Genomic DNA, 461373 nt, shown 5'->3' with positions numbered 1-461373 from the left:
GGCCTTGGCCTGCCTGATACCATCGCCTGCGAGTGCCGAGCGCGTGAACTCGGTATCTGCTACTGCGTAGCCCAGGCTCTCCAGCCAGGGACGTAAGAGCCGAAGCTGTGTTGTGCGACCTACACCATCGGTCCCTTCAATAACAATTAAGCGTCCTGGCAAAATTTCTTCACCAACCTGAATACCCAGGGTATCAATACCATAACAATCAGGGCGGGTCATAAGTATATGTTCCTCCTTAAACAGATCCACCAGCGTGGTTGAAGCCGAAATCCCTTTCGTGTCGCGGATGATTGGTTCAATGACGACACTCATGGATAGAAGTGACTCCTTACTTGATAATAATCTCGGAACGTCCAGTAGACTGTGAAGTTTGTTTCCAGGATGACTCCCCAGGCGTCGTTGACTCTAGCGGGGTTGACCCTAAAGGAGGTAGCGGCATACTGATGCGGCGCACACCTTCAAGGTGAGGAAGGACGAGCTCACGCATATGTCGCTGCTGCTCTTGAATGGAGAGCGTGGCATCCATCACGGTGAGGCCAAACTCCTTGACCATTGCCTCATATTCCTGGACCACGCGATGCTGAAAGAGTTTGAAGCTCTCATAGGGATCGGTGCTCAGTCCAAGATCCATGCCTGCCTCATAGTACTTCAGGTGTGGTCTCCCATTCATAATCCGGCGTAATGAGAGCGAGAGGGGCACGCGGTAGTAGAATGCCAGGGTAGGTTGGACTGCGAAGCGATAGAGTTCCCGTACCCAGGTACGGTTCACTCCACGAGCCGCGTCGCGTGCAAAAGCTGTATAAATATAGCGGTCCGCAAGCACAATCGCGCCAGCCTTCAGTGGCGGGATAATGTCATGTTCGGTGCGATCCGCAAAATCCGTGGCATGAATCAGGCTAAACGTGGTCGGAGTGAGAATTTGCTTTTTCTTACCGCGCGAGGTCGTTTGTTTGACGAGCGGCGAGGAGTTCCACTCGCTAAAGAAGACGCTATACCCCTGGCTGATCAGCCACTGGCGGAGTAGCGCAATCTGGGTGCTCTTACCGGAACCATCGATTCCCTCAACAACGAAGAGCTTACCAGGAAACTGATGTGACCCGTAGGTTTCCATATAAAGTCCTTTTTGCGTAACAATGCATAGATATCGATCATATGCGATGACATATCCCTTGAGATTAGTGCCACGAATAGAGAAGCCGACCTTTTATATACGCTTGTATGTTGGGTTTGTTATGTATGTATAAACACGTATACAAAGGCATTATAGACACAAAATGAGAAAGGTATATCTGTCAACACCGATGCATGATATGAAACGTCTAAGCCAGGAGTGTGGTAGAAATAGTATACCATGTATAGCAGGAGGTATGGGTATATGGAGCGGGCGCGAAAAGCCGAAGCCCTGGTGAGGGGAAAACTTTTGTGGTACGATGCAGTGCAGTAAAACATGTTGAAGAGCAATAGAGTAATGCATTGCCCTGTGACGAAACGTATTCCTACATATAGACAGTGTCTATGCAGCTGATAAGCCAGAAAAGATGAAGCGATATACGTAGCCCTAAAAGGATAATGTCTATGGTAAACCAGATTTTGCATATCAATATACAGACACCCAGTGGGTATCTTGAAAGTATACTCAAGCCCGTAGATGATGGCCAGAAGCCAGCTTATGTCGGAATTGTCTGCCATCCTCATCCTCTATTTGGCGGCACGATGCATAATAAAGTCGTTTTCAAAGTAGCACAAGTTATGCAGGCCAACGACATCCCTTCACTCCGTTTCAATTTCCGTGGCGTTGGCCATAGCAGTGGAACATATGACGAGGGGCGCGGCGAGATGGATGATGTGCGCTATGCTCTCGATTTTATGAGCCGTAAGTATCCTGGCGTGCCAGTGATCCTGGCTGGTTTCTCGTTTGGTGCATTTGTTGGACTCAAGGTCGCGGCCATTGACGACCGTGTCCAGGCCATGATGGGCCTGGGCGTGCCCGCGCGCTGGTTTGGCGCTACCAATCCTCTGGTTGGTTGTCACAAACCCAAGTTGTTTATCCATGGGACCAGGGATGACCAGGCGCCTTATGAGGCTGCAATGCAGTGGTTTGAGCAGGTGCCAGCCCCCAAACGCATCGTCACCGTGCAGGATGCCGACCACTTCTTCCAGGGCAGGTTAGACGAGGTGCAGGCCATCATCGCAAATTTTGTTACCACCTTGCCCCAGCCCTCGCATAGCCTGTAAACTATCGCTGGGAGCGTATGGACCCTGGCAGCCTCTGGTTGTCAGGGTCCATACGCTCCCAGCGATTTTAATTTATTTCAAGGAGTACATTACCATGACACAGAACCAGACCATATTTGAAGTGCACACCATTGCCGCGGAAGACACATATGTGTTGCGTCAGAGCGTCCTGCGTCCCATGCAATCCCTGGCCGAGTGCGCCTATCCTGAAGATCACGAGCCGGAGACGCTGCATGCAGGCTGTTATCGCGATGGTCAGCTAGTAGGCGTGGGAACAATTTTCCGCGAGAAGCGGGAGGGCAGCGAGGCTCCAGGCGGCTGGCGTGTGCGCGGCATGGCGGTAAGTCCAGAAGCGCGAGGGTCCGGCTGTGGCGGCTCCGTTCTAGAGGCACTGCTCACGCACGCTGAGAAGCATCGCCCCCAGGGAGAAGCATTTGAGGTCTGGTGTAATGGTCGCGTGAATGTAGAAGGCTTCTACCAGCGCTATGGCTTCCAGCGCTATGGCGATATCTTCGACGTTCCTCCCATTGGTCTACATGTTGTGATGGTCAGGTATATCCAGCTTTAAGCTCCGCAAATACATATGCAAAAGCTGCACAAAATAGAAAATTTAGCATACAATAAGAATCGTGGGAAAGATGCCATGAATATATCGGATTGATAGGTGAGCGTAGGAGAGGCAGAGAGCATGGAAGATATTGTGCGTATCGCGCTGATAGGTGATTACCGGGAAGACATGATTGCGCACCAGGTGATTCCCCAGGCCTTGGAGCGGGCGGCGCGCCCGTTGTCACTATGCCTTGAGATACGCTGGCTGGCGACTTCGCAGGTACAGCATATGCGTTGGGAGGACCTGGCTAAATTCGATGGACTCTGGTGTGTCCCTGGCACAGCCTATGCGCAGCCTGAGGGAGTGTTGCGCGCGATTCGTCTGGCGCGAGAGCGCTGGCTCCCCTTTCTAGGTACCTGCCTGGGTTTCCACTACACACTTATCGAGTATGCCCGTCATGTCCTGAGCCTTCCCGAAGCAGACCACGCCGCTATCAAGCCTGATGTGGGCCTGCCCCTCATCGCCTCGCTCGTGCGCTCGCATATGGATGGGCGTATTCTATTTCAGCCTGGTTCATCTATCAGTCAGATATATGGGGCGTACGAAACCATTGAGCAGTATGGCCAATATGATTTTGGCCTGGATCCTCGTTGTCGCGACCTGCTTACCTATGATGATTTAGCTATCTGTGGGCTGGATAGAAGTGGTGCGGCGCAGGCTGTAGAGCTTCATGGGCATCCCTTCTTCTTTGCCACCCAGTATCAGCCAGAACTCTATGAAGTTCGCAACGAGATGCACCCCTTAATCAAGGCCTTTTTGCGTGCCGCAGCATAGTATGGTGGATAACTTGTGGATAACTTGTGGATAACTAAATGGTAGGTTTAGCAACGGTGGATGGGCCAGGCTTGCCTGGCCCATCCACCGTTGCTAAACCTACCATTTCTCAAAACAAAGAACCGCCCATGTGAGCGGGTGAAACGGCGGTGTCCTATTTTCCCGTGGGGCTGCCCCCAAAGTATCGTTGGAGCTGAAGAGCTTAACTACCGTGTTCGGGATGGGAACGGGTGTACCCTCTTCGCAATAACCACCGGTTCGCCTGCGCATACAAGCGGTTCCGATTGACATGGTGCATAATATCATGGTCTCTAAATATTGTCAACAGTTTTGCGAGGCAATTTTTGCGCAATAAAAAAATTGCCTCGCAAGGTGACTTATTGTATCGGTGAGAGAGATATATTTTGCAGCAGAGTTATTCACAAAAGGCAGAGTTTATGTGTCTCCCTTTTTGTTGCTCATCCGTGTACAAGTAAAGAAAAGCATACGTTGCTAAACTGATATATAGGCTTGCGAGCGCTTATAGCATGGCGCGAGCGATACGGAAGGAGGATATAACGTGAGTACCTATCAAAATCCTAATCCGCAGCAGACGCCGATTGTGGCTGGTGTCTTCCAGAGCGAGAACCAGGCCAAGGTGGCCGTGAATGAATTGCGCAAGCACAATTTCGCCCATGATCAAATTGGGGTGGCCATTCCTGAGAAGAGCCAGGTAGATAGCCTGTCACAGGATTTCATGAAATTGGGCGTGCCTCAGCAGAAGGCTTCGTACTATGAGAGCGAGTTCAATTCTGGCCATATCGTAGTCTCGGTGCGACCAGATGGGCGTGAGGGCGAGGCCGAGCATATTCTCCGCGACAGCGGTGGGTATGATCAGGGCGAGAAAAAAATGGGGAAAGAGCCTCCCATGGAAAACGAGGGAGAGCGCTAAGCCAGGCGTTTTTCAATAGCAGTATAGAGAGAAGAGGGGGCGCAATCCCACGGGAACGCGCCTCCTCTTCTGGTTTTGGATGCTCGGGCTTTGACTCTATTTTTTTATATGACACGTATAGTTACTAACAGTGGTGTGGAGGGCCACAGTGGGGCGAGAAATAGGGTGGGGGTGAGGGGCAAATTATGGCACAGGTCAATCAATTAGTAGCGAGTGATGAAGGAAACACAGAAGGCATGGCAAAGAAGCATGTACTGTCACCCGAACAACGTATCTATATCCCCCTGGTTGCGATAGAGAGAGCGACCCAGAAGCATTCCTGGAGCCGTCTACCGGTAGCTATGGCATCTAAACCTGATCAAGCATGTGGTGAGGCGCGACGCATTGGCTATACTGGTCGCGAGGAACACGACCTGGCACTATATCGCTTAAAGATCAAGCCTGATAGCTTGCCAACTGTAACGCTACCGGGTATCTATATCATTGACAATGGCATATTTCAAGACTATGAGGAATGGAAGGCGATCCAGGAGCCGAGCTTGGAGACCCCCGTTGAATAAACTATTTTTATATGGGTTGTGGATGAGTGAGAAGTTCTGAGTAGGTAACCTTTCGCGACTTAAAGCAAGGCAATGCTGGTTTTTGGGCTTTTTAGCTCTACCTTTCTCGATATGGGAAGGTAGAGCTATTTTTATTGCTCATTTGCTTAAAATAGCCTGTCATGGGGATGTAGCTGGTATTTGCCTGCTTATGTTAAATGAGTGTTAACCTATCCCTGGGGAAAGTTTAACACTCATTTAACTATTCCATAAAGCATAGTTAATTCTGCAATGATAAATTATGAGTGCGACAGAAATTAGGATTTTAGGAATGGGTGAAGAGAATAGATTGAAGTTCTTCATCTTTTTTCCAAAAAATAGGTTAAGTTATATCAACTTTATTTGTAGGAGATACTATGTTGAAGAAATGGCGCGTTGCCATCGTGCTTCTGGCCATCGTGGCGCTCTCAATGATTATCGCGGCTTGCGGTGGTGATACCGGTGATGCCGGCAGCAGCGCTACTAAGACGACTTCGACCCCTCAGACTTCCAGCGATAGTGCTTTCTCTTGTGTTTCTGGCTCCATCATTGCCAGTGGCTCGACGGCTCTGCAGCCTTACGTCGACGCGGTTTCGAAGAAGTATACGGCGAAATGCTCCGGCGCTCAGATTGCTGTTCAGCCTGGTGGTAGTAAGAAGGGTCTCTCGGACGCCGAGGCTGGTACCTCGCAGATCGGTAACTCGGACGTTTTTGCTGATAGCACCCAGGGCGATCTCGTCGACCACCAGGTTGCGATCGTCATCTTCACGATGATTGTCAGCCCTGACGTCACCACGAAAGACCTTACCACTCAACAGCTGATCGACATCTACACTGGTAAAGTGACCAACTGGAAACAAGTTGGTGGCGCCGACGAGCCCATCGTGGTTGTGAGCCGCCCCACCTCTTCTGGTACCCGCGCGACCTTCAAGAAGTTCGTCCTCAATGGTCAGAACGAGAGCCCTGCTCAGGCGAAGGCCCTGACCTCCGATAGCACCGGCACCGTTGTCCAGACCATTCAGCAGAACAAAGGTGCGATTGGTTATGCCGCCCTTGGTGCCTCGCAGACCGCTCAGAAGAGTGGCCAGGTCAATATCCTGACCATCGACGGCAAACAGCCAAACGCCGACAACGTGAAGAGCAATGCCTACAAGTTCTGGAACATCGAGCACATGTACACCAAGGGCGAGGCCACTGGCCTGAGCAAAGCCTTCCTGGATTACATGTTCAGCTCCGATGCCGACACGATTGCTGAGGGCCTGGCCTTCGTGAAGATCAAAGATGTCCCCCAGAACATCCGCGACACCCACAATAAATAAGCTTTAGCCTGATGGTCGTCCTCTCCCCGAGTTGGGCGAGGACGATCTGGCTTGTCAGCCATGTTTGACACTGTTTCAGTAAGGAGGATAGGTGTGCAGAGAGCGCGAATGATGCGTATATCAGACCAGGTCGCGCGGATTGTCTTCCTCATCTGTGCCATTTTGGTTGTCGCTATCATTATCAGTGTGTTCTACTTTATTGGCTCCAAGGCATTCAAGGTCTTTTACCTACCTGGTGGGTCAAGCGTTCAAGAGTTTTTCACAAGTACGCACTGGGATCCGACAGCGGGTAATAGCGATAATCCGGCATACGGTGCCTGGGGATTGATTCTCGGTTCGATTATTATTACCCTGGCCTCCGTACTGATCGCGACCCCCCTCTCGTTTGGGATGGCACTCTTCATGGCGGAAGTAACTCCCCGCTGGCTTTCACGCATACTCCAGCCTTTGCTGGAGGTTTTTACTGGTATGCCCTCGGTGGTCATTGGCTTTCTGGGCCTGACGGTTCTGGTACCCTGGCTTGGAATCATCTCGCAGACGCTGGGCTATGGCTACGGCGCGGCGATCATCGTCCTGGTGGTGATGATCATTCCGACCATCGTCAGCGTATCGATAGATGCCATTCGGGCTGTTCCATCCAGCGTGCGCGAGGCGAGCCTGGCTCTGGGGTCGTCTAAGTGGCAGACCATGTCGAAGGCGATTATTCCAGCGGCCTCCACGGGCCTGGCGACAGCGGTTGTGCTGGGCATGGCGCGTGCGATTGGTGAGACGCTGGCGGTGGCAATGGTCCTGGGTGGCCAATCGCTGCCTGACAAATTGTACAACCTGAAGGCACTTTTCTTTACGCCAACAACTAATATTACGCAGGCCATTCTTAGTGACTTTGGCGAAACCTCTGGTATCGCTCAGGACGCTTACTGGACCCTGGCCTTCCTGCTCCTGGTCATCTCTCTGGCCTTCATCTGTGTGAGCCGTTACCTGGCGAGTAGGAGTGTCTACAAATGAGTATGCAAGCAATGGCGGGCAAGCAAGAAAAGCAAGCATCTGGACGAGTCGCGGAACTGACGCGAATTGCGCGCAGGCTACATGCAGGCAACCGAGTTGCTCTGAGCATACTCTGGGTTGTCGCTGCCTTGATCGCACTCCTGTTTATCGCCATTATCGTCCTGCTGTTTATTCAAGGCTTTAACTACCTGATTGATCCTGCTTTCTATTCGACCTCGGTGACCGGGGTGGGAATGCAGCTCTTCAGTACCTTCTATATCCTTATCCTTACCGAGATACTACTCTTTCCCATTGCGCTGGGCGCGGCGATCTACACGGTTGAGTATGCCCCGCAGGGAAAACTGGTGGCGACGATCCGCTTCGCGGCCGAAACGCTGGCGGGTGTGCCATCGATTGTGCTGGGTCTGTTCGGCTTTGTCTTCTTCAGCGCGTTTCTGGGATTCCATATCAGCCGTATAAGTGGCGCTTTGACGCTGCTGTGCTTAAACTTCCCCCTGGCACTACGTCTCTTTGAGGATGCACTGCTCTCGGTGCCACGCGAGTTGCGCGAGGGAAGCCTGGCCCTGGGTACGACGAAATGGACGACGATTCGCAAGGTAGTCTTGCCGTCCGCGATGCCTGGACTGATCACAGGCTTGATCTTGAGCGCGGGCAAAATCATCGGCGAGACCGCGGCCCTGGTCTTTACCATGGGTGTTACCCCAGCGAGTACCTTCTCGGCTGATCCCTTTATTCCTAGCGACACATTAACCATTCACCTGTGGTACATCAAGACCCAGGGTGCTGGCTCGATTTCTGGCTTGTCGGCGGCAGGCGCCTCGGCTATCTCGGCGGGATCGGCGGCACTCCTGATTATCGTCCTGTTGGTGATCAACCTGCTCGCCCGAGGGATTGGACGTCTGATCCAGCGCCGGGTTATGGCAGTTTGATGCATGTAGAGCGATTACAGTAACAAGTATGGCGATCCACTATGGAGCGCCTCTTGAAGAACAAGGGTGAAGCGATCTATGAACTCGATAGCAGCAAACTCTTCTCTCATCACAGAGAATGTAACTCTGCCCAAGGGGGCGAGCATTTTCTCACGCAAAGTAGCGCGCAGTGGCCACATCTCATATGAGGGGCGTCCATACTTTATCAGCAAAGCCCTGGCTGGCCGCTACATTCGACTGGTCGTTATTGAGGATCGCCTGATTGTCGATGAGTCTATTCCCCTGCATAAGGAATATGAATTATCCTGAGCAAGGCTTCCTGTTTGGGCACGCGATGCGTGCCCAAAAACTGTTTCTTTTTTCAGGAGCCATGAGCTAGAATCAGAAGATCGATGCGATTGACGAACGTATCCCTTAAGCATAGTTGCACAAGTGAAGAGCTGAAGCATCGAGAAGGAGAAATGTGAACGTTATGACACCAGAGGAACAGCAGGTAAACTATGATCAGGGGCGGCAGGGAGGCACAAGGACGAGGCAGCAAACATATGATCATGCCTGGAATGAGAATAATATGACAATTGAAAGTATACCAGAGGACCAGCAAGATCCTGGCAAAGTCACGGAGATCCGCCGCGAGCGTACTCTGAATCCAAACGCGGACTTTGCCATTAATGTAGAGCATCTCAATTTCTACTATGGTAAGAAGCAGGCCCTGTTTGATGTCTCGCTGCCACTGCGTAACCGCCAGGTGACGGCCTTGATTGGCCCCTCCGGTTGTGGTAAGTCGACCTTCCTGCGTACACTCAACCGTATGAATGACCTGATTCCTGGCACACGGACTGAGGGACAGGCCCTCTTCGATAGCAACAACATCTACAACGCAAAAACAGATGTGGTACTGTTACGTCAGCGCATCGGCATGGTTTTCCAGAAGGCCAATCCCTTTCCCAAATCCATCTTTGAAAACGTGGCCTACGGCCTGCGCATTCAGGGCAAATCCAATCGCCATATCAAAGAGATGGTAGAGAAGAGCCTGCGCGGCGCGGCCCTGTGGGATGAAGTGAAGGACCGCCTGAATGCTTCGGCCCTGGGACTCTCCGGTGGGCAGCAGCAGCGCCTCTGTATCGCGCGTGCCCTCGCCGTCCAGCCAGAGGTGCTCTTGATGGACGAACCCTGTTCAGCGCTGGATCCCATCGCGACCCTCAAGATTGAGGAGCTTATCACTGAACTGGTGAAGGATTACACTATTGTGATCGTCACTCATAATATGCAGCAGGCGGCGCGTGTCTCTCACTTTACGGGCTTCTTCCTGAGTGGTAAGCTGATAGAGCAAGGGCCGACAAAAGACATTTTTGAGCGACCAACCCAGAAAGAGACTGAAGATTACATTAGCGGTCGCTTTGGTTGATACCTGGACGTTTTCCGCGTACGATGTATCTGTAGCACAAAAATAGGTAATTTAGGAAACTTGAGCGCGTGAGCGCTTACATATCAAAAGCCGTTGGAGGTACTGCGTGGCACGCAAAATCCTGGTGGTGGATGACGAAGCGGTCCTGGCCGAGACTATCGCGTATAATCTGGAGCAGGCCGGTTATCACGTCATCACCGCCGCTGATGGTAACAGCGCGTTGGACGCGGCGCGCAGTGAACGCCCAGACCTGATTGTGCTGGATATTATGTTGCCTGGCATGGATGGTCTGGAAGTGTGCCGCCAGTTGCGACGCGAAAATAAGACTGCGACGACTCCTATCCTCATGCTTACCGCCAGGGGCGACGAGATCGACAAGGTCGTGGGCCTGGAGGTTGGCGCCGACGACTATGTAACCAAACCCTTTGGGCGGCGTGAATTACTGGCTCGGGTGCGGGCTTTGATCAGGCGCTCCGATTATGTACCGGGGGGTGAGGGTGAGAATGGGGAAGAGCCTGAGCAGGAACGGCGCCCTGCCAATCGCGAGCTGGTTGTGGGCCCCTTACGCATCGACCTGGCTGGTCGGCGCGTCAATTGCCGAGGGCAGGATATTGAGCTTCAACCCAAGCAGTTTGAGTTGCTGGCCTACCTAGTGCGTAATCGCGGCACGGTCCTGACACGCGACCAGTTGCTTCATAATGTCTGGGGCTATGACTATGTCGGCGACACACGTACTGTAGATGTACATGTGCGCTGGCTACGCGAGAAACTCGAAGAGGATCCCGCCAATCCCAAGCTCATTCAGACGGTGCGCGGCGTCGGCTACGTGTTTCGTTGGTAAGAAAAAAGAAGTTGGGGTGAGGCCGGGCGAATGCCCGACCTCACCCCAACTTCTTTTTTCTTACTTACACTCTATTTTAAGCTGAGGAGGGGATGGCGCTGATGGTCGTATCAGGACCTTCTTCCTCATCCGTGACCTCGAAGAGAGGGTGGGCGATAAACCAGCTCTGGCTATCCATCACTGGCACATCAGGATCATCGTTTTGCACACGGTGATAGCAGCCATCCGCGTTAAGCTCATGCGCGTTGACATTGTCGGCCAGGACCGGGCGCAACATGTTCTCATAGAGCGCGTCGCGTATATAGCGATGCTCAATCGGGAAGAGTACTTCTACGCGATTGTTGAGATTGCGTTGCATCAGGTCCGCGCTTCCAAGCAGGATTTCGGGGTTGCCGTTATTGCCAAAGTAGTAGAGGCGGCTATGCTCAAGAAAACGTCCGACGAGGCTGCGCACACGAATATTTTCGCTGATACCGGGGATGCCCGGGCGCAGGCAGCAGATACCACGAATCACAAGATCGATCTCAACTCCGGCTCGCGAGGCTTTATAGAGCAGTGAGATGATTTCAGGATCGGTCAGCGAATTAAATTTGAAGATTAGGCGCCCATTGCCATGTTCCTCATGTAGCCTGATCTCGCGTTCAATGTGTTCGTTGAGGCCGCGTCGCAGCCCGATGGGAGCCACAAGTAACTGACGGTAGTGCGCCTGGCGCGAATAGCCTGTCAGTGAGTTGAAGAGCAGCGTCACATCATCACAGATCTCCTGGTTGCTGGTGAGCAGGCCCAGGTCTTCATAAATGCGGGCCGTAGCGGCATTGTAGTTGCCTGTTCCCAGGTGGACATAGCGTCGCAGGCTCTTGCCCTCCTTGCGCACCACCAGGGCAAGCTTGGAGTGGGTTTTCAAGCCTTTGAGTCCATAGACTACGTGTACCCCTGCCAGCTCCAGCTTACGGGCCCAGACAATGTTGTTCTCCTCGTCGAAGCGTGCTTTTAGTTCGACCAGCACTGCGACCTGTTTCCCATTCTCCGCCGCGCGTAGCAGGGCCTGCACAACAGGTGAGTTGGGTCCAACGCGATAGAGGGTCTGTTTAATTGTGAGCACATCGGGATCATCGGCGGCGGCATTAATAAAGTCGACGATGGTGCTAAAGCTGTCAAAGGGATGATGTAGCAAGACATCGTGATTCTTAATGGTAGTAAAGAGGTCGGATCCACGCCGCACAAAGCGGGGAACACGCGGAGTAAAGGTCGGATCCTTCAGTTCAGGACAATCCAGGTTTCGTAGCTCTATGACATCTCCCATTCCCAGTTGCCCGTCAATGACCGTCAGATCATCATGCGTAATCTCAAGATTATCTATCAACAAATGACGGATGCGCTGAGGCATAGAGGGATTGACGGCCAGGTCGACGACGACGCCAAAGCGGCGATCACGTACCTCTTGCTCGATTGTTTCAAGCAGGTCGGAGGCATCATCCTCTTGTAGCTCAAGGTCTGCATCGCGTAGCACGCGGAAGGGATAGGACTCCCAGATATCGAATCCGGGGAAGAGCGTGCTCAGGTGTGCGGCAATGAGCTGTTCTATCCAGACAAAGACCTGTTGTGTCTGCTCGTTATCATTCTCCATGGAGCGTGCGACGGGAACCAGGCGTGGCAGAGATGGCGGAATTTTCACACGCGCGAAGAGTTCCTTATTATGCAGGACATCTGTCAGGACCACGGCCAGGTTCAAGCTCAGGTTTGAGATATGTGGGAAAGGGTGTACAGAGTCGACTGCGAGGGGGGTTAGAACCGGAAAGACTTCACGTTCAAAGTAGGCCCGTAGTTCGTTGCGTTGGAGCGCATCGAGTTGCTCATAATCGAGAATATGAATATGCTGGTCCGCCAGGAGTGGAAGGAGATCATGTCGCCAGTACTGGCGGACCTCCTGTACCAGGGGGGCCAGTTGCTTGCGCACCGCTTCTAACTGTTGCGCGGCTGTACGACCGTCTGGACTGCGTGGCGCTGCGCGCGAAGCAATCTGATCTTTTAGACCAGCCAGGCGAATCATAATAAACTCATCCAGATTTGTCTCAAAAATGGATACAAATTTGACGCGCTCAAGCAGCGGGTGGCGTGGGTTTTTAGCTTCCTCAAAGACACGGCGATTAAACTCGATCCAGCTTAATTCGCGGTTGATATAAAGATCGGGCTGTATGGTGTCAGGTAAGCTAGAAGTCGATGAAGTTATTTGACTCATACGTAATAGGTCCCAGCATTATCGTACAGCGTTTCTTTATCTTCATTGTATCATCCAGGTAAGCACGATGCAAAAAGAAAAGAGTAAGTGACATGATGTTCCCCTGGCACTCTGGGCTGCCAGGGGAACATCATGTCACTTACTTTACCAACATTGAGACTCTCAAGTTTATCGCTTTAAGTGGCCTGAAGGTATAAAATCTGGAAATTATCTTGACAGCAGGTATCTCACTGATGTATTATCTCTCAAGTGAGATGACTAGTGTTGTGCTGGACGAAAGCTTTGTCTGAGAGTATCAGCCCTGGCTAGACATGCACATCAGTAGCGGGCGGTTGCTGAAATTGGTAGACAGGACAGACTTAGGATCTGTTGGTGATGAACCGTGAGAGTTCGAGTCTCTCACCGCCCACCGGAAACCGAAAGGTTGTCGAAAAGCTGGATACCCTGTTAACCTGGATACCTTGTTAACAATATCGCAAAACGTGTTCTTTAGTGTCCTTTTAAATGGCACTTGCGGGAGTGGCTCAGTGGTAGAGCGTCACCTTGCCAAGGTGAATGTCGCGGGTTCGAATCCCGTCTCCCGCTCCAGGTGGTCTTGCACTAGAGTATCGTAGCGCTCTCTTGTCTACCTCGTTTGTTAGCTAAGAGGTGCGAAGGCTGACTGTGTGACAGGTGGAAGAAAAAAACGCTTTCGTTTGTTATACTGGACAGGAAGGAAAAACGATATGTATCGCAGTGGCCACGCTGAACCGTGGTGGTTGGAGTAAGCATCGCTATGATGCACACTGGTAGCTACCATGACAACCGAATATGCGGGAGTGGCTCAGTGGTAGAGCGTCACCTTGCCAAGGTGAATGTCGCGGGTTCGAATCCCGTCTCCCGCTCCAAATTCTTGAAGCAGAGGGCAACTGGTAACACGGTTAGCCCTCTGTGGGCAAGTGCAGACAAAACCCACACGAGACATACCATCATAACATCTGTTTTGAGGGGTGCGATAAGCGAGACGAGATACTCTGTTGTGGGGTGGTCTAGAGGTGGGAGACAGCTGAGAGAGTACGGGGCATGGCCTATTCGCGTTGCAATCATGTGGGTCACCTCCAATATTGTGCCTCGAATATACCAACAATCCTATGTATTCTCCCAGGATAGGTACTTTCCACAGCCTACTTACCCGAGATATAATAATACACTGTAGCTTTGAATTTTATTTTCCGAACAAAGACTACGTACGCGATTTAAGATAAAGAAAACCTGTTGGAGGAACTGTGAAGGTCTCTGTTGAAAAGTTGCCAACCAGCGAGGCAGTACTGGAAGTAGATGTTACCTGGGATGAGATGGAAAAAGCCTCAGATAAGGCATATAAAAAGATTGTAAAGCAGGTAGATATACAGGGGTTCCGTCGAGGAAAAGCCCCTCGCTCAATGATTGAGCGCCGACTGGGTAAGGAATACATTTACCAGGAGGGCCTTGATGAGCTGATTTCCGAGGCCTATCGTGATACCCTTGTGGAGCACGAGATCGTTCCCATTACGCAGCCGACCCTGGATGCGCCCTCTATCGAAATGGGAGAGCCCTACCACTTCAAGATTACTGTTCCCATCGTTACTCCCGTTGAACTGGGCGATTACAAGTCTATCCAGATGGAGCGCGAGGAGGCCGATGTTACCTCTGAGGAGGTCGAGCAAGAGCTGGACACCCTGCGCCAGCGTTTGACCACCTGGAAAGAGGTTGAGCACGCCGCTGAGTATGATAACCGCGTGACGATGGACCTCAAAGTGACCAGCGGTGAGCAGAAAGTCTCTGACCTGAAAGATAACCCCTTTGAGCTGACCCACGAGCGCGTTGGCCTCTTCTCAGGCATGGATGAGTATATCGTAGGCATGAACGCCGGCGAAGAGAAGAGCTTTACCACAACCATCCCCGCTGACTATGGCAACGAAAAGCTTGCTGGTCAGGAGGCGCAGTTTGAAGTCAAACTGCATAAGGTTGAAGAGAAAGAGCTTCCTGAACTAAATGACGAGTTCGCTGAAAAGGTCAGTGATGGCCAGTATACCAGCCTGGAAGACCTGCGCAAGTTCTTGAGCGATAACATTCTGGAAAATAAGAAGCGTCGCATTCGTGAGGAACTGAGAGACAAGGCCCTGGATGCCGTCATTGAGCAGTCAAGCTTTACCCTGCATCCGCTGTTGATTGACGAGCAGGCAGAAGAGATGCTCCACCAGTTCTCGCATCTTCTGGAGCAGCAGAAGCTCTCGCTAGACCAGTACCTGATGATGATGCGCAAATCGCGTGAAGAGTATCTCAAAGAGCTGCGCCCCGACGCCGAGAAGAGCGTGAAGCGCCAGTTGGTACTGGATGCGATCGCCAAGGCCGAGGACATTACGGTTTCGCCAGACGAGATTAAGATGCTCTTCGATCTCTATGATCAGAGTGGACAGCCACTTCAGCGCAGCAAAGAGCAGGCGGATGCGCTAGCCCGCAGCTTCCTGCGCGAGAAGACAACTGGTCGCCTGGTTGATATCGTTGCCGGACCCGATCCAGACGCGGCGGAAGGCACAGAGAGCGAAGAGAGTGCTATTGCGGCCGCGGCTGCTGCTGAGGAGATTGCGGCCGAGACTGATAATGAGAGTAGCAAGAGTGAGGCGTCTGCAACAGAAACATCTCTACCCGAGGACACCAAGGATCAGACCGTAGAGTAAGCATATCGCTACCAGGTGCGGAGAAAGCACTAGTAGGAAAGGTAACAGACGTGGCAAACTCGAAAAACATGCGCACAACATACCGTTGTTCATTTTGTGGCAAGAGTCAGGACCAGGTTCAGCGTTTAATCGCTGGGCCTGGCGGGGTCTACATCTGCGATGAGTGTATCGACCTGTGTCGAGAAATCATCGAAGAGGAGCAAGCCACTGTTGCCAAGCCTCGTGGTACGCAGACAGGGAAGATGCCCGCGCCCAAGAAGATCTATGAGCAGCTCAGCAATTATGTCATTGGTCAGGAACGTGCCAAGCGTGCCCTGGCGGTAGCGGTCTACAACCACTACAAGCGCATCGGCGTTGGCATGCAGATCGATGATGTCGAACTGGGCAAGAGTAATATCCTGCTGATTGGTCCAACTGGTAGTGGTAAGACCCTGCTGGCTCAGACGCTGGCAAAAGTCCTCGACGTTCCCTTCTGTATCGCGGACGCAACCGCGTTGACGGAGGCTGGTTACGTTGGTGAGGATGTGGAGAATATCCTCCTCCGTTTGATCCAGACGGCTGACTTCGATATCGCACGCGCTGAACGCGGCATTGTGTACATTGACGAGATCGATAAGATCGCACGCAAATCGGACAACCCCTCGATTACGCGTGATGTCTCGGGCGAGGGCGTGCAGCAGGCGTTACTGAAGATTATCGAGGGTACGGTAGCCAATGTGCCTCCTCAGGGTGGACGCAAGCATCCGCACCAGGATTTCATCCAGATCAATACTTCAAACATCCTCTTTATCTGTGGAGGTGCCTTTGAGGGCCTGGAGAAAATCGTGGAGCAGCGCCTTGGTAGCAATAAGATGATGGGCTTTAGTGGTGTCAAACCGGCTGGCGAGACTGCGGAACAAGAGAAGGATCAGCCGATTCTCACCAAGCTCAATCCCGATGACCTGCTCAAATTCGGCCTGATTCCCGAGTTTGTGGGACGTCTCCCCGTAAGTGTTTCGCTTGATCCATTGGATCAGGAGGCCCTGGTGCGCATCCTGACCGAGCCTAAGAACGCGATTGTAAAGCAGTATCAGAAGTTCTTACAGCTCGATCATGTGGACCTTGTCTTCACCAGTGATGCGCTAGAGGCGGCAGCCGAGCGAGCGCTGAAGCAGAAGACGGGTGCGCGCGGTCTGCGCTCGATTATCGAGGACGTCCTGCTGGATGTGATGTACGAAATTCCTTCTCGTGCCGACGTAAAGAAGGTAATCATAAACGGAGAGGTGATTACTTCCCGCCATAAGCCCTTGCTTGTGACGAGGACGGATCGCACCAATGCCTATTCTGAGAATGAGTCTGCCTAGGGCAGACTCATCAACTTTTGTAGCCTAGCATGAGGGCAGAAATAAAGTGGTGCGATGCCCAGCGATCGTTCATTGGATTTGATGCAGTAGGTTTTTGTAGGTAGGTGACCGGTCAGGCTAGACAGGTGGGAAACCAATGAGTGAACAGGAACGCCAGGAACATGTAGAGGAGATGTTGGAAAGTTATCCGCTTGTGGCGTTGAAGAATATAGTGGCCTTCCCCCATAATCGGCATGCGTTGGTCATTGCCCGCGAGAAGACAGTTCGTGCCGTTGAAGAAACTATGATGCGACCAGACCGCATGCTGGTCGCTGTGACGCAGCGTGATGCAGATATAGACGACCCCGAGTTCAAAGATATTTACCCCATCGGTACCCTGGCTGAGGTCTCCACTATGCATCGCCAGCAGGATGGCAGCATGCAAGTGGTCATCCGTGGCATAAACCGGGTCAGCGTGAAAGAGTTTACCGAGACCGAGCCTTTTATGCGTGCTCAGATTGAGGTGCATGACGATGTCGAGGCCACTGGCTCGCAGGCCGATGCTATGGTTCGCCACGCCATAGGTCTCTTTGAGCAGTATGCGCAGCTAAGCCGGCGCTTCTCAGTCGAGGATATCAATTCGATTGTGGCGCTCAAGACGGCCAGTCGCCTCTCTGATACCCTGGCGGCCCATATTGTCACTGATAGCCAGCATCAGCAGGACCTCCTGGAGACGTTAGATCCCATGGAGCGCCTGGAGAAGATCTGTGTCCTGATTGGCAACGAGATTGAGATCCTGGAGCTGGAGACGACTATTCGCAGTCGTGTGCGCTCGCAGGTGGATCGTACCCAGAAGGAGTTCTACCTGCGCGAGCAATTGCGCGCCATCCAGGAAGAGCTGGGGATGGATACCACCTCCGAGTCGGATGAACTGCGCAAGCGCCTGGCTGAGAAGAAGCTACCAGACGAGGTCACGACCCGGGTGCGCAAGGATATCGACCGCCTGGAGCGTATGCCCCAACAGTCGGCTGAGATCAGCGTGATTCGTGCCTATATCGATTGGTTGCTGGCCCTTCCCTGGAACGAGCGGAGCCAGGAGACCTTTGATATCGAGGCCACGCGACGTATCCTCGAAGATGACCACTACGGCCTGGAGGGTATTAAAGAGCGCATCATCGAGTTCCTGGCTGTACGCCAGCTACGGCAGCAGCAGGCCAGTCGCGAAGGGCTTCCCAAGAGCGAGAGCCAGGGGCAGATTCTCTGTCTGATTGGCCCGCCAGGCGTGGGCAAGACCTCGCTGGGTTACTCCATCGCCAAGGCTCTGGGGCGCAAGTTCGCGCGTATCTCGCTTGGTGGCGTCCACGATGAGGCCGAGATTCGAGGTCATCGCCGCACCTACGTCGGCGCTCTGCCTGGTCGCATCATTCAGAGTATGAAGACGGTGGGTGTGCGTAACCCGGTCTTCCTGCTTGACGAAATCGATAAGCTCTCGGCGGAGCAGCGCGGAGATCCAAGCGCGGCCCTGTTGGAGGTGCTGGACCCTGCTCAGAACAAGACCTTCGTCGACCACTACCTGGAGATCCCCTTTGATCTCTCCGAGGTCTTCTTTATCTGTACCGGGAACGTCAAATATCAAATTCCCCGGCCCCTGGCCGACCGCATGGATATCATCGACCTGCCAGGCTATATGCTTGACGAGAAGGTGAATATTGGCACAAGGCACCTTTGGCCCAAGGTACTGAACGAGCATGGATTGAGTCCTGAGCAGGTACGCATTCCTCAGCCTGTTATGCAGCATATCGTGACGGATTACACGCGCGAGGCAGGTGTGCGTAATCTGGAGCGCCAACTGGCCACAATCTGTCGTAAAGCCGCCCGGCGGGTGCTGGAGAAGCCGAATACACGTATTCGTCTGACGGCGCATAACCTGGGGCAATACCTGGGCCTGCCACGTTACGCGGATATGCAGTTGACGCACAAGCCACGCGTCGGCTCAGCAATGGGCCTGGGCGTGACCGAGAACGGCGGCGTTATGCTACCCGTTGAGGTCGTGACCATGGTTGGTAAGGGCGACCTGATGGTGACCGGCCAGCTTGGAGACGTAATGCGGGAGTCGGCTATGGCGGCGCTCTCCTATATCCGCACGCGCGCCGATATGTTGAAAATCGATCCCAACTTTCAGGATGCCACCGATCTGCATATCCACATGCCGGAGAACGCCATGCCCAAAGATGGACCCTCAGCAGGCATCACCATCGCCACAACCCTGGTGTCGGCATTGACCAGGCGCGCCGTACGTGGTGATATCGCCATGACCGGTGAAATCACCTTGCTGGGCGATGTCCTGCCTATTGGAGGCCTGAAAGAGAAGGTCCTGGCGGCCCAGCAAGCCGGCATTACCCATATCATTGCTCCCGCTGAAAACAAAAAAGATCTCATCGAGATCCCCTCCCGTATTCGTCAGCGACTCCAGTTTACCCTGGTCGAGAATATGGACGAGGTAATTGAGATCGCCCTGCTACCACCTGAGGAGGAGGTAGAAGAGCGACCAGCAAATGGAGGCGAGATTGTACCCCTGCGCCTGGAAGAGCGCGATGGCCCGCTCGTTTCCGAGAGTCAGAAGCGCCCACGCATGAATAAAAGCGCGGCCATGGAGCAAGAGAAACGTGATGCCGAAGAGCCAGAGGAGCGTGAGCCGTTTATCGTGCCCCGCGAGACCCCCTCGCCGCTCTATCCCCAGGCGCGCTCCCACAAAGAGCAAGAAAAGCAATAAAGGGGTAATATAGACCACAAAAAAGAGGCCGATGCAATCGACCTCTTTTTTGTGGTCTATAAAAAACAACAGCAAATAAGTAAACATAGAAGCGTTTATGTGGTAGAGAGAAATGAAAGCAAGGGAACGATTTGATAAATTTAGCAGGGAGACGTTTAATTCTGTAGCGGGCAAACAGTTTGCTCCAAAAAGAATAGTCATTTATGCCCTGTAGATGGTATAGTTAGAACAGTCAGGGATGTGCTACTAGAAAGTGATGCTACCCCTGAATGGATTTATAAAGATACTCAAAGAGAGGATGTGTCGTACATGAGTTACTACGATCCAAACCAGCAGCAGAACCCTCAATATGGCAGCGGGTATCCTCCTCAGCAGGGAGGCGATCCATATAGCGGGCAGCAGGGGCAGCCTAACCCCCAGCAGTATGAGCAGCAGAACTATCAGCAGCCGGGTCAGGGCTATCAGCAGCCAGGCCCGCAGGGTTACCAGCAGCCTTATGGCCAGCCGCAGCCTGGATATGGCCAGCCTGGCTATGGTCAGCCCGGAGTTGGCGAGCCCATGTCGATCAACATGCAGCCAAACGTCGCGGCGGGCCTGGCCGTTATCTTCGGTTGGATCAGTGGTCTGGTTTTCTTCCTTATTGAGAAGCAGAACCGCTTTGTCCGTTTCTACGCGATGCAGTCAATCTTGTTCTCTGGCGCGATTTTCGTCATCAACATCATCCTTAGTATCGCCACGGGCACTCTACCATCTGGGGTTGCGTTGGCGCTGGGATGCGCGAGTAGTATCCTCTGGATTGCCTTCTTCGTGGGCTGGCTGATCACTTTGATCAATGCCTTCCAAGGTAAAACCTTCAAGCTACCTGTGATTGGCGATCTCGCCGAGAAGTATGTTAACACTGGCTCATTCTAGAAATTCAATCACTAAAAAGATAAGCCCTCTTGGATCAAATCCGAGAGGGCTTATCTTTTTAATAGACAAACTTGCTTACTGATGGATTTGTAAATTTGTAGAGTCCATGCTGGCATGGACTGCGAGCGCAGCGATCTTCGCAACGGCAGGGTATCGGGAGTCCATGCCAGCATGACCCTACAAATTAGGTGGATTCACCGCTTACTCCAAGAAGAATAATTGCTTATACTTTGCAGTGATATATTTATAATAGTTAGGAATATGCGCCCAGGAAGTGATGCCTACCTCTGAATGGATTCATTAACGTAGCAAAGAGAGGATGTAATGTATATGAGCTATTATGATCCAAACCAGCAACCAGACCCTGAATATGGCAGTGGGAATCCTCCTCAGCAAGGGAGCAGTCCATACAGGGGGAAGCAAGCGCGTGGTAACGATCAGCCCAACCCCCAGCAGTATGAACAGCAGCGTTATCAGCAGCCAGAGCGGAGTTATCAGCAGCCAGAGCGGAGTTATCAGCAGCCAGGACAGGGCTATCAACAGCCCTATGGTCAGCCTGGTTATGGGCAGGCTGTCTATGGTCCGCCCAGCATCGACGAACCTATGACCATCAAGATGCGCCCAAACATCGCGGCGGGCCTGGCGGCTCTCTTTGGTTGGGTAGGCGGCCTGATCTTCCTCTTCATAGAGAAGCAGAATCACTTCGTCCGGTTCTATGCGATGCAGGCGCTTCTGTTTGGAGTGGCAGGCTTTATTCTAGGTCTTGTGGATAGACTTATAGGTGGGTCCGGCTTGTTTGGGGCAGTGCTCTCCCTTATTAGTGTCGCCTTCTTTGTAGGCTGGATAATTACGTTTGTCAATGCCTTCCAGGGCAAATACTTCAAGCTGCCTGTTGTCGGTAATATGGCCGAGAAGTATATCAACACCGGCTCATTCTAGGAATCCACTCAGGAAAAGAGTAAAAAGTTTCTGGTATAAAAAAAGGGTGCTCCTGGCAGTCTGCGACTGCCAGGAGCACCCTTTTTTTATACCAGAAATAAAAGAAACCGCCCGTGTGAGCGGGCGAAACGGCGGTGTCCTATTTTCCCGTGGGGCTGCCCCCAAAGTATCGTTGGAGCTGAAGAGCTTAACTACCGTGTTCGGGATGGGAACGGGTGTACCCTCTTCGCAATAACCACCGGTTCGCCTGCGCATACAAGCGGTTCCGATTGACATGATGCATAATACCATCCTCTTGGCGATTTGTCAACACTTTTTTACGACTTTTCAAAAAGTGGGTAAATTGATGTGGAAATGAAGGGCGGTGCGTCAGCACCGCCCTTCATTTCCACATCAATTTACCCTTTTATTTTCTCTTCGAGGGTTTCGTTTTGGCGGCGGACTTTGCCTTTGCGTTTCTCGGCGTAGGCCTGGAGGCGTTCGCGGATGGCTGGGTCGCCGATGGCTACTTCTTTGGCGGCGTGGATGCCGGCGTTGACCGCGCCGGCATCGCCGATGGCCATGACGGCGACGGGGGCGCCCTCTGGCATCTGGACCATGGAGAGTAGGGCGTCTATGCCTTTGAGTGCTCCCAGGTCGCGTGGGACGCCGATGACTGGCAGGTCGGCGCGCAGGTCGGCGATGTTGCCTGGCAGGTGGGCCGCGCCGCCCGCGCAAGCGATGACGACCTGGATGGAGGCTGGGAGATTCTCAATATGCTGCACGGCGGCGCGCAGGTCACGGTGGACAGAGTTGATTTGTACCAGGCAAGGAATGCCAAATTCGTAGCGCAGGATATCGACGGCCTTCATCATCAAGGGCAGGTCGGAGTCGCTACCCATGGTGACGAGGACTTTTGGCTCGCCCCGGGCGGAGTCCCCCACACCCTCGGCCGAGACAAGTATGCCATGCTCGTGACCCAGATTGAGCTCATCGCGCACGTTCTCGCCAGGTTGCTCTTGTTGCATATATTGTTTCTCGCTTTTCTCAGATTATGTTTTTAGATGGTGAGGGCTGCTCTGACTTTGAGGGCTAGCTGGTAGACATCGTCGAGGTTGTCGCCAACGACTGTGATATGCCCCATTTTGCGGTCAATACGAGTCTCGCGCTTGCCGTAGAGATGGACGAAGACACGTTGGGGATCAAACTCCTGGCTCCAGTGAACTTCTGCGGGTCCATTGCGCTCGCCCAGAATGTTGATCATGGCTGCCGCAGGATAGCGCATGGTGGTTGCGCCGAGCGAGAGGTTGGTGATGGCGCGCAGGTGCTGCTCAAACTGGGAAGTGAGGCAGGCCTCGATGGTATAGTGCCCTGAGTTATGAGGGCGGGGTGCGATCTCGTTTAGCCAGAGCTTGCCAGCCTTGTCCAGGAATAGCTCGACGCCGAAGATACCAATGCCGTGCAGCTGGTCAATGGCCTGGTGCGCGATGGCCTCAGCCTCCTTGAGCAGGGTGGCATCAATGGGGGCGGGCGCCAGGACAGCCTGGCAGATATCGCGCTCATGGATCATCTCAACGACTGGATGCGCGGCGATCTCTCCGCGTGCATTGCGCGAGATCATCAGGCCCAGTTCTTTCTCCAGATCAATGCGTTGCTCAACGTAGAGTTCGCGTCCCGCCAGGTGAGTCAGGGCGCTATCAATATCCTCTGCGCTATTGATGCGCGCGTTGCCGCGTCCATCATAGGCATCTTTCTTCGCCTTGAGTACCAGGGGATAGCCCCATGTCTGAGCCAGCTCCTCAATATCGCTTCGCGAGGCTACGGAGCGGAAAGGGGCAACGGGGATACCGTGCGCGGCCAGGAACTCCTTCTGGCGGAATTTATCCTGAATTACGGCCAGAATCTGGGGTGAGGGATGAATGGTATGCCCCTCGTTCTGGAGCTGCTCAAGGGCCTCAGTGTTGATATGCTCGATTTCGTAGGTGAGGATATCGCTGCGCTTGGCCAGCTTGCGTAGCGCCTGGGGATCTTTCAATCCTCCCTCGATCTGCTCGGCTACTACCGCTGCCGGTGCGTTGGGTGTAGGATCAAGTACCGTCAAGACTTGATAGCCCATGGCCCGTCCAGCTTCACTGATCATCAGCCCGAGTTGACCACCACCGATAATACCAATATGTGTAGAGGCAACGATCTCGGCCTCTGTAGAATTCAATTGTACGTTCACTCGCCAGAATCTCCTTTGGCTTCGCCTCATATGGACGCGGCGAAGCCAGTCTTTTGCTGCTTAGCTTGTGCTACACTCTCCATCACACCTTGCCAGGTATATTCTAAGAGGATATGTTCATTCTAAGCAACCATAGGATAACATGTCAAATAGAGTATGTGTGAGGTAGATGTGATAGAATGCACAGCGTTAGTTGTATATTCCAAGAAAAGAAGAGGACTTGTTGAGGATGTCGCGTATTCCTCCTGATAATAAAATAGCCATCTCCATGGAGAATACTCCTGGTGGCGCGACGATGGAGTCACTCTTTCGCGTTATGGCACATCGGCCAGAGCTTATGCAGCCAGCGCTGCAACTGGTCGAGGCCGCGATGCGCAGTGGCACCGTAGAGCCGCAGCTAAAAGAGCTGGTGGCGATTCGTGTCTCCCAGGTCAATCACTGTTCATATTGAATGGCTGCTCATACTGCCTTGGCAAGGCAGCTGGGTGTGAAGGAAGAGTTGCTCGATGCGCTCTACCATATTGATCGCCATCGCCACCTCTTTACGGAGCGCGAGCTGGTTGCGCTACACTATGCGGAGGTCGTGACGACGAGCGCGCGCGATGTGAGCGAAGAGTTATGGGACGAGCTGCAAGAGTACTTTGACGATGGGGAGATTGTTGAGATTACGACCGTTGTCGGTCTCTTCAACTTTTTTAATCGTTTCGCGGATGCATTGAAGATTAATCCACCACCAACATAAGGAAAATAAGAGTTATGGCGAATACAGAAGAGAAATACCAGGCGCTTTTGAAAGATCTGCAAGAGCTGGCGGTCTATTTGCATGGACGCGGCGATAAAACGCTGGCGCTCTCACAACAGTTTTCGGCCAATGCGCAGAAAGACCCAGGCAATCGCGACTTTGACCTTAATCAGTCTCGTATGCTGGATTATCAGCACCATATCTGGCACGAAATCGGCAACAAAGTTGACCAGTTGCTCAAACTCTACGAACGTCAGTAAGTAGCCGCGTACGCCAGTAGCGGGCGAACCCGCTACTGGCGTACGCGGCTACTGGGGCTGCGCCCTGGCGTATGCGGTTACTTGTTGTTTGGCAAATGTTACAGATTACCGGAGCGGGCCTGGGTGTAGCGGTCGGTCAGGTCGTCTTTGGTGCGGCTGTAGAGCTGGCGACCCTGGGTGAGGGCTTCCTGGGCGCGTGCGCGAATTTCCTCGCTAAAGTTCCCGGAGCGGAGCAAGACGCCCTGCTCGTTGAGCTGCGCGCGTGTTGCCTCGCCAGATTGTGGTGCGATGAGGAGACCAATACCAACACCGATTCCGAGTCCAAGCAAGAGTCCTAAGATAAACTTCATCGCCTCTTTCCTTTCTTCCCTGCGATTGGCATATGCCAGCAAGTGATGCGTCTTCCAACGCCTGAATAGAGAAAATTCTGAGTTATATAAAAGCCTGTTTGATGACGATATAGGTTTGCGAGTAGGAGCGGAATGCTTACTCGTGCCTATAGTATACATAGTATATGCGTTGCATGAATGGATTGAGACGCATATACTACCCAGAATACCTATCGAGTCTCGCGGATATAGATCGTATCATAGCCAGGCTGCTACACCAATCCTGGCTACAGTAAAACATGGCTTGGAAGCATGTAAAGGGGACCTGGCAGTGACCGAACCCGCAAGCAGCAGCGCACTACTCAGGTGTATGTCGCTCGCCTGCCTCACCTCTATAGAAAGGTGTTAGATCTGGTCAAGGTGTCAGACCTGATCGATATGAGTGGTTAGTGCCCCTGACCGGCTTTTTCGAGCAGCTCTTCTACTTTGTCAAGCAGGACCTGTAGCTCAAAGGGTTTGCGCAACAGGTAGACGCCGTTATAGAGTTGAGTGTCGCTCTCGATGAGCCGGGAGACCTCATCGGCCTCCAGCACGGCCGCTGTATATACAATTATGGGAATATCGCCAGTGACGGAGTCACTTTTGAGCTGCTTGAGAATATCCTGTCCGGAGATATCGCCCAATTTGAGATCAAGGATGAGAAGATCGGGCAACTGGCTTTTGACGCGTGCGACTGCGTCTCGGCCTTCTTGCAGGATCGAGACCTGGTACTGCTCGTCCTCCAGGACGCGGCGCATCAGGTGTAGCAGCTCATTTCTGTCATCAACAACTAATATCCGTTTCGTCACATCTCTTCAGTGCCATACACGAGCCAGGCTCGCTCAAGACACCGCCTCCTGCTAGCGCGAACGCACCCCTAATCCACTTCGTGTGTCTGTGAGGCACGGTTTTGCGTCTTATTGTTGTGCCATAGCATTCTGCTTGTATTGTAGTGTACCATGTTTCTCTTATCTCAACAAGGCCGCAAGGCTGTCCACTAGAGACTTCCAACTCTTGCCTTGGCTCGCTACGCGGGCGCTCAGGCTCTCCTATTACATATCATACGTCAGAACCATACCAGGTGGATACTGATTAGCTCAGCTAAACGGGTAATATCGTTATTTACCCACGAAGAAGATGGTTAGTAATTGTTGTAATAGGGAAAAATTTTACGCCTACATAGGTGAGATGTACCTTGTTGTATGTACGTTTGTTTGTGCGTTGAGATGCAGAATGAAGTTGTGTTAGGGAGTGCGAACCGCTAAAAATAAAAAAAAAGAATGAGCGTGGTGGGGATCGAACCCACGGCAACCCGATTAAAAGTCGGATACTCTACCACTGAGTTACACGCTCATTTCGAAGACATGGCTATTGTAGCGTATTTTTCTCAATCTGGCAAGGGGTCTTTGTGCTCAAAACCACGATTTTTTAGTAGAGTTGCATCGAATTGATAAAGATCGAAGTAGCAGGCTGACCGGAGGAGAAATATTCTCTGGGATCATACTCGCTTTAAGGCTTGCCAGCATCGATACAATAGGATAATACTAAATCATCAGGGTATTCATAGAATATGTGCTACCTCCATTGCCTATGCTTCGTGCTTATATTGATGCATATAAGTGGAATAAAAGAAGGAGGTAACTATATGGAGAGACCTACGATCCCTCAAGGCGAGACGCCACAGAATCAGGGGCAACAACAGCAACAGGGAGAGACAAAGACGCTGGCCAGCATCGCCGTGCTGATACACAAGGGCGACAGTATTCTATTGAATAAGCGGGTCAATGTTCATGGAGCCGAAACCTGGGCGCCGATAGTGGGGCACCCTGAGTTTGGCGAATCATTTGAAGATTGTGCCATACGCGAAACAAAAGAAGAGACTGGCGTGACGATCAGCGATGTCAAATTTCGTGTCGTCACCAACGACGTCTTCGAGAAGGAGCATAAGCACTACGCGACCATCTGGATGGAGGCAAAGTATGTTTCTGGAGAGCCACACGTGGGAGACGCTCATGAAGAATCAGAGGTAGGCTGGTTCACCTGGGATGCACTGCCAGAGCCACTCTTCCTGCCTTTGCAGCATCTGCTAGAGGGCAAGACCTATCCCTCGCAAACAGTCAGCAAGGACCAGGTTGGCGAGGCCTTGCAGCCCCCGTTCATCCTTCACGAACCCCATGCCCAATAGACCCGCACTTCTCGGCTCGTTATCTTCTCTGAGTAGAGTGAAGTGGCTGTGTGGTGGGCATCCGCCCACCACACAGCCACTTCACTCTACTCCTTGAGCGCCGCAGGCGCGAAAGCCAATGACTTTTTGATGACTTTTGAAAAGTCGTAAAAAAGTGTTGACAAATCGCCAAGAGGATGGTATTATGCATCATGTCAATCGGAACCGCTTGTATGCGCAGGCGAACCGGTGGTTATTGCGAAGAGGGTACACCCGTTCCCATCCCGAACACGGTAGTTAAGCTCTTCAGCTCCAACGATACTTTGGGGGCAGCCCCACGGGAAAATAGGACACCGCCGTTTCGCCCGCTCACACAAGCGGTCTTTTTATTATCAAGCTGGACACCGCCGTTTCGCCCGCTCATATGGGCGGTTTCTTTATTTTTAGTATGTCACAGTTGTTCACGTATAGAGCCAGGGGTGAAGCCGGTTATTTTCTTGAACATCTTGGCGAAGTGTTGTAAGTCGGCGAAGCCGCAATAGCTGGCGATCTGGCTCTGCGAGAGCGTGGTATTGCGTAAAAGGTCCTGGGCATGCTGGACGCGCAGGTGTAGCAGGAACTGATGTGGCGAGGTGCCGAAGCGCTGACGAAAGAGGGCTGAGAAGCGTGAGGGCGAGAGGCCCGCGCGCTGAGCCATATCGGCGACGCTGACCGTTTCAGCCAGGTGTAGCGAGAGAAATGATGTTACCCAATTCAGCGATTGCAGCTCATGCTGGCGCTCTTCCCTAAGGTCGTGCTGCTCCTTGAGCAGCATCAGAACCAGCTCGCTCGCCGCTATCTGTGCCTCAAGTTGGCTTACCACATCGCGTTGCTGCCAGAGTCCCACCATCTTAAGCAATGTTTCACGAAAGGCGGCTGGCTGGACAGGTACAAAGCGTACTGGAACATACACGCCTGGACAAGCGTTCAAGCGTGGTTGCAAGAGATGGCGAAACGCCGAAATATCGATTTGCCCCGGACGCGTGGGGAAGCTCTGTTCGCGCTCTGGATGATAAAAGATGTCCATGTGCGCAAAGGGCGTAATGGTATCTGTCATTCCCTCCAGTGCCAGCAGGTCGCCCGGTTGCACCAGGCAAAAGTCACCTGGCTTGCACTGATAGTCTCTCCCCTCCACATGCACTACACATTCCCCTTCTTGAATATAAATGATGAGATAATCCAACAACCTGCGTGCCGGGACGCGCCAGGGCTTGCGCACCGCAAAATCCGCCTCGCGAATGTAGGGAACAATTGGCTGCCGCAGGAGTGGATGCAAGCCATCATGTCTCTGTTGGTTATTCATTACCGGCCTCTTGCTCAAGGGATTGCAGTCGTTTTTGACAAAAGTGTATCACAAACGTGCAAGCTTCGAGCGCGAAATTTCAGGTATGCTTTGGGCGGAAAGGCGCACCTGCCTTTAATGATTGTACTCAATGACGACAACCCATGACAAAAGGAGTCACTGCATGACAGAGACGAATATTTCCGCCTTGCCGGACCTCACGAAAGAGTATGCGCTTACCGCGTCCCAGATCGCGGATTTTCAGCAGAACGGGCATATTTTGTTGCGCAACGTTGCCTCATCTGACGAGGTGACCGCCTATCGCTCCGTTATCACTAATGCCGCCTTGGCCTATAACACCGAGAAGCGAGCACTGGCCGAGCGCGACACCTATGGCAAAGCGTTTTTACAAATTATGAACCTGTGGAGGCGCGATGAGGGGGTCAGGCGCTTTGTCCTGGCGCGCCGCTTCGCCAGGATCGCTGCCGACTTACTGGGGGTCGAAAACGTACGCATCTATCATGACCAGGCGCTCTACAAAGAGGCGGGCGGTGGTCCCACACCCTGGCATCAGGACGAGTACTACTGGCCCCTGGACACAGAGAAGACGATTACACTCTGGATGCCGCTGGTCGATGCCTCGACCGAGATGGGCGTGATGTCCTTTATCAGCACTTCGCAGAAACTTGGTTTCCTGGGTGAGTTCGCCATCTCTGACGAGTCGCAGGCGGTTTTTGAGCGCATGATTGCCGAGAAGAACCTCTCCGTCAAGCCTGGCGTCGATATGGCGGCGGGCGATGCCACCTTCCACTATGGCTGGACCCTGCACAACGCCTCTGGCAATAGTACCGAGACGATGCGTGAGGTCATGACCATCATCTACTTCGCTGACGGCGCGCGTATTACCTCACCGACGAACTCTTACCAGGAGAATGACCGGCGCAGCTGGCTGGGCGGCCTCCAACCCGGCGAGCTTGCCACCAGCGAGCTGAATCCAGCCTTGCTCTAACCGGTGAATGTATTAGTATTATGACAAAGGGAAAGGGGGGCCTGACGAGATGTCGGGCTCCCCTTTCCCTTTGTCTTAACACGCTCTAATTGGCCCTCAAGGGATGGCTGGGTGGTTGCTGGCCCATGATCCACTGTGGAGGGGGAAGCGCCTGCATACGTGGCGGAGCCAGGATCGGCTGCATCTGGGGCAGCGGCACGGGCTTCCTGCGCTCGCGTATGCCTTCGGCGACCATGTAGAGCGCTGGCACCAGGAGCAGGGTCAGCACCGTCGAAGAGGTCAGGCCGCCAATGACCACGATGGAGAGCGACTTCGACATGACGGCGCTGGAGTCACTGAGGCCCAGGGCCATGGGGAGCAGGGCAAGAATCGTCGCGCTGGCGGTCATCAAAATGGGACGCGCGCGCTCGCTACCGCCACGAATAACCGCGCTACGCGCGTCCAGGCCGCGCTCGCGATACTGATTTACGCGGTCGATCAAGACGATGGCATTGGTGACCACAATGCCGATAAGCATCAGCAGACCAATCAGTGAGGTCACGCTGAGCGTCGTATTGGTAAGCAGCATGAGCAGCACCGAGCCAGTGGCCGCGAAGGGAATAGAGACCAGCAGGATCAAGGGCTGGAGCAGGCTGCGTAGTGTGATGGCCATAATAAAGTAGACGATGCAGATGGCCGCCAGCATAGCGATGCCTAGCTTCAGGAAAGAATCGTCCTGGCGCTGTTTGACGCCACCGAAGTTATAAGAGGCTCCTCCAGGGAGCTTTAGCTTGTTGATACGGCTCTGGACATCCGCTCCGGTCGCGCCGACATCACTGCTGGTCACCTGTGCGCTGATGGTCGCGGTACGCGTCCCATCCAGGTGCGTAACCTGGACAGGCCCCAGCGTGGTGGTGATATCGGCTACATCGCTGAGCCTGACGACGTTTCCGCCAGAGGTGGGAACCAGCTGATTTTGTAGCTGATCCACGCTGGTGGCGGGCGCCCCAAAGTGAATCTGTACATCCTGCTGGCTATCGCCCAGGGTAATGCGTGTGGCGCTCGTGCCAATAAAGGTGGAGCGCAGGTACTGACCAACCTGGGACGGGGTCAGGCCATATCTTCCCGCCTTGTCTGGATCAATATGGATATCGACCAGGGGCGAGGCCGCAGAGAGATTGCTCTTCACATTAGCCAGGTTGGGTGTATGCAAGACTGTGTCGAAAATTTGCCGGTTGGTCTCTTCCAGGGCCTGCTCATTGGGAGCCTGGATATTGATCAACAGGGTCGTGTCACTGGTACTATCGCTGCTGCTGAGGGTTATTTTGCTGTCGACCAGGTGCAGGCTATTGATGACCCGCTGCTGCAAATCATTCTGGTCCGTGTCTTTATCGGTGACAACGTTGTAGACCGCGCTGTTGGGGGCGCTGGAGGAGAAGAAGCTACTCTGGGCAACTGAGACCTGGTAGGTCTGAATTTCTGGGAAGCGTGCCAGGATATCCTCGACCTTCTTGACCTCGCCCTGGGCCTTCTGGATACTGGTGCCAATCGGCAATTCCTGGTTGAGGCGGAAGTTATTCTGACTTGAGCCATCCAGGAAGGTCGTATGCAGCGTAGGGATGAGCACAAAGGTGGCATCCAGGAGAACGATAGCCGCCAGGATGGTCAGGCCGCTATTGCGCTTCTTTGTGATCCAGGCCGCGATGGGAATATAGCAGCGCTCAACCGAAGAGCCCTGAGGTCGCGAAGCGGGAACAAACTCAGGCTTAGGGACACGCAGGAACCAGTAGGCCAGCACGGGTACAATAGTGAGCGCGATTAGCAACGAGGCCAGGAGCGCCACGGCTACCGTGATAGAGAAGGGGCGGAAGAGCACGCCGACCTCGCCATTGACGAAGCCAAGCGGGAGGAAGACCGCGACCGTGGTTAAGGTCGAAGCGGTAATGGCCGAGGAAACCTCGCGCACACCCGCGTAGACCGCGCTCTTTTTCTCTTCCCCCAGTTGCAAGTGACGATAAATATTTTCCAGTACCACAATCGAGTCGTCAATGACGCGCCCAACTGCGATGGTTAGACCGCCCAGGGTCAGAATATTCAGGGTATAGTTTCCGATCCAGAGGGCAATCAGAGCCACGACGACCGAGAGCGGAATAGAGACTGCCGCCACCAGCGTCGAACGTAGTGAGAACAGCGAGACCAGGATCACCACGATGGCGAAGAGTGCTCCAAGCAAGCCTTCATGTATCAGGCCAGTCATTGACGACTCAATAAAGGGAGCCTGGTCAAAGACGGTCATGATCTTTGTATTGTGCCCAAGCCTCTTCTCAAGATCGGCCAGGTGATTGTGGACGGCATGTGAGATTGTTAGGCTATTGCCTGCGCTCGTCTTCGTGAGCGAGATGCCGACACTAGGCGCGCCATTGATGTGCGAGAGCGAAGTCTCGGGTTCGAGTCCTTGTTGTACATCGGCGATATCGCTGAGTCTGATTGCCTGGCTGGCGGTCGCGAGACTACTGTCGGAGGAGATCGCGCTGGCTGTGGCTCGCGAGGCACTGATCACCAGGTCTTTGAGATCTTGCAGAGAGTTGAAGGTATTGCCCACGCGAATCGGGCGTGAGAGGTCCTGATCGACCAGGCTACCCGCGGGTAGCGTGACATTATCGGCCTGTAGGGCGGCCTGGACCTGCTCAAAGGTCACGCCCGCTCCCTGCATCTTCTGTGGATCCAGGGTAATCGTGACAATAGTTGCCCTGACCCCCGTCAGGTCAACTCGGGCGATGTTGGGAATGCCCTGTAGATCTGGCACAACGATCTGTTTAAGGGCCTGGGCCAGGTCCTGCGGTGCCTGGGATGAGGAGACACCAAGCGAAATAATGGGAATATCCGACGTACTGTACGACTGTAAAGTTGGCGTCGCACCCTTGGGCAACTGGGCCTGAACAGCGCTGAGACGCTGAGAGAGGTCCTGGCGCGCCTGGGCGATGTTAGTTCCATAATCGTACGTGACGCTAATAATCGAACTGCCCTCGTTTGAAAGCGAGGTATATTGTTGCAGGTTTGGTGTGCCTTGAATGCTCTGCTCTAGCGGATTGGTCACCTCTTTCTCAACAGCCGAGGGCGAGGCCCCGGCATAGGTGGTCACAATGGTAACGACTGGCAGGTCAATCGAGGGGTATAACTCCTGTTTGAGCTGCGGGATAAGTAAGCCACCAATGAGGAGCAAGACGATGGTGACAAGCGCCATCAGCCCTTTATTGGCGAGACTAAAACGCGAAAGCAATACCATATGTACGCTCCTGATGACAGCACATCTCTATGTACGTATCCAAATATGCGTGAGTTGTCGCTCTGCCTATTCTATGCAATTCTGTATGGTATACATTGTACTCACGCAATTGGGAAAAGCTATCAACAACCTCCTAACCGGGCGTAATGTACCATGCGATTTCATTGCGTTTCTATGTGCACATGCTACAATAAGATTATAGGAGTAAGGTATGTTTGCGTGCGATGTGAGCGAATGCCTACATCGCACGCAAACATACCTTGCTTCTATGCAATCTCGACGGGAGAAGTGGGATTTGGTATAATGAAGCGGTAGCGTTGTAGAACACTAGTTTCATAGCAGGAGTACGCCATGAGCGACCGCCTCGTCTCGCCAAATATCAGCGATGAGGAACAGATACTGGAAGGCAGCTTGCGACCGCGCCGTCTTGCTGAGTACATTGGTCAGGAGAAGATCAAGGAGAACCTGGGGATATTATTGGAGGCTGCACGCCGGCGCAATGAGCCTGTGGACCATGTCCTGCTCTATGGGCCGCCGGGATTGGGCAAGACAACGCTCTGTAACATCATTGCGGCCGAGATGGGCGTGAATTTGAAGACCACTGCTGGCCCCGCGATTGAGCACGCGGGCGACCTGGCTTCGATTCTGACCTCGCTGCAACCAGGCGAGGTGCTCTTTATCGATGAGGTGCATCGCCTGGCGCGTGCCGTGGAAGAGCGGCTCTACTCCGCCATGGAAGATTTCGCCCTGGACGTCGTCATTGGCAAAGGACCTAGCGCGCGCTCCCTACGCCTCTCGCTGCCCCCCTTTACAGTGGTGGGAGCGACCACGCGCGTAGGATCATTGACGGCTCCCTTGCGTGACCGTTTTGGGGCTATTTATCGTATGGAATATTACGATAATACTTCACTAGAGATGATTGTGCACCGGTCAGCGGGCATCTTAAAAGTACCCGCCGACGAAGGAGGCATCAAGGAGATTGCTGGGCGTGCACGTGGCACTCCCCGTATCGTCAACCGCCTGCTCAAGCGTGTGCGCGACTATGCGCAGGTACGCGCCGATGGTTTTATTACACGCGAGGTGGCCAATAGAGCGCTTGATGCTCTCGAAGTAGACGAGATTGGCCTGGACCAGACCGACCGCAATATGCTCACGACGATCATTCAAAAGTTCAATGGGGGACCTGTGGGCCTGGATACCCTGGCGGCGAGCACGAGTGAGGATTCGGAGACTATTGAAGACGTCTATGAGCCTTACCTGCTACAGCTAGGCTTTATTGCGCGTACGCCGCGAGGGCGTGTCGCCATGCGCGCGGCCTATGAGCATCTTGGGTTGACCCCTCCGGGTGGAGAAAGTGGACCAAATTTGTGGACAGCAACACCGTAGAACAGAGAACACAACAGAGCCTACCTGATCTCAAGATCAGCGACTTTGATTATCATCTACCAAACGAACTAATCGCACAGACGCCAATAGAGCCGCGGGACTCCTCGCGGCTACTTGTCGTGAAGCGCCAGGATGAGACGCTGGCGCACCAGCACTTCCACGACATTGAGGAGTATCTTCAACCCGGGGATCTCCTGATCGCCAACCAGAGCCGCGTTATCCCGGCTCGCCTGCTAGGCAAGCGTGCTGAGAGTGGTGGGGCCGTTGAGGTCCTGCTCCTGGCCGAGCGCCCAGACCTGGGACAGGACACCTGGGAGGCTCTGGTAAGGCCCGGAAGGCGCCTGCGCGAGGGCGCGCGCATCTTCTTTGGTGCTGAGACAGAGGAACAGGCGCGCTTGATTGGCGAGATCCTTGAGCGCACCGAGGCCGGAGGGCGCGTTGTACGCTTCCATGTGCCAGGTCGTTCCCAGGTGCGACAAAACGATCCCTATGCCTTGCTCGATGTGCGCCAGGCCATCGACGAGATTGGGAAGATGCCGCTCCCGCCCTATATCCATGAGACCCTGGATGATCCCGAGCGTTACCAGACGGTATACGCGCGCATTCGTGGTTCGGCGGCGGCTCCCACAGCAGGCCTACACTTTACGCCTCAACTGTTGGAGCGCCTGCGCGCCAGGGGTGTGCGTACTGGCTTTGTAACCCTGCATGTGGGCCTGGATACCTTCCGTCCCGTTGAGAGCGAGGATGTACGCGAGCATAAGATGCACAGCGAAGAGATCGAACTCGACGAGGCCACGGCCACGCTGATCAACGAGACGCGGGCGCGCGGAGGGCGTGTAGTTGCCGTAGGCACAACCTCGGTACGTGTGCTGGAGAGTGTTGCCAGCCTGCATGCGGGGCGTATCGTGCCCTACAAGGGTCATACCCGCCTCTTTATTACTCCCGGCTATCGTTATCAGGCCGTCGATGCGCTCATCACCAATTTTCACCTGCCGCGCTCGACCCTACTGTTACTGGTCAGCGCCTTCATGACTAAGCCGCTAATGGAGCGAGCCTACCAGGAGGCCATCACCGAACACTACCGCTTCTTTAGCTTCGGCGACGCTATGCTCATTCTCTAGAAAAAAGCAGGAAGAGGGGCCTCCCACGCGCGTGGGAGGCCCCTCTTCCTGCTTTCCTTTCGGCCCTTATGTAGAAGATTTAGGGAGAGAGAAGCAGGCGAAGGGACGTATATCATTTGGAGAGGGGTGGTGGGGAAACGCGAAGAAGCCAAAAAAATGTTGTTGCGAGAGAAGTAAAGGAACAGGCATGAGTGAATTGACCCCTGAGCTGATTGTTGACTTGCAAATTCCCCAGGATATTCAGATCTCCCCCGATGGCAAGCGTATCGCGTATACCCTGGGTGCACTATGTAAACGTGATGAGCATGCAGAGAGCGCGATCTGGCTTGCCACAACGGATGGCGCGGAGACGCCCCGGCAGTTTACCGCGGGTGGTGTGCAGGATAAAAGCCCGCAATGGGCGCCTGATGGTAACGCGCTAGCCTTCCTCTCGGATCGCGCGGAGCGTGGAACTGCTCAGCTTTACCTTATATCCGCCAATGGTGGTGAAGCGCAGGCTTTGACGCCCAGAGAGAACAAGCGTGGCGTAGAGTGGTTCGCCTGGTCTCCTGGAGGCGGCCAGATCGCCTTTACCAGTGTTGATGAGCCGGATGAGGAGGATGAGCGCCGCGAGAAGGAGCGGGACGACGCCCAGGTATATGGAGAAAAGTGGCCCTATGCGCGCCTGCGCCTGCTCTCGCTGGCATCCAGGGAGGTCAGTACGCTGGTCGCGGGTGAGCGGCACGTGGCGAACTTCGCCTGGCATCCTCAGGGGCGGGAACTGGCCTACACGACCTGGAAGACACCCGAATTGAACTCATCCATGCAAGAGACTGTTATTGAACGCATTCCCCTCGCGGGCGGAGAGCCGCAGGTGGTCTGTCATTTTGCCTATGGCGCGTCGAATCTAACCTGGTCTGCCGATGGCGAGACCTTGCTCTTTACTTCTGCCACTGCACAGCGAGATCAATCTTCCACGGCGGTCTACGCCGTTCCTGCCAGTGGAGGCGAGCCAAAACGCCTCGCAGGCGGCGAGACCAACTGCATCTTCGAACTGCAACATTTACGCGAGGATGTGCTGGTAATAGTTGCCGAGGAGCTGGAGACGAAGCTTTGCAGTTTGCAACCACAGAGCGGCGAATTGATCTCGCTCCTGCCTGACAGCAAGGATGTGCGTGAAAGCGATATAAGCAGCGCTCACGCGTGCGTACTGGCGGATGGCCGTACCGTCGTGGCCCTGACGCGTTCATCCGCGCAAGAAGCCTTTGAGATCTGGAGTGGCGTCGCCGAAGTGGGGAAAGCGGCTCAGGAGCTACGCCAGGTCACGCATCACCAGGAGCATTTCACCGGTTTTGCACTGGGCGAGCAGGAGGCCTTTTACTGGACCGCACCCGATGGCTGGAAGATGGATGGCATCCTCATTCGTCCGCCAGAGGCATCCACAGATCAGCCTCTACCAACTATTGTGCTGGTCCATGGTGGTCCCTATGGTCGCTGGGATCATGGGCTGCATCTGAGCTGGGGCAATTGGGCGCAATGGTTGGCAACGGCGGGCTACGCCATCCTGATGCCCAATCCACGTGGTGGCCTGGGTCATGGCGAGGAGTTCGCCGCCGCGGCCCGAGGCGATGTTGGAGGCGCCGATTTCCAGGATGTTATGTCGGCCCTGGACGCCGCGATTGAGCGGGGCATCGCCGATCCAGAGCGCCTGGGCATTGGCGGCTGGAGCCAGGGCGGCTTTATGAGCGCCTGGGCTGTAACACAGACCACGCGCTTTAAAGCCGCGATCATGGGCGCGGGCGTCAGTGATTGGGGTATGATGGTGGTTACCAGTGATCTGCCAGCCTTTGAGCAGGCGCTGGGCGAGACTTCGCCCTGGGATGGTGTTGGCCCGCACCGGCATGCTCAGCTCAGCCCTATTTCATTCGCGCAACGGGTACAAACACCTGTGTTGATCCTGCATGGTGAGCGTGATGCACGCGTCCCATTAAGCCAGGCTATCGGCTTCCAGCGCGCGCTGCGCCATTATCAAACGCCTGTGGAAATGGTCGTATACCCCCGCGAGCCTCACGGTATTCGTGAGCGCGCCCACCAGCTTGACCTGCTCCGCCGCGTGCGCGCCTGGTATGACCGCTGGCTTCGTGCATAGTCTATGTGAGTTGCATTTCAAAGTAGTTGGTGTTAGCGTGGTACTCGGACTGAGGTCCAAGCACCACGCTAATGCCACTCGTATATGAGCGCCAGAGGTGCGAGGAGGTGCACATGCGGATTGGTTAATTAGTGGAGTTTTGCTCATGTTTCATGGCTGCATCTTTTGAAAAATCCAATTGTAATCAACGTAATACCGAGGCCAAGACCAATTAATTCAAGGTAAATTGGCTTCATAAGTATTAATATTGCAGGTAGATCTTCTGAAGTGTTTTGATGAGCTGGGATATATACCAGATTAAGCCAAACTAGACCATAAATAAAAGCAATCACACTTGCAAGGACAAGAATGCCACCCCAAGCCAAAAACGAACTACCAGCTCTTCCAGGCCTCTCTTCTAAATTACCCACTGGTGACCTCCATATGCGCTTATTAAGTAGTATCAAAGATTGCTGACTAATCGAATTCGCGGCTAAAAAGTTCCTTAACTCAATAGTAAGCAAATCATGAATTAAACTTTCTCTAATTATACGGTACTATATTGTTTACTTTTATAGGTCATATGACATATCTAGATGGATGGTGCAAAAAAGAATCACATCCCAGGCCTAGAGCTCTTTCATGAAGAGAGACTCTTCGCGCCTGCGTTGCTCAGGGGAAGGGTGTGTGGGTGGAATGGCTTCGCCTTTTCCCACCCACACACCCTTCCCCTGAGGTGAGCGTAGCGAACCGAGGCAAGAAGCTGAAGAGAATGAAATGGTCCTGCCCTGGCCTTCAGGCATATTGAAAAAGCTGGAGAAATGTATTATGGTAAGTTGGAGGAGGTAATGCCCATGCAAGAGATGCACCCGGTCATACGCGTCGCGGTTGGCTCGCGCAACCCGGTGAAGGTAGAGGCTGTGCGCCAGGCCTTTGAACGGGTATGGCCCGAACAGGCCTGGGAGGTGCAGGGGGTAGAGGTGCCATCTGGCGTTAGCAACCAGCCTATGAGTGATGAAGAGAGTATCCAGGGCGCGCGCAATCGTGCGAATGGGGCTATTTCTGCCCTGGACGCGGATTATGGCGTGGGTCTCGAAGGCGGAATGCAGCACACAGGCGACCAGTGGCTGGACTGCGGCTGGATCGCGGTCGTGGATCGTCAGGGGCGCATGGGCCTGGGTTCTACCGTGAAGATGGTTGTACCGGAGCGCATGGTCAGGATGATTCATGAGGGGCTGGAACTGGGTGAGGTCATTGATATCGTCTTTGAGCGGCAGAACAGTAAACAGGCTGAGGGCCATTTCGGCCTGATGACGCGCAATGCCCTCACACGCACAAGGGGCTATGCCGATGGCGTGGTTGCGGCCCTGGCGCGTTTCGTGCAACCACATCTCTTCACGGAGTAGTTCATGCTTGCATGGACCCTATAACTGGTAAACTCTATTTCAACAAGGATGTATATTCGTATGCAGAGACGAGTGCTCGCAGGGCTGGGAGGAGCATGGTTGCTTCTCATTGCCTTGATCGTGGTATGTGCGCCCATGAGTAACGTGGCCTGGGCGTCCAATACGAAAAGTGTCTCATGGCCTCTCTATACCCTGGGGAGGAGCAGTGAGAATGTACGAGCCATTCAGTATTTGCTGAAGGACCAGGGGTATGGAGTCGATGTCGATGGAAACTATAGCCAGGAGACAGCCGACGCGGTAAAGAACTTACAGCATAAAGAGAGCCTGAGCGAGAATGGGCTGGTGGGCGCATTGACCTGGCCAAAGCTTATTAAGGCCACCAGCAGCGGCTCCCAGGGCTATACCGTGATGGCCTTGCAGCGCCAGCTCAATCAGGCCGGATTCCACCTGAACGTAGATGGCGTCTTTGGTAGCGATACAGAGAAGGCGGTGCGTGCCTATCAAAAGCAGGTGAGTCTTAGCGTCGATGGCGTGGCGGGGGTACGCACCTGGCAGTATCTCCTGGCCGCGACAGCCGCCGGGGAGAAGAAGAACGAGCCAGGGCGTCTGCACATTGGTTCAACCACGCCACCAGCGCATAACAGTCCTCCCGCGACCAGTCCCACCAATCTTAGTTCCAATAGTAGCGCTCACGGTATCTTTGGCCTGGACCAGGTGCCAAGCGTTGATCCAGGCTTTATCGATAGCGTGCTGGCCTACTACAACTCGCCCGCGCGGGGAACGGGGCAGACGATCTATGATGATGGTGTGCGCTACGGAATTGATCCTGCCTTTGCCCTGGCCTTTTTCGGCCATGAAAGCACTTATGGCCTGTATGGTGTCGCTCCAGTGACGCATAGTCTGGGCAATATCCGTTGTTCGGCTGGCTACGCCTGCGAGCAGACGCAGGGCAACGGCAGTTTCCGCAAGTACAACTCTTGGTCCGAGGGCATCGAGGACTGGTATCGCCTGATGCGCGAGGCGTACCTGGACCAGGGACACCTCTACACAGTCGCACAGATCATCCCGGTCTACGCGCCCCAGGCCGATCACAACAATGAGCGGCTCTATATCCAGTTTATCCAGGACAACGTCCTGGCCTGGCGCGATGGGCAGATCCTGCCATAGGGCGCTATCGCAGGAGGATGCAGGTGGTGGTACCGTGAGCGTAAAGCTTGCCGCTTGCATCCGTGATGCGCCCCTCGGCGGTGGCGATGCGCCCCCCTCTATGGATAATCTTGCCTTCGGCGTACACGAGGCCAGTCTGGCTACTGAGCGCACGCAGGTAATTGACCTTGAGTTCAATGGTGGTGTAGCCCGTGCCCAGGGGAAGCACGGATTGGACGGCGCAGCCCATGCAGGAATCAAGCAGGGTCGCGGCGACGCCACCATGTACCGAGCCAATGGGATTATAGTGGAACTCCGCTGGCTCCAGGGTAAAGACGACACGCCCCTCCTCAACCTCGGCGAGGCGCATGTTCATCAATTCCGCGATGGGTGGAGGCGGGATCTCTCCGTTGTGTAGGGCCTGTAAATATGCTAGTCCGCTCAACTGCTTGCCAAGCTCTGCACTGGCCTGTGGATCGGCCCAGGAGACATTTCGTGAGCGTACGGGTTGTTTCAGTGGTGTCTCTATCTCTTCCATAAATTCCCTCTCGCATACACAAATCCAGCTATCTGCTTCATCTTACCACGCGCAGGCACGTAAACGCGCATTGGAAGATTTGTAGGGTCCATGCTTGCATAGACTCTGCTGGGCAAGCAAGTCCATGCAAGCATGGACCCTACGAGGTAGCCTATGGGGTTTCGCAGTCCCAGAGGAGGAGGGTGGCGCTGTCAAGCCCGCCTTCCTCGTGGACGCGGGTGAGGGAGTCGCGTGCCAGGGGGCGCAGGTCTAGAGGGCCTACCTGGCGTTTCTGGGTGAAGTGATCGTAGAGATACCACGGGTTTTCGAAGGGATGCTGGCCGAATTCGAGCAGGCCATCGGTGAGCATCAGGATGCGATTACGACCGGGGCGTAGCTGGCGCGTGCCTGTGGCATAACAGGGGATGGGAAGATCAAAAGTGTTGACGTGCCCAACCCATTCAAAGAAGCTGCGCCGGTTGAGGGCGAATTGCCCCAGCCTGGCCAGGTCGGGATGCAGCAAATAGACGACGCAATCGCCGATGCAGAGCCACCAGAGAAATTGCTCCTTGCGTGCGCATACCAGGCAGGAGGCCTCTCCCTGGAGGCTGCGACAGCGCTTTACGAACGCAGGTGCGCTCAATGCCTGGTGGACCTGTTGGTGTAGCGCGGGGAAGGCGGTCGCAACCGGTTGTTGCATAAGGGCGTTGACGGTCTCTTGCATGTCGGCAAAGAGATTGACGAGCAGCTCGGTGCTCTGGGCGGTTGTATGTCCATCAATCAATGCAGCGAACTCCCAGGAGGAATCGCCCGCGCAGCAGAGAAAGGCCCCATCCTCATTTTTGTGCGCGCCAGAAGATGTCCTACCTCCATAGCGGCCAATGGTGGCATGGCCGCAGGTCGTGACATTAGGGGTATCCAGATACATGGCCTCGCTACCGAGCCAGCGTAGCGACTCGACCGGTTTTTTGGCAAGAAGGCGTTTCACAGTCTCTTCGTCCTCCACATCTATTGTTGAGTGAGCAGTGGCAGGGAGAACCAGAATGTAGAGCCTTGCCCTTGCTCGCTCTCGACACCGATAAGGCCGTTATGGAGTCCAATGATGGTCTGGCTGATATACAAGCCGAGGCTCAGGCCGCCTCCCACATGTTGCTCTGTCGTAGTGGGTTGGTGATGATCATTGCGTTCAATCTGATAGTAGCGCTTCCAGATACTCGCTTTCTGTTCCTGGCTCAGACCTGGCCCATGATCCTCGACCCAGACGCGCGCCTGGCTTGCCTGCTGCTCAATGCCGATGCTGATAGGCTCTACAGGGTCGGCATACTTGATGGCATTATTGAGCAAATTGTATAGTACCTGCTCGATGCGATCTTTGTCGGCATGGATCCGCATATCGCCGAGATCCATGGGTATCTTGAGCAAAAATTTACGGCCTGGGAAGGAGCGCCGCTGATCTAACACTGTATCATGTACAATTGCCAGCAGGTCGCAGGTATCGGGATTGAGCACCAGTTTATTGGCCTGGATGCGAGTCGTATCTAGCAGGTCGCCAACCAGACGGTTGAGTTGTTTGAGTTTGCCTAGCGAGCGCCCGACATGTGTATGGACATCATCGATGACGCTGTGCAGGTCTGTTGGCAGATTGTCGCGCTCCTCCAACAGGCGTTTAAAGCGCCGCTCAGCGAGTTGCAGGTTCCCATAAATAGCAGTGATAGGATTGCGTAACTCATGGCTTGCCATGCCGATAAAGTCATCTTTGCGGCGTTCCAGCTTTTTGCGCTCACTGTTATCGATCACGAAGCCAATCCATTGACATGGTTCACGCTGGTAGAGGACCGCGCCTAGCAGAACGGGGATACGCGAGCCATTCTTGCGAATGTATTCCTTTTCATAAGGCGCGCAGGAAATATGTTCAAGCATCTCGTGGAGCATGGCTTGATCCAACGCAGCATACTCCGGTGGTGTAATCTCGGCCCAGGCCAGTGGCTGTGGGGGTGGCTCTGCTTCTGTATAGCCGAGTAATTCAAGGAGAGCAGTATTGCTATGAAGTATGTGGGCATCATCGGCGATGAAGAGGCCAATAATATTGGAGTTGAGGAGGAGTTCGAGGTGCTTACGTTCACGAGCTGCCAGTTCCCTGGCGCGTTTCTGCTCGGTAATATCGTGGTAATAGACGGAGATTCCATGCTCTCTCATCGGATAGACGTGGATCTCGTAATATTTGCCGCTATAGAGTCCATCGGTCTCAAAATGCATAGGCTGCTGGGCCGCGACGGCCTCGCGGTAGCGCTGTTCTAAGACTGAGTTGCGCATACGTGGATACTCATCCCAGACGCAGCGTCCCAGCAATTCCTCACGGGTGCGCCCACTGAAATTTTCGGTTTGGGTATTGATATAGGTGTAGCGCCATTGACTATCCAGATGGAAAAAGCAGTCGGACATGTTATCGAGGAGCTGCGCAATATATTGCCCTGTATGTTGCTGGCGCTGCTGGAAGGCCACCAGGCCTAATGTGGGAAGTGCCTGGCTGGTGTGTGGCTCGCTTATGCGTGCTTTGGTTGTTTCTGCATTTAAGTCTGATCGATCTTCAGTGTGCATGTATTGGTTTCCCCGCAACAATAAAAAAAGCGCGTCCATCATAGAAAAGAATATATAGACTTGGGGACGCTAGGTACGTAGTAGGTGTACATGGACACACGCCAGGAGAATACATATTGCCGCTACTACATACATGGTAGCATAGCATAAGCGACATGTACAGCGAAAAGGATATCTGGCCCAGGGTTTTCACTTCTCCTCTAACTCTTGTCTCGGTTCGTTACGCTCGCCTCGGGGTAAGGGGTGTGGGCGCGAAGATACTGGTATATACACGGGCTGTATAGCGCTTATGACTCACTCATGTCAAAATGTGATACATATACAAGTAGGAATTATTTGTACATCTTAACAAGCTAAGGAGTGCCCTGGTGTCACATTTTGAATCCTCTCCGTTGTCCTCGCAGAGTGCGCAAGCTGTGGCTACAGTTGCCCTGGATAATAAGAAGCAGACAGACGTCAGTAGCGTCTGGTTGCGCATCCTGGTCGCTGTAAGCATGGGTATTTTGATCTCGATCCACTACACGAACTATAGTCCCCTGGCGTCTTCTATGAAGACGGATCTTCACATCAATAGTGGCGAGGTAGGACTCTTCTCAACGCTGCTCTTTGTGGGCATGGCTTTGACTTATATGGTGGGAGGTGTGCTGGCAGATCGCTTTGGCGCGAAGCCCGTGTTGTTGGTGTCCTGTGCTGTCTTGACGGTGGGGAGTCTCGCGCAGCCCCTGGTGCCGAATCTACTCTGGATGCTGGGTTGGCAGATCGTGATTGGTTTTGCCGCTGGTTGTGCCTTTCTGGCTGGCGCGAATGTGATTGCGGGCCTGGGCAGGTACGCGACGCTGGGGCAGGGTCTGTATGGTGGCTCCGTCCAACTTGGGGCGGGCATTGGCCTGCTGGCTACGCCATTACTCTTGCCTTATTTTGGCTGGCGCGGCTGCTTCTTTTTCTGGGGTGTGCTCAGTATAGCTGGGACGCTGGCATGGTTTCTTGTACGGGAGAAGCGCGAGACGCAGCAGGTGGGAGCGCTCCAGGTGGGAACGGCTCTGCGCTCGCCCTCACTCTGGCTACTGGGTCTCTCACACATGGGAACATTTAGCCTGGGAAACGCGATTGCGGCCACGATCACACTCTACCTGACGCACGTCTATGGCCTCTCCCTGGTGGAGGCGGGCGTGATTGGTTCGCTTACGCCCATTATTGGGACGCTCTTTCGCCCTCTGGGAGGCTGGCTCCTGGCGCGTCATATGCTGCGCTCGATCACGCTGTTGCGCCTGGGGACGGCCATGGGTTGCCTGGGAGTCGCGCTCCTGGCCTGCCCTTTTCACTGGCCCTGGCTGGCTGCTGTAGGCCTGGGCTTGATTGGCATTGGTTCGACGGTTCCCTATGCCTCTGTTTTTAATAGTGCGGCCAACCTGCGTAGCGTGAAGAAGGGCCTGGCGCAAGGCTTTGTTAGCATGGTCTCCACGCCGCCAGTCATCGTAGGGCCGCCCTTAATCGGCTTGATCTTTGATCGCACGGGCAGCTTTCTCTATGCCTATGGCTTAATCGTAGCCTTTGGCTGTATCGCGACAGGCGCGGCCTTTCTCGCACGCCACGCGCTCAAACGCGAGTCGCTCCAGCCAGCCAGCGAAATCTAAGTGGTTGCCCCAACCATTGTAGGACCCATGCTGGCATGGACTTGTTCGGACCGCATGCCTCTGTTTTCCTGTAGTCGTGCTATGCCACATGATATATAGAAAGAGGATCATTGCAATTGGCGATACTCAAAGCAGCTTCGTCTTGCTGTCGCTGGAGAGCTGTTTTTGCAGATAGGCCAGTTTCTCCGGGTTCAGCAGTGCATAGATCTCCTGAATACCCACAGCGCTCAGGGCCAGGCTGATGACTACGGCCAGGCTGCTCTCTTCCCAGAACAAGATGGCCGGGCTGCCATTGATCTCGGCCAGCGTCACGGTCAGAGGCCGCTGATTTTTGCGCTCTCGACTTAGCCAGAAACACCAGAAACGCGCCACGGCTTGCTGGCCGTGGATAGGCTTGAGAATCGACTGCACTTTGCCGCCACCATCCGCCCAGGAGACGGCATCCTGAGCCAGAAGGCTGGTCAGAGCCGCCATGTCCCCAGCCTGACTGGCGGAAAGAAAACTGTGCAGAAGCTGGCGCTGGCGCTGGCGCTCCGGCTCGAAACGCGCGCGCTTGTCCTGCAAAGCCTGCCTGGCCCGATGAAAGATTTGGCGGCAATTGGCCGGACTTTTCTCCAGCATGCTGCCGATTTCGCTAAAGGGGTAATCAAAGACTTCATGCAAGAGAAAAACGGCGCGTTCTGGCGGGCTGAGAGCTTCTAGCAGGCGTAAAAAGGCCAGCGAAAGAGCTTCTTGTTGCTCAAGGCCTGCTAGTGGGAACCCTTCGTCCTCCAATGTAAGGATCGGTTCGGGCAGCCAGTCTCCAATATACTGTTCGCGGGCGACCCGAGCCGATTTCAGATAATCCAGCGCCAGACGGGTAATAATGGTGGTCAAATACGCCTTCAAGGAAACTATCTCCGAGCTTTCACTCGCCTGATAGCGCAGATAGGCCTCCTGCACAAGATCCTCCGCGTCACTCGCGCTACCAGTCATTCGGTAGGCAATGGAAAAGAGCAGCATACGATAGTGCTCGAACTCTTCTCCCTGGTTCATGGATTCGTCCATCGCTCATATTTCTCCTTCTCCCCTCGTATTATAAGCCCATATTAGGACAGAGAACAAACGAGAGGTGTCACATCTGCCCGTGCTCTCTCGTCTCCTGTACGAGTCTCTGAGAGATATTCAAAGTACAGAGAAACCAAAAGAGGAAATAAAGATATGCAACATATTCTGGTCACAGGCGGCACCGGTACGCTCGGTCGCCACTTCATTCCCCGACTACGGGACGCCGGCTGCAAGGTACGGGTGTTAAGCCGCAGCAGCCACGAGAACAGGGAGGGTATCGAATTCGTGACCGGTGACCTGGCCACGGGCGAGGGTGTCGAAGCCGCCGTGGAGGGGACCGAGATCATCGTGCACTGCGCGGGCAGTAGCAAAGGAGACGAGGAGAAGGCCCTAAACCTGGTCCGGGCAGCGACGAAAGCCGGAGTGCGCCACCTGGTGTACATTTCAGTTGTTGGCGCCGACCAGGTTCCAGTCAAAAGCGGCATCGACCGCGCCATGTTCGGCTATTTCGCGTCCAAGCGGGCCGCCGAGCACCTCGTGATCGACTCCGGCATACCCTGGACAATCCTGCGGGCCACCCAGTTCCACGACTTGCTCCTCACATTCGCGCAGGCCCTGGCGAAGCTGCCCGTCGTGCCGGCTTTTGCGGGCTTCCGGTACCAGCCCGTCGATGCAGACGACGTAGCAGCCCGGCTTGTACAGCTTACCCTGAGCGAGCCTGCTGGCCTGGTGCCTGACCTCGGTGGGCCGCGGGTGTATACCTTCGCTGATCTGCTGCGCTCCTACCTGCACGCCAATCACCAACGTCGGCTGATCATGCCGATCTGGCTGCCGGGTCAGGCTGCCCGCGCACACCGGGCTGGCGCCAACCTGACTCCCGACCACGCCGATGGTACCCGGACCTGGGAGGAGTTCCTGGCCGACCGGGTGAGCTCGTCAAGTGGGACCAGTCCTAGCCTGCCTTAGCGGCTGGAGAGGAGTTAATCTCCTTGCTATATACTCTCATATGCTCTCTCATTGGGACAATCTCTCCCAATGAGAGAACATATCAATACGCTGCCCCATCAATAAACAAAGCATGATAGAGCATATATGTAATTGTGGAGACGACGGTATCAGGCTCTTGGAGTGGAACTTCTGCCAGTCGCCAGAACAACAAACTTACTACCCAGGCAAGTGCCGTGACATCTACGTCCTTTCTCGCTCCTGGAGTTTGAAGCAACGTATGTAGCATGTGCTCGATTTGTTGCGCTGTCCACTGTTCAAGCTGCGCATGCAGTGCCCGCAATTCTCCATTGAGCGCTGTCGCCTCTCGCCATGCTCGGTATGCTCCAACATAGGCCCAGTCAATGAGCAGCCTTTGACGAACAGCCTGTTCGATAGCGCTACGGGCCTCAAGGGTATTGTCTGCTGTACACTGCTGAGAAAGATCTTCTACCCCATTCAGAAAGCTGTCCATAAGCACAAGGAGGAGTTGCTGTTTGGAGGCAAAGTGTTGATAGAAGCCTCCTACAGCTACTCCTGCTTGATGGGCAATCTCTTCAATGGTTGTGGCTTCATATCCTCGTTCCGCGAAGAGACTCAGAGCTGCCTGCAACAACGCATCTCGTTTTTGCTTACTCCTCTTTTGTTGTGGGAGAGGTGGAAACTGCTGACCCGTCAACAAATTCGGACGCAGATTCGCCTCGCTCTTCTCTGTTGGATCCGAATGCACTTGACTCACCTACAAATTCAACAATTTTTTGAGCAAGGAGAACAGGTTGATCTTCTGGTACAAAGGCACGTGATCGCGAGACAAATTCCAGCCTGGCATGAGGAAATGCCTGTTGAAGCCGCCTGGCGTTGCGTGCCGAGAAGAAAAGATCGTTCTTGCCCCATAGAATCAACACAGGATGCTGGAAATGCTGAAAAGATTTCGCGGCTTCTATTGTATAACGGTTCGAGACCTGCTTTAGGAACTGGATAAGGTCGCGCCTGATCTCTCTATTTCCACTCCGGAGAGCCGAAAAATAGGCGTCAAGCGTCGCATCATCTGCGTGCCGAAGAGAAACAGTCGCCATAAGAACCCGTTGCGCGCGTTTCGTCTGCAACGCCCATGTGAGAAAGTCCGCGAAACGGGTTCCGAAGAGCCGCGCTCCAGAAGCAAAAGGCTTAAGAAGTGGCGGAAAAAAATCCTCAAAGGCATCGCAGTTCGTCAAAATCAGCCGCGTGATACGCTCAGGATGATTGACAATCGTCAACTGACACATGGCGCCACCAGTATCATTTCCGACGAGTGTGACATCGTGTAAATCTAATGCCACTAAGAAATCAGCAATGAGTTGAGCAATTCCTGATGGACTAAGGTCAGCATCGGCATGTAGGGGAACCGTCTGTGCTCCAAAAGGCAAATCCAGGGCAATACAACGAAACTGGCCCGAAAGAGCGGCAATTACATCGCGCCAGAGAGCACTATTGACCAGTAAACCATGAATGAAGACAAGCGTTGGCCCTGTCCCCTCATCTCGATACCGTACAATACCTTGCGGTAGAGATACCTCGCCATTCGTATGCAGTGAAGCAACCATAATATTCTTTCTCCTCCATGAATTTGAATACATATTCATGTTAGCGCGGAGAAAGCGAATAAGTCAAGGGGTATGTTTTTGCTAAGTGCAAAATTTACCACTGCTTGAGCAGGGGTAAGAGGCGCCCGTTATAGAACTCGGGGCGTGAGTAGCGGAACCAGCGCAGAGGGGCGAGGAGTGGCAGGGGGAGGCGGGCATCAAGGATCGCGTGATCCAATGCGGAGAAAGCCTCCTCATCCAGGTGCATCGCTCCCCAGGCCATGGTGAACCAGAAGAGCGCGCCCCAGTGCTGACTATCGAGATTATAGGCTTCAGCCAGTTCGCTGAGTGCGCGTTCGGGTTGCTCGCGTAGCAGGTGGGCCACGGCGCGGCACAGGCAGGCATGATAATCGGCTGGATTGCGGCTGGCGATCTCCTCCAGCGTTTCGGGTGAAATCGCTCCAGGGTAGTCATCCAGGCACATATCGAGCCAGGCTCCCATCCAGGCGGGTTCGATGTGCGTGCTATCCAGTTCCCAGCTCTGGCGATAGTCTACGCGTGCCTGCACCAGGTTGCCCAGGCGCAGGTGTGCCTCGGCCCGCTGAGCATATGCGCGGGCGAAATTTGGCTCATGAGCGAGGACGTAATTAAAATCTTGCAAGGCCTTGTGAGCCTCATTGAGGCGTAGATAGGTCGTGCCGCGCTGGAAGATGGCGAGCACATTTTCCTCATCATGCGTTATGCTGCGCTGGAAGTCTTGTAGCGCCTCGTTATACATGCCCAGGGCGGCATACGATGCCGCCCGGTCGGCGTACACAATATCGAGGTCAGGATTAAGCTCTAAGGCGTGCTGGAAGTCTTGCAGGGCACGCGTATGCTCATTGAGCGCGGCCAGGGTTAGCCCACGATTATAATAGACTGTGGCCAGGGTTGGATCTAAGGCCAGGGCGCGGTTGAAGTCCTCAATAGCCTCCTGGTAACGTCGCTGTAGGCGGTAGGCTTCGCCGCGATTATTATAGGTAAAGGGCGTAGAGGTGGAGAGCTTCAGGGCGCGATCATAATAGGGAAAGGCCTGCTCAGGGTGGCCACTATCGGTGCAGGTTGCGCCAATACGATTGAGCAGGAGCACATCATCTGGGGCGAAATGCAGGGCCCGCTGAAAGTTTTCCAGAGCCTCATTGTATTGTTGTTGGGCTGCATGCGCCTGGGCACGATTGGAGTAGGCTCCCAGGTGTCCCGCCTCCTCGGGATCAAAGGCGATGGCGCGATCCAGGTTGAGAATAGCCTGGGGAAAGGCTTCTAAGGCATAGTAGCTAATCGCGCGCCCGAGCAAGGCCTGTAAATCGTTATGCTCAAACGAGAGGGCCATGCTAAAATCATGGATTGCCTTGTGATAATCCTTTAATACATAGTAGGTTAGCCCACGTTGATAGTAGGCTGAGGCATACTCGGGTTGCAGTGAGATAGCCTGAGTAAGATCAGCCAGGGCATGTTGGGGATCGTTGAGACCACGATAGATGAGCGCGCGACTATGATAGTTCGCCGCCTCAGAGGGTTGAAGCTCGATGGCCTGCGTAAATTCGGTTAGGGCGCTTTGATAATCGCCAGCTAGCGCGTATACTGTTCCGCGTTTCTGGTACTCAAGCGTATTGTCTGAGTCCATCAGAACCTACCTCATGCGGTAATGCTTAAGTTTTATCATAGGTGATTATATACTTAATGTCAACCTCTATTGCCTTATACCGCTACTTTGTGAAAATATTGCTATTTATTTTATGCATTTTTAATATTGGTGTGTTTGTATTTAATTGGTAGTGGGAGCTGGTAGTGAGGGGAGAGAGGAGAGGATGGGGAGCACATCCTGCTGGTAAAAGCCAGGGTTTAGGGGCGCGACAAGTTGAAGAGGGGTAAAAAGTATCAGAGGCAGAGAGCTTTCCAGGGCGATATCCAGTGCCGAGCGTGCCTCCTGGTCGTGCTGGAGAGAGGCGTAGACGATGCAGAGCCAGAGATGAATATTGCTGTTATTAGGGTCGAGAACTAGCGCCTGTTGGAGGGACGCGAGCGCTTCCTCTGGCTGCTGGCGCAGATAGAGGGCGATTGCGCAGCAGAGAAGCGAGAGTTCCGGGGCTGAGTTGAGGGTGGCGATCTGCTCCAGGCGGTTAGCCATGGCCTCAGTATCGAGTGCTGGTAGCTCAAGGCAGAACTGAAGGGCCGCCAGCGAATAGTGAAAGCAGAGGCTCAGTGAATCGCGCGCGAGCGCCTGGCTGAGATCGTTCTGTGCCTGTGGCAACTGGTGCAGTGCCATATGTACCAGGGCGCGCTGGTGGCTGGTTGCGGCATCGCCTGGATCGAGTTGGAGCGCGTAGTTAAAGCAGGAGAGAGCCTGCTCAAAATCTTTTAGCTGATAATAGAAGATCCCTTGATATTTATACGTCGAGGCCTCATCGGGTTGCAGGCGGATCAGCATATCGATATCCTGGAGCGCTAGCTTATAGTCGCGGCTGCGCAGGTGGAGCAGCGCCCGGTGAAAGTAGATAGCCGTCACGCGTGGATTGAGCGCGAGAGCGGCACCGAAATCATTTAAGGCATTCTCTTCCTCGCGCACAGCACTATAGACAAGCCCCCGTGCATAATAAGCTGGCACCAGGCGTGGATGCAGGTCGAGCGCCTCGCTAAAGTCCTCGATGGCCTCTCCGTGATCTTTGAGACTTGCATACTGCGTGCCCCGCTCATAGTAGGCCCAGGCGAGGTGGGGATGGCCTTCAAGGACGTAATCCAGGTCCAGGATCGCGAGGCGGCAATCCCCCTGCTGTCCATAGGCCCTGGCGCGCATTCCATAGAGCTGTGAGCGAAATAAAGGCAGGTGCAGGAGCCAGGATGTCAGGGCAATAAGCGCGGCGGTATGGCGGCGTTTCGCGAGGTAGTGGAGCAAGAGGAAGAACACGAAATACAGACCCAGCAGGAGGAAAAGCAACACAAACACTATATTTAAGACAAAAATATTCATATCGCAGGCCTTCCTGGCATGAAGAGAGAGATGTGTTGATATAGAATAGGAAAGGGAGTATAAATATATGATATTGTTTTGTATTGCTTTTTGTCAATCTTTTGTAAGGATAAAAGATATCATTTGTGAGTGATGTATGGCGGTGATGTGGCGCAGCCATATCACCACCATACATCACTCGGCGTTGCGGAGCATAGCCCGTGCTTCTTCCGCGAGGCGCTGGCGCAAGGATGCCGGTTCGAGAACACGTACCTGGCGACCCCAGCTCAATAGCCATTGCAGGATATCGCGCTCATGGCGCACGTGGAGGGTGACGAGCAGACCTTCAGCGGTCTCCTCGCTGGAGGTCATATAGTAATTGGGCGTCTCACGCAGCCAGCGTGCGATCTCAGCCGGGAAGAGCACGCGGACGACGATAGAGCGTGGGGCCTCACTAGGTGCAGGCGGGTTTGCAAGCTCGGCGGGGCGTTCAAATGTGTTGGGACACAATTGTAGCTCTTCCATGCGATCCAGGCGGAAGTGGCGTCTATCCTGGCGCAGGTGGCAGTAGGCGATCAGGTTCCAGATACCGTAGAGTGAGACCAGGCGATAGGGATCGGCCTGGCGCGGCGTTACGACATTCTGTCCACTTTCAGGGTTTGTGCGTTGGTGATAGGTGAAGCTGACGCGTCGGCGGTCGAGGATAGCGCGGCGCAGCAACTGCAGCTTACCCTGCTCCTCCAGGGAGCCGTGGGCATTGGATGTCACAAAAATAATATTGTCTTGTAGATAACCTACCTCCGCACGTAGCTCCTGTGGCAGGACGCTGCTGATCTTGCGCGCGGCGGCGAGCGCGGCCTCGCGATACTGCGCATCGAAATATTGCGCCATAAGATCGCTACCGAGCAGGAGCATCGTCGCCTCCGAGGTGGAAAAACTGAGTGGAGGCAGGAAATAGCCCTCCATCAACGAGTAGCCCAGGCCCGGAATCGAGACAACAGGCACACCGGATTCACACAGTGCCTGAATATCACGGTAAATCGTGCGCTTACTTGTCTCGAAGGTCTTGGCGAGATCCTCGGCCCGTTGACGGCCTTTGCCCTGTAACTCTAAGACGATGGCCAGGAGGCGGTCAGTTCTATTCATGTGGCGAATTATAACATATGCATCCGTCTTTCTACGCGCGTTTGGCGGAGCGGTCTTCTTTGCCTCGTACCAGGGAGGCGAAGATGCCGAGCGCCGCGATACAGGCGCAGATGATAAAGGTCCACTGGAAGCTGTGTACAAAGGTCTGTTGCAGGGTCGTCAACTGCGCGTCCTGCGGATGGCTTGTGCCGAGCAGTTGACCTGCTGCGGAGCCACCCAGCGCGCCGAAGATGGCGCCGGCGAGAGCGACACTAAAGCTCTGTCCCATCGTGCGTCCGGTGGCCAGGAAGCCCGACGCGAGACCCTGGCGATGGCGGGGAGCCGCCCCCAGCAGAGCGCTATTATTGGGTGACTGGAAGATGGCCTGTCCGATACCGACCACGATCAGGCGCCAGACGATATCAAAGATTGAACTCTGGGTATTGAGCTGACTGATGAGCGCCAATCCCAGACAGGCAATGGTCATACCAGTAGCGGCGAGCCAGCGCGAGCCAAAGCGGTCGGCAAGCGAGCCGCTGATGGGCGCGATGACCGCGATGGTCAATGGGAGGGGTGTCAGGAGTACGCCCGCCAGCTCGGTTGGAAATTTGCGCAGCTCCTCAAAGTAGAAGGGCAGCATAAAACTGACCGCGAACAGGGCCAGGAAGTTAAGTACCAGGCTAAGATTAGCCGACAAGAAGACGCGGTTGTGGAAGAGCGAGAAATCGATAATCGGGCTTGAGACGCGCTGCTCGACGAAAGGGAGGGCCGCGAGTGCGAGCACACCAATGCCTATGAGTGCCAGGATCCAGGGCGAGGTCCAGCCAATTTCACCTCCAAAGGAGAGGCTTCCAGTTAGCGAGGCCATGCCGATGGCGAGTAGAAGCGCGCCCAGCGGATCAAAGCGCCCGGGATTGCGCTTATTTGCCTCTTTCAAAATGCGCAGGGTCGCGATAATGCCGATGATGCCAATAGGCACATTGACGTAAAAGATCCAGCGCCAGCTCAGGGTTGAGGTAATCAGGCCGCCCAGGGTCGGACCAACGCTGACACCCAGGGAGACCGTCACGGCGTTAAAGCCCAGGGCGCGCCCGCGCTCACTGGCGGGAAAGGCGCTCGTCAGCAGGGCGGGACTGACGGCCATGATCAGCGCGCCGCCCAGGCCCTGAAAAGCGCGTGCGATGATGAGCGTAGTCAGGTTGGGCGCGGCGCCACAGATCGTCGAGCCAAGAGTAAAGACGATCAGACCAATGATCCAAACTATCTTTCGTCCCAGCATGTCCGCCAGGCGACCAGCAGTCAATAGAATCGCGGCGGTCGCGACCAGGTAGGCGATAATAATCCATTCAACGGCACCATTGAGCGGAACCTGAAAGTACTGAGCGATGGCGGGCAGGCTGATATTGACAATCGAAGAGTCGAGGGTCGCCATAAAGACCCCTACCCCTACAATTGCAAGGACCGCCCATTTATTCGCGCCCTCCGGGTTAGAGGCGATTGAAGGGACCGCTGTGACGGACTCAGAGTCATTGTGCTCGGTTGGTGAAAGCGAGTGTTGCTGTTTCATAGTGTGTATCTATCATTTCATGCATGCAAGGGAGGGGCGAAAGGCGCTCCTCCATCTGGGGAGAGAGGCTTCTCCCAGTGGTCTTCTCTTTAAATACGTGATTGCAACTACACGGAAGGTCAGCACTAATAGCATGACACATTGCCATGTAAGAATGCAAAGTCACGCTCAATCCCACTGGATCTTTCCTGTGCGTAACACGATGGAACAGCCACGCTTGTTGCAAGAATGACGCTTCCTCCGCTTAGAGCGTCGGTTAACAACCAGGGTCAACCATTCAGTAATGTGAGCATACTCCACAATAATTTGAGCGCAAAGAAGCCAAGGGCGAGGCCACAGATGAGATTGACGAGGCGGAAAAATGCTGGCGTGACGAAACGCCGCCCATAGGATATCAAGCTTGACATAAGGACAGACCATAATAATGCACTAACAAGAAAGCCAGCAAAAAACACCATAACCTCTTTAAAATCAAGAGACATTTGCCTCGTTGCTATCAGCGTGGGAAGAACGCTGAGCCAGAACACGACTGGGAATGGATTGGCTAGAGTGAGCGCTATACCCAGGATAAAATCTCCCTGCCCGTTCGCAGCTTTCTTCTCGCCTACACTTCCTTGATAGGCATCTTTGAGTGCCTGCCACATTAGCAGTAGCAAGAGCAGCACACCAGTAGCCCCCAAAAGCATGCGGGCGACCATGTTTTGTACGAGGAAGGCCGCGCCAATCAAGGCGACGACAGCCCATAGGAGCAGCCCAAGTAATGCACCAAGTTGTAGCGACAAAGCTCCAAGAAAGCCACGTCGCCCCAGACCTCGTAAGAGCTGGGCAGTTATCGCACCGGGAGTAGCGAAGAGGGCAAGACCCAGTCCAAATGCAGAGAAAAAGAGCAGCACAATAATACCTCTATTTTCAGGTAGACATTTCTCTCCTCGAAGAGATGAGCCACCTGGACTGGCACCTCTGAAGAGAGAAATTGGTCTTTAAACTGGCAATAACTACTTATATGCAGCTTGCAGAGGCAAAGCTACTTCCTCTGCAAGGCGATGGAGGAGATTTTGAGAATCGGGCACAGGCACATGATAGATAATATGTGTTACTCCAACCTCTATAAATGAGCGGGTCTCCTGAAATGCTGCCTTCAGATCAGAAGGGTCAACAGAGATATGCCTGGAATGTTCAATGCTTGCCGGATCGCGACCAATGGCCACACAATAATTCTCCAGTAGAATACTCTTCTGCTGATAGATCTCAGGAGATTCAACACTACAATCCCAGATGTCTGCATGCTGAGCAATAACTTTCAAGGTTTGCTCACCTTCACCGCCAATGACAAAGGGGGGAGATGGTTTTTGAAGAGGCTTGGGATCGCAAGGCGCCTCGCTCAACTGGTAGTAGCGACCCTCAAAGGTTACTAGAGGCTCTGACCATAGTCGCCGGATCAGTTCACATGCCTCGCCTAAACGGCGAATGCGTTCTCCAGGTGGGGGAAGGGGAATGCCATAGGCGTGATGTTGCTGCTCTGACCATCCTGTCCCAATACCGAAATTCAGCCGACCGTGGGAAATGACATCAACCGTTGCGGCCATCTTCGCCAGAAGTGCGGGATGACGATAGGTGTTATCAGTGACCATGACTCCAATCCGTAAACGCCGCGTCTGAGCTGCAAGTGCTGCAAGTAGAGTCCATGACTCCAGATAAGGACCTGTTGGAGTACTGCCCAGGCCCATGAAATGATCATTGATCCAGGCATGCTCAAAAATGGAAATGTTATCTGCCGCTTGCCAAACGTCCAGTAATGCATCATGCGTTGCATGTCGTTGTGCCGTTTTAATACCGAAGCTTAGTGGTCTTGATTTATGCATAAGCCCTTTGCCTTCTCGCTAGTAGTGGATGGATACATCAATTTGATGCGCCTAGTATATACTTCTCTTGTGCGAGAATACAGAAATAAAGGAAGCTATTTCTTTTGTTTGGCCTAATTTAAGAAGGGGAAATATCATAATGTCTTTAGAATTTGAAAAGATACTGGATGAAACAGGTTGGCGCTTGCTCTATGAATTGCAGCAGAATGCGCGCCTCTCTTACAAAGAACTGGGCCAGCGCGTTGGACTTTCTCTTCCATCGGTCGCTGAGCGAGTGCGGAAGATGGAGGAAGCGGGCATTATTACTGGTTATCATGCAGAGGTCAATCTGACCAAATTAGGTTTGCCAATCCTCGCTATAATTCGCCTGGGAAGTTTTGTGGGAGAGAGTTGCGCACGTGTTGCTGCCCAGGCCAGCGAGATTCCTGAGGTTCTGGAATGTTATAAAGTGACAGGAGCTGACTGTGTCGTCGTTAAAGTGGCAGTTACCTCGATGCCTCACCTGGAGCAAGTCATTGAGCAACTCTCCCGCTTTAGCACAGCCTCTACCTCTCTTGTATTCTCTAAACCTTTAGAGAATCGGGTTATTACCCATGAATTGTTGGAGCGGGCAGAGGGTATACAGGATAATTTGTTGTAGCTTATCAATAGACTCTGTACACGCGCTCATAGATAAGTGCGAATAAAGAAGTAGATGGTGAGGAGAACGCCAACCACAATCACAAAGATGCGCACATAGCGTGGATCGATCTTGCGCGCATAGTACGCGCCTCCGTAGCCGCCCAGGATGGTGCCCACAATCATCAAAAGTGCCTGTGGCCAGAGCACGGCTCCCTTGAAAATAAAGAGGAAGGCCGCAGCCCCGTTGATGACAACTGTCAGCAGTGTCTTGACGCCGTTCATCTCGTGGATATTGTCCATGCCCATCAGGGCCAGCGTTGCCAGCATCAGAATGCCGATGCCACCGCCAAAGAAGCCACCATAGATGGCGATAACGAACTGAGCGATGGCGATTCCTATGAGAGTGGGGATACTGATGGCGGAGCTCCCTACCATGCGAGCCCGCAGGCGTGCGGTAAAGTAGGGGCTGGCGGCGAAGAGCACTGTTGCCAGCAGGAGGAGAAAGGGAAGCAGTTGCACAAAGGTATTCTGAGGTGTCCCGAGTAGTACCAGCGCGCCAATAATGCCACCAACCAGGCTACTGATGAGCAGGATAATCAGGACTGCGGGCCGTTGGCGCCGAATCTCCTGCCAATAGGCACTGGTACTGGCAATAGAGCCTGGCCAGAGCGCAAGCGTGTTTGTCGCGTTAGCCTGAATGGGAGGAAGACCAGTAAAGAGCAGCGCGGGAAAACAGAAGAAACTGCCGCCGCCCGCGACCGAATTGAGTGTACCACCTATAACAGCGGAGACAAACAGAACGATGATGTCAAGTAATGTCAAGTGCATTGCGAATGTCCCTATTCCATAGTATAAGATTTCTATTCTACTATATCACTTTAGCAGCTTTATTGCGTTGAGGATGCTTGCCCTGGCTCGCGCAGCGAGCCTTTAGGGTAAGGGTGTATGCGTGCAGAAAATGGAGCTAAGCTCCATTTTCTGCACGCATACACCCTTACCCTGAGCGCCGCAGGCGCGAAGGTATGCATGAGCGTGAAAAAACCTCTCTTGAGAGACTATAATAACAGTAGAAAATAGCACAATTACCATGAAATAGGAGTGATAGACAATGTTTGTAGCTGTCAATAAGATTGCCGTTCCCGCCGAGCGTATGCAGGCCATGATGGAGGCTTTTGAGCGTGAGGCGCCCAGAATGAAGCACTTTAAGGGGTATCTGGGTATGGAGCTGTGGAAAGGCGAAGATAACACCGTGCTCGCCGTTTCCCGCTGGGAATCGAAAGAGGCGATGGAGGAATATACCAATCATCCGATGTTCAAAGAGCATCATGGTGGCGGGAGCACAGGTAGCGGCCAGGGTGAGCGCTCAAGCCTGGTCAGCCACTACGAAGCAAAAGTCTTGTAAAAGAAATAGAGAACGCATTGTGAACAGAGCCTTCGGCTCTGTTCACAATGCGTTCTCTATTTCTTTTACAAGAGTAGTAGCTAGAAGGGGTGGCGGATGATGATGAAGATCACGATGATCAGCACCACTATGGCCAGCGTGCCCAGCACGAAGAAGAGGGTCTGGCGCCCGAGCTTGACGCCGCCAATGGGCGCGGCGGATTTCAACCTGGCGCGCTCGGCTTCCAGGCGCTCTTTGCGACGGTCGACACGATCCTGGCGCTTCTGGCGCATCTTTTTCAGGCGGTCATCTTCGCTCTCAGGGCCTGTACCCATCTGCTCCATACGTCGGCGCATGGTGCGGTTATAGCTCTCATATTCCTGTTGTTGTTTGGAAGCCTTGTTGTCGATTGGCTGGCGTGGCTGTGTTGATTTGGCTCCCTGTACAGCGGTTCCGCCGATCTGCGCGCTCCTGGTCGTCTTCCTGGATTTCTTGCCGCTGGTAGCGGTTGGTGAGGTGGGCGTGGTCGCGGGTTGGGCGGACACGCTCTCCTGCTTTGGGGCTTTGTTCTCTTTCGCCATGGCGATGTAACTCCTTCAGTTAAGCCTCGATGTTTGCTTTTGATGACCCATAAATGATCTATAGTATAATGTCGGCCCTGATTATCTCTCATTCATGGCTCCTTGTTCAAGAGGGTAAGAGATCAGGGTTTGGAGAACTGATAGAGCCAGCCTTTGGTCGCGTCAACTGCCAGCTCATAATCGTCAGCCAGGTTCTGGCGGATATATGGGACTAAATGCCCAGTCAGTGCATGGCCATTTCTGATAGCTTCCAGATTTGTTCGAGCCTGCTTGGCGAATGCCGCCATAGCGGCGTAGGGATCGGTGAGCAGGGCTTGTAGGCTGGCCCAGAGCGCCCCCAGTTCGCCGCTGACCCTGTGCATCTCATCACTGGGTTCGAGGCGTCCCATAATTTCAATCATAGCAAAAAGCATATCTTCGTCAACCACACCCAGGTGTTCGGCCATCAGGAGTACGCGTAGGGCATGCGCGATGGTCTCATGTTGCATGGCGATATTGAGTTCGGCATCATTACGCATGCCCCGGTCATTGAGATTGGCCGAGCCAACGGTCGCCCAGTAGTCATCGATAATGGCGACCTTGGCATGGACATAGATCGGACGATAGTAGCGCCCCGTCTCTTCCTCCTCCTGGTGATCTGTGCCCAGGGTATAGACCTGGAGTCGGCCCGCGCCAATGGCGCCAGGGGCCAGCTCTTGTAAATAGCTCAGGCCGTCATCGGTAAAGTGGCGTCCCACATTTGGGTGGTCTGGCAGGACGAGCACGATATGGACACCACGTTCCAGGGCGTTCGCCAGGGCCTGCAAGAGCCGTTCCATGTCCTCGTGTGGCGGGCCAAAGGTTGGGTTATCCAGGCCGAGAAAGGTTCGCCGCCATAAGTACTGGTTTTCCAGATAGATGAAGCGTTGAGCCTGCCCAATGGCGTGGAGATAGGCCTCGAAAATACTGGCGATACCATCGGGAGCAAAGTCATAGGTTTGGGTGGGGATCGTACGTGTCACCTGAATGGGAATGGCCTCGTGCTTGCGCCTATCGGTGGGTGACACATCCTTCGAGGGGGCTGGCAGGAGCAAGGCCTCATCAAGCTGCTGGCGATCCACGACAGCGTTCCAGCGTTGGTAGAAGTTATAGGCGACATCCCCGACAGCTGGCCCCTCGAAGCGGAAATGTACATCATGCCAGGAGTGAGGCATCTGCCCGTCCAGGCCCTGACGCAAGAGATTATAGTAAATGTGGCCCTTGGTGTCCCAACGGTCAAAGTCTCCATTGCGCTCGGTCATCAGGTCGATGCCGCCAACGAAGGCGTAGCGATTATCGATGACCACCGTTTTCTGGTGCAACGATTGAATGGGATGGTTGAGCAGGTCGCGGTTGCCATTGTCGGTGAGGCAGCGAATGCCGTAGCTCTCAAGCTCTTCTTTTACTTGCTGGGGACCAACCTGTAAGGGTGCCGAGAAGAAGTCCCAGAGCAAGACGCAGACATCGACGCCCTGCCTGGCCACATAGCCGAGTACATTGGTGACGGTCAGGGCCTCGCTTTCCTGCCAGAAGGTGATGGCGCTTTCGGAGAGGCCCTTCTTGCGCAGCCAGATAAGTAGCTCTTCTTGTTCGGGGGAGCCATCAGGACCAGCGCGGTGGTGCTTGCCACGTATGATAGGGAGGTTAGGTGTCAGGCCCCAGGCGGCGATATAGATAGAATTTTTCGCGCGTAGAAAGTGGATACACATCTCAAGCATTGTCATACGCCCATCAATGAGAAAGGCGGCGCGGTATGCTGTGCTGGGAGAGAAATCGCTGGTGGCCCAGCGCTCCTGTTGCCCGGTTTCTTGCTCATCCTGTGATGGCATACTGGTTGTATTCATACGTATATTTTCGCCAATATATTTTACTACCTAATATGTATTTGCAAAAGCTTGTAGTGTCGTGGCGTGGGGGACGGGCATCGCCTGCCCCCACGCCACGACACTACAAGCTTAGATTGCGTTGGGGACGTCGCAGAAGAGGGTTTCGACCTCAAACTGGCGCTCTAGTAGTGGTCCCAGTGCTTGAATACCGATCTTCTCAGAATTGTAGTGTCCAATCGAGATAAAATTGACGCCCTCCTCGCGCGCGTATGCCTCGGTCGGCTCGTCGGTCTCGCCTGTCAGGAAGGTGTCACAGCCAGCGGCTATGGCCTCAAGCAGGTAGCCGGGTCCACCACCAGTCACCACTCCCAGGCGGCGTACCGTCTGGCGTCCATATTCATAGACCAGGGGTTGAGTGCCAGCCGCTTTGGCGATCTCCTCGACCAGTTCGCGCAGGACCGTGCGTTGAGGCGCGGTCCCTATCGCGCCAATGGCCTTACCGCGAGAGCTGGCAAAGTTGCCTCCCTCAAGGGTAAAACCGAGTTTTTGTAACCAGAGCACGTTATTACCTATCTCAGGATGGGCATCGAGGGGGAGGTGATAGGCAAGCAGGGTAATATCGTGCTCAAAGAGGAGCTTGAGACGTCCCTTCATCATGACGCCGATTTCGCGGGGCATATTCTCCCAGAAGAGGCCATGATGGGTAATCAGCATGTCGGCACCCGCGGCGGCGGCCATGCGAAAGCACTCAAGATTTGCGCTCACTCCCAGGGCCACGCGTCTGACCTCTGGCTTGCCGATGACCTGCATGCCATTTGGGCAGTAATCACGGAAGGCGCTGATATTGAGATGCGTATTGAGAAACTGCACAACGTCATCGCGGAGGGCACTCATCGAACGTTCTCGCTTCCTGTTTTTCTTAGGAATTGCATAAGATGTTAAAGCTTTTCGCGCTCAACGAACTCTTTAGCCAGGCTGACTGCACGCTCCTTGTCATCAGAGGCCAGTGCGCCATCAATGACCAGACTCAGCAGGTACTCTTTTAATGGGCGGAGCCAGGGGCCGGGGCCGCGCTCAAAGAGCTGCATCAGCTCATTGCCATCCAGTGGGCTCTTGATGGGAACACGTTCGGCCTCCTCGCGCAAGCGCTGGCAGCGCTCGGTAAGCTCCGCGACACGTGCGGTTGCCCGAGCGACCTTGTCAACGCGATAGCTTGTAATATCGGCGCTCGAGAGATCGAGCAGTGTTGGCAGATCGTGATCGGCGTCGAGCATCAGACGGCGTACTGCGCCATCGGTCCAATCGATAGTATAGGCATTAGCGCGCATGTGCAGGCGCACCACGCGGGAGACCGAGTCAATAAACTCGCGGTCAAAGTGCAGGCGCTTGAGTATATCGCGGGTCATGTGCGCGCCGACATCCTCGTGGCCAAAGAAGTGAACCTTGTGATCTTCAACGCTCTTGGTGCGAGGCTTGGCGATGTCGTGCAGCAGGCCACACCAGCGATTCTTCAGCTTTGGCTGAGTGCGCTCGACGACACGCAGCACATGGGCGTATACATCCTTGGAGGAGGCCGCGCGCGGAGTAGGCTGCTGGCTGACGCCACGCAACTCCATGACCTCGGGCATGATATACTCCATCAGCCCGGCCTCTACCAGGAGGTCCAGTCCCTTAGCAGGATGCGCCGAGACCAGGAGCTTGTTCATCTCGTCACGGATGCGCTCACGACTGATCTTCTGCAATTTGTTGGCCTGGCGTTTGATTGACTGCCAGGTCGAAGACTCGATTTCGAAGTCCAGTTGCGCGGCGAAACGAATGGCGCGCAAGAGGCGTAGAGGATCTTCATCGAAGCGTTTATCCGGCTCGTTACCAACGGCGCGTATAATATGCTCCTCAAGGTCCTGGCGTCCTGCAAAGAGATCAATAATGGAGCCATTGAGGGGATCGCGTGCAAGAGCATTAATGGTGAAGTCACGCCGTTGCAGATCTTCTGCCAGATCGGTTCCAAAGCACACCTCTGGCTTACGCGACTCTGGATTATAGCGTTCGCTGCGAAAGGTCGTAATTTCGATAATGTTGTTGCTCTCGTAAATGAGGCGTACCGTCCCAAAGCGCTCGCCTACCAGGACGACTGCACTCGGCCGCGTGGGAGCCACCAGGCGTTTGATTTCTTCTGGAAGAGCATCAGTGGCCAGGTCGGCGTCGGCGGACTCGCCACGTTGAAGAAGCACGTCGCGTACCGTCCCACCTACCATATACAGTTGTTTGTGCTGTGCACGAAAATCTTGAGCCAGCCTGATAATAATATCTAGCATGCTAACATCTATGCTTTATTTCTTCTTAATGGAGCCTGCCCGATTCCCCGGCGAAGTGATCCGTGGCCAGGTCAAAGCAGTAAAACTCTACGATTTGAAAATAAGGAAGTCCAACCCGGTTTTGCAATGGGATTATTGTATCATGTTCGGATAGTGACTTAAAAGAGGTTTAGCGCATAGGTTTTTCTCTGGACCCATAGTGAAGACATATTTGGCACGTTAATATTCTGAGGCTTTCTCCTCCTGCGAGAGAGGCAAGCTGTCCAACCAGAGCCGTGCTTCCTTGCTTAAGCGATGATGCTGTTGAGCAAAGAAGGTCGCACTGATATTGCCCAACTGGTGAGCGGTCGCGTAATCTCCCTCGAGGGCCGCGGTATGTGCCAGGCCATAGCGTGCGCGTGCCATGACCTCCTCGCCGATGGCAGGCATTGTGAGCATCTCCTGGAAATAGACGCGTGCGCGTTGTGGTTGCTGGCGACAGTCCTCTAGCTTGCCATACTCATAGAGCAGGTTGCAGAGCTGGCGTGGACGATGAATGTCGCGCGCCAGGGCCAGGCCCTCTTCAAGATAGCCTTCGGCATCTGTGTAACGCATACAAGCTATCATAGTGGCGCTTAGACCTGTGAGCATATTAATGATCACGCGTTTATTATTCATCATGCGCGCGCGTACCAAGCCTTCCTGGTAGTATTTCTCGGCCTGGGTATAGTCGTGACGGTTACGCGCAAGCGTGCCTAGACTTTCCAGGCATTCGCAAATTGAGACGGAATGACCTATTTTGCTAGCTAGAGCCAGGCCTTCACGCAGAAATGGCTCCGCCTTCTCATATTCTCCACACTCATTGGCGACATAGCCCAGGTTGCCTAGGATATTGCAGAGGATCTCCTGGGCGTTGATCTGTTGGGCCAGCTCCTGAGCCTCCTGGAAATAGCGCTCAGCCTGGGGAAAGTCTCCCAGCTCACCCAGAACACAGCCAATATTGTTGAGGATATGACACATCTTCTCCCGGTGAGCGATCAGGCTGGCCTGATCGAGGCTCTCAAAGAGCAGGCCCAGGGCTTGTTCATAATCGCCCCGTTCATAGATTAGTGTTCCCAGACGATGAAGGACGTCCGCGAGATGCTCGCCATTGCCGAGGGAGTGTGCGATCTCCAGGCTCTCCCAGGCGTACTCCTCGGCCTGCTTATAATGATCCAGGCTACCGTGGGCATGGGCCAGCCCCAGGAGAATATAGGAGAGTTGTTCCTGGTCATTCGTGTGACGCGCGTGAAGCATCCCGTCTTCCAAATAGGCAATGGCTTCGCTGAAGAGGCCCCGCCGGTGCATAATCGTTCCCAGGTGTGTGAGGAGCCTGCTGATAGCGAGCTCATCTTGTTGCTGGTGCGCCAGTTGGAGGCCGCGCTGATAGTACGTCTCAGCCTGGAGATAATTGCCGCGTGTATGGGCGATGCGCCCCAGGTCGCGCAGAAAAACAGTGGCATCCGACAAACGTTGCAGCGAGAGCGCCAGTTCTAGCGCGGTCGAAAAATACTTTTCGGCCTCTGAATAGCGGCCACGCACGAAGAGATAGGGGCTGCTGGCCTTGATGCCGCGCAGAAAGGCATCGTGCATCTGACGGGTATGCGCCAGTTCCAGCGCGATATGGGTGTTGCGGCTCTCCTGGTCTAGCAGAGAATAGTCCTGGGTATGCTCCTCCAGGTAGGAGATAAAATACTGCACAAAGCGCATATAGACCTCGCTATCCTCAAGCAGGACGCGGGCGTAATCGGCGATAGTCTGATGCAGGGTATAGCGATTGGGGCCATTGCTCTCTAGCAGTCCGGCATCCGAAAGCGTATCGAGTACCTCCTGAGAGAGGGCCATGACTGCTAGCGCGGCTTCCTCGGAGAAGCTATTCGGTTTAGCCGGGAAGACAGAGAGAGCGCGTAAGCCGGTGCGTGCAGGTAGATCGAGCAGGGCGTCGCTGACCTCAATGATGGCCTGGAGCGAGACACGGCTCTCGGGCGTAAGGCTGGTGTGCCGATCAATGAGTGAGCGTGGCTCACTGATTTGCAGGCGTTCTCGCGCGTCGCGCAGGCGTGTGAGAGCCGCGTTGATACGGCGAGGCTGGCGACCATACGACTGAATGCGTAAGTATTTGCCAATCAGGGTCAGAGCAAGAGGGAGGCCGCCAACGGAGCGGACCAGCTCCAGCGCGCTCTCGGTCTCGTCCTGGACCACGTGTGGCGCGAGCCGGGCCAGCAGGGCCAGGCCATCATTTTCGGCCAGCTCGTGAACCGGGGTGGTGTTACCAGCGGCAAAATGGAGCGCGATATGGGGAAAGCGAGTGGTCAACAGAAACGCGCAGTTGGGTCCGCCAATCTGGCAGCTCAGGGCATCTTCGATCTGCCAGACATCATCGATAACAATCAATATATGGCGCTGCCCAATGGCGAAGCGGATGGCCTGTGCCCAGGACTCACAACTCTCCTTATTAGGGAGGGAGGCCTCATCGACATGCAGGAATGTACCCCAGCGGCTGAGATGTTCCAGGACCTCAGGATGAGGACCAAGCCCGGCCCAGAGAATGCCATCGCTAAAGGTTTGCTGTAGAGAGGGATCATGCGCCAGGGCGACGGCCAGGGAGGTTTTGCCCACACCAGGAAGGCCGTTGAGCGCGACAAACGCCGGACCACGCGTCGTGTCGCTCAGCTGGTCACGAATATGCTGCAAAAGATCATCACGCCCAATGAGTGAGCCATCAATGGCGGATAGAAGAGGGATGGTGGGATCGAGAATGGGATCTGGTGAGATAGGAAGGACGGGTGATAGTTCGCTATCAATGGCAGGCAGAGCCAGGCTCTCTTCCACAGGCAAGGTCGTGGGCGTCTCCTGAACCAGTCCTAGTTCCTCAGCATTTTTACCAAAGAGTTCACAGAGACGTTCGCGGAAAAATGGATAAGGGAAAGAAAGCCCTCGTTCCCAGCGACTGACCGTCGCGGGATCGGTGCCAAGTTCTTGCGCTACCCTGGATTGTGACCAGCCACGTAGCTCGCGCTCGCGCCGTAAGCGCTGATTTGGTTTCATGCCTGTCACCCCTAAGATCTTATTCCGAAACCCAACGTCACTGGCGTGACTAGCGCTTCCCCCATTCGGGGACAAGCGCGCTCAGAGTTTTTAGATAAGAAGTATGTCAAAACGCAGGCCCCATGGGTGCAAATACTCTGCTTATTGGGATTTATAAAATAATGCAGGCAACGTGCGAGAGTTTGTAAATCAAGCACATCCTTATAAGGAACGTCGCAAAGTTGTTATGTAGTTGTCTAGTAGTTGTCATTGTACCAGATAATACTGTATATGCATAATTAGGTAGGGGAGACATAGGTAAAAAGGTTTACGTACAAATGGGGTAAAGAGAGTAAAAGGAAGTCAAACATGAGTAAACTCGTGATGATCATTGATGACTCTCCTACGGTACGGAAGATCGTCGAGATAAGTTTGCGCCGCGAAGGTTTTCGTGTCGCAGCATTCAATGATGGCGTCGAGGCATTGCAGGCAGTGACGAATCGTGAATTGGAGCGCATTCCAGATCTGGTTATCCTGGACATTGATTTGCCCAAGATGAATGGCTATGAAATTGCACGGTATTTAAGATCGAAGTCTGCTTGGAGCAATACGCCGATTATTATGCTGTCGCGGCATAATGGCGTTGTAGACCGCTTGAAGGCGCGCCTGGCTGGTGTTCAGACGTACCTATCGAAGCCATTTACGACCCAGACGATTCGCGAAGCCGTCAACGCAAGCTTAAAATTAACCCGAGAGGCGCAAGCTGTGTAAAAGCGCCCAGGCGCTTATTGTTTTAAGCTTACTACTTATCCGAAAACCCTGAGCGCGAAGCGCTAGACACGCCAGTGGCGTTGGGTTTCGGAATAAGATCTTAGTAGTTTATTAAGCTATCACACAGCTACGGCGAAGAGACTATTTTCTAACCCAACCCGCCTCGCATCACCGGGCAAGCCGAGGAAACTCTCCTCGGCTTGCCTCTATATGTTTGTATGGAATCTTTCTTGCTTCAGGCTCCCATAGCCATTTTTTGCTATAAAGGCCCTTCTGGATTGATATTGCTTGACTAGAACCTATCTTCTGGTATACTTAGGAAAATATGTTCTAGAACTCTGCTAGAAAGGAGGAAGGGTCATTGGATACTATGCAGACAAGAAGGGAGCCACGTCCGCTGATGTATGATCCAGCAGAAGAAGATGACGCTATCTACGAAACCCGGTCGAGGACAAGTACACGGAGGTATCGCTCAAACCCGCCGACACGTGAGCGCAATACGCGCGACGATGTCATGATTGATCGCAAGGCTGTTCCCCAGCGCAGGCGCTCGGGTCAGACACGAGAGATGCCTATGGTTGAGGTTCCCGTCCGTGAGTCACGCGACCTGAAGCGTGAGCGTCCAAAGGCAAAAAAGGGCAATCCCGCCCTTTTGATTATGGTTATTGGCATGGCCTGTACCGTGTTATTGATTCTCGGGATGAGCACGCTGGCTTCCTGGTGGCATGTTTACCAGGATGATCTGCACTATGGTCGCCCGCGAACATCTCAGTTTGACGCCGTGGTTGGCCACAATGATAGCGCGCAAAATAAAACTCATTTCGTCATTATCAATCTAAATCGTCGCATCCAGATTATCGAGATTCCTGGTGGCGATCCCTCAAAGTCACGTATGTTTACTGGCCCCTCGCTCGTGGGCGCTGGTCAGGATCTCACACCTGCCTGGGGTGAGGCCGACAAAGACGTGAACGGCGATGGAAAACCCGACTTAATCGTGCATGTGCTTGATCAGCAATTCATTTTTCTCAATGATGGATCTACTTTTCACCAACAGCACTGATTAATTTCTTCTTTTTATAACCTGACACCCCCTTTGGGATGCCAGGTTTTTTCAGGGGCTGGCAGGGTGTGTTATTGTGCAAAAATAAAGTTTACTATGAATTATGTTATTGACTTATGTGCCTGTGCTTTAATAGAGTATATGACGTGACCGGGCCATTAGCCCGGTCACGTCATATACTCTATACTCTATTACCCCGCCTTAATATGTATAGTTTACAATAGTATAGAGTTAGAAATGCATACAGAGAGGTGAATATGAGTGAAGGAACGCATGAGGCGGCCCTCTATTTCTGGGCGATTGGAGATATGCACTACAGGGCCATGCCGGCCTGGCACGAGGTGCACGAGCAGCGTTTGCAGTTAATGTTTGTTGATCTGCGCGCGCTCTGGCAGGAGGAGGAGGAGCCTGCCTTCTGTGCCGCCCCGGGTGACCTGGTGGAGACCTGCGCGCCCGCTAACTATGAGCTTGCCCGGACCTGCCTTACTCGGGAGCTGGGCGATATCCCTTTCTATCCGGGTGTGGGCAATCATGAATTTCATGGCCCGGATGGCGAAGATCCGGCCACTATGCTAGAGACTTTTCACCACTTCTGGCAGCGTCCCCCGCGCTATAGCTGGCAGGTGGGAGGCGTCACCTGCATTATGCTCGACTACCCAGATCCACATATGCTTCAGGACCCGGCCTATGTCTATGTCTCACGTGAGACGCTGGCGTTCCTGGACGAGACCTTGATGGCTTCTCGCGGGAAGCCAGCCGCTATCTTCTTTCATGCTCCGCTGCGCAACACCGTCCTGGACCGCGACCCACATGTCGGTCGTGACTATAACTCCATGCAGAACTTCTTCTCGCCCGAGAACTCGCAGGCCGTGCGTGATATCCTGGCGCGCCACGACCGGACCTGCCTCTTTCTCAGCGGGCATACCCATACTGGCTGGGAGGCTCCGGGTCTCGTCAAGAGCGAGCAGCTGGGGCAGAACACGGTGACCTTTGTCAACCTCATGTCGCCCTGGTATACAGGGAATCAAGGCGCGATTCGTATTGATAAGGAACTGCAAACCGTGACCTACGTTCCCGACGAGCCGGATATCGTGGTGAGTTTTGCCTTTCAGATAAGAGGGGAAGAGGCGCTGATCCGTGCGCGTGAGCACCGCTCTCGGCGCTGGCTCAAAGAGTGGCGCGTGGGCATGTTTTAAATGTTTAGTGGTGAATTCATCAATTAGTGTGATTATTGAGGGATATTTTCCATTTATATGGCCTGATCGGGTTGCTTATTGACAGCAAAAACTTACCTAAAGTATATTTGCTTCAATATAATAGGAAATTTTGTATGCAAGGCCAGATTGTGCCATTGTTCGTTCCTGCCTGCTATTGAGCTCAAATATACCTCATGTGCAAGTTATTTTTTATGCTTCCTATGAGGATGATTGAGTATAGGTTGGCGCAACATACGGCTGCGCCAACCTATACTCAATCATCCTATTTATCTTATAGTACAGAATTGGAGAAGGCTTGTGCTATCGAATCAAGATGTATTAGCAGAACAAAATACGAATCCTCTTGTGCTTCCTCCAAGTACACCTATTCTGGATTCATTCTTTCACATACTGAAGACATCCTGGCAACGAATTGCCTTCTGGTTCATTATGGCGCTGGCCGTTTTTTTACGGTTTTATCAATTTCCAAATACCCCGGCTGGCATGTGGGTTGATGAGGCGACTGAAGGCTATGATGCTTATGCCCTCTTGCAACATGGAACTGACCGCTGGGGGAATCCCTTCCCGGTGTATTTTCCTGGTTGGGGTTCGGGACAAAATGTATTGCAAGCATATCTGAGCATTCCATTTATTAAACTGTTTGGCTTGAGTATTTTTTCGATCCGCCTTGTGCCTGCCATTCTGGGCGTCTTCGCTGTCTATTTACTTTATTCCACAGTGAAGAAGATTTACAATACTAATACCGCGCTTTTGGCCTCCTTCTTGCTTGCGAGTCTCCCCTGGTATGTTATGGCGACGCGCTGGAGCATGGAGTCTAATATCCTTCCCTTTTTCTTTTTATTTGGCGTATGGGCGCTAACCTATAGCTATGATTCTCCTCGTTGCCGTCTCTGGATGCCATTCTCGCTTATCCCTCTGGCACTCGCTTTTTATGCATATGGGACCTCTATTGTGCCCATTCCTATTTTTCTGTTTCTGTTTCTGCTTCTTAACTACAAGACCATTCTCAAAGAGAAGGTTAGCTTTATCCTCAGTATCCTCATTTTCCTGCTGGTCTCGGCGCCATTTTTGCTTTATGTGGTAGAGAACGATGTATTACATAGAGCCCTGCCATTTCTGGCTCATCTTCCAATCACTATTCCCTACCTTCCCGCGAACCGGCTAGACCAGGTGAATGAAGGGCTCTCGCATTCAGCAATCCTTGTGGAGAATTTACGCTTTGCCGTCAGTGGTTTCCATGATAATTGGCTTTTCCAGAGTGTTCCATGGGTATCCCCTCTTGGCTGGTTAATGCCTCCTTTTGTAGTACTCGGTGTCTATTTTAGCCTGAAGCGCCAACCCTTGTCGCGCAACGTCTTTGTTTTCTGGTTGATTGCTACTCTTCCCACATTTGTGCTCTTCCTACTGAATGTAGTTCGTTCAAATGTGATCTTTATTCCGCTCATTATGCTAGCTGCTTATGGAATTGTCGCGCTGATCGAATCTATACAGCCCCTGAGTAGCCAGAAAATCATTGCGCTTCTGCTGATTGGCTCACTCATATTTCCCAGCATCGTCTTTTACCAGTACTACTTTAGGAACTATAATAAAGAAAACGCAAGTTTGTTCTCTGTTGGATATGATGATTCATTGAAGCATGCCCTTTCTGAGGCTTCTCCCAATGAATCAATCTATATTCATTTCAGTAATAACTGGGCGAGCTACGCAGATACCCTGTTTTATCTGCAGCTAGATGCAAAGGACTTCTATACGCACGCTGATATTAAGTTGATAAAGGGGGTCTACTGGGTGTCTCACTATGGGCGTTTTTATTTTAGTCCTCCAGATCCCTCTCCGGAGCTCGAGGCATCGACATCGTACGTTGCTATCTTGAGAACCGGCTATACTGTTAGCTGTCAGCATTATGATGTGCTCTACAGAACTGATCGTGGCCCAAATGATCAATGGACGGTGCTACGCTGTTTCCCCAAGCATACGCTTAAGAGTGCGGCCAAATAGCGTAGGGTCCATGCCAGCATGGACCCTACAATGCATTAATTGAATCATTCAGGAAGAATTAGTAGAATGCAGCAGGTAAAAATGCTCTTCTAAATATGAGAATCTTACCTCGTTTGCCTGGATGGGAAGGTCCTGGAATGCTGCTTGTTTTTCCGCAATTCCTCTTGCTCTTTTTCGCCGATGCCGAGGAGGTGATGCACAATATATAATGGTCGTGCACGAACCTCATCATAGATACGTCCCAGGTATTCTCCAATGATGCCGAGAAAAATGAGCTGTATGCCTCCCATAAAGAGTACTATAATCAGGGTCGAAGCCTGCCCTACAATTGCATCCGTGAAGAGACGTAGCGCAATCGCAATAATAATGCCTATCAGGCTTAAGAAAGCCAGGATCATGCCGAAGGTAGTCGCGATTTGCAAAGGTAGGTGACTGAAGCTGGTAATGGCATCCATTGAGAAGCGGAGCATTTTCTGGAATGGATATTTGGTTGTTCCGGCGAAGCGCTCATGGCGGTCATAAAGAACGGCCTCCTGGCGAAAACCAACCCAGGCTGAGAGGCCGCGCATAAAGCGATGATGCTCACGCATGGAGATCAGGGCATCCACAACGTGACGATCCAGCAGGCGAAAATCACCTACATTGCGCGGAATCTCGACAGAGGTGATGCGGCTAATGAGGCGGTAAAAAAGCGAGGCGGTGATAAGCTTGAATTTTGTCTCGCCATCGCGTTTGGCGCGTTGAGCATATACGACCTCGGCTCCCGCCTTCCAACGTTCAATCAGCTGTAGAATGACTTCGGGTGGATCTTGTAGATCGGAGTCAATAATAACCACAGCCTGCCCCTGAGCGTAGTCGAGTCCCGCTGAGATCGCAACCTGGTGCCCAAAGTTGCGCGAGAAATCAACTACGCGCACGCGAGTGTCTTGCCGATGAAGTGACTGCAAAATCTGGTAAGAGTTATCGCGACTACCATCATTGATCAAAACTAGCTCGAATGGTTCCTGTAACTGTTCCATAACAGCTACAACCCGAGCGTAAAAGTGGGGAATGGTCTCTTCCTCGTTAAAGACCGGAGCAACAATTGAATACGTTGGTTGGGTGGTAGGTGGTGTAGTTGAACTTTCTTCTTGTTGGACAACCATTGTACGTTTTTCTCCTCGTACCTTTAGGCCTTTTTCTTTCTTAGCAAGTAGCCTTTCAGGCATAAGTTTACCATGATATTTCTAGCTATGATAGTAGTGGGAGTTTTTTACTGTTGGGGCTGGGCACACCTGTTTCTTAAAACAAGAAGAAGCCTGTGGAGTGTTCTCCACAGGCTTCTCACCACCACCTCTCATCACCACCCGTTCCGGTTTCTATCAAGAAGAATGTGCATGCCTGGCTCTTCCACTTCCCACATCCCCCAATATCCATCTATTTGGCTCAAGATAGATTACAGCATACCCATTCGCACCCCTGGTGCCGGTACCTTTGCAACCCCTCATCAATCCCCACCCCCAGGTACCTGAGCAAAACACCCTTACCACGTAAGCACCACTACTTCTTATCCACAAACCAATGCCATTACTGTGGCGAGCGCTCCGCGCTTAGGTTTCCGGATAGGTTGTAGACAAGAAGACTACCACGAGACCAATTATCCCTCTCTTACCACTTACAGAGTTCGACTATGTCCTATGACCGACCACCTGCATCGCACTATATCGCCTACCCTGACGCCTGACATCTTCCGCAACCACATGGTCTCCCACTTCCAGGCTCCCCACTGCATCATCAAAAGTGCATATAATGCGACCCACCACCTTAAGCAACGCCTATCACATCTACATATCCCCACGCTCCACCTTGGCGCTGTCTCCCCGGCCGTTCTCCGATTATCCCACCTATTGGTCAGATATTTTACCTGATGCGACGCTAAAGCCCCAACGTTGATGTCTGGGGAGGAAGCGCCGCCTACGCAGCAGATTTCCCCTTGCAGGGGAGTCGTTTTTTGTCGGAACGACTCCAAACCCCTCTCCTCAGCTTGCGCTTTGGAGGTAAGGTTGGCCTCGACAAAGATATCGGTCGGTACTATCTCTTGAGCACTGCTTTAACCCCGCTATCGCTGGTTAACTCAAGAGTTCTAGAGCAGCGAGCTGGCCTCGCACCCGCAGGTAGGAACGTAAACGCTTACCGATATCGTAGCCCGATAGCCTTGATGATTCTATCCATCAAGTTTGCCCTGGCTGAGTCTGCTCAGGATAGTGAATGTGCCTACCTCCCCAAAAGGGAGGAACAGAGACACATCTTAGCGAAAGCTAGGAGAAAAGCCCCTTGCTTTCGCTATGGGGTTCCTGACCAGGGTTTTCCTCTTTTCCGTCACGCCAATACTATAACATGAAGTGATGACGAAGCAATGAATTGATAAACGTGTATGATGAATAGTATTTCATAGTATTGGCAAAAGCAACGAAAAGAATAATTACAGTTTTTTCATCTTCTGCCAATCCTGGGAGAAACGCTCGACGGCGGCCTCGGACTCCGGGTCTGTGACCATCTCCAATAATACCTCGGGTGCCACGGTCAGGTCGTGCGCACCGGCCAGGAGCGCGGATGCAGCCTCTAACGGTGTTTTGATGCTGGCCGCGAGGATGCGTGAGGGGAGAGCGGACTGCGTAAGAAGTTGCGCCATGCAATGGATACGCTGGCTGGCGTCAACCCCGGCACGCGTTAAACGATTATAGTAGGGGATGATATAATCTGCGGGAACCATGGCGGCACTGTAGGTCTGGGCCAGCGAGGTGACGGCGGTAAAGGCGATGCGCCGTCCCTGCTGCTTAAGCTGCCGGGCAACACGCATTCCGCTCTGTGTCAGCGGAATCTTCGGAACGACGCGCTCGGGGGCGGCGTTGATATACGTAAGCGCCTCACGTAGCATCTCTTCAGCCACGCTTGCTCCTGGCTGGATAAAAATAGTCTCGCTGGATAGCTGGCGCAGAAGTTCTTCCAGGAGAGCCTGGGGGGTCAGGGTTTGACCGCGTTGGCGTGCGGTGAGCATCAACGTTGGGTTAGTCGTCACTCCCGCTATGGGGACGACTCGCGCAACGGCTATAATATCATCGAGAAAAGCACTATCAATGTAAAGGGCCATAGCTATGAAACTCCAATCTTCTTTACTTGATGCAACCGTTCGCCTCGCGGGGCATGAGCCTGTACTTGTCCTTAATTCCGCGCTCGATCCCTATGTACGCCGCCTGGTAGAGGGGCGCCAAACACAGCAGACCCAGGATGTGCGCTTGGTTCTCGCTGAAGATTCGATTGCCAATGCTGAGGCCAGCATGCATATCGCTCCTGAGCGCGTGCAGCATGTGGCTTTTCATGATTATATCTTATCCCACGATGCGGGTGAGGTAGAGGTTGCGCTGATGAATCTTCTCTACCTGCCATCTAACGCCTGGATGATATATGGCTTGCGCGTCGCGGCCCACGCGCTACGCAAAGGCGGCAGGCTCTACGTGGCTGGCGCGAAGGAGCGAGGAATTCTGACCATTGGCAAGCATATGCAGGCGATCTTTGGCAACTGTGAGACCCTGGAAATTAGCAAGGGGCAACGCGTGCTCTGTTCGGTGAAGGAGGATGATCCACTCACCAGTGAGAAGGCTTCTGAGGTGTTGAAGGTCTTCGCAGAGAATCAACTAGATGAGGGGACGCGCCTGCTGCTGGATGCGCTAGAGGTGAAGCCCACAGACCGGGCTCTTGACCTGGGGTGTGGCGCGGGTTTTATCGGCCTGCATATCGCGCGTCTTGCAACTAGGGGCTGGGTCACAATGGTGGACGTTAGCCTGGCGGCTGTGGCGACCTCTCGGCAACAGGCTGCTGAGCAGGGCTTGACCAATGTCCGTATCCTGCCCAGTGATGGGGCGCGCGCGGTCTATACAGAGCAGTTCGATCTCGTGGCAACGAATCCCCCTTTTCATCAGGGGGGCCTGCAAACAACCGAGATTGCCGAGCGCTTTATCCGCGAGTCCGCGCATATTTTGCGTCCCACGGGACGCCTCTACTTGGTTGCCAATCGCTTTTTGAAATATGAGCCTGTGCTACGCGCACATTTTCACGCCTTCGAGGAGGTTGGCGGCAATACCAAATTCAAGGTGCTGCATGCGCATGGCTTACGCACGCGCTAAGCGAGTGCTACCAGGGCTGTGAAGATGCCTCGCAAAGACGAACGCGCGTATACTAAAAATATTCTTTTCGATGAGGTACAATACAATAACATATTGTGTAGGGTCCATGCTTGCATGGACTTGCAGAGGTAGACCATGTTTCAGTCAGCGGGAGGAGTCCATGCAAGCATGGACCCTACGATGTGGCAGATACATCAGTAATGTGCAGGTGTGGGTAGTGTGGTTCTGGCTTGCCGAAGGCAAGCCAGAACCACACTACCCACACCAAAAGAAGCGCCGCAGGCGCTGAGAAGTGGTGGGGCCAGGGTCCAAGAGGAGTGTGGGTGGAAGGTGAGATAAGCTTAACACTGGAGTTGAGCGCGGAAAGTCTGTTGATGGTGAGCGTCTTTGTGCAGTTCGGCTTTGGAGCTTGCTGCTCATTACCTTTAGAGAATGAGGATAGAGATGATCAAGCCGCGCAGTTCTTTTGTTGACACCGATATTATTCGCCTACACTACCTGGAATGGGATCCGGCACAACTGAACACGGCTCAGGAGCAGAGCCAGGAATGGGATAACGATAATATTCCCCTGATACTGCTGCATGGGTTGGGCGCGACTGCCGATACCTGGCACCTGGTAGCGGGACGACTCTACAAGCACTCTCCGGTCATCGCCTTTGACCTGCGGGGCCATGGCTTAAGCGAGCAGCCGGAGACGGGTTATGACCTGGTGAATATCGCCGAGGATGTGGTACATGGTATGGCGGCCCTGGGTCTGGGGCAGGTCGCCCTGGTCGGGCATGGCTGGGGGGACGTGTGGCCCTGGCCCTGGCCGCGCGCCATCCCGCGCTTATCAGCCATCTTGTGCTCGTCGATTGCCCGCATGTCGAGCCACGCTATTGGCCTGGAATGACGCGGGAGCGCTTTTTACGCGGGCGAGGTGACCAGGAACGCTCGCTCTCCTGGAACGATTTTGTGCGCGAGATGCGTGAGGAGATGGACGATTTCTGGACGCCAGACATTGAGGCCATTGTGCATACCTATGTACGCGAGAATTCGGATGGTAGTGTTGAAGAGCGCCTGGGACTTGAGCAGCAGCGGCAAATTCGCGCCTCGCTCTGGGATGATCGCGCCCTGGACTACTATGGCAAGCTGACTTGTCCGGTCCTGTTGATACCCGCGGCGGCCCAGCCTCGGCAGGGTGAGGATCCGCCCGAGCGCCTGGAAAGTGCGAACGAATTCGCCGCCGCCAAGGGCTATATGGCCTCTCAGGTGGCACGCGTCATCTCGCGCTGTTCGGTGCTCTGGATGCCGCACACCGCGCACGATATTCAACTGCATCGGCCAGATATTCTCTCACAGGCGATCATCGACTTTATGGCTGAGTAGTGTATTTTTCGCAAGAGGAAGTGCGATGAACACGGCGGATGCCATGCTCATCGCACTTCCTCTTGCGAAAAATACACTGGTAGAAAAGGTAGGTCTGGTTATGGCGAGAGTTATTTATCTCAATGGAAACATATATACGATGGATGCGGCGCAACCGCGCGCGCAGGCTATGGCGATTGACCTGGCCAGTGGGCGCATTCTCGCTGTGGGCAGCGATGACGAGGTACGTCGTCTGGCTGGTATGCAGAGCGAAATGGTTGACCTGCGCGGCAAGACCGTTTTGCCTGGCTTTATCGATGCGCATATTCACCTCATGAGCGCCGCCTATCGTGCGCATCATATCGATGCGGAAATGTGTACCAGCGAAGACGAGGTCGCCGAACTCGTGTGCCAGCGCGCGCAACAGACCCCACCTGGACGCTGGATTCAGGGCGGGCGCTGGGATAAAAATACCTGGACGGGCAACAGCGCGGGCCGCTTCCCCACAAAGGCTTCGCTTGACGCGGTAGCCCCCCATCATCCTGTCGTGCTCTGGAGCAAGGATGGACACCTGCTCTGGGTCAACTCTCTGGCCCTCCAGCGCGCAGGCATTACCGCCGAGACACCAGAGCCTGAGACTGGCGCCATCTTGCGTGACGGATCGGGCGAGCCAACGGGTATCTTGCAGGAGGAGGGTGCCACGGAACTGGTGTATCGCGTAGTCGAGCACTCGGACCCCGAACTGGATCGCCTGCTGATAGAGCGCGCCTTGAGCCAGGCCCAGCGCTATGGTATCACCACCGTGCATAATATCGAAGGCGAGAATACCTTGCAGCTCTTCCAGCAGTTGCGTAGCGAGAATAAACTTGGTGTGCGTGTGCAGATGATTCTTCCACGCCAGATGTTGCCGCAACTGCGCGAGTATGGCATCAGCATGGAGAAGAATGACCTGGTAGGAGTCAGCGGCATCAAGATTTTCGCTGATGGAACGCTGGGTTCGCAGACCGCAGCCATGCTAGAAGGCTTTGAAGGCAATCCCAACAATCGAGGCATCCTCTCAATTCCCGAGCAAGAGATGCAGAATGTCGTGCGTGACGCTACGGCTATGGGCTTGACAGTCGCTATTCATGCTATTGGCGACCGGGCGGCGCGTGTCGCGCTCAACTCGATTGAATATGCTCAGCAGTGGGCGCAGCGCGAGGGTCTCTCGCCCCAGGCATCGGCGCTCCGCTATCGCCTTGAGCATGTGCAGTTGATCGCGCCCGAGGACCTGGAGCGGATGAAACGCCTGGGCGTGGTCGCCTCCATTCAACCCTATCACGCCGTCGCCGACCGGGACCTGGCGGTACGCTATTGGGGCAAGCGTCACAAGCGCGCCTATGCCTATCGTACTATGCGTGCCATGGGAATTCCCATTGCCCTGGGCTCTGACGCGCCTGTCGAGACATATGATCCGCTGAGTATTCTCTACGCGGCGACTGTTAGAAGCGATCCCTTTAGTCAGCGACCATCCTGGTTGCCGGACCAAGCGCTTGACATACGAGATGCGCTCTGGGCCTATACCTTAGGCGCAGCCTATGCTGCAGGTGAGGAGCAAGTGAAAGGATCGTTGACAAGAGGCAAGTTGGGAGATGCCATTGTCCTGCGCGACGATATCCTCGCAGTACCGCAACAAAAAATGCCTGAGAACGGCGTCGCAGCCACGATCTTAGGAGGTCATATCGTGTACGGGCGCATCTAGAGCGGGGTTAAGGCGTTTTGGTTTGTATAGTCCTTTTGGCCTATGCTTCACAGTGTTTCAAGCTGTACCAGAATATGCATATGCTAATATACACATCAATGAACAGCACATTGACTGTAAGCACCAATACGGTGCTCGCGGGTGACGGGCCCGCGCATTAGCAATGTAGTATATGGAGGCAAACGCACATGCAGAAGTATTACCAAAAGGCTTGGCAATACTGTAAACAGCACCAGACAACAAGTATCCTTGCAGGACATGTTGTTATCCTGACCGTACTTACGATAGCGCTGCTTACGACGGGCTTCATCGGCTCTATGTCTAGCGCGTTCGCTGCTTCCTACTGTGGAAGCAATGACCAGACATACATTGTCAAATCGGGAGACACTCTCACTCAGATTGCGAGTCAGTATGGTACTAACTTTAGCAAACTTGCTGACTACAACAAATTGACAAATCCAAATGTAATTTATGTGAACCAGCATATTTGTGTTCCCAAAAACGGGTCCACAACCACGACCTCGGATAATGGCTCAACCACAACGGTTCAGACCAGCACCACAGGTTACACAGCTCCTTTGAGTAAGGGAACTGGCAACTATTTTGCCTATCCTCAGTGCACATGGTGGGCGACTGAGCGCTATCATCAGCTTCATGGTATTTATGTGCCCTGGACCACCAACGCGAATGCCTACCAGTGGGTTGACCGCGCTCATCAGTTCGGCTGGCGCGTCTCCTACACCCCTGTAAAGGGTGCGGTTGTTGTCATGCAGCCTTATGTGCAGGGTGCGGGTAGCCTGGGCCACGTGGCCATCGTTGAGAGCATCAACGCCAATGGTACCATCACCGCCAGCAACATGAACTGGGGTGCCAACCCTTATTCAGTGGCCTACACCACCCTCACTCCTGGCGCGGGCATCGCCTTCGTCTACTAAATTAAATAGTTCTTGTAGAGACAGAGAAGCGGTAAGCTGAAAGCTTGCCGCTTCTCTGTCTCTACAAGAACTTGACCGGATAGGCTGATGAGCATGTGAGAAAGCTCGCCTTCTTTTCGCACAATGCCTGCCTGAAGAGGGAGAACGGGGTCAAGGTGCTCTGCCCTTTGCGGGAAGTGAGAGATCTCCCAAGCCGCTATTCGGTGAAAGAGGGAACGGGGTCAAGGTGCTCTGCCCCTTGCGGGAAGTGAGAGATCTCCCAAGCCGCTATTCGGTGAAAGAGGGACGGGGTCAAGGGGCGCTGCCCCTTGCGGGGTTTGGGGTGTCCCCAATGCCTTTTTTTACCCCCTTTGCCGCCGCAGGCGGCAGAAAAAACTGCATATCGGATTCGTTAGATCAAGTATAGGATAATAGATAGAGGGGAGGGATATAGGTGTGATGATACGCTAATACTAATGGCGTTGAATCCACTAAGGTGGTATGATATGCTACGCAAAGACGGATAGTAGCGTTTATTTTGGTAGTATAGTCGCCATTTCCACACGAAAGACTAAACAGCTAGCGGTTTAGAGAGGAACCGAGGGGAAAGTAATGACTTCAGCCTCGACCTGGGGAAACTCCGAATTTCATAGTGAAACAACCTTTTCTGCATCCCTCATACGAAAACTGTTGCAGCAGATGATGGTGCAGTTTAATGCGCATGGAGCTTGCATCGCCCTGTTTGACGAGAGCGAGAACCAGATGTGCATTACATGTCATATACGCGTGCGCAACGTTGCATCCCTGGCTTCGGGCCAGCTACTGGAGCCTGGTGTGGCCAATATGCGCGTTCCCAGACGGCGTGTGACGCTCCAGCTTCAGCGTGATGAATCCGAGGAGCCGCATCGGGGTGAGGAGTTTGATCTTCCCGAGGTAGAAGATGTTACGCCTCAACAGAGCGAGCTTTTTGCCGTAGGCGAGTGTTATACACGAGGGCAGGATGCCATTGGACGGGTGTGGCAGCGCAATGAAGCCTTCCTCATGACTCATGATGAGTACCTCTCGATCTTTCATCGCAGCTATGGTCATACTCCCCAGGTAGATGTAACGCCCAGCGCCTACCTTGTCGTGCCCGTACAGGAAGTGAACACTATTGAGCTTCCTGAGAGCCAGAATCCACAGCCGCAGACGCTGGGTATCATCGTGCTCTACCAGCTAGAACACACTGGCGGCGCAGTCTTTCAGGCACGCCAGCGCCATGAAGCGTTGCAATACGCTGAACGTGTAGCGTTGTATCTCCAGAATGATCGTTTGCAGCGCGCGCAGAGGCGGACTGGTGAGTACTTGCAGCGCTTGCAGGATATCAGTACCGCTTTCCCCACGAATGTTAAGCTTTATGATCTTATTGAAGATATTTATCGCTTTGCCTCGCAGATGGTAGATGTCTCGTCGCTCCAGTTGACTCTCTATGATCGCGATACCGTCTGCCTCTATGATGTCTTTGCCATTGAGAATGGACAGCGGTGCGAAGAACTGCTGACAAATCCTACGGTCTCGACCAAAGAGGCGCGCCCCATATGGTGGGATGTCGCCCAGGTACAGAAGGAGAGCCTGCAATTCTCGCCCGCGCAAGAGCCAGCCCTGGTTGAGCGCTATGGCGAGCTCTTGCGGGGAGCCTGGGGCGATCAGAGCCAGGCCGAATCTTTCGTCTTTCTCCCGATGAAGATGTTTAATCGCGTTACGGGTTCTTTAAGTCTGGCGAGTCCCCGGACGAGCGCCTATCCTTCGCAGGAAGTTCAGGTCCTGGAGACCATGATCCAGATTGTGACCGTGAGCATCGAGAATGCCAAGCTCTATGAGCGGGATCGGCATCTCTTGCGCGATGCCAAGCAGCGCGAGGCACAGCTGGCCGCCATTAATAGTACCTTGCAGACCATTACCTCGGTGCTGGATATCAACGAACTCTTGAATGGCTTTGTGGAGAAGGTCGCGAGCCTGGTCGATGTCGAGTTATGCGTCTTCTTCCAGCTCTCACCCACGCATGAAGAGCTGGTCGCCGAGGCTATGTATGGCCGCCCGAGTGTCAGCCTGCTTGACGATGGAAGTGGGCGGCCCGCCATTGAGCCGCCGCACAATAAGGAAGAGCATGAGGCCCTGACACGTATGATCCGCCTCCCCTTCCGGGAGACCTTTCTGGAGCCGCAGATACGCGATGAGGCTTTTTTCTATCTCAACTCAGAGCGTATTGAAGAACTGGCCCAGCATAGTAACGAAGGGGGCATCTTTTTCCTGCACGCCATCCCGGCGCAACAGCTCCTGATGATCCCCATGTTCTACCAGGAGGACTTTATCGGCTTACTCTCAGTCTCGTTGCCCAAAGAGGGGCGAACCTTTAAGCCGAAGGATGTTGGAATGTTGCTGGCGATCTGTGCTCAGGCCGCGAGTGCCATTCGCAATGCCCAGTTGTTCTCTGAGCGCGAAGAGGCCTATGCCGAGCTACAGCGCATGGATAAGCTGAAGGACGAATTTCTGGTCACCGCCTCGCATGAGTTACGTACCCCGATGAGCGCTATCATTGGGTATTCCAGCCTGCTCAAGCGTCAGAGTTCACGCATTGGCCCTTCGGATATTCTGCGCTTCGCGACTAAGATCAGTACCGCCGCGCAGCAATTGCACGATCTGGTTGAGAATATGACCGAGGCGGCGAAGATGGGCGCGGTCGATAAGAAGCTCGAGCTGAAACCCGAGGTGGTACAGGTGCGCTCCGTGGCTGAGATGGCGGCGAGCACGCTGCTCTTGAGCATTGAACAACGCATTAAGCTCCCTATTGATGAGCGTCTGTGGGTTAGGGCCGATGCGGTCCATCTGCGCCAAGTAGTCCAAAATCTCCTAGATAATGCGTCAAAGTACTCGCCAGCGAAGAGTGAGATTGTCGTAACAGCAGAAGAAGATATTCTCTCACATGTCGCGGAGAAGCTTCCCGAGGGTTCAATTGACCATATGACCATTGTCGAGCAGGGGAACGCTCCCGTCATCGTCATCCAGGTGCGTGACCAGGGAGAAGGCATCTTGCCAGAAGATCAGCAGCGCATTTTTGATAAATTTGTGCGTGCGCCACGCTCGTTGACAACCCCGGTGCGCGGTTCGGGCTTAGGCTTGTATATCTCCCGGCGCTATGTTGAGGCCATGGGGGGCAAGCTCTGGTTGGAGAGTAGTGGGCTCAATGAAGGTTCTGTTTTCGCTTTTTATCTACTACAGGTAGAGCCGCCAGCCGAAGCAGGAGAATAACATGCAGGTGCAGAAGAAGCCGCAGGAGATCCTGATTGTAGACGACGACCCTATTATTCGCGATATGATGGTGGATATTCTCAGTTTTGAAGGCTATCCTATTGTGATTGCACGCAATGGGCGTGAGGCCCTGGAGAAGATGCTTCAGGGACATGCTTATCTCGTATTTCTTGATATGCTCATGCCCATTATGGATGGACGTGAGGTATGCCTGGAACTGGCGCGCCAGCCAGATATACGTATGCGCCACGCCATCGTCTTAATGTCTGCCCTGGACAATCTCTTAGATACCATTCCCTTGCAAGTGGACGCGACGATGCCCAAACCCTTCTCCGTTGATGATGTTTTGCGCATCGTTGAGCCATTTATGCGCACATAGCAGATACATAAAGGTTTAAGGTGTTATTTGTATGAAGTTGCTAAAAAATAGAAAAATCGGCACTCACGAATTATTGTTTGTGGGATTGCTGGTGCTAGCATTTGTGATCCGCCTGGGTTTAATCAGTCAGGGATGGCCGGCGACAAATAGCGATGAAGGTACGGTTGGTTTGATGGGCTTGCACATCGCGTTTAACGGTGAGCATCCCACCTTTTATTATGGTCAGTATTACATGGGACCACACCAGGCCTATGTTGCCGCCCTACTCTTTCGCCTCTTTGGCCCCTCGCTTTTTATGCTGCGTTTCGGCCTGCTGCTGATCTTTGCTCTCTTTCTGATAAGTATCTACTTGCTGACGCGCCTCGTCTATAGCAAGGGCTGGGCGCTGTTCTGCCTGTTTCTCCTGGGAACTGGCTCGTCATTTGTAATGGCACGGGAATTATCGGCTATCGGTGGCTATACAGAGACGCTGCTCTTTGGCTCACTCCTCTTCTTGCTGGCGAGTTGGCTCGTTATTTCTTATCGTCCATATCAACGCTTGCGTGAGTGTCGTTGGCGTATTGTCGTCTACCTGGCCTGGGGACTAATCGCGGGCACGAGCCTCTGGGATGATATGCTTAGTGCTCCCTTCGTCTTGATGACGGGCTTGCTCCTCATGGTCTTCTGCTGGCGTGAACTGCTGCAATTGGTTACGCCCCTGGCTGCGCTCATTGGTTTGCTGGTAGGGACATTCCCCATGCTCTACTACAACCTGCACGCTGCCCCTGGCGAGGACTCGCTCTCTGTGCTCAATGACTTGCGTAACAGCGGTGGAATGACGACGCATCTAAAAATCCTGGCGCTCAAACATGCTATCGATATCAGCGTCCCTATGATGACGGGTGAGCCTTTCTGCCAGGCCAATGAACTGGCCTTGCTGGGACCAACCACCTCGTATTCGCAAAGCTGTAACCTGATTCGTGAAACCTGGGGCTATAGCTATATGCTGCTCCTGGGGATTGCGATTCTCCTGGCGCTCTGGGGCCTGTGGGGAGCCTGGAGAGAATGGCGTGGTAATCGCCAGGTCGAGCTAGAAGCGGCTACGCTGGAATCTACACACTGGCTGCGCCGCCAGGCCATTCACCTGACATTGCTCATCAGCGCGGTCCTTACTTTTTATCTCTATGCCTTTAGTTATGCCCCCGTTGGTTGGCCAGGTATTCATGCCCGCTATCTGATCGGTTTTCTGGTGGCGACTCCCGCCATCTTCTGGCCTCTCTGGCAGGGTTTTATCTCTGTTCAGGCACGGTTACGTATGCTGGTGCAGGTCCGGCGCGTTGTCTGTGGCGCTCTGCTGGCACTGGTTGGCGCCCTACTAGTTGTGGGGTCCGTGAAGGCCTATACGGAGGTGCCAAGGATTAGCGCGAATAATGCTCGCGACATGGCCCTCATCGATACGCTGTTGAGTCATCATGTTACCCACTTCTATAGTGACTACTGGACATGCAACAAAATTATGCTTTTGAGCAATGAGCGTGTCATCTGCTCAGTGGTGAATGGGCAACTCCAGGATAGCCATAATCGTTATCATCACTATTATGACATAGTAAGTGCGGATCGCAAGGCGGCCTATGTCTTCCCCATTTATAGTGATTATGTAGTGAAAAGCGACAATCAATATACTCTCCCCATCGTCGATGAGTATGCGCCAAGGAGAGGTTTTACCTATCAAATTCTCGTCGCTAATGGATATGTGCTGGACCTGGCTCACTAAGCCCAGGCGAATGGGTGTCTTCGACTGTAACTGTGGATGACATAGTAGCAGGTGGTTCCTCTTGATGAGGAGCCGCCTGCTTTTTTGTGGCCTTTGTCAGGCGAGCGCCAAACTGAATAAAGGGGCGCTCAACGGCGACGAAGAGCAGGAAGACCAGGGGGATAATAAAGATGGCGAACCAGCCCCAGTAGACGGAGTAACGCAACAAGGCGGGCCACTCGGGATGCCGAGCCACAAAGCTGGTGGGAAGGCGTACCAGATTCAAGTGCCACATATAGAGGCCATATGAAAGCAGGCCAAGCCAGCGGAGCGGCGTCCACTCAAAGGGACGTTTTAGCCAGCTTCGACCAAAGAGAATCGCCAGAATGAGCAGGCCATAGCCAATGCCATACCCCAGTTCAGCATAGGTCGCGTAATTCGCTGGTGTGAACACAGATTGCGTGAAGAATGGAAATGCCTGGGGCGTTGATTGCGCAAATTTCCAGGCAAACATTGCTAACTGCCATAGGAGCGCGAACACGAAAAGCACAGGGCTCAAGCGACCCAGCCAGCTCGCTAATGTGATGGGATATTGGGATTCGCCCTTGCCAGACTTGCTCTGAGTATAGATATAGAGCGTACTGACTAGCATACCCATGGCGAAATCTTCCATGAACTTGCCATGGAGCCCAGCAACGGGTGCGCCAAAACCAAAGAAGAGAAAGAGATTAATCAACCAGCTCGTGAGGCGCGTGGTGGCGAGCTGTGGATTGGCAACCAGGTAGATGCCCAGCCAGCGTGAAAAGACGCCCCAGGCAGCCAGTACAAGCAGACTACCTATGATCCACCCCAGGCGGATACGGGGATTGCTTGAGCGCTGTGAGCAGCGCTCTACCAGAAAGGCAATCCCTAGCGCGATGAAGGGCAAGGCCAGGTAGAATTGCCATTCCACCGCCAATGTCCAGAAGGGACCATTGATCTGCTTATAAGCATCGGCCGAGGAGTCAATAAAGAGAAACAGAAAAGATAGCAGGCCCTGCCAATGATGGATGCTAAGATAATTCGGGCGAAAGAGCAGGATCATCAAGAGCAGCGAGACATAGTAAGCGGGCAGGATACGGAAGATACGCCGCAGGTAGAAGCGCTTCCATGAGGGGCGGGGTTTGCGCCAGAGAATAGCACTTGCGAAGGGCATAAAGAGCAGAAAACCTGAGAGGACAAAGAAGAGATTGACCCCTGTATCGCCCGCGAAAGCCACCGCCGAAAAGAGGGGATTGAATTGCGAAGCTGTCCATAAAGGCACATCTCGCGTCGTAATCAATGAGAGATGGAAGGCCACGACAATCAAACAGGCAATGGCGCGTACCCCGTCCAGCGCGGCAATGGTATTCTGCTTATGGTCGGCCTGTTTCCCCTCTAGAAGATAACTAATATACGGAAAAATACGTTTCCAGAATGGTATCGTACGTGATTCTAACTCTTTCTGTGCCTGCATCGAAAATCCTCTACGATTGTTGTACTTCTGACTCTGGTCGCTCTATGTACAAACGGACAAAGAATAGCAAACGCAACTACCATAGGACCAGGTGTGAAAGGAAGTGCAGTGGCGAGCTAGCAAAGCCAACTCGCCACTGCATTTCCTTTCACACTTACACCTCTTCTAGCTGGGCGGGGACGGCTGGCGCGCCGGGCCAGCTAATGGGCAGGCCCTCAAGGCGCATGATCTTGAGCGCGTTAGAAGTGGGGCAGGGACCCGTACGCAGGCAGTAATCAAAGCTCATTTTGCCTTTGATGACGTGCTCGCGGAAATGATAGTTGTAGATTTGCGGAAGTTCATCAGAGAGTGCGACCAGTTCCAGGTCATGCGTCGAGATTGCTCCCAGGCAGTGCTGGCCCGCCAGGGCATAGATATAGGCGTGGCTGCCGATCAGGCGCTCGCGGTTATTGGTGCCTTTGAAAATCTCGTCAATCAAGAAGAAGAGCGGGTAGCGTGGCTGGCCCTGCAAGCGCGAGAGAATCTGGCGTAGGCGTCGCACCTCGGCGTAGAAGTATGAGTAGCCATCTGTCACCGAATCCACGACGCGGATACAGCAGCAGAGCTCAAAGAGCGTGGTACGCAGCGAGGCCGCATTGACTGGTCCACCCGCGTAGGCCAGACAGAGATTGAGTCCTACAGTACGCAGGAAGGTGCTTTTCCCCGCCATATTAGAGCCTGTAATCAGCATCACATCGCCCTGACGTGCGAAGCTGATATCATTAGTCACCTTGCCCTCTGGCTCCAGCAGCGGATGCCCAAGTGCCGTACCCTGGAGCAATGGCGCGTCTCCCAGCTTCTCCTGGGCGACTACCTCTGGCAGGGTGTATTCAGGGTTGAGATAAGCGAAATTCGCCAATGAGCAGAGCGCCTCCAGCTCAAACCAGGCCGAGAGCCACTGAGGCAGGTTAGTAATGGCGACTTGTTTGGAGAGGGCCAGCTGGTCTGCGATATAAGCGTCCCACGGTAGGATGGCATTCAGGAAGAGTGCCCCCACCTGGTCCTGCGAGAATGTGGCCATGCGTGCCAGGCGACGTAGGCGTGCCAGGAGGTGTGTAGGACCCTGGGCTTTCTCCTGCGCGAAGGGCGCGCATAGCTCTTGCAGGCGCGAACCCTCCTGATAGGGATAGTGCTCCAGGTAGCCAAAGATATCCCCCAATTGCGCGAAGCTCTGGCTGATAAAAGAGGAGTCCGCGAAGAGAGCCAGGCGGTCGCGCATCGTAAAGAGCGACCAGGACACACTTACCAGCAGCGAGACCAGAGGGACCATCACGGGAAATATTCCCAGCGCGTAGAGCAGGAGAGATGCGAGTAGGATCACCGTCAAGACGCAGGGGACGAGTAACTTATAGCGTGGCGGACGCGGCGCGTCATCCTGGGCCAGCCAGAGCAGGATGCGTTTGGCATCAAAGAGTTCGCTCATGTAGCGCGTTGTGTAGAGCGAGTGAAAGGCCAGCTTGTGGCGAAAGCGCGTCTGTGTGGTCAGTTCACGCACCAGGGCCTGGCGCTGCTGAATGGTCTCCAGGTCTGGCTCGCGCTGCAAAAGCCACTTGCGCAGATGCAGCGAACCCTCATGAGAGAAAGCCGTATTAAGCAATTGGTGCAGCGAATACTCGCCCGAGATATCCAGGTCGTTCTCAAAGGGATGATCTGATTGCTCGCTCCTGGCTGGCACAGCGGGAATATGCTCCCAGTCCAGCGTAGCGCGGGCGACCTGCGTCTCATAGAACTGTACCAGGTTTTTTAGTTTGAGCGCGCTATCGCTGTAGGCCACCTGTTGCTTGCGAGAATAGTAGAAGTACGCTATGGCGCCCAGGATGGCTAGCACACCCAGCGGGCGAAAGATCGCGAGCAACACAAAGCTAATCACAAAGCCAAGCAACAGCGCCATGACCTGCTGCCAGGCGAAGTAGTTTGATTTTAGTTCACGCCTGGCGCGACGGGCCTCGAGGCGCTCAATCTGATGTTGAAGAAGGGCGAGGCGTTCTGTTCTGGTCGTTTTCACGCTAAAGTCCTTGCTCAGAAAAATACCACAGTGATATACGGTAGATTCGGGTGGCACGACGCGTGCTTCAACAGCGTCGTGCCGATAACTCTACCTGACATAGCATAGCAGAAACACGTACCCACTTCCAATTTCTTCTATATGCGCATTTTAACTTGTCAAAAGCGCTTTTATCCATGTATAGTAGGCATACAATCATTTTAAAGCTATCATCTATTGTTCTTCCTTCGCATTGTGTTTGTAGAAATTATGACCTGCATATTAAGCACCAAGAGCGCCAAAACAGAAGACACTACCCTGGCCCCTGAACCAGTTCCCGAGTTGCTCATAAATACACCTGCTATCGGTGTCGGCATCTTGCAAGCTATTAGTGATGTATAAACGTACACCACGCCCATGCCGGAGAAAAAGATAGTGCTTGTAAACGGGACATCTACCAGGCTCCTCCTGCAGGGGCGGCGGGCCAAAATGCATGGTCACTCTTGATTCTTCTAAATATTCTCTATAGCTAAACGTGTCAAGCGTGGAAAAGTTCAGCCTCTTCGTGTTTCTCACCCTTGTATGCAAATGGGACATCTGCCCCATACATTCTTCCTTTTTAGAGCTTATATTCTTGTTACAGGTTCTTACCCGCTTGCAATAATAAAAGATATCTGGAGGGATTATGCTGCAAGATATGCGAAAGTATGCGTGGCTGATTATACCACTGCTAGTGGCTCTGATCGTAGGAATTGTGCTTGGGATCGCGATCCCGCAGAATAGTTTGAATACCGCGATTCCATTGCTTGGGGGTTGGCTGTTTCTGCCATACTCTCTATCAGTCTTTAATGGACAGTATATTGATTACACCACGCATGTCCCGACGTGGTTGATCCAACTGATATTCCTTTCCTATGTGCTGGCAATGCTCGTCGCGGTTGGCAGCACCTGGGGGTTACGTCGCACGTGGAAGAAGAGCCGAACTTTATTGTGGGCGTTGGTGATGGCGTGTGTGAGCGTACTGGTCTCTATCCCTGTGAGTCTGCTGGCCCCGAGCCTTAACGACAATGGTATCATGATTACCCCTGCCCTGGTGTTTTTCGCCGTCTGGGCCAATCTGCTGTTCTCAGCACTGCTTGGCTGGGGGATCGGCTGCCTTATCCCCAGGCACAAACTTGAACCAGCTTTACCTCTTACCACCCATTAACTATCCAGGATTCAGCATCGCTCCTGATCAGGGCTGGCTTCTCCCAGCCCTCCAGAACTAGGGCCAGGGGGCGTACTGCCAGCACTGGGTCAGGATGGTGGCGTTTGCTCTCCCACTTCACGTGAGCCGCAACCATACTGGCTACAAATGCCAGTATTTTTTCTTGCCCTGGTCGAACCCGACGAATAACCAGAAGCTCGCCCACAAAGTTGCTATTAGGCGCTGGTGGGGTTGCGTTATTGATGTATGCACGGATAAACATCCAGTCTTCCAGGGCATCCCAGTTTACTCTGTGCCCCTCACGAAATTCAGAGAGGATGGGCTCATCATAACCATATTCGCGCACAAAGGCGTTGGCCATATCCCATTCACCCTGCCACGTGTGCGCGTCGACTTCTGTGATACCACTACTGACCATGCCCAATGTGGCAGCAATGGTGCTTGTTAATGTATTGATTGGACAGGTAAAGAGCCATTGGTTAGGCTGAGGGCTATGTGGAACACGTCTCTTCTTCATAGGTATTCTTCTTGCATTAGGCTATGAGGGCTACTCTTCTTCTGGGAGTGGAGGACGCGTAAATTTAAGGAATCTTTCTTCGCAAGCGCCAATCTTCCGGAAGTTTTCTCGTGCTTTCGTTAGACTTAACCTATGGTTGGGTCCACCAAGGATAGTGTCAGCATCGTGGTCGTCTTGTCCATCATCTTCCCAAAAGCAGACAGAACAAATATCATAACTTCCCCTGCTTGCTAATGTTTTGTAGCAGCAACATGGGCATCTATAGCGCAATCCTTCTACCTCGTGAGAACATACCAAAATACGGCCTAATGCTAATTTCTCGGAAAAGCATAACTCTTGTATTTCTTTATTTCTTTGCTTGATGCGCTCCTGTTCTCTAAGTAATTCTGTCAATGCATGCTCCTGGGGCGCAGGATGAATGACTGCGCCCCTAATTTATTTGTAAACTTACTTTTGTGGTATGAGATCCTTTGGTTCGGAGGCATACCAGGCTGTGTAGCCGCAGTTGATACAGGTAAGAGCGGACAGTGGCGTGTTTGTGGCTTGATCTGTGGACCATTTGCCGTTTTTAGGATTTTGTACCATTGGGAACACACGAAAAGGATATGAGTGAAAACCATACTCGATGGCCGTTGGAATACGTTGGCCCCCACACTCAGGACTGACACTTATACACAAATATGTGATCTTGAGAAAGAACACGGAAGCGATGCGCTGCAGGTGCCTCGTTTTCCCCCATACGAGAGGTGACACACTTTTGGTGAAAAAGTCGCTTGTCTCGTCAAGCTGAAAGCACATCATTGTGCATCAAGGGGCGTTTTTTTCAACACCTTTCCCTCGCACCATGCTGAGGATCTTCTGCACACTTTCATATTTGTGTATAAGTGTCAGCACTCAGGACAGGGGCGTATCATGAATTGCTGCATAAGTGGCTTGACTCCTTTATCTTAATAACTCTCTCTAGCTAAACGTGTCAAGTAGAGAAAAGTGAAGCCTGTGTGTTGATAGCCTCCCTTTCAGAGGGGATTGTGATTTTTTGAAGAAAACTATCAGATGAATGCAAGTAGGAAGATTATGATATAGAATGCGATGACTAAGAGCAAGCCCAGGATGGAGAGTATCAGACCGGTGATGGCTTGACCTCGGCATTGTCTTGAGTTCAGGCCAAGGGCCGAGAATGTAATGCCTACGCAGGGAAGGATGACTCCCATCCCACATGGTAGAATGAAGCCTATCAGACTTATCAGTCTCAGGACGAACCCGGCAATGGCAATCCCTTTATGTCTATCTGGTGGTGGAGCAACGACGAAATAAAGGGGCGGAGCGGCATAAATAGGCGCATAAACCGGCATAGGCAGTGGTTGGGGAGGCTGGTTGCTGTCAGTTTTGCTGTCACGAGCATATGAGAACAAAGAAGAGGCCCGCGTGCAAGCTCTTGCACGCGGGCCTCTTCTTTAAGAGTGCCAAGGGCCGGGATCGAACCGGCGACACCAGCATTTTCAGTGCTGTGCTCTACCAACTGAGCTACCTTGGCGCAGGACATAATATAGCATGTCTCTTGCGAACCGTCAAGCCCCTTTGGCGACTTTTTTTGGCGGCGCGCAAAAATTGGTTCGCCTGCGGTGGAGCGCGCCTCCCTTTGCGAATGATGGCATGTATATCTGCCTTTTTGGGTTGCCTGGGGATGCTTTTACCTCTTTCGTTTGTTATAGTAAGTAGAGAAAAGCTATAGATTTGCCGATAGTGAAACATAACATCACTTTATGGTTGGGGGGCGATGTGGGGCGGCACGGTTCTAGGCCCTTACCCCTTGCTTGTGTTTTATGACCTGCTATGCTACACTGTCAAATGGAATAATATAACTTATTTTGCCTTTACCTCCTGTGGCGGATGCAGGAGTGAAGATATATACAACACAAAAGAGATACGTTTGTCACATCGTGATACACATATAGTTCATTAGGAGGTCCTTTATACATTGACGAAGGATAAAATTCGAGTGGTGCCCCTGGGTGGCTTGGGCGAGATTGGTAAGAACATGATGGTCATCGAGTATGGTGATGACATCCTGATCGTGGATGTGGGGGTGATGTTTCCAGATGACGAGATGTTTGGCGTGGACCTGGTGATCCCTGATACGAGCTATCTGGCTGATAAGAAGCACCGTATACGTGGAATACTCATTACGCACGGACATGAAGACCATGTTGGTAGCCTCCCCTACGTCTTGCCAATGCTTGACTTCCCCCCCATTTACGCGACCCGCCTGACGCAGGGGTTGATTCAGGTGAAGCTGAAAGAGCATAGGCTGCTTGAGAAGACGATCATTAACGTGATCTCCCCCGAGGATAAGCTGGAACTGGGAAGTTGTGGGATTGAGTTCTTCCGCGTCAACCATAGCATTCCCGATGCGATTGGCATTGTCATTCGCACGCCCATCGGTACTGTTGTGCATACGGGCGACTATAAGTTCGACTATACCCCCGTTGATGGCAAGCCCGCCGATCTTGGTAAATTGGGAGAGCTGGGCAACCAGGGTGTGCTGCTCATGATGGGCGATAGCACACGTGTTGAGTCTCCCGGCTATACGCCCTCCGAGCGCGTCATCAATGACTCGCTGGACAAGATTTTCGCCAATGCGCCCGGGCGCGTGATCGTGGCAACCTTTGCCTCGCTGATCTCGCGTGTGCAGCAGGTGGTGGATACGGCGGAGCGCTATGAGCGCTTTGTGGCCCTGGTTGGGCGCAGCATGATCAACAATGTGCAGATGGCCATTGAGCTTGGCTACCTGCGTGTGCCGAAGGGTATGTTGATTCGCGCCGAGGACATCAATAAGTTCAATCCCGGGCAGGTGGTGATCATCTGTACAGGAAGCCAGGGTGAGCCAACATCGGCTCTGACACGTATCGCGAACGAGGATCATCGCCTGGTGCGCATTCAGGAAGCGGACACGGTCATTCTCTCCGCGACTCCGGTGCCGGGCAATGAGAAGATGGTGCATCGCACAATTAATAGCCTCTTCCGCCAGGGGGCTGAGGTCTTCTACCAGGGCCTCTCCAATGTGCATGTCTCCGGACACGCCGCGCAGGAAGAGTTGAAGCTGATGCTGAGTCTGCTGCGTCCGAAGTTCTTCCTCCCCGTTCACGGCGAGTATCGCCAGTTGATCCTGCACGCGAAGCTGGCCTATTCGCTGGGTACTCCTGAGGAGCACATCGTGGTTGCTGAGGATGGCGATATCATTGAGCTGACGCAGGAGCGCATCGAGATGGTTGGACATACCACCTCAGGGAATGTCTATGTTGATGGCTTGAGCGTGGGTGACGTGGGTCAGATTGTCTTGCGTGACCGCAAGGTACTGTCGCAGGATGGTATCCTGATGGCGGTGCTCACCGTCGATAAGGAGACTGGTCTACCTATCGCGGGCCCCGACATCGTGACGCGTGGCTTTGTCTACATGCGCGATGCCGAGGAGTTACTGACGAGCGCTCGCGAGCGTGTGATTGACTCTCTCAGTGGCCTGAACGGCCATAGCTCCGACTGGTCCTTTGTGAAGGACAAGATCAAGAGCACGTTGAGCGAGTATCTCTATGAGAAGACGCGCCGCCGTCCTATGATCTTGCCGGTCGTCATGGAAGTTTAAAAAACGCACATAAAAATGGGTCTGGGCATTCGCCCAGACCCATTTTTATGTGCGTTTTTGTGCACAGGCTTTGTACGGTTTGGCGCTGTTTTGCGTGTTATAGTAGTAAGTAGGAAAATAGCGCGGCGCGCAGTGAAAGGCAATGGGGCATGAAGCCGTACGAAGACGATGATGATATGGAGTTGGAGGTCGTCGACCTGGGCGATTTCGAGAATGATCCGGAAGATGTCTGGAAGAGTTCACTGCCATCGCGGGAGAAGACCGCCTTGCCGGAGTCGCGCGAGCCTCTTCCACTGTGGCGGAGGCGGAGCGTGCAAGTGCCTTTTGTAACGGCGGCCTTCTGTGTGGGGCTGGTGGCGTTGCTCCTGACCAGTGGAAGCTGGTCCTGGTTCGCTAGTAAATTCGTGCCTCAGCCACCCATCACTTCCGCGAATACCCTGGATATGGGTGAGTCATGCATCAATGATGCCGAACTGGCCCCCAATAAAGAGGTGATCGCGGTCATGGAGCGCGATTATTGTTATCTGCCCTCGCTCTCTCGTATCGAGGGGCGCACTGGTAATGCCAGGCTCAAACTCTTTGACGCACACTCGAAGCGTCTCCTGGGCCAGTTTGCCCTCGCTAACGCGATTCTCGATATCGTTCATAAGCAGCAGTTGAGGACGGAGGATGTGAGCGATATCTACTATCTTACTGTGAGCTGGTCACCTGATAGCAAGAAGGTGATTTGCGCCTTCCAACTGGCTCTGACACCCAGGAACTCGATGTTTGTAGGGACGCTCAGGACGCTGGCGGGCCTGTATGTGCTCGATCTGCCGAAACAAACGCATATCTACCTCGCCACTGACGAGTCCAGTGCCGCATCTCCTTCGAGCTTTATGGAGTTGGGCCTGGTCTGGGATGTGCTGAAGGGCATCCAGGTTCCGCAAGCTGAGCGCGTGCTGGAGACCAGCGCCAATACTGGCTTACAATGGGATGGGCAAGGGCACCTGGTACATCCGCCAGCAGGTACGCTCTCCGGCACGAATGTGGGAAGCGTACATAGTGGAGAGCCCTTTACTTTCTGGCAGCCTGGAAAGGTCCAGGTCTTGGATACGACGCCGGAGAGGCAGTATGTCTGGAATGCCTCCTGTGTGAGCTGGTCGAGTGATGGGCGCTACATGGCTATCCTCTACTGGCAAGCGCGTATAAGCCTACCCGGGCAAGCGCCCTTAGCGCCGGATGTGTTGAAGGGAGCCTCACTGGATCAATTGCCGGTCTTGCCAGTGCATGATAAAGCTCTTGAGATGCTTCTGCGCTCCCAATCTAAAGGTCTGGAGACGAAGACGTTTGCCTGGAGGCCCGATGGCCAGGTGCTGGCGGTGTATGATCATCAAGGAGAGCGCCTCTTGCTCTATAACGCCAATACGGGCGCGCTCTGGCGTGTGTATGGTGTCTCCGTGAGTGATCATAACGATGAGGCGGCGGACCTGATCGCCTCCAGCGTGCTGCAATGGACCCCTGATGGCAAGACACTCTTCCTGGCCCTGCGCACCGGTTCCATGCAGCTCTGGCAGGGAAGTGTCCTTCCCGCCTGATGAGGTTGTGGTGCTGCATGCAGCACCACAACCTCATCAGGCGGGAAAAACTCCTGTTCTGCTACTTGCTTCTTTTGAACATCTGCGCTATCATAACGGGTGTCTCCGACGTTATGCACTCAGGAGGGAACCTCATTATGGCTGGTAGTAGCTCGAAAAAAGAGGCGAAGAGTCAGGTAAGCGGCACTTCGCGCGTGAGTAGCGCCGCGGGCGCGGTCGGTTCGCAAAGCGTACAGAAGGCTCAAATGGAGCAGCGCACGAACCTTCCCTCTTCGCGCCAGGGGCAGACTCCGCGTACGCGTGCCAGCGCTTCGTCTTCGCCTTCACGTTCGGGTCGTGGAGCATCTGTGTCGGGCGGGCGCAAGAAGGGCGTGGCTTCTAGTCGTCCGGGCGCGTCTCCTCGCTCTGCCGCTCCCCCTCCTGCCACCAGCGATACACGCTTTCTTCAGTGGGCGCAGCAGAAATGGGCCTCGTTGGAGGCACACCAGCGCCAGCGGGTATTTAGTAGTGTGCTGCTGGTGCTTTCTCTGCTCCTCTTTGGCTCGCTGACCTTCTTTAGTAAGGTTCCCGTTCTGCGCAATATTAACCAGTTCTTTCTCGTCTTCTTTGGCTGGTCGGCCTATCCGCTCTCCATCGGGCTGGTGCTCTTCGCCGCCGCTCACTTAATGGAAGGCTTGCGCAATGAACGCCTGGTGCGCCTCTCTATGGTCTGGGGACTGGTCGTTATCTGGCTCTTGCTTCTCGTGGAGAGTCGCCTGCTGCTGGGCTATGGCAAGGCGGGCGTGCTGGCCGACCTGCTGGCGCTGCCACTCCTGGGCTGGCCGACCGCGGTCGCACACGTGGGCCTGATTGGCCTGATTATCTTAGCTATTATCCTTACCTTCCGTATCACCTTTGGCCATGTTCTGCTTGTCGTGGGTTTCTTCCAGCACCTGGTCGCTGATCCCCTACCGCGTGCAGGTGAGTCTGATGAGATGGAGTTGAGCGAGAGGCGGCGGATCTCCGCCTTCCTGGGACAGCGCCCGCGCTTCAGTCGCTTTGGCCGCAGCGCTGGTATTAAGATTGGGCCCCAGGATGATGAGGAGGAAGAGGAGGAGATCGACGAGACACCAACGATCCCCAATGACCGCGAGGCAGTACAGCAGATCGTGATGGCCGCCAAGAGGCGCTCCGCTCCTCCTCAGCAATATGAGGACGAAGAGGATGATGAGAATGTTGAGTTTGAGCAGGACTTCGGCTTTGATGACGAAGACGATGACCCGCGCAACGATATCAATATTCATAAGCACCACGTTGGCTCCGTGCCACGCCGGGACCTCAAGGTTCCCCCGGCGCTCGACGCCAGGGGCTATGCCAACTCGGTGCGCGGCGCTAACCAGCAGGAACTGCCCTTTAATGAAAGCCAGGCGCGGCGCGCAGGCGCAAAACGTGGCGAAGAGATCGCGAACAGCCGTATGGAGCCGCTCGCGCCCAATCCCCGCTTGGGCAAGCGCCAGGAGCAGCAGGCGATAAATCTGCCAGGGGCAGAGGCCGTCCCCAAAATTCCTAAGGGCGCGAAGAATGTTCCATCCCAGGTCATGCCGAACGTGGTCTCGCGCTGGAAACTGCCAGAGAACACACTGCTCAATAATGCCGAAGAGACCAAGCTCCAGGCCTATGGTGACGACACGGCTGAACTGGCGCGCCTGATTCAGGAGACCCTGCACAGCTTCCATGTCAATGCCGAGGTGCGCCCGGAGGATATCAGCATTGGGCCTACCGTGATTCGTTTCGGTATTCGGCCCACGGGCAAGGCCTCGATGATCAAGGACGACAAAACCGGCAGGATGATTCCCGCACTCGATGCCGCCGGGAATATCGTTTATGAGACGCGCACGCGTGTGAGCCGCATCATGGCCCTGCAAAACGACCTGGCCCTGGTGCTCGAAGCCAAAACGATTCGTATGGAGGCACCCGTCCCTGGCCGCCCCTACGTCGGTGTGGAGGTCCCTAACAAGAACAGTCGCATGGTGACCCTGCGCGAGGTGCTGGAGAGCAAAGAGTATCTCGCCGCGAAGGGGAAGTCCAAGCTCTCTATTGGCCTGGGCAAGGACGTAGCCGGTCAGGTGCGCCTGGGTGACCTGGCGCGTATGCCGCACCTGCTGATCGCGGGCGCGACTGGAGCTGGCAAGAGCGTCTGTATCAATACGATTATCGCCAGCATCCTGACGCAGGCCACGCCCGATGATGTACGCATGCTGATGGTTGACCCCAAAATGGTTGAGCTGAGCCTGTACAATGGGATTCCGCACCTGCTCTCGCCCGTGGTTATTGATGTCGATAAGGTGGTGCCGCTCTTAAAGAACGCCATCAATGAGATGGAGCGGCGCTATCGCCTCTTCTCTCAACTGGGCGTGCGTAACCTGGACGGTTACCGCAAGATGCGCCGCGAGCGCATCGCCAATGGCGACACCTCGCTGAATAATCTCCCGGCAATCGTGATCATTATTGATGAGCTGGCCGACCTGATGATGGCCGCCCCCGAAGAGGTGGAGTCCATGATCTGTCGCCTGGCGCAGCTAGCACGCGCGACTGGTATTCACCTGGTTATCGCGACGCAGCGCCCCTCGGTGGATGTCATCACCGGCCTGATCAAGGCGAATATTCCCACGCGTATCTCCTTCATGGTCAGCTCCGCCGTGGACTCGCGCACGATTATCGATATGGGCGGTGCTGAGCGCCTGCTGGGACGCGGCGATATGCTCTATCTTCCGGCGGATGCAGGACGCCCTGAGCGCATTCAGGGAGCCTTCCTGGCTGATGAGGAAGTGGAGCGCCTGGTGGAATACTGGAGCAAGCAGGCCCAGGCCATCGCTAATGAGGGGGCTGAGGATCCAGTTGCCACGCCCGCGCCCCAGGTGGTTGAGCCGGGCTGGGAGATCAAGGATGAGCCAAATTCCGATGACGTGGAGCTGGATGATGAACTGCTCGACCGCGCCGAGGAGATCGTGCGTGAGTATGGGCGTGCCTCCATCTCGCTGCTCCAGCGCCGCCTGCGCATCGGCTATTCACGCGCGGCCCGCCTGATCGACCTGCTGGAGGATAGAGGCATTATCGGCCAGTTCGAGCCAGGAGGGCGTGCACGAGAGATTCTGGATAGCAGCAATGGTGGTGGATCGCATCATCGCGCCGATGAGTCTGGCGACTCACTGGCCGATGTCGCGGAGGATATCGCCGCCGAAGAGCGTGCCCGTAACGACTTCCTCCGCCAGCAGGCCGCAAAACGTAATATAGCAGCAGGGCGCCAAGAAGAGTAATGCGTGGTGGAATGAGACTGTCTATTGTGCGAAAAGGCGTCAAATACTCGGTAGGGACCCGCTTTAGCGCGTCCGAAGGCGATTCATCGCCTGTGGGCGCAGCCCAAATTGTTCCCTTCGATATCTCGCTTGATGAGTCGCTTCGTTCCACAGCAAAAATTTGGCTTACACGGAACTGCCATAAATGGCGTTCGGACGCGCTAAAGCGGGTCCCTACCGGATTGGTTGTCGCGCTCCTCTTCGTCCATTTCCCTGAGCAGTTTTTTATCTTGCTTGCTAGTAAGGTCGAGTTGGGCGTAAAGGTCGGGGCGGCGCAGGCGCGTCTTCTTCAGGGCCTCCTTGCGGCGCCAGCGCGCGATCTGTTCGTGGTGTCCCGAGAGCAGGACATCGGGCACGTGCCAGCCACGGAACTCGGGCGGGCGTGTGTAGTGAGGATATTCCAGCATATGGCTGGAGTGCGACTCCTCAGTGGTCGAGCCTTCGGCAAGAACGCCGGGCAGGAGGCGACTCACCGCGTCAACAACGATCATGGCTGCAAGTTCGCCCCCTGTGAGCACATAATCGCCAATCGAGATTTCATCGGTGACAAGGTGCTGGATCACGCGCTCATCGATGCCCTCGTAGTGCCCACACAGCAATGTGATGCGCGACTCCTGTGCCAGGTCCTGCGCGATCTGCTGGTTAAAGAGGCGTCCCTGGGGCGTCAGGTAGATGATGGGACCGCCCTGGTGAACCGCCTCAATGGCGTTAAAGATGGGATCTGGCTTCATGACCATGCCAGCGCCACCACCATAGGGATAATCATCCACGACATGATGCTTATCCGTTGTGGCATTACGAATGTTGTGGAGCGCCACGCTCAGCAGCTCACGGTCCTGGGCGCGCTTGAGAATGCTCTCAGTTAATGGCCCCTGAAACATGCCAGGGAAGAGGGTAAAAATATCAAAATGCATGATAATATTCCGGTCGTTAATGAAGCAGTATGTCTCCATGGGGTATTAGGATGTGTTGGTGGGCTGGCTCCGCCAGCCCACCAACACATCCTAATACCCCAGTGAGCCACGCAGTGGTGATCTGTTTTGAGAGAAAAGTATATCAAGTGAGGGGAAAAAAGACAAGAAAGCAGGAGGTGCGCATAAAGAGTATCTTTCTTTCTGCCAGGAGGTGTGCTACACTGACAGAAGCAATTTTAACCTTCTAACGAACTCCTGGTTTTCAACCGGCCAGCCCGTACATCTGCCAGATCAAACGTCGAGTGGAGTCTATTATTCCTATGTCCTGGTCTCAATTGCATCAGTCCGAAGATCTGCACGACCAAGTAACTCTTCTGGTTGGAAGCGCTATACAACTGCTAGGAAGCGATGCTGGTGTCTTTGTCATCTCCAATGAGGCCTTTGATCCACAGCGAAACGTTGAGTATATCGCCTATCACCTGCGCCCGGAGGTGCCTCCTGATCTATTACAGCGCGTTCAGGAGGGTTTGCAGCCTACCTCGCGCCACCCCATGGTGATAGAGATTCTGGAGCCTGCCTGGGCCAGGAGGGTGTATGGTGAGGAGCAGGTGGAGAGTAACGGCACGCATGACGCCAGCGGTGAGCCACATGAGTCTGAGGCAGCACCTTCATCAGGTCCGGAGAGGGACGCGTCCTGGCACGAGCTAGAGGTTTGCTCACTCGCCGTCTTTGATGCGGCAGGCCCGCTGGGGACACTGCACTTTCTTCGCCCCACCGGTACTCGCTCATGCTTTGAAGTGCATGAAGAGAAGATGGGGGTGTGCCAGGGGAAGCGTACGTATGACTCCGACGCGGAAGAGGGAGGCGAGGAGAACGCCACTCTGCTCATGTTTATTGTGCAACTGGCCGCGTCCCTGCGTTGTGCCTTTAAGGCGCAGGCCCTGGTGAGCGAGCAGGAGCGCCTGGCTTCCATCTTTCGCTATAGCACCGAGGGCCTCCTGACCGTCGATAGCGCGCTAAGGATCATTGATTTTAATCCCGCCATGGAGAAGTTGACCGGGTGGCGCGAAAGCGAGGTATTGGGGGAATTATATTTCTCGGTACTGCGTCCTCGCGACCGGCAGGGCAATGAACTAAGCTTGCAGGAATCGCCAATCTTGCAGGCCTTCGCGGGCCAGCGTGTCGTCAACCGCGAGATGATTTTTACCACGCGTGATGGCCTGCCCGTCGATGTGCGTGTAACTGCCTCCTGTGTTCGTTCAGCGCGTGGGGAACTGCTCAATGGCTTTCTCACGGTGCATGATATCACGCTGGAGCGCGAGCAGGAGGAGCAGCGCTCGACCTTTATCTCTGTGGTCTCGCATGAGCTACAGACGCCCATTGCCATCATCAAGGGCTATGCCTCGACCCTGGCGCGTATTGGGAGTCGCCTCGCGCCCCAGGCCTTGCAGACGCGGTTGGTTGCGATTGAAGAGGAGGCCGACCGCTTAAATAAGCTGGTGGGGAACCTGCTGTATGCCTCGCGTATCCAGGCCAATGGCCTCCAGATGGAGATTGCGCCCCTGGATCTGGAGCCACTGATCGAGACAGTCGTCAGGCGCTTGCAGATTCGCTACGCCGACTTGCAGGCCACGCTTGAGATATCGCCTGACCTGCCGAGTGTCATGGCGGATCGCGAGCGTATTGAAGAAGTGTTACAAAATTTGCTGGATAACGCGATCAAATATTCATCGGGCCAGCTTAAGATTGCCATTTCCGCGCGTGCTACCAGCAACGAGGTCATTGTGAGCGTACGCGATATGGGCATGGGGATCTCACTACGCGACCAGGAGCAGATTTTTAAGCGTTTTCGCCGCATTGGCAATCCCCTGGCGCAGTCCACTCCAGGCACGGGTCTAGGCCTCTACATCTGCCGTGCCATCGTGGAGGCTCACGGGGGCCGGATCTGGGTAGAGAGTACCCTGCGTCAGGGGTCAACGTTTTCGTTTAGCCTGCCGCGCGAGAAGCAGGCACAGTTACCGATGGTGGTGTTTTGATGGAGAATGAAGTTTTCGACCAGCGTGATATGACCATTTTAATTGTGGATGACGAGCCACGCATCCGCGACTTTGTGCGTATGAACCTGGAAATGGAGCACTACCGCGTTATCGAGGCCAGTAATGGCTTGGAGGCGCTTGATCAGCTACGCGAGCACCTGCCTGACCTGGTAGTCCTGGATGTCATGATGCCAGAGATGGACGGCTTCGAGACCTTAAAAGCCATTCGCGAGGTCTCGACCGTGCCTGTGGTGATGCTGACGGTGCGCCAGAGCGAGCAAGATAAGATTCGCGGGCTGGACCTGGGAGCCGATGACTATATCGCCAAGCCCTTCAGCCCACCCGAACTACTCTCGCGTATTCGCGCCCTGCTGCGCCGCTCGCTCATGTCCCCCCCGGCGCGCAAGACCGAGATCGTGGTCGACGAAGACCTGCAAATAGACTTCGCGCGTCGCGAGGTCATGGTGCGCGGCAAGAAGGTCGTCTTGCGGCCAACGGAGTACCGTCTTCTCTATCACCTGGTGAGCAATGCGGGGCGGCTGATGACGCACGAGACCCTGCTCTCAAAGGTCTGGGGGCGAGAGTATCGCGACGAGGCCCACTATTTACGTCTCTACATCACCTATTTGCGCCAGAAACTAGAGGAAGATCCAGCCCATCCTAAATATATACTCACGGAACGTGGTATTGGATACCGCTTCAAAGAGCTAGACAATCAGTAGATCTCGCATCAGAGAAAGGATCAAGAAGCTAGCATGAATAAGAAGGAACGTGTTGAAGCCGTGCTACGCGGTGAGGCGGTTGACCGGGTTCCGGTGAGCGCCTGGTGGCATGATTACCAGCGTGAAGGCAGCGCCCAGATGTTGGCCGAGGCCACTCTGGAGAGCTATAGCCGCTATGACTGGGATTATGTCAAGGTCACGCCGCGATCGAGCTATATTGTGGAAGGCTGGAAAGCGCGCTATAAGCCGTCCACGGAGAAGTATATGCCGCCTGTGTTGGAGGCCACGCCCATTCGTGGCTCCTCCGATTGGAAGCGCCTGCGGCATATCGAGCCTGACCAGGGAGCGCTGGGTGAGCAGCTTTTAGTACTACAACTGATCAACCACGCGCTGGGCTTTGAAGCCTATTTTATGGAGACCGTCTTCTCGCCCCTGGCGGTGGCGCAGATCCTGGTAGGTGGGAGCGAACAGGTGCTCCTGACGATGCGCGAGGATCGAAATGCCATGCATGCCGCGCTCCGTGTTATCTCTGAAACGATTACCTCGTTTGCGATTGCCTGCCTGGAGCAGGGCGCGCATGGTATTTATTATGAAACCAATGGCTGGGCCAGCACCGAGCAGTTGACCGCCGACAAGTATCGTGAATTTGGCGAGCAGTATGACCAGGAGATTCTCGACGCACTGAAGAGTCGCAGCAAGTGTACGGCGCTCCATAATAGTGGCGCGAACATCCATTTTGACCTGCTGGCGAGCTATCCCATTCATGCCATCAACTGGGCGAGCGAGGCGAGTGGGAATCCCGACTTGCGCGATGGGCAGCGCCGCTCAGGGAAAGTTGTCATGGGCGGCTTGAGCCAGGGGGCCTTCCAGAAGGGCGCCAGCCCCAGCCAGGTGCAGGACGAGGTTGGTAGTGCGCTTGAAGCCACGGGTGGAAAGCATCTACTGCTCGCGCCTGGAGGTTGTCTCACCCCCGACGTGCCGACGAAGAGCCTCAATGCATTACGCCGCGTGTTATCTTGAGTTATCTTGCTTGACACTCTGAAGCGCATTCGCTATACTCACACATAATTTTAAACCGCAAAATGGATGCACTCCATTTCGGTAGGGACCCGCTTTAGCGCGTCCAAATGCCATTCACGGCAGTGCGGCGTAAGCCTGCTTTTTGAGGAGGCGTGTTTGCCTCACGATGGTGCAGACAGAGGCGTTTTTGGGCTGCGCCTACAGGCGATGAATCGCCTTTGGACGCGCTAAAGCGGACCCCTACTGATGGGAGAGCCGCCTTTGTAGGCGCGTACGTGAGTAGCGCTCTTGCGTGATCTGCTCTAATCGCCAAGGATGGCTAAGGACGGGGCAGGATGGAAAAAATGTTGTATAGTGTATTCGATATTCGTCTACGATAGAGAAGCTAGCGAGATACGCCTGGGTTGTCATGAGATATGGGCGTGTATAGCGCGAAATAGTCAATGATGACGAACTGAATGGGAAAATAGAGTGTGCTACCAGTCTGCCAATCTGGTAACATGGTAGTAATTCATTCATCTATAGACCTATTCAGTACAATTAGAGGGGGGTTGAAGCGCGAGAAATGGAGCGATACCGCACAATGCGAGCGTACTCGGCAGGGGGCGTCGTGTTTCGCCTGGTTCCGATGCGGGCCTCGGAGCAATTGTTATTGCAGCACGAGGCATATGCTGGAGAGCATGAGCAAGCGGAGAGAGCGGGCAGCATGGAGGTAGTGCTGGTTGGGCGTAGCCACGCGGGAATATGGGCTTTACCCAAGGGAACACCTCAACCTGGCGAGACAGCTGAGCAAGTTGCGGTTCGTGAGGTGCGCGAGGAGACAGGGCTTGAGGTACGATTGATCACTTATGTGGGCAGTATCTCATACTCTTTTGTGCGAGACCAGGTACGATACCATAAACAAGTGCGTCATTTTCTGCTGGAAGCAGTTGGTGGGGATACCTCTTTCCATGATTGTGAATATGATATGGTGGAGTGGTTCCCCTTGCATGAAGCTTGTCGTCGTCTGACCTATCAAAATGAAGTACATATTCTGTACCAGGCGGAGGAAATGCTCTCGCGCTGGTTACAGTATCAACGTAAAGAGAGGCAACCATAGCTTTATGAGCCAGCCGCAGGATTATTCGCTCATTCGTCGCATACTCTTGCCCTTTAGTGGGAATGAGACCATCACGCCCGGGCAGAGGTGGAGAGTCATGCTTGTGTGGGGGCTGGTGTTTACGCTTCCCATGGTACTATGTACTCTGCTTGTGGGGCTCGCGGCCAAATCAAGCACCGGGAAGTTAATCACGTTGCTGACGATTGTGTTTCTGGCAGGTATCATTATATTTGGAGCGACCGCGGCCTTCGCCGTGAGCAGTATTAACCGCTCTGTGCGTCTGCGAGAGCAACGCAAGGAACAGGCCAATAAATAGCACCAGTGGAGGTAGGTATGGATCTTAGTGTTGAAGGCAAATCTGAGCGCATTCCCCCTGGCTCACATATCTGCCAACTTTATAGTAAGGTGACAGAGATACCAGGTGTCACGGCGCGTTTGATGAAAGTCGGCCTGCTCTCACAAGAGAAGTGCATGTTCGCGGCCGCACCCGCCCAGGTGAAGGAGTTTCGCGACGAGCTACAAAAATTGCAGATTGATGTAGAGCAACTTGAGGCCTCGGGTCAGCTTGTTTTGTTTGAAGAGCGCGAGGCTTTCCTGGCGGCGGGGAAGCGTTTTGACCCCTATTACCTGCTCTCATCGCACCAGACATTCATTGCCCAGGCCCTGCGCGAGGGCTGGAAGGCGGTACGCATCTCTATTGATATGACCTGGCTCTCAAAAGATATTGCCACCCCTGAGCAGGTCTTGAAGTATGAAGCGGCCTCGGACGCGGTCTTCACCTTCCAAAATGCACCAATCATCGCGCTTATCCATTATGATCACAGCAAGCTCTTGCCCAGCCTGGTGGTAGAGATGCTCAAACTGCATCCTATTTCGGTGGTTGGCAAATATATCAAGCGCAACCCCTATTACCTCAACTCTGAGCAATATATGCTCAAGATCTTGCGTATCAACAAAGATAAGAACGGGAACGGTGGCTCATCCGCCAGCGCATAAGGTAGTGTTACCTCGTCAGCAATGGAAGGGGTGTGATGGCAGGCTTTGCCTGCCATCACACCCCTTCCATTGCTGACGAGGTATAAATGCTAGAAGAGGTCGCCCAGGCCGCCGATGTTCATATTCATGTTGTTCTGGCCGCCCGCCTGGGAGGCGCCTTCGGCCGTGGGTGGATGATAGGTCATGGACTGGATACCCACGCGACCAGGGCCGATAAAGCGGTTCAGCGTGATAGAGGAGCCAGCCATAAAGTTGCTGATCGCGCCCAGGATACCACCACCGCCGCGCTGGGAGCCGGCCACTGTGGTCATCTCCATGCGGACCGAGGGATCCTTCCAGAGCCAGGCTCCAGGCTCTATATCGAGGACCTCGCCGGGGGCAAGCATCTTCTCGAAGACGTTGCCATAGCCATGGAGCAGTAGCATGCCCTCGCTGCCCATCGCGGTAAACTGGTCGACAAAGAGGCCGGTGCGGCTGAAGAGGATGTTGGAGACGCCCTGGACAAAGGTGAAGTTGTAATCTACATTGCCCGTGGCAACCAGGAACTGGTGTTCACGGACCTCGACCATCTGGCCGGGTTGCAGGCGTAGCGCCACGATCTGCCCCACTGAATCGCGTGAGAAGGCGATGTTGCCAGGACCCTGGGCCTCGCCAATGAAGATCTGTAGGCCCGCGAAGAAGCGCCGCGCCGCGCCGCGCATTGACTTAAAGCCCAGTTGTACCCCAGGGTGCTTCCAGAGCAGGATGTGATGCTCGAAATAGATAGGCATCTGGTTGCCCAGCATGATATCGACGACCGGGACCAGTTCACCATCGATAGTGATGGTCATGTCCGCGATATGTAGGGGACCCTTGGGGTTATGCAGTTCGGAGCGAGGAACTACATTGCCAAAGACGCTGTTGCTATACTCCTCAAACTGGTTGGGGGGAACATAGGCTTGAGCTGGTGCTGGCTGCGGATCGCTATAGGCCCCGGAGGGGTGCTGAGGCGCCGCTTGTGCCGCGCGCATATCCTGCCCGCAGGTGCCGCAAAACTTGACATGGTCGGCAACCTGATTATGGCAACGGGGGCAAATCATGAAGAATCCTCCTTCAACGTGGCGGGGCCGCGCTGTTAAAGCACGCGCTTACATATAATGGTACGGCATTTCTCGTCTCATCATATATAAGCGCGTGCTTTAACAGCGCGGTCGGATAGCTCTTTATCAATTTCAACGTTCGCCGGTAATTATTTTCGCGGGCGGATGGTTCTATCAGGAAAGACGTAAACGGGACCCTTATATCAAAAAGAGGGAACCCGAAAGGGGTTCCCAATTTGGATGCGACAGAGTATACGATTCGTGATAGATTTGGTAGTGAGTGGGGTGAGTGCTGCCTATAGGCCGATCTACATATGACGGTACCATGATATGTAGACGCGTACTGATACCATGATATGTAGACGCGTACTTTAGTAGCGTCGTCCCACTTAGAGCACGAAGCTATCGGCGAGTGGGCTGCGAGCGTTGTTATTGTTCTCCCGTTTGTCGCCATTCAGGTTGACGGTGCTCTGCCCATTGTTGGAGCGTGCCGGCTGATTGTAGGTGTTCTGCCCTGTTGGTTGAGGGGTGCCCTGAAGTGATTGCAGGCTCTGCAGTGCGGCCTGCGACTGTGGGTTGGTGGCGCTACCGCCATCGGTTGCCAGCTGAATTGTCTTGCCTTCGATGACGACGGCGATGCCGACGCCACGGCGTAGATCAGCCAGTTGACGACGAAGTTCGCGGTTCTCCGCTTCCAACGCATCCATTAATTTTTTCTGCTCGAGCAGCATCTGAGCGATGCCTTCAAAACCAGCGCTAGCAGTGCGATCCATCGGGGATTCTCCTCCTGCGTACTTTTCGTACCCAATATATCTAGAACAAAAGCTCCCATCACAGCGCCACGTCCCCCCCAGCTACCCTACGCCAAAAGGGATATAACTCTATCCCAAATCGCCGCCGCAACGCCTGCTTTGGGCATAACGGGCAAGTCTTCCATTGACCCATCGGCATGGAAGAAGTAGACCTTGTTAGTATCCGCCCCAAAACCGCTATCTGAGCGCATCACATCGTTTGCCACGAGAAGATCGAGCTGTTTACGCACGAGCTTATCGCGTGCATTCAAGATGACGTTCTCAGTTTCCGCTGCGAAGCCAACGCGAACGAGTCGCCGCGGTCGCGGCTGCTCTCCAGCGTTGCTTCGTGGCTGCGCTGCCTGAAGAGAGGCCAATTCAGCCAGGATATCTGGATTGCGGACCAGGTGTATTGAAAACCCGCCACCAGAAGTGTCAGCGTCTGGTGTCGCCTGCCCCTGCTGCCCAGGAGGGGTTATGGCTAGGTGCTCTCCCGCGTGTTTCTTGATTTTCTGAGGAGAGGGATGAGCGGGCCGAAAATCGGCGACGGCAGCGCTCATAACCAGGGCATCAGCATCGTGTACAGTGGCCATGACGGCATCACGCATCTGTGAGGCCGTTTCTACCCGAATCAGGTCTACCCCATAAGGAGCGGGAAGCGAGACCGGCCCTGTCACCAGGACGACATCAGCCCCACGATCACGCGCCTCTGTCGCAATGGCGTAGCCCATCTTTCCCGAAGAATGATTCCCCACATAGCGAACAGGATCAATTGGCTCCTGTGTCCCGCCAGCCGTCACGATGACGCGCCTCCCCGCCAGGTCTCCACTGCGGCGACCCAGGGTCAGGCGTATGGCCCCCATAAGGAGGTCTGTATCTGGTAGGCGGCCAGGTCCAACCGCCCCTGATGCCAGGCGTCCCACCGCTGGCTCAACAACATATGCTCCTCGTTGTCGCAACACCTCCAGATTGGCCTGTGTCGCAGGATGAGCATACATATCTTTATACATGGCAGGAGCCAGGAGTAAGGGTGCTTGCGTCGCCAATGCTACTGTGGTGAGCATATTATCGGTGAAACCATGAGCCAGTTTCGCGATTGTCTGTGCGGTCGCTGGTACAATCGCCAGGATATCAGCCTCCTCCGCCAGCTTAATATGTGTCTCCGCGGCCTCCCCTGAGGGCTCCCACAGATCGCTATAGACCGGGCGGTGGCTCATCGTTGAAAAGGTTAGTGGGCGAACGAATTCTTCGGCGTGCTCCGTCATAATGACGTCTACCTTCGCGCCAGCTTGCTGTAGCTTACTGGCCAGATCGACCGCTTTATAGCAGGCGATCCCCCCACAGACGCCGAGGACAATATGCCTATTGAGTAACATGTAGGTGATCTCGTTCCCTTGTGTTGGACAGCCCTAATGAGAACACCATTACAATAGCATACGCCGATTGTAAGGGGCAAGGGCCTTGCCAATAAGTACCATATATCATGAATCACGTACTACATTTAAAGGAACGTATAGAAATCAGGTATTGCCATATTTAAGACCATATAAAAGGGGAGGACGCACATACTTGATAATGTTGTTGCGTGTATGGTGCGCTCCGCCCGCCATACACGCAACAACATACATCCTACTAATTCTAGCGACGGATGTCTTTGCGCTTGAGGCAGAAGGCGATGATCAGACCAAAGATGAGAGTCATCGCCAGCAAGGCAAACCAGGTGAGGAGCAGATGCGAGGTTGCCTCTCCCTTCGTTGCGTGCCCAAAGAGCGTGCTGACATACGAGAAATCGTCCGCGCCAAGTTTATCGCCACGCAGGCCAATCGTGGTGCCCATCGCGGCCATGGCCCAGCGAGCCGGGAAGAAGGCCGCGGGGATCTGGAGCGCCTTGGGACTGTCCAGCGAGAAGATGACGCCCGCGAAGATGACCTGCGGAATGAGCGCGATAGGAACCATACTCATGGCGCGGTCATTGGTGGGCACCAGGGCCGAGATCATCAGACCCAGCATGAGGCCCGCCAGGGAGGTCAGACACATCGTGACATAGATCTCCAGGAACGGTGGCAGGATGACGCTCGTTTTAAAGGGCGTCTTCAGGGCCACAAAGGCGACCAGGACCAGGCTCTGGACCAGGCAGAGCAGGCCCAGGACGATGATCTTGGAGAACATATAGGGTGCGATACCCAGGTTCACCGTTCGCTCACGCCGGTAGATGGGTGCCTCTTTGACGATCTCGCGTGCGCCATTGATACAGCCAAACATAACGGCGGCGAAGGCCATGATAAAGAGAATCTTCTGCGCGTCCCCGCCTGAGCCCTGCTCGACCAGGTCGTCTTTGATCTTGTTCTTGAGTGCATCGCCTTGCAGGTCCTTGTAGCGCTGGGGGTTCTGGCGCTGGATACCAATGATAATCGGCGTGCCTTGCGGACCATCAATCTGTTCGTAGGCATCCTGACAGTTATAGCTCATTCTTCCCGTGCCCGTCAGCAGATTCTGCTGGTGCGGGCAGGTGACGATGCTAGTATTGTTGAAGACGTTGGCCTGCGTCATAAAGAAGAGGATCAGGCCAATAATGGGAGCCTGTAAGAGCAGGATGGCCAGGTTCCCCACGTCGTTACGCAAGAGTTCAAGATAGCGGCGCGAGAGAATCTGGAACTGCTTCCAGGGATTGCCGCGTTTGGGTGGCTTGATAGTCGCTGGCTGCGCCATAAGTTGAGCGCTCTTGGCGGCGTTTTGCGCCAGGGGCTGCGCGACATAGCGCTGGTAGTCAGGCGACTGGCGGAAGCGTGCCCCAGCCTCGGCGGGAATATTTGGATTCTCGTCGGTCGGTTCAAGTGCGCTATAGATCTCAGCGAAATCTGCCTTGCCAAAGTAGGCCTTGGCTTCATCGGGCGGTCCGAAGTAGGTCAGGTGTCCACCCGCGGCGAGGAAACAGACATAGTCACAGGCATTGATATTGTTGGTCGCGTGAGTGACGAGCACAATCGTGCGTCCGCGGTCGGCCAGGCGGCGCATGAGGGTCATCATCCTGCGGTCCAGACCTGGATCGAGGCCCGAAGTAGGCTCATCCAGGAAGAAGGCGCTGGGGTTCGCCAGGAGCTCAAGCGCGATAGAGACGCGTTTGCGCTGACCACCCGAGAGCTTGCTGATGAGCAGATGGCGACGTGCCGTCAGATCGACATCGGCCAGGACCTCTTCGATGCGCTGGTGAATCTGTTCTTTGGTCACGTCATCAGGGAGGCGCAGGCGAGCGGCGTAGTAGAGGGCATGCTCAACGGTCAGTTCGCGGTGAATAATATCGTCCTGGGGCACATAACCAAGCTGAGTGCTGAAGGCCGCCAGGTTATGATAGTAGTCCTGTCCGTTGTAGAGCACGGTCCCCTTCGTCGCCGGGCGCAGACCGTTGAGTGAATCCATCAGCGTTGATTTACCGGCGCCCGAGCCACCGACCAGGGCTACGAACTTGCGCGGTGGGATGGCGATTGAGATGTCATTAAGCAGGATACGATGGGCCTGGCCCTCTTTGACGAGGTTGATGGCATCAATACGAATTGTATTGCTCTCGTCCTGCTGGATGAGCATCTGCCCGGTATAGATGAAGCGGAATGGACCGATGCGAATCTCGTCATTGGGTGCCAGGTTGCGTGCACCACGCGAGATGCGTGCGCCATTGACATACAGTCCATTCTTGCTGTTCAGGTCAACAATGCGGTAGCCACCCTGAACCTGCTCCAGGCGGGCATGAAACTTGGAGATTTGCAGGTGGTCCAGCACCACAGTATTCTCAGCGACGCGACCCAGCGTGATGACAGGCATCCCAAGCTGAATCGGGCGAATCTCGGGAATGGCGTCACTTGAGTTGCCACTGCCATCTTTAAAGAGCAGGGTCGTAAAGGTGCCATGCTCATCACTGATACGGAAGGTATCACCATTGGCCAGGGCATGCTGGAAGGACTCGCTGCCGCGTACCACATGTCCCTGGAACTCCACGCCATTGCTGGAACGCCCGGTTTTAGGATGCGGATGGACCAAGACCAGGCTCTGTCCCTGGCGCTGAATAATGGCGTGATAGGCCGAGACGGTAGGCCGGTCAATCACGATATCGTTGTCGGGCGCGCGCCCAATGCTAAAGCCCTGCTTCTCCGGCGCGAGCTGGAAGACGTGGCGATCCTGCCCGGTATAGTTGGTCACTTCAAGGGTGGGAATGCCCTTGATCTCGGGCGCGCCAGCCTTGAAGCTATCCGGGCCCATGGGTCCATTAGCCTGAATAGTGGGCTGGTATCCAGCCTGAGATGGTGTCTGTGGCGGCATGGCCTGGTACCCCGCCTGTTGATAGCTGGCCTGAGGCGGTGTCTGTGGCGGCATAGGTGGCAATTGGGGTGCAGCTGCGTATGGTGCCTTGCCTACCGCTGCAGGGACCGCCGTAGGGACGCCCAGGCGGAAGGTCACCCGACCTCCTATGCAGACAATATCGCCTGCTTTGAGGAAGGCCTGTTGGGCCTCCTGCTGATTGACGGTTAGTGTGTTCTGGGGAGCCAGTTTCTCGATCTTCCAGGTGCCGTTGACCAGCGAGAGCTGGACATGGCGGCGAGAGATTGAAGGATCGGAAATAACAATATCATTGCCCGGCTCGCGTCCAATTTGCAGGACTGGCTTGCCAACTGGCAGAACCGAGCCCGCGCTTGGACCTGAGAGAAACTCAAGCGAAGCGAGATTTGGGGACGGTGGTTGAGCCACGTTCATGTAATGTTGTCGCGAGCGAACGCGCATAGCATGCACGACGCGCCAGCGACGTCTCCTTTCCGCGAGAGGTAAGGTAAAAGATTGCGTTACAAATATGATAAATGCGGATATTGAGTATGTAATATGCCCATTATAGAGAATAAGCATTGCCTATGCAACCACTCGCTTATTATAGAGAACGATGAAGCAGTCCTTCTCTCGAGGATAGATTTTGTTTGTGAAGATGATGTGCCTGGGCAACCGTAGGCTGTTCAGGCACATCACCTTCACAAATAGGGAGGGCTATTCACACGCCAGGGGCTTTGTGGAGGTTGATGTTGCCTATACTCACATCAAGGTTGAGGGAGGCGGGTGCGGGCGTGCCAGCCTGGGGATTAAGTGGGCCGTTATAGCTCATGGAGTTCTCGTCTTTGGGATCTTTTTGGGGCTGAATAGGGAAATCGCTTTTGATTTTGCCAATATTAGTGGTGAGGTTGACCTGAATGTTCAGGTTGGCGGGCAGGGTCACATCGACATCGCCCTGCTCGCTACGAATGTAGTAGCGCGCGGGAGCAGTGGTAGTCGCCGTGGGGGGAATCAGGAGCAGGCCATTGAAGGTTACGCCTTTCTGACCCGTTTCGAGGCGCGAGCCTGAGGCGAGGATGGCCTGGGTCACCTTGATGGCCCCTGTATTGCCGTGAAGGCTATATACACCGCTTAAGCCCTGAACGGTGATGTTGCCCACGGGGGCCTCGACCCCTATCAGGAGCGAGGGCGTCTGAGGGAGAATACCGGGCGGGATATGAATGGTAATATCGGTCGAGGCCGTCGTGTCCTGTGCCAGTCCACCAGTAGTGGGAAAAACCACGTTGACAATCAGTGCCTCACCGCTGGTGGTGGTGCCTTGCTGATTGGTGGGATTGGGAAGGCGGGTACAGGTCAGAGGCTGGGTAATAGTGGCAGGCGGCTGGACCTCAACCTTCATCTGGGCGAACTTCTGTTGCGCATCGCCCTGTGAAGTGGCCTGGACCATCTTCTTGCTGGTGATAGTCGTGGTGGCGCTGCTAGGATCGACGAGCAGCGAGACATTGCCAATTTTAGTGCAGACCTCAATTGTGCCCAGCGAGGTGATAGGCGTGGTCACGCTCTCTTCTTTGGTGTACTGGTGCAGTGGATTAAAGGGATTGACGGGCGTGCCACCGTTTTTGAGCGAGGGGACGACGAAGTAGAGCACCACCGCGATGGCGAGACCCACGGCTACAAGCATCCCCAGCCCACAGCCAAGGAGCATTGAGGGGAGAGAACTCTTGCGGCGGCGGGGACGCTTGCGCGCCACCGGGCGCGAACGAACTGGTTCTCTAGGGCCAGGTGAGCGGCGTGGAGGTGTAGAGGAATACGCGCTGGAGCGCCTGCGCCGGGGGATGTATTCGGGATAGGTCTCCTCGTCGGCCTCGCCAGCGTTTACTGAGTCTTCCCACGCGTCATATGCGTCATACTCTTCAACTGGCTGCTCTTCTTCAAGGTAATCCTCGTCATTAATGGGCCGTGTGCGCTGTATATAGGGCCGCTGGCGGTTGGTGTAGTAGCGCCCCTGGCCCTGTGCTCTGCGCCTGTTGTGCCCATCGGGATACCGTCCCTGATTGCCGCGTGGGGTTCCCTGGTCCATACTCTCTCTCGCTTTCCCTGTCGTATATATGTTACACCTATCATACGTTACGCAGGCCGAATTTGCAGCAGTTTTATATCCCTTTTTCTTGTCATAAGGATGTGGATGATGGATGTGGCTGGTGGGCAGAGCCCACCAGCCACATCACAAAACCTTTTCAATCCCCTGACTGCACGTTATAATAGGGAAGATTATCTCATACGTTAAGCTGCGAGTAGGAGCAATTTTAAGATGGCTGGTAAGCAGCGTTTGCTAGTACGCTTTTGGGGTGTACGTGGCAGCTATCCAACGCCGGGAGCACATACGCTCCGTCATGGTGGCAATACCTCCTGTATTGAGGTGCAGGCGGGTGAGCATACCCTGATTTTCGACGCTGGCAGCGGCATTATTCGCCTGGGCGACGCGTTGATGCGGCGCCTGGCTCAGGATACGACGAAGCAGGAGAGCCTGGACCTGGCGTTGTTTATCACTCATGGGCATGGAGACCACCTCGTGGGTTTTCCATTCTTTGCTCCTCTCTTCGAGGCTCGTACGAAGTTACACCTCTTCGGTCCGGACCTGGCGGGCCAGAATATAGAACAACTTGTAACACCACTTATGTCGCCCCCATATTTCCCGGTAGATATGCGCCAATTGCCCTCCCAACGCACCTTCCACACGCTCTATGATACGCAATGTGTCACCTGGCGTGCTGGTGACCCTGCTTTGGAGGAGAGCACTGAGGGCAACGCGGGAGCCGAGGGCGAATTGAGGGTCGTCGCGAAATTGACGCAGTGTCACCCACAGAATGGAGCCTGTATTTATCGGATCGAGTATGCGGGGAAGCGTATTGTGTATGCGACGGATGTTGAGTGGAAGGAGGGGAGTGATGCCGAGTTTGTGCAATTTATAGAGGGCGCGGACCTCTTGATTCACGATGCGCAGTATACCGTGACCGATTACCAGCAGGAGAAGCATGGCTTTGGGCATAGCACCATTGCCATGGCGACTGAGGCGGCCCGCCTGGCGCAGGTTCGTGAACTGGTGCTCTTCCATCATGAGCCAACCTACGACGATAACCAGCTTGACCTGATGGAGGCTGAGGCACGCGCGCAATTTGTGCATACACGCTCCGCCTGCGAGGGGATGGAGATCGATCTTTTGGCAGAGACGCAGAAAGAACAGAGAAGAGAGAAAACGTTATGAAAATAAACGTACTTCTAGCGCTGATGATCATCCTGTCATTTCTCGTGGCCATTGTGTTGCACGAGTGGGCACATGCCGCCGTGGCGAACTGGCTGGGTGATTCGACTCCGCGTCGCGAGGGACGCCAATCTCTCCGTCTGCGCGCGCATATTGAGCCGCTTGGATTGATCATGTGCCTCTTCCTGGCGTTTCAGCCCATCGTGGCTCTACCTATGGGCCTGGGATGGGGTGCGGCCGTGAAGCCTGACCCATGGAAGCTGCGTAATGGTCCCAACCGTGGCGTTTTGATGGTCGCTGTGGCTGGCCCGCTGATAAACCTGGCATTGGGTATTCTTAGCGCTCTGATAGTGCGAGTTCTAACGTCTTCGCCTGTCTCGTTGTATATGTATAATCCAGTAACCATTCGCGTGTTACAGCTCTTCGTCGTCTTTGCTATTGTCAACTTCTCCCTGGTGCTTCTCAATATCCTGCCACTCTATCCCCTGGATGGCTACCAGGTGCTGTACACGCTGCTTCCGAGTAAACAGGCCGTGAAGTTTGCGCGCTGGGCTGCCCCATATGGGCCAGTGATTATCTTAGTTATCTTTCTTGTTTTACCATTTATAGGGAGACTGCTGGGTATTGGCGACTTCTTCCTCTTTAACCTGGCCTTTTATGTCTGGTGGGGAGCCGCAGCAGTGATCGCAATGCTGACTGGTATTCCCGTCCAAATTCTGCTAGGCATGTATACCTTTTAATCTTGAGGAACTCGGACTGGTAGGGGGGCGAAACGTCTCCCATCCGGTAGGGACCCGGTTTACCGCGTCCGAATGCCATTCATGGCAGTGCGGCGCAAGCCTATTTTTTGAGGAGGTGCGTTTGTCGCATGATGGTGCAGGCAGTGGCATTTTTAGGCTACGCCTACAGGCGATGAATAGCCTTTGGACGCGGTAAACCGGGTTCCTACCGAGGGGAAAATGACCTTTGGACGTGCTAGCCCCACGATCAATCGAGAGCTCCTACCGAGGGTGATTATGTGGATGTGTGAAGGTGGTTCTGAAAAGGATCATCGATAGTTGTAAGGGTAGTGGTAAGACGACATGATATTACAGAAGGTTCACTATCGACTGGGACAGGTGCGGCAGCAGATGGGTTTTGTGCAGCCGCTCACGCTGGATGAGCATCGAGAGGTCACGCGCTGGCTTCCACAGTCGGCGCTCTCGTTGTTCTATACAATGACGCCAGCGGACCAGCGACATAGCGTACGTGTGTGTCAGGGGTTGCAGGAGAGCGGTTGCCAGGAAGAGGATATGCTCGCGGCGGCACTCTTGCATGATGTGGGGAAGGCTGAAGGACGTGTACCTTTCTGGACTCGACCCGTGATCGTGCTAGGGAAATTACTGGCCCCAGCCCTGCTCTCGAAAATCGCCGTCTCTCCCCTGGATGCAGAGAAGAGTCGCGTAACACGCTGGCGGCTGACGCTTGGCTATGCCTGGTGGCACGCGGAGGTAGGAGCAGAACTGGCCCAGGCCGCAGGCCTCTCGGAGCGCGCGGTCCTCTATATCAAAACTCATCACCAGGCAAATGGACCCGCCTCCATCTTACACCGCATTGACGAGGTATCATAGCCCCCCATGTTAGAAAAAGCTGAAAAAGCTGAAAAAGCTGAAAAAGCTGAAAAAGCTGAGCAGGTTGACCCACGTGCCACCGTGCAACTTGCCTCGGAACTCTCGCCGCAGGAGGCGGCAGAGCAGAGTGCGCGCGAGCAGGCACGCTATGTCGTGCATCTTCCCATTTTTGAAGGTCCCCTGGATCTGCTGCTGCATTTAATTGAGAAGCGGCAAATGGAGATTACCACCGTTTCGCTGGTCGCGGTAACGGATCAGTATCTGGAATATTTAGCGCAGTGTGAGTCGGAGGCTTTGCCCTTGGCGAATATGGCGGCCTTTGTCTCCATTGCCGCGCGTTTGTTGTATATCAAATCGCAGAGCCTGCTTCCTCAGACCCCGCGCGAGGAGGGCAATAGCGAGGCCGAGAGCGCCAGCAGCCTGGCTGAGGAGCTACAGCATCACCTCTTAGAGTATCGGCTGGCTAAAGAAATCGCCTCGACGTTAAAGCAGCGTGAGGAAGAGGGTTTGCAGACGCATGGGCGTTCGAGCCTGCTAGCAGGTATCGAGGCCCAGCTTGCCTGGACGCCGCCCACGCTCACAGGCATGGAGGCCCAATCGCTCAGCCGGGCCTTTCAGCGCCTACTGGAGATGAAGGTCAAGGAGGAGGCCCAGGGCGAGCACCTGATGCCCGTCGCCCGCGTACGCGTGAGCGACCAGATCGCCGAGATTGTCGAACGCTTGCAGGAGCGCGAGACAATCTTACTCGAAGAGGTTCTAGAAAATGAGCCCTCACGCTTCGTGATTGTGGTCACCTTTATCGCCGTCCTTGAACTCTGGAAGTGGCGCCGCGTGAATGTGGCACAGGAAGAGCTTTTCGGCGCCATCATCCTGGAGCGCGGCGAGCGCTGGTCCTCAACTGAGCACGACGAAGTAGAAGAATAGATATTCTGCTGCGGCCCGACGCTACTAAAGTACGCGTCTACATATTACGCGCATATGTAGACGCGTACTTTAGTAGCGTCGGGTCACTTCGCGTCCCCACGCCCTCGCTTTTCTCACAACTAAATAAAAGTTCTATGTGACTTCTAGCAGGAAACTTGACAGTAGTCGACTCAAGTTCTATACTCGAATGCATAATAGCTTGCAGGAGTTTTATCGCCTTTGGCATAGCGATATGTAGCGTCCGTCGTCGTAAAGATAAATAGATATGAGGAGATTGAAACACCGTGAAGGAAGAGTTTCAGGAGCAGACCAACCAGCAGCAGAATGAGCAGCAAACCTCTGGTGCCGAGGCGCGCGTCGCCGAACTGGAGGCTCAGCTAGAGCAGGCACGCAAGGAGGCCACAGAGAATTGGAATAAGTATCTGCGCGAGCGCGCGGAGTGGGATAATTTTCGCAAGCGCCAGGAGCGCCAGTTGGAGACGCGTGTACTTGCTCACAAGAAATCTCTCTTTCACAAACTGCTTGATGTCATGGATAATGTGGAGCGCGCCCTGATGTACCAGGAGAGCATGGATAAGCAGAACTTGCAGCAGACACTACGTATGTTCCACTGGCAGATGAATGAAATTCTCCGTGGTGAGGGTCTGAACCCTGTCCCCACGGTGGGCGAGCCCTTTAACCCCTATATGCACGAGGCCATTGAGGCGGTCGAAAGCGCCGATAAGCCAGAGGGCACGATTCTGGAGGAGACGCGCAAAGGCTACACCCTTGGTGAGGAGACGCTACGCCCTGCCCACGTCAAAGTTAGTGTTCCCCTGGGAAAGAATGGCAACAACGGAGCCAACTAACTGATTTGTTTCACTATAGATTCTACGGGGAAATGTGCCAACCTCGGTAGGGACCCGGTTTACCGCGTCCGAATGCCATTCATGGCAGTGCGGCGCAAGCCAAAGCCTTGGGGGCAACAAACGACCCATCTCCCGATATTGTGCCCATGGGAGCGGTGTGGGCTGCGCCCACGGACGATTAATCGCCTTTGGACGCGGTAAACCGGGTCCCTACCGAGTAGTGAACAGATGTGTTGGCTAACAAACAGAGTATATGCAAGGTAAAGAGTGAGGCCGGGCCGATGGATTATAAGGACTACTATAAAATTTTAGGGGTATCGCGCACTGCCAGCGCCGATGACATCAAGAAAGCCTTTCGCAAACTGGCGCGCACTCATCATCCCGATGTCAATCCAGGCGATAAGAAGGCGGAAGCGAAGTTCAAAGAGATTAACGAAGCCTACGAGGTCTTATCTGACCCCGATAAGCGCAAGCGCTATGATACGCTTGGACCAAACTGGCGCGATCAATTTAACGGCTTTGCGGGAGCCAGGCGGAGTGCGGGTAGCTATCCTAACTATGATCCTAGCGGCTCAGGCTTCTCTGATTTCTTCGAAGTACTCTTTGGTCGTAGCGGCGGGCAGGGATTTCCCCCTGGCGCGAACGGGCGAACCTCTACCGCGGGCATGCGTAGCCGCGTGGGCGAAAACCTGGAGCAGACCGTCGAGGTGACGATTGAGGAGGCCTATCTTGGTAGCCAGCGTACGTTTACCATTCAGGCCCCTGAGACCTGTTCCGCCTGTAGGGGCATGGGGCAGATTGGTGGACGCCTATGCGCGAAATGTGGTGGCCGGGGCAGCCTGAATGGACAGGGCAAGCGCCTGCAAGTTAAAATTCCGCCTGGTGTAGATAACGGCTCAAAGATCCGTGTGGCGGGTGAGGGTCACCCCGGCGCCGGTGGAGGGCCGCGTGGCGACCTCTTTCTGGTCATAAGTATCAAGACGGATTCTGCTTATGAGCGCAAGGGCGATGATCTGTATATGGATGTGGATGTTGACCTCTTCACAGCTATGCTGGGGGGATCAGTGCCAGTGACGCTCCCCGATGGGAAGCGCCTGAGTCTGACGATTCCCGCCGAGACGCAGAATGGCAGTCTGTTTCGCCTGGCTGGGAAGGGCATGCCACATCTCAAGAGCGAGGGGCGGGGGAGCTTCTACGCCCGCGCTAAGGTTGTGCTGCCAATGCGTCTCTCGCCAGAAGAGCGTGGCTTATTTGAGCAGCTAGCGCGCGCCCGTGGGGTTGAAGCGCATCCATAGCTCGCTGAAAGGAGGGATGTACGCATGCCAGAGATGCGTGATGGCGCCTGGTATATCATCAGTATTGCCGCGCAAAAGGCTGAGGTACACGAGCAGACGCTGCGGCACTATGAGCGCCTGGGCTTGATAGCGCCCGCGCGCAAGGGCGAGAGTCCGCATAGCCCCCGGCTCTACTCGGATAAAGACATCGAGCGCGTGCTACATATCCGGCGCTTGATGCGTGACCTGGGGGTGAACCTGGCAGGCGTCGAGGCCATCCTGCGTATGAAAGATCATATGGAGCAGATGCAGGAAGAGATGAAGCATCAGCTGGAGGAGATGCGTATCCAGCACGCCAATGAGACCCGGCGCCTCAAAGAGATCATCGAGCGGCTACAAGGCGCGCCCGATGTCTTCTCTCCCGAGGAAGGCGAGTAGAGTAGCCAGAGAGAAAGGGAGGTGGAAATCCCGCGGGGATTTCCACCTCCCTTTCTCTCTTTTTAATTTTGGGGTGGGACGGCGGGCATCAGGTGACGCTGCATCTTGAGCGCGATTACGCGTGTGGCGGCCTCGTCCAGGCGTGCCCTGGAGAGCGTGCCATCCTGGAGGGCGGCTTTGATGGCATTGACCATGTTCAGGGTTTGGACGTAGCCGGTGGGGCCAAGCAGCATGTCGTTGCCTGCCTGGAGGGCCATCACGCCCGCCTGGGCCATGCTGATGGGCTGGCCGTTGATGGTAACACCCTGCATATAGAGCGCGTCCGTTAGCGTCATACCATCATAGCCAAGCTCTTTGCGCAGGATATCAGTCATAAAGGTGTGCGAAAGTTCGGCGGGATAGACCGGGTCGATAGCGGGCATCAGGATATCTGTTGGCATAACCATGCCAGGATTCTCTAGCTTATCCTTAGTCTGGATGAAGTGCTTAAAGGGAGCAAGCTCCGTCTGGTAGAGCTGCTCTTTGGTGCGATTTACCACAGGCAGGCCTTTATGAGGATCAATCTCGGCGGCGCCCATACCGGGAAAATGCTTGATGCAGGCGATAACACCATCTTGCTGCATAGACTTGATATAGGGGCCAGCGAAATTGATCACTGAGTCCGCGGTATAGCCAAAGGTGCGTGTGGCCTGGCCGGGACCCTGGACCAGGGCCACATCCACGCTGGGAGCAAGATTGGTATTGATGCCCAGTGCGAGAAGGTCTTGCGCAACTTTATGCCCCTGCTGCGCTGCGACCTGTGGATCGCCAGTATTGTAGATATCCAGCGCCGAGGGGCGTGGTGGATAGATGTTGGTGAGTCGGTGAACGATGCCACCCTCCTCATCGGTGGAGATGAGCAGCGGGAGCTTCGCGTGTTGCTGCATGCTGCTAATATCACCTTTGGTCTGAGTCGCGGTCAGCATCTGAAACTCGTACATGATGACGCCCCCGGCGTGCAGCTCGGTGAGCATGCGGTTCAGATCGTCGGAGTAGTAGGTGTCATCGTACTCGACCATGATAATCTGCCCGATCTCCTCGTCCAGCGACATGCGGGCGACATAGAGACCAGCCAGTTGCTTAGCGCTCATACGTGTCGAGAGATGATGTAGCTCATCTATTTGCTGAGCATTGAGCGAGGTCTGCGCAAAGGTATTGGGATCGTTGGTGGTGTCCAGTGGATTCGCCGTGCTACCAGCCAGTAAATGCATAAGCGTAAAGGAGCCGCCAGTCAACACGATGAGGGCCAGCAGTATGACCGAGATCAGCAGGCGCAAGTGTTGTGGCCGACTGTGTCCCTGAGGGCGTTTAGCAAAGACTTGAGGCGTGACCTCCAGTTTTTTCGGGGTAGCCACGGATGTACGGTCGGGTGGTGGTAGCTCCAGCCCGCCTAATATCGGCATAGGTGCGGGAGCCAGCGTTTCCTCGGGCTGTGGGGAGGTTGGCGCGATATTCTTCTCTGGCGTCGCGGGCAATTTTTCGCTGCCCTGCTCCTGCTTATATTTAAGTGCGGGCATAGGGCGAGAGAGCTTAAACCAGCGCGAGGGCGGGGCCTCATCCTCGTCCAGCAGGCCTGTGGGGAGCTGGTTATCGATCCAGACCTGTGAACCTGGTGAGACGGCTGGTGGTTCTATCTTGCTTCGCTTACCTGTGGTCTGCTTCCGCTGGGTGCGCAGACGCGGCTGGGTAGGCGTGTTGTCCTCTTCCTGGAGGGGGTTTTCCTGCTTAGGAGCAGGATTAGACCCGTCAGGGAGGGTGGTAGGTGTGCTATATGATTGTGTGCCGGGCGCTGCCGGGGAATGTCCCTCGGTCGTATCCAGGCGAGGCTCCTGTTTATCGGTTGGCATGCAGTTTTCCCCGGAAATTAATGATTTCTCTTCTCTATTTTGTAGGGTCCATGCTGGCATGGACTGCGAGCGAAGCGACCTCCCTAGCGTCAGGGTGTCGGCCTGCGGGCCGGATGAGTCCATGCCAGCATGGACCCTACAAACAGTCTACTTCTTGCGGCGATTACGTGTCCGCGAAGGTCGCTCATGTTCAATGGCTGGAGGGGGTATAACTGGCTGCTCCTGGCTGTCTGACTCCTGGGCGCTGTCTTCAGTTACTGGCATCTCCTCTTCGTGTTGGAGCGCGGACTCATTGGACTGCTCAATAGGCGCGTCAAGCATTGGCTCGAATGGTTCCTCAGGCTGTTCGGGTGTGACGATGGGGGTCACTTCTGTCTCGGATGGCTCCTCGGCCTCGGCGGAGAAGTCGATTGGCAACTCTTCGGCCTGCTGTTCCGGTGTGGCTGGTAGAGGCTCAACTGAGAGGACCTCTGGCTCGCCAGGCGTTTCTAGCACTGGTGACTCGCCGGGTTGAACCTCGGCGTCGCTAGCGGATATTGCTGGCACTAGTTCGCCCTCAGCATTCGCGGGGAGTGATGGCAAGTCTGACGTCGAGGGAATATCCAGGAGAGGCTCGCTTTTCTGCTCCTTGACATGCGTCTCGCTGGCTTGAGCCTTGGCCTCTACTCTGGCTTTATGCCTGGGGTTGGGCATCGCATCCGTCTTCTCGACGCCGGAGGTAGCAGGAGGGGCGGGAGCTACAAACTTAGCAGTTGACTCCTCCTCGGGCGCCGGGGTCGCTGACGTGACAGGCTCTATGTTCGGTGTCGTGGCAGAGCTGGTCTTGAGCGCCTTCTCGCGTAGCGGGAGCAGCGAAGCCGAGCGCCTTGGACGCGCGGAGGCGCGCACGTTAGGCACGACGGATTGAGGGACAAGCGAGTAGTCAAATACAACCTTGATAGCCCGGCTCTTGTCCTTGCCCATGGCGGTTTCGAGCGCCTGGCGATAGTCGGTCAGCGCGAAGCGATGGGTCAGGAACTGCTCGGGCGCAATACGTTGTTCGCGCATCATATCGGCGACGACCTCGAAGGTAGAGTGCATGCGCCCGCTGCGCTGCGGCCAGTGCTCCTGTCCATGGCTCATAGTACCAATGAGCTTAATTTCCTGGTTCCAGACGGGCGTCAGGTCGATATGCATCGGGTGGAGGTGGACGCCCACGAGAACCACGTTTGCACGCGCACTGGCCCAGCGCAGGGCGTGGGGGAGCGTGCGGTTGCTGCCAATGGTATCAAAAATTGTCTCATAGCCGCCGACCAGCATATGATTGCCCAGCCAGCCTCGATAGCTCCTGGCATTTGTGACAGTCTGGACGCCGAGGTAGCTATCATGGGTATAAATAATGTGGCTGGCACCCAGGCGTGTGGCCTGCTCTATCTGGAAAGGGTGGCGTGCCAGGACGCTGATCTCAGCCTCAGGAGCCAGTGCGCGCAAGACCTGGAGCGTCAGCAGGCCAATGACGCCCGCGCCAATGATAAGCACCTGGCTATCGGGGCGGGGTAGGGCGCGCAGGACCGCGTGCAGGGCCACAGCCGTGGGTTCTAGCAGGACTGCCTGCTCATCGCTCATCCAGGAGGGAACGCGGTAGAGCCTTTGCTCCGGCAGGAGCATCTCCTCGCTCCAACCGCCGCCGATGGTGTGCGGGCCGGGCAGCGCGCCATGTTCGCATAAATTGTAGAAGCCCTCGGCGCAGAAGCGGCAGATGGGCTGGACTCCCTGCGAGAGGCAGTTCGCCTCGTGCTGGAGCACAACGCGGTCCCCTACGCGCAGGTGCGTTACCTCGTCGCCAATTTCGACGACTTCGCCCACGACCTCGTGCCCGGGATAGTGCTGTTGATGACCGGGCAGGGCCGCCAGAGAGACGCGCAAATCACCGTCGGCACTCACGAGATGCAGATCGCTACCACAGATGCCAGCGAGTCGGTTGCGGACGCGTACCCAGGAGGCAGCGGGGAGGGTAGGGCGAGGCAAGTTTTCAACACGGAGAGGAGCATAAGAAGAGAAGTACGCGCCGCGCGAGAAGCGGCCCAGCACTCGTGTGAGAAGAACGCGTTTCGGGTCGAGATCAAGCGTTGAGGTCCACATATTTCTGTCTCTCTTTGGCGAAACTACCGCTTTGGACAAAATTTTGTAGTTAACAATAATAGTAGTACTTATTTTTAATGATGGCAGTGTAACATGCTGCCAGCAGGACGGTCAATAAGCATAGGAAGGATTGCAGGTTTTATTATGATAAGGTGGGTGCGGTGGCGGCTGGCGCAGCCAGCCGCCACCGCACCCACCTTATCATAATATATTACTTGGTGTAGGGTAGCATAAATGTAAAATCGCTGCCCGCGTCCGGGGTGCGCTGAACAGTAATATGGCCCTGGTGGGCGTCGACAATAGCCGCGGCAATGGCCAGGCCCAGGCCGGCTCCAGGGGTTCGCTGGTGCTGCCCATGATAGAAAGCCTCGAAGATATGTTTCAGTTCATCTTCTGCAATGCCAGGTCCATTATCGATTACATGTACCTCGATCTGTTGCTCGCGCTTGGTCAACTGAACGGTAATCGAGCCTTCAGGCGCGGGCAGGCCATGTTTTACCGCGTTGTCCAGCAGGATATAGAGCAGTTGTTTGATGCGCTCTTTATTGGCTTGCAGGCCGAAGGGAGCATCCCCACGCAGTGAGATCTGCATTCTGCGATCATCAGTTGCCTGGGTGCGTGCCTGTTCGATGCTCTCTTTGACGAGGTCGAGTAGATCTATATACTGCATTTTTAGTGGTTGATGTTCACTGAGACGCGAGAGCGTGAGCAGGTTGTTGATCAAAGCTGTCATACGCTCGCCCTCGTTGCGCATCAATGTCAGAACGCGCTGCGCGGTCTCGGGATCGTCTTTGGCGCCGCGCAAGAGAACCTCAGTAAAGCCCCGAATTGAGGTCAAAGGTGTGCGTAACTGATGGGAGGCGTCGGAGAAGAAGCGACGGAAACGCTCTTCGGCTGCATGCTGTAACTCTTCGGCGCGCTCCAGGCGCGTCACCATCTCATCGATGCTGCCACACAGGCGGTCGATCTCGTCCTGTGGTGGCAGGTGAAGAGGCGGGAGGCGACTGCGCTGCTTTAGATCGCCCAGAGCAATGGCTTGTGCTGCATCGGTCAAACGTACCAGTGGGCGCAGGAGGAGCGTCGTAAAGGTCGCGCTGAGGACAATACCACCCAGAGCCAGCAGGGCCACCGTTGGATAGAGCAGGGCATTGCTGCCCGACGCATCACGCAAGAGTATCGCCGCGACCATCAGTACCATGAGCAGGATCAGGCTGAAGATAGTCGAGAGCTGTACGGGCAGGCTAAGAAAGGGGCGGAGCCAGCGTGGAGTCTGAGCCGTGAATGTGCGTGCAGGCATGATCATGCCCGTCAGAGGCGATGTAGTAGTGGAAGAGGTCTGAGGCGAGACAGGCTGAGATGACACTGGAGCCGAGGGGCTTTCAGTGTTAGCGTGCTCGCTTGCGGCCGTTATCTTCCGCCGTGAGGTCTCTTGTGATTGCTTCGAATATGGATCAGGCATTACCTTTGGACTCCGCTATAGACAGGAACAATGTGTTGCGCTTTACCCTTTCAACACGTATCCAACGCTACGAACGGTTTGGATGAGCCTAGGAGTACTGGGTGAATCCTCGATCTTCTCGCGCAAGTATCGTACGTAGACTTCAATGATGTTCGTTTCGCCGAGAAACTCATAGCCCCAGACGCGTTGAAGAATCGTCTGTCGGTCGAGCACCTGGCGCGGATGGCTCATAAAGAGGTGAAGCAGGTTATATTCGGTCGCGGTCAGCTCAATCAGGCGACCAGCACGGGTGACCTCGCGGGTAGCGGTATTCATACGCAGATCTTCAAACTCGAGCATGTTGCCATTCTCGGCTCCTGCCGCGCCCTGGGGACTCTTCGTGCGTCCTTGACGTCGTAAGATGGCGCGAATACGCTCAAGTAATTCATCGAAATCAAAGGGTTTGGTCAAATAGTCATCCGCACCCGTACGCAGGCCCGCGATACGGTCGCGTACCTCGTCTCGCGCTGTAAGCATCAGAATAGGAATCTCGCGTGTTGTTGGATTCTCGCGTAAGCGGCGACAGACTTCCAGGCCATCTATGCCGGGGGGCATCATGACATCCAGAATAATGATGTCTGGATTGATGCGCAATGCCGTAGCGATACCAGTCTCGCCATCGTTAGCCGACTCAACCTGAAACCCTTCATAGCGGAGGCCGAGGCGAATAAATTCAATAATGTTCTCTTCATCGTCGACGACCAGGACTCTTAAGAGCGGCTGTTTCTCCTGTCCTGATTGCCATGAATTGCCTTGCTGCATAAGTACAGGACCCCCTTGAACCCAGAAAACGTGGCCATGGCATGCATGAATAGAGTGCCTTAAAATGTTTAGAATGACAGTCTCATTATAGATGTCCTTATGCAGGGCTGCAAGCTTGTACGAGCATATGCGCCATATTCTCAGCAGAAATTAATCAATGGAGGTGGCAGAAGCGGTGGCAAAGCTGAGGTGTGTAACAAAACGGGAAAGCGGTAATAGCGGGGTTGAGGAGCGATGCTACCCATTGACATGCATGCTTTACTGATATATTCTAATATCAACTTTACTTACTTCTGATCCGAAAATCCTGAGTGCGAAGCACTAGTCACGCCAGTGACGTTGGGTTTCGGAATAAGATCTTAAGTATCTATCACTCTTTCCTCACCTGGAAAAACGGGTTGGCAGTGACTGGCAAAGGGAGGCGTCACGCGCACTTCAACGTCCACATAAGATTACCGTAATTTGGCATGTATTAATAATAGATGAGTGGAAGCTAGATCAGTCACATCGCCCGAAAGAAAGGTCCCATATATGAAGCTTACAATGAAGGGAGACTACGGCCTGAGAGCAATGCTTGATATGGCCGCTTATTATGGACAGGGGCCAATTGAGAGCTCAGATATTGCCAGTCGCCAGTATATCCCTGAACAATACTTAGATCAGATCTTGATGGTCTTGAGGAAAGAGGGTCTGGTAAAGAGTGTGCGTGGCCCCAAGGGTGGTCATATGCTAGCGAAAGCGCCGGGTCAGATTACAATGGCTCAGGTGATGCAAGCCCTGGAAGGCTATGTACCACCGATGGAGTGTCTCCCAAATCCCGACTTTTGCAAACTCTCCCCAGGATGTGCGCTACGCGAGGTCTGGCAGAAGATCGACGCTGCGACCCAGGAGATACTTAACTCGACCACAATTGAGGAACTGGCGCAGCGGCATCGTACAGGCACCACCGAGACCATGTACTATATCTAGCTCACACACGAAACGCGAGACGGCTTTCCATCTGGTAGGGACCCGGTTTACCGCGTCCAAATGCCATTAATGGCATGCCAGCGCAAGCCGAAGCCTTTGGTGGGCAATAAGTGTTGTTGCGCAATATCATGAAATGGAACATTTTGGGCTGCGCCCACAGACGATCAATCGCCTTCGGACGCGCTAAAGCTGGTCCCTACCGAAAAAAAGCGCGTTTTTATATCCATAAATAATAATCCAATTGAGGAGGGGTGGGCGGAGAGGCGCCAGGGGCGTGGAGGGTATTGAGCCAGGAACGGGGACGTTAGCCGATAAGGGGGTTTGGAAGCACGTGGCTGAAGCAATGGATGCAACACGGCCAGGAGCGAGCAAGCGTATCGCTATCATTGAGGATGATCCACTCCTGAGAACGCTTTTTAGTGATACCCTGGACTGTTTTGGGGATTGGCAATTAAGCTTTTTTATAGATGGGCAAGAGGCCAAGGATCGTTTGCCTGAACTGGACGCGCACCTGATTCTCCTGGATGTCGGCCTCCCCAATCTGGATGGTGCCTCGCTCTACAAGATTCTCAAGGGGCACAACAAGACGAAAAACATCCCTATTATTATGATTACAGGGAGTCATGAGTGGGAGCTACATCGCATGGGCTTACAATCTGGCTTGTTGTTACGCAAGCCCTTTAAGATTGAGGAGCTCATCAATATTATTACAGCTTTGCTGCCCGCTGAACCCCAGAGTTAAGGGCAGGCAGAGAAGTATAGCAAAAGGAAGAACAGGATATTATGACCGGTTGGGCGCACGACGCTTCTGAACTCGTTGGTCGCACTCCCCTGGTCGAGTTGACGCGTTTTCCCGCCAGGGCTGGAGGCGCGGCAGCGACGATACTGGCCAAATTAGAGATGTTTAGCCCAGGTGGGAGCGTCAAAGATCGCGTGGCGAAGCGCATGATCTGTGAGGCGGAGAGCCAGGGCCTGCTCCGCACGGGAAGCACAGTTATCGAGCCTACAAGCGGTAATATGGGCGTCTCGCTGGCGATGATCGCGGCTGCACGGGGATATCGCTGCATACTGACTATGCCAGATACCGTAGGCCTGGAGCGGCGTCTCCTGTTGCAGCGTCTGGGGGCTGAAGTCATGCTCACGCCCGCGCGCCAGGGGATGCGGGGTGCTATCAATAAAGTGATTGAGTTGCGCACAACCCTTCCGTACGCCTGGTATCCCCAGCAATTTTATAACCAGGCCAATCCACGCGCACATCGCGAGGAGACCGCGGTCGAGATCTGGGAGGAGACGGGTGGTGCTGTGGATATGGTGATCTTAGGTGTAGGGACGGGTGGCACGCTAACGGGCATCGCCGAGGGGCTGCGTGAGCGCAAGCCCGAGGTCGAAGTCGTTGCCGTCGAGCCCGCCTCCTGTGCCGTCCTTTCAGGTGGACGTCCGGGCCCACATCGCCTGGAGGGCCTAGGTCCGGGTTTTATCCCCGATACGTTGCGCGTGGACCTGATTGACCGGGTCATTCCTGTCAGCGATCAAGACGCGGTCGCGACCGCCATCCAGCTGATGCAGGACGAAGGGCTCTCGATTGGTATTAGTAGTGGAGCCGTGGCCTGGGCCGCCTTGCAGGAGGCGCGCAAAGAAGAGAATCGGGGCAAAATCATAGTGACGCTCTTCCCCAGCGCAGCCGAACGCTATCTACACACCGTCCTCTTCGATGATCTCCGCGGCAAAACACGCTAACTTAGCGTGTTTTGCCGCTCTACACTTTTTTCTGCCGCCTGCGGTGGTGAGGGGAGAAAGGGAATTTGGGGACACCCCAAACCCCGCCAGGGGCGCTGCCCCTGGACCCCGTTTTGCGAGAGAGCGTATCAAGTCCGCTCCGAAGGCGCTGCCCCTGGACCCCGTTTGCGTAATCAAGCCAATTCCGAGTCAAGAATGAAGACAGGGAGGCGGACCGCCAGGTCCGCCTCCCTGTCTTCATTCTTTATCCCCTCGTAGGGAATCAATACGAAAAACGAAGATACAACGTGTTATAATTGGCGGCCAAATAATGTAACCTCAGCGCCAGGGGAATCGTTTAAAGACATAGGAGATAATGGCTAGGCATACGTTAAGCGCTGAGAAGCAAACGCAATCTGTAGATCCTGAATCTTCTTCTCCGAAAACCTGAGCGCGAAGCGCTAGACACGCCAATGACGTTGGGTTTCGGAATAAGATCCATAAGGGGATAATATGAAACAACCTGCTAGTGATACCTATATCTTTCACCTGGGGCGTACAGCCTATCAGAGGACGCGCCTGCTGGGTGTGTTGATGGCGGTCGCGCTGTTTCTGGGCGCACTTGGGTCGGCCTGGGCGTGTGGCTGGATGTGGGGCACTTATCGTCATGATTTTACTTTTTATCTGAAGTGGCAGGATGCGCTGGTCGGCCTGCTGGGTTTCCTGACCTTCGCGATGCTCAAAGGGGATATTTTGATTGCGCGCTTCCTCTTCGCGCTTCACCAGGGCTATCGCAAGGGAACGTTTCTCGTCAGCGAGCATTCGCTTGAGGCGCGTGATCTCTCTCCACTGAACCTTTCCAGCATTTTCTGGATGATGAACAGCGAGTTCTGGTGCTTTGTGGCCGTGCTGGTGGGCCTGGTGCCAGCCATTCTTGTGGGCTGGACCCTGCATATTACACAGCCGCTCTTACTGGTACTGGCGACTGGGTCTGCGCTCTTGTTGAGTCTGGCGGGCCTGGTAGTCAGTATCGTCGCATTCTCATTTATCCTGATTGGCTGTGTCGGTGCCATCTCGTTCACTAAAAGCCTCGGCGCGCCCCAGACCTATGAGTTGAGCAATCGAACTATGGTACGCATAGATGATTGTCAGTTGACCATCATCTATCCAGGCGCTCAGGAATCGCTCGTGGATCTGCGTTTATTGGACAAGGAAGATCGCTGCTTCTTGCTGGACTTGCTACGTGAGCGCTGGAATAACGCGCAACAGGTGTGGAATCCCACGCTGGGCGAGGAGATTGAGCAGGCCTTACGCGAGTCTGAAGAGCGCCGCGCCGTTTTAGTGTAGAGTGGCGTGGGACAATGTCTGGGGGGGACTTTCCTGACCTGTGGAATAAATGATGACTGGCCGATGTTTCCTATGGTAGATATAATGATGGGAAAACGTGCTGGTTAGTCGCTTTACTGGCAAGCGAAGAAAATACAGACCAGAGTATTGACATATGTAGGTGGAAGTAGTATACTTACCTCTTGCCAGTGTAGTATACTAAAAGCAGCGATATTTCCGATAGCTGCTGATGAGAAGATACATAATAGGCTAACAAGGTTGGCTAACAAGATTGACTAACAAGCGAGCAAAGAACGGACAAACACATCATCTCCCCAAGTGCGCAGAGTGAGCGTAGATACCACAAACAATACTTTTATCCACAGCAGAAGACCGACACCGATGTCAGTATGCAGCATGGATTTGTGTTGGATTGTGTTGAGCGGGGGGTGGTGTGAGTTTTCTGCTGTTCCAGGCTCTTAGTTGTAAGATCTTATGCGGAAACCAACGTCACTGGTGTGACTAGCGCTTCGCCCCCATTCGGGGACAAGCGCTCAGATTTCCTTATAGGCAGTAAACTCTTGTTCCGAAACCCAACGTCGCTTACGCGACTAGCGCTCCGCGCTCAGGTTTTCGGAGAAGTAGTAAACAGAGTTTGTAAAGCATGCCAAGAGTATATCCTGTTGGGGGTGATGATGTGTGGGCGCAAGGCAGGAGAGATTGTTAAGTTTCAATGCGAGTAGGAGTAACCGCTTATTGAATTGGTGAGCGGTTACTTTTCTTGTCGTTGACCGTTTCACAACACAGGTCACTCTAGGTACTAATAGATAACATTTCGCAATTATCAAGAAATTTTTTCTGTTTCCCGTTACTCTTTGAGAATGTCTCCATCCCGTGCCTCTACGCTATGCATACATGTAATACGCTTATGTATTATACAACGTTGACAAACGGCTGTGTATGCGGCGAGTGGTGTGGGCCTCTGGTGCATTCTGTGAGTGGCATGCCCCCGCGTGTCCCTCATAATCCTCTATGGGCGAACTAGGTGAGAGGAGAATACCACATATGGCAGTAAGCACGAAGGCCGTTGCACTCCCAGAGCGCGTCTCTTTTGGGCGTATCCCGGACATACGGCCTATGCCTGGCCTAATTCAGATTCAGCTCGACTCCTTTGAATGGTTCAAGAAGGAAGGTCTCCGCGAACTTTTCGAAGAAATTTCTCCTATTGAAGACTTTACCGGCAAAAACCTCAGCCTGGAATTTATTGTCCCTCCTGAACCCTTTGGCAAGCCAAAGTATGACGAGGATGAGTGCCGCGACCGTGACGCGACCTATGCCGCACCCCTCAATGTGAAGGCTCGCCTGATTAATAAAGAGACAGGTGAAATCATCGAGAAAGACATCTTTATGGGTGACTTCCCGTTGATGACAAAGGCTGGTACCTTCATTATCAATGGTGCCGAGCGCGTGGTGGTGAGTCAGTTGGTGCGTTCCCCCGGCGTCTACTTCACGGTGGACGAGGATGCGACGACTGGGAAAAAACTCTTTGCCGCAAAGTTGATTCCTGGACGTGGTGCCTGGCTGGAGTTTGAGACCAGCAATAAAAACCTGCTCACAGTCAAGATCGACCGCAAACGTAAGCTACCTGTAACGACCCTGTTGCGTGCCATTTCGCGCCTGGCCAAAGAGCACTGGCATGTGGAGGACCTGGACCTCTCGACCGACCAGGGCATTCTGGATGCCTTCGCCGGGGTAGATAACGACCCAGTCATCCGCTATATTCAGGCGACCCTGGACCGCGATCCCGTGAAGAAGGAGGAGGAGGCCCTCCTGGAGCTGTACAAGAAGCTGCGTCCTGGCGATCCCGCCACCCTGGACAACGCGCGCTCCCTGGTCAAGAACCTCTTCTTCAATCCACGCCGTTACGATCTGGGCAACGTTGGTCGCTATAAGTTGAACCGCAAGCTGGACCTCTCGATTCCGCAGAGCCAGCGTATCCTGACGCAGGACGACCTGGTGGCGATCATCCGGCGCCTGGTCTCGCTCAACAATGGGCGTGGACGCAAGGACGACATCGACCACCTGGGCAACCGCCGCGTGCGCTGCGTGGGCGAGCTGATTCAGAGCCAGTTCCGCGTTGGCCTGCTACGTATGGAGCGCGTGGTCAAAGAGCGCATGAGCATTCAGGAGCCTGGGCAGGCCACCCCGAACGCGCTTATCAACATCCGCCCTGTCGTGGCCGCGATGAAAGAGTTCTTCGGTGGCAGCCAGCTGTCGCAGTTTATGGACCAGGTCAATGCCCTGGCGGAGATCGGTCACAAGCGCCGTCTCTCGGCCCTGGGTCCCGGTGGTCTCTCGCGCGACCGCGCAGGCTTTGATGTACGTGACGTCCACGAGTCGCACTATGGCCGCATTTGCCCGATTGAGACCCCTGAAGGTCCAAACATTGGTCTGATTGGTAACCTGGCGACCTATGGCCAGATTAACCCCTATGGCTTCATTGAGACGCCCTATCGTCATGTGATTAAGCGCCTGGCGGCAACTGACGGGCGCCTGCTTGGTCGTGAGTTGCGTGGCTATTACGGTCGTCGCGAAGATATCGTGACAGAGGATGGCGAGGTGCTACTCAAGCGCAACAATCCGGTGCGCGTAGATGAGGAGCTCTTTGAGAAGCTGGCCTTCCTGGGCGATACGCCTTTGAGCATCAAGCCATTTGTCACCGATGAGGTCGATTATCAGACCGCCGATGACGAAGAAAACTTCTATATCGCCCAGGCGAACGCTGTGCTGACTGATACCAACGAGTTTGCTGATGCACGCGTGCTGGCCCGCTATCAGGGTGAGTTTACCGAGGTTCCCTCGGAGAGCATTGACTACATGGATGTCTCGCCGCGCCAGACGGTGAGTGTCGCGACCGCGCTGATTCCCTTCCTGGAGCATGACGATGTGAACCGCGCACTGATGGGCGCGAACATGCAGCGCCAGGCCGTGCCTCTGCTGCGACCGCAGTCGCCCATTTGTGGTACGGGCATTGAGCGCCAGGTGGCCGTCGACTCGGGCCAGGTTATTGTGGCTCAGGCGACCGGTGAGGTTGTCTCCTCTACCTCGCGCAAGATCGAGATCATGGACCAGCATGGTCAGCTCTACTCGCACGCCTTACGTAAGTTTGTGCGCTCCAACAATGGTACCTGCATTAACCAGCGTCCCATTGTGAAGAAGGGTGACTATGTTACCAAGGGCCAGGTCGTTGCCGATAGCTCCTCAACCGAGCTGGGGGAACTGGCTCTAGGTCAGAACATTCTGGTGGCCTTTATGAGCTGGGAGGGTGGCAACTTCGAGGACGCCATCCTGATTAGTGAGCGTATCGTGCGTGAAGACCTCTTCACCTCGATCCACATCGAGAAGTACGAGGTGGATGCCCGCGATACCAAGCTTGGTCCCGAAGAGATCACACGCGACATTCCAAACGTGGGTGAAGAAGGTCTGCGCAACCTGGATGAGCGTGGCATCATCTATGTCGGCGCCGAGGTTGGTCCACAGGATATCCTGGTCGGTAAGATCACGCCGAAGGGCGAGACGGAGCTGACCGCTGAAGAGAAACTGCTACGCGCCATCTTCGGTGAAAAGGCTCGTGAAGTCAAAGATACCTCACTGCGTGTGCCTCATGGCGAGCGCGGGAAGGTTGTCGAGGTCAAGGTCTTCTCCCGCGAGGCGGGCGATGAGCTCTCGCCAGGCGTCAACCAACTGGTTCGCGTGAGCATCGCGCAGAAGCGTAAGATCGGTGCTGGCGACAAGATGGCTGGACGTCACGGAAATAAGGGCGTTATCTCGCGCGTGCTGCCAATTGAGGATATGCCTTTCCTTCCCGATGGTTCACCAGTGGATATCATCCTGAACCCGCTGGGTGTGCCTCACCGTATGAATATCGGCCAGATCATGGAGACGCACCTGGGCTGGGCTGCCAGCGTTCTTGGCTTCAAGATCGCCACCCCGGTCTTTGACGGCGCGACCGAGGAAGATATCGAAGAGATGTTGCGGCGTGCGGGCTTGCCTGAGTCAGGTAAGGTTCAGCTCTATGATGGGCGTACTGGTGAGCCATTCGATCACCCGATCACTGTTGGCTATACCTATATGCTCAAACTGGCCCACCTCGTCGAAGACAAGGTACACGCCCGTTCAACTGGACCATACAGCTTGATCACGCAGCAGCCGCTGGGTGGTAAGGCGCAGTTCGGTGGACAGCGCTTCGGTGAGATGGAGGTATGGGCGCTTGAGGCCTACGGCGCGGCTAATATCCTGCAAGAAATCCTGACCGTCAAGTCGGACGACGTTGTAGGTCGTGTGAAAACGTATGAGGCCATCGTCAAGGGCGAAAACATTATGGAGCCTGGCGTGCCTGAATCCTTTAAGGTGTTGGTCAAAGAATTGCAAAGCCTCGGTATCAACGTTGAGGTGCTGAACGAGGACGAGCAGAAGATACAATTTGTGGAAGACACCTCGAATGATGTGATGCCGGAACTGGGTATTAATCTGTCCGGTTTCGAAGGAGACCAGTAGTAGGGAGTGCGACCGTGTATGCGTGTCTGTAGCCGCGCCCAGAGGATGCTCACGCGCATACACTGCCCTTACCCCAGGAGGTAGCATGCTCGAAGTCAACGATTTTAACGCTATCCGTATCAGCCTTGCCAGCCCTGAGCAGATTCGTGGCTGGAGCTATGGTGAGGTCACGAAACCGGAAACCATCAACTATCGTACACTCAAGCCCGAGAAGGATGGCCTTTTCTGCGAACGCATTTTTGGCCCCACCAAGGACTGGGAGTGCTACTGTGGTAAATATAAAAGAGTTCGCTTCAAGGGCATCGTTTGCGATAAGTGTGGCGTAGAAGTTGCGCGCTCAAAGGTTCGCCGCGAGCGCATGGGCCACATCGAACTCGCTTCGCCCGTCAGCCATATATGGTACTTCAAGGGCACGCCAAGCCGCATTGGCCTGCTGCTTGATTTGTCACCACGTAACCTGGAGCGCATTCTCTACTTTGCTCTGTATGTCGTCACACATATCGACGAAGAGGGGCGTCAGCGCGAGCTGATGCGCATCGACGAAGAGTTGCAGCAGCTCGACCAGGACCTTGATACGAAGGTCGTTGATCGCGTCAATAGCCTCAAGTCGAAGCGCGACACCGCCATTCGCGATAGTGAGCAGCAATTCTCTACGCTTGACCGTAAGAGCATCGAAGAGAAACGTGAGCAGGACCTGGATAACGCGCGCCGGGCCGAGAGCGAGACGCTCTCTGAACTGCGCGACCTGATGAACCAGGCGACTGACAACGATATCATCTACATGCCCACCGATTCCGTCATCGTCCGCTCGGGTGAGACCGTTTCGCCCAAGCACCTGGATACGCTGGAGCGGGTTGCCGAGTCGTCGCGTAACGCTATCGCCGAGCAGGCGCGTCGCGAGATTGAGGCCGCTCTCTCTGAGAGCAAGCGCGAGGCCGACCGCCTTGGCCTTGAGTACCAGGGCCAGATCGATACGGCACAGTTGACACTGGAGCGCGAGCGTAGCGAGTCCCGCACACGCCTGGACAACATGCGCCGTGATCTGGAAGGTCTCAAAAAGCTTGACCTATTGCAGGAGAATCGCTATCGCGAACTCAGGGAGTCCTTTGGCAGCGTCTTCCGTGCCGGTATGGGTGCGGAGGCCGTGCGCGAGCTGATCGCAGCCATCGACCTGGAGAAGCTCTCTAATGACCTGCGGCATGAGATCATTTCGACGGTTGGCCAGCGTCGCAAGAAGGCTACCAAGCGCCTGAAGGTTGTTGAGGCTTTCCGCAAGTCGGGCACCTCGCCTGAATGGATGATCCTGACCGTGTTGCCAGTGCTGCCGCCTGACCTGCGCCCGATGGTGCAGTTGGATGGTGGTCGCTTCGCGACATCCGACTTGAACGACCTCTATCGCCGCGTGATCAACCGCAATAATCGTCTCAAGCGTCTGCTGGAACTGGGCGCGCCTGAGATCATTATTCGCAATGAGAAGCGCATGCTGCAAGAGGCCTGCGACGCCCTGATTGATAATGGACGTCGTGGTCGTGCCGTGGCTGGCTCGGGTAACCACAAGCTCAAGAGCCTCTCTGATATGCTCAAGGGTAAGCAGGGCCGCTTCCGCCAGAACCTGCTCGGTAAGCGCGTTGACTACTCTGGTCGCTCGGTTATCGTGGTTGGTCCTGACCTGAAGCTGCACCAGTGTGGCCTGCCCAAGCGTATGGCGCTGGAGCTCTTCAAGCCGTTCGTCATGCGTAAGCTTGTGGAGCAGAACTTTGCCCACAACATCAAGAGCGCCAAGCGCTTTGTTGAGCGTGTCAAGCCTGAGGTTTGGGACGTCTTGGAAGAGGTGATTAAGAATCACCCCGTCCTGCTCAACCGCGCGCCAACGCTGCACCGCCTGGGTATTCAGGCCTTTGAAGCCGTCCTGGTTGAGGGTAGCGCGATCCAGTTGCACCCGCTCGTCTGTTCAGCCTTTAACGCGGACTTTGACGGTGACCAGATGGCCGTGCACGTGCCCCTGTCCGATAAGGCGCAGGACGAGGCGCGTCGCTTCATGATGTCAACGCGCAACCTGCTCTCACCGGCCCATGGCGAGCCTTCGATTGGTGCCAGCCAGGATATGGTGCTTGGCTGCTTCTACCTGACGCAGGATCGCCCTGGCAAGAAGGGTGAGGGGCGGCGCTTTACTGACGCCACCGAGGCCTTGCTGGCCTACTCTCAAGGCATTGTAGAGCTACAGGCGCGTATCAAAGTGCGCATTGGCGATGTCGAGGTCTATGACAATCCTCCGCCCGCCAAGCCATCGATGAGTGCGGCTGGTAAGCTTGTTGAGACCACTGTTGGCCGTCTCATCTTCAACGAGGCGTTGCCTGAGCGCTTGCGCTACCGCAACTATGCGATGAAGAAAGAGAATCTGCGCCAGGTGATCGCAGACTGCTTCAAGTACTATGGTCGCGTGAAGACCACCGAGCTGGCCGACGAGGTCAAGCGACTTGGTTTCTCCTACGCTACCAAAGCCGGTGCAACTGTCGCCATCAGCGACGTCAAAGTGCCGATTGAGAAGCAGGAAGAGATGGCGAAGGCCGATCTCAAGATTGCTGAGCTGGAAGAGCAGTATCGCGACGGTCTGATCACCGAGAACGAGAAGTACCAGCAGACGATTGAGACCTGGAACGAGGTGACCGATAAAGTCACCAAGATGGTTGAAGCGACGCTGGACCCCTACGGCTCGATCTTCACCATCGCGAAGTCTGGCGCGACCAAAGCGAAGTTCCAGCAGATCCGTCAGCTTTCCGGTATGCGTGGTCTGATGGCCAGCCCGTCGGGCCGTATTATCCCGGTGCCAATTCGTGGTAACTTCCGCGAAGGCTTGAGCGTGTTGGAGTACTTTATCAGTAGTCACGGCGCGCGTAAGGGTCTGGCTGACACCGCGCTACGTACCGCGGAATCTGGTTACCTCACCCGTCGCCTGATCGACGTCGCGCAGGATGTCATCGTCACCGAGGAAGATTGTGGCTCGACCGAGGGTATTCTCATAACCGATGAGGACTCCAAGGAAATGGGTCTCGACAACCTGGGGACGCGCCTGCTGGGTCGTGTGCTGTCCGAGTCAATTCCTGGCCTGGAGCACATGGAAGCTGGTGATGAGATAACCGAGGAAATGGTCGAAGAGATCGTGGCCGCGGGCGTCAAGAAGGTGCGTGTCCGCTCCGTCTTGAACTGCCTGGCACGCCGGGGCATCTGCCGCAAGTGTTATGGTCGCGACCTGGCAGCGAACGCGCTGGCCAACATCGGTGCAGCGGTCGGTATCATCGCCGCTCAATCGATTGGTGAGCCGGGAACGCAGCTCACCATGCGTACCTTCCACACTGGTGGTATCGCAGGTGCGCAGGGTGACATCACGCTGGGTCTGCCACGCGTTGAAGAGCTGTTCGAGGCGCGTGTACCGAAGGACAAAGCCGAGATCAGTGAGATCGACGGCGTTGCCGAGATCATTAAAGACGAGAACACAAACCAGCGTACCGTACGCGTGGTTGCCAGTAACGTCTTCTTTGATGAGTACATCATGCCCGCGAAAACCAAGGTACTGGTCAACGACCAGGACCAGGTCGTCAAGGACCAGGTGATCGCGTTGATGCCTGCGGAAAAGGGCGGTGAGCCGGTTCCGGTCATGGCACGCACGGATGGCACGATCAACATTGGCGCGAATGGGTTGCTCTCGATTCGCTTTGAGGAGCATGACGAGCGCACTTATGCAGTGCCAGCGGCACGTAGCATCGCCGTGGAGCATGGACAGAAGATTCAGGCGGGCACGCCCATCACTTCTGGCCAGCGTGATCCACAGGATGTTCTGCGTATCCAGGGACGTGAGGCGGTGCAGTTGTACCTGGTCAAAGAGGTGCAGCGTGTGTACCGTAATACTGGTGTGTACAATAACGACAAGCACATTGAAGTTATCGTCCGCCAGATGCTTCGCCGCATCAAGGTAGAGGATTCTGGCGACACCGACATGTTGCCAAACGACCTGGTTGATCGCTTCCATTATGATGAGACCAACGCGCGCGTCCTGGCCGAGGGTGGAGAACCCGCCACCGCTACAACCGTGTTGTTGGGTGTCACTAAGGCCTCGCTCAATACTGACAGCTTCCTGGCTGCGGCCTCCTTCCAGGAGACCACAAGGGTGCTGACAGAGGCGGCGATTGAGGCCCAGACCGATCACCTCGTTGGTTTGAAAGAGAACGTCATCATTGGTAAGCTCATTCCGGCGGGTTCAGGCATTGCCCAGCGCCGTAAGGAGCAGATCGCACGCCAGCAGGCGGCGGCCGCGCGCATCGCGGCGCAGCAGACTCCCGTGGTTGCTGGAGTCGTGGCTGGCAGCGCGAGTGAGAGCCTGGGGGATGGTTTTGCCAGTGGTACCCTTGGGCTGACACTTGACAGCGGGGACAATGAGTGATATTATATGCAACCGCGTATATGTGATAAAAAGTCGCGGGTAGCAACTTTGCTATCCGCGCTTGCAGTCATTCTTTTATAGGGACAGGGAGGACCTTTCCTTGCCGACAATCAATCAGTTGATCCGAAAGGGCCGCAAACAAAAGCAGAAAAAAGTGAAGGCCCCAGCGCTGCTGTATTCCTACAACGCGCTAAAGAATAAAACCTCGCGTCTGCGCGGATCTCCACAGAAGCGTGGAGTATGCACCCAGGTGCGTACCATGACCCCGAAGAAGCCGAACTCGGCGATGCGTAAGATTGCTCGCGTTCGTCTCTCGAACCAGATGGAAGTCACCGCATACATTCCTGGTGAAGGTCACAACCTACAGGAGCACTCTGTTGTCCTGATCCGCGGTGGTCGCGTGAAGGACCTGCCGAGTGTGCGTTACCATATCGTTCGTGGTACACTTGACAGCGATGGCGTCTCCAAGCGCCGTCAGGGTCGCTCAAAGTATGGGGCGAAGCGTCCGAAGCCCGGACAGGCAGCAGCGCCAGCGAAGGGGAAACGCTAAGCTGGTCTGGCTGCGTCAGTATTGCCCGCAAGCCGCGGCTTGATGGGAAGGCCAGGGTAAACTGGAGTGGCCATCAAGTTTCGCGCCAATTCCCTGCTATAGCGTAAGCGGGGTGGTTATCACGGTCACCGTGGGGCGACTTACGGTGATAGTCGGGTGTCCTCCTGGTACATAGCCAGTGCGACGCATGAGTTATCTCGTCGTGGCTATGATTCTCAGAACGTCTCCTCTCAAGGACGTGAGGGAAAAAGGGAAAGGCGCCCGCGTGTAGGCGTCAGAGAGAGATTAAGGCGAAACGCAAGAAATAGCCTTAATCATTAGGCTCGACGCCTTTTCTGGTGTCTGTAAACTCCTTCTGGCTAATGCGGAGCGGGGGAGTTCTTGTGAGACACAAGTATCATCTTATGCGGAAACCAACGTCACTGGCGTAACTAGCGCTTCGCGCTCAGGTTTCCTAATAGGGAGTATATCTTGCGCTAGACGCGTGAGCGTCGGTTCTATGGCTTGACGAGAGGACAACATCGCATTCAGAGCGAAGAGATGCAACAACAGTAGGGAATTTGGGTTAGTGGGATGTGAAAACTATCCACCGTGGCCGAAGTAATTCTAGAATGTGGTTGCTTCGTATCTGAATGGCTGAAAGGGAGGCAGAAATTGCCAAGACGTAAGAGAGTGGTGCGACGGCCCGATGTGCCGGATGCAAAATACAGAAGCCGTAACGTGGCTCGCTTCATTAACAAAATGATGGTTGATGGAAAGCGCAGCCTGGCTGAGCGTATTCTCTACGATGCGCTGGAAGCCATTGAAATAAAGCAGAAGCGCCCATCTATTGAGGTGTTTGATCAGGCATTGAAGAATGCGACACCCAGTATTGAGGTTAAGCCCCGTCGTGTTGGTGGTTCCACCTACCAGGTCCCTGTGGAAGTCCGCAAGGATCGTGGTAACGCGTTGGCAATGCGCTGGTTGATTCGTGCTGCTCGCACAAGAAACGGCAGGTCGATGTCGGATAAGCTGGCTAGCGAGTTGATGGATGCGGCGGCGGGACAAGGTTCCACTATTAAAAAGCGTGAGGAAACTCACAAGATGGCGGAGTCTAACAAGGCTTTCGCTCATTATCGCTGGTAAAAAGACATCATGGCTAGAGAATTCCCACTCGATAAAATTCGCAATATTGGTATCATCGCTCACATTGACGCGGGTAAGACGACCACCACAGAGCGTATCCTCTACTACACCGGGCGTATCCATCGCATTGGTGAGGTGCACGAGGGCGGCGCGACCATGGACTGGATGCCGCAGGAGCAGGAGCGTGGTATCACCATCACTTCAGCGGCCACTATGTGCTTCTGGAATGATTATCAGTTCAACATCATCGATACCCCTGGACACGTAGACTTCACGGCTGAGGTCGAGCGCAACTTGCGCGTACTCGACGGTGGCGTGGTGGTCTTCGACGCCGTCGCGGGTGTTGAGCCTCAGTCTGAGACCGTGTGGCGCCAGGCGAACAAGTATAACGTGCCTCGTATCTGCTACGTCAACAAGATGGACCGCACGGGTGCCGATTTCTGGCGCACGGTTGATATGATCAGAACGCGTCTGAGTGCCGTTCCTGTGCCCATCCAGGTTCCTCTCGGCAGCGAGAGCAACTTCAAGGGCTTTATCGACCTGATCACGATGAAATCCGTAACCTTCACCGACGAGAAGGGCGCTTCGCCAATCATTAGCGAGATTCCCGAGACGTTGAGGGATGAGGCGCAGCAGCATCGCGATACCATGGTTGAGCGCGTTGCCGAGACCGACGAGGAGCTGACGCTGAAGTTCCTTGAGGGCGAAGAGATCTCCGAAGAGGAGCTGAATGTCGCGTTGCGTAAGGCGACCATCTCCAACTCCCTGGTGCCTGTTCTCTGTGGTAGCTCCTACAAGAACAAAGGCGTGCAGGCCATGCTCGACGCCGTCGTGCATTATCTGCCGTCGCCAATCGATATCGCGTCACCCGTGGGTATCAACCCAGACACCGAGCAGGAAGAGACGCGCGAGGTTGATGACAACGCTCCCCTGAGCGCCCTGGTCTTCAAGATCGTGTCGGACCCCTTTGTTGGTCGCCTCTCCTACATTCGTGTCTACTCTGGTACCTTGAAGAAGGGCGCCTCGGTCGAGAATACGACGAAGGACAAGACCGAGCGTGTTGGTCGCCTGTTGCGCATGCATGCCAACCACCGCGAAGATATCGATGAGATTCGCGCGGGCGACATCTGTGCCGCCGTTGGTCTGCGCAACACCTTCACAGGTGATACGCTCTCCGACTCGTCCAAGCCGATCATCCTGGAGTCGATCTCCTTCCCCACGCCGGTTATCGAGATCGCTATCGAGCCTAAAACGCGTGCCGATCAGGAAAAGATGGGCGTTGCTCTGGGCAAACTGGCTGAAGAGGATCCCACCTTCCGCGTTAATACTGACCAGGAGTCTGGCCAGACCATTATTAAGGGTATGGGTGAGCTGCACCTGGAAATCATTCAGGACCGCCTCTTCCGCGAGTTCAAAGTCGAGGCGAATGTTGGTCGCCCACAGGTGGCCTATCGCGAGACGATTACGCGTACCGCGCAGGCCCAGGGTCGCCACGTCCGTCAGACAGGTGGTAGCGGTCAGTACGGTGACGTCTGGCTGCGTGTTGAGCCAAATGAGCGCGGTAAGGGTATCGAGTTCGTCAGCGAGGTCGTTGGTGGTACGGTCCCCAGGGAATACATCAAGCCGACCGAGCAGGGTGTGCGCGAGGCGCTGGAGAACGGTATTATCGCCGGCTTCCCCGTCGTCGACGTCAAAGTTGCCCTGTATGATGGATCTTACCACGATGTTGACTCCAGTGAGGCGGCCTTTAAAATCGCCGGTTCGATGGGTGTCAAAGAGGGTGTCCGTAAAGCTGGTCCCGTGCTGTTGGAGCCGATCATGATCGTAGAAGTCACCACACCTGAGGACTTCTATGGCGATGTCATCGGCGACCTCAACCGCCGCCGTGGCACCATTCTTGGTATGGAGACCCGTGCTGACTCGAACGTCGTCAAAGCTAATGTTCCCCTGTCCGAGATGTTCGGCTACGTGAACGAGCTGCGTTCGATGTCCAGCGGTCGTGCCAGCTACTCGATGGAATTCTCCCACTACGATCCCGTTCCAAAGAACATTGCCGACGAGATTATCGCCAAATCGAGCCGCTAATCTGAGCAGATCGTAGTCAAATTTGTTTAAGTGCCCGCCGTTTGTGGTGGCAATGCGCCTCAAACGGCGGGTGGCTGAGAAAAAAGGTTTTGGGTGGGGTTGGTAGCTTCGTGGTTGTGACCATATAGCTGCCAGCGTATACTGAACATACGCGGCTTATGGTGTATAAGTGGTGGAAAAGTCAGGGATGATCCCCCAAACCTCCCTATCTACTTGTCAGCAAGGACTCGAAAAGAGTACAATCTTCTTTGCGTGTTTTGGCTTACTACCCAATTAAAGGGTAGGATGTAGAAGGACCTGCCCGGTGCCGAACTCAGGGACAGGCCTACCGGGCCAGGGCATGAGTCTGCACTGAGAAGATAAACTCCTACGGTAAAGTAGGGGATGGAAAAATTAAGAGGATAAAACATGGCAAAACAGAAGTTCGAGCGCACAAAGCCCCACGTTAACGTGGGTACAATTGGTCACATCGACCACGGCAAGACGACCCTGACCGCGGCCATCACCCATACCCTGGCCTCCGCTCAGCTTGCGAAATATACCGCCTTCGACCAGATCGACAAGGCCCCCGAGGAGCGCGAGCGTGGTATCACCATCTCAATCGCGCACCTGGAGTACCAGACCGAGAAGCGCCACTACGCTCACGTGGACTGCCCCGGTCACGCTGACTACATCAAGAACATGATCACTGGTGCCGCGCAGATGGACGGCGCGATCCTGGTCGTGAGTGCTCCTGATGGTCCTATGCCTCAGACGCGCGAGCACGTTCTGCTGGCGCAGCAGGTTGAGGTTCCCGCGATGGTGGTCTTCCTCAACAAAGTCGACATGATGGAAGACGAGGAGTTGCTCGAGCTGGTCGAGTTGGAAGTTCGGGAGTTGCTCTCGAAGTACCAGTTCCCTGGCGACGATGTTCCTATCATCCGCGGTTCAGCGCTCAAAGCCCTGGAGAGCAAAGGCGACCTCTCGCGCAACGACGAGGCAGCCAAGTGCATCTGGGAGCTGATGGATGCGGTGGACTCCTACATCCCCACGCCTCCTCGCGCGACCGACAAGCCGTTCCTGATGCCAGTGGAAGACGTCTTCGGCATTAAGGGTCGCGGTACCGTGGCCACGGGCCGTATCGAGCGTGGTATCGTCAAAGTTGGCGAGAACATCGAGATCATTGGTATGAAGGAAGAGACCCGCACCGTGGTTGTCACAGGTGTGGAGATGTTCCAGAAGACGCTGGATGAGGGCCAGGCGGGCGACAACGTTGGTTGTCTGCTGCGCGGTATTGAGCGTGCGGACATCGAGCGCGGCCAGGTGCTGGCCAAGCCGGGTTCGATCAAGCCCCATAAGAACTTCCTGGCGCAGGTCTACGTCCTCTCGAAAGAAGAGGGTGGCCGCCATACGCCATTCTTCAACGGCTATCGCCCTCAGTTCTACGTCCGTACCACGGACGTGACGGGATCGATCAAGCTGCCTGAAGGCGTGGAGATGGTTATGCCTGGCGACAACATTGAGATGACGGTCGAGTTGATCCAGCCGGTCGCGATGGAAGAGGGCGTGAAGTTCGCCATCCGCGAAGGCGGTCGTACCGTTGGCGCTGGTATCTGCACCAAGGTTCTTGCATAAGATCAGGGGAAACCCTATAGCAAAAGAGAGGCTGGTAACAGCCTCTCTGGCTGTCGGGAACCTGTCAGGAGAAAAGTATTCATGGCTACGGGATCAAAACAGCGCATCCGCATTCGCCTGAAGGCGTTTGACCACCGCATTCTCGACCAGTCTGCGATGCAGATTGTGGATGCTGCCCAGCGCACTGGCGCACGCGTTTCGGGGCCAGTGCCACTGCCTACGAAAATCGACAAGTACACGGTTATGCGCTCACCCTTCATTGATAAGGATGCACGCGACCAGTTCGAGATTCGCACGCATAAGCGTTTGATTGACATCGTCGATCATACTAACAAGACTGTCGAGGCCCTGACTCATTTGAATCTGCCCGCAGGTGTAGACATTGAGATCAAGCTCTAGCTTATGAGCATTCTGGCAAGCGAAGCACTCATCTTACTACCTTTCGGAAACCTGAGCGCGAAGCGCTAGCCACGAAAGTGGCGTTGGTTTCCGTGTAAGATCTTTAAGGCTTGCCGGAGGCTGTGTGAGCAGCGAGGTCATCTGAAGAAGCGCGAGAAAGCCATCGTTGCAGGGATGGGAACCATTTTGTGTGTCTTTTTGTGAGACATGGAGGGTGGAAAAAGAGCGTTAATGCTCGATCTCTTAACACGAGAGACGCTGGTGGACTGAGTATTCAGATGCCTACAGTATGAAGAGGTAAAAGAATATGCTAGATGCATTGTTGGGCAGGAAGGTCGGCATGACCCAGGTGTTTGGCCAAAACGGCACCGTCATTCCGGTCACTGTAATTGAAGTCGGCCCCTGCATCGTAACACAGGTCAAAACGGTGTCCCGTGATGGGTATGAGGCAGTGCAGATTGGTTTTGAAGAGACCACCCTTAAGCACTCAACCCGTCCTGAACTGGGACATCTTGGTCATAGCCTGCCATTGCTGAAGGGACAGCGCAAGGCATTGCAGACGCATGACCAGCAGGCAAAGAGCGAAGAGAACAAAGAAGAAGAGAAGCAGAGCAAGCAAGTACGCAAGTTGCTCAAGATCAGAGAGAACCGCCAGCGCCGCCCAGGACCAGAACTTGGCCCTTTCAAAGTGTTGCGCGAAGTAGGATTGCAGGAAGGTGTGGACCTGGGGAGTATTGAGCTGGGACATAGCTTTAATGCTAGCCTGTTCACCGACGGCGAGATCGTTGACATCGTGGGCATTACCAAAGGTAAGGGCTTCCAGGGTGGTGTCAAGCGTCATGGCTTCCGCGGTGGTCCTCGCACGCATGGTCAGTCAGACCGCTTGAGAGCCCCGGGTTCCATCGGTTCTGGTACGACTCCAGGCCGTGTCTTGAAGGGCACACGCATGGCTGGTCGCATGGGAAATGCGCGCGTAACAGTAAAGAAACTGCAAATAGTTCAATCTGATCCTGAGCGCAATCTGCTGGTGGTAAAGGGTTCGGTACCTGGCGCCAATGGCGGCTTGCTCACGATTAAGAAGCATGTGATGAGGTAACCGAAATGCCCTCGACTACAGTGTATAACATGGCCGGAGAGGCCGTAGAACAGCTCGAGCTGAGCGAGCAGGTGTTCGGGGTCACTCCCAACATGGCGGTTTTGCACCAGGTCGTTACCGCGCAACTGGTCAATCGCCGTCAAGGCAATGCTTCAACCAAGACTCGCGCCGAAGTCTCGGGCGGCAATAAAAAGCCTTACAGACAGAAGGGTACGGGTCGTGCTCGTCAGGGTAGCACCCGCGCACCTCAGTTTCGTGGCGGCGGTACCGTCTTTGGTCCGAAGCCTCATCCATATCACCACGATGTGCCCAAGAAGATGCGCCGCCTGGCAATCCGCTCGGTGCTCTCGGACAAAGTGGCGAACCAGAGCTTGATCATTGTGAACAAGCTTGAAATGGAGACTCCCCGCACAAAGGACATGCTTGAACTGCTGAATAAGCTTCCATCAAGCGAGGGGAAAAAGGTCCTAATGATGTTGCCGAAGCGCGATGAGAACGTCGTATTATCTACGCGTAACATTCCTTCGGCGAAAGTCCAACATGTCTCCTCGATCAACGTTGTTGAACTGCTGAAGCATGATTATATCGTCATGACACCCAAGACTGTGCGCTGGATTGAGCTGGTCTTTGGTGAGGGGTTGAGCGCTGAAGAAGCCACCCTTAAGATTGCCGACGAAGCTACAGCAGCGGAGACCAGTAGCGAAGCGTAGGCGAGGAGGAACATACTGTGGAAATCACAGAGATACTACGCCGAGGTATCATCACCGAGAAAACGGTGAAGCTGCAAGAGCAGAATCAGTATACCTTTGAAGTGGCGAAAACTGCAACCAAAGTTGATATACGCCGCGCGGTCGAGACGCTTTTCAAAGTCAACGTGACGCATGTCAACACGATGCGTATGCCTGGTAAGCCGCGCTCGATCCGTCGGCGTGGAGCGGCCCCGCGTCCAGTCGAGGCTCGTGAATGGAAAAAGGCGATTGTCACCCTCAAAGAAGGACAGACAATCGACGCAATGAAGGCGTAAGGGATATAAGAGATGCCAATCAGACAGTATCGACCAACGTCTCCTGGGCGTCGTGGCATGTCCGTCTCGACATTCGAGGAGATTACAAAGACAAAGCCTGAGAAGTCGCTGACTGTTTCGCTGAAGAAGCATTCTGGTCGCAACAATCAGGGTAAAATTACGACCCGCCATCGTGGCGGTGGCGCAAAGCGTGCGTATCGTATCATCGATTTCAAGCGCAACAAGTTTGGTGTCCCAGCCCGGGTCGCGGCGATCGAATATGATCCAAACCGCTCTGCCAATATTGCTCTGTTGCATTATCTAGATGGTGAGAAGCGCTACATCATTGCTCCTCTGGGCCTTAAGGTTGGGGATCGTGTAGAGGCTGGCCCTGACGCGGATATCCGTGTTGGTAACGCCCTGCCCCTCAAGAACATCCCGACCGGTACCACGGTTCACAACGTGGAGATGGAGCGTGGCCGCGGTGGTCAGCTTGCACGCGGCGCTGGTGTTGGTATCCAGTTGATGGCGAAAGAGGGCGATTACGCCTTGTTGCGCCTCCCCTCTGGAGAGCTGCGCAATGTGCATATTCTGTGCATGGCGACCATTGGCCAGGTCGGTAACCTTGATCACGAGAACATTAGCATCGGTAAGGCCGGTCGTTCGCGCCACCTGGGGCGCCGCCCGACCGTCCGCGGTTCGGTAATGAACCCACGAGACCATCCTCATGGTGGTGGTGAGGGCCGTGCACCCATTGGTGGTAAGCCACAGACGCCCTGGGGCAAGCCTGCAATGGGCTTCAAGACTCGTCGGAACAAGAGAACCAATCGCTTCATTGTTCGCCGTCGCAATGCGGGCAGGAGGAAGTAAGGAATGTCGCGCTCAAGAAAAAAGGGACCATATATACACGAGTCTCTCAGAAAAAAGGTGCTTGTCATGCGCAAAAGCGGCGACCGCCGCTTGATCAAGACCTGGTCACGCGCTTCGACGATCTTCCCCGAGATGGTTGGTATGACCATCGGTGTGCATAACGGGAAGACCCATGTGCCGATTTATATTACTGAGAACATGGTTGGTCATAAACTTGGTGAATTTGCCCCGACAAGGCATTATCGTGGTCATGCGGGCGGCAAAAGTGAGAAGACCACTTCGGTGAGGTAGAGATGCAAGTCAGAGCTATTGCAAAAGACATCGGAATTTCGCCGCGCAAAATGCGTCTGGTGACGAATGCGGTGAAGGGGCTTCGCGTAAATGAGGCTCTGGCTATTCTCCAGTATTTGCCCAATGCTGGCGCGACACCTGTACGCAAGGTTGTCGCCTCGGCTGCGGCGAACGCGGAGAATAACTACAGTCTCAATCCCGATGATCTATACATTTTGAACATTGTCGCGGACGATTCATTCCGCATTAAGCGTGTAAAGCCACGCTCTCATGGCCGCGCGGCTCGTATTTTGCGCCGCTTCTGCCATGTGACAGTGATTGTTTCTGACGATCCTGCTGACGCGGGCCGTTAATTAAGGAGGACACAGTTGGGACACAAGGTACACCCAATAGGGTTCCGGCTTGGCGTCATCAAAGGCTGGGAATCATGGCAGTCACGCTGGTACGCTGAGAACAACTACAAAGATATCCTGGCGGAGGATTTCCAGATCCGCCGTATGATCAACAAAGAGCTTTCCAGTGCTCATGGGGCCAAGGTTGACGCGGGCGTCTCAAAAATTGAGATCGAGCGCGCAGCCCCCAAACAGGTGCTGGTAAAGATCAACACCGCCAAACCCGGTATTGTTATCGGTAAGAGTGGTGAAAAGGTAGAGAGACTGAAGGCTCACCTTGAGGCCAAAACGCAGAAGCGTGTGCGCGTTGAGATCGTCGAGATCCGCCAGCCTGAGCTGGACGCGTACCTGGTTGGTCGCAGCATCTGCGATCAGCTTGAGAAGCGCGTCTCTTTCCGTCGTGCGATGAAGCAGGCGGTTCAGAAGTCGATGCGTGCTGGCGCGAAGGGCATCAAGGTAATCGCTGGTGGTCGCCTGGGTGGCGCGGAAATTGCTCGCACCGAGAAAGAGGTTGAGGGCAAGGTTCCTCTGCATACCCTGCGTGCCGACATCGATTATGGCCTGGCCGAGGCACACACCACCTTTGGTGTGATTGGCGTAAAAGTGTGGATCTATCGCGGGGACATTCTGCCAAGCCGCCGTCGCGAAAGCGCGGAGGCCGTGGATCTGTTTGCACCTACCGCCCCGCGTGAGTCTGGCGAACGCCGTCCTGATCGCCGCAGAGGCGAGGGCGGCCCACGCGGTCAGCGTCCTCAGGGAGACCGACCACGTGGTGGTGAGCGCCCCCAGCGCGGACCTCGTCCGCAGGGAGAGCGTGGACCTCGTCCGCAGGGAGATCGACCGCCACGCGGGCCTCGTCCGCAGGGCGAGCGCGCCCCACGCCCACAGGGCGAGCGCGCGCCACGTCCACAGAGCGAGCGTCAGCAGCCAGCGGCCGAGCAGCAGCAGCCGCAGCAGCCACCGGCTGGGCCTACCGAGTCCACTCAGGGCGAATAAGAGGAGAGCGAAGCCATGTTATTGGCACCATCAAGAACAAAGTACCGTCGCCAACATCGTGGGCGTATGAGAGGCGAAGCCACTCGCGGCGCAACGCTTGCCTTCGGCGATTTTGGCCTCCAGGCTCTGGAGCCATGTTGGATGGAGGCGCGTCAGATCGAGTCCGCTCGTATCGCGATGACGCGTTATATGAAGCGTGGTGGTAAAGTCTGGATCCGCGTCTTCCCCGACAAACCTATTACCGCCAAGCCCGCCGAAACCCGTATGGGTAGCGGTAAAGGTGCGGTCGATCACTGGGTTGCCGTGGTGAAGCCTGGACGCATCATCTTCGAGATCGGTGGCGTCAGCGAAGAGATCGCGAAGGAAGCCATCCGCCTTGCTATCCACAAGCTGCCTGTCAAGTGCCGCTTTATTACTAAAGGGGAGGCGGAGAGTGTCGAAGCTTAACGAACGTCGCAAGCAAATTAGCGAGATGGGCGAGGGCGAGGCGCGCAAAGAGATTCAGGAACTTCGTATGAAGCTCTTTAACCTCCGCTTGCAGCAGCAGCGCGGTGAAGTCAAAGACAACCGCGTCTTCGCGAACACCAAGAAAGATATTGCACGCTTGTTGCATCGCCTGACGATGTTGGAGAGTGAATAATCATGACAGAGCGAGTAGCCACTACTAGCTCGACCGCGGCGCCTTCAGTGCGCCGCGTCCAGAAGGTCGGGCGAGTAATTAGCAATAAAATGGACAAGACCATTGTTGTATCGGTCGAGTCCTTGAAGAAGCATCGTATCTATAAGCGAACATACAAGCAGACGAAACACTTCCATGTTCATGATGAGAACAACCAGTGTCAGATTGACGACGTTGTGCGCATCGAGGAGACTCGTCCCATGAGCAAGCTTAAGCGCTGGCGCCTGGTCGAGATCGTAAAGAGCGGAAGTGGTATCGTCCCGGTTGCAGAAGTTCTGGCTGAGGTTGATCCCAACCTGACGCAGAGCGAATCATCCGCGGAAGCTGAAAAGTCTGCCGAATAGAGTTAAGAGAGGGACGAACAGATGATTCAGCCGCAGACACGCTTGAAAGTCGCCGATAACACCGGCGCTAAAGAGATCATGTGTATCCGCGTGATGAGCGGTTCGGCCAAGCGCTACGCTGAGGTTGGCGATATTATCAAAGCCTCAGTGAAAGTCGCGACTCCGAACGGACAGGTAAAAAAGGGCGAAGTAGTGAATGCTGTGGTCGTGCGTGTGACGAAGGAATATGTCCGCCGTGATGGCTCGCATATCCGTTTCGATGAAAACGCCGCAGTTATCCTGGCTCCCGGTAACAATCCCAGGGGCACCCGCATCTTTGGCCCTGTAGCTCGCGAACTGCGTGAGAAGAACTTTATGAGACTAGTCTCACTCGCGCCAGAAGTGCTATAACGAGGGGAAAGATGTCAGTAAAAAAGAAAGAGAAGAAACCCCTGCACCTTGCGAAGATGAGCATCAAAAAGGGTGACACCGTTTTGATCATCACAGGCAAGGATAAGGATAAAGAAGGAACGGTTTCGCGAGCGTTGCCCCAGGACAGCAAGGTAATTGTTGAGGGCTTGAACGTCGTGAAGAAGCACGTTAAACCGCAGGGGCAGACCCGCCAGGGTGGCATCATCGAAAAGGCAATGCCATTGCATGTCTCGAACGTTATGTTGAAGTGCACAGAGTGCGGCGAGCCTACACGCGTTGGTCATGACCGTCGCGTCATGGGCGACAAAGAACGCTCGGTTCGCGTCTGCAAAAAGTGTGGCAAAGTCATTCAGGACCGGACGAGGAGTAGTTAAGCATTATGTTGGCATCACGCTTGAAAGAAAAATATCGTCAAGAGGTTGTGCCGGCCCTGCATAAGGAGTTTAACTACGCTAATCCAATGCAGGTTCCTGGCATTCACAAGGTTGTTGTTAATATTGGCATGGGCGAAGTCATCCAGAACGCCAAGGCTATGGATGCCGCCGTTGCCGACCTGGCGACCGTTACTGGTCAGCGCCCGGTCGTGACACGTGCCAAGCGCTCGGTGGCCGCGTTTAAACTACGCGAAGGGATGCCGATTGGCTGTATGGTGACACTGCGCGGTACGCGCATGTTCCACTTCCTCGACAAGCTGATCAACGTCGCGCTGCCACGTATCCGTGACTTCCAGGGCATCTCGGCTGATGCCTTCGATGGCCGCGGTAACTATACTCTGGGACTGCGCGAACAACTGGTCTTCCCAGAGATCGACTACGATAAAGTAGACAAGCTGCGCGGCATGGAAGTGAGTATCGTCACTACGGCTCGCACAGATGAAGAGGGGCGCAGATTGCTCGCACTAATGGGCATGCCCTTTAAGAAGTAACGCTGGAGGGCGCGATGGCAAAAATATCAATGATCATTAAGTCGCAGCGCAAGCCCAAGTTTGAGGTGCGGCATCACAATCGCTGTCAGGTTTGCGGGCGACCCCGTGCATATATGAGAAAGTTTGGCCTGTGCCGCATTTGCTTCCGCGAACGGGCGTTGCGCGGTGAGCTACCCGGCGTCACAAAATCGAGCTGGTAGATTGTAGTCGCGAATTGTTTCAGTTGGCTTTGATGACTACAGAGCAGCGTCGCTGTATCTGAGCGTCAAGCTGCCTGGGAAACTTAGTGGAGGATGTTCCATGAACATGACTGATCCCATTGCGGATATGCTGACGCGCATCCGTAATGCGGCTACAGCACGACATACTCGCGTACTCATTCCAGCGTCGAAAATGAAGCTGGCGATTGCGCGCGTGCTGAAAGAAGAAGGTTACATTAAAGATATCGAGATCCTGAAGGATAATCCACAGGGAACGCTGCGCCTGACGCTGCGCTATGTGGAGAAGAAGCCTGTCCTGACGCAGCTCAAACGCGTGAGCAAGCCTGGTCTGCGAGTCTATAGCAAACAGACCGACATTCCCCGCGTGCGTGGTGGCCTCGGTATCTCGATTGTATCGACATCCAGGGGCCTGATGACTGGCGCTAGCGCCTACAAACAGGGCGTGGGTGGCGAAGTCATCTGCTACGTTTGGTAAAGGGAGGTTAGAATGTCGCGTATTGGACGTGCTCCTATCACTGTCCCGCAAGCGGTGCAGGTGAACTGGACCGAAGACAATCTCGTGACGGTTAAAGGCCCCAAGGGTACGCTGTCTGAGCAGGTCGACCCTCAGCTTCAACTGAAGCTGGAGGACGGCACGCTGACGGTGACCCGCCCTTCGGATAGCAAAGAGCATCGCTCAAAGCATGGCCTGTATCGCACGTTGATTAACAACATGGTTGTGGGTGTGACCACTGGTTATACCAAGATGCTTGAGATCCATGGTGTGGGTTATCGCGCCGTCCAGCAGGGGAAGAACCTGATCATTCTGGTCGGTTACTCGCACCCGGTGGAGGTTCAGGCCCCTCAGGGTATCGAGTTGAAGCTTGAAGCGCCTGATCCCGCCAGCAAGGCGACCCGCATCAGCGTTACTGGCATCGACAAGCACGCGGTTGGTCAGTTGGCGGCCAACATTCGCCACATCCGCAAGCCCGAGCCTTATAAAGGCAAAGGCATCCGCTATGCTGGCGAGGCCGTGCGCCGCAAGGCTGGTAAGGCCGGTAAAGTCGGCGGTAAGAAGAAGTAAATAACGGCAAACACATTCTGCTGTAGGCGTCCGGGAGGAGTCTTCGAGAGTCCTCCCGGTACCTGTTGCATACGGCCTGTTACGGCAGGGCCAGCATACCTGGTCCTGGTGATTGGCATAGTGTTTACGACTGCTTTATACTATCTTTCGACGGTCTCTTATCACGTCATGAAAAGCAATCGTGAATGCCGCTTCACAGCGGCTAGCTTTCGCTCACACGATTGTATGGCAAGACAGAAAGACGCGACGCGAGGGCTGAACCCGGGAGACGTAGTGCCGACCACGTATTCCAAGTCCCTCAATCGCGCATTTTGCAGAAAGGGGATGAGCAGAGGAAGTTTTCCTGTGTCCTCCCGGTAATGGGAGAGCAGAGAACATGGATCTTCTGTTCACAGACAATGATTAAACAATTTCATGCAAATCAAGCAAGGCTGCGGCGGCACCAGCGAATTCGACGCCACCTTGAAGGCTCAGAACTGCGCCCACGTTTGAACGTATTCCGCAGTGGGCAGCATATCTACGCGCAGATTATTGACGATACCACGGGCAAGACCCTGGTCTCGGCTTCTACTCTGGACGAGAGCCTGCGGGACTTTAAACCGGTCGCTGAGCAGCACAAGCAGGCTGCGAAGACTGAGAGTGCGCCCGTCGCAGTAGAAGAGGTTGTGGAAGAAGCCGCCCCCGCCAAAGGGAAGAAAGCCGCTAAAGGTGGCCGTGCCGCCGCTGTGGCCGAAGCTCCGAAAAAAGAAAAGAAGAGCCAGACCGAGAAGCTGGCGGGCATCTTGAGCAATCGCAGGGTCTCCCTGGCGCACGAGGTTGGGAAGCTGGTGGCTCAGCGAGCGCAGGAAAAAGGTGTTAAGCAGGTTGTCTTCGATCGCGGTGGCTATGCCTATCACGGCAGAGTCGCGGCGCTTGCTGAAGGCGCTCGTGAAGCGGGACTGGATTTCTAGGGCCACGAGAGAGCCAATGAGCCTTTCAAAGAGGCGTGAGGAGTATTATGGCAAGAATTGATGCTTCAAAACTGAACCTTGAAGAGACCGTGGTTGAGGTCAGCCGCGTCTCCAAGGTGGTGAAGGGTGGCCGACGCTTCAGCATTCGTGCCCTGGTGGTTGTCGGTGATCGCAATGGTTTTGTTGGATATGGTTTCGGTAAGGCAGCTGAGTACACTGAGGCGATTCGTAAGGCAGTGGAAGACGCGAAGAAGCACCTGATTGAGGTGCCTCTTTCTGGCACAACCATTCCTTACCTGGTGAAGACGAACTTTGGTGCATCTGAGGTGCTGCTCAAACCGGCGGCCCCTGGTACGGGTGTTATTGCTGGTGGTGCGGTCCGCGCTGTCATGGAGGCCGCGGGCGTTCGCGATATCCTGACCAAGACGCTGGGAAGCACTAACAAGGCAAACACCGTTCAGGCATGTGTCAAGGCGCTACGCGAACTACGCTCCCCCGATGCCGAGGCGGCACGCCGTGGGAAGACCGTGGTTGAGTTGCTTGGCAAGAAGCGCGCCGAGCAGATGGCAGCCGCGACAGCAGCCGCGGCTGAGCAGGCTGCGGCCGCTCGTGCGGCACGTGAGGAAGAGGCGCGTGAGAGTCGCGCCGCAGCAGCAGGTCGTCGTGGTGGCGGTGATCGTCGTGGTGGCGGTGATCGCCGCGGTGGTGGCGGTGAGCGCCGCGGTGGTGGCGGTGAGCGCCGTCGATAGGAGTAAGCTATGGCAACAACGGGAATAACTAAATTACGCGTAAAATGGGTAAAGAGTTCAATCGGTTACGCGCAGGATCAGAAAGATACCATCCGCGCTCTAGGGCTGCGCAAGCTGCACCAGATCGTTGAGCATAACGACCAGCCTGCGGTGCGTGGCATGATTCGCAAAGTCAATCATCTAGTGCAGGTTGAGGAGATTGCAGAGTGAGTCTAATTAACCTTTCCAATTTGCAGCCTGCTCCAGGTTCGCATAAGACTGAGAAGCGCCTCGGTCGCGGTCACGGCTCCGGTCGTGGTAAGACCGCTGGTCGTGGTACTAAGGGTCAGAAAGCTCGTACTGGCGGGCGCGTCCATCGCGCATTTAACGGCGGTCAGACTCGCCTTTCAAAGCGCTTACCTTTCCTTCGTGGTCTGGGGAATCAGAATCCCCTTTTCCGCGACGACTATACTATAATTAATGTTATTGATCTCGCTCATTTCAATGCCGACACTCAGGTTACTCCTGAGGCCATGGTTGAGAAGGGGTTGCTCATCCCTGCGCAGGCTCGCGGCCTGATCAAGGTGCTGGGCGATGGCGAGATCGACTGCGCGCTGACCGTCCGCGCGCACAAATTCTCGGCGAGCGCGAAAGAGAAGATCGAGGCGGCCGGTGGTCGTATCGAGATTATCGAGCGCAAAGTGTACGAGAAGACGAAGCGTCGTAAAGATGAGAAGTCTGCAACAGAGCAGGGCGCGGGGGAGTAATCCCCCACGACCCTGCCCCGTGGCAGCGGTTACTTGAGAGTCTGTCCTTCATTCCTCTCCATCTATGCAAGTCTCCCGATATATAGAGAATATATTGAGATTTTAGAGAGATTTTAGAAATAAGGTCGAGATAGAGTCGAGATAGAGTCTTGGAGCCTTGCATAGCAATGCGGGAGGATTGAAAGCCGGAAGGAGGCTCCCATGTGGGAAAAGCTGCGTAGCATTTGGACTGTTCCCGATTTACGCAATAAAATACTCTTTACGTTGGCAATGTTGGTCGTGGTCCGCATCCTGGCCCACATCACCATTCCTCTTACAGGCGACGAACATAAAGCCCTGGTTAGTCTCTTCAACAGCGGCAAAAACGTCGGCCAGCTCCTGGGTTTACTCGATGTGTTCTCTGGTGGTTCGTTGCAGACGTTCTCCATTGTGGCTCTGAGCGTCTACCCGTATATCACCGCTACCATCGTCATGCAGTTGCTGCAACCCATCATTCCGGCCTTGCAGAACCTGGCCATGCAGGGTGAGGCGGGTCGCCTGCGCACCAGCCAGATTACTCGCATGATCGCTGTTCCTCTTGCCTTCTTGCAGGCGTTCGGCCAGTGCGCGCTGTACCAGAATCAGCACGTATTGACAAATTTCAGCCTGGTCGATCCAAAATACGCCCTCGAATCGTTCGCAATCCTCATCACCCTGACCGCCGGTGTTATGATCCTGGTCTGGATTGGTGAGCTGATCACTGAGAACGGTATCGGTAATGGTATTTCGCTGGTCATCTTTGGTAATATTGTGAGCCGCCTGGGTCAGACAGTCCAGCAGGGCTATGTCTCCGCGACCTCTGGTGGTGGTAATGGTAGTGGCATCGTCAGCATCGGTGTGTTCCTGCTGATCGGCCTGATTACCATTGTCGGCATTGTCTACATTTATCTGGGACAGCGTCGCGTACCCGTGCAGTATCCAACCAAGCGTATGGTCGGGCGTAATATGCTGGTTGGTTCCGCGCAGACAACCTACATTCCGATGCAGGTCAATAGCGCGGGTATGATCCCGCTGATCTTCGCGCAGTCAATGATGCTCTTCCCGTCGGTCATCTCGCAATACTTGACCTCGAGCACCACACCCTGGTTGCGCGATAGTGCTGTATGGGTTTCGACCTACCTGGTCAACCCGAAGTTATGGTGGTACTGGGCGATCTACTTTGTGCTGGTCGTCGCGTTCACCTACTTCTATGCCTACGTTATGTGGCAGCAGCAAAATATACCGGAGAACCTGCAAAAGCAGGGCGCATTCATCCCGGGCTATCGGCCCGGTCAGCCTACGAGCGACTACCTGTTCGCGATTCTCAATCGCATTACATTGGCAGGTGCGTTGTTCCTGGGCATTATAGCTGTTCTACCCTTCTTTGCAAGCGTTGGTGGCAATCAGCTGCTTGGAAGTGCTTCACTACTGATTGTAGTCGGCGTCGTTCTGGATACCGTGAGACAGCTTGAGGCCCAGATGGTAATGCGTAACTATTCGGGTTTCCTGTCTTAATAAGGGAGTTGTGCCGCCCCGCAGTGGCTGTTTTCACTGCACTTCCATAGAGGCACTGAGGGACATGGCAGCGGTAGAGCGGTCTGTGCTGGAGAATGTCTATCATGTGTGTATGGGAGTGCAGCGGCGCACTCCCTGTCATTTTTCCGCTGGAGGAAAAACGTGAACATTATCCTGATCGGTGCTCAAGGGTCTGGCAAAGGAACACAGGCCGAGAAGCTATCGCAGTCGCTCGATATTCGTCACGTGGCTAGTGGCGATTTGTTTCGCAGCGCCATAAGTCAGCAGACGGAGTTGGGGCTGAAGGCGAAAAAGTACATGGATGATGGTCACCTGGTCCCCGATGACCTGACCATCGCCATGGTGCTGGATCGCCTGCAAGCCCCGGACTGTGCGAATGGCGTGATTCTGGATGGCTTCCCCCGCACTATTGCCCAGTCCCAGGCACTAGATAAAGGATTGGCAAATGTAGGCAAGCGGGTTGACTGCGCGCTCTACCTGGAGGTGCCGCGAGCCGAGTTGCTCAAGCGCCTCTCGGGCAGATATATCTGCAAAGCTCACCAGCATGTCTATAACATTGAAACTAACCCCCCGCAGGTTGCGGGGATCTGTGATATCGATGGTAGCGAGCTGTACCAGCGCTCCGATGACCGTGGGGAGGCGATACAGAAGCGCCTGGATATCTTCTTTAATGATACGATTCACCTGATCGATTACTACGATGGTCAGCAGAAGTTGATTCGGGTGAATGGGAATCAAAGCATTGATCGTGTACAGCAGGAGCTGGTCAACGTGATTAGCGAACGCGCCGGTCAGCGCTAAACTGGGATCAGATCAGGTAGGTACTCGCCGCCGCCAGGTGGTGCTCTCGGTTTGGAGCCAGCCAGGTGGAAACTGGGTAAACGAGTACGCAGGCAGAAGAGCTGAAAGCCGCTCAACAGAGGAAGCCTCTCCCTGAGGGGTGAGGCCTTCACTGCGAAGGCGGCTCTTTACTGGAAGAAGGACTGGGGGCAGAAAGTGTACTGCCTGATAACCCACAAAGGGCTATCCTGGTTACTCCGCGCGTCGTTGTACGTCGGTACACGAAGAGTGGGGTACAAGAGAGTTGTGGGGACACGGGCGACTACGAATGTTCTAATGGCGAAGTCGAGAGGTCTATTCTGGCATCAGAGAATTGCCCTCTCGACTTCCTGGAGAATGTATGCTATAATTCGTAGTTGGCTGCAGCAGTACATACTGCTGCCCTTTTGTACTTGTAAGAGTAACAAAGCTTTAGCTGAGCAAATACACTCAAATGGGATAAGAGTCACAAGCGGTACTGAGGTGTGCTGCCTCAAGGGGAGCCGTTTTGTGTACCTGTAGAGAGGCTTGAGCAAAATGTATCTGTCGTTGTCCGCCAGATAGTTCTTATGCGGAAACCAACGTCACTCACGTGACTAGCGCTTCGCGCTCAGGTTTCCTAATAGGTAGTAATTGCGGATAGCCGTCCTCTCTCTCAGATGCATTTTATAGAGAAGAGCTGCCGCGTGCTGGCTGCCACGCGTAGACGATCCTTGTGATGAGCCGAGAGCAGGAGAGAAAAACGTCCCGATGATCAGGGAAAGGATGCTATGCCAAAAGATGAAATAGCTGTCGAGGGTACTGTACTAGAGGCCCTCCCCAATGCCATGTTCAAGGTGAGAATAGACGAGCAACATGAAGTCCTGGCAGTCCTCTCAGGGCGTATCAGAATGAACTTCGTGCGTATCGTTCCAGGTGATAAGGTACGAGTAGTGCTATCCCCATATGACCTGAAGCGAGGCCGTATCACATGGCGAGTTAAGGGTTGATGGTGGAGTAGGCATCCTTCTTTGTTCCCGTTGCTACCTGTGACCCAGACAGGTGTATGAGAAAGCGACAGGCACCGTCTAGGAAGTCGAGGCATGCTCACAAGCGTGCTGTTGTACTTTTGTGTGCCTGGAAGGTTAGTAGAGACTCAACTATCTTGAGGAGAGCAAATCATGAAAGTGAGTGCCTCGGTAAAGCCACGTTGTGACGGATGTAAGATTATCCGCCGTCACCGTGTGGTAATGGTGATCTGTAGTAAAGATCCAAAGCATAAACAGAAGCAAGGCTAAAATGGCGTTGCGAGTTTCCATTCCGTTCCCGTCCAGAGAGTTCCTTGTTGTGGCGGGTGAGTGGAAGGGGGAACTCGAAGCTGGAGGAAAAGATGGCTAGAATTGCTGGCGTTGACATTCCACGCGAGAAGCGCGTGGAGATCTCGCTGTGCTATATCTATGGTATCGGGCTTACTACAAGCCAGAAGATCCTGGAGAAGACAAGAATCAATCCGGATACCCGCGTTAAGGACCTGACTGAAGAAGAGGTAAACCGGTTGCGCGAGGTCATCGACCGTGAACACAAGGTTGAGGGTGACCTGCGTCGCGAAGTTCAGACGAATATCAAGCGTTTGATTGATATCGGCAGCTATCGTGGCTTGCGTCATCGTCGTAACCTTCCTGTACATGGTCAGCGTACTCGTACGAATGCGCGCACGCGCCGTGGACCAAAGAGAACCGTTGCCGGTAAGAAGAAGGCCGGTAAGAAGTAACGCCGGGAGAGATAGAAAGCATGGCAGACAAGAAGAAAGCTACTACTGGCAAAGTCAGGCGGCGTGAAAGAAAATCCATACCGCGTGGACAAGCTCATATTCAGGCTACGTTTAACAACACGATTGTGACGCTCACTGATCCCAATGGGAATGTCATCTCCTGGGGTAGCGCGGGAGCGCAGGGCTTTAAAGGCTCGCGCAAGAGCACGCCATATGCCGCGCAGGTGACTGCCGAGACGGCGGCGCGCCGCGCCATGGATCATGGGCTTAAGCAGATCGATGTGTTTGTGAAGGGACCCGGCTCCGGTCGTGAGGCGGCCATCCGCTCATTGCAGGCCTCAGGTCTCAATGTCACATCGATTACCGACGTAACACCTATTCCGCACAATGGCTGCCGCCCGCCCAAACGGCGTCGTGTATAGCCTGGGTTTTGAGGAGGATATATAGATGGCGCGTTATACCGGCCCGGTCTGCAAATTATGCAGACGTGAGGGGGTAAAACTATTCTTAAAGGGCGACAAGTGTATCCAGAAGTGCACACTTGAGCGTCATGGTCGCAATACTCGCCCTGGGCAGCATGGCACAAGCCGTGCGCGTAAGGAGTCGGGTTATGCGAAGCAGTTGCGCGAGAAGCAGCGCGTGCGTCGTACGTATGGAGTGTTGGAGCGCCAGTTCAGCAAACACTTCGTCGCCGCGGCCCGCCGCCCTGGTAAGACCAGCGAGAACCTGTTGCAGATCCTTGAGATGAGGCTCGACAACCTGGTCTACCGCCTGGGCTTTGCCGATTCGCGCGCGCAGGCTCGCCAGCTGGTCAACCATGGTCACTTCGTTGTCAATGGCCGCAAAACGGACATTCCGTCCTTCATCGCCAAGCCAAACGACGTGATCGCGGTGCGTGATTCCAACAAGAGCCTTGAGTACTTCAAGAGCCGCGCGCTGCTGTTGTCTCAGAAGGGTATTCCAACCTGGCTGCGCCTGGATGTGGATGCGATGTCTGGTCGTGTTCTGACGTTACCTTCACGAACAGATCTCGAGCTGCCCTTCGATGAGCAGATGGTCGTCGAGTACTATCAGCGATAACACGTTGAGTTGCGGTGGGTCGATCCCTGGGCGTAGCTCCTTATATGGAGCCGCTTGGGGGCATAGCACTCTTGGACTACCGCCATTCGTGGCGTCTCCCTCTTCCAGTGCGTGCTCCTAAGGCTGCGGTAATGCAGCAAACCTGGGAGAGAGAGCACGCTTGCGGATGGATAGTGGTAGAAAAAGAAAGGCAGGTTTGAACCTTGCTAGATATTACTCTGCCTCGTATAAAGAACACCAAGACACAAGGGAATTATGCGAGTTACGACATTGAGCCGTTAGAGGCGGGGTACGGCCAGACCCTGGGCAACGCGCTTCGGCGTGTATTGCTGTCATCGCTGCCTGGTGCAGCCGTGACCTCTATTCGGATCGAGGGCGTGCAGCATGAGTTTCAGGATGTCCCCGGTGTGTTGGAGGACGTGACCGATATTGTCTTGAATATCAAGAAGTTGCGCTTGCGCAGTTTCTCCGAGCATCCCGTTACGATGCGCCTGGAGGTCAATGGCGAGCGCGAGGTCACGGCGGCGGATATCGTCGCACCGAGCACGGTGGAGATCGTGAACCCGGAGTTGCATATCGCATCTCTGGATAACGATAATGCTCATCTAGACATGGAACTGGTGGTGGAGACTGGTCGCAGCTACGTGCCTGCTGACTCGAAGGAGGATCAACCCATTGGTGTGATCCCCGTCGATGCCATCTACACACCAGTACAAAAGGTCAATTACACGGTTGAGCACACTCGTGTTGGCCAGATGACAAACTACGATAAGATCGTTCTTGAGGTCACGACCGACGGAACTATTACACCGGATGAGGCCTTGCGCCAGAGCGCTGATGTCCTGGTAAGGCACTTTACGTTGCTTGCCAACTATCGCGCCTCTCTGCCCGAGCCAGAAAAGGCTCCGCTGAGCAGCCTGCCCATCCCACAAAAGATCTACGACACGCCGATTGAGGAACTCGATCTCTCGGTACGTGCCTATAACTGCCTGAAGCGTAGCAATATTACGAAGGTAGGTCAGGTGCTCTCGATGAATGAGGAAGATCTTCTTGGCGTACGCAACTTTGGTGAGAAGAGCCTGCAAGAGCTGCGTGAGCGCTTGCTAGCGCGTAACTTCTTGCCTAATCCGCGCACAAGCGCGGTTGGAGCCGACGTAGACGGCGACCACGAAATGGAGGAATGAGTTGAGGCACCGAATTGCCGGAAACCGGATGAACATGCCTGAGCCGCGCCGTCGTTCTGCGCGCCGTAACCTGATGGCAGGCCTGATCCGGTATGACCGTATTAATACAACTACCTCGCGTGTAGAAGCTATTCGCGGCGAAGCAGAGAAGCTGATTAGCACGGCTGTCAAGGGCCGCCTGGCTGCTCGTGAGCACCTGGCTAAGGTGGTCAGCGATACCGAGAAGGCCGAGCAGATCCTGGCGTTTGCGCGCCGAGGCCGCTTCTCACTGAAGGCGACTATCGGGAACAACGAAGAGCGCGCCAAGCAGCAGAAGGCTCCTCTGACCGATAAGGGCCGCAAGTTCCTGGAGGATAAGCACAAGGCTCGCCGTGAAGAGTTGCTGAAGATCATCTCGAACGAGTCTGAGGCGGAGAAGGCTCTGGCGACTGCCTACGAGGCAATGGTGATCGAGCTTCACGCTCGCCGCCAGATCCTGAGCGCGCTCCCTGATGAGCTGGTCGTGAAGAAGATGTTCGACGAGCTTGCTCCTCGCTATGTCGGACGCCCGGGTGGCTACACGCGCATTACCAAGCTGGGACGGCGTAAGGGTGATGCAGCGGAAATTGCGCAGATTGCCCTGGTATAACCCGGAGAGCCTACACACAGCGTAGGGGCGACAGCGCTACGACAGAGCGTTCGTAGCTTTTTCATGAGATTATTCATGATGGGTCGTCGGCGCAGGCTCGATCAGCAAGGGCGTACCAGGTGCGGAGAAAGTCGCTTTCACTCTAGTCAAGAAGCGTACGGAATGTACGAAAAAGCTGTACTTTTGAAAATGTATGATTATTGCGTGCGGTATTGAGTATGATGGCACTGACTACCATGGTTTTCAGCGGCAACGCGCGAGCCATGGTCCGACGGTGCAAGGAACACTGGAAGCTGCGGTAACGCAGATCAGTGGCGTACAAACCACGGTAATGGGAGCGGGTCGGACCGATGCTGGCGTTCATGCCAGTGGTCAGGTTATCCACTTCCGTACGGAGTCGCGTCTGACCGTTGAGGTCTGGCGGCGAGCACTGAATGCCGTTCTACCCAGTACTGTCGTGGTCCGCTGGGCGAAAGAGATGCCGGAAGGCTTTCATGCTCGCTTTAGCGCGCAGAGCCGTTCGTATCGCTATACGATCTGGAATGAGCGCTTTCCCACGGCCCTGCGCGCGCGCTATGCCTATCACTGTTCACGCGAGTTAGACGTAACCCTGATGGATAATGCGTGTCGCTATTTACTGGGTCGGAAGGATTTTGGAGCGTTTGGACATAGTCCCGACGACTCCAATCCACTCAAGCCAGGACCACATCACTGTATTCGTACAATGTTAGAGGCCCGCTGTTTGCGTGATCATCAGCAAGCAGAACTCATCTATTGTGACTTTACTGCTGATGCCTTTCTCACGGGGCAGGTACGCAGGATGGTTGGCACACTCCTGTTGGTAGGACAGCAACGCCTAAGTGTTGCGGAGTTTGCCGAGATTGTGCAGCGGGCGGAGAAAACGCACCCTGGTTCAGCGGCCCCATCGCTTGGGCTGTGTCTGGTACGGGTTGAGTATCCTGAAAAATTTGGAGTAAGTGCCTCTCCGAAAACCTGAGCGCGTGAGCGCTAGCCGCGAGAGCGGCGTTGGTTTTCGTATAAGGAGATAAATGGACAATGAATAAGACATATAGCGCCAAGGCCGCTGATCTGCAACCCACATGGTATGTTATCGATGCCGAGGGACAGGTATTGGGTCGTCTGGCATCGCAGATCGCGCAGATCTTGCGCGGTAAGCATAAACCTACCTTCACACCGAATCTTAACACTGGCGACTGTGTTATCGTCATCAATGCCGATAAGATCGCGGTCACGGGCAAGCGCCTGGATCAGAAGGTCTACTATCGCCACTCACAGTATCCTGGTGGCTTGAAGCAGCAGACGCTGCGCCAGGTAGTCGAGGGCAAACATCCCGAGCGCGCTCTTGAGCACGCGATCCGTGGCATGGTTATGCACAACCGCCTCGGTGCGAAGGTGATGAAGAACCTGAAGATTTATGCTGGCTCAACACATCCACATGAGGCCCAGAAACCCGTGGTCTGGGCGGGGGCGGAAGCTCTGTTGAAGCAGCCCGCCGCTGAGAAGTAAAGAAGAGGAGATCCTACCTTGGCTGAAACACCTAAAGGTGAGTACTATTACGGCATGGGTCGGCGCAAGACGGCGGTTGCTCGCGTGCGCCTCTACCCCAACGGTGATGGTAGCATTACAATCAACGGCAAACCTGCTTTTGACTACTTTGGCAAGCGTGAGACACATGTCTCGACGATCATCTCGCCCGTCCGCGAGCTGAACATCGGCAACTACACCATTACCGTGCGTGTAGTCGGCGGTGGCACAGCTGGTCAGGCTGGCGCGATCCGCCATGCCCTGGCTCGCGCCCTGGTTCGCCAGGATGGCGAGAATAAGCCCGCCATGCGTAAAGCTGGTTTCTTGACCCGCGATCCACGCATGAAAGAGCGCAAAAAACCAGGCCTCAAGCGCGCCCGCAAGGCCCCACAGTACACAAAGCGTTAGTTTCCCCCGCGAAACAAGCGTCTTTGGTGGTCCTGTTGGAACCCAAGATTTCAACCCCTGCCGGAACTCTTCTGGCAGGGGTCTTTTGTTACCTGTTTTCGTGGTTCTTTGTGCGCAGCCTTAATAAAGAGGTATGGTGGTGGGGAGCCATTAGTTAAAGAGAGAAGCGGGGAAGTTGTAGGCTGACCTACAACTTCCCCGCTTCTCTCTTTAACTAATGGCCTTTTAAGGGCCGTAAAAGACTCTATTTTTTGTAGACAGGGGTACACCACTGGGCGCTATATTCAGGGTGTTTGCCGCGCACGATATCGAAGTAGAGCTCCTGCAATCTGCGTACAACAGGGCCTACTTTGCCGCTGCCAACCGGGCGACGGTCGACCTCGATGACGGGGGCGATCTGCGCGCCTGTGCCACAGAGGAGGATTTCGTCGGCGAGGTAAAGTTCTGTGCGATCCACCGGGCGCTCGCGTGTGGGGATGCCAAGCTCGCGCTCCGCGATTTTGATGACAGTGTCGCGGGTGATACCCAGGAGAATGTTCTCGGTTGGAGCCGGGGTGACGAGCTCGCCATTGGTGTAGAGGAAGATGTTCTCGGCGCTGCCCTCAGAGACGTTGCCCTCATGTGTGAGCATGATGGCTTCATCGAAGCCGTTCTGGAGCGCCTCGGTCTTGGCGAAGGCCGCGTTGACGTAGCTGCCGCAGATTTTGGCGCGCGCGGGCATGGCGTTGTCATCGATACGGCGCCAGGAGGAGACTCCACAGCGCAGACCCGTGATCTCGACGTAGTTGCCCAGAGGCTCGGAGGTGAGGATGTAGTCGTCGCGCAGGTCATGCAGCTTGACGCCGATGATTTCATCACCCTTATAGGCGACGGGGCGTAGATAGACGTCCTCATGCTGGCCGTTGCGGCGTACCAGTTCCGTGCTCTGCTCGATCAATTGCTCAACACTATAGGGGAGAGACATGCTTAAGATCTTGCAGGAGCGGAGCAGGCGCTCATAGTGCTCGCGCAGGCGGAAGAGATAGAGCTGCTGCTCCTCTTCGTTCCAGTAGCCACGGATGCCCTCAAAGCACCCGGTGCCATACGCGAAGCCGTGAGTACGTACGGAGATAATACCTTTGTCGGCGGGGATAAATTCCCCATTCATAAACAATTCTTTGGCGTTCATGGCGTGGTACTGATAAGAAGCCTCGTTGCTCCCTATCTTCCCTCCTTTTCTGGAATGATTGGTGAAATGAATTGTAGTAGTTATACGATACTCCAGAAACAAGGCTCAGGACAACATTGTCCCAGGATTATAGGATCTTTTTGCCCAGGGCCGAGAGGATAAGCTCAACGGCCAGGAGGGCCGTCGCGTTCTCCCGGTCGAGAATGGAGTTGACTTCTACGACGTCCATAGAGACCATGTGTTTGGAGTCTGAGACCATTTCCATTGCCAGGTGGGCTTCGCGATAGCTGAGACCACCACGGACCGGAGTCCCAACGCCTGGAGCCTCGCGTGGGTCAAGCGAATCCATATCCAGGCTCAAGTGAATGGGTTGATCCTGGCGGCCCGCAATTTCGATGGCCTGGCTCATAATATTGGACATGCCATAGCGGTCGACATCTGACATGGTGTAGACATGGACGCGATGCTTGCGCAGAAGATCTTGTTCGCCTGGATCGAGGTCACGAGCGCCTACGATCACAATGTTCTCTGGATTGAGCTTGGGCGCCCAGCCACCGATATGGGTGAGCCTGGAGTTTCCCTGGCCGACCAGGGCCGCGAGGATCATGCCATGGATATTGCCGGATGGGCTTGTCTCTTCAATATTAAAGTCGCCGTGTGCATCCACCCAGATGATGCCCAGGTTTTTGTGTACATTGGCTACGCCGCTGATTGAACCCAGGGCCATACTATGATCACCGCCCAGGATGAGCGGAAACTGGTCGGATTGGAGGGCGTCAGTGACAACGTTTGCCAGTTCCTCAGAGACTTCGACGATGGGGTCGAGGTATTTGAGTTTGGGGCTCCCAATGGGCCTGCTTTCAGGCTGGGGAACATGTATATTTCCAAAGTCAGAGACTGTATGTCCAAGTGCGCGTAGGTGGTCGTGAAGCCCCGCATAGCGGATGGCGCTGGGGCCGATATCGACGCCACGACGGTCTGCACCAAGATCGATTGGCGCACCTATAACACGAATATGCATAGAAAAACCTCTTGTTCAACGCTGAACGCTAACTCTTTCCACGTTCCTATGTTCATTATAGACCCCCACTTGAGGTTTGTCTATGAGGGGTAGTTGAGTATATATGTGGGTGTGTTTGGCAGGCGCACGCCTGCCAAACACACCCACATATATACTCAACTACGTGGATAGGTGGTATGGAGCGTGACTTTTGATTACAGATGGGGCTTTTGGATTTGGGTTTAGTTCGCTATACTATGGGGGTTGGAGTATGCTCAGTTATTCTTATTCCGAAACCCAACGTCACTGGCGTGACTAGCGCTTCCCCCATTCGGGGACAAGCGCGCTCAGGGTTTCGGAGAAGTAGTATTTTGCTTTATGGCGAAGAACAATCATTACCTGTAATGTTGTAATAGACGTAGGCTCGCGAAGGCGAGTACATTTTGTGGCTTAAGAAAGTGAGGAGCCTGGATGCATCATCGCACGCTCTCTCAAATGAGCCTTTCTCCTGGTGCCCATAATCAGGTGGCGTCACGAAGGGGGAGGCAGGGAGTCGGAACCCTCTTGCTGCTGCTTTGCACTCTACTACTTATTCTCGTTGCATGTAGCAATGGAAATTCATCAAAATCACCGGGAAATGGTACGCCGAGCCAGTCTGTGGCACAGGTCCTTAAATTCCCTAATGTTGGTACAGAGGATGCTGCCTCGCTCGATCCAGCGCAGGGTCCAGATGAGAATACGGGCCAGGTCATTTCAATGATCTTTAGTGGCCTGGTGGCTCTGGACGCGAATTTGAATGTGGTGCCAGACCAGGCAACCTGGCAGGCGTCCGATGATGGGAAGACCTATACATTCAAGATTCACGATGACGTTCGTTTCTCCGATGGTACGCCTGTAACCGCGCAGTCCTATATCTATACCTGGACGCGTGCGCTGCTACCAGAGATTGCCTCTCCCATTGCCAGTACCTTTGAAGACCAGATCATTGGCTCTGATGAAGTGGCCAGTGGTAAGACGAAGACGCTTAGCGGCCTGAAGGCGCTGGATGATCATACCCTACAGGTTTCACTAAAGACGGCCTCGCCCTATTTTCTCTCGGCACTTACTAATTCCCTCTTTGCTCCGCTTAACCAGAAGGTGATTGAGAAGTATGGTGAGAAAAGCTGGCCGCAGAAAGCCCTGGGCGAGGGAATAGGCGCGGGTCCCTTCATCGCGCAGAGCTGGGATCACAATGTCAAAATGGTCTTTGTGCCAAACAAGTATTACTATGGCAAGAAGACGCGTCTGCAACAGGTCGAGATGTATTTTGTCAATGACGCCTCGACCGCTTTTAAAGCCTATCGAGCTGGGCAGTATAGCTTTATCTGGAAAGTGTCGCCACAGGATCAGATAACTGCGCGCGGTATCTCTGGTTTCCGCAGTCAGTCGCGTTTACAGACTGACCTGCTCTTCTTTGATAATACCAAGCCGCCATTTGATCGTCCCGAGGTGCGCCAGGCCTTTGCGTATGCGATTGATAAGACGAAACTGGTTAATAACGTACTCAAAAATGCAGCGCTAGCTGCGCCGACCATTATCCCTCCTGGGATGCCTAGCTACCAGCCGGATTATGCGGGCATTCCCTTCGATCCAAATAAGGCTAAATCCCTGATCCAGTCGGTGTATCCTGATATTACGAAGGTTCCGACGATTACGTTCTCTTACCCCAATTCGCAGGTGTCTTCGGCTGAGGCTGCGGCGCTGCAAAATATGTGGCAGAGCGCGCTTGGCATCCAGGTAAAACTGCGCTCGGTCGAGGTCACGGCCTATAATGATGAGACGGCGAAGAAGCAGATCCAGTTTGGCTTTACCCAGTGGGGCGCAGATTTCCCCGATCCTTATGACTGGCTGTATCTGAACCTGTTGTCGTCGGCGGCCAATAACAATGGCCAGTGGAAGAACACTGAATTTGACGCCACGGTGCAGACCGCTGAGACCAAGACGGGGGATGAGCGTATCTCTCTCTACAACAAAGCGGAGCAGATCGCGATTACCGATGTTGGCTGGCTGCCCCTGGATCATGCCTCGCTGGCCGCGATTATCCCACCAACCTTGCACGGCGTAACCCTGAATGCGAACGGCCTGTACTTTGGTAACTGGTCCAATGTCTACCTGACGCAGAAATAGAGAAGAGAGTTATGGGTGTGGTGGGTGCAGGTCGCCTGCGCCCACCACACCCATAACTCTCTTCTTGTTTCTAAAGTGGGCTTGGAAGCTCGCTAGAGGCCAGGTGAACTCTGCAATATATTGTAGGATTGATGGCCTTTTTTCTTGAAGGTCGCATTGACTGGTGCTATACTGAGGGCATATTCACATGCACATTTTCCCGGCCAGCAATGGGCGGACTTTCTAATAACCCTTTAAAGAGATAAAGGCTTAAATATTCATAGGTTTCACTTCTATGATTTATTACAATGTGTGTCAGGTATCTTTTCTCTTTTCGAAGCAAAGATGCTTCACATGCGATGACGCAACACAGTCGAATGATCGACTCATACCAAGGAGGATCTAAACGTTATGGTTATTGAGATGGTCAATCCATACGATGTAGCAGTTCATCAGTTTGATGAGGCGGCGGAGCGTCTGGGACTTTCGCAGGCTATGCGCGCTATTTTACGCAAGCCCAAGCGTGAACTGATTGTAAATTTTCCTGTACGCATGGATAACGGTGATGTTGAGATGTTTACCGGTTATCGCGTTCAGCATAATATTAACCGTGGACCGGCCAAAGGCGGTATTCGCTATAGTCCGGCGGTCTCCCTCGACGAGGTGCGTGCCCTGGCTATGTGGATGACCTGGAAGTGCGCGGTCGTCGATATTCCCTTTGGTGGTGCGAAGGGTGGAGTCATCTGCGACCCCCACTTGATGTCGAGCGCCGAGCTTGAGCGCATGACACGACGCTATACAACTGAGATCTCGCTCCTGATAGGCCCCGATAGCGATATTCCCGCGCCAGATATGAATACTAATCCCCAGATTATGGGCTGGATTATGGACACCTATTCCATGCACCGTGGCTACTCGGTTCCAGCGGTAACGACCGGTAAGCCTCTGGCGATTGGTGGGAGCGAGGGACGCCTGGAGGCCACGGCGCGTGGTGTACAGGTGGTGACACGCGAGGCCATTCGTGATAAAGGTTGGCAGCCAGAAAATTGCTCAGTCGTCGTGCAGGGCTTTGGTAACGTTGGTGGTATCGCCGCGCGCCTGTTGCATGAGATGGGCTGTAAGGTGGTTGGTATCAGCGATATCTCTGGTGGACTGTATAACCCCAATGGCATTAATGTTCCGGCGGCGATGCGCCACTCACGCCGCAATGGTAGCTTGAAGGGCTATGCCGAGGCCGACGCCGTAAGCAATACTGAGTTGCTGGAGCTGCCCTGCGACATCCTTATTCCCGCGGCACTAGAGAATCAGCTTACTGAGCGCAACGCTCCTCGCATTAAGGCGCGCCTGATCGTTGAGGCCGCCAATGGTCCTACCACCAATGAGGCGGATGCGATCCTCAATGATATGGGAGTCACGCTCATCCCTGATATTCTAGCGAACGCGGGCGGTGTGACGGTTAGTTACTTTGAATGGGTACAGGACTTGCAGCGTTTCTTCTGGGCGGAGGACGAAATCAACAATCGCCTGGAGATGATTATGAAGCGCTCGTACAAGGCGGTCAAAGCTAAAGCCGATGAGCAAGAGGTGAATATGCGTATGGGGGCCTATCTACTGGCTGTTGCGCGTGTCGCTGAAGCGACCGAGATTCGCGGCGTTTATCCCTGATCTCAGAGGTTGAAGACAAAAGAAAAGAGGGCGACGGAACAAGTTCCGCCGCCCTCTTTTCTTTTGTCTCTACAGGGGTTCGATGTCGAGTAATTTGAGGCGTGTGCTGGGGCCAATGCTGTCCTCGTAGACCTCCAGGTGGAAGATGATGTTGACCTGGGTGACCTCGCGCAGGCTCTCGAAATGCACGGCACCGCGTACAAAAGTGCCTTGTAGTTGTATGCGAGCGCCTTTTTGCTCCAGGCGCAGGCTCAAATTCTGCTTCTCGCGCCCCGAGAGCCACTTGCTTTTAATGGTCAGGTGCTTCATCTTGAAGACTGGCTCGGGATTGCCCGCGCCGAAGGGGGCCAGTTGATGAATCTCTTTATACAACTCGTGATTGAGGTCCTGGAGATGCAGGTGGTTGAACTCCAGGTCGATCATACGGGGTGGGAGTGGAATCTCCTCGCTCTCCTGGGTACTCTCCACAACCAGGCCAGTTTGATCGGGGAGTTGAGTGCCCTCAATCTGCGCGGGAACGCTTGCTCCACCATTCTCCTTCCAGGCGATCAGGTGCTGGTGTAGCTTCTCAATAGAAGCCTGCTGGAGGGTGAAGCCCGCGGCCTGGGCATGGCCGCCATAGCGCTCAAAGGTGCCATCGAAGCCGCGCAGGGCCTCGATGATATTGAAATCTTTAGGGCTGCGGGCTGAGCCACGGCTGAGACTGGTCGCGTGATTATCGCTCAAGACCAGGACGGGTTTCTGTACCTCTTCGGCGAGTTTGCCTGCCACCAGGCCAATGATGCCTTCGTGCCAGTCCTCGCCTCGCACCAGGATCACGGGAAGCTCGGATTGGGTCTGGGCCTGGGTACGCACGTTTCGCATCAGCTCCTCGGTCTCTTGCTGGCGCCCTTGATTCAGACTGTCCAGTTCAGCGGCGATGCGTGTGGCCTCGTGTGTATCGTCGGTCGTGAGGAGATCAAAGGCGATGCTGGCCTCTTTCATGCGCCCGGCGGCGTTGATGCGTGGCGCGATGGCGAAGGCAATATCGCGCTCGCGAATATGCCCCATCTGGAGTGTAGAGCGCCGGACCAGTTCGAGCAGGCCGGGCTTCTGAGTACGATTGAGTTTGCGCAGGCCCAGGCGTGTGAGGGTATGATTCTCGCCGAGCAAGGGAGCGATGTCGGCGACGGTACCAATTGCGACAAGGTCAAGCAGGTCTTGCGCATCCTCTACAGGGCGCCTATATGCCCGGTAGAGGGCCTGTACTAGTTTGAAGGCTATCCCAGCCCCGCAGAGGTAACGCTCGCCGTATTCGCAGTCTGGGCGCCAGGGATTGACCATGGCATAGGCGCGAGGCAATTCTTCGGGTGGGCGGTGGTGATCGGTAATAATGACATCGATGCCCAGCGTGCGCGCATACTCCACTTGCTCTACATCCGAGCTGGCGCAATCGGTAGTAATGATAAGCGTGGTGCCGCGTGCTTTAAGCATATCCAGGGCGTGGAGGTTGAGTCCACAGCCATCATTGAGGCGGTGAGGAATATGAAAGCTGAGTGGCGCCTCAGGATGTTTGAGAGTGCGCAGTGCGCGGTAGAGGAGCGCTGAGGAGGTTACGCCATCGGCGTCGTAGTCGCCATAGACCGTGATATGCTCGCGCTCCGCCAGGGCCTGCTGAATACGTGTTACAGCCCGGTCCATGTCGATCAGCTTGCTAGGATCGAGCAGGTTCTCATAGCGGGCCTCCAGGAAGGAGCGCATTCTGGATGTTTCTTCTATTCCGCGATTATAGAGCAGTTGAGCGCGAATGCGTTCATACTGTGTACGTGTGCCGAGTTGTTTAAATTGTTCGGCGCTTAGCTGGGGAAAGACATCCCAGGTGGAAGAGGAAAAATTTGCCGATGATGCCATAGTGTCGCCTCCCTTTCAGTTAGTCTGGCAGCAGGCGGAGAAAGACCTCGTTGCCAAGGAGGCGTCCGCGCTGGCTCAGGCGCAGCCAGTCGCCTACCTGTTCCAGTAGTCCCGCCTCGTCGACAATGTGCAGGCGATCCCCCACGAACTGGGCGAAAGGCTGGGCGAAGCGGCGTTCAAAGGTGGGCAGGTGCAGGCCCATCGCGGTGCGCAGCCCCAGGAAGGCTGTTTCAGACATCGCCTGAGCCTGGTCCACCTCCTCGCTCTCGCTCTCTATGACGGGGATCTCATCACGCTTGAGCCTTTTGATATATGCCTGCGGATCGCGCTCGTCGGTGTAGCGTTTCTTGCCAAAGAAGGAAGAGGCGCCAGCGCCCATGCCGATGTAGGGCAGATTCTGCCAGTAGGTCAGGTTATGGCGGCTATGGTGACCAGGGAGCGCCCAGTTAGAGATTTCGTAGTTGATATAGCCCGCGGCACGCAGGCGCTCGTCGGCGTATTCATACATGTCCGCGCACAGGTCTTCGTCGCCCGGGGTGATGCGTTTCTCCGCGACCCACTGGTGGAAGGGGGTGCCCTCTTCGATGATAAGCGAGTAGAGGGAGAAATGCTCTGGATGCAGGTCGAGGGCGCGGTCAAGCGTTTCGCGCCAGTGTTGCATAGTCTGGTCGGGCAGGCCGAACATAAAGTCCAGGTTGATGGAGGTAAAGCCCGCGGCGCGCGCGAACTGGACGGCCTGGGTAATCTCATCTGGATTATGGATGCGTCCCAGCTTCTGCAAGAGCGCGGCGTCATAGCTCTGGGCGCCCATGCTTAGTCGATTGATGCCCGCCTCGCGGATGCCGACGAGTTGCTCCTGGGAGAGGGTACCTGGATTGGCCTCCAGTGTGATCTCTGCCTCTGGGTCAAGCGCGAAAGCCTGGCGGCAGGTGTCGAGCAGGCGTGTAATCTGAGCGACAGTTAATAAGCTGGGGGTGCCTCCGCCAAAGAAGATGGTGCGTGAGCGACGTGGAGTGCCATCAGGATGTCTTGCTTGCAGACCCGCCAGTTCTATTTCGTGCAGGAGTGCCCGCACATAAGGTTCGCGCAGGGGGAGGATACCGGCGTAGGTATTAAAGTCGCAGTAGTAGCAGCGTGTATGGCAAAAGGGGATATGAAGATAGAGCGAGGCTGTCTCCAGGAGATCTTCAATGGGTTCGGTCCGTAGAAGCTCCTGGGGGAGGGGATCTCTCTGTTGGGTTGTAGCGGGTGCAAAGCTGGTCATAGTGAAAAGCTCATCCTCAACTGGCTTAGATAGCGCGAAGGGTCGACCATCCATGGTGTCTGGTCGACCCAGGCTCGTGCGGGTGCGCTATGAGCGCCTGCACGAGCGCGAGAACAGTGTATAAAACTATTGGCCGCTTGTGGGATCCTGCCCAGGCAGGCCAGTGCCTGAACCGTTCTGGTTCTGCTGTGCAGGCGGAGAAACAGGAACGCTAGAGGGCAGATTCGACGCATCGAGAATCGTATCGATATCGGTGGCCGTAATCTTCGAGCCGAGAAGCGCTTTCTGCTTCACAAGCCAGAGGTCTAAGGCGCTGCCCTTGAGCGATTGCAGCTTGGCGCTATCGACGGCGCGTGACTGCTGGATGCCTGTAATCTGCACGATGTGGAAGGCGCCCGCATCGGAGATGATAGGACTGAGCTCATTGACTTTGCGCTGTGAAGCGAAGAGCCAGTTATCGACGACGCCCCCGACTTTTTGTGCGTAGTCTAGTGAGTACTGGCCGTTGACCAGCCAGCCGAAGTCGCCACCTTTGGTATTGGTGTTAACGTCCTTGGACATATCTTTCGCCACTTTTGCGAAATCATCGCCCTTATGCAGGCGGTCGAGAGCCTTCTGAGCATCGGCCTGGGTATCCAGGGTCATACCACGTGCCTGGACCTGGTAGGCGGGAGTGGTGTACTGTCCGGCCAGGTATTTCTGCATATTATCGCGGCGGACCTTGATGGTGATCATATCGTGGATATCCTGATCGCTGACATTGTCGCTGCTCAGGAATTGGGAGTAGCCGCCATTGGAAGACGCGGTATCGGCCTTGAAGGCATTGAAAGACTGAGTAATGGTATTGGGCGCTGGATCGATCTGGGTGCGTACATTCGCGCCCTGGTTGGCCTCCCACTGGCGAATCATGGCGTCTTGCTGGAGCCAGTCGGAGCTATCATTGGCAACCTGCGACTGGGTATAGAGTTGCTTCGCGTTGGGAATCTGGTTTTGCAGGATATCGTTGGACTGGGCATCCAGAGTATCTTTTTTTGTCTGTGTATCCTTCACCTTGGCCTGAGCGTCGGTGACCTGTTTGGTCAGGGCATCATGCTGGTCCTTCTGGCCGGCGGGCAGGGCCTTGATCTGCTTATTCAGGTCATCGATCTGCTTATTGGTCGAGTCGATGGTCTTTTGCAGTTGTGATGATTGCTTGGTGAGGGAATCGCTCTGTTTGGTGAGATTATTGATGCTATTCAGGCGCATCTGGGCCTGAAGTGCGGCCATCTTGCGGAAGTTCGCCAGCGGGATATTCTCACCATTAACGGAGGTGATGGTGTGATTAGGAATGATAACGTTGATATTGACCCATGAAAAGACGACTGTGCCCACGATGGTGAGGGCGATGAGAGCGGCAAGGACCCAAATAGCACGACGTTGTAGGCGTGTTTTTTCGGTGCGAGAAAGGTGGCCTCCCCAACCAAAAATTAAGGGTGTTCTATCGCGCCGGGCCTCGACATGAGCTGTCTGTTTCGCGTATTTGCGGCTTCTTGCAGGGCGCGTGTTTTTTGTTTTCTCGGGGCGACGCGCTGTTTGACTGTTCATCAAAACCTCCAGTGAGGAAATCCAGCGGATATCCAGAACTGAACTACGAGGGAGAACTGGGAGTAAGGGATGAAGTTGGAAATTTACACATGGGCCTCTCCTGCAAGAGGAAAGGCCCAAATGGCTACCACTGTTTACATTCCGCGAATGTGCTCGGCGGTATAAGGAAGCAGGGCCATATAGCGGGCCTGCTTGATCGCTGTGCTCAAACCGCGCTGATGCTTGGCGCAGGTGCCGGTTTTGCGGCGCGGCTCGATCTTACCACGATCCGAGATGTAGCGCTTCATGAAGCGGCTGGCATCTTTATAGTCGATTTCACGAACATGATCGTGGCAGAACTGGCAAATTTTGCGGCGAGAGCCACGCTCTCCGCGTCCGCCCTCGCGTCGTGGGCGAGGGGCGGAGGTAGAATCAGTACGTCTCTGCACTGACAGTCTCCTTCTATCTGACTAGAAGGGATGATCGCCTAAGTCTCCCAGGTCGTCGTCGAAGTTTCCTCCGCCAACGCTAGCAGGGGCACCCTCGGGCTGTTGATTTTTGGGTGTGAGCATCTCCATGTCTGTTAATGTAACATCGATAGACACGCGCTCAACGCCGGACTTGTCCATGTATTTACGCTGGACAAGACGACCCTCAACATAGACTTTAGAGCCTTTATGAAGGTATTGGCTGCAACGTTCAGCGAGTTGACGCCAAGCAGTAACATTATACCAGTCAGTTTCGCGCTCACGTTCACCGCCGCTACTGCGCGCGGGACGACTGACCGCCAGGCTGAACTTGGTGATAGCGGTGCCATCTTGAAGGTAGCTCATCTCCGGGTCGCGACCCAGGTTACCAATCAACAAAATTTTGTTCATGTCTCAAACAAATCCTTTCGCCCGTAAAACTGCCCTGACCTATGATTGAGAGTTAGAACGAACATGCCCTGACATGTGACAACTAAGCCTCAACAGACTCCTCAGAGCTGGGGGGACGGGTCCCTCCTCGGATGCAGTAGCGGGGCTGCTCTCGGTGCTGGCCTCGGCAGTAGCGACCTCGGGGGTCTCCTGCTCGCTGGTCGGCGCCTCACCCTCGCTGGCGGGAGCAGCTGCTGCTGCGGCGGCAGCCTCGGCTGCACGTGCCTCGCGGGCCTCACGATCCTCGCGCTCCTTCTGCACTGCTTTGGGGTCACGTTTCTTGGTCATATAACGAAGGACAGACTCCGAAACCTTGAGCGTACGCTCGATTTCGGCTACCGTCTCCGGGGTCAGGATCATATCAATGAATACATAAATGCCGTCGCGGTGTCGCTCGATAGGGTAAGCGAGACGCCGACGTCCCCAATTATTCACCTTTACAATCTGACCGCCATAATTTGCGACGATCTGTTCGACACGATCCAGAATGGCGCGTGTCTCCTCTTCGCTGACTTCGGGGTTGAGAATGAAAGCCAGTTCATAATCTCTTCTCACGAAGCCCCCTCCTTCCTGTGGGTTCGACCCTGGTCAGGTATTTTTTCTGCCAGGGCTAGGTGGAGCATCAATTCCAGTTGAACGATGCAAATGACAGATGCCGCGCACGAATTGGCGGCTTATAACAAATTGTCCCACGCTCAAGCGTGGGAGCGACATCCACTGCCATCAAGACGGGTATCTGTAGGTAACAGGTACCAGCAGCGGCTATTGTGGGCATCAGTACCACGCTATTATAACATTGTTCATTCTAACTGACAATAGAGTCGGGCAAGTGACTCTTTGTATCTACCTATTCTTTTTATACACCCCAAATCTGGCAAAGCGGAAAGAAAAGTGGGGAGTTTTTGGCGTTTATTTCCAATGTACGCCAAATTCATGTTTTGGGTTTGTGTGCTCTGATCAGTACTTTGCATATGGTAAGGATTGACTATGTCACAGCGAGCGCCCCATAGAGGGATGACTTCAACTTATACACAAGAGCGTGAGTTTATTGAGTCGTTGCCTACTACTCCTGGTATAACGCGTATGCGCAGGTATGCTCAGGCTCTGCTAAAGGGAGAGCGTCCTCCTGGCTTTGGGCGCTGGCTTTTGAGCTTGTATGGCCTGGGTGCTGGATTGGGCCTCTGCCTGGTCGCGCTCTACCCATCCTGGCTTCGTCTGGGCTTTGCGCCTATGCAGGCTAGCCTGGCTACGCTCTGGCCCTGGCTGTCTGGCATCTATCACCTTTTGGAGGAGAAGCTCCCACTAGATGCTGGCTGGTGGCAGGGGCTGATGTTCTTGCTCGCACTGCTGGTACAGGCGCTGCTCTGGCGTTGGGGCGTGCGAGCGGCACGCTACCAGGATCGTGCTGCTCAAGGTATTCTGCTTGGTAGCATCGTTGGTTGGGCTGCCCTCTTTGTCGTGCTGATGCTCTTTGCACCGCTGGGCAGTAGCCTCCTGGCCAGTGATATCTTGCATTCAAGTTTATATGGGCGCTTGATAGTTCTCTACGCGGTAAATCCTTATCTTGTGAGTCCACAGATGTTTCCTCAAGATGTGGCTGTCATGGCACTAGGGGGCATCTCACCCCTGCCGCGGCGTATGGCCCGGCATGGCTAGATATAAATTTACTACTCACACTGGTGGCGCGGGAGCATGTGGGATGGCAGGTGCTGGGTTTGCGCTTGCTTGGGAGCGTGGCTTACTTCTTGACGATAGCTCTGCTCTGGCAGTTGACGAAGCACCTGAAGCCAGAATGGCGGATTTCGGCCGTGCTACTATATGCCTGGAATCCCCTGGTATTGGCACTGGGTATCGCGCAGATGCATGTGGAGATCGTGGTAATTTGCCTGCTATGCGTCGTGCTCTGGTGCTGGTTGCGCGGGGCTTTGCTGGTTGGCTGGCTCTTTCTACTGCTGGCAATGCTGATGTATCCCCCCTGTGTCGTACTGCTCCCGCTCTGTGCAGGCTTCTTTATCCGGGAGAACGCGCTATGGCATGCCTCGCGCTGGCGACATCTTGGGCAGTGGACTCTGTTGTGTGTGCTGAGCCTTTTTGCGCTGGGGCTTACCTATCTGCCGTATTGGCAAGGTTGGGGAGGAGGGGGTCTGTTCCAGCAGGGGCAGATGATCTTCTGGTCGCCAGAGGCGCATGCTTCATTGGAGGCGGGCCTGCTTGCACTTATCAGGGGCCATCCTGGCTGGGTTGTAGACATGTGGCACCCTTCGTGGTGGGTGGTGGGTGAGCTAGTAGTGATGGCGTGCTTTCTTGGCTTTAGCCTCTGGCTGGCTCAGACGCTAGAACTACTCGCTTTTTGTGCGGCCTGGTTGCTATTATTGCTGGCTTATCTGCATCCTGTATATCGACCGGCAAGTTTGTTGCTGCCCCTGGTGTTATTGCTGTGTACCGGGAGCTGGCGTAGTCTGGCCTTACTCTTCCTGCTCCAGATTGGCGCGCTTGCCACATATGATTATGGGCTACAACAGCCTGGTTGGGAACTGGCTGGCTTGCTGGGTATCTGCCTCCCGTTTCTGCTCTGGGGATGGGGACTCTGTATACATGCAGCCTGGCGTATGGCACGCGCGCGTAGCGTCCCCGAAGAGCCGATCAAGCCTCGGCGTGGGCTAAGCCGCTTTAGCAGCCGCCTTTCGCGCCCTGGTTGGCTCTCCAGGCCCTCTCTGCGCGGCTTCAAAAGAAATGTGACTTAAAGAGAAGAAAGGGAAGGCTCCATATTGCGAAGAGAGAGCCAGTTATGCTATAATCGTTCACGCAAGCGGGGAATATCTCTTGAAAAAGGCTTCTCTGCGCCTTTGATGGAGTGCTTATTGCTTGAAAGGGCTGAAAAATTTAGCATTCAAGCATTGCGGGATACGTTATAGTACCGCCCTCTTCTGATGTAGGTGTCTTCGACCCTCACACTGTTGGCTGTTCTTGATATGAGAGCATGAGACTACAGAGAAAAAGGTTGATGCGCTGCGTTAGCAATTGAGCGGCTGTTTTTGTGTGGGAAACACAGGCAGCCATGAGAATTGTGAAGAGGTATGGCTGCATAGAAAGCAGTTGCTCTCATTTATTGTCTACCCCGCCAGAAAATGGAAAGAAGAGTCATGAAGCAGAAACTGAAGACACACAAAGCCATGGCCAAGCGGGTCCAGGTGACCGGCTCCGGCAAGTTCATGCGTCGTAAAGTGGCCATCAACCACCTGCGCACCAACAAGTCCTCCCATTTCACCCAATCGGCCGACAAGAAGTTCCAGCTCGCGACAGCCGATACACGTCGTCTGAAGCGCTTGCTGCCTTACGCCTTCTAGTTGTTAAGATTTAAACGGAGGATTCTAAAGAACTATGCCAAGAGTAAAACGTGGCGTACCTGCCCACAAGAAGCATAAAAAACTTTTACAATTTGCGGAAGGCCACCGTGGTACACGTAAGCGCTTATTCCGCCCGGCGCATGAATCAGTCATGCGCTCAATGGCTTACATGTATCGCGACCGCCGTAACCGCAAGCGCGATATGCGTAGCCTCTGGATCACGCGTATCAACGCCGCCGCGCGCATGCATGGCATTTCTTATAGCACTTTGATGCACGCCATTCATGTTGCCAACATCGACGTCGACCGCAAGATTCTTGCTGAGATGGCTGTCAATGACATGGACGCCTTTAGCGCTGTGGTGAAGGCCGCGCTCGCGGCTGTTGAAGCCGCCAAGTAAGGATTGCAGTAGTAGCGCAAAAGAATGCGCCGGAACCAGCGTGCTGGTTCCGGCGCATTCTTTTGCGCCACTACAGAGGGAAAAAACATGACATTGATTAGTAGTACAGCTAATCCGCGTGTGAGTAAGCTACAGCGTTTGCATACCGCGCGTGGGCGCAAAAAAAGTGGCCAGTGTCTTTTGGAGGGGCCGCACCTCTTGCTGGCGCTGCTGGACGCGGGGATGATTCCGCTGGAGGTATACTACCAGCCGGAGGTCATGCAGCGCCAGGCTGAGACCCGACTCTTACTTGAGCGGGTGAAAAACGCCGAATTGGGCGAGCAGCAGCTCTTTGAAGTCAGTGAGCGGGTAATGGAAGCCATTAGCGACGTACAGACCTCTCAGGGAATTGTGTGTGTCATGGACCTGGCGTCCTTTGAGGCCGCGACCGTGATCCGGCGACGTGCACCCGCATCGCGCCCCGCGCTCCTGATTCTGGACGACCTGGCTGATCCAGGTAATATGGGGACCATTATGCGTACCGCCCTGGCCGCTGATGTTGAGCGTGTGCTTCTGACACCCAACTGTGTCGATTGTTTTAACCCCAAGGTGATTCGTTCTGCTGCTGGCGCTCACCTCTTCTTGCCTGTTGAGAGCAATGTCAACTGGGATGAGATTCAGGAGCGCGTGCGGGCACATTGCCAGGAGCGGGTATTGATGGCAGAGGCACACAGCCCCAATGTGTACTTCGACCTCGATCTCGTGGCGCCTTTTGCGCTCATCATCGGAAACGAGGCGCATGGTCCTTCGCAGGCCGCGCGTGCCCTGGCAACCATCCCTGTAGCTATCCCCCAGGCGGCTGGCATTGAGTCGCTCAACGCCGCAATGGCTGCGGGCATTCTGCTCTATGAGGCGGTACGCCAGCGCTCTGTAGCTCGCAGATAGTCCAAGCGAGCTTGGATCCTACAGCTGGTAGACGAAAAAGAGGGCGCTGTCACAAATGACAGCGCTCTCTTTTTCGTTTGTTGATTACCAGTTCGAATTTTGCGGATTCTGTGGATAGCCTCGGTTGCCATTGCTATTGTTATTGCCATTGTAGTCGCCACCGTTATTGTATGGTTGCCCGTTTTTCTGGGGAGCATTCAAGCGAGGTGGATTATTGCGGGTTGGTGGCAGCCCTGCATTCCACCCTCTGCTGTTGGCCTGAGCTTCGACCGGGAACTGGGGCGAGAACTGATTGAAATCACCGTAGCCATTATCGAAGCCGCGATTATCTGAATTTGGTGAATAGGCTGGCATGGCGGTTGATGAGACAGTACGGAACGTGTTTGCCATAGGGACTCCAGGATTGTTCCCATCGTCGACCGAGATGCGAGCGTTGCTATTAGGGGCAAGATAGCCTTCATTTTCGCGCAGCTTAAAGGCTTCCACCGAGGCGCGTAGCTGTTCAACCAGGCGTGCCAGGCGCTCCATGTTCTCGGAGGCATCGCGTGTGCTTGCGTTGCTCTGATGCGTCGACTCCGAGACGGCATGCATCAGGTTTACGACGGAGCCAGTTGATGTGAGCTGTTCAACGGCTAGCTGGTTGATGCCATCAATTTCACGGGCCTGGTTTTCAATGGCGGCGAAGATCGAACCCAGGGAGATACCGGCCTGCTGCGTCAATTGTGCTCCGCCAGCCGTCTCGCGCTGCGTATCTTGCATGGAGACTGCTACCGCGCCAATGTCTTCACGAATGCTGCGTACCAGGCGGTTAATAAAGCCTGCCTGCTCCTTTGAGCGTTCGGCCAGGCGGCGGATGTCGGCGGCAACGGCGCCAAAGCCCTTACCGTTCTCACCGGCCATGGCGGCCTGGATGGCGGCGTCGAGCGCGAGTCGATTTGTCTGGTGGGCGATGCTGGAGATAACTTCAGCAATTTCATTGATTTCGCGTGAGCGGTCACCCAGGTTCTGGACTTTACTCGCAGTGGTCTGTACGTTTTCGTTGATGCGTCCCATGCCTTCGATGGCTTGATACACCGAGTTACGACCGGCGCGGGCATCGGTACGCGCCTGATTCGCTACTTCCAGGAGTACTTGAGAACGGCTGGCGACCTGGCGGCTGGAGGATGCGAGTTGTTCGACCACGGCCTCGGCTTCACCAATCTGGCCGATCTGAATGTCGCCGGTCTCTACCAACTGCGTCATACGGTCGAGGGTAGAGGTAGCCGATTTTTCGACCTCGCCTGCCACCATCTTGACACGTACGACCAGGCTGCCTAGCTCTTCAACCATATAATTGAAGGAGTCGGCCAGCACACCCAGAGCGTCCGCGGTGACCTCAGCCTGAACGCGCAGGTCACCTTCACCAACACCACTGACCTCACTCACCAGCTTTTCAACTTGTCCCTGTAGAACGTCGCGCTGCGATTGTGTCTCTTGAATCAGGCGAACGATGTTATCAAGCATGTTATTCATGGAGGTGGCGACGGTGTAGATCTCGTCGCGCCCATCGATATTAGCGCGTGCGTTTGTCTCGCCGCGGGCGATACGCTTGGTCAGGTTAGCGAGGTCGCGCAGGGGATCAGTAATGGTGCGGTTGACGACGTAACCGATAACGATGATGATGGTGATGGTAAACAGGAAAGAGATAGTGGTCGCGCTGATAAGGGTATTGTTCAGGGACGCTCCGGGATCGGCCACGATGTTGCTTATCTCGGTCGCGTAGACATCAACGAAGCCCCAGCGGTCGGAGAGCTCTTTATATTTGCTATCTAATGTTTGGAGATCGTTCAGGATAGCAGTTTTGTCGCCATTTGGCATATCGTGGTTATCCAGCCTCTGTTCTGCCGCGTAGTATTGACGCCAGGTGGTGCTTGTTAGCAGGTTAAGAGTCTGCGTCTGAACACGTGGAATATTGGTGTCGGCTGAATCAGCGGTGACGGCGTCGAGAATACCCTTCATCTTAGGGGAATCTTGAAGCGAATACTTGTCCTTAAATTGGCTGAGGTTGCGATCAATCTCACTGGCCTGGGCATCGAGGTTCTGGACAAAGTTCGTCAGGCGATCACCATTGGAGAGGTTAGACCGAATCAAGTCTGGCTGATCGCGCAAGAGGCGAATCTCCGATTTGATATACGCGCTATCCTCGATCATGTTTGTCGCGTAGCGTAGTTGGGCGCTACGACCGTTGATCGTATTTGTGAAGACAAATCCAAGGATGATGATGATAAGACCAGGAACGACTGCCGCCAAAAGAAAGGCGTAGAAGAGGCGGCGAAAGATTGGAATATTCGCAATAGACTTAAACATTGTATGCGTGTCCTCCGCAGGCGGCAGGGTGATGATTTTATGAATTGTGGACTACAAGGCACATTGCTGAGTGGGTGAGTTTCAGATTTGAAAGGGCTACATTGGAGTGTAGCGTACTTTATAGTGAAAAGAAATACTCTTCCAAAAGAATGGCCTTTTTTTCCTAGTCGTCGATGTTTATGGCATGTTATACTGTGTCAAGGAAAAATACCTGAAGTCGAAGGAGCCTTCATATGCATGCCAACTCTCTTGATCTCTGGCCATTTCGTAAAGTGTTGATCGTGAACCGCGGAGAGATAGCGCTGCGCATCATTCGTGCTTGTCGCGAACTAGGCTTGCGCAGTGTTGCTGTCTACAGTGACGCGGATCGCGATGCCCTGCACGTACGTATGGCCGACGAGGCGTATCATATAGGACCTGCCCAGGCGTCACAGAGCTATCTACATATTCCAACGTTGTTAGAGGTTGCGAAGCAATCAGGCGCCCAGGCGGTTCATCCCGGTTATGGTTTTCTGGCGGAGAACGCCGAGTTCGTGCGTGCCTGCCAGCAGGCGGGACTGATTTTTGTGGGCCCTCCCGTTGAGGCACAGCTTGCGATGGGTGAGAAGACCGCGGCTCGCCGCACTGCCCAGGCGGCGGGAGTTCCCATTGTTCCTGGCGCGATGGCAGATGTAGAGGATGACCAGGTGGCGCTGGAGATTGCCGAGGGCCTGGGATATCCTATTCTGCTGAAAGCCGCGGCGGGTGGTGGTGGCAAGGGTATTCGCCTGGTACGTGAGGCCAGGGATCTCTCATCCTCGTTACGGACGGCACGCAGCGAGGCTCAGAGCGCCTTTGGCGATGGGCGCGTCTACCTTGAGAAGGCTATTACGCCCGCGCGCCATATCGAGGTGCAGTTTATCGCCGATACGCATGGTAATGCGGTTCACCTGGGAGAGCGCGAGTGTAGTATTCAGCGTCGCCACCAGAAGCTGATTGAAGAGTGCCCCTCGCCTATTGTCGATGAAGAATTGCGTGAGCGTATGACCTCGGCGGCGCTAAATTTGATTCGCTCTATTGGCTATGTTAACGCTGGCACGGCGGAGTTCCTGGTTGGACCAGATGGTAATTTCTATTTCCTGGAGGTCAATGCGCGTATCCAGGTCGAGCATCCTGTCACAGAATGGTGTACAGGAGTTGACCTTGTCCAGGAGCAGTTCCGCGTGGCCGCGGGCCTGCCCCTCTCCTTTACCCAGGAAGATATCGTCTTGCGGGGGTCTGCGATTGAGTGTCGCATCTCGGCGGAAGATCCCGAGAACCGCTTCCTGCCTGCCACTGGAACTGTAAGCGCGTTGCAGGAGCCAGGTGGACCGGGTGTACGGGTTGAGAGCAGCCTCTATGCGGGCTTGCAGGTGCCACTGTATTATGATCCGCTGCTCTCCAAGCTGGTTGTCTGGGGCAAGGATCGAGAGCAGGCCATCGCGCGTATGCGCCGCGCCCTGGCTGAATACCAGGTGGTGGGGGTGCGCACTACGTTGCCCTTCGCGCGCTGGCTAATGGAGCAACCGCGTTTTCTCGCAGGCGATATGTCGACAGACTTTATCGCCCAAGAGTGGGATGGGCATAAAGCGCAGATATCGGCGGAGCAAGATGCCCAGGAGGAGCCATCGCTTGAGCAGGTTGCAGCGCTTGCCGCTAGCTTGCTAATGGACGCGGCTATAAAAGAGAAGCAGCTTCGGACGCAGCCCCAGGAAGATGGAGCAGGCGGACAGAGCCGCTGGCGCGAGAGAGGCTGGAGAGAAGCCGTCTGGAGGGTATAGAAATAAAAAAAAGATGTGTTTGGCTGGGATCAAAGATCCCAGCCAAACACATCTTTTTTTATTCGACGGGGGTAGAGAGTTCAAAGGTGGGAGGCTCCTGCCCTTGGCGTGCCACGGCGGCAGCCTTGAGGCGTTCGACGGTCTCATAGGGGACGTAGCGACCACCTAGCGGAGTGGGATGGATGCCAGGCCCATGAAAATCTGAGCCTCCGGTTGGGATGAGGCCATAGATTTTCGCTAGCTGGAGCAGGGTTGTCTCCTGTTCTGTGGAGTAGTAGCCGTAGTAGGTCTCCAGCCCCACGAGTCCTGCCTTGCAGAGATCTGGCAGCCATTCTTGCAGGCGAACGACTCCTGGATGATCATAGGGATGCGCCACGACGGGCAGGCCGTTGGCGCTGGCAATCAGGCGAACGGCGTCTATTGGTGCCAGCTTATAGCGCGGTACGTAGCCGACCTGGCCGTTGCCAATATATTTCTCGAAGGCCTCAGGGATGCTCTGGACATAGCCTGCTTCAAGCAAGGCTCGCGCGACATGGGGGCGCCCGACCGATCCCTGGGCAATTTCGCGCACCTGCTCCCAGGTGATATGGATGCCAGCCTCATTCAACTGTTCAACCATGCGTTGCCCACGATGCTCACGCGCGTTGCGTAGGCTCTGCAAGATGTGCTGAAAGGCTGGCCGTTTGTACTCAAGGAAATATCCCAGGACATGGACCTCTCCCCCACTGAAATCGGTGTTTAACTCGATACCAGGTAGTAGATCAATGTCATATTGGCGCGCGGCCTCCAGTGCCTCGTCCAGGCCATTGGTGCTGTCGTGATCGGTGAGGGCCATGACCTTGAGTCCGGCCTCGTGAGCATGGCTCAGGAGTTCCGTGGGAGAATAGATGCCATCAGATGCGGTGGAATGGGTGTGAAGATCGACAAGATTTTTCATGAGTGATCTTTGTACCTCTTCTATGCTTTAAGGAGGTATGGGTGTGGGACAGAGGGTGTACTCGCACCCTCTGTCCCACACCCATACCTCCCAGATGTTTCTTTAGCGGGCGTAGTCGACCGCGCGTGTTTCGCGGACGACGCAGATTTTAATCTGGCCTGGATAATCAAGGCTCTCTTCAATTTTGTGAGCGATCTCGCTGGCAAGCTGGGAGGCGCTGTACTCATCCACCTCTTCAGGTTTCACGATAATGCGCACCTCGCGCCCGGCCTGAATGGCGAAGGATTTCTCAACTCCGGTAAATGAATTGGCGATATGCTCAAGTGCCTCCAGGCGTTTGATGTAGAGGTCAACCGTCTCACGGCGCGCGCCAGGGCGAGCCGCCGAGATGGCGTCCGCGGCCTGCACGATAGCTGCTTCGAGGGTCTGAGGCTCGGTCTCGCTGGCGTGGTGGGCAACGATGGCATGCACGATGCGCGGCGACTTGCCGAAGCGCCGCGCGACCTCGCCACTGATGATGGCGTGTGGCCCCTCGACCTCCTGGTCAATGGCCTTGCCCATGTCATGCAGTAGGGCCGCAGCCTTACACACATTGACGTCGGCGCCCAGTTCATGCGCGATGGTCGCAGCCAGAATCGAGACCTCGACCGAGTGGGCCAGCACGTTCTGCCCATAGCTCGTGCGGAAGTGCAGGCGCCCCAGAATCTTGAGCAGTTCTGGTTGCAGGCCATGAACATTGGCCTCCAGCGCGGCATTCTCACCCGCCTCGCGGATGATGATATCCACCTCCTGGCGGGCCTTGGCCACGACATCTTCAATGCGTGCCGGGTGAATACGTCCATCAATGATGAGCTTGGTCAGGGCGAGGCGGGCCACTTCACGCCTGACGGGATCAAATCCCGAGAGAATGACTGCCTCGGGGGTATCATCAATGATCAGGTCAACCCCGGTGGCGGCTTCCAGGGCGCGGATATTGCGGCCCTCACGTCCGATGATACGCCCTTTCATCTCATCATTAGGAAGCGGCACAACGGAGACAACGGCCTCTGCTACCTGGTCGGAGGCACAGCGCTGGATCGCCAGGGTGATGATCTCGCGTGCGCGGGACTCAGCCTCCTCACGCGCCTGCTCTTCGATCAGACGCGTACGCTGGGCTGCCTGAACACGCACCTGGGCCTCGATGCGCGAGAGGAGCAGTTGCTGAGCCTCCTCCTCTGTCATCTGTGCCAGGCGTTCAAGTTCAAGCAGGTGCTGGCGCTTGAGTTCCTCAATCTTGTCGCGGGCCTGTTCCAGGTCGCGCTCCTTTGTATTGAGTTTACGCTCGCGTAGTTCCAGGTTGTCCAGCTTGCGCTCCAGGTTCTCTTCTTTAGTTAGAATACGGCGCTCCTGGCGTTGCAGCTCAGAGCGGCGCTCCGCATTCTCTTTCTCTATGGTCGCGCGAAAGCGTGCGGTCTCTTCGCGTGCTTCCCGCAACGCCTCCCGCTGTTCGGTTTGGACTTCCAATAATTTCTGTTCACTGGTCTCGCGAAGCTCGCGTAGATTCGTTTCATGGCGTCCTTTACTTTTAGTTATCCCATATTGATAACCAGAGTACAGGGCCATGAGTACGCCAATGATGAGCAAAAATGCTACTAATAACAAACTTATTTGTGGTGACACGACGGCCTACCTCCCGGTCGTGGTAAACAGGCCATTATAGGCTTGGAATAGCAGTATAAGTGTTCCATTCCCTTTGTAATTCATGCTTGGACTGTCTGTCAGCTTCCCTTCATAACAGTTCTCAGCACCTGCGGTACTTCGCTCGGGGTTATGGGTGTGATGGTGGGCTAGCTCTGCCAGCCCACCATCACACCCATAACCCCGAGCCATGAAGTGGCGAGGCGTCTTAAACGTGTTCACTCATATGAAAAGAAACATAACACTATGCAATATGGAATGGTGCAGCGCTTAATATGATGTTCTTCAATGATGGGCTTTCAAGGCATTCTGCAAACGGATGGAACGTACAACCGAATTATACATTAAAAAAAGATAACAAGGGTATTCTGTATATGTCCTCGCGAGAGGAGCGTGCGCAAAAAGCGCAAATGCATCCTACTCTATTTTTGCCTGCTTGCGCGGGAAAGCGTTCATCAAACCATACGACTAAGCGTGCGGCTATGCACACGCTCACGCCATATCAGAAGGTATATTATGCGCCTAGCATACTATATAAGAGTGGGAAGGCTACGTCAAGGCTGAAAAATGGGGGATATGGCGGAGAGCAAGGGGGGAGCGGGCAAGCAAGCAGGATATCTGGCTGATTTTGTAGGTAACCAAATATCCTGCCAATGCGTGATGATTGTATTATACCGTCCAATGTCCGGTCATAAATTGCAGGGTCAGGAAGGTAAGGAAAGGGAGTGAGAGCAGCAGATAGGCTTGATGGAATTTAGGTGAGCGCTCTCCCAGGCGGGCAAGGATGATAAAGGCCATAAAGAGTTCCAGCACAAAGCGCTGTGTGGAAGGCATTGGATCGTAGCCCTGTCCAGGAGCGCCAGGAACGCCTGGCCAGAGGATGGCGTAAAGCAGGGCGCAGCCCCAGAAGACTAGCAGCGGCCATTGATCGCGTGGGAGGCGATCTCGTCCAAAGATCGCCAGGAGGAAGAGGACCAGGAAGGCTATAAACGTACCCAGGTCAATCAAGATATGTGGTGTAGAGAAGCTCAAGGGACTATGCACGACAAGCTGTTGCAGGGATTGGTAGATTGCCATTCCAGGAATGACCGCGCCGGTACGCCAGTCTACCTGGGCATGCGAGAAGGCCAGAGGATCACCCAGGCGTACATACAGACCAAGCATATAGACAATAAGCCCCAGTGGAATGAGGAGCGCTGGCAACAGGTGTGGAATGTGTTTCAGCAGGGCCACAGGACGCACTGGGCGCAGATTGGGGTGCAGCTCTGGCCAGCGCTGGCGCACATACTCACAGAAGAAGATAACAAAGAGTAGGATCGCGATAGAGCGGCTCATTGCAGCCAGGAAGCCGAAGACGCCCGCGAACCACCAGGCTCCCCGGCGCAGGGCATAAAAGCAGCCGAGCATCAAAAAGATAAAAAGCGACTCGTTATAGCCAGCAAAAAAGAAGAACGCCGTGGGGAAGATGGCCTGGTAGAAGACGGTGCGTTGCGCAAGCTCTCTACTAAACTCCATCTCCACAAAGCGGTAGAGCATAACCATCATGCCGAGCGTGGCTACATTTGAGACCAGCATGCTGGCAACAAGTATGCTATGGGTCGGAATGATCTTACTGGTAAGGGCCACAAGTGCGGGATAGAGCGGAAAGAAGGCTGCGTTCTGCACCTTGGTGTAGCCACTGGTGGCGATGGTGATAAAGCGAATGGCGTCCCAGCGATACCAGGTATGAAGCATAGTATTAAAAGAGAGATGATCGTACGAATAGTTCGGGATATTGAAGAGGACGCCCCCAAAATAGGTGAGTAGTAGAAAAATCAGGCGTGTGATAATGTATAAGAAGAGAATGTTACGCGTCGCCTGCCACCAGGGGGAGAGAAATTCGTTCCATGCCTGGCGGAGACTACGCGTGGCCGGGGCTGAGCTATCGGTCGTGATAGCTGAAGGTGTATGCTGTATGCTCATTTGTAGAATACCTGCTCTCACGGCTAAAAATTGTATGCGTTCGGTGTAGTGGCGGAACTATGTAGCGATCCAGCGATGGAGTATCTGTAAAGTTCCACGCGAGAAAAATTTTGTTGACGTATGTAACGTGGTTAGTATAGCGGAAAATAATTGTAGTTGTCACCGTCCTAACCCTTTACTTCGAAAACTGACCCCATCCGAGGGAGGCGGCGTCACTTTCGTGACTAGCGCTTCGCGCTCAGGTTTTCGGAGAAGAAGTAACCTGAATATCGCAATGAGGTGCAAAGTTCTATGAATGTTCAGAGCTCAAAAAAGGCGGTACCACGCTCGGTACTGCGTCCAACACATGTCGTGACCTGTTTCCTCCAAAGGGGTGAGGAAGAGCATACTCGCTTATTGCTGGTGAGAAGAAGTCAGCAGGTGGGGAGTTATCATGGTCGCTGGGCTGGTATCAGTGGATTTGTCGAGGTAGGGATCTCACCTGAGCAGCAGGCATATACCGAGATTCGTGAAGAGACGGGACTCGCACGTGAGCAGGTGTGTATGTTGCGGCGCGGTGGGATTGTCGAACATGTCGACCAGGATTTGGGGCGTCACTTCTATGTGCATCCCTTCCTTTTTGCCGTCAACGAGGACGAAAGTATTACGACGGACTGGGAGGCGACAGATATGCGCTGGGTCGATCCAGATACCATGCGTAATTTTGAGACCGTACCCAAATTGCGTGAGGCCTATGAGGCGGCTTTGCGTGGCGAAGAGGTCCAGGCTGAATAAACGGAAATGTATTTGCCACACCTTGGTAGGGACCAGCTTTAGCGCGTCCGAAGGCGATTGATCGCCTGTGGGCGGAGCCCGAAACGTTTCTATGGCACAATGTCGAGAAGTGAGTCGTCTGTTGCCCACCCAAAAAATTTGGCTTACGCCGCACTGCCATACATGGCGTTCGGACGCGCTAAAGCTGGTCCCTACCGATAGGTAACGCACTTTATAGTGCTACGTGCCTGTTTTATATGTGTGGTTTAGAGGCGCTCAATAATGGTTGCGATGCCCTGGCCGACGCCGATACACATGGTCGCGAGGCCATAGCGTCCCCCACTGCGCTCTAACTCGTGGAGCAGAGTAACGACCAGGCGGGCACCGCTACAGCCTAGTGGATGGCCGAGGGCGATGGCTCCGCCATTGACGTTGAGCCTCTCCTGGTTGATCTCTAGCTCGTGGCTGCATTGTAGCACCTGGGAGGCAAAGGCCTCGTTCAGCTCGACCAGGTCGATGTCCTGCATGGTTAGTCCTGCGCGTTGCAGGGCTTTGCGGGTCGCGGGAATGGGTCCCAGGCCCATATAGGCCGGGTCGACGCCAGCGACGGCTGTCGCCACGATGCGCGCCTGTGGACGCAGGTCCAATTCCCTGGCGCGGGAGGCGGAGGTCACGACCAGGGCCGCGGCTCCATCATTGATGCCAGCCGAGTTCCCGGCGGTCACGCTGCCTCCCTGACGGAAGACTGGCTTCAGGCGCGCCAGTTTCTCTAGCGAGGTATCGGGGCGTGGATGCTCATCCTGGGAGACGCTGAGCTCCTCGCCCTTCTTTTGTGGGATCGCGACCGCAACGATTTCCTGGACAAACTTTCCTGACTGCTGAGCGGCGACGGCGCGCTGGTGACTGCGTAGAGCATAGGCGTCCTGCGCCTCGCGGCTGATCTGGTAGCGCTCGGCAACGTTCTCGGCGGTCTCGCCCATGCTATAGGGATGATACAGCTCGGACAGTTTGGGGTTGACAAAGCGCCAGCCGAGCGTTGTGTCCTCAAGCTTCTGCGCACGACCAAAGGCGTTGTCGCTCTTGCCCATGACGAAGGGGGCGCGCGTCATGCTCTCCACTCCGCCAGCGATAAATGTATCGCCCGCCCCGGTTTGAATGGCCTGGGCGGCGCTATTTAGCGCCTGGAGCCCCGAGCCGCAGAGGCGGTTCACCGTCTGACCAGCCACTGTGATAGGGAGGCCCGCCAGGAGCAGCGACATGCGAGCGACGTTGCGGTTATCCTCGCCAGCCTGATTTGCGCAGCCAAAGATCACATCTTCCACGCTGGCTGGATCAACCTGCGCTCGCCTGAGCGCCTCCTGAATGACCAGGGCGCCCAGATCATCTGGGCGTACATCTTTGAGGACACCGCCATAGCGCCCGATGGGCGTACGAACCGCCGAGAGAATAACCACATCTTCCATGTTTCATCTCCTTAGACGAAAACCAATCCCCATTCGGGGGGCGCAGCGCCCGCTCATGCGACTAGCGCTCACGCGCTCAGGTTTTCAAGAGGCACTACCTGCCTTTGAACTCGGCCTGGCGCTTCTCAATAAAGGCATGCATACCCTCGCGCATATCCTCGGTCGCGAAGAGCAAGAAGAAGTTTTTGCGCTCGATCTCCAGCCCATCTTCCAGCGGGGTCTCAAAGGCGGAGAGTACCGACTCCTTCGCTAGGCGTGCGGCAACAGGAGCTTGTTGGGCCACCTTCTTCGCCAGCTCAAGAGCGGCTTTCAGGTGTTCGCCCTTGGGCACGATGCGGTTGACCAGGCCCAGGTCGGCCAGTTCTTGCGCGGGAATCTGCGCGCCTGTCAGCACCATCTCCATGGCGCGGTACTTGCCGAGAGTACGCGCCAGGCGCTGTGTGCCGCCCGCGCCGGGGATAACGCCAATGAGGATCTCAGGCTGGCCGAAGCGCGCGTTCTCCGAGGCGATGATCATATCGCAGAGCATCGCCAGCTCGCAGCCGCCGCCCAGGGCGTAGCCACCAACGGCCGCGATGAGGGGCGTATGCACGCGCTTGATACGCTGCCAGCCGTCGAAGGCGCTCAGCATCATATCGATGGGCGACTTGTCGGACATCTCCTTGATATCGGCGCCCGCGGCGAAGGCCTTTTCGCCCGAGCCCGTAATGACGATACAGTGAATCGCCTCGTCGCGATCAAACTCCTCCAACGCGTCAGCCAATTCATTTACAAGCTGGAAATTGAGCGCATTCAATTCTTTGGGACGGTTCAGGGTCACAATCCCGACGCGCTCGTCACGTTCAATGAGGATATACTGATATTCTGTCATAACTCTCCTTAGATGCTTGCTAGAGAACGAGGGGCGGGGGACGCTGCATGGCCCTCATATGCCCCTCAAACAGGGTCTATGTGCCAGAAATATTCTGCTTGTAGTATATCATCCATGAGGGACGCGACGCTGCTACAGCATGCGGCTCTAACGGGTCCAGACGCCCTGGGGATCGCATTCGCGGATGATGTGTAGTTCCTCGGGGCTGGGTGGTGGCGTCTCGCGGCAGTCGGGCGCGAGGCGCAGCGGCCAGCCGGTCTGTTCCTGTACTTCCTCGATAGAGGTGCCTGGATGGTAGGATTGTAGCAAGGCCTCGCCGTTATCTGGATCGAAGGCGAAGAGCCCCAGGGTGGTGATGAGCGCGGCGGGGCCTCCACGGGGCAGGCCGACCCGGCGTCGCCAGGAGCTGCCCGCGGGACCCTCTGCATCGGGATAGCCATAGCCGGGGCTGGTCACAAAATCGACGCGCTCGCGCAGGCGATGGCGTTCATGGGGCATGATGATCGCCAGGCGGTGTGCGAGCGAGGCGATATCGGCTCCGCCCCCGCTGCCAGGGAGACGCACGCGTGGCTGCTGCCAGTCGCCAATGAGCGAGGTGTTGAGATTCCCATAGCGGTCAATCTCCGCTCCGCCAATGAAGCCAAGCTGAACGTCGCCTGCCGCCAGCGAGCCCAGGACATTGACCATATCCGTCGTCCAGAGTGCACCAGTGATGTTGGGAGCATCGCCCATGGTGTAGAGCAGTTCGGGCGCGGGCGTATCGCGCACGATGCCACACTCAAAGAGGCCAATGCAGTTGGGGGCATGCGTGCGTTTCGCCAGAGCAAAGGCCAATAGAGGGAGGCGCATCCCGACGAAGACCAGTTCATGATCGCGGATCTGGCGTGCCGCGCATACGACCATCAGTTCGCGCTCGCTATATTCTCTTGCCATATGGATTGCCTTTCTATGTGGAACGCTGTAGGGGCAGAGCTTGCTCGGCCTCCGAGCGCAGCGATCTCCCAGCGCCTGGGTGTCGGCCTGCGGGCCGGGCGAGTCCATGTCAGCATGGACCCTACAAGGTATTTAGTAGCCATAGACAAAGTATTTAATAACCATAGTCGACGGGGGAGGCGTAGCGATGTTCTCTGATTTTCAGGGTACGCATGCGGTCTTCTCCCAGGCGTGCGAGGTAGGTAGCGCGGTTAGGGACGTTCAGGACCCATTCCTCCAACCATTGCTGGAAGCCTTCCTGGGTGCGGGTGCGCTGGTGATACTCATGATAGAAGGCGTGATCGCGATTGTAGCAGCCCTGGACCGAGGAGGGATGTGCTCCCCAGGGTTCATGCACTACGGCGCGAACCTTGTAGGATGGGCCAAGCACGCGGTTGGGATCGCTCAAAATAGTCTCGCGTGAGACGAGGTCATCGGTGACGATAATTACATCGTGTGCGGCCAGAAAGGCGCTTTCACAGATACCGAGATTCCCCCAGGCGTGGGCATTGCCCTCCTCGTCGCTGCGTTGCACATGCACGACGGTCACATCTGGCTGGAGCGCGGGTACAAGCAGGATGGGGGCCTCATCTAGGAATGAGCGTTCAACGCGCAGGCGTGGGTTCTGGCGGGGAATGTCGCTTCCCAGCAGGGTGCGCGTGGGTATGTAGGGCGAGCCGACGCTGGCGGCCAGGAGGGCTAGAGCGATGGTATGGTTGCTATATTCTTCAACATGGATGGAATGGGGAAGCTGTTTCTCTACGGCGCGGCGATAGCAGTGGCCCAGGCCCTCGCTCACATTGCCGACCCAGGCGGCCTGGATCGCGCTGACGCAGCCAGCGCCGATTAACTGGTCAAAGAGGATATCGGAGATGGGGCCAATGAGCGCCAGGTTCTGGCGACGCTGGCGAATGATCTCGTGTCCGACGGCAAAGGGAATGAGGGGTTCGAGGGCCAGACCGAGAGCTACGGAGGCTCCATCGGGAATGTAGCGCGCGACGGCTTCGGCCATTGAGAGACGTTTGCTCATACGCTTGTTCTCCATTGAAGCTAATGCAGGGAGACACGATAGGGCACCATTGCCACTACCACAAGTATTCAAGCACACGCTCTTATCCTACCACATTACGCTTTGTATAAAATATTGTGCTCAATTTTTACACTTACATAATTCTTGTCCTAAAAATGGGTGTAGAAAGCGTCTAAAAGAGTGAGAGAGGAAAATTGGATGCCTCAGCTTTACCGTTTTTAAGCGCGACAGAAAGAATAGATGAGTGTGTGGATGGAGGAGAAATGGTGCAAATGTCCCATGTGCCTGGGGGAATGGGACGGTATAGTTGTACCTGTAGCGATGTGTTGGTCATCGAAAGTATGTGCGAGGAGAAACAGCAATGAAGAACCAGCAGCCAAAGAATGTCCTGTCCGCTCTCGGCCTGTCGTCGTTTGTGTTTGGTATGTTGATTGCGGCTGTGGCACTGGGCGCGAATATGCTCCGCCCAACAGTGCATGTGGGAAATACGAGCCTGGACCTGGCGCAGGTGGTCGTGTTGGCTCTGGGTGTGGTGCTGGTTCTGGCGGGGGGCGCGCTGACCTTCCTCAAGGGAAAAGTGGTGAGGCTGATGCGCTGGGATGAGGATGTGCAGGTCGCTGAGCAGGCGTAGGACGAGCTTACGAAACGCCCTGGAAAGCGTCATTCATAGATAAACGTTACTGATAGATAAAAGAGGACAACCCGGAACGACTCTCGTTCCGGGTTGTCCTCTCTGGCTATGCCGCGTCTATTCCCACTCGAGTGTTGAGGCGGCCTGGTACTCGGTGACGCGGGTCTCGAAGAAATTCTTCTCTTTGCTCAGGTCCATGGTCTCGCTCATCCAGGGGAAGGGGTGAGACGAATGGAAGATGGGCGCGAGGCCGATGCGCTCAAGGCGGCGGTCGGCGACGTGCTGAACATAGCTGCGGAAGGACTCGGCATTCAGGCCGAGGATGCCATTGGGCAAGCAGTCATAGGCATAGGCGATCTCCAGCTCCACGGCACGCTTGATCAGGTCATAGATATGCGCCTGGAACTCGGCGGTCCACAGTTCGGGATTCTCAGCCTTGATGCCATTGATCAGGTCGATGCCGAAGTTGAGGTGGATAGTCTCATCGCGCAGAATATACTGGAATTGCTCGCCCACGCCAGTCATAAGGTTGCGGCGATGGAACGAGAGCATCATCACGAAGCCACTGTAGAAGAAGATACCCTCCATGATGATATAGTAGCCGATCAAGTTTTGCAGGAACTTCTGCATGCCCTCAAAGGTCTCGGTCGAGAAATCGGGATCGAGCACCGCTGAAGTCAGCTGCATCTCAAACTCGTCCTTCTCCTTGATCGAGGGGATTTCATGGTACATATTGAAGACTTCGCGCTCGCTCAGTCCCAGGCTCTCCACAATGTAGAGGAAGGTGTGCGTGTGGATTGCCTCCTCGAAGGCCTGGCGTAGCAGATACTGACGGCACTCGGCGTTCGTAATGTGTTTGAAGATCGCGAGCACGAGATTATTGCCGACCAGGCTCTCGGCGGTGGCGAAGAAACCCAGGTTGCGCATGATGACGAGGCGCTCGCCGGAGGTCAGCTTATTGGAGCGCCAGGTCTCGATATCCTTGGTCATGGGAACTTCGGTGGGCATCCAGTGGTTGGCGCAGCCGTTGAGATAGTGCTCCCAGGCCCAGCGATACTTGAGGGGCATGAGCTGGTTGACATCAACGTGCCAGCCATTGATTAGGCGTTTCTTCTGAGCCTGCTGCTCGCTGGCGGGGGTGGTATTGGTAGGTGTGATAGGGGTATCGTCAAAGGATATGCTCATGTTCTCTACGAAGCTCCTTATATTATATATAAATCGGTTTAACCGCTAAATGATGCGGAGATCTGTAGGGTCCATGCTTGCATGGACTCAAAGCGTGGCCCTGCGAGACGTAACTCATCTAGTGGATATCTCGCTTAGGTGGCGTTAGAGTCCATGCAAGCATGGACCCTACAATTTGCGTGAGTGTTACTGGCAGGCTTCGCAGTCATCGCCGAGATTGCAGACCGCGCCCTCGCCGCTCAGCTCCAGGGGAATAGGAGCTGACTTAGGCTGCTGGGCCTGATTCTCGCGCTCGACCTGGATATTGCTCGATGGGCTGCTGTTCTTCATCCAGCGAGGCTGAATGCCGAAGCGGTTAATATCGACGGTCGACTTCTCAACCTGGGTCGCGGCCAGGGTACGCAGGTAGTACGTGGTCTTGAGGCCACTGTTCCAGGCTAGCTGGTACATATCACTGAGCTTCTTGCCGCTGGGATTGTAGAGGTAGAGGTCAATTGACTGCCCCATGTCGATCCACTTCTGGCGGCGGCTGGCGCACGCGATGAGCCAGCGTGGCTCGATATCAAAGGCGGTCAGGTAGCGCTGGCGAATCTCCTCCGGCAGGAAGGTCATCTCTTGTAGGGAGCCGTCGTAGTACTTGAGGGCTTCCAGCGTATTGCGATCCCAGATCTCCAGGCGCTTGAGATCGTCAACCAGGAAGGAATTGATGATCGTGAACTCGCCCGAGAGGTTGCTCTTGACGTAGAGGTTCTTGTAGCTAGGCTCAATCGACTGGCTGACGCCAACGATGGAAGAGATGGTCGCGGTCGGAGCAATCGCCATGACATTGCTATTGCGCATACCATTCTGCTTTACAGCCGTGCGCACTTTATCCCAATTCAGGGTCATGCTGCGGTCCATGTCGACCTTCTGACCGCGTTCCTCCTCCAGGATGGCGATGCTATCGATAGGCAGGATGCCGCGATCCCACTTCGAACCCTGATAGCTGCCATAGGTGCCACGCTCGGCGGCCAGCTCGCTTGAGGCCAGGATGGCGTAGTAGGAGATGGCCTCCATGCTGCGGTCGGCGAACTCGACGGCGGCCTCGCTGGCATAGCTCACGCCCAGTTTGTAGAGTGCGTCCTGGAAGGCCATCAGGCCCAGGCCGACGGGGCGGTGACGCAGATTGGCATTGCGCGCCTCATCGGTTGGATAGTAATTAATATCGATCACATTATCGAGCATGCGAACTGCTGTACGGACGGTCTTCTGCAAGCGCTCGTGATTGAGCTTGCCATCGATGATGTGCGCTGCCAGGTTAATCGAACCCAGGTTACACACGGCGGTCTCGTCGTTCGAGGTGTTGAGCAGAATTTCGGTGCAGAGGTTGCTGCTATGCACAACGCCGGCGTGATCCTGGGGCGAGCGTACGTTGGAAGGATCCTTAAACGTGATCCAGGGATGACCGGTCTCGAAGAGGCGGGTCAGCATCTTGCGCCAGAGATCGAGAGCCGAGACGCGGCGGTAGTGCGTGATCTGGCCTGCCTCAACCATGCGCTCATACTCCTCGTAGCGCTGCTCGAAGGCCTTACCGTACAGGTCGTGCAGATCGGAGACCACGTCCGGGCTAAAGAGCGTCCACTGCTCGTTGCGCTCGACGCGCTTCATGAAGAGATCGGAGATCCAGCACGCGGTATGCATATCATGTGTGCGGCGGCGATCATCGCCCGTGTTCTTGCGCAGATCGAGGAACTCCTCGATGTCCAGGTGCCAGTTCTCAATGTAGGCACAGACCGCGCCTTTGCGCTTGCCGCCCTGGTTGACGGCCACCGCGGTATCATTGACGACCTTGAGGAAGGGGATGATGCCCTGGCTGATGCCATTGGTACCCTTGATGTGCGCGCCTAGAGCGCGCACGCGCGTCCAGTCGTTACCCAGGCCACCAGCCCACTTGGAGAGCAGGGCGTTATCCTGGATGCACTTGAAGATATGGAACAGATCATCGTCTACCGTCGTCAGGTAGCAGGATGAGAGCTGTGGATGGGCCGTACCAGCGTTAAAGAGGGTTGGCGTCGCCGAGGTGAAGTAGAACTGGGAGAGCAGTTCGTAGAACTCGATGGCGCGGGCTTCTTTATGCTCTTCGTTAAAGGCCAGGCCCATCGCGACGCGCATCCAGAGCAGCTGTGGCAGCTCGAAGCGGCGATTGTTGTCCTGGAGGAAGTAGCGATCATAAAGGATCTGCAAACCCTGGTAAGCGAAGAGTTGGTCGCGCTCAGGATGGATGGCCGAGGCCAGTTCAACCAGGTCATACTCTTGAAAGCGTGGGTCGAGATAGCCCTTGCTCACACCAAATTCAACATAGTCTGAGAGATAGTTTTTATAGATACTGGCCGCGTCATTGAGTCCAACACGTGTGCCCTGAGTCGTAGAGAGGGCCTCATTGTAGAGGCTGATCAACAGGAGGCGGGCAGCGACAAAAGTGTAGGCTGGCTCGAACTCGATGTTCGTGCGGGTCGCCATAATCAGTGCCTGCCACAGCTCCGCATCAGAGATACCAGCATACGTGGTAGCATTTACAGATTGGAATAATTGATCAACATTGACCTCGGGTCCAAAGCCCTGACAAACTTCTTCGAGAATACGTCGTACTGCTTGAGAGTCGGAGGGACTGGTCGCCCCGGTAGAGGTGCTACCCTGCTCGGAATTGCTTGCCGTATTTAATTCAAATGTATCTGATGCTTGAGACATGGACTAATACCTCTTATAAAATACAATCAAAAAAGCCTGTCCACAGCCGGATCAGGCTTGAGAAAGAGGAACGACATAGAGAACAGTCAGACGCGTGTGTTCTGACTGCTAGCAATGCCTCGCGAAAGGCGGAAAGCTCTAGAAAACTCTAAATATACGTTCTCAGTCTCACCAGTTAAAACGCCAGGGTGAAAGTGTTTTCACTTGTATGAAAATGGTAATTGTTCCCAATAGATTGTGTCTGTGCCAGCCAACCCGTGTTAACCGTTTTTCTTATATACAGTCTTTTTATCGCTTTTATTGGCTAGCTCGCGGCGTGCTGGGTTCTGTATCTTTTATTTCCGCGTGGTATTACACTACCATAAGGCTTGGGAGAAGTCAAGACCGTATGGGACCGAATTCTCAACATGTTGTGTCGAGGTGCACGCTCAGAAACAACATATAGTGGTTTTCTCGCCAGGGACGACCTCATACTCTAAGCTTTGCCATACAAATCTTCTACCGGAAGGGCTATAAGCGCTTCTCTGGCTGTTCCTGGCCCTAAAAAGACCGCGATACCGAAGGCCACAATAGAATGTCTTATCACCTACACGCGGCCAGGACAAGCCTGGGTTCAGAGCCTGGAGCATGAGGAGGCGAAGGTACTACGCCCTCCAGCAAAGAGGTACTACCACATCGCGGATGAACGGGCATGCTTTTGAACCAGGGTGCGATTCAGCCCGTGGCATTACTGTTGCCGGTAAAAATATCTTTAGCCAGGGCTAAGGGGCCTATTATAGCGTTGCCTGGGCATTGGCGGAGGCGGGTATGATAGAGACAGGGGCATGACCGTGCACACCATATGTCGAAGGGACAAAGCGGTGACCTCTGAGCGTCTCGTGCGCTTTATTATGCAGCTACAGAATGAGAAAAAACCAGCTGAAAGGCGCCAGTTACTGCTAGACGAAGTCCGCCAGTGTAGCGGGGCGCTCCTGGCTGCCTTATTTCTCTATGTACCTGGCGCACATGCTTTTGTATTGCGTGGGTATAGTGGCGCGTACCCGCCAGGAGCGCCCCACCTCATTCCAGGTGGTGGGGGATTAAGCATGGCCCTGGCTCAGCAGGGATGGCTCCTGCTCCCCGCCCAGGAAAGCAGGCAGTTCCTGAACTCACAGGAACTGGCATGGATTGAAAGAGGCGCGTCTATTCGCCTGCATAGTTTACGCTCAAGTAAGCGTAGTGAGGCGGAGCAAGGGATTATATTACTGGCCCCCAGAGATACAGGTCCGCAAGGCCGTGAAGGGATGGAGACACTAGACGTCTATGTCTCGTTGCTACCGGCTTATCTCTCGCTCGCACAGGAGGAGGAGAGTGTGATGGATGAGTTATCATTGATTGACACTGGCGAGGGTGGGCGCCAGGAGACTGTTGCATTGCAAGAGATGGAGCAGCGCGCTGGAGTGGATACGTCCGCGACAAAGGACCAGAAAACCCAGGCAAACCCACGCACAGTACCCGCTGAGAACGCCCTGACGAGGTCTATTGATGCGGGGTTGCACCAGGGGAACACTCCCACTCTCGTAACCAGTCTCAGCAGGCTCTACGAGGTAATGCTGATAGGTGAGTACAAGGTTGAGGATGATGCCTTGTATTCGTTGCTGATGGAGCAGATGAGCGATCTCATTGGCGCCAAGCAAGCCTGGCTCTTTCTCTACCAGGCGGAGCAGCAGCGTTTCTCCCTGGCGGGGAAACAGGAAGTGGGTGATGCTGAGGAGCTATTGCGACGCCTTCCTGAGCCAGGAATGCTGGAAGAACTGGCTCAGCGCGAGCCAGGAGAGACAATGACCGCACTTCATATCGAAGATGGCGTTCTACTGATCCTGCCGCTGAGCCATGAGCCAGGGCTGGCCGGGGTCGCTCTCTTCAGGCTCTCTCACTCCATGCTCCCTCTCGAGACCCGGCTTGTATTGTCATACATGGCGCGAGTCGCGGTACTGCTCCTGCGTGAGCGCGAGGCGCATGCGACCATTCAGCGCGAGAGTATGCTAGAAGAGCGCAACCGCCTCGCGCGCGATATTCATGATGGCCCCGCGCAGCAATTGACGCTAGCTCTGCTCAAATTAGAGTATGTACAGAGGCATCTATTGAAGTCTCCGGAGCATGCCGAGAGTGCGTTCTGGCACATCCTATCCGAGGATTTGGATCGCGTAGGCGCGGTCTTGCGCGAGTGTGTGGAGGACCTACGGCGTACCATCACCACCGAGCTACCCATGCAGCTAGAGCAGCAGAGCTTTATATTCACACTTCGCCTGGAACTTACTGAGCGCGAGCGGGAGGTTCTACGCCTGATGAGCGAGGGCCTGACAAATCGTGCAATTGCTAGCCGTCTACTGATTAGCATTGAGACCGTCAAAACGCATATTCACCACATCATGCAGAAGCTCCAGGCCAGAGATCGCACCCAGGCGGTCGCGCTTGCCATAAAGTATGGCCTGATCTAGTCGATGGACCGACGCGTGCTTTAGCAGCGTCGTGCCCTCTAGGATTGCTCGCGCAAGGCTCGGGGTGCCATCTCTTCATCTGTTAGCAACCCCTGACGCAGGGCAAAAATAGCGACCTGGGTACGGTCGCGCAAGTGGAGCTTCTGGAAGATAATTGAGAGGTAGTTTTTCACTGTCTTCTCTGAGTAGGAGAGCCGTTCGGCGATCTCCTTGTTGCTCAAGCCCGCGGCGACATAGCGGATAATCTCCAGCTCTTTCTCTGTGAGCAGGTCCGTGCCCTGGTTACTGCTGGTAGTATCGGCCAGGCGGCGGAATTCGCCTACGATGGCACGCGTCATCTCCGGTTGGATGGAAAGCCCCTCGTTATAGACGGTGCGAATGGTTTCAGCTACCTCGTGCGCAGAGGCCGACTTAAGGATGTAGCCACGAGCACCATTCTTCATGGCCTGAAGCATTTGCTGGCTCTGGCGATACATGGTGAGCATAATGACGCCCACTGTTGGAAACTCCTGTACAACCTGGCGCGTCAGGGTGACGCCATCAACTATAGGCATCAGGATGTCCATAAGCACGATATCAGGCTGAAGCTGGCGAATCTTTTGCAGGGCCTCAAGGCCATCTCCGGCCTCTCCCACTACCTGGATATCCTCTTCCAGCCCTAGCAGGTGATGCACACCCTCACGGAAAAGAGCATGATCATCCACCAGCAAGACCGTAATAGTGCTTGCTCCTCTCTGCTCATGTCTCTCCCCCTCACCCCCTCCCTGCTTTGGGAGATAGGGACTATCGATATGATCTTCTGGGGATTCATGAGGTAATGGTGAGGGCCGCTCAGTCATGGCTATGGTATACTTCCTAGCGTCTCTATCCTAAGAGGCACACTATATTACATGCAGAAGCTTTCTTTGGCGAGATGGTTGTTTGGGCTGATTGGCTACAATGCGGATAATTCTTTCTGTAGTATACCAAGCAAGCGAAATACGGCATCACTCATTTGAGGGATTTTTGTTTCGGAGGAGTTTTATGGATTTGGCAGAGCAGGCCATTGTAGAGGCGGTATACGCTGAGGTCAAAGAGCACTTCACGCAGGTTCACGACCTGGCTCATGGTTGGGATCATATCGAGCGCGTCTATAAGCTGGCGCGCTATATTGGCGAGCGCGAGGTGCGGCGCGAGCCATGCGACCTGTTTGTGGTCGAGATGGCGGCCCTGATGCATGATCTGGGGCGTGCTGCGCCACATGACATCGGTGGACACCATGCTGATCTCTCTGTGTCGATGGCACGCGATGTGATGCAGCGCCAGGCCCTCGCTGAGGAACGCCAGCAGGCCATTGAGCATGCTATCATCGCGCATAGTTTTAGCCGCAAAGTTGAGCCGCAGACGCTGGAGGCAAAGATCGTACGCGATGCCGACCGCCTGGATGGGCTGGGAGCGATTGGCGTCATGCGCTGGGCCGTTACCGGCGCGGTCCGCCATGGCAGGGAAGGCGAGACCGTTGCCTATCACCCAACTGATCCCTTTGGCCAGCGGCATGAACTGGATGATAAACGCTATATGCTGGATCATTTTTACAAGAAGCTGCTTCAATTGATGGAGACTATGCAGACGGAGACTGGTCGCGCCCTGGCCTGGAGGCGCACTCAGTTTATGGAGCAGTATCTCGATGAATTTCGCAAAGAATTGGAGTTGTTCTAAGCGACTGGCTAGAGCTTATAGAGCTTGAAGTTGTTAAAGATCCCTTCACCGGTATGCTGTGGCGCGAGTGTGCCGGTGACAAGGGCAATTTGACCACTGCTATAGAAGCTATCGCGAGTCTCGGCCACAAAGCTGCCATTGATGTAAAACTTGAAGGTCGCGCCTTGCGCGATTACCAGCAGCGTATTGGACTGACCTGCTTTGATGGCCGTGCTGCTGGTTGGCTGAAGCAGGTAGACATAACTGGCCCCTAAGCCAACATCATGACGGCGGAAGAAGTAGGTGCCCTGGGAGCTGATCTCAAAATCGTAAAACTGTTCGCCCTGGACGCGCACCAGAATGCCGGCGTTATTGCCACTCCGCAGGGTACTGTCGACCTGGAGCGCGCCATCACTAAAGCTGGTGTTGCGCAATGGACATGGTTGCAAATAGTCTGCCTGTTGCACCAGCACGTGATAGCCACCATTTGTGAAAACGCAACGCCCCGCGCCCTCGCTCCAATTGCCGCTATCATTGCTGGCCAGAGAAGTGTTGAGCAGCGGTGTGGCGCTGGTAACTGTGGCGATGGGCGCGGCTGTGGCTGTCGCGCTTATATCCAGGCTGCTGGCCTGTGAGGTCCTGGCAACGCTGGGAGTGGCGATCTCATTGGTCCCAGGTGTGTGTGTTCCCCCCTGGTGCGTGACAAAGATATAGTAGATAAAGGCCATGGGCAGCACGACTGTAAGGAGCAGCCCGATGAGGATGATTGCCAGGACGCGGTTCCTACGCTTGCGTGCATGCTCCAGGCGTTTTTGCTGTGTCGTCCGAGTAGTATTGGTGCGTACGGCTCGGATGGCACTGTCTCCTGAGAAGTGCTCTCCAGAAGGGGCGTTTGTGCCAAAGAAAGGTGTGCGCCTGTCGTCACGCGTCTTCGTCACCGTCGTGGGTGCGAGCATAGGATTATCAGGAAGCACCAGGCGTTCGCGGGTCGTATACGGTGTATGATGGGAGGCGTGTTCAGCCACCTGGACGGGGGCATCACCGTCCTCAAGCCGGGCCGACGGGTCATCTAGCTCTCCCGATGCATAGTTTGCCCCCTCGTAGAGGTCATCGTCGTCTGAGGACAGAAGCATTTCAGGAGAGATGAGAGCGATCTGAAACTCATCGGCTAGCTCTCTGGGGGACTGGTAACGTTGCGCCGGGTGCTTGGCGAGGGCGCGCATGACGACATGATCAATCGCGGGCGAGAGATCTGGCTTCAGGTGCGAGGGGGGATGTGGACGCTCACGGAGCTGTTTCCAGTAGACGGCAATGGGGGTCTCGGCGGTAAATGGGAGACGCCCGGTGAGCATCTGGTACAGTACGACTCCCATGGCATAGATATCGCTGCTGGCGGTAGCAGGTCCCTCGGCCAGGTCGGGGGCCATATATTCTGGGGTCCCTAGCAGGGTGCCACTCTGCGTGAGAGTCATTTCGTGCGAGTTCTCCAGGGATTTGGCGAGGCCAAAATCGGCCAGGTAGCTGTAATGGTCATCACGCATCAATATATTAGAGGGCTTGATATCGCGATGAATAATGCCGCGGTCATGCGCAAACTGCAAGGCGTCCGCTAACTGATAGAGTATTTCACCAACATGTGCCGGTCGCAGGGGACCTTGTTTGATCAACTGGCGGAGCGTCCCCCTTTCGATATGGGGCATGACCAGGTAATGCCAGTGCTCCTCGGTGCCATAGTCATACGCGGGCAGAATGTGCTCATGCTCTAACTGCTCAATCGCACTGATCTCGCGCCAGAAACGCTCAAGATATTCCTCATTGTCCGCGTGCACGACTTTGATGGCGACTTCGCGTTCTTGTGCGGTGTCGTGAGCCAGGTAGACGCGAGCCATGCCACCTCTGCCGAGCAGGCGTACGATGGTGTAGGGGCCGAGTGTTGTTCCCTCTAATTCTGACATCGTTGTTGTGTGTTTCCTCATCTACCGGGTCATGGGGGAGCCGGTGGGTAGGTGTTCCCTTGCAGGCGAAACGCTTGATGCTTGTGCTTGAAAGTTTATATATTCAACCGGGCCAGTAGCGCCTAATGCCTACAGGGCCAGAAAATATTTTGTCAAAAGCACTAATCAAAAGTGCTAAATTGCGCATTTTACCAGTATAGAGTCTTGCCTCGCTGATGTCAATGTTGCCTGTATCTCTTATTCTTGTTCCTCTGCGCTTGCTCTACTGACCAATGACCAGGTCCAATCAGAACGCATCAGGTGACCAGGCCCACTCATCGAACAGTATCATTGTTTGCTTGTTATGCCCTTTCCCACTGGAGGAGCCACCACGGTGACTCCCTCCATCCCCGTTGCTATTGTTCCCGTTTTTGCCATTTTCCCCATCTTTCTGGCCAGATTTGCCACTACCACCACCACCACTGCTACTGGCTGGCGCAGGATTGCCGTGATTTGTCCGAGCAGGTGCGACGGGGACCACGTTCTGTGGATTCCCTCCCTTGTTATGCCCGGCCGTTGGAGAGGGGGAGGTCCCGGCCGTTGGGGTGCTGCTCGCTGCCCTCGCTTTAGGTGTGGACGAAATCGTTCCATTAATGGTTGGATGCGTAGATTTCGCATCGGTGGTTTTGAGCATATAGATTGAGAAGCCAAAGAGAAAGGGAATCAATAAAGCCAGCGCCAGCGCGGGTAGTGCAGGTATAGGCCTTCTAGTCTGGCCAGGTATTAACCCTGGCTCCGTAGCTTCTGCTTTCAGTGTGACCATATGAACTGTAGTTTTCTCATCGTTTGCGATGCGCTCTTTATAGGCAGCAAGTGCCTGCTGATAGGCCTCGGCAAAGGCGCGAGCCGAAGGGTAGCGCAAGCCTGGCTCTTTCGCCAGAGCACGGAGCACGATCTTCTCAATCTCTTTGGGTACATTACGGTTGCGCCGCGAAGGCAGTGGTGGACGCTCAGAGAGATGCTTCATAAAGGTTCCTACGGGAGTTGCTCCCTTAAAGGGCACATCTCCAGTCAGCATCTGGTAAAGCAGGATGCCCAGGGAATAGATATCGCTTGCGGGAGAGGCGTCTTCTTCCGCCAACTCAGGCGCCATGTATTCCGCAGTTCCGATTAAGTAGCCGCTCTCGGTCAGACTCTCGGCTGTGTCATTTAAGCTTTTGACAAGACCAAAGTCAGCCAGGTAGGCAAAATTTTTGTCGCGCATCAAGATATTAGAGGCCTTGATATCGCGATGGATAATACCGTGTTCATGAGCATGCTGCAAGGCAGAGGCGATCTGCGCAAGATAGTCTCCAGCCTCATCCAGGGAGAAGGGTTCCTGCTGCATATAGTCACGCAGGGTGCCATTGGCGATATAGGGTGTCACTAAATAGCACCAGGGGCCATACTCTCCATAATCGAGGGCGGGGAGTATGTGCTCATGCTGAAGAGAGGCAATCGCGCGCGCCTCGCGTTGGAAGCGTCGGCAATACTCCTCATTGCTGCTATGCACCATTTTAATTGCGACATCCTGCTGTGTTTGGAGATCACGTGCCAGATAAATTTCGGACATGCCGCCTTTGGCTAGATAGTGTTGGATGGCATAGTGTGTGATAATCGTGTTTTCTATGTCACGCATATTTTTCCCGCACTTCCTAACTTAAGCGAAAGAATAATTACTACCAAGTACACGCATGCCGGTGGGAATTAGTCTCACCATTCTTATGGTAAGCATAATGCGAAAACATGGCTCCAGACGGGGGCGCAGTCAATATTATCTTATTGAAGGAAAAGAAAAAATTACGCAGGTTTAATACAGGCCGTATCAATGATGGGATAAACGCGGAGAGGCCTGCCAGCCGCAAATGTTCGCGGCTGGCGTGGAGGAACAAGGATAGCTAGCTTGCGGGTAAAGCACGACTCAGGAAGCGTTGCCAGTTGCCTCCCATGATGTTGAGGATATCGGCTTCTGTATAACCATTCTGGCGCAAGACGTCGGCAATCTTTACAAAGTCCAGGGCCGTATCCAGTTCTTCGGGCGTCTCATCGCGGCCAAAGCCCCCATCGATATCGCTGCCCAGGCCAACGTGTAGAGCGTCACCGCTGAGCTGACAGATATGATCAATATGGCGCACGACCTGTTCGAGCGTCACCGGGAAGCGGTGGTTGCGCCGCCACTCGCCATTCAGGAAGAAATTGCCGGGAACCATACCAATCACCGCGTCGCGTTCAATAAGGGCGCGAATCATCTCATCGCTCAGATGGCGGTCGGTTGGGGTATAGATACGGCAATTACTGTGGCTGGCCATGACCGGGCCAGAGTAACTCTCCAGGGCTTGCCAGAAGCTCTCTTCCGCGCTATGCGACATATCCAGAATAATGCCTACACGCTCCATGACGCGTAAAAGGTCACGCCCCAGTTGCGGAAGTGGTCCGGGCGCCCTTGTTCCGCCAGAGTAGCGCGTTCCCTGCCAGGCCAGGCCAATAATGCGCAGCCCCTGGGCGTACCATTGCTCGGCCTCCTCAGGAGTACGAATGGGATCAGCCCCCTCCATGAGGGGAATGATGCCAAAGGGGCGCTGTGGATCTTCGGGGGAGCTAGTCTCCCAGGCTTGCAGATGCCGTTTTAGATCGGCCTGGTTAAGAATCAGCGAGATGCCTGGTTCACGTACTAGCTCGTGGTAGTAGGCGAACTGGGCTTGTCCAACCTGGTATGCTTCCTCAGCGGTGCGGTAGGACTGTGTAAGCTGTTTGCTACACGCGGGAATATGTTGTGAGGAGCATGGCTCACAGAAAATAGTGGCGCACACCATGGCAAAGCCAGCGCGGCGTAGTTCTGGCAGCCCCGACATGGCAATGCCGCCCGCGCCCTTGGTAGGGTGCGATTCAGGATCTCCGGTATAGCGTTCTTCACGCTGGCGTGTCTCGTAGACTGAGCGTCGAATGTCGCGGCCCCATTCGAGCGCATTGTAGGCAATGTCCTGGTGAGCATCAATGATAAGCACGGCACAATCCTCTCTAGCTCTAAGTCCATGCTTAGCATGGACCCTACAACTTTGCTCTCTATCATACACTGCTAGTGATCACGAAGGATAGGCTCCTATGGTAAGATAGGGGGCGTAGTGGAAGCACGAAAGGAGCCTGTTGTATGCCAGACCGAATCGTCTATTCGACCGATAGTGGCCGCGTCTCAACCTGTCCGCGCTGTGGCCAGCCATATAAAAAATGTCGTTGTGAGCAGGCAGGAGCGAGCGCGCCCGCCAAGAAAAGCGATGGCTTTGTCCGCATCATGCGTGATCGCAAGCAACGTGGCGGGAAGACGGTCACAGTAATTGCTGGAATTCCCACGGAAAACCTGGTTGAACTGGGGCAGCAGCTCAAAAAATTATGTGGCTCCGGCGGAACGGTCAAAGATGGGAACATCGAAATTCAAGGCGATCACCTGGAAAAGGTAGAGGCCAAACTCATCGCCCAGGGCTTTAAAGTCAAGCGCGTCGGCGGATAATTTTAAGCATATCAGCATTATAGTCCTCAGCAGGTACGATGCCAGTAAAGATTCGTGCAAACGCGCGAATCTTTACTGGCATCGTTATGTATTTCCGCTTTTCCGCTTTTGGGATGTATAGAGAGAATAGCAGGGTGTGAGAGGGAAGATGCGGCAGATACAGATGTTCTCCAACACATACTGCAACGTATGGTGTACAGAAGAGGCGGCGAGCATGAATATTCACGAGCAATTTGAAGAGTTTCTGGCAAAGATGGGGGTGGAGATGGAGCGACCAGAGGAGCAGCCTTTTAAAAAAGAGCGCTACAACGGCGAGGCGCTACCGGAGGTCTCAATCTTCCAGGCCTCGCGCGATCATTATGGCGTGTTCTACCGCCTGGACATTGTGGAGCAGCGACCCGAACTGCGCATCATGGTCCCGACGGAGCGTGGCGAGACAAAGATGAACATTTACCTGGTGCGTTTAAGCGACCTGATGCCCATGGCCGCCTGCTTCGCGGATATGGATGTGTATGAGGGGAGTGATGCCTATGAGCGTGGGCGCGAGGCCACCCTTCAGCATCTCCTCTATGCGACCGCCGAGATGATGAAGCAGTTGTTCTGGGCCGGTGACCTGGAATCCCAGACCTTTCCACCAGAGATTGAGGTACATGCCCTGTTACAGCAGGACCAGTTGAAGTTGCAGGGATAGGGGATGAGGATGGAAGCAGATGGCGTGCTAACCATGGCTCCTGCACATCGCTCTAGACAACAGTACCTATGCGGGTGTTTTCTGCTGTGTCCTTCTGGCTATGATACACTGTCTATAGTACAGAAAGGAAGCAAATCGTATGCCCGACAAATTAGAGCAAATTGGACAGCAAGCGATAGAGCATCTCTCCCTTAAACATGCCGCACGTGAAAAGGCTCTGCCCAAGTCACGTACCGTGATTCGCCATTGCGCAAACAGTATTCGCGCGACGCATCGCCATGAGCGCGAGCGGGCCAATGAGCTTATGGTCCAGGCGGCACAGTTATTGCAAGAAATGAAAGATGATCTGCTGGATCACCAAGATATCTACTATGCGGGCTTCGCTCAGGATGCGCAGAAAGAGTATGCTGAGGCGCGGTGCCTGGCGGCGCTTACCCAGTACCAGGAGCTACCAGACGCCGAGGAACTGGGTATTGGCTGGGCCGCCTACCTGAATGGGCTAGCCGAGGCCGCGGGCGAGTTACGGCGCTACCTGCTTGACCAGTTGCGGCGCGGAAATCTCCGCGATTGCGAGGCGTACCTGCGCCAGATGGATGATATTTATTCCCTGCTCATCTCCGTTGATTTCCCCGATGCCATTACCTCTGGCTTGCGTCGTACCACCGATGTGACGCGTGGTATTCTAGAGAAGACGCGTGGAGACCTCACAACCTCTGTTGTCCAGGCGCAACTCCAGCACTCCATTCAAGAGCTTTACCAGGCGCTAGGACAGGCTGGCACCACGGATACCAAATAATGACTTTACTGGGAAATTGGGAACGTACCAAACCCGGTAGGGACCAGCTTTAGCGCGTCCGAAGGCGATTAATCGCACTTCGGCGCGAGCCAAAAAACGATGAGGTACTCCTCTGTTGGGATAACGCTTCAGGCTTACGCCGCACTGCCATGAATGACATTCGGACGCGCTAAAGCTGGTCCCTACCGAGTGTGAGAAGCCACCTCGTGAGATGGCTTCCCGGTTGGTGGCATCGCCGTAGGCGCGAGAGGTATTGACCAGCGTCCCAGGCAACTTGACGCTCTCTATGGAAGCGTATATAGTTGATAGATAGTGAGATGCATATGCTTATAAGAGGGTGTTTCCCTGCCTCTGTATACTAAGAACAGTAATAACGCTCTGAAGGTTATGGGAGCGCGAAACGCTGCGCTTATCATGACCACCTGGGTAGCGATCCACTTATATTGAGCCAGGGGCGCAATATTCTTATTCTTTTCGTGAATGTTGCGTTCTAGCCATCCACATCGTCTTTCTTAATGAGCAGTCAAAACATAATAAACATATCGCTTAGCTAGTTAACGCCAGATGCACACTATTTCTGATAGATGGTGTGATGTACCCTGGCAGCCGCAGGCTGCCAGGGTACATCACACCATCTATCAGGACGAGCGCCGCAGGCGCGAGAGGTCAAGATGACGTTAGCAAAAATGCACTTATTTGCTATTTCATGGGTCTATGCCGAGAGGGAAGCGTATGGAAAAAGAAGAGCAGAAGAAGCAGGCTATTGAACGGCCTGAAAAGGAGAGCAAGAGTTCGATAGCGGGTACCACGGCACCAATTATTGAGGCTGATGGTGAGAAAGCGGAGCGTTTACCAACGGTTCCGCTAGATTCGCTCAAGGCTATAGGTGAACTGGAGCCACCCGTGGTCTCCGTTCATTCGGTAGAATCAACGCGCACCTTTAGTGTGCCTACTCCTCTGGTTGTGCAGCCAGCAGAGTATCATCGTTCCACTGGTGAATGGATGCGTATCTTCTGGGATGGCATACGCCCATCCTATTTGAGCCTATCGCTTTTCCCATTTCTCTTTGGAACGGTTTTAGCATGGAGTCAGCAGGTCAGTTCAGCCCATGTGCTGGGCCATTTCCGCCTCCTCTCCTTCGTGCTTTCCCTGGTGGCACTGCTTCTGGTGCATATGGGCGCTAATCTTATCAACGACTACTATGACTATATCCGTGGGGTCGATACCAGCAATCCTCTTGGACCTGGTGGTTTGATCCAGCAGGGGTTGATCAAGCCTACACGCGTGCTTGTGCTGGGCCTGATTTTCCTGGGTGCTAGCGCACTATCTGGCCTGGCTACTGTGCTCATCTCAATGAACTGGATGCTGGCTTTGTTTGGCCTGGTGGGTCTGCTTTTCGCCTATTTTTATAGTGGTAGCGGGAAGTCTCTCGCCGCTCTATGCCTGGGTCCGCTTGTGGCTCTAGGGATCTTTGGTCCCCTGGTAACGATAGGAGCATACATAGTCCAGGGTGGTGGTGATCTGCACAAAGCCTTGCTCTATAGCCTTCCGCTTGGCCTGACGGCGGCGGCAACGATCCTGGTAAACGACATGCGTGACCTGGAGGGAGACGTGCAGGCGCGCAAGTTTACCCTGGCCAATCGCCTGGGACTGACATGGAGCCGTGCCATCTTCCTCGTTTTGCTACTGGCTGCCTATGGCTTTGCGGCTTTCCTGGCCGTGCCATCGCATACGCCACACTGGCTGCTCCTGGCCTTTTTGACGCTGCCGTTACTGGTTAATATTGTGACTGGGATATTACGTGCCAGCAGCCCGAACAGCCTGCATCTCGTCTTTCGGGACATGCTCAGGCAGAATGCCTGGTTTGGTGTACTGCTTCTTATAGGCTTGATTGCCTCCACCCTGGTCTCGGCCATATCACTGGTGCCAACGCACCTGATGCGTTAAATACTTGCAATTGCAAACACGTTCTTTTGGGGAATATAATGAGCACTGTGGCAACTTGCGGTTGCCACAGTGCTCATTACACATTACCTCTACGAGTGCCGCAGGCGCGAGAAAAAGTAGCTTCTGGGCCTTAAATGTACTACAACAAAATTCCTACTATAAGCGTGCTAACTGTAACCATTCGGGCCATTTACAAGGCTAAAACACTGTGTTACACTTCGCTTAGTGCAGGATCCTCAGACGGATCACGGAAATAACCCAAAGCTCAGCAGCCATTTACCACATTCAACTCATACTGGCGCGAAGAGCCTAACAAGGGAAATCCGGGCATGTCAGATGGTTTTGCATTAGGGCGTAAGGTAGACAGAGACAGAAAAGGCCATAGCGAAGACATCCCTCAGTGCTTGCCCTCAGCGATCTTTTCTGTTCCCGTGACTTCCCCATGGTAGCATATGCTTTGTTTGTACGCATGGTGTCACCGCCTGGTCCGCTTACTTCTTCTCCGAAAACCCTGAGCGCGAAGTGCTAGTCACGCCAGTGACGTTGGGTTTCGGAATAAGATCTTAATGGCCCGGCTCAGATCACTGTTTGCGGTTGTTTCACAAGGAGGTGCTCTATGGCTGGCTGGGAAGAAGAACTGGCTATACTGTTGCACGAACTGGGTGTCAAACAGGAAGAACCTCAAACACCTTTATGGCAACGAGGCAGGCCCTATCCCCAACCTGATGACAACAGAAAACAAGATCACATTGCCGATGTGCTTTCCTGGCGTTTAGAGCAGACGACAGGCGAGGATGCGGATATTGACGATGAGATTGAAGAAGCGTGGGCAAACGACCTGAACTCCATGCGTCAGGAGGTCGACGCTATCGTCAACCAGGTAGTCCTCTTGATGCAGCGCGGTGGGCTTGATAGCTCAATTAAAGAAGATATTATGGTAGTGTTGCGCGCCCTGCGTCGACGCGCCCTCCAGCAGCACCAGTTGACATCGAATGATGAAGCAAGCTACCTGGAGTCCGCTACCGCCATGCTGCACTTCTGTCGCCTGGTCCTGCAACTTAGTGAGCAGGCCACGGAACACGATTAGCACACCCCTCTTCCTCATAAAACAATATTTTTGCCCTAAACAAGGTTTCTCCTTCTGGTTATGTGCCAGGTGCGCCAGGTCTGCGATTGTCAGATCTTGCAAGTAACTCCCTTGCTTGACTTTCGAGCTTTCCAACTGAAATACTATACTGTTCGTGTACAGAGTATTAGGTTGTACCAAGTTGAGCGAGGAGAGTACATATGCCAAAGGTGAGACAAGAACAAGAGGTCCAGGAGTTCTCCACAACGAAACCTTCGTTAAGTGAGTCTCTCTGGGATTTGACAAACTCGCCCTACGCGCAGAATATAATACAGCGGGGGGAAGTACTGGCCGACGAACTGCGGACACGAGGAGAGCGCGTGGCCTCCACTGTGCGTCATCGAGGTCGTAAGCAGAGCCAGCAATTGGCGAAGCATGGCGGGCACTTACGCCATGATCTGGGTGAATATAGCGACCAGGCCGCGCACGAATTCGCGAAGAGACGCGAGCAGGCTGTGCGTGAACTGGCTCGTTTTAGTGATCGGACCGCGAAGCGACTCTCAAAGAAGAGCGAGAAGGCTGCTCGTTCTGTGACAAAGAAGAGCCGGAAGATCAATAAAGGTCTGAACGAGTATGGCCAGCGTGTATTCCAGGGGATCAGCGAGCAGGATGGGCGCTTCTGGGCGCTTATCGGCTTCGGTATTGGCCTGGTTGCCACAACGATTGCCATGATCTTTGTCATACGTAAGCGTATGCAACAGCCTGAATTGACAGAGGAAGAGCATGTCCTACTCAAACAGAATGGAAATCTGCGCGAGAAAACCGTTGAAACCGCGCGAGGAACTATTCACGCCATTAACCTGCCTCGTGAGGAGGACGCGCAACCAGCAGAGGCCGCCCTACCGATTGTAACCGAAGAGCAGTCGACAGCCGACCAGGAGACGGCAAAACTGGTTGGTGTGGCAAGCTCAAAGCGTTACTATCCTATTGGCACGCCTCAGCAACTCACATCTGAGTCGATCTCACCCCTAGATATCGTCTACTTTGAGTCAGAGGCTCAAGCACAAGCCGAGGGATATACACCCGCGGAATAGCCTGTCAAAAGCAAAGTTAGAAGACGGGAGGACTCTCCTCCCGTCTACACTTATTTTTGGGTGGCTCTATATTTCCCTCTAAAGGCTCTATAAGCCTCTTTAGGAGATTTTTGTTTGTTGGAGTTTGTCGAATGGTTTCTTATGTTATTGATCGTCTTTGGTGTCTAAATTGGTGTCACCTTTGGTGTCGAAGGCCGGAATCGACTCAGCTTGTTTGTGAGTGTTTTATGAACTGGCGACGGCTCCTCCACTTGCGATCACCATCTATGGGCTCACTGCTTCTTTTGCCCGGTATGTGGGGATTGGTCTGGTGACTGCTGCGTAAGACATATCAGCACCGCTTGTTTGTTATTCCTCTCATCTCTGAGTCGATCTCACCCCTAGATATCGTCTACTTTGAGTCAGAGGCTCAAGCACAAGCCGAGGGATATACACCCGCGGAATAGCCTGTCAAAAGCAAAGTTAGAAGACGGGAGGACTCTCCTCCCGTCTTTTCTTTTTGTTTGCCTTACTTCTTCTCCGAAAACCCTGAGCGCGAAGCGCTAGACACGCAAGTGGCGTTGGGTTCGGAATAAGACCTTAGTCGTGGAAGCGTCTCTTGCGATATTGCCTGGGTAGTGCGTCATCCGCGAAGCCCTCATTGATGAGCCCATGTTGATAGAGGTAGCGTAGGTAGGCGAGTTGCTGTTCAAAGGTGGATGCTGGTTTCTCGGGCTTATTGGCGACGGCATCATCTTTTCGGGCATTTTCGGCGGCCTGGTTACTAGAGGATGGCGTTTTGGGAAGCGCCGTCTGGTCAGTGGAACTGCCTGGTTTTTGACTAAAAGGTGTATCAAGAATGGGGGATGCTCATGCTCAATAGCGACAGTGGTCATGCCTGTTTGAGGCATAGGGCCTTCTGAGGAGAGGAGCCTGGGGGGATTCGAGAGCATGGAGGCATTCCCCAGGTTTGTTGCCTGCTGGTTGCTCGTCGCTTTGGGGCGTCCCCATGGCCACCATGCGAATACGTTGTGCAACCACCTCTGGATTGTTTGCGTGATCATAACTCTACCTCTTCATTTACGGCGGACAATCGGTCACTGATTACCCTTCAATCACGCACGATTTGCGATTAGCGTCTCAAAATAAGGTGACTCATATTGAGAAACATAGAAACATAGTAGCATATCAACCCAGCCCTTTGCAACCATTAACTATATTGATTGGCGGCGCGAAAAGTTAGCTTGAAGTTGGCGCACTGAATGCGCATGGGACTTGAGCTTACCTATAGTCAATTGTACTTGCAATTTCAGGGTGTGCGTGCCATAATCAATAGGTCAGATCGCCTTATTCCAGAGAGAAGCGTTGTGTGCTATGAAACCGGTTATATGCGCGTGGCTGGATACGTAAATGGGTATATCAGTCAGCATGACCCGGTTGGGAATAGCCGCAGCTTCTGTATGGTTCTTATGGATAGTGAAAAGACGTTGTGGCGAAGCGATCTGAATACTTCTTCTCCGAAAACCCTGAGCGCGCTTGTCCCCGAATGGGGGAAGCGCTAGTTACGTAAGTGGCGTTGGGTTTCGGAATAAGATCATAGCTAAGGTTTGTAGGACACGTCATCGCTGAAATAGTACAAGAAAGCCAGGTGTCGGCTATGCAGGAAGACGTTCTTGGAACCCGCCGAACTGCCGTCGCAGAAGATATTGTGCTGTGCGCACGATGTGGTAAGGCAACTCCTATAAAGGACTCCCATATCATTGAAGGCGATGTACTGGACGAAACCCTTTCCGAGTTCGAGTACCTTTGCCCCGATTGCTGGCAGGCACTTGAAACGGGCGAAAAAGACCTGCCTATTGTATAGGCGTGTCGTCTTGTAGAAATATTGTAGGCAAAAGGCAAGGTGACGCTACAAGACGTAGTGAGCTTTGGACTTTTGCCTTTTTGCTCTTCATTCGCATCGCCGTTTGTCGCCAAATTTGGAGAAAGAGTCGCAGGGAGCAGATCAGTCAGGGCTATGACTCATGTCCATATGCCTATGATGACTGGTTCCCCGTCTCATAAAGAGGGATACTAGTATGCGCATGCGTTACAAGCAGGTAACCTATCGCTCAGTGGGAGCGGGGGCGCAACACCAGTTGGAGCAGCATTATCGTCGTCTCCTTAATGAGGCCTTGCGCCAGGGACAGCAGTCTATATCACATCGCTCTTCCTCCTGGCGTCCGCTCGCTGACATCCTTGAATCGCCTGAGACGATGATCGTCAAGGTTGAGCTGGCAGGCATGACAGAAGAAGAGATAGAGGTAACACTGTACGAAGATGCTCTGATTGTGAGTGGAACGCGCCAGGATATCCATGGCGGCTTGCCAAATCTCTATTATCATGAAGCCCAGGTACGCTACGGCCCATTTCGCCTGGAGGTGTATATTCCCTATCCCATTCAAGGGGACGCAGTCACCGCGCGCTACGAGAATGGATTCTTATGGGTCGAATTGCCCAGGTTACCTCAGGCGGGAGCCGAGCGTGTAGCTATACAGCGTCCTGATACAGACGCCTGATGAAGATGTGACAATGTATTCTCATTCTCTCTACCCTTCTAATAGGGGCATACCAGCCAGGTGAAATTGATGTTTCTTCCAGAGGTGCGCAGCCATTTCGCTCGCCATTGTGAGTCACCCTGCGAGAAGTCGTAGAGAAGGTTTTGGAGTTATATAAAAATGCATAATAGTGAGCAAGAGTTTGCACAGCAGGAGACACAAGAGGATGAAACTCGATCTGCTAGCATCCCGGGCCAGAATGAGCACGATGCTGCCGAGGTGACTCAGCCGCAGGAGCATGAGGAGTCTCCTACCAATGAGGTCGAAGATCCTGCTCAGGATGAGGAGTCTCCCAGCGCCGAAAGTGAGGATGAGGAGAACCCGGAGGAGAGCGAGACGCCACGCGAAGAGCCGCAGGCGCAGGAAGTGGTTGAGGAGTCCCTGGCCCAATTCATAGAAGAAGGTGTGAAGGCTGAGGGGGAGGAAGAACCCTTCAACATCCCCGAGATTCTGCCCGTACTGCCGCTAAAGGATGTAGTGGTATATCCCTACTCGGTACAGCCACTGGGCGTAGGCCAGGAGCGCTCGATTCGTTTGATTGACGATGTGATGCGCGGAGATCGCCTGGTCGTCCTCGTCGCGCAGAAGTCGGCCGAGATTGAGCAGGCTGGCCCCGATGAGATCTTCCGCATGGGCACGGTCTCGCGTGTGGGGCGTATGTTCCGCATGCCTGATGGAACGCTCCAGATCGCTGTGCAGGGACTAGAGCGCGTCGAGATCGGCGAATTTACCCAGGAGAAGCCCTACTTGATGGCTCATGTTACCGCTCGCCCAGATGTGCAGGAGAGCGATAACGAGACCGAGGCCCTCAAGCGCAACGTCATCGGTTACTTCCAGCGCCTGGTCGCCCTGGTACAGAACATGCCCGAGGGGGTCGCCGCCGCAACCCTCAATCTCGAAGAGGCGCGCCAGGTAGTATATGTAATTGCGACCTTTGTTCAGATGGAGCTGGAACTTCGCCAGAAGCTGCTTGAGCTGGATTCTGTGCGCGAAAAGCTGGTGCTGCTAAGCTCTTTTCTCGCACATGAGCTTGAGATCCTGGAACTGGGCAAGAAAATTCAGACCAGCGCACAGGAAGAGATGGGCAAGATGCAGCGCGAGTATCTCTTGCGCGAGCAGCTCAAGGCCATCCAGCGCGAGCTAGGCGAGGAGAGCGAGGAGCAGGCCACCGTTAACGAGCTTCGGCGCAAGATCGACGAAGCGCAGATGCCCGAGGAGGCCCTCAAAGAAGCCAATCGTGAACTCTCGCGCCTGGAGAAACTGCCCTCGGCCTCGCCCGAATATAGCATCATTCGCACCTACCTGGAACTGCTCGTCAGCCTGCCGTGGGGGCGGAGCACGGGCGAGAAGATCGATGTCTCGCATGCGCGCCAGGTTCTGGACGAGGATCACTATGACCTGCAAAAGATCAAAGAGCGCATCCTGGAATACCTGGCTGTACGCCATCTGAAGGAAGAGCGCCAGCAGGAAGAGGAGCAGCGCGAGCGCGAGCAGGAGGAGGCTGAGAGCCAGATCGAGCTTGAGGAGACAGGTGAGAAACGCCGCACCCAGCCACTCTTAACGCAGGAGCAGAAGCGGGTCATTAACCGTGAGCCAATCCTCTGCTTCGTTGGCCCTCCTGGAGTCGGTAAGACCTCGCTGGGTCACTCAATCGCCCGCTCGCTCGGTCGTAAGTTCGCACGCATCTCCCTGGGTGGTATTCGTGACGAGGCGGAGGTTCGTGGTCACCGCCGCACCTATATCGGCGCGATGCCTGGCCGTATCATCCAGACCCTGCGCCGCGTCGATTCCAACGACCCGGTGATCATGCTCGACGAGGTCGATAAAGTGGGCGCTGACTGGCGTGGAGACCCCTCCTCGGCGTTGCTGGAGGTGCTTGATCCAGAGCAGAACTACAACTTCCGTGACAACTACCTGGACCTGCCCTTTGATCTCTCCAAGGTAATGTTTATCGCCACGGCGAACTCTCTGGAGCCTATTCCGGCCCCCCTGCGTGATCGCATGGAGATTCTGGAACTCTCCGGCTATACCGAGGACCAGAAGGTGCATATTGCGCGTAACTACCTGCTGCCCAAGCAACTGGAAGCCAACGGTCTTAAGCCGGAGGAACTGACACTCGATGACGATGTCCTGCGCCTGGTTGTTCGCAACTATACCCGCGAGGCGGGCGTGCGTAACCTGGAGCGCGAGATAGGGGCGCTCTGCCGCAAGGTCGCCAAGCAGATCTCTGAGGGGAAAGAGGGTCCCATTCATATCGAGTCTAACCAGTTGACCGACTACCTGGGTCGCAGGCGCTTCTTTGAAGAGGCCGCCGAGCGCCTGGATCGTCCCGGCATCGCGACCGGCCTGGTGTGGACCGCCGTCGGTGGCGAGATCATCTTCATCGAGGCCGCAACTATGCCTGGCAAGGAGGAGCGCTTGATTCTTACTGGCCAGCTTGGCGACGTCATGAAGGAGTCCGCGACCGCCGCTTTGAGCTATGTGCGCTCTAACGCCCAGGCGTTGGGTCTGCCAAACCACGTCTTTGAGAACCAGAATGTGCATATCCACGTTCCCGCGGGCGCGATCCCCAAGGATGGCCCCTCGGCTGGCGTCACCATGACGACGGTCCTGGTCTCGCTGGCGAGCGGGCGCAAGGTTCGCTCCTATGTCGCCATGACGGGCGAGATTACCTTGCGTGGCAAAGTACTACCGATTGGCGGCGTCAAAGAGAAGGTTCTGGCGGCCTACCGCTCAGGCATTCGCGTCGTGCTTCTGCCCAAGAAGAACGAGAGCGATCTCATGGAAGACCTGCCCAAAGAGCTGCACGAAGAAATGGAGTTCCACTTCGTCAGTGATATTAGCGAAGTGTTGCAGATCGCGCTTGAACCAGAGGAGGCAAAGGCTGACCATAAGCACGAGGAGAATGGCACAGCGCGCACGCGCAAGCGTAAGAGCGACAAGGGCGAGAAGGTCGTCGCCCACGCTCACGAATAAATAGACAGTCAATCTCCAGTTAGAGGGAGGTCCGGCATTGCCGGACCTCCCTCTCTTGTTTGCGTTCAGGGCTGCTAAAGACCTCAGTATCACATCGGCAATGAGGACCCTGAATTATGCAAAATTCCTTGACATGTATATAAATTCGTGTTATGTTTAAGCTTCAGGCATGGAACAAAATTTCCATATACTGAAGAGTCGCTTTGTAATGTAAGCACTACATCAGGAGGAACTATGCAGACCAAACTTAACCCATACCTTAGCTTTAAAGACAACGCTCGCGAAGCCATGGAATTTTACAAAACTATCTTTGGTGGCAATCTGACGATGAGTACTTTCAAAGAATTCCATGCCTCGCAAGATTCAAGCGAAGACAACCTGATTATGCATTCTGTGTTGGAGGCCGATAACGGCATTACTTTTATGGCTTCCGACACCCCCAGCCATATGGAATATAAACCCGGAACAAACTACACTATGTCGCTCAGCGGCGACAATGAGGCGGAGCTAAGAACCTATTTTGAGAAGCTTTCGGCCGGTGGCAATATTACCATGCGGCTTGAGCATGCCCCATGGGGCGACACCTTCGGCTCATTGACCGATAAGTTCGGCGTACCATGGCTCGTGAACATCGCGGGTCAAAAAGCGTAGCGTCTCAGCTCAGGCAAACACTATGCGTGTTATATACAACCAGTGATTGACAGCAGCGAGGAGGCCCGGGATACCAGGCCTCCGCTGCAGTTGAGGAATATTTTGCCAGCTCAGCTGCTCTTTGAGGCTCACATAGCGTCATGTACCCCCGCATCGAATGCGGGGGCTTGCGAGGGGCGCTCGCGCCGTTTGCAGGCCCGAGACATGAGCAGACTCAGCCAGGGGAGGAGCACGCTCCTCCCATCGGGCTCCGTTGCAAGCGAATGCGGCACCGCCGATGTCCATAGGCACGTTCAGGTGCTTCACCAGCCTGAACCTCTGCGGGAAAGCGTTAAAAGGTGTAGAGGGTGAAGCCGGTGCGCTTTCCAACAAACCGCTTGCACACATTGTCGAGGTGAGCATTACCCGCGTAAGCGGAGGCCCGCAAGGGCAAAAAGGAAGGAACCATGTCCAATGTCTTTGTTCTCGATACCATGAAACGGCCGCTGGCCCCGGTCCATCCGGGAAGGGCCCGCCTGCTGCTCAAGGCCGGAAAAGCAGCCGTCTATCGGACCTCTCCCTTTACCATCATCCTCACGCGGGAGGTCGAGCATCCTGCCCCCGCACCACTGCGGCTCAAGATCGATCCGGGAGCCCGCACCACCGGGTTGGCGCTGGTAGACGACGCGGGCGGGGAGGTCGTCTGGGCGGCCGAACTCACCCATCGGGGAGCTGCGATCAAAAAAGCCCTGGACACCCGCCGGACTGTGCGTCGGGGGCGCCGATCCCGCAAGACTCGCTATCGCGCCGCGCGCTTTGCCAACCGGAGGCGCAGCGCCGGCTGGCTGCCCCCCTCGCTCCTCTCGCGGGTGGAGAACATCCTCACCTGGGTGGCGCGGATCAGCGGGGTCGCGCACGTGAGCGCGCTCTCCCAGGAACTGGTGCGCTTCGACCTGCAGAAGCTGGAGCACCCGGACATCTCCGGCATCGAGTATCAGCAAGGGACGCTTTTCGGCAATGAAGTGCGGGAGTACTGCCTGGAGAAATGGGGAAGGGCATGTGCGTACTGCGGGGTAACGGGTGTCCCACTCCAATTGGAACACATCCTTGCGCGTGCCAAGGGGGGCAGCCAGCGGGTCTCCAACCTCACCCTGGCGTGTGAAGCCTGCAACCTGGCAAAAGGCACCCAGGATATTCGAGACTTCCTCGCTCATGATCCTGGGCGCCTGGAGCGCATCTTGAAGCAGACCAAGGCGCCTCTCAAAGATCCGACGGCTGTCAACGCGACGCGATGGCGCTTGTTTGAGCGGCTCAAAGCCACCGGACTCCCGCTGGAAACCGGCTCTGGGGGCCTGACCAAATATAATAGGATCAAACGTGCCCTCCCCAAGACGCATTGGCTCGACGCGGCAGTTGTAGGAGCCTCCACGCCGGAGCGTCTGTGCGCGGCGGACGTCGTGCCCCTGCTCGTGCAAGCAACGGGGCGGGGGCATCGACGGCTGTGCAACGTCAATAAACAGGGGTTCCCGGTCAGCCATCGCAAGCGGCACAAGCGCTACTTTGGGTATCAAACGGGGGACCTGGTGCGAGCCGTTGTCCCCGAGCGCTTTGCCTGCCGGGGAACCCATGTGGGGCGTGTGACGGTGAAAGCTAGCGGCTACTTTACCATCACGACGGCGCACGGCAAGGTCACCGATGTGCCTCACCGCTTTTGCCGGCTGATCGGCCGTAGCACTGGCTACGCCTACCAGATCGGGACACGGCACGCTGCCCCATCCCCGACCAGCCCATAAGGAGCGGCCACCGTGCCCCCTCTGGGGGTTCCTCCCCGGCTTGCAAAGACCGGGACTCCCTGGCCCGTACTTCTGTGGGGCAGTTGCGCACTACCGCTGGACGAAAGACCTCTGAGAAGCGCAGCACGGAGCTATTGACCGTGCCCTTATAGCGCTTGGCGTGTTCTACCACGCGGTTCTGGTGGTGGTGGTCCTGGCTGGAGGAGCTTTCCTCCTATTCTCAGATCGTAGTCAGAACGGTCCAGATAGCAGTGTTGTTGGCGGACAAGTGCCTTCAAATGCCAATGTGCTCTTTACCAGCCCAGAAATTCCCGGCCAGGTGAAGAAGGCAAACATCTACGCGGTGAACGCGCAGAATGGTTCGGTTTACTGGAAAGCTACGCTCAAGACTAAGTTGACGACCAGCGAACTGGTTCCGCACGAGGGTACACTCTTCGCACCGGGCTATGATGGTAATCTGTATGCGTTGAGCGCGAAGACGGGCCAGGTTCTCTGGAAATACTCGGTCAAGAATGATCCGGCGCCAGGACAAACTCCTGGGACAGATAATGTTCCCAGCTCACCCATTGCCGATGGTGACACAGTCTACTTTGGCGCAGGTAGCGGTTTCTATGCCGTAAATATCCGTGATGGAAAGCTCCTCTGGCATGTGAAGACACCCACGAGTTGCAAACCGCCCGTTGTGAGCCAGCAGGGCAACTCAACGGCTGTAGAGGCAGGACCTACCTGCCCTAATGTATTGGATGTGGTTGCCAATGGTAGGGTCTATGGCTTCTTCGACGGTCTGTATGCCTTTGATGCCAGCGATGGCAAATAGCTCTGGCGTGATCCGCAGCCACAATTTAGAGGCTCTAGTAGTGTTGTAGTCTCGGGGAAGTACGTCTATGCTATTGCTGGCTACCAGCTCCATGTGCTCAATGCCACGGATGGCAAAAAGGTGAACGCACCTGCGCTTTCCAGTTTGGGTCAGGGATTTGGTTTGTTAGAGGCAAATGGAGTCGTGTACTACTGCAGCGACACCCAACTTACCGCAATTCGCGGCACAGCAGTGCTCTGGAAGCAGAAATACAGCAATGCCGCAACCATCGCTTTCAGCCAGGAGACACTTTTTGTAGTGACAATGTTTCCTCTGGAGTCTGCCAGTAAAACATTTGGTACCTACTTCTATGCCCTGGATGCCAGCACAGGAAAAATCAAGTGGCACTGGGGGGAGAAATCTTCCAATGGAACTTCCTGGGGACCTGGTTACCCTACTTCGCTGGATGGCAAGCTCTACTTCTTCTTTTCAGATGATAGTCGGGGCGCGAACTCAGCTTACGGTCTCTGGATCTTGCATGATGGCAAGCGTGACTTCTATCCTTTGCAGGATTAGAGTAGTAAAAGAAGAGGTGGAGCCCTGCCTGCGCCAAGCAGGGCTTCACCCCTTCTTTTATTCCTTCTAGGATGGTTAGCGTATACGCAACTCGTTGCGCGTGCGAAGCCGTGGCTTCGGGGCCTCGTGTTCGCGCTGTTGCAGTTCTAAGACGAGCTGCGTCACCGTAGCGGTTGTGGTCAATTCGGCTGGCTGGTGCTCGGCTTCCCGCGGCTCACTCGTCGCGGAGGGGAGGAAGCTTACAGCGGCCTCTCGGACCTGTGAGGACGCGACTGGCTTTTGTATTTCTCGTGTTGTTTCTGTTCCTGGCGTTTGCATTGCCTGTTCCATTAACAGCGTGCCACAAACACCGCACATCCCATGGCTTGCCTTATACAGTTTTGGCAGCGGCAAAAGGGAGACCCGCTCGCCCGCGCTATCAATCAAGCGCAGGCACCATGCACACTGTCGTACCATAAATCCACACTATCCTTTCCCTCACGGTGCAAACGATACATAGCGACATAGTATGTCTCTGGTACTTGGGTGGGAACAGGACCGGTGAAGATCCGCCTCTGTGTATCGTCTTGCTGGTTTCAAAAATCAGTCAATGTCGTCCGTTGACTACCGTGTAACATCCTCCTTGTTATAATACCTTCCACAGAAAGTAATTTTCATCCTTTGTCTGAGAATTTGTACATATAGATATGCGGCATTTCGTATATTATCTCCCCTTTTCTACATACCTTCATCCCCACCACCACCTTTTCTTTGTAATGGTTGCTCGATTTTGTCTTTTAGATGTAGTGCAGGTGTCCCACATGTCGTTGTCCTCTGACCTACTGTCGCGGTGCGTAGCACTCAGACGCCAAGGAATAAGACAAAGGTAAGACAAGGCAAGATATTGATGGTTGCCTATTTTTCCCTACATCTTAAACAACGAATGGCAGGCGAAAAAGTTGCAATTAATTTAATGTAATGCATCTTCATACACCTTTCGCCTGCATTAACGAACTGTAATGGAAATGGTGTGATAGCCCGATGAACCTGCGGGTGCAGGCGAGGCAATGGCCGGGTCCTGGACGTTGCCCTCCAGATCGATTGCTCGCGCTACGACCGAGTACTGTCCCGCTTTAGGGGTCCAGGAAAGCTCCCATAAGACCCAGGTGATCTGCGAGAATGGTTTCTTCAGGGTTGCTCGCTGCCAGTTCGCACCGCCATCCAGGCTCACATCGACCTGGCTGATGCCTTTATTTCCCGAGAAGGCGACGCCGGCAATATAGCTGATTCGACCAGCTGTGAGTGTTGCTCCGGTCAGTGGCGTATCGATACGCGTGGTCATACGCACTGGGGCGGCATCGTCCCAGCCGCGATTCTGCCAGTAACCTTGAAAGTCGTAGTTGACGACCTCAATGCCTGTGATCCACTTCACGTGTTTCATGCCATAGATGCCAGGAACCAGGAGGCGAGCCGGGAAGCCATGCTGCTGCGGAAGGGTCTGCCCATTCATGCGCACGGCGACGAGGGTTGTCGGCTCCAGGGCCTTGCTCAGGTGAATGCTGTCACTATAATCATCCGCCGCGTGCAGGACGACCTTGGTCGCGCCCTCTTTAACGCCTGCACGCTCCAGCAGTGTGGAGAGTGGGAAGCCTTCCCAGAGGGCGTTTCCCATATAGGGGCCGCCAACCTCGTTGCTGATGCACATCAGCGACTCATATTGCTGCCTGGTTGGAACCTGGAGGATCTCGTCATAGTTGAGTGTGTAGGGTGCGCGTACCTGTCCCTTGACCTCCATATGCCAACCTCTGGCGTCGACTGTAGGATCGGAGACCAGGTTTTTGGAGACGGTATAGAACTGGTCGTTACGGGTAAGCTCTGGCGAGAGATTCTGCGCGGGCTGAAGCGTGCCATAGTTAGGTGTAGGTGGTGGCACGATTTTACGCTTGAAGTTCTGCGTAATGTGCGCAACATTCGTGCCCGCGCTTCCAAGTCCATTGGAGATAAAGCGCCATGCCAGGTAACCCATGACGCCTACGCCCAGCACCAGGCCACCGCTACGCAGGACATCGCGGCGCGTCTGACGAGAGCGCTCGCGAGCCGCCTGCGCGCCCAGCGCCTCGCGAGCCACCTGCTCGCGTACGCTAAACAGATTGCGGAGCAGGACGTAGAGCAGGCCATAGACCAGGCCAACCACGCCCATACTCCACATGCTGCCGCTAAGGCCGCTGGTTGTGTTCGCGCCAAAGAGCCCACTGCCAAAGAGAGGGAGCAGAAGTAAACCGCTGAACAGCCAGAGCAGAAGCGCCAGGAGGAGTCCAGCGCTCCATCTCATGGTTGTACTCTTGCCATCCGGGCGTGGATGCGCGATACTAGAATGCCCGCTTGCCTGGTTAAAGAGACCGCCTGCGAGACCGAAGGCCGCGCACTGCCCCACCACAACGATGGCGACGAGAACATGTTTGGCATCGTCGCCAATCAACTGGTGCAGGAAGGCGAAGAGGGGCGCAGGCATAAGTTGGGTAATCCAACTGCCCATCTCTTCGGGCAGCGAGACGCCATGAAATTCGATATTGAGCAGGAGCATGATGCCGGTGGCAAGAATACCTGCGGCAAGTCCCGCTAAGAAGCCATTGGCAAAAAGCTCCTGGCGCGCCTGCGCTTCTGGCGGTGGCGTCTGCTCGGGTTGGGTCGGTGGTTGTGTCGTTTGCACGGTGATGCCTCTGTCTGTAAGAAAATAGAAAAGTTCCTGATTGAATCAGATTGTTCTTAGATTCACACGTTGTCTACGAGCTTCTTTTACAGAGATGATGGACATGTAGTAATCGTATCATTACGGGGAACTTTGTGTAGCCTTGAGCCTATGGCTGTGCGTACTATAAATGCTATCTTATCAATCTGCTGGCTTTGTGCCTGAAAGGAGGCCCACCATGATGGGCAGGGATTCGACGGATCTGACGCTGGAGATGCTTAACGAAGAGGTACGCATGATTTGGGATGCTAACGCACCCTTCTGGGCGAGCTACATGGGCGCTGAGGGGAATAGTTTTCATCGCTTACTGGTTGCCCCATCTGCTGAACGATTGCTAGCTTTACAAACTGGGGAGGAGGTATTGGAGCTTGCCTGCGGGGGGGTCTTTTTGTCAAACAGATGGCACGCCTGGGAGCCAGAGTGGTCGCCACAGACTTCAGCTCGGTTTTTCTGGAGCTTGCGCGGGAGCGCGTCGCCGAGTTCGAGGACCAAGTCCAGTTTGCGCAGGTGGATGCCACGCATGAAGAAGAGATTGTCGCCCTGGGTGAGCAGCGTTTTGATGCCGCGGTCTGCAATATGGGCATCATGGACATGGCGGAGATTGATCCCTTGATGCGCGGTCTGGCGCAGGTGCTCAAGCCTGGAGGGCGCTTCGTATTTACGATTATGCACCCCTGTTTCAATTCATCACATGTAACGATGGGGGTTGAAACCAGGGACGAGAGTGGCGAGGTCATCACGGAGCGCTTCCTGAAGAAAACAAAGTATTTATATATGGAGCCTGAGAAGGGCACGGGCATCGTGGGCCAACCTCTCCCTCAGTACTATTTTCATCGCCCGTTACATAAACTTCTTGGAAGTGCCTTCCGCGTGGGCTTTACCATGGATGGCATCGAGGAGCCAGCCTTTGGCGGAATCGAGGAACCAAAGGCGCGGGTACATTGGCCAGATTTCCATGAGTTTCCCCCTGTGCTGGCGGTGCGTTTACGCCTGGCATAGAAATAGCGAGAGAGGTGCGGAACTTTCCCGCACCTCTCCTCGCTTGAGAAAGAAAGCCGTTACGCTCGCTCACTGGTACTATGGATGATTAGCGTCTTCCTTTAGTGATGAGGTGTGGGCTCTACTCCTGGCTTTCCATTGCCTGTATTTTGATTGCCTGATCCATGATCGTGCGTATTGTTCCCATTGCCGTTGTTTCCCAAGCCTTTGTTATTAGGCCCTGGTGTATTGGCCTTGCCATTCCCGTTATCGGGAGATGCCGTGGTGATCATAATCGTTCCCGTGCGTACTAGTGTAGCGTCCGGGTTGGATAAGTATATAGTCTTGATCGACCGTTCAGTTTTCCACTCGACGAGGAACACATACGTGCCCTGTTGTATGCTTCCCGTCGCATTGACGGGTTGATTATTGATCCAGAGCCGTGCTCCTGACTGAAAATGAGCTCCAGAAAGTATAATTGTTACCTGACCATGAGATGATGGCGAGAGAATAACCGTGGCGCTTTGTAGATGGGTGACCTGTTCGCCCAGGTGCTCCAGTGCCTCGGTTGTTGCTAGTTGCGCTGTTGTTTTCAAAGCAGGTAATAGATTGTGAAGTGTCTGGCGAACATTGGTTTGAGTCGTCGCGAGTTCTTGAGACAAACGGGTGTGATCTTTGCCTGGTGGAATGGCGCCAACGGATTGTGTAGCTGTGGTGAGCTGCTGTTCAAGCGCTGTGAGTTCGTTAAGATAGACATCCTGTTGCGAGGCGGCTGCCGCGCTTTTCAAGGCCGTCAGGTGATCTCGCACAATGCGCAGATGTAGTTCGGCTTGATCTGCTGGTGAGTTTATGAGCGTCATTTGTACTTGCTGGATCCAACTCTTGACGCCATAAAGAGGGGTGTTGGGTGTAGCTGTCTGGGCGGCGAGCGCGACTCCTGCCGTTCCTAGCACAAGGCAGAGCAATATTGCAGCTAGGGCCAGGGGTGCGCTGAGTGGCTGGAGAAAGCGGAACTGCCACCAGAAACCAGCGGGACGTTTTTGCTGGCTTGTATATGCATGTGCGCGCAGGCGTGTCTCTAAACGACGTGCGAACTCAGGATCTGGCTGAATGGCGGGATGTGTACGTACGCGCTGGGCCAGCTTGACCAGTTCGTCAACCTCAGTCTCTTGACCGAAGAAGACAGGAGGTGGCATGGATCCAGGCGCCTTGGCTGAGTGCCCTTTATACATGTGCTCCTCTAGACGCGTATTGAGGAGTTCTGATAGTGGTTTCATTTTTATCTCTCCTGTTTCTGCGATGTGCGTCGCGAGATTGGTCTGGCACGTCTGGATTTCTGCTTTACAGGTTTCGTGGGATGAAGGAGGCGCTGGAGACTCTGGAGCGCGCGGAACTGTAGCGCTTTGACTGCATTCTCTTTCTTGCCAAGCATCCTGGCAACCGTGGCGACATCATAGCCAAGCAGTAAACGACTAACAAGCACCTGCCGTTGCTCCTCAGTCAGTGCATTCATCGCCTGAACCACACTTTGCCATTCATCCCGTATTTCAGCGATATGAACTGGATCATCATCAGCATAGTGTGTCGCCAATATATCTTCTTCGCTTGTTGGCCGTATTGGGGTCAAAGATACTAGTAGTGGCTGCTTCTCCCGACCACGGTAGTAGCCAGCGACAGTTAGCTGCGCAATGCGTAGGAGCCAGGCCGCAAAGCCAGCCTCATCATTAGTCCTGACCTTATGGATGCCTTCCACCATCTTTAAGAAGACTTCAGAGGTAAGATCTTCTGCCAGAGAACGCTCAGGCATTCGGGCTGCTATATAGCCAAATATGCCAGGAAGAAATTGACGATAGAGCGCGCCAAGCGCCTCACCATCTCCTTGCCTTGCCTGGTTGAGGAGGTGATCAAATGGATGAGGATGTTCTTGTTGAGGCAAGGGCTCACTCTCCGATGGTCGGGGCCAGGAAAACATATATAATCCTCTCAACTCCACAAAATAATATGTGTTGTCTCCTCTTAATTAGTTGTATTTTTCTTCTTTCTAGTTACGGCATCATAAGCCGAACTTTTAGGGATGCCGATTACATTTCATCACCAGGGCCGTAACCAAACTCAAGTAAAAGACAACTATAGTAACGAGAGATGCGAGACAGTACGCATACTCAATGGCAATACGTAAAGGCCTTATTTTTTCTTAGCATTTGCTCGAGATAAGCGCATTTGAAGAGACAGAGCGGGGGAACTCTCCTCGTAAAATGTTGCCTATCTTTCCCCATAAAAGATTATTTATGAAGGGAAATGTTCGTATATGAGTCTCGGAAGTACGATTGTAACAGCCATCAAAGGAAAAATTGTTGTCACGGCACTGGTTAGCCTGGCCGTCGTTGGTGGTGGTACTGCGGCGTTAGCAGCCAGCCCAGCGGGACAGAATTTTGCCAAATCCATTGCCATTCCTGCGCATACCGCTACCCCTGACAAGCAGGATGGCAAAGACCAGAATGCTAAGAATGGTGCTACTCAGGGCAAGCAGTCGAACGATCACAAAAATGGCTGTCCTGGACTCGCAGAAGCGCAGAACCTGGCCAAGAAGTTTTCCCTGAGCACTGATAGCAAGGGCGCGACTATCCAACTTATCTGCTCGTTGCATGATGGTACATATAAAGGCCTCGATCATCCCCTCGGGTTTGGCGAGATTGAAGATCTGCTAACCTACGCTCAGTACCTGGCGGGACATGACAAGAGCGCTACAAACGCGAAGCTCACGGACGAGACACTGAGCAACTATGTCGCGAACGCCTTGAAAACCTGCAATAACGGCTCTATTACTGCCTGTGTGAAGGCGAACATGTCAGCTACTCAGGGCAAAGACGGAAACAACAATGGTAGCAGCAATGGCACTGACCATAGCAAGAGTGGAACTACGGGGAAACCAACAATAACTCCAACTCCCCATCACTAGTGGTGTAAGGCCCACTGATTTTGTATCCCCCTATCAGCCGTTCGCGGCTGGTAGGGGGATATTTTTTGTGCAAACGAGGGTTAACCTGCTTGCCAGGTGCTTGCGGGGAGAAAGTAGAACTCAAAGGTACAGAGCTCATCAAAGCCGAGGCGGCGGTAGATGGGAAGCCCCATCTTTGATGATTGCAGGGTGGCGTAGCGGTAGCCCCTGGCGTAGGCGCTACGCAGGGCGGCCAGCGTTACAGCTCGTCCGATACCGCGTCCCCGTTCCTCGGGCAGAGTGCAGACGTTATAGATTCCAGCCAAGCCCCCGCCGGGGCTAAGCAGTGAGGTGCCAACCACGCGCCCCTTGCATAGCGCACTGTAGGGGCGATAGTGCTCCGATTGGCGATAGCCCTGGCGCTGTAATATATCGAGCAAGAGGGTTGTGATAAATGGCGGGAAACTGCTTCCCTCCGAGAGGGTATATATCCATTGCTCCATCTCAGCGGCATTTTCCACCACTTTGATCGTGATCCCCACTGGTGGAGCTTCGTCGAGAGGGAGGTTCCGTAGATCAACGGCCATGCCGGGTAGGCGTTCATCCAGTGCCAGTCCGTGCTTGAGCAGGTGTTTCCCCAGATTGTCTGGCGTCGTCGAGGGAAAGGTTAGCCACGCCATCGGCAGATCTCGCTCGCGAAAAGGCGCCAGCAGGCGTTCAATCTGGGCGTCCAGACCCTCGGTCGAGAGCTGGGCGCGGATGATGCCATTAAACATAGAGAGTTGGGTTCCAGAGAGAAACCAGTCAACCTCTGGTGTAGAGTGGATCTGGCAGCCGAGCACGCGGCCCCAGAGGGCCGCGGTCTCCTGAACATTTGCCTCCATGGCACGCACGAGGTCTTCGCGTGTGCCAGAGCCAGATGTAAAGATCTGCGCCATTTAACGCACCTCTTCGGGTTGAGGCGTGGTTGCCTGGTCTATCTCATCCAGAACTGAAGCATGTATTGTCACAAAGCCCTCGCCCGGCTTATAGTCCGGCGATTGGTGGCGGAAGTAGGTATTGTACAGGTGAGCGTAGTGTCCCCCCTGGCGCATCAGGTGCTCATGATTGCCCTCTTCGACGATGCGACCACGGTTGAGCACGATAATACGGTCGGCCTGTTTGATGGTCGATAGTCGGTGTGCGATCAGGATGGCGGTGCGGTCCTTGAGGAGAATGTCCAGACCCTCCTGAATCTGAGACTCCGTCAGGGGATCAACGCTGGCGGTGGCCTCGTCGAGGATCAGGATGGCGGGATCTTGCAAGAGCACGCGTGCCAGGGCCACAAGCTGACGCTGGCCCATGGAGAGCGCCTTACCCTCTTCGCCGACCTGCGTCTCCAATCCCTCGGGTAGCGCTTCGATCCAATCGCCATCGCCGATCTGGCGCGCTATCTGGAGTACCTCGGCGCCGCTGGCCTCAGGCTGCGCGTAGCGAATGTTCTCCGCGACAGTGCCTGAGAAGAGGAAGGGTACCTGGGGCACGATGCCCAGGCGGCGGCGATAATCGTGCAGATCGAAGCTGCGAATATCACGCTTATCGATAAGCAACTTGCCACCCTGGTATTCATAGAAGCGCGCCACCAGCTTGGCGATGCTGGATTTGCCCGCGCCAGTGTGGCCGACGAAGGCGACCGTCTCGCCAGCCTGGATCCTCAGGTTAAAGTCAGGTAGCACCGTCTGGCGGTCATCATAGCTAAAGAACATGTCCTGGAACTCGATCTCGCCCTTAAGGGCTGGCACCGTTTCGTTACCCGTCTGGTGTACGCGAGGCTCTGCGTCGAGCAGAGCGAAGACACGCTCACTGGCGGAGAGGCCAAGCTGAAACTGGCTCCAGAAGGAGGCGATGCTGGTCACCGGGAACCAGAGTGAGGCGATGCCCTGTACAAAGAGAAACCAGTCGCCAGCAGTGATACTGTGGTTGAGGACGTTATGCCCACCAAAGTAGATCACCAGGGTTGAACCCAGGTTTGCGATAGCGACCAGGACGGGGAAGACCCCGTTATAGAGGATGCCAGAACGTACATCGACGTGAAAGGCCTGGGTGTTGACCTCCTTGAACTCGTTGTACATGTTCTGTTCCTGGCGGAAGTTCTTGGCGACGATGATGCCGCTGACCGCCTCCTGGACATTCGAGTTCACGCGTCCCATGGAGCGCTGTGAGCGCTGGGTCGCGGTGCGTGCCAGGTAGCGAAAGCCCAGGGCTACCAACATGATTGCGGGCAGAATCGTAAAGGCGATCAACGCAAGCTGCCAGTTGCGGAAGAAGAGGATGATCGCGATCAGGATGAAGAGCAAGAACTGGCTGAGCAGGTTGACGGTCAGGGTCACCACCGTGGCAAATTTATCCGTATCGGAGGTGACGCGGCTGACGATCTTGCCCGACGAGAACTCGTCGAAGAACGACATATCGCGATCCATCACCGCGTTAAAGGCGTCCTTGCGCAGTTGCAGCACGACATCTCCAACTGAGATGGCGGTGAGCCATTGGCGCAGCATATTGAAGACCCAGGAGAGGACGCCCGAAACCAGGAGCAGCGCCGCCAGCCAGATCGCTGTTTGCATTGCCTTATTCGATACCAGGGTATCGATACCATTGGAGACGAGCAGAGGGAAGGCGGTGTCCATTAGCGTCTTGAGCACGACCAGAATGCTGACAACGACCACCACTCCCAACTTTGGTTTAAAGTAGCCTGCGATGCGCTTGATAAGCTGACCATCGGTATATGTTCGATCATAGGCCTCGGCGTCCAGGCCATCCATAAGAAAACCCATTGTTCGCTCTCTTTCCTCTCACTTCTTATGCGGAAACCAACGTTGCTCTCGCGACTAGCGCTTCCCTCATTCGGGGACACGCGCGCTCAGGTTTCCGAAGAGGCACTCAACTATTCGCCACTGGCCAGAACAGCCTCCGGCGCCGCTACGTTCTCATAGTGTGAGAAGATGCGCTGGTAGGTGCGGCAGCGCTGCATCAACTCCTCGTGTGTACCCTGATCGATGACCTCGCCATTGCGCACAACGAGCACTTTATCCGCCCAGCGAATCTGTGAGATACGATGGGTGATAAGGAGGGTGGTGCGATTCTGGAGTACACGCTTGATCGCCTTCTGAATCTCATCCTCAGTGGCGCTATCGATGGCGCTGGTTGAGTCGTCGAGGATGAGGATACGTGGATCCGTGAGGAGGGCGCGCGCGATCGCCAGGCGCTGGCGCTGGCCGCCTGAAAGCATGACGCCACGTTCGCCGATAACGGTCTCGTATCCCTCTTTAAAGCTCATGATAAAGTCATGGGCCTGGGCATCTCTGGCCGCCTGCTCGATAGTGCTGGCATCGGCTTGTTGGCCCATGCCATAGGCAATATTGTCGGCGATTGAGCGCGAGAAGAGGAAGATGTCTTGTTCAATGGTCGAGATCTGTGAGCGGAGCGCATCCATATTCCAATCGCGAACATCCTGCCCATCAATAAGCACACGTCCACTGCTGACATCATAGATGCGGTTGACCAGCTTGGTGATGGTGCTTTTGCCCGAGCCGGTCTGGCCCACAATGGCGATGGTCTGTCCGGATTTGGCCTGGAAGGAGACATTCTTCAGGATGGGTGTCTCGCCATAGCCGAAGGAGACGTTCTCGAAGACGATATTGCCCTGGATCTCGGCCTTGTAGCCATCCTCGTTCTCGTCGATCTCTGTCTCCTCTTTCATCATATCGAGGACACGCCGTGAGCCAGCGACTCCCAGTTGGACCAGGGTAAAGCTCCAGGTCGACATATCTGTGACGAAGCGCAGGTTCGTGGCCAGGCCAATGAACGTGACCAGTTGGCCAATGGTGATCTGATGTTGCAGGAGCAAAAACAGGCCATGCAGGAAACAGAAGGCTAGCGCGATACCCAGCAGAAGCGTTGGCAGGTACTGACCCTGGATGATGCCGTTCTTGACGAAGAAGTCGCGATAGCGAGAGGCATTCTTTGTGAACTTCTCTTTCTCCTGCTCCTCCTGCGAGGTGGCTTTGATGACCTCGATGCCGGTAACCGCCTCATTCAAGATGGCGTTGGTTACGCCAAACTGCTCGCGCATCTCTCGCGAGACAGGGTTGAGGCGCCGCGAGTAGAGGCGCAGTGTCAACAGAAAAACCACCAGGTAGAGCAGTGGCACCAGCAAGAGCTGGATATTCAAGATGCCGATAAAGATCATGATTGCCAACAGGCTTGAGAAGGAGTCGTAAATGATATCGAAGCCAGGCGAAACCATGTCGCTGATCTGCGACATATCATTGGTTGCACGCGCCATGATATCACCGACGCGCTGTCGATTATGGAACGACTGGCTCTTGCCTAAGAGACTGACATAGAGCTCCTCGCGTGCATCACGGGCGAGACTCTTGGCAATGATCTCAATCATGAAACGTGCGCCAAAGTCGATCAGGCCACAGCAAATGACCAGGGCCAACATCTTGAGCGCGATAATGCCAACCTGTGCGCCATCTCCCTTGAGGACAGCATCAAAGGCATTACCGGTCAGCACACGGGTCCCCGAGAAGGCAAAGTTGGTGATTAGGGCCAGCACCATATACAGCAAGACGCGAAATTTATAGCGGAACAAATGCGAGATAATCCAGCGCGCAGGGCTGGCGCGGTTAAATGTATATTCATTAGAGACGGTAAACTCGCGTTTGGACAAGGGGTACCTCCGACGAGCTAGGATAAAACAGACTACAAATACTGCCTCTTAGGAAACCTGAGCGCGGAGCGCTAGCCACCCCCATTCGGGGGCACGGCGGCCTGGCGTTGGTTTCCGCATGAGATCTTGCTTCTTATGCGGTCGTGCATTGAAGTATACAGATGAGAATGAGGTATAGGCATGTATATGTCTATAAATACACGCGGCATCTCCCTTCCACACAAAACAGCCTACAAAGGATGTCTTCCTTCTATCTATACATTCTCCTGGCCACAGATATACGCTGATGAGTATACCATGAAGCACTGCTCGCTTGTCTATGCCCTATTGGACAGTTTCTCTCAAAACATCGCCTTCATAGTATAAGCCGGAAAACCTGCCATCTTCTGTCAGGTAAGCTATGTATCTAATAGCGCGCCTCACAAAGCCAGTACACCCCCATTCTTTCTCCTCCTGTTTCTTTTTGTCGTGCCTCAAACTGGTAAGACGGTAGGTGACGCTGCGGCCCGACGCTGCTAAAGCACGCGTCGGGCTTTATTCTTGCCACCTTCTGTCAGGAATATAGGGTAATATAGAGATGAGCAAATGTTTTGGCGAAGCCTGATGGCTTTGTTTGAAGGAGGAGTAGTATGCGTGCTGAGCGCTTGATCTCGATTTTGATGTTGTTGCAGACGCGGCGGCATGTAACTGCACGCGAGCTTGCAGAGCGCCTGGAGGTCTCAGAGCGTACCGTCTATCGCGATGTTGAGGCTCTGAGCGCGGCAGGCATCCCGATCTATACCGAGCGTGGTCCAGGAGGCGGCTGTAAGTTGACAGATGGCTATCGAAGCAATCTGACAGGACTCAATGAGAATGAACTACGCTCGCTGCTGGTCCCTGGCTTTAGTCCAGCACTTCCAGAGGGGAAGGGCGAGAAGGCGCGAGACGCCGCATTGCTAAAGGTGCTGGCCGCCTTGCCTGCTGTGCAGCGACGAAGCATCGAGCATGCACGCGAGCGGCTCTTCTTTGATCCACGACCCTGGTTTGTGGGCGAGGCCATTACGCCATTTCTCCCTCTGCTACGTGAGGCGGTCTGGCATGATCGCTATGTGCGCCTCTTTTATCATAAACCCAGTGCCGAGGTCGTCGAACGCCTGGTAGAGCCGCTGGGGCTCGTCTCCAAGGCAGGGATCTGGTATCTGGTGGGACGTAACAAACAGCAGATGCGCGTCTATCGCCTCTCGCGTGTGCGAGATGTAGTGGTACAGGAGGAGACATTTGAGCGACCGCTCGATTTTGACCTGGAACGCTACTGGACGGGGTGGAGTGCAAACTTCCAGGAGAGTATCGCTACCTATAGCGTGACAGTGCGTGTCGCGCCAGCGTTTCTACCAATTTTGCCTATGATCATGGGCGAGTCGGTGCGTCAATTGATTCGTGAGGCGGGACCCGGCGATGAAGAGGGGCGCATCACGCTGACTCTGCGCTTCGAATCCAAAGAGACGACTTGTAGCTTTATTCTGGGCTTTATCTACCGGCAAGAGGTAACCCCTGGCTCGTCAACCTTTGTACCAGGCATAGAGATTCTGGACCCACCAGAGATGCGCCAGGCCGTGCTAGAATGCGCCCGCAAGGTCGTAGCTCTCTACAATGTCGAATAAAATGGCAAACTGCATTGTTTGTGAGAGAGGGGACGCGGTACTATGGCGTGATAGAGTGTCCTGTGCATTTGACGTGAGAAGGCCCGCGGTTTATAATCTTGCGGATAGCATTCCTTTTTCTTTGCGTGAGCTTATGTACGACGCTCTCTACCATTCGTACAGCTTTTGTAGCGTTTTTCGTAGAGCCAGCACAGGTTCTCTCCCAATCGAGCGAAGATGTAGCAGGAGTAGTAAATTTTCTTCCCCCACAGGTTTCGAGGTTAAATAATGCCAAAACTATATGGATGGGTGCGTGAGGTAGTGCCCGAGAGCCCGGCTGACCACGCAGGGTTGCAGCCAGGCGATCTCATAAAAACAATCAATGGTCATCTTATTCGCGATCTCGTCGACTATCGTTTCTATGTGGCCGAGGAAGAGCTGCTCATTGGTTACGAGCGCCAGCAGGATGAGCGCTCAGTAGCGGTTGCCAAGCGTGCGGATGAGAATCTGGGTGTTCTCTTCGGTGAAGAGCCGGCCCCTTTTATTCGCCAGTGCGCCAATAAGTGTGTATTTTGTTTTATTAAGGGGCTGCCTGAGCGTTTCGCGCCTCAGCCGGGCCTCGAACATGGAATGCGCTCTTCTCTCTATATCAAGGATGACGACTACCGCTATTCCTTCCTCTTTGGAAACTTCATCACGCTCACTAATCTGAAAGAGCTTGATTGGCAGCGCCTGGACGAGCAGAAGCTCACGCCGCTCTACGTCTCGGTGCACTGCACCAATCCCGAACTACGGCGCAAGATGGTCGACGGCCCGCGCGCGGGCGAGATCATTGAGCATATCAAGCGCTTGGGTGATATGGGCCTGACCTGTCATACCCAGCTCGTGCTGTGTCCCCCGATCAATGATGGCGAGGAGCTGGAGCGCAGCATTCAGGAGCTGACCGCGCTGCGCCCAATTGTGGAATCCATTTCAGCGGTGCCGGTGGGCCTGACCAAATATAATAATATGATTCAGCCAACCGGCGATCTACCGGCGTTGCGCCCCTACACGCGCGAGGAGGCGGAGGTGGTGATTGACCAGGTAGAGGCGCATCAGCGGCGCTTTGCCGCGGAGAATCCCGATGGCGATCCCTTTGTCTTTCTCTCGGATGAGTGGTACTACATCACGGGCCGCGAGTTCCCGCCCAGTGAGCACTATGGCCTTTTCTCACAGATTGAGAATGGCGTTGGCATGACCCGCTTCCTGATAGAGCAGTGGAACCGTACCAGGCGGCGCCTGCCTGTTGAGATGCCCGAGCCGCGTCCCAGGCGCATCACTCTCGTAACCGGTACAATGGCGCAGCCTGTGATCGAGGGCTTCGCGCAGGATATTCGTGAGCAGGTACAAGGTATCGAGGTAAACGTCGTTCCCGTCATCAACCAGTTCTTTGGCGCCCAGGTAACGGTCGCTGGCCTTCTATGTGGCCAGGATGTGCTGGAGACGCTTAAGGCCCAGGATGACCTCGGCGACCTGATCTTACTATCGCGCGTCATGCTGGACAACGATGGTACGCGCTTCCTGGACGATATCACGGTCGAGGAATTTAAAGCCCAATTGCCCACACGCGTAGAATTTGTGCGCAATGCCCAGGAGACGGTTGAGGCCATTCGTACGCTAGCTGGTCTGCCCGCCGCGACGCGCGGCCGCCAACTGGTACGCCTACAATCTCGCTTATAGAGGAATAAATAAAGTCGTAAAGGCACGCAACATCATGCACCGCACTAGCGAGGTGCATGATGTTGCGTGCCTTTACGACTTCAGGCGATCAGATCGGAGCTATCGTACTGGGGGCTATTGACACGCCGGGAGACCTCGCGTGCCTGCATCACCTCAGGGTCACATGGCTTGAGTAGTGGTAGTAAGATATTTGCATCATGCAAGCCTGGATCGAGCCATATCTCGCGTGCATCTGGCGGGAGAATCACTGGCATGCGCTCATGGATTGGCGCGACTAGATCGTTGGCATGCGTGGTGATAATAGTGCAGGTGCGCAATACTTCCCCATCAGCAGTCTTCCAGCTATCCCACAGGCCCGCGAAGGCGAATGGCTCATGCCCTTTGAGTGTGATGTACATTGGGACCTTGCCCCCGTCAACCTTCTGCCACTCATAGAAGCCATCGGCGGGAATGAGGCAGCGCCGTGAGTTGAGGAGGCGCTTAAAGCTTGGCTTCTCCGCCAACGTCTCGGCACGGGCATTGATCATACGTGAGCCAATGCTCGCATCCTTCGCCCACGAAGGAATCAGCCCCCAGCGTAGCAGGTCCAGGTGAGGCTCGCCGTCGTTCAAGACAGTGACGACATCCTGAGTCGGCGCAACGTTATAACGCGGCCCTGTTTGCAGAGATTTAGGTACTGGCGCCTGGAAAGCACGCGCCACGGCATTGCTATCAATTGTTAGAGTAAAACGACCACACATAGAGTCCTCCTCTTTCTTTTTCCCAAAGGGAAAGTTCTCTACTTTCTAGTGTATATCTTATTCTTTTTGCGGGCGTTACAGATGGTGATGAGCGGAGAGGGGAGAGGTTGGCGGGGGCAAGTGAGAAGATGCTTATGCGGCCTGGGGAGTCGAATGAAGTGGCCGTGAAACCGCTTTTTTTTCTTGCGTAATAAAAATCTTTTTTTCTTTTGCAGTGAGGGGAGAGGCGAAACCGTTTTTTTTGTTGGACCTCTCGGCTGGCTTTATATATGTGTGAATTATAGCGTTTTTTTCTTGTGCCTGCTCTGGGTTCTGGCTATTTGTTGAATTATTAGAAAGTGAGACTTTTTTTTGAGCGTTTCGCGCCCTGTCAAGAGACGGAATTGCTTTTTTTTGTTGGAGTGGGAGCCATGAGCCATCATGATGCTGGAGCGAGAGTCGAGACGCAGGTTGCGTATGCCTGCCCCTGGCGCTTTTTTTTGTTTGGCGAGGGGTTTTCGCTGATGTATGCAGGCTTTCAGCAGAGCCAGTATGAGCTTGATTGGTTGCTACCTCGTCGTTCTTCAGCAGGGTATAGCCCCATTCACCCAGGACATGCGGGAGATGACGTGCCTCATAAGGTGCGAGGTGTAGTGAACGTGCATAAAGCGGCATCTCTTCTTCCATCCCCTGACAGTAGGTGTGCCAGTAGTCTTCCAGATTGAAGTCCTGGGGATAGGTGAAAGGGAGATCCAGTATCTCAACACCTTGAAGGTTTGCTACGCCTAACACTGTCACTTCTGGCCTGTCCGCAAACTCTCCGATCAGGAACCAGGCGCCTGCCTTGGCGACAAGGCCATAGGGGGCGATGATATGTTCGCGATGTGTTCCGTTGGCGATACCGTAGCAGACAAAAAGTTGCTGCTCGCGATAAAGAGCATCTCGGATCAGGGGCAAATGTTGTTCACCATGCCGCTCGCTGGCGAACCAGGCTTTATGATCCAGGTGAACGCGTTGGCGTGCCTGCTCGGCCTGTTCACGCCTGGATTCTGGGAGTGCGGTGAGTAGTTTGAGCATGGCTTCATTGAGGGGTTGTTCCAGGCCCAGGTCAGCGACAGGCTTGCCACCGAGAGTGGTAAAGAGGGCCTGAATTTCTGCGGGCGTGAGACCAGTCAGGTTGGTCTGGTAGCCGCCAAGCAGTTCGCAGCCGCCACCATGTCCGCGCTCGGTATACACCGGGATGCCCGCGATGCTCAGCGCCTCCAGGTCGCGATAGATGGTGCGTTCCGAGACCTCCAGGCGCTCCGACAGGTCCCGCGCCGTCATACGCCCCTTCGTCTGGAGCAGCATCAGGATCGTGAGTAAGCGATCCGCGCGCATAAAAATAGACCTCCATGTGTTTCTACTATGGTTGGTCAAACAGCATAACAAGTATACCATGCAAAATGACAAATTTCTATGCCTTTGAGTATGTCTCAAGGTTTTTAAGAGTCACTCTTTCTCTTGTGTCTCGGCTCGCAAGCTCGCCTCAGGGTAGGTGGTAGGGGCATGTGGCGCGAGCATTCGCTCGCGCCACATGCCCCTACCACCTACCCCAGATCGCCATAGGCGTGAAGGCTCTCTAAAAAGGCAAGAGAGCGGAGGCATATGACTTGTATGCCCCCGCTCTCTCTCCATTACTGTAAGAGCTTAGAGTGAGCTATTGAGTGTGCAGGGCGTTTGTGTTGAGATGTAGAGGTTGGCCCAGTGGTCGCCAACGGGAAGGCCCTGTGCGGTAGGGGAGAGGCCCTCAACGCAGGGTTTGACGACTGTGGGGTTATAGGCCTGGTAGATTGGGAGCCAGGCTACCTCGTCTACCAGAATCTGTTCGGCCTGCTGATATTGTTTAATGCGTTCCGTATTGTCAATGTTACCATCAGCCTGTTGCATCAGGTCAATTGCCTGTTGCTGGCGTGAGGCACTTTTCACCTGAGTGTTCAGGCCAAAGTTTTCGCTATTGTAGGACGAGTTCTTATCGAAGAGCAGGGTTAACCAGTTCTGTGGATCTGGATAGTCCGAGCCCCAGCGAATAAACCACATCTGCATGCCATTGGGATTGCCGTGAGTCTCATCGTTGCGCTTGAGGAGCGAAGGATAATCCATGCCCTCAAGTTTGATAGAGATACCCAGAACCTCTTGCCATGTCTGCTGGGCCGCTGTAAGCATATTACGATCATCTACAGGCCAGGCCGCATTGTAGTAGAGCGAGATGGTAGGGAAGTTTTTGACACTCAAACCCTCTTCTTGCAGCCCCTCATTAAACAACTGCTTCGCCTTGGTGCGGTCACCTTTAAGCGAGGTAACTCCTGCTGGCCCCGCCAGGTCTGGGTTATAGCTCGGGATGCCGCTGGGAACGATATGATTGGTCGGAATGACATTGTCTTTATAGATGCTATGCGCAATCTGTTCCTTATTCAAAGCCAGCGCCAGGGCCTGCCTCACCTTGATATTATTAAAGGGTTTGCTGTAGTAGTTCATGGTGAGGTAGTAGATGGATTGGGCTGGGACCGCGTGATACTGCTTGTCGGGGAGTTGACGCGCGCTTTCGACATTGGCCGAGGAGACATTCCCCCAGCTAACCTGCCCAGCCTGGTAGGCCCGGTAAACAGTGTCATTGCTCTGATAGAAGGGCATGACGACCTTCTTTAGTTGAACCTTAGAACCGTAGTAGTTCGGGTTAGGAGTAAACTCAAGGCCTCGGCCCTTGATATATTTAGAGTTGATAAAGGGACCCGCACCTGCTCCCTCGCTTAGATGATCCGTCCATTGATCCCCATATTTGTCGATTACCTTCTTGTTAACCACAAATGAGCTAATATAGGCAAGCGTATAGAGAAAATAGACCGCTCTCTTCTCAGTAACAATCTTTACCGTCGAGGGGTCGGGAGCAAAGAGCCCAACGTTGATCAGTGTGGGAATTTTCCCTGCATTGAAGTCTGCTCCGCCTTTGATCAGATTGAGGTAGATGGGGGCAGTCGTAGATTTGGTTTTGGGGTCGAGCGCGCGATTAATACTGTAGAGTACATCCTGCGCGGTAAGAGGGGAACCATCGCTGAATTTGAGATTTGGCCTTAGTTTAAATGTCCAGGTCAAACCATCATTAGCGACGCTATAAGATTCGGCCAGCTGCTTGATGAGCTTTTGATTCTCATCAACCTGTACCAGTCCTGTGAAGACCATGCTACTAGCGACCACAGAGGCGTTATCCTCGGCTGTGGCGGGATCAAATGTGGAGATATCTTTTCCTGAGATGGGGTAGACAAAGACTTGTTTATCGTCGGTAGCTTTCTGTGCAGAGCCACTTTGTGAGGTGCCTCCACACGCAGTCATCAGTATGGCGAATAGACAGACGATAAGCCCTATGGTGCGCAAACAATCCTGGCGCAGCCACCACGTTTGTTGGAGTCGCATCTTCAAACCTCCTTGTAGTAAACAAGCTTGCACTATTGTAATAACTACGTTCAGGTTTCGAGCGATTCTCACATCAAATGGCACACAAACGAAAATAAAAAATCAAAAATAAAAAGAATATGAAACAAAATTGATCAATAATGTCTTATCTTGAACGAAAAAAGGAGACTTGGGGAATGATTAACATTCCCCAAGTCTCCTTTTTTCGTGGAACCTGGATCTTTAAGGTTCGAAGAACTCGAAGACAGAGCGTGTCAGGACCTCAACGCCGACGGGGAGCGCGTCCTCGTCGAGATTGAAGCGTGGGTGGTGGTGAGGAAAGTCGGAGCCTTTCTGGACATTGCCGGAGCCAACGATAAAGTAGCAACCAGGCACGGCATCGAGGAAATGCGCCATGTCGTCGCTACCAGCGATCAATATCGCTTCGCTTTCGTCGACGTTCTCGCTTCCCACGGTGCCAATAGCCGCCTGGCGCACAATCTTGGTGATTTCGGGATTATTGGTGCAGGGTGGGCAGCCCTGGTTGGGCGTTACCTCGCAGGAGCCGCCCATAGCGCTGGCAATTCCCTGTGAAAGCTCGCTGATGCGCTTGAGCAGGTAGTCGCGATGCTCCTTGCTATAGGAGCGCATAGTGCCTTCCATGATGGCATATTCCGGGATGATATTAGAGGCTGTCCCGGCTTTTAGCGTGCCAATGGTAATGACCGCGGGACTGAAGGGCGAGGTCTCGCGGCTAATCAGGGTTTGCAGAGCCGTAATGATATGCGCAGAGATGACGATGGGGTCGATTGTGCTTTCAGGCATTGCCGCGTGCCCACCCTTGCCTTTGACCGTAAAATTCAGCGTGTCCGCGCTGGCAAAAACGGTGCCGCTACGCACGCCAACTTTGCCAATGGGCATATTGCTAATGAGGTGCAGGCCGATAACGGCATCGACGCCCTGCATTGTTCCCTCATCGACCATGGGTTTCGCGCCACCTATGCGTTCTTCGGCGGGCTGGAAAATAAACTTGACATTGCCCGTCAATTCGGCGCGACGCTTAGTGAGGATATCGGCGACGGCAAGTGCGATGGCGGTGTGCCCATCATGTCCGCAGGCGTGCATCTTGCCATCGGTCTGTGAGCGGTAGTCGACCTCGTTTAGCTCGTGGATAGGCAGGGCGTCGATATCGGCACGAATGGCGATGGTGCGAGCGTTCGCAGGAGCCGCTTCTCCGCGTAGCAGGCCGACGACGCCTGTCTTTGCAATGCCAGTCTGGACCTCAAGGCCTAGAGCTTGCAGACGTTGCGCTACAATGCTCGAAGTGCGTACCTCCTCAAAGGCCAGTTCGGGATGCTCATGCAGATCGCGGCGTGTCGCGACCAGGTCTGGGATCAACTCATCAATTTCAGCTTTTAACATATCAATGGGGGATACGGACATGTTTCCTCCTTGTTGAATGCCGGCTATACAGGACGCTAGAACATGCTGGAGTTATGAGTGGAAGAGATATCTGGCTGTCTGCCACATACTACTCTAGCATAGTACCACATATTGATGTATTTCCCTGGGTTCGCTTTCTTTGAAAGCTTGCCTTTGATATGAATATTTTCGCCAGTGAGTATATGTGTATTTCGCTGTCTAGTGATGGCTGTATGGCAGTGCTCTGATGGCAGGAGATATAGGCCAATGTGCTGGGATTTGATGCGGATTGGCTGTGGCAATGCAACATTTTCTCGGGTACAGTAGAAGTTATGTATTTGCATTTTCTGTTTTAAGACTGTGGCATCTGATAATTGTATGAAAAAAACGTTTATGTATCTGTTTGGGAAATCTGATGAGCAAAGTACAATTGACACGTTCTGAACCGGTTATTGCTCCTGCAGCGCAGAGCACTGCGCCCGCCTTGAGTTCGCGTGAGCGACTAGGGGTGGGCCTGGCGCTGGTCGCGCTCTATATCGTCTGGGGTTCGACCTACCTTGGGATGCGGATCGCTATCGAGAGCTTTCCGCCCTTTCTCATGGCGGGTATACGCTTTCTCAGTGCAGGCCTTCTGCTATACGCTTTTCTGCGCCTGCGCGGGCATGCTGCGCCTACCGGGAAGCAGTGGGGAGGCGCGACCATTATTGGCGTGCTCATGCTGGTATGTAGCAATGGCATGGTCTCATTCGCGGAACAATGGGTGGCGACAGGAATCGTGGCTATCGCCCTGGCGGCGGTTCCACTTTATTCGGCATTGATCTTTGGCTTTTTGGGGCGCTGGCCCTCACGCTTCGAATGGTTGGGGCTGGGGCTGGGCTTTGTCGGCGTCATTATGCTGAACCTGGAGCATGGACTCTGGACCAATCCGCAGGGCGCCCTGGCGCTCTTGATTGCCCCTTTCTGCTGGTCACTGGGGTCCGCGCTCAGTTCACGTTTTTCTATGGCTTCAGGTCTGATGGCTAGTGCGACCCAGATGCTGGGTGGAGGCGTGGCTCTTCTGCTGTTAGGTGTGGGGCTGGGTGAGCACATAAGCGGCTGGCCCTCGACTCGTTCGTGGCTGGCAATGCTCTACCTGGTCCTGATTGGCTCACTGGTGGGATATACCGCGTATGGCTATCTCCTGCGCAAGGTCAGGCCTGCCCTGGCGACGAGCTATGCCTATGTCAATCCAATTGTGGCGGTTGGCCTGGGCGCCCTGATGGCTGGAGAACAGATTACGCCTGTTGGCATCATTGCGATGCTGATTATTCTCACAGGCGTGGCCCTGGTCTCACTACGCAAGCGTAGATAAGAGAGAGGTTTAGAGTAAAGGGTTGAGTAGCAGGTGGCCTCTGGTCAGCCTGCTACTCAACCCTTTAATTACTTACCCTTGTTGAAGCGGAAGTGAGCGATATCGCCGTCCTGGATCTCGTACTCGCGACCCTCCAGGCGCTGAACGCCCTTTTTGGTGGCCGCCGCGAAGGAGCCACACTCCATAAAGTCATTGAAGTGTGTGACCTCGGCGCGGATAAAGCCCTTCTCGATATCGGTATGGATTTTGCCAGCTGCTTCGGGTGCCTTCGCGCCCCGCGTCACAGTCCAGGCGCGTACCTCGTCCTCGCCAGCGGTCAGGAAGGTAATCAGGTTCAGCAGGCGGTAGCCGACCTGGATAACGCGATCCGCGCCAAGCTGGGGCAGACCCAGGGCCTCCAGGTACTCGTTGGACTCCTCCTCGGAGAGCTCAGAGAGCTCGGCCTCAAGCTTCGCCGAGACGGCAACGACCTGCGCGCCCTCTTCTTTGGCGCGTAAAGCTACCTGCGCAATGCCCTTCAACTCCTTCTGCACTGCCTCGGGATCGACAGCCTCGCCCTGCTCGATCTTTGCCAGGATCTCGTTGGCCGAACCAAGCATGTCTTCGCTTGTGTTGAGCACATACATGCGTGGCTTGAGTGTTAGTAAGAAGAGTTCGTCGGTGACAACCTTATCCTGTGCGGAGATCTCAACCTCTCTCGCGAGCTTCAGTTCATTGAGGGCTTCCTGCAAGCGCAGGAGGAGATCTAGCTCCTGCTGATATTTCTTATCACCGGACTTGGCGGCCTTCTTTGTGCGCTCGATACGGCGCTCGACGGTTGAGAGGTCAGTCATGACCAGTTCCGCATTCAGGCTATCCAGGTCACGTATGGGATCGATAGTGTTGTACACATGGGGCACATTATCGTTGGCGAAGGTGCGTAGCACGATTGCCAGCGCATCAGCGTTACGAATATGGCCGAGAAATTCCGCGCTCAGCCCTTCCTTCTTCTCTTTGGCCGCTTGTGTAGCCTGGCCCATGCCTGCTACATCGACAAACTCGACCGTCGTATAGGTCTTCTTGCGAGGTTGAAAGATCTCAGAGAGGGAATCTACGCGTGTATCGGGCACCTGGACCACGGCAAGGTTCGCCTGTACGGTGCTGGTCGCGTAACCACTGACGGGTGCCCCAGCTTTCGTCAGGGTGTTAAATAGGGTGGTTTTGCCACTTTGGGGTAAACCAATAATACCAATTGTGAGAGCCATAAATTATCCTTCTTTACTGCTACATCTGCCACCTGAAGAAGTCTTTGGGGAGATGGGAAAATCGCGCGTTTGTGTCTCTCTATTGTACTATCTTTGGCATGTGAATGGTACATTTACTTTTCGCGCCTGCGGCGCTCAAAGATATGAGGAACAGGTGTGTGGCATAGGCATTCGCCCATGCCACACACCTGTTCCTCATATCCCCAGTGAGAGCTAGCGGAGGCACATATTCGCGCCACTCTCATCACCAAAGCAATTTCCACTGCGCGTGAGAATGATCACTTTACTGATCGTGGGAAATTGTTTCAGCGTGGCATTGATCTGTGACTGCACACGCGCATCCATGCCGATTCCCGCCGAACTGAGATCCCGGCAGAACTGAACGGTGGCGGTTCCTGTTTCGGGGGTACTGCCTTTGGTGTTGAGCTTAATAGTGAAATCCGCTCCACACGTGGAGGCGCCCTTGAGCATAGAGGTTAGCTCGGTATAGTATCCCTGTGCCTGCTCGCTGGCGTTGGGACCCGCGATCAGGTACTGCAGGGAGGCGGTGGCAACGGCCTGGCTTGTAGTGGTCCGGTTAACGGGATAGACCAGGGTCATGCTATCCTGGCCATGCTTCGAGAAGTAGACCTTGACATGATATTCCTTGCCTGGCTGGCTGGTTCCCGTATTGGTGGGTTGCTGACCACCATTATTGGCAGTATTGTCATTGCCATTGGTGGAGCCTGTAGAGCTACTGGCTGGGGTAGCGGTACTCGTTGTGCTGGTCTGGCTGGCGATGTTGCGACCGGTGCCGCTATCGCTAGCGCAGGCGGTAATAAAGGCTGCGAGTATGAAGAGCAGACTAAGCGTGAGTATTGTGAAGAGATGCGAAGAGCACATAGAGTTAGTGGATACAAGGCGTCGTTGCGATTTACCACTCATGTTGGGCACTCCTTTTTGTTCAGCGTTTAACTGTAATTTTAACACGAGAAAAGTGTTTCAAGCTTCAAAGGAAACATAACATAGAGAATATAGTATGCATGTTAACTAACAGTACTTCTTTTAAGAGTGCTTTTCTACGAGAAGCGGATCTCCATGTCTCATTTTACACGCCAGCCAAAGAGTAAATGGTACTTCTGGAGGTATGATAGTGCGAATTGTAGCATTTTGTTATGAGGTGTTTCACAATTTGGCAGAGAACTTCATCACATTCAGAGATGGTTTGAACGCCTGATTTTGCTGCATAATCCCATGCTCGCGCACTTGACGATGGGTAGAGCAGGCACTACAATATTCTTGGATCAAAATGTCTTCCCCATATTTCATGGAGGTGTTTTCTACATGCCGTTGTACGAATATTACTGCCCAGACTGCAAGAACAAATTTGAGTTGCTGGTCAGCTATAAGCACGCGGATGATGTCGTGTGTATGAAGTGTCATAGCGAAAAGGTGCGTCGCCTTCTTTCTGTATTTGCTGCCCAGCGTGGTGGGGCGGAAGATGGTGGAGACGACTATTCTCCCTCTATGGGTGGCTGTGGGTGTGGTGGTGGTAGCTGTGGGTGTCATTAAGTATTTTGGCGCAGTAGACATTTCCTATGTATAGCGAACTTGGCAGTATGTCCTGGTAGCGGCCTGGGGGGCGCCTGGTAGCAGGATCTCTCATGGACTGGCTCTTCTGGTCGCGCGAGGCATCTATAGACAGGTTTATGGCATATGTTGTTTAACAAAGTAAGTTATCGGCGTGGTCTCATCGAAGGAATTATTCTCTTTACTCTTGGTCGTCTTTGCGCGCTCATTAGCCCCCTTGTCTTTCCAGACTGGACCTATGTCGCGGCCCCTATGTTCTTTATGTTTTTAGAGTACGTAGTTCCGCCTATCTGGGCGGCTCGCCGCATGACCTCTACCAGGCGTGAGCGCTTGAGCAAGCGCTTTGTGTTCCTGGGACCTCTGATGGCTGCCTGGTGCCTGGGGATTGATCTGGTGATCTCGCTTGGGCTTGGCCTGGCGGTTAATCCCTTTGGGGGCATCCAACAGGGACCTGCGTTGCTGCGTATGCTGCAAGGCGGTCCAAATCACCTGACCCCTGGTGCTTTTGCCCTGGCTGAAGTGAAGACTGCCCTCACCTTATTAGCCTTCTATACCATTGCTGTTATTTGCACTCGCCTGGCTGGAGGTGGCTTCCTGCGCTTTACTATGCCCGCGGGCGGCAATCGTGTCACCCTCTAGGAACGTATATCACGCTACCTTGTCTTCCGCCTTTCGTTGATGCTGTATATTGTTCTGCATAAGATGCGGCAAACGCTTTTTTGTTAATCTTCTTAGTCTTCAAACGACTCCTGTTGCCTGCCTATATCGTGCGTGAGAAAGTACAGAAGGCAGAATTCTTGCTTATGACAGGCCCATTTGTTACAATGTTTCTGAACTGTTATGCTTAGCTTGTCTCCGTTGGCATGGCGAGATGAAAGGTACGGTAAGTAATCCGTGTCAAAAGTGTACGCAATCACGAACCAAAAAGGGGGCGTGGGCAAGACGACAACTGCGATTAATCTTGCCACGTACCTGGCAGCCGCTGGCCGGAAGGTGCTGCTCTTAGATATGGATCCTCAGGCCAATACCACCAGCGGGATTGGCGTCACGGATCGCAAACGCCAACATACGCTCTATGACCTGCTGGTGCAGGAGGATGAGTCAATCACTATTTTTGATGTTATCGTGCCTTCTGATCGACGCGAATTAGTAGTTGCCCCCTGCACGGTCGATCTGGCCGCGGCCGAGGTGGAACTGGTAGGTGCGCTGGCGCGCGAGCATCGCTTGCGCGACGCCATCCAGCCCATTCGTGATCGCTGCGATTATATCATTATTGATTGCCCACCCTCCCTTGGTCTGCTGACAATTAATGCCCTGGTGGCCTCTGATGGTATTTTGATTCCCATCCAATGTGAGTACCTGGCGCTCGAAGGCCTTACCCAATTGCTCAACACCGTGAATATTGTCAAAAATAAGTTGAACCCATCGCTCTTTATTGCCGGGGTGGTGCTGACCATGTTTGACCCACGTACCCGCCTGGCCGGTGACATCGTGCGCGAGGTACGCAATCACTTTCCCAAAGAGGCGTTTCAAACGATCATTAATCGCAATGTCCGCTTGAGTGAAGCTCCCAGCTTCGGTCAGCCAATTCTGGACTACGATCCGACGTCTCCGGGTGCGCTGGCTTATCGTGCGCTCGCTGAGGAGGTAATGGCTCGTGGCTAAACAACGTTTTGGTCTGGGGCGCGGCCTGGATGCCCTGATCTCGGGCGCATCCGATGTGATGGGGCCCCAACAGCAGGCACCAGCCGCGAATGCCGATGTTGGCGCTTTGCCCCTGCTCTCTCTGGAAAGCATTATCCCCAATCCACGGCAGCCTCGTAAAGTGTTCCGCGATGATGATCCCAAACTCCTCGAACTGAGTGCCTCCATTAAAGAGCATGGACTCTTACAACCCATTGTCGTGGCACGCCTGGACCAGGTTGAAAAGCGCGCCGATACGGGCGATAGCTGGTTTGGTGAGCCGGGCGAGTCCACTTCAGCGGTTGTCTCGAACGATGAGGCGATCGTGCGCTATCAGATCATCGCGGGTGAGCGTCGCTGGCGCGCCTCCAAGATGGCGGGCCTGAAGCAGGTACCCGTCGTCGTCAAAGAGGTAACGCCGCAGCAAATGCTGGAACTGGCCCTCATTGAAAATATCCAGCGCGCCGATCTCAATCCAATTGAAGAGGCGATGGCGTATCAAGAGCTGGTCCAGACCTTTGGCCTGACACAAGAACAGGTGGCGCGCCAGGTGGGGAAGGATCGCTCCACGATCACAAACTCCTTGCGTTTACTGCAACTGGCACCCAAGTTGCGTGAGGCCCTGGTCAATCAGCCAGATATCTTCACAGAAGGCCATGCTCGCGCCCTGGCAGGTATTACGCGCGAGGAAGACCAGGTGACCGCGATGAACCAGGTAATCGCGCTCCACCTGAATGTGCGCCAGACCGAAGAGCTGGCTTCGCGCATCAAAGCCTCGCAAGATATCGAAGCCGCAGTGAAGAAGATTACGACGACATCGGGTCGCACACCTGAACTGGAGTCGCTCGAATCGCAGTTCCGCGATTCCCTGATGGTCAAAGTGGATCTTAAGTGTAATGCCAAAGGCAAAGGCACACTTGTGCTCCATTTTAACGATCAGGATGAGTTGGAGGGCCTCTATTCGCGCCTGGTCAAGAAAGAAGATGCAGAGTAGTGGTTGTATGCGTGCGGGCAGCCTACGGCTGCCCGCACGCATACAACCACTGCTCTAAGTTGTTAGAGGGGTGAAGATAGTGGAAGATGAGCAGAATCTATTTGAGGCGTTTCGCGGCCAGTTAGTTGCCGCGCGCATCGCTTTTCTCGGGCAACTGGCAAAGTTTAGTCGCGAGGAACTGGCCCTCTCGCCCGGTAAGGTTGAGTGGTCTCCTATCCAGGTCGCCTATCACCTGTATGTAACGGATGGTGAAACGCTGGAGCAGATGCAACGTGTGCAGAGCGAGGAGAACCCGCTTCTCTCCTTCGCTGAAATCGAGGGGCCAGCCCAGGTTGGAGCAAATACTGAGCTACCAGCGACCCTCGAAGCGATCATGGCTGGTATGGCCGCGCGTCGCGAAGAACTCTTTCAGTTCCTCGCGGAGCTTCCCCCTTCAGGCTGGGAGCGAGTATATCGCCACCCTCGCGAGGGCCAGCTCAACTTTCCCCAGCTCGTTCAACTCCTGGTTGAGCATGACCAGCGCCATGCTCAGCACCTGGCACGCATAAAACTCACCCGCGAACAGTATCCCCACGAAATTTAGATTGATAATGTGATGCGCGTTGGCAGCCGGAGGCTGCCAACGCGCATCACATTATCAATCTATTAAAATCTCTACAAAAACGTAATTCTCAAACAGGTTTTGGTAGGTTTATCCTTGTCAGGACACGCAAAGCACGCTATGATATGAAGAGATTTCGCAGAGGGCATCAGGCCCTGCAATAGAAGATGCAGAATCAGGCCCACCGGGCTGATCGATACAAGGATTAATGGAAGCAATGCAGCACTATACAGCTACTTCTACCGCGAAGACGCCCCCTCCTCACACGGGCGTGGCGCGTTTTCTGGACGCGTGTTATCATCGTCAACCCGACGCGACGCCGGTCTGGTTTATGCGCCAGGCGGGGCGTTGTCTCGCGGAATATCGCGCCCTACGCCAGAAATATGATATGCTCACAATGGTCAAGACCCCTGAGTTGAGCACGGAAGTCACCTTGATGCCGGTCAAAACCTTTGGCGTGGATGCGGCGATTATCTATTCTGATATTTTGACGCCACTTGAGGCGATGGGCGTCTCATTTGAGATCCGCCACGAAGTTGGACCGCTCATTCACCACCCTATTCGCAATCAGCAGGATGTTGAAAATATTCGCATCCCAAATGGACCAGAGATCGCGCCCTATATGATGCAGGCGATCCAGATGGTGCGCCGCGAGGTTGAGGGGAAGCAGGCGGTGATCGGTTTCGCGGGTGCCCCCTTTACCCTGGCGTGTTACCTGATCGAGGGACGCCCCTCGCGCGATTATCGTAATGCCAAGGCCATGATGTATAGCCAGCCTGAGTTGTGGCACGCGCTGATGGAGAAATTAACAACGGTCACCCAGAGCTATCTTGGTGAGCAGGTGCAGGCGGGCGTCGATGCCGTACAACTCTTCGATAGCTGGGTTGGCGCGCTTAGCCCCAGCGTCTACGAGCGCTATGTACAGCCGTATGTACGCCGCATCTTTGACACTGTCAAGCAGACAGGTATCCCCGCGATCCACTTTGGTACTGGCACAAGCGCCTTGCTGGAGTCGATGACTGCGGCGGGCGGAGACATTATTGGCCTGGATTCGCATGTGGAGCTTGATGAAGGTTGGGAGCGCGTTGGCTTTGAGCACGGCGTACAGGGAAATCTGGACCCCATCCTGCTTCTAACCGAGTGGCCGGTGATTGAGAGTGCCATGCGCGATGTCTTGAAACGCGCAGCCAATCGCCCGGGGCACATCTTTAACCTGGGGCATGGCGTATTGCCTCCCACCAATCCAGATCTATTGCGCCAGCTGGTCGAGGCCGTTCACGCCGAGACGCAGAGGTAGTAGGGAGGAGCAGAGCTATTATGTCAGCAGAGAAGAAGAACCCCTCAACCGTGTCAGAGCATACTGGTCTGGCACGCTTTATGGCCGCCTGTGAGCGCCGCCAGCCCGATGCGACGCCGGTCTGGTTTATGCGCCAGGCTGGCAGCACCTTTGGCGCGTACCGCAAGATGCTGGAGAAATACGATGTCCTCACCATCGCCAAAACGCCCGAACTAAGCTCACAGGTCGCGCTCTTCCCCGTCCAGGAGCTGGGTGTGGATGCCGCCGTACTCTTCGCGGACATCATGCTACCTATCGAAGAGATGGGCGTTGCGCTGCACCTGGAGCCGGAGGTTGGCCCCATCATTCACCATCCTATCCGCGATATACAGGCCGTCGAGGCCTTGCGTACGCCTGCCCGAGACGAGGTGACGCCCTTCGTCATGAATGGGATTCGCCTGATTCGTCGTGAGCTTGAAGGCAAACAGGCGGTGATTGGTATCGCGGGCGCCCCCTTTACCCTGGCGTGCTACCTGATCGAGGGACGCCCCTCGCGTGATTACCGCCACGCCAAGGCCATGATGTATAGCCGCCCCGATCTATGGCACGCGCTGATGGAGAAGATCTCCACGGTGATTGCCGACTACCTCGTGGCGCAGGTGCAGGCAGGCGCGAATGTGGTGCAGGTCTTTGATAGCTGGGTTGGCTCGCTTAGCCCCAGTGTGTACCGCACCTTTGTCCTGCCTTATACGCAGCGTGTCTTCCAGGCCGTCAAAGCGACTGGCGCGCCCGCCATTCACTTTGGTACAGGCACGGCATCCTTGCTCAATGTTATGACTGAGGCGGGTGGCGATGTAATGAGCATTGACTGGCGTATGGACCTGGATACCGCCTGGGAGCGGATCGGCTATGAGTGCGGCATTCAAGGAAATCTCGATCCCGCGTTGATGTTAACCTCCTGGCCTGTCATTGAAGAGAATATGCGTGATGTCCTACGCCGCGCGGCGAATCGCCCAGGGCACATCTTCAACTTTGGGCACGCCATGCCCATCGGCTCGCAAGCTGACTTGTTGCGCCGCCTGGTAGAAGCAGTCCACGAACAAACCCAGAGGTAAAGATAGAGAGAAAGATAAAGGATAGAGATCATGGCAGAGAAACATATTGGCGTTCTATTGATGACCTATGGCTCCCCATCGACGCTCGATGAGGTGCCTGAATATATGCGCAATGTGCGTGGTGGACGCGAGCCTGAGCCGGACCTGGTGGTGGAGTTTCGCCGCCGCTATGATTTGATTGGTGGCTCGCCACTGGTGCGCATCACGCGTGAGCAGGCCGCGGCCCTGCAAGGGGAGCTGAATAAGGATGGCGGCGATACGCACTATCGTGTGGATGCCGGAATGCGCTTCTCCCGTCCATTTATCTCCGAGGTTCTGCCCGAGGTTGCCAGCAACGCCGACGAACTTGTTGGCATCGTGATGTCGCCCCAGTTCTCGCCCATTATTATGGGTGGCTATGTGCGTACTATCAACGAGGCCGCGGCCCAGCTTGGTCGACCAGAGATGCCAGTGCGCGTAGCTGGCGATTGGCACTTGCAGCCCCTATTTATCCAGGCGCTTGCCGAGCGTGTACGCCAGGCCCTCGAAGAAAAGTTCGCGCCCGAGGAGCGTGACCAGGTGCCAGTGCTACTGACAGCCCATAGCATGCCGAAGCGCGTCATCGAGAATGAGCCAGACTACATCAACAACCTCAAGGAGACCGCCGCCGCGGTCGCGAAAGAGGTTGGCCTGGCCGATGATCGTTGGATGTTCTGCTATCAGAGCGCGGGCCATACCCCCGAGGAGTGGCTCAAGCCCGATTTTGCCGACATCATGCCCGAACTGGAGGCGGCTGGTCGCAAGCATGTGCTGATCGCGCCGGTGCAGTTCCTGGCCGATCACCTGGAGATCCTGTATGATATCGAGGTGGGTGCACGTGAGCAGGCTGAGGAGCATAACATCCACTTCGCGCGCATCGAGTCGCTCAACACCTCGCCACTCTTTATCAAAGCCCTGGCCCAGGTGGTACGCGAAACATTATAAGTCACAAACACAAAGAAGCGGTGGCGTCGCCGACGCCACCGCTTCTTTGTGTTTGTGACTATAAACCTGCGCGAAGTTCCTGGAGGGTTGCCAGGCGCTCGCGAGCGATTGAGCTGCCGGGATTGATCTTGGCCAGGTTGCGGTAAACGCGGCTGGCCTGTTCATACTCGCCAACGGCCTGGTAGGTCTGACCAAGCATATCGTAGGCGTCGAAGTTATTGCGATCAATCGTAATCAACTGCTGTAGCGCGGCCACAGCCTCTTTGACCTGCTGGGTCTCGAAGTAGTGGCGAGCGATACCAGCCTGGTACCTGGCCGCTTCCTGAGGATGCCCGACGCGGAAGCAGAAGCCAACCACCTCACGCAGCAGATCCATCGAGTTGGGGTCCAGCTCCGCGGCGCGGCAGAAGGCAGCCAGGGCCTCCTCGCTATCACCCGTCTCGTCATAGATATTGCCGATGCGCTGAAGTGTCGCTGCGGCCTCGGTGGTGTTATTGCGGCGCAGGTTAGCATCAACTAGCAGGCGCAATTCCGCTATACCCTCGTCGAGCAGGCCACGATTGATGTAGATGTCGGCCAATTCTTCGTGGGCCTGTGGCTCCTGGGGGGCGAGGTGGACTAGTTCGTTGAGCACCTTGAGCGCATTGTCGATCTGACGACTCTGGCGGTAGTGGCGAACGAGATCCATATACTCACGAACGGCGGTCGAAGGATCTGGGCGGCGTGCCGAGATCTCCGCCAGAGTTGAAGCGACCTCGTCGTTGCCAGCGCGCACTTGCTTGACCTGGCGCATGATATTCTCGGCCTGATCCTGGCGCCCACTACGTCTGTAGGCCTGGGCCAGCAAGAGCGAGATTTCGACCTCGGGTGCCTTGTGCTCTTCACCCTCTTCGCGTGGGCGTGCGGCCCATGTGGTGGGATCTAGCAAGGCAGGAGCACGACGCACAGCTTGTAGCGCCTGCTCAAACTGCTGAATAGCCGCCTCTGGCTTGCCCTGGCGCAGATAGCAGTGAGCGCTACCAACGCGTGCCAGCACCTCTACCGCGCTATCGCGGCTAGCCAGTGCATAGGAGTCGAGCGCCTGGTCAAAGTTTCCGCACTGCTGGTAGACCTGGCCGAGAGAGTAATGTACATCGGCGTTGTTGGGATAGATATCGGCTGTCTGTGTGTACTCGCGGATAACCGTGTCCGCATGCTTCTGCCCCTCGCCGCGCAACTGCCAGCGAATGCGATTGAGCACCTCAAGCGTGTTGGCGCGGATGGCACCAATATTGGTGACCTGGGCGATATGCCAGCGCACCAGGGCCGTGATATTGCGTGGATCAACCTGGAGGACGCGCTGGTACTCCGCTACCGCCTGCTGACTACGGCCTAGCTTTTGTAGGGCCAGGGCGTAGTTGAGGCGCGTTGGTACGCTGGTTGGGCTCTCCTGGAGGGCCTGCTCAAGCTCGGTCAGCGCACGATCCATATAGCCCAGGCGCAGGTAAGATTCCGCGGCAAGGGTGCGCTCACGCAAGAGATCCTCTTTATTGCCCTGAGAGGAGAGCAGATTGATCAGGCGCATGCGATAGGTCAGGTTATTTGGCTCAAGCTGGAGGATGCGGCGATAGGTCGCGATAGCATCCTCAATGCGCCCGTTTACGATGTAGGTATCGACCAGGATGGCATACTTGGTAATGGCCTGCTCAATTTTGTTCTGGCGAACGTAGATCTCACAGAGCACCTGGTGAACGTCCAGGTACTGGGGAGCCATATCGATGACCTTCAGGCACTCCTCAGTCGCGGGCGTTAGTAAGCCGTGGTTGATGTAGTTTTGGATATCGCGCATGGAGCGCACAACCTGCGAGCGTACGCTCTCGGGAAGCGTGGCCGTGCTGGCAAGAACCGCCTCGGCTGCCTGCATATTGCCCTGGTTTCCCGCCATCTGGCTCAGCAACTCTTCGGTTGACTGCTTGCGCTCGGGTGTGACGGCGCGATACTCCTGTGAGGGAGTGCTGCCGGGTAGCATCAGGTTCATCTGCTCGGGAGGAACGGGTGCTCCACTGGTGGTCAGCGGAGGCGTTCCCAGCGCCTGTAGCATCTGTTGCGCGGTAGGGATAGCGGGCGCGGCAGGCTGCTGGACAGGTGGAACCGCTTGCATTGGCTGTGAGGCCGATGCCGGAGCAGGAATCGGCGCCACTGGCTGAATGGGTGCCGATAGTTCCTGCTGGAGCGCGGCCAATTGTTCAGCGGCTGAGGGCTGAACATGGCTGGGTGCCAGCGGCTGCGACGCAGGCTGCTGTTGTTGTAGTTGGGCCAGCGGTTGTGACGCGGGCTGCTGCTGAGGCTGGGCCAGGTTGTCAGCCGCGGGAGCCGGCTTAGGATCATCTGTGAGCCAGGATGTCGAGGTTGGCGCTTGTGCGACCGGCTGCTGTGGCAGCGGCTGTGATGCCAGCTGTGGTGGCTGCTCGTTCTCGCCAATGATACCAGTCAGCCAGTCGGGAAGCTCGCCGACCACGCTCTGACCTTGAGGCTGAGGCGCGGGCTGCGGAGCCTGTGGCTGTTGGGGTGCCTGAGGGGCCTGCGGTGTGTTAAGCGCGTTATTGATATTCGCGGTATTAAACATCATCGTCGAGGCTTCAGAGATGGTCTGTACATGTTGCTGCTGTGGTGCCTGTTGCGCGGGTGGCGGCGTGACCGGCCGCGTTGGCAAAGGCGCGTTCTGGGCCTGTTGGAGCATGAACTCCACCTGCGCGACCTTGTCGTTCCAGCCCCGGCTGCGTAAGAAACCCAGCAAGGCGTTATAGACCGTCATGGCCTGTTCTTGCTCGCCCAGCAAACGGTGGGCTTCTGCTGCCTCTTGACAGAGCTGAACCAGCTGGTCAGACTCCTCAACGGTTAGTGCATCGAGGTTGACGCGGTCGACTGCCTCGTCAAAGTGGATGGTGGCTGTACGCAAATCGCCACGCGCACGGTAACACTGACCGAGTGCGTAATAGCAAGAGAGCGCATAATCTGGATCGTTAAGGAGCAACTGGAACTGGTTGATTGCGTCATCCCACCGCTGTTGCTCTTGATAAAGCCAGCCAAGAAAATAGCGGGCGTCTGGCCTATCGAAGCCGCTCTCCAGAATCTGCTCACAGAGGTCGATAGCATCATTGAAACGACCCTGGTCTTGAAAAATCTGGGCCTGCTTCAAGACCTCTGTGACCTGGTTAGCTGTAATACGATTGCGAGGCGCGCCTACAGGTCTATTGAGTACCTGGGATGAGTCTGGACCCACCCCACCGAAGTTGCCCATGCTACCCATGTTACCCATGATGCCAGTGTTACCTCCGCTGATATTATCCGATGAAACAGTATCGGCTAGAAAATTATCGGAAAAAGGTGTTTTAGCTTTTTGTGCTGCTTGCTGTGTCTGTGCAGAGCCGGGGGAAGCGGCCTGGGTCTCTGGAAAGACCTGGTTCCCCGGGGGACCTGCTGCCGCTGGCGGTCCATTCATGATATTTGTCATGGTATTTGTAATCTGGGCCAGTAGCTGCTTCGCTTGAAGGTTCGACCCATCGGCTCTTAAGACTTCTTCGCATTGTGTACGTGCGGCAGCCAGATCCTGCTGCTCTATATAGCCTTGCGCGGCAGCCAGGCGTTGCTGAAGCATGGCCGCGATATCTTTTTTTTCAAAGTAGTAGCTTGCCAGGCGCTCGTGAGGCTCGGGACTTCTGGGAGAAAGCTGAACCGCTTTTTGCCAGGCTGCTTCGGCGCGCGCGCCCTGGCCAGCTTGAGAATAGAGATCTGCCAGGTGTAAATAAGCTTGATACGCATCCTGGCGTCTATTGAGTATGCCATAGAGTTCCGCGGTCTTGCTTAATGCAATGACATTGCTTGGATCGCGCTGGAGCGCGAAGGCGTATTCTTCGAGTGCCTTTTGCCACTGCTTCATCTGCATATAACAGAAACCCGCCCCACTACGCGCGGTCACATCTTCTGGGAACTCTTTGAGCGCCTGCTGATATTCATATAATGCTGTCTCCCACTGGCTATCCCAGCGATAGCGGTCGGCAGCATTGACGGCTGTACTAAAGACTTGTCGGTTCCCAGGCATAAAATCAACTTTCTCAATCGAGAGAACTACATATCAATGGCTATCGCGCATGCATCTCTGAGGCTAGGAAGGCGATTCAATGAGTCTAGCTTAGCCTAGTCAGAAGTTAGCGTACTACAAATATCCCACCTGGACACTTGTTTTGGTACTAAAGTACTTGAGACAGAACCAGGGAAGAAAACGTGCGTTCGCTTGAATGCTTCACAAGGCCAAAATGACTCTGTAGGTGGTTCTACACCATCTTATAGGGGGATCAGAGCGCGTTTAGATATCGGCGCTCTACCATGTGGTAGGAGACTATGCCTCCGACAACTCTCTCGTGTTTGCCTATCCCCTGGCTAGAGACGCGAAGCCTTCTTACTTACCGCGTACCTGGGAGGAGGAAAGCCTCTGTTGTAGACGCCACTCCTCCCTGGCTCATTGAAGTAAACGTTGCTTGTGTCTCTCTTTTGCATGGTTGCCTCGACGGTTGGCATGCTTCTGGGACTTCCTGAAAAGTGTAGGGCCCACGCTGGCATGGACTCTCCTGCACCTGGAATGTCGCTCCGCTCTGAGTCCATGCCAGCATGGACCCTACAGGCTGTCTCGCTTATGAACCTGGTAAATTTACCAGTTAGCTGCGGTAATTTATGAACTGGAGGGGAACGGGAAGATCTTTCTCTTTCAGGAGTGCAATGACAGCCTGGAGCTCATCGCGGCTCTTGGCTGAAACGCGAATAGCCTCGCCCTGAATCTGTGGCTTGACCTTGGGATATTTATCGCGAATGGTTTTGGTAATACTTTTCGCGAGATCTTGCGCAATTCCCTGTTGCAGTTCAATAACCTGGCGTACTCGTCCCGAGGCCGCGTCTTCCTCTTTACCCGGCTTGAAGATCTTCAATGATAGGCCGCGACGGACCGCCTTTGACTCGAGGATATCGCGCACACCCTTGAGCGTGAGTGTGCTTTCGGTGTTGATGACAATGGTATCTTTCGTCTGTGTAATCTCAGTTTTCGTGTCTTTGAGATCGAAACGCGTCTGCACTTCACGACGTGCCTGGTCGATCGCGTTTACGAGCTCCTGCTCATCATACTCTGAGACTATATCAAATGAACATTCTGCCGCCATAAAATCCTCTCCCTCGGTTGATGCTAGCTATCCCCGTGTGCAAGTTATTTCGGGTAAGTGGTGTGGTGCGCGGTGACAGCCCGCGCACCACACCACTTATTCTACATCGATGTGTGACACATGTTTCAGGGGCATTGTAAACCATTTTGCCGATCATTGCCACTTTATCCCCCAAGTGGGACACTATGAAGCTCAGTGAATTATGGCAGCGCACTATAAAGCGCGAAAAGGCGAGGAGACGTCCCGGCCCCTCTCACTTCTCGAATTCATTCAACATACTAAAGAATGCTATCTCACTTTTTTCAAAAGTTGCTACTAGTACTTTCTGCCTCTGCATTTTCTGGATTGCCTCTACTTATTGTAAACCTCTATCCTGGCTGATGCGATAAGAGCGAAGCGGGATTTCATGGGGTGAGACCTCTTAAATGCTTGCTTCGTATTGTAGCGATTCCTTAACCGATGTGTGAGGCATCTTTACTTCTTCACACTCTTGTGTTTAACGGAGAGTAATGCTAGAGTCCATTCAGGGAGGAGTGGCGGATTGTTGATGATGAATGCGACACGCAAGCCTAGTGTGAAAGGTAATCGGGCCATATCATGGCGAAGTATATACGACCTAAGTTACTTCCCCATCACGAGGGTGATTCCGCGCTCTCTTCAATTACTATTTCGCAGTTCTGGCATGGAGGCGAGATGGCCACTGAGGAGCAGGCGCGCAACTTTGAGCTGTTACGGCTCGCGTTTTTTGTGTTAAAGCTCCGCAAACTAGAGGCTACAGTCGCTGAGAGTGAGCGCAACGCCGACTTCGCGTTTCGCTGCAACCTGCTCCGGCATGCGATCTTTCACCAGGTCGTGACGCTGACCCGCCTACAAGCCCGTGAGCAGGCGCTACAAATCATTACCGCTTGCCAGCACAATTAGCCCGCCTGCTTGATTGACAGTGCTCAATGCTGCCAGGCCACCCTTGGGAATGAATTAGATCAGTAATCGAGCTATTGTTGTCGCTTGATCCTGGGTGAGGTGCCCGGTGACACGGATGCCAATCCCTTTTTCTGTCCAGGCCAGGCTGGCCAGGTTATTTATCTGCGCGAAGATCGCGTTGGTGGATCGAAGATTGAGGCTCTGCCCCGCTGCCCCTTCCAGGTTCGCCAGGGGCACTCCTTCAGCTATGGTGAAGACCTGGCTGCCCTGCATGTAGTTGAGCAGGTAAATGGCATTCTTCGGCGTGCCAAGCGTCGTGACACCATTTAAAATGTACTCGCTATGGTCTCCCGAGATGGCCAGCAGGCGATAGCCAGCCTTCTTCTGGGCCTGAGCCAGGGAGAGCAGGTCGCTATTGCTACTGCTTGCCGTGGGCAGCGCCTCCTCTTTGACTCCCGCAGGGACAACAAAGGTAAATTTTCCTGAATCGACAGGGGCGTTCAGCTCGAAGGCATCAAAATGCATGCTCACCGGCCCCAGGCTGGCGAGCGTTAGATCCATGCGTAACGGCTGCTCGCTGCTTTTATCAATGTAGACCTCGCCCTGGTAACTTAAGCTCCCCGTATTCGATCCACCCTGATCACCACTCTCCTGGGGCACCACATGCACCTGGTAGGCCGCCTTGCCATCGACGCTGGCTTTATCGCTGACAAGCGTGCCAGTACTGCTGCCAAATACAGAGAGCAGCGTATTGAGCAGCAACTGAACCTGGCCGCGACCAGGAACAGCCAGAATCGAGCTACTCTGCTGGGCGGGACCTACATAGACCACCTTCTGCGAGGGATCATACTGCCACATCTTTTTGCCATCACTCACCGTGAGGCTCCCCGCGACCGCCTGTGGAAGCGTTGAGGTGAGTGTCTCATTCCGGCTCTTGCCTCCCTGTGCGCTCCACTGCTCCAGCTTGATTGTACCCGTGGCTGCGCGTCCCTGAAGTGTAAGGGTGAATCTGCCATGCAGGGTTTTCGCGCTATTGAGACGCTGCGCAATGCGGTCAAGCAGTTGTTGTCCCGGCGAACCAGTCAGGGCCAGGTTGCGTATACCAGGATAGGTTCCTGTATGGATCATAGCGTCTGTAGGGGTTGGCTGACAGGCGCTCAGTGTCAGGGCTAGCATGACCAGCAGGACAGCAGGTAGGCTGAGTATAGAGCGATGGCGGTTCATAATTGGTGTGCTCCCAATAGATATCTAATATATATCTACGGCCTTCTACGGATGCGTGCATTATGGCAGCAAAGATATGCTCTCTCATTATATATAGCACGGGTTAGCGGAGTATGCCAGGGTGAGAGGGCGCTGTGCTACTGGACGGTGACTTCGAAGCTAGTGTCTTGCGTGGGAGAGCCGGGTACTTCAAGATGCACGCGTAGCAACCATGTCCCACTCATGGAGAATTGCAGGCGCATGCTATAGACGCCATTGCTCTGGCGCTGTGCCTCGGCCTGTGTCGTCTGCATATTCATCTCCTCCATGTCTCCGCTAACGAAGAGGTGCGCGTTTGTCACGAGTTGCTGCTTGCCTGTACGTACGATCTGAAACGCGAGGGTGGCCGGATGGGTCGTTACAGGGGGATTGGGATCGACCTGGAGCGTGATCGTGTAGGCCCCCACTTGTTTGCTCTGAACATGGGCGGTGGGCGCCTTTTGAGACTCAACATTACTGACAAACGCGCCAAACCAGGCCACGAGAAGGAGAAAGCCGATTCCCACGGCGAGAACCAGCATATTTCTGCGTAAGTATGGCTTCATGCTTTTTTACCTGCGCCGGGTACTTTGACGTACACCTGGTTATCTTGAATGCGAGTTTCCAGGCGAGGGAGCGCCGCCAGATAGAGCACGGGGCCTCGCATAGGGTCCCCATACTTGCTAAAGAGGCCGCCATGACAGGGGCAGGCGAAGCAACGTCCATCGCTATCCCATTGTAGCAGGCATCCCATATGGGAACAAGTCGCTATTAAGGCTACAATCTTGCCTGCTTCCTGCCCATCGTCCTGGTCATAGCGCACAATATAGCCCGCGAAGGCCTCAGTTTGGAAGCGTAGTGCTTCTTCTTTTAGTTGGTCGAGGTGCGCGATGGATTCCCAGTGTGAGGGGATGTTATCGGGGACAATCTTGGTGGCATATCCCTGACCTTTTTGATGCGGCGGCTGATTATTGCTGGCTTGCCTGGTAAGTATGGAGCCGAATGTGGCTCCTGCGGCAAGAGAGGCTGCAGCCACCGCGCTATTCGTCAGAAGCGAGCGGCGTGAGAGTCCCCGCTTAGGGTGAGACGTAGATAAATGAGGCGTTTCGCCGGTTGCGGTTGGCGTGGGCCGTGGTGAGATGGCCTTGTCTAAATCTAAAGTTTTTTGATCAGATGCAGACTGCTTCGTTTGGATTGTGAGGGATGAGAGGAGTTCTTGCTGCAAGCGCTCTACAAAGAAGGGGCAGGGCGTTATATCTTTGGCTGCGGCGGCGCGTAAGCATGAATACATGCGTAGTACGGGAAGTTGCCCAGGAGGGAGCCGGGGTGGCTGTGCTGGGCATTCCATGCGTAAAGCCTCGATATAGCGTTCTAGCTCGGCGTATTCTACAAGAATGTCCTGGTCCTCGTCCGACATAATCGTTGTTCCTGATGTCGTTCTACTGTTCTACTGTTCTACAAGTATTTTTTCAAGTTCGGCCGCGCGCCTGAGTGCGCGGAACTGAAGCACTTTCACGTTGGCTTCAGTTAGATCCATCTTTGCGGCTGTCTCTTTAATCGAGAGATTTAAGAGGAAACGGTAAATGAGTACATCGCGGTAGTGGTCCGGAAGGGCCTGTAAGATGCGTCGTACGTACTCTGTGGCCTGAAGGGAGGAGGCTGATGGTGTTTGCGTCTCCTCATCCTCATCTATAGGTCCTTCCCAGCCCGCCTCTAGCAATGCTTCTAGTGAACTGGTAAGAACGCGATAATGGATACGCCAGTAGTCTGCCAGGGTGGTCTGCGCGATGCGAAACAGCCAATTCTGCATGCTTTGAGGCGAGCGTTCTTGATCCAGCCCATGTACGGCTTTCATAAATGTTTGTGAGGTTAGGTCCTCCGCCTCTTCTCGATTGCCTACCTTACTGTACATATACCGGTAAATCAAGCCGATATTGTCCTCATAAAAATGTTGCAGCACTACATTCGCAATCCGTACGCCAGGCTGCGATGCACCCTCTTCTCGCTGGTCCATAGCGAATGCCCTGTTCTGCTGGAAAAGGCCATGAGCGTTGCTGGCGAGCTTGCATGTCCGAGCTATCGTGCCTGGTTGCTTGCTCCTGGTGTCCGCGCTTTGCTTTGTGCTTGAGATTTGCCTGGGAGTGTTCTATCGGGCTGGCTTCAGGCTGGTAGTATGGATTAGGGTGCGCGGTATCTACCTTACCTGGCGAGCATCTACCATACTGTAGATCTGTAGGTTTTTATATGATGTCTATCCAGATGGAGTATGGTTGGACGCATGGGCTTGCCAGGCGTGTTTGAGCTTCTTGCCAGTTTAGTACACATGGCTGGTTGTCGTGTATAACTACGTTTAAGGTTACAGGTCTATAATTGCTTGTGCTTCTGGCTAACATCCTGTGTTACTTCTACTGTAAGTATATATGCTCTTCCCAAACCTGCCAGACAGGTAAGGGTTTCGCGCCTGCGGCACTCAGAGGGAAGAAAGCACGATAGTGGTTTTGTTCCTAAACTTAGGTAGAAAATGTACAGCAAATAGGGTGGGTACCTGATGGCCGTTGGACCGGGTTTGCTATAGTATAAACGTACGTATTTTTCTAAAGGACCTCCATCTACAGGGCCTTAATTGGCCAATAATTGCATCTTCTAGATGGGGATCTGGTTGTGTAACCAGGGTAGAGGAGCACCATTTTTATGTTTAATATCGCACCACAGGTGGTGTCTATTGCTGAGGCTTGCCTGGGGGGGTTACAAGGTCGATCCGCGTTGTTGATTGGTCCCGAAGAGCGACGAAACCCCTATTCATATCTCTTGCGCGATGCCCAGATGAGACAGGTATATCAGGAAGATACGTCACTGCATATTGTGTCTCTCCTCCCTGCCGTTGATCTCTTGATCAGTGTGCCTACCCTGGATAATGGAGGATCTGCTATTCAGTTGAGTGCCGCGAAACTGGCGACAGCCTGCACCGGGCGCCGCAGCCCTCTCTTTATCTTTGATCTCTCGCCCACGCCTTCAGTAGAAGAGATGGCTGGACTATTGCCAGCGGTCTGCCTCTACACTCCCGAAGATTTGCGCCGAATAATAATTAAAAACGAAATGAAGGCGTCTTGATCCATGTGATACACTCAAGTCGTCTTATATATGGAAGGTTTTGATCGGCTTGAACTCTTGGTAAAGGGACAATAATGGAAGTTATAAAAATATCGCCTCGTGGCTACTGCTATGGTGTTGTAGACGCCTTAAATATCGCGCGTAAAGCGGCCAAGGATGTCTCTCTTCCCCGGCCTATTCATATAATTGGACAGATTATTCATAACCGTCATGCTATCGAAGAGCTTTCAAGCATGGGCGTGATCACGGTTGATGGCCCTGATCGCCTCTCGATTCTGGAGAATATCCAGCAGGGGACCGCGATCTTTACCGCGCATGGCGTTTCACCTGAGGTGAAGCGGCGTGCCCAGGAGCGTGGCCTCTACTGCATCGACGCGACCTGCCCTGATGTCACGGTGACACATGACCTGGTCAAGGACCTGGTCGCCAAGGGCTATTATATGATCTATATCGGCAAGAAGGGCCATCCCGAGCCTGAAGGGGTCATAGGTGAAGTTCCCGGCCATATTAGCCTGGTGGAAACCGAGGCCGATGTCGATGCCCTGGCATTGAGCGAGGAGCAGCTACAGAAGCTGGCCGTCTCGACTCAGACCACGCTCTCGCTCTGGGATACCCATCGCGTCATCCAGCATATTAAGACCAAATATCCTCAGACTGAGGTCTATGTCGATATCTGTCGCGCGACCCAGACGCGCCAGGAAGCGGTCGCTGATCAGGCCAGGGGCGCGGACCTGACCGTGGTTGTGGGTGATCCACGCAGCAATAATACCAATCGCCTGGTCCAGGTCTCTGAGGAGAAAGCCGGCGTACCCGCAGTGCGTATCGAGGATCTCTCCCAGCTCGACCTCAGCTTGCTTAAGGGCAAGCATAAGATTGCTGTAACAGCGGGTGCCTCGACACCTAGCCAGATCACGCGTGCCGTGATTCGTTTCCTGGAAGAGTATCAGCCTGATCAGATCGAAGAACCAAGCAACGTTTAGAGTAATAGGGGATGAGCTGGGTCCTGGTAAGCCTGCGGCTTACCAGGACCCAGCTCATCCCCTATTACTCTTTATGCTTCAAAGACCTCAAAGAAGTGCTCGAAGAAGTGTTGTGTATTCACACTTGTGGCAAGCTGATGGTGTGCCTCCTGCCCGTCAGGCTGCCAGTAGGTCTTGCCCAATAGCTCTTCGTCTTTGAGTTCTATATTAATCGTGCCAGGCGTGAAGGTTGCGACCTGTTCATCAAAAATTGTAGCCGCAGCCAGGGGACTGTAAAACGTAATCGTTTCCTTATGCTGGAACCAGACCTCCGCGAAATCGAGAACCGGGCGTAGGTGAGGTAGGTGGCAACGCGCACGGAACTCCCCGGCAGGCGTACTGATCTGTTCGGAGATGTCAAAGCCAACGCTACGATGAATGGGCACATTGGCCCGGTAAACAATGGCGGCGGCATAGGGATCATTGAGCACATTCCATTCACGTCCAGGAAGCGTGTATTGGCCACATGCCAGAATAAGGCCCTTGAGGAGTTGGGGGATATCGGGTTGAGTAGCGAAGAGGAGCGCGATATTCGTCAATGGCCCGGTTCCAAGCAGCATCACCTCGCCCGGGTAGGCGCGAATGGCATGATTGAGAAAGGCGATGGCCTGTCCATGAGGAAAGTCGACATCGTGTTTCCAGTTGGCGAGTGCCATGGCCTGAGGAGCATGGGCCTGTCGTAGTGGTGTCATCAAAGGTTGCTCAACCCCGGGATAGATGGGAATATCCTTATCCACGGCATTGCAGAGACTACTGGCGAGCATGGCGCGTAGATACGGTTCTCCTGTGACTGTGGTAATACCCAGGAGATCACATGCTGGCTGCGCGAGGAGGTAAGCGAGGCACACCACATCATCAATATTGCTGCCAATATCTGTATCGAGGATGACACGAGTCTTGGATGTTGTAGGTGAAGACATAGTACCTGGCTGCCTCCTTCGATCGCTAGTTAATATTCTACTTTATTATAGCCGTGTAGAAATAAGCTGTTTCTGCCCCTTCGCGCCTGCGGCGCTCAGGGGTAAGGGGTATATGGTGGATGGCTGGCGTAGCCAGCCATCCACCATATACCCCTGAAGGCTGTGGAGAATGTGTGTTGGCTCGCTGGGCCAGCACCGCCTTTATATCCCTTACCCCTGGAAGGCTAGCGTAGCGAGTGGAGAATGTGTGTTGGCTCGCTCAAAATCTGTGAACTTCCTCTCCTATGCCTCACCTCAAGGCAAATTGTGATGTGTATCATACTCAACCATTCATTCTCCGGGTATGCTTCTTGACAAGAGAGACAAGAGAAACCTGCCAACAAGATCTCTCGCAACATCTGCTGTTAATGAATAAGTTTAAATGTGCCGATATAAAAAATAAAAAGTATATGTGAGAAAACGGCTATGAAAAAGATAATCATGACGACCCTCCTGCTGATAGTAGGGCTTGGTGCCTGGGCCTCCTATATAATCACCTATCCCAACTCTGCACACAGGGCCTCGGCGCAGGCTGCGGCAACCACTCCGACATCAACGCCTATCAAAGATGAGACGAAGCCTATTCCGCCCGCGGTGAAAGCGAGCGTCTTCTCTCAGGGAAGCGATGCGGTCAACGAAATCGCATTGACCTTTGACGATGGTCCGAGCGCGGGCTATACCGCGCAGGTGCTCGATATTCTGCAAAAATATGGGGTCAAAGCCACCTTTTTCTGTATTGGTCAGCAGGTGCAGGCGACTCCAGACCTGGTAAATCAGGAGTTGCAGAACGGTAACGTGGTGGGAAATCACACCTGGAGCCATCCCGACCTCACAACCCTATCCGCGCAGGATATATATACGCAATTGCATATGACCTCTGACGCGATAAAGAGCGCTACTGGTACATCGCCAATACTGTTCCGCCCTCCCTATGGGGCCATTAATGACACAGTAAAGCAGCAGGCCAATGCGTTGCATATGACACCAGTGTTGTGGTCCATTGATACCGAGGACTGGCAAATGCCGGGCGTGGATGCGATTGTGAACACTGCATTGAATAATGCTGGGAATGGGAGCATCATCCTCATGCACGATGGCGGCGGAGATCGCTCGCAGACCATCGCGGCCCTCCCTCGCATTATCACCGGCCTGCAGCAGCGCGGCTTTAAGCTCGTCACGGTCCCAGAACTCATGGCGGATGCCAACTAGAAAAGAGTAGCCGTTTTCTCAAAGAGTAAGGGGTGTGCGTGGAAAATTGGGCTTTGCCCAATTTTCCACGCACACCCCTTACTCTTAAAAGCTCGCGTAGCGAGCCGAAGCAGATACCACCTGACAACCACTCGATTGGCATGGCGATAGGAGTTTTTGGTATAATTCTTAGCTGAACAACTAGCAAGCTGCCTGACGCCTTGTCGCTATTCTCCCTGTACCGACACTGGCACATTGCCGATAGAATGTGTGTATACTCTTATACTTGGGGGCAGATATCTATTGGTGGGAGGTTAGTAGAGAAGGGGTTTGTAGGCTATGCCCGGTGGAATATATCGTGTCAAGACGTTTTATGAGGTGAAGGCAGCTGCCCTATATATTCAAAACTGACAGTGCTTCTTTGATGCGAAGATAAAGAAGTATCTATAAAAGCAGAGGGACAAAGAGGACATATAAATGCGCGAAATCACCATTTTCAGTGGAAGTGCTCATGTCGAGCTGGCTCGTGAGATTTGTCATCATCTAGAGGTGCCGCTATCGCCAACGACCATTCGGCGCTTTGGTAATGACTGTTTGCATGTCCAGCTGAACGCGAACTGCCGTGAAAGCGATGTATTTTTGATCCAGCCTCTTGTGCCACCGGTGCAGGATCATCTGATGGAACTGCTGTTGATGCTCGACGCGGCGCGAGGAGCGTCCGCGGCCCGCACAACGGCGGTTATCCCGTATTATGCCTATGCGCGCTCCGACAAGAAGGATGCTTCGCGTATCTCTATCGCTGGCCGCCTGGTCGCGGACCTGCTGGCGACCGCTGGCGCCAACCGGGTGCTGGTCATGACGTTGCATGCGTCCCAGGTGCATGGCTTCTTTAGCGTACCAACAGATCACCTCAATGCTTTGAATGTCCTGGCTCAGCACTTCCGCAACCGCGACCTGAGCAATACGGTGGTCGTTTCGCCCGATCTGGGCAACGCCAAGGCTGCCTCGCATTTCGCGCGCCTGTTAAAGGTGCCTGTCGCAGCCGGTAGCAAGCGCCGCGTCGATGACAACAAGGTAATTATTGATACCATCGTGGGCGATGTTGAGGGACGAGACGTGATTGTTATCGACGACGAGATCGCCAATGGCGGTACGATTATCGAGATCCTGGATCGCCTGCGTGAGCGCAACGTACGCCGCATCTCGGTCGCCTGTACGCATGGCGTCTTTAGCGGCAAGGCTATCGAGCGCCTGGGGAGCCAGGAGGACATCGATGAGATTGTCGCGACCAACACCGTGCCCATTCCCGAGGAGAAGCGCCTCCCCAACATGACCGTCATCTCCATGGCGCCCCTGCTATCGGAGACTATCCGCCGCATCCACAACGGCGAATCGGTCAGCAGCCTCTTCGCCGACGCATAATTATATGTAGGGGGCGTGGTAGAGATAAGCCGCAGGTCTATCTCCTACCACGCCCCCTTCCTTACATCGAATAGTGCTTTTGTGATATACTCAGCATATGCGCAAGCGCCGATATGGTTTTTGTGTGTTTGCGTACCACTCTAAACAGAAAGGAGGCACGCCGATGTATCAGGCGAAACAAGTCTTTGCTCTGCCTATCGAGACCGGGCTGTGTAACTCCTACCTCTTCCTTCTCGCGCTATAGCTCGTTAGCAATGGCTGCGCGGGAGCGGTATGTGCAAGTTCCTGCCCCGTTCCTCGATCAGGTTGATTACTTTTTTAACTGTATAAGTAATGTTGTGCCTGTGGCACGACATATACAGCAGTATGCTGTAAAAATTGAGAAAAATAGAACAGGAACATTGCAACATGAAAGAATTTACTCTTCAAAAAACAGGCTATCTCCACGCGCAGGGGGCGCCACTTTACTATGAGGTCGCGAGACCAGAGCGGCCCGTTAGCGATATTCCCATCTTATTCATTCACGCTGGGGTCGCCGATTGCCGGATGTGGGATGAGCAGTTTGCGGCCTTCGCTCCCGATTATCAGCTTATCCGCTATGATCTGCGTGGCTTTGGCAAGTCGGCTTACCCTGCCAAACGTTTTGCGAACCACGAGGATCCCTCGCTGCTGTTGGGCTATCTGAATATTACTAAAGCCCATGTGGTGGCGTGCTCCTTTGGCGGGAAGGTCGCTATCGACCTTGCCCTGACCAATCCAGACTCGATAGCCTCGCTGACCCTGGTTGCGCCAAGCCTGGGAGGCCTTAAGTCGGATGAGGAGATTGAGCGTTTTTCTGAGCAAGAGGAGGCTCTGCTGGAGAAAGGCGATGTCGCAGGAGCGACCGAGTTGAATATGCGGATGTGGGTGGATGGTCCCAGACGCTCGCCTCAGGAGGTCGATCCCGCTGTGCGTCAGCGAGTATACGAGATGCAGTATCAGGCCTTTGGCGTCGAGATACCCGAGGGAGCGGATTTGATTAATCTTGACCCTCCCGCCTGCGAGCGCCTGAGCGAGATTGTCACTCCAACACTGGCCATTGTGGGAGACCTGGATCTGCCTTCGCGCTTTGACATTGTCTCTCAGTTGACTGAGGCTATGCCAAACGTCCAGACGTTGACCCTGGAGGGTGGTGCGCACATGGTCACAATGGAACAGCCCGAAGCCTTTAACCAGGCTCTACGCGGTTTTATTCAGTCGCTATAGTAGCAGTACTTATTGAAGAGAAAAGCGGCGTTGGAACAACGCCGCTTTTCTCTTCAATATTATTTATGCCTGGACGGGCGTTTTCTCTTCGGGCTTCTGGGGTTCGCGCTCTCTGGCGGACTCAGCTGCGGCCTTCTTGAACTGCCGCTCGTCGCGCCAGTGCTTGAAGTCGAGCAGGGCGCGGTAGGCCTGGTAGACGATGGGATTGTAGATAAGGTCCTGCGTGGGGAAGAAGCGGATGGGATAGCCGCCGAAGCCACGCTTAAACTGGTAGACGCCCCACAGCTCCTGGCCCTCCTCAAGCACATCTGGAATGCCCCGGAAATTGTAGTACTTAGCACCTTTAGATTTGGCCCACTGCATGCTGGTCCACTGTAGCAGGTGGTTGGGCATCAGGTTGCGCTGCTCGTTGGAGGAGGCACCGTACATGTACCAGCTCCACTCGCCCAGGACGCTGATGATGGTGCCCGCGATGGGCTTGCCCTCGTACTCGGCCAGGAAGAGGGCCACGCGGTCTCCCTCTTTGTAGAGGTCCAGGTACTGGCGATAAAATTCCTTGCTGTTGATGAAGAAGCTATCGCGCTCGCTGGTGACCTCGTAGATGCTGTAGAACTTCTCCAGGTCCGCCTCGGTCTCGCCACGGCGGACGGTGATGCCTTTGCGACCAGCCAGGCGAATGTTGTAGCGCCACTTCTCCTTCATACCGGAGAGAATGCCCTTCTCATCGGGGCTGATGTCGAGCACCCACTCATGGCGGATATGCATATGATGGGGATTGGTGCGAAAACCGAAACGCTGCATGGCGGTCTGCCATTCGCGGTTATCTGTATCCACGCTTGGCTCGACCTTGAGCATGAAGGCGCCACGCTTGCGTGCCTCGGCTCGCACAAAGTTGAGCAGGACGGTCATCGCGGGCGACTGGGGATCAGTGATGACGGGACCGCGTGGGGAGTAGAGATAGACCTGTCTGATCACGGGCGCGCGCGATACTAGTACCATCATCCCTGCGCATAACTTGCCCGAGTCATCAAGCACGCCAACACGCAAGACTTCCTGTACCCCGAGCAAGGGGAGTTCTCCCCACTCATAGGATTGAGTGATGTTGCAGCAGGGGGACGAGGCAATAAAGTCGTTCCACTGCTGGCGATCTGTAATGATGCGGGCTTCCATGGGTCATTATATCCTTTTATATTCTAACGGATCCAACATGCCTTCTCGCGCCTGCGGCGCTCATATGTTATGTATGTTGTGGGTATGGCGGGGCAAAGCCCCGCCATACCCACAACATACATAACAGAAAGGCGAGCTTGCGAGCCTTTACTTATGATACAGGAGAACTGGTTTCCTCTGGGGTGTCGGCGATGGGAGAGTTGCCTGCTTCTTGCGGCTTCTTCCCATTCTTGCCTGCCTGCTGTTTCTGCTTTGCCTTCGCGGGTTGAGGCTGCTCTTTGGGCGTTGCTGGAATCTGTTCCGCTGGTTTGGCCTCTTCGTCCTTGCGCTGGACCTGGCCCCGGGCGGAGCGCTCTAGCTCAACCTTCTGGCGTTCCTGGTGGCGTTTGGCGCGGCGGTACTCGACTAGCCTGCTCCAGAGCGTATAGATCAGTGGGCGATAGACGTAGTCCTGCGTTGGCATGTTCAGGCGCGAGAAGCCGCCAAAGCCTTTCTTATATTCATAGACACCCCACATCTCTTCGCCCGGCTCAAGTATCTCGGGAATAGTGCGGAAGTCAAAATAGCTGCACCCACGTGCCTGCGCCCACTGGAAGCAGGTATATTGCAGGAGATAGGCTGGCTTCAGGTTGCGCTTCTCGTTGGAGGTCGCACCAAACATATCCCAGCACCAATCGCCGAAGCGGATAAGCATCTTGGCCGCGATAGCCGTACCCTCGTGTTCAGCGATATAGAGCACCGCGTCGCCCTTGCTAGCGAAGTGGCGATAGATCTCCTTGTGGTAGTCCAGGCTATGGATAAAGAAGGCGTCGCGCTCGCTAGTAACCTTGAGAAGCTCATAGTAGGCCTCAAAGTCGGCGTCGCTACTGGCTTCACGGATAATCACACCTTTACGGCCCGCGGCGCGCACATTCTGGCGCCAGGTCATTTTAAAGTTGGCCAGCAACTCCTCGGCGCTTGGACGAATATCCAGCACCCAGCTTCGGCGACCATGGACCGCGATGGGGTTGGTGCGGAAGCCAATCTTGCTATAGGCGGCCAGCCAGGTGTGTTCATTGGGATCGTCGTCGGCGATATTGGGTTCGATGCGCAGGATGACCGCGCGCTCTTTATGGGCGACTTTGTGGGCATGCTCAAGGAGCGCGGATAGTGCAGGTGAATCGGGACTCTCTACCGTGGGACCGCGCGCACTGTAGAGCCAGCTAAGTTTAAGACCGGGAATACGCGCGGGCAGGGGAACGGGATTGACCGTGAGCAGCATGACTCCGGTCAAACGCCCATCCTCCAGGGCACCCAGGCGATAGATGCGGCCACCAAGGTATTTATTTAGCTCACCCCACTCATAGGACTGCAAGAGGTGTCCACGAGGCTGGCTGGTGAGAAAATTATTCCATTGTTCCCGGTCATTGATTTCCTGGATGGTAAGAGTCATAGTTTTTCCTATGAAGAATAGTGGGACCAACGCTGCTAAATACCCATAAAGGGCACAGGGCACGCGTTTACATATAATGGTACGGCATCGTGCTCACTATTGAGCGTCTTCCTGCTCGTACTTCTCCAGAAACTCGCTTCTCAGCAGGCTATATACACGCACATCGTGGTACTTGCCGAAGCGGAAGATGACCTGGCGCATCGTGCCCTCGTGCTTGAAGCCAGCCTTCTCGTCCGCGCGCCAGCCACCAATGTTCTCCTCCATATCCTGTGTCTGGATGCGGTTCAGGTTTAATTCAAGGAAGCCATAGCGCAGCATCATTTTGGTGCCCTCGGTGCCATAGCCCTTGCCCCAGGCCGAGCGATCCAGAATGATGTAGAACTCCGCGGACTGGTTCAGGGTATTGATATCTTTTAGTCCGACCAGGCCGATCAAGCTGTTATCACTTTTGAGGGCCACGCCAAAGATAATATGCCCAAAGGTCTTGTAGAGGTTCTCGATGCGCTCTTTGGCCCGTGCATCACTGGTTGGATAGATAGAGAACCAGCGGCGCACATCGGCGTCGTTGAGCCAGGTAGAGTAGAGGTGATTATCCTGAGCAGGCTCCAGTGGCCTGAGATAGAGTCGTTCGCCAATGACGAATGGATTTTGCATTCGTGAGAGTTCGTCTGCCATTTTTTCGTCCTCCAAAACATACTGCTTCGAGGGCAGTATAGCATAGGGGCGGAAATCGGTGCAATTAAACAGGCAGATATATAGCTCTTTTGAGTTAGGAATAGAGGGGAATGAGGATGGGGTAGGTTGGTAGCCGAAGGCTACCAACCTACCCCATCCTCATTCCCCTCTATTCCTTGAAATTACCCGCGATTGGAGTAGCGTAGGGCGCGGCCTCCGATGAAGGGAATTCTAAAGCGGGTGCCAAAGAGGGCACTGATAATCGCGATGATGCCCAGGATGATAAATGCCAGAAAGACCCAACCGGTAACTGTTTGCAGAAATTCCAGGACACTGTAAGCCAGGGTGCCATGGGTCTGATTCAGCAGACCGTGTTGTAGCCAGCCATTGAGCAGCGAGAGCGCGATTAGGATGACGTAGAGTTGGAAGCCTTGCAGGACGTGGAAGCGTGGCAGGGGCTTGCTGCGCTCGGTAAAGAAATAATATATCCAGGCGGCAATGCAAACAAAAGGCACATAGGCCAGTGCGGCCAGGCCCCGGCCCTCTGAGGGAACGGGTCGCATGTTGGCCCCTGGTGCGGGTTGCTGATAGGCCTGCTGCTGAGGTGTGGCAGCGTAAGGCTCGTGGGCCTTCGAGGCGGCGGGCTGTCGGCGCTCGGTTGGCCCAGGCGCGGAATAGGTCTCCTGCGGAGCGGGCCTGTAGCCTCTATCAGGTGTCTGAGGATAGGCGTTGTCGTTTCTGCGTATGTTGCCTGGTTGATTATTTGCGCTGCCTGTGTAGCCAGGTCTATAGCTCCCAGCCTGATTGTTGTAGTCACCTGTCTGCAAGGGGCGGCGTGCCTCAAGTTCGTTCTCTCGCTGAGGCGCGACCGGTGGCATATAGGCATTACGTGCCTGGGGCTGCTGGTGCTGATTATTCTGGTCGAAGGCGTTATAGGCAGGTGCAGGTCCCGAGTGTGGATTGAATGCATCGTTATATGGTGGCGTGAGCTGCGGACGAGGCGGCGTAGCCAGCGGCGTGTTTTGACCAGCCTGGGGCGCGCCCCCCTGCTCATAGCGCATGCCAGCGAGGCCTGGCTCACTGCTATTTATGGCTGGGGCGGCCTGCAGACGCGCATTAGGATTCTTGAGCGCCTCCATGAAGGTACGGACATCCGCGAAGCGCTGCGTGCGCTCCTTGCCCAGTGCGCGAAATATGACGTTTTCAACATATTCAGGAACGGCGGGATTTAGTTCACGTAGGCGCTGCGGATATTGCTGCATTTGCATCTGCATGACGACGTAGTTGGTCGTGCCCGCGAAGGCTTTGCGGCCCGAGAGCAGTTCGTAGGCGATACAGGCCAGGGCATACTGGTCGGTCTCAACGCTTACCATGCCTGTAAATTGCTCGGGCGCCATGTAGGTGGGCGTGCCGATCTCGCGTGTCTGCTTGACCGTTGCCGAGGTAAGAACTGTTGAGATGCCAAAGTCGGCCAGCAGGGCCTCGTCTCTAGCGTTAAAGAGAATATTCTCTGGCTTCAGGTCACGGTGAATGACATGTTGATTATGTGCATGCTGGAGCCCTGCCGCGATCTGTGCAAGAATCGCCAGTGTCGTTTCCAGGCTCAGAGGATTTCCATTCTGGCGCGCGATGCGCTCGCGAAGTGTCCCGTTGGGGGCATATTCAGCGATGATATAAGGCTGCTCGTTCTCAATGCCGACATCATAGATGGGGAGAATGTGAGGATGTTTGAGCCGCTCCAGGATTTGGGCCTCGCGAATAAAGCCTTCGCGTTCCTGTGGCTCTGAGAGATACACGCCCTGCAACAGCTTAATAACAGCGCGTCGCTCGGTAAGGTATTCATGTTGCGCGAGATAGACGCTACCGAAGCCTCCACGTGCTATCTCTTTCTCGATACGATAGTTGCCAAACTTTCGACCTGAAAGGGCGTAGGGTTCTTGCGTCATCGAAGATACCACCTGCTTTTCGGCTAGAGAGACTATAAAGACCATGCTATACCAGCTAAGGCATACAGAAATGACTATAGCATGCACATACAGACGTGTCAATTAGCGAGATCACAATTTCTATCCCCTCTTGCCAAATAAGCGTACGTGGTGTAATGTGAGAAGTATAAAATGCATCTCTGCTAAGAAGTGGTGATTGTGTGCAGAGTATGTCATGGCGTTATGTTGGGTGGTTAGTGATGGGAGCGTTTGTATGCCGATTAGTACTCCTCCGCCTGCGCGAGAAGCCTCTCGCGCAACTCCTCAGAAGCAAGATGTTGCTGGCTTGCCTCCGCGAGCAGGGGCCAGTCGACCCGGCCGCCTGGTGAAGGCGATCCTACGTGTGCCCTTGAAGTGGTGCTACTACGCGTTGCGTTTCTGCCAGCGCTACCGGTTGTTTGTGGGCCTGGCGCTGCTCCTGCTTATCGCCAGTGTGGTAGCCACAGTAAGGCTTACGACCCAGGAGTGGCCCCTGGGAATTGATAACGATCCCTTTCATATACAGACGCAGCCCAGAGATGGGCGCGATGCCAGCGCCAAGATTAAAGGCTGGCTCTACGCCTTGCGTAAGGGCGATGCGACGGCCTTGCAACTCAGCAGCGCCACGCTCTCCTCGCCTACGGATGCCAGCACGCTCTCACAGTATATCGAGAGTCTGAGCGCGACCGATACGCGGCAGTGGGGCGAGATCATGGTCTTAAGCGTGCAGCCCCGAGAGGATACCTCGCTTGATTATTTTCTCTCGGTCGAGATCGTCACGAATGGACCCGAGGGGAAGCATAAGGCGCTGGCCTATTTCTATTTTGTGACGGCCCCGGGACAGGGCGGCGAGCGTCTCCTGCGCGCCGATTACCTGTTTATGCGCGCGCTGAGCTAGATGGTGTGCTTATTGCGTTCTCTCGCGAGATATGCAACAGAATGTAGATTCTGCTGAAAGATGTTCCCATGCCGGTATGATTGGAAAGGGAGAGCGATAACGTGTTAGCAAAGGATAGACGGAAAGTGGCTGAGCGTAAGCTGGAGGGTGACCTGGACAGGTCGATTGATGTGGGGCTGGACCAATTTGGACGCTTTGTAAAGTATCGCTGGCTCTGGCTGGCGCTGGCGGCCCTGGTCGGTTGGTATTTTCTGACCGCCGTTCTGCCGCAATTGACGCCGCCTAGCCCTGGCTCGATCTTGCTCTATGCCCTCCAGATTATGTTTGCCATCTTTTATGTCCTCATACAATTCGTGGCTATTTTCTGGTTTATGGGGCGGCCGCGTCTCTACTGGGTGATGCCGGGCGAGACCGGACTGGGCTTTAAGGACTATAAAGGCAATCCCGATGTTCTGGAGGAGGCACGGCGCATCGTGCGTATTCTGACTGGTATTAAGGCCTACCAGGAGATGGGCGGGCAGCCTGTACGCGGTCTCCTGCTCTCGGGACCACCCGGAACGGGCAAGAGCTACCTGGCCCAGTGTATCAGTACCGAAGCCGGCGTCCCTTTCGCCTATGCCAGTGCGGCCAGTTTTCGTGGCATGTTCTGGGGCATGGATGTGCTGATGGTCAAGAACCTCTACCGCAAGGCGCGGCGCTACGCGCGCGAGTATGGCGCCTGTGTTATCTTTATTGACGAGTTCGACGCCATTGGTATGTCGCGTACAGGCGGCGGTGAGCAGAATGGCCAGTCGCGGAATATGGGCATGGGTGGTATGGGTGGCATGTTTGGTGGTGGCAATGGTGGTCTGAATGAACTCTTGATGCAGATGGACCCGCCTCCCATCGACAATGGCTGGAACAAGAAGATCTTGCGTGTGTTGGGGTTCTTCCAGGGGCGTGCCCAGGTCGAACCTGTGCTTACCATTGGCGCGACCAACGTGCCGCAGGCGCTGGATGCCGCCCTTCTGCGCCCGGGACGCTTCGATCGTCAGATCCGCGTGCTGCCGCCCACGGATAGATATCGAGGCGAGGTCATCGAATATTATCTCAACAAGGTGAGCCATGATCCCGCTATCTCTCTGCCTGCGCTGGTGCAGCGTATGTTTGAGTATACGCCAGTCGCGATCAAGCATATTATCAATGAGGCCGTGATTCTGGCCCACTTTGATGGTCGCGACCTGGTCACGTATAAGGACATAGCCGCCGCTCAGGATAAGCATGAGTTTGGCATCCGCCAGTTAAGCGACCTGACGCCCATTGAGCGGCGTCGCCTGGCGTATCACGAGGCCGGGCATACCGTTGCCTGCTACTACCTGATGGAGCGTGAGTTTCCCTCGTATGTGACCCTGCATCGTCATGATGGTGAACAGGGGGCCGAGGCCTTCGCCGCCTGGCGCAATAAAGAGACGGTCAAAACGCGTAGTAAGCAGGAGGTGCTGGCGCTGTTGCAGGTCTACCTGGCCTCGCGTGCAGCCGAGGAGCTTTTTCTGGATATGAACCTGGATGGGGTAAGCGGAGACCTGTCTCAGGCCACAACGCTGGCTGGCCTCTATGTTGGCGCCTATGGCATGGATGGGACCTTTCTCTCGCGCCTGAACAGTTTGGAAATCGCTGTTCCTCGCCTGGCGGAGCGCGTTGAGGAGGTGTTGCAGCAGCAATATCGCGAGGTTTTGCAGCTGTTCCGAGAGCACAGCGAGGCTGTGATTGCGCTCGCCGAGGCCCTCAGCGAGCGCGATGAACTCCTTGCCGATGAAATCAAGACCATTATCGATGAGGCCGACGCGAGCCAGGTCCTGGCCGAGGTCACTGACGCCCTCCAGGCTATATAAATCAGATGGTGTGGTCCAGACTGGTAACCCAGGGGCTGCCAGTCTGGACCACACCATCTTTAGTACTTCTTGATTATTCAGTTCATTTTTGATAGTGTTACAGTGGCATCATTCGATATTGTTGTTCAACGTATAGCAAGATCGTGCTGGTCTTTTTCTGATGAATACTAACCTGCTTTCTGCGCGCCAGTCCTCCTCACGCCTTCAGCGCTATACGGGGATTCTGATTTCTTCGCGCCTTATTTTTGCTCTGGCCACTCTGGCTATTTTTGTTCTGGCTCTGCTGCTCCGCTTATACCGCATCGACATTCCTATCGATTTGGATAGCTATGATGAAGGCGTCTATTGGCAGACGCTGCGCGCGTTAAGCTCAGGCCATGCCCTCTACCAGCAGACCTTTTACTCTCAACCCCCCTTCTTTGTTCTCTCTATTTTTCCGACGTATCTCGCTCTGGGTCAGAGCCTGTGGGCGGCGCGTTTCGGTGTCGTTCTTATCTCGCTGCTCGGTGTGCTGGGCTGCTATTGTATTGGGTATGCGCTCGCGGGACGCCTGGGAGCGCTGGTGGCCGCGCTCCTGATGACCCTTGATCCGCTCTATCTCTCACAATCACAGAAACTCCAGGCGGAGGCCCCTTCGGTCGCCTTTATGACTCTTGCGGTCGGATTGGCCTGGCTCTGGTGGCGGTATCCTGGAGGAAAACGCGGAAATGCCCTGGTTGTGCTCTGTGGTATCGTGCTTGTGCTTGGTGTTCTGTGCAAGCTGCTGGCTGTGGCGGCTCTCGTGCCAATTGGTATTCTTCTACTTATGTATCTCTATCGGGGGCTGCGTCAGCCACGCGAGAAGCGCTGGCCTCTGTTTATGCCCCTCTTGCTGGCCCTGGGCGCCTCCATCCTGGCCTTCCTGGTAATTATACTGCCCTATCTTGGAGCCTTTGCGCAGTTGTGGGATGGTGTCGTGACCTTTCACCTGGTCGCGGGGAAGGTGCTTGCGTCTTCGGCGAAGGGGAATATCCATATGTTGCTCACCATCCGCAGCTATCCCCTGCTCTATGCCGCGCTCGCGGCCGCCTTCTTTGCCTGCGTGCGCCGCGATTGGCGTATTATCGCGCCCCTGGCCTGGTTCCTTGTCTCTGCCGTGTTGCTCTGGCGCCAGGTGCCGCTCTTCGCCCATCACCTGGTGTACCTGGTACCTCCGATGATCGCCATGGTAGCAGTAGGCCTGGCTCCCCTGTTGGATTGTCTGCAACGGACCGAGGTCGGATTAGCACGCCTGGCTCGCTGGACGGTCGCGCTTACTCTGCTTATTGTGCTCTTCACGACCGCTAGTAACATCCTCCAGGTGCGACATAATTTCAAAGCCCTGCCAGTCGGCATGCATGCCCAGGACCAGCGTGTTGTCGCAGATATGCGAACCCTCACGAAGCCTGGCAGCCTCGTTGTAACGGATGCGCAATTCCTGGCGGGTCTGGCGGATCGTAGTACACCTGCCTCCCTGGTTGATACTTCGGGTGTGCGTATTATGACAGGCTATGTTACAGAAGAGCAGTTGATTCAAGAGGCCAGCCGTCCCGAGGTTCAGGCTGTGCTGTTTTATACAGGGCGACTTCATAATATACAGCAGGTAGCCGGTTTCCATACCTGGGTGCGACAACATTACACCCTCGCGCGTACATATAGTAATGGACAAGAACTCTGGCTCAAGCGTTGAAGATAGAGGAGAAGAAACTATGCCACAAAAGAAGAAGACCTTCAGTACCATGGAGATTGTGCTGGTCTGCACGCTGGTTGGTTCACTTATCCTCTCGCTGCTCCAGGCGCGCAAAGATGAGAAGCAGCGAGAGGGGGCTGATTTTTAGTACATTCTCACACAAAATGTGCGGCAGTTCCTAGGAACTGCCGCGGATTGAAACTAGCTGGCCTGCGTAAGCAGCAGGGGGCGCGAGGTCTCGATGACCTCTTCATAGCCGCGTATCACGCATTCCATGGACTCGTACCAGCTATAGCGATTGGCTTGATGGTGCGCGGCCTCGCCCATCTCCAGGCGCGTCGCCTCCTGCTGGACCAGGCGCTGTAAGTGGTCGCGATAGGTTGTGATGCGCTCATCTGCTGAGAGCGCTTCCGCCTCCAGGAGTAGTCCTGTGCTTTCATGCTGCACCAGGTCGCGCACTCCCTCCGCGCGTAAGCCTACCACGGGCAGTCCTGAGGCCATAGCTTCCAGTACGACCTGCCCAAAGGTCTCCGTATACGAAGGAAAGGCGAAGAGGTCCGCTGTCGCATAGGCCCGCGCCAGTTCCTCGCCGCGCAGATACCCCGTGAACGTCACGGGTAGGTCCTGCAACTCCTGGCGAATTTCGTCATGGGCCGGCCCATGACCAACGATGACCAGGTGGCAGCGTGTATGATCCATTTGGCGATAGGCCTGGATCAGCAGTTGGAGATTTTTTTCCCAGGAGACGCGTCCCACATAGAGCAAGACTACTTTCTGTTCAGGCTGCTCACGGCCTTGCAGCCAGCTCGCCCGTAATTCCGCGTCACGTTGCTCGGGGCGGAAGAGGGTTGTATCGACGCCGCGAGGCCAGAGGCGCAGGTGTTCAAAGCCTTGCTGGCGTAGCATCTGTGCCGTGGAGGGTGAGGGACAGAAGGTTAACTCGCACTGGTTATGGATAAAGCGATTGTAGTGCCACATGGGCTGTGTAAAGAACGAGAAGCCAAAGTGGGTACAGTAGGCGGCCAGATTGGTATGGTAGGAAGAGACGAGTGGCTTGTTGAGGAGGCGGGCCGCTGCCAGGCCGGTTGCTCCCAGGACAACGGGATCGACGATATGCACGATATCTGGTTGAAACTCATAGAGACGGCGTATGAAGAGGGGGCGAAAGAAATTAAATTTGAGCTCCGGGTAAAAGGGGAGCGGGAGCCCCGCCGTGCCGATAACCTCGGCCCCAGCGTATTGTTCCATGCCGCTTTCAGGGCCTAGCAAGAGGGCTTGATGCCCCGTCGCCTGCACATGTTCCAGAAGGCGGGCAAGCGTGCGGGTAACACCATCGAGTTTGGGCAGGAAATTCTCTGTAATAATCGCTATGCGCATAGGACACCATTCACCTATCGTGGAGAGTGCGGCAGACAATGATCCAGGGGACTGACTGCCTTCGCGAAAATCCCGAGGGCAACCTTCCACTGCAAGCGTAGTCTATACTGGTTAGTGGAGGGTTAAGCGATGTTTACGGTTGTGTAATGTGTTGACTAACAGGGAGTTAAGACCGATGTACCAAAATGTCCTATCCTAAGCAAAAAGGTAGGCATAATCGTGATGTTTTTTCCCAACAATACGTTATACTTGGTAGATATCAATGAGCGTGTCTTTATGTATCAAAGAAGTGTATGAACCAGAAACAAGGTGGAAAGTGGTGTGAGGCCTCTTAAGGAGCATCTGTGGTATGACGTTGTTAGGGTGAGAGAAAGCGAGAGAGGGCATGCGCGTAAGGTTCTAATTAGATAAAGCAATTGTTAAGGAAGCAGGTAAGCGCAGTGAAACGGCAATTTGTTAATATGAAACCTTCGAGCGGGCAACTCCCCCCAACTGCCCCGCGCCCAGGTTCAGAGGGACCGAGGACTGAACCCGTTGTTCCTCGCAATACAGAGGCCCCTCCTGGTCAGATTATATCTAATGGGCCTGGTGTGTCACAGCCACAGGCCGGCCCTAAAGGTGGGCAGTTTATGCCTCGTGGACTCTCCCTTCCTGGTGTTGCGCCTCGTGCTACCAGACCCCTGGCCGGAAATAATCAGGGTTCAAGCTTTGACACTGTACCTGTTTCACCGCAGCAGTCGGGCATTGGCGCCCCCCTGTTCCAGGAAAAAGAACCAAACTCAACGCCTTTTCGCAATCCTGGCGCGAATAATGACCCAATATCTGATCGATTCGTCAATCCTCAGTATCCTGCTATCCCTGCTTCTGAACCAACTCTGCGCTATCCTGGCAATGGCGCCCCTATGCAACAGCCTCCTATGGGTCAGCCATCGCCATTTTCTCAGGCGCCTCTGCCTGGACAGGGTAATAATGCCTTTGGCCCCAATAGTTCGTCATTTGCAAATCCAATGATGAGCGCGCCTCCGCAAACGCCACGTCCCCAGACCGGGAGCCTTGGCCCGGCCTCTATGGGCGCGCCAGGGAGCATGCCCAGTATGTCTGGTATCCAGGCGCCACCCCTTATCCCACAGGGAACGCCGCCCCGAGGTCCAGGCAATCTTCCCCGGACGCCGATGCCGCCTCAGCCGCCACGAGGTTTCAGGCGCACGCAAAAGCGGCGCTTCCCCATATGGGCGCGGGTGCTAGTCGCGGTTATGACGGTACTCATCATCTCGACAGGCGGCCTTTACTGGTGGTACCAGGCCAACTTCGGGAGTGCTGTGAGTCAGATTACCGGGCATAAGGCAACGAGCTTCAATAGCAAGGGCAAAGAGGATAGCTCGCAAAGCGCCACGTCCAATGGAGATATCCTTAGTGGTAAGCGCATTAATATTCTGTTGCTGGGTAGCGACAATGATGGTAAAGGCAACAACGGTGTCAATGGCTCGCCCCTGGCCCAGACCGATATCGTCGTGACTATCGACCCATCGACACACTATGTAGGTATGCTCTCCATCCCACGTGATATGCGCGTTTTCATCCCCGGTAACAGCCCGGGCAAGATGGACTTCGCCTTCTCGTATGGTTATCAGAGTAACGCTTCGAAGGACCATTATGCCGATGCTGCGGGTCTGGCCATTGCCACAGTCGAAGAAAATTTCAATATTCCTATTGATTACTATGCCTGGGTCGGCCTGGATGGTTTTATTAAGGTCATTGAGACCGCGGGTGGTGTGGATGTAGATGCCTTGCACCCGATGGTCGACGATATCTATCCCAATGACATCAGTACCAAGGATATCTATGGCTTTAAGCGCCTCTATATCGCGCCCGGTCCTCAGCATATGAGTGGCATCCAGGCGCTTGAGTATGTACGCACGCGCCATTCGGACCTGGGCGGTGACTTTGGCCGCTCTGTGCGCCAGCAGCAGGTGCTTACCGCGCTCAAAGGAAAGCTCCAGAGCACTGATACAGTGAACAAGTTGCCTGAATATGCCAAAGACCTGGTTGGCTACCTAAAGACAGATATGCAGGTCACCGATGTGATCAAAATGGCCAACTTCGCGCGTAACATCAATACAGCGAATATCAACAAACTTATTCTTAGTCCACCCTATTCTGGTCCGCTGTCACTTCCCGATCCTAAAACCGGCAAAAACACGAATACCGGCGACTTTGTCCCCTATTGTTCTAAGATCTTGCCGGATCTGCAAAAGATGTTTGGTGATACCGCGGGCTGTAAGTCTGTCCTATCCCTGTATGGCAACGCGGCGACGCCTGCCCAACAGGATACGCAGCTAGCACAGAACAATCCATCGCATGTCAACGTGGATGTGCCCAATGCCACGGCATCCACGCAGCAGATGGTTTCATCGGGCGCGATGAGCGTGCCCCAGTTAAATGACCCCTTTGGTGTGCGCAGCCTGCTGGACCTGATGATGATGGTAACCTTTGAGACCGTCAAAGTAGAGTGAGATGGAATGTGGCAATGAAGAGAAATATACAGGTTAGATATAGACAGTATAGCGTGCTGGCGCTTCTGGTATTGCTTGCATTTAGCTTACAAGGTTGTTTAGGCATCGGTAATGACAAGAGCAATACCTTTGATACCAAGCAGACGACGAAAGATGGGACCTCGATTGGCATCAATAAGACCGACCAGGCAGTGTTTAGTGGGAAGTTTTACTTTACCATTGATCGCAACCTGTACGAGCTTGATAGCCAGCGCAATCTCAAGCAGTTGACCCAGGGTCTGGATGTACGCGATCCCGCGATATCGCCCGATGGCAAGCAGCTTATCTTTGTGATTCGGCGTGGCGACTACTCTGATATTGCAACCATGCCCGCTGAAGGCGGTAAGATCAATGTCATTCGTAGCGGCCAGGGAAGCTACTACAATATAGATGGCTTTGTGAAGTCGCGGGCCAATTGGATCGGGCAGCCTTCCTTCTCGGCAGATGGAAAGTCTATTCTTTTTGCCAGTGACTTTGGTAAAGAGAACTGGTACCAGGCTACGGGTCAGAATGCGCCCCTACTGGACCCTCAGGTGTTTACCGTGCCAGTCTCTGATCCTGGAACCGATACGCCCCAATATGTAGCTTATAGCGATTATGGGGCTGGTGGTGACCGGGATGTGGCTTTCCGCCCGAACACACCAAAAGAAATCGTCTATACACACTACACCTATGATCCTAAAAACTCTTCTAATTTGCTGACTCAGATCTACCTGGCTGACTCGACCCTGATTGCTAACAATCCATATAAGTATCGTCCAGGAGTAGCCAAAAGCCAGCCCGATACCGGTGTCGCGCTCACGCCTGAGGATTCGAACGTACGCAACTATCAACCCATCTTCTCGCCCACGGGTGATTCTATCGCCTACACTCGTAGCGAGAACACCAGTGATCAGTTAAGCATCTATGTCCAGAAGGTTCCTAAAGGGATCACTGCCACGCCCGGCGATGCCGCGGATCAACAGGGGGTAGCACCATATAAGTCGGCTCAGTTGATCGTGAAGGGCCAGTATGTGTGTCAGCCTGTCTGGTCGCCTGATGGCAAGTCCCTGGCATATATAACCTACACCAATGGTGCCTTTGATCTCTGGCTGGCGCATCTGAGCGTGGATACGAAAGGCAATTTCAAGCTTACTGGTAATCCCATTCAGTTGACTGACACCAACAACAGAATCAACGCCGACTCCCGCCCCATCTGGGTGAAGTAGTTTTGGAGGTGTATATGTGCATGGGAAGTGAGCGAGTGCCCGCTTCCCATGCACATATACACCTCCTACTCCTAAAAACTCGACGACATAACGCATTGATGATATACTACCCTCTGAACGTGCAGATTTATACTTTATTTTTGTCTTACTTTCACCTGACCCAGGTCGCTTGAGGTAGGTACGTTGAACCAATTCGAAGGCACTTTAATTGCTGGACGGTACGAAATTCGCGAGCATATCGCTACTGGCGGTATGGCCAGCGTCTTCAAAACCTGGGATCATCGCGTAGAACGTATCGTGGCGGCCAAAGTTTTGCGCTCACTTGATAAGAGTGATGCGCGAGCTGTGGAACGTTTCCGCCGAGAGGCACGCGCCGCCGCTGCGCTCGCGCACCCCAACGCCGTCACTATTTATGACTTTGTAGAAGAAGCGGGCCAGTATTTTCTGGTCATGGAATATATTCATGGCCCGACATTAAAGCAGTTGATCGGCCAGCGTCGGCAGCTACAGGCACGCGAGGCGATAGAGATTGCCTCCCAGGTATGCGCCGTGCTCCAGGTTGCGCATGCGCGAGGCTTTATTCATCGCGATATTAAGCCGCAGAATATTATGCTTGCCCGTAGCGGTAACGCAGGTGGTGGCCTGAGCGATGGCGGGGCGTGGGTGAAGCTTACAGACTTTGGTATCGTGCGTGTCGCTGAGGATGCCGGACTGACGAATAGTGGTATTGTGTTGGGAACCGCCGATTATCTTTCTCCAGAGCAAGCTCGCGGCGAGACATTGACCGCTTCGTCTGACCTCTATTCTCTCGGTGTTGTAATGTTTGAGATGCTTGCTGGGAGACCACCTTTTGTGGGTCCAACCGCCGTCTCCATTGCCATGCAACATGCCTCGGCGCAGCCTCCGCCTTTGCGCCCCTTCAATCCAAATGTTCCCCCCGCTGTTGAGCAGGTGGTGATGCGAACGTTACAGAAGGAGCCGGAGGACCGCTTTACATCCGCGGCCGAGATGCAGCAAACCTTGCGCCAGTGCGCGCGTGAGATCAGCAAAGCGAGGCCCGCAACCACGCCTGCTACGCAGATGTATCCCCCCAATATAATCCGGGCATCGATGGTCAGGGGCGGATACCACCCTCAGGGCGTGGACCTTACTAGGAGTTAGCGCCAGTTTGCATAAAGAGAGGCAGGAGACTTTTCTCGTCTTTTAGGATAGAGGATGTCTCCTGCGCATTTTCGTCTGTGTGACTTACCTAAATAGCATACACACCTTTCCCAAGCGAGCGCCGCAGGCGCGAGAAGTTAAGCAAAGGGTCGCACATACAATTAATAAAAATTTCAGGAGTGGAGAACAACATTTATGGAACGTGAGAAGATTCAGACTGCTAACGCCCCGGCCGCTATTGGCCCTTATAGCCAGGCCATTCGTTATGGACAGTTTATCTACACCTCCGGACAGATTCCCCTGGATCCAACCAGTGGCGAGATTGTCGGTGCAGATGTAACCGCTCAGACGCACCAGGTGTTACAGAATCTGCGCGCAGTGCTAGAGGCTGCGGGTTCCTCCCTCCAGAAGGTCGTCAAGACAACCGTTTTCCTGACAACCATGGATCACTTTCAAGCCATGAATGCCGTTTACGCGACTTACTTCACCGGTGACATTCTCCCTGCTCGTTCAGCGATTGCTGTCGCTGACTTACCACGCAAATCCTTGGTCGAGATTGAATGCGTTGCTTTGGCCGAGGACTAGTTTAAGCAACTAGTACGAGAGCTGCTATGCCCTACTGGAGTACATGGTGAACACTGCTACGATTTGGCGCTCGACGCTTGAGCGACTGCTGCAACACGAGTCGCTAGACCCTGTGACGCGTCAGTGGTTGCAAGAGGCTCATCTACTTGCCTCTCAGACTACTGAAGGTGGCGCGCATGAGGAGACGGAATCGCTTTATCTCTCGCTGCAAGTGCATAATGACCTTGCTCGTGATGTCCTGACCTCGCACTGGCTAGAAGTAATGGAAGAGGCCTTACAAGAGGTAACGGGGCGGACCATTGTGCTTGAAGTGACTCATGAGCCAGGCGAGGAGCCCTTGCCAGCTCAGGAAGAGGTCGCGACGCCGCACCTGGCCGCATCGACATCGGCGGCGCAGAATGGGTATAACTTCTATGATCGCAGTATTAACCGCAGTATTCCCCATAAAGCAGCGCGCACACCTGAAGCGCCGTCGTATGAGCAAAACGCAGCATCTTATCAGTCATTCCAGGCTGGCGTGGCTTCTCAACAGGAGCAATGGGAGAATGAGCAGCGGTCAGGCATATTGACAAATAATCGCCTCAATCCTCGGTATAGCTTCGATACCTTTATTGTCGGTAGCAGTAATCGGCTGGCTCATGCCGCCTCACTGGCGGTTGCCGAGGCTCCCGGTGAGTCGTATAACCCGCTCTTCCTCTATGGAGGTGTCGGACTGGGAAAGACTCACCTGCTGCATGCTATTGGTCAGCAGGGGGTGCAGACAGGGCTGGCGGTCCTCTATGTCTCCTCCGAGCAGTTTACTAATGAGATCATTAACGCCATTCGTTATCGTACGACCGAGGAGTTTCGTGCCAAGTATCGCTCGGTTGATATCCTGCTCGTTGACGATATCCAGTTTATCGCTGGCAAGGAGTCGACCGAGGAGGAGTTCTTTCACACCTTTAACAGTCTGCATGAGATGAGCAAGCAGATTGTGATCTGTAGTGATCGCCCACCCAAGGCCATTGCCAGCCTGGAAGAGCGTCTGCGTTCGCGCTTTGAGTGGGGCCTGGTGGCAGATATCCAGCCGCCAGATCTAGAGACACGTATGGCGATTCTGCGCGTCAAGGCGGATGCTTTGCACTACCGGGTCCCTGACGAGATCATCTCGTATATTGCGGGTCGTGTGCAGACGAACATTCGTGAGCTAGAGGGCTGCCTCAATCGCTTGATGGCCTATCAGCAGCTGCATCGCGTAGATTTAACGCTAGACGTGGCACGTGCCGCCATGTCCTCGTTGGGGGCGGATCACCGTGAAACGCACCTGGATGGGCGTCAGATCGCGCAGGCCGTCGCTGATTACTACCGTGTCTCCTTTGAAGCGATGTGTAGCAAACAGCGCGATAAGCATATTGTGGTTCCGCGCCAGGTCGCGATGTATTTAATTCGCCAGGAGACTCAGATCTCACTGTTTGAAATTGGCCAGCTCTTCGGTAAACGTGACCATAGCACGGTGCTCCACGCCTGCGAAAAGATTGAGCGCAACCTCAAACAGAATCCCACCCTGCGCCAGGATGTCTCCACCATCCGCGAACAGCTCTTACGCGATTAGAGGATGCGGTTATGCAGGAGTTGGCGGCCATGCGCCGCCAACTCCTGCATAACCGCATATTACTCTATACTCCCCCATTTTTCCTACCAACTCTCGTTTTTTTCCACGTTGGCCGATTTTTATTTTTGTCTAGTCCCGTTTTTAGACGATATAATAGAAGCATATAATAACTTGCATGTATTTGGAGAAGTATGTTACCACCATATACAACCTATCTGATTGACCTGGATGGCGTCGTTTACCGTGGGGAGACCCTGGTACCGGGCGCGAAGGAATTTGTGGACTGGCTTGAACTGACAGGGAAGAAATATCTCTTTCTGACCAATAACTCGTTTGCTAGTGAGCAGCAGGTCCTGGATAAGCTTATTGGCCTGGGCATTGATACAAGCCTTGAGCATGTGCTTGGGGCTGGCCAGGCCGCGGTTAAACAGATCGCGCGCCGTTTCCCTAATGGGACCATTCACCTGATTGGTGAGCGCCCTCTGTATGATATCGCGCATGAGCATAATTTAAAGCTTGCCGACACCCAGGAAGAGCATGTCGATGCTGTTCTGGTCGGGCTAGATCGCCAGTTTACCTATGAGAAGCTGACCGCGGCAGTGCATGCCGTCCGTAACGGCGCGGCCTTTGTCGCCATTAATCGCGACCCCTTGCTGCCAGTTGCCGACGGCTTTATCGCCGGTACTGGTACGATGGTGGCCGCCATCGAGGCGGGCAGTTCCGTGACGCCCGAGGTTATAGGCAAACCTCAGCCGGGTCTACTGGTGGAGGCCATGCAGACTCTTGGCAGCCAGCCAGAGGAGACGGTCATGATCGGCGATGGCCTGGAGGTCGATATCCTGGCGGGTAAGTCGGCGGGAACGCATACACTGCTCGTCCTCTCTGGTCGTGCCAGCCGTGAGACGCTTGAGCGCTCGACGATTCAGCCCGATCATGTCTATGAAAATCTGGCCGCCGTCCTTCAGGATGTCCAGGAGTAATTTGTAGTAAAGTAACGAATAAGCGGATTGGGCCGGCTCTGCCGGCCCAATCCGCTTATTCGTTACTTTACTACAAAGCAAAAAGATTATTGCTGGGAGGAAGCGGCTTTCAGTGCTTGAATGCGGGCCGCCTCGCGCTCTTCCTCTTCCTGACGCTGGGCCTCAACGACCTGGTGTGAGGGAGCGAGCTTTTTGAAGAGCAGATAGCCTGCATAGAAGGCGATGGGCCAGAGCAGGACGGTGAGCACAATGCCACCCACGCTATCCCAGTGCAGATACGCGGTATGTGTGGCTGCCCCATACACATCGCGCAGGATGCAGAACAGGGGGATGCCAAAGAGGAGCAGTTTGGCGAACCAGGCTTTGGGTCCCTTCTCAAAGCGCCAGATAAGCAGGTAGACAATTGAGCCATAGACCAGGCCAGTGCTGATATAGTACGTCACAGGAAAGTGCGTCACCAGGTGATAGAATGCCTGGGGATCGATATTCCAGGGAAAGCGCTGGCTTGGCTTAGGCGCGGTGAAGACATAGTGCCAGAAATTGGCATAGGCGGCGATTACGTCAAAGAGTATATTGACCAGTGCCAGGACCAGGCCGCCAAGGAGCGAGGCTATGAGGACAGCTCTCGACGGGCGAATAAAGAGAATTGCTGCCAAAAAGACAACAATAACAAACGAGAGCACGAGAATCGTGAAGTCTAAGAGTTCCATGCGAGAGCTTACCTCTACTATGTGATCTACTGAATTAGCAATGCTTTACCTAGTACCATAGTGCGTTTTGCGTGTCTCGTCAAGAGCAACAAGGCGAATCCTCGGCAAAAGTCATCTATGACTATTCCTCGCTTTCGCCCAGGGCTTTTTTGCGGCGTGCCTTCTGGAGAACCGCCAGCCATTTGGGGTCCTGGGGAGGCAGTTCAGGCTCCTGTAAGAGTTGAGTGCTGGCCTTCTCAATCCACGCCAGCTCGCCCTCAATCTTTGTTTCCATGTATGAGAAGACTAGCATGCCATATTCATCAATAAAGGTAACGCCGTCGCTCTGGAGGCTGCGCAGGTAGGTGAGCAGTTCCTCTGATTCCTCGCGGCGCGCCTGTAAATGTTCGCGCAGGGTGTGGCGCTCCGCGCCAGCGATGCCCCAGAAGAGGATCTTCACCAGGAGTTCGTCGCGCATGGGGAGAGGATAGGCCGCCTCTTCGTCCATAAGCCAGCGCTGGAGCTCTTGCCAACCCTTGGCCGTCAATTCATAGAGCTTGCGTTTGCGCCCATCTTTATCTTCTTGCTCCATACGTACAAAGCCTTCGTCCTGAAGTGCGCGTACACGGGGATAGATACTGCCAAAGCTCAGCGCCGAAAGGAGACCAATGCTGCCCTTCTCAATCTCGGCTCGCATATCATAGCCCGTACTGGGCGCCAGGCCGATGATACCCAGCACAATATGATCAACTGACATAAAGCCACTTATCCTCTTCCGGTAGGGACCAGCTTTAGCGCGTCCAAATGCCATTCATGACAGTGTGACGTAAGCTTGTTTTTGCCAGGAATGTGCGACCCATTATGCGAAATGTTGCCTGAGAATATTTGGAGTTGCGCCCACAGGCGATCAATCTCCTTCGGACGCGCTAAAGCTGGTCCCTACCAGGTTTTGTGCGTTCCCAATTTCCCAGCAGAAGCAATTTAAGAAGGCCAGTGCCAGGGAAATATATCTTGTAGATATATTATAGCAGTTCTGTGCTCTCTGTTGAAGTTTGTTCTGTATCCGCTTTAGTACCCCTGCATTCGCTATTGTTCGCTTCTTTGGCTGTCATTTTGGCTGTCAAAGAAGCTTCTTCTATCTTAGAATTCACGGCATACTGAAAACTTTGGACGAGGCGCGATGGGTTCGGGCGGGTCATATCTAATACGTATGCACTGTCTGAAATGTGCCAGAGAGGGGAGAAGAAAAGCTTCTTAGCCATCATTTCGCCATCACCAGACACGACACGCCCATATATTTTCCTTAGCCTTCGTTCTGGTGCTTGTTCACACCAGAAATCAAACACACCGTTTACAAGTGCCAAGAAATGGTTTTTCCGATCAGGGCGAACAATAACGGAAGCTACATAGAAATCGTATGTACCCGGCTCCTCAAACGTAAGAATATCTTTCTGAGGGTCCAGGTCAATATCGCGTATCTCACCTCGTAGAAGCTTGAAAATGGTCTCTTCCTTGAGTGGTAGCATATTAAGTGCTCCCCAAAAGTCGCGGCGATCCTCTTTGTTATAAAGCACACGGCATATCTGTGGGTTGCGCTCATACCACTTTCTGACTATAGATGGATTGCCGGTCTCATCGCCGTAGACCGTGTACTCCAAGTCATACATGTTGCCTACATCAGAACTTTGAATCCAATCGGTTTCCCCTGTTTGCTGTGGCTCAGACTCTCTTTTAAGTTTGCTGCCTAATCGAGCTATCTCTCTAGCATCATACACACCATGCTTACTGACAGCCGTTGGATAATGCTTTGCAATTTTGCCCTCTTTAGCAAGGCGGTAAAAAGTGGAGGCAGGTATTTTGAGTACTTCTATTGCTTCGCCTGCGGTTAAGTAGTCGGTCATTGTGCTCCCTCCCAAAGGATAATTGGCTTAATCTATCCCAATTATACCACAAATTCTCTCAAAACTCTCAATCTGGTTTTAAAAACCTTGAAACTCTCAAAAATCTCACGTATAATCATTGATAGAAATGATAGTTTCGAGAGACATTTGAGAGTATCGCGGCGTAGCCGCCCGCACATTAACAATTGAATAGAGTACACCAAAACGAATAAGCCCCGCCTGAGTAGCCTGTGAGAGCAGGAGAAAAGGCGCGTAGAAGCTACAAGTGGGCGGTGCCTGTAGGGGTAGGAGTCCAACACTAAACCCCTATATTTTAAGGCGAAGGTCGCAGAAGGTGTACTTCGATAATCGTTAGGTTGATCTCCTGCCAATCTCGCAAGGGGTTGGCAGCGATGAGCCTCAGCGGTTGGGGTTCAGTCTCGATGAACGAAAGGATGCTTCATTTATGGCAGACACAACAGCAACCAACACCAACGCGGCAAAGTATGATTTTTCGACAAGCACCATTAGCGCGGAAGACTACAAAGTGGTCCAGGCAGAGCGCGAAGAGTTCGCCAAGAAGCAGCTGGCCGCCAACAACGAGTTCATGTTTCAGCACTACGCCCGTCTTCTACGCGCTCTGGATGTTTCCTGGGAACGGGTTACGAAGGCCAATGTCATTCTGGAACGTAAACAGCGGCGCACACAGGCGAAACAGCGGCGCGAATCTCTACGCAATCATAAATAGTTTTTGTAGTGCAACACGCGGCGAAAAATCATGAGCATGACCTGAGAACCTCATGAGAGTATCGCCACTTTTTACGCTCGTTTTTGTGGTACCCATCTGGTACCTATCCGGTACCTTTAAATTTCTCGGAGGGTTTTCTTGGGGAAAAAATTAGATGCGATTCGAGAAGGGATTGGCAAAGGTTTTACCATTTTTCAAACCCCACTCACAGCCAATACCAGCGCGAATGTTCCGTCTGTTCCCTCTACGGCAAATGCCGAGAAGGCAAAGGACGGGCAGTGCGCCAATGAGGGTGAAACCGTCATTCATCGCAATCCTGCATTGCCGTTGACCACAACCACCATGACCCGTGAGGAGTTAAAAGCACGACGCATGGCACGTGTGGAGGGGGCAACCAATCTGGTTGAACACTTCCACGTCAGGGTGATGCTCAAGTTTCTTGATTTCCTCTGTCTGGTGACGCCCTTCTGGATTATCATTTTCACCACCTCGGAAGTGGGTCAACTCTTCACCAATAAAGCGTTTGACTGGACAAATCAGACCAGTTGGAACGCCTACGCGCCTGCACTCCTGGGTGAAGCGGTGTTTGCTGGTTTGACCTTTGTCTGGCAGTATTCCGAAGCCTATAGACGCACGCTCGACCCTCACTCACAAGAGTACGCCGAGTTAGGCAAGTGGGTAACTGGGTTGTCTCTTACCTGGTATGTGTTCGCTGCTATCTCGGCACTGGGCCAGTTCGTCTACTTGCGGCACATCTGGCATCCAGCCGATGCCGATGTCTTCACCTACGCGCTTATTATCGGGCGCGTTACCCTCTATATCGGTTCGGATTGGGCATGTGCCAAGTACCTTGGCTGGCGCGTCATGACGCTCAAGAAGATCGCGCAAGAGGAAAAGATCAAAGGTGAAGTCTATGCCGAGATGGAACGGCAAGAAGCCGACCGTAAACAGCGTGAAGCTGAAGCCGATAGGCACATGCGCAATATCGAAATCCAGATTCAAACAGAGGAGCGCAACGCCAAGATCGCTGGCGACGTGCAGGAGATCATGAGTAAATCAGCGGTTAAGTTCCTGAGCCAGTTCACCAATACCGTTGATGCGGTGATGAATAACGTGCTGAAGAACGTCAATGAACGCCTGGAACTGACACAAGCGCAAGATGGCGAGGTCAGAGAGCTGAATGATCCAGAGACAGGAGGACTCTAAACGATGCCAGAGAGACGCTATAGCCACTACAAGCAAGAGGATGTGTGGGCCACGCTCTACCAGCTGCAAACCGCGTTCGGGGTCCAGGTGCATGACGGAACCGTTCACGGCAATAGCGTCTCTCTCAGCCGTGGCGGTGTGGTTTATCACGCTGTCATCTTAGCGCGGTCCAGCTATTGGTATGCCTACTCATTGAACTGCACGGAACGCTGGCGGCATCACATCACCTGCGTTGTGGCAGGAACACATGATTCTTGCCTGGAGGTGCCTGTCCTGGCGATTGATACCATGCACTGGTACGAGCCAAAGACCACCCGCCTAAAGGGAGACACCCTCCAGCCATTGAAGCTTGATGCCGCTGGCCGGACCGCTGATCGTTTCGAGCAATGGCGCAAGACGCAGTATGGCCATAACATTTTGATAGGAGCGTTGATGTGTGGTCGCCCTGATGCCTTTGAGCGCTTACGCACCTTACCAGCATCGACGCAGCGGCGTATTCACGCGAAGCTCAAGCGCCTCCACTTACGGAGACCAGGGCGGCCGCTCGCCGTCCTTGAAGACAAAAAATAAAGGCGGCTCTCTGCACTGTAGTTTGGCGACTTCCGTCAGAGGGTCCCGCCTGTGGAAAAACTTTGCCCCACATGGACAAGTATACCATGTGGGGTTTTCTGTGGAAAGGATCTCCACATGCAAAAAACACTTCTCACGCTCTTGCTCATCCTGGTTGCGGGCGGTTGTGTCTACGCCTGGGCAGGTATGCAACAAAACACTATTCCTACGACCTATGCCGCATCACACACGAGCAACACACCCACGTCGGATACCATCACAGGGCCGCCCACGATCTCAGCGGCGTTCATTGATCGCGTGCTTGCGGTGGCTGGCTCGCCTGCACAGGGCATCGGGCAAACCATGTATGACCAGGGCGTGACGTATGGGATTGATCCCGTGTTCGCACTGGCCTTTTTCCACCATGAAAGCACCTTCGGCCTGCGCGGCGTCGCGGTCGTCACGCTGAGCATCGGCAATATCCGCTGTACTGAGGGCTGGCGGTGCGACCCGAGCGGCGGGTATCGGGCCTACTCTTCCTGGCGGGCCGGTGTCGCTGACTGGTACGCCCTCATGAAGACGGTCTACATCGCGGACGGCCGGACCACGGTTACAACCATCATTCCTAAGTATGCCCCCAGCAAGACCATAACGACGAAGGGGCCTACATTCAAAGCGTCATGGCCGACGTGATCCGCTGGCGAGGAGGGCAAATATAGCGTATGGCTCGTACATCACGACGTACCCCCTCCCGTGGCCCTGGTCGCAGCAATGCCCAGGCCACCATTTCGTATCGCAAGCCCTTTGACCTGATGACGCCTGAAGAGGGCCAACGCTGGCTAGAGGGCTTACGCGACCAGTTGGCGCGCAAGCAGCAACGGGAACGGGCCTATCTCGACCGGAGGGCGGCCCGTGGCACCCATACCCCAACAGACGAGGCCTATGAAGCTGACCAGGTGTTAGAGGATGACCTGCTGGCACTTCTCGACCGGCTGATCAGCGAGATCAGGGAAGGGGACCGCAAACCATGAATGAACGTCTGTGGCAACACTATCAAGGCCTCTTAGAGCAGGCCCCCACACAAGCGCAACGCCATTGCGTTAGCTGCTGGTACAAAAAAACGTCAGCAGGCCCGTTCCCTGCTGACTGGTCCTCTTCGCTGTGTCCATCATGTGCGCAGCAGATCAAACAGAGTGCTTGCCCTGTGAAACTGTCCACGTCAATCTACCTGCATGATGCAAGGGAGGTCTAGCACTATGATGCTTCTTGTCATTCTTGCGCTGATTGTTGTATGTCTTCTTCTCGCCTTTCAGCCGCGACAGCAAGACGAGCGGGCACTACGCAATATCCCGCTAACCGCGACCCCGGAAGAGTGGGAAGAACTGGAGGAGGATGGAGAGGTCACAATCTTGAATGATCGCGACTCACGTACCCCAACCATTCAGTACAAACGCTATCGAGATGAGTAAGAAACATTGGTATAACCAGCCCTTATAGCACCTGCTATAAGGGCTTTTCCTTTACAACGGTGTTCCCCTGACTACCCAGAATGGTAAACGATATCTTAATAGCGTTCCCCTAATTGTTTATCTGGTTCCCGCTGTTGCTACTGTTGTTCTGATTGAAGCCCCGGTTATATCCCAGATTCCCGCTGTTTCCCTGGTTAGTTCCTGAATAGTAACTGTTATTACTGTTGTAATTGTTTGAGCGGGTCACTTGTGTGTTCACCTGGTTTCCATAAGTGCGCTTGGTATTGTTTATCTGGTTCCCGCTGTTGCTACTGTTGTTCTGATTGAAGCCCCGGTTATATCCCAGATTCCCGCTGTTTCCCTGGTTAATTCCTGCATAGGAACTGTTATTACTGTTGTAGGTGTTTCCCTCTTTGTATTGCGTGTTCACCTGAGAATTTTTCCCATTCGAGGGCTTCGAGGGAGTGTACCCATAGCCATTCTTTGTTGCATTACCTGACTTCGCTTGGGAAGAGGTTGCCCCTTTGGGGCTCATGGAGACTGTTGTCTGCTTGGAAGAGGCAAACGCCGTTGATGGCATACCTGTTAACAACAACAGTGAGATTGCTAAGCATGTACCAATGAGGATCACGCTCTTTTTTTGGCAAGAAGAAATCATCACACCGGTCTCCCTTTCTGGAGCTAGACGAAAATCTTTCCTTTTCGTTTTCAACAAACACTTATGCACCGGGTAGCTAGGATAATTTCTCTCAGTGATCAGTGTAGCTTCCTCAAAAACTGATTCCTTTGCATCTACAAACGAAGTGGGTGAATCTTCAAACGAAGTAGGTGAATCTTCAAACGAAGTAGGGGAAAGCTTACGTCAGGTTCTCAGTGGCGCACCAAGCCTGAATGGCGGCCCGTCCTCTCTTGGCGACGGATCGAGGTCTTTCAGAAGATGCGAGCCTAGCAGATCGAGCCTCACTATTGCTATGCACTTCACGACATGATTCAGCAGGAGATGTATGAAACGGATATTGAAATCGAAACAGGACACACCCATTCAGCATGGACTTGCCCTGGCTGACATGTTGGTGTAGATAGAGCCAGCCCTTATAGCAAGTGCTATAAGGGCTGGCTCCTTTACAATGGTGTTCCCCTAATTACTAATTACCCCGGAATGTGAAACGACATCTTCATAGCATTTCTCTAATTGTTTATCTGGTTCCCATAGTTGCTGTAGTCGTTCTGATTGTAGCCCACGTTATATCCCGTATTCCCAGTGTTTCCCTGATCAACTCCCCAGTAATAGCTGTTCCCATTGTCAGCGCCTCCTGGACCGATCACTTGTTTGTTTATCTCGTTTCTAAACGTGTCCTTGATACTGCTCTTCTGGTTCCCGCTGTTGCTGCCATTGTCCCGGTTGAAGCCCGCATTATACCCCGAATTCCCAGGGTTGCCCTGGTGGTTCCCCCAGTAGTAACTGTTATAACTGTCGTAGTTGTTTCCCTTTTTGTACTGCTTGTTCACCTGGTAATTGTTCCCATTCGGGAAATACGAGGGAGTGTACCCATAGCCATTCTTTGTTGCATTGCCTGTCTTTGCTAAGGAAACGGTTGCCCCTTTGGGGTTCATGGCGACTGTTGCCCGCTTGGAAGAGGCAAACGCCGCTGGTGGCATACCTGTTAACAACAACAGCGAGATAATCAGGCTTGTACCAATGAGGATCACGCACTTTTTTTTGAAAGAAGAAACCATCACACTCTCCTCCCTTCCTGGCGCCAGACAATAAACTTTCCTTTTCTTTTCCAAGAAACACGTACGCACCGGGTTCGCCAGGATACTCTCCACTATGACCAGTATAACTTCCTCAAAAACTGATCCATTTGCACCTGCAAACGACATGGGGGGTAAACGTACGCCACATTCTCAGTCGCGCACCAAAAACGAGATAGGAAAAACGTTCCTATCTCGTTTTTTCAGTTCAGATACATAGACGATCGGCTGTCATAACACCCCGTTACGTTGACGAACGCGACACGTTTTCCCTTACCGTTTTGGCAGCCCTCATAGCAGGCGCTCTACAGGCTTTTCCCATTTCTAACGCTGTGTGGTCAGTTCCAAAAGAGGCAGGTTGGGGAGCAGGTTGTACGTGTTATGATTGACTTGATGCCCAACGGTGTTTTCCTGATTATTCCCCTTGCTTCCCAGAGCATGAAGGAGGTCGGGGAGCAAGTTGTACGTGTTATGATTTTCCTGATAGCCAATCGTGTTCCCCTGATTGTTCACCTTGCTTCCCGCAGCATTCAATTGCTTTCCAATAGCGTTTGCCTGATTGTTGACCTGGTTCCCACTGTTGCTGGCGTTGTCCTGATTGTTGCCCACGTTATATCCCTGATTCCCGCTGTTGCCCTGGTCAACTCCCCAGTAGTAGCTGTTATTATTGTTGCTGCCGCTTCCTTGGCGGATCACTTGTCTATTGATCTGGGTTCCAATAATACTTTTCTGATTGTTGACCTGGTTCCCACTGTTGCTGGCATTGTCCTGGTTGTTGCCCGCATTATATCCCGAATTCCCGCTATTGCCTTGATCAACTCCAAAGTAGTAACTGTTATTACTATTGTTGCCGTTTCCCTCTTTGTATTGATTGTTCACCTGAGAATTGATCCGATTTGGGAACTTCGAGAGGTGGTACCTATGGCCATCCTTTATTATATTGCGTGTTTTTGCCAAGGAAGAGATTGTTTCTTTGGGGCTCGTGGCGACTGTCGTCTGCCTGGAAGCAGCGAACGTAGTTGATGGCCTGCCCCACAAAAGCAACAGTGATATTACCAGGATTGCACCAATGAGGAGCATACCCTTTTTTATGAAAGAATGAAGCATTCTACACTCCTACCTCGCCCCAGTCAAAAAGCGTTCCTTTTCTTTCCAAGAAACACGTATGCACCAGATTAACCAGGGACATACCCGTTCCCTTACTAGTATAACTTCCTCAAAAACTGATTCATGTGTATCTGCAAACAAAGTGGAATTGGCTGTGTACTCTTCAGCACACCTCATAGGCATATTGTCGACCGTGTGTGCCAGAAGCCACGCCGAGCAGTGTACTATGGCTATTTACTATCTCGTGTACTTCATTTTGTGCGTGAGGAGAAAGAACTTGGGGGCGCGATCTAGTAACACGCGCCTCTCTTTTTATCCATCCTTCTAGCACCTGCTAGAAGGATTTTGTCATTTGTAGGGAAAGAAAAGTCCGAGGAGGAAATAACACTTGGATGAAGAACTTGCAGCGGCATTTGCGAAAATGCTTCAAGCAGATGGGTTGCCAGGGGTGCTCGTCTCGAACCGCCCCTGGCGCGAACTCTCCGCGGATGCCATAGCTCACCTAGTCAGCACACAGACGGCCATCTATGTGCGACACGGCCAGCTGGTACGCATCCAACGCAAGGAAGACGACACCCCTTGTATTGAAGCGCTCACGGAAACCACCTTAAAGGGTATGCTCGCACGGACCATGAACTTTGTCAAGGTCACGGTCAAAGGCCCGATGCATTGCCCACCACCTGACGCGATGGTCAAGGATATTCTTACCCTGGGGAATTGGCCGTTCCCGCCCCTGGACAGCATTATTGAATTCCCTGTCATTCGCCCTGATGGGACGCTTATTGCCACCCCTGGCTATGACGAGCGGACACGGCTCTACTACGCGCCCGTGTCCAGGCTGCATATCCCGCCCATTCCTGAGCATCCCACGGATGAGGACATTGTGAACGCGCTGCTGCTTATTGACGAGGTGATAGGGCAATTCCCCTTTGAGAATCAGGCCAGTTATGCTAACACGGTTGCGCTCTTGCTCACACCCCTGATCCGCCACGCCATTGATGGACACGTCCCGCTTGCCCTCATCGATGCCACGCGACCAGGCACCGGAAAAAGCCTCTTAGCTGAAACCGTGGCCCTGATCGCGACCGGGCGTAAGGCCTCCATGATGACAGCGCCCTATGACGATAACGAATGGCGCAAGCGGATTGCCTCCACCCTGGCTGAGGGTGCAACCATTATCACCATTGACAATATCAAGGCCAGGCTGCAATCTGCTAGCCTGGATTCAGCGCTCACGTCTCACACCGTCAAGGAACGCATCCTGGGTGAAAGTCGTAACGGCGTCTATGCCCAGTGCGCAACCTGGATGGCGACAGGAAACAATATCCAGCTGGGCGGCGACTTGCCGCGACGCTGCTACTGGATACGCATGGACGCCCGTACCGCCAAGCCCTGGACGCGTGGCGGCTTTAAGCATGATCTAGAGGCCTGGATACCTGCTCATCGTGGGGAGATTATCGCGGCCCTGCTCACTCTGGTTACGGCCTGGTACGATGCCGGGAAACCATCTATGAGCGAGCCTATCAAGATGGGCAGTTTCCAGGCCTGGGTCAACACCATTGGCGGCATTCTTGAGTATGGGTCCGTCAGCGACTTCTTAGGCAATGCGCAGGCCCTACAAGAGCAGGATGAAGACGCCCTCCAGTGGGCGGCCTTCCTTCATGCCTGGCTTGCTCACTACCACCACAACCAGATTATGGTGTCGGTGCTTGCCAAGGATATCAAGACAGGCTCTACCCTTGATGAGGTCGATAGTACGCTGGTCGGCCTCTACAACGCCTTGCCGGATGACCTGACGGACATTCAGAAAGGCGACTTTCGGCGGCGGCTGGGGAAGGCCCTTTCCTACCGGGTTGGCACCCAGTTTGATGAAAGTGGCCTGCACCTGGTCAAAGGTGAGTCAGATAAACGCAGTGGCGCGGCCTACTGGTCGGTGGCTTTGCCTGAGTTTGAGAGTGTGTGCTGGAGGGAGAGGGTTAGAAGGAACGCGCTACCGCGCGATTTATGAGAGAAAGAAAACGATGCTTGTGTGTGACAACCCACATCGTTTTCTTTTCCCCCTAAAAAAGAGGAATTCCGCAGGTTTGCAGATTTCGCAGATTCGTATAACACAATGCGAGCAAAAAAGAGGTATCACTACCCTCTCACATGGCATGAGAAGCGCCAGGAGAGGGTATTTTGCTGTACTATACACACTCCACATCGAGGGAAACCAAATCTGCAAATCTGCAAATCTGCAAGCCAGATACAAGAGGAAAAGAGAGAATCATGCTTGCAATCACGAGTTATATGGAGACCTACCAGCGCCTGTTCGTGGGTAGGTCAGACGACTATGCTATCCAGTTGAGCAACGGCCGTTATCGTCGCGTGGGAAAGCCGCTCACCAAATCGGAAGTCTTTGACCACCTGATAGGCCGCCACACATGCGGCACCTATGTGATGGATCAAGACGGTCGTTGTCGCTTCGCAGTCATTGATGCCGATATGGAAGATGGCCTGGCTCGACTCTGGCAGATACAAGACCAGCTGGCGACACAGGGGATTATCTCCTACGTCGAGCAGTCCCGGCGCGGCGGTCATCTCTGGGTGTTCTTTGCCGCTCCTGTGCCAGCGTCCCAGGCTCGCGCCTGGCTCTTGTCGTTCTGCCCATCCGATATGGAGTTTTACCCCAAGCAGGACGAGGGCAAGGGCTACGGCTCGCTGATCCGCCTACCCCTGGGTGTGCATCGCAAGAGTAAACAGCGCTACCCTTTTGTGGAGCGCGGCGCGGCCGGACTGGTCACACTTTCCGCACCCGAAGAACAGCGCGTGGCCTGGCTCGCCTCTATCCAGCGCATGGACGTTCCCCAGGTGAAGAGACCAGCGGCGGCTACGGCCAGGCACACACACACAGCATCGTTTTCCCCCTCCAGGTCAGGCAGAACCAGCGGCCCATCCCCGATACGCGACTGGAACGCTAGCCAGGACTACTACCAGTTGATTAGTCGCCATGTCACCTTGAATGAAAAGGGTGTGGGCAAATGTCCCTTTGGAGATCACCACACAGGAGGCGAAGACACCCAGGACTCATTCAAGGTGTATGAGCCTGGCGTCCCTGGCGGGTACTGCTGGTACTGTTACACCTGGCAGCGTGGAGGCTCGCTCTTTGACTTCCTCAAGTACTACTATCACCTGAGCAATCAAGAACTCTGGGAACGCATACAGGCAGAAAACATCTAAACCCGCTTGTAGAGCGGTTCGCAGATTTCAAAATTTTGTGAATCGGCCTCTAGAGCGGTTCGCAGATTTAGCGCAGATTTGTCATTCTTGTGAATCGGCCTCTAGAGCGGTTCGCAGATTTGCAGATTTCAAACCCACTGATCCGAGGAAAAATTTTTGAGCATATAGCAAGCCATAAAAGGACTGAGGTGAAATGAAACGAAGAACGCTAACGGCTCAAGACGAGCCACCCCACCCACCAATACAGCTTCAACCCTTGCTCATAGATGTTGATACCGTCGCGGTCGTTCTGAGCATGGGGCGCACAAAGGTCTACGAACTCATAGCCAGAGAAGAACTCCCTGTCTTGCGATTTGGCAAAGCGGTACGCGTCTACCTGCCGGAGCTGCAAGCCTGGATAGTGCGACGGATACAGAGCGAGCGTGATTTGATAGCGTAACTTCTAGCGGCTGGCATCTCTCAGGATGCCAGCCTTTTCTTTTTGAGAAAGGGATAAAGGTTATGCCCAAACGAAGAGGCCACGGCGAAGGTTCCGTCTATCAGCGCAAAGATGGACGCTGGACGGGCTATATTCGCACAGAGAAAGGCGAGAAGAAGTACTTTTACGGTAGCACACGCAAGGAAGTTCAGGACAAAGTACGAGCGGCCCTGAATGAGAAAGAGCGGGGTACACTGGCAACTGGCCCTAACCCGCTTCTGAAAGATTATCTCCCTGAATGGTTAGAGACAGTGTGCAAACCTCTATATCGCGCTCCAAGTACCTACTTGCACTATCGATCAGCAATGAAGAAACACATTATTCCCGAAATAGGGCACCTTAAAATTAGAAGCTTGACGTCTCGTCACATTCAAGAGTTATATGCAAAGAAGATAAGGGATGGTGCGAAACCTCCAACAATTAAACTAATGCATGAAGTTCTCTCAGGCTCACTAAATAGCGCGCTTCAATGGGAGATGGTTTCGAAAAACGTCGCAAGTCAGGTGACCGTCCCTAAAGGTGTTCAACGTGAGATAGTGCCATTAACAGAAGAACAAGCGAAAGTTTTACTTGAGATTGCCAGAGGACACCGATTAGAAGGGATGATCTTGCTGGCTGTAACTACTGGGCTAAGACGTGGCGAGATCACCGCTTTGAAGTGGAGTGATATTGACTTTGATGCACGTCTGCTGTTCATAAAACATACGGTAAGCCATGTTGCCTTTATGGGCTACGTTGAGAAAGAGCCTAAAACACGAGCTGGTAAGAGAACAATACATCTTCCAGAAGCTGTTATTCAAACCTTACAACAGCACTATAGCGAGCAAAAGGCGAAAGCTGAAGAGATGGGGCTTTCCTTAAGCGAATGGAACCCGAAAGTGCTTGTATTTCTCAGTAAGCTGAGAAGCTACATGCATAGCCCTCAGACCCTTAAGGAGTTTCATCAAATTGTAGCGCAAGCAGGCCTACCAAAGATGCGCTTTCACGATTTGCGCCATAGTGCTGCAACCATTCTGCTTGCGAAAGGAGTACACCCCAAAGTAGTGCAGGAGCTTTTAGGGCATTCCTCTATTGCCATGACTATGAATATCTATTCTCATGTAATGCCGTCGATGAGAAAAGAAGTGGCAGGCATCATGGATACCATTTTTAGTGAGGAAAAAGAGGGTGATGAACCCTAATGGCTGTCAATTTGGCTGTCTTGGGTGGCTAAGTGGAAAGTGAAGGGGCTTTTGATGCTGGCTGAGAGACTTTGTCTAAATTCTCTTGTAGATACATTACTCCTCCTCTCTGGTTTTTTCAAGTTCTGCCTAATGTCTACTATTTCTATCCCAAAAACGTCCTATAGATAGGGCATAAGTATCAGCGGTTACTTGCCCTATGTTATACTCAACATAGAGACACGTAAGCTCTGTTAAAGGTGCGTAAGCTTCCAAATATCCAATATCGCTTACGCAAGCAGGTACATGTGCGACTTTTGATTCTCTTCTTCGTTTATGTAGGTAGATAAGTCGTGCATAGGCTTACGGAAAAATATGATTATTGGACTGGATTGAGTAGCGCATGGACCAGGCTTGAGGAGGAGGCCTGGTTGACGAGGAGGAGGCTGTTCGGAGCATCAGCGGGGAGCCTCCAGGGCCGATCACAGCCCTGAGAAGTGGGTCGACAAAACCAGGTGGTAACGCCGGGGACAATATACTCACAGTGAGCAAGCAAGAGTACATTGCCAGGAGTCCTTTTTTAGAAATTTTTAGAGATTCTTAGAAATTTACTGCTCCTGGCCCGGGGTTTTGTGCGCTTTTTCCAGCTATGCAGGAGAAGTGAAGGGAAATTATGCCCTTCTTCCCCCCTGGTCGCGCATTCCTATGACCCCACGTGCTCTGCGACATGAAGAAAGGATACCTTCCTCCATGTGTGGTATCATTGGCTACGTCGGGCCTGAGAGCACCGATGTTACGACTATATTGCTTGAAGGACTCAGTAAACTCGAATATCGCGGTTACGATTCCGCCGGTATCGCTGTTCTTACCACGGCAGGTAAACTTGAACTGCATCGCCGTGTTGGCAAGATCGCCAACCTAGTAGCATCCGTCTCCAACGGTTCGCGCCCAGGTGAGGGCACGCTTGGCATTGGCCATACGCGCTGGGCCACCCATGGACGCCCTAATGATAGTAATGCTCATCCCCATACAGATTGCTCTGGCACACTCTCGCTCGTCCACAACGGCATCATCGAAAACTATGCCGACCTGTGCCAGGAGCTCAGTGCCAGCGGTCATACTTTCCAATCCGAGACCGATACCGAAGTATTGGTTCACCTGGTAGAGCAGGCTTACCTCGGCGAGGCCAACCACGACCTGGTCCAGGCCGTGCGCCTCGCGCTCAAGCGTGTCGAAGGGACCTATGCCATCGCTGTGGTCAGCCGCGAGCAGCCCGACCTGCTGGTAGGTGCGCGCCACAATGGTGGTCCCCTCATCGTTGGCCTGGGCGAAAACGAGAATTTCCTCGCTTCCGACATTCCCGCCCTGCTCAAGCATACACGCAACATCATTGTGCTGGAAGAGGGCGAGGTCGCCGAGCTGCGCCCCCACTGCGTCACCATCACTGACCAGGCGGGCAGTGTTGTACTGCGCAAGCCACTCACCGTCGAATGGGATATTGAGGCGGCTGAGAAGGGTGGCTATCCGCACTTCGCCATCAAGGAGATCAACGAGCAGCCTGAGTCCCTGCACCGCGCCCTCCTGGGTCGTGTGCATGAAGGTGAGCTGCGCCTGCCCGAACTGGAGCCTCTGCGTGCCTCTGGCGCCCTGGAGAACCTGCGTCGCATCATCGTGGTGGCCTGCGGCTCTTCCTATCACGCGGGCCTGCTGGCCAAGTACGCCATCGAAAAGTGGACGCGCATCCCGGTTGAGGCCATTACCGCCTCCGAGTTCCGCTACTGTGAACCCATTGTTGGACCCAACACACTCTGTATTGCCGTCACACAGTCGGGCGAGACGCTGGATACTATTGTCGGTATTCGCCAGGCGCGTGAGCATGGCGCGACCGTGATCGCCATTACCAACGTTGTCGCCAGCGCCATCACGCGTCTCTCTGATGCCGTGCTCTACTTGCACGCGGGTCCCGAGATCTGCGTCGTCGCCACCAAGTCCTTCATCAACTCGGTGGCCGTGCTCTACCAGCTTGGCCTCTACCTGGGCCAGCTCAGCGGGTATATTCAGCCTGAGCAGATGCGCGAAATTTTGAGCGCGTTTGAGCGCCTGCCCGAGCAAATCCAGAGCATCCTGGAGCACGCTAATAGCTCCGATGACGTCATCGCGCCGCTCGCGCAAGAGATGGCCCAGGCGCGCAGCATGATGTTTATCGGGCGAGGCGTTGGTTTTCCCACGGCCCTGGAGGGCGCGCTCAAGCTCAAAGAGATTTCATATATCCATGCCGAGGGCTTCCCGGCGGGCGAACTCAAGCACGGCTCCATTGCCCTGCTTGATCCCGAGACACCACTGGTCGCCGTCGCCACCACCTCCCACGTCTACGACAAGGTCGTGAGCAACATCCAGGAGGTGCGCGCGCGTGACGCCCGCGTCATCGTCGTCGCTACCGAAGGCGACGAGAAGATCAAGCGGCATGCCCACGACGTCCTCTACGTCCCCGCGACTCTGGAGATCTTCAGCCCTCTGCTGGCGAGCATCCCACTCCAGCTCTTCGCCTACCACGTCGCCGTCGCCCGCGGCTGCAACGTCGACCAGCCCCGCAACCTGGCTAAATCCGTGACTGTAGAGTAGGCGAGCTTTGCGTAAAAGCTGAGTTGTACAGGAACAATTAAGTTGTTTTATAAACAATTAAACTGTCTTGTGAACAATTAAATTGTCCTTCAAAGAGATTTACTAGAAAAGCAAGCGCTAGCAAGCACTATAGCGCTTGCTTTTCTAAATTAGACCAGATCTGTCCAGTCTGCTTTGGTTATGAGTTTGCAAACACGGCCTAGTGGTACAGCGTAACTCCCGCATCGCTCAAGCATACACCTACGTGGTTTGCATAACCCTGGGTAGGTTGTCTCTGGCTGCGTACTCCTCCAGGTAGTTCATAAACATTTTTGTAATGTTGTAATAGTTGAACTGCTTGACGTGCTTGATGCCGCTATCGATCATGGCCTGGCAATCAACCTTTTGGTCAAGCACCAGGGCAATTTTTTCGGCCAGATCATCGGGTGAGCTGTGTTTTGCGTAGAGGCTGTGCTCCCCGGCTGCCTCGGTCACTCCGCCGACACACGTAGTGACCAGAGGGACGCCAGCAGCCTGATATTCCAGGGCACTGACACAAAGGGTTTCGACAAAGTTCAGTATGGGTTTAGTGGGAATCACACCAACGGAAGAGAGTTGCATCAAAGCACGCTTCTCACTATTGCTAATCATGCCGGTAAAGATGACGTCGGGGAGAGCGTGCAATTCGACGTAGCGTTTCAGACTGTCGGAAGAGATACCCTGCCCACCAATGACTAAGACAGTCTCTGGGTGATTGTACTTGATGAGCCGGAAGGCGGCCAGTAAATCTTCGACGCCTTTTTCCGGGAAAAGTCGGCCGAAGTAAGAGATAATGGTTGTCCTCTCTGGAAGTTTGAACTTCTTTTTGAAGGCCTCAAGCTGCTCTTCATCGCGCTCCATAAAGTAGGTGTTATTGAAAGGAGCATATAACACTCTCATTTCGGTGGCAATTCTTTCAGAGAGGCGTACAGGCAGGATGTCCTGCGCGTATTCCACAATCTTCTCTTTGGTAAATTGTGACACAGCCAGCATGATGTCACCGCTGAGGAGTTGGAGGAGCAGAAATTTGCCCTCGCCATCTGTGCGATGGTTAGCGATGGAGTTGAGCACATCCGAACCGACAGCCTTATGAATCGTGATAATTTTCCGATCCAGCACAGTCTGGGCATAGGCTTTGACCTGATTAGCAATGTAGGCATGCGGATCAAGGTAAAAGGTAGAGAGCACGTTGATCTGTTTCTCGCTGATGAGATTGATGACCTGGCCGATGAAGGCTTTGATGAGCGCGCCATCCAGAACTTTGACGTTGCCGCGGTAATCGGGCAGGACGCGATAGACGTGTACATATTGTTCGGCTTCAGACATTAGTTCGGGCGAATTGTTGTAGTTGGTGTTCTTTTCGTACAAGGACTGGTCGTAGGTCACTTCGTAATGTTTTTCGCCGGTCATTTCGAGAAGAGCCTTTCCCTGGTAGAGGGCCTCGAAGGAGTGACCGGACATGTAGGGCGGGTATTTGCTGATGGTACAGACTTTCATCTCGTTGAGCATACAGCCTCCTGATAGGGTATGAGTGCATCTTGGTGTGCATTTGGGGATGTTCGTCAGGTTTTTGTAGATGAGTGGAACTGCTTGTACCAGTTAAGGATTACGCGTCTGAGTATAAATGCTGTTGTTTGACTTAATTCGGTTCGTTTTTCCGACGCATAAATTTTCCATGCAGCATTTGACCATCTTTCTCGAATTGACCTGCGGCCGGGCAAAAGAAAGCACACAGTTTTCTGACGCATAACCGTTCTTGCGGTGCTATGAAGGCGCTCATCAAGTGATATCAAACTGCGCCGTTTCTGACCCAGAACTTTTCGCGTCGATACGAAAAGGCCGTTTGGAGCGATCCAAGCATCCAGAAAACAATCAGTTTGTTGTTAGGAAAAGAATTGCGTCAGAGTGCGTCAAAAGTGCGCTTCTTTTGCCTCTTAACTACTCAGGTACACGAAAATTTATGGCTCAAAATGCGAAGAGAATTGCGACAAACAACAAATGCCGGGTTCATGTGTGCAATTACGAATGCACGAGTTGAGGGAGTGATGAATGGGGCCGATCCTTTGGCGGCCATGAGTTGATAAGGTTTTTATGGCAGGTTCCGGCCAGACCTTTTGAGGATATTGGCATGCAGCAACAACTCCTTCCAGAGAGCACATAGGCATGATCGCGCTTATCCTTTAATAAACATGAAATGAAACGTAATCTGCCTACAGCGTAGTAGACCATTGCAGCCGCATCTGCTGATAACGCTAGTCTAGCATGGCCTCTTAACAGAATCAAGGGGTAGTACTAATATCTCCTGCAAAATGGGCTTCTTTAACAGCTTGAGAAGCGGAGGAGGGGGGGCATTCGTGGGGGAAGGAGAGAAAGGAGGAGGAAGAGCGTATGCTTGTTGACCGCTATCAGCCAGAAGACGTGTTTGCGCGCGTGCCCGAAGTGGCTGCCCAAACCGATCCAGTGTTCAAGGAGCTGGATCGGCTGCTGGAGGATGAGGCATTGTACCAGCAGGTGCGTGCCGATCTGGGGAAGCGGCATCGCTTCACGCTGGTACATGGACGGCATTCGACGCCGGTGGAAGTGATCCTGTGCATGCTCTTAAATTTACATTAATCTCATGTATTCGAGCGTGAAAGGTACCCGTTTTGAGAATGACTTTATTTTGCTTCTACACTGAGCGTATACAAAATGCTAAAATTGTGGACTGGATCGCTTTAACAAAAGCGATCCAGTCCACAATTTTATTGCTTGAGATTTTTCTTATAAACTATCCCCCCTACCCAACATAACGAGCCTGACCTATTCAGTCATGTCGCGGCGGCTGTAGAGGAGGTAGCCACCGACGATGAGGATGAGTAGGTAGACTATCAGGATGATGAGCGCCGTGGTAGGACTCATAACGTCGGGATTATTGGTAGAATTGGTCGGCTCCTGGAAGAGCTGTCCAGACGGACCACTCAGCATAGTCTGGGCGACCACGCCGGGGAGCCACTCCTGGAAGTGAAGGAGATTCTTGGCGGTATTCTGGTCGAAGAGGCTGACCAGGACGACGAGAATGCTGCGCACCAGGGTCTCAAAGATCTGATAGCCCAGGGCGACGGCTGTGCCTGCGATGGGGTTGCGCCCCAATGTCGAGACGAAAACAGCGATAGTCACAAAGAAGTAGATGTTGAGGGAGTGCCCCAGCCAGTAGGTAAGCAGGCCAAGCCAGGCTCCGCCAGTGGGGAGCGCCATTTGCACGCCAAAGATGTTGCCAAAGAGCAGCGAGAGGATGATACCCAGTAGGAGGGTAATCGCCGTTCCCAGCAGGGTCACGACGGCCAGGGCTGCCAGTTGCCCAGTGTAGACCTGGAGGCGGCTCATGCCACGCCCCAGTAGTTGGCGCTGGATGCCATAGGTATATTCGCTACCGATAAGCGTCGCGGCTAGAATTGGCAGCAGGAGCGGTCCCAGTGAGCTAAGCACTGAGCCGAAGAGGCGAAATAGGGTTGGGTAAGCCAGTAAATCGTGTTTGCCGGTTGCCAGGAAGATGCCAACCATGACGATCAGGGGCAGAGCAAAGATAATACTCAGCCATTTGCTCATGGCGCGGCGCCGCATCTGGTAGAGGTTCCAGCCGATCATGCGCGCTACCTGGGCGAGCCAGCCACCTCTAGGGGCTACCTGTATGCTTGTAACCAGTGATTCTGCTTTCATAATTAGATGCTCCTCCCTTGGCCAGTAGAAAGTTGGGGCTGGGCTGGCTCCGAAGTTTCATTAAAGTCCGCGTCCTCCCCGGTCAGTTCCAGGAAGAATTTCTCCAGGCTGGCTTCCTGGCGGCGAATCTCGGCGGCATAGATACCACGCTCGCCCAGGAGCGCGTTGACCTCCATGGCGTAGTCGATGGGGGCCTCAACCTGAAGAAGCGGACTGCCTACGCTTGCCCAGGAGCCCGGTTCGGCCTGGGTATGGGTAACGCTCTTCATCCAGGGAATCTGGGCCTGAACTTCCTTGAGGGCCTGTTCCGCTTTGCTGGCCTGCTCGGGGTATTTAAAGCTCAGGCTGATGCCTTCGCGTTCCGCCAGGAGTTCATTGACGTTGCCCTGGACCAGGAGCTTGCCGAACTTAATAATGGCCACACGCGAGCATACTTGTTGAATTTCGTGCAAGATATGGCTGGAGACGATGACCGTGATGCCCTGCTGCGCCAGTTGCCCGATAAAGCGGCGAATCTCGACGACGCCCGCCGGGTCCAGGCCATTGGTTGGTTCATCGAGAATAATCAGTTCGGGCTGGCTGAGGAGGGCCGCGGCAATGCCCAGGCGCTGTTTCATGCCCAGGGAGTATTTCTTATAGCTATCGTTAGCGCGCTCTGCCAGGCCCACCTGCTCTAGAACCTCCTCTATGCGAGCGTGCGTTGCCTGATCATTGGCCAGACCCGCAAAGGTCGCCATGCCGCGCAGGTTTTCGCGCCCGGAGAGGAAGGGATAGAATGTGGGTTGCTCGACAATCGCGCCCGTGCGGCGGAGGGCATCAAGGTAGCCACGCTTATCCTCTGACTGCTTGCCCATGAGCATGATAGAGCCCTGGTTTGGTTGGATCAAACCGAGTATCATGCGGATCGTGGTGGTTTTTCCTGAACCGTTGGGACCTAGCAAACCAAAGACGTCGCCTCGGAACACTTCTAACGCCAGGTTATCCACGGCGGTACGCTTCCCGAAGCGCTTCGTTAAATGCTCTGTGCGTAAGATCGGTTCTTGCTGCATGAGTAAGGTTCCTATCTTTTTATTCTCAGCCTACAGTATGATTGCGTTCTAGTCTAGTGTTGTGCTGTTTCTGACCTTCTTCTTACCCCACTAGTCCTAGTATCTCTTTGTGTCATCATGCCTCGCGCCTGCGGCGCTCGCTTGGGTTTGTAATGTGTTAGAGTAGCCGCGTACGCCAGTAGTGCGCAGCACTACTGGCGTACGCGGCTACTCTAACACATTTTCTACTTATTTATAACGGTAGATGTTTCTATCTCTCGTCGATGTCCTGGAATTTAACTCTTTTGGTTGATGACACCGAGTTGAGGACATCTATACACTTGAAATGAGGCAGGTTTTCATGTTGAGGGGGTGAGGGTTCTATGAGTGTAGCGATAGTGTCTGGATGCCAGCAATGTCAACACAAAACCAGTATTTTCCTGAACCGGGTACGCTTGAGCAGTTGGGGAGCTATCATCTATTGCGTCCGCTCAGGCGTGGTGGATACGCGACGATTTACCTGGGAGAACATCAATATTTGCACACGCCGGGAGCGGTAAAGGTGCTCAATACCTGGTTTGCCACGGGGAGAGATACTCAGCGCTTCCTGGCAGAGGCTACCGTACAGGCGCGTTTGCGTCATCCGCATATCGTACGTGTGCTCGATTTTGGCGTTGAGGAGCGGATTCCTTTCCTGGTCATGGAGTATGCACCACATGGGACTTTGCAGGACCGTTTCCCCCAACAGAGCCAGGTTGCCCTGGACGTGGTGCTTCCCTATGTGCTGCAACTTGGCGCGGCGCTGCAATATATGCATGATAATGGTGTGCTGCACTGCGATGTCAAGCCGCAGAATGTGTTGCTTGGGCCACAAGAGGAGGTCTGGCTCTGCGATTTTGGTATCGCGACCTCCGTGCTTAAACACTATCAGGAGGCTGCTGATGTTTCGAATGGAACGGCGCTCTACGCCGCGCCAGAGCAGATTCATGGTCGTCCTGAACCCGCCAGCGATCAATACGCGCTAGGAATTATGCTCTACACCTGGCTCTGTGGCCATTTCCCTTTTTCCGGTAGCACCACCCAGGTCTGCCATCAGCATCTCTATATACTACCAGAACCTATTCGCGTGTTGATGCCAGAGGTTCCTATAGCTATCGAGCGCGTGGTGATGCGCGCACTGGCCAAAGAACCCGCCCGGCGCTTCCCCGATATCGCAGCCTTTATGAAGGCCCTCCAGCAAGCCGTCCACTCGCGTCCCACTCTGTCCAGGGGACCGCTCAAGTGGGCGCGCTCCCTTCTTAATGCAAAGCACACCTCTTAACCTGTGAACTACGCACAAATATATGCTAGTGTGGAGGAACGGTCCGCGAGCGTTCCCCCACACTAGCATATACTCCAATGAAGCGGATTTACGAGCGCTTGGTAGAATAAAAGAGGAGTAGTGACGGCGCCTTTATGTCAAGTGGTTTTGCACTAAGGTAGGAGATGACCCCTATGATTAGCGTGGTAATTGTGGATGACCATGGTATGGTGCGCGAGGGATTGCGCCAGTTTCTAACAGAGGATCCCGAGATTACGGTTGTGGGAGAGGCTTCCGATGGCGCCTCTGGTGTGCAACTCGTGCAAAGCCTGCGTCCCGCGGTGGTGCTTATGGATGTGATGATGCCTGTACTGGATGGTATCTCCGCCACGGCCTCGCTGCGCGACTGCTGTCCTGAGTCCCGCGTGATTATTTTGAGCAATCATGTCGAGCGCTCAACGGTCATCCATGCCGTCAAGGCGGGCGCTGTAGGATACTTGTTGAAGGATGCTCTGGCTGAGGAGCTTTGCCACGCCATTAAAGAGGTGGTGCAGGGTAACGTGCACTTTGCCCCTCAAGCCTCTATCTTTCTCCTGCACGAGGTACGTGAACCCAACCTGCCCGAGAACCTGACGGAGCGTGAGGCTGATGTACTGCGCTTACTTGCCCAGGGACGCTCGAATAAGGATATCGCGCGTCATCTGCATATCGTCGAGGATACGGTTAAGACGCATGTACGTCATATTCTCTCAAAGCTCGGGGTGCAGAGCCGAACCCAGGCCGCGCTCTACGCGACCCGCCTGAACCTCGTTCCCGTTGATGAACAGGAGCAGAGCCTACAGTCGAGCCAGGCCAGGTGAGTGGTTCGGGGAGCTATGGGGAACGACGCAACTCAACGCACATGTCTATATATGATGGGATGAGTCGCTGAAACTCGTTTTTCCCTTCTCCCGTGTATCATGCAAGTGACACACAGGTCTTTTTTGTGGAAGTAAATAAGGCTGAGAACGTGCTCTGAGTTAATTCGAGTTAACTGGCAAGAATGCATTCAATTTCGCTGACCAACCACCTCTCTTGTTATGAAAGGAGGTCTGGCTATGACAATGGTGCAGAAGACAATCGCTGTCGGTGTTTTCGCGGATAAAGAGCAGGCGAGGAACGCTATTGAAGCGCTGCGGCACGCGGGCTTTACCGATGATGAGATTGGCTATCTGGCGCATGCTCGCCTGGAGGGGCTTTCAGAGGCGACCGCTGTCAATACAGCTACCGGTATGGTGGAGGGTGGTGTGTTAGGTGGCGTACTGGGGGCCGTGGCGACATTGTTGATTCCAGGGATTGGTCCAGCCATCGCGGGTGGTGTCCTGGTGGCAACCCTGGGTGGTGCCGCGCTGGGCGCAGCGGCCGGTGGCCTAATTGGCTCGTTTGTACGTATTGGTATTCCCGAGAAGGACGCACGCTTCTACCAGCAAGAAATCGCAGCAGGCCACACTGTTGTCACGGTCAAGACGGCCGGTGAGGCCAGCTATGACGATGCGTTAGCGATTATGCGTGCTAATGGGTCCTATGATGCCGCGACAAAAACAGGTGTGATCAATACGACGCCGCCCATCCGTCCACATGGAGTCTCCGGCCCTCTGAACACCAGTGAGAATAAACCGCCTGAAGCCCAGTCCTAGCATGAAGAACGCCCCAGAAGAGAGCAGTATCCTGTTCTCTTCTGGGGCGTTTTAGTCTCGCTCAAATAGTTGCTCACCTGGCGAGTTGACGTTGAAGCGGAACGAATTTTGTTTCTCTCCTATGCTAATGTTGACATGAATGGGGCGACCGTAGTTGCGTCGCTGTTTTTTGAATTTCGAGACGGTCACAATGGATATGACAAAAAAGACCAGGTCGACGACCAGGAACAGGATAGAGCCTACCAGGCCCAGGATGCTCCAAGTCAACAACGTTATATTGTGAGCATTGTATTCAATCCCAATCAAAGAGAAAACGATACCATTGATAAAGAGGCTCATGCCTATACTCGTGAGAATGATGCCAATGATAGCTCTGACCAGCTTTTTGCGATTGATGGGATAGATCTTTTGTTGCTGGTAGGCTGCTTGCATCTGTTCACCCTGAGCCTCTGGTGGCGACATATCCTTTGGTCCGTCATATTGGTATTGGTTTCGCCCCTCTTCAGCCCATAAAGAGGCTTCGTAGCCTTCTTGATAGGAGTGTTGTTCTGGCTCCTGCATTTGCATGCACGTTCTCCTTGAAAAGATAGAGAGCACATTCTATTCTCTTATACGTTTTATCTCTATAGAGGTTTTAGGTGAGCATATAGCTTTTTATCTATGGTGAAAGCGTAGACTTCTCGCCACTACGTGGCTCGCCAGGTTCTAGTGTTGGTGGCGGGCTGGCTCTGCCAGCCCGCCACCAACACTAGAACCCATTGATGATTTGCGAGACTCAGTGGATTGGACCTTGCCGAGGTCGGAAATGGGTTTTCAGGAATGGTTGGATAGGTGATAGTGGATGCGGAAGCGACGCCTGGGGGCTCTTCCTGGTCGTAAAAGTCGTCGAAGGCGACCTCTTGCAGGCCGCAGGACTGGAAGACTGAGAGGCTTTGTCGGCTCAGGGGAGAGGGGATTTTACCGTCGCGTTCCTCGCTCTCTGTGCCACGGCAGATCACGAGCAGGTCGCCACCGGGAGCCAGGCAGAGGCTGATGCATTCCATGGCGCGGGACCTCAATTCGTAAGGAAGGGTCTGGATAGTATATATCTCTAGAATGAAGTCGAAGGTTTGCTGCCATGCTTGCGGTAGGGCGAAGAGGTTTGCTGCCTCGTAGTGGACCTGGGTCTCGGGGAAGCGCCGTTTGCTCCATTCAATAGCCTCTGGCGCGATATCGAAGGCGGTGACCTGAAAGCCCAGGCTCGCTAGGTACTCGGCGTCATCGCCCAGGCCACAACCAACGACGAGCGCTCGCCTGTTGTTTCCCTGGAGTTGCTGGCGTTCGGCCCAGTCCTTGAAGTGCGTATTTACTTGCTGGTCCGCCCAGGGAATGGCTGAGGCGTCCCCCTGGGCTTGCTGATAGAGCGTTGAGAAATAATTCAGCACATCGCCCCGGCTGGTATAGGTATCATAGAGATGCTGGGCTTTTTCCCGTGCTTGCTGTTCATCTAGCGTCATATATGTGCATCCGTTTCTATTTGGGTTTAAAGGCGCCCGCTGGCAAGCCTGTTATCGTTGTATCATATTCTGCATTTACCAGGCAAGCGAGAGCTAAATGGACCCTATATGTGGATGGTGCGTGCCGCAGGCGCGAGACATCTCGCCAAAAACATCCACATGCAGTTTACTAATCAAAGCAAGGGAAGGGGTGACTTTTATAAAGGCCTTGAAAGAGGGATGAGGAAAGAGTGTACATGAGATCAGTTTTTGCTATAATAAGACACGTACACTAGTTCCAATTTTTGTGTCCTCGGGGCATAGGACGATGACTATTTTGTGTTTCGCCGCGGATTGTGTAGAATTGGAAGGGTAGGCGTGAACACATTGTCGGCATAAGAGTGGGCAGAACAGCAAAGAGGAGAAAGTGTCTTATGGATGGCCAGAAGGCGAAACTGGAAGGAGACAACAGGCATATCTGGTTGCGCTATGCGACTGAATTTGAGAGCGGAGGGCGCAGGCATACGCTTGAGATGGGTATCCCTATGCCGCTGGGGGCGAGCGATCAGGAGCGCGAGCGGCTGTTGAACGAGGCCGAGCAAGGTATGGATCAGTTAATAAGTCGCATTGAGAAACGTGTATCTCGTGCCATCCCGAGTAGCGCTCCAGGGAATGTTCCAGGTAGTCCCAGGGTGAGTACGCCTGCTCCTCAGGGGGCGCCAGCTGGTGGGCGTCCTGCGACTCCACCACAGAGACCAGCCTCTGCGCCTGCTCCGCAGACGAGTACGCAGCCGACTCAGCCCACACCTAAGGTGCGCGAGAGTGCTGCTCCTGTCGAAGAGGCACAGGTGCCAGTGCCGCGCCAGCATAGCGGTGTCAGCCTTCCCTCGGTCCCGAAGGTGACTGGTGATCTCGGTGGCGATATGTCGCTGCCAGATTTTATCCACTATATTAAAGAAACCTGGGGGATTGAGCCACATGAGGCTATGAAGCAGTTGAATGTGCGCTCCCTCTCCAATATTAATCGGCGCTCAGCAATTGCACGGTTGCGTGAATTGCGGGATTCCGACAGTGGCGGCGATGATAAGCAGCAATCGGCCAATCAATCGACGCAGACCACTGCCTCTACAACGGGCAATGAACGACCACATCAGGCTTCTTCAGCGGAGGCACAGAATGAGCAGAGGTCGCAGCCCAGGCAGGCGGAGGCACAGCCTGTTCCCCAGAGGCAAATTGAAGCTGCCAAGCGGGAAGCCGTTGCTGATCAGCCGACGCGGCCAGTTATCGCGGCTCCCCAGGTAAATGGTAACAATCATACTACTTTGCCCACGAATGTGGTTCCCCTGAATGGGACGCGCCAGGCTGCCTCACGCCAGGCGAGAGCCTTTGATGAGGAGGTTGAGCCTGAAGATCTCGATGGCCTGGTTGACCTGGAGGAGGGCGAGGAGCCGATGTTCTCTCAGGCAATCCTGGACGTGGCTTCTGATAAATTGCACGCGTTTCGTGAAATGCAGGGCGCGACGGCTGCGAGTCCAGATCGCTTGAAGGTCCTCAATATACTGGTGGGTTCGCAGATTAGCAAAGAGCAGTTGCAGGCCTTGCTCGCGGGCGTGTGGGGAATAACCATACAGAAAAAATTGAAGGTAGATCAAAACGAAGCTTTGATTTCGTGGGCTAAGGAAGATAATTTTATACCCGAGGTCGAGGCCGTCTTACACCTGTTGGAGGAGGAAAAATATGCGCGTGGTAACCGGTGAGGCGAAAGGAAAACGGCTCAAGTCACCTAAAACGATTGACACTCGACCCATCCTGGATCGCGTCAAAACAGCGCTCTTTGATATCCTGTCTGGCGAGGTCCAGGGGACACGCTTCCTGGATCTATTTGGTGGTGTTGGCAATGTTGGTATTGAGGCCCTCAGCCGGGGGGCTGACCACGCGACCTTTCTGGAACTCAATCCCCAGGTATTTCGTATCCTGCGCGAGAACCTGCAATTGACGGGCCTGATCAACCGGGCGGAGACGGTACGGGGAGACGCCTTTAAGTTTCTCCAGGCTGGTGCAGCACCCGGAGCCGCGCCAAAACCCTATGACATTGTCTACGTCGCGCCTCCTCAATACCAGGAGATGGCGGCGCGTGCACTGGAGATGCTGGACCATTCGCCCCTGGTTCCTGATGATGGCCTGGTGATTGTGCAGATCCATCCCAAGGAGCGTCCCGGAGTTGCCGCAGTCACCTGTCAGCGTCTCACCCTCGTCGACGAACGACGCTATGGCAGCACCCTCTTGATGTTTTACCGTGTTCCCGGCGCTGAAGAAGAGTAATAAGAGAGAGTGCAGCATGGCCCTGCCAGCCCTCGGCTGGCAGGGCCATGCTGCACTCTCTCTTATTATTGCGAGCACTGGGGGCGCGAGACCTAATTGAGCATCGCGGGACCAGGTGCCGGTATGGGCGTCTGAGGCGCAGGTACAAACTGTTGCTGCATCTTCACAATGCCGGGAAGCGTAAAGTGGAACTGGCTCCCTGTGCCCGGTATTCCCTGGCTCTCTACCCAGATCTTTCCATGCATGGCTTCGACCAGGTGCTTGCTGATATACAGGCCCAGGCCGCTGCCACGTGTTGGTCCCGCCAGGTCTTGTGGCAGGCGCGCAAATGGCTCGAAGAGCATGGCCTGCTCTTGTGGTGGGATGCCTGCCCCTCTATCGCTGACGGTGATGCGAACCTGTTCCCCATCAGTGCCCGCTTCAATAAGGATGGGACTCATGTTGGGAGAGTATTTGAAGGCGTTGGAGAGCAGGTTGTAGAGAATATGACGTATGCAATGAGCATTCCCACTGACAAAGAGGTGACGCGAGATCCTGGTATGCACCTGGTTATGACACTGGTAAAGCATTTCAAATTGGGCGACCATGTCATACACAATACGATAGAGTTGTAGATTCTCTACCACCAGGTCACCTCTATTATTCGCGATAGCCATGGTATCCAGCACGTTGTTGACGAGGCGTCGCAGCTCGTCGCAGTAGTTGAGTGCATTCCTGAGATAGACCCCGTGGAGGTCGCGTGTCAGATGGCCGGTCTGCTCCAGCAGGTGTGCGAGCATTTCTATATAGCCATATGCCGCTGAGAGGGGGGTGCGCAACTCGTGATTGACGTTGATAATGAACTGGTTCTTGAGCTGGTTGAGTTGGCGCTGGCGCTCATAGGCGTCGTGCCCCTGTTTTTGTGCCTCCTCTGCGCGCCGCTGTGCCTCTTCTGTGGTGTCGAGCATACTGCGTAGCGTACACATCAGGTAACCCTCAATAAGCAAGACCACGACACTTCCCAGCAGCGAGTAGAGATAGGTTGGCGTCAGTGGTGCCAGGTGGTAGATGAACAGGTTATAGAGGATCAAGACGCCAATGTTGCAGACAAAGACGCAGAATGCTCCGTACCTGTTGAAGGTCCAGGAGGAGAGCAGCATTGGGACCGCGAGAATATACCCGGTGTGCGTAAAGGGCAGGGTCCAGTAATAGATGGTCGTACAAGCAATAAAGCAAACTCCGCAAATACATAATTTCAGCGCTAAGGGGAGACGTAAGAAGAGGCGCGGCCAGGAGGTAAGCAGGTAACTCCACATAATGACTAATCCTCCGCAATCCACATATTGACAACTAGCACATGCCATGCGCAATTTACAGAATCTGCAAAAATATCTTGTACACGGGTAAACAAGATAGAGAAGAGGTATGTATAGAAATATATTAACACGCGGGAAATATAGTTTTCCATGGTAAATTACTTTTGGTTTACAATTTAGCTTATTTTATTCTCTCTTGTGTTACAAATGTATATATTATTATAAGGTGCCTGCCCGATTGGACAGGTTCTCTGGGTCGTGGTGTGCGCTATAATTGGGGAGAGAAGCCATAAAATTCATGATTTGCAGATACTATGGAGGAATAAAGAGCTATGCTAAATAAACCTGGAGGGCCGGGAGGTCCCGGTGGGCGTTTTGCCTTTATCGATGCGGGCGAGGCGGCGCGTATGCTGGGGATTGATCGTATTACCCTGGAACAGTGGATCAAGGATGGGCGTATCAAGCCAAAGCGAGGCGTGGGACGCGAGTCCTTCTTCCGCGCGGCAGACATACAGGCGCTCTACAATGAGTTGCATCCCGAGACTGAGCTTGCGGCGGCAGTCGAGGCCGATGAGCGCGAGAGCGCAGGCGAGGCGCCCCAGGCCCCGGTGCGTAAGAAGCAGGACCCGCAGATGCGTGTCTATCTGCGTTTGCAAGCTGATGCTAAGTGGTTTGACATCTCCGAAGAGGATATTCAGACCTGGTTTAAGCAACTGGCCCCCGATGGCTACGAGCGCAACAAGCGCAATGTTGAGCATACGATCAAGAAGCTCCAGTACCTGGTGGGCCTGATTGATGACGCTCAGCAGCGCCAGGCTGAACTATAGTGTACTAAGAAAATAGTGTTGAGCCTGGCGAGCTGTGCCCGCCAGGCTCAACACTATTTTCTTAGTACATAAATCCTCCGCCATCTACGATGAGCTTCTGCCCGTGAATAAAGTCGGCGCCAGGTGAGAGCAGAAAATCAACGGCCCGGGCTATCTCTTCAGGTTGGCCGATGCGGTTAAGGGGGATGCTCTGCTCAATCTCTTTGAGGCGTTGAGGATCCCTCGTCCCATAGCGCTCCTCAACCTCCTGGGTCTGGATGAAGCCAGGCAGGATGCAGTTGACGTGAATCTTTGGCGCCAGTTCCAGAGCCAGGCATTTGGTCATCGTCAGGATACCAGCCTTGGAGGCGCAATAGTTCAGGCCATTTTTTCGTCCCGTGATGCCTGTTGTGGCTCCCAGGTTAATAATGTAGCCACCTGCTTCCTGCTGGAGCATGTAGCGCGCGGCGCATTGGGAGCAGAGAAAGGTCCCCTTCATGTTAGTATCTACGACACGATCCCAGTCCTCTTCGCTTAACTCCAGCACTGGTTTATCGATATTCAGTCCCGCGTTATTGATCAGGACATCGATGCTTCCAAGCTGGCTGCTGGCGACATGAAAAAGATTCTCAACATCGTGGGTATTGGCGACATTGGAACGTATTACCAGCACCTGTGGGGTAAGCACATGGCATTCCTGGTAGGTTTCCTGAGCCGCCACGTCATCTGAGTGATAGCTAAGTACCAGGTGAAGTCCTTCACGTGCCATCTGCAATGCAATCGCCTTCCCTAGCCCTTTGGTACCGCCTGTAATGATCGCGGTTCTGGCCATTACTGCAAGCTCCTTTATCGATATTCAAGACAAGTGCAGCGGTTGAAGTTGAGTCCGTGGAGCGAGTAGCGCCTGTTTTTCTTAGTATATAGAAAGCCGTGAGGTGGCCCGACGCTGCTAAAGCACGCGTCTACATATCAAGGCGCGATATGTAGACGCGTGCTTTAGCAGCGTCGGGCCTTTTCTCTCAGCGTCAGGCAGCGCTATAATATCCACTGAATGCAAAGTGGGCCAGGAGCCTGTATGAAGAGCATAGCAGGCAGCCAAGGAAAAGGAAGACAGAAAACATGGAATGGAAAGCGGCGGGTGCGGTTCTGGTTGGAGCTCTGGGAGCTATTGGTGGCATGAACTATTATGCGCGTCGCATTGAGCCATCCTGGCTGGAGGTAAACGAGTTCTCGCTGGCGTTGCCACGCCTGGACAGCGCTTTTGCTGGTTACCGGATAGCTCACATTAGCGATATCCATGCCGATACTACCTGGATGGATTATGCGCGCTTGCAAGAGATTGTGCAGACGGTTAACCAGCAGCACCCCGATATCGTGGTCATTACAGGCGACTTTCTCTCGGTATACGAGCCGCCTGCTCTGGAGGCGTTGAAAGCGCTGCGTTTTCTCCAGGCGCGCGATGGCGTCTTCGCGGTCCTGGGCAATCATGATCACCGGGTGGGAACACAGGGTCCCACGTATTTACGTGCCCTCTTCACGGAGTATGGTATTCATGACGCTACCGAGATGGTATTCTCGCTTGAGCAGGCGGGCCAGATGCTGCATATCGTCGGGCTGGCGGATCTCTTTCAGCAACGGAAGGTGCCTTCTGTGCCGCGCACTGTCTCCTACCAGGAGAAGTTTCAGGCTGTCGTACGCAAGATACCTGAACAGGGCGCGGCTATCCTACTTGTGCATGAGCCAGACTTCGCCGATGTGGCTGCCAAAACGCAACGTTTTGATCTCCAACTCTCGGGTCATTCGCATGGCGGGCAGGTACGCCTTCCATGGTTGGGCGCGCTCAGGCTGCCGCCGTTGGGCCGCAAGTACTCCTGTGGCCTCTACCGCGTGGGCGAGATGTGGCAATATACCACGCGTGGTCTGGGGATGAAGCCACCCCAGGTGCGTCTGAACTGCCGCCCAGAAATCACTATGATTACCTGCTGTGTGCAATAATATACACAAACTACATAATCTTATTTCACGGTTTCGGGGAGGATATCCAGCAGGTCCTCGACTGAGGGGACGATGATCTCCGCGCCACGCTGTTTGTAGAGGTCGACCTCGGCGGGATTGACGCTCATCGCGCCAATGATTATGGGTTCGCCGGGTGCTCGGCCCTGCATGTACTTGCGCACGAAGTCATGGTCGTCGGCGGTATCGCCGATAAAGAGGCCAGCGCGTGCGCGCGTGCGCTCAATGGCCATACGCAGGGCCTGGGGATTAGGCTTGGGGCAGATATCCGCCGGAATAACGACCTCCCACCAGCGCTCACCGCTATAGGCCTCCATGCGCTCAAGCGCACTTTCCACCTCAGGTCCAACGCGCCCGGTGATCATGCCCATATGCTTTATACCAGCGGCGCGCAGGCGTTGAAAGAAATCGGGCTGGTAGAGCATATGCTCCCGGTGGTAGAGTCCCGCGAAGTCACTGGGGAGGTAGCGCATCTCCTGGCCGTAATATCTACGCATGCCCTCGCCGCCCCAATAGTATTCGTGATAAATGTCGCCAATAATTGCATAGTCGGCGCGTGCGCTGGCGGGAATGGTCTCCTCAACCCAGGTGCGTCCTCCGTGTCCACGCAGGTTGGCCTCGCGTGAGAGGGCGGCCCATTGTGCATTGCTGCGTTCGGCCAGCTCGGTGCCTCGCCATTCGCGCAACTTCGCCGTGTAGAGCGAAGCGAGCAGGTAGCACATATCCCAGTCATTGTTATAGCCACCTGCCTGCTTGAAGATATCCACATCCATGGAGGTCAGCAGGGCTTTCCCTTTATGCTGACCCCAGTCCAGTCCATGCAGCGTGCCGACTATGTATTCGGCGGTGGCGATATCTGTGGCATGGAACGATTCGAGTGTATGAATTAGGATGCCATCGACATCGAAAAAGATGCTATCAAAGTCAGGGGGGAATTGTAGTTCCGGTCGTTGCCAGATGCCCGGCTTGCTCATGCGGTAAAGGCCCTTCCTCTCAGGTCTTTGGTCAGAGAATCTGTGTAAATTATCTCTCCCATTATAGCAAGTTATAAGGCGACAAGTCTGAGGAGTGGGACCCCTTAAACGTTCTTGTGTGCTATGCAGGGCGTGTGACCAGGAGTTTGAGGAAGCGACGCACCAGGAAGACACCGAGCCAGTAGATAAAGATGGCGACCAGGATGGAGCCATCGATGGCGTAGCCGCTGTAGTGTGAGATAGGCATGAAGCGTTCGAAGGGGAACATAAAGGGTGAGCTGGCGGCGAAGATCCACTGTGAGAAGAGGCTATGGGTTAGTCCAAAGAGGGTGAAGAGGAAGCGCGCAGCCAGGAGCAGCGTCAACATCCAGAGCAGGAAGCCAAGCAACTGGTTGAGCTTGCGAATGAGGGCGGCACAGAAGCGCCCTATGCTGTAGAGGGCACGCCGGTGCCACGGCAGGTTGGAGAGATACTGTGGAGGCACTGGAGCAGTCGAATCAGGCCACCACGGCTCTGTGGTGGAGGCGTTGTATGTATTCTGGTTGAAATGTGGGGTGTTGCGCATGCGCTCATAGGCTTCCCGATAGTTACGACGAAACATGCTTCTTGCTCACACTTCTGCCTGCAGTCAGAAAATAATAATGCTGGATGCTCTCACTTATATTGTACCATAGGTTTCCTATACATAGCACGCGCAACAAGAGAATACAGACTTAGACCTCAGGTGAGGGCGTGAAAGGGAGAACATGAAGCTGGATATTAGCTGCTGAGTGATCGATATCCTCCTCGTCAAGCTGGTATATCTGGTCCCAGCCTTCCTGGGGACTGTTGAGTAGTATCTGTTGTAACTGGCCAAAGTGATAGTTGATCACGTCGGCTCCCACGCGTCGCTGCCGTTGTTGTTCATGGCGTAGGCAGATGTCGGGTGTGATATTGAAGACGAAGAGACAGGTATGATAGTTGTAGCGGTGCGCCAGTTCAAGCAGGTTGCGCCGGGCGTCCCAGGAAATGGCCGTGCTATCGGCGATAGTCGTGCGGTTTTGTCGCATACGTTTGGCGATAATAAAATGAAAGAGATCGAAGGCTTCACGATTGGCCTGCTGGCTGGCCTCGTCATCGAAGATTACGCTGCGGCAATAGTCAGATGAAATAATCATGGTTGGCGCGAAGCCCGCATGCTGGTTAGCGTGAACGAGGTTGCGCGCAAAGGTGCTTTTTCCGGCACCAGCCGGGCCACAGAGCACGATTAATGTTCGCTGTGGCAGCGTAATGTAGAGCGGCCGTTGTCGCTGCTGGGAGCTTGCTGTGTCCATTGCGATGCTTCTTCTCCTTTGATATAATGCGCATGCATATATACGCCTTTTTAAGAAACAGATGAAAAGGTGGAACGTAAGGTCATATGCAGCTTTTGTGTTTCATTGTATACTAACAAACACTCACACAAATGTTGTTGTTAACAGCATTTTGATGATAAAACCGGCTCTTATCTATTGCGTCTGTCTCTTTGTGTGCAGAAACGAATACAGGTTGGCGCATCTTATACTGTAATATTATGGTAACGGTAATGACGCCCCGCCTGGGCATTCCAGGCCACCTGAAACCATACGCTCTACGTGTCTTTATCGCAAGAGACGCTCCCATACGCTGAGGAGGTTGTTGTGTCTGTAGAGATCGCTCTTACCAGCACGGAAATTCGTGCGCGTTTTTTAGATTACTTCGCGAGCAAAGGCCACGTCAAGGTGCCCAGCTCATCCCTGGTTCCACGCAATGATCCGACGGTGATGCTGACTACCGCGGGCATGCAGCAGATGATCCCCTACTTCCTGGGGCGCGAGACGCCTCCAGGATCGCGCCTGACCTCGTCTCAGAAGTGTTTCCGCACAACTGATATCGATATCGTGGGCAACGAGCGCACGTTGACCTTCTTCGAGATGTTGGGTAACTTCTCGGTTGGCGATTACTTCAAGCGCGAGGCCATCACTTTCGCCTGGGAGTTCCTGACTCAGGTAATCAAGTTGCCCGCCCAGCGCCTGCATCCAACGGTCCATCCAGAGGATGACGAGGCACCACGCTACTGGAGTGAGATCGCAGGTTATCCTGATGAGGCTATTGTACGCCTGGAGGATAACTGGTGGGGTCCTCCAGGAGCGTCGGGTCCGTGTGGCCCAGACTCTGAGATCTACTACGACCGTGGCGTTGAGCATGGCTGTGGACGTGCCGATTGTAAACCGGGCTGTGATTGCGAGCGTTTCCTTGAGATCTGGAACCTGGTCTTTATGCAGTTTTTCCAGGATCGCGATGGGGTCCGCACGCCGCTGCCCAAGACTAATATCGATACTGGAATGGGTCTGGAGCGCCTCTCAATGGTTGTGCAGGGGAAAGAGTCGGTCTTTGATACCGACATCTTCCGCGCCATTATCGATCACTTTGCCCAGCTTACAGGCAAGATCTATGGGCAGGAGACGCGCGTCGATACCTCATTGCGCGTCATCGCCGATCATGCGCGTGCCCTGGTCTTCCTGGCTGCCGATGGCGTGCTGCCCAGCAACGAGGGGCGTGGCTATATCTTCCGCCGCGTCTTGCGCCGCGCGGTGCGCCATGGCAAGCTGCTAGGATTGGATCAGCCCTTCCTCTCCATTGCCGCGGACACCGTTATTAGGCTCATGGGTGACTACTACACCGAACTGCGTACGCAGCGCGACCGCATTGTCGACGTGTTGAGCCTGGAGGAGAAAAAGTTTAGCCAGACCCTCAACACGGGCTTGCAGTTGCTGACGAGCCTCTTGAGCGACCTGCGCCAAAAAGAGATCTCGGTCATTCCAGGCAACGAAGTCTTCAAGCTCTATGATAGCCACGGTTTCCCGGTCGAGCTGACGCAGGAGATCGCCTCTGAGCAGGGTTTTACCATTGATGCAGCAGGCTTTGAGCAGGCCATGCAGCAGCAGCAGGAGCGCAGCCGCGCAGCTAGCAACTTCGCGCAGGCCGACCACGAGACCAACCTCGACGAGGTGCTCCAGCGCGTTGGTCCGACGAAGTTCACTGGCTACCAGGGCATCACCGGCACGGGTAAGGTGGTAGCCTTGTTTGTGGATGGCAAAGAGGTCGAGAGCATTAGCGCGCCTCAGCAAGCCCTGGCGATCCTGGATGCGACCCCCTTCTATGCCGAGAGCGGTGGTCAAATTGGTGATCGTGGAGACCTTCTGGCCCAGGCGGGCGTGTTTAAAGTACACGATACACGCCGCCCGGTAAAAGGACTCTATGTGCATTATGGAGAAATCGCCGAGGGCTACCTGCGCGTCGGTGATAGCGTTCAGGCCGAGGTGATTAGCCAGCGCCGTGAAGATACCATGCGTAATCACAGCGCCACGCATCTTTTACATAAGGCGTTACGTGATTTACTTGGGACACAGGTGGAGCAGCGGGGATCGCTGGTGGAACCTGAGCGCTTGCGCTTCGACTTCAGCAGCCAGCGTGGATTGACTACAGATGAGCTTGCCCAGATCGATGCGCAGGTGAATCGTTGGATTCGTGCCGATTATCCCGTTGATACTACTATCATGCCTATACAAGAGGCACTTGCCACAGGCGCGATGGCGCTCTTCGGCGAGAAGTACGATGACCTCGTGCGTGTCGTCTCTATGGGCAGTAGTACCGAACTGTGTGGTGGTACGCATTGCGCCTCAACAGGCCAGATTGGCCTCTACCTGACCGTGCAGGAGACGAGCGTTGCCGCTGGCATCCGCCGTATTGAAGCCTTAACCGGGCGGGCTGCCGAAGCCTATCTGCGCCGTCGCAGCGCCCTGATTGACTCGCTCGCCGCCCGCTTGCAGGTACAGACCGACACGCTTGAAGCGCGCGTGGAGCAGATGCAGTCTGAGCTGAGCACGTTGCGTAAGCAGGTAGCACAGTTCCAGCGCGAGAACGCGGTACGCCAGGTGGAAACCCTGGTCTCACAGGGGCAGGAGCTGTCCGGTGTAACCATCATCGCGACCAGCGTGGATGTGCCTGACGACAAAGTCTTGCGCGAAATGGGCGAGATGATGCGTTCAAAATTAAAGCAGCCACACGTGGTGGTTCTTGCCGCCCCCCTGGAGGAGCGCATCGCTCTTCAGGTAAATGTCGAGCCATCCTTGACGAAGCGTGGCCTGCACGCTGGGAAAATCGCCGCTGCCGTCGGCCAGAAGCTCGGCGGCAAGGGCGGTGGTCGCCCAGACGTCGCGCAGGGTGGTGGCAAGAACAAGGCTGAGTTGGGCGCCGCTTTAGAGTTGGTAACGCAGTTCGTGCGAGAGAATCTACAGTAGCTCCTTATACGAAAACCAATTCCCATTCGGGGGCGCGGCGCCACTGTCGTAGCTAGCGCTGCGCGCTCAGGTTTTCGAGAGGTAGTAACTTTGCCAGAAGTACGTTCTTTGTGTTATAACGTACACGTCATGCACTTTCGTTTTTGAGGCGGCGGTGCATGACACTCTGAGCGTATATAGCGATGAGAGCGGTAGTCAGCGCGCTGTTTCTGGCGAATGTAGGTGGACCCCATCACCTGTGAAACAAAGAAAGAATGAAATCAGGGAAGACACGCATATGAATCTCTTTCAACGTCTGCGCAATTTGTTTGGCAGAGGACACGAAGAGAATGGGTATTATCCCGAACTAGATGAAGAAGAGTATGAGGTTGAACTCGAGCCTGTGGGTTCGAGCTCTGAGCGTCAGCTCTTTACAGCGCTAGATATTGGTACCGCCTATGCCAAGGCTATGATTATCGAGGTCCATGGGGATAGCGCTGAGGTTCTAGGCGTGGGACACCATCCTCAAAGCTATACACATATGTCGGATGGTATTGTGACCGATATTCCCGGTGTTATCGCCAACTGTAACAAGGCTCTGCTCAAGGCAGAGCAAGCAGCAGGGGGGGTTATCGCGCCTTCCGCGATCATTGGTATCGCAGGCGAACTGGTCAAGGGTAGCTCGACAACGGTCAGTAAAAATCGGCAGCAACCGGCGCGTCCGATCACAGCGGATGAGCTGGAAGCGCTAATGGCTAGTGCGCAGAATAAATTATTGAAGAGCGCCAAGGAGCGTATTGCCGCGGAAACGGGTTACCATAATATCGAGGTTCGTCTAACCAATACCGCCGTTGTCTCGGTGCGTATTGATGGGCAGGCCGTGTCCAATCCTATTGGCTTTCCCGGTCGCTACTTCTCGCTGACGCTCTTTAGCGCCTTTGCGCCACTAATGCAATTGGGCGCGCTGGAGGCGGTGGCCCAGGGGCTGGATCTTACCCTGCTGGCGATTGTGGCTGAACCCTATGCCCTGGCACGTTGTTTGAGCACTAATGCTGGAGCGGATAGCGGCGCCATCTTTATTGATATTGGCGGTGGTACGACCGATATCGCCCTGGTACGGCAGGGAGGCATCGAGGAGACGCGTATGTTTGCCCTGGGGGGGCGCTCGTTTACGCGTCGCATTGCCACAAGTAAAAGCATCTCGATTCGCGAGGCCGAGCGCCTGAAATTGAGTTATAGCCGGGGAGAGATTACAGGCGAGGCCTATGAGGAGATGCGGGCTATTCTCGAACCCGATTGTCAGACCTGGATGGATAGCGTCGAACTCTTGCTCGAAGAGCTTGCCAAGGAGGAGTTATTGCCACCAGCCATTTATGTCGTCGGTGGTGGCTCGGGGCTTTTAGATCTGTTTCAGAAGCTTGAAGCCTTTCCCTGGATAGAGCGCCTGCCCTTCTCGCGGCATCCAATCATTCGCACTGTGCAACCAGAGATGGTGGGACATATTACTGATCCCGAGAGTATGTTGCGTAGCGCCCAGGATATTACGCCTATGGCTCTGGCATACCAGGCCGTTGAATTAGAGAACGATGATTCAATGCTCGAACAAACCCTGTATCATGTTCTAGACACGATGCGCATGTGATACATATTCTCTAGCATATAGATCTTATTCCGAAACCCAACGCCACTTGTGTGTCTAGCGCTTCGCGCTCAGGGTTTTCGGATCAGAATAATCTTATTCCGAAACCCAACGCCACTTGTGTGTCTAGCGCTTCGCGCTCAGGGTTTTCGGATCAGAAGATACTTGAAAATAGGCAGAAAATGTGTCGGGAGAGCGGAACTAGCACTATCATACGTTATTATATGAGAGACACAGGGATGTGATACTACGCTATAATTAAGCTGCACAGCCCGAAATTCGTGTGGATCCGTTATTGATGGGGAGAATCTGGGCTTATGAGTGATGAGCAAACAATTTATATTGGTCCTGAAGACGATTTAACCAGTGTACGTGAGCGCCTACAGCGTGTTGAATCGCGGCATGTGACCATGGTAATACCGGCGCAGACGCAGTTGCGTAGTCATGTGGCCTGGAAGTTACTGCATGCACGAGCACGGGAGATGGGGAAGGACGTGGTCATTGTAAGCTCTGATCCCCAGGTGCGTTCGGTGGCCCAGGCGGTGAAGTTTAAGGTGGCCCAATCACTCGAGGCCCAGCCCAGCGATCCTCGCCAGAATAGTCGCCCGGGGCGCTCGGCCCCGGGCGGTCGAGGACGAGGCACTTCTCGTAAGTCCCCTGAGGGACGTAGCCTGGGGCCTCGCCGGTCTCGTCAGTTAGAACGTTCGTCCGAACGCTGGAGGTCTGCTCCCCCCTCTCCTCTGCCACTCTCTCCCTCTCCTTATATTCAGCCAGTCTCCGAAACCTTTGAGCCAGGCCAGAAAGAGCTACCCAGCAAGCACTCCCAATTTGATGGAAGCTTTGAAGAACAGAAGCGTCCAGTTGAGGAGTCGCCTGCGCGTAAGTTCGAGGCACCCTATGCCTATGAGGGGCAGAGCCGCCCTTCAATTCACTCGCTGCCTCCCCAGGAACTGGATGATGACGAGGCCGATCTGCTACTCGAAGACTATAACCAGGCTCAGAGTATTCGGCGATCCGCCATGCAAGAGCAACCACGTGCACAGGCAAAGGAGTCCGAGAGCAACGCCAGGCTAGCCGCCTCGCCGCGCACCCCCGATGAGGCGAAGCCGAGCTATACAACACCCCCTCTCTCGCCAACGGTCGCGGATGCCATTCTCTCCGATCCCTTCGCGTATTTTGATGATGAGTTACCGCCGCCACCACGTGCCGAGCAACGAGGCGCGGTAACGATAGATCAGCTTGAGAGTGGAATGCATCCCATTCCCGAGACTCCTGTACATGGTGGGCCATCGACCCAGCCCGGTATTATCGTGGATGGCGAGATTGAAGACCTGGGTGACATGGGCAGTGATGACGCCTTTCCGCCTGCCCGCCAGCAGGAGATGGAGTCGGATGACGAGATTGATGAGCTTACGCCTCCTTCGCTGCCCGCGGCGCGGCGTGATCGACGTTCGCTGCCATTGCAGAAAAACTCAAAGCGCCCTATGCCCGGCCGAACCCCTCTGGAGGAGGACCAGGATGAGTATGAGGTGCCGGATGTGGAGGAACAGCCAACACAAATTATGCCACCACGTCCCGCCGCCCAGGCGCCCGCTCAGCGTTTAAGCCGCGAGTTGACCCCAGTGCATTCGCGCGCGGTACGGCCCGCGAGCGGGATACAGGAGCATCCCAATCAGGTAAAACCAGCTTCGCGTAGCAGCCAGGCGTCACAGCGACCATCCAGGCAGGCACCTCATAGCCGTGTCAGCCGCCGCTCTTATCAGGAGCGTAGGCGCGGAGCCAGGGGAGGCTTCCTGGTAGCAGCCGGTATCTTACTGGCGTTTCTAGTGGTTGGTTTGCTGGCCTTTTTTGTGCCGAGCACAGATGTGACGATTACCTTTGCGGGACGTAGTTATAGCCATGCGCTCACACTGGCCGCGGTTCCCAATGGTCCGGGTGTGGTTGGCCCACGCCTCGCGCAAGCCACGAGCGCAAGTGTTCCGGCACAGCGACTCTCACGGGACTTCACACAGAATGGTATTGGCACGGCAACCGGCCAGAAGCTTATTGATAATCAGGTGGCCACCGGCAGCATCACATTTACCAATAATGGGAGCGCTAATATTACCATTCCCTCCGGGACGGTATTAGAGACGCAGAGTGATGGCATTCAGTTTGTGACAACCGCGGAGGCTGTGGTTACGCCTCAAGGTGGTGGCGCGAACCCTGTGGATGTACCTGTGCAGGCGCAGAAGCCTGGGACGAGCGGGAATGTGGGCGCTAAGACCATTACCATACTCCCCGATAATAGCAAGAGCGAGATCGCCCGGGCGAGTTATCTCTCCTCGCCTGACCAGGTAAAGCTAACTTTTACCAACGCGGACCGCATGACGGGTGGCGGGGCTGGCAAGGCTACCGTGGTCACTCAGGGAGACTTGGATGCTCTGAAGCAGAAGCTACAGGATGCCTTGAGCGCGGATATCCAGAACTGGTTGACGCAGCAGAAGAAGTCGCCACAGGATGTCGTGGGGAAGCCTGATCTCCAGAGCACCTTAACCGAAGCCCCCAAAGTTGACCAGGTGGTAGATAATAACTCTTTTACCGCGAATCTGCATGTGACCTTGACGGCACTGCTTATCTCTGGTAGCGATATCCAGAAGGCAAGTGTCAATCCACTGAATGTGGCCTTGCAGCAGGAGCAGAACTTTAAGGACTACATCGTGACTGCCGATGCGGCCCCCTCCATTCAAATTCAAAAGCTCTCGACAAGTGGCACAGGAGAGCACCTGACGCTCAACTTTACCGCCCAGGTAAACACCACGCCCTCAATCAAACCTGAGAATGTACAGCACCTGGTGCTGGGGAAATCGGCGACCAACGCGCGTGCCGAGGTGCTGCATAGCTATCAATCCTACAATGTAAAAGAGGTCCAGATCTCCTCCACACCATCGTTTGTCTTCTGGGTGACGTTCTGGCAGCCAAATATTCATGTCCACCTGGTGCCAGCAAACTCCTGATCACATGTTCAAGGCTAATAGCTGCACCATCTCTGCCGGGCCAGTCAAAGCTAGCCCGGCATTTTTCGTATGACCTCCTTACCTCAAAGGCTCGCGCAGCGAGCTGAGGTGGAAGTGAAGAGATGACTTTTGCGAGTTCCCTGGTGGTAAATCTTGGGTGAAAGTAGACAAAGCGAAGCCAGGTTCGCTAGAATGCAATAAAGAGGGTCTGGTAGGGTGGTGGTGTTCGTACAATTTTTGGGAAGGGGACGTTCATGGGGAGATTGCTCGCATTAGACGTAGGCGAGGCCAGAATAGGAGTTGCAGCGTGTGACGCAACTGGTTTTCTGGCTTCACCGTATACCACTATATATGTTACTCGGGATGAGGCGCAGATCTGGGATGCGATTGAGCGACTGATCGCAGAGACCGATGCAGAGGGCCTGGTAGTCGGACTACCGGTAAGCCTGGATGGTCAGATACATGCCCAGGGTGAGCGAATCATGGCCTTTGTAGAGCGTTTAAAAGCCCATATCGCCGTTCCGGTGACCTTCTGGGATGAGCGCCTCTCAACGGTAGAGGCCGAACGCCTACGCACACAGCAGGGGGGAAGAAAGTCGAAGCATACCAGCGGGCGCCAGCGCTCTCAGGGGAAACGTCGACGTCCAGGACATGAGATTGATGCCCTGGCGGCGGCCGTATTTCTCCAGGAGTACCTGGATGCACAAAGGAGTAGCACAAAAGAGGAATACGAATGATGAAACGACCGAAGAAATCACGTGCTGGTCTTATCTCAGTGCTGATGGTTGCGGTGGTGATATTTGTCGTTAGTCTTGTGGCATGGAATACTTTTACCTCTGTTTTTCAACCGGCAGACTCCAAGAATAACAAAACGGTGGCCCTGGAAATTCGCCCGGGCGAGAGCACGGCTGAAATCGCCAACGACCTGCAAAACAAGGGTTTGATTCGCAATGCGCTCGTCTTTCGCATCTGGGCGCGTGTGCGTGGCCTGGATAATCAGTTGCAGGCGGGTGTGTATAAAAAGCTGACACCTGATATGACGGTAGACTCGATTATCAACCAACTCTTGCGGGCTCAGCCGGATGCTGTCGCGGTCGTGGTGCCTGAGGGCTGGCGTCTCGAACAGGTCGCCAATGCCTATGCGCAATCGCAACCCGCGCTCTCGAATTTTAAGAAGGACGACTTCCTGAAGTATGCTAGAGACATCAACGCCTTTGATGCCTATGTGCAGGGCAAGTACAAAATGTCTGCGCGGGATAAGTACCCCATCTTAAAATCGATTCCGAACGGGAAAGGGATGGAGGGCTTCCTCTTTCCTGCCAGCTACCAGGTCGACCTTAAATCTGATGCGGGCGACGCTATCGGCTTGATGCTGACAACTATGAACGACGTCGTAAAACAGAATAACCTGGAGGCGCTGGCTCAGCAGCATAAGATGAGTCTGTATGATATGGTCAATCTGGCCGCTGTCGTCGAACGCGAGACGGGCCATGCCTCTGATCGCGAGGATGTAGGCAGCGTCTACTGGAACCGCATCTACCGGCCTAATGACGAGACCAATGGGAAGCTACAGGCCGATCCCACGGTTCAGTACGCCCGTGATAGTGATCAAACGCCTGCAAAGTACTGGCTACCGCTCAATACAGTCGGAGGAGATACAGCCTCTAATAGCCCGTACAATACCTATAATACGGCGGGCCTGCCTCCCACGCCCATTTGTAGCCCTGGCCTGGCCAGTATGAAGGCCGTTGCCAATCCCAAACAGACCGACTATTACTACTTTATCGCGGATAAAGATGGCAAATCGCATTTTGCGAAGACATACGCGGAGTTCCAGCAACTGGAGTCCCAATATGGCGGCTAAGCTGAAGAGGCCATACTAACATGGCCTCTCAGTTTCACTGGGAAACTTTGTCCAGATAAGTCGCCGAAAGAGAGGAAGCCCTCACGTGAGGCGCTTCCCAAGGCTGGTCCCTACCGGGTATACAGCATCTTCCCAGATGAGAAGCCCAAGTTAACTTGGACTCTACAATGCGGCGAATGTGTTTACAATTACAACAATGAGAGAGATATAGTTATTTATGAATATAACAATCTGGCAGACAATTGTTCTGGCGCTATTGCAAGGCGTTACTGAGTTATTTCCGATTAGCAGTCTGGGGCATACAGTTCTTGTGCCGGGCCTGCTGGGCTGGGGCAATATGACGACCGACACGGCATGTGGTGGTGAGAGCTGTTTTGTCCCTTTGATCACGGCGCTTCACCTGGGAACAAGTATTGCTCTCTTACTCTATTTCTGGCGCGACTGGTTGCAGGTGGGCAGGACGCTGGTGGTGACAGCCAAAGACTGGAAGAGTGTGCGTAAAGGCACACCGGAGTGGGTAAGCTGGCTGATCATTGTTGGTACCATTCCCGCTGGCCTCCTGGGTCTCCTGCTGGAACATACACTCAAGCGTGTTTTTGCCTCGCCCCTGCTCGCCGCTGCGTTTCTGGTACTCAATGGCGCGGTTCTGTTCCTGGGCGAGGCCATGCGGCGCAGATCTGCTGCAACGTTTTCCGCCTTGCCGCCACGCGAGCGCGAGAAGCAGTTTCGCCACCTGGACTCGCTCTCCTTCAAAGAGGCCCTGGCGGTCGGAGCTGCGCAGGCCCTGGCCTTGATTCCAGGCTTTTCGCGCTCTGGCATGACGATTGTGGGGGGCCTCTCTGTGCGCCTAACGCATGAGGATGCCGCGCGCTTCTCCTTCTTGTTGGGGACACCAGTCATTCTGGCGGCCTCGGTCCTGGAGGTGCCCAAACTGCTGCACCTGCCCGTCTCGACACTGCTGATGGTGCTCTTTGGCGCGGTCCTCTCTGGGATCGCGGCCTTCGTGAGCACCAGGTTCCTGCTCAAGTACTTTGAGACTGGCCGTCTTGATCCCTTTGCCTATTACTGCATGGGAGCTGGCCTCATTATGCTGATCCTGTTCTTTACCGTTCTGCCAGGGCGGGCATAAAAAAGGATTAAAGCTGCACGACGCTGCTAAAGCACGCGTCTACATATCGCGCCTTGATATGTAGACGCGTGCTTTAGCAGCGTCGTCCCACTCTAGTTGCCGAGTGGCTGTTCTGAGATCTGGCTATAGCCACGGAGAAATTCTTCAGTGGTCATGGCCTTTTTTCCCTCTAGCTGTAGGCGTTGTACCTGTAAGAGGCCCGAGCCGGTCGCGACCACTAGTACCTTCTGTCCGGCATGCTCGCGAACGAGGGCGGTACCCGGCGCGACTGCTGTAGCGGGCTGGCGATCCAGGGGGCGGGCTGCCAGAATCTTGAGCAGCTTGCCTTTCCACGTGGTGTAGGCGCTGGGCCATGGCTGGTAGGCGCGAACCTGGCGTGAGATGGCGCCCGCCGAGCGTTCCCACTGGATACGGCCATCCTCTTTCTTCAGCATACGCGTATGCGTCGCGTGCTCCTCATCCTGGGGCTCAGGCGTGATTTTTCCCTGAATCCAGAGCGGAAGGGCCTCTAAAAGCGCCTCTGCCCCCAGGTCTGCGAGTCTGGGGGTGAGTGTTCCCGTGGTCTCGTCTTCAGCCAGGGTCAGCGTGCGCCTGAGCAGGACGGGGCCGGTATCGATACCCGCGTCCAGGAGCATAATAGAGACGCCGCTTTCAGCATCGCCCTGGAGGATACATTCAGCGATAGGGTCGGCTCCTCGATACTTGGGGAGGAGCGAGGCATGGACGTTGAGCGTTCCATAGCGTGGCTGATCCAGCACATTTTGTGGTAGAATCTGCCCGAAGGCGGCCACAATGTAGAGATCGGCCTTGTAAGCGGCGAGCGCCTCACTATTTTCAGCCTTCTTAAAAGAGCCTGGCTGCCATACGGGCAGGTCATGCTCTACGGCGGTCTGTTTTACGGGGGAGTAGACGATGCCGCGCCCGCGCCCGGCTGGTTTATCAGGCCGGGTGATAACGGTCACGATCTCGTAACCTTCAGGGAGAAGTGCTCCTGGCTTTGAATGCTGGATTAAGGCTTCCAGGGCAGGGACAGCAAATTGTGGTGTTCCCATATAGATGATGCGTAACAAGTCTTACCCCTCTACTACAACTCTTGCTAGATAGCGTTTACCCTTGTATTATGGTATGTATCTTGTTGTGTTTAGCGTCGCTAAGGTCATGTTGTGGCGGTATGTACAGTCCTGTTTTCCCGTGTGCCACTTCTGACATGCAAGAAAGACTCTCTTATAGTAGCATATTCAGGCTATTTTATCACTCTTATCCGTTGATAGGGTTATGCTATATTTGCATTTGACTCATCATTAGTATTTTGTCGTTTCTAGCGTGGGAGGAAGCGTCACCTATTTTTATGGAGCCGCCCGTGAATAATGAGTATTCGTTGCAACTGCCCCCGGGCCAGATTGCGCCATCTGCCACCCCCCATACTCCGCGTGATTTCGCGGCCATGCGGCAGCATCAGCCATCCCAGTTGCCCTTTGGCATTAACGCAACCATGCCGCCTCCCACAGACGCACAGCATATCATGCAGCGCGTTGATGAAGTAACGACTCTTCAGCGTATGTTGATGGATCCAAACACGAGTTCTGTGATCGTGACTGGTAATCCTGGAGCAGGGAAGTCTACCCTGGCTGCCCTTCTTTTTCAGCGTCTGCTGCAAGCGCGTAATGCTGGTCAGCCCGCGCCCTCGCGCCTGGTCTGGCTTGAGATTAGCCCCTACACCACGGTCCCAGATATGCTCGCGGCAATATTGAATGGTATCGATGCAGGTGACCCTGGCCTCTTTCTGCTCAAACCAGAGCAACAGATGCAGTGTTTATTGGATGCCTTGCGCGATCCGCGCAAGAATGCTCTCGTTGTGCTCGACCAGTTTGAGGCGCTACTCTACCCCGACGATATTCAGCCGGGGGTGGCGGCTCGGGGCGCGCTTCCCCTCTTTCTCGCTCTCTTGCAGCAGGACCTTGGCGCCAGTCGCCTGCTGCTGACGAGCTATAGCTCACCTTTTGATGAATATGCCGAGAATACACGCGTACGCTCCTGCCTGATCTCGCGTATCAGCATCCCGGAGGGAATAGCCCTGTTGCAACAGCGGGGGGTGCGTGGCTCTCCTGAAGAGCTCTCCCTGGTCTGGCAGCGCTGTAGTGGCCATGTGTTTGCCCTGGCCCTCTTTGGCGCCTTGCTCAACCTGAGTGGTATATCGCTGAGCTATTTCCTGAACTCAGACGATTATCAGCCTATGTGGGCGGGAGATGTGACCTCGCACCTGTGTGCCGCCGTGTACCACTTTCTCAATCCCATTCAAGCTCAACTTATGCACGCGCTCTGTCTCTATCACGAGTCTGTGCCTCTGTCCGGAATCCTGACGACAATTACGGGTGAGAAGGCTTTTGGTGGACAGACGATGACTGTGTTTGAGCATGAGCTAAATATGCTTGTGCAGTACTCGCTGGTCCAGCGGACGTATAACTTAGAACGTTCGGCGGAACATATGCCACTCTTCATCCTGCACCCGCTGCTGCGCCACTACGGCGTGGAGCATTATCTTGATACTCCCGAGCAGCGCACGGCTGGCAGTACCAGCGCAACGGGTCTGCGCCTGGCTCCCAACTTCGACGATACCCCTCAGCAGAACGACTCCTTGCAGGCGGCCCTCTCGCAGGCGCACATGCAGGCCGCTGCCTATTACCTGCATTTGGCTCATGAGACGGCTCCCCCCCAGGAGCAGCGACAGATACTTGGTGATGTCGAGCCATTTATCGCGGCCGCGCGCCATTACTGCCTGGCCTGGCGCTGGCAGCGTGCGTGCGACCTCATTTTCGCCGAACACTTGCATGAGATGATGGTGCAACTCGGGGCCTGGAATACGCTGATCGGGCTGTATACGACCCTGCTGCCCCCTCTGGGCGTCATTGCACGCCAGGATCAGGGCCTGGTCGCCAGTTATAATGGTATGCTGTATGGGCGCCTGGGCGATTATCAACAGAGCATAAACTTCTTTAGCCAGGCGCTGGAGATCCAGAAACAGATGGGAGACCAGCAGGGAACCATCGCGACCCTGGTAAACCAGGGCGAGATGCTACGCCTGCATGGCGATTTAGAGCAGTCGTATGCGAGCTTTGAGCAGGCACATGTGCTTAACGAGCAGGTGCAGGATCAGCAATTGCAGTGCGCCATCTATCATAACCTGGGCTTGCTCTATCATTCTGCCAGGGATTTTGAGCTGGCGTGCAACTACTATGTAGATGCCTTGAAGTTAACTGACGAGTCCTCGTCCCTGAATAAAGGGATGATTTTGACGAACCTGGGTATGTTGCTCTATCAGCAGAAGCAGGTGCGTGAAGGGATTGCCATTCTGCTCGCCGCACTAAGTCTGCGTCAGCGCATCCATGATCCAGCGGTAGTCTCTCTAGAGAAGTTTCTCCACGCTATTGAAGCAAAGCTGGGTCCTGAGCACTATCAGCACCTCTGCCAGGAGGCGTTGGAACTCCAACAAGAGGTGTTCTCACGCTTCGTTCTCCTCAATATCTAAACCTGAGTCGAAGCTGAGAAAATTTGACAAGGGTTCTTTTGCTCGCTAAAGTAGGGGTAGTCTGGTTGCCGGTTGCCAGGCTTGTGCTGGTTGCCTGTCAATTACTGCCTAAAAAGTAAGAGAAAGAGAGTTCGTCGCGCTATGTCGTCTACTGCTGAGTCTGATTCGCGTGCCACAACCATGGTGGAGAAAGCAGCTCCCCCTGGAAATGGACAGCGTGTACAGGATTGGTTTTTGATCCTGCTGGTATTTGTCTCTGGTGCCGTCTCCCTGGCGGTAGAGCTGTCGGCTTCGCGCTTGCTGGCTCCTTACTTTGGGACGTCGCTGTTTGTCTGGGCAAACGTGATCGGCCTGATTTTGCTGTACCTGACCGTCGGCTACTATGTTGGTGGCCGTATCGCCGACCGTTATCCCCGCTCATCCGTGCTTTACGGTATGACCGCTGCTGCGGCTCTGCTGATTGCTGCGATTCCTGCATGCTCACGCCCAATTTTGCAGTGGGCCTTGACCTCCTTCTCCTCCTATTCTATTGGTGTCTTTTATGGCTCATTGCTCTCGGTCATTCTCCTGTTCGCTCTGCCCACGATTCTGCTAGGGTGTGTCTCGCCCTTTGCCATTCGCCTGCGTATCGAACAGGTTGGCACATCTGGACGTATCGCTGGTGTGCTCTATGCGATTTCGACTGCGGGTAGTATTGTGGGAACGTTTCTGCCCGTCCTGGTCTTGATTCCAACCTATGGCACATACGCGACCTTCCTGATCTTCGCGGGCCTTCTACTGGTCGTCTCACTGATTGGCTTACTTTTTTTCGCGGGCGGGAAGCCGAGCCTTCCCAAAAGTAATAAGCGTTTTTTGTTGCTGCTACTGATTCTCGTCTGGTTACTGACAGGAGTGCTCGGAACACACGGCTCCATTAAACCCGCCAGTGGTACGGGTGATGGGGGGCGTCTCCTGGAGGAACATGAATCGGCATATAATTATATTCAAGTGGTGCGCGCGGGCGATGAGACCCAGCTAGTGCTCAATGAGGGTCTGGGCATTCACTCCATTTACAATCCGCATGCGGTGCTGACGCAGGGACCGTGGGACTACTTCATGGCGGCCCCCTACTTCAATAATCCACCCTTTACCCCTGACCAGGTCAAGCGGGTCGGCATTATCGGCCTGGGTGCGGGGACCTCCGCGCGCGAGTTTACTGCCGCCTATGGCCCCATTCCAATTGATGGCGTCGAGATCGACAGCAAAATTGTCGAGATGGGCCGCAAATACTTTCATATGAATGAGCCCAATTTGCACGTTGTGGTTCAGGATGGGCGCTATTTCTTGAGCACCACACAGAATAAATATGATGTAATTGGCATCGACGCCTACCAGCAGCCATATATTCCCTTCCAGCTAGTTACGACGGAGTTCTTCCGCGAAGTACGCTCTCATCTCTCCTCGACTGGCGTAGCGGTCATCAATGTGGGACGCACAAGCGAGGATTATCGTATGGTTGATGCCATGGCGCAAAATATGAAGACCGTTTTCCCCAACGTCTACATTGTTGATACCCAGCGTTTCTCTAATAGCTTGATTATCGCGACCAATGCACCGACCAAGTTCGAGAACTTCCGCAATAACACAAATGAGCTGACCAATCCCCTGCTTCAGCAGGTGGCGAACACGGCTCTGCGCTACGGCAGTATGCGCGAGCAGTTGCAGTCGCATGTCTTCTTCACCGACGATCTCTCGCCCGTTGAGCAAATGACCGACCAGGTTATCTTTGGCGAGGTCAACCGCTTACAGAAGTAGGGCCTTCGCTCCTGCGGCGCTCAGGGATAAAATAATGTGCCTTGATAACGGCAAAGCCGTTGTCAAGGCACATCATTTTACTCGAAGGCTCGCGCAGCGAGCCGAGGCGAGAGCCAGAAGACATTGGGAAGGCCGGTGTTTGCGCAGCTCTGCGCGCTATTTGTTCCGTGTTGTGATATACTAACCATTGTTTCTCTTTGCTCGCTTCGCTATTCCTTGCCCAGAAAGGATAAAGATATATATGAGTAGTGAACAGCTACCCCAGAATTACTATTTCCATAAGCTGCCCAATGGGATTGAGCTGATTGGGCAGTATATGCCCAGCTTGAGCTCGACCACGCTGGGCTTTCAGTTTGATGCCGCGGTTATCCATGAGCCAGCGGATAAGCCGGGCCTGGCGCATCTCTTTGAGTATATGCTCTTTCAAGGTACGAAGCAGCATGATGCCCGTGCGCTCAATGAAGCATTTGAGTCGCTGGGAGCGCGCAAAGGCGCAAGCACAGGGCTGGAGACCAGCCAGGTGTGGGCGCAGATTGTGCATACCAAGCTCGATGCCACACTAGAGCTCTTGCGTGAGGTCATACTCCAGCCTACCTTCCCACGTAATGAGCTGGACCAGATGCGCAATATCGTGCTTCAGGAGATTCGCCGTCGCGACGATGAGCCGATGAGCCGCATCTTTGAGTTGGTGCGCTCAAACTTCTATCATGGTTCTCCCCTGGGACGCCCTATGCTTGGTAGCGATGACACGGTGCGGGCCTTACAGCGCCAGGATTTGCTGAACTTCTGGCAGGAGCGCTATCAGCCCAATAACATGCTCTTTGCCATCGCGGGCAAGTTTGATTGGGAGCATGTGGTGGCGAAGATTGAGGAGTTGTTTGGCTCCTGGCAAGGCAACGCGCAGGCCCTGACGTTGCAGAAGCCGCAACCAAGCAATAGTATTGCGCTGGAGCACCAGGAAGGTAAACAAGAGCATATCGCCATGATGGTCCCCTTCCCCAACTACATGGATGAGGATTATTATGCCGCCCAGGTGCTGAGCGAAGTGCTGGGTGGTGGCATGGCCTCGCGCCTCTTTGTCGAGGTACGTGAGAAACGTGGCCTGGTATATGGCGTCTCCGCGGGCCTGGCTGGCAATAAGCAGGTTGGCGTGCTGCGTGTCTATGCAGGCACCACACCTGAGCAGGCCAACGAGTGCTTGAAGGTCATTGTTGATGAATTGCGCAAGCTGGAGCAGGATGGGATTACCGCCGATGAACTGGAGCGCGCCAAGATTCAGCTTAAGAGCGAACTGGTAATGCGCGGCGAGGGTTCTGGCTCACGCATGGGTGCAATCAGCCGCTCCTGGTGGTATGAGCGCAAGTTTAAGACGATCTCGGAGGTCAAGGAGGCGATTGATGGCGTGACTCAGGAGCAGGTGCTCAATGTATTGCGCCGCTTCTCGCCGCTAAGTCCACTCACTGTAGCCGCGATTGGCCCCTTGCAGCATGACGAACTGGTTGGCGACACACTTTCCTTCTGAGTAGAAGGGGACGACGCTACTGGCGTACGCGTCTACTTCCGGAAGTAGACGCGTACGCCAGTAGCGGTAGAAACAGGATTTTTTATGAGAATACCGCAACGCTTCTTGCTGCTTGGTTCCAGTGGCTATCTTGGGCGTACGCTGACCACCCTAATGCAGGAGCAGCCAGTAACCCTGTTCCCTACCTATCGCACCACAACTCTCTTTCCTCAAGCGTTGCGCTATGATTTCTGGCGCGATGACCTGGCAGACTTCGTGCGTGAGCAGAAAATAGACGCGGTGATCATGGCGGCTAACATGGCATATGAGGCCGTGGACCCTCTTTTCGATGGAAAGCTCTATCGGCGCCGGGTGAACCAGCTGGTTCAGGCCTGCATGCATTGTCGTTTTATCTATATCTCCAGTGATGGTATCTTTGATGGGCGGCAGGGGACGTACACAGAGAGTGATCCTCCCCATCCAACGACTCCTTACGGCCAGAATCTCCACTTTTTTGAAGAGCGTGTGCGCGAGTTTTGTGAGAACTACTGTATCATTCGCCCCAGTTACCTGTACGGTTACTCACTTGGTGAACTGGATCGTCGCTTGCGGCGTGTGCGTGAGGGGTTATTGCAGGGCGAGCATTTTGAGTATTTTGACGATATGCTGAAGAGCCCCCTGGATGTAAACCAGGCTGCCCAGGCCATTGTTCAGCTTGCACTCTCCAATTTTGTGGGTATTGTGCATGTCGCGGGTAAGCCTATGAGTGTCTATCACTTCTACCAGTCCGCGATGCAGGCCTTAGGAGTTCCTGTTGAGCATCTGCATCCCATCTCGATGCCGCCTGAGACCTATCTGCCGCGCGATACCACGCTACGGACGCGCCTGATGAAGGGGTTAACGGGGATAGAGCCATTAGAGATCGCGGAGGCGTTGGCGCGCTATGCCCCGGTCTCCCTCAAGCCTCTGGAGGAGGCGTAAGCGCTCCATGTTGTAGGGTCCATGCTGGCATGGACTCCCGAGCGTAGCGATCTCCCAGCGTTTGGGTATTCCCCATTCGGGGACGCGGCGGCCTGCGGGCCGGGCGAGTCCATGCCAGCATGGACCCTACAGTTTATGTGCGAACAGATGACTTAACCTGTGTACCAGATACGGTAAATGGTCCCGTCTTTATCATCGCTGACATACAGCGCGTGATCAGGTCCTACAGCGAGGCCTACAGGGCGACCCGAGGCATCATTCCCCTTGAGCCAGCCTGTGGCAAAATCTTGCGCCTTGCCCGCGACCTGCCCATGGGTGGTCAGGGGGATAAAGACCACCTTGTAGCCTGTGGGAACGCTGCGGTTCCAGGAGCCATGGAAGGCGACGAAAAGGCCCTGGTACTGCTGGGGAAAACCCCTGGCTCCCTGGGTGTTCTGGCCCTGCTGTTGAGTGTCGTAGAATGCCAGCCCAAGTGGCGCCGAGTGCGCCTGCATCTTGATCAGGGGCTGTGTTACCCCCTTACATGAGTCTGGCTTGCCCAGGTCTGGATCGATAATATCTCCAGCGTGACAAAAGGGCCATCCATAATTTGCTCCATCTACAAGGTGATACACCGTTTCGGGCGGAATGTTGTCTCCAAGCAGGTCGCGCCCGTTATTGGTGACCCAGATCTGCTGGTTCCAGGGATTGATGCTCATACCAACGGCGTTACGCAGCCCCCTGGCATAGAGGCGTCCATTGCTCCCGTCCAGGTTGTAGCGCCAGACGATGGCGCGTTGTGGATTCTGCTCCACGCAATTGTTACAGGTTGAGCCAATAGAGACATAGAGATAGTTGTCAGGTCCAACCAGCACTGTGCGCGTGGAGTGGTTACCGCCGACTGGCAGATTGGGCACGATTACCTTGCGCCCAGTGACCTTGTAGTCCTTGTCGAGGGTAAAGCGCGTAACGCGTGAACCCTCGCCCACGTAGAGTTGCCCAGCGTGGAAATCCAGGCTGGTGGGGTCGTCGAGTCCACTGACGACGACGATGCGCTCGCTGGCCTTTCCGCTGTGGTCGCGATCAGGAAGGGCGATGATACTCTTGGCATAGCGCTCCGCGACAAAGAGCGTGCCATCGGGGCTAAACGTAATCATACGCGGTCCCGAGAGGCCACTATAAAAGGCACTGGCATGAAAGCCAGGCGGCAGCGTGAGCGGAACCGTCGCGGCATCGCCACCGACATAGTGTGTGCCAGTCAGGAGGGAATCAATCGTGCGCCACTTGCTGGCGAGTATCCCCCCACCGATGAGCAGGAGAATTAATCCAACGATGAGTGCGATATGCCAGGGCCTGAGGCCACCACGCTTCCCGGCGGCTGGCAAACTTTTTTCACTGGTGTCCATGTGTTGCGCCTCTCTCCTTCGCCTTTTGTTATATCTCATTATGTCTCATCATGTTTTTGATTATAGGGAGGCTGTCATATATCCGCAAGCTGTTCCTCACGTTTATCCCCGAAAGGTCCGGTATGCTGGTAAAGGTCCAATCGTGCAGTATTTAGAGGATAGGAGAGAAAAGCGCGCTCACCTCCATTATTGGTAGCTTGCTTGACACTAGAGTGAAGGCATGTGACAATGAGCATCCAATCCGTGGAGGGATGTCAGGCGAGCAGATAAGAGAGAGCCCTGGTTATGCTTTGTGCAGGATGCAAAGGTTGGTACATGCAGAGATGAGAAATAATTATTATGAACCTACCCGCACGCTGATTGTACCCTGTCCTAACTGTGGGGCGCGCCCCCAGGCGCGTGCCTGGTCGAATGCTTCATTAGAGCAGGTACGTATCTATGGCTCTGGTAGCCAGCCCAATATGTGGGGGCCTCGTCCCTTTTCCCTCTGGTATGTAGCCGCTGTGGATTGGTACAATTGTTTACTGATCCACGCAATTTTCAAGCAGAGACTGATATCCCGGTGAAAGAAGATATGTACACTCCCGTACCGGGTAGCGATCCAGATTAGCCTGGTCAGAGTAGACTAAAAAGAGAGACCTGCAAAGAGGAGCAGTGATATGGCAGACGAACAGAGTTACGCGAAGCAGACGGATACGTCTAAACGACACGATCAACAATATTATGACCAGGTAATGGCCCGTATTGAGCATGAGCGGGTGCGTTTCATCAACCTGGAATTTACAGATGTGGTAGGGATGGCCAAGTGTGTGACTATCCCTGTCGAGCAGTTTAATGACTGCCTCACGCACGGCAAATGGTTTGACGGCTCCTCAATTGAAGGCTTTGCGCGTGTCGCTGAAAGCGATATGTACCTATTTCCAGATCTCTCGACCTTCGCGATCCTTCCTGATAAAGTCCGCCTATCCTATGCGGCGGAGGGCCATCGCAGCGACGATATTGGGAATGCGGACGTGGTTGCACGTGTGATCTGTGATGTACGCACGCCTGATGGCGAGCATTTTGATGGCGACCCGCGTGCGACCTTGATGCAGGCTCTGAACCTGGCGCGCGAGATGGGCTTTCAATATAAAGTCGCCCCCGAGCTGGAGTTTTTCTTGCTCAGCCTGGAGGACGAGACACCGAAGCCGCTGCCCCATGACCGGCGTGGCTATTTCGATCTCTCGACTGATCTAGCAGCGACTGTACGGCGGCAGATGGTCTACTCCCTGCATAAGATGGATATCAATATTGAGGCCAGCCACCATGAGGTTGCCGATGGTCAGCACGAGCTAGACTTTGAGATCGCCGACGCACTGCGCATCGCCGATGGCTTGATGACGGCGAAATATGTGCTCAAGGCCGTCGCGGCTCAACATAATCTCTACGCGACCTTCCTTCCCAAGCCCTTCTTTGGTGTGAATGGCTCGGGTTTACATATCCACCAGCAACTGATTAATAGCTCGACGGGTCGCAATGCCTTCCTCAACCCCCAGGCTGATTATGCGCTCTCTGAGGAGGGGCGCTGGTTTATCGCCGGGCAATTGGCGCATGCGCCCGCTATGTGCGCCCTGCTCGCCCCCCTGGTCAATTCTTATAAGCGCCTGGTCGGCGGCTATGAGGCCCCGGTGGTTATCAACTGGGGGCGCATCAATCGCCAGGCCTTGATCCGTGTACCACGCCTGGGAAGCGATCCCGAGAGCACGATGCGTGTTGAGTTGCGCTGTACAGATCCAAGCTGCAACCCCTATCTTGCGCTGGCTGTCATGTTGCGCGCTGGCCTGGACGGCATTCAGCGTAAGCTTACATTGCCAGCTGCTATGGACGAGAACCTCTTCCTGCATGACGAGGGTGATCGCCTGCGCCCACGCGCGCCGATGCTGCCCGCGACCCTTGGCGAGGCCCTGGATGCCCTGCGCGAGGACCCACTGATCCGCGAGACCCTGGGCGACGCCATCTATGAAGGCTTCCTGGATGCCAAGGGCATCGAGTGGACCGAGTATCGTGAGCAGGTCCACCCCTGGGAGATCCAGAGGTACCTCTCTGTATTCTAGAAAGATAAAAAGAGAAGGGTGACCGCTGTCCTTTCATTAGTAGGGGTATTACTATTGAGTGAAGTGAAAAGGTCGCAGACCTTTCACTTCACTCAATAGTAATACTTTTATGCTTCCTGGGAGTGAGGCGGGCGAATCAGCCAGTAGCGCCCACTCTCGCGCATCATTAACTTCTGGTTGATCAGCTCGCGTCGAATGAGTGGCACGTCGGTATAAATGGGCTTGAGGATGGTGTTTACCTCGGATTCTTCATAGATGCGCCCCCACTCAAAGGCACGAGCGATCTTCTCCATGATGTAGCGCCTGCCCTGAGTGCCGCGTGGAATGCTGAGCAGACTTTCGCCCTCGAAGAAGGATGACTCCACCATCTGGCGATCATCTTCCTGCGTAGGATTCACCAGGGCATTTGTGTACTGAAGTTCTGCACCAATGCTCCGCAGGTGCTCTAGAGTGAGAAGTGAGCTGGCCTGTTTAAAGCCCTCGGTTTCCAGTTCGTAATGATGATAGTTGTTCTCCTTGCGCACCTTGATCAAGCCCGCGCCGCGCAGGAGGGCCATATGATGCGAGATGGTAGGCGTCGAGACGTCTAGTTGCTCCGCCAGTTCCTGCCCATACATTGAGCGCTGGGCTAAGAGCGCCAGGATGCGCACGCGCATAGGGTCAGCGATGGCGCGCCCCAGGCGAATAAGCGGTTCGGCCTTCTCCAGGCCATAACGCATCCGTGCCATACCATAGTTTGTATCGGCCTGGCGCACGTTCTGGCGCTGTTCACGCTGCTGCTGAACGATTTCTTCTTCTCGCATTGCCCTTCTCCTTCGTGCGCTGAATATGTGACCAGGTAGGCGAATTGCTAGTTGTATAAATGCCTAATTAGGTGATAATTAAATTACCCACTTTTGTCAAGTGGCAGTGCCTTACGGGTATGATTTTACAGTACTCAGCTGGGAAATTAGGAATCGCGCCAGATGCGCTAAATTTGGTAGGGACCAGCTTTAGCGCGTCCGAATGCCATTTATGGCATGTCGGCGCAAGCCGCTTTTTGACCAGTGAAGATACAACATGATGTAAAGGAGCGCTTCGGGCTGCGCCCACAGGTGATTAATCGCCTTTGGACGCGCTAAAGCTGGTCCCTACCGACATGGCTGCCTGATAGGCTTGTTCGTGCTGCTCAAGCATGGAGGTGAAAGAGAAATGGCGTTCGACATGTTGACGGCAGGTGGACCGTTGTATGGAGTCCAGTTCTGCCACCTGGTGCGCGGCCTGGAGTGTATCACCGGGCCTGATTAAGTACCCGGTCTCGCCATGCTTGATTACTTCTGCCGCAGCCCCGCGCTCGAAGGCCAGCACGGGTGTCCCACACGCCATAGCCTCAATCATGGTCAGGCCGAATGGCTCGTCCCAGGTGCTGGTAAAGAGCAGGCCACGCACCTGCCCCATGAGTTGCCAGAGCTCATGTTGCTCAAGCGATCCCAGGTAACGTGCTCTCTCTCCCATTTCCTGTAGTCGTGGTGAAATGCGTTGCTCATAATAAACCTGGTCATAGATGCCGCCTGCTAGGAGCAGAGGAACGTTCGCGCGTTCAGCGATCTCCAGGGCCGCCTCAACCCCTTTCTCGGGAGTGATGCGCCCGGCGAAGAGCAGCGGCGCGTCCGGCTCGATATGCGGTGCGAAATGAATAACGTCGGTATCGAGGCCATTGTAGATAATATGATCAAAGGGCGTGTAGGGTTTGTAAGTGCGCGCGCAGGCTTGTGAGACCGTGATTAGCTTCAGGGGGTGGCCTTGCTGGTGGAACAGGCGAAGCGCCTCGTTGATCTCGGGTGTGACGGCGGGCAGGTGAATGGTGTGTATCATGGGAGTCGTTGTCAGGAGAGCGCTCAGCGTAAAGGCTGGCCAGTCGAAGGCGTGGGCATGAACGAGATCGAACTCATGTTGACGCTGGCGCAGTTCAAGGAAGAGATCGAGAAAGATATTGGCTTGTGCGAAGAAGCCGGGGTCTGCCGGGCGCTCCTGAGAGGGGGCAGAGAAGCGTGCCGGAACAACGCTTTCAGGGACAACAAGCTCTTCAATCTTAATTCCCGGCACCGCTGATCCCTGGCGCGCAAACAGTGTTACCTCGTGTCCACGCTGTTGTAGTCCCTGGGCGAGTTGTGCCACCATGGCCTGTGAGCCGCCCAGGAAGGGTTGTGCGATGGGGGTGACGATAGGAGCAATAAGCGCTATTCTCATGCCTCTGGCCCTCGATAGGAGGCGTAGTTGTTCTCGGTTTCGTGAAGCGTGATCTCGTAGAGTCGTCCCTCGAAGGCCGGCGCCAGGCGCTCCCAGAATTTGATAACCAGCATCTCGGCGGTAGGGATAACCCCTTCCAGCCAGGCGACATCGTAATTGAGATGCTTATGATCCACCCCATCCACGACGCGCTCATTGATGATACGCTTCATATCCGTCAAATTGAGAACCATCCCGGTCGTGGGTTCTGGCTCGCCGCGAACCGTCACTTCCAGGATATAGTTATGACCATGTCCATGGGGATTGGCGCATTTATCGTAAACGTTGTAGTTTTCATCCTCTGAGAGATATTCGCTCCACAGGCGGTGTGCGGCACTAAAGGTCACCCGCCTTGTGAGATATACCATATCTTTCTCCTTGTTTGGATTCTAGGCATTGGTAAAGAGTTCGATATTGCTCCCGTTGAACTTACTCCCGCTTTCGTCATCCGCCAGGAAGAGGAGGATTTTGGCGAGTTCTTCGGGGGTCATGCCTGCCTTCAGGTGAGGCGCGGCCTGGCGCAGCATATCGGTATCGATGGCGCCCGGGCTGACGGCACAGACGCGAATATTGTATGGTTTTCCCTCTACCGCGAGGATTTCTGTCAAGCTGGCTACACCTGATTTAGAGACGTTATATGCGCTCAAGCCGGGGAATTTCTCTACCCCTTTCACGCCAGAGAGGGAGGAGATGTTGATAATGACTCCCTGTTTCTGACTAGCCATCAGGCGAAAGGCTTCATGGCAACAGAGGAAGGTGCCGCGCAGGTTGACGTCCAGCACGCGATCCCAGGTCGCGCTATCCATCTGGAGAAATGGGCGCACCAGGACCACGCCAGCGCAGTTGACCAGGATATCGACGCGCCCGAAGCGCTCGCTTACCGTCGTGAAGAGTGCATGGACATCTTCATCCTGTGAGACATCGCCTGCCACAGCCAGCGCCTCGCCTCCCTGCTCCTGGATCTCGCGCACGCAGGACTCAATTGTTTCGCGTGTACGGCCAAAGAGCGCGACTTTCGCGCCCTCGCGTGCAAACAACTGCGCGGTGGCGCGTCCCACGCCTCGCCCCGCGCCCGTTATAACAGCGACTTTATCTTTCATGCTCATGCCTGCATTATAACATCCAGGGAGTTGTGCCTGTCAGCCAGGCAAGCCTTTGGGTAGAATGTGTGCTGGGAAACGGTTTTTGCCCGTTTCCCAGCACACATTGGTACTATCTCTGCATCTGCTTCTTTTGCCGGGACGTGTTTAACATTGAAAAATGTAGATTTTTGATGTAGTATGGGTCAGAGGCTGAGATATATGTTGCGTCGATGTTATGCTGAGTAATAGTGACGAGGTTGATGCAGGTTGGGGGATGGCTTGTTCTACTCTACCGCGTACATGGATACCAGTTGTATGCCTGGGCTACTTGTTGGAACATGTGGGGCTTGCTATAATTGCTCGGGATTGAGCGTTTTCTGCTGTGACCAGGAGAGGGATATCTCTCGTACCGCATCGTATAATTGCCATTGTATGAGTGCCTGGTACGACTTTCAGAATTAAGATCTTATTCCAAAACCCAACGTCACTTGCGTGCCTAGCGCTTCCCCCATTCGGGGACAGGCGCGCTCAGGGTTTTCGGATCAATAGTATCATGACATCGACGTTGTAACGTTTTCGCGACGACCTGACGCATGGGGGGATTATGAGCACAGGCACGGTACTGTCGGGTTCATTAAAAGACTTTGGGCTGGTGGAAGTTTTACAGGTTGTGGAACTGGGTGGCATGACTGGTGCAATTCATTTAAAGCAGAGCCAGGGCCGGATGGGTATTCTCTATTTCAACGAGGGCAAGCTCGCCAATTGCAGTGAGTTTGATCCCAGTGCACTCACACTTGGCGATGTGTTGCAGCAGTTAGGTATGACCACCTATCACCAGATTGAGCAGGCCTTCGCGCAGCAATTACAGGACCCCATTGGCAAACGCATTGGTGAGCGCTTGATGATGATGGGTGCTATTACTGAGAAGCAATTGAATGAAGCATTGCGCATGAAGACCCTTTGGACCGCGCGCGAATTGAGCCTCTGGACCGATGGTACCTATGAGTTTATTGCCAGTCAGAACGTGCAAAAGCTTTTGCCGCATGGCGAATCTTCGCTGGATATTGATGTGATGCGCGTCACCATGGATATGGTGCGTTATAGCGATGAGTGGCAGGAACTGCGCAACTTTCTCCCCATGGGCATACGGACTATGCTACAACTCTCCCCCGCAATTCCCTATACTATTCGCTTCGATCTGCGCAGCCTGGAACTCTTCACGCATGTAAATCTCTATCGTCGCATACGCCGCATCGCGACCGCTATTCGCCGACCCGAGATGGAGGTCGCGCGTGAGCTGGGACAGCTCGTGCAGCAGAAGTTTCTGCAACCTGTCTACCAGGATACAACTCCCCGCGCCAATGGCAGCAAGATGCGCCTCCCCGATCCCGCCGAAAAGCTGCGCCTGGAAAACTTTGCGTTGCTTGACCTGCTTAGCCGCATGGAGCAAGAGTGGGATAAGCGCAAGACTCCGATGGAACAGCTCGCAGCCCTGGTTGATTTCGTCAACTGGACCATGGATGCCCTGGCCGAGACCTGTCGCGCCAATGGCATCACCCTGGATAGCAATGCGCTCCTGCAACTCATGCATAATGAGCAGGTAGATCGCCTGGGCAACTATGCATTTCGCGTGGAGCAGAATCACATCGATGTCGAGGACTTCACACGCCTCTGCTATGACGTGATGAGTGGAAAGATGCAGCAGGCCGAGCATTTCTATAACCAGGCCTCCATGCTGCTACACCACCTGCTTTGTAGCCTCTTCGAGATGATCAATGCGCGTGTGGCCAATCCCCGCGAGCGCATGGAGAACCAGGAGGTATGGGAGGCCATGTTCGAGCAATTCTCGCTAGTAAGCAGCTCTTAGCCCTCAAGACTTCTCGCCACTGCGTGGCTCGCCTGGGTAAAGAGGGTCTGGTGGCGACGCGGCTCTGCCGCGTCGCCACCAGACCCTCTTTACCCTATTAAAGTATCGCATGTGCTAAGATGACATCACTTTGCGGGAGGATAGGAGACGAAGACGCTCTTGGTCTCGCTAAACTCCTCTACGGCATAGGAACCCAGCTCGCGGTGGCCATTACCGCTACTCTTCATGCCGCCGAAGGGCAGGTGAATTTCGGAGCCTGTGGTGCCCGCGTTGATGTAGACCAGCCCGGCTTCGATATCACGGATGGCGCGGAAGGTCAGGCGCGAGTTCTCGGTAAAGATGGCGGTCGAGAGGCCGTACTCTGTGCCGTTGGCCACGGCAATGGCCTCTTCGTAGCCTGCGACGGGCATGACCGCGACGAAGGGACCAAAGACCTCTTCGCGTGCGATGCGCATCTCTGGACTTACCTCGTTGAAGATTGTGGGCTTGTAGAAGGCCCCTTCCTGGTAGGCGTCCTCAGTCAGTGGCGTGCCGCCATAGACGAGCTTCGCGCCCTCCTGCTGACCAATTTCCGTGTAGGCATGGACCGCGGGCACGCGCCCGGTGTTGACCAGGGGACCCATCTCGACCTGGCTATCCAGGCCATCACCAATGTGCAGGCGTTCTGCTGCCGCGGCGAGGCGCTCGGTGAAGGCTTGTTGGACTGAGCGCTGGACAATTACGCGGCTGGTGGCTGTGCAGCGTTGTCCTGTGGTGCCAAAGGCACCCATGGCCACGCTAGTGGCGGCCAGGTCCAGGTCGGCATCCTCAAGTACGATGACTGCGTTTTTTCCTCCCAGTTCAAGCGCGCAGCGGCGCAGATCGCGCCCACAAATCTCTGAGACCTGTCGACCAACCTCGGTTGAGCCGGTGAGGGAGATCATGTTGACGCGTTTATGGCTGGCCAGGGCATTGCCCAGTGTGCCACCGCCGCCAGTGACAACGTTTAGCACGCCATCGGGCAGGCCTGCCTGTTGCAGAAGTTCGGCCAGTTTGAGGGTCAGCGCGGGCGTATCGCTGGCGGGCTTTAGAACCACTGCGTTGCCTGCCAGGAGTGCCGGAAGCGTCTTCCAGACCGGAATAGCCAGGGGGAAGTTCCACGGCGTAATGATGCCGACAATACCTAACGGATGGCGTACCGTCATGCAGAATTTATTAGGGAGACCCGATGGAATGGTCTCGCCCTCGGGGCGGCGCCCCTCGCCGGCGATAAATTTGGCAACATCTATGGAAACCTGGACCTCGCCCAGCGTCTCTTTGAGAATCTTGCCCATCTCGCGCGTCATGAGGGTCGCGAGCTCATCGCGCTGCTGCTCAAAGAGGCGGGCCAGGCGGAAGAGGACCTCGCCGCGCTCGGGTGCGGGCGTAGCGGCCCAGCCCTTCTGGGCCTGGGTTGCGGCCTCAATGGCGTCTTCCAGATCTTCAACGGTTGATTTTTGATAGCTGCCAATGATATCGCTGGTGCGAGCGGGATTGGTGCTGATAAAGGTCTCACCGCCGCGTGAAGCGCGCCATTGGCCCGCGATAAAGTTCTTGTAGTCTTGTCCTGACGTGGTGGAAATAGAGGATGAGAGTGACATTGAGAAAGGCTCCTCGACGAATTTCCCAATCTCCTTTGATTGGGACTAGCTTCGCGGTCCCCTTTTATAGGTGGACTAAACGAATGCATCCGCTTACGAGAGTGTAGGTGGGTAAGTGGTATTACTTGCCTGCCGACATTATATCAGCCTACATGGTAGCACGTCGAGGAAGTTAAGAAGGCATGTGCGGTTGTAAGTTGCACGCATGCGCGCAACTCACAACCGCACATGCCTTCCTTTTAATGTTGAGCGATGAGGGGCCGTATGGCGAGGAGCTTCTCATCCAGTTGTTTGACGTCGGGGAGGCCTTTCCAGGGGGTTAGGGCGTGATTGAGATCGTTCAGGCGTTGCAGGACGCGGGCGGATTTCACCTGTTTGAGCGTCTCAAGGGCCAGGTCGATGTAGTGGAGTGTACCCTCGATCTCGCCTAGTTGTAGGTAGGCGGAGGCAATATCGGTGAGGACGATGGTTCGATGACGTGTGCGCACGCCGTCCATATGCTGAAGAGCCGCTTGTAGGGCCGGAAGAGCCGCTTTCGGGCGCTGGAGCTTCAGGTTGCATACTCCCTGGTAGCCGAGGAGTACGGTATAGGAGAAGCGCGTGTGTGCGTTTTCGCCGCTACGTCGTGATTCGTGTTGCTCCAGGAAGTATTCCGCCTTTTGCAGGGCTTGCAGGCTGTCCTGGGTCTGACGGAGATTGGCGTATGCCTCTGCCTCGATGGAGGCCAGCCAGGCTTGCGTGATGGAGGGGACATTGCGCCTGGCGATGACATTTGCTTGTTGCAGCCAGGGGATGGCTTTTTCTGGCTTCTCCTCATAGATAGGGATAAAGCTCCGGCGTCCCAGGAGGGTCACTTGCATCAGGGGATTTTGCGTGACGCGCGCTGCCTCCAGCCCTACTGCATAGTAGCGGTCGGCCTGCTCGCTCTCCTTCATGTCGAAGAGAAGCTCGCCCGCGATCTGCGTAAGTTCAGCTGCTACACTAGCGATGCGTATGCGTTGTTCGGTCACAAGAGTTGTTGAGAGGAGCTGCGTGACGATTTCCAGGCGTTGGAGCACATATTGCAAGAGGCTTTGGGAAAAGGTGCCAAGCATCGTAGGGAGGACGCGCCAGCTATCGCGCACAATGGCCTCCAGGTGCAGGAGTGTTTCATTATCCATGTTGGATGGTTGGGCGAGGACTCGCGAGAGGCGCTCCCAGAGCGGTGGATAGAGTAATGGTGAGGTGGAGGCCGCTAGCGAGGTGCCGGTGATGCCCAGAGCCTGGAGAAAGTCGCGCCGGGATTGCTCCATATCGGCGCTCTCTAACTCCTGGATGGCCAGGGCCTGACCACGAATAAGCATCCGTGAGCGCGTTTGTGAAGGTGCAGGCTCTAAAGCTTCGTCTTCGCCATGTCTCCCTTTGTGTTGCTCGCGCTTATCGCTGACCAGTCCCAGGGCATCTGAAGTCATGTGAAAATATGCGCAGAGGCGGCGACGTGAATCTGCGTTGATGGGCTTATTTTGCTCAGCGCGCATAATGGTCTGGGGGGCGACACCTGTTTCCAGAGCCAGGCGTTTTTGCGTAAGGTTGAAGCTCTGGCGGGCGGCACGTAATGGATGGATGGTGTGATCACTCATATTTCCTCTTCCCTTTCCACATGTTCTACGGTATAGGCTGGTGACACAGTGTGAACATCTATGTTGTACTTTGTTTTGCCAATGTGTCCTTATTTGTTGTATAATAACATAAAAATATATAAAAGCTAGTAAATGGGATAAAAGTATGTGAACTACCGCTCAGCTAAAGACTGAGCGGCTTCTTCGGAAGAGGAAGCCTGAGTTCACCAGACTCAGCCACCGAAAGGTGAGCTATGTTTGGAAGGTCATGATACCAACCCTTGACGCATCAGACGGTTGCTCTATCGCCTGAGTTTAAGTAGAGATGAGGGAAGTCCCGGTGATTCAGGCCCAACAAGCCTTCTGAACCTTGTCGAGATGAAGTCGGATTCCCTGTATGGTCGCAGTCCAGGGATACGCACCACCTGCCACCTGGCAGAGCATTTTTCTGAAAAGGAATTTTCGATGAACGTTGTGTATGTATTGGCACCAGATGGCACGCCATTGATGCCATGTTCGTGTGCTATTGCACGATTACTCCTTAAAGATGGCAAGGCCAAAGTCAAAAGGAGAACGCCCTTTACGATCAAGTTGTTGGTTCAGCCAACAACGACCTCCACCCAACCATTGACCCTTGGGATAGATACGGGCAGTGCCATGATTGGTTCAGCGGTGGCCGATACGCAGGGGCAGGTGGTGTATTTGTCAGAAGTGCAGGTTCGCAATGATATTGCCACCACCATGAAAGGGCGTGTAAAGTATCGCCGGAACCGGCGCAACCGAAAGACCAGATATAGAAAAGCACGATGGCGTAATCGCAAGAACTCCATCAAAACAGGTCGCTTCTCTCCCACGATGCGCAGTAAAATTGACGCCCACCTGCGGGAAATCCGTTTTGTGCAATCCATCCTGCCCATTCGTCATATTGTGCTGGAAACAGGAACATTTGATCCCCATGCCCTTAAAAATCCTAACGTTTTAAAGCACAAGTGGCTCTACCAGAAGGGCATCAACTATGGTTTTGCCAATATCAAAGCCTATGTGCTAACACGCGATAGCTATACCTGCCAACATTGTGCAGGAAAATCGAAAGATAAGCGGTTAGAAGTCCATCATATCGTTTTTCGCAGTCAGAACGGCAGTGATGAAGAAGCCAATTTACTCACCCTCTGCAAAACCTGTCATGATGGGCTGCATGCCGGAACCGTGACGCTCAAGCGCGCTGGTAAGAAGAAAGGAAACTTGAACCATGCCACACAGATGAATAGCATTCGTCTTCAATTGTTGAAGCAGGTTCAGGCAGAGGAAACGTGGGGATTTGTGACCAAAGAACACCGTCAGATAGCAGGCTTGCCCAAGGAGCATTGCTTTGATGCGGTCTTGATTGCTACGCGAGGGGCCATGCCCACGTTTCAGACCACGGTGGTTCTCAAGAAGCGATGCGTCCCCGATGGAGATTACCAGCAAACCAAAGGGCGACACAGCGAACAACGTATTCTTACGGGGAAAATTGGCGGTTTTCGGAAATTTGATATGGTGCGGTATCAGGGACAGGAGTACCTTATTAAAGGGTGAATGTCTACTGGCTATGCCATTCTGATGAACATTGATGGGAACAAGGTCGATCTCAAGCCAATTCCGAAGTTTGAGAAGATGAAGCGAGTGAGGGCACGATCTTCATGGATGATGTGTCAAGCGCCCATGCCGCATATCTCATCCACTGCCAATGAATCAGGGGAGAATGTGGCAATTCATCCACGAAGCTAAAGACTTCGTGGTTTTCTTGCCACATTCGGATAAAATAAGTGATATGCAAGAAGGAGTGCTGGTTGGCAGCCAACCAGCACTCCTTCTTGCATATCTTATTTGTTACGCATTTTCGATGGTCGGCCCGCTCGCGGGATTCTCGCTGGTGGGTTGTGCTTGTGGCTGCTCAGCGCTGGTGGCTGGCTGCTCTTCTGCGTAGTCGCCCTCCTGGGCGGGGCGCTTGAAGATGTAGTAGGCCGAGTTAGAGGTCAGAGGCTGGAGGCTGACCAGCTCCCAGTTCTCCTTGCCCAGCTCGTTCATGTAGCGGCGGGCAAAGGCGCTCCGTCGCTCTTGATCGCCAATGAGAGTCTCCTGACCCTCGCATGAGATACGCCCGCGATAATCGATATACACGACCTTATACGCCCACTGGCTCATGATCGGCTCCTTTCGTTTATAAGCCCCAATGATGGTCCCCACCAGGCCACACCAGCCATGCGCTACATCAGTAGGCATGTCAGGGTTTGACGACGCGCAACGCCGGGTTCCACAAACAGCGTTGCTCACCGTTGGTGTGGTTACTGGTGGGCTTCCCTCGCACAGTGGTAAGTATACTCTGCATGTAGGTCGCTTCACACCGCTAATTTGGCGGGTTTTTCTGCCCGTGCAAACGAACAGGAGAGGAGCCTGTAGAAATAGACAGGGGGATGATGACCGCTGCTAACCCCCATTCGGGGGCAAGCGCACGCGTCTATATATAATAGTACGAGTATTTCGCGCCATTATATGTAGACGCGTACTTTAGTAGCGTCACGCTATTGGGCGAAGAGGCTTTGCTGTATCGGCAGCTCGAAGGTGAAGGTCGTGCCGTTCTGACCGCCTGGGGTCGCTTCTTCTAGCCAGAGCTTCCCATCATGAGCCTCGATGATGGACTTGGTGATGTAGAGACCGAGCCCTGACCCCTGGCGAATTTCGCGTGTCGCTTCCAGTCGCCCAAAGGGGCGGAAGAGGTGCTGCATATCCTCTGTGCGGATGCTGACGCCCTGGTTATGTACACTGACCTTGACCTTTTCCGGCTGGTCGAAGACAGGCTCTAAGAGTTGGATGCGCAGAGTGATGGTGCTCCGCTCATCGGAGTACTTAATCGCATTGTCTAGCAGGTTGCCTATGGCCTGCTGGAGCCGCCCCCCATCCCAGCAGCCGTTTATCGCTTGAACAGGTGTGTCCACGACAAAAGAATGATAGGGCGCTACAGGGCGCAGCTGTTCAACAACCTCGCGGCCAAGCTCGACAACATCACAGGGTTTGCAAATAAGCGTAAACTGGTCAGAGGCCAACCTTGAGGCATCTAGCAGGTCATTTACCAGGCGTGCCAGCTTCTGAGCCTGGCTGATAATAATACTGGTATTGCGCGAAAGGGATTTTTTGACAGGCTCCGCGACATTGTTTTTGGGAGCGAAGAGACCTCGGTTTAACATCTGCGCATAGTTGATGATGGGCGCAAGGGGGCTACGCAGTTCATGCGCGATCATGGCCGTGAACTGCTCCTTGCGCGTAATTTGCTCCTTGAGCAGGAGGTTTTCCGCTGTGAGCTGATCTATCTGTTGTTGTAACTCTTCAATGAGCCTATCTTGTGATTTCTCGTGTTGCACCTGCATACCCCGGGTCTCCTCGGATTCTGGCTTTTCTATCTCCTGGTATAGATTGTGTAATTTTAGTATACACCGAATAACGCCCGCACACGCGTTAATAAGACAAGCTCCTAGGAGTATTGGGTAGTATTGAGCGTGAGGGCTATACCTCCTCGCCGAGTGGAGGCAGGAGATTGAGATCCGCCAGTTCTTCGCGTGCCATCTCGCTAAATTTTGTGATATCAAGCGTCCGGTCAGCATGGGAAATTAAGTGGCGAATACGCTCAGCGATGCTGCCACGCATGTAGTGATCACTACTCAAAAGTAGTTCACCTACCGCGATTTCGATCTGCTGGCGCTGTAATGCAGCTAACATTGACTCTTCCATGTCCTTCCCTCTTTCTAGCAGTTGTTCTGTGATATTTCTTTTCATATGCCACTTACACCTATTTTACTACAAAATAGATATTTGCCAAGCGGCTTATCCTACGGATCTCAATATTGCTAAAAGCTCTCAATCCCTCGCTGGCAGGGGGAGAGCATAAAAAAAAGCACCTTGCGGTGCTTTGGGCCTGGAGCTCGAGATGGGACGCGGAGGAAGGCCCGCGCCGGGCAACATTAGGATGCTGCTGGAGTCGCGGCCTTGCTCTCGGTTGAGGGCGTTGATGCCGGGCTTTCGCTCTTACTTTCCACCTTACTGTCGCTTGTCGCGCTCTCGTTCTTAGCGTTCTCGCTACCCGTGGAGGCAGAGGCGGTGCCATTGCCACCTTTATGGTCTGTTGAATAGAAACCAGAGCCCTTGAAGATCACGCCTGACGCGTACAACACTCGGCGAATAGCGCCACCACACTCAGGGCAGACTGTTAAAGGCTCATCAGTCATTTTTTGCCAGGTTTCAAAGCGATGATTACAGGTTCGGCAGAGATACTCGTACGTTGGCATATATCAATCACCTCTCATATATTTCGATTATTCCAAAGGCGTCTTTGCGCCCCACATCACATACTATTGTTCAGCATAGTAGCGCGAAATTGTGCAGGTGTCAATCGCAGATGATGACTGCTAGCGCTCGTTATGCATAACACTATAGAGCGCCATTTTATTTCTGTGGTGTATTATGTTCTATCGGCAGGGGTGCGCATGGTTAGAGAGTCAGCCTGGCTGAGTAGCCCTTGTCTCCCATTGTCGCTAGTCTGAATCGCCTGGTTGCTCAGAGGCGAGGCCTGTGATCGCTCCCATATTGCGTCCAATGAACTCTTTGACCTTTTCGGCGGAATCCCTGGTCATGCCATCGATGGCTGCCATCTCGTCAAGGCTGGCTGTGCTGATGGCACGTACGGAGCCAAAGTGCTTCATGAGCGCCTGCTTGCGCTTGGGACCAATGCCGGGAATCTCGTCGAGCAGTGACTTAAAGGTGCGGTTTGTGCGTAGCTTGCGATGATAGGTAATACCGAAGCGGTGGGCTTCGTCGCGAATACGCTGTACGAGGTAGAGGCCCTGCGAGTTGCGCGGCAGGAGTATGGGTTCTAACGTCCCCGGAATATGCAGCTCTTCCTGTGTTGTGGAGCGGGTATGCGAGCCTTCTTCCTTGGCGACGCCAACGATGGGAATGTCCAGCTCTAGCTCCTGTAATACCTGGAGTGCGGCGTTAAGCTGTGGCTTGCCACCATCGATCAGGATCAGGTCAGGCATGGCCCAGTTATGTTGGAGGGTGTTTTGCTCATTCTCGTCCCCAGTCTCTTCCTCGCCGTTTGCCCGCTGGCTGACCCTATCCACGGCGGCAGCACTCTCGCGCTCAAGTGTGGCCTCCTGGAGTGCTGCCGCCTTGCGGAAGCGCCTGCGCAGGACTTCTTGATGACTAGCCACGTCGTTGGCTCCCTCGACGGTCTTGATCTTGAAGCGGCGGTATTCGCTGTTTTTTGGCTTGCCACCCTCGAAGACCGCCATCGCGCCGACTGAGTTAGAACCCTGGGTGTTGGAGATATCGTAGCATTCGATACGCTGTGGAGCTGAGACGAGGTTGAGGGCCTCCTGCAACTCCTCCAGGGCCATCTGTGTCTTCTGGCTATCGGTGAGCCACTTGATGCGCTGCTGCTCCAGAACCTCCTTGGCGTTATTATGTACCATTTCGACCAGGCGCAACTTCTCGCCGCGTTTGGGTTCGTTGATGGTGACACTGGTGCTGCGTCCCGCGGCACTGGTTCCGCGTCGCTTCTCTTTGAGCCAGCTCTGGAGAACCTCGCGGTCATCAGGCTCGGCCTCGACGAGAATTTCGGCGGGGATATGGGGTGAGCTTTCATAAAATTGCTGGAGGAAGGAACTCATGATCTCACTGGGCGCGCTATCGCGTGTTCCCTGGAGAATGAAGTATTCGCGTCCAATCAGCTTGCCGCTACGGAAGAAGAAGACCTGGGCGCAGGTCTCGTCGTCACCGCTGGCAAGCGCGACAACATCCTGGTCATCCTGCCCCTCGGTGTTGATAATCCGTTGTTTCTCCAGCACGCGCTCAACGGCTTTGATGCGGTCACGAACGCGCGCGGCCTCCTCAAAGTTGAGGTTCTCCGCCGCCTCTTCCATGCGGCGCTGGAGATCTTTGAGCACCTCGTCGTGCTTGCCTTCCAGGAAGAGGATGACTTGCTGGATAATCTTATCGTACTCCTCACGGCTAGCATAGCCAACGCAGGGGGCGATACAGCGATGAATATAGTACTGGGTGCAGGGACGGTTGAGCAGTTTTTGTTTCCAACCAGCGGGTGGCTCGCCAGTACGTGGAGGCGCCCAGACGCTGGCGTCATAGCGACAGGTGCGGAAGGCGAATAATTTATTGAGCAGGTCCAGGGTCGCATCGACGGCTCCCGAGTTGGTATAGGGGCCAAAGTAGCGGTTGCCATCGCGTTGAAAGCTACGCACGCGGTATACGCGGGGAAAGTCCTCGTTGAGCGATACTTTGATGTAGGGGTAGCTCTTGTCGTCGCGCAGAAGCACATTATATTTGGGGCGATACTGTTTGATGTAGTTACTCTCCAGGACAAGCGCCTCGACCTCGTTGCGAACGACCAGGAACTCAATATCCTCGATCTTAGCGACCATGCTGCGGTTCTTGGGACTGTGGTCGGTCGATTCTTGAAAATATGAGCGTACGCGGTTATAGAGCGAGATGGCTTTGCCCACGTAGATAATCGTTCCCTCGCCATCCTTCATCAAGTAGATGCCCGGTTTGTGTGGTAGTGAGTTGAGTACCGACTGAATCTTTTCGTTCATGTTTATTATCTCTTGCTCTCGACCAGCGCTACTGGCTACCCTGAAGGGCACAGGGTATGCGCATATTTTCAGAAGTGTGTGGATAGATACTTTGTTCGTGCCCTCAATTATACCCCTTTGTGCCAGTGCTGTCGACGCTCTGACAATTTGCGACAGGTTTGCGACAATTATGTGATGTCTCCGCGACATAGTTGAGATATGATTACCTACGTCATCATGAATGTGCAGTTTGCAGGCTGCCAGGCATTCTATAAGTGAAGCTGAATACTCCTCCCGTTTGACGCGACTTTTAGCGGCGTGCAGATGGGCAATGGTAGCGAAAGGAATCTTCTATCTATGTCGCAAGTTGACATTGCGGGCCTCGCTCGCCAGGTCTCCGCTCACGCTGCTTCTGAGCGTGCTGGCGAGACCGTGTTACGCACACATAATCTAACCAAGCAGTATAAGCAGCGCGTGGTCGTGGATAACCTCAATCTGGATATTCGCCGTGGCGAGATTTATGGTTTCCTTGGCCCCAACGGTGCGGGCAAGACCACAACTATCCGTATGATTCTGGGCCTGATCAGGCCGACCTCTGGGAGCGTCGAGGTCATGGGACAGGACACATTGGCACATCGCAGCGAGGTGTTGCCCCGCGTTGGTGCCCTGATTGAGACGCCTGCGCTTTACCGCTATATGTCTGGGCGAGATAACCTGCTGGCCTTGAGTAAAGTCCTGGGTGGCGTGCCCGCAAAGCGTATTGACGAGGTTCTGGCGATCGTTGGCCTGACAGGTCGCCAGAAGGACAAGGTCCGCACCTATTCCCTGGGTATGCGCCAGCGTTTGGGGATCGCGGTCGCGCTCCTGCAAGATCCTGAACTGTTGTTGCTGGATGAACCCGCTAATGGCCTGGACCCAGCGGGTATTGTAGAGATGCGTGACTTCCTGCACCGCCTGACATCTGAGGGCAAGACCATTCTCATGTCGAGCCACTTGCTAACCGAGGTGCAGCAGATTTGTGACCGCGTGGCAATCATTAACTTTGGCAAGCTCATTACCGAGACGACGGTGAAGGATCTGACGACAGGCAAGGGCGAGTTTACGGTGAAACTGGAACAGGCGGCGCAGGCCCTGGCTCTACTGAAAGAGCAGCCATGGGGCGCGAACGCGCGCCTGGATGAGCAGGGCGATATCGTAACCCTGGCGCCCAATAACCGAGGGCGTAACCTCAATGCCTTCCTGACCCAGGCTGGTTTTATGCCTGACGAGCTAAAAACGACTAAATATGATCTTGAAGAAACCTTCTTGCGCCTGACCGACGGTCATACTGGCATCTAAAACGATATTATCAACTATCCAGCTATATTCGATTGAGGAAAGAGAGTGAAGTCGTGAGCACAGTGGTTGCTAAGTCCCCTGCATCATCTCTGGCGCAGTCTGCGCGGCCTAGTTTTCTGGGTCTGATCCAGGGCGAACTAATCAAATTATCACGCCAGTGGTTGACCTGGCTTATGGTTCTCTGCCTGGTCGCGGGAACAATCTTATTGCACTTTATTATTGCCAGTAATAGCGGCACTCAGACGAACATTGCCACCAGCTCACCGCAGTTCTTCTATAGCGAAATGAATATGACCCTGTTTGTGCTGCGCGTCTTTGGCGGCATCTTCTTAATGATCCTGACGGGCCTCATGATCGGTATGGAGTATCAGAACGGAACCATACGTATTATCCTGGCGCGTGGTGTTGGGCGTGTACAACTCCTGCTGGCCAAGCTTACGGCCATGTTGATTGTCGGCATTGAGCTGTTTGTGGTTGGTGTATTGTTCAATGCCTTACTGATGCTAATAACGCTCTACTCCCAGGGCGGCAATATTAGCATCATCAATAAGATGCCGGCCGAGGTCTGGAATAATATTGGCATCTACCTGTATACGGTCGCGATTAGCTTCGCGGTGACCATCCTCATGGCTGCTACCGTAAGTGTGCTTGGGCGCTCGCTGGCCTTTGGGATGAGTGTGGCCCTGGCCTGGTTCGCGGTGGATAACATTGGGTCGCTCTTCCTGTACCTGGCGCATGGTTTTACCAAGCAGCAGTTCTTCCTGGATGTCACGGCGTACCTGCTGGGACCCATCTTGAATGTGATGCCCAAAGCTTTGCTCCCTAAGAGCCTGGATATCACAGTGACCTTCTCACCCTTTGTCAAGGTGGATGGTCCACACACACTCTGGGTTGCCCTGGCCTATGGCGTCGCCTTCCTCGCCATCTCCATCGGCGTAATCTGGAAACGCGACGTACACGAATAAGTTTCTTTTAAAGAGAAAAAGGGTGTATGCATGGGAAGTGGGCCTTGCCCACTTCCCATGCATACACCCTTTTTCTCTTGCGCGCCGCGGGCGCGAAGGCTCTTATGCAAATGTCTCGGAAAAGGTCTATAATATGATGAGCAAGAATAGGAGACACTTTGGATTAGGAGGAAGGCCATAACAGTGTATGCTGCCTGCATGTTGGTGACGCGATGAGTTGTATTGGCACAGCTGGCCATGTCGACCATGGCAAATCGACCCTGGTTGAGGCCTTAACGGGCATTGATCCCGATAGGCTTGTGGAGGAGAAAGAGCGAGGTATGACCATTGACCTTGGTTTTGCCTGGCTCAAACTTCCTCATGGGCGCGAGGTGAGTATCGTCGATGTGCCTGGTCACGAGGCCTTTATTAAAAATATGCTGGCGGGTGTAGGCGGGATCGACGCGGCGCTGCTGGTCGTTGCCGCCGATGAGGGTATCATGCCTCAGACGCGTGAGCACCTGGCGATCCTGGACCTCCTACGTGTGCGGCACGGCGTGGTTGCGATCACCAAGGCGGACCTGGTGGATGAGGAGTGGCTGGAACTGGTACACGAGGAGGTCGCGCAGCAGATACGCCCTACAACCCTATCAGGAGCCGCTATTCTCCCGGTGTCGGCCTACACTGGTCAGGGGTTGCCCCAACTCCTGGCCGAACTTGAGCGCCTGCTTGATGAGGCCGAGGCGCGCCAGGATATCGCGCGTCCCCGCCTGCCCATCGACCGCGTATTTACCCTGACCGGTTTTGGTACGGTGGTGACGGGAACCCTGCTCGACGGGAGTCTGCGCCAGGGACAGGAGGTCGAGGTGTTACCAGGAGGCCAGAAGAGTCGTGTCCGTAGCATGCAGATGCACAAACAGAGTCGCGATGTGGTGTATCCCGGCAGCAGGGTTGCGATCAATCTGCCAGGCATTGCACGTACGGAGCTTAAGCGTGGAGATGTGGTCGTCTTGCCGGGCCAGCTACGTCCGACGCTGCTGCTGGACGCACGTATCTCGCTTCTTGCCGATGCCGAGCGTGCGCTAACTCATAATACCCAGGTGGAGTTCTACTGCGGCTCACAGGAGATTCCCGCGCGTGTGCGTCTCCTCGATACAGATGAGTTGCAGCCGGGCGAGAGCTGTTGGGCGCAATTGCGTCTGAACCGTCCGGCGGTAACGGCTCGTCGTGACGCTTTTATCCTGCGTATTCCCTCGCCCAGTCTGACGATTGGAGGTGGCGAGGTTGTAGATGTGCATCCGCGCTATCATCGTCGCTTCCAACAGCCCGTGCTGGCAGCTCTAGAGCAACTTCAGCAGGGAACGCCAGAGGAACTGGTGCTGGCAGCTCTGGATAGGCGGGCCATTGCCGCGCGCGCTGGGAGCACAAAAGCAGGTGAGGCAAGTCGTCTGGCGGCCAGGACGTTGATCGGGCTACAGGGATATGAGCTGGCGGAGGTTGCACGTTTAGCGAATCTTGCCGAAGATGTGACATGGCAGGCGCTCAAGTCGTTGTTAATAGAAGAGCGAGTTCGCCATATAGGAACGAAGGGTGTGGCTGGGGATAAGGATGAAGGCACTCGGGGACTCTGGTTCGCGCGTTCCATCTGGAATATCCTGATTGAGGAGAGTAGCCGCTTACTTGCCAATTATCACCGCCAATATCCATTGCGGAGTGGGTTAGCCAAAGAGGAGTGGCGTACACGCTTGAATCTTTCAGCCAGGCAGGTAAACGACATCTTTATGGCCCTACTTGAGGAGGGTGTTCTGGAATTGGCTGATCAGGAGACGAGCGCGTCGCGGCCTATGAGCTTGCTACGCCTGCCTGACTTCAAGCCAAGGTTTACGGATGCGCAACAGCGCCAGGTGGAGGCTTTGGAGCGGACTTTTCGCAAGCAACCGTTTGCGCCACCAGTGCTGGGAGAGGCTGAGAAACTGGCGGACCCCGAGGTGGTGGCGGCGCTGATTGAGCAGGGACGCCTGGTCAAAGTGAGCGAGAGCGTGCTCTTCCTGCATGAGACCTATGACGAGGCTATCTCTAGATTAGTGCGCTATATGAGCACGCATGAAACGATGACTGCGGCGGAGGCGCGTGATGTGCTGGATACCAGTCGTAAGTATATCGTGCCTCTGCTTGAGCACCTGGATGTACTACGCATAACGCGTCGTGCTGGTGATGTGCGTATGCTGGCCCCCAGTAGTGATGCCAGGCTACCTGTGCCGAGAGCTGAATAGGCTTCTACAGGCTTATAGAGCTGATGAGATAGCTTGAAAAAGCTTGTAGTGGAACACTATTTCCTAGTTTTGTGGAGAGTGTTCCATTCTGTCGCAGAATAGGTTACAATAAGTTGCACGATGTATACATGTACTGGCTGAGCCTGAAATCCCCGAGGCGTACACCCGGAGAGTCTGGAATGCCAGGGTCGAGCCGTTGATCTGCGCCTTTGGGGCCAAAGGTGTTTTTTCTTTATCCCAAGCAGCACCTGGGGATATCCGTGGTGCCGCCTTCTGACTTCTGTGTTGCCCCGGTGTGGTTGGCGACACAACTATTGCCTGTACAGTGCGGAGAACTATGCAAATCGAAGTTTTGGGTGAGCGATACCGACTACAAGAGGCCATAGGCCGTGGCGGCATGGCCACGATCTATCGTGGACGCGATTTGCACATGGAACGCGATGTCGCTATTAAAGTGCTGCGCGAGGTCTATAGCACCGATCCAAAGTTTGTCACTCGCTTCCAGCGCGAAGCAAAGGCCGCTTCGTCCCTTCAGCATCCTAATATCGTACAGGTCTACGATTATGGCCAGAGCGATGGCAATTATTTCATCGTGATGGAACTGATCGAAGGAACCGATCTGCGCCGCTACCTGCGTTCACGTGGTGTGCTGGCCGTGGACCGGGCGATCATTATCGCGCACGATGTCGCTCTGGGCCTGGGTGCCGCTCACCGTCGCCAAATTGTCCATAGAGATGTCAAACCCCAGAATGTGCTTGTGGGACGTGATGGCTCTATCAAGCTTACCGATTTTGGTATCGCCAGTGTATACAAGGATATCAACGCCGAGCGCCTGACAACGACTGGCATGACGCTGGGAACCGTACAATACTATGCGCCAGAACAGGCGCAGGGCGAGATCGTGAGTCCTGCCGCTGACGTCTACGCCCTGGGCATCGTCATGTACGAGATGTTGACGGGGCGGACGCCCTTTGATGGCGATACTCCTGTCGCGGTAGCCATGCAGCATATTCAAGATACTCCCGCGCCCCCCAGTCATTTCAATCCTAATATTCCTCCAGCTTTGGAGGACGTGATCCTGCGCTGCCTGGAGAAGATTCCCGAGATGCGGTATCGGGATGGAAGCTCTCTGGCGCGTGCGCTTGAAACACTGGGCCAGGAGGAGATTGGCCTCGCGCATGGTGTGACGCCAGGTAGTGTGTCAACGCCTCCCGCTGGCTCCAGTGGGTATGGCGCTGCTGTCTCGTCTCCTCGCTTAGGTGTCTCCTCGCCTTATGGACAGATAAGCTCGCCCAATCAGGGGGTGGTTGCGCCTGCCCAGGGCTATCCGGGCGATCAAATGCTTATTCCAGGACCCGCCACTGGTGATCCGATGATGGTTGCTGAACAAGGGACTGTACCGTATACTGCAACCACCGGAAGTGGGACAACACGCCCCTTCCAGCGTGACGATTTAGCATATCAGTATCCTGGGCGTCCCCAGAATAACTCTCGTGCTGCTGGTTTTGTAACGGCGCTTATTGTGCTTGCCGCTTTGCTATTATTAGGTTTTAGTTTTTTCCTGGCAGCCGAACTGGGAGTTGTGCGTATTCCTGGCCTGACGCCTGCGGCAACCGCGACGCCTGGACCAAACATGGTGACGGTTCCCACCTTTACTAATCTGACCTTTGATGAGGCGCAGCAACTCGCGCAGAAGAATCAACTTCAGGTCAAGATTATCAAAGGCCCCCAGGATGGCGTGGTATTGCACCAGTCATCCCAACCTGGCGATAAGATCCCCCCCAATACGGTGATTGGGCTGGAGATGCAGAAGAAGTCGACTATCCATACGATCCCGCATGGTCTGCTTAATCAGCCGCTCGACTTCGTGAAGAAGCGTTTAGAGGAAGCAGGCATCACGGATGAGCAAATTGCGCCTCGTGATGCAGGTCCGGACGCGACACTCCCTCCAAATACAGTGATTCGTGTTGATCCACCTGAAGGGCAGACGGTTAGCGATGGCGGTACGGTGAATGTCTACGTCGCGAACTATGGTGTTAATCCCACGCCCTCGCCAGCTGCGACGGCGACACAACAGCCGACGCCAACGCCAACGCCGACAAAGGCACCGACACCGACACCGACACCGACGCCGCCACCGCCGACGCCGACACCGACACCACCACAGCCGACGCCGACGCCAAAAACGACGATTAGCACGCCAGGGACTGGTTCGCCAATGAACTCGATAGAGGTGCCGCCGCAACTGCGCTCTCAATCCTCTCGGCCCTAACCGGGTCTGAATGGTCCACAGAGGGGCATGTAGATCTACGCGATATGGAAGCGACATCCTGCCGCTTCCATATCGCTTTTTTGCATTATCTGCCACGGAAATCGAATTTTATGGAAACAGATAGAGGATGCTTGAAGTTGAGGTGAGAAGCTGATGAAAACTCTACCTTCCTACGCCTTGCATAGTACATTTCTCGTTGCCTGTGCTATAGCCTGCCATGCGTGTGTGATATACTGGAAATATAGTCGCGAAAGAATGAATCTCCGTTCTGCGGCCTTGTTTTGACACGGAACAATCACCTCTTCCTCGTGCTTGTTATTCTAAACCAGAGGATTTTCTGCTTATGATGAAACTTGATGGAGCCATATCGCCAGAGAATACACTCTTTGTATTGCTGTGCTTTGAGGGACCAGATATCTACTCGACGGCTGGCGGCCTGGGGACACGCATCGCTGAGCTCAGTGAAGCATTGGCAACGCAGGGGTATACGACCCACCTTATCTATATTGGCGATTCTCAGAAGCCTAGTATTGAGCACCGTATTGAAGGGCGTTTGATTCTCAAGCGCTGGTCTCAGTGGGTAAGCCAGTATTATCCCAACGGTGTCTATGATGGTGAGGAACAGAAGCTCTATGACTACAACGAGAGCGTTCCCTATCATATCTATAGTGAAATTGTGCGCCCTGCCGCCGCCGAAGGCAAAATGGTCGTAATTATGGGTGAGGACTGGCATACTGCGGAAGCGATGATGCGTACCTCCGACCTGTTGCATTGGTTTGGCCTGCGCCAGCGAACCCTGATGCTGTGGAACCTCAATAGCCTGATGTCGCTGCATCGTATCGACTGGGGACGCCTCAATTTTGTGACGACGCTGTGTACCGTTAGTAAGTATATGAAGCATAAAATGTGGAACTACAGCGTCAATCCTTTGGTGATCCCCAACGGTATTCCAGCGCGCTATTTGCAGCCAGTGGACCAGGACGCTGTGACGCGCCTGCGCGCCGTGGCCCGGCAAAATGACCCACGTCGTTTCTTCCTCTTCAAAATTGGTCGCTTCGATCCCGACAAACGCTGGATGATGGCTATCGAGGCTGCGGCCCGCTTAAAAGAGAGTGGTCATCCGGTAACGCTTTTTGTGCGTGGCGGTATCGAACCTCATGGCGCGGATGTGCTACATCATGCCTATCATCGTGGCCTGATCATTCGTGACGTCGAAGCCAAGCGCCCCAACCTGGAGCAGTGTATCGACCTGATCGAGCAGGCTGGCCCCGCTGATGTCTACAATCTGCGCTTCTTCCTCCCCGAGGAGTTTGTGCGCGTGTCCTATGCCGCCGCCGATGCGACGCTTGCTAATAGCGGACATGAGCCATTTGGCCTGGTGGCCCTGGAGGTCATGGCCGCGCAGGGTATCGCTGTAACTGGCTCTACTGGTGAGGATTACGCTATCTCCTTTGAGAATGCGATTGTGACTGAGACCGAGGACCCCGATGAGATTGTTGGGTATCTTCTCTACATGCAGCGCCATCCCGAGGAGCAGGAGCGCATTCGTCAGGGAGGCTATCGTACCTCCTCGCAGTTTGTCTGGGATCGTGTCATTGCCAATCTGGTGAGCAAGCTTGAGTTCCTGGCTCGCAAACAGAATGTGCCGCTGCTGCCAATACAGACAAATGCAGCTTTACATGCCCCAAGTGCGCCCCAGATTAGTAACACAAAGCCAGCTTCGCAGGCGGAGGAAAAGGTCGCGGAGAAGCATGGCGTCTAGTTTTGAGAGGACGGTTTTATGGTCGCGGATGTCGCGCTCTATACCGTAGTCCATCAACCTCGTCGTTTAAAACTCCCCGCGCAGCCTATACCGCGCGGGGCCTCCCTTGAGGATATCGCTCGTTGCCTCTTCGACGAGGCGTTAAATGAGCGCTATTTTCGACAGGTTGCTCAGAACTGTTATTATCCAGCTACAAGGGTGTTTCTGGACCTGGTTCGTCATGGCCTGCGTTTGTCTATTGGTTTCTCCCTCTCGTTCCTCCAACAAGCTCAGACGTGGGAGCCATCCTTGCTGGATCTCTTCCGCGAACTGGTGGCGGAAGAGCGTGTTGAATTATTGGGAGTTGAACCCTACCATAGCCTGCTTTTCCTCTTCGATCTGCCTGCCTTTGAGGCCAGTATGCGCAAGATGGCTGAGGACCTTCATACAATTTTTGGCAAGCGTCCACGCATTGTGGATAGCACTGAACTGGCTATGTCGGCCCCGCTATACAATGCTCTGGATGCCGCTGGTTTTCAAGGTGCACTAATGGATGGGCAGGCGCATATCCTGGGCTGGCGTGACTGTACCTACCTCTATCGTTATGGCGACGAGGGAGCCTATGCACGCCCGATTGCCGCCAGGCGTCTGAGAGCGAGAGAGGAGCGTTCATCACATGCTCCGCTCTTGTTTGCCCGCCATCGCCAGTTGAGTGATGATATCGGTGTACGCTTCAGTGATATACGCTGGTCCGATTTCCCCCTCTATGCCACCACATATGCCTCATGGTTAGCTCAGACCCCTGGTGAGCAGCTAGTGCTGGGCTGGGACTTTGAGACATTTGGTGAGCGCCATAGTCGCGGAAGCGGTATCTTCGACTTTTTGCGTGCCCTGCCAGGCGAGCTAGAGCACGTTGGGATACAGACGCATACGCTAAGTGAGTTGGGCGAGCGTCACCTGGCGGGGGCACATTATCTGCCACTTCCAGTCACGCCAGCGCTACAAGGTGGCTCGCTCGATCCCGAAGGTGGCTCAGAGTATGTAGCAACCTCCGCGCAGCGGCGCCTGCTCCAGTTGATGAGCGCGGTCCATAATATGGCTCGCCTGACTGAGCAGCCCAAGCTAGTTGATATTGCTCACTGGTTGAGCCAGGTGGATCACCTACGTTATGCCGATGTCAGCGCCCAGATCGCGCCGTTTCTTCCTCGTGAATGGCGGCACCTGGAAGTCCCTGAGCTAATCTATGAGCAACAGCAGGTATACCTGAACACACTGCACGCGATGGAGCCCTATCTTCCAGCCCGTGCGGCCCGTCGGGTGAAACCCCGCGCGCGTCCCTTAAAGGGGCAACACGCTCCTGTTGACGCTGATGTGCTCCAGGAGGAGGCTTCATTTGCGACGCCTAAACCTCGCCCCAGGAGGCGCCAGCGCGAGCTGGCTGCTCCTACCCCGACTCCAAAGAGCTAACAAAGAAGCTCGGCAGGTAACCTCCTGCCGGGCTTCTTTTTGTTTAACCTCATATGCAAGGTGTTTTTTTAGATGCCTGCCCTGGTAAGAGGTGTGGAGGATGTTGGGAGCCTGTGGCTCCCAACATCCTCCACACCTCTTACCAGGGCAGGCGCGAGAAATCATTCACGAATGTGCATATGATATTATCTGTTGCCCAAAAGTAAGTATAAAGGTGTATCTGCTTTAAGTATGCACCTATGCATAAGCTATGGTTAAAAATTGCTGTGCTTTACCATATTACTTTTCACCCAGTTGATGGCGGAAAATTGACGAGCGCATCCACATCGTTTAGACTCATTCCCAGTAGGTAGTTTTTTGTAGTAATGAGGTAGGTTATGTCGCAATTTCGCTCTCTCCCGTCGTTTAGCCGTGTGGAAGGGACTTCTACGGATGAAGTGACGACTGAGCGCCCTCTTCACACCAATGCTCTCTTCCCTCCCATTACGTCCGCTGCCGCAGGCGATGGTGTCAATACGCAATCGGTTTCTGCGCCCAACACTACTACTCTTCCACCCCAGTACACGGGATCGCTCGCCCCCGCATTTCAGCCAGGCACTACGACAACGGGTCCGATCCAGCCTGCTTCGACGCGTGTGCTCTACGATGTCGCAACGACGCAGGCTCTTGTTACCTCTGCCCTTCAGTCTGCACCCGAGCGGCAGACCGCCGCCGCAAAATATCTTGTAATCCCTGGCAAGAAGCCGAGAGCTTCGCGCCGGACGACCACGCTACTGCCCGAGTCAGAGCGTCACACGGAAGACCTGAAGCCTGTAAGGAAGATTAACTCACAGCTCCGCTATGCAATTGTTCTGGGGGCGTTGTGCGGTGTGGTCCTGACCTCTTTGCTCTCCTTGACTCCTTTAGGTGGAGGGCAGACCAGTAATCCATTGACGGATCTTATGAACCTGGCTCAGTCGCCAAGTAATAGTTGGAACGTTTCTCCTCACCAGGAGGATAAAGCTGCCAATCCCCCTCAATCGGGTGGTGTTCCGGCTGGCATCCCATCACAGCTCTCGACCAATCAGTATGTACAGATCGCGCGTGAAGCCGCGGCGAAGTATGGGATTAATCCTGACTATTTTGTGAACCAGATCTATTCTGAGAGTAGTTTTAACCCCAATGCAGTCTCGCCGGCGGGCGCGGTCGGTATCGCGCAGTTTCTTCCTTCTACCGCAGCGGGCCTGGGTTTCAATCCCTGGGACCCGGTGCAGGCGCTCTATGGCGCGGCCAAATATATGGCGCAGTTACGTGACCAGTGGGGCGGCGACTATGCCAAGGCCCTGGCCTCCTATAATGCTGGCTCTGGCACCGTGCAGAACGCGATTAACCAGGGCGGGGCGAACTGGATGAACTTCTTACCCGCCGAGACGCGCAACTACTTGACCAAGATCATGGGTATTTAAAAGGTCCCATACACAAAAAAGTCGGCAGAATGCTCTGCCGGCTTTTTTGTGTATGGGACCTTTTGCTCTCCTTGACTTTTTCCTGTGCTACAACATACAATGGATATGTCCATATGGAGATATACTGGTGTGGTATGCTGAGGTAAGAGGATGGATGGTATGCTCTACCCATCTTCAAGGGCGGTTCCTGCTTGTTCAATGTGCTTCTCCGAAAACCTGAGCACGAAGTGCTAGTCACGTGAGTGACGTTGGTTTTCGGAATAAGGAGGTAGACGAGAAGGAGTGACGAGTCATGACCACCGCGATCCCAACGCTCCAGAGCGAGGAGGCTCTGCTGCAACGTATTCGCAAGCAACAGTTAATTGAATCGGTTGAGCATATGAGTCCGCTGTATCTTGAAGGGATCAAGCGTATCTTGACGGTCTCCGCCGATACCGAACTCATCAGCTCACCTGCCTACTATAATGCCGCTATTCACGCGCCCTCCCTCAATGCCTTCGGCTCGGCGATCTCGATTATCCAGGACGAACTGGGCCATGCGCATATTGCCTACCGCCTTCTGCGCGACCTGGGGGTTAACACTGAAGAGCTGATCTTTGAGCGCGAGCCCGCCAAGTTTAAGTATCCTTACGCCTTTGATGTGCCGCTGGAGAGCTGGGTCGAATTGATCGTCGCGAATGCCTTCTATGATCGCGCGGGCTATACTCTCCTCAGCGATGTTTATCAAAGCACGACCTTTGGCCCCTGGAAGCGCGCCCTGCTCAAGGTTGATAAAGAGGAGACCTTCCACCTGCGGCACGGCGAGCAGTGGATGCGTCGCCTCAATAAAGATCGCGCAGGCCACGAGTTGCTGCAAAACGCGGTCAATTGGATGTTCCTGTTGACGGTTGAGTGGTTTGGTCTCCCCGATACGCTGAAAAAGCATACCGAGCAGCTGGAGTATGGTTTTAAGGGGCATAGTAACGACGAGCTGCGCCAGATCTGGATGTCGACCGCGGTTCCCCTCTGCGAGGAGCTTCAGCTTCAGGTGCCGGCTCACTACGATACTAAGCAACAAAAGTATGTGATTGATTGTGCTTTTCCCGCTCATTTTGATGCCACGCGGAAGCGCTGGCTGCTGGAGGAGGGCCCCTGTACCTGGAACGATGTGTTGGTGCGCTGGAAGGCCAGGGGACCCAGCAACGAGCGCTTTGTGGCGCTGATCCAGCGGGGGAAGAAAGCCATGCTGCGCCAACTGGAGCAAGATGTATGACCACCATCTATCCCTCGCTCCAGGATCTTCCGCACGATCATCCAAGCTGCCCCGCGCTCTGGGACGCGCTACGTGACGTGATGGACCCGGAGCTACCCATCAGCGTCGTGGATATGGGCCTGATTGTTGCTATTGAGCGGCACGGCTCGTACGTGGCCGTACAACTGACCTTCACGGCTATGGGCTGTCCCGCGACCGACTTTATCCTTGAGGATGTGCGCGAGCGTTTGTTACGCGAGCCGGGGATTGAGCAGGTGGAGATAGAGGTGGTCTGGGACCCGGCCTGGACGAAGGCCCGCTTGAGCGAGGAGGGAATCGATATTATGCGCACCTGGGGAGTCTCGGCATGAATACGTCAATCGAGAACAGACAGGCGGAAGAGGGGCATGCGCGCCGCGAGGCGCTCAATGATACGCGGGTCTGGTGCGTCTATGCCCGCCGCAAATACGAAGAGCCGCTGCACGAGATCGGCAATGTCATGGCCGATGATGTCGACCTGGCACGTGTCTATGCCCGCAGTATTTACGATGAGTTCGCCTGGATTGAGATGGTGCTTATCCCGCGTGATTGTATTGTGACCGTTATCGCATCGTAAACCTTGTAGTGCTAGGAGCTTGTATCTATGACGACAACCATGCGTACCGATCACGCGGCCCTCTTCGCCGTGCTCTCATCGCTGGCCGATAATAAACAGGCCATTGGCCGTCGCTACGCCTTCTGGTGCAATGGCGCGCCGACGCTGGAGGCGGCTGTGGCGGCGGCGGCGATGACGCAGGACGAACTGGGGCATGCGCGCACGCTCTATCCCTTGCTAGCAAACTTCACCCAGGCGCAGGCCGATCTCGCCCAGGTCGAGCCAGAGACGCGCACGCTGAACTATGCGCTCTCCTTCCTGGATCATGATTTCGCGGGCTGGAGCGATTTTGTAGCGACCAACTTCCTGCTGGATACCGCGCTGACAACCTTTTTCGCGGGGGCACAACGCTCAACTTATGAACCGCTGGGCGCGCGCGCGCGCAAAATTTTGTTGGAAGAGCGTATCCATGCCGCGCACGCCGATGGCTGGGTGCGACGCCTGATGAAAGCTGGCGGCGCGGTACGAGCGACGATGTCCGCCTCTCTCTTAGGACTCTGGGAGGAGACGCTCTGCTGGTTTGGTCCCGAGGATGATCCCGCGATGCAGCGCCTCTACGAGGAAGGCATCATTGACGCCACGCCCGATACCTTGCGCGCCCGTTTCCTGCATACGATAATGCCAACCTTACAGGCCGTGGACTTTGAGGTGCCGGTCGCCTTTGACTCAGAGAACAAGACCTGGCGCGTCACGCAAGCGCTGCCCTGGGAGCGCTGGGATGTGGCTGCGCGCTGTTTGCGACCTCAGGGGCAAGGAGCGCAGTGATGAAGCAGTTTCAGCCGGATCAGGCAGCAACGCAATCATTCTCTGCCGCTCAAGATCAGCGCGGTCGCGCGGTCGCCTGCCCCTTCTGTACGTCGACACAGACTGAACTTGATGCCTTGTTCGGCCAGCAACTGCTAACTGTGCAGTACTACTGTCATGCCTGTCATACGCCTTTTGAATATATTAAGGACGATGCTGTCCTCTACGACTATGTTGAGCGAAAGGACGAACTACTATGACAACCACTTCCGAGCGCACCCTGGTAAACTATGCTGTCACTGATGGCGTCGCCGTCATTGAGTTGAGCAATGCACCAGCCAACACCTATAGCTATGAGATGATGCGCCAACTGGATGAAGCTATCTTGCAGGCCCGCTTTGATGAGAACGCGCATGTCATCGTGATCCGGGGCGCGGGCGAGCGTTTCTTCTGTGCGGGAGCCGAGATCAGCATGCTCAATTCCGTCTCCCCCACCTACAAATACTATTTCTGCCTGCATGCCAATGAGACGCTCACCCGGCTGGAGCAGACGCCCAAGCTGGTGATTGCCGCTCTCAATGGGCATACCGTTGGTGGTGGCCTGGAGATTGCCCTGGCCTGTGATATTCGTATCGCGCGCCGTGGTGCGGGCCAGGTCGGCCTGCCCGAGATCAACCTGGGCGTGCTGCCGGGAACGGGTGGCACGCAGCGTATGGCACGTGCCCTGCCCAAGAACAAGGCCATCGAGTATATGACCGAGGGCAAGCTAATGAGCTTCGAGGAGGCACAGGACCTGGGCCTGATTAACTATATCTATGACTCCGAAGGCTACTGGGAGAAGGTCCTGGAGTATGCCAAAACCTTCTGCCCGCCGAATAAGGCTTCGCGCACTGTTGGGCGTATCAAGCGCTCCGTGCAGTCGGGGTCTGAGGTCGCCTTCTCCGAGGCCCTGGCCATCGAGCGCGAGTTACAGCAGCTCTGCTTCCAGAGCGATGACGCCAAAGAGGGTATCAGCGCCTACATCGAGAAACGCAAGGAGCGCAACTTTACCGGGCGCTAAATTCTAAGACCTAAACCCTAAACATACACCCACCCTTTTCCCGTTTTCTGCACTCTCATACGCAAGCAGGAGAACGTCAATGGCGACGTTCCCCTGCTTGCTCTTTTTTGTTATGATAAGGACTTGACCGTGACGTAACGTCACGCTTTATACTCCTGTTTGAAAGGAGGTAGCACTTGGATCACCAATTTTATCATACCGGTCAGTTCGCGCAGATGGCCTCGGTCTCGATACGTACGCTGCGCTTTTACGATAAGGTGGGGCTGCTCTCGCCCTCGGCGTATACCGAGGCCGGGTATCGTCTCTATACTGATGCGGACTTCCGGCGCTTGCAGCAAATTCTGGCCTTGAAGTTTCTGGGGTTCTCACTTGAAGAGATCAAAGTGTGTCTGCGCGTTGGTCCCTCGGGCTTGCGCGAGTCGCTTCAGATCCAGCATTGTATGCTGGTGGAGCGCAAACAGCAACTTGAGAAGGTCTTGCAAGCCCTGGAGGAGACGCAGAGATTGCTGAAGGTGAATACCCAGGACTGGTCGGCAATTCTCCATGTGATCCAGGTGATACAGATGCAACAGGATAACGAATGGCGTAAGAAGTACTTTAATGACGAGCAGTTACAGAAGATGGATGAGCTCTCCCGGGCCTCGTATACCGAGGAGCAGCGCCAGCAAATCGCTGAGCGCGGGAAAAACTTTACCGAGGCGGACCAGGTAGAGGCTTCACGGCGTTGGAGTGAACTGGGAGCCGAGCTGAAGCGCTTGATGTCCATCAATGCAGATCCCGCTGGTCCTGAGGCCCAGGCCCTGGCCGCGCAATGGACTGCCATGATTCAGTCCTTCACTCAAGGCGATCCAGGGATTACTCAGGGGTTGAAGAACTTCTACACGAACCTGGGAAAGATGCCTGATGCGGAGCGCCCGGTGCCTATGCCCTACTCCAGTGAGGAATGGGCCTTTATCAATCAGATGCTCGCTGCCTACCAGCAGAAGCACTAGGAGAAGCCCTGCATAGGGAGTGAGTGTACCACTCACTCCCTATGCAGGGCTTTCACTTACGGCGCCTGCGGCGCTCAGGGAGAAGGGGAGCGAGCCGGGGTAGGAACCGAAAAGCCCTGACCTTACATTTGCATGCTTCTATAAAAGGGTATACGATGGTATAATAAACAACGAGTCTAAACATCAGTAGAAAGTATGTGCCCTCCCGCGAGGCGCAAAGCAACAGGAAGGTCGTATGTCAAGCGTCCGTACCAGGGTACGTAACGATATCCTCTGGATTATCCTCGATAATGTTCCCCACAATGCCTTAAATACGGCTATGCTGCTACGGCTGGCGGAAATTCTCCGCTCTGCTCGGCAGCAAACTCTGAACCTGGTCGTCCTCACTGGCATGGGCGAAGAGGCATTCTGCTCGGGTTTTGACCTTCCCGTGGACTCTATGGAACTACAGAAATTGCACCAGGCGGCACGAAGCGTCGACGAGGCTTTTCAGCAGCTTGCACAACAGGGAATCCCCTCGGTGGCGTTGATTAAAGGCCATGCCTATGGCCCTGGCAGCGAGCTGGCCGCGCTCTGTGATACGCTTATTGCGCGCGAGGATGTGACTTTGCGTCTGCCTGCTGAAAACGCGCGCCTCTTTCCTTCCGCGACCTCGCAGCGCTTTCCCTCGCTCCTAAAACCGGAGATATTTGAGCGTCTTGCCAAGAGTGGTGAGACCTTGAGCGCGCACGCCGCCCTTGAAGTTGGCCTGGTTCACCAGGTGTTGCCTGCCGCACGCTTCCTCCAGGAATCCGAAGAACTCCTGGTTATGCTCTCCATCGTTGGCCTGACCGCTTAGAAGAAATAAAGAACGTAGTGAAGGAGGGCTGGCTCGGCCAGCCCTCCTTCACTACGTTCTTTACCAATTTTACGAAAGGGTATAAGGTTTAAGAGGGTGTTAAGGCATAAGTTAAGGTAATAGTAAAATTTCAGCTCGACTAAGACATGAGAGACTGCTAATGTACTCAGGCTTTTTTATGTTAACCTGGCTTTAAATCTTTCTTTGTATGCCATAAAGATGGGTCTTTTTTACCTTTACATAATACTCTCTTAATCTAACGGCAGTAAGCTACTAAGTAGCGGCATGATGCGCAAGGCTATTTAGCCTTCCAGAGTAGACAATGAATTGGCTTATATGTGCACTACTCTGCATCTCTGCTGTATATAGATGGATATTCATGTGTTTTTCTTCTGTGTGAACAAGGCGTAGCTGTAGCATCTATTTTACTGGCTAACGTGGCGTGACAGGTAGCAGGTGACGAAGAGATGGGCAGAGCATAAGAGGCGGTTACGGGATGCAGATACAGCTTTGTAGAAAGGTAAAGGTTGAGGGCCATGAGTTTGATCAGGCCTCAAACACGCAATATATCTCCTGTTTCCGATGGACTTGCCAGGAATACCAGAACACCGCTCGCAAATCTGTCTCAGACACCTTCAAATACAACTATTCATATTCGCCCGCGCATGCGCGGAGGACGTACGCTCGTCCTTGATATGCCAATTGGACAACGCCTGGCTATCGGCTTCCTCCTGGCCGCTGTAATTGCGGCCCTGGTGGCCGGCCTGGTAGGAGCGCAGCGCTCGGCATCCCTTGGTCGCCAGTCAGAGTTCTATCAAGATCTCTTACGTACCAATACCTCTCTTACGACAGGCGCCAACTTTTTGCAGTTGATGAATACTGAGACGGCTACGTTGATTAGTGATGCAGGTGCCGCCTCTCCTTCTAAAGAGACAATCAAGCAGGATGAGACAGCGCTCCGTGGACTAATTACACGCTATGACACGACGCTCAAGAACTATGTGGGCCAGGACCTGGTAAGCAAACACCCAACGCAGGTGGCTATGCTGGAAGAGGCCAGTAACGGCGGGCAGGTACACCAGCAAGAGACACTAGCGGCCAGTGCGCAGCGTACCTGGCTGGTATATAGGGCCTCGTTGGAGCAGGTCCTTTCCAGCGTCGATGCACATAATCTGACTGAGGCCGCCAATTTTGAGCGCGTGCAGGCCGAGCCTACGAATGGTGACGCGCTGAGCGCGTTACGTGCGCTTATTCAGCTTAACCAGCGCCTTTCCAACTCCATTAATATTGCCGCGGGTGTTGAAGAGCAACAACAGCTCCTGACGACGATCATTGGCTCCATTCTGGCCTTTATCGCCATTGCCCTGGTTGGTTGGTTTATCTCTGGTACGATTGTGCAGCGCTTGAAGCAATTGTTGCGCGTGACACAGTCCGTCGAAGGGGGCGACATTTCGGCGCGTGTAGATGTCGTTGGGCGTGACGAGATTAGTAGTGTTTCGGCCTCGACCAATGCCATGTTGGATGCGATTGTCGCGTTGCTGGAGGAGACCCAGCGCCAGAACGTGGCCTTGACGAACGCCGCTGAGCACCTCTTCTCAACCATGCGCGTTGTAAATGCGGGCGATCTGCGGGTAAGTACCAACGTGAATAGCGATCCTATTGATCTGCTGGCCAATGCCTTTAACTTCACAGTTGGTCGCTTCCGCCGCTTCGTTACACGTATCCAGACCGTTATTGATCAGCTTGATTCCGCCTCGCGCTATGAAGTTGAGCGCGCGGAACACTTCCTCTCCATCCTGAATACGCTGGAGAGCGGCAAGCCCGTCTCGCGACTGAAACCCGCGCGTCTACAGGGAGATGAGAAGGCGGAGGCTGCCTCACCCGATGCGGAGTCGGTGGCGACACAGCTGAAGCAGACGCGTGAGCGCCTGCACAATCTCTCTGACGAGAGCGCGCAGAAGCGACTCCTGGCCATGCAGAGTTTGAATGAGCAGATTATCCAGGTGACAGATCGCTTACAGAAGGGACTGACACGTGATTCGACGGTTCGAGGAGGGAGCGCGCTGGGAAATGGCGTAGCCTCTATGTACCTGCAAGAATTGCGTACCCTTGAAACTCAGGCGCAGCGTATGTGCCGTGACGCGCAGCAGACGCAATGGCAACTGACGCAAAATCTTGCAGAGGTTGAGAAGGAATTAACGAAGTTGACGAATGCGACCCAGGTGTTGGGCAAGCAAGGAAGTGTAAGTGGATCGCTTTCGGCTGAAACGCGTGAAGAGTTGTACCGCTCAGGGAGTGTCTTTGTGGGTGATGTACTCTCTATGGCACGTAAGCTCAATGCTCTCTCGCAGGAGATACGCGCCAATATGATCTCCTTCCAGCTTGAAGGCAATGATGAGGCTGGCTATCGTGTTCGCCCTATCTCTGATGGTGAGCGTATGTTGTCGCAAGCTTCACCCGAGTACAGCTTCAGCGTCCGCCCAGGGGGGCATAGCGCAAGTTCGGATCGCCGCCTGCATTCATCGCAGGGCTAAAAGCGTCGCTCTCAGCACTTTCGATGCTTCGGTAAGAGTAAAAATATAGGATGTGGTTGTGGATCGGCAATGCTGATCCACAACCACATCCTATATTTTTACTCTTACTTGCTTATGGTGTGCCAGGCGTTTGCGCCAGCTTTTCGGGAGCAAGTTGCTCTGCTGGGTCAGGGTAATGCCCAGCAGAATGAGCACAACCCCTGCCCATTGGATAAGCTCCACGTGCTCTTTGAGGACCAACGTAGACATAATGATAACCACGGGTAGCTCAATAGAACCTAGAATGGTTGTGGTGCCCGCGCCAACGACGGGAACTCCTCGCGCGAAGAGGAACGGCGGGATAATGACGCCAAAGCAGCCAAGAATGATAGCCCAGAACCAGAGTCCATGAGAAAGCGCGCCAGTAAAGAGAAACTGTGGCGGAAAAATTACAAGAGTGATGATGAGTGCGCCCGTCATAATGAGGGTGCTACGCAGTGTTGGAGGAACCTCGGGCGCTACGCGCTCATTGATAACAATGTTTCCTGTATAGCTGACCGCGGCCAGCAGGCCCAGGCAGATACCCTTGAGGTCCAGGTGCGAGGTAAGTAAAACCTGGTAGTTGGCTGCCAGCACAGTGCCGATCAGGACCGCGACCAGGGCCAGCCAGCGACTAAGCGTAGGCGCCTTGCGCTGTAAGATCCAATCGACCAGCAACCCCATCCAGACAAACTGGAAGAGCAAGACGACGCCAAGCGAAGCTGAGATGGTCTGTAAGGCCATATAGTAAAAAACGCCGGTGAGTCCTGGAAAGAGGCCGCTGAGCAGGAGCTGCCCAAGCGTTAGCTTACGGATGTGGCGCAAATATTTGAGTGAAGGAAGGCTTAAGAGCCAGAGCCCCAGGCAGCCGAAGAGGATCTGGGAGCTTGTGATCTCTGCCACGGAGAAGCCCGCATGATAGCCTAACTTGACCACAGTGGAGAGAATGCCGAATGAGGCTCCCGCCAGCAGGACAAGAAGGGACGCTATAAATCTGTTCAAACCGATACACCTCCTGCATATGTCGCCTCCTCACCAACCGGGTCTGGGCACGCTGGCATGGTGTACAATCACAATAACATGTGATTATAGTGCTCTCAATGGCTAAAGCATCAGAAATGCCTACTAGCTGGATTGAGCCGATACCGTCGGTAATTGCTTACCCGTATTAGTTAGGTACGTAGCAGAAGATGTATTGCCTGAATGATCGGTCTACGTCTTGTTTTGCTCAATGGGGAGAACCTGAAGAGATGTAACTGCAATAGTTAAGCTACTAGAGTCGTGTACAACTCTCCCATTCGCTAGAATAGACGCGTGCGTGCCTCACCCGGCCAGGCTGGTGGGAGGCTCGTGTTCTTTTGTAGAAATCGTCTAACCAGAGAAATATTGTAACGTTCTCTGTTGCCATTTGTCAAATGAATTTATAGAAGTCTCGGGGCAAAATTTCGGGCATCCGCCCGAAATTTTGCCCCGAGACTTCTATGCTATGGAAAAATGCTTAGGGGGAAACGCTGGCTACACCTGGGGTCTGCATGCTGTTGATGGGAACGTAGCCCATCTCCTGGGCCTTCTGCTGGACACCTGAGCTAAGCATGAATTGCAGGAAGGCCTCCAGTGTGGCATCATCGCCTCCCAGCGTGTACATATGCTCATAGCTCCAGAAGTTGTATTTGCCTGAGGAGATCGTGCTGACGGTACCCTTCTGATTATCGATCTCTACGGTATGAATCGCGTTTGTGACGTAAGAAGCGCCCACATAGCCAATGGCTCCGGGCGTCTTCGCGACCGTGTCGCGGACGGTAGTAGAGGAGTCAGTTGTGAGGAGGGTACCCTTTTCGTCGCGGCCACCTAGAATGTATTTGCGGAAGGTCGCGCGTGTGCCGGAGTTGCTCGGGCGCACGATAGGGGTGATCTTGAGGTCTGGGCCACCTAGCTGGCTCCAGTTATTGATCTTGCCAGTTGAGAAAATATCAATAATCTGTTGCTGGGTGAGCGAGGGGACGGTAATACCTGGATTGGTGATCATCTCAAAGGGGGTGACGCAGACAATATGATCGGTGAGATTGGGATCAGGGTAGATCGCGGGATTGGCATAAATATCTGAATTGCCTATCTCCGCCTGTTGGGCAGTAACGGCATCGAGTCCATGTCCGCTGCCACCTCCGCTGACTTCAATCTTTGTTCCTGGATATTGCTGTTCAAATAGCTTGCCCGCTTCCTGTGCCAGGGGCAGCAGGGCTGTAGAGCCGGTGACGCGTAGTTTTCCCGTGATGGGCTGGCTCTGGCTGCCTGGTGCGCTACAACTAGTGAGCACATAGGTGCCGAGCAATAGACAACATAGCAGGGCTGCCCGGCGTAGCAGATTCTTACTTGAGGCCAGGCGACGTTTTTGGCCACTGGGGCGTAGTAAATATATATTTTTCAATGTTTCTAGTCCTCGACAAAATCAACATAGTATTGCTCAGTCTCTATTATCCTGCCCTTTTTTTAAGATATAGTTAACAATTTGTAATCTTTTGGGTAGTGGGAACTTTTTTACATGGTGAGACGTTTTGTCTGTGATGAAGATGGCGGAGCAGGGAAGAGGAAAGCGGTGCCTGGGAGGCACCAGAAATTGCCAGGTATGATGGCGTCTTAGTTACAGCCAAAGGAGCGTATGTTTATGCATACCCGATCTATAATAAAGCAGGAGGCGCATCCTATGCCCACTGAAAATGGTGCCTATACATTGCTGGTTCTTCGTCGTAAGCCTTTTTTGATAACCATTGTGCTCTCGCTGTTTCTGCTGCTCTTCCTGGCTGGATGTGGGGCTACGAGTAGTGGCACGGGCGGGACAGGCAGCGGCAATAGTAATCCAGGCAATGGCAGTACGAAGACCGTCAAGGGCTTTGGAGCCGAAAATGGTTGCCCCTCTGATGCAGTCCTTGAGACACGCCCATCTAACCCGACTGTAACAGTGAAGCCTACGCAGCAGGATAGCACAGTCACCGTTCATAAAGGCGATGTGATGGAGGTACAACTGCCCTTTGGTAGTCGCTGGGCTGGACCTACTAAGTCCGAGGGGCCGCTCCAGATGGAGATGACGGCGGGCTTTGCGGACCAGGGAGCCAAGGTCTGTGTCTGGCGCTTTAGCGTTCAGGGGACGGGCCATGCGACGCTGAACTTCAGCAAACGGGCGTTGTGCAATGGCAAAGAGCGCGTCTGCGCCATGTATATTATGCCTTATACCTTTACTGTTAACGCGCAGTAGCCGCGCAAGGTGACTCCCTGACTCCCCCTGTTTGTGACTGGGCTGACCTCTCCAGGCGAGGTCAGCCCTTTTTGTGCCATGAAGAGTTTCCCCTGTTCGCTATTGTTCTGTTGCCATGCCCGTTATTGCTGCTGCTACCTCTTGACAAGAAGGCGCTCTCAGTATATCGTTACAACATTCTACTAGCTATCTTATGCATTATCTTATTTCTATTGCCTGCTGTCTGTGTCGCATTTGTGCGAACCAGTGTTTTTATCTATTATTAGCGTGCATTGGGTTTGGAAAAGGAGTGTTTTATGGTGGAACGTTCGCTTCACATCACGGTTGCTCAAGGTACCGACACAGGACGTAAACGCTCGTTGAATGAAGATAGTTTGCTCGTTGAACTGCCTGAAGATGCACAAACCTTGCGCGAGCGAGGCGTGTTGCTTATCGTCGCCGACGGCCTGGGGGGTCATGCGCGCGGCGAGGTCGCCAGTGATATGGTGGTTAACGCGGTCAAACGCTTATATTATGAGAGCAAGGAAGCAAATATCGCCCAGGCACTAAAAGGGGTGATTCGCCAGGCCAACCTGGATCTTTTTAAGCGTGCCATCCAGGAGGGGAACGACATGGGAACCACCTGCGTGGCCTGCATCATTCAGGATTCGACCGCCTATATCGCGAATGTTGGTGATAGCCGGGCCTACCTGTTGCGCGAAGAGAGCATGCACCAGGTAACAGACGATCATTCCTGGGTGGCGGAACAGGTGCGAGCTGGCCTGATTACAGAAGAGCAGGCCCGGGTACATCCCCAGCGCAATGTTATCCTGCGTAGCCTGGGCATCGATCCAGGGGTGGAGATCGACATGTTTACCGAGACTCTACAGAATGGTGATATCTTGCTGCTCTGTTCGGATGGCCTCTCGGGTATGGTTGAGGATGATGAGATCGCACAGATTCTTCGTCAGCAGGAGCCTGAAGAGGGCGTGAAGCAATTGATCGCCCAGGCCAATGAGCATGGCGGGCTGGATAATATCACCGCCATTGTGGCGCGTGTCACTCTGGCCGAGGAAAATGTGCAGGAGCCCGAAACCAGCGCATAACAATGCCTGGGGGAACCAGAATAATTTTCCTTTATTTTCCCTTTTTCTGGTGCTTTCTTTATTTAGGTGAGGTGGGTATTACTCATGTTCGTGGGTAATACCCACCTTTTTCTTTTCGGGTACAGGCTGCCTTCTCGCGCCTGCGGCGCTGGCCAATTTCTTGAGTGGTGTGATGTCTCCTGGCAGCCTGCAGGCTGCCAGGAGACATCACACCACTCAACAAGAAGGATTTTATACCGCTAATAGCTTGTTTGTTGTGCTATGATGAAACCGTCTATTTATTCTGCCTGCCTGGATTCATAGTGGAGCTTCATGAGAGTGCAATTTGTGCCTATTGTAACTGCCGCTTTGCTACAAGGAGATCTGGCTGACCTTGTGCGTGAGGTCGTTTTTTTGGCGTTGATTGCGTTACTGGTAATTCTTGTGACGCGTCGTCTGACTGTCCCATACACATTGGGTTTGGTGGTGGTTGGGTTGCTAATTGGTGTCTTTAACCTGGCTCCCGAGGTGCGGTTGACTCCTGACCTGGTGCTGTTTGTCTTTCTGCCTGCACTGCTCTTCGAGGGGGCATGGTCGCTCTCGGTTGAGCGCCTGCGTGAGAATTGGAAGGTGATCTTTCTCCTGGCGTTTCCTGGCCTGTTGCTCTCGCTGGTGTTAATCGCGGTACCGCTACACGCTTTCGCGGGCCTTACCTGGCTGGATGCCTTCTTGCTGGCTGCGATCCTCTCGCCTACCGATCCGATTGCGGTGCTGGGCCTCTTTCGCCAGCTCTCGGTCAATGAGCAACTCGCGACTGTTATCGAGGCTGAGAGCCTCTTTAATGATGGGGTCGCGGGGGCGCTCTATCAGACATTTCTGGCGCTGGTCCTGCTCTCAATCAATGGCCAGGGCTTGCAGCCGGCACAGGCCTGGGGCCAGGGACTATCTACCTTCTTGCTGGAAGGAGGTGGCAGCGTTGTCGTGGGTCTGGCCTGTGGTTTCATCGTCACGCGTGGCGTGCGCTTAATCGATGACCCTATGATTGAGACGACGATTACGATTGTTACCGCCTATGGCGTCTACCTGATCGCTGATTTTTTGCATATGTCGGGCATTCTGGCGGTGATCTGCGCGGGCCTGGTGCTGGGCAGCTATGGACGCAAGCATGGCCTCTCTGAGCGAACCCTGGAGGTAACGGATAATTTCTGGGCTATGAGCGCCTTTCTGGTCAATGCTCTGCTCTTCTTGTTGGTAGGGGCGCAGATCAACCCGGTCCAATTTTTTTCCTCCCCCGATGCATATGGATTGCTGCTGAAGTGTGCCCTCGTGGTATGTTCGGTTCTGGTCTCACGCCTGGTCATGGTGCTCTTAATTCCGAGCAGCTTCCCGCCTTTTTCGGGTATGCGCTTGCGCTCCTGGCGTTTTGTCATCTTCTGGAGTGGCCTAAGAGGCGCGCTCTCGCTCGCACTCGTCCTGGCGCTTCCGCTCAATGTTCCAGATCGAAGTGCTTTGATCTACGATACCTATGCCGTCGTGCTCTTTACGCTCCTGGGCCAGGGGCTCAGCCTGCGCAGCATCCTGAAGAAACTTCCCTCTGTCACGCGCAAGCTGGTCGACTAGGGAGCGTTTTTCCTAGCTTTTGGTATGCACTCAGGACTTCTCGCCACTTCGTGGCTCGCCGGAGTCAAAGTGTGTGGTTGAGAGGCTGGCGAAGCCAGCCTCTCAACCACACACTTTGACTCCGGCGAAGCATCGTAGATGCTGTGAATACCTCGTACAGGGGAGGGCTTGAGTAGTTACGGTTTTGCTATAAAAGATAGATAGGCTTTATTATGTCTCAGGTAATTTACTTTGATTGTTTCTCGGGTATCAGTGGCGATATGACGCTTGGGGCCTTGCTGGACCTGGGCCTCTCTCTTGAAGATCTGCGAGCCGAACTGGCGAAGCTCCAGATCACGGATTGGCAGATTGCCAGCCGCCAGGAGGTACGTGGCTATATCGCGGGAACGCGCGCCCTGGTGACAGCTCCTGAGCAGGAGCAGCATCGCCACCTCTCAGATGTGCGCGCCATCATTGAGGCCAGCACGCTTTCGGAGCGGGTCAAGCGCCAGAGCCTGCATGTCTTTACCCTGCTGGCGGAGGCGGAGGGCAAGGTGCATGGTTATCCTGCCGAAGAGGTGCATTTTCACGAGGTCGGCGCGCTGGATGCGATTGTCGATATCGTAGGTGTGGTAGTGGGCCTTGAATTGCTGGATGTAGAGCGTGTCTTTGCCAGCCCCTTGCCTCTAGGGGCCGGCTGGACGCGAGCTGCGCACGGCTGGTTACCCCTACCCGCGCCTGCCGTGCTGAACCTGTTGTCTGCTGCTGGCGCGCCCATTACGCCAGATATGACGCCAGCCGAGCTGGTCACGCCAACCGGGGCCGCGCTGCTGGCGGCCCTGGCAGAGTTCCGCCGCCCTCCCCTGCGCCTGAGCCGCGTTGGCTACGGCCTGGGCAAGCGCGAGCTGGAGCGCCCCAATGTCCTGCGCTGCTGGCTCGGCGAACTCCTGGATGAACCCCAAAGTCATGCTCATACTCACCACCACGAGCACACGCGCACGCATGAACATAAACCTCTTTCCTAGGCATCGGGCTAATGTGCAAAAAGAAGATGGCGCGCATTTTACGCGCCATCTTCTTTTTGTATGTTTTTATTCAAAGTGGCAGTGTGAGAGGCCGCGCTTCGCCAGGTAACGCTGGTGATACTCCTCCGCACGGTAGAAGGTGGTGGCGGGAACGATCTGGGTCACGATGGGACGCTTGTAGCGACCGGAGGCCTGCATTCGCTCCTTGGAGGCCTCCGCCTCCTTCTGTTGCTCGGGAGTGTGATAGAAGATGGCCGAGCGGTACTGAGTGCCGACATCGGGACCCTGGCGATTGAGCGTGGTCGGATTATGGTTCTCCCAGAAGACCTGTAAGAGTTGGTCGTAGGGGACCTGCTCTGGATCATACTCCACCTCCACGACCTCGGCGTGCCCGGTTTGGTCTGTACAGACATCGCGATAGGTTGGGTTCGTGTAGGTGCCTCCCTCATAGCCAACGGCTGTATTGGTCACGCCCTTGATGCCACGGAAGGTCTCCTCAACGCCCCAGAAACAGCCTGCGCCAAAGGTGGCTTTCTCTAACTGTGCCATATGATACATTCTCCTTTCAGAGAAAACTGAAAAATGCTATATGTTATAAACTTCTACCTTTGAGAACAATCCCTCCCAGCCTTTAGTTCCCAAGAGAGGGAGTATGTACAATATTCGTATCAGGTCAATTCACATTTTAACCTCTTATATGGGTTATATGCTGTGTGATAGCGAGCTGGCTACGCCAGCTCGCTATCACACAGCATATAAAACAACACGTTGCAAGCAAGGGATATTTGCAAACAATGTTGACTATTTCACAGACAAAAAAGGATTTTTCGTGTATAACTTATAGGGATCTCTTTTCCTGATGAACACTGTCTATCACTATTATATTGATGTATGCCTATTTTTGAAGGGAGCACGCTTTTATTATGTCCAGCCAGCCTTCTCAAGATGTTCCCCCGTTGACATCGACGGGTACTCTCTCCTCCCTGGTGCGTACGTTGTTTAATCGCTATGCACGTGTCCTGCGCAATCCTGGTTTGCGTGTCTTTTCTGAGGAGAAAACGCGCGCCAGTGAGCCGCTGGTCCTGGTACAGGTTCTGGCTCTGGCCTGTTTTATCGCACTGACGATTGCGCTCTCGCAGCCATCGTTTACTCTGGTGACACCAATCTTTTATTCGGTCGCCTGTGTCTTTGTCATTGGCGGATTCTTCCTGACGGAGTATGTTTCTTACCTGACGGCGCGTGCCTTTCGTGGGCAGGGTAGCTTTGTACAACAGTGCTATCTCTCGCTGCTCATCTCTCTCCCTTTAACTGTCATTTACTTCTTTGTGGCTCGCATCCCCTTCGTGGGGGATCGCCTGGTGTGGCTGCTGGATGTCTATGGCTTTGTGCTCTATGTGATTATGATCCGAGCTGTACACAACCTGGACCTCTGGCGCGCGCTTGCCGCCACCATTACGCCATTTGTGGTAAGCATGGCTCTTATTGGGACACTGATCTTCCTGGGGATTGTACTGTAACAACATACACATTTGTGATGAGAGAGGGGCCGTGGATATGGGTAGCCTGTGGCTGCCCATATCCACGGCCCCTCTCTCATCACAACATTACTACTCGCCGCGGAGTTTGCTGTAGAGGACCTGGTCGTGCCAGGCGCCGTTGCGCCATTGAGCTTTGCGTACCACGCCCTCGCGTGTGAAGCCAGCCTTCTCCAGTGCGCGCTGCTCAGGGCGGTTTGTTATGTCTGTCATGGCCTCGACGCGCATAATGGGGAATGCCGCGAACAGATAGGCGGAGAGGAGTTGTTGTGCTTCGACGCCATAGCCTTTGCCCTGGTGCTCAGGCGCGAGGGCGATGCCGATCATATAGGCTTTGCTGCCCTCGTTTGGACCATAGCGTGTCATGTGGTAGTCTACGCTCCCCACAAGCTCTCCCTCTAGTGTCGTCACGACGAGGTGTCCCGAGCGGTCGCTGAGCGTGTCTCCCTCATCAAAGGCGCGTATCTGTAAGCCATACCCGCGCAAGCCAAAGTTGTTAAACTCGCCAATAAAGTCTGGATCATTGTTCCAGCGCTCTAATGTCTCCAGGTCTTCCTGCTTGATTGGTCGCAAAATAATATGTGTGCCACGTAGCATGTACAATTACCTCTCTATTATGTGAGCATTTGCATTCGCTGATTATTATAGAAGTTTTAGTGTATGCCATTTCTCAGTATTTGATGTTAGTCAGTGGGTATGATGGAGATAGTTTTCTATGGCTTGCCGATGACTGTGAAGCATTTTTCCAGGTAGCTTATCGGGTGCGAAGAAGTGTAGCGCAACTCCTTCATGGTCGTCAGGAAGAGGCTGCCCGCTGTAGGTCTGGGCGATGAAGACGGCGGTGACCGCGAAGGCTTCGTCCCCATTGGAGCATTGGAAATAGTAGTCGCGCCCTGAGAAGACCTCTTGCATATGTAGGGTGTGTAGCTCCAGTCCTGTTTCTTCCATGACCTCGCGCCGGGCGGTCTCCTCAAAAGATTCCCCCAGTTCCATCAACCCGCCTGGTAATCCCCAGGTGTCCTGTGGCTCTCTACGCTCTTGCAGAAGAATTTCTTTCTCTGCGTTAAGTACAATGACAACCGCTCCTGGCAGGATAAGCGGCCTGGTTCCTACTAGCCCGCGTATGGCCTGTATGTAACTCATGTATACCTGCTCTCTATTTATCTAGGCATGTGCTAGAGTCTGTTAGATTACGTCAAGTATACCATCTTAACTGTATGGAATGGAGAGAGACGGCCCCTTATCGGGTACAAAGGTGTTTTCTGGCTGACACGTTTTCGGCGTGGAAATATGTTACCATGCAAGGAGAAGTATTTCGTTACTGGTAGTTTATTTGAAAGGATAGATGTGCGAGCTATGTCTGACACACACTCTTCTCCTACCTCGCGTAGAGCCTATCGCTCGCGTATCGGCATCGTGGCCGACTCTCCTAATTTTCCAGGGGCCTGGAATGAGATTGTCGAGAAGGTGCGCCTGGCCGATGAACTGGGCTTCGATTCGGTCTGGCTGGGCGAGTCCTGGGGGTATGAACTCTTTACCTCGATGGGCGACCTGCTGCGGGCCACAAAGCGCATTAAAGTGGGAGCTGGAATCGCGAATATCTATTCGCGCACGCCAGCGTTGATTGCCAGCACTATCGCTACCCTGGACGAGCGTTCGGGTGGACGTGCCCTGCTGGGTCTGGGTCCCTCGGGTGCGAACGTTATTGAGCACTGGCATGGCGTCAAGTTTGAGAAACCGCTCAAGCGTACGCGGGAGTATGTGGACATTATCCGTATGATCTTACGCGGCGAGAAACTGGCCTATACTGGTGAGTTCTTTCAACTTGAGCGAGGTTTTAAGCTGCGCTTCACGCCTTTGCGCGCCGATATTCCGATCTACATTGCGGCCATGGGACCCAAGAACATTTCGCAGACAGGTGAGATCGGGGATGGCATTCTGCCCGTGTACTGGCCGGTGGAGAAGTTTGGCGAGATGCGCGTGCAACTGGATGAGAGTTCACAACAGGCGGGCCGTCCCGCGCATAGCGTGGCTATCGCGCCCTATATCACGACCGCCCTTCTGCCAGAGGGTGCCAGCGAGCAGCAGATTTTGAGCGCGCACCGAGCGGCCGCCTCGCCTCTGGCCTACTATATCGGCAAGATGGGGGTCTACTATGCGCAGATGCTCTCGCGCCATGGTTACACGGAAGATGTCCAGGCTGTGCTGGCTGGCTGGGAGAAAGGCATGAAGACGGCCATCGAAGCGGTTAGCCCGCGTATGCTCGATGCCGTCTCCATTGTAGGTACGCCACGGGAGGTTGTTGCTCGGTTGGATCAGTGGGCCGACCTGGGCGTGGATGAGCCGTTATTGACGATGCCTGGCGGTTCGCTTGATGAGACCGCGACCCTCCTGGGCATGTTGAGGGATGCCTTAAGCGAGGAGTAGCGCTTCTCGGCGAATGTATCCGCGTGTTGCAGTCTCCGCTTGACGGAGGGGTGCGAATGGAAGAGGAACTCCACAAGCGGAGAGGGCGAGATCTCGGTGAGATTCTGGTTAGCGAGCCTGCGCATGGCGCTTTTGAAGGCATCGACCTTCTGCGTCATCTGGAGCGCGTACTCGTCGGCCTGGTACTCCATGTGACGGCTGTAGATGTTGCCTACGGGCATCACGATCAGGCTAAAGAGCGCTGTTAACAGGAAGAAGAAGGGCAGCGTTGCCGGGTCCGTGAGGGACTGGTAATGCCCTTGTTGTTCAACCGCCTGGTGGAGTGCCAGGTTGGCGAGGTAGAGTCCACCCAGGGTCAGGATCGACTGGCTGACGATCATCTTCCAGATGTCATGATGGACATGGTGTCCCAGTTCATGGGCCAGCACGACCTCGATCTCATCCTCTGAATACCTGTCGGTCATGGTATCGCCCAGGACGATGCGGCGTGTATTGCCCAGGCCCATTAGAGCCGCGTTGGTGGCCGTGGTCTTATTGCTCATCTGCATGGTGAAGACGCCCTGGACGCGTGTATCAGCGCTGGCAGCCAGCTTAATCAGGCGTTCTGTAAGCTCGCCTGCTGGCAGTGGCTTGAATTTGTAGAAGAGGGGAAAGATCAAGATGGGCGCGAGATTAGCCATAATCACGGAGAAGAAGAGCATGGCCAGGGCTGTCCAGAGCCACCACCACTGGGGTTGGAGCGCGAGCAGGCCATAGATGAGCGAGATGGCCGCTGCCTCAAGTCCCAGATTGAGCACAAAGTTTTTGCCTACATCGCTGATCCAGGCGCTTAGGGTCTGGATAGAGATGCCATAGCGACGCGGCAGGATAAAGCTGCCATAGACCAGCGCGGGCGCGGCAAGCAGTTGATAGAAGAGTATGATTGCCAGGAAGTAGAGCAGAATCTGCCAGGGATACCAGCCCGCCAGGGGTTGCCACTGGAGGAATGGGAGGGTATGGGAGACCCAGCCTATGCGCGTCCCGGCCCGCACCAGGTCGCGTAATCCCGCATCCCATCGCGTAATGAGTATGATAAGCAGGCCAGCAGACACCACTCCCATATTGATGAGTGTGACATGCCGTCGCTTGCGTGCATATGCGCGAGCTTTCTTTTGTCTTTCCTTATCGATCTCCATACTACCGTACTCCTACCACGTGAAGCTGCCGCACTCATTATTTTCTACATCGCTTGCCTGTGCCAGCCATGCTGGGAGGCGTTCGTCCTGACACTTTTATTGTAGCAAGGGCCTGGCAGGGGGGATCTCCTGCCAGGAGTTGCATCTCTTCCATCTATTGATGGAACTAATGACTAGCGTCGGGTAAGTTCGGCCAGGTTGCCAAAGGAACGCTCAGCACTCTCCAGTGAAGGAATGGTTGGAGCGTCGTTCTCAACGATATACCAGGCCGCGCCAACCTCTTTAGCGGTGGTGTAGTAGCCCAGGATGTCCAGTGTACCATCGCCCACTTCCGCGAAGGTGCGCTCCGCCGTCATGTCTTTGAGGTGTACCAGGGGTACACGCCCGGCATGCTGTTGGAGATAGGCCTTGGGATCGACGCCGGCAAACGCGACCCAGTAGGTATCCAGTTCGAGTTTGACCAGCTCAGGATCTGTATTCTCAGCCAGGATATCCAGCAAGTAGCTGCCGTTTAGCTTCTCAAACTCGTGGTTGTGGTTGTGATAGGCGAGCGTGATTCCCGCCTCGTGGCAGCGTTTCCCATACTCGTTCATCTGCTTGGCGAAGGCCAGCAGACGTTCCGTGTCGTTGAGGTCCTCACGCGACATGTAGGGAACGATCAAATAAGGGCAACCAATCTGGCGGCAGTACTCGATCTCGCGTGCGCTGTCGGCCTGTAAAAGATGGTAGCCTACATGGCTGCCAGCTACTTTGAGTCCAGTCTCCTGGAGTAGGCCGCGCAGTTCTTCCGCGCTCAGGTCGCCATAGCCTGCGAATTCGACGCCCTGGTAGCCTAGCTGCGCAACCTTGCGAATCGTCCCTTTGAAATCCTGCGCTGTCTGATCGCGTACGGTGTAAAGCTGAAGCCCTACTTGCATAGACATGTATTCTCCCTTAGAGTGTTGTTACTTGATGTATCCACTGTCTTGAATTTCTACCCTCATTGGCAATAAGTAGTGCAGTTGGTAAGCAGCTGGCAAATTGTAGGGCCCAAGCTGGCTTGGACTCCTCCCTCAGGCAGAGCACCCTGACTCGTGGTGATAGGCCATGCCAGCATGGCCCCTACAACGCCCTTTGTGCCGATGAAGATACTTCAGTATATCACCTGCGGCGCCTGCTAACATATCTATGGCTGCCTCGGAATAGCGGAATTGTTTGAGATCTTATGGTTTTGTCGCGCGCGCTTGTCAGATTTCGCGACAGGGGTCAGCGTGAGCTTATCTGGCAGGGCCTCCGTGATTTCATGCAAAAATTGATTAGGTTGATCGAGGTGCATATAGTGTCCCGCTGCTGTAATGATGCGATTACGTGTTTGCGGCAGGGTACTGGCGAGCTTCTGTGCAACCTCGCGGAAAAACGGCTGACTGCGCGTACTTACCAGGCAGGTGACTGGCTGCTTGATTTGTGTGAGTTCATGCGTATGTATATACTCACCTGTTCCCGCTGCGTTCTCCTGTAGAGCTGCCTCTGCGTTGGTAAGTAGCACCTCGCGCCATTCTGGTGAGAGGTGTGTAAAGCTACTCTCGCCGGATTTTTCCTCTAAGAGATCGTGATAATATACCTCGGCTGCGGCTCGTAGGCCCTTTGTTTTCTGGAGATAGCGTAGGCGGACATTATCCAGGAAGGTGGTCACGGCCTTTTGCTTGCGCAGGTGAAAGGTGGCTTCGCAGAGGACGAGGGACGCGACCAGTTCTGGATGATGTAACGCCAGGTCGAGGGCGATAATCGCGCCCGTGTCTGCGCCAACAATAGTCGCTGGCGTGGCGCGCAACTGCTGGAGCAGAGTAGCGGCATCCTCGGCATGTTGATGGAGATCGCCTACAGGTGACTGCCTGGAGCGGCTAAAGCCCCGGCGATCATAGGCGATAACACGGTTGCGTGTCGCCAGGCGTTCAAAGGTACTTCCCCAGAGATCCGCATTGGCCCCATTGGCATGAATCAGCAGGATGGGGAGCCCGGCACCCTTTTCTTTGTAAAAAAGGTCTGCGTTGTGTATGCTGGCTGTTGGCATAGACATCTCTCTTTCCAGGTGAAACGAAGTTTTAAGATTGTGGTTGCCATCCCTGTTCGCGGTAAATGCGCAGTGTTTGCTGATCGCCGGGTACATAGCTGACCATGGAGTAGTTTGCGATACCAGTAAAAACGGTGGTTGCTGTACGTAGGGTCAGTCTTCCCAGTGTACTATGCTGTACCTGGAACACGAATGAGGGGACGGGTTTTCCCTGCGAGTAGGATGAATTGGCGATGCGTCTAAACTCTGGAAGTTCGCGCAGGCGTTTGCGCAGGGCCTTATATTCTGGAAGATGGGTGCTGGTGCTGGCATTATACTGAAAGTCGCTGACCAGGCGGCGAGCCAGGTTCTCCCAGCCATGAAAGCGCCGCCGCATCTCGGGATCAAATACAAACTCCAGTAAATGCAGATTCTTTTGCTGAGAGCGTTCCTCGGAAATCTCAAATAATTGTAGGGAGGCCTCGTTCCAGGCGTGTAGGTACCAGAGGCGATTGAGGGCGTGCGCGGGATAGGAGGTATTTTGTACCAGCAGGCTTGCCAGATCTCCTAATTCGAGGAGGGCCTCTTCGGGTTCCTGACTAATATAGTGCCCGGTCAGGCGCGTATAGGCATCATAGAGCTCCTGCCGTTCGTCGCTTACGAGTTCAAAGGCCCTGGCGAGAAGTTGCACGACATGCGGCGAGGGATTGGCGCGCTGCCCTGTCTCCAGGTGATAGATATAAGTGCGGGAGAGGCGTGTGGCCTGGGCGAGCTGCCCCTGGGACATGCCTCGTGTCTGGCGTAAATGGGTGATCAGTTGTGGAAAAGTAAATGTTTTGCTATGTATCATCCCTGGCCTTTACTCTCTCTATGATAATCCCTTTTTCGTTAGCTATACTCTATTATGCCCAAAAATTTGTTAGCTGGCAACGTGGCTATTACTCTATACGCGCCATATAATTAGAGAAAGGAGAAATGGGTTGTTGGTGCTTATCGCCGCGACAGAGTGGTCGCTCAGAGCGTCGCATGGATGATGTCCCCCTATGGAGAGGAGCTTTGGCTAAATGTCTGACCCATCTTTAATCAACAACACCCCAGAGCAGCAGCGTTTCTCTACTCTTACCAGTGATGGACGCGAAGAACTTCTTCGGGAGCGACCATGGATACGTCACTACCAGGAAGGTGTTCCCGCTCTTCTTGATATTCCTGATCGCGCTGTAACGTCTCTGCTCGACACGACTGCCAGTCGCTACCCAAGCGCCTGCGCTATCAGCTACTTTGGCGCCAAGCTGACCTATGCTCAGCTCTCGCACCTGGCCAATCGCTTTGCGATTAGCTTACAGAAGCTAGGTATTCACAAGGGCGACCGTGTGGCCATCGCATTGCCAAATATTCCCCAGTACCCGATTGCCTTCTTCGGGGCATTGCGTGCGGGCGCGGTTGTTGTTCCTACCAATCCACTGTATACAGCGCATGAGATGCGTCACCAGATGGCCGATTCTGGCGCGCGTGTCCTGATTATGCTCGATGATTATTATCCTGTTGTACGCGAGATACGCAAGGAAACAGCCCTTGAGCATGTTATTTTAACCAGCCCCTCGGATTACTTGCCAGTTGTCTTGCGTACGCTCTATCCTCTGAGCCATCGTGGCACGAATAAGTCGGGTCCGCTCTTATCTGAAAAAGAGCGGCGCGGCGATGAGTCGCTACATGTCATGAGCGCCATGTTAGAGTCACATGCCACGCGTGGCGGTATTGAGTTGTTCAGCCTGCCCGAAGCGGCGAAGGGCGATGACCTGGCCCTGCTGCAATATACAGGTGGCACCACTGGTCTCTCCAAGGGTGCGATGCTTACGCACCGCAACCTGATAGCCAATGCCATGCAGACGCGCTATTGGACAACTATGGCTCGCGATGCCCAGGAAATTACCCTGTGTGCCGCTCCCTTCTTCCATGCCTATGGTCTGACGGTCGGTATGAATCTCTCGATTCTGATCGCGGCAACGATGGTCCTTATCCCTCGCTTCAAGCCCGATGAGGTCCTGGATACAATTCGGCGGACGCGTCCAACTCTCTTTCCGGGGATTCCGACGATGTATATCGCGATTTTGCGCGAGGCGGGCAAGAATCCTGAGTACCTTAGCTCTATCCAATATTGTATCAGTGGCGCGGCTCCTTTGCCAGCCAAAGTACAGACGGATTTTGAGTCCGCGACCAGGGCCAAGCTGGTCGAGGGGTATGGTCTGAGCGAGGCCGCGCCTGTGACGCACTGCAACCCACTGAATGATAATCGGCGCGGCGGCAGCATTGGTCTTCCTCTTCCAGAGGTCGAGGCTGCGATCATGAACATTGCCACTGGCGAACTGCTTCCCGTCAATGAGATTGGCGAGATCGTGGTCAAGGGTCCCAATATTATGCAGGGTTACTGGAATCGGCCAGAGGAGACCACGGATATCTTCCGCAACAGCTGGATGCGCACGGGCGATATTGGCCGCATGGATGAAGATGGCTTTTTCTACGTAGTTGACCGGGCCAAGGATCTGATCCTCGCCAGCGGCTTTAACGTCTATCCTCGCGAGGTCGAGGAGGTGCTCTTCCGCCACCCTTCGGTTGCTGAGGCCGCCGTCACCGCTGTTCCCCACGAGTATCGTGGTGAGACTGTGGGAGCTTTTATCGTGCTCAAGCCCGGCGTCGCGCCCTCTGAAGAAACTCGCCAGCAAATTATCGCTTTTTGTAAAGAAGAATTAACCTCTTATAAAGTGCCTAAGGTTGTGGAGTTCCGCAAAAATCTGCCGAAAACACTTGTCGGCAAGGTCCTTCGGCGCGAACTTCGTGTTGAAAAACAAGCATAGCCGCATAGACGCGTTTGACTTCTACTCCAAAGGAGAAAGGAAACCTATGTCGACAACTATGAAGCCAACTGAAGCTGGAACAGCCTTTTTGACGACTCCCGTCAGTGAGAGCGCGGATAGAATATTTACCCCGGAGCAGCGTGACGAAGATCAGCGCATGTTCGAAGAGTCCAGCGTGACCTTCGTCGAGCGCGAAGTCTTGCCCAAACTCGACGCCATCGAGAGCCAGGAGCCGGGCGTTATGCCCTCCCTGCTGAAGAAAGCTGGCGAGCAGGGCCTGCTGATGATTGAAATCCCCGAGGCCTACGGTGGCGCGGAACTGGGCCTGCTGACCAGCGTCCTGGTCGCCTCGCAGCAGAAGGAGGCCTCCTTTAGCGTGGCCTTTGGTGCGCATACCACCATTGGTTCGCTCCCCATCGTCTACTACGGTACCGAGGAGCAGAAGCAGGCCTATCTGCCTAAGCTGGCGACCGGAGAATGGATCGCCGCCTATGCGCTGACTGAGCCGGGCGTTGGCTCTGACGCTATGGGCCTGGGCACGCGCGCCGAACTCTCCAAGGATGGCAAGTACTATATCCTCAACGGCACCAAGCAGTGGATCTCGAACGCTGGCTTCGCCGATGTCTTCGTGGTCTTTGCCCGCATCGGCAATGAGCGCCCCTCCGCCTTTATTGTCGAGGCGAATTGGCCGGGTGTTACTACTGGACCCGAAGAGAACAAGATGGGTATCAAAGGCTCCTCGACGCGCCAGTTGATCCTCCAGGATGTCAAGGTGCCTACCGAGAATCTGTTGGGCGAGATTCACAAGGGTTACAAGATCGCCTTTAACATTCTCAATATCGGCCGCCTCAAACTGGGTGCCGGTACCGTTGGTGGTGCGCGCAACGCCTTAAAGCTGGCTGCGACCTATACCAATGAGCGCAAGGCCTTCGGCAAATTCCTGCATGAGTTCGGCATGATCAAGAAGAAGCTGGCTCGTATGGCCGCCGAGACCTATGCTGCTGAGAGCGAGGTCTTCCGCACCGCCGCCAACATCTCCAACGCGCAGCATAGCGGTGGCGACAACACAGATGCCATCTTCAAAGCCGTTGAGGATTATGCCATTGAGGCTTCCCTGGCCAAGGTACACGGTAGCGAGGTCCTGGCTATGGTGGTCGACGAGGGCGTACAGATCTTCGGTGGCTACGGCTTCATGAAGGAGTACCCCATCGAGAAGGCCTATCGCGATGCGCGTATCCAGCGTATCTTCGAGGGGACTAACGAGATCAACCGCATGGTGGCCTCGGGGACGCTCTTCCGTCGCGCGATGAAGGGCCAGGTCAGCTTGATGACCATCTACCCCCAGGTTGAGGGGCGCATTAAGGCCAATCAGCCATCGAATGGTGCCGATGAGAATGTGCCTGCTGAACTGCGCGAGGCCGTTAATACTCTTGAGCGCTCGAAGGATGCCACCATTTATGCTGCCGTCAACGTGGCTATGAAGTATATGCAGGCCCTTGAGCAGGAGCAGGAGTTTATCGAGTACCTGGCGAATCTGCTGATCGATCTGTACGCGGTCGATAGCGCCCTGGCGCGTGCCATCCAGGCCGTGCGTCGTGGTGATGCCGAGAGCGCAACCCATGTCAAACTGGCGCAACTTGCCTCCTGGCTGGCCTTTACCCGTATCCGTGCCAACCTGGATCAACTCCTGATGTCCTACATTGACGAGGGACGCGTCGCCAAAGTTCTGGAGCGTGTGCGTACCTACGTGGGCGACTATGCGATCAACGGCGTTGCGCTCCAGCGCGAGATCGCTTCTATCGTAGTTGAGAAGCAGGGCTACCCCTTCTCCCTCTAGGATTTACCTATCGGATTGCTACAAGCAAATACCCTACATTCTTAGCTCCTGGTTGTGGGATGTGGGGGGGAGTCACTCCTCCCCCCACGTCCTGTTCTCTCTTTTTATCCTCAACGAGGGATTAGTGCCCCCCTCTTGAGCTAAACCAGGAAGTTGTAGCACCTCTATCGCGTACTGCCACAATACGAAGAGGAGTTTTGCTATGCAGGTTGGAGATACGAAGTCTTGGGAGCGTACATTTACCCTGGATGAGGTGCGGCTCTTTGCTCACCTCTCAGGTGACAAGGGTGCGCATCATATCCTCCCCGATGAGCAAGGACGTGTCATGGTGCATGGATTGCTTACCGCGACGCTTCCTACCAAACTTGGTGGGGACCTGAACTATATCGCGCGTTCGCTCAATTTTGATTTTCTACGCCCCGTCTATGCTGGAGATACCGTCCGCTGTATCGTCACAGTGACCCAGCTTGAGCAGCAGGCTGGGCGGACACACATGACTTCCATCTTCACCTGCTTCAATCAGCATGGCAAGCGTGTCCTGGCTGGCGAGACACAGGGAGTTGTGCGTGACCTCGAGCCAGATGAGATGTGTGTGCCATGCGACTAATACAGGGTGTTGGCACAACGCCGCTAAAGCCCGCGTCTACATATCAAGGCGCGAGATGCTCCGTGCCTCATATGTAGACGCGTGCTTTAGCAGCGTCGTTACCCGTTTTTCTCACTGTAAAATAACGATTCACTCTCACAAAGGAGTAGAGATAATGCCAGAAGCCGTGATCGTGAGTGCTGTACGCACTCCTATTGGGCGCGCGAATAAAGGCGTGCTAAGAGATGTACGTGCCGATGACCTCGCCGCTCTAGCGGTCAAAGCCGCCGTTGAGCGTGTGCCGAACCTGGATCGCTCGCTGATAGAAGACCTGATTCTTGGCTGTGCCTTCCCTGAGGGGGAGCAGGGCATGAACCTGGCGCGTATCGTAGGTGCGCTCGCTGACCTGCCCGAGACCGCTGGTGGTGTGACTGTCAACCGCTTCTGTGCCTCCAGCCTGCAAGCAGTGAACATGGCCGCGCAGAGCATCATGCTTGGCCTGGGAGATGTGATTATTGCAGGCGGCGTTGAGAATATGTCCCGTGTGCCTATGGGCGGCTTTAACCCCAGCTTTAATCCGCGCCTGGTCCCGCCGCGTGAGGGCGAAAAGGCCGAGTCGTATCTCCCGCCCTGTGAGCTTGAATATGGCTATGCCAGCTATATGCCCATGGGGATTACCGCTGAGAACCTGGCGCGCCTGCATAATATCAGCCGCGAGGCTCAGGATGCCTTCGCGCTGCGCAGCCACCAGCGCGCCATTGCGGCGACTGAGAAGGGCATCTTCAAGCGCGAGATCGTACCCGTGCCCCTGCCCGATGGGCGCGTGATGGAGATCGACGAGGGACCACGCCGAGATACCTCGCTTGAGAGGCTCGCCAGCCTGGAGCCCGCCTTTATCAAAGGTGGCACCGTGACCGCTGGTAACTCCAGCCCGCTCAATGATGGTGCCTCCGCAGTTGTGATCATGTCCGAGGAGAAGGCGCGTGAGCAGGGGATTACGCCCCTGGCCCGCATTCGCACCATGGCTGTCTCTGGCGTACGCCCCGACATTATGGGCATTGGACCCGTCTCCGCGGTGCGCAAAGTTCTCCAGCGCTCGGGCCTGCAACTAAGCGATATCGATGTCTTCGAGCTGAACGAGGCCTTTGCCGTGCAGAACCTGGCCGTGATCCGCGAACTAGGCCTTGATGATGAGGAGAAGCTGAATCCCCACGGTGGCGCGATTGCCCTGGGACACCCCCTGGGTTGTAGCGGTGCTCGCTTGATTGCCACCCTGGTGAATGATCTACAGACCCTGGATAAGACGTTGGGTATTGCCACGCTGTGCGTTGGTGGTGGCCAGGGCGTTGCCACCTTGATCGAGAGGATTTCATAGTCATGTCTACCACGCCATATCGCATTCGCAAAGTAGGCGTGATCGGCGCTGGTGTGATGGGCGCGGCTATCGCCGCCCATCTCGCCAACGTTGGCATCCCCAGCCTGCTGCTAGATATTGTGCCTCCAGATGCCAAAGATCGGAGCATTGTGGCCCGCACTGGCCTGGAGAAGGCTCTCAAAGCCAGGCCAGCCGCCTTCTATACCAAACGCGGGGCGCAACTGGTAACGGTTGGTAATATTGAGGATGATTTGCAGGCGCTGGCCGAGGTGGATTGGGTCATTGAGGCCGTCGTCGAGCGTCTCGATATCAAGCATTCTCTGTATGAGCGCCTGGAGAAGGTGCTGGCGCCTCACACCATCATCAGCTCGAACACCTCGGGCCTTCCCGCGCACCAGCTGATCGAGGGGCGTGGCTCCGAGTTCCGCCGCAACTTCCTGATCACGCACTTCTTCAATCCCGTGCGCTATATGCCCTTGCTGGAACTGGTTCCCACGCCCGATACCGATCCCGCGCTCCTGCCCTTTATGCGCGAGTTTGGGACGGAAGTGCTGGGCAAGGGTGTGGTCCTGTGTAAGGATACTCCGAACTTTATCGCCAACCGTGTCGGTGTGTACGGCTTTCTCTCGACCATTCACCGCGCTCTGGCCGAGGGCTATAGCGTTGGTGAGGTGGATGCTATCCTTGGCCCCTCCATGGGACGCCCGAAATCAGCCGTTTTCCGCACAGCCGACCTCTCGGGCCTGGATACCCTGGCGCATGTGGCCGACAACCTCTATCAGAACGCGCCAGAAGACCCCTGGCGCGAGACGTTTAAGCTGCCGGAGATCATCCGCCAGATGGTCGCGCAAGGCAAGCTTGGGGAGAAGAGCGGGCAGGGCTTCTATAAGCGCGTGAAGCAGCCCGGTGGCGGCTCAGAGATCCTTGAATTGGATCTGAAGACGCTGGAGTATGGGCCGAAGCAGAAGGTGCGCCTGGCCTCTATTGGCACGGCACGCAATTACGACGACCCGGCGCAGCGCATGCTCGCCATGCTCAATAGCGATGACAAAGGCGGGCAACTGGCCCGCGAGACCACGGCGGACTCCCTGATCTATGCCGCGACCCTGGCGGCTGAGATAGCCGATAGCGTCGTCGCGGTCGATGAGGCCATGCGCTGGGGCTTTAACTTTGACTTTGGTAGCTTTGAGGTCTGGGATCTCCTGCTCAAGAATCCCCAGGTGCTGGAGAAGACTCTTGAGGGACGCGAATTGCCCGAACTGGTCCAGCGCGTGCGCGAAAAAGGGCAGGGGACATTCTACGTCGAGACCAACGGCGTCCGCCAGTACTTTGACTTCAAAGATGACACTTATAAGCCGGTGCCTGTGCCAGCGGGCAGCATCACCTTCACCGCGCTCAAAGCCAGCAACAAGGTCGTGCGTGACAACGGCTCGGCTGCCCTGATCGACCTGGGTGATGGTGTGGCCTGCCTGGAGTTCCATACCAAGATGAACTCCATCGATGAGGGCATCATCGAGATGATCCGCTATGCCGTCGAGGAGGGGCCAAAGCAGTTCCGCGCCCTGGTCGTCGCGAACGACGCTCCCGACTTCTCGGCTGGCGCGAACCTCTTCCTCGTGCTCATGGGGGCGCGCCAGGGGGAATGGGACATGATCAATAACGCCGTCAACGGGTTACAGCAGGCGAACCAGATGCTCAAGTACAGTTCCATCCCTGTTGTGGCCGCGCCGACTGGCCGTGCGCTTGGCGGTGGCTGTGAGATTATTATGCATTGTAACCATACGCGCGCCCTGGCCGAGTCGTTTATTGGTCTCGTCGAAGTGGGTGTTGGTGTAGTGCCAGCGGGGGGCGGCTGTAAAGAGCTTCTCCTGCGTCATGGAGCTGACCTGGAGCGTCAGAAGGCGGGCAAGACGGGCGGTCCTTTCACCCCATCGCGTAAGGCCTTTGAGACCATCGCCATGGCCACCGTCTCGACCAGCGCGGTCGAGGCCCAGGAGCTACGCTTCATGCGTAAGACGGACAGGTTGAGTGTCAGCCGTGCCGTACTCCTGCGTGACGCCAAGGCGGACGCCCTGCAACTGGCTGAGGCCCAGTCCGCTGGTAAGTGGCAGCCTGCCCAGCCTCAGCTGATGATCCTGCCAGGTTCTGGCGCGCGCCTGGTCCTGGAGCAGCAGGTAGATAATCTGCTGCTTACCGGAAAGGTCAGTGAACATGATGCCGTTGTCGCGCGCCACCTGGCCCGCGTCTTGACTGGTGGCAATTGCTCACCACTCACACCGCTAACGGAGCAGCAGGTGCTTGACCTGGAGCGCGAAGCCTTCCTGAGCCTCTGTGGCATGGAGAAAACCCAGGAGCGTATGCAGGCTATCCTGATGACAGGCAAGCCCCTGCGCAACTAAGGTAAAGAACAGAAAAAAAAGACCCACGGCACACGTGCCGTGGGTCTTTTTTTTCTGTTCTTTACCTTAGAAGATGGATTCGCCGGTCGCGGTATCGAAGAGGTGAACACGATCACTCTCAACATACAGGCGGATCTTGTTGCCGGGAACCGCGCGGGAGCGAGGATCGAGCGTCGCGATCAGGCTCTTGCCGCCAGCGGTCAGGTAAACCTGGAGCTCGTTACCGAGGTTCTCAACAACGTCAACCGTGCCGTCGATGCTGGAGCGGGTGCTGCTCTCGCCGACCAGGGTCGCATCCTCAAGGTGTGAGGGGCGGATACCGAAGGTCAACTCGCGGCCAGCCGCGTCACGAGCGAGCTTGGCCAGCTCAGCGGGTACCTCGATCTGGCCGATACCTTCGAGCACGAGCTTGGTCAGGTCGCCTTCACCAACGACCTTCGCACCGGGGATGAAGTTCATGGTAGGAGTACCAATGAAGCCAGCGACGAACATGTTCGCGGGATGATCATACAGGTCCTGTGGTGTACCCAGTTGCTGGATAACGCCGCCATTCAGGACTGCAATACGGTCACCCATGGTCATAGCCTCGACCTGGTCGTGGGTAACGTAAATAGTCGTTGTCTGAATGCGCTGGTGCAGTTTGATGATATTTGCACGCGTCTCAACGCGCAGCTTAGCATCCAGGTTGGAGAGCGGCTCGTCCATCAGGAAGACCTGCGCCTCGCGGACAATCGCGCGACCCAGGGCAACGCGCTGGCGCTGACCACCAGAGAGTTCTTTGGGTTTACGCTTGAGCAGGTTTTCGAGACCGAGCTGCCCGGCTGCGTCTTCAACGCGCTTCTTGATCTCTGCTTTGGGGTAGTGGCGCAATTTCAGACCGAAGGCCATGTTGTCAAATACGGTCATGTGAGGATAGAGCGCATAGTTCTGGAAGACCATAGCGATATCGCGATCCTTAGGATCGACGCCATTGACCATGCGGTCACCGATGTAGATCTGGCCTTCGCTGGGCTCCTCAAGACCTGCAACCATACGAAGGCAGGTACTCTTACCACAACCAGAGGGGCCGACCAGGACCATGAATTCCTTGTCCTTGATATCAAAGCTGACATCATGGACGACTTCTACCTTGCCGAAGCGTTTGTAGATGTTCTCAAATTGGACACGAGCCATGAAGGGATACTCCTTTCGCTTCGTAACAGTTCGCAGCTTTGCTTACTGTTACCCTTCTTCATATAGAATGAAGCTCCTGCTTGGTGCTATGCCGCGTCAAGCGTGAAATAGAGCGATCTTTTTATAGAGATTCGTCTATATAAATCACTGCTTAAAGGGAGATCGACATAGCTTCTACCTACCGGCTCCGCTAAAAGTATACTTCGTTGTTTCCAGCCGGCAGGCTAACAATAAAATTAGTATAACACAACTTTAACAAGAAACATAGGCTAATTTTGATAAAAAAGCATGGTTGCTCAAATCTGGGCCTTTATGAAATTTTAATAAGATGTGGGCTATGTAGTCTCTATATGTATTGCCATTGGGGGAGAGAGTAATCGACATTGTATGAGGGAGAATGTATGAGGGAGAATTAGTACTCAAGTACCTGCCTATTTCTGCGTATCTTTTTGTTAAGGCTAGAGGAACAGCCTGGGGAAATTTTAGCGGTTTTAGCTTATTGAAGTGGCTTTATAAAACGTTTCTCCTTTGTTATAACAATGTAGGCATATTACATAAAAATATGTAAAAATTGTATGAAGATTTCTTGTGTATAAGCTGTTTCAAGAGAAAAACACTAGACAATTAGATGCAGCTTCATGCATACTATTAACGTGCAATGCATAGTATGTGACTACAAAAGAGAAACATTGTATGTACATATGTGCAAGTATAGGTAAGAGAGTAAAACGCGGAACAGCAGTCCACCCATAGGGACAGTGGAGGAATGAATGATGCTAGAGGCACAGGAACAGCGCAGTGAGGTTGCGCGCTTATTGTCGCAGATAAGCGCAGAATATGAGGCAGCACAACGCGGATTATCTGAAATTTCTTACGGTATGTCACAACATGAGTTTATTACTGCGCGGATGGAGAATATGGGACAGCTCCACAACCAGTTGCAATCACTGGTGGGGGATGTTGCCATTGCGATGATTGCCGATAAACTGGGGAGCTGCCATTAGGCTTGCGGGTGATGGTGTGCCACATTTTCTAAAGTGATATCAATTTCATCTCTCTACAAAGGAACCCTGAAAATGGGTTCCTTTTTGTATATGTGCTGGCTGGTACGATAAAGCGCCAAAAAAGAGGATTGTATTTATACGTTGTCAAACAATACATCTTACAATGTACGTCACAATGTATAAATACAATCCCTGGGCGCAACTCACGAAACATGTAGCCCGCATAGTTCTTTGATCAGAAAGAGCTATGCGCCGCTATAAGGCGGTTTCAGCTATGAACTGACAGAATAAAGTGTCGAAGGTTGTCTGTGTGACACTTACTTCACCCCTCCATTCACGGAGAGGGCAGTTTTTAGCGTGAGAGTGATGGTGTTAAGGAGCCTGGTTCAAAGACAAATGTATGCAAATGTGCATCTATTTGTGTCCTGGCTTGCTCGTCGAATAGCGTTTCTTTCTGTATATTGCGGACGCCACTCACGACATACTCTACTTCTTCGCAGAAGAAGTCGGGATGGTCAAAAATGCAGTTTTTTTCTGAGAAGAAGCTGCGTCTCCATTGTGCTTTTTCGGCAGCGGAGAGAAAAGGTGCGCCCTCGCAGAGAAACCACTCGGCGATCCCCTGAAGATAGGAACGATATTCAGGCGTGAGGGGAGAGTGTCGGCGAATGGGATAGGCGTGTTCAACCACCGCATCATATCCTGCCTTGCGCAGGTAGTGCTGGAGCTTGGAACCGATCCAGCTATCTTCATGTGCGTACCCCAGAGCTGCCCGCTTCTCCTCCCACTTTTGTCGTGCGTGCAAGACACGTTTTTGTAGTGCCTGGCTCAGAACACCAAAGCGCATGGTGCCGAAGTCGATATCCTTCACAATCAGGCGTCCACCATGTTTGAGGTAGGGTCGCATGGCGGCAAAGGTATTCACTGGTGAAGGAAAGTACTGGCTGACATTTGCACTGAAAATGATATCCGCTGTATTGAGTTCAATGGGAAGTTGTTCCAGGTCGGCCCGTCGATATTCAACCTGGTCCTCATACCAGGCACCTATGCTTCGCTGGTGCGCAACGTGGAGCGACTCATCTGAGATGTCAACGCCAAGGATACGCCCCTCTGGACCAACGGCCTTGGCCAGCATTGGTGTCCAGAGCCCTGGTCCACAACCCGCATCAACAATAAATCCTCCCTGTGGGAGGGCGATTTCCTGGATCATATGGATGCGTTCGCTGGCCTTGCTTTGATGGTGTGTCTCCAACCATTCAATTGCATTGAGAGGTAAACCGTAATCATTTACGTGAATGAGATTGTTTCCCGCCATTAACACTTAACCTTAACCTTCCAACCAGATACAGAATTCTCAGCACGAGCATTAACAGCAGTAATATTAACATATCGATGGATGAAAAATCAATAGATGTGCAACATTGTATGAAGTTAGTGTATACATTGTAATGTATCTTTGTTTAAACAAATGTATTTTGTAAGTGATAATATAAATGATGCGTTTGCAATAGGAACGTATATGGCACCTCTCTTGTTAGCTAACCCTCTATGTTTTGGGCAAGATGCCTCATGCCTGCGGTGCTTGCCTGCGATAACTTGTACAGCTGGGTTAATTGAAGAGGATAAGCGGTGGGGCCTTGGTGAAGAAAAAAGGATGCCTGCTAGAAATGTGCCCTGCTCTTTTCTGCTGAATATTCACATTTGTGAAATAACTGCCTGCATTTTTTTATCTATTCTTCATGTGAATATCTACAATAAAGTCCCGTTTCTATGCTATAATGGGTGAGATAAATAGAGATGGAGCATGTGGCTCCCTAAGGAAGAGGGCTATTGGTATGCAGAAAGGACGCAATCCCGAACAGCCAGGCAACGAACTGGAAGAGAATGTATTGCGTGGCAGTTTGAGGAGTGGGCGAGGAAAACGCAAGAATACAGCCATCCTGAAGCAAGCGAGCCCTCCACGCAAGAGTGCCCTCTCGCGTACTGAGAATACTAAAAGTACGGCGCAAGCGCGCAAGGGGAGCCAGATCGCCGCCGATAATATTCCTGTGCTCAGTAGCGCTAATGAGAAGGGGCTCTCACCATTTAGTAGTACGTTGCATGCTATTTTGCATCGTAACCGGGCTGAGATTGGGCGCATCTCACGCGAGTTGGATGTCGCGGAGAACACTATCTACCGCTGGATGAATGGTACCTCTGATCCTCGACACTCACATTTACGCAATCTTCCTGATGTGATGTCAGAGCATCGACAGGCAATGATACAGGCGATTAACAAAACCTTTCCAGGCGTTCTTGATATGAACATTCTGGCGAGTATCCCTGAGATTCGGGTTGAGATCTATCGCCGTGTCCTTGAGTTGATTGCGAGCACCGCTGATCCAGCCAACTGTCTCTGGCAGGTAGCGCAGACGATTTTTGATTATGCCCTGCTCCAGTTGGATACAGAGCACAAGGGAATCACCATCATCTATGCCTCTTTTATGCCTCCTTGCGAGGACGATGGGACTATTCATTCGTTATATGAAGCGCTGGCCCGTGGCACCGAACCCTGGTCGCCAGCGACTGATAGCCGTGTCTTTCTGGGAAGTACGACGCTTGCCGGGTCGGCGGTGATGCAGCAACGCATGATGCGCTGGGATAGCCGGGACGAAGCGACTCGCCTCCTCGTTGAAGTCGATACTCACGAGGCAAGTTCATGTGCGACCCCTGTCATGCGTGGTGGCAGAGTCGCCGGGGCGCTTGTGGTCTCCAGCACTCAGCCGCGTTTCTTCGATGATCCCACCGCCTGTAAAGCAGTTGACGACCTGGCTCATCTTCTGGCGACAGCGCTTCAGGATAAAGATTTTTACCCCTATACAAAATTGAAATTACGTCCTATGCTTAGTCTAGCAGAGCAACGCGAGATTCTGGCCTCTTGCTATGTGCAGCGCCTATTGAGCTATGCACGTGAGCATCGCGTATCACGCGCCGAGGCCGAGATATATGTGCGTCGCGATCTGGAGAGACAATTTGAGCAGCAGTAAGAACTTTCGCCTTCTCTCTGGCGTATAGTTAGTGTATAGTCATAATTGTTTCTGGCTAAGCTCTTATTCCGAAACCCAACGTCGCTCTCGCGACTAGCGCTCCGCGCTCAGGTTTTCGGATAAGCAGTAAAGGGACTAATTTTCATTTTTTGGATTTGGATAAGAGTAAGTTATTATGCAGCAGACCCCAGAAGAAGAAGCCAAGACAGGGCCTGGTCAATCGGCTCAGCCATTGTACGAGTATCCTGCGCCTACCGCCTCGCAAGCGACCCCTCCCCAACAGGGAGAGAGCCAGTCGCCATCTGTAGACATGCCACCTGAGGAGGAAGAGCACAAGCAGCCCGGTACCATACCTGAGCAGTATGGCTCTGTCGCAGCGGCTCCTAATGAAGACAGGCCCGCACAGGAGGTCTCCGAGGAGGATATCCGGAGTGGACTGGTTTATCCACCCCCACCCTCATTCTACGCACAGATGCCGGAGCCAACCTCTGTCGAACGAGAGCCAACACCGCCTTCACGGCCTGAAGAGACGCCCTGGTCAACTTTTCCGCCCGTCCCTGCAAGAGGAAACCCTGGCCCACAGGGTCCCCAGCAATTTCAGGGAGGGCCGCAGTTTGCGCCCGCGGCTCCATTTGCGCCTTTTCCCGCGCCTGGTCTTCCTGTACGACGCAGGGCCAATAAGTGGGTATGGCTCTCGCTTGCTATTTTTGGTGTGATCGCCCTGGTGAGTTGTGGCTTGTGTACCTGGACAGCTTCATCAGTCATGGCTCCTGTAGTGTTGCAAACCACGGGTTCACTGACGACGATCAATAACTACTACACCGCCATTCAGAGCCGTAACTACGATGAGGCTTTTAGTTATATCGAGCCGAAAGGACGTTTGCAGGGTCTCACGCGCGAGCAATTTATCGCCGAGGCCAAGGCGCGTGATGCTCGCTATGGCCAGGTACTCTCCTTTACGCCACGCACCAACCAGGTTTCAGCACAGCCGAGTGCGCAGGGACTCTCCAATCTCAAGGTCACCTTCGATATCACGCGTTCAAAGTTAAAGTACGCGGTGACCTTGACCGTCGAGAAGGTCGGCAACCAATACAAGATTGTAGATTATCAACAGGTTTAGGTGTAAACAGACAAAAAAAGGTGTAAGCCAGGATTCTGGCTTACACCTTTTTTGCAATGAATCAGCAATAGGTTTTTAAAAAATGAAAACGATATAGATAAATCTGGAAAACTGCAAATGTAGTAAACTTAGACGGGCAAGGGAAATCAATTACTGCGCATTTGCCAATGGAGCGGAGGAAATTTCGCGTCCCACGCATGCACGCAGATCCTCGCGGTAGAAACGCCAGGTGCTACCAACCTTGTGTCCAGTAAGCTGCCCGGACCACATCAAGCGGTAGAGGGTGGAGCGGCTCACGCGCAGGTAATCCATTGCTTCCTTGAAGGTTAAGAGGGTATCATCCTGAATCATCTGAACTACCATGTTAGGTTCTCCTTAAGAATTGTTAAATAAGTACAATTGCCACTAACGATGTAATCCGGGAGACGATAAATTACGTTACATAAATTGTCTCATTGCATACTATAGTAACCAATGTTGATGTAAAACTGTGTTAAGGAAAAGTTGCGATCTGGTTAATTTTAACGCTAGCATGGTTAGATATTCGTTACCCTGGACTGGCTTGCTATCGGATATTAAATCTTCCTGCTAGACGTTCTTCGTCTCCCTTTTTCTGATTATATCCTTTTTCGGTTTCTTTGTAACTCCTACTACCACTTTGTGGCTAGTAGTATGTCAAGTTCCTCGTGCTTGCAAGCCACAGGAAAGATTGTCATATGCGTAAGCTGAGCCAGGTAGTCGAGACTCTCGCGATTCGAGGGGTCGGCCAGGGCTACAGTTAGCGCCTGTTGTTCACGGCCTACCGGTACGCAGCGCAAGGTGCAGGCGACCCTGTGGGGGATGAGGCGTGTCAAACGCCTGGGCAGGCAGGTTGGCAGGTGCATAAACGGGACTGAGGATGGCATTGCTGCCTCGTATGCTGGCGGCTGATGATACAGGTTACTATGCCTGCTGTGTGCGGCGCTGATTGGTAAGAGCATACGTGGCTTCAGGGTGACGCGTCGCGCGCAACGCCCTAACTGCTGGAGAAAGCCCTCATAGGTCTCTTGCTGTTCGGGGAAGGAGGCATACCCGATGACAATATGTGTTTCATGCCGTAGGGGAGGAATTATCGTCTCCGCCTCCAGCAGGTCTACCTGTGCGTAAATACGCTCCAGAATGTTGTAGGCACCTCCAGATCCAACACCTGGGAGGAAGAGCAGAGCGCTCCCTTCGCCGTGTGTGCGTAGTTGATCACTACCACGTAGGACGGCTTTGATCTTGTCTTCGAGTTGGTTCATAAAACCAGGTGCCGGATGGCTGCAACGTGGAGGCCTGAACACATACTTATGTGTGGTGGCATCATAGGTGCTTCGGCGTTCAACTTGCACAATATGCAGGACAAAAAGGCTGAAGGGCTGTCTCTGTGCCAACAACTCCTGAATGTGTTGTTGTACTTCCTGCAACAGCTCTGTTGGGAGTAAAATGTTCTCCAGAAGAGGCTCTTCTGCTTCTCTTGTTTCTTGAAGCGCTTCTATATGCGTGAGCGGCAAACGTTGGCAGGTGCAGGGGTCGCCCTGGTACCGCATAGTTCGCCTACCTCGGGCTGATTTTATGCTTGCACGCTTGAGATGCTGCTTCTCGGAGGCTGCCTCCCCTGTTGTTAGCCTTGTAATCATCAGACCTCCGCCTCTGGATACCCCTGCCTTGAGGCATGGAGTTCCCTGACTGTTTCTGTGTATTTGCCCAAATGGATATAGGGAAGTGTATCATTGAAGAAGACGAAGGTGTGATGGTTAATGTGTTACAGAGTGGTTAAGATTCACCAAGGCAGGTTAAGAAGCAGGGCGAGAGGAATGTGTTCTAGAGGGGTATCCAACCATGTATTGCCGTCTCGCGTATGGCTGGATACCTGATCGTTGTCGTCGCTTGTGCCCAAATTGAAAGCTTAAGGGGCCGGGTTAGGGTTCGATAGCCACAGGGGCAGTGAAGGTATAGCCTACTCCTGGGACCGTCATAATAAAACGAGGGCTATTAGGAGAGGGCTCTACTTTCTGGCGCAGGTGGCGGATGTGGGTCTTCACCAGGCCCGAGTCGCCAGTTTCATCGTAGCCCCAGACACGTTCGATGATCATATCTGTGGTCAAGACCTGGCCTGTATTGGTAATAAGCAAATGGAGCAAACGGCTTTCAGTAGGAGTAAGGCGAACTTTGACGCCATCGCGTGTGACCTCATGCCGCATCGCATCAAGCGTAATTGGTCCAACAGTAACTGTAGAGGTGCCCGCGGCCCCGCGTACATTGCCTGCGCGGCGCATAACGGCTTTAATGCGTGCCAGGAGCTGTCTTGGGCTGAAGGGTTTGCGCAAATAGTCATCAGCACCCAGTTCCAGGCCACGGACTTCGTCGTCTTCACGGTCGTGAGCGGTCAAGATAAGTACCATAGAGTTGGTTTCGTTACGCATCTGGCGACAGACCTCGAAACCATCAAGTTTAGGCATCTGAATATCTAAAATCACCAGGTCTGGTAATGATTCACGCCAACGCTTGATTGCCTGCTCGCCATCAAAGGCGCGTATGACCTCGTAGCCATGCCCTTTGAGCCAGTAGCTCAGCATATCTACCATGTCGCGGTCATCGTCCGCTACCATGATCTTCACGTACGTTTTCCTCCTACACTACAGGCCTACGTTACAATGCAAGGATGTACAGACGTGTCTTCTTATAGACACGTTACTCATCATTTCTGCGTCTCACGTTCCCAACGGGACGCAACTATGGGAGTAACATAATGATACAATGTGTGACAGGAATAGTCATGATCAATAGTTCTTTTGGGCAATTGGCTCTGTTTATTACGGCAATTTGACCCGTCTCCAGGTTTATTTCGCTGGCCATCTGCCCAGCAGTGTCTCGCAAAAGCCTGCTCTCCCTTATCTATCCCGGTTCACAAGCTCGCCCCAGTGGAGATGGCTCCTAAAAATGCGCAAAGGAAGAGGTAGAAAGGCGTATGTGCATCTTAAGCATTTCCTACTTCACCCACAAGTCCTACTATTTTGTCTGTGGTGAAACAAGATGATATCATTTTTCTGAAGCTATCCTCTAAGAATGTGTGTACGCTGGGAGTCATGTACCCCCGCTTTCAAAGCGGGGCTTGGAGCGAGGACATGCGCCTCGTTGTGATAAAAGCGGGCAGTGGATGGCTCCTTGAGGGAGGCAGACAACGAATACAGCAAGTTTCCCAACCTGGTTTTATCTTGGTAGCTACGGTGGAGTCGCCTGCTGCCTATGTATGCTCGTGGGCAATATTCTCTATGCCTACATACGCAAACGTGGGGCGCGGCGTCAGCTTCTGGCTGTCTCTTTCGCCTGCATAATAGCGGCCCTGCTGGTAATTCCTGCCTTTATATGGTACGCGCTTTATTTTCATACCACACGTGCCTCGCTCTCATTTCTAGAGGCGATGATCGTCCTGGCTTATCTCGCTATTTGCGGTTGGTTGCTACCTATAGGGGCCAGCGCCCTCTTTCTGGCGCAAGCGCGACCGCGTGTCGCGGAATCTCTCCTTAGATCCACATCTGTGCAGACCGCTGCTACACGCTCGAATTCCACTAGCACATCGTATGTTCCTCCCCGCTATATACCAGGTAACCCCGTGTCGCTGGTCTTTGGTGAGGAGACGCCCTGGGCCTGGCTAGAGTATCGGAATGGAAACTTTCAAGGCCAGCGCCTGGCTTTCAAGCGTGCGATCATGACGATTGGACGTGATGAGAACTGCGATATTTGGCTGGATGACGATATGGTCTCGCGCCACCATGCCGAGATCGTGTGGGACCGTGGCATGGTCTTTGTGACGGATTGTGGGAGCATGAATGGCCTCTCGCTCAACGGCCAGCGTGTCAAAGGCTTTGCACGCCTGGAGCATAATGACTTGCTTGAAGTTGGCTCACACCGCTTTATCTTCGCGTTGGCTGAGTCTCAAGAGGCTTCGTTAGAGGAGAGTGATCCTCTTGCGCACCACAAATGGCGCCTGACCAGTGAACTGGGTCAGGATACCCCTACCGGAAATAGTCGTGATCTGCCTGCAACCAGGCCACTCACCGACCGAGCTTCGGTCCTCTTTTCGGGTCGCGTAACGGAAGATTGGAAGGACACTGCTGAGGTAACAAGGCCGCCAACTCCTTTTCAGACCTCGACAAATCTGGGAGGTGCGCTGACCATTTGCGATGGTGAACTGGTGGGTCGTAGCTTTATGCTCGAACGGGCCGTTCTCTCGGTTGGGCGGGGTATCGAGAGCGATATCGTGATCAATGACTCTTCGATCTCACGTCGGCATGCTCAATTCTTGCGTCAGGCGGATGGCGACTATGTGCAGGATCTCAATAGCCGGAATGGGACACGCGTCAACGATGAGTACCTGACCAAGCCTCGCTTGCTCCAAGGCGGCGATATCGTCTCTGTAGGCAACATTCGCCTGGAGTATATCTCGATGCTGGTGGCTCATACTTCTTCCCTGCCACATCTGATCACACCCCGGCCCTATACCGCGCCTATTAGTGGCATTGGCCCCGCCCCTATCAAGCTTCCTAGCCGCCAGAAGTAGTGCTCCGCGCAAACGAGTTTACCACGCAATTTCATAGCGTTGAAGTGGGTGGAGCGAGAGGATGGGGCGCCCGTGGCCAGGATAGAGGTAGCGAATATCCAGGCTACGGAGGACGTGCAGTGTCTCGCGTAAGAGGTGGCGGTTAGCTCCGGCGCGTAGACGTGGCCTCTCACTTTCATTAGTGAGCACTGTATCTCCACAGATTAATTCCAGAGAGAAGGGATTGTAGAGGCAGAGGCTTTCGGGAGTATGCCCGGGACTGGCAATGACGCGCCACTCAGGATGCTCAGGCAGTCCCGTAATATCCTCTAGCCAGATATCAACCAATTGCATCTGCTGGAGATAGGCTGGTGGGAAGAGATCGAGGTGTTGCAAGGAGTCCGGTAGCATCCGCCCGGCGAAATGGCTGATGCGTGGCAGGACATTTCCCTTGCTCTCATTATCGAGCGCGAGCTGCTTAACCAGGGCCGAGGCCGCAACGGGGGCCGAGCAGATGGCTTTGAGCGCCGCGAGACCTGCCGTATGATCGGGATGGAGGTGGGTAAAGACAACCAGGTCTATATCTTGAGGGCTGCGACCAAGAATGCGCTGAATGTAGTGGTGGAGCAGGCGCACATTCAACTCAGAACCAGGGTCGACGACCACCAGGCGCTCATCGTTGATGAGGTAGGTGTTGGCCATAGAGAAGCGATCTGTGATGGTATGCACCATCCTGGCTTTGGTTGGATGCATAGGCTCTAGGATGCATTCCTTTCCTTCAATCAGGTTCCCTGGATGCTTGCTGGCTTGCCCTGTATCTGCTAAGAAGAGCTATATAGGGTGATGAGGGCGCAGGGTATGTTTTAACGACCTGGATAGAATGCATTATAAAACCTGGCCTGCTACAAAGCAATGAGATGCTTATTTAGGAGCAAACTCCCATGTACTGTACGCTTTTTTTTCTCTGCCCTTACCGGAAACGAGGCCGCCTCCCATCGTAGATCAGCTTATACGCAGGGAGTGATCTCATATGTTATACTTACGGTAAATTAGGTGGTACATCCTCGATACGGAGGTTCTTTTTCGAATGACACTAGCCCCTGAGGGTCAATGGCCGCACTATACCTATGCTGTGCCACAGACCTATACCAAATCCCAGGTTCGCCTTGTGGGTTTGGGGAATTATTCTCCTAAAGGTATTATCACAAACGAATTTTTCGCGTATATTTCGACCTGTCTTGGTGATCCGCGTAAGGCGGAGGACCTGGAGCGTGTTACTGGTTTGAGCACCCGTTATGTCCGCGCCAGTACAATGGCTCTGTGCCGGAGGATGGCTGGTAGCGATGCTCCCGGCCTGATCGATGATCCCGAAGCGGCCGAAGATGAGTCGCTTGTTGATATGGCGGTTGTGGCTGCGAAGCGCGCCCTGGCGAGTGCGGGCCTGGAAGCCACAGATATAGATACAATCATTGGTGCCTCCTCATCCGATAATGATGCCTTTCCGACGATTGCAGGCTGGGTGGGAATGCGCCTGGGTATCCCAACTATTCGCGCAACCATGCTGCGGGGTGCCTGTGCTTGCCAGACGGAGGCCTTCCAGGTCTGTGCCGAGGTACTGGCCGCCAGCTCTGCCAGGCGCGTGTTGCTGGTGATGTCTGAGGGCCTACTCCCCAACATCATGAATGTGTTGGATTGGAAGACCAGCTCGCTCTTTGGCGAGGGGGCCGTGGCCTACATTCTGGAGCGTGGCGATGAGCCAACCTATGTCATTAATGGTTCTGATGCTCGCCAGGCGGCTTCCCTCTTCTACCAGACGCCGCTGCGTAAAGACTCGGTGGAGATGGCCGAGGTCGATCTGCGGATTCGCCAGCTCTTCAAAGAGGGCAAGGGCAAAGAGCTAAGCCAGCTTCTCTCGCAGTACCATGTGGGCTATACCAAGATGAATGGCAAAGAGGTCTTTCGCGAGGCTCCCCGGGCTATGGCAGAGTCTGTAGATGCGCTCCTGCGTCACTCGGGCTTGCAGTATGATGATGTGAAGCATATCGTGCCTCACCAGGCTAACTCACGCATTACGCGTCGCATGGGCGAGCTGCTGATGAATGATTATGGCTGGCCTGAGTCTACAATGGGGAAACTGGCCGATAACTTCCGCTACTATGGCAACCTCTCCAACGCGAGTATTGGCACCGCACTGGTTGAGCTGTTGCGCAATGACCGCCTGCATCCTGGCGAGTGGCTAGCGCTCCCCGCGGTAGGTGGGGGGCTTAACTATGGCTGCTGGCTTGTACGTTATCAAGGATTGAAAAACGTAGATGCTGTGATCGATCCCGCTTAGAAATTTTTGATGAAGAATATAATGATGCTGGCAGCCACAGGCTGCCAGCATCATTATATTCTTCATCAGTTAAAAAAGTCCTCGCTCGTAGGTATAATAGACTTCGCTGTCTTCGGCGATGGCCTCTTCACAGCCCAGGCCCGCGAAGGCATCACGCATAATAACCAGGTCGGGCGCGTAGATGCGTACGTTTTCGATCTCTATCTCGATTGCATGCTGGAGTAGCTCGTTGCCGATGAGGCTGATGGCTTCGATGGCGGTTCCGTCGATGTACCCTACTGAGAGACTTACTGTTGGGTTCTCGCGCACCTCAATGATGGCCAGCCCATCCAGGCGTTCCCAGCGATGAAGAACATAAATTTGTTGCGCCTTGATTTTTTTCTCTAGAAACTCTGCCGTGATGGGGTAAGCGCGGAAGCGCAGGTAGTAGAGACCTCCGACAATAGGAAAGATATTCGAGGCATTTAAGAAGTCAATGATGGCGTCCAGGTCCTCAAGCGTGGCCAGGCGCGGTTTATCGCTGCCATGTACACGCGTGATTTTCTCGGGCGTGGCTTTGGTATTAAAGGGGAGAATGGCCCCCACGCGGCGAAAATATCCCCCTTCACTTACCTGCTGTGAGCGCTCATTGATATGTGAAATAGCCATACGTGCATATTGCGCGCCACGCCGCATAGCCTCGGCCAGCGCGGCCTCGTTTACTTTGCGTGCCAGGCCCTGGCGGCGAAATTCTGGAGCGACGCGCAGGCCCTCAAGCCAGGCGTCCTCGGGCGTAAGCATCTCCATATGCACCAGGGCCGCAGGTTGTTTATCAACCGTAGCTACGATGAGCTGCCCCGCTGGATTCTGTAGCCATTCATTCCAGACGTGCTCGATATAATCTCCATGTTCCCATGTATGTGCGCAGAAGGCCAGAACCGCCTCGCGGTCCTCTGCCTGTGCCGGTCGTACTTCAATGTGTGACATGACCAGTGATACCTCCCTTTCCTATGTTGACTATAGCGAGAAAACGTCATTTTCGTCAATATATTCCGCAACCATTGCTCAGTCCTGGACGTGCTATATGTATCGTTTACCTATCCGTAAAGATGATTTCCGCTGTAGACAACTACAACTTTTGATAGAGAGTTAGCTAGAGGCATAGAGGAGGAGGCCATGCCAGAAAAGAATCCACCTTCTAAAGATGAGGCAGTAAAAGAGCTTGAGGGCCATGCTCAGGAGGCTGTACAGAAGGCACAGCAGGAGGTAGAGGAGTCGCGCTCTCCCTGGTGGAGCGTCTTACGCAAGACGAGTTTCTTGATCACGTTTGATGCCATTATGCTTGTGCTTTTTGGCGCCCTGGCCGCCTATGTGCATTTTAATGCTGTCCTCAATATCGATGTGTTTATTACGCAGGAGTTTCAGGAGTTACGGACTCCGTGGTTAGATGTGTTGATGACGGCTGTTAGCTATATTGGGACCAGCCTTATGCTGTCGATTCTGCTAATAGTTGTCATGGCGGTTATCTTCTGGGTCGTCAATTTGCGTTTGGAGGCGATCATTCTCATCGTGCATACCACTGTGAGTTCGCTCTTGAATGGTCTGTTCAAAGCCTGGATTGGACGCCCACGCCCGACAACCAACCTGGTCGAGATCCTACAGGCCGCTGGCGGCAAAAGCTTTCCCAGTGGGCATGTGATGGGGTATGTTGCCTTCTGGGGTCTGCTCTTCTCCTTCGGGGTGATTCTCTTTAAGCGTGACCGCTGGTGGCACTATGTATTGCTGATTGTACCTGCATTGTTTGTGATCCTGGTAGGGCCATCACGTGTCTATCTTGGTGACCACTGGGCCTCGGATGTACTGGGAGCCTATATGATTGGCCTCTTCTTGCTCTCCATAACACTCTGGATCTATGGACGCCTGAAGCGCCGAGGGGTGCTTGAGTATAAGCATACGCCCGCGCCCGCTAAGGCTCATCCAGCCCATTCATCATAAGATCTGCCTGGTACACAGAGAGGAGGGGAACGGTATCACATGGCCGTTCCCCTCCTCTCCGTGTATATGCCACTTACGCGTTAGTGCTTCGTCTGCGACGATGGCTATGGCCAGTGGATGTCTCGTGCTCTGGCGTCTCTTCCTGCTCGTCTGTTTCATCCTCTTCTTGTGTCTCTGCCTGATCCTGTGTGGTTGGCGCCTCCTCTGTGCTTGAGGATGGAGAGGACTCACTTTCCTCTCCCTGGGTCTGTGATTGATCTACATTGGCCTGGGTAGCGGGCTGCTCCTCTGTGTTGCCCTGGTTTGCGGGTTCCGCATGGCTATTGTCGAGCGCTGAAACGGTTTCTGGGGTGTGTTCCTGGGTGAGCTCCTGAAGAATATCGTTCAAGGGAACTGGCTCGGGTGCTGGCTCGTCCTGGGCGACTGATCCGGCGTGGAGCGCTGCGTGCTCCTGCTCGAGTGTGTTTGTCACGGGAGAGTCTGTCAATTCCTCAAGGATAGGTGCGGAGGATGCGATAGGAGGCTGCTCATCTGTTTCATTGGCAGCTTTGTTGTTTTTCTTCTTACCTGGAATGGACTCCAGCGCGCTTTGCACCTGTTGTAGCTGCATCTCTAAATTGTGGAGCGCCACCTGAGCCTCCTCGAGGCGCTGTTGAGCTTTGGCTACCTTCTGCTCCGCCTTCTGAGCCTCTTTCTTGCCCTCTTCAATTTTTAGCATAAGCCTGGCTTCGCGCTTGGCAAGCTTTTTTCGCTCTTTTTTCTGATTAGTGGGAGATGCGGCCTGCACGTGATTGGTAACTGTCATAATGCACTTCTCTTCCTAAAACTAGGCACGGACGTCTACATAACAACGATTGCCTGGCTGCAAAAATACCTGAAGCTGTCAACCTGGAGTAGTATACGCGTACTGTTGTTGGGTTTGGGGGCGCGAATAGTGACAGCTATTATGAGAAAGATACTCCATAGTGACGGCAGTTGGCAAGAGGCAACCTGCCAGGCAAGAGATGTTCATTGTATTAAGCACGTGTAGGGGTGCTGGGTAGTTTCGCTCTCTGTGCCTCTGGCCGCAGATGGCTGCATGTTTGCCCCTTCTTAGTAACTATGATAGACTCAACCGGGGGAAGAGATGCGCCTTGCTTATGCCAAAGAAACGTTAGGAACATAATCATGGAATTGAATGATACGACTGATTATCAGCTCTGTTTTGTGTGTGGCCAACGGAATCCCTATGGCCTCAAAATGGTATTTCACCTGGATGGGGATACGGTGGTCTCGGACTTTCGGCCTGAGGCTGAGCACCAGGGGTTCCCAGGAGTCATTCATGGTGGCATTGTTGCCGCTGTGCTAGATGAGGCCCTCAATCGCACCACTATGCTTACCGATACGCCCGCCTGGACAATGACCGGGCGACTGGATGTGCGCTATCGACGCTATGTTCCCTATGGACCTCTGTTGCGTGTCCGAGCGAAGCTTGGTCTCCAGCGAGGGCGTATGTCGCAGGCATCTGGCTACCTTACCCTGGCGGAGGACGAGAGTGTTGTGCTGGCCGAGGCCCATGGAACCTTTATGGCACTATCGAACCGGGTTATTGATGAGATTATGCAAGAGTATCCTGGCATGCGTGATTTTTTTACTCCCACATCTAAATAAGTGGAGCAATCTTTGAGAAAAGCGAAGAGCCGTGCGGCCCTGAATAGGGCCGCACGGCTCTTCGCTTTTCTCAACCTTCTATTGCATCTCGGGTGGTTGGAGGAGTGAGGCGGGAGGAGGAGGGGCCTCGACGACCTGTACCTGCTGTGGGGTTGGGTGGAGTTGGGTGGAAGCGATGGGTGCTCCCGTGCTCTCCATAATCGTATGTAGCTGTTTGGCGTCAATGGTTTCGTGCGTGCGCAGATCTTTCGCGATCCGGTCGAGAGTCGGACGATAGGTGCGCATGACGTTGAGGGTGCGCTCATAACATTCATTGATGATGCGCGACACCTCTTCGTCAATGATCTGGGCCGTTTCCTCGCTATAATCGGTCGGATTGCCCATATCGCCGCCCATGAAGGGGCTCTGACGCTCGCTGAAGGAGACTGTACCCAGGCGCTCGCTCATACCCCAGCGAGCTACCATTTGCCGCGCGATCTGCGTAACGCGTTGCAGATCGTTCTCCGCGCCTGTGGTAATGCGGTCAAAAATGACCTGTTCAGCGGCTCGACCACCAAGGGCGTAGACGAGCTGGGCCAGCAAGTACTCCCTGGAGTAGTTGTAGCGATCATCAAGCGGAGTCGACATAGTCACGCCCAGGGCCTGCCCGCGTGGGACAATGGTGACCTTGGTAACGGGATCGCATTCCTCGGTGACCAGGCCTGCAAGCGCGTGCCCGCCCTCATGATAGGCTGTCACATCGAGGTCCGCATCGCTCAGCACGAGTGGACGCTCGGCACCCAGCAGAATCTTGTCTAGAGCCTCGTCGAAACTGGGCTGTGTGACATAATCCAGGTTACGGCGTGCCGCGATTATCGCGGCCTCGTTGACCAGGTTGGCCAGGTCCGCACCAACCATGCCAGTCGTGCCGCGGGCGATGGTTGTCAGGTTGATATCGGGTGCCAGGGGGACAGTGCGCGTATGAATCTTCAAGATGGCGAGGCGGCCATTCCAGTCGGGGCGGTCGACGGTAACACGTCGATCAAAGCGGCCCGGGCGTAGCAGCGCCTGGTCGAGTCCATCCGGGCGGTTCGTGGCGGCGACCACGACGACTGCCTGACGGTTATCGAAGCCATCCATCTCAACGAGTAACTGGTTCAGGGTCTGCTCGCGCTCATCATTGGTGTTGATGCTTGAACCGCGCTGGCGACCAACGGCGTCAATTTCGTCAATGAAGATGATGCTGGGTGAGGCCTTCTTCGCCTGGTCAAAGAGGTCGCGGACACGGCTGGCGCCGACACCTACGAGAACCTCGACAAACTCAGAGCCGCTCATTGAGAAGAAGGGAACACCAGCTTCACCAGCGACCGCGCGTGCCAGCAGCGTCTTACCGGTTCCTGGAGGGCCTACCAGCAGCACGCCGCGAGGGATCTTACCGCCCAGGCGCTGGAACTTCTGGGGTGTCTTGAGAAACTCAACAACTTCCTGAAGCTCATATTTTGACTCGTCCACGCCTGCGACGTCCGCGAAGGTGGTGCTGGGGCGATCCTCAAGGATCAGTTTAGCGCGGCTCTTGCCGAAGCTAAAGATGCCCTGCTGCCCTTGTGAGGCGCGGCGTGTCAGGAAGAAGATAAAGCCAATCAGGAAGATCCAGGGTATGGATGCGATAAGCAGGTTCAGCCAGAACGAATTGTCAGGTGGCGGCTGATAGGTGACCGTAGCCCCGCTCTGAATCAGATTCTGTGCCAGCTTGTCATCCCCGTTGGGAAGCTGGTAGACATGGAAATTTTGCTTACCCTTAAAAGGTTCGCGCAACGTACCTGTGATGTCGCTTTGCCCTACAATCGTGGCAGACTTGACGTTCTTCTGTTGGATTTGCTGATAAAATTGCGTATAGCTTAACTCGTTGCTTTGTGACGAGTTGGCAGTGTTCTGGCTGGCGTTGTTGAAAAAGTTGAAAAGAGCCAAGCCCAGCATAACAACAACGAGGGCTAGCAACACAGAATTGAGCCGGTTGGATGGTCGTGGCTGTTGATTCTGCCCATTATTGTTGGGAGGGCCACCCGGGCGTATTTGCTGCCTATCGTTGTTATTTTGAAGCCAGTATCTATTCCCCGGCTGTCTGTCCATAAGAATTACCTGCTTTCTGGGCCTCAGACATATATGTCCCCTGAAGTGAGTGTGGTGTTGAAATTGGATATGTTTGAGTTAGCGTATAGCATGCCTTATTATAGCGTACTGGCATGGGAAATGCACGCATAAACGTAGCTGCTACCGGTACACCGTACTCTTGTCTCTGGTGATATGACTCCTGGAAAGAAGAGGTCGGGTTACCTGCCCTTGTGGTGTTTATGCGCTCGCTCCTCCACGTTGCTACACATGCTACTATCTCTACGATAGAGAGGACTGCAACGTTGCAGTCAAAAAAATTTGGTGGTTGTAAGTGGTAGAGAAGTGCAGGCAGGTGCCGCACCTGCCTGCACTTCTCTACCACTTACAACCGGGGTTTAGCGAGGTTGTGCTTGCAAGTGTAGGGTGATCTGTTGCTGGGTATGGGAGGCGATATTGAGCCGGTCCTGGGGACGGTTGAGGCCATTTTCGTGGGTCACAATTGGCTCAAAGCAGATAAACTCGTGATCGGGCGCCGTGACTGGTTCCGACCAGACCTGCATCTCTTTGAGCAGGTAGTGCCCAGCGTGTGGAACCTCTGCGATACGCAGGGTGCCTTGTTGTGGAAACTCGAAACTGGCCTGTTGGGCGAAGGGGTAGTGATTATCGGGCGGATTGGTGTCCCAGTGGATCGTGCTAGCATCGAAACCTTCGAGACCATTGACAACTACGCGAGACTTCTCCCCCTGATCCAGGGCGAAATAAGGGTGAAAGCCGGGCGCGATAGGCATTGTTTCATCGCTCTTATTCTCCATTGTGAGCGTATAGGTAAGGCTTCCCTCGCCTGCCACGATTTCACTGGTAAAGACGAAATCATAGGGATAGCTTGCGCGTGTAGCCTCACTGCTTGTAAGCTGGAGGCGAATACTCGTCTCGGTGTGCTCCGCGACCGACCAGGGCAAGTTGCGCCCGAAGCCATGCATCGGGAGGGTGGTTCCTTTCTCTTCAAAGAGGCCATCTTTTAGCCGCCCGAAGTTAGGGATCATCAGGGGAATACCCCAGCGCTTGACATTCCCCGTCTCCGAGGCCCGGTAGAGTACCTGCCAGTCGCCAACCTGGAAATGTGATACCAGGTTGATCTCAGGCATGACCGCGATAGTGGTGGTTCCACTGGTAATGACGCGTTCGTTGGGCATAGGAAATTGCGTAAATGTAGCCATTGTATTGTGCGCCTGCTAACTAGAGTAGCTGCGCATCCTCCTTCTGTAAAAATTGCGTTTTGAAAAGTGGGTTATGTCATCGGGGACGATAGATGTGTGCTACTGCACGCCTTCATATTACCACTTTAGCAGGCTGGTCTCGCTTTCTGCCTGCTCTATGCAACAGTTTAGAACAGGAAGCATGGAAAGTAGCGCCATTTGAGGTAATATCAGCCAGTAATCCTATTACGACCCAAAACTCGTATGCTCTATTGCGTTTTAATCACGGCAAGCTTATACTGTATGTAGTCTAAGACGCATATCTATGTAGGCATATGCGCCACAATTGATCTAGTTGTTTGGTGTTCTCTATGGACGCTGTGTTGCTTTCGTTAGGAATATGGGGACTGCATTGGGTATGGAGGAACAATCGCTTCGCGAAGCGTTTCAGGTCAAAAGGCAACCGTATGGGCAGCATAGGGAGGAGATACAAACGGTGTCAGCGAATATCGCTATCAAAGGAACTCGTAGTGGCTTGCTCCTGACGCTAGAGCCAGAAACCCCATTTAATGATTTACTCCAGGCGCTGGCGATGCGCCTGGAAGAGGCTCCTGCCTTTTTCCGTGGCGCCTCTTTGACGGTGGATACCACGCGCCGTAACCTGCGTGTGACGGAACGCATCCAGTTAGAACGGCTCCTGGCCGAATATCAGATGTCTGTTGCTCCACTTGAAAAAGCTGCGGAGGCGCGCAGGGACGCGCGCACAATTACGTTTCCCACACCCGAGACGCCTTCTCGCCCTCCTATTGTAGTACCCAGGGCAGTTGTGACGCGCCAATTAGATATGCAGGTTGAGGGTAATCCCTCCTCGCCCGGTGAAGATGTCTATGAGCAGCGTGATCCCCGTTCGCTTGATGACGCGCTCTTCATTCGGCGTACGGTTCGCTCGGGCCAGGCCATTAGCCATCACAGCCATGTCGTCATTCTGGGTGATGTCAATCCCGGAGCCGAGGTCGTGGCTGGTGGCGATATCATTGTCTGGGGGATGCTCAAAGGTATGGTGCATGCAGGTTATCCAGATAACGACCAGGCCATCGTCTGCTCGCTCTATCTCTCGCCCGTGCAGCTACGGATTGCGCACCTGCTTTCGAGGCCACCCGAAGGCTTTGAGGTGCAACCTTATCCTGAAGTGGCAATGATACGCAATAACCAGATTATTGTTGAGACCTGGATGAATGGTCGCCCACCTCGTAAATAAGATGGCATAAAAACTGTTCTGGTAGCGGTGCTGTGGTAGGTCAGGCTAGCCATGATAGGCTTGTTGAAACTTTGGTGACGTGCAGGTTCGTGGTATACTAGATAACGATGCGGACGGGCATGAGATGCGAGCGCAAGGCAACGTCCGAGCCGATAGTGGCTGAACAAGTTTTAGCATTTGGGAGTAGAGCATGGACAGCAGGGTGATTACAATTACTTCGGGTAAAGGCGGCGTGGGTAAGACCACGACAACCGCAAATCTAGGCACAGCTTTAGCAATGCAAGGCAAAAAGGTGGCCGTGGTCGACTCAGATATCGGCCTACGCAACCTGGACGCCGTCCTGGGCCTGGAGAATAGGATTGTCTATGACCTGGTGGATGTTGTCGAGGGACAATGCCGCCTGCGCCAGGCTTTGATCAAGGATAAACGCCTTCCCGAACTCTATCTTCTCCCTGCTGCGCAAACACGTGACAAGAATGCTGTGAATAGTGTTCAGATGGAGCAGCTCTGCCAACAGTTGCGCCAGGAGTTTGAATTCATCGTCATTGACTCCCCTGCCGGTATCGAGCAAGGTTTTCGAAACGCCATTGTAGGTGCAGATGAAATTATTATTGTTGCGAACCCGGAGATGGCGTCGGTCCGTGATGCGGACCGCATTATTGGCCTGGTGGAGGCTGCGGGAAAGCCCGAGCCTCGTTTGATCTTGAACCGTCTGCGCCCAGAAATGGTGAAACGAGGCGATATGATGGATGTGGCGGATGTGTTGGAAGTGTTGGGTATCGACCTGCTGGGTATCATCCCTGAGGATGAAGCCATTATTGTAGCGACGAACAAAGGCGAACCCGCCGTGTATGAGCGGCGTTCCCGTGCTGGCCGCTCCTTCCTGAATGCTGCTCAGCGTATTTTGGGCGAGGAGATTCCGCTTGACGAGGTTGCAGACGTTCCGTCTCTGCTAGAGCGGTTGCGCCGCCTGGTAGGCTTTGGTCCTGCCTCAGCTGAGAAGCGTTTGCGCTCTCAATCGTCTTAAAGGGGGCCGGTTATGGGTGTCTTTGAGTTTATGGTCGGTCGGAAGAAGCAGACACCAGGTGAGATCGCCAAGGAGCGTCTCAAAGTGGTGCTGGTCAATGATCGTTTAAAGCTCAATCCAGAGCTACTGGAACTGATCAAACAAGAGTTAGCAAGCGTGCTTTCACGTCGTCTGGATGTCGACGAGGAGCAAATGCAGGTTATTTTCTCGCGCGACGAGGGCTATGATAAGCTGCTGGCGAATGTGCCTATCAAACGTCAGCGGGTGGGTTTTGAATGGGATCCACCATCGCATACTCCTGCGACAAACGTGCTGCGTGGCAAGGTGTTCCTCACAGACGCAGACGATGATTCGGATAGTGCCGAAATTTAAAGTGTAATCGATACAACTCAATATCGACCCAGAGAGGGAAGGGCAAGCCATCGTCCAGGAAGGTTATGGCTGGCTTTTCCCTCTCTGCTCTTTATAAGATCAACTATGAAAGCTTCGTCACATTACCTCATGCGTTCAGCGCAAATCGGGGAAAAGTAGAAATATCTTTATACATAAATTATTCATTTATATGGTTAAGAACTTCATAAAAAAATTAATTGTCCTTAACTGAATCTTCATAGCTTCACAACCGCTAAATGGAATAACACATGTTACAATACGTTCAGCAACAATGAAATAAACCTTTTATCGAAAACATTGTGCGAATCCGCTTTGTATGGGAAGTGATCTTACCAAACCATTTTCCAATATCGCTGAAACAGCTATATTTACAGTGTAGATGTTTCAGTGTACGGCAGCGAAGTGCCGGTGTAAAGTAACACCTTGGCGTGGGTCGATGCGTTTGCATCGCCTGCAACTTGCTTCTTGTGGTGTGGATGGGTGGACTTTGAGTGGTTCACGGGCACGCAGCACGCATGTAGAGCGACATGGACTTTCATGTCTCCAGAGTTGAGAGGTCTCGGCCTTTCTCTGCTCTCTGGTGCGGGCTGAGGTGTGGATGAGTGGAAAAGGAATGTCACGCTAGATTCTTAAACAGAAACCAACCCCCATTCGGGGGCGCGGCGCCACTGTCGTGGCTAGCGTTCCGCGCTCAGGTTTCTGATAGGAAGAGACCAAAATGCTGTAGTTCTCTTTGAGCTGGCCTTTATCTCAGGCCGGTGGAGTGGATGTGTGGGGATGTAGCGAGATAATGGCTCGTGAGCTCCTGGAGGACTGCACTTTTTCCCTTCGCAGGTGGTGATGTGGGGTGGTATATGGTGGCGCGAAGGTCTGGTTTTAGCGGCCACATTCGTGGATGTTGGGTGTGCTCGTACCCGCTCAAATGGTGATGTTGAGTCAAGCAAGGTGTCTACTACTCCGGAGACTGAGGTGCTCGGTTACTATGCCGGCACTTCGTTGCCGTCTATTTTTCGTTTGCTATGTGCAGAAACTCTATGCCACCAGCACATAGTCTGTTTTCCCCGGCCTCTTACAGTACCAAACGCGGACCCCTCTATTTTTAGCGCTTTCCACCTGTTATTGGTCCGTTGTTTTACCAGGTGTACTGGTTACTACCTTTCGAAAACCTGAGCGCGCAGCGCTACCATGACAGTGGCGCCGCGCCCCGAATGGGGGTTGGTTTTCGTGGTAAGAAGGGAAGTGGGGAGAGCAATATGTGCAAGGGAATGTCTACCAATGTCGGACGTGTGCAGACATCAGGTCTGGCTTTGCGTGTCAGTCGGGCTATCTGGCCTCTACAGTGGCGCCATAGCCTTTCGACAAGCTCGGTCGCGCAACAACGGCGCTTCTTGCGGCTCAAAGGTCTCTGGTATCCTGGCCTGGATGTGCCAGGGCGCTTGCTGAAGCTCAGGCAACGTCAGTATCGCACCCTCTCTATGCTCGCCTCCAGCCTCGCTGTACTGACGCTAATAGCGTTCAGTGTATGCGTGCCTCTCTTCATCTACCAGTTCTGGATATTGCTCCTGGTGCTGATTGTGGCCTGGTGCTTTATCGCTGGGACTGTAACAGGGTTTCTTGTGCGTGAGATTCGTATGGTGCTGGTCTACAAAAAGATGTTGCGTATGCGTCATATGCAGGCTGCCATGCGGTTGTATCGCCCTTTCCACATCACGCGAGGCACGCTTGAGACGCCTATGCCGCTACTCTCTACTCCTCGGGTACGCATTATGAATACGATTGATCTCTCCTCTAGTGGTGTTCGACATTTCCTTCATGAAGAACAAAGAAGGCGGACAGACGATGTTTCACGAACCCAGTTCCCGTACAAGGAGGAAGGCGTGAGGGATGCCTCTACTCTGCCATACTCTACACGCCATTCCTGGAAGCTGCCGCATGAATAAAGTGCTACAGTTAACCGACGCTGCTAAAGCACGCATCTACATATGGCCTTGATATGTAGATGCGTGCTTTAGCAGCGTCGGTCCCCACATATGACCTTCGGGTCAATTCGTTGACCCCCCTCTTTTTGCTAGGTATGATAGGCTGTGGTGTAGTTAGAACTCGTAATAGCTGAGAAATGAGGAGGGCTGGGCCTTGAGCAATCAGCAAATTCAAAAGGTTAAAGTCAAGCGTTTGGTGCATGTTGGTTTATGGGCTTCGGATGTGCAGGCCCAGGCTCGTTTCTATCATCGTGTTCTGGGATTCGATCTCTATACGCATGCTGATGGCCCGCTTGAGCAGCATCTTGAGGAAGAGGATGCTGCCATATTCCTCGCCTTAGGCGAGGAGATGCACGCCCTGAGCATCTTTAATGATACACGCGTCTTCCCGACGAATGGACGGCGTCCCGTGGTGCGCTCTACCCTCCATCATCTCTCCTTTGCGGTTGATACCGATGCTGAACTGGCCGCGATGGCGGCACGCCTGCAAATGTCTGGCATTGAACTCTCCTTTGAGCCACGCGATGGCGCGCCCGACCTGGGAGACGCGCTCTGGTTGAACGATCCCGATGGCAATCGCGTCGAAATCTCCGTGATGCCTGACGAACTGTATACTGCTATCTCTAGCAACCGTAAGACGCGCCGGGCGCTTCTACGTCCTTATGGCCTGCAACATGTGGCCTTGAAGACCAGCCGCCTGGAAGAAATGGTGGAGTTCTACACCGAGTCTCTGGGTTTTGATATCTCAGACTGGCTCTTGCGCGAGCGTGCCTGGTTGCGCTGTAACAACGATCACCATAGCCTGATCTTGAGTGAGGGGCAGACCGGCATCGAGCACGTTGGCTTCACCATCGCCGATGGCAGTGAGCTGCTGGGCTGGGCCGACTATCTCAGTCATCAGCAGGTACCGCTGCTGTGGGGGCCGGGACGCCACGGCGTTGGCGATGATCTCTTCTTACAGTTCCCCGATAGCGACGGTCTGCATATCGAGCTGTCTGCTGGCCTGAGCCAGTATTATGATCGCGATGTCACAACGCCGCCACGCCTCTGGCATACTCGCGAGACGGCGCTCAATCTCTGGGGGGCGATCCCCTCCTGGCTGCGCGAAGAGTCTCATGTCTAAGGTGTATTAAAAAACAAAAAGTGCTGGTTCGCGTACGCGAACCAGCACTTTTTGTTTTATGCGAACCAGCACTTTTTATTTTATAACAGGTTTATCTTTTGACGGCAACGACCAGGTTGCGGAGTACGCCGATGCCCTCGACCTCCGACTCCATCACGTCGCCTTCCTGAAGAAACTCCGGCGGTACACGTGTGAAGCCCACGCCGCTGGGCGTGCCAGTTGCCAGGATATCTCCAGGCTCCAGGGTCATGCCTTGCGAGAGCACACTGATGGCATGCTTGATGTTGAAGATCATCATCTTTGTGTTGCCATCTTGCTTGGTCTCGCCATTGATGCGCAGGCTTAGATTCAGATTGTGGGGGTCCGCGATCTCGTCCGCCGTTACGATGCAGGGACCCATGGGGCAGCTACCATCCAGGCTCTTGCCCTTGAAGAATTGCTTATGGCGCTTCTGCAAGTCGCGCGCCGTAACGTCATTGAGCACTGTATAGCCAAAGACATACGAAAGCGCCTCGGCTTCAGGTATATTCTTGCCTCTCTTGCCGATAATAACGCCCAGTTCCACTTCCCAATCAAGCTCGCTTGACACCTGGGGATCAAGCTCAATCTCGCCGTAGGGATCGTTGACGCTAGTGGGGGACTTGGTAAAAAATACGGGGATGTCGGGTGTCTGCCCCTTGTGATCGCGCTGACTGGCGGTCTCTTCAGCATGCGCTTTGTAGTTTACCGCCAGGCAGTAAATATTTTTACGTGGCCTGGGAATGGGGGCCGCCAGCCTGACCTCATTCAGGGTATGGGCTGCACCAATCTCGCTAAAGGTTTTCACCTCGCGGAAGCTACGCAACTGTGCCTTCTCCATTAATGTCTGGAGCGCTGGCAGGTAGCGATCATAGTCTTCGATCAATGTGAGCATCTGGTCGGGAACGTCCAGGCCCAGGGCTCTACCCGCCAGGTCCACATCTAGAACTTCGTCGTTGCGCAGGATGCCCAGGTGTGCCCTGGGAATCTGGCTGCTGGAAAAACTTACAAATCTCATGTATGAGACGCCTCCTTCTTGCTGCTACCTTATTGTACAACATCATACATTCTGTTCCTGGTGGACTGATGCAGGTTGGTCGCCTACGGCGACCAACCTGCATCAGTCCACCAGGAACAAACCCTAGCGCATGAGGGCGGCGCGCATGATCTCAAGCGGAGCCGACTGATTGGTCCACAGTTCAAAGGCCAGTGCTCCCTGGTGCAGGAGCATGGAGAGGCCATTGGCGGCGCGAAGTTCCATGGTCCGTGCCTGTAAGAGCAGGTTCGTCTGAATGGGATTGTAGATCATATCATAGACGAAGGTGTCGGCGTTAAAGCGCGCCAGTACATCGGCTGGCAAGGGGCTGACCTCTTCATGCAGACCGACTGAGGTAGCATTAATAATGATCGAGGAGGAGTGAGGGATAAGAAAATTGGGATCGCTGAGGCTGAAGACGGGACACTCATAGCTCTTCTGAATAAGTGCCGCCAGGAGCTGAGCGCGTTCCAGGCTCCGGTTCAAAATGACGAGGCGCTCAATGCCAGAACTGGCGAGGGCAAAGGCCGCACCGCGAGCCGCTCCTCCCGCCCCCAGCAGTACAGCGGTATACCCCTTTAGCGAGATCATTCCATCCGCTTGCAGGCTGCCCAACCCATGCTCATGGAGCGCGCGAAGCAGTCCCGGTGCATCGGTATTATAGCCATGTAGATAGTCATCCCGGTTGACAATCGTATTGACCGCGCCAATCTGAGCCGCCAATGGATCAACCACATCCAGCAAGGGCAAGACAGACTCTTTGTAGGGAATCGTGACATTGGCACCCAGGCACCCTTGCTGACACAAGGCGTGTATACGCACCAGGAGTTGCTCGGCGGGCGTGCGCCAGAGTTCATAGGTCGCCGGAATGCCCAGGGCATCGAGTGCTGACTGTTGGAGACGTGGCGAAAACGAGTGGGCCACGGGATCGCCGATCAGCCCCACTCGTAGCTGTGGTCCCTTTGAGCCTGATTGCTTGCTCCCTACAACGGTATTTCTGGCCGACATGTCAACTCCAACTCAGTCTATACTTTGCCCCGTGCGCAAAAATAAGCGATCAATCGCGTGTGGTCTCCTGGCCGCATTGTATCATATCAGAACCTCTCCACCAGGATATGGGGCAGGTCTGCTCACTTCTCTAGCATAGCATATCCTCCCTATTTGTCTAGCTGCCTGCCAGCGATATTTCATGGAGGAGTAGCGTGAACCTCTCACTTATCGAGTAAGGTGTGGGTGTGAGGCAGGCGCGAAAGCTTATGTGATACGATAAGAAAAACGGCAACCGCTAGCATAAGCGAAGAAGGAGAATAATCCTCTATGGTCATGCAGCCACGCCTGGCGGCAACAGTGATGTTGTTACGAAACACTGCACAGCAGCAGGGCATCGAGATATTTATGGTGCGGCGAGTGGTGCAGAGCGAGTTTATGCCTGATATCTATGTCTTCCCTGGCGGCTCGGCATCCGCTGTGGATAAAGAGCTGGAGCAGAGCGCGACACTCAGCGTTCCCCTGGAACCTTCAGCCGCCGATCCTGAGGGGCGTACGGCGCTCGGCAGCGGGGTGCGTGCCGCCGCCATCCGCGAACTGTTTGAGGAGGGCAATGTCCTGCTGGCCTATCAGCAGCAGCGTTTGCTTGCCATCGGCGCGCAGGATGTGCCTCGCTTCGCCGAGTATCGTCAGCGGCTCAATGCACGCGGCGCGACCCTTCTAGATATTGTCCAGGCTGAGCACCTGGTGCTGGCGACCGAGCAACTGGCCTATTTCGCGCACTGGATCACGCCTGAGCAGTTGCCGAGGCGATTTGATACCCATTTTTTTCTGGCGGCAGCCCCCATGGAGCAAGAGGCGCTCTACGATCAGCTTGAAACCAGTGAGGGTCTCTGGATACGTCCCGACGAGGCTCTGAAGCGTTTCGCTGAAGGAACCTTCCCGGTAGCCTTCCCGACCTATCACCAGTTGCGTGACCTCGTGCCTTTCGCGACGGTGCAGGAGGCCCTGGCGGCGACACAAACGCGCTATGTCCCTACCAATCAGCCGATCTGGCTGGAGCGAGAGGGCGGCCCTTTCGTCTATCTGCCTGAAGATCCCGATTTTCTCTGGAAGCTCTAGCACGCGTCGGAGAACGGAGGCATTATCCATGTCGCAGGAACGCTATAGCATACTTCTGGCCCCCAACTCCTCTATGATGACAGGACCGGGAACGAACACGCTGCTTCTCAGCGGTTCTGAGGGCGTCATAGTCATTGATCCCGGCGATCCTGATCCGGAGCACCTTGAGCGCATTGTGTGGGAGGGCCAGGCACGCGGCGGTATCCGCCATATTCTCATCACGCATGGACACCCGGATCATGTGGGAGGGGCCGCAGAGTTGCGTGAACGTACGGGTGTTCCTATCTCCGCTTTTAGCCGAGCAGGCGTTTCCCTGGCAGACCATGAACTTCCCGATGGAGCGACCTTTGATCTGGGCGATACGACCCTGCGTGCCATTCATACGCCCGGTCACCGCTTCGACCATCTCTGCTTCTGGCTTGAGCGCGAAGGCATCCTCTTCGCGGGCGATGTCGTAGCAGGCATGGGAACGGTCGTCATCATTCCTCCTGAGGGGCATATGGGGGTATACTTGCAGACGCTCAAGCGCTTGCAACAGCTCCCAATCGCACGTATTGTCCCGGCGCATGGCCCCGTTATTGAAGATCCGCAAGCGAAATTGAGTGAATATATTGCCCACCGTCTTGAACGCGAGCGCCAGGTCATCGCCGCCCTGAACCAGCTTGAGCAGCCCGTGACCCTCTCTACGCTTGTGCCGCTCGTATACGTGGATACCGACCCGAAACTCTATGCGGTGGCAGCCCGCTCACTGGAGGCACACCTGATTAAGCTACAAGAAGAGGGTCGTGCCCAGGTTGACGCCTACAACCACTGGCGCCTTCTCCCTTAAGAATCCACTGACGCCTTCTCTCTTAAAGTAGATGGAGGCTAGATGTGAGTTGTCGCATACAACTCACATCTAGCCTCCATCTACTTTATTAAGGCGAGCACCGCAGGTGCGAGAAGTCATGCTTAGCGTCTGAATAACAGTCCGAGGGCGCTGACACCCGCGATCCCCAGGCAGAACCAGCCGGGAAGCCCTTGATGGAGGTTTGTCAGATAGACTCCAGCCGCGAGCGAGGCGCCGAAGAAGAAACTCCAGGTCAGACCTCCAACACCGCTCCCCCCTGTACTCATTGCCGCGCCATTGCGCTGGCGTGCTCTGCGTGAGCGACTATTATTGCCGGGAAGATTTGCCAGCCTCACCTCTACCTGACCCGCCTCTATCTTGCCAATAAGCCGGTTGACGGATTTTGGAAGCTCCAGCAGCACCTGCCCAGCGTCTATGGCCTCCTTGAGGATATTCTGGGCAGTCTGGCTGATGCCTTCAGCGTCCAACTTTAGGAACTTACGTGCGTAGGGAGTCGCCACATCCACAAAGTTGAAGTTGGGAGCCAGGCCAGTTGAGACGCCTACCAGTGTGCTTACCGCGCGTCCCGCGAAGGCAAATTGTGAGGGGATACGGAATGGTTGCCCATAGAGCAGTGTGTCCAGGTCATGGGCCACATCCGATACCTCCAGTTCGCGCACCTGGCCCAGCGTCATGCCGAAATAGTGCTCCAGCATAATATCCAGGGCTTGTTCCAGTGCGGCCTGATTCGCCCCTTCTCCCACAAAACCCAACTTAAGCAGCGAGTCCACCATCTTTTTGGAATCGCTTAAGACCAGCCCGAGGAAGAGGTCGCGGATGGCGCGCTTCATGCTGCCCGTAAGCGAGCCGACCATGCCAAAATCCAGAAATGCTATCACCGGGTCATCAGAGGGCGAATTCTTCTTGACAAAGATGTTCCCAGGATGGGGATCAGCATGAAAAAAGCCCTCTTCAAAGAATTGGTAAAAGTAGGCGCGCACTGTGCGGTTGGCGATCTCCAGGCGCGAATAGCCTCCCGCGTCCAGTGCCGCGTAGTCATTGACCTTAATGCCATCGATCCATTCCAGTACTAGCACGCGCTTAGAAATATACTCCTCATAGACATGGGGAATATAAATGGTTGGATCTTCACGAAACATCTCGCGAAAGCGTTTGGCGTTCGTCGCCTCAGTCACATAGTCGATCTCTTCATAGACGGTGCGACGAAACTCTCGATAGAGTCCCTTCAAATCAATAAAGTCGCTCTGGAAGAAGCGATTCACGACCCAGATGACAAAGCGCAACGTGCTCAGGTCCATCCCCACCAGTTGCGTGATGTGTGGGCGCTGTACCTTAACTGCGACTGTCTCGCCTGTACTGGCCAGCGTAGCCCGGTGAACCTGGCCCAGTGAGGCCGCCGCCGTGCACTGCTCCTCAAAGGAGCTGAAAATCTCTGTGAGTGGCTTGCCATACTCCGCCTCAATGACCGCGGCCACATGCTCAAAGGGGGCAGGCGGAACCTCGTCCTGCAAATCGGCCAGCACGGAGAGGGCCTGCTCTGGCAGGATATCCGCGCGCGCGCTCAAGAACTGCCCCAGCTTAATCATCAGCACGCCCAACTGGAGGGCGGTGGCTCTAAAGGCGCGCAGGACCTTTAACAGCACCTCGATATTCGGCTGTACCTCGTAGTTGCCACGCTGCCGCGCTTTTACCACCCGCTGACGCTCTCGGTAAATAATCCAGAGCGTCCATAACAACAGGCGCGATACACGTAAGAAACGCAAGAATTGCGCAAATCTATTCATACCACGTGGTTCATTTCTCATAGAAGAGCCTTTCTGCCAACAAGAAGGATCACACATAATACTCTACGGTGAAAAGCAAGATATGTTCAAGATCTGGCCCTAAACTATATGCCTGTCCTTTGCGCAAAGTTTGTGGGCGGATAACATTCAATAAAGATGATATACTAGTGAAATACCAGGGATGAGTTACAGCTAGAGAGAACCCAGAAGTGTCAGATCAAGACTCTGGGTTGGGCCTGTATGGGTTGGTGGCTGTGTGGTAGTGGGACTGTTCTTCCGTTGTCAGATTATTTCACGCAAGAGGAGCTATAACCTTGACACACTGTACCAGAGCACACTCTGTAGACCTCGGGAATGGCTATAGCCTGCTGTTTATGCAGGGCCAGGAGGCATTGCCCAATCCGACCGCGCGCAACTATGAATTGCCCGGCGATACGCTGCACTACGCACCTGATCGCCCTGGCGACGTTAAACACGTCAAATTGGATATCGCGCTGGACTTTGATCAGGAAGTGATCAGCGGTACCATCTACACAACCTTCACGGCCCTCTATGAAGAGGCCAAGAGTGTCACCTTTGATGCGATTGAGCTCTCGATTGATAAAGTTGCACTCGCGGATGGTTCAGAACTGAATTATAGCCTCGGCGAGAAGAAGCTGCATATCGAACTCGACCGCCCTTACAAGCATGGCGAAGAATTCACAGTCGCGGTGACCTATCATACCAGGCCGCGCAATGGCTTGCACTTCGTCAAGCCCGCGCCCGAAGACCCCACGCGCCCAGTGCAGGCCTATACCTTTGGTCAGCCACAGTATCATTCCTACTGGTTCCCCTGCCATGACTCCCCCAACGACCGTGCCACAACCGAGTTCCTGGTGACCGCGCCCTCACAGTTTATTACCATCGCCAATGGTAACCTGTTGAAGGTCGTTGACAATGGCGAGACAAAGACACACCACTGGCTGCATGCCGTGCCTCATGCCGCCTACCTGATCTCGCTCGTCGTGGGCGACTTTGCTGTGATTAAGGATGAGTATAAGGGCAAGCCGGTCTCCTACTATGTGCGTAAGGACCGCGCGGACGACGCGCGCCTGTATATGGGAAAGACCCCAGATATGATGGGCTTCTTCTCCGAGTATACTGGCGTCGAGTATCCGTATGACAACTATGACCAGACCGTGGTCGAGATCTATACGGGTGCCATGGAGCATACCACGGCCACGACGCATAGCTTTGGCTTGCTCTTCGACCAGAAGGCCAACCTGGATATGGCCCCCGAGTTCGTCTCGGTGACCGCGCACGAACTGGCGCACCAGTGGTTTGGTGATCTGGTGACCTGCCGTGACTGGCCCAATGCCTGGCTGAATGAAGGCTTCGCGACCTACTTCGAGCACCTGTGGACCGGCCATGACCAGGGCGAGGACTACTTCAAATGGGAGATGTTGCAGACGCGCAAGGGCTACCAGAATGAGGATCGCCGCTATCGTCGCCCGGTTGTCTATCATAAATACTATAACCAGGGCTTTGAGCTCTTTGATGGACACATCTATAACAAGGGCGCCTGGGTCCTGCATATGCTGCGCAACCAGCTTGGGGATAGCGCCTTCCGCCGTGGTATCAAGTCGTATCTGGAGCGCAACCGTACGCGTGAAGTCATCACCGCAGACCTGGAGCGTGCACTTGAGGAGAGCACGGGTCGCAGCCTGGCGCATTTCTTCCATCAGTGGATCTACAGCGGTGGCTATCCCGAGTTCGAGGTCAGCTATTCCTGGGATGGACAGCATAAACTGGCGAAGGTCAAGGTGCGCCAGGCGCAGAAGGTCGACGATCTGACGCCCTGCTTCAAAGTGCCAGCCGAGATCGCCTTTACCATTCCCGCCTCGGAGGGAAGCGACGAGACACGTACGATCCCGCTGCACGTCACCCTGGGCGAGGATGGCGAGGTCGAGCAGACCTTCTACCTGCCACTGGAGCGTGAGCCAGTGATGGTACGCTTCGATCCCGAGGGTCGCCTGCTGAAGTCGCTAAAGTTTGAGCGCCCCACTCATCTGCTCGTCTACCAGCTTGAGCATGACGCCGATATCCTGGGTCGGGTTGAAGCTGCCGAGGCTCTTGCCGACCGCCGCGAGCCACAAGCGCTGACCGCTCTCACCAACGCATTGAACAGCGATGCTTTCTGGGGCGTGCGCACCACCGCCGCCGAAGGCATTGCCAAGCACGGCACGGCCGAGGCACAGGATATCCTCATTCAAGCCTTTAGAGAGCTGGATGTGAAGGAGTACTCACGTGTGCGTGCTGCAATTGCTACGGCTCTCGGAGAGTTCCCGGCGCACACACATGGTGAACTGGCCCAGCGCTCTGTCGAGGCTCTGCGTCCCGTGGTTGAGGGCGGCGATGTAAGCTATCGCGTCGAGTCAGCATCTGCGGTTGCGCTGGGTAAAACGCGCACCGAAGGCAACATTGAACTGCTAACAAAGGCCCTGGAGCGCCCCTCCTGGAACTACAATGTACAGGGCGGCATCTTTAATGGCCTTGCCGCTACTGGCGATGATCGTGTCATTGACATCCTGATCGCCTATTTGAGCGATACGAGCAACTATATCATGCTTCGTCGCGGCGCGATGATGGCTTTCCTCACAATTGGTAGTCTACGCCATGAATATAGCGAAGCGGCGCGTCAGCGAGCTGTGACTGCCCTTATGCATGCCGCCGAGCATGATACCTGGGGGCCTGCCCGCGCCACCGCGGCCTGGGCCTTGCTCTCGCTTGGTGAGAAGCGTGCTATTCCGGTGCTGGAAAGCGTTGCTAGCCGCGAGACGGAGGATGGCGTGCAGCGCGCCATGCGCTGGGCCGCACACAACCTGCGTAGCAGCGACAAGGGCGAGGAACAGCTTAACCAGGTGCGGAAAGATCTCGACGAGCTACGCGCTGAGAATCGCAAGCTCCGCGAGCAAGTCACAGGCCTGGAGGCCCGCCTCTCCTAAGCATTACAATCTACAAAATGGCCTGGCACAAAGAAGCGTGCCAGGCCGTTCTCTTTTTCTCCAGGTTTCTTATGCGCCCACACTATCTAAAGATGAGGCCAGTGGAAATATTGACGCAGCACTTCGCGCAGCCAGCTCTGTGTCAGGAGAGGCAGGACGATCACGACGAGCTTATTGTAGTGCCAGGCCTTGCGAAACTGACCATGGATGGCGCAGGAGATGGCCCGCGTCATGCCACAGCCGGGACAGCGACGCTTGAAAATGAGGCGCGAGAGGCAGACTGGAGGATGGGCCTCAAGCCAGGAGGTCGGTACCAGGAAGAAAAGTAAGGGGAGGAGAATGAGCCATCCTGCCTTCCCTCGCGCAATGTGTTTCTCTATGCGCATAGCTGAACTACACGTTGTTGCGGACGAGTGGCTGACCGTTGGCGTCGGTGAAGCTGCCCGATGCAATCATAATAATATCGATAAGCGCCCAGATGCCGCAGCCACCACCGGTAAGCAACATAGCGACGCCGGTGCCAGTCTTACCAACGTAAAAGCGATGGATGCCCAGCCCACCCAGGAAAATCGACAGGAGCAGCGTTATCAACCAATCTTTCCCCTGCTGAGGATAGCCCGGCTGGGGATAACCTTGCTGGAAGGGAGGCTGCTGATAGCCCGGTTGACCCTGTTGAGGATAACCCTGCTGGAAGGGAGGCTGCTGATAACCCGGTTGACCTTGTTGAGGATAACCCTGCTGAAAGGGAGGCTGCTGGAAAGGGGGCTGTTGATACTGTGGTTGCTGGTTAGGCTGCTGGTCCATGATGCATAAATCCCTTCGTGGCTTTGCTTGAAGCACTTTTTATTTTAAGAGAAGAATTATTATTGTGAATATTTGCTACTCACGAAGGAACTATAAGTGAGTACCTCATCAACTGTCAAGTATCAATATGTGTCTTTATAAAATGTCCTAAAGGTTCTTTAGGCAGCTTTTGCTTTTATGGATTTAAAATTTGGATTGTAGCATTTGGAAATATGCATCATGTAACCAGGGATGAAGGACTGCGAGCTGTTCGCGGCGCTCCCACATATAGCGCAAATAGAAGAAGGTGGCCGCGTCCAGCGAGATTTCTAGTGCTGCTTGCATGCCTTCGTGAAAGGGGGCCTGTCCTGGCTGGTCCCAGGCCAGCTTGTCCGCTACGAAGAGCACTTTGTCGAGCTGGCTGGCGTCGCACTTGAGTGTGGTATGGCACTCGACCGCGCTCAAGACCTCTGGTTGGATAATCTGAAAGACCTGGGCGGCGAGGACGCGTGAGAGCTTCTGGTGAACGATCATGGGGAAAGCTGCTTCTTCGGGTAGGACGGGAATACCCAACTGGTAGGCTATTTTGACGCGTTCTGGTGTGGGGAAGATCGCGCTTATGTCGTGTAGCCAGCCTGAGACCTCGGCAAGCGCCGGGTCCGCGCCGACCAGGAGGGCGACACGCCGGGCTTCTGTCGCGACCTTGCCACAATGCCTGGCTGTCTGTGGGCAACCGTGGACGATGAGAAAGGTGGCGACGTCGTGTCCTGTATCTCCTGTCAGGGTGATGGATTGGCGTAAATCTTCCAGGAGCGGCGAGGAAAGCGGTGCATCTTGCATCATGTTAGAGAGTATCCTGCTCTTTCTATACTGGCGCTTAAGGGCGTTCGGGTGTCTGATCGTTCAGGCGCTCAATTGCGTGCTCTGTGACTTCCAGCCCGGCTTTAAGTACCGCCTCTTTATACTCGCGTACCAGCATCTGGTATTCAAGCAGGCGAGGACGACGCGTTGGGCGCGAGGCGTACTGCTGTTTGACCCGTTCCATATAGGCTAATTGCTGGAGCAGGCTCTCGCGGTGATGCTGGAGGTGGTGAAGCGCGATCTCATCGCTGGTCTCACCACAGAAGAAGAGTTTAGTGAGAAATTCATCCTTGGTGAAGCGATCTGGAACTTCCTCTTCAAGCCACTGTTCAAGCTCGGTTTGTCCGGCCTCGGTCAGGCGATAGACCTTGCGATTAGGGCGCGCCGTCTGCACGATGACCTCGGATTCTACCAGTCCAGCCTGGCTTAAACTCTTGAGTGTGGTATAAATCTGGCTGTTGCCCGCGTTCCAGTAGCTTGCGATGGCGCGATCAAAGGCTTGCTTGATGTCGTAGCCACTCATTGGGTGTGCCCAGAGTAGTCCCAGGATAATATAGCGCAGACGGTTGCGCGCGGACGGTTCTCCCCCATTGGTTTCCGCTGGCTCATGTCTATCTTGCTCTAGTGGTTCGTGCATAGACTCTTTCCCTACTGGCAACAGGCATTAGATTTTGACCCTCGATTTGCGTTCTCCATTATAGCATCTCAAGCGAGCTATCTCACTCCTCTTCGCGCTTGTGGCGCTCAAATTGCGTAGTGTGGGTGTGATGGCAGTGGTAGGGCTTTGGCCTGCCACTGCCATCACACCCACACTACAACTTTCACGCGATAGAAACGTAGTACCTCCAGAACGATACTTTCCTATGTGACATATAACCGGTAAGATGGGAGTGAGGAGAGAGAAGAGGCTTCGCTGGCTGTAACGCTTTGTTGGAGGATTTTAGATGGATGCCCGTTTTTATAACTCAGAGGATATCGATATTGAACGCCTTGCCAGAGACATGGTAAATGCCTACATGGCCCAGGGGTACCAGGCGCAAAGTATTGGTAATAAAGACCAGATGCTGGTGCAGTTGAAGAAAGGCGGCGATTTCGAGGCCATTATTGGTATGCAGGCCGCGCTCTCTCTGACGTTGCAGCGCACAACTGGTGGTGTGCTGGCGATGATTGGTCAGCAGAAGTGGATCGATAAGGCGGCTGTCGGAGCCGTGGGTATTGTAGCGTTGCCCATCCTCTGGCCGCTGGCACTGACGGCTGGTGTAGGTGCTCTGCGGCAGGCGAGCCTGAGCAACCAGGTGTTGAATATGACTGATGGCCTGGTGCGCCAGCAGCGCCCAGGAATCATGCCTGGTCCTGTCCCCTACCAGCTACTGCCCCAGGTGCAGCAGTCGATAACGCCTCCTTCGGGAGCGCAACAGCCGTACTATGTTCCACAGAACCGGGATATGCCTCCGGCCCCACCCATGGCGAGGCCACCCCAGCCAATGATGCAGGCTCCCGCGACAGGTGGTTTGCGCTGTCAGAACTGTAATACGCCCTATGAGCCGGGCGATACCTTCTGCTCCGGCTGTGGCCGTTCGTTGACGCCTCCCAAGCTCTACTGTTCACGCTGTAACTCGGAGGTCAAGGATGGAGCGGCCTTCTGCCCTAAGTGCGGAGCATCAACGTTTCATACGATCGCCTCACAGGCCGCATCTCAGCCTGCTCAGCCCACAGTACCGGCTCCCCAGCCACGCGTGACGTATACCCCGCCGACGCCGTCACCGGCGCCGCAGCCAACCTATACACCTCCGACGCCACCACCGGCGCCAGTGTATACGCCACCACCCACACCAACCTATACGCCGCCCGCGCAGCCGCAGCCCAGTGTGGTGGAGTCGACAATCTTCCCAGGTCAGCAGCCATCGCAGCGCCCCGCGTCGCCGGAATATGTGCCACCAACGCCGCAGAATCCTACGGTCGCGCCACAGCCGACGGTAAAGTATGTGCAGGGTACAGAGAAGAAGGAAGCAGCGCCCGCGCCCAAGAAGCCTGAGATCCAGTACTATGTGCCTTCAAATCAGCAGAGCCAGGCGACTGCTTCACAGCCTACTGTTCCCAACACGGCCCCTACACCTGCACCCGCGAAGGAGACTCCCTCTCAGCAGCCTAAGAAAGAGGAGGTCTACTACACCCCGCCTGCGCACCTGCAACAGCAGATGCAGCAGAAGCAAGAGCAGCAGGGCAGCAAGGCCAACCTGGTTCAGCCCGCGCAACAGCCTCCGTCGCCTCGCGCGGCTGGGCATGCTCAGCCTGCCCCTCAAGTCTCCAACGCAGCAGGTCCAGCCTGGGGTGCACTCATCTTTAGCGATGGCTCTCAAGTGCAGCTAAAGGGCGAGTCAGCCGCCGTTGGCCGCTATGATAATGATCTGGGTGGTATTCGCCCCGATGTTGATCTGAGCAGCAAACAGGGCGCGGATACCATTTCACGTGTGCATGCCGCCTTTGAACATAGCGGAAACAGCTTTACCCTGACTGACTTGAATAGTACCAACTCTACACGGGTCAATGGCAAGCGCCTGGAGCCCGACAAGGCGACCCAGCTGAACGATGGCGATTCCATCTCCTTCGGCAAGGTCACCTGCACCTTCAAGAAGTTCTAGCAAACCCGAAGAGCTTCAAGCGTAAAGGATGTGCGTGAGAAAATGGCCACTGGCCATTTTCTCACGCACATCCTTTACCTTCTAGTCTATTGACATTCACGCTTGCACTCGTTAGACTACAGATAATTGCCGAAAAAGAAAATAGAGAGCATAGAAATAATCTGGCTACGAGCAGGAGGAGTAGACGCACCCACCGCCAGAGAGAAGGGATCATTGGCTGCAAGTCCCTTTCGGTTGACGAAGCGTTGAAGGTCGCCTGGGAGTCTGAAAAGCACCCCATTTATTAAAGAGGGGGAATTTTCACGGATGTGTCCGTTATCGCACCCATAAGGATCAATCTGCGCGATTGATCGAACAAAGGTGGTACCACGAGTCATGTCCTTTCTCGTCCTTTACGAGGAAGGCTTTTTTTATTATGTTAAACAAGAACGCAGACGTTTTCATCACCCATTAGCCTACGCCGGGTAAGGGTGTGTGGATGCTGATGTGTCGCTTAGCGACACATCAGCATCCACACACCCTTACCCTCGCGAAGCGCCGCAGGCGCTGAGAAGTTAAAAAACAAGAGGAGTCAACATGGCTGAGCAGGAGCAGAATACACTCACAATGCCCACTCCATCCGCCGCCGATCTTCCCAAGGCCTATGAGCCCCAGGCAGTCGAGGCGAAATGGTATCGCTTCTGGGAAGAGGGAGGCTACTTTAAGCCACGCCCCAATCCTGAGCGCAAGCCCTTTGTCATTAGTATGCCTCCGCCCAACGTGACGGGCGCGCTGCATCTGGGACATGGTATTACCTCCACCGTTGAGGATATCCTGATCCGCTATCATCGCATGCTGGGCGATGAGACGCTCTGGGTTCCGGGCGAGGACCACGCCGGTATCGCGACCCAGACCGTTGTCGAGCGCCTGATCGCCAAAGAGGGGACCGACCGCCATAAACTGGGGCGTGAGGCCTTTTTAGAGCGTGTCTGGCAATGGGTACACCAGTATAAGGGACGCATTCAGGACCAGCATCGCCGCCTGGGCGCTTCCTGCGACTGGTCGCGTGAGCGCTTTACCCTCGATGAGGGGCTCTCTCACGCTGTGCGCGAGGTCTTCGTCAGCCTGTATGAAGAGGGACTGATCTATCGTGGCGAGCGCATCATCAACTGGTGTCCCCGCTGTATGAGCGCCCTGTCTGACCTCGAGGTCAACCATGTCGACACCCCTGGAAAGCTGACCTATGTGCGCTATCCGCTCAAGCCAGTTGAGGGCGAGAGCGAGACGCGCTATATCAGCGTCGCGACCACGCGCCCCGAAACCATTCTGGGTGATACCGCGATTGCCGTGAACCCCAAAGATGCACGCTATAAGGATATTGTTGGACGCCTGGCAATCGTACCCGTGGTTGGACGCGAGATTCCTATCGTTGCCGACGAGGCCGTGGACCTGGCCTTCGGTACCGGCGCGGTCAAGGTCACGCCCGCGCACGATCCCACCGATTTCGAGATTGGCTTGCGCCACAAGCTGCCCGCCGTACAGGTCATCGGCTTTGACGCTATTATGACCGAAGAGGCCGGCCCCTACGCGGGCCAGGACCGCTACGAGGCGCGCAAGAACCTCGTAGCCGAGCTTGAGCGCCAGGGCCTCGTGGTCAAAATCGAGGATTATAACGTGCCGCTGGGTCACTGCCAGCGCTGTGACACCGTCGTTGAGCCACTGATTTCCAAGCAATGGTTCGTCAAGATGAAGCCTCTGGCGACCCCCGCCATTGGCGCGGTGAAGCATGGCCTGATTCGCATCGTACCCGAGCGCTTCAACAAGACCTATATGGATTGGCTGGAGAACATTCATGACTGGTGTATCTCGCGCCAGCTCTGGTGGGGCCACCGTATCCCGGTCTGGTACTGCGAAACCTGTGGTGAGATGTCGGTCAGCCGCGAGGATGTGACGGCCTGTTTGCATTGTCATAGTACGGCTGTACGCCAGGACGAGGATGTGCTGGATACCTGGTTCAGCTCGTGGCTCTGGCCCTTTAGTACGCTTGGTTGGCCCGAGGATAGCGCTGACCTGCGCCGCTACTATCCAACGGCAGTCATGGAGACTGGCTACGACATCATTTTCTTCTGGGTTGCGCGCATGGTCATGGCGGGCATCCACTTTATGGGGACTGTGCCCTTCAGCACCATCTACCTGCACGGCCTGGTACGCGATGCCAAGGGTGAGAAGATGAGTAAGTCGAAGAATAACGTCATTGATCCGTTGGAGGTCATGGACAAGTTTGGCACCGATGCCCTGCGCTTCACCCTGGCCACCAGCAGTACGCCGGGCAACGACATGAAGCTGATTGAGGAGCGCATTGTTGGTAACCGCAACTTTGCCAACAAGATCTGGAATGCCTCGCGCTTTGTGCTTATGTCCACGGCTGAGGTCGGTGGTGGCGTCCCCGATATCAGTGTGGTCAGGCCTCGTACCCTGGCCGATCGCTGGATCTTGCAGCGCCTGAATCGCCTGACGCAGTCTGTGACACGCTTGATCAACGATTTCCAGCTTGGCGAGGCTGGACGCCAGATCAATGACTTCTTCTGGTCCGACTACTGTGACTGGTATGTTGAGAGCGCCAAGGTCCAGATGCAGGGTGACGAAGCGACACGCCAGTCGACCACGGCCATCCTGCGTGCCGTGCTGGACCAGAGCCTGCGCTTGCTGCATCCTTTCATGCCTTTTGTCACTGAGGAGGTCTGGCAGCACCTCTATCGCCTGACCGAGTCTGATCAGAGCAAATGGCCAGCCTCGGCGCTGATCATCGCCCCCTGGCCAACCGCCCAGGAGCAGTTCGTCGATGAGGAGGCCGAGCAGCAGTTTAGCCTCTTGCAGGAAGCGATCACGCGTATCCGCGATGCGCGCAACCAGATGAACGTTGAGTCAGCACGCCGCATCCCGGTCATCATGGCTGCAGGCGAGTATGTCACGATGCTCAAGGAGCAGAGCCCGCTCATCCAGTTCCTGGCGCGCACTGAGGAGCCACAGTTGCATGTAGCTCTGGAGAGCAAGGTCGAGCAGGCGATGGGCCTGCTAGCTGGCAACGTCGAGATCTACCTGCCTCTAGCTGGTATGGTCGACATTGCTAAGGAGCTTGAGCGAATCGACAAAGAGATCGCCCAGGCTCAGCAGGAACGTGCGCGCTTGCAGGGCAAGCTCTCCAACGAAAACTTCGTAGCCAAAGCCAAGCCCGAAGTAGTCGTCAAAGAGCGCGAGAAACTCGTCGCCCAGGAGGAGCGCGTCGCCAAGCTCGAAACCCGCCGCGCCCAACTCGCCGGCTAAATAAATATTCGCACTGAATAAAAGGGAGGAGTGTGGTGCCAGATCTGGCACCACACTCCTCCCTTTTATTCAGTGCTGTGACTCCCTTTCTTAGTAGTATGGCGCAGGCGCGAAAGGGAGCGTTTGAGTGTTTAAAAGGGGTTGACTTTGGGGGTAAATGCAGGTATATTTGTAGATATCTCAACAATATTTTGTCTAGAAAGAGGAGCCTCTTGATGACCGCCATTGCTCACTAGAGCGCGGTGGACTGCTTCTTTAAGAAACTTTGCTGATATGCTGTGCCGCTCAAGGCACGGGGCAAATAGTCCTACTGCGACTACACACATGACAACTTTATAATGCATAAGCCTCTCTTCACCGTAAAAGTGGAGATATAGCTTGGTATGTATGCGCTGGAGCCTCTGCCAGTGCTGGTTGTTTATGCTTTTTGTTAGTCGCGTTATCAGCATATTCCTGGAGTCCTTGACTCCTGACTCTTCTGAGCATCTCCACACGCTCTCCCCTACATCTTTTTCCCTTCTTTGTGTGCAGCTTTTTTGTGCTGGCTTATTGTAAGTCACTCCTTATTCCTGGGTCGCTTTCTGCCTTTTCAGGCTTATGGCGCGTCGTGTGCTGAATGATAACCACCGCCGCCACTTTCCCAGGGTGTTTATTGCCCGTTTTCGCGACCCTGCAGATGTCTTAAGCTGCTCACTCCTACGAAATGTATTTACCTGTATGGCCGTTCACACTTTGACCGAAATTCGAAAGAAATGGGTGTGTGCTGGCGGCCCTGGAAAGAAGCCGAGGACCTATGTGTAGTATTTGTAAAAGGACCACCAAACTGTGCGCAGCGCTTGTCGCCAACGCGCTTTCCCTGCTGAAAGCGCCTCTCACCTTGCGTTTAATTCTCCCCAATACAGTTGTGAAGATAAAAAAGAGGTTCACCCTTGCGAAAACGCATGTCGCGCGCAGTAAAGAGTCACAAACAGCCTTTGCGCTTCAACGAATTTGGTATCCTGGATGCATATGACGGTGTAGATGCAGAAGATTTTTGCCCCAGCGGTCAGGGGAAGAGCGCCAGGCCACGCTACAATACTGAGGAAGAGGTCTTTAAATGTCGGCATTGTCGGCGCTTCGTATGTCCATTGCCCAGTGGCGGACATCACCGCAACCATTGTCCCTTTTGTTTACACTCGCGCCACGTCGATGACCGGCAATCTGGTGATCGCTTGAGCACCTGTGGTTCCTCTATGGAGCCGATTGGGCGCTTTCAGCGTACACGTGGCGAGGATGTGATCGTGCATCGTTGTTTGGGCTGTGGCTTCGAGCGTTTTAACCGCGTCGCCGCCGATGACGATTACGAGCTGATGCTGGAGCTGCCCATGGTTCCACCCCGCACGAGCCGCGACCTCAAAGCCCGCGAGGTTGAGGCCTGGCTGGAGGAGCAGCACGAACTAGAGCGTGCTGAGTGGGATGTCTCTGACGCAGGCTAAAAGTACAAGAAGAGGTGGAAAGCTCAGCTTTCCACCTCTTCTTTTAAGGTAACCTAGTCGGCGCTGATCTCTTCGAGCGCAACCTGTGAGAATTGTTCTTGGTAGAGGCGGGCGTAGAGGCCGCCAAGTTCGAGGAGTTCCTGGTGCGTGCCGCGCTCAACGATCTCGCCTTTGTTGACCACCAAGATGACATCCGCGGCCAGGATAGTGGAGAGGCGATGAGCGATGGCCAGCGTGGTACGTCCCTTCATAAGGGGTTCCAGGGCAGCCTGAATGAGGCGCTCCGAATGTGTGTCGAGGGCGCTGGTAGCCTCATCCAGGATCAGGATGCGGGGATTCTTGAGGATGACGCGCGCGATAGCGATACGCTGCTTCTCTCCGCCTGAAAGCTTGTAGCCACGCTCGCCCACGACCGTGTCATAGCCATCTTCCAGTTCAGTGATGCGCTCATGAATCGCTGCCGCCTTTGCCGCTGCGATTATCTCCTCGTCGGTTGCGTCCTGGCGTGCGTAGAGCAGATTTTCACGAATCGAGGCATGGAAGAGGTAGGTTTCCTGGGTGACCATGCCTATTAGCTCACTGAGCGAGGTGAGGGCAAGATCTTTCACATCATGTCCATCGATGGAGACGGTGCCACTATCTACCTCGTACAGACGAGGTACCATATAGGTCATGGTGGTTTTGCCTGCGCCACTGGGACCAACGAGGGCGGCTAGCTGCCCCGGTTTGATCGTGAAGGAGACGTTCTTCAGGGCGGGACGCAGCTCCTCGTCCTCGTTCTTTATAATAGCCAGCTTCTCTGCTTCCTGCTTCTCTGTGGAGTTCTCGTCTCTGGATACTGTGTGAGAACTGTCGCGCTTGTAGGCAAAGGCGACGTGGTTAAAAGCGACCTCGCCACGAATCTGTTCAGCCTGCAATTTGAGAGCGTTGGGTTTATCTTTGATCTCAATAGGCATATCCAGATATTCAAAGATACGATCGAAGAGTGCCAGCGCGCCTTGAACGTCTACCTGCACGCTCAGGAGCTGACCGATGGGGAAGAAGATACGGCTCTGAAGCGTGGTAAACGTCACGATGGTACCCAGCGTCATATAGCCGCCGAATATAGGCGCGTGATTGATGATTTGCGCACCCGCGATCAGGTAGACGATAGCTGGGATGACCGAGAAAAAGGTACCAATGAACATAAAGAACCAGCGTCCAATCAACTGCTGGCGAACCTCCAGATTGGCTAGATTCTGGTTCTCCTGCTCAAATTGATCGCGGGCATGCTCCTGGCGACCAAAGGTCTTCATCAGGAGGATGCCGCTCACGGAGAGCGTCTCCTGCATCATCGCGGTCAGCGAGGCCATGCTCTTCTGCGTCTCTTTGCTGGTCGCGCGGCGGACATTGCCGACGCGATAGGTAAACCAGAGGAAGAGTGGGAGCAGTCCCAGGGAGACCAGGGTAAGCAGAGGACTGATAATAAACATCGCGATCACGGTACTGAGAGCCGTCGAAATGTTGGAGACAATGCTCGTCGCCGTATTCGTGACTACGCCCTGCACACCCCCGACATCATTAGAGAGGCGTGACTGAATCTCACCAGTGCGCGTGCTGGTGAAGAAGCTCAGCGACATGCTTTGAAGATGGGTATAGAGCCTGTTGCGGAAGTCACGCATGACGCTCTGCCCGATTGTGTTGTTGAGGTATGACTGCCATACACCGATAAAGCCCGATATAATCGGCGTAATAAACATAATAATGACATAGATGATGAGGAGAGAGAGATTGCCTTTTCCGATAGCATCGTCAAAGATGCGTTGAATGAGCAGAGGATTGATCAATCCCAGCAGAGTTGTTGCCAGGATTGCCGTAAGGACCAGGAAGACCTGAAACTTATAAGGCTTGAAGGCTTCTATAACGCGACGCACGGTGCGCGCATCTGTTTTACGACCACGTCTCTTTTGTTCCTCTACATAATCAGCCATGCCTCCCCCATGCCCACCACGCATTCCATGTACACCCATATGCATTTCTCCAGGTAGGTAGTGTTGTATGAGAGACCTCTTACATGCCTCTCTGGTGTCTTTTTTTTGTCCACTAAAATCAGAGTATATATAAGTGTAACAGATTGCTGAGCAAGATACACTGGTCGGGTAAACGGTTTTCCCCTGTTCTTTTTGACAGGCTAGCTGATATGATGGGCAAATTTTTAGCCTGGTGTAGTTCTTGCCCTGGTAATGACGAAAGAGCCCTGGCACCCGAAGGCGCCAGGGCTCTTTCGTCATTACCAGATGCGCGCTAGCGCATGATGGGCCGACTCAGCACGATTCCGGTCACAAGTCCAGCAATGAACGCCAGTAAGATCAAGATGACGAACATTTGCGTGCTTAGCAGTAATTCTTGCATATGCAGTGCCTCCGTTTCGGCAGAGTGAGTAAACGCGTTCTAGGCCTCACACCCTCAACAACCTTTATGCTACGAGATGTGCATACTGCTGAAAGAATTCATTCCGCAGTCGCTTGTAGGCGATGCTCACCAGGGAACTATGGCGTGCTTTGTCCGCCTGTTCGTCAGGCTGCTTATCTCGATAGGCGCGAAGATTGATGTTGACCTTGCTCAGGGCTTCCTCAAGCAACGAGGGTATGGGCGCGTCGAAGTCATTTTTCTGTGCCAGGTCAATGAGCAGGGCCTGGCGCTGTTTCTCTGGGAATGAGGCTATCAGCGTGGCCGAGGCGAAAATGACGGGGCGTGCGAACAGAGCCTCAAAGATGGCTTCGACGGGGTCGTCTTTCACTTCTTCAAGAATGTAGATTTCAAAGGAATAGTCGCCCTCCGGGAAATGCTCCAGGCGCTTCTCCTTACGCCTGAGGTCGCGACAATAGTTGCGCGCGATGGTCTTGCAGAAGGATTCCAGGTGCAGGATGGGCGTTGCATCTGACGCCTGTGCCAGTTGGATCTGGCGATAGATGCGAATGGCCGTCTCCTGTAACACGTCTTCGACCAGGTCATTCTCCTGACCATGCCACGCTGATACGGCATACATGTATACAAAGAACGTGACCGTGGGCCGTAAGAAGTCATACAATCTGCTCCAGCTTTGCTCATGAGCAAGAGCAAGTTCCTCAAGAGAAGGGAAGTTTACTTGTTTTGTCATAGCTTGTGCTCCTCTCCATAGGCGCTTATCTTGTCATGAAGACGTAGGTTTGTTATGAAATGCCGCTAAATTTGTTGCAAAACTACGTTTGTTCTATACGAGAAAAGGTTGTTTGCCATAAAATATGCTTTTGTTTTGAGAAAACTTAAAACAATGAAGAAGGATACTTAAGTTTTCTTATTGCTAAGTATAAGTAAATGGAATATGGTAGTCAAGATTTCTAAGTACATATATATGTTTTTTTGCTTTGTGATAGAATATTTGTAGGAAAAGCGTAAGTCTGGTGGGAATTATGTAGGATTGCTGTTGAAAAGTTTTGCATGTGCGAGTACAATCTAATTTATAAAGAGTGATTAACATGTTTTTAATATCTGGCCTCAAGAAACATCAAGAATAGAGAAGATATTTTGTGCCTCAAACGAGGTGAAGATAAGGTTTTGTGTATGTGAGAGGTGGAAAAGTTGAAAGAATTGTATTTACAACCTTTTGGAAACTTGAGCGCGAAGCGCTAGCCACGCGAGTGGCGTTAGTTTCCTACACGGAAACTACTGTGATAGCAAACACGCAAACAATACAGGGGCTAGTTATGGAAGACTACACCAGGCAGCGTATTCAACTGCATTTACGCAATGAAGAAGTGCAAGCGCGTATCATTGAAAATATACACCGCAGCCGGGCAGATGCCACGGTTACCATTGGCCGGGCGGCGCAACTCTCTGGCTTTAGCGAGAGTAAATTGCGTGACCTGGAGAGCCAGCATATGCTCAATCCTATGCGCTCCAAGGAGAATAAGGGGACCAGGGAGAGCAAGGGCCAGCGACAGTATCCGCTTGAGGAACTGGATAAGTTGGCCGTGATCCAGGAGTTGCTGGAGTCGCGTTTTGCGCTCTCTGATATCCCCAAAGATATCGGCGAAATCTGGGATGAGATCTTGCCAGAGGGGCGACAGGGGCGTCAGTTACTAGAGCCAGTACCAGCGATCAGCGAAGACCCGGTTGGCATGCTTTCTATTGATCGGCGCCTGGCTCGCGAAAAGTCTCTGCTCTTCTGGCGTTATTATGCCGCCCAGGCCTTGCGCATGTCCTTGATGCTGATTAGCGAGTTTTTGCCAGGGTGTGCTATTGGCTTGATCTTGCCGCTAGCTTGCGATCCAGTTGAGGTAGGTGTACGAACGACTGAAGACCTATCTCGTCTTGGCGAGTCGCTGGTTGGTTGGCTGGATACTAGTGGAACAGTGCATACGTTACTGACCCACAATCCCTCATTCCAGTATGAGACCGATTATTGTGTGTATCCACTAGGTATTATGCGCCAGGAGCGTTTGCTTGAGAAACCAATCTATCACACCTTGATTGTGCTTGACCGGCCGGATAAGCGTTCACGCCGCCTCTCGCTAGACGAGGCCTATGTACAAACAATCAGGCGGGTGTTGGCACCTTTATATGAAGAAGTTGAATTTATGCGCCGCTGCTTTGGTCCCGGTTGGCATGACCATCGTGAGGTCGCGGCAGACCTGGGCAAGGTAGGTTATTACCAGGATAGTATTCTAGAGGGCCTGGCAGATATGGTTGTGCGCATGGGGGGAACGTTTGCGAGTGGTCGGCACCGCTGGAAGTTTTCTGTGATCCTCTTGCCTGACAATAGCGTGGGGAAAGTTCCCTTACAGGAGCGCACGCTTGTTGTGCGCGCTCATAGTAAGGAGAGTCCCTATATTGTGGGAGAGTCCAGGTTCATTCCGCAGAAATCAAGAACAAGCGTGGGTATTCGTGCCTACCAGAGCGGACGCATTCTCTATCGCCCTCATATCTCCTTGCGCGAAAGGACGCGCGCCTTTATTGATGTCGAGGGCGAGATACAATCCAATGTTGCGGTCCCTATTGGCGGAGAGCATGGGGATCCGCTGGCTGTCCTCTATGTCGTCTCAGATAACGTAGAGGCCTTTTCCCTCGCAGATCGGCAGTTGCTGAGAATCGTTGGGCGCTTTATTGAAAATGCCATCACGACCTACGATGTCCGCCTACGTACGACTGATGATCTAAAAAGCCTTATACATACCCCTGACGTTGTGGACACATTGTTTAACGAGTTCCGTTGCGAAAACGACTTTATGCGTGATGTGGAGGCGCTTGTGTCCGATGCACATGCATGGGAGGAGGATATAAAAGAGGAAGAGGTCGCTAATGAAGAGCCTGGCAGGAGTGATGTTGTCTCCTTTATCGCTATTGACATGGATAACCAGATCAAGCTAGCGCGGAAATATGGCGATCACACTATTCGCTTGTTAGACCGGGCTATAGGCTTGCGTATTCAAGAGTTAATCGCCCCGCTGACAACCAGGGCATCACAATGCTACCTCTATCATATGTACGCAGACCGCTTTTACTTGATTTTGCGTGGCTACTCGCGCGAGAAGGCCTGCGCAAAGGCCGAGCAATTCAAAGTAAACCTGGCCAGGAGTATCGCGGTACACCAGCACGTGGCAGCCGATAGCGCGCTCGTCATATCGGAAGTGAGCGCACACCTGGCCGTGACCTCGTACTCGCGTACTAAGTTGAGCGAGTTTCTGCAAGAATATTCCTCCGCCGCCGAGGTAAGCGCCATGATCAGCCAGACGCTGGATGCGGTGTTAAAGCTGGGAATTGGTGAAGGTGGCAACGTCGTTATGGCCTGGAATCCCGACGCTGAAAATGGCATAGGAGGTTATTCACGCTGGTCTCAGTTGGAAGAGAGCGAGACCAAATAGCATCTCATTCAAGTGTTTCCAGTAAGGCTGCGCTTTATGATCCACTGGGGGGTGGATCTTTTGCAAGACCTGGAGGCGCTGTTTCTTATTTCTACTGTCTTCTTGATGATCTTTGGGAGTAGCTGTTAATGGATGTGAAGGTATTTGTATTAGGACGCCCTGGAAGCGGAAAAACGACCGCAATGCGTCGTATACAAGAAGTCGCTCACCAATGGGGGGTGAAGACGACGCGTGTAAAGGATTATGATGTTCTTTATGAGATGTTTCTTGGAGACGAACGCGAACAGCAAGGTCGCTTTCGGCGCACCGATTTCGCGGGCTTTGATGTGTTAGATATGACGGTTTTTGATGATGTGCTCAAGAAGATGGGAAAAAGTATGCAAAGCCTCTCTTCTTCTGTATCATCTGAAACAAACGAGCAGGTAGAGAAGATAATCACTATTGAATTTGCGCGCGATGACTATCAACACGCGTTAAAAAACTTTGACAAAACATTTTTGCAAGATGCCTACTTCTTTTTTGTCGAAGCTGACCTGGAGACGTGTATGCGTCGTATCCGTCAGCGTATTACCTTCCCTATGGATGGTGAACGGCCAGTGGATGATTGCCACTTTATTTCAGACTATATCATGCAGACATATTACCATAAAGACTGTGAAGAATATGTGTTGGGGCAGCTGGCGCGGGACTTTGATCTAGATTCAGGGAAGATTATTATGTGCCGCAATGAGGGGTCATTAGAAGCCTTGCTGGCGCGCGTTGACCGCTTTATGGAACAGGTTGTTCCCGCTCTTTCTGTCGTGGGAACAAAATAATACCACAATAATACATATGTGTAGGAAGAGAGGAGCCTGGCAGCCGCGGCTGCCAGGCTCCTCTCTTCCTACACATATGTATTACACTGCTACCTCGCGACGCAGGCGTTTATAGGCGATGCTGAGCAGCGCGGCGTGGCGGTTCTTTTCGCCTGGCTCGGTTGGAAGTGGATGTTGATAGGCTTTGAGTTCAACTCCTGCTTCAGCGAGCGCCTGCTCCAGCAGGGTGGGATACTCGCCAAAATCGGTAATATTGGCCAGGTCAGTGAGGAGGGCGGCACGTTGCCCAGGGGGGAATTTGACCAGGATGCGTGCCGCCATTGAAATGACGGTGGTCAACATCACGCGGTCAACCGCGACCTGGGAGGGGTCAACAACCTGGGATGGGGCGCTGCGCTCCAGGGGAGATGATACCTCCAGAAAACCTTCAGTATTCTCACTCTCCTGGGCCGGGCGCACCAGGTTCCAATCTTTCTTGCGCCGGTCGCGGAAGTAGTTCTGAGCAATCGTTTTACCAAGCGATTTTAAAGAGTCTATGGGACGAACTTCCCCGTGTACGGCCCGCTGGCAGTAACGAAAGGTGCGTAAGACCGCCTCTTGAGTAATATCCTCAGAGACTTCTCGCTGTTGACCATACCAGGCATTGACGCTGGCATTGCGCACCCACTTTTCCACGCGTGGGAAAAGCCAGGTGTAGAGATCATGCCAGGTTGCCTCGTCGTCAGGCTGGTAGCGGAGAGCGGCGGTATTGTTGGTGTGTGCCATCACGTGTAAACTTCCTCCTTGAAGGGGGGATGAATACCAACGTCCTTACGTAGACCTGCCCTATAAGCGCATTTGCACGTTTGAAAAGGCAAATGCACGAATGAAATGTACTCAAGAAATTTGACATTAAAGAAGTAATTTTATCTTTACATGACTTATACTACCTAATAAGGCAGGGATTTGTCAACTCACTTCATGTTGTATTTTAAGCTGCGTAAAGAAAATTGAGAAAATTCATGTTCTAAAAACGACGTTTTTTCTTTTAAATTCTGCATACGCATAAAATAAAATTGAGGAAGGTGAAGAAAGTTGACAATAGGCGTGCCTAAAGAGGAAAGAAAGTTGACGTACCTGGTCTCTATTAGCTATACAAAAGAAGTTTGATATGTTACTATTATATAAAGCGTTTGCAGGGTTGCGTGGTGCATTTATGAAGATGAAAGACGATATTGACCAGAGCTGGCTTGAGTGTGCCAGAATAGGATATGCATTATGGATGAACGAAGTGTGCACCGCATACAAGAACACCTGCAACAGGAAGATGTGCAGCGACGTATACAGCGTTATATGGAGAAGGGGCATGCCGAGGCCTCTGTCACGATTAGCCGGGCCGCCGAGCTCTTTAATTTGAGCGAGAATCGGTTGCGTGACTGGGAGGAGTATGGTTTGCTCTCTCCGTTGCGTCCTACGGGCCCCAAGGGGCGGCGCCTCTATACGCCTGCCGAATTGGATAAGCTCGCGATTATTCGTGAATTGATTGATGCTGGCTATGCGCCCAGTGATATTCCTCCTACCATCAAGTTACTATGGAATGCTGTAAGTCCCCATCCCATCCATTCCTATTATCCCTCACCAATATCCTCCGGTGACGTTCACCCACAAGCCGATTTACCTATCAACCGGCGTATAGAGCAGGCCCGTGAGGAGGCCTTCTGGCGTTTTTATGTCTCACAAACCCTACGCCTGGCGTTGATGTTGATTTGTCAGGATCTCCCCAACACGAATGCATGCCTGATCTTGCCATTGGAGCAGGCTCATACCCTGAATGTGCCGCCTCAACGTGTGGAGGACCTGGAAAACCTGGGGGAGTCGCTCGTGGGCCTACTGGACCAGAACCTGGCTTCACATACGCTCTGGACGATGACACCCACCTTTGAGTATGCTTCTGACTATCGTATCCTCTCCCTGGTGCCGATGACGGAAGATGTCCCCGAGGGGCTATCACACGAACGCGCCTTTATTTTGCTTGATCGGCGCTCACGTAAATTGTCACTGAGCGCGCCCCTGGTCGAGACGCTCTCCCGCTTGCTGGCTCCGCTTTATGCCGAAGCTCCGCGTTTTCGTGTCTGTTTCGGCCCGGGAACTCGCGATGCTATAGATATTGTGCCGAATCTGAATGATACCTTGCTAGGCGAAGATCGCACCCTCAAGGGGATATGTGAAATGGTGGTGCGGCTAGGTGGGGTATCTGCAACAGGGCACCCTTGCTGGCACTATAGCTGTCTCCTATTGCCAAACTATCCGCCCTCCATCCTCTCTTTGCAGCAACGTGCGCTCCTGGTTCGTGCTCAAAGCAAGCAGGGGCCATTTAAAGTAGGCGTGACGCGTTTTGACCCGCAAGATATCGCTACCACTCCCATTGTGCGTGCCTTTCAGGTAGGGCGTATTCTCTTGCAGCCCATTATTCCTGTGTTGGAAGAGCCAGTCCTGGGAAGGCTGGAGGAGGGCGAGCGCATACGCTCGGCTGTTGCCATTCCTATTATGGGGCGTGAAGGGATCGCGATTGGCGTCCTCTATGTTGCTTCGCAACAAGCGGAGGCATTTCAAGAGCGCGACCTGCGTGTTTTGCGTGTCATAGAAAATATGTTGGGAAGTCTACTAGAGACGTATTATGCACGCTTATTGCCACTGAAGGGTTTGCGTACGAGTATCGAGGTCCCTGCCGTGGTAGACCCGTTCTTTCAGGAGTTTCTCTCTGAAAACGAGTTCGCCTCTCATGTAGAAGAACTGTTGTACGCGATTCAGGGGCGCAGAGAGTTTAGTATGCGCGAGGTCGTCTCGTTTATTGCCCTGGATATCGATAATATGAGTAGCCTGGCGAATAAGTATGGCGACCGCATGGCACGTGATCTGAGCCACGAAGTAGGCCTGCGGATTCAAGGCCAGTTGCGTGCCTTCAAAGACAACGCTGAATGCGAACTCTATCGTATTAGCGCAGACCGTTTCTATATCATGCTCAAAGGGATGCCCCTGGAGCAGGCGCAGGCCAAGGCCGAACTCTTGCGTACAGTGCTCAGTGGTTCTTATCAGATCGACCCCCAGCGCGTTCCAGCGGGCCAGCCAACTCTCCCAGCCAACAAAGTAGCTTTAAATGGCATTACTGTCCGCCTGGGCGTATCATTTTACTACTATGCCAAGCTACAGGAAATCTTACAACGCTACACAGCGCATAATGCCCTGGTCGAGGCGAGGCTTCTTATCGAGCGCTTCCTGGACGAGGTTCTTGATATTGCTAAACGTGAGGGCGGCAATGTGGTCATGAGTTGGGACCCTCATCAGCGTGGCTATGTACGCCTGCCTGGCGCCCCAACCGCAGTCGTTCCGGCCCCCATAAGCCCCTCAATATCCACTTCATAGAGAGGAAAGAAGTGTTTCATATTCTGTAGAACTGCCTGCTTGTAGTATCTACATAGCCATTTTAGGTACAGTTATAAAGGCTAAGCATGTTTTTGTAGAAGTCTTCTGTATACTTATCTTTAATACAAAGCTAACGTGTAAACATCTTTATGTTCACAGCCTCGCTATGGGGGTAAGTATATGGGTTGTGGTAGAGTGGGCTGGCAAAGCTAGCCCACCACCACAACTCATGTACAATGAGCCACGCAGTGGCGAAGTCTCTCACTCATCTGCGGATGAGCGCTTGTGAGGTATACGTTAGCAAAGGGAGAGTATACACATGGGCGTAAAGGTATTTGTTCTGGGGCGTCCAGGCAGTGGAAAGTCTACCGGAGCTCGATATATCAGATACCTGGCTGAGCAGGCCAGTTGGAGCAGTGCACATTTTAATGATTACCATATTTTACAAGAAATGTTTCTCGCTGATACGGAGCATAAGCAATTTCGTCCTACCGAGCATAACGGGTTTGACGCCATTGACCTCTCGGTTCTCGATTGTGCCTTACAGGAATTAGAGCGCCGGGTGCAGCTAATAAGCGCGACCACGGATCTCGTCACTATTGAGTTTGCCCGCGATGACTATCATGCGGCCTTTAAACATTTTAGCCCTGCCTTTCTGCGTGATGCCTCTGTGTTATTTCTTCATGCCGATCTGGATACTTGCTTACAGCGTGTGCATGAGCGTGTGAGCTGTGCCTTTTCGGCGGACGATCACCCCTCCTTCTCCGACGACATTTTTAAGCGCTATTATGCTCACGATGAGACAGAGTATATTTTAACTTTCTTGAAGCATGAATATGGGATAGGACAGGAGGTGTGTGTGCTCAATAATATGAGTGGTCTGGAGCATCTCCAGAGAGGCCTGGAGCTGTTTGTGCAGAATACTCTCTTATTGCCGAGTAAAGTGCTCTCCCTAACCGCCTAAGTGGCATAGTATACCTCTCCATAACCTCTACTTTTTCATTGACTACATGTGATACAGTTATGGGTGAGTCGTCCGCTAGTACAGAGGAGGTTTGAGGTTTCGTGGCTTCCATACATATCCCCTTTGAGAAGCTCACACCAGTTCATCCACGGCGCCGTATTACACTGGAGACGGAAGCTAAGCCCATCTCAACACGTGTGATTGACCTGTTGATTCCGCTGGGATTTGGGCAACGCGCCCTGGTTGTCGCGCCACCCCAGGCTGGAAAGACAACCATTTTACGCCAGATATCGACCGCGGTTTTGCGGAACTATCCCCAGGCTTACTTATTCTTGTGTCTCGTTGATGAGCGCCCAGAAGAGGTGACTGAATGGCGCTCTGAGATTCAAGGTCCCCAGGTCAGGCACTATGCCTCCAGTTTTGATCAGCGCATAAGTAAACATGGCTACATCGTTGAGCAGGCTCTCTTCGATGCCAAGCGTGCAGTGGAACAAGGTGCTGACGTCATTATTATTCTAGACTCTCTGACGCGCCTGGCACGGGTGCATAATTTGCAGCCTGATATGTGGCGTCAGGGGCGAGGAGGGCGCACCCTTTCGGGTGGTATCGACGCCCAGGCGCTGGAGATTGGGCGGCGCACCTTTGGTGCTGCTCGTGCCCTCGACGAGGGTGGTAGCCTCACGATTGTGGCAAGCTGCCTGGTCGAGACAGGGAGTCGCCTGGACGAGGTCGTCTACGAGGAGTTTAAAGGGACAGGCAATTTAGAGATACGGCTCTCACGCGAGATGGCTGATAAGCGTATCTTTCCAGCCATTAATATCACGTCTTCAAGTACGCGCCAGGAAGAACGCCTGCTAAGCGAAGAGGATCTGAAAGCGGCAACAGATATACGCCGCCGTATGGCGCCCCTTCCTAAATGGGATGGGAATGAGCAGGCAATTCGCCTCTTCGAGAAGACCAGCAGCAATAGTCAACTGGTGAATGCTATTCTCAAACAGGCGTAAATAGAATTTGAATTAGAATTCAAGGGCGCGCTTACGTCTACCTCAATATATGTAGTATGTATGCATCGTTGTGTCTTGCTACCAGAAGTCAATGTTGGCAGACACTAAAAGGCATCTGACACATCCCAGGGAGAATGTCAGGTGGTGGGGTGGTATTTCCGCGTACTTCTTATCCGAATTCCTGAGCGCGCTTGTTCCCGAATGGGGGAAGCGCTAGTCACACAAGTGACGCGCCCCCGAATGGGGGTTTGGGTTTCGGAATAAGATCTTAGAAGCGGATGTGTCATTGATGCTGCAAGTGAACTGGAGGAACCAGTATGCGTTGTCCTTACTGTGGAGAACCAAATAATAACGCCAGCGCGTCCTTTTGTATTCGTTGCGGTCGAGATCTTAAGACGGGTGCCCAGGTTCGACCACGCCAGCGATCGTTTCAACCACCCCAGGGAGCACCCGCGCCGCACAATATGAGCCAGCCGCAGCCGGGGTCTGGGCCATACTATGCCCCTTCTTCATACCAGGTGCCGGGTGGAGCTGTCAATCCCATGCCAGCCAATATCCCAGGGCAACGGCAGCCAGGCACACCCACCCAATCTGGGAGAGCCACGCGGCCAAAGGCGTCCTCTGGACAAGTAGCCAGGCGTGAAGAGCTTAATCTGTTAACGCCAATCATGGCGCCTGTTCAAGGTCCACAGGCTCCTGAATCCTTCCCACCGCGTACTTTCGCGCAATTGATTGCCTTAGAGAGGGAGGCCCTGGACTACAAGGTGCTGAGCGACGACCAGGGCTATGGGCGCAAGAAGATCATTAAGATTGAGTTTGCGCGTTCTGTTCCCTGGCTCCAGGTGGCGACACTGCTCAATGCGCTCAGCAAGTATCGCTCGACCTCATCTGATACAATTATTATACAAGGCAGCTACCCACAGAGCTCCAATCTGTATGATTTCAGCAACGGGCAGCTGCAATATGACCATAATGTGCGCCTGGGAAGCCAGATGGTTGATCGCTACCTCATTGATAGTGGGACGGGCTTAGAGAGTGATGGGGTACGTATTGTGTTTACAGAGCGAGGTAAGTAAGAGCGGCTACGACTTGTGTATCTCCAGGCGCAGATGAGCAATGAGAATACGTAGAGGATCTGTAGTAAAAGGGAGCCTGGAGATATATGCAAGCTGTAGAGCTTATACGAAAGAAGCGGGACGGAGGCGTCCTCGATACCGACGAA

386 protein-coding genes, 5 tRNA genes, 3 rRNA genes and 5 pseudogenes (2 of these 399 running past the window's edge) are annotated in these 461373 nt (G+C 54.3%); 245 read left to right on the top strand and 154 right to left on the bottom strand.

Translation table 11 applies throughout. The annotated features are described in order from the left end of the window. Together KTE_RS12750 and KTE_RS12745 are read right to left on the bottom strand one after the other, a co-directional pair. Nucleotides 1–315, bottom strand: the 5' end (the start) of a protein-coding gene (locus KTE_RS12750; RefSeq protein ID WP_201381471.1) for a thymidylate kinase. Its footprint begins 474 nt before the window's first position; 315 of the gene's 789 nt are visible here — the first part of the coding sequence; its start codon is at nt 313–315; its stop codon lies beyond the left edge, outside the window. 16 nt (nt 316–331) lie between these two features. Then, complete coding sequence (locus KTE_RS12745; RefSeq protein ID WP_201381470.1) at nt 332–1114, bottom strand: thymidylate kinase; 783 nt, start codon at nt 1112–1114, stop codon at nt 332–334. Nucleotides 1115–1578: 464 nt separating this feature from the next. Here KTE_RS12745 and KTE_RS12740 point away from each other — a divergent pair, with 464 nt between their 5' ends. The 3 genes from KTE_RS12740 to KTE_RS12730 all read left to right on the top strand — a co-directional run bounded on the left by KTE_RS12740 (nt 1579) and on the right by KTE_RS12730 (nt 3622). After that, entirely contained in the window at nt 1579–2238 is a 660-nt protein-coding gene (locus tag KTE_RS12740; RefSeq protein ID WP_201381468.1) for an alpha/beta hydrolase, read from the top strand. A 94-nt stretch (nt 2239–2332) separates the two neighbouring features. Continuing rightward, on the top strand, nt 2333–2806 hold the full coding sequence (locus tag KTE_RS12735) for a GNAT family N-acetyltransferase (protein ID WP_201381466.1): 474 nt from the start codon (nt 2333–2335) through the stop codon (nt 2804–2806). Nucleotides 2807–2926: 120 nt separating this feature from the next. Next, the gene (locus tag KTE_RS12730) at nt 2927–3622 is read left to right on the top strand and encodes a hypothetical protein (RefSeq protein WP_201381463.1); all 696 of its coding nucleotides are present in this window, start codon (nt 2927–2929) and stop codon (nt 3620–3622) included. Nucleotides 3623–3763: 141 nt separating this feature from the next. Here the strand turns inward: KTE_RS12730 and rrf (KTE_RS12725) are convergent. Beyond that, nucleotides 3764–3880 (bottom strand): 5S ribosomal RNA (gene rrf / locus KTE_RS12725). 301 nt (nt 3881–4181) lie between these two features. Between rrf (KTE_RS12725) and KTE_RS12720 the strand changes: the two genes are divergently transcribed. The 8 genes from KTE_RS12720 to KTE_RS12685 all read left to right on the top strand — a co-directional run bounded on the left by KTE_RS12720 (nt 4182) and on the right by KTE_RS12685 (nt 10633). Then, nucleotides 4182–4553, top strand: coding sequence for a hypothetical protein (locus KTE_RS12720; RefSeq protein WP_201381462.1), 372 nt, complete (start codon nt 4182–4184; stop codon nt 4551–4553). Between the two features lie 185 nt (nt 4554–4738). Next, nucleotides 4739–5113 (top strand): hypothetical protein, encoded by a 375-nt coding sequence (locus tag KTE_RS12715; protein WP_201381461.1) that lies wholly within the window; start codon nt 4739–4741, stop codon nt 5111–5113. Nucleotides 5114–5508: 395 nt separating this feature from the next. Next, entirely contained in the window at nt 5509–6450 is a 942-nt protein-coding gene (locus KTE_RS12710) for a phosphate ABC transporter substrate-binding protein (RefSeq protein WP_201381460.1), read from the top strand. Nucleotides 6451–6543: 93 nt separating this feature from the next. Beyond that, nucleotides 6544–7455, top strand: coding sequence for a phosphate ABC transporter permease subunit PstC (gene pstC, locus KTE_RS12705; protein WP_201381459.1), 912 nt, complete (start codon nt 6544–6546; stop codon nt 7453–7455). Beyond that, the gene (pstA, locus tag KTE_RS12700; protein WP_201381458.1) at nt 7452–8384 is read left to right on the top strand and encodes a phosphate ABC transporter permease PstA; all 933 of its coding nucleotides are present in this window, start codon (nt 7452–7454) and stop codon (nt 8382–8384) included. Before pstC ends, pstA begins: the two co-directional genes overlap by 4 nt. 78 nt (nt 8385–8462) lie before the next feature. Beyond that, on the top strand, nt 8463–8693 hold the full coding sequence (locus KTE_RS12695) for a hypothetical protein (protein ID WP_007913455.1): 231 nt from the start codon (nt 8463–8465) through the stop codon (nt 8691–8693). A 163-nt stretch (nt 8694–8856) separates the two neighbouring features. Beyond that, nucleotides 8857–9792 (top strand): phosphate ABC transporter ATP-binding protein PstB, encoded by a 936-nt coding sequence (gene pstB, locus KTE_RS12690; RefSeq protein WP_236037973.1) that lies wholly within the window; start codon nt 8857–8859, stop codon nt 9790–9792. Nucleotides 9793–9898: 106 nt separating this feature from the next. Next, nucleotides 9899–10633 carry a response regulator transcription factor gene (locus tag KTE_RS12685; RefSeq protein WP_201381456.1) on the top strand — a complete coding sequence of 245 codons (735 nt, stop codon included), beginning with the start codon at nt 9899–9901 and terminating at the stop codon, nt 10631–10633. A 76-nt stretch (nt 10634–10709) separates the two neighbouring features. Here KTE_RS12685 and ppk1 read toward each other — a convergent pair whose 3' ends face one another. After that, a complete protein-coding gene (gene ppk1 / locus KTE_RS12680; protein ID WP_201381454.1) occupies nt 10710–12872 on the bottom strand; it encodes a polyphosphate kinase 1 in 2163 nt (720 codons plus the stop codon). Between the two features lie 326 nt (nt 12873–13198). On the opposite strand from ppk1, the gene KTE_RS12675 reads away from it, so the two are divergent. The 8 genes from KTE_RS12675 (at nt 13199) to KTE_RS12640 (ending at nt 21517) form a co-directional block, all read left to right on the top strand. Beyond that, nucleotides 13199–13281 (top strand) — tRNA-Leu (locus KTE_RS12675). 104 nt (nt 13282–13385) lie between these two features. Then, a tRNA-Gly gene (locus KTE_RS12670) sits at nt 13386–13460 on the top strand. Between the two features lie 224 nt (nt 13461–13684). Continuing rightward, nucleotides 13685–13759, top strand: a tRNA-Gly gene (locus KTE_RS12665). A 378-nt stretch (nt 13760–14137) separates the two neighbouring features. After that, on the top strand, nt 14138–15571 hold the full coding sequence (gene tig / locus KTE_RS12660; protein ID WP_201381452.1) for a trigger factor: 1434 nt from the start codon (nt 14138–14140) through the stop codon (nt 15569–15571). A gap of 68 nt (nt 15572–15639) precedes the next feature. Beyond that, the gene (clpX, locus tag KTE_RS12655; RefSeq protein ID WP_201372352.1) at nt 15640–16914 is read left to right on the top strand and encodes an ATP-dependent Clp protease ATP-binding subunit ClpX; all 1275 of its coding nucleotides are present in this window, start codon (nt 15640–15642) and stop codon (nt 16912–16914) included. Between the two features lie 136 nt (nt 16915–17050). Next, nucleotides 17051–19666 carry an endopeptidase La gene (gene lon / locus KTE_RS12650; protein ID WP_201381450.1) on the top strand — a complete coding sequence of 872 codons (2616 nt, stop codon included), beginning with the start codon at nt 17051–17053 and terminating at the stop codon, nt 19664–19666. Between the two features lie 309 nt (nt 19667–19975). Then, on the top strand, nt 19976–20578 hold the full coding sequence (locus KTE_RS12645) for a DUF4870 domain-containing protein (protein ID WP_201381448.1): 603 nt from the start codon (nt 19976–19978) through the stop codon (nt 20576–20578). 330 nt (nt 20579–20908) lie between these two features. Next, a complete protein-coding gene (locus KTE_RS12640) occupies nt 20909–21517 on the top strand; it encodes a DUF4870 domain-containing protein (protein WP_201381446.1) in 609 nt (202 codons plus the stop codon). A gap of 126 nt (nt 21518–21643) precedes the next feature. Here the strand turns inward: KTE_RS12640 and rrf (KTE_RS12635) are convergent. The 3 genes from rrf (KTE_RS12635) to purK form a co-directional block, all read right to left on the bottom strand. Continuing rightward, nucleotides 21644–21760: ribosomal RNA gene (rrf, locus tag KTE_RS12635) — 5S ribosomal RNA — on the bottom strand. 155 nt (nt 21761–21915) lie between these two features. Next, entirely contained in the window at nt 21916–22524 is a 609-nt protein-coding gene (locus KTE_RS12630; protein ID WP_201381444.1) for an AIR carboxylase family protein, read from the bottom strand. Between the two features lie 32 nt (nt 22525–22556). Beyond that, nucleotides 22557–23720, bottom strand: coding sequence for a 5-(carboxyamino)imidazole ribonucleotide synthase (gene purK, locus KTE_RS12625; RefSeq protein WP_201381442.1), 1164 nt, complete (start codon nt 23718–23720; stop codon nt 22557–22559). 229 nt (nt 23721–23949) lie between these two features. On the opposite strand from purK, the gene KTE_RS12620 reads away from it, so the two are divergent. The 3 genes from KTE_RS12620 to KTE_RS12610 are packed head-to-tail and all read left to right on the top strand — an operon-like array spanning nt 23950 to nt 24722. Next, nucleotides 23950–24171, top strand: a complete 222-nt coding sequence (locus tag KTE_RS12620) for a carboxymuconolactone decarboxylase family protein (RefSeq protein WP_052568254.1) — start codon at nt 23950–23952, stop codon at nt 24169–24171. Between the two features lie 36 nt (nt 24172–24207). Then, complete coding sequence (locus KTE_RS12615) at nt 24208–24462, top strand: carboxymuconolactone decarboxylase family protein (RefSeq protein ID WP_201381440.1); 255 nt, start codon at nt 24208–24210, stop codon at nt 24460–24462. A 14-nt stretch (nt 24463–24476) separates the two neighbouring features. After that, nucleotides 24477–24722 (top strand): hypothetical protein, encoded by a 246-nt coding sequence (locus tag KTE_RS12610; RefSeq protein WP_007908803.1) that lies wholly within the window; start codon nt 24477–24479, stop codon nt 24720–24722. A gap of 98 nt (nt 24723–24820) precedes the next feature. On the opposite strand, the gene KTE_RS12605 is transcribed toward KTE_RS12610, so the two are convergent. The 3 genes from KTE_RS12605 to KTE_RS12595 form a co-directional block, all read right to left on the bottom strand. After that, entirely contained in the window at nt 24821–25072 is a 252-nt protein-coding gene (locus tag KTE_RS12605) for a YtxH domain-containing protein (RefSeq protein ID WP_201370363.1), read from the bottom strand. A gap of 425 nt (nt 25073–25497) precedes the next feature. Then, entirely contained in the window at nt 25498–25899 is a 402-nt protein-coding gene (locus KTE_RS12600) for a PleD family two-component system response regulator (protein WP_040442594.1), read from the bottom strand. Nucleotides 25900–26371: 472 nt separating this feature from the next. Then, a tRNA-Lys gene (locus KTE_RS12595) sits at nt 26372–26443 on the bottom strand. A 292-nt stretch (nt 26444–26735) separates the two neighbouring features. Between KTE_RS12595 and KTE_RS12590 the strand changes: the two genes are divergently transcribed. Both KTE_RS12590 and rrf (KTE_RS12585) read left to right on the top strand, forming a co-directional pair. After that, the gene (locus tag KTE_RS12590) at nt 26736–27275 is read left to right on the top strand and encodes an NUDIX hydrolase (RefSeq protein WP_201381438.1); all 540 of its coding nucleotides are present in this window, start codon (nt 26736–26738) and stop codon (nt 27273–27275) included. Nucleotides 27276–27499: 224 nt separating this feature from the next. After that, nucleotides 27500–27616: ribosomal RNA gene (rrf, locus tag KTE_RS12585) — 5S ribosomal RNA — on the top strand. Between the two features lie 89 nt (nt 27617–27705). Here the strand turns inward: rrf (KTE_RS12585) and KTE_RS12580 are convergent. After that, nucleotides 27706–28596 (bottom strand): AraC family transcriptional regulator, encoded by an 891-nt coding sequence (locus KTE_RS12580; protein ID WP_201381436.1) that lies wholly within the window; start codon nt 28594–28596, stop codon nt 27706–27708. Between the two features lie 163 nt (nt 28597–28759). Here KTE_RS12580 and KTE_RS12575 point away from each other — a divergent pair, with 163 nt between their 5' ends. Continuing rightward, the gene (locus KTE_RS12575) at nt 28760–29584 is read left to right on the top strand and encodes a phytanoyl-CoA dioxygenase family protein (protein ID WP_201381434.1); all 825 of its coding nucleotides are present in this window, start codon (nt 28760–28762) and stop codon (nt 29582–29584) included. Nucleotides 29585–29669: 85 nt separating this feature from the next. Here the strand turns inward: KTE_RS12575 and KTE_RS12570 are convergent, their stop codons facing one another. Beyond that, a complete protein-coding gene (locus KTE_RS12570) occupies nt 29670–32849 on the bottom strand; it encodes an efflux RND transporter permease subunit (protein WP_201381432.1) in 3180 nt (1059 codons plus the stop codon). A 351-nt stretch (nt 32850–33200) separates the two neighbouring features. On the opposite strand from KTE_RS12570, the gene ruvB reads away from it, so the two are divergent. From ruvB to KTE_RS12555, 3 genes are all read left to right on the top strand, one after another. Next, nucleotides 33201–34235: a Holliday junction branch migration DNA helicase RuvB gene (gene ruvB / locus KTE_RS12565; protein ID WP_201370369.1), complete on the top strand. Its 1035-nt coding sequence runs from the start codon at nt 33201–33203 to the stop codon at nt 34233–34235. After that, a complete protein-coding gene (gene queA / locus KTE_RS12560) occupies nt 34217–35356 on the top strand; it encodes a tRNA preQ1(34) S-adenosylmethionine ribosyltransferase-isomerase QueA (RefSeq protein ID WP_201381430.1) in 1140 nt (379 codons plus the stop codon). Before ruvB ends, queA begins: the two co-directional genes overlap by 19 nt. Nucleotides 35357–35543: 187 nt before the next feature. Beyond that, the gene (locus KTE_RS12555; protein ID WP_201381429.1) at nt 35544–37484 is read left to right on the top strand and encodes a S9 family peptidase; all 1941 of its coding nucleotides are present in this window, start codon (nt 35544–35546) and stop codon (nt 37482–37484) included. 143 nt (nt 37485–37627) lie between these two features. Here KTE_RS12555 and KTE_RS12550 read toward each other — a convergent pair whose 3' ends face one another. Then, nucleotides 37628–37894 (bottom strand): hypothetical protein, encoded by a 267-nt coding sequence (locus KTE_RS12550; RefSeq protein ID WP_201381428.1) that lies wholly within the window; start codon nt 37892–37894, stop codon nt 37628–37630. Nucleotides 37895–38317: 423 nt separating this feature from the next. Between KTE_RS12550 and yjjX the strand changes: the two genes are divergently transcribed. Both yjjX and KTE_RS12540 read left to right on the top strand, forming a co-directional pair. After that, on the top strand, nt 38318–38869 hold the full coding sequence (gene yjjX / locus KTE_RS12545) for an inosine/xanthosine triphosphatase (protein ID WP_201381427.1): 552 nt from the start codon (nt 38318–38320) through the stop codon (nt 38867–38869). A gap of 60 nt (nt 38870–38929) precedes the next feature. Beyond that, complete coding sequence (locus KTE_RS12540; protein ID WP_201381426.1) at nt 38930–40036, top strand: peptidoglycan-binding protein; 1107 nt, start codon at nt 38930–38932, stop codon at nt 40034–40036. Nucleotides 40037–40040: 4 nt separating this feature from the next. Here the strand turns inward: KTE_RS12540 and KTE_RS12535 are convergent, their stop codons facing one another. The 3 genes from KTE_RS12535 to KTE_RS12525 all read right to left on the bottom strand — a co-directional run bounded on the left by KTE_RS12535 (nt 40041) and on the right by KTE_RS12525 (nt 43130). Beyond that, nucleotides 40041–40553, bottom strand: a complete 513-nt coding sequence (locus KTE_RS12535; protein ID WP_201381425.1) for a PaaI family thioesterase — start codon at nt 40551–40553, stop codon at nt 40041–40043. A 151-nt stretch (nt 40554–40704) separates the two neighbouring features. Next, nucleotides 40705–41520, bottom strand: a complete 816-nt coding sequence (locus tag KTE_RS12530) for a protein phosphatase 2C domain-containing protein (protein ID WP_201381423.1) — start codon at nt 41518–41520, stop codon at nt 40705–40707. 20 nt (nt 41521–41540) lie between these two features. Next, a complete protein-coding gene (locus tag KTE_RS12525) occupies nt 41541–43130 on the bottom strand; it encodes a PAS domain-containing sensor histidine kinase (RefSeq protein ID WP_201381421.1) in 1590 nt (529 codons plus the stop codon). A gap of 368 nt (nt 43131–43498) precedes the next feature. On the opposite strand from KTE_RS12525, the gene KTE_RS12520 reads away from it, so the two are divergent. Continuing rightward, nucleotides 43499–44764 (top strand): nitrate/nitrite transporter, encoded by a 1266-nt coding sequence (locus tag KTE_RS12520; RefSeq protein WP_201381419.1) that lies wholly within the window; start codon nt 43499–43501, stop codon nt 44762–44764. Between the two features lie 126 nt (nt 44765–44890). Here KTE_RS12520 and KTE_RS12515 read toward each other — a convergent pair whose 3' ends face one another. After that, on the bottom strand, nt 44891–45811 hold the full coding sequence (locus KTE_RS12515; RefSeq protein WP_201381417.1) for an RNA polymerase sigma-70 factor: 921 nt from the start codon (nt 45809–45811) through the stop codon (nt 44891–44893). A 153-nt stretch (nt 45812–45964) separates the two neighbouring features. Between KTE_RS12515 and KTE_RS12510 the strand changes: the two genes are divergently transcribed. Beyond that, complete coding sequence (locus KTE_RS12510; protein WP_201381415.1) at nt 45965–46777, top strand: SDR family oxidoreductase; 813 nt, start codon at nt 45965–45967, stop codon at nt 46775–46777. A gap of 82 nt (nt 46778–46859) precedes the next feature. Here the strand turns inward: KTE_RS12510 and KTE_RS12505 are convergent, their stop codons facing one another. From KTE_RS12505 to KTE_RS12470, 8 genes are all read right to left on the bottom strand, one after another. Further along, complete coding sequence (locus KTE_RS12505; RefSeq protein WP_201381413.1) at nt 46860–47411, bottom strand: TetR/AcrR family transcriptional regulator; 552 nt, start codon at nt 47409–47411, stop codon at nt 46860–46862. 16 nt (nt 47412–47427) lie between these two features. After that, nucleotides 47428–48378: an alpha/beta fold hydrolase gene (locus KTE_RS12500; RefSeq protein ID WP_201381411.1), complete on the bottom strand. Its 951-nt coding sequence runs from the start codon at nt 48376–48378 to the stop codon at nt 47428–47430. A gap of 94 nt (nt 48379–48472) precedes the next feature. Continuing rightward, complete coding sequence (locus KTE_RS12495) at nt 48473–50020, bottom strand: tetratricopeptide repeat protein (protein ID WP_201381410.1); 1548 nt, start codon at nt 50018–50020, stop codon at nt 48473–48475. A gap of 141 nt (nt 50021–50161) precedes the next feature. Continuing rightward, a complete protein-coding gene (locus KTE_RS12490) occupies nt 50162–51364 on the bottom strand; it encodes a tetratricopeptide repeat protein (RefSeq protein ID WP_201381407.1) in 1203 nt (400 codons plus the stop codon). A 174-nt stretch (nt 51365–51538) separates the two neighbouring features. Beyond that, nucleotides 51539–52489 (bottom strand): YafY family protein, encoded by a 951-nt coding sequence (locus KTE_RS12485; protein WP_201381405.1) that lies wholly within the window; start codon nt 52487–52489, stop codon nt 51539–51541. Nucleotides 52490–52520: 31 nt separating this feature from the next. Then, complete coding sequence (locus KTE_RS12480; RefSeq protein WP_201381403.1) at nt 52521–54035, bottom strand: MFS transporter; 1515 nt, start codon at nt 54033–54035, stop codon at nt 52521–52523. A gap of 269 nt (nt 54036–54304) precedes the next feature. After that, nucleotides 54305–54928 carry a LysE family transporter gene (locus KTE_RS12475; RefSeq protein WP_201381401.1) on the bottom strand — a complete coding sequence of 208 codons (624 nt, stop codon included), beginning with the start codon at nt 54926–54928 and terminating at the stop codon, nt 54305–54307. 102 nt (nt 54929–55030) lie between these two features. Further along, nucleotides 55031–55897 (bottom strand): TIGR03560 family F420-dependent LLM class oxidoreductase, encoded by an 867-nt coding sequence (locus KTE_RS12470; RefSeq protein ID WP_201381399.1) that lies wholly within the window; start codon nt 55895–55897, stop codon nt 55031–55033. 139 nt (nt 55898–56036) lie between these two features. Between KTE_RS12470 and KTE_RS12465 the strand changes: the two genes are divergently transcribed. Then, nucleotides 56037–56537, top strand: a complete 501-nt coding sequence (locus KTE_RS12465; protein ID WP_201381397.1) for an Lrp/AsnC family transcriptional regulator — start codon at nt 56037–56039, stop codon at nt 56535–56537. Between the two features lie 26 nt (nt 56538–56563). Here KTE_RS12465 and KTE_RS12460 read toward each other — a convergent pair whose 3' ends face one another. After that, on the bottom strand, nt 56564–57346 hold the full coding sequence (locus KTE_RS12460; RefSeq protein WP_201381394.1) for a sulfite exporter TauE/SafE family protein: 783 nt from the start codon (nt 57344–57346) through the stop codon (nt 56564–56566). Between the two features lie 280 nt (nt 57347–57626). Between KTE_RS12460 and KTE_RS12455 the strand changes: the two genes are divergently transcribed. Next, nucleotides 57627–57920 (top strand): antibiotic biosynthesis monooxygenase, encoded by a 294-nt coding sequence (locus KTE_RS12455; protein WP_201370389.1) that lies wholly within the window; start codon nt 57627–57629, stop codon nt 57918–57920. Between the two features lie 80 nt (nt 57921–58000). On the opposite strand, the gene KTE_RS12450 is transcribed toward KTE_RS12455, so the two are convergent. The 5 genes from KTE_RS12450 to KTE_RS12430 form a co-directional block, all read right to left on the bottom strand. Next, a complete protein-coding gene (locus tag KTE_RS12450; protein WP_201381392.1) occupies nt 58001–58480 on the bottom strand; it encodes a hypothetical protein in 480 nt (159 codons plus the stop codon). Nucleotides 58481–58602: 122 nt separating this feature from the next. Further along, the gene (locus tag KTE_RS12445; protein WP_201381390.1) at nt 58603–60342 is read right to left on the bottom strand and encodes a phosphatidylserine/phosphatidylglycerophosphate/cardiolipin synthase family protein; all 1740 of its coding nucleotides are present in this window, start codon (nt 60340–60342) and stop codon (nt 58603–58605) included. Between the two features lie 111 nt (nt 60343–60453). Beyond that, nucleotides 60454–61218, bottom strand: coding sequence for a Nif3-like dinuclear metal center hexameric protein (locus KTE_RS12440; RefSeq protein ID WP_201381388.1), 765 nt, complete (start codon nt 61216–61218; stop codon nt 60454–60456). 44 nt (nt 61219–61262) lie between these two features. Then, nucleotides 61263–62639, bottom strand: a complete 1377-nt coding sequence (locus tag KTE_RS12435; RefSeq protein WP_201381386.1) for a CCA tRNA nucleotidyltransferase — start codon at nt 62637–62639, stop codon at nt 61263–61265. A gap of 219 nt (nt 62640–62858) precedes the next feature. After that, a complete protein-coding gene (locus KTE_RS12430) occupies nt 62859–65705 on the bottom strand; it encodes a tetratricopeptide repeat protein (RefSeq protein WP_201381383.1) in 2847 nt (948 codons plus the stop codon). Between the two features lie 348 nt (nt 65706–66053). Between KTE_RS12430 and KTE_RS12425 the strand changes: the two genes are divergently transcribed. From KTE_RS12425 to KTE_RS12410, 4 genes are all read left to right on the top strand, one after another. Next, a complete protein-coding gene (locus KTE_RS12425; RefSeq protein WP_201370394.1) occupies nt 66054–66455 on the top strand; it encodes a response regulator in 402 nt (133 codons plus the stop codon). 361 nt (nt 66456–66816) lie between these two features. Next, complete coding sequence (locus tag KTE_RS12420; protein ID WP_201381381.1) at nt 66817–67515, top strand: hypothetical protein; 699 nt, start codon at nt 66817–66819, stop codon at nt 67513–67515. Nucleotides 67516–67772: 257 nt separating this feature from the next. Further along, nucleotides 67773–68711, top strand: a complete 939-nt coding sequence (locus KTE_RS12415; RefSeq protein WP_201381379.1) for a metallophosphoesterase — start codon at nt 67773–67775, stop codon at nt 68709–68711. Nucleotides 68712–69029: 318 nt separating this feature from the next. Then, a complete protein-coding gene (locus KTE_RS12410; RefSeq protein ID WP_201381378.1) occupies nt 69030–70730 on the top strand; it encodes a glycosyltransferase family 39 protein in 1701 nt (566 codons plus the stop codon). Nucleotides 70731–70834: 104 nt separating this feature from the next. On the opposite strand, the gene KTE_RS12405 is transcribed toward KTE_RS12410, so the two are convergent. Continuing rightward, nucleotides 70835–71875, bottom strand: coding sequence for a glycosyltransferase family 2 protein (locus KTE_RS12405; RefSeq protein ID WP_201381377.1), 1041 nt, complete (start codon nt 71873–71875; stop codon nt 70835–70837). Between the two features lie 1316 nt (nt 71876–73191). Further along, the gene (locus KTE_RS12400) at nt 73192–73860 is read right to left on the bottom strand and encodes a transaldolase family protein (RefSeq protein ID WP_201381376.1); all 669 of its coding nucleotides are present in this window, start codon (nt 73858–73860) and stop codon (nt 73192–73194) included. A gap of 4 nt (nt 73861–73864) precedes the next feature. On the opposite strand from KTE_RS12400, the gene KTE_RS12395 reads away from it, so the two are divergent. The 8 genes from KTE_RS12395 (at nt 73865) to KTE_RS12360 (ending at nt 84317) form a co-directional block, all read left to right on the top strand. After that, nucleotides 73865–74893 (top strand): class I SAM-dependent methyltransferase, encoded by a 1029-nt coding sequence (locus KTE_RS12395; RefSeq protein ID WP_201381375.1) that lies wholly within the window; start codon nt 73865–73867, stop codon nt 74891–74893. A 444-nt stretch (nt 74894–75337) separates the two neighbouring features. Beyond that, the gene (locus KTE_RS12390; RefSeq protein WP_201381374.1) at nt 75338–75787 is read left to right on the top strand and encodes an alpha/beta fold hydrolase; all 450 of its coding nucleotides are present in this window, start codon (nt 75338–75340) and stop codon (nt 75785–75787) included. Beyond that, nucleotides 75691–76263 (top strand): alpha/beta fold hydrolase, encoded by a 573-nt coding sequence (locus tag KTE_RS12385; RefSeq protein ID WP_201381371.1) that lies wholly within the window; start codon nt 75691–75693, stop codon nt 76261–76263. The genes KTE_RS12390 and KTE_RS12385 overlap by 97 nt, the downstream gene beginning before the upstream one ends. Nucleotides 76264–76288: 25 nt before the next feature. After that, nucleotides 76289–77983 (top strand): amidohydrolase, encoded by a 1695-nt coding sequence (locus KTE_RS12380; protein WP_201381368.1) that lies wholly within the window; start codon nt 76289–76291, stop codon nt 77981–77983. A gap of 188 nt (nt 77984–78171) precedes the next feature. Next, the gene (locus tag KTE_RS12375) at nt 78172–78918 is read left to right on the top strand and encodes a CHAP domain-containing protein (RefSeq protein WP_201381366.1); all 747 of its coding nucleotides are present in this window, start codon (nt 78172–78174) and stop codon (nt 78916–78918) included. Nucleotides 78919–79509: 591 nt separating this feature from the next. Beyond that, complete coding sequence (locus KTE_RS12370) at nt 79510–82185, top strand: GAF domain-containing sensor histidine kinase (protein ID WP_201381365.1); 2676 nt, start codon at nt 79510–79512, stop codon at nt 82183–82185. Between the two features lies 1 nt (nt 82186). Next, nucleotides 82187–82564 carry a response regulator transcription factor gene (locus KTE_RS12365; protein WP_201381364.1) on the top strand — a complete coding sequence of 126 codons (378 nt, stop codon included), beginning with the start codon at nt 82187–82189 and terminating at the stop codon, nt 82562–82564. A gap of 31 nt (nt 82565–82595) precedes the next feature. Further along, nucleotides 82596–84317, top strand: coding sequence for a hypothetical protein (locus KTE_RS12360; RefSeq protein ID WP_201381363.1), 1722 nt, complete (start codon nt 82596–82598; stop codon nt 84315–84317). Here KTE_RS12360 and KTE_RS12355 read toward each other — a convergent pair. Both KTE_RS12355 and KTE_RS12350 read right to left on the bottom strand, forming a co-directional pair. Next, nucleotides 84286–85791: an acyltransferase gene (locus KTE_RS12355; protein ID WP_201381362.1), complete on the bottom strand. Its 1506-nt coding sequence runs from the start codon at nt 85789–85791 to the stop codon at nt 84286–84288. The genes KTE_RS12360 and KTE_RS12355 overlap by 32 nt on opposite strands. Nucleotides 85792–85945: 154 nt before the next feature. Further along, nucleotides 85946–87835, bottom strand: a complete 1890-nt coding sequence (locus KTE_RS12350; RefSeq protein WP_201381361.1) for a hypothetical protein — start codon at nt 87833–87835, stop codon at nt 85946–85948. A 249-nt stretch (nt 87836–88084) separates the two neighbouring features. Between KTE_RS12350 and KTE_RS48840 the strand changes: the two genes are divergently transcribed. Together KTE_RS48840 and KTE_RS12345 are read left to right on the top strand one after the other, a co-directional pair. Further along, entirely contained in the window at nt 88085–88216 is a 132-nt protein-coding gene (locus tag KTE_RS48840; RefSeq protein WP_255552888.1) for a hypothetical protein, read from the top strand. 283 nt (nt 88217–88499) lie between these two features. Continuing rightward, nucleotides 88500–89021 carry a hypothetical protein gene (locus KTE_RS12345; protein ID WP_201381359.1) on the top strand — a complete coding sequence of 174 codons (522 nt, stop codon included), beginning with the start codon at nt 88500–88502 and terminating at the stop codon, nt 89019–89021. On the opposite strand, the gene KTE_RS12340 is transcribed toward KTE_RS12345, so the two are convergent. The 3 genes from KTE_RS12340 to KTE_RS12330 all read right to left on the bottom strand — a co-directional run bounded on the left by KTE_RS12340 (nt 89008) and on the right by KTE_RS12330 (nt 91072). Next, nucleotides 89008–89538: a hypothetical protein gene (locus KTE_RS12340; protein WP_201381357.1), complete on the bottom strand. Its 531-nt coding sequence runs from the start codon at nt 89536–89538 to the stop codon at nt 89008–89010. The genes KTE_RS12345 and KTE_RS12340 overlap by 14 nt on opposite strands. A 30-nt stretch (nt 89539–89568) precedes the next feature. Further along, nucleotides 89569–89931: a CPCC family cysteine-rich protein gene (locus KTE_RS12335; protein ID WP_201381355.1), complete on the bottom strand. Its 363-nt coding sequence runs from the start codon at nt 89929–89931 to the stop codon at nt 89569–89571. Nucleotides 89932–90999: 1068 nt separating this feature from the next. Continuing rightward, nucleotides 91000–91072, bottom strand: a tRNA-Phe gene (locus KTE_RS12330). Nucleotides 91073–91516: 444 nt separating this feature from the next. Between KTE_RS12330 and KTE_RS12325 the strand changes: the two genes are divergently transcribed. The 3 genes from KTE_RS12325 (at nt 91517) to KTE_RS12315 (ending at nt 98051) form a co-directional block, all read left to right on the top strand. After that, the gene (locus KTE_RS12325; protein WP_201381353.1) at nt 91517–93178 is read left to right on the top strand and encodes a ribonuclease J; all 1662 of its coding nucleotides are present in this window, start codon (nt 91517–91519) and stop codon (nt 93176–93178) included. A gap of 149 nt (nt 93179–93327) precedes the next feature. Next, a complete protein-coding gene (locus KTE_RS12320; protein ID WP_201381351.1) occupies nt 93328–94755 on the top strand; it encodes a hypothetical protein in 1428 nt (475 codons plus the stop codon). A 137-nt stretch (nt 94756–94892) separates the two neighbouring features. Then, a complete protein-coding gene (locus KTE_RS12315) occupies nt 94893–98051 on the top strand; it encodes a DNA translocase FtsK (RefSeq protein ID WP_201381349.1) in 3159 nt (1052 codons plus the stop codon). A 200-nt stretch (nt 98052–98251) separates the two neighbouring features. On the opposite strand, the gene trmD is transcribed toward KTE_RS12315, so the two are convergent. Then, nucleotides 98252–99004, bottom strand: coding sequence for a tRNA (guanosine(37)-N1)-methyltransferase TrmD (gene trmD / locus KTE_RS12310; RefSeq protein ID WP_201381347.1), 753 nt, complete (start codon nt 99002–99004; stop codon nt 98252–98254). Nucleotides 99005–99324: 320 nt separating this feature from the next. Here trmD and KTE_RS12305 point away from each other — a divergent pair, with 320 nt between their 5' ends. From KTE_RS12305 to KTE_RS12280, 6 genes are all read left to right on the top strand, one after another. Then, nucleotides 99325–101040: a cell wall metabolism sensor histidine kinase WalK gene (locus KTE_RS12305; protein WP_201381344.1), complete on the top strand. Its 1716-nt coding sequence runs from the start codon at nt 99325–99327 to the stop codon at nt 101038–101040. Then, on the top strand, nt 101040–101762 hold the full coding sequence (locus KTE_RS12300) for a response regulator transcription factor (RefSeq protein WP_201370429.1): 723 nt from the start codon (nt 101040–101042) through the stop codon (nt 101760–101762). The genes KTE_RS12305 and KTE_RS12300 overlap by 1 nt, the downstream gene beginning before the upstream one ends. 33 nt (nt 101763–101795) lie before the next feature. Then, nucleotides 101796–102782, top strand: coding sequence for a uroporphyrinogen decarboxylase family protein (locus KTE_RS12295; protein WP_201381342.1), 987 nt, complete (start codon nt 101796–101798; stop codon nt 102780–102782). A gap of 583 nt (nt 102783–103365) precedes the next feature. Next, a complete protein-coding gene (locus tag KTE_RS12290; protein ID WP_201381340.1) occupies nt 103366–103881 on the top strand; it encodes an NUDIX hydrolase in 516 nt (171 codons plus the stop codon). A 4-nt stretch (nt 103882–103885) separates the two neighbouring features. Beyond that, nucleotides 103886–104197: a hypothetical protein gene (locus tag KTE_RS12285; protein WP_201370433.1), complete on the top strand. Its 312-nt coding sequence runs from the start codon at nt 103886–103888 to the stop codon at nt 104195–104197. A gap of 17 nt (nt 104198–104214) precedes the next feature. Further along, nucleotides 104215–104877 (top strand): MEDS domain-containing protein, encoded by a 663-nt coding sequence (locus tag KTE_RS12280; RefSeq protein WP_201370434.1) that lies wholly within the window; start codon nt 104215–104217, stop codon nt 104875–104877. An 89-nt stretch (nt 104878–104966) separates the two neighbouring features. On the opposite strand, the gene KTE_RS12275 is transcribed toward KTE_RS12280, so the two are convergent. From KTE_RS12275 to KTE_RS12255, 5 genes are all read right to left on the bottom strand, one after another. Continuing rightward, nucleotides 104967–105956, bottom strand: coding sequence for an AIM24 family protein (locus KTE_RS12275; RefSeq protein ID WP_201370435.1), 990 nt, complete (start codon nt 105954–105956; stop codon nt 104967–104969). Nucleotides 105957–106345: 389 nt separating this feature from the next. After that, entirely contained in the window at nt 106346–106729 is a 384-nt protein-coding gene (locus tag KTE_RS12270) for a hypothetical protein (protein WP_201381338.1), read from the bottom strand. 86 nt (nt 106730–106815) lie between these two features. Further along, nucleotides 106816–108123, bottom strand: a complete 1308-nt coding sequence (gene coaBC / locus KTE_RS12265; RefSeq protein WP_201381336.1) for a bifunctional phosphopantothenoylcysteine decarboxylase/phosphopantothenate--cysteine ligase CoaBC — start codon at nt 108121–108123, stop codon at nt 106816–106818. A gap of 262 nt (nt 108124–108385) precedes the next feature. Next, nucleotides 108386–111490: an FHA domain-containing protein gene (locus KTE_RS12260; RefSeq protein ID WP_236600379.1), complete on the bottom strand. Its 3105-nt coding sequence runs from the start codon at nt 111488–111490 to the stop codon at nt 108386–108388. Nucleotides 111491–111776: 286 nt separating this feature from the next. Continuing rightward, nucleotides 111777–113135 carry a hypothetical protein gene (locus tag KTE_RS12255; RefSeq protein WP_201381332.1) on the bottom strand — a complete coding sequence of 453 codons (1359 nt, stop codon included), beginning with the start codon at nt 113133–113135 and terminating at the stop codon, nt 111777–111779. Nucleotides 113136–113366: 231 nt separating this feature from the next. Here KTE_RS12255 and KTE_RS12250 point away from each other — a divergent pair, with 231 nt between their 5' ends. From KTE_RS12250 to KTE_RS12220, 7 genes are all read left to right on the top strand, one after another. Next, the gene (locus KTE_RS12250; RefSeq protein ID WP_201381331.1) at nt 113367–114320 is read left to right on the top strand and encodes an MBL fold metallo-hydrolase; all 954 of its coding nucleotides are present in this window, start codon (nt 113367–113369) and stop codon (nt 114318–114320) included. Next, nucleotides 114317–115057 carry a site-2 protease family protein gene (locus tag KTE_RS12245; protein WP_201381329.1) on the top strand — a complete coding sequence of 247 codons (741 nt, stop codon included), beginning with the start codon at nt 114317–114319 and terminating at the stop codon, nt 115055–115057. Before KTE_RS12250 ends, KTE_RS12245 begins: the two co-directional genes overlap by 4 nt. A gap of 342 nt (nt 115058–115399) precedes the next feature. Beyond that, on the top strand, nt 115400–115927 hold the full coding sequence (locus KTE_RS12240) for a hypothetical protein (RefSeq protein WP_201381327.1): 528 nt from the start codon (nt 115400–115402) through the stop codon (nt 115925–115927). A gap of 6 nt (nt 115928–115933) precedes the next feature. Beyond that, on the top strand, nt 115934–116851 hold the full coding sequence (locus KTE_RS12235) for a ScpA family protein (protein WP_201381324.1): 918 nt from the start codon (nt 115934–115936) through the stop codon (nt 116849–116851). Nucleotides 116852–117135: 284 nt separating this feature from the next. Then, the gene (locus KTE_RS12230) at nt 117136–117699 is read left to right on the top strand and encodes a nucleotide exchange factor GrpE (RefSeq protein WP_201381322.1); all 564 of its coding nucleotides are present in this window, start codon (nt 117136–117138) and stop codon (nt 117697–117699) included. Nucleotides 117700–117980: 281 nt separating this feature from the next. Continuing rightward, entirely contained in the window at nt 117981–118994 is a 1014-nt protein-coding gene (locus KTE_RS12225) for a DnaJ C-terminal domain-containing protein (protein ID WP_201381320.1), read from the top strand. A gap of 24 nt (nt 118995–119018) precedes the next feature. Further along, nucleotides 119019–119411 carry a MerR family transcriptional regulator gene (locus KTE_RS12220; protein ID WP_201381318.1) on the top strand — a complete coding sequence of 131 codons (393 nt, stop codon included), beginning with the start codon at nt 119019–119021 and terminating at the stop codon, nt 119409–119411. Between the two features lie 62 nt (nt 119412–119473). Here the strand turns inward: KTE_RS12220 and KTE_RS12215 are convergent, their stop codons facing one another. From KTE_RS12215 to KTE_RS12200, 4 genes are all read right to left on the bottom strand, one after another. Beyond that, nucleotides 119474–121297, bottom strand: a complete 1824-nt coding sequence (locus KTE_RS12215; protein WP_201381316.1) for a glycoside hydrolase family 3 N-terminal domain-containing protein — start codon at nt 121295–121297, stop codon at nt 119474–119476. 147 nt (nt 121298–121444) lie between these two features. Further along, entirely contained in the window at nt 121445–123418 is a 1974-nt protein-coding gene (locus KTE_RS12210; protein ID WP_201381314.1) for an alcohol dehydrogenase catalytic domain-containing protein, read from the bottom strand. A 211-nt stretch (nt 123419–123629) separates the two neighbouring features. Then, complete coding sequence (locus KTE_RS12205; protein WP_201381312.1) at nt 123630–124877, bottom strand: cell wall metabolism sensor histidine kinase WalK; 1248 nt, start codon at nt 124875–124877, stop codon at nt 123630–123632. 42 nt (nt 124878–124919) lie between these two features. After that, on the bottom strand, nt 124920–125678 hold the full coding sequence (locus KTE_RS12200) for a response regulator transcription factor (protein ID WP_007908627.1): 759 nt from the start codon (nt 125676–125678) through the stop codon (nt 124920–124922). A gap of 531 nt (nt 125679–126209) precedes the next feature. On the opposite strand from KTE_RS12200, the gene KTE_RS12195 reads away from it, so the two are divergent. The 43 genes and pseudogenes from KTE_RS12195 (at nt 126210) to rpsI (ending at nt 164161) form a co-directional block, all read left to right on the top strand. Then, the gene (locus KTE_RS12195) at nt 126210–126647 is read left to right on the top strand and encodes an Rrf2 family transcriptional regulator (RefSeq protein WP_007908625.1); all 438 of its coding nucleotides are present in this window, start codon (nt 126210–126212) and stop codon (nt 126645–126647) included. 331 nt (nt 126648–126978) lie between these two features. Further along, nucleotides 126979–127389 (top strand): response regulator, encoded by a 411-nt coding sequence (locus KTE_RS12190; RefSeq protein WP_201381310.1) that lies wholly within the window; start codon nt 126979–126981, stop codon nt 127387–127389. Nucleotides 127390–127430: 41 nt separating this feature from the next. Continuing rightward, nucleotides 127431–128384, top strand: coding sequence for a cysteine synthase A (gene cysK, locus KTE_RS12185; protein ID WP_201381308.1), 954 nt, complete (start codon nt 127431–127433; stop codon nt 128382–128384). Between the two features lie 492 nt (nt 128385–128876). After that, nucleotides 128877–129710, top strand: coding sequence for a hypothetical protein (locus tag KTE_RS12180; RefSeq protein WP_201381306.1), 834 nt, complete (start codon nt 128877–128879; stop codon nt 129708–129710). A 1044-nt stretch (nt 129711–130754) separates the two neighbouring features. Then, the gene (locus KTE_RS12175; RefSeq protein ID WP_201381304.1) at nt 130755–134246 is read left to right on the top strand and encodes a DNA-directed RNA polymerase subunit beta; all 3492 of its coding nucleotides are present in this window, start codon (nt 130755–130757) and stop codon (nt 134244–134246) included. Between the two features lie 85 nt (nt 134247–134331). Further along, nucleotides 134332–138684 (top strand): DNA-directed RNA polymerase subunit beta', encoded by a 4353-nt coding sequence (gene rpoC / locus KTE_RS12170; protein ID WP_201381301.1) that lies wholly within the window; start codon nt 134332–134334, stop codon nt 138682–138684. 100 nt (nt 138685–138784) lie between these two features. Beyond that, a complete protein-coding gene (gene rpsL, locus KTE_RS12165) occupies nt 138785–139234 on the top strand; it encodes a 30S ribosomal protein S12 (protein ID WP_007908613.1) in 450 nt (149 codons plus the stop codon). A 654-nt stretch (nt 139235–139888) separates the two neighbouring features. Further along, nucleotides 139889–140359, top strand: a complete 471-nt coding sequence (gene rpsG / locus KTE_RS12160; RefSeq protein WP_007908611.1) for a 30S ribosomal protein S7 — start codon at nt 139889–139891, stop codon at nt 140357–140359. A 9-nt stretch (nt 140360–140368) separates the two neighbouring features. Beyond that, nucleotides 140369–142444, top strand: a complete 2076-nt coding sequence (fusA, locus tag KTE_RS12155; protein WP_201381299.1) for an elongation factor G — start codon at nt 140369–140371, stop codon at nt 142442–142444. Between the two features lie 408 nt (nt 142445–142852). Further along, nucleotides 142853–144058, top strand: a complete 1206-nt coding sequence (gene tuf / locus KTE_RS12150) for an elongation factor Tu (protein WP_201381297.1) — start codon at nt 142853–142855, stop codon at nt 144056–144058. An 81-nt stretch (nt 144059–144139) separates the two neighbouring features. Beyond that, the gene (gene rpsJ, locus KTE_RS12145; RefSeq protein WP_201370456.1) at nt 144140–144457 is read left to right on the top strand and encodes a 30S ribosomal protein S10; all 318 of its coding nucleotides are present in this window, start codon (nt 144140–144142) and stop codon (nt 144455–144457) included. A 307-nt stretch (nt 144458–144764) separates the two neighbouring features. Next, a complete protein-coding gene (gene rplC, locus KTE_RS12140; protein ID WP_201370457.1) occupies nt 144765–145553 on the top strand; it encodes a 50S ribosomal protein L3 in 789 nt (262 codons plus the stop codon). Nucleotides 145554–145558: 5 nt separating this feature from the next. Then, nucleotides 145559–146263 carry a 50S ribosomal protein L4 gene (rplD, locus tag KTE_RS12135; RefSeq protein ID WP_201370458.1) on the top strand — a complete coding sequence of 235 codons (705 nt, stop codon included), beginning with the start codon at nt 145559–145561 and terminating at the stop codon, nt 146261–146263. Nucleotides 146264–146280: 17 nt separating this feature from the next. Further along, nucleotides 146281–146577 (top strand): 50S ribosomal protein L23, encoded by a 297-nt coding sequence (gene rplW / locus KTE_RS12130; RefSeq protein ID WP_007908592.1) that lies wholly within the window; start codon nt 146281–146283, stop codon nt 146575–146577. Between the two features lie 12 nt (nt 146578–146589). Continuing rightward, entirely contained in the window at nt 146590–147426 is an 837-nt protein-coding gene (gene rplB / locus KTE_RS12125; RefSeq protein ID WP_201370459.1) for a 50S ribosomal protein L2, read from the top strand. A 3-nt stretch (nt 147427–147429) separates the two neighbouring features. Further along, nucleotides 147430–147717, top strand: coding sequence for a 30S ribosomal protein S19 (rpsS, locus tag KTE_RS12120; RefSeq protein ID WP_201381295.1), 288 nt, complete (start codon nt 147430–147432; stop codon nt 147715–147717). Between the two features lie 2 nt (nt 147718–147719). Further along, nucleotides 147720–148070 (top strand): 50S ribosomal protein L22, encoded by a 351-nt coding sequence (gene rplV / locus KTE_RS12115; RefSeq protein WP_007908582.1) that lies wholly within the window; start codon nt 147720–147722, stop codon nt 148068–148070. A gap of 15 nt (nt 148071–148085) precedes the next feature. Next, nucleotides 148086–148826, top strand: a pseudogene (gene rpsC, locus KTE_RS12110) (30S ribosomal protein S3); the annotation flags it as partial. A gap of 294 nt (nt 148827–149120) precedes the next feature. Beyond that, nucleotides 149121–149552: a 50S ribosomal protein L16 gene (rplP, locus tag KTE_RS12105; RefSeq protein WP_007908579.1), complete on the top strand. Its 432-nt coding sequence runs from the start codon at nt 149121–149123 to the stop codon at nt 149550–149552. Then, a complete protein-coding gene (gene rpmC / locus KTE_RS12100) occupies nt 149539–149745 on the top strand; it encodes a 50S ribosomal protein L29 (protein ID WP_201370462.1) in 207 nt (68 codons plus the stop codon). Before rplP ends, rpmC begins: the two co-directional genes overlap by 14 nt. 2 nt (nt 149746–149747) lie before the next feature. After that, nucleotides 149748–150128, top strand: coding sequence for a 30S ribosomal protein S17 (gene rpsQ, locus KTE_RS12095; protein ID WP_007908576.1), 381 nt, complete (start codon nt 149748–149750; stop codon nt 150126–150128). A gap of 21 nt (nt 150129–150149) precedes the next feature. Further along, nucleotides 150150–150518, top strand: a complete 369-nt coding sequence (rplN, locus tag KTE_RS12090; protein ID WP_007908574.1) for a 50S ribosomal protein L14 — start codon at nt 150150–150152, stop codon at nt 150516–150518. A gap of 11 nt (nt 150519–150529) precedes the next feature. Further along, nucleotides 150530–150913: a 50S ribosomal protein L24 gene (gene rplX / locus KTE_RS12085; RefSeq protein ID WP_374226775.1), complete on the top strand. Its 384-nt coding sequence runs from the start codon at nt 150530–150532 to the stop codon at nt 150911–150913. 5 nt (nt 150914–150918) lie between these two features. Then, entirely contained in the window at nt 150919–151464 is a 546-nt protein-coding gene (rplE, locus tag KTE_RS12080) for a 50S ribosomal protein L5 (RefSeq protein ID WP_201370463.1), read from the top strand. Nucleotides 151465–151478: 14 nt separating this feature from the next. Beyond that, nucleotides 151479–151664: a type Z 30S ribosomal protein S14 gene (locus KTE_RS12075; RefSeq protein ID WP_007908564.1), complete on the top strand. Its 186-nt coding sequence runs from the start codon at nt 151479–151481 to the stop codon at nt 151662–151664. A 100-nt stretch (nt 151665–151764) separates the two neighbouring features. Beyond that, nucleotides 151765–152160: a 30S ribosomal protein S8 gene (gene rpsH, locus KTE_RS12070; protein WP_007908563.1), complete on the top strand. Its 396-nt coding sequence runs from the start codon at nt 151765–151767 to the stop codon at nt 152158–152160. Nucleotides 152161–152172: 12 nt separating this feature from the next. Then, nucleotides 152173–152748, top strand: coding sequence for a 50S ribosomal protein L6 (gene rplF / locus KTE_RS12065; protein ID WP_201370464.1), 576 nt, complete (start codon nt 152173–152175; stop codon nt 152746–152748). 359 nt (nt 152749–153107) lie between these two features. Continuing rightward, a complete protein-coding gene (locus KTE_RS49550; RefSeq protein WP_374226774.1) occupies nt 153108–153698 on the top strand; it encodes a 50S ribosomal protein L18 in 591 nt (196 codons plus the stop codon). Between the two features lie 47 nt (nt 153699–153745). Next, nucleotides 153746–154243, top strand: a pseudogene (gene rpsE, locus KTE_RS12050) (30S ribosomal protein S5); the annotation flags it as partial. 213 nt (nt 154244–154456) lie between these two features. Continuing rightward, complete coding sequence (gene rpmD / locus KTE_RS12045) at nt 154457–154657, top strand: 50S ribosomal protein L30 (protein ID WP_201381291.1); 201 nt, start codon at nt 154457–154459, stop codon at nt 154655–154657. A gap of 5 nt (nt 154658–154662) precedes the next feature. Then, nucleotides 154663–155118, top strand: a pseudogene (gene rplO, locus KTE_RS12040) (50S ribosomal protein L15); the annotation flags it as partial. Between the two features lie 276 nt (nt 155119–155394). After that, complete coding sequence (gene secY, locus KTE_RS12035; protein WP_201381289.1) at nt 155395–156726, top strand: preprotein translocase subunit SecY; 1332 nt, start codon at nt 155395–155397, stop codon at nt 156724–156726. A 162-nt stretch (nt 156727–156888) separates the two neighbouring features. Then, entirely contained in the window at nt 156889–157548 is a 660-nt protein-coding gene (locus tag KTE_RS12030) for an adenylate kinase (protein ID WP_201370469.1), read from the top strand. Between the two features lie 788 nt (nt 157549–158336). Further along, complete coding sequence (gene infA / locus KTE_RS12025; protein ID WP_007908553.1) at nt 158337–158555, top strand: translation initiation factor IF-1; 219 nt, start codon at nt 158337–158339, stop codon at nt 158553–158555. A 171-nt stretch (nt 158556–158726) separates the two neighbouring features. Next, on the top strand, nt 158727–158843 hold the full coding sequence (rpmJ, locus tag KTE_RS12020; RefSeq protein WP_007908552.1) for a 50S ribosomal protein L36: 117 nt from the start codon (nt 158727–158729) through the stop codon (nt 158841–158843). Between the two features lie 92 nt (nt 158844–158935). Further along, on the top strand, nt 158936–159316 hold the full coding sequence (gene rpsM, locus KTE_RS12015) for a 30S ribosomal protein S13 (protein WP_201381288.1): 381 nt from the start codon (nt 158936–158938) through the stop codon (nt 159314–159316). Between the two features lie 20 nt (nt 159317–159336). Continuing rightward, nucleotides 159337–159738 carry a 30S ribosomal protein S11 gene (gene rpsK, locus KTE_RS12010; RefSeq protein ID WP_007908550.1) on the top strand — a complete coding sequence of 134 codons (402 nt, stop codon included), beginning with the start codon at nt 159337–159339 and terminating at the stop codon, nt 159736–159738. Nucleotides 159739–159763: 25 nt separating this feature from the next. Continuing rightward, nucleotides 159764–160396: a 30S ribosomal protein S4 gene (gene rpsD / locus KTE_RS12005; protein WP_201370472.1), complete on the top strand. Its 633-nt coding sequence runs from the start codon at nt 159764–159766 to the stop codon at nt 160394–160396. Between the two features lie 203 nt (nt 160397–160599). Further along, a complete protein-coding gene (locus KTE_RS12000) occupies nt 160600–161580 on the top strand; it encodes a DNA-directed RNA polymerase subunit alpha (RefSeq protein WP_007908548.1) in 981 nt (326 codons plus the stop codon). Between the two features lies 1 nt (nt 161581). After that, the gene (locus KTE_RS11995) at nt 161582–162208 is read left to right on the top strand and encodes a bL17 family ribosomal protein (protein ID WP_201381287.1); all 627 of its coding nucleotides are present in this window, start codon (nt 161582–161584) and stop codon (nt 162206–162208) included. Nucleotides 162209–162401: 193 nt separating this feature from the next. Continuing rightward, nucleotides 162402–163205, top strand: coding sequence for a tRNA pseudouridine(38-40) synthase TruA (gene truA, locus KTE_RS11990; protein ID WP_201381286.1), 804 nt, complete (start codon nt 162402–162404; stop codon nt 163203–163205). Between the two features lie 59 nt (nt 163206–163264). Continuing rightward, entirely contained in the window at nt 163265–163735 is a 471-nt protein-coding gene (gene rplM / locus KTE_RS11985) for a 50S ribosomal protein L13 (protein ID WP_201381285.1), read from the top strand. Between the two features lie 54 nt (nt 163736–163789). Further along, nucleotides 163790–164161 (top strand): 30S ribosomal protein S9, encoded by a 372-nt coding sequence (rpsI, locus tag KTE_RS11980; RefSeq protein WP_201387060.1) that lies wholly within the window; start codon nt 163790–163792, stop codon nt 164159–164161. Between the two features lie 244 nt (nt 164162–164405). On the opposite strand, the gene KTE_RS11975 is transcribed toward rpsI, so the two are convergent. Together KTE_RS11975 and rocF are read right to left on the bottom strand one after the other, a co-directional pair. Further along, nucleotides 164406–165329, bottom strand: coding sequence for a branched-chain amino acid transaminase (locus KTE_RS11975; RefSeq protein ID WP_201381283.1), 924 nt, complete (start codon nt 165327–165329; stop codon nt 164406–164408). A 127-nt stretch (nt 165330–165456) separates the two neighbouring features. Next, a complete protein-coding gene (gene rocF / locus KTE_RS11970; RefSeq protein WP_201381281.1) occupies nt 165457–166350 on the bottom strand; it encodes an arginase in 894 nt (297 codons plus the stop codon). A 450-nt stretch (nt 166351–166800) separates the two neighbouring features. On the opposite strand from rocF, the gene KTE_RS11965 reads away from it, so the two are divergent. Together KTE_RS11965 and KTE_RS11960 are read left to right on the top strand one after the other, a co-directional pair. Continuing rightward, on the top strand, nt 166801–168495 hold the full coding sequence (locus tag KTE_RS11965) for a peptide ABC transporter substrate-binding protein (RefSeq protein WP_201381280.1): 1695 nt from the start codon (nt 166801–166803) through the stop codon (nt 168493–168495). 390 nt (nt 168496–168885) lie between these two features. Further along, a complete protein-coding gene (locus KTE_RS11960; RefSeq protein ID WP_201370480.1) occupies nt 168886–170139 on the top strand; it encodes a Glu/Leu/Phe/Val dehydrogenase in 1254 nt (417 codons plus the stop codon). A gap of 69 nt (nt 170140–170208) precedes the next feature. Here the strand turns inward: KTE_RS11960 and recJ are convergent, their stop codons facing one another. The 6 genes from recJ to rpsF all read right to left on the bottom strand — a co-directional run bounded on the left by recJ (nt 170209) and on the right by rpsF (nt 176328). Further along, a complete protein-coding gene (recJ, locus tag KTE_RS11955) occupies nt 170209–172029 on the bottom strand; it encodes a single-stranded-DNA-specific exonuclease RecJ (protein WP_201381279.1) in 1821 nt (606 codons plus the stop codon). A gap of 19 nt (nt 172030–172048) precedes the next feature. Beyond that, on the bottom strand, nt 172049–173293 hold the full coding sequence (hemW, locus tag KTE_RS11950; RefSeq protein ID WP_201381278.1) for a radical SAM family heme chaperone HemW: 1245 nt from the start codon (nt 173291–173293) through the stop codon (nt 172049–172051). 126 nt (nt 173294–173419) lie between these two features. Continuing rightward, nucleotides 173420–174877 (bottom strand): peptidylprolyl isomerase, encoded by a 1458-nt coding sequence (locus KTE_RS11945; protein ID WP_201381277.1) that lies wholly within the window; start codon nt 174875–174877, stop codon nt 173420–173422. Nucleotides 174878–175011: 134 nt separating this feature from the next. Further along, on the bottom strand, nt 175012–175305 hold the full coding sequence (gene rpsR, locus KTE_RS11940) for a 30S ribosomal protein S18 (protein WP_374226773.1): 294 nt from the start codon (nt 175303–175305) through the stop codon (nt 175012–175014). A gap of 21 nt (nt 175306–175326) precedes the next feature. Continuing rightward, a complete protein-coding gene (locus KTE_RS11935; protein ID WP_201381276.1) occupies nt 175327–175734 on the bottom strand; it encodes a single-stranded DNA-binding protein in 408 nt (135 codons plus the stop codon). A gap of 39 nt (nt 175735–175773) precedes the next feature. Then, nucleotides 175774–176328 (bottom strand): 30S ribosomal protein S6, encoded by a 555-nt coding sequence (gene rpsF / locus KTE_RS11930; RefSeq protein WP_201381275.1) that lies wholly within the window; start codon nt 176326–176328, stop codon nt 175774–175776. 432 nt (nt 176329–176760) lie between these two features. Here rpsF and KTE_RS11925 point away from each other — a divergent pair, with 432 nt between their 5' ends. The 5 genes from KTE_RS11925 to KTE_RS11905 all read left to right on the top strand — a co-directional run bounded on the left by KTE_RS11925 (nt 176761) and on the right by KTE_RS11905 (nt 180444). Further along, nucleotides 176761–177429 (top strand): hypothetical protein, encoded by a 669-nt coding sequence (locus tag KTE_RS11925; protein ID WP_201381273.1) that lies wholly within the window; start codon nt 176761–176763, stop codon nt 177427–177429. A 38-nt stretch (nt 177430–177467) separates the two neighbouring features. Further along, nucleotides 177468–178517 (top strand): hypothetical protein, encoded by a 1050-nt coding sequence (locus tag KTE_RS11920; protein WP_201381271.1) that lies wholly within the window; start codon nt 177468–177470, stop codon nt 178515–178517. A 399-nt stretch (nt 178518–178916) separates the two neighbouring features. After that, entirely contained in the window at nt 178917–179120 is a 204-nt protein-coding gene (gene rpmI, locus KTE_RS11915) for a 50S ribosomal protein L35 (RefSeq protein WP_007908521.1), read from the top strand. A gap of 34 nt (nt 179121–179154) precedes the next feature. Then, on the top strand, nt 179155–179520 hold the full coding sequence (gene rplT / locus KTE_RS11910) for a 50S ribosomal protein L20 (RefSeq protein WP_007908520.1): 366 nt from the start codon (nt 179155–179157) through the stop codon (nt 179518–179520). 87 nt (nt 179521–179607) lie between these two features. Then, nucleotides 179608–180444 (top strand): RNA methyltransferase, encoded by an 837-nt coding sequence (locus KTE_RS11905; RefSeq protein ID WP_201381269.1) that lies wholly within the window; start codon nt 179608–179610, stop codon nt 180442–180444. An 84-nt stretch (nt 180445–180528) separates the two neighbouring features. On the opposite strand, the gene KTE_RS11900 is transcribed toward KTE_RS11905, so the two are convergent. Continuing rightward, nucleotides 180529–182790 (bottom strand): methyl-accepting chemotaxis protein, encoded by a 2262-nt coding sequence (locus KTE_RS11900; protein WP_201381267.1) that lies wholly within the window; start codon nt 182788–182790, stop codon nt 180529–180531. A gap of 233 nt (nt 182791–183023) precedes the next feature. On the opposite strand from KTE_RS11900, the gene accC reads away from it, so the two are divergent. Then, nucleotides 183024–184589, top strand: a complete 1566-nt coding sequence (gene accC, locus KTE_RS11895) for an acetyl-CoA carboxylase biotin carboxylase subunit (RefSeq protein ID WP_201381265.1) — start codon at nt 183024–183026, stop codon at nt 184587–184589. 58 nt (nt 184590–184647) lie between these two features. Here accC and KTE_RS11890 read toward each other — a convergent pair whose 3' ends face one another. The 3 genes from KTE_RS11890 to KTE_RS11880 form a co-directional block, all read right to left on the bottom strand. Continuing rightward, nucleotides 184648–185526, bottom strand: coding sequence for a PHP domain-containing protein (locus tag KTE_RS11890; RefSeq protein WP_201381263.1), 879 nt, complete (start codon nt 185524–185526; stop codon nt 184648–184650). A 102-nt stretch (nt 185527–185628) separates the two neighbouring features. Next, nucleotides 185629–187185 (bottom strand): ribonuclease Y, encoded by a 1557-nt coding sequence (gene rny, locus KTE_RS11885; RefSeq protein ID WP_201370491.1) that lies wholly within the window; start codon nt 187183–187185, stop codon nt 185629–185631. Between the two features lie 687 nt (nt 187186–187872). Further along, nucleotides 187873–189165, bottom strand: a complete 1293-nt coding sequence (locus KTE_RS11880; protein ID WP_201381261.1) for a mannosyltransferase family protein — start codon at nt 189163–189165, stop codon at nt 187873–187875. Between the two features lie 291 nt (nt 189166–189456). Between KTE_RS11880 and KTE_RS11875 the strand changes: the two genes are divergently transcribed. Next, the gene (locus tag KTE_RS11875; protein WP_201381259.1) at nt 189457–189939 is read left to right on the top strand and encodes an NUDIX pyrophosphatase; all 483 of its coding nucleotides are present in this window, start codon (nt 189457–189459) and stop codon (nt 189937–189939) included. A gap of 245 nt (nt 189940–190184) precedes the next feature. Here KTE_RS11875 and pcaF read toward each other — a convergent pair whose 3' ends face one another. The 4 genes from pcaF to KTE_RS11855 all read right to left on the bottom strand — a co-directional run bounded on the left by pcaF (nt 190185) and on the right by KTE_RS11855 (nt 194254). Then, on the bottom strand, nt 190185–191381 hold the full coding sequence (gene pcaF, locus KTE_RS11870) for a 3-oxoadipyl-CoA thiolase (RefSeq protein WP_201381257.1): 1197 nt from the start codon (nt 191379–191381) through the stop codon (nt 190185–190187). Nucleotides 191382–191475: 94 nt separating this feature from the next. Then, a complete protein-coding gene (locus KTE_RS11865) occupies nt 191476–192252 on the bottom strand; it encodes an enoyl-CoA hydratase-related protein (protein WP_201381255.1) in 777 nt (258 codons plus the stop codon). A 147-nt stretch (nt 192253–192399) separates the two neighbouring features. Further along, nucleotides 192400–193185: a CoA-transferase subunit beta gene (locus tag KTE_RS11860; protein ID WP_236600376.1), complete on the bottom strand. Its 786-nt coding sequence runs from the start codon at nt 193183–193185 to the stop codon at nt 192400–192402. 154 nt (nt 193186–193339) lie between these two features. After that, a complete protein-coding gene (locus tag KTE_RS11855; RefSeq protein WP_201381251.1) occupies nt 193340–194254 on the bottom strand; it encodes a CoA transferase subunit A in 915 nt (304 codons plus the stop codon). A 361-nt stretch (nt 194255–194615) separates the two neighbouring features. On the opposite strand from KTE_RS11855, the gene KTE_RS11850 reads away from it, so the two are divergent. Further along, entirely contained in the window at nt 194616–194885 is a 270-nt protein-coding gene (locus KTE_RS11850; RefSeq protein WP_201381250.1) for a hypothetical protein, read from the top strand. Nucleotides 194886–195002: 117 nt separating this feature from the next. Here the strand turns inward: KTE_RS11850 and KTE_RS11845 are convergent, their stop codons facing one another. Further along, nucleotides 195003–196070, bottom strand: a complete 1068-nt coding sequence (locus tag KTE_RS11845; protein ID WP_201381249.1) for a ribonucleotide-diphosphate reductase subunit beta — start codon at nt 196068–196070, stop codon at nt 195003–195005. Nucleotides 196071–196256: 186 nt separating this feature from the next. Further along, complete coding sequence (locus KTE_RS11840; protein ID WP_201381248.1) at nt 196257–198797, bottom strand: ribonucleoside-diphosphate reductase subunit alpha; 2541 nt, start codon at nt 198795–198797, stop codon at nt 196257–196259. A gap of 860 nt (nt 198798–199657) precedes the next feature. Between KTE_RS11840 and KTE_RS11835 the strand changes: the two genes are divergently transcribed. Then, nucleotides 199658–201277 (top strand): response regulator transcription factor, encoded by a 1620-nt coding sequence (locus KTE_RS11835; protein ID WP_236600375.1) that lies wholly within the window; start codon nt 199658–199660, stop codon nt 201275–201277. A gap of 38 nt (nt 201278–201315) precedes the next feature. Here the strand turns inward: KTE_RS11835 and KTE_RS11830 are convergent, their stop codons facing one another. Next, nucleotides 201316–202116 carry a response regulator transcription factor gene (locus tag KTE_RS11830; protein ID WP_201381245.1) on the bottom strand — a complete coding sequence of 267 codons (801 nt, stop codon included), beginning with the start codon at nt 202114–202116 and terminating at the stop codon, nt 201316–201318. A 184-nt stretch (nt 202117–202300) separates the two neighbouring features. On the opposite strand from KTE_RS11830, the gene KTE_RS11825 reads away from it, so the two are divergent. Then, nucleotides 202301–202975, top strand: coding sequence for an HD domain-containing protein (locus tag KTE_RS11825; RefSeq protein ID WP_201381244.1), 675 nt, complete (start codon nt 202301–202303; stop codon nt 202973–202975). A gap of 8 nt (nt 202976–202983) precedes the next feature. Here KTE_RS11825 and KTE_RS11820 read toward each other — a convergent pair whose 3' ends face one another. The 3 genes from KTE_RS11820 to KTE_RS11810 all read right to left on the bottom strand — a co-directional run bounded on the left by KTE_RS11820 (nt 202984) and on the right by KTE_RS11810 (nt 207932). Continuing rightward, entirely contained in the window at nt 202984–204909 is a 1926-nt protein-coding gene (locus tag KTE_RS11820) for a serine/threonine-protein kinase (protein WP_201381243.1), read from the bottom strand. Between the two features lie 286 nt (nt 204910–205195). Further along, nucleotides 205196–206566 carry a serine/threonine-protein kinase gene (locus tag KTE_RS11815; RefSeq protein ID WP_201381242.1) on the bottom strand — a complete coding sequence of 457 codons (1371 nt, stop codon included), beginning with the start codon at nt 206564–206566 and terminating at the stop codon, nt 205196–205198. Between the two features lie 259 nt (nt 206567–206825). Then, nucleotides 206826–207932 (bottom strand): dipeptidase, encoded by a 1107-nt coding sequence (locus KTE_RS11810; protein WP_201381241.1) that lies wholly within the window; start codon nt 207930–207932, stop codon nt 206826–206828. A 143-nt stretch (nt 207933–208075) separates the two neighbouring features. Between KTE_RS11810 and KTE_RS11805 the strand changes: the two genes are divergently transcribed. The 13 genes from KTE_RS11805 (at nt 208076) to KTE_RS11745 (ending at nt 223373) form a co-directional block, all read left to right on the top strand. After that, nucleotides 208076–208432, top strand: a complete 357-nt coding sequence (locus KTE_RS11805) for a stress response translation initiation inhibitor YciH (protein WP_201381240.1) — start codon at nt 208076–208078, stop codon at nt 208430–208432. Nucleotides 208433–208646: 214 nt separating this feature from the next. After that, on the top strand, nt 208647–209123 hold the full coding sequence (locus tag KTE_RS11800) for a hypothetical protein (protein WP_201381237.1): 477 nt from the start codon (nt 208647–208649) through the stop codon (nt 209121–209123). Nucleotides 209124–209262: 139 nt separating this feature from the next. Continuing rightward, nucleotides 209263–209919: a hypothetical protein gene (locus KTE_RS11795; RefSeq protein ID WP_201381235.1), complete on the top strand. Its 657-nt coding sequence runs from the start codon at nt 209263–209265 to the stop codon at nt 209917–209919. Nucleotides 209920–210651: 732 nt separating this feature from the next. After that, the gene (gene menA, locus KTE_RS11790; RefSeq protein WP_201381233.1) at nt 210652–211866 is read left to right on the top strand and encodes a 1,4-dihydroxy-2-naphthoate octaprenyltransferase; all 1215 of its coding nucleotides are present in this window, start codon (nt 210652–210654) and stop codon (nt 211864–211866) included. 616 nt (nt 211867–212482) lie between these two features. Further along, a complete protein-coding gene (locus KTE_RS11785; RefSeq protein WP_201370510.1) occupies nt 212483–212953 on the top strand; it encodes a hypothetical protein in 471 nt (156 codons plus the stop codon). Nucleotides 212954–213153: 200 nt separating this feature from the next. Further along, nucleotides 213154–214026: a hypothetical protein gene (locus KTE_RS11780; protein WP_201381231.1), complete on the top strand. Its 873-nt coding sequence runs from the start codon at nt 213154–213156 to the stop codon at nt 214024–214026. Nucleotides 214027–215662: 1636 nt separating this feature from the next. Continuing rightward, nucleotides 215663–215869: a hypothetical protein gene (locus KTE_RS11775; protein ID WP_201370513.1), complete on the top strand. Its 207-nt coding sequence runs from the start codon at nt 215663–215665 to the stop codon at nt 215867–215869. A gap of 214 nt (nt 215870–216083) precedes the next feature. Further along, nucleotides 216084–216563, top strand: a complete 480-nt coding sequence (locus KTE_RS11770; RefSeq protein WP_201381229.1) for an Hsp20/alpha crystallin family protein — start codon at nt 216084–216086, stop codon at nt 216561–216563. A gap of 159 nt (nt 216564–216722) precedes the next feature. Then, nucleotides 216723–219578 carry an endopeptidase La gene (gene lon / locus KTE_RS11765; protein WP_236600374.1) on the top strand — a complete coding sequence of 952 codons (2856 nt, stop codon included), beginning with the start codon at nt 216723–216725 and terminating at the stop codon, nt 219576–219578. A gap of 234 nt (nt 219579–219812) precedes the next feature. Continuing rightward, nucleotides 219813–220229 carry a VOC family protein gene (locus KTE_RS11760; RefSeq protein ID WP_201381226.1) on the top strand — a complete coding sequence of 139 codons (417 nt, stop codon included), beginning with the start codon at nt 219813–219815 and terminating at the stop codon, nt 220227–220229. Nucleotides 220230–220675: 446 nt separating this feature from the next. Then, nucleotides 220676–222001 carry an RNA-guided endonuclease IscB gene (gene iscB / locus KTE_RS11755; RefSeq protein WP_201381224.1) on the top strand — a complete coding sequence of 442 codons (1326 nt, stop codon included), beginning with the start codon at nt 220676–220678 and terminating at the stop codon, nt 221999–222001. Between the two features lie 160 nt (nt 222002–222161). Next, a complete protein-coding gene (locus KTE_RS11750) occupies nt 222162–222818 on the top strand; it encodes a PQQ-binding-like beta-propeller repeat protein (RefSeq protein WP_201381222.1) in 657 nt (218 codons plus the stop codon). Between the two features lie 93 nt (nt 222819–222911). Beyond that, on the top strand, nt 222912–223373 hold the full coding sequence (locus tag KTE_RS11745; RefSeq protein WP_374226772.1) for a hypothetical protein: 462 nt from the start codon (nt 222912–222914) through the stop codon (nt 223371–223373). 75 nt (nt 223374–223448) lie between these two features. Here the strand turns inward: KTE_RS11745 and KTE_RS11740 are convergent, their stop codons facing one another. Continuing rightward, complete coding sequence (locus KTE_RS11740; RefSeq protein WP_201381220.1) at nt 223449–223829, bottom strand: hypothetical protein; 381 nt, start codon at nt 223827–223829, stop codon at nt 223449–223451. Nucleotides 223830–224358: 529 nt separating this feature from the next. Continuing rightward, a complete protein-coding gene (locus KTE_RS11735; RefSeq protein WP_201381217.1) occupies nt 224359–226062 on the bottom strand; it encodes a molybdopterin-dependent oxidoreductase in 1704 nt (567 codons plus the stop codon). A 369-nt stretch (nt 226063–226431) separates the two neighbouring features. Between KTE_RS11735 and KTE_RS11730 the strand changes: the two genes are divergently transcribed. Then, a complete protein-coding gene (locus KTE_RS11730) occupies nt 226432–227100 on the top strand; it encodes a class I SAM-dependent methyltransferase (RefSeq protein WP_307811985.1) in 669 nt (222 codons plus the stop codon). 101 nt (nt 227101–227201) lie between these two features. Here KTE_RS11730 and KTE_RS11725 read toward each other — a convergent pair whose 3' ends face one another. Together KTE_RS11725 and KTE_RS11720 are read right to left on the bottom strand one after the other, a co-directional pair. Continuing rightward, nucleotides 227202–228356 (bottom strand): DUF5667 domain-containing protein, encoded by a 1155-nt coding sequence (locus tag KTE_RS11725; RefSeq protein ID WP_201381213.1) that lies wholly within the window; start codon nt 228354–228356, stop codon nt 227202–227204. A 2-nt stretch (nt 228357–228358) separates the two neighbouring features. Next, entirely contained in the window at nt 228359–229015 is a 657-nt protein-coding gene (locus KTE_RS11720; protein ID WP_236600371.1) for an RNA polymerase sigma factor, read from the bottom strand. A gap of 372 nt (nt 229016–229387) precedes the next feature. Here KTE_RS11720 and KTE_RS11715 point away from each other — a divergent pair, with 372 nt between their 5' ends. Beyond that, nucleotides 229388–230038: a hypothetical protein gene (locus KTE_RS11715; protein ID WP_201381209.1), complete on the top strand. Its 651-nt coding sequence runs from the start codon at nt 229388–229390 to the stop codon at nt 230036–230038. 80 nt (nt 230039–230118) lie between these two features. Here the strand turns inward: KTE_RS11715 and KTE_RS11710 are convergent, their stop codons facing one another. From KTE_RS11710 to KTE_RS11700, 3 genes are all read right to left on the bottom strand, one after another. Beyond that, nucleotides 230119–230955 (bottom strand): GNAT family N-acetyltransferase, encoded by an 837-nt coding sequence (locus KTE_RS11710; RefSeq protein ID WP_201381207.1) that lies wholly within the window; start codon nt 230953–230955, stop codon nt 230119–230121. Continuing rightward, a complete protein-coding gene (locus KTE_RS11705; protein ID WP_201381205.1) occupies nt 230956–232830 on the bottom strand; it encodes an ABC transporter ATP-binding protein in 1875 nt (624 codons plus the stop codon). A gap of 110 nt (nt 232831–232940) precedes the next feature. Beyond that, a complete protein-coding gene (locus KTE_RS11700) occupies nt 232941–234731 on the bottom strand; it encodes an ABC transporter ATP-binding protein (RefSeq protein ID WP_201381190.1) in 1791 nt (596 codons plus the stop codon). Nucleotides 234732–235360: 629 nt separating this feature from the next. Between KTE_RS11700 and KTE_RS11695 the strand changes: the two genes are divergently transcribed. After that, nucleotides 235361–236371, top strand: a complete 1011-nt coding sequence (locus KTE_RS11695) for a YafY family protein (protein ID WP_201381188.1) — start codon at nt 235361–235363, stop codon at nt 236369–236371. A gap of 267 nt (nt 236372–236638) precedes the next feature. Further along, nucleotides 236639–238069, top strand: a complete 1431-nt coding sequence (locus KTE_RS11690; protein ID WP_201381186.1) for a DUF512 domain-containing protein — start codon at nt 236639–236641, stop codon at nt 238067–238069. An 80-nt stretch (nt 238070–238149) separates the two neighbouring features. On the opposite strand, the gene KTE_RS11685 is transcribed toward KTE_RS11690, so the two are convergent. From KTE_RS11685 to KTE_RS11670, 4 genes are all read right to left on the bottom strand, one after another. Next, nucleotides 238150–238809, bottom strand: a complete 660-nt coding sequence (locus tag KTE_RS11685) for an SOS response-associated peptidase (RefSeq protein ID WP_201381184.1) — start codon at nt 238807–238809, stop codon at nt 238150–238152. A 132-nt stretch (nt 238810–238941) separates the two neighbouring features. Further along, nucleotides 238942–240168: a YafY family protein gene (locus KTE_RS11680; RefSeq protein ID WP_201381181.1), complete on the bottom strand. Its 1227-nt coding sequence runs from the start codon at nt 240166–240168 to the stop codon at nt 238942–238944. 309 nt (nt 240169–240477) lie between these two features. After that, nucleotides 240478–242238: an ABC transporter substrate-binding protein gene (locus tag KTE_RS11675; protein WP_201381179.1), complete on the bottom strand. Its 1761-nt coding sequence runs from the start codon at nt 242236–242238 to the stop codon at nt 240478–240480. A gap of 222 nt (nt 242239–242460) precedes the next feature. Then, the gene (locus tag KTE_RS11670; RefSeq protein ID WP_201381177.1) at nt 242461–243660 is read right to left on the bottom strand and encodes a M20 family metallopeptidase; all 1200 of its coding nucleotides are present in this window, start codon (nt 243658–243660) and stop codon (nt 242461–242463) included. A gap of 394 nt (nt 243661–244054) precedes the next feature. Between KTE_RS11670 and yedA the strand changes: the two genes are divergently transcribed. Beyond that, entirely contained in the window at nt 244055–244990 is a 936-nt protein-coding gene (yedA, locus tag KTE_RS11665; RefSeq protein ID WP_201381174.1) for a drug/metabolite exporter YedA, read from the top strand. Nucleotides 244991–245058: 68 nt separating this feature from the next. Here the strand turns inward: yedA and ychF are convergent, their stop codons facing one another. Together ychF and KTE_RS11655 are read right to left on the bottom strand one after the other, a co-directional pair. Continuing rightward, a complete protein-coding gene (gene ychF / locus KTE_RS11660) occupies nt 245059–246234 on the bottom strand; it encodes a redox-regulated ATPase YchF (RefSeq protein WP_201381172.1) in 1176 nt (391 codons plus the stop codon). Nucleotides 246235–246447: 213 nt separating this feature from the next. Further along, a complete protein-coding gene (locus KTE_RS11655; protein ID WP_201381170.1) occupies nt 246448–247158 on the bottom strand; it encodes a GerMN domain-containing protein in 711 nt (236 codons plus the stop codon). Nucleotides 247159–247557: 399 nt separating this feature from the next. On the opposite strand from KTE_RS11655, the gene KTE_RS11650 reads away from it, so the two are divergent. The 8 genes from KTE_RS11650 (at nt 247558) to hemH (ending at nt 254435) form a co-directional block, all read left to right on the top strand. Continuing rightward, on the top strand, nt 247558–247785 hold the full coding sequence (locus KTE_RS11650; RefSeq protein ID WP_201381168.1) for an FmdB family zinc ribbon protein: 228 nt from the start codon (nt 247558–247560) through the stop codon (nt 247783–247785). Nucleotides 247786–247929: 144 nt separating this feature from the next. Beyond that, nucleotides 247930–248442 (top strand): hypothetical protein, encoded by a 513-nt coding sequence (locus KTE_RS11645; protein ID WP_201370573.1) that lies wholly within the window; start codon nt 247930–247932, stop codon nt 248440–248442. A gap of 255 nt (nt 248443–248697) precedes the next feature. Then, entirely contained in the window at nt 248698–249468 is a 771-nt protein-coding gene (locus KTE_RS11640) for a ParA family protein (protein WP_201370574.1), read from the top strand. Continuing rightward, nucleotides 249461–250480, top strand: coding sequence for a ParB/RepB/Spo0J family partition protein (locus KTE_RS11635; protein WP_201381166.1), 1020 nt, complete (start codon nt 249461–249463; stop codon nt 250478–250480). Before KTE_RS11640 ends, KTE_RS11635 begins: the two co-directional genes overlap by 8 nt. A 79-nt stretch (nt 250481–250559) precedes the next feature. Further along, nucleotides 250560–251063, top strand: coding sequence for a DinB family protein (locus KTE_RS11630; RefSeq protein ID WP_201381164.1), 504 nt, complete (start codon nt 250560–250562; stop codon nt 251061–251063). Between the two features lie 235 nt (nt 251064–251298). Next, nucleotides 251299–252378 (top strand): uroporphyrinogen decarboxylase, encoded by a 1080-nt coding sequence (gene hemE / locus KTE_RS11625; RefSeq protein WP_201381162.1) that lies wholly within the window; start codon nt 251299–251301, stop codon nt 252376–252378. 20 nt (nt 252379–252398) lie between these two features. After that, nucleotides 252399–253472, top strand: coding sequence for a uroporphyrinogen decarboxylase (hemE, locus tag KTE_RS11620; protein WP_201381160.1), 1074 nt, complete (start codon nt 252399–252401; stop codon nt 253470–253472). 30 nt (nt 253473–253502) lie between these two features. Continuing rightward, complete coding sequence (gene hemH, locus KTE_RS11615) at nt 253503–254435, top strand: ferrochelatase (protein WP_201381158.1); 933 nt, start codon at nt 253503–253505, stop codon at nt 254433–254435. A 58-nt stretch (nt 254436–254493) separates the two neighbouring features. On the opposite strand, the gene KTE_RS11610 is transcribed toward hemH, so the two are convergent. Continuing rightward, nucleotides 254494–258516 carry a tetratricopeptide repeat protein gene (locus tag KTE_RS11610; RefSeq protein WP_201381156.1) on the bottom strand — a complete coding sequence of 1341 codons (4023 nt, stop codon included), beginning with the start codon at nt 258514–258516 and terminating at the stop codon, nt 254494–254496. Nucleotides 258517–259129: 613 nt separating this feature from the next. Beyond that, a complete protein-coding gene (locus KTE_RS11605) occupies nt 259130–259624 on the bottom strand; it encodes a YajQ family cyclic di-GMP-binding protein (protein ID WP_201370581.1) in 495 nt (164 codons plus the stop codon). Nucleotides 259625–260221: 597 nt separating this feature from the next. Here KTE_RS11605 and KTE_RS11600 point away from each other — a divergent pair. Then, entirely contained in the window at nt 260222–260545 is a 324-nt protein-coding gene (locus tag KTE_RS11600; protein WP_201381154.1) for a hypothetical protein, read from the top strand. 54 nt (nt 260546–260599) lie between these two features. Here the strand turns inward: KTE_RS11600 and KTE_RS11595 are convergent, their stop codons facing one another. The 4 genes from KTE_RS11595 to KTE_RS11580 form a co-directional block, all read right to left on the bottom strand. Continuing rightward, nucleotides 260600–261769: an outer membrane lipoprotein carrier protein LolA gene (locus tag KTE_RS11595; RefSeq protein ID WP_201381151.1), complete on the bottom strand. Its 1170-nt coding sequence runs from the start codon at nt 261767–261769 to the stop codon at nt 260600–260602. Between the two features lie 137 nt (nt 261770–261906). Beyond that, a complete protein-coding gene (locus tag KTE_RS11590; protein ID WP_201381150.1) occupies nt 261907–262353 on the bottom strand; it encodes a FixH family protein in 447 nt (148 codons plus the stop codon). Further along, the gene (locus KTE_RS11585) at nt 262350–263204 is read right to left on the bottom strand and encodes a ubiquinol-cytochrome c reductase iron-sulfur subunit (protein ID WP_201381149.1); all 855 of its coding nucleotides are present in this window, start codon (nt 263202–263204) and stop codon (nt 262350–262352) included. Before KTE_RS11585 ends, KTE_RS11590 begins: the two co-directional genes overlap by 4 nt. Before the next feature lie 30 nt (nt 263205–263234). Beyond that, entirely contained in the window at nt 263235–263801 is a 567-nt protein-coding gene (locus KTE_RS11580; RefSeq protein WP_201381148.1) for an RNA polymerase sigma factor, read from the bottom strand. Between the two features lie 677 nt (nt 263802–264478). On the opposite strand from KTE_RS11580, the gene KTE_RS11575 reads away from it, so the two are divergent. After that, nucleotides 264479–264898: a hypothetical protein gene (locus tag KTE_RS11575; protein WP_201370587.1), complete on the top strand. Its 420-nt coding sequence runs from the start codon at nt 264479–264481 to the stop codon at nt 264896–264898. Between the two features lie 74 nt (nt 264899–264972). Continuing rightward, nucleotides 264973–265878 carry a 4-hydroxy-3-methylbut-2-enyl diphosphate reductase gene (locus KTE_RS11570; RefSeq protein WP_201381147.1) on the top strand — a complete coding sequence of 302 codons (906 nt, stop codon included), beginning with the start codon at nt 264973–264975 and terminating at the stop codon, nt 265876–265878. A gap of 71 nt (nt 265879–265949) precedes the next feature. Here KTE_RS11570 and KTE_RS11565 read toward each other — a convergent pair whose 3' ends face one another. Next, nucleotides 265950–266837 carry a nucleoside hydrolase gene (locus KTE_RS11565; RefSeq protein WP_201381146.1) on the bottom strand — a complete coding sequence of 296 codons (888 nt, stop codon included), beginning with the start codon at nt 266835–266837 and terminating at the stop codon, nt 265950–265952. A 465-nt stretch (nt 266838–267302) separates the two neighbouring features. Between KTE_RS11565 and KTE_RS11560 the strand changes: the two genes are divergently transcribed. The 3 genes from KTE_RS11560 (at nt 267303) to KTE_RS11550 (ending at nt 270731) form a co-directional block, all read left to right on the top strand. After that, nucleotides 267303–268085, top strand: coding sequence for a polysaccharide deacetylase family protein (locus KTE_RS11560; protein ID WP_236600370.1), 783 nt, complete (start codon nt 267303–267305; stop codon nt 268083–268085). A 456-nt stretch (nt 268086–268541) separates the two neighbouring features. Continuing rightward, nucleotides 268542–269486, top strand: coding sequence for a ribose-phosphate pyrophosphokinase (locus tag KTE_RS11555; protein ID WP_201381145.1), 945 nt, complete (start codon nt 268542–268544; stop codon nt 269484–269486). Between the two features lie 408 nt (nt 269487–269894). Beyond that, on the top strand, nt 269895–270731 hold the full coding sequence (locus tag KTE_RS11550) for an alpha/beta fold hydrolase (protein WP_201381143.1): 837 nt from the start codon (nt 269895–269897) through the stop codon (nt 270729–270731). A 63-nt stretch (nt 270732–270794) separates the two neighbouring features. Here the strand turns inward: KTE_RS11550 and KTE_RS11545 are convergent, their stop codons facing one another. From KTE_RS11545 to KTE_RS11530, 4 genes are all read right to left on the bottom strand, one after another. Then, on the bottom strand, nt 270795–271901 hold the full coding sequence (locus KTE_RS11545; protein ID WP_201381141.1) for a peptidoglycan bridge formation glycyltransferase FemA/FemB family protein: 1107 nt from the start codon (nt 271899–271901) through the stop codon (nt 270795–270797). A 151-nt stretch (nt 271902–272052) separates the two neighbouring features. After that, the gene (locus KTE_RS11540) at nt 272053–273333 is read right to left on the bottom strand and encodes a peptidoglycan bridge formation glycyltransferase FemA/FemB family protein (protein ID WP_201381138.1); all 1281 of its coding nucleotides are present in this window, start codon (nt 273331–273333) and stop codon (nt 272053–272055) included. Between the two features lie 96 nt (nt 273334–273429). Further along, nucleotides 273430–274008, bottom strand: coding sequence for a GNAT family N-acetyltransferase (locus KTE_RS11535; RefSeq protein WP_007908294.1), 579 nt, complete (start codon nt 274006–274008; stop codon nt 273430–273432). A 182-nt stretch (nt 274009–274190) separates the two neighbouring features. Next, nucleotides 274191–275954, bottom strand: a complete 1764-nt coding sequence (locus KTE_RS11530; protein WP_201381136.1) for a serine/threonine-protein kinase — start codon at nt 275952–275954, stop codon at nt 274191–274193. 253 nt (nt 275955–276207) lie between these two features. On the opposite strand from KTE_RS11530, the gene KTE_RS11525 reads away from it, so the two are divergent. From KTE_RS11525 to KTE_RS48830, 4 genes are all read left to right on the top strand, one after another. Further along, entirely contained in the window at nt 276208–276870 is a 663-nt protein-coding gene (locus KTE_RS11525) for a hypothetical protein (protein ID WP_201381134.1), read from the top strand. Nucleotides 276871–276971: 101 nt separating this feature from the next. Then, nucleotides 276972–278741 carry an AAA family ATPase gene (locus KTE_RS11520; RefSeq protein ID WP_201381132.1) on the top strand — a complete coding sequence of 590 codons (1770 nt, stop codon included), beginning with the start codon at nt 276972–276974 and terminating at the stop codon, nt 278739–278741. Nucleotides 278742–278901: 160 nt separating this feature from the next. After that, the gene (locus tag KTE_RS11515; RefSeq protein WP_201381130.1) at nt 278902–280449 is read left to right on the top strand and encodes a glycosyltransferase family 39 protein; all 1548 of its coding nucleotides are present in this window, start codon (nt 278902–278904) and stop codon (nt 280447–280449) included. Nucleotides 280450–280468: 19 nt separating this feature from the next. Beyond that, nucleotides 280469–280597: a hypothetical protein gene (locus KTE_RS48830; protein WP_007908285.1), complete on the top strand. Its 129-nt coding sequence runs from the start codon at nt 280469–280471 to the stop codon at nt 280595–280597. 53 nt (nt 280598–280650) lie between these two features. Here the strand turns inward: KTE_RS48830 and KTE_RS11510 are convergent, their stop codons facing one another. Continuing rightward, entirely contained in the window at nt 280651–281826 is a 1176-nt protein-coding gene (locus KTE_RS11510) for a glycosyltransferase family 1 protein (protein ID WP_201381128.1), read from the bottom strand. Between the two features lie 629 nt (nt 281827–282455). On the opposite strand from KTE_RS11510, the gene KTE_RS11505 reads away from it, so the two are divergent. The 6 genes from KTE_RS11505 to KTE_RS11480 all read left to right on the top strand — a co-directional run bounded on the left by KTE_RS11505 (nt 282456) and on the right by KTE_RS11480 (nt 289903). After that, on the top strand, nt 282456–284339 hold the full coding sequence (locus KTE_RS11505) for an LCP family protein (RefSeq protein WP_201381126.1): 1884 nt from the start codon (nt 282456–282458) through the stop codon (nt 284337–284339). A 14-nt stretch (nt 284340–284353) separates the two neighbouring features. Beyond that, complete coding sequence (locus KTE_RS11500; RefSeq protein WP_201381124.1) at nt 284354–285586, top strand: PD40 domain-containing protein; 1233 nt, start codon at nt 284354–284356, stop codon at nt 285584–285586. Between the two features lie 183 nt (nt 285587–285769). After that, nucleotides 285770–286747: a protein kinase gene (locus tag KTE_RS11495; protein ID WP_201381123.1), complete on the top strand. Its 978-nt coding sequence runs from the start codon at nt 285770–285772 to the stop codon at nt 286745–286747. Nucleotides 286748–286942: 195 nt separating this feature from the next. After that, a complete protein-coding gene (locus tag KTE_RS11490) occupies nt 286943–287332 on the top strand; it encodes a RidA family protein (protein WP_007908269.1) in 390 nt (129 codons plus the stop codon). A 43-nt stretch (nt 287333–287375) separates the two neighbouring features. Continuing rightward, nucleotides 287376–288923 (top strand): chromosomal replication initiator protein DnaA, encoded by a 1548-nt coding sequence (gene dnaA / locus KTE_RS11485; protein ID WP_201381122.1) that lies wholly within the window; start codon nt 287376–287378, stop codon nt 288921–288923. 191 nt (nt 288924–289114) lie between these two features. Beyond that, on the top strand, nt 289115–289903 hold the full coding sequence (locus KTE_RS11480; protein WP_201381121.1) for an HAD-IIA family hydrolase: 789 nt from the start codon (nt 289115–289117) through the stop codon (nt 289901–289903). Nucleotides 289904–289989: 86 nt separating this feature from the next. Here KTE_RS11480 and KTE_RS11475 read toward each other — a convergent pair whose 3' ends face one another. From KTE_RS11475 to KTE_RS11465, 3 genes are all read right to left on the bottom strand, one after another. Then, a complete protein-coding gene (locus KTE_RS11475) occupies nt 289990–290613 on the bottom strand; it encodes a hypothetical protein (RefSeq protein ID WP_201381120.1) in 624 nt (207 codons plus the stop codon). Nucleotides 290614–290734: 121 nt separating this feature from the next. Then, nucleotides 290735–291349: a PadR family transcriptional regulator gene (locus tag KTE_RS11470; protein WP_201381119.1), complete on the bottom strand. Its 615-nt coding sequence runs from the start codon at nt 291347–291349 to the stop codon at nt 290735–290737. A gap of 265 nt (nt 291350–291614) precedes the next feature. Then, nucleotides 291615–292493 (bottom strand): helix-turn-helix domain-containing protein, encoded by an 879-nt coding sequence (locus KTE_RS11465; RefSeq protein WP_201381117.1) that lies wholly within the window; start codon nt 292491–292493, stop codon nt 291615–291617. A gap of 445 nt (nt 292494–292938) precedes the next feature. On the opposite strand from KTE_RS11465, the gene KTE_RS11460 reads away from it, so the two are divergent. The 6 genes from KTE_RS11460 to KTE_RS11435 all read left to right on the top strand — a co-directional run bounded on the left by KTE_RS11460 (nt 292939) and on the right by KTE_RS11435 (nt 296444). Further along, complete coding sequence (locus KTE_RS11460; protein WP_201381115.1) at nt 292939–293220, top strand: hypothetical protein; 282 nt, start codon at nt 292939–292941, stop codon at nt 293218–293220. 138 nt (nt 293221–293358) lie between these two features. Further along, nucleotides 293359–294426 carry a hypothetical protein gene (locus tag KTE_RS11455; RefSeq protein ID WP_201381113.1) on the top strand — a complete coding sequence of 356 codons (1068 nt, stop codon included), beginning with the start codon at nt 293359–293361 and terminating at the stop codon, nt 294424–294426. 3 nt (nt 294427–294429) lie between these two features. Next, complete coding sequence (locus tag KTE_RS11450) at nt 294430–294996, top strand: hypothetical protein (protein WP_201381111.1); 567 nt, start codon at nt 294430–294432, stop codon at nt 294994–294996. Between the two features lie 117 nt (nt 294997–295113). After that, complete coding sequence (locus KTE_RS11445; RefSeq protein ID WP_236600369.1) at nt 295114–295668, top strand: glucosaminidase domain-containing protein; 555 nt, start codon at nt 295114–295116, stop codon at nt 295666–295668. A gap of 29 nt (nt 295669–295697) precedes the next feature. Beyond that, nucleotides 295698–296006 carry a hypothetical protein gene (locus tag KTE_RS11440; RefSeq protein ID WP_201381109.1) on the top strand — a complete coding sequence of 103 codons (309 nt, stop codon included), beginning with the start codon at nt 295698–295700 and terminating at the stop codon, nt 296004–296006. 225 nt (nt 296007–296231) lie between these two features. Then, nucleotides 296232–296444: a hypothetical protein gene (locus KTE_RS11435; protein ID WP_201381107.1), complete on the top strand. Its 213-nt coding sequence runs from the start codon at nt 296232–296234 to the stop codon at nt 296442–296444. 109 nt (nt 296445–296553) lie between these two features. Here the strand turns inward: KTE_RS11435 and KTE_RS11430 are convergent, their stop codons facing one another. The 3 genes from KTE_RS11430 to KTE_RS11420 form a co-directional block, all read right to left on the bottom strand. Further along, entirely contained in the window at nt 296554–297102 is a 549-nt protein-coding gene (locus KTE_RS11430) for a hypothetical protein (protein ID WP_236600655.1), read from the bottom strand. Between the two features lie 530 nt (nt 297103–297632). Then, complete coding sequence (locus KTE_RS11425) at nt 297633–298328, bottom strand: hypothetical protein (protein ID WP_236600367.1); 696 nt, start codon at nt 298326–298328, stop codon at nt 297633–297635. Between the two features lie 195 nt (nt 298329–298523). Beyond that, nucleotides 298524–299078 (bottom strand): hypothetical protein, encoded by a 555-nt coding sequence (locus tag KTE_RS11420; protein WP_236600365.1) that lies wholly within the window; start codon nt 299076–299078, stop codon nt 298524–298526. A 616-nt stretch (nt 299079–299694) separates the two neighbouring features. Here KTE_RS11420 and KTE_RS11415 point away from each other — a divergent pair. The 5 genes from KTE_RS11415 (at nt 299695) to glmS (ending at nt 306785) form a co-directional block, all read left to right on the top strand. Next, nucleotides 299695–301314 (top strand): hypothetical protein, encoded by a 1620-nt coding sequence (locus tag KTE_RS11415; protein ID WP_201381101.1) that lies wholly within the window; start codon nt 299695–299697, stop codon nt 301312–301314. A 260-nt stretch (nt 301315–301574) separates the two neighbouring features. Beyond that, on the top strand, nt 301575–302525 hold the full coding sequence (locus KTE_RS11410; protein ID WP_201381099.1) for a hypothetical protein: 951 nt from the start codon (nt 301575–301577) through the stop codon (nt 302523–302525). 193 nt (nt 302526–302718) lie between these two features. After that, nucleotides 302719–302964, top strand: coding sequence for an AlpA family transcriptional regulator (locus tag KTE_RS11405; RefSeq protein ID WP_007908471.1), 246 nt, complete (start codon nt 302719–302721; stop codon nt 302962–302964). Nucleotides 302965–303026: 62 nt separating this feature from the next. After that, nucleotides 303027–304184: a site-specific integrase gene (locus KTE_RS11400; RefSeq protein ID WP_201381096.1), complete on the top strand. Its 1158-nt coding sequence runs from the start codon at nt 303027–303029 to the stop codon at nt 304182–304184. A 729-nt stretch (nt 304185–304913) separates the two neighbouring features. After that, a complete protein-coding gene (gene glmS / locus KTE_RS11395) occupies nt 304914–306785 on the top strand; it encodes a glutamine--fructose-6-phosphate transaminase (isomerizing) (RefSeq protein ID WP_201381094.1) in 1872 nt (623 codons plus the stop codon). Between the two features lie 240 nt (nt 306786–307025). On the opposite strand, the gene KTE_RS11390 is transcribed toward glmS, so the two are convergent. Next, nucleotides 307026–308312, bottom strand: coding sequence for a glycosyltransferase family 4 protein (locus tag KTE_RS11390; RefSeq protein WP_201381092.1), 1287 nt, complete (start codon nt 308310–308312; stop codon nt 307026–307028). An 879-nt stretch (nt 308313–309191) separates the two neighbouring features. Between KTE_RS11390 and KTE_RS11385 the strand changes: the two are divergent. Continuing rightward, nucleotides 309192–309413: pseudogene (locus tag KTE_RS11385) on the top strand (ISNCY family transposase); the annotation flags it as partial. 189 nt (nt 309414–309602) lie between these two features. On the opposite strand, the gene KTE_RS11380 reads toward KTE_RS11385, so the two are convergent. Both KTE_RS11380 and KTE_RS11375 read right to left on the bottom strand, forming a co-directional pair. Next, complete coding sequence (locus tag KTE_RS11380) at nt 309603–310499, bottom strand: ABC transporter permease (protein WP_201381090.1); 897 nt, start codon at nt 310497–310499, stop codon at nt 309603–309605. A 2-nt stretch (nt 310500–310501) separates the two neighbouring features. Further along, the gene (locus KTE_RS11375; RefSeq protein ID WP_201381088.1) at nt 310502–311548 is read right to left on the bottom strand and encodes an ABC transporter ATP-binding protein; all 1047 of its coding nucleotides are present in this window, start codon (nt 311546–311548) and stop codon (nt 310502–310504) included. Between the two features lie 394 nt (nt 311549–311942). Between KTE_RS11375 and KTE_RS11370 the strand changes: the two genes are divergently transcribed. From KTE_RS11370 to KTE_RS11360, 3 genes are all read left to right on the top strand, one after another. Continuing rightward, the gene (locus tag KTE_RS11370; protein ID WP_201381085.1) at nt 311943–312848 is read left to right on the top strand and encodes a serine/threonine-protein kinase; all 906 of its coding nucleotides are present in this window, start codon (nt 311943–311945) and stop codon (nt 312846–312848) included. Between the two features lie 173 nt (nt 312849–313021). Then, nucleotides 313022–313687 (top strand): response regulator transcription factor, encoded by a 666-nt coding sequence (locus tag KTE_RS11365; RefSeq protein ID WP_201381082.1) that lies wholly within the window; start codon nt 313022–313024, stop codon nt 313685–313687. A gap of 237 nt (nt 313688–313924) precedes the next feature. Then, the gene (locus tag KTE_RS11360) at nt 313925–314503 is read left to right on the top strand and encodes a general stress protein (protein WP_201381080.1); all 579 of its coding nucleotides are present in this window, start codon (nt 313925–313927) and stop codon (nt 314501–314503) included. Nucleotides 314504–314554: 51 nt separating this feature from the next. Here the strand turns inward: KTE_RS11360 and KTE_RS11355 are convergent, their stop codons facing one another. Together KTE_RS11355 and KTE_RS11350 are read right to left on the bottom strand one after the other, a co-directional pair. Further along, nucleotides 314555–315070, bottom strand: coding sequence for a hypothetical protein (locus KTE_RS11355; RefSeq protein ID WP_201381078.1), 516 nt, complete (start codon nt 315068–315070; stop codon nt 314555–314557). A gap of 119 nt (nt 315071–315189) precedes the next feature. After that, complete coding sequence (locus KTE_RS11350) at nt 315190–315999, bottom strand: bifunctional 2-polyprenyl-6-hydroxyphenol methylase/3-demethylubiquinol 3-O-methyltransferase UbiG (protein ID WP_201381076.1); 810 nt, start codon at nt 315997–315999, stop codon at nt 315190–315192. Between the two features lie 413 nt (nt 316000–316412). Between KTE_RS11350 and KTE_RS11345 the strand changes: the two genes are divergently transcribed. Next, nucleotides 316413–317735 carry a hypothetical protein gene (locus KTE_RS11345; RefSeq protein ID WP_201381074.1) on the top strand — a complete coding sequence of 441 codons (1323 nt, stop codon included), beginning with the start codon at nt 316413–316415 and terminating at the stop codon, nt 317733–317735. Continuing rightward, a complete protein-coding gene (gene rsmD / locus KTE_RS11340) occupies nt 317716–318300 on the top strand; it encodes a 16S rRNA (guanine(966)-N(2))-methyltransferase RsmD (RefSeq protein WP_201381071.1) in 585 nt (194 codons plus the stop codon). Before KTE_RS11345 ends, rsmD begins: the two co-directional genes overlap by 20 nt. Before the next feature lie 92 nt (nt 318301–318392). Here rsmD and KTE_RS11335 read toward each other — a convergent pair whose 3' ends face one another. Beyond that, nucleotides 318393–319595, bottom strand: coding sequence for a sensor histidine kinase KdpD (locus tag KTE_RS11335; protein ID WP_201381068.1), 1203 nt, complete (start codon nt 319593–319595; stop codon nt 318393–318395). 332 nt (nt 319596–319927) lie between these two features. Here KTE_RS11335 and KTE_RS11330 point away from each other — a divergent pair, with 332 nt between their 5' ends. Continuing rightward, on the top strand, nt 319928–320422 hold the full coding sequence (locus KTE_RS11330) for a helix-turn-helix domain-containing protein (protein ID WP_007908217.1): 495 nt from the start codon (nt 319928–319930) through the stop codon (nt 320420–320422). 61 nt (nt 320423–320483) lie between these two features. On the opposite strand, the gene KTE_RS11325 is transcribed toward KTE_RS11330, so the two are convergent. After that, a complete protein-coding gene (locus KTE_RS11325) occupies nt 320484–321233 on the bottom strand; it encodes an SDR family NAD(P)-dependent oxidoreductase (RefSeq protein ID WP_201381066.1) in 750 nt (249 codons plus the stop codon). Nucleotides 321234–321520: 287 nt separating this feature from the next. On the opposite strand from KTE_RS11325, the gene KTE_RS11320 reads away from it, so the two are divergent. Then, nucleotides 321521–322396 carry a metallophosphoesterase gene (locus KTE_RS11320; RefSeq protein ID WP_201381064.1) on the top strand — a complete coding sequence of 292 codons (876 nt, stop codon included), beginning with the start codon at nt 321521–321523 and terminating at the stop codon, nt 322394–322396. A gap of 20 nt (nt 322397–322416) precedes the next feature. Here the strand turns inward: KTE_RS11320 and KTE_RS11315 are convergent, their stop codons facing one another. The 3 genes from KTE_RS11315 to KTE_RS11305 all read right to left on the bottom strand — a co-directional run bounded on the left by KTE_RS11315 (nt 322417) and on the right by KTE_RS11305 (nt 324701). Further along, nucleotides 322417–323388: an HAD family hydrolase gene (locus KTE_RS11315; protein WP_201381062.1), complete on the bottom strand. Its 972-nt coding sequence runs from the start codon at nt 323386–323388 to the stop codon at nt 322417–322419. Between the two features lie 121 nt (nt 323389–323509). Beyond that, nucleotides 323510–323989: a YggT family protein gene (locus KTE_RS11310; RefSeq protein WP_201381060.1), complete on the bottom strand. Its 480-nt coding sequence runs from the start codon at nt 323987–323989 to the stop codon at nt 323510–323512. Nucleotides 323990–324101: 112 nt separating this feature from the next. Next, nucleotides 324102–324701: an AAA family ATPase gene (locus tag KTE_RS11305; protein ID WP_201381059.1), complete on the bottom strand. Its 600-nt coding sequence runs from the start codon at nt 324699–324701 to the stop codon at nt 324102–324104. Between the two features lie 345 nt (nt 324702–325046). Here KTE_RS11305 and alaS point away from each other — a divergent pair, with 345 nt between their 5' ends. The 6 genes from alaS to KTE_RS11275 all read left to right on the top strand — a co-directional run bounded on the left by alaS (nt 325047) and on the right by KTE_RS11275 (nt 335296). After that, nucleotides 325047–327689, top strand: a complete 2643-nt coding sequence (gene alaS, locus KTE_RS11300; RefSeq protein WP_201381058.1) for an alanine--tRNA ligase — start codon at nt 325047–325049, stop codon at nt 327687–327689. A gap of 277 nt (nt 327690–327966) precedes the next feature. Beyond that, a complete protein-coding gene (locus tag KTE_RS11295; protein WP_201381057.1) occupies nt 327967–329310 on the top strand; it encodes a cell division FtsA domain-containing protein in 1344 nt (447 codons plus the stop codon). A gap of 314 nt (nt 329311–329624) precedes the next feature. Beyond that, complete coding sequence (locus tag KTE_RS11290) at nt 329625–332303, top strand: baseplate J/gp47 family protein (protein WP_201381056.1); 2679 nt, start codon at nt 329625–329627, stop codon at nt 332301–332303. A gap of 254 nt (nt 332304–332557) precedes the next feature. Then, nucleotides 332558–333040: a Holliday junction resolvase RuvX gene (ruvX, locus tag KTE_RS11285; protein WP_201381055.1), complete on the top strand. Its 483-nt coding sequence runs from the start codon at nt 332558–332560 to the stop codon at nt 333038–333040. Further along, entirely contained in the window at nt 333037–334167 is a 1131-nt protein-coding gene (gene mltG, locus KTE_RS11280; RefSeq protein WP_201381052.1) for an endolytic transglycosylase MltG, read from the top strand. The genes ruvX and mltG overlap by 4 nt, the downstream gene beginning before the upstream one ends. 217 nt (nt 334168–334384) lie before the next feature. Continuing rightward, complete coding sequence (locus KTE_RS11275) at nt 334385–335296, top strand: undecaprenyl-diphosphate phosphatase (RefSeq protein ID WP_201370632.1); 912 nt, start codon at nt 334385–334387, stop codon at nt 335294–335296. Nucleotides 335297–335388: 92 nt separating this feature from the next. Here KTE_RS11275 and fmt read toward each other — a convergent pair whose 3' ends face one another. Then, on the bottom strand, nt 335389–336366 hold the full coding sequence (gene fmt, locus KTE_RS11270; protein WP_201381050.1) for a methionyl-tRNA formyltransferase: 978 nt from the start codon (nt 336364–336366) through the stop codon (nt 335389–335391). A gap of 290 nt (nt 336367–336656) precedes the next feature. Between fmt and KTE_RS11265 the strand changes: the two genes are divergently transcribed. The 4 genes from KTE_RS11265 to KTE_RS11250 all read left to right on the top strand — a co-directional run bounded on the left by KTE_RS11265 (nt 336657) and on the right by KTE_RS11250 (nt 343098). Continuing rightward, the gene (locus KTE_RS11265; protein WP_201381048.1) at nt 336657–338822 is read left to right on the top strand and encodes a tetratricopeptide repeat protein; all 2166 of its coding nucleotides are present in this window, start codon (nt 336657–336659) and stop codon (nt 338820–338822) included. Nucleotides 338823–338963: 141 nt separating this feature from the next. Next, nucleotides 338964–340616, top strand: a complete 1653-nt coding sequence (locus KTE_RS11260; RefSeq protein ID WP_201381046.1) for a spermidine synthase — start codon at nt 338964–338966, stop codon at nt 340614–340616. A 241-nt stretch (nt 340617–340857) separates the two neighbouring features. Beyond that, a complete protein-coding gene (locus KTE_RS11255; protein WP_201381044.1) occupies nt 340858–342138 on the top strand; it encodes a pitrilysin family protein in 1281 nt (426 codons plus the stop codon). 84 nt (nt 342139–342222) lie between these two features. Then, entirely contained in the window at nt 342223–343098 is an 876-nt protein-coding gene (locus KTE_RS11250; protein ID WP_201381042.1) for a sugar nucleotide-binding protein, read from the top strand. A 152-nt stretch (nt 343099–343250) separates the two neighbouring features. Here the strand turns inward: KTE_RS11250 and KTE_RS11245 are convergent, their stop codons facing one another. After that, on the bottom strand, nt 343251–344483 hold the full coding sequence (locus KTE_RS11245; protein WP_201381040.1) for a sorbosone dehydrogenase family protein: 1233 nt from the start codon (nt 344481–344483) through the stop codon (nt 343251–343253). Between the two features lie 659 nt (nt 344484–345142). On the opposite strand from KTE_RS11245, the gene KTE_RS11240 reads away from it, so the two are divergent. Then, on the top strand, nt 345143–346576 hold the full coding sequence (locus KTE_RS11240) for a glutamine synthetase family protein (protein ID WP_201381038.1): 1434 nt from the start codon (nt 345143–345145) through the stop codon (nt 346574–346576). A gap of 107 nt (nt 346577–346683) precedes the next feature. Here the strand turns inward: KTE_RS11240 and KTE_RS11235 are convergent, their stop codons facing one another. The 4 genes from KTE_RS11235 to KTE_RS11220 all read right to left on the bottom strand — a co-directional run bounded on the left by KTE_RS11235 (nt 346684) and on the right by KTE_RS11220 (nt 349944). Next, entirely contained in the window at nt 346684–347379 is a 696-nt protein-coding gene (locus KTE_RS11235) for a metalloregulator ArsR/SmtB family transcription factor (RefSeq protein ID WP_201381036.1), read from the bottom strand. A 295-nt stretch (nt 347380–347674) separates the two neighbouring features. Beyond that, a complete protein-coding gene (locus KTE_RS11230) occupies nt 347675–348805 on the bottom strand; it encodes a glycosyltransferase family 4 protein (RefSeq protein WP_201381034.1) in 1131 nt (376 codons plus the stop codon). Continuing rightward, a complete protein-coding gene (locus KTE_RS11225; RefSeq protein WP_201370646.1) occupies nt 348802–349212 on the bottom strand; it encodes a 6-carboxytetrahydropterin synthase in 411 nt (136 codons plus the stop codon). Before KTE_RS11225 ends, KTE_RS11230 begins: the two co-directional genes overlap by 4 nt. 21 nt (nt 349213–349233) lie before the next feature. Continuing rightward, nucleotides 349234–349944, bottom strand: a complete 711-nt coding sequence (locus tag KTE_RS11220; protein WP_201381032.1) for an SDR family NAD(P)-dependent oxidoreductase — start codon at nt 349942–349944, stop codon at nt 349234–349236. 586 nt (nt 349945–350530) lie between these two features. Between KTE_RS11220 and KTE_RS11215 the strand changes: the two genes are divergently transcribed. Continuing rightward, nucleotides 350531–351793: a DUF4388 domain-containing protein gene (locus tag KTE_RS11215; RefSeq protein WP_201370648.1), complete on the top strand. Its 1263-nt coding sequence runs from the start codon at nt 350531–350533 to the stop codon at nt 351791–351793. A 125-nt stretch (nt 351794–351918) separates the two neighbouring features. On the opposite strand, the gene KTE_RS11210 is transcribed toward KTE_RS11215, so the two are convergent. Both KTE_RS11210 and KTE_RS11205 read right to left on the bottom strand, forming a co-directional pair. Then, nucleotides 351919–353412 (bottom strand): aldehyde dehydrogenase family protein, encoded by a 1494-nt coding sequence (locus KTE_RS11210; protein ID WP_201381030.1) that lies wholly within the window; start codon nt 353410–353412, stop codon nt 351919–351921. A gap of 239 nt (nt 353413–353651) precedes the next feature. Then, a complete protein-coding gene (locus KTE_RS11205; protein ID WP_201381028.1) occupies nt 353652–355031 on the bottom strand; it encodes a helix-turn-helix transcriptional regulator in 1380 nt (459 codons plus the stop codon). A 444-nt stretch (nt 355032–355475) separates the two neighbouring features. Between KTE_RS11205 and iscB (KTE_RS11200) the strand changes: the two are divergent. After that, nucleotides 355476–356777 (top strand): annotated as a pseudogene (iscB, locus tag KTE_RS11200) (RNA-guided endonuclease IscB). A gap of 102 nt (nt 356778–356879) precedes the next feature. Here the strand turns inward: iscB (KTE_RS11200) and KTE_RS11195 are convergent. The 5 genes from KTE_RS11195 to uvrC all read right to left on the bottom strand — a co-directional run bounded on the left by KTE_RS11195 (nt 356880) and on the right by uvrC (nt 361648). Then, nucleotides 356880–357194, bottom strand: coding sequence for a hypothetical protein (locus tag KTE_RS11195; protein ID WP_007908158.1), 315 nt, complete (start codon nt 357192–357194; stop codon nt 356880–356882). 377 nt (nt 357195–357571) lie between these two features. Further along, nucleotides 357572–358414, bottom strand: coding sequence for a sensor histidine kinase KdpD (locus tag KTE_RS11190; RefSeq protein ID WP_201381026.1), 843 nt, complete (start codon nt 358412–358414; stop codon nt 357572–357574). A 136-nt stretch (nt 358415–358550) separates the two neighbouring features. Next, on the bottom strand, nt 358551–358775 hold the full coding sequence (locus tag KTE_RS11185; protein ID WP_201370652.1) for a hypothetical protein: 225 nt from the start codon (nt 358773–358775) through the stop codon (nt 358551–358553). Between the two features lie 230 nt (nt 358776–359005). Further along, on the bottom strand, nt 359006–359329 hold the full coding sequence (locus tag KTE_RS11180) for an FmdB family zinc ribbon protein (RefSeq protein ID WP_201381024.1): 324 nt from the start codon (nt 359327–359329) through the stop codon (nt 359006–359008). A gap of 246 nt (nt 359330–359575) precedes the next feature. Then, on the bottom strand, nt 359576–361648 hold the full coding sequence (uvrC, locus tag KTE_RS11175; RefSeq protein WP_201381021.1) for an excinuclease ABC subunit UvrC: 2073 nt from the start codon (nt 361646–361648) through the stop codon (nt 359576–359578). Between the two features lie 336 nt (nt 361649–361984). Between uvrC and KTE_RS11170 the strand changes: the two genes are divergently transcribed. The 16 genes from KTE_RS11170 to KTE_RS11095 all read left to right on the top strand — a co-directional run bounded on the left by KTE_RS11170 (nt 361985) and on the right by KTE_RS11095 (nt 381161). Next, entirely contained in the window at nt 361985–362965 is a 981-nt protein-coding gene (locus KTE_RS11170; RefSeq protein ID WP_201381019.1) for an ABC transporter ATP-binding protein, read from the top strand. A 53-nt stretch (nt 362966–363018) separates the two neighbouring features. Next, nucleotides 363019–363930, top strand: a complete 912-nt coding sequence (locus KTE_RS11165) for an ABC transporter permease (RefSeq protein WP_201381017.1) — start codon at nt 363019–363021, stop codon at nt 363928–363930. A gap of 212 nt (nt 363931–364142) precedes the next feature. Next, nucleotides 364143–366182: a selenocysteine-specific translation elongation factor gene (selB, locus tag KTE_RS11160; RefSeq protein WP_201381015.1), complete on the top strand. Its 2040-nt coding sequence runs from the start codon at nt 364143–364145 to the stop codon at nt 366180–366182. A gap of 337 nt (nt 366183–366519) precedes the next feature. After that, on the top strand, nt 366520–368454 hold the full coding sequence (locus tag KTE_RS11155) for a protein kinase (RefSeq protein ID WP_201381013.1): 1935 nt from the start codon (nt 366520–366522) through the stop codon (nt 368452–368454). Between the two features lie 343 nt (nt 368455–368797). After that, nucleotides 368798–370216 carry a glycosyltransferase family 4 protein gene (locus KTE_RS11150; protein WP_201381011.1) on the top strand — a complete coding sequence of 473 codons (1419 nt, stop codon included), beginning with the start codon at nt 368798–368800 and terminating at the stop codon, nt 370214–370216. A gap of 18 nt (nt 370217–370234) precedes the next feature. Beyond that, a complete protein-coding gene (locus tag KTE_RS11145; protein ID WP_201381009.1) occupies nt 370235–371662 on the top strand; it encodes a glycoside hydrolase family 57 protein in 1428 nt (475 codons plus the stop codon). Nucleotides 371663–372039: 377 nt separating this feature from the next. Continuing rightward, entirely contained in the window at nt 372040–373107 is a 1068-nt protein-coding gene (locus KTE_RS11140; RefSeq protein WP_201381007.1) for a transglycosylase SLT domain-containing protein, read from the top strand. Between the two features lie 292 nt (nt 373108–373399). Then, entirely contained in the window at nt 373400–374359 is a 960-nt protein-coding gene (locus KTE_RS11135) for a Phenylacetic acid catabolic protein (protein ID WP_201381004.1), read from the top strand. Then, nucleotides 374356–374709 (top strand): metal-sulfur cluster assembly factor, encoded by a 354-nt coding sequence (locus tag KTE_RS11130; RefSeq protein WP_201381002.1) that lies wholly within the window; start codon nt 374356–374358, stop codon nt 374707–374709. The genes KTE_RS11135 and KTE_RS11130 overlap by 4 nt, the downstream gene beginning before the upstream one ends. Beyond that, nucleotides 374706–374954: a hypothetical protein gene (locus KTE_RS11125; RefSeq protein ID WP_201381000.1), complete on the top strand. Its 249-nt coding sequence runs from the start codon at nt 374706–374708 to the stop codon at nt 374952–374954. Before KTE_RS11130 ends, KTE_RS11125 begins: the two co-directional genes overlap by 4 nt. A gap of 27 nt (nt 374955–374981) precedes the next feature. Next, nucleotides 374982–375758 carry a Phenylacetic acid catabolic protein gene (locus KTE_RS11120; protein ID WP_201380998.1) on the top strand — a complete coding sequence of 259 codons (777 nt, stop codon included), beginning with the start codon at nt 374982–374984 and terminating at the stop codon, nt 375756–375758. Next, the gene (locus tag KTE_RS11115; RefSeq protein ID WP_201380997.1) at nt 375758–375997 is read left to right on the top strand and encodes a hypothetical protein; all 240 of its coding nucleotides are present in this window, start codon (nt 375758–375760) and stop codon (nt 375995–375997) included. The genes KTE_RS11120 and KTE_RS11115 overlap by 1 nt, the downstream gene beginning before the upstream one ends. Further along, a complete protein-coding gene (locus KTE_RS11110) occupies nt 375994–376797 on the top strand; it encodes an enoyl-CoA hydratase/isomerase family protein (protein ID WP_201380994.1) in 804 nt (267 codons plus the stop codon). Before KTE_RS11115 ends, KTE_RS11110 begins: the two co-directional genes overlap by 4 nt. A gap of 176 nt (nt 376798–376973) precedes the next feature. Next, the gene (locus KTE_RS11105; RefSeq protein WP_201380992.1) at nt 376974–377789 is read left to right on the top strand and encodes a MerR family transcriptional regulator; all 816 of its coding nucleotides are present in this window, start codon (nt 376974–376976) and stop codon (nt 377787–377789) included. A 235-nt stretch (nt 377790–378024) separates the two neighbouring features. Beyond that, nucleotides 378025–378627: an enoyl-CoA hydratase/isomerase family protein gene (locus KTE_RS11100; protein ID WP_201380990.1), complete on the top strand. Its 603-nt coding sequence runs from the start codon at nt 378025–378027 to the stop codon at nt 378625–378627. 536 nt (nt 378628–379163) lie between these two features. Continuing rightward, nucleotides 379164–381161 (top strand): HAMP domain-containing protein, encoded by a 1998-nt coding sequence (locus tag KTE_RS11095; protein ID WP_201380988.1) that lies wholly within the window; start codon nt 379164–379166, stop codon nt 381159–381161. A gap of 90 nt (nt 381162–381251) precedes the next feature. On the opposite strand, the gene KTE_RS11090 is transcribed toward KTE_RS11095, so the two are convergent. Next, a complete protein-coding gene (locus tag KTE_RS11090) occupies nt 381252–382181 on the bottom strand; it encodes a DMT family transporter (RefSeq protein ID WP_201380986.1) in 930 nt (309 codons plus the stop codon). A 496-nt stretch (nt 382182–382677) separates the two neighbouring features. Beyond that, complete coding sequence (locus tag KTE_RS11085; protein WP_201380984.1) at nt 382678–383604, bottom strand: phosphate ABC transporter substrate-binding protein; 927 nt, start codon at nt 383602–383604, stop codon at nt 382678–382680. A 237-nt stretch (nt 383605–383841) separates the two neighbouring features. Here KTE_RS11085 and KTE_RS11080 point away from each other — a divergent pair, with 237 nt between their 5' ends. The 4 genes from KTE_RS11080 (at nt 383842) to KTE_RS11065 (ending at nt 388117) form a co-directional block, all read left to right on the top strand. Further along, the gene (locus KTE_RS11080) at nt 383842–384429 is read left to right on the top strand and encodes a hypothetical protein (protein ID WP_201380982.1); all 588 of its coding nucleotides are present in this window, start codon (nt 383842–383844) and stop codon (nt 384427–384429) included. 296 nt (nt 384430–384725) lie between these two features. Further along, nucleotides 384726–385514 (top strand): Stp1/IreP family PP2C-type Ser/Thr phosphatase, encoded by a 789-nt coding sequence (locus KTE_RS11075; protein ID WP_201380981.1) that lies wholly within the window; start codon nt 384726–384728, stop codon nt 385512–385514. Nucleotides 385515–385826: 312 nt separating this feature from the next. Continuing rightward, complete coding sequence (locus KTE_RS11070) at nt 385827–387113, top strand: sodium:proton antiporter (protein ID WP_201380980.1); 1287 nt, start codon at nt 385827–385829, stop codon at nt 387111–387113. A 212-nt stretch (nt 387114–387325) separates the two neighbouring features. Continuing rightward, on the top strand, nt 387326–388117 hold the full coding sequence (locus KTE_RS11065) for a LarC family nickel insertion protein (protein ID WP_201380979.1): 792 nt from the start codon (nt 387326–387328) through the stop codon (nt 388115–388117). Between the two features lie 66 nt (nt 388118–388183). Here KTE_RS11065 and msrA read toward each other — a convergent pair whose 3' ends face one another. Next, nucleotides 388184–388666 (bottom strand): peptide-methionine (S)-S-oxide reductase MsrA, encoded by a 483-nt coding sequence (msrA, locus tag KTE_RS11060; protein WP_201380978.1) that lies wholly within the window; start codon nt 388664–388666, stop codon nt 388184–388186. Nucleotides 388667–389040: 374 nt separating this feature from the next. Between msrA and KTE_RS11055 the strand changes: the two genes are divergently transcribed. Next, nucleotides 389041–389634: a YIP1 family protein gene (locus KTE_RS11055; RefSeq protein ID WP_201380977.1), complete on the top strand. Its 594-nt coding sequence runs from the start codon at nt 389041–389043 to the stop codon at nt 389632–389634. 90 nt (nt 389635–389724) lie between these two features. Here the strand turns inward: KTE_RS11055 and KTE_RS11050 are convergent, their stop codons facing one another. Then, on the bottom strand, nt 389725–390249 hold the full coding sequence (locus KTE_RS11050) for a GNAT family N-acetyltransferase (protein WP_201380976.1): 525 nt from the start codon (nt 390247–390249) through the stop codon (nt 389725–389727). Between the two features lie 90 nt (nt 390250–390339). Then, nucleotides 390340–390795 (bottom strand): NUDIX hydrolase, encoded by a 456-nt coding sequence (locus tag KTE_RS11045; protein WP_201380975.1) that lies wholly within the window; start codon nt 390793–390795, stop codon nt 390340–390342. A 213-nt stretch (nt 390796–391008) separates the two neighbouring features. Here KTE_RS11045 and KTE_RS11040 point away from each other — a divergent pair, with 213 nt between their 5' ends. Next, on the top strand, nt 391009–392079 hold the full coding sequence (locus KTE_RS11040; RefSeq protein ID WP_201380973.1) for an LLM class flavin-dependent oxidoreductase: 1071 nt from the start codon (nt 391009–391011) through the stop codon (nt 392077–392079). Here KTE_RS11040 and KTE_RS11035 read toward each other — a convergent pair. The 4 genes from KTE_RS11035 to KTE_RS11020 form a co-directional block, all read right to left on the bottom strand. After that, on the bottom strand, nt 391968–393254 hold the full coding sequence (locus KTE_RS11035; RefSeq protein ID WP_201380972.1) for a M48 family metallopeptidase: 1287 nt from the start codon (nt 393252–393254) through the stop codon (nt 391968–391970). The two genes, KTE_RS11040 and KTE_RS11035, sit on opposite strands and share 112 nt — an antisense overlap. 173 nt (nt 393255–393427) lie before the next feature. Then, entirely contained in the window at nt 393428–394177 is a 750-nt protein-coding gene (locus KTE_RS11030; RefSeq protein WP_201380971.1) for a sugar phosphate isomerase/epimerase, read from the bottom strand. Between the two features lie 242 nt (nt 394178–394419). Then, on the bottom strand, nt 394420–395304 hold the full coding sequence (locus KTE_RS11025) for an alpha/beta fold hydrolase (protein ID WP_201380970.1): 885 nt from the start codon (nt 395302–395304) through the stop codon (nt 394420–394422). Between the two features lie 31 nt (nt 395305–395335). Then, nucleotides 395336–396133 (bottom strand): helix-turn-helix transcriptional regulator, encoded by a 798-nt coding sequence (locus KTE_RS11020; RefSeq protein ID WP_201370686.1) that lies wholly within the window; start codon nt 396131–396133, stop codon nt 395336–395338. 214 nt (nt 396134–396347) lie between these two features. Here KTE_RS11020 and KTE_RS11015 point away from each other — a divergent pair, with 214 nt between their 5' ends. From KTE_RS11015 to KTE_RS10995, 5 genes are all read left to right on the top strand, one after another. After that, the gene (locus tag KTE_RS11015) at nt 396348–398135 is read left to right on the top strand and encodes a long-chain fatty acid--CoA ligase (RefSeq protein WP_201380969.1); all 1788 of its coding nucleotides are present in this window, start codon (nt 396348–396350) and stop codon (nt 398133–398135) included. A 46-nt stretch (nt 398136–398181) separates the two neighbouring features. After that, complete coding sequence (locus KTE_RS11010; RefSeq protein ID WP_201380968.1) at nt 398182–399972, top strand: acyl-CoA dehydrogenase family protein; 1791 nt, start codon at nt 398182–398184, stop codon at nt 399970–399972. A 202-nt stretch (nt 399973–400174) separates the two neighbouring features. Further along, entirely contained in the window at nt 400175–400579 is a 405-nt protein-coding gene (locus tag KTE_RS11005) for a MaoC family dehydratase (protein ID WP_201370689.1), read from the top strand. A 154-nt stretch (nt 400580–400733) separates the two neighbouring features. Then, nucleotides 400734–401933, top strand: coding sequence for a thiolase family protein (locus tag KTE_RS11000; protein WP_201380967.1), 1200 nt, complete (start codon nt 400734–400736; stop codon nt 401931–401933). Between the two features lie 2 nt (nt 401934–401935). Continuing rightward, entirely contained in the window at nt 401936–404332 is a 2397-nt protein-coding gene (locus tag KTE_RS10995) for a 3-hydroxyacyl-CoA dehydrogenase/enoyl-CoA hydratase family protein (RefSeq protein ID WP_201380966.1), read from the top strand. A 66-nt stretch (nt 404333–404398) separates the two neighbouring features. Here the strand turns inward: KTE_RS10995 and KTE_RS10990 are convergent, their stop codons facing one another. After that, the gene (locus tag KTE_RS10990; protein ID WP_201380965.1) at nt 404399–405505 is read right to left on the bottom strand and encodes an ABC transporter ATP-binding protein; all 1107 of its coding nucleotides are present in this window, start codon (nt 405503–405505) and stop codon (nt 404399–404401) included. Nucleotides 405506–406275: 770 nt separating this feature from the next. Here KTE_RS10990 and KTE_RS10985 point away from each other — a divergent pair. After that, complete coding sequence (locus tag KTE_RS10985; protein ID WP_201370693.1) at nt 406276–406509, top strand: hypothetical protein; 234 nt, start codon at nt 406276–406278, stop codon at nt 406507–406509. 352 nt (nt 406510–406861) lie between these two features. On the opposite strand, the gene KTE_RS10980 is transcribed toward KTE_RS10985, so the two are convergent. After that, nucleotides 406862–407821 (bottom strand): methyltransferase domain-containing protein, encoded by a 960-nt coding sequence (locus tag KTE_RS10980; protein ID WP_201380963.1) that lies wholly within the window; start codon nt 407819–407821, stop codon nt 406862–406864. 520 nt (nt 407822–408341) lie between these two features. Here KTE_RS10980 and KTE_RS10975 point away from each other — a divergent pair. Together KTE_RS10975 and KTE_RS10970 are read left to right on the top strand one after the other, a co-directional pair. After that, entirely contained in the window at nt 408342–409532 is a 1191-nt protein-coding gene (locus KTE_RS10975; RefSeq protein ID WP_201380960.1) for a GAF domain-containing protein, read from the top strand. Between the two features lie 175 nt (nt 409533–409707). Continuing rightward, nucleotides 409708–410652: a hypothetical protein gene (locus KTE_RS10970; RefSeq protein ID WP_201380958.1), complete on the top strand. Its 945-nt coding sequence runs from the start codon at nt 409708–409710 to the stop codon at nt 410650–410652. Nucleotides 410653–410802: 150 nt separating this feature from the next. Here KTE_RS10970 and KTE_RS10965 read toward each other — a convergent pair whose 3' ends face one another. The 3 genes from KTE_RS10965 to KTE_RS10955 form a co-directional block, all read right to left on the bottom strand. After that, entirely contained in the window at nt 410803–411015 is a 213-nt protein-coding gene (locus KTE_RS10965; RefSeq protein ID WP_201370697.1) for a helix-turn-helix domain-containing protein, read from the bottom strand. Nucleotides 411016–411302: 287 nt separating this feature from the next. Then, nucleotides 411303–412310 (bottom strand): hypothetical protein, encoded by a 1008-nt coding sequence (locus KTE_RS10960; protein ID WP_201380956.1) that lies wholly within the window; start codon nt 412308–412310, stop codon nt 411303–411305. 282 nt (nt 412311–412592) lie between these two features. Beyond that, on the bottom strand, nt 412593–413282 hold the full coding sequence (locus KTE_RS10955; protein ID WP_236600654.1) for a response regulator transcription factor: 690 nt from the start codon (nt 413280–413282) through the stop codon (nt 412593–412595). Nucleotides 413283–413923: 641 nt separating this feature from the next. Between KTE_RS10955 and KTE_RS10950 the strand changes: the two genes are divergently transcribed. Further along, entirely contained in the window at nt 413924–415234 is a 1311-nt protein-coding gene (locus KTE_RS10950) for an FHA domain-containing protein (protein WP_201380952.1), read from the top strand. A gap of 18 nt (nt 415235–415252) precedes the next feature. Here the strand turns inward: KTE_RS10950 and KTE_RS10945 are convergent, their stop codons facing one another. Beyond that, complete coding sequence (locus KTE_RS10945; RefSeq protein ID WP_201380950.1) at nt 415253–415966, bottom strand: MBL fold metallo-hydrolase; 714 nt, start codon at nt 415964–415966, stop codon at nt 415253–415255. 334 nt (nt 415967–416300) lie between these two features. Between KTE_RS10945 and KTE_RS10940 the strand changes: the two genes are divergently transcribed. Further along, entirely contained in the window at nt 416301–417548 is a 1248-nt protein-coding gene (locus KTE_RS10940; protein WP_201380948.1) for a 3-oxoacyl-ACP synthase III family protein, read from the top strand. Nucleotides 417549–417617: 69 nt separating this feature from the next. On the opposite strand, the gene KTE_RS10935 is transcribed toward KTE_RS10940, so the two are convergent. After that, the gene (locus tag KTE_RS10935) at nt 417618–418514 is read right to left on the bottom strand and encodes a GNAT family N-acetyltransferase (protein WP_201380946.1); all 897 of its coding nucleotides are present in this window, start codon (nt 418512–418514) and stop codon (nt 417618–417620) included. A gap of 189 nt (nt 418515–418703) precedes the next feature. On the opposite strand from KTE_RS10935, the gene KTE_RS10930 reads away from it, so the two are divergent. Then, on the top strand, nt 418704–419522 hold the full coding sequence (locus KTE_RS10930; RefSeq protein ID WP_201380944.1) for a phosphatase PAP2 family protein: 819 nt from the start codon (nt 418704–418706) through the stop codon (nt 419520–419522). A 73-nt stretch (nt 419523–419595) separates the two neighbouring features. On the opposite strand, the gene KTE_RS10925 is transcribed toward KTE_RS10930, so the two are convergent. Further along, complete coding sequence (locus KTE_RS10925; RefSeq protein ID WP_201380942.1) at nt 419596–420327, bottom strand: hypothetical protein; 732 nt, start codon at nt 420325–420327, stop codon at nt 419596–419598. 362 nt (nt 420328–420689) lie between these two features. On the opposite strand from KTE_RS10925, the gene KTE_RS10920 reads away from it, so the two are divergent. Beyond that, nucleotides 420690–421172: a PaaI family thioesterase gene (locus KTE_RS10920; protein WP_201380940.1), complete on the top strand. Its 483-nt coding sequence runs from the start codon at nt 420690–420692 to the stop codon at nt 421170–421172. Nucleotides 421173–421250: 78 nt separating this feature from the next. Here KTE_RS10920 and ftsH read toward each other — a convergent pair whose 3' ends face one another. Together ftsH and KTE_RS10910 are read right to left on the bottom strand one after the other, a co-directional pair. Further along, nucleotides 421251–423281, bottom strand: a complete 2031-nt coding sequence (ftsH, locus tag KTE_RS10915) for an ATP-dependent zinc metalloprotease FtsH (RefSeq protein ID WP_201380938.1) — start codon at nt 423279–423281, stop codon at nt 421251–421253. A 377-nt stretch (nt 423282–423658) separates the two neighbouring features. Then, nucleotides 423659–424480 carry a hypothetical protein gene (locus KTE_RS10910; RefSeq protein ID WP_201380936.1) on the bottom strand — a complete coding sequence of 274 codons (822 nt, stop codon included), beginning with the start codon at nt 424478–424480 and terminating at the stop codon, nt 423659–423661. A gap of 475 nt (nt 424481–424955) precedes the next feature. Here KTE_RS10910 and minC point away from each other — a divergent pair, with 475 nt between their 5' ends. The 5 genes from minC to KTE_RS10885 all read left to right on the top strand — a co-directional run bounded on the left by minC (nt 424956) and on the right by KTE_RS10885 (nt 430239). Next, nucleotides 424956–425717, top strand: a complete 762-nt coding sequence (gene minC / locus KTE_RS10905) for a septum site-determining protein MinC (RefSeq protein WP_201380934.1) — start codon at nt 424956–424958, stop codon at nt 425715–425717. Nucleotides 425718–425907: 190 nt separating this feature from the next. Continuing rightward, the gene (gene minD, locus KTE_RS10900; protein WP_201370709.1) at nt 425908–426744 is read left to right on the top strand and encodes a septum site-determining protein MinD; all 837 of its coding nucleotides are present in this window, start codon (nt 425908–425910) and stop codon (nt 426742–426744) included. 12 nt (nt 426745–426756) lie between these two features. Continuing rightward, complete coding sequence (gene minE, locus KTE_RS10895) at nt 426757–427116, top strand: cell division topological specificity factor MinE (RefSeq protein ID WP_007908016.1); 360 nt, start codon at nt 426757–426759, stop codon at nt 427114–427116. A 1274-nt stretch (nt 427117–428390) separates the two neighbouring features. Beyond that, nucleotides 428391–429077, top strand: coding sequence for a hypothetical protein (locus KTE_RS10890; protein WP_201380932.1), 687 nt, complete (start codon nt 428391–428393; stop codon nt 429075–429077). Between the two features lie 193 nt (nt 429078–429270). Beyond that, entirely contained in the window at nt 429271–430239 is a 969-nt protein-coding gene (locus tag KTE_RS10885) for a VOC family protein (protein WP_201380930.1), read from the top strand. Nucleotides 430240–430330: 91 nt separating this feature from the next. Here KTE_RS10885 and KTE_RS10880 read toward each other — a convergent pair whose 3' ends face one another. After that, nucleotides 430331–431275: a fumarylacetoacetate hydrolase family protein gene (locus KTE_RS10880; RefSeq protein WP_201380928.1), complete on the bottom strand. Its 945-nt coding sequence runs from the start codon at nt 431273–431275 to the stop codon at nt 430331–430333. A gap of 123 nt (nt 431276–431398) precedes the next feature. Beyond that, nucleotides 431399–432301: a shikimate dehydrogenase gene (aroE, locus tag KTE_RS10875; protein WP_201380926.1), complete on the bottom strand. Its 903-nt coding sequence runs from the start codon at nt 432299–432301 to the stop codon at nt 431399–431401. A gap of 309 nt (nt 432302–432610) precedes the next feature. Here aroE and KTE_RS10870 point away from each other — a divergent pair, with 309 nt between their 5' ends. Both KTE_RS10870 and KTE_RS10865 read left to right on the top strand, forming a co-directional pair. Continuing rightward, nucleotides 432611–433402 (top strand): hypothetical protein, encoded by a 792-nt coding sequence (locus KTE_RS10870; RefSeq protein WP_201380923.1) that lies wholly within the window; start codon nt 432611–432613, stop codon nt 433400–433402. Nucleotides 433403–433430: 28 nt separating this feature from the next. Next, nucleotides 433431–434231: an MBL fold metallo-hydrolase gene (locus tag KTE_RS10865; protein WP_201380921.1), complete on the top strand. Its 801-nt coding sequence runs from the start codon at nt 433431–433433 to the stop codon at nt 434229–434231. A 122-nt stretch (nt 434232–434353) separates the two neighbouring features. Here KTE_RS10865 and KTE_RS10860 read toward each other — a convergent pair whose 3' ends face one another. After that, nucleotides 434354–436036 carry an AarF/ABC1/UbiB kinase family protein gene (locus KTE_RS10860; protein WP_201380920.1) on the bottom strand — a complete coding sequence of 561 codons (1683 nt, stop codon included), beginning with the start codon at nt 436034–436036 and terminating at the stop codon, nt 434354–434356. Nucleotides 436037–436350: 314 nt separating this feature from the next. On the opposite strand from KTE_RS10860, the gene KTE_RS10855 reads away from it, so the two are divergent. Then, nucleotides 436351–439020 carry a M1 family aminopeptidase gene (locus KTE_RS10855; protein ID WP_201380919.1) on the top strand — a complete coding sequence of 890 codons (2670 nt, stop codon included), beginning with the start codon at nt 436351–436353 and terminating at the stop codon, nt 439018–439020. Between the two features lie 86 nt (nt 439021–439106). Here KTE_RS10855 and KTE_RS10850 read toward each other — a convergent pair whose 3' ends face one another. The 4 genes from KTE_RS10850 to KTE_RS10835 all read right to left on the bottom strand — a co-directional run bounded on the left by KTE_RS10850 (nt 439107) and on the right by KTE_RS10835 (nt 441301). Next, nucleotides 439107–439406 (bottom strand): DUF2752 domain-containing protein, encoded by a 300-nt coding sequence (locus tag KTE_RS10850; protein ID WP_201380918.1) that lies wholly within the window; start codon nt 439404–439406, stop codon nt 439107–439109. Between the two features lie 7 nt (nt 439407–439413). Next, nucleotides 439414–439824, bottom strand: coding sequence for a TM2 domain-containing protein (locus tag KTE_RS10845; RefSeq protein WP_201380917.1), 411 nt, complete (start codon nt 439822–439824; stop codon nt 439414–439416). A gap of 183 nt (nt 439825–440007) precedes the next feature. Beyond that, complete coding sequence (locus tag KTE_RS10840; protein ID WP_201380916.1) at nt 440008–440646, bottom strand: HD domain-containing protein; 639 nt, start codon at nt 440644–440646, stop codon at nt 440008–440010. Nucleotides 440647–440680: 34 nt separating this feature from the next. After that, complete coding sequence (locus KTE_RS10835) at nt 440681–441301, bottom strand: PadR family transcriptional regulator (protein WP_201380915.1); 621 nt, start codon at nt 441299–441301, stop codon at nt 440681–440683. A 307-nt stretch (nt 441302–441608) separates the two neighbouring features. Between KTE_RS10835 and KTE_RS10830 the strand changes: the two genes are divergently transcribed. Next, nucleotides 441609–443306, top strand: coding sequence for an FHA domain-containing protein (locus KTE_RS10830; protein ID WP_201380912.1), 1698 nt, complete (start codon nt 441609–441611; stop codon nt 443304–443306). 116 nt (nt 443307–443422) lie between these two features. Here the strand turns inward: KTE_RS10830 and KTE_RS10825 are convergent, their stop codons facing one another. Continuing rightward, the gene (locus tag KTE_RS10825) at nt 443423–443683 is read right to left on the bottom strand and encodes a hypothetical protein (protein ID WP_201380910.1); all 261 of its coding nucleotides are present in this window, start codon (nt 443681–443683) and stop codon (nt 443423–443425) included. Between the two features lie 199 nt (nt 443684–443882). On the opposite strand from KTE_RS10825, the gene KTE_RS10820 reads away from it, so the two are divergent. Both KTE_RS10820 and KTE_RS10815 read left to right on the top strand, forming a co-directional pair. Further along, nucleotides 443883–446609 carry a valine--tRNA ligase gene (locus tag KTE_RS10820; protein WP_236600360.1) on the top strand — a complete coding sequence of 909 codons (2727 nt, stop codon included), beginning with the start codon at nt 443883–443885 and terminating at the stop codon, nt 446607–446609. 929 nt (nt 446610–447538) lie between these two features. After that, nucleotides 447539–448084 carry an RNHCP domain-containing protein gene (locus KTE_RS10815; RefSeq protein WP_201380908.1) on the top strand — a complete coding sequence of 182 codons (546 nt, stop codon included), beginning with the start codon at nt 447539–447541 and terminating at the stop codon, nt 448082–448084. Nucleotides 448085–448137: 53 nt separating this feature from the next. Here the strand turns inward: KTE_RS10815 and KTE_RS10810 are convergent, their stop codons facing one another. Then, the gene (locus tag KTE_RS10810) at nt 448138–450093 is read right to left on the bottom strand and encodes an ABC transporter ATP-binding protein (protein WP_201380906.1); all 1956 of its coding nucleotides are present in this window, start codon (nt 450091–450093) and stop codon (nt 448138–448140) included. Between the two features lie 446 nt (nt 450094–450539). Continuing rightward, a complete protein-coding gene (locus KTE_RS10805; protein ID WP_201380904.1) occupies nt 450540–451223 on the bottom strand; it encodes an RNA polymerase sigma factor in 684 nt (227 codons plus the stop codon). 586 nt (nt 451224–451809) lie between these two features. On the opposite strand from KTE_RS10805, the gene KTE_RS10800 reads away from it, so the two are divergent. After that, nucleotides 451810–453966, top strand: a complete 2157-nt coding sequence (locus KTE_RS10800) for a MerR family transcriptional regulator (protein WP_201380902.1) — start codon at nt 451810–451812, stop codon at nt 453964–453966. 128 nt (nt 453967–454094) lie between these two features. After that, nucleotides 454095–454781 (top strand): AAA family ATPase, encoded by a 687-nt coding sequence (locus KTE_RS10795; RefSeq protein WP_201380899.1) that lies wholly within the window; start codon nt 454095–454097, stop codon nt 454779–454781. 81 nt (nt 454782–454862) lie between these two features. On the opposite strand, the gene KTE_RS10790 is transcribed toward KTE_RS10795, so the two are convergent. Continuing rightward, on the bottom strand, nt 454863–455546 hold the full coding sequence (locus KTE_RS10790) for an RNA polymerase sigma factor (RefSeq protein WP_201389452.1): 684 nt from the start codon (nt 455544–455546) through the stop codon (nt 454863–454865). Nucleotides 455547–456038: 492 nt separating this feature from the next. Here KTE_RS10790 and KTE_RS10785 point away from each other — a divergent pair, with 492 nt between their 5' ends. The 5 genes from KTE_RS10785 to KTE_RS10765 all read left to right on the top strand — a co-directional run. Beyond that, nucleotides 456039–458183, top strand: a complete 2145-nt coding sequence (locus KTE_RS10785) for a MerR family transcriptional regulator (RefSeq protein WP_201380897.1) — start codon at nt 456039–456041, stop codon at nt 458181–458183. A gap of 319 nt (nt 458184–458502) precedes the next feature. After that, the gene (locus KTE_RS10780; RefSeq protein ID WP_201380895.1) at nt 458503–459147 is read left to right on the top strand and encodes a hypothetical protein; all 645 of its coding nucleotides are present in this window, start codon (nt 458503–458505) and stop codon (nt 459145–459147) included. Between the two features lie 101 nt (nt 459148–459248). Beyond that, nucleotides 459249–460151 carry a transcription termination factor Rho gene (rho, locus tag KTE_RS10775; protein ID WP_201370733.1) on the top strand — a complete coding sequence of 301 codons (903 nt, stop codon included), beginning with the start codon at nt 459249–459251 and terminating at the stop codon, nt 460149–460151. 317 nt (nt 460152–460468) lie between these two features. After that, nucleotides 460469–461227, top strand: coding sequence for a zinc ribbon domain-containing protein (locus KTE_RS10770; RefSeq protein WP_201380893.1), 759 nt, complete (start codon nt 460469–460471; stop codon nt 461225–461227). Nucleotides 461228–461313: 86 nt separating this feature from the next. After that, on the top strand, nt 461314–461373 hold the 5' portion of the coding sequence (locus tag KTE_RS10765; protein ID WP_201380891.1) for a thymidine phosphorylase. 1248 nt of this gene lie beyond the right edge of the window; only the first 60 of its 1308 coding nucleotides appear in the window; its start codon is at nt 461314–461316; its stop codon lies off the right edge, out of view.

The sequence above is a fragment of the Ktedonobacter sp. SOSP1-85 genome (genome assembly GCF_016587415.1).
Taxonomy (GTDB): Bacteria; Chloroflexota; Ktedonobacteria; order Ktedonobacterales; family Ktedonobacteraceae; genus Ktedonobacter.
The sequence above is the reverse complement of the archived record's forward strand: the minus strand, read 5'-3'. Positions and strand labels throughout refer to the sequence as shown.

Excerpts from the sequence above, each read along its gene's own strand:
- coaBC (WP_201381336.1), bottom strand. The coding sequence starts at position 108,123 with ATGTTACTCAATAGGCATATTGTCCTCGGCGTCTGTGGGGGGATCGCC.
- aroE (WP_201380926.1), bottom strand. The coding sequence starts at position 432,301 with ATGTCGGCCAGAAATACCGTTGTAGGGAGCAAGCAATCAGGCTCAAAG.
- KTE_RS11015 (WP_201380969.1), top strand. The coding sequence starts at position 396,348 with ATGTCTGACCCATCTTTAATCAACAACACCCCAGAGCAGCAGCGTTTC.
- KTE_RS12405 (WP_201381377.1), bottom strand. The coding sequence starts at position 71,875 with ATGGTTGTCCAACAAGAAGAAAGTTCAACTACACCACCTACCACCCAA.
- KTE_RS11310 (WP_201381060.1), bottom strand. The coding sequence starts at position 323,989 with ATGTTTCGTCGTAACTATCGGGAAGCCTATGAGCGCATGCGCAACACC.
- rplT (WP_007908520.1), top strand. The coding sequence starts at position 179,155 with ATGCCAAGAGTAAAACGTGGCGTACCTGCCCACAAGAAGCATAAAAAA.
- KTE_RS11890 (WP_201381263.1), bottom strand. The coding sequence starts at position 185,526 with ATGAAAAATCTTGTCGATCTTCACACCCATTCCACCGCATCTGATGGC.
- KTE_RS11350 (WP_201381076.1), bottom strand. The coding sequence starts at position 315,999 with ATGACGCTAGATGAACAGCAAGCACGGGAAAAAGCCCAGCATCTCTAT.
- KTE_RS10970 (WP_201380958.1), top strand. The coding sequence starts at position 409,708 with ATGCAGCAGACCCCAGAAGAAGAAGCCAAGACAGGGCCTGGTCAATCG.
- hemE (WP_201381162.1), top strand. The coding sequence starts at position 251,299 with ATGCAGCACTATACAGCTACTTCTACCGCGAAGACGCCCCCTCCTCAC.
- KTE_RS11845 (WP_201381249.1), bottom strand. The coding sequence starts at position 196,070 with ATGAGCATATCCTTTGACGATACCCCTATCACACCTACCAATACCACC.
- KTE_RS10825 (WP_201380910.1), bottom strand. The coding sequence starts at position 443,683 with ATGACTCGTGGTACCACCTTTGTTCGATCAATCGCGCAGATTGATCCT.
- KTE_RS10930 (WP_201380944.1), top strand. The coding sequence starts at position 418,704 with ATGCCAGAAAAGAATCCACCTTCTAAAGATGAGGCAGTAAAAGAGCTT.
- KTE_RS10830 (WP_201380912.1), top strand. The coding sequence starts at position 441,609 with ATGGATGCCCGTTTTTATAACTCAGAGGATATCGATATTGAACGCCTT.
- KTE_RS11905 (WP_201381269.1), top strand. The coding sequence starts at position 179,608 with ATGACATTGATTAGTAGTACAGCTAATCCGCGTGTGAGTAAGCTACAG.
- KTE_RS11710 (WP_201381207.1), bottom strand. The coding sequence starts at position 230,955 with ATGGCGCAGATCTTTACATCTGGCTCTGGCACACGCGAAGACCTCGTG.
- rplE (WP_201370463.1), top strand. The coding sequence starts at position 150,919 with ATGTTGGCATCACGCTTGAAAGAAAAATATCGTCAAGAGGTTGTGCCG.
- KTE_RS10865 (WP_201380921.1), top strand. The coding sequence starts at position 433,431 with ATGTCGCAGGAACGCTATAGCATACTTCTGGCCCCCAACTCCTCTATG.
- lon (WP_236600374.1), top strand. The coding sequence starts at position 216,723 with ATGCATAATAGTGAGCAAGAGTTTGCACAGCAGGAGACACAAGAGGAT.
- rplC (WP_201370457.1), top strand. The coding sequence starts at position 144,765 with ATGCTAGATGCATTGTTGGGCAGGAAGGTCGGCATGACCCAGGTGTTT.
- KTE_RS11760 (WP_201381226.1), top strand. The coding sequence starts at position 219,813 with ATGCAGACCAAACTTAACCCATACCTTAGCTTTAAAGACAACGCTCGC.
- KTE_RS11575 (WP_201370587.1), top strand. The coding sequence starts at position 264,479 with ATGTTTAATATCGCACCACAGGTGGTGTCTATTGCTGAGGCTTGCCTG.
- KTE_RS12480 (WP_201381403.1), bottom strand. The coding sequence starts at position 54,035 with ATGAAACAGCAACACTCGCTTTCACCAACCGAGCACAATGACTCTGAG.
- KTE_RS10790 (WP_201389452.1), bottom strand. The coding sequence starts at position 455,546 with ATGGCACACACCAACAATACCGCCGCTCTCCGCTACCAGCCTGACGAC.
- rpsI (WP_201387060.1), top strand. The coding sequence starts at position 163,790 with ATGGGTCGGCGCAAGACGGCGGTTGCTCGCGTGCGCCTCTACCCCAAC.
- KTE_RS12225 (WP_201381320.1), top strand. The coding sequence starts at position 117,981 with ATGGATTATAAGGACTACTATAAAATTTTAGGGGTATCGCGCACTGCC.
- KTE_RS12215 (WP_201381316.1), bottom strand. The coding sequence starts at position 121,297 with ATGCCAACCGATAAACAGGAGCCTCGCCTGGATACGACCGAGGGACAT.
- accC (WP_201381265.1), top strand. The coding sequence starts at position 183,024 with ATGCATGCCAACTCTCTTGATCTCTGGCCATTTCGTAAAGTGTTGATC.
- yjjX (WP_201381427.1), top strand. The coding sequence starts at position 38,318 with ATGCAAGAGATGCACCCGGTCATACGCGTCGCGGTTGGCTCGCGCAAC.
- rplF (WP_201370464.1), top strand. The coding sequence starts at position 152,173 with ATGTCGCGTATTGGACGTGCTCCTATCACTGTCCCGCAAGCGGTGCAG.
- KTE_RS11390 (WP_201381092.1), bottom strand. The coding sequence starts at position 308,312 with ATGCTCAACGAGATGAAAGTCTGTACCATCAGCAAATACCCGCCCTAC.
- KTE_RS12610 (WP_007908803.1), top strand. The coding sequence starts at position 24,477 with ATGGCGAATACAGAAGAGAAATACCAGGCGCTTTTGAAAGATCTGCAA.
- rpsH (WP_007908563.1), top strand. The coding sequence starts at position 151,765 with ATGAACATGACTGATCCCATTGCGGATATGCTGACGCGCATCCGTAAT.
- KTE_RS12360 (WP_201381363.1), top strand. The coding sequence starts at position 82,596 with ATGAAGTTGCTAAAAAATAGAAAAATCGGCACTCACGAATTATTGTTT.
- KTE_RS12500 (WP_201381411.1), bottom strand. The coding sequence starts at position 48,378 with ATGGTTGCTTCACTGCATACGAATGGCGAGGTATCTCTACCGCAAGGT.
- KTE_RS11380 (WP_201381090.1), bottom strand. The coding sequence starts at position 310,499 with ATGAAAGCAGAATCACTGGTTACAAGCATACAGGTAGCCCCTAGAGGT.
- KTE_RS10975 (WP_201380960.1), top strand. The coding sequence starts at position 408,342 with ATGCAGAAAGGACGCAATCCCGAACAGCCAGGCAACGAACTGGAAGAG.
- KTE_RS48840 (WP_255552888.1), top strand. The coding sequence starts at position 88,085 with ATGACCTGCATATTAAGCACCAAGAGCGCCAAAACAGAAGACACTACC.
- KTE_RS11335 (WP_201381068.1), bottom strand. The coding sequence starts at position 319,595 with ATGTGGAGTTACCTGCTTACCTCCTGGCCGCGCCTCTTCTTACGTCTC.
- KTE_RS11075 (WP_201380981.1), top strand. The coding sequence starts at position 384,726 with ATGGTGGAACGTTCGCTTCACATCACGGTTGCTCAAGGTACCGACACA.
- KTE_RS11320 (WP_201381064.1), top strand. The coding sequence starts at position 321,521 with ATGGAATGGAAAGCGGCGGGTGCGGTTCTGGTTGGAGCTCTGGGAGCT.
- KTE_RS11275 (WP_201370632.1), top strand. The coding sequence starts at position 334,385 with ATGAATATAACAATCTGGCAGACAATTGTTCTGGCGCTATTGCAAGGC.
- KTE_RS11330 (WP_007908217.1), top strand. The coding sequence starts at position 319,928 with ATGCTAAATAAACCTGGAGGGCCGGGAGGTCCCGGTGGGCGTTTTGCC.
- KTE_RS11010 (WP_201380968.1), top strand. The coding sequence starts at position 398,182 with ATGTCGACAACTATGAAGCCAACTGAAGCTGGAACAGCCTTTTTGACG.
- KTE_RS11825 (WP_201381244.1), top strand. The coding sequence starts at position 202,301 with ATGGATTTGGCAGAGCAGGCCATTGTAGAGGCGGTATACGCTGAGGTC.
- KTE_RS11220 (WP_201381032.1), bottom strand. The coding sequence starts at position 349,944 with ATGAAAGATAAAGTCGCTGTTATAACGGGCGCGGGGCGAGGCGTGGGA.
- KTE_RS11315 (WP_201381062.1), bottom strand. The coding sequence starts at position 323,388 with ATGAGCAAGCCGGGCATCTGGCAACGACCGGAACTACAATTCCCCCCT.
- rplN (WP_007908574.1), top strand. The coding sequence starts at position 150,150 with ATGATTCAGCCGCAGACACGCTTGAAAGTCGCCGATAACACCGGCGCT.
- KTE_RS12300 (WP_201370429.1), top strand. The coding sequence starts at position 101,040 with ATGGAGAATGAAGTTTTCGACCAGCGTGATATGACCATTTTAATTGTG.
- KTE_RS12390 (WP_201381374.1), top strand. The coding sequence starts at position 75,338 with ATGATCAAGCCGCGCAGTTCTTTTGTTGACACCGATATTATTCGCCTA.
- pstA (WP_201381458.1), top strand. The coding sequence starts at position 7,452 with ATGAGTATGCAAGCAATGGCGGGCAAGCAAGAAAAGCAAGCATCTGGA.
- KTE_RS11855 (WP_201381251.1), bottom strand. The coding sequence starts at position 194,254 with ATGAGCAAACGTCTCTCAATGGCCGAAGCCGTCGCGCGCTACATTCCC.
- rpmD (WP_201381291.1), top strand. The coding sequence starts at position 154,457 with ATGGCAACAACGGGAATAACTAAATTACGCGTAAAATGGGTAAAGAGT.
- KTE_RS11475 (WP_201381120.1), bottom strand. The coding sequence starts at position 290,613 with ATGGAACTCTTAGACTTCACGATTCTCGTGCTCTCGTTTGTTATTGTT.
- KTE_RS11595 (WP_201381151.1), bottom strand. The coding sequence starts at position 261,769 with ATGAACCGCCATCGCTCTATACTCAGCCTACCTGCTGTCCTGCTGGTC.
- KTE_RS11470 (WP_201381119.1), bottom strand. The coding sequence starts at position 291,349 with ATGTCAGTTGATCATATTGTGCTGGGTATCATCGGCCTGGCGCCCAGT.
- KTE_RS12555 (WP_201381429.1), top strand. The coding sequence starts at position 35,544 with ATGAGTGAATTGACCCCTGAGCTGATTGTTGACTTGCAAATTCCCCAG.
- KTE_RS12375 (WP_201381366.1), top strand. The coding sequence starts at position 78,172 with ATGCAGAAGTATTACCAAAAGGCTTGGCAATACTGTAAACAGCACCAG.
- KTE_RS11800 (WP_201381237.1), top strand. The coding sequence starts at position 208,647 with ATGAATATTCACGAGCAATTTGAAGAGTTTCTGGCAAAGATGGGGGTG.
- hemE (WP_201381160.1), top strand. The coding sequence starts at position 252,399 with ATGTCAGCAGAGAAGAAGAACCCCTCAACCGTGTCAGAGCATACTGGT.
- KTE_RS12640 (WP_201381446.1), top strand. The coding sequence starts at position 20,909 with ATGAGCTATTATGATCCAAACCAGCAACCAGACCCTGAATATGGCAGT.
- KTE_RS11960 (WP_201370480.1), top strand. The coding sequence starts at position 168,886 with ATGGTTATTGAGATGGTCAATCCATACGATGTAGCAGTTCATCAGTTT.
- KTE_RS11295 (WP_201381057.1), top strand. The coding sequence starts at position 327,967 with ATGAATCTCTTTCAACGTCTGCGCAATTTGTTTGGCAGAGGACACGAA.
- KTE_RS12245 (WP_201381329.1), top strand. The coding sequence starts at position 114,317 with ATGAAAATAAACGTACTTCTAGCGCTGATGATCATCCTGTCATTTCTC.
- KTE_RS11245 (WP_201381040.1), bottom strand. The coding sequence starts at position 344,483 with ATGGACACCAGTGAAAAAAGTTTGCCAGCCGCCGGGAAGCGTGGTGGC.
- rpsJ (WP_201370456.1), top strand. The coding sequence starts at position 144,140 with ATGGCTACGGGATCAAAACAGCGCATCCGCATTCGCCTGAAGGCGTTT.
- KTE_RS12395 (WP_201381375.1), top strand. The coding sequence starts at position 73,865 with ATGAAACTCCAATCTTCTTTACTTGATGCAACCGTTCGCCTCGCGGGG.
- KTE_RS11775 (WP_201370513.1), top strand. The coding sequence starts at position 215,663 with ATGCAGGAAGACGTTCTTGGAACCCGCCGAACTGCCGTCGCAGAAGAT.
- KTE_RS12285 (WP_201370433.1), top strand. The coding sequence starts at position 103,886 with ATGAGCCAGCCGCAGGATTATTCGCTCATTCGTCGCATACTCTTGCCC.
- ychF (WP_201381172.1), bottom strand. The coding sequence starts at position 246,234 with ATGGCTCTCACAATTGGTATTATTGGTTTACCCCAAAGTGGCAAAACC.
- KTE_RS12280 (WP_201370434.1), top strand. The coding sequence starts at position 104,215 with ATGGATCTTAGTGTTGAAGGCAAATCTGAGCGCATTCCCCCTGGCTCA.
- KTE_RS11180 (WP_201381024.1), bottom strand. The coding sequence starts at position 359,329 with ATGCCAACGTACGAGTATCTCTGCCGAACCTGTAATCATCGCTTTGAA.
- KTE_RS10990 (WP_201380965.1), bottom strand. The coding sequence starts at position 405,505 with ATGGCTCGTGTCCAATTTGAGAACATCTACAAACGCTTCGGCAAGGTA.
- KTE_RS10820 (WP_236600360.1), top strand. The coding sequence starts at position 443,883 with ATGGCTGAGCAGGAGCAGAATACACTCACAATGCCCACTCCATCCGCC.
- KTE_RS11975 (WP_201381283.1), bottom strand. The coding sequence starts at position 165,329 with ATGAACGCCAAAGAATTGTTTATGAATGGGGAATTTATCCCCGCCGAC.
- KTE_RS11325 (WP_201381066.1), bottom strand. The coding sequence starts at position 321,233 with ATGGCCAGAACCGCGATCATTACAGGCGGTACCAAAGGGCTAGGGAAG.
- KTE_RS10840 (WP_201380916.1), bottom strand. The coding sequence starts at position 440,646 with ATGATGCAAGATGCACCGCTTTCCTCGCCGCTCCTGGAAGATTTACGC.
- ruvB (WP_201370369.1), top strand. The coding sequence starts at position 33,201 with ATGAGCGACCGCCTCGTCTCGCCAAATATCAGCGATGAGGAACAGATA.
- KTE_RS12320 (WP_201381351.1), top strand. The coding sequence starts at position 93,328 with ATGAAGCCGTACGAAGACGATGATGATATGGAGTTGGAGGTCGTCGAC.
- KTE_RS12465 (WP_201381397.1), top strand. The coding sequence starts at position 56,037 with ATGTCTTTAGAATTTGAAAAGATACTGGATGAAACAGGTTGGCGCTTG.
- KTE_RS11580 (WP_201381148.1), bottom strand. The coding sequence starts at position 263,801 with ATGGACCAGCGAGAAGAGGGTGCATCGCAGCCTGGCGTACGGATTGCG.
- KTE_RS11170 (WP_201381019.1), top strand. The coding sequence starts at position 361,985 with ATGTCGCAAGTTGACATTGCGGGCCTCGCTCGCCAGGTCTCCGCTCAC.
- KTE_RS12485 (WP_201381405.1), bottom strand. The coding sequence starts at position 52,489 with ATGAATAGAACTGACCGCCTCCTGGCCATCGTCTTAGAGTTACAGGGC.
- KTE_RS11185 (WP_201370652.1), bottom strand. The coding sequence starts at position 358,775 with ATGGAAGAGTCAATGTTAGCTGCATTACAGCGCCAGCAGATCGAAATC.
- KTE_RS11505 (WP_201381126.1), top strand. The coding sequence starts at position 282,456 with ATGCCTCGTGGACTCTCCCTTCCTGGTGTTGCGCCTCGTGCTACCAGA.
- KTE_RS11250 (WP_201381042.1), top strand. The coding sequence starts at position 342,223 with ATGAGAATACCGCAACGCTTCTTGCTGCTTGGTTCCAGTGGCTATCTT.
- KTE_RS11045 (WP_201380975.1), bottom strand. The coding sequence starts at position 390,795 with ATGAGTTACATACAGGCCATACGCGGGCTAGTAGGAACCAGGCCGCTT.
- KTE_RS12355 (WP_201381362.1), bottom strand. The coding sequence starts at position 85,791 with ATGCAGGCACAGAAAGAGTTAGAATCACGTACGATACCATTCTGGAAA.
- KTE_RS12275 (WP_201370435.1), bottom strand. The coding sequence starts at position 105,956 with ATGATTTGCCCCCGTTGCCATAATCAGGTTGCCGACCATGTCAAGTTT.
- KTE_RS11240 (WP_201381038.1), top strand. The coding sequence starts at position 345,143 with ATGGCAGACGAACAGAGTTACGCGAAGCAGACGGATACGTCTAAACGA.
- rpoC (WP_201381301.1), top strand. The coding sequence starts at position 134,332 with ATGCTCGAAGTCAACGATTTTAACGCTATCCGTATCAGCCTTGCCAGC.
- KTE_RS10850 (WP_201380918.1), bottom strand. The coding sequence starts at position 439,406 with ATGCGCATAGAGAAACACATTGCGCGAGGGAAGGCAGGATGGCTCATT.
- recJ (WP_201381279.1), bottom strand. The coding sequence starts at position 172,029 with ATGGCATCATCGGCAAATTTTTCCTCTTCCACCTGGGATGTCTTTCCC.
- KTE_RS11965 (WP_201381280.1), top strand. The coding sequence starts at position 166,801 with ATGCATCATCGCACGCTCTCTCAAATGAGCCTTTCTCCTGGTGCCCAT.
- pcaF (WP_201381257.1), bottom strand. The coding sequence starts at position 191,381 with ATGGAAGATGTGGTTATTCTCTCGGCGGTTCGTACGCCCATCGGGCGC.
- KTE_RS11205 (WP_201381028.1), bottom strand. The coding sequence starts at position 355,031 with ATGAGTGATCACACCATCCATCCATTACGTGCCGCCCGCCAGAGCTTC.
- KTE_RS11560 (WP_236600370.1), top strand. The coding sequence starts at position 267,303 with ATGAAAAAGATAATCATGACGACCCTCCTGCTGATAGTAGGGCTTGGT.
- rpsM (WP_201381288.1), top strand. The coding sequence starts at position 158,936 with ATGGCTAGAATTGCTGGCGTTGACATTCCACGCGAGAAGCGCGTGGAG.
- KTE_RS12435 (WP_201381386.1), bottom strand. The coding sequence starts at position 62,639 with ATGCTAGATATTATTATCAGGCTGGCTCAAGATTTTCGTGCACAGCAC.
- KTE_RS11070 (WP_201380980.1), top strand. The coding sequence starts at position 385,827 with ATGAGAGTGCAATTTGTGCCTATTGTAACTGCCGCTTTGCTACAAGGA.
- KTE_RS11935 (WP_201381276.1), bottom strand. The coding sequence starts at position 175,734 with ATGAACAAAATTTTGTTGATTGGTAACCTGGGTCGCGACCCGGAGATG.
- truA (WP_201381286.1), top strand. The coding sequence starts at position 162,402 with ATGATTATTGCGTGCGGTATTGAGTATGATGGCACTGACTACCATGGT.
- KTE_RS11260 (WP_201381046.1), top strand. The coding sequence starts at position 338,964 with ATGTCGTCTACTGCTGAGTCTGATTCGCGTGCCACAACCATGGTGGAG.
- KTE_RS12735 (WP_201381466.1), top strand. The coding sequence starts at position 2,333 with ATGACACAGAACCAGACCATATTTGAAGTGCACACCATTGCCGCGGAA.
- rpsD (WP_201370472.1), top strand. The coding sequence starts at position 159,764 with ATGGCGCGTTATACCGGCCCGGTCTGCAAATTATGCAGACGTGAGGGG.
- KTE_RS12235 (WP_201381324.1), top strand. The coding sequence starts at position 115,934 with ATGTTAGAAAAAGCTGAAAAAGCTGAAAAAGCTGAAAAAGCTGAAAAA.
- KTE_RS10935 (WP_201380946.1), bottom strand. The coding sequence starts at position 418,514 with ATGTCACACATTGAAGTACGACCGGCACAGGCAGAGGACCGCGAGGCG.
- KTE_RS11155 (WP_201381013.1), top strand. The coding sequence starts at position 366,520 with ATGCAAATCGAAGTTTTGGGTGAGCGATACCGACTACAAGAGGCCATA.
- KTE_RS11600 (WP_201381154.1), top strand. The coding sequence starts at position 260,222 with ATGGCGAAGTATATACGACCTAAGTTACTTCCCCATCACGAGGGTGAT.
- KTE_RS11655 (WP_201381170.1), bottom strand. The coding sequence starts at position 247,158 with ATGAGTGGTAAATCGCAACGACGCCTTGTATCCACTAACTCTATGTGC.
- KTE_RS11500 (WP_201381124.1), top strand. The coding sequence starts at position 284,354 with ATGAAGAGAAATATACAGGTTAGATATAGACAGTATAGCGTGCTGGCG.
- KTE_RS48830 (WP_007908285.1), top strand. The coding sequence starts at position 280,469 with ATGCCACAAAAGAAGAAGACCTTCAGTACCATGGAGATTGTGCTGGTC.
- KTE_RS11400 (WP_201381096.1), top strand. The coding sequence starts at position 303,027 with ATGCCCAAACGAAGAGGCCACGGCGAAGGTTCCGTCTATCAGCGCAAA.
- KTE_RS11145 (WP_201381009.1), top strand. The coding sequence starts at position 370,235 with ATGGTCGCGGATGTCGCGCTCTATACCGTAGTCCATCAACCTCGTCGT.
- KTE_RS10995 (WP_201380966.1), top strand. The coding sequence starts at position 401,936 with ATGTCTACCACGCCATATCGCATTCGCAAAGTAGGCGTGATCGGCGCT.
- KTE_RS10955 (WP_236600654.1), bottom strand. The coding sequence starts at position 413,282 with ATGGTAGCGGACGATGACCGCGACATGGTAGATATGCTGAGCTACTGG.
- KTE_RS11875 (WP_201381259.1), top strand. The coding sequence starts at position 189,457 with ATGAATGTTCAGAGCTCAAAAAAGGCGGTACCACGCTCGGTACTGCGT.
- menA (WP_201381233.1), top strand. The coding sequence starts at position 210,652 with ATGGAAAAAGAAGAGCAGAAGAAGCAGGCTATTGAACGGCCTGAAAAG.
- KTE_RS11645 (WP_201370573.1), top strand. The coding sequence starts at position 247,930 with ATGTTGTTTAACAAAGTAAGTTATCGGCGTGGTCTCATCGAAGGAATT.
- KTE_RS11850 (WP_201381250.1), top strand. The coding sequence starts at position 194,616 with ATGAAGAACCAGCAGCCAAAGAATGTCCTGTCCGCTCTCGGCCTGTCG.
- KTE_RS11695 (WP_201381188.1), top strand. The coding sequence starts at position 235,361 with ATGCGTGCTGAGCGCTTGATCTCGATTTTGATGTTGTTGCAGACGCGG.
- KTE_RS10910 (WP_201380936.1), bottom strand. The coding sequence starts at position 424,480 with ATGGCTACATTTACGCAATTTCCTATGCCCAACGAACGCGTCATTACC.
- KTE_RS11670 (WP_201381177.1), bottom strand. The coding sequence starts at position 243,660 with ATGTCCGTATCCCCCATTGATATGTTAAAAGCTGAAATTGATGAGTTG.
- glmS (WP_201381094.1), top strand. The coding sequence starts at position 304,914 with ATGTGTGGTATCATTGGCTACGTCGGGCCTGAGAGCACCGATGTTACG.
- KTE_RS11465 (WP_201381117.1), bottom strand. The coding sequence starts at position 292,493 with ATGACCGACTACTTAACCGCAGGCGAAGCAATAGAAGTACTCAAAATA.
- KTE_RS12315 (WP_201381349.1), top strand. The coding sequence starts at position 94,893 with ATGGCTGGTAGTAGCTCGAAAAAAGAGGCGAAGAGTCAGGTAAGCGGC.
- KTE_RS11535 (WP_007908294.1), bottom strand. The coding sequence starts at position 274,008 with ATGGCAGACGAACTCTCACGAATGCAAAATCCATTCGTCATTGGCGAA.
- KTE_RS12195 (WP_007908625.1), top strand. The coding sequence starts at position 126,210 with ATGAAGCTTACAATGAAGGGAGACTACGGCCTGAGAGCAATGCTTGAT.
- KTE_RS11605 (WP_201370581.1), bottom strand. The coding sequence starts at position 259,624 with ATGGCGGCAGAATGTTCATTTGATATAGTCTCAGAGTATGATGAGCAG.
- KTE_RS10880 (WP_201380928.1), bottom strand. The coding sequence starts at position 431,275 with ATGAGATTTGTAAGTTTTTCCAGCAGCCAGATTCCCAGGGCACACCTG.
- KTE_RS12630 (WP_201381444.1), bottom strand. The coding sequence starts at position 22,524 with ATGCAACAAGAGCAACCTGGCGAGAACGTGCGCGATGAGCTCAATCTG.
- trmD (WP_201381347.1), bottom strand. The coding sequence starts at position 99,004 with ATGCATTTTGATATTTTTACCCTCTTCCCTGGCATGTTTCAGGGGCCA.
- KTE_RS11450 (WP_201381111.1), top strand. The coding sequence starts at position 294,430 with ATGCCAGAGAGACGCTATAGCCACTACAAGCAAGAGGATGTGTGGGCC.
- KTE_RS12290 (WP_201381340.1), top strand. The coding sequence starts at position 103,366 with ATGCGAGCGTACTCGGCAGGGGGCGTCGTGTTTCGCCTGGTTCCGATG.
- KTE_RS11540 (WP_201381138.1), bottom strand. The coding sequence starts at position 273,333 with ATGACTCTTACCATCCAGGAAATCAATGACCGGGAACAATGGAATAAT.
- rplP (WP_007908579.1), top strand. The coding sequence starts at position 149,121 with ATGTTATTGGCACCATCAAGAACAAAGTACCGTCGCCAACATCGTGGG.
- KTE_RS11715 (WP_201381209.1), top strand. The coding sequence starts at position 229,388 with ATGAGTCTCGGAAGTACGATTGTAACAGCCATCAAAGGAAAAATTGTT.
- KTE_RS11000 (WP_201380967.1), top strand. The coding sequence starts at position 400,734 with ATGCCAGAAGCCGTGATCGTGAGTGCTGTACGCACTCCTATTGGGCGC.
- KTE_RS11425 (WP_236600367.1), bottom strand. The coding sequence starts at position 298,328 with ATGTCGTTTGCAGGTGCAAATGGATCAGTTTTTGAGGAAGTTATACTG.
- KTE_RS10980 (WP_201380963.1), bottom strand. The coding sequence starts at position 407,821 with ATGGCGGGAAACAATCTCATTCACGTAAATGATTACGGTTTACCTCTC.
- KTE_RS12715 (WP_201381461.1), top strand. The coding sequence starts at position 4,739 with ATGGCACAGGTCAATCAATTAGTAGCGAGTGATGAAGGAAACACAGAA.
- KTE_RS10810 (WP_201380906.1), bottom strand. The coding sequence starts at position 450,093 with ATGGGTGTACATGGAATGCGTGGTGGGCATGGGGGAGGCATGGCTGAT.
- KTE_RS12210 (WP_201381314.1), bottom strand. The coding sequence starts at position 123,418 with ATGTGGACCTCAACGCTTGATCTCGACCCGAAACGCGTTCTTCTCACA.
- hemH (WP_201381158.1), top strand. The coding sequence starts at position 253,503 with ATGGCAGAGAAACATATTGGCGTTCTATTGATGACCTATGGCTCCCCA.
- KTE_RS12535 (WP_201381425.1), bottom strand. The coding sequence starts at position 40,553 with ATGGAAGAGATAGAGACACCACTGAAACAACCCGTACGCTCACGAAAT.
- KTE_RS11370 (WP_201381085.1), top strand. The coding sequence starts at position 311,943 with ATGTCAACACAAAACCAGTATTTTCCTGAACCGGGTACGCTTGAGCAG.
- KTE_RS12510 (WP_201381415.1), top strand. The coding sequence starts at position 45,965 with ATGCAACATATTCTGGTCACAGGCGGCACCGGTACGCTCGGTCGCCAC.
- KTE_RS12645 (WP_201381448.1), top strand. The coding sequence starts at position 19,976 with ATGAGTTACTACGATCCAAACCAGCAGCAGAACCCTCAATATGGCAGC.
- rsmD (WP_201381071.1), top strand. The coding sequence starts at position 317,716 with ATGCGCGTGGTAACCGGTGAGGCGAAAGGAAAACGGCTCAAGTCACCT.
- selB (WP_201381015.1), top strand. The coding sequence starts at position 364,143 with ATGAGTTGTATTGGCACAGCTGGCCATGTCGACCATGGCAAATCGACC.
- KTE_RS10920 (WP_201380940.1), top strand. The coding sequence starts at position 420,690 with ATGGAATTGAATGATACGACTGATTATCAGCTCTGTTTTGTGTGTGGC.
- KTE_RS12470 (WP_201381399.1), bottom strand. The coding sequence starts at position 55,897 with ATGCATAAATCAAGACCACTAAGCTTCGGTATTAAAACGGCACAACGA.
- KTE_RS12365 (WP_201381364.1), top strand. The coding sequence starts at position 82,187 with ATGCAGGTGCAGAAGAAGCCGCAGGAGATCCTGATTGTAGACGACGAC.
- KTE_RS11110 (WP_201380994.1), top strand. The coding sequence starts at position 375,994 with ATGACAACCACTTCCGAGCGCACCCTGGTAAACTATGCTGTCACTGAT.
- KTE_RS11865 (WP_201381255.1), bottom strand. The coding sequence starts at position 192,252 with ATGACAGAATATCAGTATATCCTCATTGAACGTGACGAGCGCGTCGGG.
- KTE_RS11215 (WP_201370648.1), top strand. The coding sequence starts at position 350,531 with ATGAGCACAGGCACGGTACTGTCGGGTTCATTAAAAGACTTTGGGCTG.
- KTE_RS12620 (WP_052568254.1), top strand. The coding sequence starts at position 23,950 with ATGTCGCGTATTCCTCCTGATAATAAAATAGCCATCTCCATGGAGAAT.
- ftsH (WP_201380938.1), bottom strand. The coding sequence starts at position 423,281 with ATGGACAGACAGCCGGGGAATAGATACTGGCTTCAAAATAACAACGAT.
- KTE_RS11650 (WP_201381168.1), top strand. The coding sequence starts at position 247,558 with ATGCCGTTGTACGAATATTACTGCCCAGACTGCAAGAACAAATTTGAG.
- KTE_RS11095 (WP_201380988.1), top strand. The coding sequence starts at position 379,164 with ATGAGTTTGATCAGGCCTCAAACACGCAATATATCTCCTGTTTCCGAT.
- KTE_RS11680 (WP_201381181.1), bottom strand. The coding sequence starts at position 240,168 with ATGCGCGCGGATCGCTTACTCACGATCCTGATGCTGCTCCAGACGAAG.
- pstB (WP_236037973.1), top strand. The coding sequence starts at position 8,857 with ATGACACCAGAGGAACAGCAGGTAAACTATGATCAGGGGCGGCAGGGA.
- KTE_RS10985 (WP_201370693.1), top strand. The coding sequence starts at position 406,276 with ATGATGCTAGAGGCACAGGAACAGCGCAGTGAGGTTGCGCGCTTATTG.
- KTE_RS11690 (WP_201381186.1), top strand. The coding sequence starts at position 236,639 with ATGCCAAAACTATATGGATGGGTGCGTGAGGTAGTGCCCGAGAGCCCG.
- KTE_RS11255 (WP_201381044.1), top strand. The coding sequence starts at position 340,858 with ATGAGTAGTGAACAGCTACCCCAGAATTACTATTTCCATAAGCTGCCC.
- KTE_RS11780 (WP_201381231.1), top strand. The coding sequence starts at position 213,154 with ATGCCAAAGGTGAGACAAGAACAAGAGGTCCAGGAGTTCTCCACAACG.
- KTE_RS11195 (WP_007908158.1), bottom strand. The coding sequence starts at position 357,194 with ATGAGCCAGTGGGCGTATAAGGTCGTGTATATCGATTATCGCGGGCGT.
- rocF (WP_201381281.1), bottom strand. The coding sequence starts at position 166,350 with ATGCATATTCGTGTTATAGGTGCGCCAATCGATCTTGGTGCAGACCGT.
- KTE_RS11805 (WP_201381240.1), top strand. The coding sequence starts at position 208,076 with ATGCCAGACCGAATCGTCTATTCGACCGATAGTGGCCGCGTCTCAACC.
- KTE_RS11020 (WP_201370686.1), bottom strand. The coding sequence starts at position 396,133 with ATGATACATAGCAAAACATTTACTTTTCCACAACTGATCACCCATTTA.
- KTE_RS12295 (WP_201381342.1), top strand. The coding sequence starts at position 101,796 with ATGAATAAGAAGGAACGTGTTGAAGCCGTGCTACGCGGTGAGGCGGTT.
- KTE_RS11585 (WP_201381149.1), bottom strand. The coding sequence starts at position 263,204 with ATGTCGGACGAGGACCAGGACATTCTTGTAGAATACGCCGAGCTAGAA.
- KTE_RS12380 (WP_201381368.1), top strand. The coding sequence starts at position 76,289 with ATGAACACGGCGGATGCCATGCTCATCGCACTTCCTCTTGCGAAAAAT.
- rplV (WP_007908582.1), top strand. The coding sequence starts at position 147,720 with ATGCAAGTCAGAGCTATTGCAAAAGACATCGGAATTTCGCCGCGCAAA.
- KTE_RS11440 (WP_201381109.1), top strand. The coding sequence starts at position 295,698 with ATGGCTCGTACATCACGACGTACCCCCTCCCGTGGCCCTGGTCGCAGC.
- KTE_RS12515 (WP_201381417.1), bottom strand. The coding sequence starts at position 45,811 with ATGGACGAATCCATGAACCAGGGAGAAGAGTTCGAGCACTATCGTATG.
- KTE_RS12175 (WP_201381304.1), top strand. The coding sequence starts at position 130,755 with ATGGCAGTAAGCACGAAGGCCGTTGCACTCCCAGAGCGCGTCTCTTTT.
- KTE_RS10770 (WP_201380893.1), top strand. The coding sequence starts at position 460,469 with ATGCGTTGTCCTTACTGTGGAGAACCAAATAATAACGCCAGCGCGTCC.
- minD (WP_201370709.1), top strand. The coding sequence starts at position 425,908 with ATGGACAGCAGGGTGATTACAATTACTTCGGGTAAAGGCGGCGTGGGT.
- KTE_RS12200 (WP_007908627.1), bottom strand. The coding sequence starts at position 125,678 with ATGCAGCAAGGCAATTCATGGCAATCAGGACAGGAGAAACAGCCGCTC.
- KTE_RS12450 (WP_201381392.1), bottom strand. The coding sequence starts at position 58,480 with ATGGCGAAAGAGAACAAAGCCCCAAAGCAGGAGAGCGTGTCCGCCCAA.
- KTE_RS10960 (WP_201380956.1), bottom strand. The coding sequence starts at position 412,310 with ATGATTACAAGGCTAACAACAGGGGAGGCAGCCTCCGAGAAGCAGCAT.
- KTE_RS10860 (WP_201380920.1), bottom strand. The coding sequence starts at position 436,036 with ATGAATAGATTTGCGCAATTCTTGCGTTTCTTACGTGTATCGCGCCTG.
- fusA (WP_201381299.1), top strand. The coding sequence starts at position 140,369 with ATGGCTAGAGAATTCCCACTCGATAAAATTCGCAATATTGGTATCATC.
- KTE_RS12745 (WP_201381470.1), bottom strand. The coding sequence starts at position 1,114 with ATGGAAACCTACGGGTCACATCAGTTTCCTGGTAAGCTCTTCGTTGTT.
- KTE_RS11115 (WP_201380997.1), top strand. The coding sequence starts at position 375,758 with ATGAAGCAGTTTCAGCCGGATCAGGCAGCAACGCAATCATTCTCTGCC.
- KTE_RS11305 (WP_201381059.1), bottom strand. The coding sequence starts at position 324,701 with ATGGACACAGCAAGCTCCCAGCAGCGACAACGGCCGCTCTACATTACG.
- KTE_RS10940 (WP_201380948.1), top strand. The coding sequence starts at position 416,301 with ATGACACTAGCCCCTGAGGGTCAATGGCCGCACTATACCTATGCTGTG.
- KTE_RS12440 (WP_201381388.1), bottom strand. The coding sequence starts at position 61,218 with ATGAGTGCCCTCCGCGATGACGTTGTGCAGTTTCTCAATACGCATCTC.
- KTE_RS11685 (WP_201381184.1), bottom strand. The coding sequence starts at position 238,809 with ATGTGTGGTCGTTTTACTCTAACAATTGATAGCAATGCCGTGGCGCGT.
- KTE_RS11040 (WP_201380973.1), top strand. The coding sequence starts at position 391,009 with ATGTCTGACACACACTCTTCTCCTACCTCGCGTAGAGCCTATCGCTCG.
- rplX (WP_374226775.1), top strand. The coding sequence starts at position 150,530 with ATGTCAGTAAAAAAGAAAGAGAAGAAACCCCTGCACCTTGCGAAGATG.
- KTE_RS11055 (WP_201380977.1), top strand. The coding sequence starts at position 389,041 with ATGTCCAGCCAGCCTTCTCAAGATGTTCCCCCGTTGACATCGACGGGT.
- KTE_RS11815 (WP_201381242.1), bottom strand. The coding sequence starts at position 206,566 with ATGCGTGACATAGAAAACACGATTATCACACACTATGCCATCCAACAC.
- clpX (WP_201372352.1), top strand. The coding sequence starts at position 15,640 with ATGCGCACAACATACCGTTGTTCATTTTGTGGCAAGAGTCAGGACCAG.
- rpsS (WP_201381295.1), top strand. The coding sequence starts at position 147,430 with ATGTCGCGCTCAAGAAAAAAGGGACCATATATACACGAGTCTCTCAGA.
- KTE_RS12345 (WP_201381359.1), top strand. The coding sequence starts at position 88,500 with ATGCTGCAAGATATGCGAAAGTATGCGTGGCTGATTATACCACTGCTA.
- KTE_RS11945 (WP_201381277.1), bottom strand. The coding sequence starts at position 174,877 with ATGAACAGTCAAACAGCGCGTCGCCCCGAGAAAACAAAAAACACGCGC.
- rplD (WP_201370458.1), top strand. The coding sequence starts at position 145,559 with ATGCCCTCGACTACAGTGTATAACATGGCCGGAGAGGCCGTAGAACAG.
- KTE_RS10925 (WP_201380942.1), bottom strand. The coding sequence starts at position 420,327 with ATGACAGTTACCAATCACGTGCAGGCCGCATCTCCCACTAATCAGAAA.
- KTE_RS11035 (WP_201380972.1), bottom strand. The coding sequence starts at position 393,254 with ATGGAGATCGATAAGGAAAGACAAAAGAAAGCTCGCGCATATGCACGC.
- yedA (WP_201381174.1), top strand. The coding sequence starts at position 244,055 with ATGAGCAAAGTACAATTGACACGTTCTGAACCGGTTATTGCTCCTGCA.
- KTE_RS11125 (WP_201381000.1), top strand. The coding sequence starts at position 374,706 with ATGAATACGTCAATCGAGAACAGACAGGCGGAAGAGGGGCATGCGCGC.
- rpmI (WP_007908521.1), top strand. The coding sequence starts at position 178,917 with ATGAAGCAGAAACTGAAGACACACAAAGCCATGGCCAAGCGGGTCCAG.
- KTE_RS12605 (WP_201370363.1), bottom strand. The coding sequence starts at position 25,072 with ATGAAGTTTATCTTAGGACTCTTGCTTGGACTCGGAATCGGTGTTGGT.
- KTE_RS12400 (WP_201381376.1), bottom strand. The coding sequence starts at position 73,860 with ATGGCCCTTTACATTGATAGTGCTTTTCTCGATGATATTATAGCCGTT.
- KTE_RS11405 (WP_007908471.1), top strand. The coding sequence starts at position 302,719 with ATGAAACGAAGAACGCTAACGGCTCAAGACGAGCCACCCCACCCACCA.
- KTE_RS11820 (WP_201381243.1), bottom strand. The coding sequence starts at position 204,909 with ATGTCAGAATTAGAGGGAACAACACTCGGCCCCTACACCATCGTACGC.
- KTE_RS12730 (WP_201381463.1), top strand. The coding sequence starts at position 2,927 with ATGGAAGATATTGTGCGTATCGCGCTGATAGGTGATTACCGGGAAGAC.
- KTE_RS10870 (WP_201380923.1), top strand. The coding sequence starts at position 432,611 with ATGGTCATGCAGCCACGCCTGGCGGCAACAGTGATGTTGTTACGAAAC.
- KTE_RS11135 (WP_201381004.1), top strand. The coding sequence starts at position 373,400 with ATGACCACCGCGATCCCAACGCTCCAGAGCGAGGAGGCTCTGCTGCAA.
- KTE_RS11830 (WP_201381245.1), bottom strand. The coding sequence starts at position 202,116 with ATGACTGAGCGGCCCTCACCATTACCTCATGAATCCCCAGAAGATCAT.
- KTE_RS11225 (WP_201370646.1), bottom strand. The coding sequence starts at position 349,212 with ATGGTATATCTCACAAGGCGGGTGACCTTTAGTGCCGCACACCGCCTG.
- KTE_RS12255 (WP_201381332.1), bottom strand. The coding sequence starts at position 113,135 with ATGGACCAGGGAACCCCACGCGGCAATCAGGGACGGTATCCCGATGGG.
- KTE_RS11550 (WP_201381143.1), top strand. The coding sequence starts at position 269,895 with ATGAAAGAATTTACTCTTCAAAAAACAGGCTATCTCCACGCGCAGGGG.
- KTE_RS10845 (WP_201380917.1), bottom strand. The coding sequence starts at position 439,824 with ATGGACCAGCAGCCTAACCAGCAACCACAGTATCAACAGCCCCCTTTC.
- KTE_RS12540 (WP_201381426.1), top strand. The coding sequence starts at position 38,930 with ATGCAGAGACGAGTGCTCGCAGGGCTGGGAGGAGCATGGTTGCTTCTC.
- KTE_RS12220 (WP_201381318.1), top strand. The coding sequence starts at position 119,019 with ATGCCAGAGATGCGTGATGGCGCCTGGTATATCATCAGTATTGCCGCG.
- KTE_RS11725 (WP_201381213.1), bottom strand. The coding sequence starts at position 228,356 with ATGAAACCACTATCAGAACTCCTCAATACGCGTCTAGAGGAGCACATG.
- KTE_RS12590 (WP_201381438.1), top strand. The coding sequence starts at position 26,736 with ATGGAGAGACCTACGATCCCTCAAGGCGAGACGCCACAGAATCAGGGG.
- KTE_RS12340 (WP_201381357.1), bottom strand. The coding sequence starts at position 89,538 with ATGAAGAAGAGACGTGTTCCACATAGCCCTCAGCCTAACCAATGGCTC.
- KTE_RS11785 (WP_201370510.1), top strand. The coding sequence starts at position 212,483 with ATGGCTGGCTGGGAAGAAGAACTGGCTATACTGTTGCACGAACTGGGT.
- KTE_RS11705 (WP_201381205.1), bottom strand. The coding sequence starts at position 232,830 with ATGGGTTTTCTTATGGATGGCCTGGACGCCGAGGCCTATGATCGAACA.
- secY (WP_201381289.1), top strand. The coding sequence starts at position 155,395 with ATGTGGGAAAAGCTGCGTAGCATTTGGACTGTTCCCGATTTACGCAAT.
- KTE_RS12455 (WP_201370389.1), top strand. The coding sequence starts at position 57,627 with ATGTTTGTAGCTGTCAATAAGATTGCCGTTCCCGCCGAGCGTATGCAG.
- KTE_RS11430 (WP_236600655.1), bottom strand. The coding sequence starts at position 297,102 with ATGATTTCTTCTTGCCAAAAAAAGAGCGTGATCCTCATTGGTACATGC.
- KTE_RS11120 (WP_201380998.1), top strand. The coding sequence starts at position 374,982 with ATGACGACAACCATGCGTACCGATCACGCGGCCCTCTTCGCCGTGCTC.
- KTE_RS11190 (WP_201381026.1), bottom strand. The coding sequence starts at position 358,414 with ATGCAGGTGCAACACGAGAAATCACAAGATAGGCTCATTGAAGAGTTA.
- KTE_RS12740 (WP_201381468.1), top strand. The coding sequence starts at position 1,579 with ATGGTAAACCAGATTTTGCATATCAATATACAGACACCCAGTGGGTAT.
- KTE_RS12445 (WP_201381390.1), bottom strand. The coding sequence starts at position 60,342 with ATGAATACAACCAGTATGCCATCACAGGATGAGCAAGAAACCGGGCAA.
- KTE_RS11795 (WP_201381235.1), top strand. The coding sequence starts at position 209,263 with ATGCCCGACAAATTAGAGCAAATTGGACAGCAAGCGATAGAGCATCTC.
- KTE_RS12370 (WP_201381365.1), top strand. The coding sequence starts at position 79,510 with ATGACTTCAGCCTCGACCTGGGGAAACTCCGAATTTCATAGTGAAACA.
- KTE_RS10945 (WP_201380950.1), bottom strand. The coding sequence starts at position 415,966 with ATGCATCCAACCAAAGCCAGGATGGTGCATACCATCACAGATCGCTTC.
- KTE_RS11460 (WP_201381115.1), top strand. The coding sequence starts at position 292,939 with ATGGCAGACACAACAGCAACCAACACCAACGCGGCAAAGTATGATTTT.
- KTE_RS10795 (WP_201380899.1), top strand. The coding sequence starts at position 454,095 with ATGGATGTGAAGGTATTTGTATTAGGACGCCCTGGAAGCGGAAAAACG.
- KTE_RS11490 (WP_007908269.1), top strand. The coding sequence starts at position 286,943 with ATGGAACGTGAGAAGATTCAGACTGCTAACGCCCCGGCCGCTATTGGC.
- KTE_RS12415 (WP_201381379.1), top strand. The coding sequence starts at position 67,773 with ATGAGTGAAGGAACGCATGAGGCGGCCCTCTATTTCTGGGCGATTGGA.
- uvrC (WP_201381021.1), bottom strand. The coding sequence starts at position 361,648 with ATGAACGAAAAGATTCAGTCGGTACTCAACTCACTACCACACAAACCG.
- rpmJ (WP_007908552.1), top strand. The coding sequence starts at position 158,727 with ATGAAAGTGAGTGCCTCGGTAAAGCCACGTTGTGACGGATGTAAGATT.
- KTE_RS12250 (WP_201381331.1), top strand. The coding sequence starts at position 113,367 with ATGGCTGGTAAGCAGCGTTTGCTAGTACGCTTTTGGGGTGTACGTGGC.
- KTE_RS11880 (WP_201381261.1), bottom strand. The coding sequence starts at position 189,165 with ATGAGCATACAGCATACACCTTCAGCTATCACGACCGATAGCTCAGCC.
- ruvX (WP_201381055.1), top strand. The coding sequence starts at position 332,558 with ATGGGGAGATTGCTCGCATTAGACGTAGGCGAGGCCAGAATAGGAGTT.
- KTE_RS11345 (WP_201381074.1), top strand. The coding sequence starts at position 316,413 with ATGGATGGCCAGAAGGCGAAACTGGAAGGAGACAACAGGCATATCTGG.
- KTE_RS11610 (WP_201381156.1), bottom strand. The coding sequence starts at position 258,516 with ATGCCTGGGAACCGACAAGTCTTTAGTACAGCCGTCAATGCTGCCGAC.
- KTE_RS11375 (WP_201381088.1), bottom strand. The coding sequence starts at position 311,548 with ATGCAGCAAGAACCGATCTTACGCACAGAGCATTTAACGAAGCGCTTC.
- KTE_RS11410 (WP_201381099.1), top strand. The coding sequence starts at position 301,575 with ATGCTTGCAATCACGAGTTATATGGAGACCTACCAGCGCCTGTTCGTG.
- KTE_RS11555 (WP_201381145.1), top strand. The coding sequence starts at position 268,542 with ATGCGCGAAATCACCATTTTCAGTGGAAGTGCTCATGTCGAGCTGGCT.
- rplB (WP_201370459.1), top strand. The coding sequence starts at position 146,590 with ATGCCAATCAGACAGTATCGACCAACGTCTCCTGGGCGTCGTGGCATG.
- KTE_RS10780 (WP_201380895.1), top strand. The coding sequence starts at position 458,503 with ATGGGCGTAAAGGTATTTGTTCTGGGGCGTCCAGGCAGTGGAAAGTCT.
- KTE_RS49550 (WP_374226774.1), top strand. The coding sequence starts at position 153,108 with ATGGGAGAGCAGAGAACATGGATCTTCTGTTCACAGACAATGATTAAA.
- tuf (WP_201381297.1), top strand. The coding sequence starts at position 142,853 with ATGGCAAAACAGAAGTTCGAGCGCACAAAGCCCCACGTTAACGTGGGT.
- KTE_RS11435 (WP_201381107.1), top strand. The coding sequence starts at position 296,232 with ATGATGCTTCTTGTCATTCTTGCGCTGATTGTTGTATGTCTTCTTCTC.
- KTE_RS10785 (WP_201380897.1), top strand. The coding sequence starts at position 456,039 with ATGGATGAACGAAGTGTGCACCGCATACAAGAACACCTGCAACAGGAA.
- KTE_RS11030 (WP_201380971.1), bottom strand. The coding sequence starts at position 394,177 with ATGTCTATGCAAGTAGGGCTTCAGCTTTACACCGTACGCGATCAGACA.
- KTE_RS11005 (WP_201370689.1), top strand. The coding sequence starts at position 400,175 with ATGCAGGTTGGAGATACGAAGTCTTGGGAGCGTACATTTACCCTGGAT.
- dnaA (WP_201381122.1), top strand. The coding sequence starts at position 287,376 with ATGGTGAACACTGCTACGATTTGGCGCTCGACGCTTGAGCGACTGCTG.
- hemW (WP_201381278.1), bottom strand. The coding sequence starts at position 173,293 with ATGACCAGCTTTGCACCCGCTACAACCCAACAGAGAGATCCCCTCCCC.
- KTE_RS10835 (WP_201380915.1), bottom strand. The coding sequence starts at position 441,301 with ATGCACGAACCACTAGAGCAAGATAGACATGAGCCAGCGGAAACCAAT.
- KTE_RS11235 (WP_201381036.1), bottom strand. The coding sequence starts at position 347,379 with ATGCGAGAAGAAGAAATCGTTCAGCAGCAGCGTGAACAGCGCCAGAAC.
- KTE_RS11050 (WP_201380976.1), bottom strand. The coding sequence starts at position 390,249 with ATGCTACGTGGCACACATATTATTTTGCGACCAATCAAGCAGGAAGAC.
- minE (WP_007908016.1), top strand. The coding sequence starts at position 426,757 with ATGGGTGTCTTTGAGTTTATGGTCGGTCGGAAGAAGCAGACACCAGGT.
- iscB (WP_201381224.1), top strand. The coding sequence starts at position 220,676 with ATGTCCAATGTCTTTGTTCTCGATACCATGAAACGGCCGCTGGCCCCG.
- KTE_RS12495 (WP_201381410.1), bottom strand. The coding sequence starts at position 50,020 with ATGGACTCAGACAATACGCTTGAGTACCAGAAACGCGGAACAGTATAC.
- KTE_RS12580 (WP_201381436.1), bottom strand. The coding sequence starts at position 28,596 with ATGAATAACCAACAGAGACATGATGGCTTGCATCCACTCCTGCGGCAG.
- KTE_RS10800 (WP_201380902.1), top strand. The coding sequence starts at position 451,810 with ATGGAAGACTACACCAGGCAGCGTATTCAACTGCATTTACGCAATGAA.
- KTE_RS12075 (WP_007908564.1), top strand. The coding sequence starts at position 151,479 with ATGGCAAAAATATCAATGATCATTAAGTCGCAGCGCAAGCCCAAGTTT.
- KTE_RS10950 (WP_201380952.1), top strand. The coding sequence starts at position 413,924 with ATGCTCGTGGGCAATATTCTCTATGCCTACATACGCAAACGTGGGGCG.
- ppk1 (WP_201381454.1), bottom strand. The coding sequence starts at position 12,872 with ATGAGTCAAATAACTTCATCGACTTCTAGCTTACCTGACACCATACAG.
- KTE_RS11100 (WP_201380990.1), top strand. The coding sequence starts at position 378,025 with ATGTCAAGCGTCCGTACCAGGGTACGTAACGATATCCTCTGGATTATC.
- KTE_RS11565 (WP_201381146.1), bottom strand. The coding sequence starts at position 266,837 with ATGTCTTCACCTACAACATCCAAGACTCGTGTCATCCTCGATACAGAT.
- mltG (WP_201381052.1), top strand. The coding sequence starts at position 333,037 with ATGATGAAACGACCGAAGAAATCACGTGCTGGTCTTATCTCAGTGCTG.
- KTE_RS11025 (WP_201380970.1), bottom strand. The coding sequence starts at position 395,304 with ATGCCAACAGCCAGCATACACAACGCAGACCTTTTTTACAAAGAAAAG.
- KTE_RS12695 (WP_007913455.1), top strand. The coding sequence starts at position 8,463 with ATGAACTCGATAGCAGCAAACTCTTCTCTCATCACAGAGAATGTAACT.
- KTE_RS11530 (WP_201381136.1), bottom strand. The coding sequence starts at position 275,954 with ATGACGCAAGAACCCTACGCCCTTTCAGGTCGAAAGTTTGGCAACTAT.
- KTE_RS12240 (WP_201381327.1), top strand. The coding sequence starts at position 115,400 with ATGATATTACAGAAGGTTCACTATCGACTGGGACAGGTGCGGCAGCAG.
- KTE_RS12270 (WP_201381338.1), bottom strand. The coding sequence starts at position 106,729 with ATGGATCGCACTGCTAGCGCTGGTTTTGAAGGCATCGCTCAGATGCTG.
- KTE_RS12525 (WP_201381421.1), bottom strand. The coding sequence starts at position 43,130 with ATGCACACTGAAGATCGATCAGACTTAAATGCAGAAACAACCAAAGCA.
- KTE_RS11140 (WP_201381007.1), top strand. The coding sequence starts at position 372,040 with ATGTCGCAATTTCGCTCTCTCCCGTCGTTTAGCCGTGTGGAAGGGACT.
- KTE_RS10805 (WP_201380904.1), bottom strand. The coding sequence starts at position 451,223 with ATGACAAAACAAGTAAACTTCCCTTCTCTTGAGGAACTTGCTCTTGCT.
- KTE_RS11525 (WP_201381134.1), top strand. The coding sequence starts at position 276,208 with ATGCCGATTAGTACTCCTCCGCCTGCGCGAGAAGCCTCTCGCGCAACT.
- KTE_RS11860 (WP_236600376.1), bottom strand. The coding sequence starts at position 193,185 with ATGGCAAGAGAATATAGCGAGCGCGAACTGATGGTCGTATGCGCGGCA.
- KTE_RS11570 (WP_201381147.1), top strand. The coding sequence starts at position 264,973 with ATGGAAGTTATAAAAATATCGCCTCGTGGCTACTGCTATGGTGTTGTA.
- KTE_RS11900 (WP_201381267.1), bottom strand. The coding sequence starts at position 182,790 with ATGTTTAAGTCTATTGCGAATATTCCAATCTTTCGCCGCCTCTTCTAC.
- KTE_RS12430 (WP_201381383.1), bottom strand. The coding sequence starts at position 65,705 with ATGAAACCAAATCAGCGCTTACGGCGCGAGCGCGAGCTACGTGGCTGG.
- KTE_RS11290 (WP_201381056.1), top strand. The coding sequence starts at position 329,625 with ATGAGTGATGAGCAAACAATTTATATTGGTCCTGAAGACGATTTAACC.
- rpsK (WP_007908550.1), top strand. The coding sequence starts at position 159,337 with ATGGCAGACAAGAAGAAAGCTACTACTGGCAAAGTCAGGCGGCGTGAA.
- rplM (WP_201381285.1), top strand. The coding sequence starts at position 163,265 with ATGAATAAGACATATAGCGCCAAGGCCGCTGATCTGCAACCCACATGG.
- KTE_RS11355 (WP_201381078.1), bottom strand. The coding sequence starts at position 315,070 with ATGCAAATGCAGGAGCCAGAACAACACTCCTATCAAGAAGGCTACGAA.
- KTE_RS11740 (WP_201381220.1), bottom strand. The coding sequence starts at position 223,829 with ATGGTACGACAGTGTGCATGGTGCCTGCGCTTGATTGATAGCGCGGGC.
- KTE_RS11065 (WP_201380979.1), top strand. The coding sequence starts at position 387,326 with ATGTCTCAGGTAATTTACTTTGATTGTTTCTCGGGTATCAGTGGCGAT.
- KTE_RS12260 (WP_236600379.1), bottom strand. The coding sequence starts at position 111,490 with ATGAACGTGGCTCAACCACCGTCCCCAAATCTCGCTTCGCTTGAGTTT.
- KTE_RS12425 (WP_201370394.1), top strand. The coding sequence starts at position 66,054 with ATGAGTAAACTCGTGATGATCATTGATGACTCTCCTACGGTACGGAAG.
- KTE_RS11230 (WP_201381034.1), bottom strand. The coding sequence starts at position 348,805 with ATGAGAATAGCGCTTATTGCTCCTATCGTCACCCCCATCGCACAACCC.
- lon (WP_201381450.1), top strand. The coding sequence starts at position 17,051 with ATGAGTGAACAGGAACGCCAGGAACATGTAGAGGAGATGTTGGAAAGT.
- KTE_RS11925 (WP_201381273.1), top strand. The coding sequence starts at position 176,761 with ATGTCACAGCGAGCGCCCCATAGAGGGATGACTTCAACTTATACACAA.
- KTE_RS11210 (WP_201381030.1), bottom strand. The coding sequence starts at position 353,412 with ATGTCACTCTCATCCTCTATTTCCACCACGTCAGGACAAGACTACAAG.
- KTE_RS12180 (WP_201381306.1), top strand. The coding sequence starts at position 128,877 with ATGAAACAACCTGCTAGTGATACCTATATCTTTCACCTGGGGCGTACA.
- KTE_RS12305 (WP_201381344.1), top strand. The coding sequence starts at position 99,325 with ATGTCCTGGTCTCAATTGCATCAGTCCGAAGATCTGCACGACCAAGTA.
- KTE_RS11360 (WP_201381080.1), top strand. The coding sequence starts at position 313,925 with ATGACAATGGTGCAGAAGACAATCGCTGTCGGTGTTTTCGCGGATAAA.
- KTE_RS12490 (WP_201381407.1), bottom strand. The coding sequence starts at position 51,364 with ATGAATATTTTTGTCTTAAATATAGTGTTTGTGTTGCTTTTCCTCCTG.
- KTE_RS10965 (WP_201370697.1), bottom strand. The coding sequence starts at position 411,015 with ATGGTAGTTCAGATGATTCAGGATGATACCCTCTTAACCTTCAAGGAA.
- KTE_RS11675 (WP_201381179.1), bottom strand. The coding sequence starts at position 242,238 with ATGCGACTCCAACAAACGTGGTGGCTGCGCCAGGATTGTTTGCGCACC.
- KTE_RS11445 (WP_236600369.1), top strand. The coding sequence starts at position 295,114 with ATGCAAAAAACACTTCTCACGCTCTTGCTCATCCTGGTTGCGGGCGGT.
- KTE_RS10890 (WP_201380932.1), top strand. The coding sequence starts at position 428,391 with ATGTGCAAGGGAATGTCTACCAATGTCGGACGTGTGCAGACATCAGGT.
- KTE_RS12710 (WP_201381460.1), top strand. The coding sequence starts at position 5,509 with ATGTTGAAGAAATGGCGCGTTGCCATCGTGCTTCTGGCCATCGTGGCG.
- infA (WP_007908553.1), top strand. The coding sequence starts at position 158,337 with ATGCCAAAAGATGAAATAGCTGTCGAGGGTACTGTACTAGAGGCCCTC.
- KTE_RS12575 (WP_201381434.1), top strand. The coding sequence starts at position 28,760 with ATGACAGAGACGAATATTTCCGCCTTGCCGGACCTCACGAAAGAGTAT.
- KTE_RS11480 (WP_201381121.1), top strand. The coding sequence starts at position 289,115 with ATGTTACCACCATATACAACCTATCTGATTGACCTGGATGGCGTCGTT.
- KTE_RS11130 (WP_201381002.1), top strand. The coding sequence starts at position 374,356 with ATGACCACCATCTATCCCTCGCTCCAGGATCTTCCGCACGATCATCCA.
- KTE_RS12460 (WP_201381394.1), bottom strand. The coding sequence starts at position 57,346 with ATGCACTTGACATTACTTGACATCATCGTTCTGTTTGTCTCCGCTGTT.
- msrA (WP_201380978.1), bottom strand. The coding sequence starts at position 388,666 with ATGGCACAGTTAGAGAAAGCCACCTTTGGCGCAGGCTGTTTCTGGGGC.
- KTE_RS11840 (WP_201381248.1), bottom strand. The coding sequence starts at position 198,797 with ATGTCTCAAGCATCAGATACATTTGAATTAAATACGGCAAGCAATTCC.
- KTE_RS11590 (WP_201381150.1), bottom strand. The coding sequence starts at position 262,353 with ATGAAGCCATACTTACGCAGAAATATGCTGGTTCTCGCCGTGGGAATC.
- KTE_RS11365 (WP_201381082.1), top strand. The coding sequence starts at position 313,022 with ATGATTAGCGTGGTAATTGTGGATGACCATGGTATGGTGCGCGAGGGA.
- KTE_RS11080 (WP_201380982.1), top strand. The coding sequence starts at position 383,842 with ATGCATACCCGATCTATAATAAAGCAGGAGGCGCATCCTATGCCCACT.
- KTE_RS11510 (WP_201381128.1), bottom strand. The coding sequence starts at position 281,826 with ATGCGCATAGCGATTATTACAGAGAATTTCCTGCCCAAACTCGATGGT.
- KTE_RS11515 (WP_201381130.1), top strand. The coding sequence starts at position 278,902 with ATGAATACTAACCTGCTTTCTGCGCGCCAGTCCTCCTCACGCCTTCAG.
- KTE_RS11545 (WP_201381141.1), bottom strand. The coding sequence starts at position 271,901 with ATGGAAGCCCGCATCATTACAGATCGCCAGCAGTGGAACGACTTTATT.
- KTE_RS12570 (WP_201381432.1), bottom strand. The coding sequence starts at position 32,849 with ATGGTATTGCTTTCGCGTTTTAGTCTCGCCAATAAAGGGCTGATGGCG.
- KTE_RS11150 (WP_201381011.1), top strand. The coding sequence starts at position 368,798 with ATGATGAAACTTGATGGAGCCATATCGCCAGAGAATACACTCTTTGTA.
- cysK (WP_201381308.1), top strand. The coding sequence starts at position 127,431 with ATGACCGGTTGGGCGCACGACGCTTCTGAACTCGTTGGTCGCACTCCC.
- KTE_RS12205 (WP_201381312.1), bottom strand. The coding sequence starts at position 124,877 with ATGCCTGATCCATATTCGAAGCAATCACAAGAGACCTCACGGCGGAAG.
- KTE_RS11770 (WP_201381229.1), top strand. The coding sequence starts at position 216,084 with ATGCGCATGCGTTACAAGCAGGTAACCTATCGCTCAGTGGGAGCGGGG.
- rpsQ (WP_007908576.1), top strand. The coding sequence starts at position 149,748 with ATGACAGAGCGAGTAGCCACTACTAGCTCGACCGCGGCGCCTTCAGTG.